The 456,916-nt window shown below is 72.2% G+C and carries 396 protein-coding genes, 7 pseudogenes and 1 riboswitch (1 of these 404 only partly in view); of the genes and pseudogenes, 205 read left to right on the plus strand and 198 right to left on the minus strand.

Features of this window, described 5'->3' with window-relative positions; genetic code table 11:
• Positions 1 to 37: 37 nt before the first annotated feature.
• A complete protein-coding gene (locus RNL97_RS26120) occupies positions 38 to 442 on the minus strand; it encodes a roadblock/LC7 domain-containing protein (protein ID WP_030581565.1) in 405 nt (134 codons plus the stop codon).
• Complete coding sequence (locus tag RNL97_RS26125; RefSeq protein WP_313751263.1) at positions 439 to 2,949, minus strand: sensor histidine kinase; 2,511 nt, start codon at positions 2,947 to 2,949, stop codon at positions 439 to 441. The genes RNL97_RS26120 and RNL97_RS26125 overlap by 4 nt, the downstream gene beginning before the upstream one ends.
• Before the next feature lie 483 nt (positions 2,950 to 3,432).
• Between RNL97_RS26125 and RNL97_RS26130 the strand changes: the two genes are divergently transcribed.
• Entirely contained in the window at positions 3,433 to 6,282 is a 2,850-nt protein-coding gene (locus tag RNL97_RS26130) for a toll/interleukin-1 receptor domain-containing protein (protein ID WP_243315483.1), read from the plus strand.
• A 206-nt stretch (positions 6,283 to 6,488) separates the two neighbouring features.
• Here RNL97_RS26130 and RNL97_RS26135 read toward each other — a convergent pair whose 3' ends face one another.
• Positions 6,489 to 7,139, minus strand: coding sequence for a hypothetical protein (locus RNL97_RS26135; RefSeq protein WP_243315484.1), 651 nt, complete (start codon positions 7,137 to 7,139; stop codon positions 6,489 to 6,491).
• 279 nt (positions 7,140 to 7,418) lie between these two features.
• Positions 7,419 to 7,649 carry a hypothetical protein gene (locus tag RNL97_RS26140; protein ID WP_243316514.1) on the minus strand — a complete coding sequence of 77 codons (231 nt, stop codon included), beginning with the start codon at positions 7,647 to 7,649 and terminating at the stop codon, positions 7,419 to 7,421.
• Between RNL97_RS26140 and RNL97_RS26145 the strand changes: the two are divergent.
• Positions 7,612 to 7,763: pseudogene (locus RNL97_RS26145) on the plus strand (polysaccharide deacetylase family protein); the annotation flags it as partial. The gene RNL97_RS26140 and the pseudogene RNL97_RS26145 overlap by 38 nt on opposite strands.
• A 23-nt stretch (positions 7,764 to 7,786) precedes the next feature.
• Here RNL97_RS26145 and RNL97_RS26150 read toward each other — a convergent pair.
• Entirely contained in the window at positions 7,787 to 9,580 is a 1,794-nt protein-coding gene (locus RNL97_RS26150; protein ID WP_313751264.1) for a hypothetical protein, read from the minus strand.
• A gap of 249 nt (positions 9,581 to 9,829) precedes the next feature.
• Here RNL97_RS26150 and RNL97_RS26155 point away from each other — a divergent pair, with 249 nt between their 5' ends.
• Positions 9,830 to 10,843, plus strand: coding sequence for a LuxR family transcriptional regulator (locus RNL97_RS26155; RefSeq protein ID WP_030581583.1), 1,014 nt, complete (start codon positions 9,830 to 9,832; stop codon positions 10,841 to 10,843).
• A 56-nt stretch (positions 10,844 to 10,899) separates the two neighbouring features.
• On the opposite strand, the gene RNL97_RS26160 is transcribed toward RNL97_RS26155, so the two are convergent.
• From RNL97_RS26160 to RNL97_RS26200, 9 genes are all read right to left on the minus strand, one after another.
• Positions 10,900 to 12,369 (minus strand): phytoene desaturase family protein, encoded by a 1,470-nt coding sequence (locus tag RNL97_RS26160; protein ID WP_243315485.1) that lies wholly within the window; start codon positions 12,367 to 12,369, stop codon positions 10,900 to 10,902.
• Positions 12,366 to 14,249: an ABC transporter ATP-binding protein gene (locus RNL97_RS26165; RefSeq protein WP_243315486.1), complete on the minus strand. Its 1,884-nt coding sequence runs from the start codon at positions 14,247 to 14,249 to the stop codon at positions 12,366 to 12,368. Before RNL97_RS26165 ends, RNL97_RS26160 begins: the two co-directional genes overlap by 4 nt.
• On the minus strand, positions 14,246 to 15,058 hold the full coding sequence (locus RNL97_RS26170) for a class I SAM-dependent methyltransferase (RefSeq protein WP_030581592.1): 813 nt from the start codon (positions 15,056 to 15,058) through the stop codon (positions 14,246 to 14,248). Before RNL97_RS26170 ends, RNL97_RS26165 begins: the two co-directional genes overlap by 4 nt.
• Positions 15,055 to 15,663 carry a hypothetical protein gene (locus tag RNL97_RS26175; protein ID WP_030581595.1) on the minus strand — a complete coding sequence of 203 codons (609 nt, stop codon included), beginning with the start codon at positions 15,661 to 15,663 and terminating at the stop codon, positions 15,055 to 15,057. The genes RNL97_RS26170 and RNL97_RS26175 overlap by 4 nt, the downstream gene beginning before the upstream one ends.
• Complete coding sequence (locus RNL97_RS26180; protein WP_030581598.1) at positions 15,660 to 17,510, minus strand: alpha/beta fold hydrolase; 1,851 nt, start codon at positions 17,508 to 17,510, stop codon at positions 15,660 to 15,662. Before RNL97_RS26180 ends, RNL97_RS26175 begins: the two co-directional genes overlap by 4 nt.
• Positions 17,511 to 18,071: 561 nt before the next feature.
• Positions 18,072 to 18,272: a hypothetical protein gene (locus RNL97_RS26185; RefSeq protein ID WP_030581602.1), complete on the minus strand. Its 201-nt coding sequence runs from the start codon at positions 18,270 to 18,272 to the stop codon at positions 18,072 to 18,074.
• A 59-nt stretch (positions 18,273 to 18,331) separates the two neighbouring features.
• Positions 18,332 to 18,526 carry a hypothetical protein gene (locus RNL97_RS26190; protein WP_030581605.1) on the minus strand — a complete coding sequence of 65 codons (195 nt, stop codon included), beginning with the start codon at positions 18,524 to 18,526 and terminating at the stop codon, positions 18,332 to 18,334.
• A 73-nt stretch (positions 18,527 to 18,599) separates the two neighbouring features.
• Complete coding sequence (locus RNL97_RS26195) at positions 18,600 to 18,773, minus strand: hypothetical protein (protein ID WP_199814183.1); 174 nt, start codon at positions 18,771 to 18,773, stop codon at positions 18,600 to 18,602.
• A gap of 289 nt (positions 18,774 to 19,062) precedes the next feature.
• Positions 19,063 to 19,266, minus strand: coding sequence for a hypothetical protein (locus RNL97_RS26200; RefSeq protein WP_030581608.1), 204 nt, complete (start codon positions 19,264 to 19,266; stop codon positions 19,063 to 19,065).
• Between the two features lie 398 nt (positions 19,267 to 19,664).
• Between RNL97_RS26200 and RNL97_RS26205 the strand changes: the two genes are divergently transcribed.
• Positions 19,665 to 19,805 carry a hypothetical protein gene (locus RNL97_RS26205; RefSeq protein WP_313751265.1) on the plus strand — a complete coding sequence of 47 codons (141 nt, stop codon included), beginning with the start codon at positions 19,665 to 19,667 and terminating at the stop codon, positions 19,803 to 19,805.
• Between the two features lie 126 nt (positions 19,806 to 19,931).
• On the opposite strand, the gene RNL97_RS26210 is transcribed toward RNL97_RS26205, so the two are convergent.
• A protein-coding gene (locus tag RNL97_RS26210) for an IS5 family transposase (protein WP_313751266.1) occupies positions 19,932 to 20,749 on the minus strand; the annotation gives its coding sequence in 2 pieces (ribosomal slippage) (positions 19,932 to 20,407 and positions 20,407 to 20,749; 819 coding nt in all).
• Between the two features lie 340 nt (positions 20,750 to 21,089).
• On the opposite strand from RNL97_RS26210, the gene RNL97_RS26215 reads away from it, so the two are divergent.
• The 4 genes and pseudogenes from RNL97_RS26215 to RNL97_RS26230 form a co-directional block, all read left to right on the plus strand.
• Entirely contained in the window at positions 21,090 to 21,407 is a 318-nt protein-coding gene (locus RNL97_RS26215; protein ID WP_030592887.1) for a hypothetical protein, read from the plus strand.
• 63 nt (positions 21,408 to 21,470) lie between these two features.
• Positions 21,471 to 22,247 carry an ATP-binding cassette domain-containing protein gene (locus RNL97_RS26220; protein WP_313751267.1) on the plus strand — a complete coding sequence of 259 codons (777 nt, stop codon included), beginning with the start codon at positions 21,471 to 21,473 and terminating at the stop codon, positions 22,245 to 22,247.
• Entirely contained in the window at positions 22,244 to 23,539 is a 1,296-nt protein-coding gene (locus RNL97_RS26225) for a DUF7224 domain-containing protein (RefSeq protein WP_313751268.1), read from the plus strand. The genes RNL97_RS26220 and RNL97_RS26225 overlap by 4 nt, the downstream gene beginning before the upstream one ends.
• A 1,360-nt stretch (positions 23,540 to 24,899) precedes the next feature.
• A pseudogene (locus RNL97_RS26230) lies at positions 24,900 to 25,603 on the plus strand (IS5 family transposase); the annotation flags it as partial.
• 87 nt (positions 25,604 to 25,690) lie between these two features.
• On the opposite strand, the gene RNL97_RS26235 reads toward RNL97_RS26230, so the two are convergent.
• Entirely contained in the window at positions 25,691 to 26,395 is a 705-nt protein-coding gene (locus RNL97_RS26235) for an LURP-one-related/scramblase family protein (RefSeq protein WP_030592877.1), read from the minus strand.
• Between the two features lie 298 nt (positions 26,396 to 26,693).
• On the opposite strand from RNL97_RS26235, the gene RNL97_RS26240 reads away from it, so the two are divergent.
• Together RNL97_RS26240 and RNL97_RS26245 are read left to right on the plus strand one after the other, a co-directional pair.
• On the plus strand, positions 26,694 to 28,547 hold the full coding sequence (locus tag RNL97_RS26240) for a sensor histidine kinase (RefSeq protein WP_030592875.1): 1,854 nt from the start codon (positions 26,694 to 26,696) through the stop codon (positions 28,545 to 28,547).
• A 104-nt stretch (positions 28,548 to 28,651) separates the two neighbouring features.
• On the plus strand, positions 28,652 to 29,329 hold the full coding sequence (locus RNL97_RS26245; protein ID WP_030592872.1) for a response regulator transcription factor: 678 nt from the start codon (positions 28,652 to 28,654) through the stop codon (positions 29,327 to 29,329).
• A 546-nt stretch (positions 29,330 to 29,875) separates the two neighbouring features.
• Here RNL97_RS26245 and RNL97_RS26250 read toward each other — a convergent pair.
• From RNL97_RS26250 to RNL97_RS26265, 4 genes are all read right to left on the minus strand, one after another.
• Complete coding sequence (locus RNL97_RS26250; RefSeq protein WP_050500237.1) at positions 29,876 to 30,256, minus strand: hypothetical protein; 381 nt, start codon at positions 30,254 to 30,256, stop codon at positions 29,876 to 29,878.
• Positions 30,257 to 30,473: 217 nt separating this feature from the next.
• Positions 30,474 to 32,003, minus strand: a complete 1,530-nt coding sequence (locus RNL97_RS26255) for a helix-turn-helix domain-containing protein (protein WP_030592866.1) — start codon at positions 32,001 to 32,003, stop codon at positions 30,474 to 30,476.
• 172 nt (positions 32,004 to 32,175) lie between these two features.
• Entirely contained in the window at positions 32,176 to 32,829 is a 654-nt protein-coding gene (locus tag RNL97_RS26260; protein WP_313751269.1) for a TMEM175 family protein, read from the minus strand.
• 39 nt (positions 32,830 to 32,868) lie between these two features.
• Complete coding sequence (locus RNL97_RS26265) at positions 32,869 to 33,321, minus strand: RidA family protein (protein ID WP_313751270.1); 453 nt, start codon at positions 33,319 to 33,321, stop codon at positions 32,869 to 32,871.
• Between the two features lie 200 nt (positions 33,322 to 33,521).
• Between RNL97_RS26265 and RNL97_RS26270 the strand changes: the two genes are divergently transcribed.
• Together RNL97_RS26270 and RNL97_RS26275 are read left to right on the plus strand one after the other, a co-directional pair.
• The gene (locus tag RNL97_RS26270) at positions 33,522 to 33,956 is read left to right on the plus strand and encodes a VOC family protein (protein WP_030592857.1); all 435 of its coding nucleotides are present in this window, start codon (positions 33,522 to 33,524) and stop codon (positions 33,954 to 33,956) included.
• A 27-nt stretch (positions 33,957 to 33,983) separates the two neighbouring features.
• Positions 33,984 to 34,898 (plus strand): aminoglycoside phosphotransferase family protein, encoded by a 915-nt coding sequence (locus tag RNL97_RS26275; protein ID WP_030592854.1) that lies wholly within the window; start codon positions 33,984 to 33,986, stop codon positions 34,896 to 34,898.
• Between the two features lie 29 nt (positions 34,899 to 34,927).
• Here the strand turns inward: RNL97_RS26275 and RNL97_RS26280 are convergent, their stop codons facing one another.
• Both RNL97_RS26280 and RNL97_RS26285 read right to left on the minus strand, forming a co-directional pair.
• Positions 34,928 to 35,263, minus strand: a complete 336-nt coding sequence (locus RNL97_RS26280; RefSeq protein ID WP_243315587.1) for a YnfA family protein — start codon at positions 35,261 to 35,263, stop codon at positions 34,928 to 34,930.
• Positions 35,264 to 35,301: 38 nt separating this feature from the next.
• The gene (locus RNL97_RS26285; RefSeq protein ID WP_158709181.1) at positions 35,302 to 35,439 is read right to left on the minus strand and encodes a hypothetical protein; all 138 of its coding nucleotides are present in this window, start codon (positions 35,437 to 35,439) and stop codon (positions 35,302 to 35,304) included.
• A gap of 279 nt (positions 35,440 to 35,718) precedes the next feature.
• Here RNL97_RS26285 and acnA point away from each other — a divergent pair, with 279 nt between their 5' ends.
• Entirely contained in the window at positions 35,719 to 38,433 is a 2,715-nt protein-coding gene (gene acnA / locus RNL97_RS26290) for an aconitate hydratase AcnA (protein WP_030592848.1), read from the plus strand.
• Between the two features lie 111 nt (positions 38,434 to 38,544).
• Here the strand turns inward: acnA and RNL97_RS26295 are convergent, their stop codons facing one another.
• Positions 38,545 to 39,138: a hypothetical protein gene (locus RNL97_RS26295; RefSeq protein WP_243315591.1), complete on the minus strand. Its 594-nt coding sequence runs from the start codon at positions 39,136 to 39,138 to the stop codon at positions 38,545 to 38,547.
• Positions 39,139 to 39,236: 98 nt separating this feature from the next.
• Between RNL97_RS26295 and RNL97_RS26300 the strand changes: the two genes are divergently transcribed.
• Entirely contained in the window at positions 39,237 to 39,857 is a 621-nt protein-coding gene (locus tag RNL97_RS26300; RefSeq protein WP_243315593.1) for a histidine phosphatase family protein, read from the plus strand.
• Between the two features lie 119 nt (positions 39,858 to 39,976).
• Here RNL97_RS26300 and RNL97_RS26305 read toward each other — a convergent pair whose 3' ends face one another.
• Positions 39,977 to 43,858 (minus strand): GH92 family glycosyl hydrolase, encoded by a 3,882-nt coding sequence (locus tag RNL97_RS26305; protein WP_030592838.1) that lies wholly within the window; start codon positions 43,856 to 43,858, stop codon positions 39,977 to 39,979.
• A gap of 502 nt (positions 43,859 to 44,360) precedes the next feature.
• On the opposite strand from RNL97_RS26305, the gene ngcE reads away from it, so the two are divergent.
• The 9 genes from ngcE to RNL97_RS26350 all read left to right on the plus strand — a co-directional run bounded on the left by ngcE (position 44,361) and on the right by RNL97_RS26350 (position 56,539).
• Positions 44,361 to 45,806, plus strand: coding sequence for an N-acetylglucosamine/diacetylchitobiose ABC transporter substrate-binding protein (gene ngcE, locus RNL97_RS26310; RefSeq protein WP_030592836.1), 1,446 nt, complete (start codon positions 44,361 to 44,363; stop codon positions 45,804 to 45,806).
• A gap of 49 nt (positions 45,807 to 45,855) precedes the next feature.
• Positions 45,856 to 46,776, plus strand: a complete 921-nt coding sequence (locus RNL97_RS26315; RefSeq protein ID WP_030592833.1) for a carbohydrate ABC transporter permease — start codon at positions 45,856 to 45,858, stop codon at positions 46,774 to 46,776.
• Entirely contained in the window at positions 46,776 to 47,726 is a 951-nt protein-coding gene (locus tag RNL97_RS26320; protein WP_030592830.1) for a carbohydrate ABC transporter permease, read from the plus strand. The genes RNL97_RS26315 and RNL97_RS26320 overlap by 1 nt, the downstream gene beginning before the upstream one ends.
• A 215-nt stretch (positions 47,727 to 47,941) precedes the next feature.
• Positions 47,942 to 49,141: an ROK family transcriptional regulator gene (locus RNL97_RS26325; protein WP_030592828.1), complete on the plus strand. Its 1,200-nt coding sequence runs from the start codon at positions 47,942 to 47,944 to the stop codon at positions 49,139 to 49,141.
• Between the two features lie 120 nt (positions 49,142 to 49,261).
• The gene (locus RNL97_RS26330; RefSeq protein ID WP_030592826.1) at positions 49,262 to 50,374 is read left to right on the plus strand and encodes a sugar ABC transporter substrate-binding protein; all 1,113 of its coding nucleotides are present in this window, start codon (positions 49,262 to 49,264) and stop codon (positions 50,372 to 50,374) included.
• Between the two features lie 299 nt (positions 50,375 to 50,673).
• A complete protein-coding gene (locus RNL97_RS26335) occupies positions 50,674 to 51,462 on the plus strand; it encodes an ATP-binding cassette domain-containing protein (protein WP_010059429.1) in 789 nt (262 codons plus the stop codon).
• Positions 51,459 to 52,793, plus strand: coding sequence for a sugar ABC transporter permease (locus RNL97_RS26340; RefSeq protein WP_030592824.1), 1,335 nt, complete (start codon positions 51,459 to 51,461; stop codon positions 52,791 to 52,793). Before RNL97_RS26335 ends, RNL97_RS26340 begins: the two co-directional genes overlap by 4 nt.
• A gap of 164 nt (positions 52,794 to 52,957) precedes the next feature.
• Entirely contained in the window at positions 52,958 to 54,871 is a 1,914-nt protein-coding gene (gene dxs / locus RNL97_RS26345; protein ID WP_030592822.1) for a 1-deoxy-D-xylulose-5-phosphate synthase, read from the plus strand.
• Between the two features lie 189 nt (positions 54,872 to 55,060).
• Positions 55,061 to 56,539, plus strand: a complete 1,479-nt coding sequence (locus RNL97_RS26350; protein ID WP_030592819.1) for an amino acid permease — start codon at positions 55,061 to 55,063, stop codon at positions 56,537 to 56,539.
• Between the two features lie 114 nt (positions 56,540 to 56,653).
• Here the strand turns inward: RNL97_RS26350 and RNL97_RS26355 are convergent, their stop codons facing one another.
• From RNL97_RS26355 to RNL97_RS26365, 3 genes are all read right to left on the minus strand, one after another.
• Positions 56,654 to 57,898: a hydrogenase expression protein HypA gene (locus RNL97_RS26355; RefSeq protein ID WP_234313528.1), complete on the minus strand. Its 1,245-nt coding sequence runs from the start codon at positions 57,896 to 57,898 to the stop codon at positions 56,654 to 56,656.
• A 428-nt stretch (positions 57,899 to 58,326) separates the two neighbouring features.
• Entirely contained in the window at positions 58,327 to 58,743 is a 417-nt protein-coding gene (locus RNL97_RS26360; RefSeq protein WP_313751271.1) for an NYN domain-containing protein, read from the minus strand.
• Positions 58,744 to 58,782: 39 nt separating this feature from the next.
• On the minus strand, positions 58,783 to 59,862 hold the full coding sequence (locus RNL97_RS26365) for an LCP family protein (protein ID WP_313751272.1): 1,080 nt from the start codon (positions 59,860 to 59,862) through the stop codon (positions 58,783 to 58,785).
• A 162-nt stretch (positions 59,863 to 60,024) separates the two neighbouring features.
• Here RNL97_RS26365 and RNL97_RS26370 point away from each other — a divergent pair, with 162 nt between their 5' ends.
• Positions 60,025 to 60,180, plus strand: coding sequence for a hypothetical protein (locus tag RNL97_RS26370; protein WP_158709180.1), 156 nt, complete (start codon positions 60,025 to 60,027; stop codon positions 60,178 to 60,180).
• Between the two features lie 57 nt (positions 60,181 to 60,237).
• Here the strand turns inward: RNL97_RS26370 and RNL97_RS26375 are convergent, their stop codons facing one another.
• From RNL97_RS26375 to RNL97_RS26400, 6 genes are all read right to left on the minus strand, one after another.
• Positions 60,238 to 62,367: a 3-hydroxyacyl-CoA dehydrogenase NAD-binding domain-containing protein gene (locus RNL97_RS26375; protein ID WP_030592807.1), complete on the minus strand. Its 2,130-nt coding sequence runs from the start codon at positions 62,365 to 62,367 to the stop codon at positions 60,238 to 60,240.
• A complete protein-coding gene (locus RNL97_RS26380; RefSeq protein WP_313751273.1) occupies positions 62,364 to 63,584 on the minus strand; it encodes a thiolase family protein in 1,221 nt (406 codons plus the stop codon). The genes RNL97_RS26375 and RNL97_RS26380 overlap by 4 nt, the downstream gene beginning before the upstream one ends.
• 183 nt (positions 63,585 to 63,767) lie before the next feature.
• The gene (locus RNL97_RS26385; protein ID WP_243315604.1) at positions 63,768 to 64,466 is read right to left on the minus strand and encodes a ferritin-like domain-containing protein; all 699 of its coding nucleotides are present in this window, start codon (positions 64,464 to 64,466) and stop codon (positions 63,768 to 63,770) included.
• A 31-nt stretch (positions 64,467 to 64,497) separates the two neighbouring features.
• Positions 64,498 to 65,772 (minus strand): HRDC domain-containing protein, encoded by a 1,275-nt coding sequence (locus RNL97_RS26390; protein WP_030592799.1) that lies wholly within the window; start codon positions 65,770 to 65,772, stop codon positions 64,498 to 64,500.
• 114 nt (positions 65,773 to 65,886) lie between these two features.
• Positions 65,887 to 66,549: a response regulator transcription factor gene (locus RNL97_RS26395; protein WP_003965521.1), complete on the minus strand. Its 663-nt coding sequence runs from the start codon at positions 66,547 to 66,549 to the stop codon at positions 65,887 to 65,889.
• A gap of 211 nt (positions 66,550 to 66,760) precedes the next feature.
• Entirely contained in the window at positions 66,761 to 67,423 is a 663-nt protein-coding gene (locus tag RNL97_RS26400; RefSeq protein WP_030592796.1) for a DUF3000 domain-containing protein, read from the minus strand.
• A gap of 92 nt (positions 67,424 to 67,515) precedes the next feature.
• Between RNL97_RS26400 and hemE the strand changes: the two genes are divergently transcribed.
• Positions 67,516 to 68,613: a uroporphyrinogen decarboxylase gene (gene hemE / locus RNL97_RS26405; protein ID WP_030592794.1), complete on the plus strand. Its 1,098-nt coding sequence runs from the start codon at positions 67,516 to 67,518 to the stop codon at positions 68,611 to 68,613.
• Positions 68,614 to 68,662: 49 nt separating this feature from the next.
• Here hemE and RNL97_RS26410 read toward each other — a convergent pair whose 3' ends face one another.
• Positions 68,663 to 70,054 (minus strand): FAD-dependent oxidoreductase, encoded by a 1,392-nt coding sequence (locus tag RNL97_RS26410; protein ID WP_030592790.1) that lies wholly within the window; start codon positions 70,052 to 70,054, stop codon positions 68,663 to 68,665.
• Positions 70,055 to 70,121: 67 nt separating this feature from the next.
• Positions 70,122 to 71,102, minus strand: coding sequence for a DUF4349 domain-containing protein (locus tag RNL97_RS26415; RefSeq protein ID WP_243315606.1), 981 nt, complete (start codon positions 71,100 to 71,102; stop codon positions 70,122 to 70,124).
• 126 nt (positions 71,103 to 71,228) lie between these two features.
• Between RNL97_RS26415 and hemG the strand changes: the two genes are divergently transcribed.
• Positions 71,229 to 72,692 (plus strand): protoporphyrinogen oxidase, encoded by a 1,464-nt coding sequence (gene hemG / locus RNL97_RS26420; protein WP_030592784.1) that lies wholly within the window; start codon positions 71,229 to 71,231, stop codon positions 72,690 to 72,692.
• A 4-nt stretch (positions 72,693 to 72,696) separates the two neighbouring features.
• Positions 72,697 to 73,425 carry a hydrogen peroxide-dependent heme synthase gene (gene hemQ, locus RNL97_RS26425; protein ID WP_313751274.1) on the plus strand — a complete coding sequence of 243 codons (729 nt, stop codon included), beginning with the start codon at positions 72,697 to 72,699 and terminating at the stop codon, positions 73,423 to 73,425.
• Positions 73,426 to 73,579: 154 nt separating this feature from the next.
• On the opposite strand, the gene RNL97_RS26430 is transcribed toward hemQ, so the two are convergent.
• The 5 genes from RNL97_RS26430 to RNL97_RS26450 all read right to left on the minus strand — a co-directional run bounded on the left by RNL97_RS26430 (position 73,580) and on the right by RNL97_RS26450 (position 79,397).
• Positions 73,580 to 75,142, minus strand: a complete 1,563-nt coding sequence (locus RNL97_RS26430) for an alpha/beta hydrolase (protein WP_030592777.1) — start codon at positions 75,140 to 75,142, stop codon at positions 73,580 to 73,582.
• A 148-nt stretch (positions 75,143 to 75,290) separates the two neighbouring features.
• Positions 75,291 to 76,340 carry a TIGR04222 domain-containing membrane protein gene (locus RNL97_RS26435; RefSeq protein ID WP_243315607.1) on the minus strand — a complete coding sequence of 350 codons (1,050 nt, stop codon included), beginning with the start codon at positions 76,338 to 76,340 and terminating at the stop codon, positions 75,291 to 75,293.
• A gap of 5 nt (positions 76,341 to 76,345) precedes the next feature.
• On the minus strand, positions 76,346 to 77,659 hold the full coding sequence (locus RNL97_RS26440) for an MbnB/TglH/ChrH family RiPP precursor modification enzyme (RefSeq protein ID WP_030592770.1): 1,314 nt from the start codon (positions 77,657 to 77,659) through the stop codon (positions 76,346 to 76,348).
• Positions 77,660 to 77,781: 122 nt separating this feature from the next.
• On the minus strand, positions 77,782 to 78,528 hold the full coding sequence (locus tag RNL97_RS26445; RefSeq protein WP_030592767.1) for a DUF4142 domain-containing protein: 747 nt from the start codon (positions 78,526 to 78,528) through the stop codon (positions 77,782 to 77,784).
• 140 nt (positions 78,529 to 78,668) lie between these two features.
• On the minus strand, positions 78,669 to 79,397 hold the full coding sequence (locus RNL97_RS26450) for a peptidyl-tRNA hydrolase (protein WP_243315608.1): 729 nt from the start codon (positions 79,395 to 79,397) through the stop codon (positions 78,669 to 78,671).
• A 71-nt stretch (positions 79,398 to 79,468) separates the two neighbouring features.
• On the opposite strand from RNL97_RS26450, the gene RNL97_RS26455 reads away from it, so the two are divergent.
• Positions 79,469 to 80,143: an AIM24 family protein gene (locus RNL97_RS26455; protein ID WP_030592761.1), complete on the plus strand. Its 675-nt coding sequence runs from the start codon at positions 79,469 to 79,471 to the stop codon at positions 80,141 to 80,143.
• A 56-nt stretch (positions 80,144 to 80,199) separates the two neighbouring features.
• On the opposite strand, the gene RNL97_RS26460 is transcribed toward RNL97_RS26455, so the two are convergent.
• The 4 genes from RNL97_RS26460 to zapE all read right to left on the minus strand — a co-directional run bounded on the left by RNL97_RS26460 (position 80,200) and on the right by zapE (position 84,312).
• Positions 80,200 to 81,063: a polysaccharide deacetylase family protein gene (locus RNL97_RS26460; protein WP_243316464.1), complete on the minus strand. Its 864-nt coding sequence runs from the start codon at positions 81,061 to 81,063 to the stop codon at positions 80,200 to 80,202.
• A gap of 95 nt (positions 81,064 to 81,158) precedes the next feature.
• Positions 81,159 to 82,532: an alkaline phosphatase PhoX gene (locus RNL97_RS26465; protein ID WP_030592757.1), complete on the minus strand. Its 1,374-nt coding sequence runs from the start codon at positions 82,530 to 82,532 to the stop codon at positions 81,159 to 81,161.
• Between the two features lie 171 nt (positions 82,533 to 82,703).
• Complete coding sequence (locus RNL97_RS26470; protein WP_030592755.1) at positions 82,704 to 83,129, minus strand: OsmC family protein; 426 nt, start codon at positions 83,127 to 83,129, stop codon at positions 82,704 to 82,706.
• 88 nt (positions 83,130 to 83,217) lie between these two features.
• Positions 83,218 to 84,312, minus strand: coding sequence for a cell division protein ZapE (gene zapE / locus RNL97_RS26475; RefSeq protein WP_313751275.1), 1,095 nt, complete (start codon positions 84,310 to 84,312; stop codon positions 83,218 to 83,220).
• 37 nt (positions 84,313 to 84,349) lie between these two features.
• Here zapE and RNL97_RS26480 point away from each other — a divergent pair, with 37 nt between their 5' ends.
• From RNL97_RS26480 to msrB, 4 genes are all read left to right on the plus strand, one after another.
• A complete protein-coding gene (locus tag RNL97_RS26480; RefSeq protein ID WP_313751276.1) occupies positions 84,350 to 85,138 on the plus strand; it encodes a pyrimidine reductase family protein in 789 nt (262 codons plus the stop codon).
• A 162-nt stretch (positions 85,139 to 85,300) separates the two neighbouring features.
• Entirely contained in the window at positions 85,301 to 85,753 is a 453-nt protein-coding gene (locus RNL97_RS26485) for a hypothetical protein (protein WP_030592750.1), read from the plus strand.
• Positions 85,754 to 85,826: 73 nt separating this feature from the next.
• The gene (murC, locus tag RNL97_RS26490; protein ID WP_030592748.1) at positions 85,827 to 87,221 is read left to right on the plus strand and encodes a UDP-N-acetylmuramate--L-alanine ligase; all 1,395 of its coding nucleotides are present in this window, start codon (positions 85,827 to 85,829) and stop codon (positions 87,219 to 87,221) included.
• Between the two features lie 10 nt (positions 87,222 to 87,231).
• Positions 87,232 to 87,639: a peptide-methionine (R)-S-oxide reductase MsrB gene (gene msrB, locus RNL97_RS26495; RefSeq protein ID WP_030592745.1), complete on the plus strand. Its 408-nt coding sequence runs from the start codon at positions 87,232 to 87,234 to the stop codon at positions 87,637 to 87,639.
• Positions 87,640 to 87,745: 106 nt separating this feature from the next.
• Here msrB and RNL97_RS26500 read toward each other — a convergent pair whose 3' ends face one another.
• Together RNL97_RS26500 and RNL97_RS26505 are read right to left on the minus strand one after the other, a co-directional pair.
• Positions 87,746 to 87,892: a hypothetical protein gene (locus tag RNL97_RS26500; protein ID WP_199814264.1), complete on the minus strand. Its 147-nt coding sequence runs from the start codon at positions 87,890 to 87,892 to the stop codon at positions 87,746 to 87,748.
• A gap of 89 nt (positions 87,893 to 87,981) precedes the next feature.
• Positions 87,982 to 88,452, minus strand: coding sequence for a hypothetical protein (locus RNL97_RS26505; protein ID WP_030592742.1), 471 nt, complete (start codon positions 88,450 to 88,452; stop codon positions 87,982 to 87,984).
• A gap of 398 nt (positions 88,453 to 88,850) precedes the next feature.
• Here RNL97_RS26505 and RNL97_RS26515 point away from each other — a divergent pair, with 398 nt between their 5' ends.
• Entirely contained in the window at positions 88,851 to 89,588 is a 738-nt protein-coding gene (locus RNL97_RS26515; protein WP_030592739.1) for a dienelactone hydrolase family protein, read from the plus strand.
• Positions 89,589 to 89,597: 9 nt separating this feature from the next.
• Here RNL97_RS26515 and RNL97_RS26520 read toward each other — a convergent pair.
• Both RNL97_RS26520 and RNL97_RS26525 read right to left on the minus strand, forming a co-directional pair.
• Positions 89,598 to 89,935, minus strand: a pseudogene (locus RNL97_RS26520) (MarR family winged helix-turn-helix transcriptional regulator); the annotation flags it as partial.
• A gap of 88 nt (positions 89,936 to 90,023) precedes the next feature.
• Positions 90,024 to 92,534: a GTPase-associated protein 1-related protein gene (locus RNL97_RS26525; protein WP_243315611.1), complete on the minus strand. Its 2,511-nt coding sequence runs from the start codon at positions 92,532 to 92,534 to the stop codon at positions 90,024 to 90,026.
• Positions 92,535 to 92,894: 360 nt separating this feature from the next.
• On the opposite strand from RNL97_RS26525, the gene RNL97_RS26530 reads away from it, so the two are divergent.
• The 6 genes from RNL97_RS26530 to RNL97_RS26555 all read left to right on the plus strand — a co-directional run bounded on the left by RNL97_RS26530 (position 92,895) and on the right by RNL97_RS26555 (position 101,973).
• Positions 92,895 to 93,764: a hypothetical protein gene (locus RNL97_RS26530; RefSeq protein ID WP_279344011.1), complete on the plus strand. Its 870-nt coding sequence runs from the start codon at positions 92,895 to 92,897 to the stop codon at positions 93,762 to 93,764.
• Between the two features lie 9 nt (positions 93,765 to 93,773).
• A complete protein-coding gene (locus RNL97_RS26535) occupies positions 93,774 to 96,044 on the plus strand; it encodes a bifunctional serine/threonine-protein kinase/ABC transporter substrate-binding protein (protein WP_313751277.1) in 2,271 nt (756 codons plus the stop codon).
• Position 96,045: 1 nt separating this feature from the next.
• The gene (locus tag RNL97_RS26540; protein ID WP_313751278.1) at positions 96,046 to 98,436 is read left to right on the plus strand and encodes a protein kinase domain-containing protein; all 2,391 of its coding nucleotides are present in this window, start codon (positions 96,046 to 96,048) and stop codon (positions 98,434 to 98,436) included.
• A 254-nt stretch (positions 98,437 to 98,690) separates the two neighbouring features.
• Complete coding sequence (gene tdh, locus RNL97_RS26545) at positions 98,691 to 99,719, plus strand: L-threonine 3-dehydrogenase (protein WP_030584959.1); 1,029 nt, start codon at positions 98,691 to 98,693, stop codon at positions 99,717 to 99,719.
• 77 nt (positions 99,720 to 99,796) lie between these two features.
• A complete protein-coding gene (locus tag RNL97_RS26550) occupies positions 99,797 to 100,999 on the plus strand; it encodes a glycine C-acetyltransferase (RefSeq protein ID WP_030584962.1) in 1,203 nt (400 codons plus the stop codon).
• 47 nt (positions 101,000 to 101,046) lie between these two features.
• Positions 101,047 to 101,973, plus strand: a complete 927-nt coding sequence (locus RNL97_RS26555) for a LysR family transcriptional regulator (protein ID WP_030584966.1) — start codon at positions 101,047 to 101,049, stop codon at positions 101,971 to 101,973.
• Between the two features lie 75 nt (positions 101,974 to 102,048).
• Here RNL97_RS26555 and RNL97_RS26560 read toward each other — a convergent pair whose 3' ends face one another.
• Positions 102,049 to 102,441, minus strand: coding sequence for a VOC family protein (locus RNL97_RS26560; protein WP_030584969.1), 393 nt, complete (start codon positions 102,439 to 102,441; stop codon positions 102,049 to 102,051).
• 98 nt (positions 102,442 to 102,539) lie between these two features.
• Between RNL97_RS26560 and RNL97_RS26565 the strand changes: the two genes are divergently transcribed.
• Together RNL97_RS26565 and RNL97_RS26570 are read left to right on the plus strand one after the other, a co-directional pair.
• On the plus strand, positions 102,540 to 103,232 hold the full coding sequence (locus RNL97_RS26565) for a nucleoside/nucleotide kinase family protein (protein ID WP_199814213.1): 693 nt from the start codon (positions 102,540 to 102,542) through the stop codon (positions 103,230 to 103,232).
• 204 nt (positions 103,233 to 103,436) lie between these two features.
• Positions 103,437 to 104,585, plus strand: coding sequence for an aminopeptidase P family protein (locus RNL97_RS26570; RefSeq protein WP_030584974.1), 1,149 nt, complete (start codon positions 103,437 to 103,439; stop codon positions 104,583 to 104,585).
• An 18-nt stretch (positions 104,586 to 104,603) separates the two neighbouring features.
• On the opposite strand, the gene treZ is transcribed toward RNL97_RS26570, so the two are convergent.
• Positions 104,604 to 106,364 (minus strand): malto-oligosyltrehalose trehalohydrolase, encoded by a 1,761-nt coding sequence (gene treZ / locus RNL97_RS26575; RefSeq protein WP_030584977.1) that lies wholly within the window; start codon positions 106,362 to 106,364, stop codon positions 104,604 to 104,606.
• A gap of 173 nt (positions 106,365 to 106,537) precedes the next feature.
• Between treZ and RNL97_RS26580 the strand changes: the two genes are divergently transcribed.
• Both RNL97_RS26580 and RNL97_RS26585 read left to right on the plus strand, forming a co-directional pair.
• Positions 106,538 to 107,923 carry a GH1 family beta-glucosidase gene (locus RNL97_RS26580; RefSeq protein WP_030584980.1) on the plus strand — a complete coding sequence of 462 codons (1,386 nt, stop codon included), beginning with the start codon at positions 106,538 to 106,540 and terminating at the stop codon, positions 107,921 to 107,923.
• Between the two features lie 14 nt (positions 107,924 to 107,937).
• Positions 107,938 to 109,068 carry an alpha-L-fucosidase gene (locus RNL97_RS26585; RefSeq protein WP_313751279.1) on the plus strand — a complete coding sequence of 377 codons (1,131 nt, stop codon included), beginning with the start codon at positions 107,938 to 107,940 and terminating at the stop codon, positions 109,066 to 109,068.
• On the opposite strand, the gene RNL97_RS26590 is transcribed toward RNL97_RS26585, so the two are convergent.
• Complete coding sequence (locus tag RNL97_RS26590; protein ID WP_313751280.1) at positions 109,040 to 109,951, minus strand: GNAT family N-acetyltransferase; 912 nt, start codon at positions 109,949 to 109,951, stop codon at positions 109,040 to 109,042. The genes RNL97_RS26585 and RNL97_RS26590 overlap by 29 nt on opposite strands.
• Positions 109,952 to 110,288: 337 nt before the next feature.
• Between RNL97_RS26590 and RNL97_RS26595 the strand changes: the two genes are divergently transcribed.
• Complete coding sequence (locus tag RNL97_RS26595; RefSeq protein ID WP_078652061.1) at positions 110,289 to 111,023, plus strand: DUF1707 and FHA domain-containing protein; 735 nt, start codon at positions 110,289 to 110,291, stop codon at positions 111,021 to 111,023.
• A 479-nt stretch (positions 111,024 to 111,502) separates the two neighbouring features.
• The gene (locus RNL97_RS26600; protein ID WP_030584992.1) at positions 111,503 to 112,537 is read left to right on the plus strand and encodes a cytochrome P450; all 1,035 of its coding nucleotides are present in this window, start codon (positions 111,503 to 111,505) and stop codon (positions 112,535 to 112,537) included.
• Positions 112,538 to 112,746: 209 nt separating this feature from the next.
• Here RNL97_RS26600 and treY read toward each other — a convergent pair whose 3' ends face one another.
• Both treY and glgX read right to left on the minus strand, forming a co-directional pair.
• The gene (gene treY, locus RNL97_RS26605) at positions 112,747 to 115,119 is read right to left on the minus strand and encodes a malto-oligosyltrehalose synthase (RefSeq protein WP_313751281.1); all 2,373 of its coding nucleotides are present in this window, start codon (positions 115,117 to 115,119) and stop codon (positions 112,747 to 112,749) included.
• Positions 115,120 to 115,199: 80 nt separating this feature from the next.
• Positions 115,200 to 117,329 carry a glycogen debranching protein GlgX gene (gene glgX, locus RNL97_RS26610; RefSeq protein ID WP_030584998.1) on the minus strand — a complete coding sequence of 710 codons (2,130 nt, stop codon included), beginning with the start codon at positions 117,327 to 117,329 and terminating at the stop codon, positions 115,200 to 115,202.
• 415 nt (positions 117,330 to 117,744) lie between these two features.
• Here glgX and RNL97_RS26615 point away from each other — a divergent pair, with 415 nt between their 5' ends.
• Positions 117,745 to 118,980, plus strand: a complete 1,236-nt coding sequence (locus tag RNL97_RS26615; protein WP_030585001.1) for an SAV2148 family HEPN domain-containing protein — start codon at positions 117,745 to 117,747, stop codon at positions 118,978 to 118,980.
• 88 nt (positions 118,981 to 119,068) lie between these two features.
• The gene (locus tag RNL97_RS26620) at positions 119,069 to 119,782 is read left to right on the plus strand and encodes a 3'-5' exonuclease (protein WP_030585005.1); all 714 of its coding nucleotides are present in this window, start codon (positions 119,069 to 119,071) and stop codon (positions 119,780 to 119,782) included.
• Between the two features lie 59 nt (positions 119,783 to 119,841).
• Here the strand turns inward: RNL97_RS26620 and RNL97_RS26625 are convergent, their stop codons facing one another.
• Positions 119,842 to 120,708, minus strand: coding sequence for a phosphotransferase enzyme family protein (locus RNL97_RS26625; RefSeq protein WP_313751282.1), 867 nt, complete (start codon positions 120,706 to 120,708; stop codon positions 119,842 to 119,844).
• A 143-nt stretch (positions 120,709 to 120,851) separates the two neighbouring features.
• On the opposite strand from RNL97_RS26625, the gene RNL97_RS26630 reads away from it, so the two are divergent.
• The 8 genes and pseudogenes from RNL97_RS26630 (at position 120,852) to RNL97_RS26665 (ending at position 130,688) form a co-directional block, all read left to right on the plus strand.
• Positions 120,852 to 121,868: a carbohydrate ABC transporter permease gene (locus RNL97_RS26630; RefSeq protein WP_030585011.1), complete on the plus strand. Its 1,017-nt coding sequence runs from the start codon at positions 120,852 to 120,854 to the stop codon at positions 121,866 to 121,868.
• Entirely contained in the window at positions 121,865 to 122,764 is a 900-nt protein-coding gene (locus RNL97_RS26635; RefSeq protein ID WP_243315617.1) for a carbohydrate ABC transporter permease, read from the plus strand. The genes RNL97_RS26630 and RNL97_RS26635 overlap by 4 nt, the downstream gene beginning before the upstream one ends.
• Positions 122,764 to 124,059 carry an ABC transporter substrate-binding protein gene (locus RNL97_RS26640; protein ID WP_243315618.1) on the plus strand — a complete coding sequence of 432 codons (1,296 nt, stop codon included), beginning with the start codon at positions 122,764 to 122,766 and terminating at the stop codon, positions 124,057 to 124,059. Before RNL97_RS26635 ends, RNL97_RS26640 begins: the two co-directional genes overlap by 1 nt.
• Before the next feature lie 18 nt (positions 124,060 to 124,077).
• Positions 124,078 to 125,314 (plus strand): annotated as a pseudogene (gene mgt, locus RNL97_RS26645) (macrolide-inactivating glycosyltransferase).
• 568 nt (positions 125,315 to 125,882) lie between these two features.
• Positions 125,883 to 127,085 (plus strand): S8 family peptidase, encoded by a 1,203-nt coding sequence (locus tag RNL97_RS26650; RefSeq protein ID WP_313751283.1) that lies wholly within the window; start codon positions 125,883 to 125,885, stop codon positions 127,083 to 127,085.
• Positions 127,086 to 127,299: 214 nt separating this feature from the next.
• On the plus strand, positions 127,300 to 127,845 hold the full coding sequence (locus RNL97_RS26655; RefSeq protein ID WP_030585026.1) for a DUF1697 domain-containing protein: 546 nt from the start codon (positions 127,300 to 127,302) through the stop codon (positions 127,843 to 127,845).
• A 228-nt stretch (positions 127,846 to 128,073) separates the two neighbouring features.
• Positions 128,074 to 129,279 (plus strand): annotated as a pseudogene (locus RNL97_RS26660) (ATP-binding cassette domain-containing protein); the annotation flags it as partial.
• On the plus strand, positions 129,276 to 130,688 hold the full coding sequence (locus tag RNL97_RS26665; protein WP_030585033.1) for an ABC transporter ATP-binding protein: 1,413 nt from the start codon (positions 129,276 to 129,278) through the stop codon (positions 130,686 to 130,688). The pseudogene RNL97_RS26660 and the gene RNL97_RS26665, both read left to right, overlap by 4 nt.
• A 60-nt stretch (positions 130,689 to 130,748) precedes the next feature.
• Here RNL97_RS26665 and RNL97_RS26670 read toward each other — a convergent pair whose 3' ends face one another.
• Positions 130,749 to 131,225 carry a hypothetical protein gene (locus tag RNL97_RS26670; RefSeq protein WP_030585036.1) on the minus strand — a complete coding sequence of 159 codons (477 nt, stop codon included), beginning with the start codon at positions 131,223 to 131,225 and terminating at the stop codon, positions 130,749 to 130,751.
• 201 nt (positions 131,226 to 131,426) lie between these two features.
• Here RNL97_RS26670 and RNL97_RS26675 point away from each other — a divergent pair, with 201 nt between their 5' ends.
• Entirely contained in the window at positions 131,427 to 132,065 is a 639-nt protein-coding gene (locus RNL97_RS26675) for a mycothiol-dependent nitroreductase Rv2466c family protein (protein ID WP_030585038.1), read from the plus strand.
• A 12-nt stretch (positions 132,066 to 132,077) separates the two neighbouring features.
• Here RNL97_RS26675 and RNL97_RS26680 read toward each other — a convergent pair whose 3' ends face one another.
• From RNL97_RS26680 to RNL97_RS26745, 14 genes are all read right to left on the minus strand, one after another.
• Positions 132,078 to 132,830 carry a sirohydrochlorin chelatase gene (locus RNL97_RS26680; RefSeq protein WP_243315624.1) on the minus strand — a complete coding sequence of 251 codons (753 nt, stop codon included), beginning with the start codon at positions 132,828 to 132,830 and terminating at the stop codon, positions 132,078 to 132,080.
• An 8-nt stretch (positions 132,831 to 132,838) separates the two neighbouring features.
• Positions 132,839 to 133,768, minus strand: a complete 930-nt coding sequence (locus RNL97_RS26685; protein ID WP_030585045.1) for an ABC transporter permease — start codon at positions 133,766 to 133,768, stop codon at positions 132,839 to 132,841.
• Positions 133,755 to 134,546, minus strand: coding sequence for an ABC transporter ATP-binding protein (locus tag RNL97_RS26690; RefSeq protein ID WP_030585048.1), 792 nt, complete (start codon positions 134,544 to 134,546; stop codon positions 133,755 to 133,757). Before RNL97_RS26690 ends, RNL97_RS26685 begins: the two co-directional genes overlap by 14 nt.
• A gap of 47 nt (positions 134,547 to 134,593) precedes the next feature.
• Entirely contained in the window at positions 134,594 to 135,706 is a 1,113-nt protein-coding gene (locus RNL97_RS26695; RefSeq protein ID WP_030585051.1) for an aliphatic sulfonate ABC transporter substrate-binding protein, read from the minus strand.
• A 230-nt stretch (positions 135,707 to 135,936) separates the two neighbouring features.
• On the minus strand, positions 135,937 to 137,271 hold the full coding sequence (locus tag RNL97_RS26700) for a sulfate adenylyltransferase subunit 1 (protein ID WP_030585054.1): 1,335 nt from the start codon (positions 137,269 to 137,271) through the stop codon (positions 135,937 to 135,939).
• Positions 137,272 to 138,210, minus strand: a complete 939-nt coding sequence (cysD, locus tag RNL97_RS26705; RefSeq protein ID WP_313751284.1) for a sulfate adenylyltransferase subunit CysD — start codon at positions 138,208 to 138,210, stop codon at positions 137,272 to 137,274.
• Entirely contained in the window at positions 138,207 to 138,776 is a 570-nt protein-coding gene (gene cysC / locus RNL97_RS26710) for an adenylyl-sulfate kinase (protein ID WP_078652063.1), read from the minus strand. The genes cysD and cysC overlap by 4 nt, the downstream gene beginning before the upstream one ends.
• A complete protein-coding gene (locus RNL97_RS26715; protein ID WP_313751285.1) occupies positions 138,776 to 139,492 on the minus strand; it encodes a phosphoadenylyl-sulfate reductase in 717 nt (238 codons plus the stop codon). The genes cysC and RNL97_RS26715 overlap by 1 nt, the downstream gene beginning before the upstream one ends.
• Positions 139,489 to 139,668: a hypothetical protein gene (locus RNL97_RS26720; protein WP_030585066.1), complete on the minus strand. Its 180-nt coding sequence runs from the start codon at positions 139,666 to 139,668 to the stop codon at positions 139,489 to 139,491. Before RNL97_RS26720 ends, RNL97_RS26715 begins: the two co-directional genes overlap by 4 nt.
• Positions 139,665 to 141,362, minus strand: coding sequence for a nitrite/sulfite reductase (locus RNL97_RS26725; protein ID WP_030585069.1), 1,698 nt, complete (start codon positions 141,360 to 141,362; stop codon positions 139,665 to 139,667). Before RNL97_RS26725 ends, RNL97_RS26720 begins: the two co-directional genes overlap by 4 nt.
• A 115-nt stretch (positions 141,363 to 141,477) precedes the next feature.
• Positions 141,478 to 141,561, minus strand: coding sequence for a putative leader peptide (locus tag RNL97_RS26730; protein WP_309474722.1), 84 nt, complete (start codon positions 141,559 to 141,561; stop codon positions 141,478 to 141,480).
• Between the two features lie 211 nt (positions 141,562 to 141,772).
• Positions 141,773 to 142,369 (minus strand): GNAT family N-acetyltransferase, encoded by a 597-nt coding sequence (locus tag RNL97_RS26735; protein WP_030585070.1) that lies wholly within the window; start codon positions 142,367 to 142,369, stop codon positions 141,773 to 141,775.
• 137 nt (positions 142,370 to 142,506) lie between these two features.
• Positions 142,507 to 143,805, minus strand: coding sequence for a helix-turn-helix domain-containing protein (locus RNL97_RS26740; RefSeq protein WP_030585072.1), 1,299 nt, complete (start codon positions 143,803 to 143,805; stop codon positions 142,507 to 142,509).
• A gap of 244 nt (positions 143,806 to 144,049) precedes the next feature.
• The gene (locus RNL97_RS26745; RefSeq protein ID WP_243315631.1) at positions 144,050 to 145,687 is read right to left on the minus strand and encodes an acyl-CoA dehydrogenase family protein; all 1,638 of its coding nucleotides are present in this window, start codon (positions 145,685 to 145,687) and stop codon (positions 144,050 to 144,052) included.
• Between the two features lie 74 nt (positions 145,688 to 145,761).
• Here RNL97_RS26745 and RNL97_RS26750 point away from each other — a divergent pair, with 74 nt between their 5' ends.
• Both RNL97_RS26750 and RNL97_RS26755 read left to right on the plus strand, forming a co-directional pair.
• Entirely contained in the window at positions 145,762 to 146,895 is a 1,134-nt protein-coding gene (locus RNL97_RS26750; RefSeq protein ID WP_243316466.1) for a YihY/virulence factor BrkB family protein, read from the plus strand.
• A gap of 18 nt (positions 146,896 to 146,913) precedes the next feature.
• Complete coding sequence (locus RNL97_RS26755) at positions 146,914 to 147,684, plus strand: helix-turn-helix domain-containing protein (RefSeq protein ID WP_030585076.1); 771 nt, start codon at positions 146,914 to 146,916, stop codon at positions 147,682 to 147,684.
• On the opposite strand, the gene RNL97_RS26760 is transcribed toward RNL97_RS26755, so the two are convergent.
• From RNL97_RS26760 to RNL97_RS26775, 4 genes are read right to left on the minus strand one after another with little or no spacing between them, the layout of a single operon-like run.
• The gene (locus RNL97_RS26760) at positions 147,612 to 148,019 is read right to left on the minus strand and encodes a VOC family protein (RefSeq protein WP_030585081.1); all 408 of its coding nucleotides are present in this window, start codon (positions 148,017 to 148,019) and stop codon (positions 147,612 to 147,614) included. The two genes, RNL97_RS26755 and RNL97_RS26760, sit on opposite strands and share 73 nt — an antisense overlap.
• Before the next feature lie 59 nt (positions 148,020 to 148,078).
• Positions 148,079 to 149,629, minus strand: a complete 1,551-nt coding sequence (locus RNL97_RS26765) for a 3-hydroxyacyl-CoA dehydrogenase NAD-binding domain-containing protein (protein WP_030585084.1) — start codon at positions 149,627 to 149,629, stop codon at positions 148,079 to 148,081.
• A 16-nt stretch (positions 149,630 to 149,645) separates the two neighbouring features.
• Positions 149,646 to 150,431 (minus strand): CoA-transferase subunit beta, encoded by a 786-nt coding sequence (locus RNL97_RS26770; protein ID WP_030585087.1) that lies wholly within the window; start codon positions 150,429 to 150,431, stop codon positions 149,646 to 149,648.
• A complete protein-coding gene (locus tag RNL97_RS26775; protein WP_199814215.1) occupies positions 150,428 to 151,345 on the minus strand; it encodes a CoA transferase subunit A in 918 nt (305 codons plus the stop codon). The genes RNL97_RS26770 and RNL97_RS26775 overlap by 4 nt, the downstream gene beginning before the upstream one ends.
• A 144-nt stretch (positions 151,346 to 151,489) precedes the next feature.
• Here RNL97_RS26775 and RNL97_RS26780 point away from each other — a divergent pair, with 144 nt between their 5' ends.
• Both RNL97_RS26780 and RNL97_RS26785 read left to right on the plus strand, forming a co-directional pair.
• The gene (locus RNL97_RS26780; RefSeq protein WP_030585093.1) at positions 151,490 to 152,395 is read left to right on the plus strand and encodes a LysR family transcriptional regulator; all 906 of its coding nucleotides are present in this window, start codon (positions 151,490 to 151,492) and stop codon (positions 152,393 to 152,395) included.
• Positions 152,396 to 152,533: 138 nt separating this feature from the next.
• Positions 152,534 to 153,754 (plus strand): acetyl-CoA C-acetyltransferase, encoded by a 1,221-nt coding sequence (locus tag RNL97_RS26785; protein WP_030585096.1) that lies wholly within the window; start codon positions 152,534 to 152,536, stop codon positions 153,752 to 153,754.
• Positions 153,755 to 153,776: 22 nt separating this feature from the next.
• On the opposite strand, the gene RNL97_RS26790 is transcribed toward RNL97_RS26785, so the two are convergent.
• Positions 153,777 to 153,959 carry a hypothetical protein gene (locus RNL97_RS26790; protein ID WP_030585100.1) on the minus strand — a complete coding sequence of 61 codons (183 nt, stop codon included), beginning with the start codon at positions 153,957 to 153,959 and terminating at the stop codon, positions 153,777 to 153,779.
• A gap of 111 nt (positions 153,960 to 154,070) precedes the next feature.
• Entirely contained in the window at positions 154,071 to 154,718 is a 648-nt protein-coding gene (locus RNL97_RS26795) for a chaplin (protein ID WP_030585103.1), read from the minus strand.
• 559 nt (positions 154,719 to 155,277) lie between these two features.
• Here RNL97_RS26795 and RNL97_RS26800 point away from each other — a divergent pair.
• The 6 genes from RNL97_RS26800 (at position 155,278) to RNL97_RS26825 (ending at position 157,961) form a co-directional block, all read left to right on the plus strand.
• Positions 155,278 to 155,679, plus strand: a complete 402-nt coding sequence (locus tag RNL97_RS26800) for a rodlin (RefSeq protein ID WP_030585106.1) — start codon at positions 155,278 to 155,280, stop codon at positions 155,677 to 155,679.
• A gap of 211 nt (positions 155,680 to 155,890) precedes the next feature.
• Positions 155,891 to 156,103 carry a hypothetical protein gene (locus RNL97_RS26805; protein ID WP_199814214.1) on the plus strand — a complete coding sequence of 71 codons (213 nt, stop codon included), beginning with the start codon at positions 155,891 to 155,893 and terminating at the stop codon, positions 156,101 to 156,103.
• 152 nt (positions 156,104 to 156,255) lie between these two features.
• A complete protein-coding gene (locus tag RNL97_RS26810; protein WP_030585112.1) occupies positions 156,256 to 156,546 on the plus strand; it encodes a hypothetical protein in 291 nt (96 codons plus the stop codon).
• A 69-nt stretch (positions 156,547 to 156,615) separates the two neighbouring features.
• Positions 156,616 to 157,026, plus strand: coding sequence for a rodlin (locus RNL97_RS26815; protein WP_030585115.1), 411 nt, complete (start codon positions 156,616 to 156,618; stop codon positions 157,024 to 157,026).
• 187 nt (positions 157,027 to 157,213) lie between these two features.
• Entirely contained in the window at positions 157,214 to 157,435 is a 222-nt protein-coding gene (locus tag RNL97_RS26820; RefSeq protein WP_313751286.1) for a hypothetical protein, read from the plus strand.
• Positions 157,436 to 157,553: 118 nt separating this feature from the next.
• On the plus strand, positions 157,554 to 157,961 hold the full coding sequence (locus tag RNL97_RS26825) for a rodlin (RefSeq protein WP_030585121.1): 408 nt from the start codon (positions 157,554 to 157,556) through the stop codon (positions 157,959 to 157,961).
• 181 nt (positions 157,962 to 158,142) lie between these two features.
• Here RNL97_RS26825 and RNL97_RS26830 read toward each other — a convergent pair whose 3' ends face one another.
• Positions 158,143 to 158,643 carry a DUF5949 family protein gene (locus RNL97_RS26830; RefSeq protein ID WP_243315633.1) on the minus strand — a complete coding sequence of 167 codons (501 nt, stop codon included), beginning with the start codon at positions 158,641 to 158,643 and terminating at the stop codon, positions 158,143 to 158,145.
• Positions 158,644 to 158,998: 355 nt separating this feature from the next.
• Here RNL97_RS26830 and rsgA point away from each other — a divergent pair, with 355 nt between their 5' ends.
• Together rsgA and RNL97_RS26840 are read left to right on the plus strand one after the other, a co-directional pair.
• Positions 158,999 to 160,162: a ribosome small subunit-dependent GTPase A gene (gene rsgA / locus RNL97_RS26835; protein ID WP_243315635.1), complete on the plus strand. Its 1,164-nt coding sequence runs from the start codon at positions 158,999 to 159,001 to the stop codon at positions 160,160 to 160,162.
• A gap of 105 nt (positions 160,163 to 160,267) precedes the next feature.
• Positions 160,268 to 161,650, plus strand: a complete 1,383-nt coding sequence (locus tag RNL97_RS26840) for a DNA-3-methyladenine glycosylase 2 family protein (protein ID WP_313751672.1) — start codon at positions 160,268 to 160,270, stop codon at positions 161,648 to 161,650.
• Between the two features lie 122 nt (positions 161,651 to 161,772).
• Here the strand turns inward: RNL97_RS26840 and RNL97_RS26845 are convergent, their stop codons facing one another.
• Positions 161,773 to 162,255 (minus strand): DUF456 domain-containing protein, encoded by a 483-nt coding sequence (locus tag RNL97_RS26845; protein WP_313751287.1) that lies wholly within the window; start codon positions 162,253 to 162,255, stop codon positions 161,773 to 161,775.
• Between the two features lie 96 nt (positions 162,256 to 162,351).
• Positions 162,352 to 163,344: a helix-turn-helix transcriptional regulator gene (locus RNL97_RS26850; RefSeq protein WP_030585136.1), complete on the minus strand. Its 993-nt coding sequence runs from the start codon at positions 163,342 to 163,344 to the stop codon at positions 162,352 to 162,354.
• 254 nt (positions 163,345 to 163,598) lie between these two features.
• On the opposite strand from RNL97_RS26850, the gene RNL97_RS26855 reads away from it, so the two are divergent.
• The 4 genes from RNL97_RS26855 to RNL97_RS26870 all read left to right on the plus strand — a co-directional run bounded on the left by RNL97_RS26855 (position 163,599) and on the right by RNL97_RS26870 (position 168,102).
• Positions 163,599 to 164,273, plus strand: coding sequence for a hypothetical protein (locus RNL97_RS26855; protein ID WP_313751288.1), 675 nt, complete (start codon positions 163,599 to 163,601; stop codon positions 164,271 to 164,273).
• On the plus strand, positions 164,197 to 164,478 hold the full coding sequence (locus tag RNL97_RS26860; protein WP_030585141.1) for a hypothetical protein: 282 nt from the start codon (positions 164,197 to 164,199) through the stop codon (positions 164,476 to 164,478). The genes RNL97_RS26855 and RNL97_RS26860 overlap by 77 nt, the downstream gene beginning before the upstream one ends.
• A gap of 196 nt (positions 164,479 to 164,674) precedes the next feature.
• The gene (locus RNL97_RS26865) at positions 164,675 to 166,246 is read left to right on the plus strand and encodes a protein phosphatase 2C domain-containing protein (RefSeq protein ID WP_030585144.1); all 1,572 of its coding nucleotides are present in this window, start codon (positions 164,675 to 164,677) and stop codon (positions 166,244 to 166,246) included.
• A 113-nt stretch (positions 166,247 to 166,359) separates the two neighbouring features.
• Positions 166,360 to 168,102 carry a pyruvate dehydrogenase gene (locus tag RNL97_RS26870; RefSeq protein WP_030585147.1) on the plus strand — a complete coding sequence of 581 codons (1,743 nt, stop codon included), beginning with the start codon at positions 166,360 to 166,362 and terminating at the stop codon, positions 168,100 to 168,102.
• A gap of 31 nt (positions 168,103 to 168,133) precedes the next feature.
• Here the strand turns inward: RNL97_RS26870 and RNL97_RS26875 are convergent.
• Positions 168,134 to 171,250, minus strand: a pseudogene (locus RNL97_RS26875) (alpha-mannosidase).
• A gap of 88 nt (positions 171,251 to 171,338) precedes the next feature.
• The gene (locus tag RNL97_RS26880) at positions 171,339 to 171,773 is read right to left on the minus strand and encodes a guanyl-specific ribonuclease (protein WP_030585150.1); all 435 of its coding nucleotides are present in this window, start codon (positions 171,771 to 171,773) and stop codon (positions 171,339 to 171,341) included.
• A gap of 356 nt (positions 171,774 to 172,129) precedes the next feature.
• Here RNL97_RS26880 and RNL97_RS26885 point away from each other — a divergent pair, with 356 nt between their 5' ends.
• Complete coding sequence (locus RNL97_RS26885) at positions 172,130 to 172,495, plus strand: ATP-binding protein (RefSeq protein ID WP_030585153.1); 366 nt, start codon at positions 172,130 to 172,132, stop codon at positions 172,493 to 172,495.
• A 23-nt stretch (positions 172,496 to 172,518) separates the two neighbouring features.
• Here RNL97_RS26885 and RNL97_RS26890 read toward each other — a convergent pair whose 3' ends face one another.
• The gene (locus RNL97_RS26890) at positions 172,519 to 173,613 is read right to left on the minus strand and encodes a DUF2637 domain-containing protein (protein WP_030585156.1); all 1,095 of its coding nucleotides are present in this window, start codon (positions 173,611 to 173,613) and stop codon (positions 172,519 to 172,521) included.
• Between the two features lie 191 nt (positions 173,614 to 173,804).
• Positions 173,805 to 174,653, minus strand: coding sequence for a (2Fe-2S)-binding protein (locus tag RNL97_RS26895; protein WP_243315647.1), 849 nt, complete (start codon positions 174,651 to 174,653; stop codon positions 173,805 to 173,807).
• Between the two features lie 146 nt (positions 174,654 to 174,799).
• Here RNL97_RS26895 and RNL97_RS26900 point away from each other — a divergent pair, with 146 nt between their 5' ends.
• The gene (locus RNL97_RS26900; protein ID WP_243315649.1) at positions 174,800 to 175,573 is read left to right on the plus strand and encodes a GntR family transcriptional regulator; all 774 of its coding nucleotides are present in this window, start codon (positions 174,800 to 174,802) and stop codon (positions 175,571 to 175,573) included.
• A gap of 42 nt (positions 175,574 to 175,615) precedes the next feature.
• Here the strand turns inward: RNL97_RS26900 and RNL97_RS26905 are convergent, their stop codons facing one another.
• Together RNL97_RS26905 and RNL97_RS26910 are read right to left on the minus strand one after the other, a co-directional pair.
• On the minus strand, positions 175,616 to 176,398 hold the full coding sequence (locus tag RNL97_RS26905) for a hypothetical protein (protein WP_030585165.1): 783 nt from the start codon (positions 176,396 to 176,398) through the stop codon (positions 175,616 to 175,618).
• Positions 176,399 to 176,580: 182 nt separating this feature from the next.
• Positions 176,581 to 178,329 (minus strand): PucR family transcriptional regulator, encoded by a 1,749-nt coding sequence (locus tag RNL97_RS26910; RefSeq protein ID WP_030585168.1) that lies wholly within the window; start codon positions 178,327 to 178,329, stop codon positions 176,581 to 176,583.
• A gap of 334 nt (positions 178,330 to 178,663) precedes the next feature.
• Here RNL97_RS26910 and RNL97_RS26915 point away from each other — a divergent pair, with 334 nt between their 5' ends.
• The 7 genes from RNL97_RS26915 (at position 178,664) to RNL97_RS26945 (ending at position 190,196) form a co-directional block, all read left to right on the plus strand.
• On the plus strand, positions 178,664 to 179,554 hold the full coding sequence (locus RNL97_RS26915) for an FAD binding domain-containing protein (protein WP_030585170.1): 891 nt from the start codon (positions 178,664 to 178,666) through the stop codon (positions 179,552 to 179,554).
• Between the two features lie 2 nt (positions 179,555 to 179,556).
• The gene (locus RNL97_RS26920) at positions 179,557 to 180,156 is read left to right on the plus strand and encodes a (2Fe-2S)-binding protein (protein ID WP_030585173.1); all 600 of its coding nucleotides are present in this window, start codon (positions 179,557 to 179,559) and stop codon (positions 180,154 to 180,156) included.
• Positions 180,153 to 182,603 carry a xanthine dehydrogenase family protein molybdopterin-binding subunit gene (locus RNL97_RS26925; protein WP_243315651.1) on the plus strand — a complete coding sequence of 817 codons (2,451 nt, stop codon included), beginning with the start codon at positions 180,153 to 180,155 and terminating at the stop codon, positions 182,601 to 182,603. The genes RNL97_RS26920 and RNL97_RS26925 overlap by 4 nt, the downstream gene beginning before the upstream one ends.
• Before the next feature lie 332 nt (positions 182,604 to 182,935).
• A complete protein-coding gene (locus RNL97_RS26930) occupies positions 182,936 to 184,393 on the plus strand; it encodes an NCS2 family permease (RefSeq protein ID WP_243315653.1) in 1,458 nt (485 codons plus the stop codon).
• A 34-nt stretch (positions 184,394 to 184,427) separates the two neighbouring features.
• Entirely contained in the window at positions 184,428 to 185,570 is a 1,143-nt protein-coding gene (locus RNL97_RS26935) for an XdhC family protein (RefSeq protein ID WP_313751289.1), read from the plus strand.
• A 204-nt stretch (positions 185,571 to 185,774) separates the two neighbouring features.
• Positions 185,775 to 189,440, plus strand: a complete 3,666-nt coding sequence (locus tag RNL97_RS26940; RefSeq protein ID WP_398867045.1) for a S8 family peptidase — start codon at positions 185,775 to 185,777, stop codon at positions 189,438 to 189,440.
• A gap of 84 nt (positions 189,441 to 189,524) precedes the next feature.
• The gene (locus RNL97_RS26945; RefSeq protein ID WP_030585186.1) at positions 189,525 to 190,196 is read left to right on the plus strand and encodes a hypothetical protein; all 672 of its coding nucleotides are present in this window, start codon (positions 189,525 to 189,527) and stop codon (positions 190,194 to 190,196) included.
• A gap of 74 nt (positions 190,197 to 190,270) precedes the next feature.
• On the opposite strand, the gene RNL97_RS26950 is transcribed toward RNL97_RS26945, so the two are convergent.
• The 3 genes from RNL97_RS26950 to RNL97_RS26960 all read right to left on the minus strand — a co-directional run bounded on the left by RNL97_RS26950 (position 190,271) and on the right by RNL97_RS26960 (position 193,336).
• Positions 190,271 to 191,824, minus strand: coding sequence for an N-acetylmuramoyl-L-alanine amidase (locus RNL97_RS26950; protein ID WP_030585189.1), 1,554 nt, complete (start codon positions 191,822 to 191,824; stop codon positions 190,271 to 190,273).
• Positions 191,825 to 192,057: 233 nt separating this feature from the next.
• Positions 192,058 to 192,789, minus strand: a complete 732-nt coding sequence (locus RNL97_RS26955; RefSeq protein ID WP_030585191.1) for a nitroreductase family protein — start codon at positions 192,787 to 192,789, stop codon at positions 192,058 to 192,060.
• 100 nt (positions 192,790 to 192,889) lie between these two features.
• The gene (locus tag RNL97_RS26960; protein WP_030585193.1) at positions 192,890 to 193,336 is read right to left on the minus strand and encodes a nitroreductase family deazaflavin-dependent oxidoreductase; all 447 of its coding nucleotides are present in this window, start codon (positions 193,334 to 193,336) and stop codon (positions 192,890 to 192,892) included.
• 271 nt (positions 193,337 to 193,607) lie between these two features.
• Between RNL97_RS26960 and RNL97_RS26965 the strand changes: the two genes are divergently transcribed.
• Genes RNL97_RS26965 through RNL97_RS26975 form a run of 3 tightly spaced genes read left to right on the plus strand, consistent with a single transcriptional unit; the run spans position 193,608 to position 196,055 of the window.
• Positions 193,608 to 193,841, plus strand: a complete 234-nt coding sequence (locus tag RNL97_RS26965; protein WP_030585195.1) for an acyl carrier protein — start codon at positions 193,608 to 193,610, stop codon at positions 193,839 to 193,841.
• Positions 193,838 to 195,103 (plus strand): beta-ketoacyl-[acyl-carrier-protein] synthase family protein, encoded by a 1,266-nt coding sequence (locus RNL97_RS26970; protein ID WP_313751291.1) that lies wholly within the window; start codon positions 193,838 to 193,840, stop codon positions 195,101 to 195,103. The genes RNL97_RS26965 and RNL97_RS26970 overlap by 4 nt, the downstream gene beginning before the upstream one ends.
• A 22-nt stretch (positions 195,104 to 195,125) precedes the next feature.
• On the plus strand, positions 195,126 to 196,055 hold the full coding sequence (locus RNL97_RS26975; protein ID WP_030585199.1) for an alpha/beta fold hydrolase: 930 nt from the start codon (positions 195,126 to 195,128) through the stop codon (positions 196,053 to 196,055).
• A gap of 42 nt (positions 196,056 to 196,097) precedes the next feature.
• Here RNL97_RS26975 and RNL97_RS26980 read toward each other — a convergent pair whose 3' ends face one another.
• The 3 genes from RNL97_RS26980 to RNL97_RS26990 all read right to left on the minus strand — a co-directional run bounded on the left by RNL97_RS26980 (position 196,098) and on the right by RNL97_RS26990 (position 200,363).
• Positions 196,098 to 198,509 (minus strand): endonuclease/exonuclease/phosphatase family protein, encoded by a 2,412-nt coding sequence (locus RNL97_RS26980; protein ID WP_243315664.1) that lies wholly within the window; start codon positions 198,507 to 198,509, stop codon positions 196,098 to 196,100.
• Between the two features lie 208 nt (positions 198,510 to 198,717).
• Complete coding sequence (locus RNL97_RS26985; RefSeq protein ID WP_030585202.1) at positions 198,718 to 199,788, minus strand: glycoside hydrolase family 5 protein; 1,071 nt, start codon at positions 199,786 to 199,788, stop codon at positions 198,718 to 198,720.
• A gap of 179 nt (positions 199,789 to 199,967) precedes the next feature.
• Positions 199,968 to 200,363: a VOC family protein gene (locus RNL97_RS26990; protein WP_030585204.1), complete on the minus strand. Its 396-nt coding sequence runs from the start codon at positions 200,361 to 200,363 to the stop codon at positions 199,968 to 199,970.
• Between the two features lie 129 nt (positions 200,364 to 200,492).
• Between RNL97_RS26990 and RNL97_RS26995 the strand changes: the two genes are divergently transcribed.
• Together RNL97_RS26995 and RNL97_RS27000 are read left to right on the plus strand one after the other, a co-directional pair.
• Entirely contained in the window at positions 200,493 to 201,992 is a 1,500-nt protein-coding gene (locus tag RNL97_RS26995) for an MFS transporter (protein WP_313751292.1), read from the plus strand.
• Complete coding sequence (locus RNL97_RS27000) at positions 201,989 to 203,041, plus strand: glutathione S-transferase family protein (protein WP_030585208.1); 1,053 nt, start codon at positions 201,989 to 201,991, stop codon at positions 203,039 to 203,041. Before RNL97_RS26995 ends, RNL97_RS27000 begins: the two co-directional genes overlap by 4 nt.
• Before the next feature lie 9 nt (positions 203,042 to 203,050).
• On the opposite strand, the gene RNL97_RS27005 is transcribed toward RNL97_RS27000, so the two are convergent.
• Positions 203,051 to 203,923, minus strand: a complete 873-nt coding sequence (locus tag RNL97_RS27005) for a DMT family transporter (protein ID WP_313751293.1) — start codon at positions 203,921 to 203,923, stop codon at positions 203,051 to 203,053.
• Positions 203,924 to 204,042: 119 nt separating this feature from the next.
• Here RNL97_RS27005 and RNL97_RS27010 point away from each other — a divergent pair, with 119 nt between their 5' ends.
• Positions 204,043 to 205,185 carry a winged helix DNA-binding domain-containing protein gene (locus RNL97_RS27010; RefSeq protein WP_030585214.1) on the plus strand — a complete coding sequence of 381 codons (1,143 nt, stop codon included), beginning with the start codon at positions 204,043 to 204,045 and terminating at the stop codon, positions 205,183 to 205,185.
• A gap of 45 nt (positions 205,186 to 205,230) precedes the next feature.
• Here RNL97_RS27010 and RNL97_RS27015 read toward each other — a convergent pair whose 3' ends face one another.
• Positions 205,231 to 206,073 (minus strand): response regulator transcription factor, encoded by an 843-nt coding sequence (locus RNL97_RS27015; protein WP_243315671.1) that lies wholly within the window; start codon positions 206,071 to 206,073, stop codon positions 205,231 to 205,233.
• Positions 206,074 to 206,202: 129 nt separating this feature from the next.
• Here RNL97_RS27015 and RNL97_RS27020 point away from each other — a divergent pair, with 129 nt between their 5' ends.
• Positions 206,203 to 207,879 carry an AMP-binding protein gene (locus RNL97_RS27020; RefSeq protein WP_313751294.1) on the plus strand — a complete coding sequence of 559 codons (1,677 nt, stop codon included), beginning with the start codon at positions 206,203 to 206,205 and terminating at the stop codon, positions 207,877 to 207,879.
• A complete protein-coding gene (locus RNL97_RS27025; protein WP_030585225.1) occupies positions 207,876 to 209,483 on the plus strand; it encodes an AMP-binding protein in 1,608 nt (535 codons plus the stop codon). The genes RNL97_RS27020 and RNL97_RS27025 overlap by 4 nt, the downstream gene beginning before the upstream one ends.
• Positions 209,484 to 209,510: 27 nt before the next feature.
• Here the strand turns inward: RNL97_RS27025 and RNL97_RS27030 are convergent, their stop codons facing one another.
• From RNL97_RS27030 to RNL97_RS27040, 3 genes are all read right to left on the minus strand, one after another.
• Complete coding sequence (locus tag RNL97_RS27030; RefSeq protein ID WP_030585228.1) at positions 209,511 to 209,708, minus strand: hypothetical protein; 198 nt, start codon at positions 209,706 to 209,708, stop codon at positions 209,511 to 209,513.
• Positions 209,709 to 209,717: 9 nt separating this feature from the next.
• Positions 209,718 to 210,347, minus strand: coding sequence for a GNAT family N-acetyltransferase (locus RNL97_RS27035; protein WP_313751295.1), 630 nt, complete (start codon positions 210,345 to 210,347; stop codon positions 209,718 to 209,720).
• An 82-nt stretch (positions 210,348 to 210,429) separates the two neighbouring features.
• Positions 210,430 to 211,140, minus strand: coding sequence for a hypothetical protein (locus RNL97_RS27040; RefSeq protein WP_030585232.1), 711 nt, complete (start codon positions 211,138 to 211,140; stop codon positions 210,430 to 210,432).
• A 260-nt stretch (positions 211,141 to 211,400) separates the two neighbouring features.
• Between RNL97_RS27040 and gcl the strand changes: the two genes are divergently transcribed.
• Positions 211,401 to 213,185, plus strand: coding sequence for a glyoxylate carboligase (gene gcl / locus RNL97_RS27045; protein ID WP_313751296.1), 1,785 nt, complete (start codon positions 211,401 to 211,403; stop codon positions 213,183 to 213,185).
• 73 nt (positions 213,186 to 213,258) lie between these two features.
• On the opposite strand, the gene RNL97_RS27050 is transcribed toward gcl, so the two are convergent.
• Positions 213,259 to 214,008 (minus strand): alpha/beta fold hydrolase, encoded by a 750-nt coding sequence (locus tag RNL97_RS27050; RefSeq protein WP_030585237.1) that lies wholly within the window; start codon positions 214,006 to 214,008, stop codon positions 213,259 to 213,261.
• 105 nt (positions 214,009 to 214,113) lie between these two features.
• Between RNL97_RS27050 and RNL97_RS27055 the strand changes: the two genes are divergently transcribed.
• Positions 214,114 to 214,659, plus strand: coding sequence for a TetR/AcrR family transcriptional regulator (locus tag RNL97_RS27055; protein WP_032765784.1), 546 nt, complete (start codon positions 214,114 to 214,116; stop codon positions 214,657 to 214,659).
• 531 nt (positions 214,660 to 215,190) lie between these two features.
• On the opposite strand, the gene RNL97_RS27060 is transcribed toward RNL97_RS27055, so the two are convergent.
• From RNL97_RS27060 to RNL97_RS27095, 8 genes are all read right to left on the minus strand, one after another.
• Positions 215,191 to 216,648, minus strand: a complete 1,458-nt coding sequence (locus RNL97_RS27060; RefSeq protein ID WP_313751297.1) for a catalase — start codon at positions 216,646 to 216,648, stop codon at positions 215,191 to 215,193.
• A gap of 226 nt (positions 216,649 to 216,874) precedes the next feature.
• Positions 216,875 to 217,768 (minus strand): 2-hydroxy-3-oxopropionate reductase, encoded by an 894-nt coding sequence (locus RNL97_RS27065; protein ID WP_313751298.1) that lies wholly within the window; start codon positions 217,766 to 217,768, stop codon positions 216,875 to 216,877.
• 88 nt (positions 217,769 to 217,856) lie between these two features.
• Positions 217,857 to 218,696, minus strand: a complete 840-nt coding sequence (locus RNL97_RS27070; RefSeq protein WP_313751299.1) for a TIM barrel protein — start codon at positions 218,694 to 218,696, stop codon at positions 217,857 to 217,859.
• Positions 218,697 to 218,912: 216 nt separating this feature from the next.
• Positions 218,913 to 220,349 carry a cellulose binding domain-containing protein gene (locus RNL97_RS27075; RefSeq protein ID WP_313751300.1) on the minus strand — a complete coding sequence of 479 codons (1,437 nt, stop codon included), beginning with the start codon at positions 220,347 to 220,349 and terminating at the stop codon, positions 218,913 to 218,915.
• 37 nt (positions 220,350 to 220,386) lie between these two features.
• On the minus strand, positions 220,387 to 221,997 hold the full coding sequence (locus tag RNL97_RS27080) for a beta-N-acetylhexosaminidase (RefSeq protein WP_243315686.1): 1,611 nt from the start codon (positions 221,995 to 221,997) through the stop codon (positions 220,387 to 220,389).
• Positions 221,998 to 222,059: 62 nt separating this feature from the next.
• Positions 222,060 to 222,905 (minus strand): carbohydrate ABC transporter permease, encoded by an 846-nt coding sequence (locus RNL97_RS27085; protein WP_313751301.1) that lies wholly within the window; start codon positions 222,903 to 222,905, stop codon positions 222,060 to 222,062.
• The gene (locus RNL97_RS27090) at positions 222,902 to 223,894 is read right to left on the minus strand and encodes a carbohydrate ABC transporter permease (protein WP_313751302.1); all 993 of its coding nucleotides are present in this window, start codon (positions 223,892 to 223,894) and stop codon (positions 222,902 to 222,904) included. Before RNL97_RS27090 ends, RNL97_RS27085 begins: the two co-directional genes overlap by 4 nt.
• A 42-nt stretch (positions 223,895 to 223,936) precedes the next feature.
• Positions 223,937 to 225,205 carry an extracellular solute-binding protein gene (locus RNL97_RS27095; RefSeq protein ID WP_313751303.1) on the minus strand — a complete coding sequence of 423 codons (1,269 nt, stop codon included), beginning with the start codon at positions 225,203 to 225,205 and terminating at the stop codon, positions 223,937 to 223,939.
• A gap of 281 nt (positions 225,206 to 225,486) precedes the next feature.
• Between RNL97_RS27095 and RNL97_RS27100 the strand changes: the two genes are divergently transcribed.
• The 11 genes from RNL97_RS27100 (at position 225,487) to RNL97_RS27150 (ending at position 235,917) form a co-directional block, all read left to right on the plus strand.
• Positions 225,487 to 226,326, plus strand: coding sequence for a GntR family transcriptional regulator (locus RNL97_RS27100; protein ID WP_313751304.1), 840 nt, complete (start codon positions 225,487 to 225,489; stop codon positions 226,324 to 226,326).
• A gap of 134 nt (positions 226,327 to 226,460) precedes the next feature.
• A complete protein-coding gene (locus tag RNL97_RS27105) occupies positions 226,461 to 227,669 on the plus strand; it encodes a lactonase family protein (protein ID WP_313751305.1) in 1,209 nt (402 codons plus the stop codon).
• A gap of 110 nt (positions 227,670 to 227,779) precedes the next feature.
• Positions 227,780 to 228,031 carry a YkoF family thiamine-binding protein gene (locus RNL97_RS27110; RefSeq protein ID WP_006128581.1) on the plus strand — a complete coding sequence of 84 codons (252 nt, stop codon included), beginning with the start codon at positions 227,780 to 227,782 and terminating at the stop codon, positions 228,029 to 228,031.
• A complete protein-coding gene (locus RNL97_RS27115; protein WP_030585274.1) occupies positions 228,028 to 228,426 on the plus strand; it encodes a helix-turn-helix domain-containing protein in 399 nt (132 codons plus the stop codon). Before RNL97_RS27110 ends, RNL97_RS27115 begins: the two co-directional genes overlap by 4 nt.
• 155 nt (positions 228,427 to 228,581) lie before the next feature.
• On the plus strand, positions 228,582 to 229,118 hold the full coding sequence (uraD, locus tag RNL97_RS27120) for a 2-oxo-4-hydroxy-4-carboxy-5-ureidoimidazoline decarboxylase (RefSeq protein ID WP_093813441.1): 537 nt from the start codon (positions 228,582 to 228,584) through the stop codon (positions 229,116 to 229,118).
• Positions 229,119 to 229,138: 20 nt separating this feature from the next.
• Complete coding sequence (gene uraH, locus RNL97_RS27125; RefSeq protein WP_030585280.1) at positions 229,139 to 229,528, plus strand: hydroxyisourate hydrolase; 390 nt, start codon at positions 229,139 to 229,141, stop codon at positions 229,526 to 229,528.
• 7 nt (positions 229,529 to 229,535) lie between these two features.
• Entirely contained in the window at positions 229,536 to 230,459 is a 924-nt protein-coding gene (pucL, locus tag RNL97_RS27130; protein ID WP_030585283.1) for a factor-independent urate hydroxylase, read from the plus strand.
• A gap of 68 nt (positions 230,460 to 230,527) precedes the next feature.
• A complete protein-coding gene (locus RNL97_RS27135) occupies positions 230,528 to 231,931 on the plus strand; it encodes a nucleobase:cation symporter-2 family protein (RefSeq protein ID WP_243315691.1) in 1,404 nt (467 codons plus the stop codon).
• Between the two features lie 45 nt (positions 231,932 to 231,976).
• Positions 231,977 to 233,365, plus strand: coding sequence for an 8-oxoguanine deaminase (locus RNL97_RS27140; protein WP_243315692.1), 1,389 nt, complete (start codon positions 231,977 to 231,979; stop codon positions 233,363 to 233,365).
• Positions 233,366 to 233,655: 290 nt separating this feature from the next.
• On the plus strand, positions 233,656 to 235,122 hold the full coding sequence (locus tag RNL97_RS27145; protein WP_390334415.1) for a nucleobase:cation symporter-2 family protein: 1,467 nt from the start codon (positions 233,656 to 233,658) through the stop codon (positions 235,120 to 235,122).
• A gap of 111 nt (positions 235,123 to 235,233) precedes the next feature.
• Positions 235,234 to 235,917, plus strand: a complete 684-nt coding sequence (locus RNL97_RS27150) for an alpha/beta fold hydrolase (protein ID WP_030585293.1) — start codon at positions 235,234 to 235,236, stop codon at positions 235,915 to 235,917.
• Between the two features lie 34 nt (positions 235,918 to 235,951).
• Here RNL97_RS27150 and RNL97_RS27155 read toward each other — a convergent pair whose 3' ends face one another.
• Positions 235,952 to 236,329, minus strand: a complete 378-nt coding sequence (locus RNL97_RS27155) for a glyoxalase/bleomycin resistance/dioxygenase family protein (protein WP_030585296.1) — start codon at positions 236,327 to 236,329, stop codon at positions 235,952 to 235,954.
• Between the two features lie 145 nt (positions 236,330 to 236,474).
• On the minus strand, positions 236,475 to 237,113 hold the full coding sequence (locus RNL97_RS27160) for a TIGR03086 family metal-binding protein (RefSeq protein ID WP_030585299.1): 639 nt from the start codon (positions 237,111 to 237,113) through the stop codon (positions 236,475 to 236,477).
• Positions 237,114 to 237,273: 160 nt separating this feature from the next.
• Here RNL97_RS27160 and RNL97_RS27165 point away from each other — a divergent pair, with 160 nt between their 5' ends.
• Complete coding sequence (locus tag RNL97_RS27165; RefSeq protein ID WP_030585302.1) at positions 237,274 to 238,266, plus strand: fibronectin type III domain-containing protein; 993 nt, start codon at positions 237,274 to 237,276, stop codon at positions 238,264 to 238,266.
• Between the two features lie 74 nt (positions 238,267 to 238,340).
• Positions 238,341 to 238,478, plus strand: coding sequence for a hypothetical protein (locus tag RNL97_RS27170; RefSeq protein WP_158709136.1), 138 nt, complete (start codon positions 238,341 to 238,343; stop codon positions 238,476 to 238,478).
• 109 nt (positions 238,479 to 238,587) lie between these two features.
• Here the strand turns inward: RNL97_RS27170 and aceB are convergent, their stop codons facing one another.
• A complete protein-coding gene (gene aceB, locus RNL97_RS27175; protein WP_030585304.1) occupies positions 238,588 to 240,207 on the minus strand; it encodes a malate synthase A in 1,620 nt (539 codons plus the stop codon).
• 287 nt (positions 240,208 to 240,494) lie between these two features.
• On the minus strand, positions 240,495 to 241,112 hold the full coding sequence (locus RNL97_RS27180; RefSeq protein WP_030585307.1) for a nucleotidyltransferase family protein: 618 nt from the start codon (positions 241,110 to 241,112) through the stop codon (positions 240,495 to 240,497).
• 202 nt (positions 241,113 to 241,314) lie between these two features.
• On the opposite strand from RNL97_RS27180, the gene RNL97_RS27185 reads away from it, so the two are divergent.
• On the plus strand, positions 241,315 to 241,629 hold the full coding sequence (locus RNL97_RS27185) for a DUF5955 family protein (RefSeq protein ID WP_030585310.1): 315 nt from the start codon (positions 241,315 to 241,317) through the stop codon (positions 241,627 to 241,629).
• 244 nt (positions 241,630 to 241,873) lie between these two features.
• Here RNL97_RS27185 and RNL97_RS27190 read toward each other — a convergent pair whose 3' ends face one another.
• Entirely contained in the window at positions 241,874 to 242,677 is an 804-nt protein-coding gene (locus tag RNL97_RS27190; RefSeq protein ID WP_030585313.1) for an IclR family transcriptional regulator, read from the minus strand.
• A 349-nt stretch (positions 242,678 to 243,026) separates the two neighbouring features.
• On the opposite strand from RNL97_RS27190, the gene allB reads away from it, so the two are divergent.
• Positions 243,027 to 244,370 carry an allantoinase AllB gene (allB, locus tag RNL97_RS27195; RefSeq protein ID WP_313751307.1) on the plus strand — a complete coding sequence of 448 codons (1,344 nt, stop codon included), beginning with the start codon at positions 243,027 to 243,029 and terminating at the stop codon, positions 244,368 to 244,370.
• Positions 244,371 to 244,471: 101 nt separating this feature from the next.
• Positions 244,472 to 245,593 carry an allantoicase gene (gene alc / locus RNL97_RS27200; protein ID WP_313751308.1) on the plus strand — a complete coding sequence of 374 codons (1,122 nt, stop codon included), beginning with the start codon at positions 244,472 to 244,474 and terminating at the stop codon, positions 245,591 to 245,593.
• Between the two features lie 92 nt (positions 245,594 to 245,685).
• Here alc and RNL97_RS27205 read toward each other — a convergent pair whose 3' ends face one another.
• The 3 genes from RNL97_RS27205 to RNL97_RS27215 form a co-directional block, all read right to left on the minus strand.
• Entirely contained in the window at positions 245,686 to 246,516 is an 831-nt protein-coding gene (locus tag RNL97_RS27205; RefSeq protein ID WP_030585322.1) for an aldo/keto reductase, read from the minus strand.
• A gap of 159 nt (positions 246,517 to 246,675) precedes the next feature.
• Positions 246,676 to 247,479 carry an SDR family NAD(P)-dependent oxidoreductase gene (locus RNL97_RS27210; protein ID WP_030585325.1) on the minus strand — a complete coding sequence of 268 codons (804 nt, stop codon included), beginning with the start codon at positions 247,477 to 247,479 and terminating at the stop codon, positions 246,676 to 246,678.
• A gap of 111 nt (positions 247,480 to 247,590) precedes the next feature.
• Entirely contained in the window at positions 247,591 to 248,232 is a 642-nt protein-coding gene (locus tag RNL97_RS27215; protein WP_030585328.1) for a TetR/AcrR family transcriptional regulator, read from the minus strand.
• Positions 248,233 to 248,417: 185 nt separating this feature from the next.
• On the opposite strand from RNL97_RS27215, the gene RNL97_RS27220 reads away from it, so the two are divergent.
• Positions 248,418 to 249,341 carry a DMT family transporter gene (locus tag RNL97_RS27220; RefSeq protein WP_030585331.1) on the plus strand — a complete coding sequence of 308 codons (924 nt, stop codon included), beginning with the start codon at positions 248,418 to 248,420 and terminating at the stop codon, positions 249,339 to 249,341.
• On the opposite strand, the gene RNL97_RS27225 is transcribed toward RNL97_RS27220, so the two are convergent.
• Positions 249,331 to 249,534 carry a hypothetical protein gene (locus RNL97_RS27225; RefSeq protein ID WP_030585333.1) on the minus strand — a complete coding sequence of 68 codons (204 nt, stop codon included), beginning with the start codon at positions 249,532 to 249,534 and terminating at the stop codon, positions 249,331 to 249,333. The genes RNL97_RS27220 and RNL97_RS27225 overlap by 11 nt on opposite strands.
• 145 nt (positions 249,535 to 249,679) lie before the next feature.
• On the opposite strand from RNL97_RS27225, the gene RNL97_RS27230 reads away from it, so the two are divergent.
• From RNL97_RS27230 to RNL97_RS27245, 4 genes are all read left to right on the plus strand, one after another.
• On the plus strand, positions 249,680 to 250,900 hold the full coding sequence (locus RNL97_RS27230; protein WP_313751309.1) for a sensor histidine kinase: 1,221 nt from the start codon (positions 249,680 to 249,682) through the stop codon (positions 250,898 to 250,900).
• 70 nt (positions 250,901 to 250,970) lie between these two features.
• The gene (locus RNL97_RS27235; protein WP_313751310.1) at positions 250,971 to 251,705 is read left to right on the plus strand and encodes a response regulator transcription factor; all 735 of its coding nucleotides are present in this window, start codon (positions 250,971 to 250,973) and stop codon (positions 251,703 to 251,705) included.
• Positions 251,706 to 251,757: 52 nt separating this feature from the next.
• Complete coding sequence (locus tag RNL97_RS27240) at positions 251,758 to 252,930, plus strand: cytochrome P450 family protein (protein ID WP_030585340.1); 1,173 nt, start codon at positions 251,758 to 251,760, stop codon at positions 252,928 to 252,930.
• Positions 252,931 to 253,054: 124 nt separating this feature from the next.
• A complete protein-coding gene (locus RNL97_RS27245; RefSeq protein ID WP_030585343.1) occupies positions 253,055 to 254,251 on the plus strand; it encodes a cytochrome P450 family protein in 1,197 nt (398 codons plus the stop codon).
• A gap of 19 nt (positions 254,252 to 254,270) precedes the next feature.
• Here the strand turns inward: RNL97_RS27245 and RNL97_RS27250 are convergent, their stop codons facing one another.
• Positions 254,271 to 255,290, minus strand: a complete 1,020-nt coding sequence (locus tag RNL97_RS27250) for a Gfo/Idh/MocA family protein (protein WP_030585346.1) — start codon at positions 255,288 to 255,290, stop codon at positions 254,271 to 254,273.
• Positions 255,291 to 255,419: 129 nt separating this feature from the next.
• Here RNL97_RS27250 and RNL97_RS27255 point away from each other — a divergent pair, with 129 nt between their 5' ends.
• From RNL97_RS27255 to RNL97_RS27300, 10 genes are all read left to right on the plus strand, one after another.
• Positions 255,420 to 256,178 (plus strand): GntR family transcriptional regulator, encoded by a 759-nt coding sequence (locus RNL97_RS27255; RefSeq protein ID WP_030585348.1) that lies wholly within the window; start codon positions 255,420 to 255,422, stop codon positions 256,176 to 256,178.
• 365 nt (positions 256,179 to 256,543) lie between these two features.
• Positions 256,544 to 257,548, plus strand: coding sequence for a sugar ABC transporter substrate-binding protein (locus RNL97_RS27260; protein WP_441350722.1), 1,005 nt, complete (start codon positions 256,544 to 256,546; stop codon positions 257,546 to 257,548).
• A complete protein-coding gene (locus tag RNL97_RS27265) occupies positions 257,545 to 258,588 on the plus strand; it encodes an ABC transporter permease (RefSeq protein WP_030585353.1) in 1,044 nt (347 codons plus the stop codon). The genes RNL97_RS27260 and RNL97_RS27265 overlap by 4 nt, the downstream gene beginning before the upstream one ends.
• A complete protein-coding gene (locus tag RNL97_RS27270) occupies positions 258,585 to 259,430 on the plus strand; it encodes an ATP-binding cassette domain-containing protein (RefSeq protein WP_030585356.1) in 846 nt (281 codons plus the stop codon). The genes RNL97_RS27265 and RNL97_RS27270 overlap by 4 nt, the downstream gene beginning before the upstream one ends.
• Before the next feature lie 133 nt (positions 259,431 to 259,563).
• Positions 259,564 to 260,730 (plus strand): ROK family glucokinase, encoded by a 1,167-nt coding sequence (locus RNL97_RS27275; RefSeq protein ID WP_030585360.1) that lies wholly within the window; start codon positions 259,564 to 259,566, stop codon positions 260,728 to 260,730.
• Between the two features lie 77 nt (positions 260,731 to 260,807).
• Entirely contained in the window at positions 260,808 to 261,404 is a 597-nt protein-coding gene (locus RNL97_RS27280; protein ID WP_030585363.1) for a hypothetical protein, read from the plus strand.
• Between the two features lie 36 nt (positions 261,405 to 261,440).
• On the plus strand, positions 261,441 to 263,153 hold the full coding sequence (pcaDC, locus tag RNL97_RS27285; RefSeq protein ID WP_463674043.1) for a bifunctional 3-oxoadipate enol-lactonase/4-carboxymuconolactone decarboxylase PcaDC: 1,713 nt from the start codon (positions 261,441 to 261,443) through the stop codon (positions 263,151 to 263,153).
• 12 nt (positions 263,154 to 263,165) lie between these two features.
• Positions 263,166 to 263,819, plus strand: a complete 654-nt coding sequence (locus RNL97_RS27290) for an MBL fold metallo-hydrolase (protein ID WP_030585369.1) — start codon at positions 263,166 to 263,168, stop codon at positions 263,817 to 263,819.
• Positions 263,820 to 263,861: 42 nt separating this feature from the next.
• Positions 263,862 to 264,641 (plus strand): exodeoxyribonuclease III, encoded by a 780-nt coding sequence (locus RNL97_RS27295; protein ID WP_030585371.1) that lies wholly within the window; start codon positions 263,862 to 263,864, stop codon positions 264,639 to 264,641.
• Positions 264,642 to 264,729: 88 nt separating this feature from the next.
• Positions 264,730 to 265,473 (plus strand): Clp protease N-terminal domain-containing protein, encoded by a 744-nt coding sequence (locus RNL97_RS27300; protein WP_030585373.1) that lies wholly within the window; start codon positions 264,730 to 264,732, stop codon positions 265,471 to 265,473.
• Positions 265,474 to 265,509: 36 nt separating this feature from the next.
• On the opposite strand, the gene RNL97_RS27305 is transcribed toward RNL97_RS27300, so the two are convergent.
• Entirely contained in the window at positions 265,510 to 266,289 is a 780-nt protein-coding gene (locus RNL97_RS27305; RefSeq protein WP_030585376.1) for an SDR family NAD(P)-dependent oxidoreductase, read from the minus strand.
• Between the two features lie 109 nt (positions 266,290 to 266,398).
• Here RNL97_RS27305 and RNL97_RS27310 point away from each other — a divergent pair, with 109 nt between their 5' ends.
• The 5 genes from RNL97_RS27310 (at position 266,399) to RNL97_RS27330 (ending at position 270,226) form a co-directional block, all read left to right on the plus strand.
• Entirely contained in the window at positions 266,399 to 266,839 is a 441-nt protein-coding gene (locus RNL97_RS27310) for a DUF6278 family protein (protein ID WP_030585380.1), read from the plus strand.
• Positions 266,840 to 266,986: 147 nt separating this feature from the next.
• Positions 266,987 to 267,730: an amino acid ABC transporter ATP-binding protein gene (locus RNL97_RS27315; protein WP_030585383.1), complete on the plus strand. Its 744-nt coding sequence runs from the start codon at positions 266,987 to 266,989 to the stop codon at positions 267,728 to 267,730.
• A 12-nt stretch (positions 267,731 to 267,742) separates the two neighbouring features.
• On the plus strand, positions 267,743 to 268,672 hold the full coding sequence (locus RNL97_RS27320; RefSeq protein WP_313751311.1) for a glutamate ABC transporter substrate-binding protein: 930 nt from the start codon (positions 267,743 to 267,745) through the stop codon (positions 268,670 to 268,672).
• Positions 268,673 to 268,688: 16 nt separating this feature from the next.
• Positions 268,689 to 269,333 (plus strand): amino acid ABC transporter permease, encoded by a 645-nt coding sequence (locus RNL97_RS27325; protein WP_030585389.1) that lies wholly within the window; start codon positions 268,689 to 268,691, stop codon positions 269,331 to 269,333.
• Entirely contained in the window at positions 269,330 to 270,226 is an 897-nt protein-coding gene (locus RNL97_RS27330) for an amino acid ABC transporter permease (protein WP_243315699.1), read from the plus strand. Before RNL97_RS27325 ends, RNL97_RS27330 begins: the two co-directional genes overlap by 4 nt.
• Positions 270,227 to 270,258: 32 nt before the next feature.
• Here the strand turns inward: RNL97_RS27330 and RNL97_RS27335 are convergent, their stop codons facing one another.
• The 3 genes from RNL97_RS27335 to RNL97_RS27345 all read right to left on the minus strand — a co-directional run bounded on the left by RNL97_RS27335 (position 270,259) and on the right by RNL97_RS27345 (position 274,080).
• Positions 270,259 to 271,860: a CocE/NonD family hydrolase gene (locus RNL97_RS27335; RefSeq protein WP_313751312.1), complete on the minus strand. Its 1,602-nt coding sequence runs from the start codon at positions 271,858 to 271,860 to the stop codon at positions 270,259 to 270,261.
• Between the two features lie 148 nt (positions 271,861 to 272,008).
• The gene (locus RNL97_RS27340) at positions 272,009 to 273,217 is read right to left on the minus strand and encodes a L,D-transpeptidase (RefSeq protein ID WP_243315701.1); all 1,209 of its coding nucleotides are present in this window, start codon (positions 273,215 to 273,217) and stop codon (positions 272,009 to 272,011) included.
• A gap of 119 nt (positions 273,218 to 273,336) precedes the next feature.
• Positions 273,337 to 274,080 (minus strand): hypothetical protein, encoded by a 744-nt coding sequence (locus RNL97_RS27345; protein ID WP_313751313.1) that lies wholly within the window; start codon positions 274,078 to 274,080, stop codon positions 273,337 to 273,339.
• A gap of 105 nt (positions 274,081 to 274,185) precedes the next feature.
• Between RNL97_RS27345 and ggt the strand changes: the two genes are divergently transcribed.
• On the plus strand, positions 274,186 to 276,003 hold the full coding sequence (ggt, locus tag RNL97_RS27350; RefSeq protein WP_313751314.1) for a gamma-glutamyltransferase: 1,818 nt from the start codon (positions 274,186 to 274,188) through the stop codon (positions 276,001 to 276,003).
• 81 nt (positions 276,004 to 276,084) lie between these two features.
• Positions 276,085 to 276,786: a glycoside hydrolase family 75 protein gene (locus tag RNL97_RS27355; protein WP_313751315.1), complete on the plus strand. Its 702-nt coding sequence runs from the start codon at positions 276,085 to 276,087 to the stop codon at positions 276,784 to 276,786.
• A gap of 78 nt (positions 276,787 to 276,864) precedes the next feature.
• Here the strand turns inward: RNL97_RS27355 and map are convergent, their stop codons facing one another.
• Positions 276,865 to 277,632, minus strand: coding sequence for a type I methionyl aminopeptidase (map, locus tag RNL97_RS27360; protein WP_243315706.1), 768 nt, complete (start codon positions 277,630 to 277,632; stop codon positions 276,865 to 276,867).
• 73 nt (positions 277,633 to 277,705) lie between these two features.
• On the opposite strand from map, the gene RNL97_RS27365 reads away from it, so the two are divergent.
• The 8 genes from RNL97_RS27365 (at position 277,706) to RNL97_RS27400 (ending at position 286,645) form a co-directional block, all read left to right on the plus strand.
• Positions 277,706 to 277,999 (plus strand): helix-turn-helix domain-containing protein, encoded by a 294-nt coding sequence (locus tag RNL97_RS27365; protein WP_030585414.1) that lies wholly within the window; start codon positions 277,706 to 277,708, stop codon positions 277,997 to 277,999.
• A 41-nt stretch (positions 278,000 to 278,040) separates the two neighbouring features.
• Positions 278,041 to 278,421, plus strand: a complete 381-nt coding sequence (locus RNL97_RS27370; RefSeq protein ID WP_313751316.1) for a PPOX class F420-dependent oxidoreductase — start codon at positions 278,041 to 278,043, stop codon at positions 278,419 to 278,421.
• Between the two features lie 135 nt (positions 278,422 to 278,556).
• The gene (locus RNL97_RS27375; RefSeq protein WP_243315707.1) at positions 278,557 to 280,158 is read left to right on the plus strand and encodes a hypothetical protein; all 1,602 of its coding nucleotides are present in this window, start codon (positions 278,557 to 278,559) and stop codon (positions 280,156 to 280,158) included.
• A gap of 195 nt (positions 280,159 to 280,353) precedes the next feature.
• Positions 280,354 to 281,196, plus strand: a complete 843-nt coding sequence (locus RNL97_RS27380; protein WP_030585423.1) for a nitrilase-related carbon-nitrogen hydrolase — start codon at positions 280,354 to 280,356, stop codon at positions 281,194 to 281,196.
• Positions 281,193 to 282,476, plus strand: coding sequence for an aspartate aminotransferase family protein (locus tag RNL97_RS27385; protein WP_243315708.1), 1,284 nt, complete (start codon positions 281,193 to 281,195; stop codon positions 282,474 to 282,476). The genes RNL97_RS27380 and RNL97_RS27385 overlap by 4 nt, the downstream gene beginning before the upstream one ends.
• Positions 282,477 to 282,577: 101 nt before the next feature.
• Positions 282,578 to 283,978 (plus strand): dihydropyrimidinase, encoded by a 1,401-nt coding sequence (gene hydA, locus RNL97_RS27390; protein WP_243315709.1) that lies wholly within the window; start codon positions 282,578 to 282,580, stop codon positions 283,976 to 283,978.
• Between the two features lie 11 nt (positions 283,979 to 283,989).
• Positions 283,990 to 284,991 (plus strand): TIGR03842 family LLM class F420-dependent oxidoreductase, encoded by a 1,002-nt coding sequence (locus tag RNL97_RS27395; protein WP_030585430.1) that lies wholly within the window; start codon positions 283,990 to 283,992, stop codon positions 284,989 to 284,991.
• A gap of 118 nt (positions 284,992 to 285,109) precedes the next feature.
• On the plus strand, positions 285,110 to 286,645 hold the full coding sequence (locus RNL97_RS27400) for an NCS1 family nucleobase:cation symporter-1 (protein WP_313751317.1): 1,536 nt from the start codon (positions 285,110 to 285,112) through the stop codon (positions 286,643 to 286,645).
• Positions 286,646 to 286,681: 36 nt separating this feature from the next.
• Here RNL97_RS27400 and RNL97_RS27405 read toward each other — a convergent pair whose 3' ends face one another.
• Positions 286,682 to 287,443 (minus strand): LolA-like protein, encoded by a 762-nt coding sequence (locus RNL97_RS27405; protein WP_030585436.1) that lies wholly within the window; start codon positions 287,441 to 287,443, stop codon positions 286,682 to 286,684.
• Positions 287,444 to 287,643: 200 nt separating this feature from the next.
• Here RNL97_RS27405 and RNL97_RS27410 point away from each other — a divergent pair, with 200 nt between their 5' ends.
• From RNL97_RS27410 to RNL97_RS27430, 5 genes are all read left to right on the plus strand, one after another.
• Positions 287,644 to 288,030, plus strand: a complete 387-nt coding sequence (locus RNL97_RS27410; RefSeq protein ID WP_030585440.1) for a hypothetical protein — start codon at positions 287,644 to 287,646, stop codon at positions 288,028 to 288,030.
• 169 nt (positions 288,031 to 288,199) lie between these two features.
• Complete coding sequence (locus RNL97_RS27415; RefSeq protein ID WP_030585443.1) at positions 288,200 to 289,708, plus strand: amidase; 1,509 nt, start codon at positions 288,200 to 288,202, stop codon at positions 289,706 to 289,708.
• 102 nt (positions 289,709 to 289,810) lie between these two features.
• Positions 289,811 to 289,963, plus strand: a complete 153-nt coding sequence (locus RNL97_RS27420; RefSeq protein ID WP_313751318.1) for a hypothetical protein — start codon at positions 289,811 to 289,813, stop codon at positions 289,961 to 289,963.
• Between the two features lie 104 nt (positions 289,964 to 290,067).
• On the plus strand, positions 290,068 to 292,290 hold the full coding sequence (locus RNL97_RS27425) for an NADP-dependent isocitrate dehydrogenase (protein WP_243315711.1): 2,223 nt from the start codon (positions 290,068 to 290,070) through the stop codon (positions 292,288 to 292,290).
• Positions 292,291 to 292,449: 159 nt separating this feature from the next.
• The gene (locus tag RNL97_RS27430) at positions 292,450 to 294,033 is read left to right on the plus strand and encodes a molybdopterin-dependent oxidoreductase (protein WP_313751319.1); all 1,584 of its coding nucleotides are present in this window, start codon (positions 292,450 to 292,452) and stop codon (positions 294,031 to 294,033) included.
• Positions 294,034 to 294,059: 26 nt separating this feature from the next.
• On the opposite strand, the gene RNL97_RS27435 is transcribed toward RNL97_RS27430, so the two are convergent.
• The 3 genes from RNL97_RS27435 to RNL97_RS27445 all read right to left on the minus strand — a co-directional run bounded on the left by RNL97_RS27435 (position 294,060) and on the right by RNL97_RS27445 (position 297,756).
• Positions 294,060 to 295,703 (minus strand): FAD-dependent monooxygenase, encoded by a 1,644-nt coding sequence (locus RNL97_RS27435; RefSeq protein WP_030585451.1) that lies wholly within the window; start codon positions 295,701 to 295,703, stop codon positions 294,060 to 294,062.
• A gap of 81 nt (positions 295,704 to 295,784) precedes the next feature.
• Positions 295,785 to 296,651, minus strand: coding sequence for an oxygenase MpaB family protein (locus RNL97_RS27440; RefSeq protein ID WP_030585454.1), 867 nt, complete (start codon positions 296,649 to 296,651; stop codon positions 295,785 to 295,787).
• A 40-nt stretch (positions 296,652 to 296,691) separates the two neighbouring features.
• Complete coding sequence (locus RNL97_RS27445) at positions 296,692 to 297,756, minus strand: lipoate--protein ligase family protein (RefSeq protein WP_313751320.1); 1,065 nt, start codon at positions 297,754 to 297,756, stop codon at positions 296,692 to 296,694.
• Between the two features lie 218 nt (positions 297,757 to 297,974).
• Here RNL97_RS27445 and cobF point away from each other — a divergent pair, with 218 nt between their 5' ends.
• Positions 297,975 to 298,844, plus strand: coding sequence for a precorrin-6A synthase (deacetylating) (gene cobF / locus RNL97_RS27450; protein ID WP_243316469.1), 870 nt, complete (start codon positions 297,975 to 297,977; stop codon positions 298,842 to 298,844).
• Between the two features lie 10 nt (positions 298,845 to 298,854).
• On the opposite strand, the gene RNL97_RS27455 is transcribed toward cobF, so the two are convergent.
• Positions 298,855 to 299,052, minus strand: coding sequence for a hypothetical protein (locus RNL97_RS27455; RefSeq protein WP_010064026.1), 198 nt, complete (start codon positions 299,050 to 299,052; stop codon positions 298,855 to 298,857).
• A gap of 389 nt (positions 299,053 to 299,441) precedes the next feature.
• Positions 299,442 to 299,631, plus strand: a riboswitch (cobalamin riboswitch).
• Positions 299,632 to 299,808: 177 nt separating this feature from the next.
• Between RNL97_RS27455 and metE the strand changes: the two genes are divergently transcribed.
• The 4 genes from metE to RNL97_RS27475 all read left to right on the plus strand — a co-directional run bounded on the left by metE (position 299,809) and on the right by RNL97_RS27475 (position 305,676).
• The gene (gene metE, locus RNL97_RS27460) at positions 299,809 to 302,124 is read left to right on the plus strand and encodes a 5-methyltetrahydropteroyltriglutamate--homocysteine S-methyltransferase (protein ID WP_313751321.1); all 2,316 of its coding nucleotides are present in this window, start codon (positions 299,809 to 299,811) and stop codon (positions 302,122 to 302,124) included.
• Positions 302,125 to 302,284: 160 nt separating this feature from the next.
• Positions 302,285 to 302,434 (plus strand): hypothetical protein, encoded by a 150-nt coding sequence (locus RNL97_RS27465; protein WP_199814216.1) that lies wholly within the window; start codon positions 302,285 to 302,287, stop codon positions 302,432 to 302,434.
• 154 nt (positions 302,435 to 302,588) lie between these two features.
• A complete protein-coding gene (locus tag RNL97_RS27470; RefSeq protein WP_030585468.1) occupies positions 302,589 to 304,199 on the plus strand; it encodes a pyridoxal phosphate-dependent decarboxylase family protein in 1,611 nt (536 codons plus the stop codon).
• A gap of 70 nt (positions 304,200 to 304,269) precedes the next feature.
• A complete protein-coding gene (locus RNL97_RS27475) occupies positions 304,270 to 305,676 on the plus strand; it encodes a lysine N(6)-hydroxylase/L-ornithine N(5)-oxygenase family protein (RefSeq protein ID WP_030585471.1) in 1,407 nt (468 codons plus the stop codon).
• Between the two features lie 73 nt (positions 305,677 to 305,749).
• Here the strand turns inward: RNL97_RS27475 and RNL97_RS27480 are convergent, their stop codons facing one another.
• Both RNL97_RS27480 and RNL97_RS27485 read right to left on the minus strand, forming a co-directional pair.
• Positions 305,750 to 306,712 carry an electron transfer flavoprotein subunit alpha/FixB family protein gene (locus RNL97_RS27480; RefSeq protein ID WP_030593797.1) on the minus strand — a complete coding sequence of 321 codons (963 nt, stop codon included), beginning with the start codon at positions 306,710 to 306,712 and terminating at the stop codon, positions 305,750 to 305,752.
• A gap of 69 nt (positions 306,713 to 306,781) precedes the next feature.
• Positions 306,782 to 307,567 carry an electron transfer flavoprotein subunit beta/FixA family protein gene (locus RNL97_RS27485; protein WP_030593795.1) on the minus strand — a complete coding sequence of 262 codons (786 nt, stop codon included), beginning with the start codon at positions 307,565 to 307,567 and terminating at the stop codon, positions 306,782 to 306,784.
• Positions 307,568 to 307,736: 169 nt separating this feature from the next.
• On the opposite strand from RNL97_RS27485, the gene RNL97_RS27490 reads away from it, so the two are divergent.
• Both RNL97_RS27490 and RNL97_RS27495 read left to right on the plus strand, forming a co-directional pair.
• Positions 307,737 to 308,453: a TetR family transcriptional regulator gene (locus RNL97_RS27490; RefSeq protein ID WP_243316471.1), complete on the plus strand. Its 717-nt coding sequence runs from the start codon at positions 307,737 to 307,739 to the stop codon at positions 308,451 to 308,453.
• A 125-nt stretch (positions 308,454 to 308,578) separates the two neighbouring features.
• The gene (locus RNL97_RS27495; RefSeq protein WP_030583147.1) at positions 308,579 to 308,947 is read left to right on the plus strand and encodes a Zn-ribbon domain-containing OB-fold protein; all 369 of its coding nucleotides are present in this window, start codon (positions 308,579 to 308,581) and stop codon (positions 308,945 to 308,947) included.
• Positions 308,948 to 308,972: 25 nt separating this feature from the next.
• On the opposite strand, the gene RNL97_RS27500 is transcribed toward RNL97_RS27495, so the two are convergent.
• Entirely contained in the window at positions 308,973 to 309,668 is a 696-nt protein-coding gene (locus tag RNL97_RS27500; RefSeq protein WP_243315722.1) for a type 1 glutamine amidotransferase domain-containing protein, read from the minus strand.
• A 104-nt stretch (positions 309,669 to 309,772) separates the two neighbouring features.
• On the opposite strand from RNL97_RS27500, the gene RNL97_RS27505 reads away from it, so the two are divergent.
• The 6 genes from RNL97_RS27505 to RNL97_RS27530 all read left to right on the plus strand — a co-directional run bounded on the left by RNL97_RS27505 (position 309,773) and on the right by RNL97_RS27530 (position 317,704).
• The gene (locus RNL97_RS27505) at positions 309,773 to 310,738 is read left to right on the plus strand and encodes a LysR family transcriptional regulator (protein WP_030583142.1); all 966 of its coding nucleotides are present in this window, start codon (positions 309,773 to 309,775) and stop codon (positions 310,736 to 310,738) included.
• A gap of 562 nt (positions 310,739 to 311,300) precedes the next feature.
• Positions 311,301 to 312,185 (plus strand): class I SAM-dependent methyltransferase, encoded by an 885-nt coding sequence (locus RNL97_RS27510; RefSeq protein WP_078652026.1) that lies wholly within the window; start codon positions 311,301 to 311,303, stop codon positions 312,183 to 312,185.
• Positions 312,186 to 312,298: 113 nt separating this feature from the next.
• A complete protein-coding gene (locus RNL97_RS27515; protein ID WP_050500047.1) occupies positions 312,299 to 312,862 on the plus strand; it encodes an AAA family ATPase in 564 nt (187 codons plus the stop codon).
• Positions 312,863 to 312,956: 94 nt separating this feature from the next.
• Positions 312,957 to 313,904, plus strand: a complete 948-nt coding sequence (locus RNL97_RS27520) for an aldo/keto reductase (protein WP_030583136.1) — start codon at positions 312,957 to 312,959, stop codon at positions 313,902 to 313,904.
• A 120-nt stretch (positions 313,905 to 314,024) separates the two neighbouring features.
• On the plus strand, positions 314,025 to 315,893 hold the full coding sequence (locus tag RNL97_RS27525) for an ABC transporter ATP-binding protein (RefSeq protein WP_063834860.1): 1,869 nt from the start codon (positions 314,025 to 314,027) through the stop codon (positions 315,891 to 315,893).
• Complete coding sequence (locus tag RNL97_RS27530; RefSeq protein WP_050500046.1) at positions 315,890 to 317,704, plus strand: ABC transporter ATP-binding protein; 1,815 nt, start codon at positions 315,890 to 315,892, stop codon at positions 317,702 to 317,704. Before RNL97_RS27525 ends, RNL97_RS27530 begins: the two co-directional genes overlap by 4 nt.
• 54 nt (positions 317,705 to 317,758) lie before the next feature.
• Here the strand turns inward: RNL97_RS27530 and RNL97_RS27535 are convergent, their stop codons facing one another.
• The 17 genes from RNL97_RS27535 to RNL97_RS27615 all read right to left on the minus strand — a co-directional run bounded on the left by RNL97_RS27535 (position 317,759) and on the right by RNL97_RS27615 (position 334,929).
• Positions 317,759 to 319,294: a peptide MFS transporter gene (locus RNL97_RS27535; RefSeq protein WP_030583127.1), complete on the minus strand. Its 1,536-nt coding sequence runs from the start codon at positions 319,292 to 319,294 to the stop codon at positions 317,759 to 317,761.
• A gap of 24 nt (positions 319,295 to 319,318) precedes the next feature.
• Positions 319,319 to 319,504 carry a Trm112 family protein gene (locus RNL97_RS27540; protein ID WP_030583124.1) on the minus strand — a complete coding sequence of 62 codons (186 nt, stop codon included), beginning with the start codon at positions 319,502 to 319,504 and terminating at the stop codon, positions 319,319 to 319,321.
• 92 nt (positions 319,505 to 319,596) lie between these two features.
• Positions 319,597 to 321,849: an aminodeoxychorismate synthase component I gene (pabB, locus tag RNL97_RS27545; RefSeq protein WP_078652025.1), complete on the minus strand. Its 2,253-nt coding sequence runs from the start codon at positions 321,847 to 321,849 to the stop codon at positions 319,597 to 319,599.
• Between the two features lie 47 nt (positions 321,850 to 321,896).
• Complete coding sequence (locus RNL97_RS27550; RefSeq protein WP_234313399.1) at positions 321,897 to 322,634, minus strand: SDR family oxidoreductase; 738 nt, start codon at positions 322,632 to 322,634, stop codon at positions 321,897 to 321,899.
• Between the two features lie 59 nt (positions 322,635 to 322,693).
• Positions 322,694 to 323,671, minus strand: coding sequence for an ACP S-malonyltransferase (locus RNL97_RS27555; RefSeq protein WP_313751322.1), 978 nt, complete (start codon positions 323,669 to 323,671; stop codon positions 322,694 to 322,696).
• The gene (locus RNL97_RS27560) at positions 323,668 to 325,146 is read right to left on the minus strand and encodes a class I adenylate-forming enzyme family protein (RefSeq protein WP_313751323.1); all 1,479 of its coding nucleotides are present in this window, start codon (positions 325,144 to 325,146) and stop codon (positions 323,668 to 323,670) included. The genes RNL97_RS27555 and RNL97_RS27560 overlap by 4 nt, the downstream gene beginning before the upstream one ends.
• A complete protein-coding gene (locus RNL97_RS27565; RefSeq protein ID WP_313751324.1) occupies positions 325,143 to 325,961 on the minus strand; it encodes a beta-ketoacyl-[acyl-carrier-protein] synthase family protein in 819 nt (272 codons plus the stop codon). Before RNL97_RS27565 ends, RNL97_RS27560 begins: the two co-directional genes overlap by 4 nt.
• Entirely contained in the window at positions 325,954 to 327,171 is a 1,218-nt protein-coding gene (locus RNL97_RS27570; RefSeq protein ID WP_050500044.1) for a beta-ketoacyl synthase N-terminal-like domain-containing protein, read from the minus strand. The genes RNL97_RS27565 and RNL97_RS27570 overlap by 8 nt, the downstream gene beginning before the upstream one ends.
• Positions 327,168 to 327,455, minus strand: a complete 288-nt coding sequence (locus RNL97_RS27575) for an acyl carrier protein (RefSeq protein WP_158709126.1) — start codon at positions 327,453 to 327,455, stop codon at positions 327,168 to 327,170. Before RNL97_RS27575 ends, RNL97_RS27570 begins: the two co-directional genes overlap by 4 nt.
• 110 nt (positions 327,456 to 327,565) lie before the next feature.
• Positions 327,566 to 328,354, minus strand: a complete 789-nt coding sequence (locus RNL97_RS27580; protein ID WP_050500043.1) for a 4'-phosphopantetheinyl transferase family protein — start codon at positions 328,352 to 328,354, stop codon at positions 327,566 to 327,568.
• Positions 328,351 to 328,896 carry an AAA family ATPase gene (locus tag RNL97_RS27585; protein ID WP_032765525.1) on the minus strand — a complete coding sequence of 182 codons (546 nt, stop codon included), beginning with the start codon at positions 328,894 to 328,896 and terminating at the stop codon, positions 328,351 to 328,353. Before RNL97_RS27585 ends, RNL97_RS27580 begins: the two co-directional genes overlap by 4 nt.
• Complete coding sequence (locus RNL97_RS27590; protein WP_243315733.1) at positions 328,893 to 329,939, minus strand: glycosyltransferase family 2 protein; 1,047 nt, start codon at positions 329,937 to 329,939, stop codon at positions 328,893 to 328,895. The genes RNL97_RS27585 and RNL97_RS27590 overlap by 4 nt, the downstream gene beginning before the upstream one ends.
• 79 nt (positions 329,940 to 330,018) lie before the next feature.
• Positions 330,019 to 331,056: a methyltransferase gene (locus RNL97_RS27595; protein WP_243315734.1), complete on the minus strand. Its 1,038-nt coding sequence runs from the start codon at positions 331,054 to 331,056 to the stop codon at positions 330,019 to 330,021.
• Complete coding sequence (locus RNL97_RS27600; protein WP_078652023.1) at positions 331,053 to 331,325, minus strand: acyl carrier protein; 273 nt, start codon at positions 331,323 to 331,325, stop codon at positions 331,053 to 331,055. The genes RNL97_RS27595 and RNL97_RS27600 overlap by 4 nt, the downstream gene beginning before the upstream one ends.
• A 208-nt stretch (positions 331,326 to 331,533) precedes the next feature.
• Entirely contained in the window at positions 331,534 to 332,625 is a 1,092-nt protein-coding gene (locus RNL97_RS27605) for a cysteine peptidase family C39 domain-containing protein (protein ID WP_050500040.1), read from the minus strand.
• On the minus strand, positions 332,622 to 334,316 hold the full coding sequence (locus tag RNL97_RS27610; protein ID WP_313751325.1) for a GMC family oxidoreductase: 1,695 nt from the start codon (positions 334,314 to 334,316) through the stop codon (positions 332,622 to 332,624). Before RNL97_RS27610 ends, RNL97_RS27605 begins: the two co-directional genes overlap by 4 nt.
• Complete coding sequence (locus RNL97_RS27615; protein WP_158709125.1) at positions 334,309 to 334,929, minus strand: gluconate 2-dehydrogenase subunit 3 family protein; 621 nt, start codon at positions 334,927 to 334,929, stop codon at positions 334,309 to 334,311. Before RNL97_RS27615 ends, RNL97_RS27610 begins: the two co-directional genes overlap by 8 nt.
• 78 nt (positions 334,930 to 335,007) lie before the next feature.
• On the opposite strand from RNL97_RS27615, the gene RNL97_RS27620 reads away from it, so the two are divergent.
• On the plus strand, positions 335,008 to 335,937 hold the full coding sequence (locus RNL97_RS27620; protein ID WP_030583074.1) for a hypothetical protein: 930 nt from the start codon (positions 335,008 to 335,010) through the stop codon (positions 335,935 to 335,937).
• A 42-nt stretch (positions 335,938 to 335,979) separates the two neighbouring features.
• On the opposite strand, the gene RNL97_RS27625 is transcribed toward RNL97_RS27620, so the two are convergent.
• The 7 genes from RNL97_RS27625 to RNL97_RS27655 all read right to left on the minus strand — a co-directional run bounded on the left by RNL97_RS27625 (position 335,980) and on the right by RNL97_RS27655 (position 344,276).
• Positions 335,980 to 337,002, minus strand: a complete 1,023-nt coding sequence (locus tag RNL97_RS27625; protein ID WP_243315736.1) for a Gfo/Idh/MocA family protein — start codon at positions 337,000 to 337,002, stop codon at positions 335,980 to 335,982.
• Positions 336,999 to 337,814 carry an inositol monophosphatase family protein gene (locus RNL97_RS27630; protein ID WP_050500039.1) on the minus strand — a complete coding sequence of 272 codons (816 nt, stop codon included), beginning with the start codon at positions 337,812 to 337,814 and terminating at the stop codon, positions 336,999 to 337,001. Before RNL97_RS27630 ends, RNL97_RS27625 begins: the two co-directional genes overlap by 4 nt.
• Positions 337,811 to 339,217, minus strand: coding sequence for an aspartate aminotransferase family protein (locus RNL97_RS27635; protein ID WP_050500038.1), 1,407 nt, complete (start codon positions 339,215 to 339,217; stop codon positions 337,811 to 337,813). The genes RNL97_RS27630 and RNL97_RS27635 overlap by 4 nt, the downstream gene beginning before the upstream one ends.
• Entirely contained in the window at positions 339,214 to 340,458 is a 1,245-nt protein-coding gene (locus RNL97_RS27640) for an aspartate aminotransferase family protein (protein ID WP_243315739.1), read from the minus strand. The genes RNL97_RS27635 and RNL97_RS27640 overlap by 4 nt, the downstream gene beginning before the upstream one ends.
• 110 nt (positions 340,459 to 340,568) lie before the next feature.
• The gene (locus tag RNL97_RS27645; RefSeq protein WP_030583059.1) at positions 340,569 to 341,222 is read right to left on the minus strand and encodes a bifunctional 4-hydroxy-2-oxoglutarate aldolase/2-dehydro-3-deoxy-phosphogluconate aldolase; all 654 of its coding nucleotides are present in this window, start codon (positions 341,220 to 341,222) and stop codon (positions 340,569 to 340,571) included.
• Entirely contained in the window at positions 341,219 to 341,971 is a 753-nt protein-coding gene (locus RNL97_RS27650; RefSeq protein WP_050500037.1) for a class I SAM-dependent methyltransferase, read from the minus strand. The genes RNL97_RS27645 and RNL97_RS27650 overlap by 4 nt, the downstream gene beginning before the upstream one ends.
• A gap of 244 nt (positions 341,972 to 342,215) precedes the next feature.
• Entirely contained in the window at positions 342,216 to 344,276 is a 2,061-nt protein-coding gene (locus RNL97_RS27655) for a PhoX family protein (RefSeq protein ID WP_243316473.1), read from the minus strand.
• Between the two features lie 694 nt (positions 344,277 to 344,970).
• Here RNL97_RS27655 and RNL97_RS27660 point away from each other — a divergent pair.
• From RNL97_RS27660 to RNL97_RS27685, 6 genes are all read left to right on the plus strand, one after another.
• A complete protein-coding gene (locus RNL97_RS27660) occupies positions 344,971 to 346,815 on the plus strand; it encodes a gamma-glutamyltransferase family protein (protein ID WP_030583050.1) in 1,845 nt (614 codons plus the stop codon).
• 131 nt (positions 346,816 to 346,946) lie between these two features.
• Complete coding sequence (locus RNL97_RS27665; protein WP_030583047.1) at positions 346,947 to 347,792, plus strand: inositol monophosphatase family protein; 846 nt, start codon at positions 346,947 to 346,949, stop codon at positions 347,790 to 347,792.
• A gap of 171 nt (positions 347,793 to 347,963) precedes the next feature.
• Positions 347,964 to 349,382: a phytoene desaturase family protein gene (locus RNL97_RS27670; RefSeq protein ID WP_243315742.1), complete on the plus strand. Its 1,419-nt coding sequence runs from the start codon at positions 347,964 to 347,966 to the stop codon at positions 349,380 to 349,382.
• A gap of 101 nt (positions 349,383 to 349,483) precedes the next feature.
• A complete protein-coding gene (locus tag RNL97_RS27675) occupies positions 349,484 to 350,020 on the plus strand; it encodes an O-acetyl-ADP-ribose deacetylase (RefSeq protein WP_313751326.1) in 537 nt (178 codons plus the stop codon).
• Between the two features lie 114 nt (positions 350,021 to 350,134).
• Entirely contained in the window at positions 350,135 to 351,607 is a 1,473-nt protein-coding gene (locus tag RNL97_RS27680; protein WP_030583038.1) for an AlkA N-terminal domain-containing protein, read from the plus strand.
• A gap of 13 nt (positions 351,608 to 351,620) precedes the next feature.
• Positions 351,621 to 352,151: a methylated-DNA--[protein]-cysteine S-methyltransferase gene (locus tag RNL97_RS27685; RefSeq protein WP_030583036.1), complete on the plus strand. Its 531-nt coding sequence runs from the start codon at positions 351,621 to 351,623 to the stop codon at positions 352,149 to 352,151.
• 92 nt (positions 352,152 to 352,243) lie between these two features.
• Here RNL97_RS27685 and RNL97_RS27690 read toward each other — a convergent pair whose 3' ends face one another.
• Positions 352,244 to 352,828 carry a TMEM165/GDT1 family protein gene (locus RNL97_RS27690; RefSeq protein ID WP_030583034.1) on the minus strand — a complete coding sequence of 195 codons (585 nt, stop codon included), beginning with the start codon at positions 352,826 to 352,828 and terminating at the stop codon, positions 352,244 to 352,246.
• A gap of 377 nt (positions 352,829 to 353,205) precedes the next feature.
• Here RNL97_RS27690 and RNL97_RS27695 point away from each other — a divergent pair, with 377 nt between their 5' ends.
• Positions 353,206 to 353,613 (plus strand): (2Fe-2S) ferredoxin domain-containing protein, encoded by a 408-nt coding sequence (locus RNL97_RS27695; RefSeq protein WP_243315748.1) that lies wholly within the window; start codon positions 353,206 to 353,208, stop codon positions 353,611 to 353,613.
• 28 nt (positions 353,614 to 353,641) lie between these two features.
• On the opposite strand, the gene RNL97_RS27700 is transcribed toward RNL97_RS27695, so the two are convergent.
• A complete protein-coding gene (locus tag RNL97_RS27700) occupies positions 353,642 to 355,543 on the minus strand; it encodes a helix-turn-helix domain-containing protein (RefSeq protein WP_030583028.1) in 1,902 nt (633 codons plus the stop codon).
• A gap of 88 nt (positions 355,544 to 355,631) precedes the next feature.
• Positions 355,632 to 357,020 carry an MFS transporter gene (locus tag RNL97_RS27705; protein WP_313751327.1) on the minus strand — a complete coding sequence of 463 codons (1,389 nt, stop codon included), beginning with the start codon at positions 357,018 to 357,020 and terminating at the stop codon, positions 355,632 to 355,634.
• Positions 357,021 to 357,445: 425 nt separating this feature from the next.
• Here RNL97_RS27705 and RNL97_RS27710 point away from each other — a divergent pair, with 425 nt between their 5' ends.
• On the plus strand, positions 357,446 to 358,036 hold the full coding sequence (locus RNL97_RS27710) for a TetR/AcrR family transcriptional regulator (protein ID WP_243315752.1): 591 nt from the start codon (positions 357,446 to 357,448) through the stop codon (positions 358,034 to 358,036).
• Positions 358,037 to 358,061: 25 nt separating this feature from the next.
• Here RNL97_RS27710 and RNL97_RS27715 read toward each other — a convergent pair whose 3' ends face one another.
• Positions 358,062 to 359,081 (minus strand): SMP-30/gluconolactonase/LRE family protein, encoded by a 1,020-nt coding sequence (locus tag RNL97_RS27715; RefSeq protein WP_030583019.1) that lies wholly within the window; start codon positions 359,079 to 359,081, stop codon positions 358,062 to 358,064.
• Positions 359,082 to 359,278: 197 nt separating this feature from the next.
• Between RNL97_RS27715 and RNL97_RS27720 the strand changes: the two genes are divergently transcribed.
• Both RNL97_RS27720 and RNL97_RS27725 read left to right on the plus strand, forming a co-directional pair.
• Positions 359,279 to 361,087 (plus strand): flavin-containing monooxygenase, encoded by a 1,809-nt coding sequence (locus RNL97_RS27720; protein WP_030583008.1) that lies wholly within the window; start codon positions 359,279 to 359,281, stop codon positions 361,085 to 361,087.
• A gap of 56 nt (positions 361,088 to 361,143) precedes the next feature.
• Positions 361,144 to 361,932: an SDR family NAD(P)-dependent oxidoreductase gene (locus RNL97_RS27725; RefSeq protein ID WP_243315753.1), complete on the plus strand. Its 789-nt coding sequence runs from the start codon at positions 361,144 to 361,146 to the stop codon at positions 361,930 to 361,932.
• A 10-nt stretch (positions 361,933 to 361,942) separates the two neighbouring features.
• On the opposite strand, the gene RNL97_RS27730 is transcribed toward RNL97_RS27725, so the two are convergent.
• From RNL97_RS27730 to RNL97_RS33135, 4 genes and pseudogenes are all read right to left on the minus strand, one after another.
• Entirely contained in the window at positions 361,943 to 362,752 is an 810-nt protein-coding gene (locus tag RNL97_RS27730) for an SAM-dependent methyltransferase (protein WP_030583006.1), read from the minus strand.
• Positions 362,753 to 362,840: 88 nt separating this feature from the next.
• Positions 362,841 to 364,535: a PP2C family protein-serine/threonine phosphatase gene (locus RNL97_RS27735; RefSeq protein WP_313751328.1), complete on the minus strand. Its 1,695-nt coding sequence runs from the start codon at positions 364,533 to 364,535 to the stop codon at positions 362,841 to 362,843.
• 66 nt (positions 364,536 to 364,601) lie between these two features.
• A complete protein-coding gene (locus RNL97_RS27740) occupies positions 364,602 to 365,399 on the minus strand; it encodes a 3-hydroxybutyrate dehydrogenase (protein ID WP_032765520.1) in 798 nt (265 codons plus the stop codon).
• A gap of 180 nt (positions 365,400 to 365,579) precedes the next feature.
• Positions 365,580 to 365,861, minus strand: a pseudogene (locus RNL97_RS33135) (3-hydroxybutyrate oligomer hydrolase family protein); the annotation flags it as partial.
• Between the two features lie 74 nt (positions 365,862 to 365,935).
• On the opposite strand from RNL97_RS33135, the gene RNL97_RS27745 reads away from it, so the two are divergent.
• A complete protein-coding gene (locus RNL97_RS27745; protein ID WP_030583002.1) occupies positions 365,936 to 366,136 on the plus strand; it encodes a type II toxin-antitoxin system VapB family antitoxin in 201 nt (66 codons plus the stop codon).
• Between the two features lie 63 nt (positions 366,137 to 366,199).
• Here the strand turns inward: RNL97_RS27745 and RNL97_RS27750 are convergent, their stop codons facing one another.
• A complete protein-coding gene (locus RNL97_RS27750) occupies positions 366,200 to 366,703 on the minus strand; it encodes an NUDIX domain-containing protein (RefSeq protein ID WP_030582999.1) in 504 nt (167 codons plus the stop codon).
• Between the two features lie 139 nt (positions 366,704 to 366,842).
• Between RNL97_RS27750 and RNL97_RS27755 the strand changes: the two genes are divergently transcribed.
• A complete protein-coding gene (locus tag RNL97_RS27755; RefSeq protein WP_030582996.1) occupies positions 366,843 to 367,961 on the plus strand; it encodes a glycerate kinase in 1,119 nt (372 codons plus the stop codon).
• Positions 367,962 to 368,019: 58 nt separating this feature from the next.
• On the opposite strand, the gene RNL97_RS27760 is transcribed toward RNL97_RS27755, so the two are convergent.
• On the minus strand, positions 368,020 to 368,760 hold the full coding sequence (locus RNL97_RS27760) for a PucR family transcriptional regulator (protein WP_313751329.1): 741 nt from the start codon (positions 368,758 to 368,760) through the stop codon (positions 368,020 to 368,022).
• Positions 368,761 to 369,002: 242 nt separating this feature from the next.
• Here RNL97_RS27760 and RNL97_RS27765 point away from each other — a divergent pair, with 242 nt between their 5' ends.
• From RNL97_RS27765 to RNL97_RS27785, 5 genes are read left to right on the plus strand one after another with little or no spacing between them, the layout of a single operon-like run.
• On the plus strand, positions 369,003 to 369,800 hold the full coding sequence (locus tag RNL97_RS27765) for an ABC transporter ATP-binding protein (RefSeq protein ID WP_010072680.1): 798 nt from the start codon (positions 369,003 to 369,005) through the stop codon (positions 369,798 to 369,800).
• Positions 369,797 to 370,597 (plus strand): ABC transporter ATP-binding protein, encoded by an 801-nt coding sequence (locus RNL97_RS27770; protein ID WP_030582990.1) that lies wholly within the window; start codon positions 369,797 to 369,799, stop codon positions 370,595 to 370,597. The genes RNL97_RS27765 and RNL97_RS27770 overlap by 4 nt, the downstream gene beginning before the upstream one ends.
• A complete protein-coding gene (locus RNL97_RS27775; protein WP_030582988.1) occupies positions 370,594 to 371,484 on the plus strand; it encodes a branched-chain amino acid ABC transporter permease in 891 nt (296 codons plus the stop codon). The genes RNL97_RS27770 and RNL97_RS27775 overlap by 4 nt, the downstream gene beginning before the upstream one ends.
• Positions 371,477 to 372,682: a branched-chain amino acid ABC transporter permease gene (locus RNL97_RS27780; RefSeq protein ID WP_313751330.1), complete on the plus strand. Its 1,206-nt coding sequence runs from the start codon at positions 371,477 to 371,479 to the stop codon at positions 372,680 to 372,682. Before RNL97_RS27775 ends, RNL97_RS27780 begins: the two co-directional genes overlap by 8 nt.
• On the plus strand, positions 372,679 to 373,932 hold the full coding sequence (locus RNL97_RS27785; RefSeq protein ID WP_030582982.1) for an ABC transporter substrate-binding protein: 1,254 nt from the start codon (positions 372,679 to 372,681) through the stop codon (positions 373,930 to 373,932). The genes RNL97_RS27780 and RNL97_RS27785 overlap by 4 nt, the downstream gene beginning before the upstream one ends.
• Before the next feature lie 55 nt (positions 373,933 to 373,987).
• Here the strand turns inward: RNL97_RS27785 and RNL97_RS27790 are convergent, their stop codons facing one another.
• From RNL97_RS27790 to RNL97_RS27835, 10 genes are all read right to left on the minus strand, one after another.
• Positions 373,988 to 376,204, minus strand: a complete 2,217-nt coding sequence (locus RNL97_RS27790) for a bifunctional serine/threonine-protein kinase/ABC transporter substrate-binding protein (RefSeq protein ID WP_243315759.1) — start codon at positions 376,202 to 376,204, stop codon at positions 373,988 to 373,990.
• Between the two features lie 54 nt (positions 376,205 to 376,258).
• Positions 376,259 to 377,095, minus strand: a complete 837-nt coding sequence (locus RNL97_RS27795; RefSeq protein ID WP_030582975.1) for a hypothetical protein — start codon at positions 377,093 to 377,095, stop codon at positions 376,259 to 376,261.
• Between the two features lie 257 nt (positions 377,096 to 377,352).
• Positions 377,353 to 378,180, minus strand: coding sequence for a CDP-diacylglycerol--serine O-phosphatidyltransferase (pssA, locus tag RNL97_RS27800; protein WP_010072683.1), 828 nt, complete (start codon positions 378,178 to 378,180; stop codon positions 377,353 to 377,355).
• A gap of 22 nt (positions 378,181 to 378,202) precedes the next feature.
• Complete coding sequence (locus RNL97_RS27805; RefSeq protein ID WP_030582972.1) at positions 378,203 to 378,850, minus strand: phosphatidylserine decarboxylase; 648 nt, start codon at positions 378,848 to 378,850, stop codon at positions 378,203 to 378,205.
• Positions 378,851 to 379,030: 180 nt separating this feature from the next.
• Positions 379,031 to 380,236, minus strand: a complete 1,206-nt coding sequence (locus RNL97_RS27810) for an acyl-CoA dehydrogenase family protein (protein ID WP_313751331.1) — start codon at positions 380,234 to 380,236, stop codon at positions 379,031 to 379,033.
• A 49-nt stretch (positions 380,237 to 380,285) separates the two neighbouring features.
• Positions 380,286 to 380,789, minus strand: coding sequence for a MaoC family dehydratase (locus RNL97_RS27815; protein WP_010072684.1), 504 nt, complete (start codon positions 380,787 to 380,789; stop codon positions 380,286 to 380,288).
• Positions 380,790 to 380,791: 2 nt separating this feature from the next.
• Positions 380,792 to 381,766: an HpcH/HpaI aldolase/citrate lyase family protein gene (locus RNL97_RS27820; RefSeq protein WP_006128710.1), complete on the minus strand. Its 975-nt coding sequence runs from the start codon at positions 381,764 to 381,766 to the stop codon at positions 380,792 to 380,794.
• Complete coding sequence (locus RNL97_RS27825) at positions 381,763 to 383,775, minus strand: protein meaA (protein WP_030582964.1); 2,013 nt, start codon at positions 383,773 to 383,775, stop codon at positions 381,763 to 381,765. The genes RNL97_RS27820 and RNL97_RS27825 overlap by 4 nt, the downstream gene beginning before the upstream one ends.
• 9 nt (positions 383,776 to 383,784) lie before the next feature.
• The gene (gene ccrA / locus RNL97_RS27830) at positions 383,785 to 385,122 is read right to left on the minus strand and encodes a crotonyl-CoA carboxylase/reductase (RefSeq protein WP_030582961.1); all 1,338 of its coding nucleotides are present in this window, start codon (positions 385,120 to 385,122) and stop codon (positions 383,785 to 383,787) included.
• A gap of 354 nt (positions 385,123 to 385,476) precedes the next feature.
• Complete coding sequence (locus tag RNL97_RS27835) at positions 385,477 to 386,268, minus strand: GNAT family N-acetyltransferase (RefSeq protein WP_030582958.1); 792 nt, start codon at positions 386,266 to 386,268, stop codon at positions 385,477 to 385,479.
• Between the two features lie 155 nt (positions 386,269 to 386,423).
• Here RNL97_RS27835 and RNL97_RS27840 point away from each other — a divergent pair, with 155 nt between their 5' ends.
• Entirely contained in the window at positions 386,424 to 387,230 is an 807-nt protein-coding gene (locus tag RNL97_RS27840) for a restriction endonuclease (RefSeq protein ID WP_243315761.1), read from the plus strand.
• Here RNL97_RS27840 and RNL97_RS27845 read toward each other — a convergent pair.
• On the minus strand, positions 387,193 to 388,008 hold the full coding sequence (locus tag RNL97_RS27845; RefSeq protein ID WP_030582952.1) for a TetR family transcriptional regulator: 816 nt from the start codon (positions 388,006 to 388,008) through the stop codon (positions 387,193 to 387,195). The genes RNL97_RS27840 and RNL97_RS27845 overlap by 38 nt on opposite strands.
• Positions 388,009 to 388,099: 91 nt before the next feature.
• Positions 388,100 to 389,881, minus strand: a complete 1,782-nt coding sequence (locus tag RNL97_RS27850) for a 3-hydroxyacyl-CoA dehydrogenase family protein (protein ID WP_243316474.1) — start codon at positions 389,879 to 389,881, stop codon at positions 388,100 to 388,102.
• A 359-nt stretch (positions 389,882 to 390,240) separates the two neighbouring features.
• On the opposite strand from RNL97_RS27850, the gene RNL97_RS27855 reads away from it, so the two are divergent.
• Positions 390,241 to 390,813: an adenylosuccinate lyase gene (locus tag RNL97_RS27855; RefSeq protein ID WP_279344028.1), complete on the plus strand. Its 573-nt coding sequence runs from the start codon at positions 390,241 to 390,243 to the stop codon at positions 390,811 to 390,813.
• A 231-nt stretch (positions 390,814 to 391,044) separates the two neighbouring features.
• Here RNL97_RS27855 and RNL97_RS27860 read toward each other — a convergent pair whose 3' ends face one another.
• On the minus strand, positions 391,045 to 392,631 hold the full coding sequence (locus RNL97_RS27860; protein ID WP_313751332.1) for an alpha/beta hydrolase: 1,587 nt from the start codon (positions 392,629 to 392,631) through the stop codon (positions 391,045 to 391,047).
• Positions 392,632 to 392,793: 162 nt separating this feature from the next.
• Complete coding sequence (locus tag RNL97_RS27865; protein ID WP_030582940.1) at positions 392,794 to 393,825, minus strand: Rv2578c family radical SAM protein; 1,032 nt, start codon at positions 393,823 to 393,825, stop codon at positions 392,794 to 392,796.
• Positions 393,826 to 393,947: 122 nt separating this feature from the next.
• Here RNL97_RS27865 and RNL97_RS27870 point away from each other — a divergent pair, with 122 nt between their 5' ends.
• The 3 genes from RNL97_RS27870 (at position 393,948) to RNL97_RS27880 (ending at position 397,555) form a co-directional block, all read left to right on the plus strand.
• The gene (locus RNL97_RS27870) at positions 393,948 to 394,340 is read left to right on the plus strand and encodes a VOC family protein (RefSeq protein ID WP_030582938.1); all 393 of its coding nucleotides are present in this window, start codon (positions 393,948 to 393,950) and stop codon (positions 394,338 to 394,340) included.
• Between the two features lie 87 nt (positions 394,341 to 394,427).
• Positions 394,428 to 394,871, plus strand: coding sequence for an SRPBCC family protein (locus tag RNL97_RS27875; RefSeq protein WP_030582936.1), 444 nt, complete (start codon positions 394,428 to 394,430; stop codon positions 394,869 to 394,871).
• 218 nt (positions 394,872 to 395,089) lie between these two features.
• On the plus strand, positions 395,090 to 397,555 hold the full coding sequence (locus RNL97_RS27880) for an MFS transporter (protein ID WP_313751333.1): 2,466 nt from the start codon (positions 395,090 to 395,092) through the stop codon (positions 397,553 to 397,555).
• 33 nt (positions 397,556 to 397,588) lie between these two features.
• On the opposite strand, the gene RNL97_RS27885 is transcribed toward RNL97_RS27880, so the two are convergent.
• Positions 397,589 to 398,521: a LysR family transcriptional regulator gene (locus tag RNL97_RS27885; RefSeq protein ID WP_030582930.1), complete on the minus strand. Its 933-nt coding sequence runs from the start codon at positions 398,519 to 398,521 to the stop codon at positions 397,589 to 397,591.
• Positions 398,522 to 398,640: 119 nt separating this feature from the next.
• On the opposite strand from RNL97_RS27885, the gene RNL97_RS27890 reads away from it, so the two are divergent.
• Entirely contained in the window at positions 398,641 to 399,645 is a 1,005-nt protein-coding gene (locus RNL97_RS27890; RefSeq protein WP_030582914.1) for an aldo/keto reductase, read from the plus strand.
• Positions 399,646 to 399,651: 6 nt separating this feature from the next.
• Here RNL97_RS27890 and RNL97_RS27895 read toward each other — a convergent pair whose 3' ends face one another.
• The 3 genes from RNL97_RS27895 to RNL97_RS27905 form a co-directional block, all read right to left on the minus strand.
• On the minus strand, positions 399,652 to 401,337 hold the full coding sequence (locus tag RNL97_RS27895) for a purine-cytosine permease family protein (protein WP_313751334.1): 1,686 nt from the start codon (positions 401,335 to 401,337) through the stop codon (positions 399,652 to 399,654).
• A gap of 157 nt (positions 401,338 to 401,494) precedes the next feature.
• The gene (locus RNL97_RS27900) at positions 401,495 to 402,955 is read right to left on the minus strand and encodes an alpha/beta hydrolase (RefSeq protein ID WP_030582908.1); all 1,461 of its coding nucleotides are present in this window, start codon (positions 402,953 to 402,955) and stop codon (positions 401,495 to 401,497) included.
• A gap of 220 nt (positions 402,956 to 403,175) precedes the next feature.
• Positions 403,176 to 404,441: a pyroglutamyl-peptidase I gene (locus RNL97_RS27905; RefSeq protein WP_030582905.1), complete on the minus strand. Its 1,266-nt coding sequence runs from the start codon at positions 404,439 to 404,441 to the stop codon at positions 403,176 to 403,178.
• Between the two features lie 246 nt (positions 404,442 to 404,687).
• Between RNL97_RS27905 and RNL97_RS27910 the strand changes: the two genes are divergently transcribed.
• From RNL97_RS27910 to snpA, 8 genes are all read left to right on the plus strand, one after another.
• The gene (locus tag RNL97_RS27910; RefSeq protein WP_030582902.1) at positions 404,688 to 405,521 is read left to right on the plus strand and encodes a M55 family metallopeptidase; all 834 of its coding nucleotides are present in this window, start codon (positions 404,688 to 404,690) and stop codon (positions 405,519 to 405,521) included.
• Positions 405,514 to 406,857, plus strand: coding sequence for a M20/M25/M40 family metallo-hydrolase (locus RNL97_RS27915; protein ID WP_030582899.1), 1,344 nt, complete (start codon positions 405,514 to 405,516; stop codon positions 406,855 to 406,857). The genes RNL97_RS27910 and RNL97_RS27915 overlap by 8 nt, the downstream gene beginning before the upstream one ends.
• Before the next feature lie 56 nt (positions 406,858 to 406,913).
• Positions 406,914 to 408,932: a S9 family peptidase gene (locus RNL97_RS27920; protein WP_030582897.1), complete on the plus strand. Its 2,019-nt coding sequence runs from the start codon at positions 406,914 to 406,916 to the stop codon at positions 408,930 to 408,932.
• The gene (locus tag RNL97_RS27925; protein WP_030582895.1) at positions 408,929 to 409,891 is read left to right on the plus strand and encodes a S66 peptidase family protein; all 963 of its coding nucleotides are present in this window, start codon (positions 408,929 to 408,931) and stop codon (positions 409,889 to 409,891) included. Before RNL97_RS27920 ends, RNL97_RS27925 begins: the two co-directional genes overlap by 4 nt.
• 215 nt (positions 409,892 to 410,106) lie before the next feature.
• Entirely contained in the window at positions 410,107 to 411,864 is a 1,758-nt protein-coding gene (locus RNL97_RS27930; protein ID WP_313751674.1) for a CocE/NonD family hydrolase, read from the plus strand.
• Positions 411,865 to 412,000: 136 nt separating this feature from the next.
• Positions 412,001 to 412,240 (plus strand): LapA family protein, encoded by a 240-nt coding sequence (locus RNL97_RS27935; protein ID WP_030582891.1) that lies wholly within the window; start codon positions 412,001 to 412,003, stop codon positions 412,238 to 412,240.
• Between the two features lie 91 nt (positions 412,241 to 412,331).
• Entirely contained in the window at positions 412,332 to 412,763 is a 432-nt protein-coding gene (locus RNL97_RS27940) for an arginase family protein (RefSeq protein ID WP_313751335.1), read from the plus strand.
• Positions 412,764 to 413,269: 506 nt separating this feature from the next.
• Positions 413,270 to 413,926: a snapalysin gene (snpA, locus tag RNL97_RS27945; protein WP_313751336.1), complete on the plus strand. Its 657-nt coding sequence runs from the start codon at positions 413,270 to 413,272 to the stop codon at positions 413,924 to 413,926.
• Positions 413,927 to 414,070: 144 nt separating this feature from the next.
• Here snpA and RNL97_RS27950 read toward each other — a convergent pair whose 3' ends face one another.
• Positions 414,071 to 415,060, minus strand: coding sequence for an SDR family NAD(P)-dependent oxidoreductase (locus RNL97_RS27950; protein WP_030582883.1), 990 nt, complete (start codon positions 415,058 to 415,060; stop codon positions 414,071 to 414,073).
• A 237-nt stretch (positions 415,061 to 415,297) separates the two neighbouring features.
• Between RNL97_RS27950 and RNL97_RS27955 the strand changes: the two genes are divergently transcribed.
• From RNL97_RS27955 to RNL97_RS27970, 4 genes are read left to right on the plus strand one after another with little or no spacing between them, the layout of a single operon-like run.
• On the plus strand, positions 415,298 to 416,554 hold the full coding sequence (locus RNL97_RS27955) for a polyprenyl synthetase family protein (RefSeq protein WP_313751337.1): 1,257 nt from the start codon (positions 415,298 to 415,300) through the stop codon (positions 416,552 to 416,554).
• Complete coding sequence (locus RNL97_RS27960; RefSeq protein ID WP_030582877.1) at positions 416,551 to 418,068, plus strand: phytoene desaturase; 1,518 nt, start codon at positions 416,551 to 416,553, stop codon at positions 418,066 to 418,068. Before RNL97_RS27955 ends, RNL97_RS27960 begins: the two co-directional genes overlap by 4 nt.
• Positions 418,065 to 419,093, plus strand: coding sequence for a phytoene/squalene synthase family protein (locus RNL97_RS27965; protein WP_243315777.1), 1,029 nt, complete (start codon positions 418,065 to 418,067; stop codon positions 419,091 to 419,093). Before RNL97_RS27960 ends, RNL97_RS27965 begins: the two co-directional genes overlap by 4 nt.
• The gene (locus RNL97_RS27970) at positions 419,090 to 420,094 is read left to right on the plus strand and encodes a DUF5914 domain-containing protein (protein WP_030582871.1); all 1,005 of its coding nucleotides are present in this window, start codon (positions 419,090 to 419,092) and stop codon (positions 420,092 to 420,094) included. The genes RNL97_RS27965 and RNL97_RS27970 overlap by 4 nt, the downstream gene beginning before the upstream one ends.
• Positions 420,095 to 420,131: 37 nt before the next feature.
• Here RNL97_RS27970 and RNL97_RS27975 read toward each other — a convergent pair whose 3' ends face one another.
• The 6 genes from RNL97_RS27975 to RNL97_RS28000 form a co-directional block, all read right to left on the minus strand.
• Positions 420,132 to 421,685 carry an NAD(P)/FAD-dependent oxidoreductase gene (locus RNL97_RS27975; RefSeq protein WP_030582868.1) on the minus strand — a complete coding sequence of 518 codons (1,554 nt, stop codon included), beginning with the start codon at positions 421,683 to 421,685 and terminating at the stop codon, positions 420,132 to 420,134.
• Positions 421,685 to 422,401, minus strand: coding sequence for a class I SAM-dependent methyltransferase (locus tag RNL97_RS27980; protein ID WP_030582865.1), 717 nt, complete (start codon positions 422,399 to 422,401; stop codon positions 421,685 to 421,687). The genes RNL97_RS27975 and RNL97_RS27980 overlap by 1 nt, the downstream gene beginning before the upstream one ends.
• Positions 422,398 to 423,657 carry a lycopene cyclase family protein gene (locus RNL97_RS27985; RefSeq protein WP_313751338.1) on the minus strand — a complete coding sequence of 420 codons (1,260 nt, stop codon included), beginning with the start codon at positions 423,655 to 423,657 and terminating at the stop codon, positions 422,398 to 422,400. The genes RNL97_RS27980 and RNL97_RS27985 overlap by 4 nt, the downstream gene beginning before the upstream one ends.
• A 241-nt stretch (positions 423,658 to 423,898) precedes the next feature.
• Positions 423,899 to 424,252: a VOC family protein gene (locus RNL97_RS27990; protein WP_243315782.1), complete on the minus strand. Its 354-nt coding sequence runs from the start codon at positions 424,250 to 424,252 to the stop codon at positions 423,899 to 423,901.
• A gap of 69 nt (positions 424,253 to 424,321) precedes the next feature.
• Positions 424,322 to 425,131 (minus strand): methyltransferase domain-containing protein, encoded by an 810-nt coding sequence (locus RNL97_RS27995; protein ID WP_313751339.1) that lies wholly within the window; start codon positions 425,129 to 425,131, stop codon positions 424,322 to 424,324.
• Positions 425,132 to 425,256: 125 nt separating this feature from the next.
• Entirely contained in the window at positions 425,257 to 426,771 is a 1,515-nt protein-coding gene (locus RNL97_RS28000; RefSeq protein WP_243315785.1) for a bifunctional phosphatase PAP2/diacylglycerol kinase family protein, read from the minus strand.
• A 272-nt stretch (positions 426,772 to 427,043) separates the two neighbouring features.
• Here RNL97_RS28000 and RNL97_RS28005 point away from each other — a divergent pair, with 272 nt between their 5' ends.
• On the plus strand, positions 427,044 to 428,402 hold the full coding sequence (locus RNL97_RS28005) for an aminotransferase class I/II-fold pyridoxal phosphate-dependent enzyme (RefSeq protein WP_243315787.1): 1,359 nt from the start codon (positions 427,044 to 427,046) through the stop codon (positions 428,400 to 428,402).
• A gap of 19 nt (positions 428,403 to 428,421) precedes the next feature.
• On the opposite strand, the gene RNL97_RS28010 is transcribed toward RNL97_RS28005, so the two are convergent.
• Positions 428,422 to 429,060, minus strand: a complete 639-nt coding sequence (locus RNL97_RS28010) for a DedA family protein (RefSeq protein ID WP_243315789.1) — start codon at positions 429,058 to 429,060, stop codon at positions 428,422 to 428,424.
• Positions 429,057 to 429,839, minus strand: coding sequence for an MBL fold metallo-hydrolase (locus RNL97_RS28015; RefSeq protein WP_243315791.1), 783 nt, complete (start codon positions 429,837 to 429,839; stop codon positions 429,057 to 429,059). Before RNL97_RS28015 ends, RNL97_RS28010 begins: the two co-directional genes overlap by 4 nt.
• 269 nt (positions 429,840 to 430,108) lie before the next feature.
• Between RNL97_RS28015 and RNL97_RS28020 the strand changes: the two genes are divergently transcribed.
• Positions 430,109 to 432,454: a phage holin family protein gene (locus tag RNL97_RS28020; RefSeq protein WP_313751340.1), complete on the plus strand. Its 2,346-nt coding sequence runs from the start codon at positions 430,109 to 430,111 to the stop codon at positions 432,452 to 432,454.
• A gap of 54 nt (positions 432,455 to 432,508) precedes the next feature.
• Here the strand turns inward: RNL97_RS28020 and RNL97_RS28025 are convergent, their stop codons facing one another.
• The 3 genes from RNL97_RS28025 to RNL97_RS28035 form a co-directional block, all read right to left on the minus strand.
• Positions 432,509 to 433,561 (minus strand): LacI family DNA-binding transcriptional regulator, encoded by a 1,053-nt coding sequence (locus RNL97_RS28025; RefSeq protein WP_030582838.1) that lies wholly within the window; start codon positions 433,559 to 433,561, stop codon positions 432,509 to 432,511.
• A gap of 34 nt (positions 433,562 to 433,595) precedes the next feature.
• Complete coding sequence (locus RNL97_RS28030) at positions 433,596 to 434,234, minus strand: DUF305 domain-containing protein (protein ID WP_030582835.1); 639 nt, start codon at positions 434,232 to 434,234, stop codon at positions 433,596 to 433,598.
• A 106-nt stretch (positions 434,235 to 434,340) separates the two neighbouring features.
• Positions 434,341 to 435,279, minus strand: a complete 939-nt coding sequence (locus RNL97_RS28035) for a DUF1996 domain-containing protein (RefSeq protein WP_313751341.1) — start codon at positions 435,277 to 435,279, stop codon at positions 434,341 to 434,343.
• A 225-nt stretch (positions 435,280 to 435,504) separates the two neighbouring features.
• Here RNL97_RS28035 and ligA point away from each other — a divergent pair, with 225 nt between their 5' ends.
• The 4 genes from ligA to secD all read left to right on the plus strand — a co-directional run bounded on the left by ligA (position 435,505) and on the right by secD (position 441,919).
• Positions 435,505 to 437,628 (plus strand): NAD-dependent DNA ligase LigA, encoded by a 2,124-nt coding sequence (ligA, locus tag RNL97_RS28040; protein ID WP_313751342.1) that lies wholly within the window; start codon positions 435,505 to 435,507, stop codon positions 437,626 to 437,628.
• A 539-nt stretch (positions 437,629 to 438,167) separates the two neighbouring features.
• The gene (locus tag RNL97_RS28045) at positions 438,168 to 438,881 is read left to right on the plus strand and encodes a rod shape-determining protein (RefSeq protein WP_243315800.1); all 714 of its coding nucleotides are present in this window, start codon (positions 438,168 to 438,170) and stop codon (positions 438,879 to 438,881) included.
• 47 nt (positions 438,882 to 438,928) lie between these two features.
• On the plus strand, positions 438,929 to 439,543 hold the full coding sequence (locus tag RNL97_RS28050) for a hypothetical protein (protein WP_243315801.1): 615 nt from the start codon (positions 438,929 to 438,931) through the stop codon (positions 439,541 to 439,543).
• 33 nt (positions 439,544 to 439,576) lie between these two features.
• Complete coding sequence (gene secD, locus RNL97_RS28055) at positions 439,577 to 441,919, plus strand: protein translocase subunit SecD (RefSeq protein ID WP_243315803.1); 2,343 nt, start codon at positions 439,577 to 439,579, stop codon at positions 441,917 to 441,919.
• 21 nt (positions 441,920 to 441,940) lie between these two features.
• Here secD and RNL97_RS28060 read toward each other — a convergent pair whose 3' ends face one another.
• A complete protein-coding gene (locus tag RNL97_RS28060) occupies positions 441,941 to 442,807 on the minus strand; it encodes a helix-turn-helix domain-containing protein (RefSeq protein ID WP_030582821.1) in 867 nt (288 codons plus the stop codon).
• Between the two features lie 102 nt (positions 442,808 to 442,909).
• On the opposite strand from RNL97_RS28060, the gene RNL97_RS28065 reads away from it, so the two are divergent.
• Positions 442,910 to 443,215, plus strand: a complete 306-nt coding sequence (locus RNL97_RS28065) for a 4a-hydroxytetrahydrobiopterin dehydratase (RefSeq protein ID WP_030582819.1) — start codon at positions 442,910 to 442,912, stop codon at positions 443,213 to 443,215.
• Positions 443,216 to 443,253: 38 nt separating this feature from the next.
• Here the strand turns inward: RNL97_RS28065 and RNL97_RS28070 are convergent, their stop codons facing one another.
• On the minus strand, positions 443,254 to 444,216 hold the full coding sequence (locus RNL97_RS28070) for a LysR family transcriptional regulator (protein WP_030582817.1): 963 nt from the start codon (positions 444,214 to 444,216) through the stop codon (positions 443,254 to 443,256).
• 295 nt (positions 444,217 to 444,511) lie between these two features.
• Here RNL97_RS28070 and RNL97_RS28075 point away from each other — a divergent pair, with 295 nt between their 5' ends.
• Positions 444,512 to 445,396, plus strand: coding sequence for a class I SAM-dependent methyltransferase (locus RNL97_RS28075; protein WP_243315807.1), 885 nt, complete (start codon positions 444,512 to 444,514; stop codon positions 445,394 to 445,396).
• A gap of 33 nt (positions 445,397 to 445,429) precedes the next feature.
• On the opposite strand, the gene RNL97_RS28080 is transcribed toward RNL97_RS28075, so the two are convergent.
• The 4 genes from RNL97_RS28080 to RNL97_RS28095 all read right to left on the minus strand — a co-directional run bounded on the left by RNL97_RS28080 (position 445,430) and on the right by RNL97_RS28095 (position 449,945).
• The gene (locus RNL97_RS28080) at positions 445,430 to 445,897 is read right to left on the minus strand and encodes an RICIN domain-containing protein (RefSeq protein WP_030582813.1); all 468 of its coding nucleotides are present in this window, start codon (positions 445,895 to 445,897) and stop codon (positions 445,430 to 445,432) included.
• Between the two features lie 122 nt (positions 445,898 to 446,019).
• Positions 446,020 to 446,856, minus strand: coding sequence for an aldo/keto reductase (locus tag RNL97_RS28085; RefSeq protein WP_313751343.1), 837 nt, complete (start codon positions 446,854 to 446,856; stop codon positions 446,020 to 446,022).
• 81 nt (positions 446,857 to 446,937) lie between these two features.
• Positions 446,938 to 448,737: an AMP-dependent synthetase/ligase gene (locus RNL97_RS28090; protein ID WP_030582807.1), complete on the minus strand. Its 1,800-nt coding sequence runs from the start codon at positions 448,735 to 448,737 to the stop codon at positions 446,938 to 446,940.
• A gap of 314 nt (positions 448,738 to 449,051) precedes the next feature.
• Positions 449,052 to 449,945 carry a LysR family transcriptional regulator gene (locus RNL97_RS28095; protein ID WP_030582804.1) on the minus strand — a complete coding sequence of 298 codons (894 nt, stop codon included), beginning with the start codon at positions 449,943 to 449,945 and terminating at the stop codon, positions 449,052 to 449,054.
• A 181-nt stretch (positions 449,946 to 450,126) separates the two neighbouring features.
• On the opposite strand from RNL97_RS28095, the gene RNL97_RS28100 reads away from it, so the two are divergent.
• Both RNL97_RS28100 and RNL97_RS28105 read left to right on the plus strand, forming a co-directional pair.
• Positions 450,127 to 451,182 carry a bile acid:sodium symporter family protein gene (locus RNL97_RS28100; protein WP_243315809.1) on the plus strand — a complete coding sequence of 352 codons (1,056 nt, stop codon included), beginning with the start codon at positions 450,127 to 450,129 and terminating at the stop codon, positions 451,180 to 451,182.
• A 43-nt stretch (positions 451,183 to 451,225) separates the two neighbouring features.
• On the plus strand, positions 451,226 to 451,441 hold the full coding sequence (locus RNL97_RS28105; protein WP_030582797.1) for a helix-hairpin-helix domain-containing protein: 216 nt from the start codon (positions 451,226 to 451,228) through the stop codon (positions 451,439 to 451,441).
• Positions 451,442 to 451,468: 27 nt separating this feature from the next.
• Here the strand turns inward: RNL97_RS28105 and fdhD are convergent, their stop codons facing one another.
• Positions 451,469 to 452,317 carry a formate dehydrogenase accessory sulfurtransferase FdhD gene (gene fdhD / locus RNL97_RS28110; protein ID WP_243315810.1) on the minus strand — a complete coding sequence of 283 codons (849 nt, stop codon included), beginning with the start codon at positions 452,315 to 452,317 and terminating at the stop codon, positions 451,469 to 451,471.
• A gap of 223 nt (positions 452,318 to 452,540) precedes the next feature.
• Here fdhD and RNL97_RS28115 point away from each other — a divergent pair, with 223 nt between their 5' ends.
• The 4 genes from RNL97_RS28115 to RNL97_RS28130 all read left to right on the plus strand — a co-directional run.
• Entirely contained in the window at positions 452,541 to 453,500 is a 960-nt protein-coding gene (locus RNL97_RS28115) for a beta-ketoacyl-ACP synthase III (RefSeq protein WP_030582792.1), read from the plus strand.
• Between the two features lie 147 nt (positions 453,501 to 453,647).
• Entirely contained in the window at positions 453,648 to 454,829 is a 1,182-nt protein-coding gene (locus RNL97_RS28120; protein ID WP_030582788.1) for an ROK family transcriptional regulator, read from the plus strand.
• 166 nt (positions 454,830 to 454,995) lie between these two features.
• A complete protein-coding gene (locus RNL97_RS28125) occupies positions 454,996 to 456,519 on the plus strand; it encodes a sugar ABC transporter ATP-binding protein (RefSeq protein ID WP_313751344.1) in 1,524 nt (507 codons plus the stop codon).
• Positions 456,516 to 456,916: the start of an ABC transporter permease gene (locus tag RNL97_RS28130; protein ID WP_030582782.1), read on the plus strand. The gene runs 652 nt beyond the window's last position; the window shows 401 of its 1,053 coding nt (coding positions 1-401); it begins with the start codon at positions 456,516 to 456,518; the stop codon falls past the right edge of the window. Before RNL97_RS28125 ends, RNL97_RS28130 begins: the two co-directional genes overlap by 4 nt.

Consider the following 456,916-nt stretch of genomic DNA (forward strand, 5'->3'; position numbering starts at 1 on the left):
CTCTCATCGGGGGGAGGGGCGGTCAGGGAGGGGGTGTTCAGCGCGCGGGCGGCAGGCTCGGGTCGCGAACCCCGGGCGACAGTGAATCGCCGACCTGGTTGATCAGTTCGGACATCATGTAGCTGACCTCGCCGATGTCCGCGTCCCTGGTGGTGGTGACGAGCAGCGAGGCCCCGCTGGAGACCGCCATCGAGAACATGTAGCCGCCCTCCATCGCGGTGAGGCTGTGCTCCACCGGGTCGGTATCGGTCAACTGGGCTGCCGCGGAGAGCAGGTTGACGACGCCGGACGCGATGGCGGCCAGCCGCTCCGCGTCGTCGCGCTCTACGCCGGTGTACGCCAACGCGAGTCCGTCCACGGACACGGCTATCGCCTGGGTGACTTCCGGGAGGCGCCCGGCGAAATCGCTCAGGATCCAGCTCAGGTCGGAGGAGGTGGTCATTTCTCGGTCCGTTCGGTGTGGTCGTCCGGGGCGGAACGCCCCCGGTGGTTCGTGCTCCTGTTGATCCCCTGGGCATAGGCCGCCAGTACGTCGGAGACCTGCCGGGAGTCCCGGCGGCGGGGCGACGGCCGCGGGGAGCCGGCGCCGGGGCGCTGTTCGGCGCCCTCCCGTCGGCCCGCGGCGGGCCACTGCTGGGGCGCTCGGCGCTGGCGCACGGGCAGCCCCGAGGAGCTGACACCCGCGACCCGTGACACCGGCTCGTCGCGCGCGGGGCGCGGCGCGGGCGCCGCGCCGTGTCCCCGATCCCGCGCGCCGCCGCCCGGGCCGTCGTCACGGGGCCGCTCGTGGCCGGGCGGGGTTTCCCGGTCGCCGCCGGCCGCCGGTGCGTCGGCCCCGGCAGCACCGACGCCCGTCCCTACGGCCGGGCCCATGCCCGTACCGACGGCCGGACCCATGGCCGGACCGATCCCCGCGCCGACCGGGGTGCCATGGCGGCCGGGCCGTGCCCCCGCTCGGGCCGGCTGCCTGCGGCCCTGCGGCCCCGGGGGTGTGATCGGCGGGGGCGTCTCGTAACCGACATCGTTGCCAGGATCGCCCTGCGACGGCCCTTGGTCTTCCACGAAGTCCAGGGCCAGCACCTTCGCGGGCAGCGTGACCTCGGCGATGGTGCCGGGGCCCGAGGAGTCGCGCAGCTCGACAACGATGCCGTGGCGCGCGGCGAGCCGGGCCACCACGTGCAGCCCCATGGACCGGACGTCGCCGATGCCCGCCTGCGGTTCGCGCAGCGCGGCGTTGTGGACGGCGCGGCGCTCCGCCGTCATGCCCACCCCCTCGTCGACGATCTGCACGACCGCCCGGTCCCACAGCCGCCAGACGGCGACCCCGACCTGCTTGTCCGGGGGCGAGTACCGGGTCGCGTTGTCGAGCAGCTCCGCCAGGATGTGCGCCACGTCGTGGACGGCGCGGGCGGTGATGCCGATTCCCGACTCGATCACGCCGAGCGAGACGCGGTCGAACCGCTCGATCTGCTGCGCGGCGGCCACGATGACGGTGGAGCACCCCACATCGGCGGATCGGACCCGGGCATTCCCGTAACCGCCCAGCACCAGAAGGTTGTTGGTGTTGCGCTCCATGCGCACCGCGAGATGGTCGAGCGCGAAGAGGGTCTTCATCCGTACGGGGTCGGCCTCGTCCCGCTGCACGGTGTCCAGTTCGGAGACCATGACCGCGGTGAGCCGGGCTCCCCGGCGCGCGACACCGACCAGTGTCTCGGCCAACTGCTCGTGCGCATGCGCCTGTTGTGCGGCGAGACGGACGGCTTCGTGATGGACGGCGTTGAACGCCTCACCGACCTCGCCGATCTCGTCCTCGCCCGTGGTCCTGACCGGGTCACCGGTGCGCCGGGCCACTTCCTCGGGCGTCGCACCGCGCAGCGCGCCGGGCTGGGACAGCTCGCTCATCACGGTGGGCAGCCCCGAGTGGGCGACCTCGTGCGCGGCGTTGCGCAGGTCGCGCAGCCGCCGGATCATGACGCGGCCCAGGCGGATCGCGACCACGACGACGCCGACCAGGGTCAGCACCACCAGGGCGACCTCCGCCCCGGCCGTCCAGATGAGGGTGGTGCGGACGTCGGAGACCTGGGCGAGAACGGCCGCGTCGACCCGCTTCTCCACCGAACGCAGCAGCTCCTGGCGGTCGTTGGCCGCCTTCTGCCACTCCTTCGGGGCGACCGTGATCTCCTTGCCGGTGCCCGTGCGCCCGATCTCGTCCTCGAGGCGCCGGGCCTCCAGGGCCTTCGCTCCGGAGAGGGTACGTTCCAGCCAGGTGCGCCAGGCGCCCGGGCCGAGGTCGAACATGACGCCGATCGACTCGGTGTAGCCCATCCGGCCGGCGTCGAAGGTCCGCTGCGACGCGGTGGTGAACCCGCCCGCGGCCTGCGCCCTCGCCACGGTGACCTGCTGCTGGGCGGTGTGCTCCGCCGCCTCGGACAGGGCGGCCGCGGCGCGGATCCGGTCCGCGATGTCGGCGTCCACGCCGTCGGCCTGCGCGATGCCGTCGCGGTAGGTGTTGAGGTCGGCGATCACGATCCGATAGCCGAAGGCGAGGGCGGAGACGGTGCTGCTTCCCGAGCGGACCTGGGCGCGCAGCCCGGGCATCTCCTCCGCGAAACGCTCGATACGGTCCAGAGCGCCCCTGGCGCTGCCCGGTACGGCGGAGAGTCCCTCGGCCCCGCTGCGGAATCCGGCGATGCTCCGGTCGGTCTCCTCCGTACGTAACCGGAACTCCTCCGCGTCTCCCTGTTCGGAGACCAGGGCGGTGGCGGCCGCCCGCTCGCGCTGCAGCCGATAGGTCAACTCGCCGGCCTGATCAGCTACTTCGACCATCGAGGTCAACCGCCCTGCCTGGAGCGCCTGATTGGTCGCGGGGGCGAGGGCCAGTACCGAGAAGGCGACGGCCACGGTGAGCGGCGCGGTGACGAGGAGGACGAGGCGACGATTGATTTTCACTGCGCGGCTCCATCGCCGGAACCGGGCTTGGGCTTGAGTATCGGTGACACGCGGATACCTGTTAACGGGTTGTGGGGGTCCGGTGGGGGCGTCGGTGACGGCGTACCGCTGGGGACAGTGAGGCGGATGGTACGGAAGGGGCCCCAGGGGCACACGCGGCATGATCCTATGCCGAAGCACGCTCCTTGGGGTGGGTAAACCAGCGAAAAAATGCACACCGATCGCACAGCGGCGGGTCTGATTCACTCACAAGTGAGCAGAAAACAAAGCCTTTTGAGGATCGACGGCCGGTCCGGTGCCGGTCCCCTGCCGGTCCGCTGCCCCGGCGATGACGTGCACTCGGCGACCCGTGCCGCGGCCATCTATCGGGTTCACGCCGGGGTGAAACCGCCGTCGCGCCGAACCCCGCGTGTCATCCTGCGAGTTGTCGGACGGGGGAGCGCCCGGAAGCACCGGGGCGCGGGCACGTGGGGAGAAGTGTCGATGGAACGGGACGGGTTCATCTCGTACAGCCATGCGCGCGACAGGGAGCTGGCACAGGCCCTGCAGCGCGGGATGCACAAACTCGCCCGGCCCTGGACACGGCGTCAGGTGATCAGCGTCTTCCGGGACACCACGAGCCTCTCCGCCAGCCACGACCTATGGTCGTCCATCCTCGGCGAGCTCGAGCGGTCCCGGTACTTCATCTACCTCGCCTCACCCGAAGCGGCGGCTTCGCGCTGGGTGCAGAAGGAGATCCGGTTCTGGCTGGAAAACCGGTCGCCGGACCGCATCCTCATCGCGGTCGGCTCCGGGGCGGTCCACTGGGACCCCGCGGCGGGTGACTTCGACTGGTCCCGGACGACGGCCCTGCCGCGCATGCTCGAAGGAGTGTTCCAGGCCGAGCCCCTCTGGGTGGATCTGGCCGAGGTCCGCCGGAGCCGGAAGTACTCGCTGCGCCAGGCGGAGTTCAGAAGCGCGGTCGCCGCCCTGGCCGCTCCCCTGCACGGCCGCGGCAAGGACGAACTGGACAGCGAGGACATCCAGCAGCGTCGTATCGCCCTCCGCCTCCTCCGGGGAGCCGTCACCGTCCTCTCGCTGCTGCTCGTCACCTCCCTCGCCGCGGGCGGCTACGCCTGGCAGAAACGCGGCGAGGCCCTGGAGCGCGCCCGCGTCTCCGCATCGCAGGCACTCGCGGCCCACTCCATGGAGCTGGCGGACGCGGATCCGCGGAAGGCCGCCCAGTTCGCCCTGTACGCGGAGGAGGCCGAGCCGACGAGCGAGTCGGCGCGGGCGCTGGCCCGGGCGGTGGACGCCAACAGCAACGTCGCCCGCCATCTGCTGGGCGGTCTGGGGGCCGCGGCCGACTACATGGGCTCGGGAGGTGCCGCCGCCACCCAGGTCGCCATCAGTGGCGACGGCAGCACACTGGCGTACTTCTCGGACCTCGGTGGTGGGGCGGAACGAGGCCGAGGCGTGCACATCCACGACATCCGCAAGGGCAGAGCGATGAGGTCCCTGAACGCCCAATGGGCCCTGGGCGGAGGAGCACTGGAGCTGAGTACGGACGGGCGGATCCTGATGCTGGAGAGCGCCTACAACAGGATCCAGATCTGGGACGTCCAGCGAGGGAAGTTGCTCCGTACGATCATCGCGAGTGAGGGTGGGGACCTCCCCCAGTCGCTCAGGCGCCTGCACGCCTACGCGCTGTCCGGCGACGCCCGATGGGTCGCGGCCACGTACCACACGCCCGGCGAAGAGCAGACCCAGCACCTCACCGTCTGGAAGGTACGCACCGGCGAACGTGTCGACCACCGGCCGGCCCCGGGGGACCTCCGGCTCTCCTTCTCCGCGGACTCCCGCCTCCTGACGGCATTGGAGACCTCCCGAGGCGATCTCAGCACATGGAATCCGCGAACCCGGGGGTGGAGGGCCGGCGGCAAGCTGCCGGACATCCCGGCTGAGGCCCGCTCCGTCGCCTTCGCGGGCAGTGGCGACACGGCCCTTTTCGGCTCGACGGGTCAGGAGGAGGCGGAGCTCTGGAATCTCTCCACCGGTAAGCGGCTCGCCTCGGCCACGGGTTCGCTGCAACAGGCCGTCCTCCCGGCGGACGGCTCCGGTTCGCTCGTGGCCGCCCAGGGAAAGCAGGTCTCCCTCCTGGACGCGAAGCTGCGTCGGCTGCGCACCCTGGGCTCGTTCAGCTGGACCGTCAGCAGCGTCGCGGCTTCGGACGACGGCCGCTGGGTGGCCGCCGGGTCCGGTGACGGGGCCGTGTCGCTCTTCTCCGCGGGCGGAGCGGGCTTTCACCGGTCCCTGCCGAACGAGGAGCGCCTGAAGGCGGCTGAACTCGATGCCGCTGGAGGGATCGCCCACCGGTCCGGGCCGAAGGGGACGGAGCTCTGGGCCGTCTCCGAAGGAGCAAGCGGATTCCGGAGACTGGGCCGGATCCCCCGCCCGGTCCATGAACAGGACGGGGCGATCACCGCCACGGGCGACGGCAGCCGCGTCACCGTGGTCGACCAGGGCGTGTTCTCCTCCTGGGACCCCCGCACCGGGGAGCAGGTGGGAGAGGAGAAGGCCTTCGAGGACTATGCGCCCGAGTCGGGCCAGAGCCTGCGTCTGTTCTATCTGTCGGACGATGTTCATGTGGTGACCGCCTGGGCCAGTGGTGTCCTCCTGATCGACACCCGGACATGGCGTGTGAAGCAAGTCCTCCTCCCCGGGGACGGCATGTACCAACTGCTGGCCATGAGCGGCGACCGGAAGACCCTGGCGGCCATCGATTCGGTCGGGGGCGATGTCCACGTGTGGCGGTGGTCGGGCAAGAGCACCTTCGAGGAGGTCATGGCGGGCGGGGGGCTCGCCTCAGCCCTCAGGATCCTGAACGCCGCCGTCAGCCATGGCGGCGAGAGGCTGGCCTCGGTGGACGCCGACGGGCGTGTCTCGCTCCTCGACATCCGTACGGGCCGGGTCGTCCTCAGCTCCGTCGTCCAGGCGCCGGGACTCCAGGAGATCGTTTTCAGCCGTGACGCCCGCACTCTGGCCCACGCCTTCACCACCGACAGCCGGAGCGGGCTGGAGCTCTGGGACGCGAGGAACGGTGAGTACCTGGGGCAGTGGGCACTGGAAACCCCGGCACGGCCGACCGACGCGACGGAACCGGCCCTCCGGCTCGCTTCCGGCTCCGGCAGCGGTGTCCTCACCCTGGACTCCGGCGGGACCCTTCTCCGCCGCTCCCTCGATGTCGCCGACTGGCGCGCGAAGCTGTGCCAGATCGTGGACGACCCGCTGAGCAAGGCGGACTACGACCGGTACCTGAGCGATCTGACCGTCGACGCCCCCTGCCGGCCGTAGGGGCCGTCCTGCCCGGTGGCGCGTGGTTCCCGGCGGTGACCCGGCGCGAGGCCGGTTCGATGTCGTCGAAGCCGCTGGCGCGGCCACCCTCGTACTTCTGGGGCCTGAGCGTGCCCACGAACCGCAATCATCGCCGCTCGCCGGTGGACACCACGAAGGCCCGGGCGAGCCGGGCACGCCGGTCTGGCCGCCCTCACCCCGCCCCCTCAGCTCCGCGTATGGGGGCGGACGACCGTCGGGGACCTGTCGTCGCCGCCACCCCCCGCCCCGGGCGAACGGGGAGCGGGGACCACTCCGATCAGCGCCTCGGCCTCCCGTACACCGGCGAGCCGGGCGAAGCCGATCGCGTAGTCGTAGATGTCCCGCTGGACCTCCTGTAACGCGGTCCGGCACGCCGCGTTCTCCGGCCACGCCGACTCGTGCCCGTCGGGGTGTGCCCGCTCGAACTCCTGCAGCCGAGGGTGCCAGTGGGACAGGAAGGGCCTCAGCGCCTGGTTGAGCATCGTGATGGCCAGGTACTCCACCGTCTGCCCGCTCGGCACGGTGGCGGTGGGGCGACTGGCCTTGAGCGTCTCGCGCGTCGTCGCGAAGAGCCCGTACATCGAGCTGAGCGCCTCGCGGACCACGCCCTGGTCGCTGGCGAGCGGCTGGGTGGACACCCGCGTCACCGTCTCCACGAACATCTGCCAGGCCACCTGCCGCGAATCGTTGTTCACCGCGAAGGTGAGCTCGCTCAGCTGCGGGACCGTCACCTTCACCTCGGTGAGACGGGCGGTGCGCTGGTACCACTGGACCGCCAGCACCGCCGCCGCGCCCGCCACCCCACCGGTGATCGCGAACAGACTGCGGTTCGTCACCTGGGTCAGACTGAAGACCGCGAGCCCGGTGAGCGCCCCGATGAGGGCAGCACCCAGCAGCCGGAACGTGGTGCCTCTCAGGACCCTCCACCTGGGATTCGGTCCCCCTCCGGGCTGCGTTGCACTCATCCGTCCCCACCGGTCCCTCGTGCCATGGCATCACCGTGCGATGCACTGCCCGGCGACGTGACCGGGCAGTACGAAGATATCGCCAACAGCCGGACCCCGGGCCCAAAAGGCCTTTCGGGCAGAGGTGTTGGCTCCGCCCCGGGGCCGGTGTCAGGCGGAGGCGCGGGCGAGGGTGCCTGCGGTGAGTGTGGCCACCGTCTCGCGCAAGGTGGTCACGAAGTCCAGTTGTTTCGTAGCGGCGAGCATCGCCGGGGAGGGCCGCGCGTGTGTCCATACGGCTCCGACGGCCATGATCATGGTTGCGGTCAGCTGCGCTGCGCCGGTGCAGCTCACCCCGGCCTGCCGGGCGTCCCGGCACGGGATCATCCTGCTGCACGACATCTACGACGGCACCGTGCCCGCCGTGCCCGGCATCGACGTTCTCACCGCCCGCAGCTACCCCTTCGTGACCGTGCCGCAGCCGCTGGTCCCGGCAGCGCTGAGCCGGGCGCGGTCTGCTGCCGTCCTCCCGGCGCCCCTCACGGGGCGCTCCGTTCCGCCGCGAGCCCGGCGCCCACCCGGTCCAGGCCGTGCCGGAGCCTTCGGAAGTAGGTGGCCCGGCTGATGTGGAGCTGCTGGGCGAGCCGCTGATGGGTCCGCGGCCGTCCGAGGTAGTAGTGCTGGAGAATCCACCCGGCCTCGGCCTCCTCCCGCACCTCGCTGTCCGCCAGCCGTCGCACCGCCTCCCACAGGTCCGCGCGCAGTTCCGCCACCGCCCGGGGGCGCGGCGAGGAGAGCAGCGGGCTCTCGGCCAGCCGGGCCGGGTCGGCGATGCTGGCGAGGGCACGGGCCACCTCCTGGCCGGTCGGACGCGGTCCGCCGCGCGTCCCCGAGGTGCGGGCGAGCCGCTCCGTCCAGTCGGGCAGCGCGGCGGAACCGAAGTCCTGGCTGAAGATCTCGGGCTTGCGCCCGCAGCGGTAGACGTCGTCGGTGGTGGTGCCGTGACGCTGGAAGCGCAGCCCGCGCAGCAGCCGCTGGTAGTCCGGGTTCGGGGTGGACACCGTCAGCAGCAGGCCGCCCGTGATGACCTGGCGCAGCAGGCCGCGCAGCAGGTGCGCATGGGCGCCCCGGTCGGGGCAGTAGGCCGCGCCGAGAAGCCATCCCCCGGTGCCGCGCGGGCGGCCGAGCAGCCGGTCCGTGTGCTGTTGGAGCAGAGGTTCCACACAGTTCACGGTGCGTTCGGTGACCTGCTGGGTGTTCGTCAGGCCGATGATCCGGTCGCCGCCGTCCCGGACCAACTGGAAGCTGGTGGGGTCGTCGACGAGCCAGCGTTCCACCAGGCGGTCGGTCCAGCGCGTGTCCAGCCCGCCCTGCCGGGCCCACTGGCGCATCAGGGTGCCGATGGCGTCGGCGTCGTCCGGGGTAGCGGTGTGGATCACGTCCCGGGTCACGCTGATGGGGAACATGGTCTCGCGGACGGCGTCGTCATCGGCCAGGGCGATGATCCCCTCGGTGAGACGGCTGCGGCGGTCGGCGGCGGGTTCGTCGGCCAGCAGCTTCTTGCGGTGGGTCAGCGCGCGGCCCCACGCCCCGCGGTGGGCGGCGGGCCGACGCCAGCGATGGGCCAGTTCGATCACCCCGCGGAAGGGCTCGGCGAGGGCCAGCCCGAGGTCGGTGGGGACGACCGGGCTGAGCCCGGCCAGGGTGTCGAACAGGTCCGGGTCGGCGTCGAGCAGTTCCTCGTCCGCCGACCACACCGTGGCCAGTCGGACCAGGGCGTGCCGCCACGGCCCGGCGGGCTGCTCCCGGGAGAGCCGCTCCATGATCTCCCGGGCGGCGCCGTCGGCCACCGCCCCGGCCGCGGTCGGCGGCGCACCCGCGTGGACAGCCCGGCAGGCCGCGTCGGCGATCAGCGGGTTGCCCGCGGCGAGCCGGACGATCAGTTCCCGGGACCGCGCGTCGTTCACCCGCGCCTCCGTCGCCAGACGCCCGATCCGCGCGTCCGGCCACGGGCCGGTCTCCACGACCGAGACCCCCGTGTGGGCCCATCCCGGCCGGGCCAGCAAAGAGCGCCTGCTGACCACGAGGACGGGCCGGCCGCTTCCCGGCGGGCGCAGCCGCAGCGGCTCCAGCGCGGCGAGGGCGTGGTCATGGTCGGCGCTGTCCACGACCAGTGGAGCCGGGGTGTCCTCGGCGAGCGCGGTCGGCAGCCGCTCCAGGGCGCCGGGCCGGTCGAGGTCAAGGAGGGAGACGGGCCCGAGGCCGGCGGCTAACCGGGACTTCCCGCTGCCGAGAGGGCCGGTGAGATTGGCCAGCCCACGGCTTGCCACCACCTCCCGCAGGGAGTTCGGCGTGGCTTGTACCGGCGGGGCGGCTGCGGGCGCCTCGGCCATCGGACCTCCAGGGTCACTTCGGTGCACGGCCTCCTGTCATAGCGATCAGCGACCCTTCGTTCAAGTGGTCACGCATCCGGAACTTCCCTGGTACCAGCGGGGCGTGAGACTTCGCTGAGACCTCACGACGCGTCTCCCCGGGCAGACTTGTGCTCCGTCGTCCCGCCGGACATGTTCAAGGGAAGGGCCATGGGGACCCACACGATGTCGCCACTCGGTCTGAGCAGCACCGAGGAAGCGGTGTACCGGTTTTTCCTGCGGAATCCTGGCGCCGCCGTCCGTGACGCGCGCACCGTCGCGCCGATGGACGGGGAGGGCGTGCACCGGGCCGCGGCGCGGCTGCGCGACCTGGGGCTGCTGCACGGGAGCCAGGGGCGGACCTGGGCCGCGGACCCGGGGGTCGTGGTGGCGCGGCTGGCGGAGGAGCAGTCGGACGCCGCCTACCGGACGCTGCGCCGCCTCGCCGACCCGCGGCCGATCCTGCGCTCCCTGTGGCGGGACATGCCCGCCCCCTCCTTTGCGGGGGGCGGGGGCGTCCACGCGGGGTCCGCGATCGCCCTGGACCGCCTGGAGGACCTGGGGCAGGCCCTGGCCCGGATCGACCGGGCGGCCTTCCACGCCGACGCCGAGATCCTGGCAGCGGTGCCCGACCGGGCCCTGGTACCGCTGAGCACGGCCCACACCCTCTCACTCGGCCTGCGTTGCCTGCGGCGCGGCGTCCGGGTGCGGGCCCTGGTGGGGAGCGAGGCTCCGACGCCCCGGACCGGCGCGGACCACCTCCGGCGGCTGCGCTCCCACGGTGCGGAGGTCAGGGTCGCGGAGGGGCTTTCGGAGATGGTGCTGGTCTACGACCGGCGCACCGCGCTGGTCCCCGTCGACGCGTACGAGATCGACCGGGGCGTGCTGTGCATCGAGGAGAGCGGCCCGGTGAGCAGTCTCGTCACCCTCTTTGAGAGGTTGTGGGCGGCGGCGACGGACCTCGCCGACCGTCCCGCGTCGAAGCCGGGCACCGAGAGCCCCACCGGGACCCAGCGCACGGTGCTGCTCCTCATGTGCACCGCCACCAAGGACGAGGTGGGCGCCCGGGCGGCGGGCATGTCGCTGCGCACCTACCGGCGCCATGTCTCCGATCTGCTGACCCTGCTGGGCGCGTGCAGCAGGGCCCAGGCGGCGCTGCTGGCCCGCGAACGGGGCTGGGTGTGACCCCGGGCCCGCGGCCCGCGCCCCGGGGCCGGGGCGGCACCGGCCGGGCCGGGCTGTCATGCGGCGGGGGTTCCCGCGCCGACCGGGCCGAGGACGGGCGGCCGCCGGCCGAACTCGCGGCGCAGCGCTGACCGCGCCGCGAGCAGGCCGCACATGCCGTGCACCCCGGGTCCGGGCGGGGTGGCCGCCGAGCAGAGGTAGACGCCGGGCAGCGGGGTCCGGTAGGGGTCCCACCGGGGGACGGGCCGGAACACGGTCTGACGCAGGCCGATCGCCCCGGTAGCGATGTCGCCGCCTACGTAGTTGGGGTTGTAGGCGGCGTAGTCCCGTCCGGACAGCCCGCGTTGGGCGACGATGGAGTCGGTGAAGCCCGGCGCGTACCGCTCGATCGCCGCGCGGATCACGGGCAGCGGGTCGCGCGCCCTGCCGTGCGGCAGATGGGCGTACGCCCACACCGGGCGGCGCCCGGCCACCTCACGCCCCGGGTCGGTCACGGCCGGGTCGACGACCAGGACGAACGGTGAATCGCCCTCCCTGCCAAGGGCGTTGGCGGTCTCCTGGCGGAAGACCTCGGCCGCCGTGCCGCCCAGGTGCACGGTGCCCGCGCGGCCGGTCTCCGGGGCCGACCAGGGGATCGGTCCGGAGACCAGGAAGTCCGCCTTGCCCGCGGCGGGGCCGTACCGGTACCGGGACAGCCGCCGGGTGTAACCGGGCGGCAGGGTGCCCCCGGCGAGGTCGGGCAGCGCGGTCGGCGCGATGTCCAGCAGGACGGCCCGCACCCCCGCCAGTTCCCGCAGGTCGGTGATCTTCCGCCCGGTATGCAGTACCCCTCCGTGCGCCCGGATGTCGTCGGCCATGGCGTCGGCGATGCGCGGGCTGCCGCCGCGCGGCAGCGGCCAGCCGGGGCCATGGGCCAACTGGGCCAGCAGCAGCCCGACCCCGGCGCCGGGCAGCGAGGGCAGCGGGCCGAGGACGTGCGCGGCGGCCCCGGCGAGCAGCGCGGGGGCCGCCGCGCCGCGGAAGGTACGGGGGCCGAGCCGGGTCCCGTGGAGCAGGACCCGGCTCAGTACGGCTGGTACGGCGCGCAGCCCGCGCGGGCTGCGCAGATCGGACAGCAACAGGTCGACCATGGCGTCGCTGTGTGTCAGCAGCGGTTCCATCAGCCGCCGCCAGCGCGGTCCGTCCGGGCCGAGGCCGGCGCAGGTGGCGTCCAGGTCGTGGTGGGCGAGGGCCACCCGGTCGCCGTCCAGCGGATGGGCGTAGCTGACGTCGGGCCGCAGCATCCGCACGCCCCGCCCGGCGAGGTCGAACTCCCGGAAGAACGGCGAGGCCACCGCCATGGGGTGGACGGCCGCGCAGATGTCGTGCACCACTTCGGAGTCGAACAGCGCGGCGCCGCGCAGTCCTCCGCCGATCGTGTCGGCGGCCTCGTACACGGCCACCCGCAGGCCGGCGCGGGCCAGGGTGACCGCGGCGGCCAGCCCGTTCGGCCCGCTGCCCACGACCGCCGCGTCCACTGTGCTCACCGGACGGCTCCCCCGCCCGGCACGGTGGCCGGCACCGGCTCGGGCACCGGACCGGAGCCCGGCACCGCGCCCTGGGCGCCGTCCGGTACGGGGTCCGGCCCGGGGCGTCCGCCGATGGGACCGTCGGCGAACTGGGTGGCGGCCAGCCGCCGGTAGAGGGCGTCGTTGCCGAGGAGTTCGGTGTGCGTGCCCACGGCGCGCACCCGGCCCTCGTCCAGGACCACGATCCGGTCGGCCTCGGCCACCGTGGAGATCCGGTGGGCGATGGCGACGACGGCGCACCGCCCGGCGATGCCGCGCAGGCTGTCGCGCAGCGCCGCCTCGGCGTCGGAGTCCAGGTGCGCGGTGGCCTCGTCGAGCAGCATCACGGCGGGCTTCTGGAGCAACGCCCGCGCCACGCAGAGACGTTGCCGCTGTCCACCGGAGAGTCCGGTGCCCTGGTCGCCGAGGAGGGTGTCGAGGCCGTCCGGCAGTTCCGCCACCACCTCGGTGAGACCGGCGAGTTCGACGGCCTCGGCGATCTCCGCCTCGGTGGCGTCGGGCGCGGCGTACACGATGTTCTCGCGGAGGGTTCCGCGCATCGTGGCGTTGTCCTGCTGGACGTAGCCGACCCGGCCGCGGATCTCGGTGGTCGGGAGGTGGGCGATGTCCCTGCCGTCGAGGAGGACCGCGCCGCTCCGGGGCCGGTAGAACCGCTCGATGAGCTGGAAGACGGTGGTCTTGCCCGCGCCGGAGGCGCCCACCACGGCGGTGAGTCCGTGGGCGGGGACGGTGAACGACACGCCTTCCAGCACCGGCCGGTCGCCGTAGCCGAAGGAGACGTCGCGGAACTCCACTGCGGGGTGGCCGCCCTGCGGGGCCGGACGGGCGGCCGGGTCGCCGGCAAGCGCACCGGTCCGGCCGTCGGCCGGGTGCTCGTCCTCCTGCGGCAGGGTGTCGAGTTCGTCCACGCGCTGGACGGCCGCCCGGCCCTGGAGGTAGGTGCCGATCGAGAGGAAGACCAGGACCAGCGGCGACACCAGGTAGAACAGGTACATCGTGAACGCCGAGAAGTCGGCCAGGCTGATGGAGCCGGCGACGACGCGGGCCATGCCGATGCCCATCACGGCGGCGAGTGACGCCTGCAGACCGACATTCAACGCGGGCGTGAACAGGGCGTTCAGCACGGTGACCCGGTTGCCGGAGGCACGGGCGCGGTCGGCGGACTCCGCCAGGCGGCGCTGCTCACGGCCCTCGGCGTTGGCGGCCTTCACCGTCGTCAGGGCGGCGAGCACGCGCTGCAGGTCGGCGCCGAAGTCGCCGATGTCCTCCCGGTTGGCCAGAGCGGCCCGGCGTAGCGCGCGGGCCAGCCACACCGACCCGGTCCCGGCGATACCGAGGCATCCGACGGCGATCAGAAGCAGCCAGATATCGGTGAACGCCATCATCACCACGGCGCCGACCACGATCAGCCCGTTGAGGACGATCTGGGCGAGGCTCTGGGTGAGCGCGATCTTCATCAGGGAGGTGTCGGCGACCAGCCGGGTGTGCAGGTCGCCCTGGCGCCGGGTGTCCAGGTGCGCGCGGTCGGCCCGGAGCACCTTGCCCGAGAGCAGGACCCGGGCGTCGCGGACGATGTTCTCCCCCGCCCTGCCGATGAGACAGCCCTGGGCGGCGGAGAGCACGGCGTCCAGCAGGAACAGCACGACCAGCGCTACGACGACCCCGGCCACAGGGCGGTGGTCCCCGGCGGCCCTGATCAGGTCGGCCAGCAGCACCGGCTGCGCCAGGGTGCACACCACGCCCACCAGTCCGAGCGCGGTGCCCCCGAGCAGCAACCGCCACTGCCCGCGCGTCAGGTTCCGCACGGCGCTGCCGGACGCCGCCGCGGTGGCCGTCATGACCGCTCCTCACCGGAGGAGGGGCGGCGGTAGCGGCTGATGTGGACGCCGCTCACCTCGGGCACAAACGGGCCGCCCGCCCAGTCGCCCTGCCGGGACACCAGGACGAGACCGGCGTCGGCGGCGTAGGAGTCGACGTCTTCGACGGTGGTGAGCCGGGTGATCTCGGTGCCGATGCTCACCCGGCCGCCCTCGTGCACCAGATGCGAGGCGTGCCAGAGCCCGCCGGGGATCAGGGTGGAGTAGGTCTGCACGCCGGTGCCCGGTTCGGCGTAGGGAATGAAGAAGGAAGTGCGGGCGCGCCCCTCGTGCAGGGCGGTAACGAAGCCGGGGTTGTGGGTCTCCACGACGAGGGTGCCGCCGGGTGCCAGGTGCCGGGCCGCGCGCGCGACGGCCGTCCGCTGCTCCGTCGGGTCGCAGATCAGTGAGAGGGTGGCGCAGACGCAGTAGACCAACCCGTACCGGGAGTCGTCGGCGTAGGTGCGGATGTCGCCGTGCACCGGGGTGACCGGGGCCCCGGTGGCGTCGACGGTTTCGCACAGCCGCTGGAGCATCTCCGGTGATGAGTCCACACCGACGACCTCGCCGGAGAGCCGGGCAAGCGGGACGGCGACGCGTCCGGTGCCCACACCGAGTTCGAGGGTGCCTCCGCCGGGGTGCCAGGCGGCGAGGACCTCGGCGGTGCGTTCGGCGGAGCCGTCGTGGGGCAGCAGGCGGTCGTAGAAGTCGGCGAACACCCTTCCGTAGCCGATGTCCTGGACCTCGGGGACGGTGGCCACGGAGGTCCAGGAGGGGGCGGCGGTGCTCATACGGTCTCGCTTTCTCGTGCCGGTGCCGCGGCCTCGCGCATCGGTGTGTAGGGGGAGAGGAAGAGGATCTCGGGCTCCTCGGCCTCGTCGTAGCCCGAGTCCTGGACCAGGGCGAACTGGAAGCCCTTGACGTCCGGCGTGCCGGACCGCTCGATCTCCTCGCGGAAGAAGTTGCGCAGGATACGGAAGGAGGGCAGGGTCACGGCCACCTCGAATCCGCGGTCGAGGACGCGCAGGATCTCGCTGCCGAGGTCGTACACCGCCTTCTCGCTGCGCCGTTCGGGGAACCAGACGAACTGGCGGGCGCGGCGGCCCTGGATGACCTCCAGCGCGGACCAGTCGGAGGTCTCGCCCGCCTCGTCGAGGGTGCGGTAGTAGAACTGGAAGTCGTGCTGGGCCGGAGTCGGGGCGAAGAAGCGCCAGTTGGGGAAGATGCTGGAGAGCGGGTCGAGCCGCTGGACCCGGTCGAAGGACGGGTGCGGATGCTGGCAGCAGATGGCGCCGAGGAAGATGACGCCGGCCGCGAGGCGGACCTTGCCGTCCGTGCCGCCGAAGGCGCGGCTCAGCAGCGAGCCCGTGGCGTGCGGGAGACGGGGGTTGCTCATCGGCTCTCCTCCTCGGACGCGGCGGTCCGGCCGGACGGCTCCGTCCCGGTCAGGGGTCCGGGCCGGGCCCGCGGGTCCCGCTCGGCAGTGTCGGCCAGGAAGGCCAGCAGGTGGCGGAGTGTCTCGGCGGCGTACTGGGGGTCCGTGAGGATGCCGTCGTGGTCGGCGCCCTCGATGACGACGCTCCGGACGGTCCGGTCCCCGCTGTGGGCGTCGGCGAGGTCCTTGTGCATCAGGAGGTGGTCGGGGTCGCGGTCCACGGTCCGCTGGGCGGAGAGCACCAGGGCGTGGGTGTCCAGGGCGTCGAGTGGCCCGGTGAAGGAGGGAAAGTCCTGCTCGACGGCCCTCCACTCACGCGCCGCGGCGGTCCACACGCGGGAGTCCGCGAATTCCATCCTGACCTTGTCCCGCACCTGTTCGGGCAGGTTGGCGACCGGCTCGGGCGCCCGCATCAGCGCCCCGAACCCCAGCCGCAGGCTGATGGCCATGGTGCGCAGACCCTCCCCGATCCGCGGTGCTGTCGCGCCCTGCTGCGCCGACCGGGTGAGCTGGCCGGGATGCGAACTGTCCACGTAGACGACGGAGTTCACCCGGGAGCCCAGCCTGACCGCCGCGCGGCGGGAGATCTCACCGCCCAGGGAGTGGCCCATCAGCACCACCTGGCGCCCCTCGGGGACCGCCGCGTCGATCAGGTCGACCAGGTCGTCGACCGACTCCTCCAGCCCGTACTCTCCGTCCGCGCGGCGCCGGCTGGGGCCGTAGCCGGCCCTGCTGTACATCAGCCACTGCCGGTCCCCGCCGCCGAGGGCGCGGACGATCCAGGCGAAGTACGCGGGGCAGGCGCCCAGTCCGTGGACGAAGACCACCACCGGGTCCGTACTCCCGCCGTCGAGGGTGCTCTGCACGCTCAGTTCGTTGCCGCGCCGGGTGGTGACGACGGAACCGCCGTGCGGGGTGTCGGTGACGCGCAGCCGCCGGGCCACCGCGACCGTCCCCAGCACGGCCGCGCCGCCCGCCGCCAGCAGGACCACCGCGGCCGGCATGGTGTCGTCGCGGCCCGCTGCCGCGGGGTGGCTGCGCGGCGTGCTGGTATAGGCGACCATCGGGTGCATCGCGGCGAAGGCCGGGAGGAACCTGCCGAGGCCCATGACGTACCCGTTGGCCATGTGGAAGAGGACGGCGCCGCCCAGCACCGGGCGGGTCAGCCGACCGCCCTTCAGGTAGAGCACCGGGAACAGGCACTCCAGGCTCAGCACACCGTAGACGAGGGCGCGGGTCGAGCGCGGGTAGCGACGGGTCAGCTTCCAGACCTTCTCGTGCCCGTACGTCCTGGTCCGCATCACCCCCGCCAGCGCGGCCCCCGACCGCCAGTCGGGACCGAGGAGCTTGACCCAGCCGGAGATCAGGTAGGACAGGTTCCCCTGGAGCGCCACGTACCAGATCAGGGCGTCCTGGGTGCGGGACGAGGGGGCGAGTCTTGCCAGTCCGGTCACGGTCTGCACCATGGTGGACGCCTGGTCGGAGCCGTCGGTGCCGTAGCGCTCGGCCGGGTAGAGCAACGCCCCGCTGACGCCGAGGTAGAGGGTGGCGGCCCCGCGCCACCGGCCGTTGCCGGGCAGCATGAGGGCCGCGCTCGCCGCCACCCGCCCGGCGTGCAGCGTCCGGTTGGTCCGCTCGTCGGAGGCCAGGTCCAGCAGCTTGCGGAAGGGCCTGCTGCAACGGGCGTACGCGTCGCGGGAGATGGCCCATTCGTTCAGCCGGCTCGACCGGTGCTCCCGGCGGCGCGCGAGGTGCTCGATGCTGGACAGCAGGGACGTCGCCGCCGCCAACCGCTCGGTTGCGCCCATGGCTTGCTCGCGGGAGAGGGGGACGGGGCCTTGCAGGGCGGACAGGACCGCGCGCAGCGTAGGCCGCTGCCTGGGGGGTCCGCTCGGGCGGTCGGGGCGTGCGGGCATGGACGGAGCCTTCCGTGCTGAGGACGAACGAGGCGGGAGCGTAGGGGTGACAAGGCGGCGGAGGGGGGCGGGCAGCTCTCGGTCCCGGTACGGGGTCCCACGGGCCGGGCGGGCCGGGCAGGGTGCTGTCCGGGGGCGTACCGGGTTCGTGCGGGACGGTTCCCTGCCGGGACGGGCCGGTGCCGGGCGGGGTCCGTCCGTGCCGGGGCCGGGCCGTGAGTTAGGGCGTGGTGGTGGCATGGGCGGGCGACCGCCCTGGAGGCGCTCGTCCCCGCGTCCCCCACGCACCGTCGCTTCCGGCCGGCCCCGGCACGGGGAGCGGCTCCCCGTGCCGGGGCCGGGGGCGACGGACCTACCGCTCGGCGCCCGGGCCGCCGGGGCGGCCCACCGCCCCCTGGGACGTCGCCGCGTTCACGGGGCTCCTCCACCGGGGACGGGGGCGGCGTGATGGGCTCACATCGGGAGCTCGACGTTGCCGCCGCAGTGGTTGTAACCGGCGACGAAGGCGTTCACCAGGGCGACGCCGAGGGCCGCGCCGGCCGCGATCCCGGGGGTCGCGGCGACCGGTGCGAAGGTCGACAGCGCCCGCCCGGAGGCGGACTCGGACAGACCGCCGACGCCGCGCAGGGCGGCCGGTATCGGAGACGTGTTCACAGGGTTGTTCTCCTCACTGGAGTGGTGGAACGAAACGGTCCGGTGGCGGGGAAACACGACTACATCGGGAGTTCGACGTCACTCCCGGCCGCGCGGCCGGCCGCGTAACCGGCGAGGAACGCGGCTCCCAGGGTGGCTGCGATGGCCACCGGGGTCGCGGTGACCGGCGCGAGGGCCGGCAGCGTCACGCCGGGGTCGGACTCGGTCAGGTCACCGGTCGCGGTCAGGACGGCCGGAGTGGAGGACTTACTCATGCAACTCTCCTACTGGTGAGATGTCGGGTACTGGTGAGGTGCCGGGCCACCCGCAACGGGCGGCCCGTCGGGCCTACTGCGGGAGCTGTATGGTGCTTCCGGTGAGGCAGACCGAGATGCCGACGCAGGCCGACATGGTGAACGTGACGGATGCGACCGGAACGGTGTCCAGCGGCGCCCGGCCGGGGTCGGACTCGGACAGGGCACCGGTCTCGGACAGAACGGCCGGTATCAAAGCGGTACTCAACGACTTCTCCTCGCTGGTGGGCGGCCGTTGGGGTGACGTCATGGGCGGGCGGCGCCGATGGGACGGACCCACAGGCCGGGGCGCCGAGTGCCGTCGGCCGCGTACCCGGCCGACGGACGGCCTTCGCGTCGTGGAGCCTCCATGGGCACGCCGCCCGACGCCGGCGGCCCCTGACGGGACACAGCTCCGACGGAGGGGCCGGGACGGGCCGCCCCGGTGGGAGCGGCGGGTGTCCGGGCCACGCGCCGGGCGTCTTCCCCGGCCGATACGGGTGGCGGGGTGCCACCGCCTACATCGGGAGCTCGACGTTGCCGCCATTGGCCAACTCGCGGGCGGCTACGCCGGCCGCGAAGGCGATCACCACGGCACCCGCGCTGGCCACGACGACCGGGGTCGCGGCGACCGGGGACGCGGCCCCGAACACCTGACCACCGGAGCCCTCGTCGAGCGGGGCGATGCCTCTGGTCCAACCGGGCTGTCTGAACTCGGGCATGTCTCTCCTTCATGGGTGGGCCGTCACCGGGGCACCCTCATCCAGGCGCGCGCAAGCGCACCCGGGACCCGGCCCCCGCGTGAACAGACGTTCTGTGATGCGCTCCACACGATGCCGAGAGCCCGGCGGAAAGGGAAGACCGCTCCGCTGGCATGAGGATGCGGACTCGAAAGCAACATCCTGCGGGTGGGGGCATGGGGGTGGGCGGTGCCTACCGTTTCCCTTGATCCGTCCTGGAACGCGTGGCGTTGAGAGAGTGACTGAGCTCCCTTGGCATGAGGATGCGGACTCGAAAGCAACATCCTGCGGGTGGGGGCATGGGGGTGGGCGGTGCCTACCGTTTCCCTTGATCCGTCCTGGAACGCGTGGCGTTGAGAGAGTGACTGAGCTCCCTCGATGTGGCCGACGATCAGCAAGTCGTCCACGTCCGGCGGCAGGAGGGCAACACAAACGGCGCCCGCGTGTGGGAGCTGTCCCGGGAGCACGGCGCCCGCGACAAGGACGGTTCGGTGGTCGTGTTCCCCGCGTTGCCGGCGTAGACGTATCGGTGTGTTTCGGCAATGCGCGCACGCGCAGGCGCTGTCGCCCAACGCGCGATCCAGCGAGCCGCTGGGCTGGAGGCTGAAGCTGGGGATGCGTGCCTGAGAGGTCGTTAAGACCGTGTCCTACGTGGTGAGGCGGACGAGTCGCTTGTAGCAGCAGAGCGCTGCGGCGAGGCCGAGAAAGGCCAGGTAATTGCGGGGATTTCGTTCGTAGCGATGGTTGAGCCGGCGATAACCCGTGAGCCAGGACATGGTGCGCTCGATGACCCACCTTCGGCGGCCGAGTCGTTCGCTGGACTCGATGCCCTTGCGTGCGATGCGGACGCCGATGCGCTTGCCGCGTAGCCATCTGCGCAGGTGTGGAACGTCGTCAGCCTTGTCGGCGTGAAGACGCTGAGGCTTGAAGTACCGGCCGCAGTGTGGGTCGTGTCTCGTTTGGTGACCGGCGACCATGGGCTTCAGCGCGAGGCTGTCGTGGACGTTGGCTGCGGAGACACCGACGACCAGGGGCAGTCCGTTCGCATCCGACAGGACGTGCACCTTGGAGCCCGGCTTGCCCCGGTCCACGGGGCTCGGACCTGTGTGTTCGCCCCCCTTTTAGCGCGCACGTGGGCGGAGTCGAGGACTGCACGCGACAGGTCGAGCAGGCTGGCGTCGTAGAGCCGGTGCACGATCTCCTCGTGCAGTCGGCCCCACACGCCGGCCCGCGACCAGATCACGAACCTGCGATGGGCCGTCGACTTGGATATCCCGAAGCATGGCGGCAACGCGCGCCAGGCACAGCCGCTGACCAGCACGTAGATGATGGCCGCGAATACCGTCTCATCAGGCGTGTCCTGCGTGCCGCCACCCTGCGGCCGCACCTTCGACGGCGGGATCAACGGCTTTGCGATCTCCCACAGTCCGTCCGGAACAATCCAACTCCATGTACCCCGCCCCATGATCAGCCAACGACCACCTCACCACGTAGGACACGGTCTTAGTAAGGAGTTCGGCACATCTCGACGCCCTGGCGGCGTGGGCAAAGTGAGCCATAGGAACGGGAAGGACGCATTCCGGAATACAGAACAGCACAGAATGACCAAAAGATCGCTACCCATATCGGACACAGGGAGGCATTCGAGATAAGCGCACGCCTCACATTCTCGCCAGATCAGCGCTAACCAGGATCGACCGCCAGACACGCATGCTATTGTAACCGCTGCACATGGGGGGTCATGTAGCTATTCGTGCACAACGCAAATCTTTTTTGGGGACTATGAATTCTCTGCTTCCCGTGCCATGCAGGGCAAGGCGGCCAAGGGTGCCGTGATCGGAATTATGGCTGCTACGGCAATCGGCCTTGCCGCCCTGATATCCAGCGCCTCCGCAGAATCCTCGTGGGATCGCGGTTGCCGGGGCTATTGGTACACCACCTCCGGGCACGGGTACTGCTCGAACGCGCAGTGGATCGTCGAAAAGTTTGACGTCACCTACGACTGCAACGCCGAGGTCGACACGCAGCGCAGGAAGACGGTCAGGGTCGGCTACACAGGAAAATTCGACGCCTATGAGTGCAGGTTCAAGATCAACGGCACGGACGTGTCTTCCAGCTACTGAGAAAAACTAACCGAGTGAGAGCCCGCCAAACAGGCGGGCTCTCACTCCATATGAAAGTCTGCAATGACGCTCAGCCCTATCGCTCGACTCACTACTGTCACACAGGGTTACGGCAGCCACCGTATTATCGAGAATCTCGATCTCTCCGTTTACCCGGGTGTCACTGGACTACTGGGCCCTAACGGCGCGGGTAAGACCACGCTATTTCAAACCTTGGCTACGATCACGCCACCGTGGAGCGGGGATGTAGAGCTGTTCGGTCGGCCGGTCAACGGTGAACGGCAGGCTCGTCGAGCTCGCCGCCGCATCGGCTATCTGCCGCAAGACTTCGGGTTCTACCCGGCGTTCTCGATCGCAGATTTCGTCCGCTACTGCGCGTGGCTGCGGGAGGTGCCGTCCAAGAACGCCGACTCTATGACCAGGGAGGCACTAGGGGCAGTTGGTCTGGCCGATAGGGCGCAGGACCGGATGAAGTCCCTGTCCGGTGGCATGCTTCGCCGGGCCGGTATCGCAGCCGCTATCGTCGGGGCGCCCTCGCTACTCCTGCTGGACGAGCCAACTGTCGGTCTCGATCCCGCGCAGCGCCTCGATTTTCGTGAACTCATTCGTTCCCTCGCCCTCGCGGGAACAGCAGTTGTTCTGAGTACACATCTGGTCGAAGACGTCGGCGCAGCGTGTGACACCGTCCTCGTATTGCATGAGGGCCGCGTGCTGCACAGCAGCACACCGCTACAGCTGGCCGAGCTGGCGGACCTCGCCGCCCCCGGCGACAACCCTCTGGAGCGCGGGTACATGACGGTTCTCGGAGGCCACCGGGTCAACGGTGGGAGCACATCGTGAACGCCTATCTCATCGAGCTGCGCCGCTCTCCCCTTCTAACGGCCCTGCCACTCTTGGTCGTTGTGGATCTTGTCGTTCTCTTCGGCCGCTCCCGGTACTGGATCGGTGTCTGGCCTGAAGCGAGCGTGGCCGCCCAGGTTGTCACTATGTTTCTGGGGCCGCTGCTTGCTGCCGTCTCGGCGTGGCAGGCTGGTCGCTCGTCTCGTTCAGGCATGCCCGAAACGGTTCTCGCTGCGGCCAGGCCTCTCTGGCGGATCGAGGCAGCGCGGCTCGCCGCAAGCCTCACGCTCGGGCTCGCCGCATACGTGATCGGGTGTCTCACTGCCGCCGGGTTCTCCCTCAGCGAGGCGGGCCCCGGTTTCCTCTGGCCTTCCTACCTCCTCCTTGGGATGGCAACGCTGGTCATCTTCGCGTCTGTCGGGCACCTGGCCGGCCGGTGGTGGCCTTCCGCCGCATTCACTCCGATCGTGTGCGCGCTGGGCTGCTTCATCAGCGTGTTGGCCTCGCCTATCAAGTTCGACGTCCTGGCCGGCCCACCCGACCAGCACCTACAGCCTCTCCCCGTCGCTCTGCGGCTGCTTTTCGCGCTCGCCCTTGCGGTTCTGGCGGTGACAGCACCACCATTGCGCCGGTCCGACGAGCGCCAGATGCCGCGGCAGAAGACTGCCTGGCACATTCGTCTTGTCGCCGTCGGATCAGCCGTCTTTTCCCTGATCGCGCTGGTCGCAACATCGGCAGCAGGCGAACTCCGCGTCGACCGGCCCGCGGCAGCGGTGGAGCCTCTATGCGGGCGTGCTGGGAAGGACTCCCCGGAGGTATGCGTGTGGCCCGAGCACCGCAAGTACCTCCCCGAGCTGACTCTCATGGCGCAACGTTTGCACCAATCAGGGTCGTGGCTGAAGTCGCCGCAGTCGTTTCACGAGTTCGGGCTGCGGCGGACCGACCTGGGCGATCGAGGGTTCGACATCGCCGAGGGGCACGTCCGCACTGCGGCGATCGCCATGGCCGACGGAGTCTTCGCCAAGTCCCTGGGACGCTGCTCTCCCCCTCCCGAGGATAAGCGGGTCTGGCAGGCCATGGACAACATACGACTCTGGCTTGAATACCGCTCCATGGGCCAAGACCCGTCTGTATCCGACAAGGGGCTTCACATGCAGGGGGTAGAGGCTGCCCAGAATGAAGCAGCTCGCGCTTCACGGGCGTCGGAGTCCGAGCAGCGGAAATGGCTCGCTAAGGAGCGCAGCTACATCCTTCAAGATTCTGCCTGGTGCACCGCTGATGATCAGCTCTGATCTCATCCGGTACGCCAGAGTCCATCGCGCTATGGCCATCCTGACGGGTTCAGCCGTCGTCGTGGTTCTGTCAGCACTTTTCGGTGGCTCCAATATCGCTCTGCCTTCTATCGGCAGCGGGGGAGTCACCACAGGGGTCCCGTTCCGACGCGAACTCCCGCTCCTCTCGGCTGTCTTTCTCTCTGCAGCGCTCGGTAGCGCCATGGCGAAGCACGAGGAGATGGGCGGATCGGCTATGCATCGGTATCGGCTGAGGTACTGCTTCGGCCTCACGTTGACTGTCTGTGTCGTCTCCTTCGGAGTAGAGGGACTCGCCGTCGGGGTGGAAGCCGGAGTCGTGTTCGTTCGCTCCATCTTGATCTGGTTCGGTCTCGCACTGTTGTCGATAAGGATGCTCGGTCCGCAGCTCAGTTGGCCGCTGCCCTTGGCATCGGCACTCGTTCTGATCTGGTACCCACAAGAGTGGTGGGACTGGACGGCGAATTGCGCTACAGATTTGGTCAGCTGGGTGGCCGCCGCAGCCGCGCTCGCTGTCGGAGCGACCGCGAGCGCGGCTACCTCTTGGCGGACAAGGAACTGGTCACGTAGGTGAGTGATTTGTTCCCACTCCCCTACTTGGCACTTTGCGCGTGAGGCGGCGGATGCACTCCGAGGCCATCGGGAGATGGTGGCGGGCCGTTTGGATGACCTTGGGGTGCCCTCCACTGATTCCCCGATCAGGTCTGAATTGACCTGGATGCAAGGGATATCTGATCCAGTGGGCTCCGCACGGTCGTTGCACGGGACGCTGCTTGAGACTGCCTGGGCCTAATGTTTGGATGGCCCGCCGGGTGCCTCGTACGTCAAGAAGCTGCACGTAACGCACACAGCGCACGTAACGCGCGCGAGTGTTTTGCCCAGAATGTCCGTCGCGGGGTGCTGGCCTGCGGTTACTTCCACGCGTTTGCGTTCCACATGTTTCGCGATGGCTCATCACGTGAAGAGCGCGGTGCACGGAAGCCGTCGCTCCTGGTTCAAAGTCCCAGGAAAGTCCCAGGGACTCCGTCACACCCCGCCTCGACTCGCATTTGTGCAGGTCAGAGGGGTGTGACGGTGCCATTTTTGCAGGCTTTCAGATGTCCCGGAAGGGACCAGCCAGCGGTGACCTGCCACGATGAGAAGTCCTCGATCGCTGACCTGCGCAAATAGTCTTTCAGTTGTTTCACGCCCATGCTGGTTGGTGGGGCTGGAAGTCCCAGGGGACTCCCTCGGCTAACGGTGCCCTTTCGGTTCTACTCGGCGTCGGGCGGAGCGCAGTCGCCGAGACCTTGGCGCTAGTCGTGTCTTCGATTGAGCTTGAGTGGTGGTTCATGGGCGGGTGATACGTCGCCATGAACTGTCGGATCAGGAAGAGGAGTTCGTCCGGCCGCTGCTGCCTGCGTCCTTGCGGGGGCGGAAGCGGTGGGACGATCGAAGGGTGCTCAACGGGATCGTGTGCAAGTTCCGCACCGGCACGGCCTGGCCGGACGTGCCTGAGCGGTATGGGCCGTGGTAGACGCTGCACACCCGGTTTCGCCGGTGGGCCCTGGACGGCACCTTCGAGCGGATGCTCCGGGCCGCGCAGGCCCGGGTGGACGCGGCCGGGGACGCCGCAGCCCATGCCTCGGAGGCTCGCGGGGTGGCCTGACCAGCAAGATTCACCTGGCCTGTGACGCTTTCGGGCGTCCGCTCGCCTTCGCTCTCACGGGCGGGAACACCAACGACTGCACGCAGTTCACCGCCGCGATGGAAGCGATCCGGGTGCCCCGCCCCGGGCCGGGGCGGCCCCGGGTGCGGCCGGCTCACGTGCTGGGCGACAAGGGCTACAGCTCCCGTGCGATACGAACCTGGCTCAGGCGTCGCTGCATCGGCCATACCATCCCCGAGCGGGCCGACCAGGTCCGCAACCGGCTCCGGCGCGGCAGCCGGGGCGGACGCCCGCCAAGCTTCGACAAGCAGCTCTACAAGCGGCGCGACATCGTGGAACGGTGCTTCAACCGGCTCAAGCAGTGGCGCGGCATCGCGACCCGCTACGACAAGACCGCCGAGCCTGTGGCGTGTCGGCAACACGACGCGCAACGGCTGTCCGTGGCGTACCTGACTTGTATCGCCGTAGCGGGAGTGATGTACGTGTCAGTCCACTTCCAGGGCGTCCAGAGCCAGCGTGTGGGCTATGGCGAGGCGGCGGTCGATGTCGGGCGCGAGGATCTCAAGTACGTACCGGGTGTGCAGCCCCAGCTTCTTGGTGACGGTCATCAGCGGCTTGCCGCTCTCGGTGTACTCGAAGCGGTACGGCCAGATGAACGGTACGTATTCGAGATACGGCACGAACTCCCAGATGAACCGGACGAAGGCCACCACCCGGCTGTGCTCGCGGCCGGTCAGTTTCATCGTCCCCGGCTGGCGCACCTGCCATGTCCTGCGGAGGAAAGACGCGCCCGCGTCCTCGTAGAACGACCCCAAGGACTGGCCCGAAGCGTCCCGCACGTCGTACATGTAGCCCACTTCGTGGTCGCGGCCCTTGAAGGCGGCGAGAGCGGACTTCCTGGACGCGTCCGTATAGACGGTCACCTGTCCCCTGAGCGACAGCTGCTTCTCGCGTGCGTATGCGACGGGCTCGCCCTCGGAGCCGTCCGGCCGGGCCACGCTCACCACGTACTCGCCGGCCGTGAGGCTCAGTGTCTTCTTGATGACGAAGGTGTCGTAGGACTGGATGTCCGGTGCTTCCGCAGTGGTGGGGGCCGGGACTGGGGCGGGGGTGGCCTTGGTGAGGCTGACGGCGGCCCTGTCCTTCTCCGCGCCAGTTCCTGCACTCGACTCCGTGCCCGTGCTGTCCATGTGGCATCTCCCGTTGTCCGCGTGGCCCCGATTCGGTCCGTCCATCGTCGGCCGCACGACCGGCCCGGCGCAGTCTCCGGAAGTCGCGATCCTGGGCGACGAAAGGTGTCGACTTTCGTCGTACGGTGGCACGACGCTCGGCCGATGCACGCGTTCTTCCAGGGGTCCTACCGTCGGTCCGGTGTAGGCGGACAGGGAAGTGAATGTGGATGTGAGGGCGGGTACGGATGTGGGAGATCGACGGGTACGTTCCGCCGGGCTCGTTGTTCGGGGCCTCCGGCGGCGGTTGAGCGGCGGTGTGCTCTGGAGCCCCGCCCGTATCGTCGGGGAGGCGGTGCTCGCCGTCACCCTCGCCGGGTTCGCCACGGGCATCGGCGCGTGGGGGGACACGCTCGACGCGCGGACCGTTCTCCTCGCCGGAGCGATGGCCCTGCTGGCGCCCGCGCGCCACGCGCTGCCCGCGACCGTCCTCATCCTCTCCGCCCCGCTGGCCGGGGGGTGGAGCGTCATGGCCTCCGTGCTGCTGGTCTGCGTCGCCTGGTCGGCGGGGCGGCGGATCACGGAACCCTGGCGGGTGGCCGCCGCGTTCGGGGCCGCGTGTGTGCTCCACACCGTGCCGGGCCTGTACCGCGACATCACCTCGGGGACCGCGTCCGTGCTGCCCGTCACCCTCGGGTGGAACGTCGTGACATTCCTGACCCTGGCCGTGGTGCCGGCCCTCGTCGGCCGCTACCGGGACCAACGGCGGCGACTGCTCAGCGCGTTGTGGCAGAACAATCAGCAACTCAGGCGCGAGCAGGCGATGGTGGCCCGTGAGGCGCGGTTGCTGGAGCGCAACCGCATCGCCCATGACATGCACGACAGCCTCGGCCATCAGCTCGCCCTGATCTCCGTGCACGCGGGCGCCCTCCAGGTCGACCCGGAGCTGACCGGGAGCCAGCGGGAGGCCGTACGGATCCTCCGGGGCGCCTCCGTCACCGCGATGGCGGAGTTGCGGGCGGCGGTGGGGGTGCTCCACGACGAGGCGGAGTATTGGGAGCAACAGAACGAGCAGCAGTACCAGGGGCATCAGTCTCACCAGGGGAACCAGGGGGAGATTTCCTACCGGGAGTACGGGGAGCACCGGGAACACCAGGGGCGCCAGCGGCAGCCGGTGGGCGACGGCGCCTCCGTGCCGTACGCGCCCCGTACCACCGCCGCCATCGACGGCCTGGTCGAGTCGTCCAGAGGCGCGGGCACGGCGGTGTCGCTGGATCGGAGCGGTGTCCGGAGGCCGTTGGCGCCCGCCGCTGACCACGAGGCGTACCGCATCGTCCAGGAGGGGCTGACCAACGCTCACAAGCACGCGCCGGGTGCCCCGATACGCCTTGCCCTGCGGTACGAACCGGACAGCCTGGTCGTGGAGGTCACCAACGGGCCCGTGCCGGGCGGAGCGCCCGAGGTGCCGCCGGAGATCAGCGGCGGCCAAGGGCTGAAAGGGCTGCACGAGCGGGTCGGCCGGGTCGGCGGCATGGTGCACACCGGGCCCACCGAGGACGGCGGCTTCCGGATCGCGGGGATGCTGCCGTACGGGGAGGAGAGCAAGGCGGGAAGCGGGGCGGAGGGCCGGGCGGGGCACCTCGGGGGACACGGGGCGGGGGACGGTGCCCGGGGCGCGGGGCCGTACGGCGCGACCTCCGTCGTACCGACTCGCGACGTTCGGGGGCAGCTGGGTCCGGGGGCGGTGGGCGACGGTGGAACGGTCATCAACGGGGCCGATCCACAGAGGGAGTTCACCGCCATCATGAGTACCAGGAAGAACGTCGCCATCGGCTGCGCCGTCACCGCCGTCGTCCTCGTCGCGGGCGTCATCGGCCTGGGCGTCTGGGGGATCGGCGTCATGACGGAAGAGGTGAAGAAGGCGGAGATCTCGCCGAGCGTCTACGAGGAGGCGAAGGTCGGGGACGCCGAGGCGGACATCCGGGCCAGGCTCCCCGAAGAGGACTCGTGGCTCACCTCGGACCTGGCGGACCAGGGGCCCAAGCTGCCCGACGGAGCGACGTGCCGACACTTCACCTCCGAGGACGACCAGGGGGTCGACTTCCTCACCGTCTTCCGGTTCTGCTTCCAGGACGGGAAGTTGGTCTCCAAGGAGACGTACAAGGCGACGTGATGCGGGGCTCCGTGCGGCGGGTCGGCCCGTACAGGGCATGATGGCGGGGCCACTCCGTCCGTTCTCCTTGACAATGTCATGATCGGCACCGCGCAGGAGGTTGTGTGATCCGGGTCCTCGTCGCCGACGACGAGCCGCTCATCAGGGCCGGCATCAGAATGATCCTCACCTCTGCCGACGACATCGACGTGGTCGCCGAGGCCGGGGACGGCCGCGAGGCGGTGGAGAAGGCCCGGGGCGGCGGGGTCAACGTGGCGCTGCTGGACATCCAGATGCCGGTGATGGACGGGCTGACGGCGCTGGTCCAGCTCGGCCGCGCCGCGCCGAAGGTACGGGTCCTGATCCTCACCACCTTCGGCGAGCGGGACAACGTACTGCGGACGCTCGGCCACGGCGGTGCGGGGTTCCTGCTGAAGGACTCCGCGCCCGACGAGCTGATCCAGGCGGTGCGGGCCGCGGCGGCGGGCAACGCGTATCTCTCACCCGCGGCCACCCGGCATGTGGCGGACGTGCTCTCCGCCACTGGGGCCACCACGCGCGGGGAGGCCGCGCGGCGCCGGCTCGACGGGCTCACCACCCGGGAGCGCGAGGTGCTGGCGCTGCTCGGGGAGGGGCTCTCCAACGCGGACGCGGGGCGGCGGCTGCATATGAGCGAGGCCACGGTGAAGACGTACGTCAGCCGCATCCTCACCAAGCTCGACTGCGACAACCGCGTCCAGGCCGCCCTCCTCGCCCGCGACGCCGGGCTTCAACCGGGGGGAATTCAGCCGGGCGGGCACTGACCGGACGGAGCGTCACTTCCGTACGGCCTGACGTCTGTACGGGGGCGCGGCGTCCGTACGTGCCCCTTCCGGCCCGGTGGGCCGAGACACGCGGATCCGCCCGGCCGTATCCGTACGGTCGTATCGCACCGCCAGGCCTGAGCGGTCGGGTCCCCGCTCGTCGGAGCCTCCCCCGAGGACACGAGGGAGGGCTCTTCCGGACGGACCGAAACGGGCCTCTGCCCCCTGACCGTGCTGCTCCGGTTCAGGGCCGACTCTACGAGCGTCGCGATGGTCCTCCAGTGGTGGCGCGTCACTGGACGCCGCCCGGAGGGGGCGCAGCGGTGGACAGCCGGTGGACAGACGCCTTTGGACGAGCCAGCACGCGGCCGCACAGGGGAGACTGCCCCACACGGCGATCTGGGAAAGCGTCATCAGGAAGCAGGGTGCGGCACCACCAGGCGCGATCGCTCTCGTCATGCGCAGGTCTTGGGTTCGAAACCTGAAGACAGCGCTGGCCCGGTTGAGGGTCAGAGCTGCAGGCGCCCGGGGTCGCACATGGTGGTTTCAGGAACCGGGAGCCGTCTCCTCCAGGAAGCGTTCCACCTCGCGGGCCATGCCGGAATCAGCTCCTGACGCGAGAGAGTTCCTTCCCGTTGAGCCCTCGTGGATGCCGAGTCCGCCGACCCAGAGGTATGCGAACGCTTGCTCACCGTCGACCTGCGGACTGAATTGGATGTCCAGTTGCCGCAACTGTGCGGGGGATGAGGCGGCGTAGACGGTGGCTGTCGCCCGCCGTTGTGGATAGAGGTTGAAGCCTCGGATGTCGCTGGAGCCGTACTCATCCACGAAGGCGCCGTGGCCGTCTCGTCCCAGAGGTCCGGGCCGAAACTGGTCGTAGTCGACTCCGACTTGCAGGAACGCCAGTGGCAGCGTCGGTGCGGGCATTGCGAGGCCCCTCCGGCGAGCACTCTCCGTGAAAGGTGACGGTCTATCAGGTATTCCTGATACATCGTCACCCATTGAAGATCATCTTGCACACGTTGCACAAGGTGATGAAGAACAGCGGTGATCAATGGAAGGCCGAGAAAGGGTATAGCCACAGGTCGTCGCGTGTTCAGGGGTGTCGTGCCCCGTGTCCCCAAGGGGCACGGCACCCCGCCCGTCAGATGTCCCGGAAGATCTCGATCTGCGCGCCCACCGAGTTGAGCCGCTCGGCCAGTTCCTCGTATCCGCGGTTGATCACATAGACGTTGCGGAGCACGGAGGTGCCCTCGGCCGCCATCATCGCCAGCAGCACCACCACGGCGGGCCGCAGGGCGGGCGGGCACATCATCTCCGCCGCGCGCCAGCGCGTCGGGCCCTCGACCAGGACCCGGTGGGGGTCGAGGAGTTGGAGGCGGCCACCGAGTCGATTGAGGTCGGTGAGGTAGATCGCGCGGTTGTCGTACACCCAGTCGTGGATCAGGGTCTGGCCGTGCGCCGCGGCGGCGATCGCCGCGAAGAACGGGACGTTGTCGATGTTGAGGCCGGGGAACGGCATCGGGTGGATCTTGTCGATCGGGGCCTCCAGCTTGGAGGGCCGCACCGTCAGGTCCACCAGGCGGGTGCGCGCGTTGTCGGCCGCGTACTCCGGGGTGCGGTCGCAGTCGACGCCCATCTCCTCCAGGACGGCGAGCTCGATCTCCATGAACTCGATCGGCACCCGGCGGATGGTGAGTTCGGACTCGGTCACCACGGCGGCGGCCAGCAGGCTCATCGCCTCGACCGGGTCCTCGGAGGGGGAGTAGTCCACGTCCACGTCGATCTGCGGGACCCCGTGGACGGTGAGCGTCGTCGTGCCGACCCCGTCGACCCGTACGCCCAGGGCCTCCAGGAAGAAGCACAGGTCCTGGACCATGTAGTTGGACGAGGCGTTGCGGATGACCGTCGTGCCGTCGTGGCGGGCCGCGGCCAGCAGGGCGTTCTCGGTCACCGTGTCGCCGCGCTCGGTCAGCACGATGGGGCGGTCCGGGGCGACGCTGCGGTCGACCTGCGCGTGGTACAGGCCCTCCGTCGCGGCGATCTCCAGGCCGAAGCGGCGCAGCGCGATCATGTGCGGCTCGATGGTGCGGGTGCCCAGGTCGCAGCCGCCCGCGTACGGCAGGGTGAACTGCTCCGTCCGGTGCAGCAGCGGCCCCAGGAACATGATGATCGAGCGGGTCCGGCGCGCGGCGTCGGCGTCGATCGCCGCCAGGTCCAGCTGCGCGGGCGGCACGATCTCCAGGTCCACGCCGTCGTTGATCCAGCGGGTGCGGACGCCGATGGAGTTCAGCACCTCCAGGAGCCGGAACACCTCCTCGATCCGGGCCACCCGGCGCAGGACCGTACGCCCCTTGTTGAGGAGCGACGCGCACAGCAGCGCAACGCATGCGTTCTTGCTGGTCTTGACGTCGATGGCCCCGGAGAGCCGTCGGCCGCCGACGACCCGCAGGTGCATGGGTCCGGCGTACCCGAGCGACACGATCTCGCTGTCGAGGGCTTCACCGATGCGGGCGATCATCTCAAGGCTGATGTTCTGGTTGCCGCGCTCGATGCGGTTGACGGCGCTCTGGCTGGTGCCGAGAGCCTCGGCCAACTGCGTCTGTGTCCAGCCCCGATGCTGACGGGCGTCACGGATGAGCTTGCCGATACGTACGAGGTAGTCGTCTGACATGTCGGCAGGCTATCTCAGATATGAGATGAGAATGCTGTGGGGGTGTGTCGTTCGGGTGACGCGCGTGCACCGGCTCCACGCGGCCGGGTCTCCCCATCGTCGCCCGCGCGGGAGGAGATGGCGCGACCGGTGCGTCCGTACGGGGACGGGCCCGGGCTCGCCTCCCCGGTGCTCAGCTTGCCCGGCCGTGCCGGCGGGCCGTGGCGCGCTTCCGATGGGTGAGGGTGAGCTTGACCGGGACCAGCGCGAGCCAGCACCACATGGCCGCGGGAGGGGAGACGAGATAGGCGACCGGCACCGTCGCGGCGAAGAGCGCGGCGGTCGCGGCGAGATCGGCGGTGACCGCCCGGCCCACATCGCCGCGGGAGGCCTCCGTCGCATGCTCCGTCCTCCTCCGGCCGGCCAGGAACATCGCCAGCTCCAGCAGGTTCGTGACGGCGACCATGCCCGCGTAGACGGCCACGGCCAGTGGGCGCGTGGCGTACTCGGACAGCAGCGCGGTCGGGAACGGGACGAGAGCGATGGCCCCCAGCCACAGCAGCGCGAACCGCAGCGCCACCCCCTCGAAGCGCGGGACCAGCCGCACGATCAGCCGGTGGTCGCGCCAGAACCCGGCCAGGATCGTGAAACTCAGGCCGTACGCGCCGAGGTCCGGCAGCGCCTGGCGCACGGCGTCGGTGAACTCGTCCTTGTCCAGCCCCGGTTCGACATGGAGGTCCAGGACCAGCAGGGTCATCGCGATGGCGAAGATCCCGTCGGACAGGGTCGTCAGACGGTCCGCGCTCTTCTCGTCGGCCTTCTCGGCGGCGGCTCGGGCATCGCTCACCCGCCTCAGGGTGAGGCGGCGAGGGGGCTCACCCCTTCATTACGCCGACGGCGGGCAAGCCGGTCCTTCGGGCTCCAGCTCGTCGAGGACGGCGGCCACGGCTTCGATCTCGACGAGCTGGTCGGCGTAGCCGAGCACGGTGACGCCCATCAGGGTGCTGGGCACGTCGTGGTCGCCGAAGGCGTCCCGGACCACCTTCCAGGCGGCCCCGAGATCCTGCTGACGGGCCGACGCCACGAGGACCCGGGTGCTGATGACGTCCTCGATGGAGGCACCGGCGTCGGCGAGCGCGGACCGCAGATTCGCCACGGCCCGCGCCGCCGGGCCCGCGTAGTCCCCGACCGCCACGGTGGCGCCGTGCTCGTCGAGCGGACACGCACCGGCGAGGAAGACCAGCCGTGAGCCGGCGGGTGCCGTGGCCGCATAGGCGTACTCGGCGACGCCGGAGAGGGTGCGGGAACGGATCAGCGAAACGGCGCTGGTGCGGGTCACGGTGGGTGCGTCTCCTGCGGGGTGGGGCGCGTGCCGGGTGGGCCGGGTCCTGGAGCCCGCCATCCTTTCAGCGCGCTCCGGGTTCCGCCTCTCCTTTTGCACGGCGGCTCGCACGACGGCTCGCGGGGTGACTCGCGCAGTAGCCCGTCCGGCGGAGAAATTCGGATGCTCGTCGGACGTCGCGCTCCTACTGTGGCCCGATGACGTCGATCAGGCAGGTCCAGATCACCTTCGACTGCGCGTCGCCCACGCGCGTCGCCCACTTCTGGTGCGAGGTGTCGGGGTACGTCGTACCACCGCCGCCGGAGGGGTTTGCCAGTTGGGACGCGTACGACCTCTCCCTGCCGCCGGAGAAGCGGGACGCGGGGTTCGTCTGCCAGGACCCCACGGGGGTGGGCCCGCGGATGTACTTCCAGCGCGTTCCCGAGGCCAAGGTCGTCAAGAACCGGGTGCATCTGTGCGTGCGGGTCGGCACCGGGCTCGTGGGGGAGGAGCGCCTCGCCGCGCTGGAGGCCGAGTGCGCACGGCTTCTGCCGCTCGGCGCGAAGCGCGTACGCCTGCTCCTCGCCGACGAGGAGAACGAGTCCTGCCTCGTGATGCAGGACATCGAGGGCAACGAGTTCTGCCTCGACTGACCGGCCCGCGCGGTATCCTCGCCCGGCATGACCCACTCCGACACCGCCGGCGAGATCGAGATGACGGCGGACCTGGTCCGTGACCTGCTCCGGGAGCAGCATCCCGATCTGGCGGGGCTGGCCGTCCGCGAGGTCGTGGGCGGCTGGGACAACCAGCAGTGGCGCCTCGGGGACGAGTTGGCCGTCCGCGTGCCGCGTACGGAACGCGCCCCGGAACTCCAGCGCAAGGAGTGCCGGTGGTTGCCCCACCTCGCTCCGCGCCTGCCGCTCCCCGTCCCGCACCCGGTGCGCGTCGGGGAGCCGTCCGCACGCTTCCCGAAGCGGTGGACGATCATGACGTGGGTCCCCGGCGAGCCGCTGGACCGCACCTCGATCAGCCGTGGCGACCACGCGGCGGACACGCTGGCGGACTTCCTTGGGGCGCTCCACGTGGCGGCGCCCGCCGAGGCGCCGGGCGTGGTGGACCGGGGCGCTCACCCGGCCACGTACACCGAGGGCTTCGACCACTTCTTCCGGTCCGTCGCCCTCGACGGCAGGGCCGACGAGGTCCGGGCCGTCTGGGACGACGCGGTCGCCGCCCCCGCGTGGGAGGGCCCGCCGGTCTGGGTGCACGGTGACCTCCACCCGGCGAACGTGGTCGTGTCGGGCGGGACGCTCTCGGGCGTGATCGACTTCGGCGACCTGTTCGCCGGGGATCCGGCGTGGGACCTCGCGGCCGCCTGGGTCGTTCTTCCCCGGGGCGGGGCCGAGCGGTTCTTCGACGCGTACGCGCACGCGGACGGGGCGACGATCCGGCGCGCCCGTGGCCTGGCCGCGCTGAAAAGCCTCTTCCTCATGCTCATGGGCGAGAACGGAGACCGGGGGCTTCCCGGCGGCAAGCCGGGCTGGGGGCCCGCCGGCCGGGCGGCGCTCGATCGCGTGCTGAGCACCGACGGCCGGTAGGGCGTTGCCGCCCAGGCGGCGTCCGAGATTCAGTGGCCGCGCGGTGCGTACATGATCACGGCCATGCCGGCCAGGCAGACCAGGGCCCCGATGACGTCGAAGCGGTCCGGGCGGTAGCCGTCGGCGACCATGCCCCAGGCGATCGATCCGGCGACGAAGACGCCGCCGTACGCGGCGAGGATGCGGCCGAAGTCGTCGTCGCTCTGGAAGGTGGCGACCACGCCGTACAGACCGAGCGCGATGACGCCGGCCCCGACCCACGCCCAGCCCTTGTGCTCCCGCAGCCCCTGCCAGACCAGCCAGGCTCCCCCGATCTCGAACAGCGCGGCGACGACGAACAGGGCGATGGAACGGGCGACGAGCACGGTGGAGGGCTCCTGGTGAGCGGGGGCGGGAGGGGGCGTCAGCCGGTGGAGCCGAAGAGGTCCGTGAGCAGCACGCCGCCGTCAGCAGGCGCGCGGACCTCGGCCTCGGCGAGAGAGGTCGTGCGACCGACCGTAAACCTTCCACCCGGTTGGAAGGCCGAGGCGTCGTCGCCCATGCCGCCGCTCCGCGCCGGCCCCGAGTCGAGCGCTCCGCGTCAAGTGGTCCGTGTGTCGGCGCGGTCACAGGGCACCTGGGCATGACCGGGCGGCGGCAATGTACTAGAGTTATCTCGACATCGAGATATCTGCCGAGGCGCACCACGGCCGCCGCCCGGTAAGGGTTACCTAACTAATCCTTACCTTAGCGGATGGCCGGGGCCGTAGGTGGCAAACGCGGCGCCGGCTGCCAATGAGGCGCGGCGCGGTAGACGCGCACATTGAAGAAGGAGACTGTCGTGTCGGCGAACAGCTTCGACGCCCGCAGCACGCTGCGCGTGGGCGACGAGTCGTACGAGATCTTCAAGCTGGACAAGGTAGAGGGCTCCGCGCGCCTCCCGTACAGCCTGAAGGTCCTGCTGGAGAACCTGCTCCGTACCGAGGACGGCGCGAACATCACCGCCGACCACATCCGGGCCATCGGCGGCTGGGACTCCCAGGCCCAGCCCAGCCAGGAGATCCAGTTCACGCCGGCCCGCGTGATCATGCAGGACTTCACCGGCGTCCCGTGCGTCGTGGACCTCGCCACCATGCGCGAGGCCGTCAAGGAGCTCGGCGGTGACCCGGCGAAGATCAACCCGCTGGCCCCGGCCGAGCTGGTCATCGACCACTCCGTCATCGCCGACAAGTTCGGTACGAAGGAGGCCTTCGGCCAGAACGTCGAGCTGGAGTACGGCCGCAACAAGGAGCGCTACCAGTTCCTGCGCTGGGGCCAGACCGCCTTCGACGAGTTCAAGGTCGTCCCCCCGGGCACCGGCATCGTCCACCAGGTGAACATCGAGCACCTGGCCCGTACGGTCATGGTCCGCAACGGCCAGGCGTACCCCGACACCCTCGTCGGCACCGACTCGCACACCACCATGGTCAACGGCCTCGGTGTGCTCGGCTGGGGCGTCGGCGGCATCGAGGCCGAGGCCGCCATGCTCGGCCAGCCGGTCTCCATGCTCATCCCGCGCGTCGTCGGCTTCAAGCTGACCGGTGAGCTGAAGCCCGGCACCACCGCCACCGACCTCGTGCTGACCATCACCGAGATGCTCCGCAAGCACGGCGTCGTCGGCAAGTTCGTCGAGTTCTACGGTGAGGGCGTCGCCGCCACCTCGCTCGCCAACCGCGCCACCATCGGCAACATGTCGCCGGAGTTCGGCTCCACCGCCGCGATCTTCCCGATCGACGACGAGACCCTGAACTACCTGCGCCTGACCGGCCGCGACGCCCAGCAGGTCGCCCTCGTCGAGGCGTACGCCAAGGAGCAGGGCCTCTGGCTCGACCCGAAGGCCGAGCCGGACTTCTCCGAGAAGCTGGAGCTCGACCTCGCCACGGTCGTCCCCTCCATCGCAGGACCGAAGCGCCCGCAGGACCGCATCGTCCTCGCCAACGCCGCGCAGCAGTTCGCCCAGGACGTCCGCAACTACGTCTCGGACGACGAGGAGGCGGGCAAGGAGTCCTTCCCGGCCTCCGACTCCCCGGCCTCCTCCAACGGCGTCCCGTCGAAGCCGACCACCGTGACGGCCCCCGACGGCTCGACGTACGAGATCGACCACGGCGCCGTCACCGTCGCCGCGATCACCTCCTGCACCAACACCTCGAACCCCTACGTCATGGTCGCCGCCGCGCTCGTGGCGAAGAAGGCGGTCGAGAAGGGCCTGACCCGCAAGCCGTGGGTCAAGACCACCCTCGCCCCGGGCTCGAAGGTCGTCACCGACTACTTCGACAAGGCGGGTCTGACCCCGTACCTCGACAAGGTCGGCTTCAACCTCGTCGGCTACGGCTGCACCACCTGCATCGGCAACTCCGGCCCGCTGCCGGAGGAGGTCTCCAAGGCCGTCAACGACAACGACCTCGCGGTCACGTCGGTCCTCTCCGGCAACCGCAACTTCGAGGGCCGCATCAACCCCGACGTCAAGATGAACTACCTGGCGTCCCCGCCGCTGGTCGTCGCGTACGCCATCGCCGGTTCGATGAAGGTCGACATCACCAAGGACGCCCTCGGCACCGACCAGGACGGCAAGCCGGTCTTCCTGACCGACATCTGGCCGACCGAGGCCGAGGTCAACGACGTCGTGGCCAACGCCATCGGCGAGGACATGTTCAACAAGTCCTACCAGGACGTCTTCGCGGGCGACGCCCAGTGGCAGGCGCTGCCGATCCCGACCGGCGACACCTTCGAGTGGGACTCCGAGTCCACCTACGTGCGCAAGCCCCCGTACTTCGAGGGCATGACGATGGAGACGACCCCGGTCGAGGACATCACCGGCGCCCGCGTCCTCGCCAAGCTCGGCGACTCGGTCACCACCGACCACATCTCCCCGGCCGGCGCCATCAAGGCCGACACCCCGGCCGGCAAGTACCTCACGGAGCACGGCATCGAGCGCCGTGACTTCAACTCCTACGGCTCGCGCCGTGGCAACCACGAGGTCATGATCCGCGGCACGTTCGCCAACATCCGCCTGCGCAACCAGATCGCGCCGGGCACCGAGGGCGGCTACACCCGCGACTTCACCCAGGCCGACGGCCCGGTGTCGTTCATCTACGACGCCTCGCAGAACTACCAGGCCGCCGGTGTCCCGCTCGCGATCCTCGCGGGCAAGGAGTACGGCTCCGGCTCGTCCCGCGACTGGGCCGCCAAGGGCACCGCGCTGCTGGGCGTCAAGGCCGTCATCGCCGAGTCCTACGAGCGCATCCACCGCTCGAACCTCATCGGCATGGGCGTCCTCCCGCTCCAGTTCCCCGAGGGCCAGAACGCCGAGACCCTCGGCCTCACCGGCGAGGAGGCCTTCTCCTTCACCGGCGTCACCGAGCTGAACAACGGCACCACCCCGCGTACGGTCAAGGTCACCACCGACACCGGGGTGGAGTTCGACGCGGTCGTCCGCATCGACACCCCCGGCGAGGCCGACTACTACCGCAACGGCGGCATCCTGCAGTACGTGCTCCGCAGCCTGATCCGCAGCTGATCAGCCTGATCCGCCGCTGACCGGTGGACGGCACAGTGCGAGGGCCGCGCCCCGGGTTCTCCCCGGGGCGCGGCCCTCGCGCCGTTTCCGCGTCCGTGGCCGGAGGCCGCCTCAGTCCCCCGTCGGCATCCGCGTCAGGTCGACAAGTCGGCACGTCGTACCGCGCGGCACCTCACCGAGGCCGTGGATCTCCTCCACCACGCTCTTGCCGGGACCGAGGTCGACCACTCCCGTGACTCCGTCCGCGACCTTGGTGCCGTCCTTGTCGAGGAACTCGACCCCTATGTGGTAGCTCGCCGTCGTGGACGTGCCGTTCACGACCTTCACCTTCGCCGACTGCCAGCCGATCTGCGGATCGCGCGTGCACGCGGTGATCGTGACGTCCTCCTTCACGTCGGGTTCGGTCGCGGTGGGCTCCGGCGCGGGCTCATCGGCGTACGGCTCTTCCCCGTACGGCTCCGAGTAGGGCGTGTCCGACCGCGGCGGCAGCGCGATGGAGTCCTGGACCGCGTCCATCGCCGAGTGGACGAGCGCCACGACCGCTCCCGCCACGATGAGCCCGCCGCCCACGGCGAGCGTCACGATCAGCCCCGTACGCTGCTTCTGCGGCGGCCCCGCGGGCGCGGCCCACGGCGAAGGCTGCGCCGCGGGCCGGTACTCCGGCTGCGGCTGTTCGGGCGGCGGAGGCGGAAAGTTGTCGGACATGCGGTCCCCCCACGGGAAAGTGATCAACTGAGGGACTTACCGTACGTGGCCCCCTCAGCCCCACCCGCACCATCTGTACAGAAAGCGAACGGACCATCATGGGCGAGCTGATCCTCATCCGGCACGGCGAGACCGAATGGTCCCGTTCCGGGCAGCACACGAGCTGGACCGACCTCCCCCTCACCGACGTCGGGGAGCGCCAGGCCCGCGCACTCGTCCCGCTGCTGGCCGACCGCACCATCGGCCTCACCCTCGTCAGCCCCTCGATCCGGGCCCGCCGCACCGCCGAACTGGCCGGACTCCCCGCCCCCCGGGTCACCCCCGAGCTGCGGGAGTGGGACTACGGCGGGTACGAGGGCATCACCACCCGGGAGATCCGCCGCACCCGCCCCTTCTGGAACCTGTGGACCGACGGCGTCGACCCCGGCTCCGACGAGCACCCCGGCGAGAGCCCCGCCCAGATCGGGCAGCGGGCCGACCAGGTGCTCGCGGGCGTCCGGTCGGCCGCCGAGGAGGTCGCGGACGAGGAGGACATCGCGCTCGTCGCGCACTCGCACTTCCTGCGCGTCCTCACCGCCCGCTACCTCGGCCTGACCCCGGCCGAGGGGCGGCTCTTCCAGCTCGCCACCGGCGCCGTCTCCCGCCTCGGCACCGAACACGGCCGTCCGGTCGTCGCCGCGCTCAACGTCGCCCTGCCCGAGAGCCTCCAGCCGGAGTGAGCCGCGCCCCGCGGCCCTGCCCGAAGTCCTCCGGGGCCGCCGGGCCACGGCCGCAGGGACGCCGACGGCCGGCACCCCGTCCTCCGGGGTACCGGCCGCCGTCGCTCACCGCGTAGCGATCAGGAGAGCAGCTCCACCTCCGCGAGCGTCGCCGAACCCGTCAGCACCAGCCGGTACTTCGTGTACGAGCCGGGCTTCGCCACCGAGAACACGCGGGTCTGCTTGTCCCAGGCGAACGACTGGCCGGAGCGGCGGTCGACGTCCTTCCACTCCTTGCCGTCCGTCGAACCCTGGAGCGTCCACCCCTTCGGGGCCTTGTCCGCCGCCGCCGAGGTCAGCGTGTACTGAACACCCTTCGTGGCCGAGGACACCGGCAGCTCCACCGACTCCACCGTCGCCGACGTGGCCGAGGTGTCGTCGAACAGCGCGCCGCCACCCTTCAGCGCGTCGCCCTTGGGCGTCGGGACCTTGTCGTCCTTCTGCACCGAGACCGGGGCCGCGTCCTTGCCCGTGCCCCAGGCCGACGGCTTCGGGCCCATGTCGAACTCCAGCGTGCCCCCCTTGGCCAGCACGTCGTGGGGGAGCGCCGTGGAGGTCCACTTCTTGCCGTTGACCTTCACGCCCTGCACGTAGATGTTCTTGTCGCTGTTCTTCGGGGCCTTCACGACCAGCTTGCGGCCGTTGTCCGTGCGGACGGTGACCTTCTTGAAGAGCGGCGAGCCGATCGCGTACTCCCCGCTGCCCATCACCAGCGGGTAGAAGCCGAGCGAGGAGAAGAGGAACCAGGCCGACTGCTCGCCGTTGTCCTCGTCGCCGTGGATGCCCTGCCCGATCTCGCTGCCGATGTACAGCCGGCCCAGTACCTCGCGGACCTTCTCCTGCGTCTTGTACGGCTGCGAGGCCGCGTTGTACATGTACGTGGCGTGGTGGGCGACCTGGTTGCTGTGCCCGTACTGGCCCATCCGCACGTCACGCGCCTCGGTCATCTCGTGGATGACCCCGCCGTAGCTGCCGACGAACTCCGGGCCCGCCGTCTCCGGGGTCGAGAAGTACGTGTCCAGCTTCTTGCCCAGACCCGCGCGGCCGCCGTACAGGTTGGCCAGGCCCCGGCTGTCCTGCGGGGCGGTGAAGGCGTAGCCCCAGCCGTTGGTCTCGGTGTAGTCGTAGCCCCAGACGCGCGGGTCGTACTGGTCGGAGGGCAGGCGCCAGTCGCCGCCAGGCTTCTTGCCCTGGAAGAACCCGGCCTTGTCGTCGAAGAGCTTGACGTACTTCTGCGCCCGGTTCATGAAGTACTCGGACTCTTCCTTGTACCGCGCCTTCTTCGTCTTCCTGTACAGCTCCTGGCCCATGCGGGCGATGCCGTAGTCGTTGACGTAACCCTCCAGGGACCAGGACAGCCCCTCGTGGGTGGCGGTGTCGGCGTAGCCGGTGAAGACCGAGGTCTCCAGGCCCTTGCGGCCGACGCCCGAGGACGGCGGGGCCACGGTGGCGTTCTTGAGCGCCGCGTCGTAGGCCGCCTCGGCGTCGAACGTGACGCCCTTGACGTACGCGTCGGCGAACGCCACGTCCGAGCTGGTGCCGGTCATCAGGTCCGCGTAGCCGGGGGAGGACCAGCGCGAGGTCCAGCCGCCGTCCTTGTAGTGCTGCACGAAGCCGTCCACCAGCTTCCCGGCCTTCTTCGGGGAGAAGAAGGAGTAGGCGGGCCACGTCGTGCGGTAGGTGTCCCAGAAGCCGTTGTTGACGTACACCTCGCCGTCGACGATCTTCGCGCCGGTCCGGGTCGGGGTGTTCTCGCCGGTCGCCTTGGAGAAGGGGCTGGCGTAGCGGTTCTTGCCCTTCACCTTCTCGTGGCCGGAGTTCGGGTAGAGGTAGAGCCGGTAGAGGCTGGAGTAGAGCGTCGTCAGCTGGTCGGCGTTGGCGCCCTCGACCTCGACCGTCCCCAGGATGTCGTCCCAGGCGCCCTGCGCCTTGCGCTGCACACGCTCGAACGAGGTGGACTCCGGGATCTCCATCGCCAGGTTCTGCTTCGCCTGGTCGACGCCGATCAGCGACGTGGCCAGCCGCAGGTTGACCGTACGGTCCTTGCCCGCGTCGAAGCGGAAGAACCCGGTGACGTCGTCGCCCCCGCCGCCCTTCAGCTTGCCGCTGTCGGTGACCGGCGCGTCGAAGACGCCGTGGACGAACATCCGGGTCGCGCCGGTGGACAGACCGCTCTTGACGTCCGTGTAACCGGAGAACGAGCTGGTCCCGGGGTCCAGTGTGATGCCGCCGGCGTTCGAGACGTTGTCGAAGATCAGGCTGGCGTCCTTGCCCGGATAGGTGAACCGCATCCGCGCCGCGTGGTCGGTCGGCGTCATCTCGGCCTTGAGGCCGTTCTCGAACGTGACGCCGTAGTAGTGCGGCTTCGCCGTCTCGTTCTCGTGCCGGAACGGCAGGGCGCGGGCGGTCCGGGACGCGTCCGGGGTGCCGCTCGCGGCCGACGGCATCAGCTGGAAGGTCTGCCGGTCGCCCATCCACGGGCTCGGCTCATGGCTCGCGCCGAAGGCCTGGAGCGTGGGGAGGTTGTCCGCGTTGTTGCCCCGGTGGTAGTCGTACAGCCAGCTCAGCGAACCGGCGTTCGTCACCGGCGTCCAGAAGTTGAAGCCATGCGGGACCGCGGTGGCCGGAATGTTGTTGCCGCGCGAGAAGCCGCCGCTGGAGTTGGTGCCGCGGGTCGTCAGCGCGTAGTCCGACAGATGCGCCTTGCGCTTCTCGGGCTTCTTCGGGGCGATCGCGATGTCGTCGATCCAGCCCTGGAACTTCGCCTTCCCCTTGGGGGAGTCGTACGCCACCAGGATCCGGTCGACCGTCTTGCCCGCGGCGACCGTGCCGAGCCGGGCGGCGACCTTGTTCCACTGGTTGACGTAGAGGCGCTTGGCATCGGCCTGGCCCTGCGGGGTCAGCAGCCCACCGTGGCTGTCGGTGGCCTTCAGCTCGCTCAGGTAGGTGCCGTCGGTGAAGGCGAGGTCCACCGCGACGTGTGTGGCCGGGTAGTTCAGGTCCGTCTCGCCCATCTGCGGATAGACGAGGTAGGACAGCTCGGTGTCCTTGGTGACGGCCGTGTTCACGTCGAAGATCTTGTTGTACGAGTACGCGCGTCCGTCGGGCGTGTGCGTACCCGCGTAACGCAGTGCCTTCTTTCCGGTGAATCCCGCACCCGATTTGGCGGTGGGGGAGCCGGAGGGGCCGCGGTCGGGCTGGCTGCGCATCTCCTCGGGCACCGGGACGGAGGTGTCACCGTTCGAGAACTGAACGTCGGCGAGCTGGAGCGCGTCCGCACCGCCGTTCGCCGTGATCTCCAGGCGGAAGTGCCGGTAGGCGGTGCCGCCCGCGAAGTCGTACGTCTTCGTCTCGTGCCGCTTGGCGAAGGTCTCGCCGGTGCGGGTGTCGAGGTCGGTCCACTCCTTGCCGTCGGCCGAGCCCTTGAGCGTCCAGTTCTTCGGATCGCGTTCGGCGTGGTCGTTGGCCGAAGTGAGCGCGTATGTCACGACCTTGGCGGGTTCGTCCAGATCGAACTCGACCCAGCCGGTCTTCGCGAACGTCAGCCACTTGGAGCCGGGCTCGACGTCGACGAGGTTCTCCTTCACCTCGCCGCCCGCGGTGTTCTCGGCGCTCGCGCGCACCTCCGTCACCCGGTCGGTGACATTGCCCGGTATGCCGGAGGAGAAGCCCCCGTCGACACCGGAGGACCGCTTCTTGCCGTCGGGGCCCTCCTCGACGGTGTTGCGCCAGTCCGGCTGCTTCTCGTCCGCCTCGAAGGAGGTGGTGAACGTCCGGTCGCCGGACGGCTTCCGGTCCGGCGAGGAGGGCTGCGCGGTGGCGACCGCGGGGGCGATCACCACCAGGGCGAGGGATGCCGCCAGGGCGGCTGCTGTGGGGGTCCGTCTCCGGCGGGGAGCCGGGCGGGGGACCGCGTGAGGGGCTGTGTCGGAGCCGTGGTTGAGGCCGCGTGGTGGCTGCATGCCGAGCCGTTCCTCCCCGGGAAAATACATGGACAACGTTGTCATAGCGGGATGCAAGGTCCAGTAGGGAGCCAAGTGACAGGACGTGTCAAGGGTGTTGCCGCGCGGCCCGGCGGCGAATCGGCCCGAATGGGGAAATAGCCGCCGCGGGAGGAGGGGGCGGGACGCCGAGGTGTCCGTGAGGTCTCAACTCGGGAAAGACTGCCGCCCAAACCTGCTTTCGATCTTGCTCAGTTGGCGACAAGTGGACTATACCTGTCGGCATCTGCACAGCCGTTTCACACGGATGTGCGCGGGGGAAACAGGAACGTCGCGAGGACGCCGAGGGCGTCCTCGCTGTACGGTCTCCCGGCATCCCCACTGCACCGGCCTGTCCGGTACATCTGCATATCCGCATGACCCAAGCGCAACTGACCGCGGTGGCGGGGCCCTTCGCCTGAGGCGAATTCTCGACGGGTGACCGGTACACCGCCTGAGTCCTGGAGAAGGCGAGGACTTGAGCATGGGATCCACCTCCGCCCACAACAATGAGGGCCTTGGCCGTCGCGATCTGATCAAGCGTTCTGCCGCACTCGGCCTGATCGCTGTTCCGACGATGAGCTTCCTGTCCGCCTGCGCGAGCGGCGACAGCAGCAGCGACGACAAGGTCGAAAAGGGCGAAAAGAGCGACAAGAACCCGCTGGCCGTCAACGGCAGCGCCCCGCTGGAGATCGTCATCTTCGACGGCGGCTTCGGTACCAAGTACGCCGAGGACGCCAAGGCCGTCTACGAGAAGACCTACCCCGAGGCGAAGGTCAAGTTCTCGGCCACGCAGAAGATCCAGTCGGTTCTTCAGCCGCGGTTCAACGGTGGCACCCCGCCGGACCTGATCGACAACTCCGGGGCCCAGCAGATGGACATGGGCGTCCTGGTCGGCAAGAAGCAGCTCACCGACCTGACCCCGCTCCTCGACGCCCCCTCCATCGACGACCCCGCCAAGAAGGTCCGCGACACCCTGCGGCCCGGCATCGTCGAGATGGGCCAGTTCGACGGCGACCCGGTCTGGATCATGTACTACGCGTACACGGTCTACGGCGTCTGGTACTCGCAGACCGCGCTGGAGAAGCTCGACGCCACGTACCCGGAGAACTGGGACGACATGCTCGCGCTCTGCGCGAAGGCGAAGAAGCAGGGCATTGCCGGCTGGACCTACCCCGGCAAGCACCCGTACTACCTCCCCTTCTCGCTGTACCCCTTCATCGCCAAGATCGGCGGCAGTGAGGTCCTCGACGCGATCGACAACCTGGAGCCGAAGGCCTGGGAGCACCCCGCGGTCAAGGCGGCCTTCGAGGCGTACTACGAGCTCGTCGCCAAGGACTACATCCTCAAGGGCACCCCCGGCCTGGACCACCGCGGTTCGCAGGGCGCCTGGGCCCGCGGCAAGGCGCTGTTCATCCCGAACGGCTCCTGGGTGGAGAACGAGGAAGCGGCGATCATCCCCAAGGACTTCAAGCTGTCCGTGGGCGCTCCCTCCAGCCTCGACTCCTCCGACAAGATGCCCTTCGGCACCATCTGGGCGTCCGGCGGCGAGCCGTTCATCGTCCCGAGCAAGGCGAAGAACGTCGAGGGCGGTATGGAGCAGCTGCGCATCATGCTCAGCGAGGCCTCCTCCAAGTCCTTCACCGCCAGCACGAAGTCGCTGTCCGCCTTCAACGGCGGCACGGACGGCATCGAGCTGTCGGACGGCCTCAAGTCCGGTGTCGCCGCGCTGGAGAAGGCCGGCACCAACGTGGTCAACCCGCGCCTGCAGGACTGGTACGTGAAGCTCCAGAAGGAGCAGATCGGTGTCGCCGCGCTCGGCGAGATGATGGCGGGCCGCGCCAAGCCGGCCGAGACCATCAAGAAGATCCAGGCCTTCGCCGACGCGACCGCCAAGGACCAGTCCATCAAGCACTTCAAGCACCAGTGACCACGCGTCACCAGCGGCGGGCAGCACGGGAAGGTCGGAGTCGGTAACGATGCAACACGGTAAATACCGGTTCATAGTCGGGTTCTTGGTGGTCCCGATGACGTTGTACGTCATCTTCGTCATCTGGCCCTTCATCCAGTCCATCTACTACTCGTTCACGGACTGGACGGGTCTGAGCCCCGACTTCAAGATGGTCGGGTTCGACAACTACACCAAGATGCTCGACGACGACGTCTTCTGGAAATCGCTGCAGCACAGTGTGCTGCTGGCGGTGCTGCTCCCGCTGGTGACGCTGGGCCTCGCGCTCTTCTTCGCCTTCATGCTCAACGTCGGCGGGCGGCGCCGCAAGGGCGCCGCCATCAGCGGCGTACGGGGCTCGGGGTTCTACAAGATCGCGTACTTCTTCCCGCAGGTGCTCTCGATCGCGATCGTGGCCATCCTGTTCCAGTTCGCTTTCGACCCGGCCCAGGGCATGATCAACGGCACGCTCAAGGCCGTGGGCTTCAACGACGTACCGGACTGGCTGGGCGATCCGCAGCTGGCCCTGTGGGTCATCATGGCGGTCCTCGTCTGGTGCACCACCGGCTTCTTCGTGGTGCTGTTCTCCGCGGGCATGGCCTCCATCCCCAAGGACTTCTACGAGGCGGCCCTGCTGGACGGCGCGAGCCGCTTCACGACCTTCTTCCGGATCACGCTGCCCCTGCTGTGGGACACGGTCCAGTCCGGCTGGGTCTACATGGGCATCCTGGCGCTCGGCGCCGAGGGCTTCGCCATCGTCCACATCATGAGCGTCGGTCCCGGCGGGCCCGACTACTCGACCACCGTCCTGCCGCTGTACGTCTACCAGTCGGCGTTCCGTGACGGACAGGCGGGCTACGCGACCACGATCGGTGTCGCCCTGCTCCTCGTGACGCTGGCGTTCGCCGCCATCGTCATGCGGGTGGGCCGGCGCGAGCGGCTGGAGTTCTGATGAAGACCACTGACACCCCTCCGTCCGGGCCCTCCGGAACCCCGTCCGACGCCGACGCGGCCAAGGTCCCGGCCCAGCGCACCGGCACGGTCTCCAAGGGCTCGTCGGCCCCCGTGAAGAGCAGCGAGGGCCACGTCCTCAACGTCTTCTCGCACGGGATGCTCATCCTGTGGGCGATCATGGTCGTCCTGCCGCTGTTCTGGGCGGTGATGTCCTCGTTCAAGACCGACTCGGACATCTTCAACACTCCGTGGTCGCTGCCCAGTTCGCTGAACTTCGACAGCTGGGGCCGGGCCTGGAGCCAGGCCCATATGAGCGAGTACTTCCTGAACACCATCCTGGTGGTGGGCGGGTCGCTCGTCGGCACCCTGGTCCTCGGGTCCATGGCCGCCTATGTGCTCGCCCGCTTCGAGTTCCCCGGGAACCGCTTCATCTACTTCTTGTTCGTCGGCGGCATGAGCTTCCCGATCATGCTGGCGCTGGTCCCGCTGTTCTACGTCATGGACAACATGGGGCTGCTGAACACGATCCACGGCCTGATCGCCGTGTACATCGCGTACTCGCTGCCGTTCACCGTGTTCTTCCTGACCTCGTTCTTCCGTACGCTGCCGACCTCGGTGGCGGAAGCGTCGATCATCGACGGGGCCTCGCACACCCGCACGTTCTTCCAGGTCATGCTGCCGATGGCCAAGCCCGGCCTGATCAGCGTCGGGATCTTCAACTTCCTCGGGCAGTGGAACCAGTACATGCTGCCGACGGTGCTGAACACCGACCCGGAGAAGCGGGTGCTGGCCCAGGGCCTGGTGGAGCTGGCCGCCAGCCAGGGCTACAAGGGCGACTACTCCGGCCTCTTCGCCGGTCTGGTGATCGCGATGCTGCCCGTGCTGGCCGCGTACATCATCTTCCAGCGCCAGGTCGTCTCCGGTCTGACGGCGGGCGCGCTGAAGTAGGTCACGTATCCACAACGGCCCGGTGCCCCGGCGGATCGAGTCCGCCGGGGCACCGGGCCGTTGTGGGGTGCGCCGGTGCTCAGGTCTTGACGGGAGGCACCCCCGAACGGTCAGCTTAGAGTTCACATGTTGGAGGAAGCCGGGGTCTCATCGCTGCGGCCCCGACCGGGGCGGTCCTCCGGGACCGCCCGCCAAGGGCAGGAGTGGATGAGTCGATGGAGACTCCCGGGTCGCAGACATCGCTGCACAGGGCCAATCTGGAGCGGGTCGTCCGCGCCGTACGGATGGCGGGAGCGCTCACCCAGGCGGAGATCGCCCGGAGCACCGGCCTCTCCGCGGCCACCGTCTCCAATATCGTCCGGGAGCTGAAGGACGGGGGAACGGTCGAGGTCACCCCCACCTCGGCGGGCGGCCGGCGGGCCCGCAGCGTCTCGCTCAGCGGCGACGCGGGCATCGTCATCGGCGTCGACTTCGGCCATACGCATCTGCGTGTCGCCGTTGGCAACCTCGCCCACCAGGTGCTCGCCGAGGAGTCCGAGCCGCTGGACGTCGACGCCTCGTCCGCCGAGGGTTTCGACCGGGCCGAGGTGCTGGTCAAGCGGCTGATCGAGGCCACCGGGATCGGCCCGGACAAGGTGATCGGCGTCGGTCTCGGCGTGCCGGGCCCCATCGACGTCGAGTCCGGCACGCTGGGCTCCACCTCCATCCTGCCGGGCTGGACGGGCATCAACCCCAGCGAGGAGCTCTCCGGCCGCCTCGGCGTGCCCGTGTACGTCGACAACGACGCCAACCTCGGAGCGCTGGGCGAGCTGGTCTGGGGCAGCGGCCGGGGCGTCAAGGACCTCGCGTACATCAAGGTGGCCAGCGGGGTCGGCGCCGGTCTGGTGATCGACGGGACCATCTATCGGGGCCCCGGCGGCACGGCCGGCGAGATCGGGCACATCACGCTCGACGAGTCGGGACCGGTCTGCCGCTGCGGCAACCGCGGCTGCCTGGAGACCTTCACCGCCGCCCGCTACGTCCTGCCGCTGCTCCAGCCCAGCCACGGCCCCGGGCTCACCATGGAGCGGGTGGTCCAGCTGGCCCGGGAGGGCGACCCCGGGTGCCGCCGGGTGATCGGGGACGTGGGCCGCCACATAGGCAGCGGCGTGGCCAACCTGTGCAATCTGCTCAACCCCAGCCGCGTCGTGCTCGGCGGCTCGCTGGCGGAGGCCGGGGAGCTGGTCCTGGGGCCCATACGGGACTCCGTGTCGCGGTACGCGATCCCCAGCGCCGCCCGGCAGCTCTCGGTCCTCCCCGGGGCGCTCGGCGGCCGTGCCGAGGTGCTGGGCGCACTCGCCCTGGTGCTCAGCGAGATGGGGGATTCAACCCTTTTGGAGAGCACCCTCCCCGTGGCCACTCCTGCCTTCACTTAGATAACGAATGGCACCGTTGTCATCTCGTTAAGGATTTACTCCTTGACGCTGGCGCTGGGGCCGAGTTGACTTCCAGCCACCTCGGCCGCAACGTCGCGGCCTCGTCAGGGAGGTTCGAGAATGAACACGCGTATGCGTCGTGCCGCCGTTGCCGTTGCCGCCACCACGATGGCGATCTCGCTGGCCGCTTGCGGGAGCGCCAAGGAGTCCGGCGACAAGGCCGAACAGAGCTCGGAGAAGAAGGGCGACGACCTGAAGATAGGTCTGCTCCTTCCCGAGAACCAGACGGCCCGTTACGAGAAGTTCGACCGGCCGATCATCGAGAAGAAGATCAGCGAGCTCACCGACGGCAAGGCGAAGGTCACCTACGCCAACGCCAAGCAGGATGCGAACACGCAGGCGCAGCAGGTCGACACCATGATCACCAACAAGGTCGACGCCCTCATCCTGGGCTCGGTCGACTCCAAGGCGATCGCCAACAGCGTCAAGAAGGCCAAGGACGCCGGCATCCCGGTCGTCGCCTTCGACCGCCTCGCCGAGGGCCCCATCGACGCCTACACCTCCTTCGACAACGAAGAGGTCGGCCGGGCCCAGGGCACCGCCCTGCTGGAGGCCCTGGGCGACAAGGCCGACGGCGGCACGATCGTGATGATGAACGGTGCGATCACCGACCCGAACGCCGCGCTCTTCAAGAAGGGCGCCAAGTCCGTCCTCGACGGCAAGGTGAAGTACGGCAAGGAGTACGACACCAAGGAGTGGAAGCCGGAGAACGCCAACGCCAACATGGAAGCGGCGATCACCGCGCTCGGCAAGGACAAGATCGACGGCGTCTACTCCGCCAACGACGGCATGGCGGGCGGCATCATCACCGCCCTCAAGGGCGCCGGTCTCGACCCGCTCCCGCCGGTCACCGGCCAGGACGCCGAGCTCGCGGGTGTGCAGCGCATCGTCTCCGGTGAGCAGTTCATGAGCGTCTACAAGTCCTACCCGGCCGAGGGCATCGTCGCCGCGGAGATGGCCGTCGCGCTCGCCAAGGGCGAGAAGCTCGACTCCATCGCCACCTCTAAGGTCGACAGCGCCACCACGAAGGGCATCCCGACCGTCCTCGTCCCGGTCGTCTCGCTGACCAAGGACAACATCAAGGACACCGTCATCAAGGACGGCATCTGGACGCTGGACGAGATCTGCTCGGCCAAGTACAAGGCCGCCTGCGACAAGATCGGTCTGAAGTAGTCCCCCCGGGGCTCCGGCCCCAGGGACCCGGCCCGCCCCGAGCAGCCGGGTCCCGCCATCACCACCGCCACCCGGTCCGCCGCGCCTCCGCGAGGGCCGGGCGGCCCACCGCCCGCGCGGGCGCAGGCCCCCGGCCCGCCCGCGTCACGAAGCCTGTCCGGCGTCCCGCACACCAACCGTCCCGCTACCGGGCGGGGCGCCGGACGGAACGCTTCACCGCTCTTCCCGTATCTCTTCTGCTCGACACCGCCGCGCCTTCCCCCGGGCGCGGCATCCCCGCCGGTCAGGCGGCGAAGGAGATGGTTCATGTGTCCGCTACGCCCGTGTTGGCGTTGCGAGGGGTCTCCAAGCGCTTCGGTGCCGTCCAGGTACTCACCGATGTAGAGCTTGAGGTCCACGCCGGCGAGGTGGTCGCCCTGGTCGGCGACAACGGCGCCGGTAAATCAACGCTGGTCAAGACGATCGCCGGAGTGCACCCCATCGATGACGGCGTCATCGAGTGGGAGGGCCGGGCGGTGCAGATCAACAAGCCGCACGACTCCCAGAACCTGGGCGTCGCGACCGTCTATCAGGACCTCGCGCTGTGCGACAACATCGATGTCGTCGGCAACCTCTACCTGGGCCGGGAGCTGCGCAAGTTCGGCATCCTGGACGAGGTGGAGATGGAGCGCCGCTCCCGCGAGCTGCTCTCCACGCTCTCCATCCGGATCCCGAGCGTCCGCATCCCGATCGCCTCGCTCTCCGGCGGCCAGCGCCAGACCGTGGCCATCGCCCGGTCGATGCTCGGTGAGCCCAAGCTCGTCATCCTCGACGAGCCGACCGCCGCCCTCGGCGTCGAGCAGACCGCCCAGGTCCTCGACCTGGTCGAGCGGTTGCGCGAGCGCGGTCACGCGGTCATCCTCATCAGCCACAACATGGCCGACGTGAAGGCTGTGGCCGACAAGGTCGCCGTGCTCCGGCTGGGCCGGAACAACGGTGTCTTCGATGTGAAGACCACCTCCCAGGAAGAGATCATCTCCGCCATCACGGGCGCCACGGACAACGCCGTGACCCGACGTGCGGCGCGCAACGCGGAGGTTTCCAAGTGACCACCGACGAGACCACCAACACGGTGGACAAGAGCAGCACCTCGCTGGACAAGGGCACCGGCCCGGCGGACACGCCGCCGGTCGGCAACCCGGACGCCGCCGAGGGTGCCGCCACGGTCGTCGACCCCCGGCTGCTCATCCGCGAGCAGGGCTTCGCCGGATACCTCACCGAGTTCAAGCGCAAGATCAGCGGCGGTGACCTGGGCTCGATCCCGGTGGTCATCGGCCTCGCGATCATCGCCATCGTCTTCCAGAGCCTGAACTCCGAGTTCCTCTCCGCGAAGAACATCAGCGACATCGCGGTCACCATGGTCGCCACCGGGATGATGGCCGTGGGCATCATCTTCGTCCTGCTGCTCGGCGAGATCGACCTCTCGGTCGGCTCCGTCTCCGGTGTCTCCGGCGCCCTGATCGCGGTGCTCAGCGTCACCCAGGGCATGAACGAATGGCTGGCGATCGTCGTCGCCATCGTCAGCGGCGCGGTGATGGGCGCGATCCACGGCTTCTTCTTCGCCCGGATCGGGGCCCCGGCCTTCGCCGTCACCCTGGCCGGCCTGCTGTTCTGGCTCGGCTTCATGCTCCAGCTGCTCGGCGACTCCGGCACGATCAACCTGGACGGCGAAGGGGTGGTCGGCCAGCTGACCACGTACTACTTCACCGACGTCGCCGCCGCCTACGGGCTCGCCGCCGTCGCGGTCGTCGGCTACTTCGCCGCCGCCTTCCTGGACACCCGCCGCCGCGAGGCCGCGGGCATCCCGTCCCGCCCGATCGCCGACATCGCCGTGCGCACCGCGGTCCTCGCGGTGTTCGCCTTCGCCGCCGCGTACATGTTCAACCAGTACCGCGGCCTGCCGCTCGCGCTGGTCCTCTTCCTGATCGTCCTGGTCGGCACGGACTTCCTGCTCCGCCGGACGGCTTACGGGCGGAAGATCTTCGCACTCGGCGGCAGCGTCGAGGCCTCCCGGCGCGCCGGTATCAACGTCACCGCGATCCGGATCTCCGTCTTCTCCATCGCGGGCACCTTCGCGGCGATCGGCGGCCTGTTCTGGGCTTCCAAGATCGCGGCGGCCAACCAGGGCTCCGGCACCGGAGACCTCCTGATGAACGTCATCGCGGCGGCCGTCATCGGCGGCACCAGCCTCTTCGGCGGCCGCGGCCGCACCTGGAACGCCCTGCTCGGCGTCATGGTGATCGTCTCGATCCAGTACGGACTGTCGCTGGAGGGCATCGCCACGCCGATCCAGTACATGGTCACCGGCGCCGTGCTCCTCGCCACGGTCGTCATCGACTCCGTCACCCGTAAGACCCAGAAGACCGCGGGTCGCGCCTGACCGCACGTTCGCGCAGGTGCCCGGCGTCCCGAGAGGGGCTGCCGGGCACCTGCGCGTGTCCGGGTATCGCTACGAAGAGGCCCGCCCGCTGCTCACGTCCGGTAGCGGAACATTAGACTCATCGGATCGGCACGCTCGATCAGCTCAAACGCAAGGAGGCACGGGTGGATCTGCTGACCCGCATCAAGGGACCGCGCGACCTGGACCGGCTCAGCCTCGGTGAGCTGGACCAGCTCGCGGAGGAGATCCGCACCTTCCTGGTGGACGCGGTGTCCAAGACCGGCGGCCACCTCGGACCCAACCTGGGCGTCGTCGAGCTCACCATCGCGCTGCACCGGGTCTTCGAGTCTCCCAAGGACAAGGTGCTCTGGGACACCGGGCACCAGGCCTACGTCCACAAGCTGCTCACCGGCCGCCAGGACTTCTCCCGCCTCAAGAGCAAGGGCGGCCTCTCCGGCTACCCCTCCCGCGCCGAGTCCGACCACGACATCATCGAGAACAGCCACGCCTCCGGGGTCCTCGGCTGGGCCGACGGCCTCGCCAAGGCGAACGAGGTCCTGAAGAAGGACGACCACGTCGTCGCGGTCATCGGTGACGGCGCGCTCACGGGCGGTATGGCCTGGGAGGCGCTGAACAACATCGCCGCCGCCAAGGACCGCCCCCTCGTCATCGTCGTCAACGACAACGAGCGCTCCTACGCGCCGACCATCGGCGGCCTGGCCAACCACCTCGCCACGCTCCGTACGACCGACGGTTACGAACGGTTCCTGGCCCGCGGCAAGGACTTCCTGGAGCGCACGCCCGTCGTCGGCCGCCCGCTGTACGACACCCTGCACGGCGCCAAGAAGGGCCTCAAGGACTTCATCGCCCCGCAGGGCATGTTCGAGGACCTCGGCCTGAAGTACGTCGGCCCGATCGACGGGCACGACATCGAGGCCCTGGAGTCCGCTCTCCAGCGCGCCAAACGCTTCGGCGGCCCGGTCATCGTGCACTGCCTCACCGAGAAGGGCCGCGGCTACACCCCGGCCCTGGAGGACGAGGCGGACCGCTTCCACGCGGTCGGCAAGATCCACCCGGACACCGGCCTGCCGATCTCCACCTCCGGCCTCGACTGGACCTCCGTCTTCGGCGAGGAGATGGTCAAGCTCGGCCAGGAGCGCGAGGACATCGTCGCCATCACGGCCGCCATGCTCCAGCCCGTCGGCCTCGGCAAGTTCGAGGAGGCCTTCCCGGACCGGATCTATGACGTCGGCATCGCCGAGCAGCATGGCGCGGTCTCCGCGGCGGGCCTCGCCACCGGCGGCCTCCACCCGGTCTTCGCGGTCTACGCCACCTTCCTCAACCGCGCCTTCGACCAGGTCCTGATGGACGTCGCCCTGCACAAGTGCGGCGTCACCTTCGTCCTGGACCGGGCCGGCATCACCGGCACGGACGGGGCCTCCCACAACGGCATGTGGGACATGTCGATCCTCCAGTGCGTGCCCGGCCTTCGGATCGCCGCCCCGCGCGACGCCGACCAGGTCCGCGCCCAGCTGCGCGAGGCCGTCGCCGTCGACGACGCGCCCACCGTGGTCCGCTTCTCCAAGGGCGCGGTCGGTCCCGCCGTCCAGGCGGTCGGCAAGGCCGGCGGCATGGACATCCTGCGCGAGCCGAAGGCGGCCCGCCCGGACGTCCTGATCGTCTCCGTCGGCGCGCTCGCTCCGATGTGCCTGGAGATCGCCGACCTGCTGGATGCCCAGGGCATCTCCAGCACCGTCGTCGACCCCCGGTGGGTCAAGCCCGTCGACGATGCTCTCGCCCCGCTCGCCGAGCGCCACCGCGTCGTGGTCACCGTCGAGGACAACAGCCGCGCCGGAGGTGTCGGCTCCGCCGTCGCCCAGGCCCTGCGTGACGCCGGTGTCGACGTACCGCTGCGCGACTTCGGCATCCCGCCGGTCTTCCTCGACCACGCCTCGCGCGGCGAGGTCATGGCCGAGATCGGGCTGACCGCGCCGGACATCGCCCGGCAGGTCACGGGCCTGGTCGCCAAGCTCGACGGCCGCTTCGAGAGCCGCGCGGTGGAGCCCGCCCGCGACTGATCCGCAGCTCTCCGTACGGCCGACGGGCCGGGAGAACCGCCCCTGTACGGGTGGTTCTCCCGGCCCATTCGCGTGAAAGGGGCCGGATGGCGCGTTCCCGTGCCTGACCGGTCCGAATCATGGCGTTCACAACCAATGCGTGGAGGTACGCAGGTGAGCGCGCAGGTCACACCACCCCGCGGAAACGGAATGTTCCGCACCAAGTCCGTCGAACAGTCGATCAGGGACACCGAGGAGCCGGAACACGGGCTGAAGAAGTCCCTCTCGGCCCTGGACCTGACGGTCTTCGGCGTCGGCGTCATCATCGGCACCGGCATCTTCGTCCTCACCGGTCAGGTCGCCAAGGAGACGGCGGGCCCCGCCACCGCCATCGCGTTCGTGGCGGCGGGCGTCGTGTGCGCCCTGGCCGCGCTCTGCTACGCCGAGTTCGCCTCCACCGTCCCGGTGGCCGGTTCCGCCTACACCTTCGCCTACGCCTCCCTGGGCGAACTGGTCGCCTGGATCATCGGCTGGGACCTGGTGCTGGAGTTCGCCCTGGGCACCGCGGTGGTCGCGGTCGGCTGGTCCGGCTACGTCCGCTCCCTGATGGACAACGTCCACTGGACGATGCCCGAGGTGCTCTCGGGAACGGACGTGGCGGAAGGTTTCGGCTTCGACATCCTGGCCTTCGCCCTGGTGCTGGTGCTGACCGTCATCCTGGTCATCGGCATGAAGCTCTCCGCCCGCGTCACCTCGGTCGTGGTGGCGATCAAGGTCGCCGTGGTCCTCATGGTGATCATCGCGGGCCTGTTCTTCATCAAGGCCGAGAACTACAAGCCCTTCATCCCCCCGGCCGAGAAGCAGCCCGCGGGCTCCGGCTGGGACGCCCCGCTCGTGCAGCTGATGTTCGGTTACGAACCCACCAACTTCGGCGTGATGGGCATCTTCACCGCCGCCTCCATCGTCTTCTTCGCCTTCATCGGCTTCGACGTGGTCGCCACCGCCGCCGAGGAGACCAAGCTGCCCCAGCGCGACATGCCGCGCGGCATCCTCGGCTCGCTCCTGATCTGCACGGTGCTCTACGTGGCGGTCTCCCTCGTGGTCACCGGCATGCAGCACTACAGCGAACTGTCCGTCAGCGCCCCGCTCGCCGACGCCTTCAAGGCCACCGGGCATCCGTTCTACGCCGGTCTGATCAGCTTCGGCGCCGCGGTCGGCCTCACCACGGTCTGCATGATCCTGCTGCTCGGCCAGACCCGTGTCTTCTTCGCGATGAGCCGGGACGGCCTGCTCCCGCGCTTCTTCTCCAAGACCCACCCGCGCTTCCGCACCCCGTACCGGCCGACGATCCTGCTCGGCGTCGTGATCGCGATCATCGCCGGGTTCACCAGCATCGAGGAGCTGGCCACCCTGGTGAACATCGGCACGCTCTTCGCGTTCGTCATCGTCGCCCTCGGCGTCCTGGTCCTGCGCCGCACCCAGCCGGACCTGCCCCGCGCGTTCCGTACGCCGTGGGTTCCGGTGCTCCCGATCATCTCGGTGGCCGCCTCGGTCTGGCTGATGCTCAACCTGCCGGTGGAGACCTGGGTGCGCTTCGGCGCCTGGATGGTGCTCGGCGTCATCGTCTACTTCGCGTACGGGCGCTCCCACAGCCGGATGGCCAAGGAGCGAGGCCCGGGCCGGTCGTGAGAAGGACCGGCGCCGGCGGGGGAGCCGCCGATATGCCGCTACCGTACGAAGGAGCCCCCCGGGATGCGTGCCGGGGGGCTCCTTCGTGGGCCGGAGAGCGATCGGCCGAGGCCGTCATACCGTCAGCTTGACGGCCTCGAACCAGTTCCTGTTGTCGGTGGTGCCGACGAACATGTACTCGGGGCGGCCGTTCTTGCAGAACTGCGGTCCCCAGCCACCGTTCTGCATCTTGGCGGTGTGGCAGACGCTGCCCTTGCCGACGTTCATGGCGAAGCCCGTCAGGAACGGAGCGCCCGGCTTCGAACTGCCGATGTAGTTGTTCTTGCCATCACCGACGACAGCTGTCCAGCTCGGGGCCCACTTCGCCTGGCCGCTCGACGAACCCTCCTCGTGCAGCAGAGCGTTGGCCGAGGAGCCTTCGACGTTCCAGACCGCGATGTTGAGCGCCGTGATCTTCTTGCCCTGCCCCGCTGTCCCGGTCATCGTCCCGTCGCACACGGCCGACTGCCACCCCTGCCCGGAGACGAAGGCCCGGTAGCAGATGTGCCGCCCCTGGGGGTCGCTCTTGGCGAGGCTTTCCAACGCGGCCGCCGCCGTCCCCCGTGGTGCGCCCGTCGCCGCCCTCTTCTCCGGCTTCTTCTCCGCCGGCTTGCTCGCCGAAGGGCTCGGGGACGGAGGCACGACCACCGGTTTGGGCGCCGGCGGGACGGGGGGCTTCACCGTCTCCTTCTTGCTGGGTTTCACGGAGGGCTTCGGCGACTCGCTGGTGTAGGTCTCCGGGGCCAGGGGGCGTTGAGCGTCCAGAACCGTGCCCGCCGCGTTCTGGGTCTGGTCCTTCCCGGGCTTGCGGTCGTCGTCCTGCCCCGCTACGAGGAACGGCACCGAGATCAGGACCGCGCCAACGATCGCCGCAGCGGCCAGCATCGGCTTCCTGGGCCTGTTGCCGGGCGGCTCTTCGTCCGTACGCGTCCCCGCCCCACCGCCCGGCGACGCCACTGCCGTCGCGGCGTCCGGGGATCCGCCGAAGGCGGCTGCCGCGGCCGGTTCCGAGGAGGGCTCCGCCACCGAAGCCGCTCCCGTTGCTTCGGCAGCGGCTGGTGTCTTTGCCGAGGACTTCTTCTCCGACGGCTTCGGAGCGCCGGTGCCCGGAAGGGCTGCGGCACCGACAGCGGCCTCCGCACCTTGCTCCTGCGGGGCCGTCTTCTGCGAGGTGGGCTGCTCCGCCCCCTTGTCCTGCTCGGGGTCGCTCGTCGGGCCGTGTGCGCTCGCATCCGGGTCGGCCGACGAGGACGGGGTTTCGCGGCCGCGCTGAGCACCCGGCGTCAGAGCGTCACCGGGGTCCCCCGCAGTGCCTCGCATGGTGACCGCCCGACGGACGGAGACCGGTGAGCTCGCCGACGCCCCGGTCGCGGATCCACCGCTCGTCCCGGACGCGGCCTGCCGCGGTGGTATGTGACTGCCAGGATCTTGCTCTTGTGCCATGCGCTTTCCTTACTCACGTCTGGATCAGGAGCCATGTCGAGAACCGCCGCCGAGTGCACGTCGCCCAGGACCTCACCCGGCCGATCCGGCAGGCCGAGTGAAACAAGTGCCGGACACGGCAAGCGACTTCGCGTGCGACCGAGTGCACCGACGGGGCACGGCACCGGGCGCGGGCCGGCGTGCGGGGGCTCGTGGCACGCCTTGACGGCCCGGGGTCCGGGACGACCGTACAGGAACCCACCCTGCCCCAGGGGCCGCGCCTGCCTCTTCGATCCCGAAAAGGACAGCCTTCACCGAAATCTCCATCAGCCCGACATGCCCTCGTTCCCAGATCGGCGCGGCGGCCGTACGGTACGGGGCCCCACACACCGCGCCCCGTACGCCTCGACCCGCTCTCGCAGTCCGCGGTCGGCGGTGACGACGACGCACTCCCGGTCCGGGCGGGCGGCGGCCGCCAGCCCGGCGATCAGGTCGTCACCGCTGCCGGGGGCCGATTCGACCCGGACCCCGGCCACGGACGCGACGCCCCGGGCGGCCCCCTCGACCACGAGCACGATCTCGACCGGGCCGGGCAGGCCCGGCAGCCCGGCCGTGGCGTACGGGACCAGGAGATCGCGCAGCCGGACCGCCGCCCCGCGCCGGTCCCGCCACCAGCCGTCGGGCACGGACCCGACCACATTGGCGCCGTCCACGATCACCAGCACCGCTTCGTCCTCGCTCATCCCGGCAGGGTGTCACGGGGAGAGCGGTACGACGGCCCGTCAGCCCCCGGTCGCGGGAGACTTCTTCGCTTCCTCGGGGATCGCGGTGTCCTCGCGGATCGCCTTCCACAGCTGACCCGACTGCGGTTCGGACGCGATCACCCGGTTCGGGTCGATGGGGTCGTACGCCACCGGCAGCATGATCGTCTCCATGGAGGCCGGGTCGACGCCGTTCATGGAGCGGGCGAACTCCGCCAGCGAGGTGAGCGAGGCGAGAGAGGAGTCGGTGGTGAGCGACTTGGTGGCGGACTTGGCGATCTTGTACGAGTTCGCCGGACTGCCCAGCAGGTCCTGTGACTTGACCTCGCTCAGCAGGGCCATCAGGAACTGCTGCTGGAGCCCGATACGGCCGAGGTCGCTTCCGTCGCCGATGCCGTGCCGAGTCCGGACGTACGCCAGGGACTCGGTGCCGTTCAGCTTCTGCGGGCCCGCGGTGAGGTTCAACCCGGACGCCTTGTCGTCGATGTCCTGCGGTACGTCGACGGTGACCCCGCCGATGGCGTCGACCAGGTCCTTGAACCCGGCGAAGTTGATCTCCAGGTAGTGGTCGACGCGGACGCCGGACATCTTCTCCATCGTCTTCACCACACAGGCCGGACCGACCTGCGCGTAGACGGAGTTGAACATGACGCGCTCCTTGCCCGCCACCGTCGAGCCGTCGTCCTTGACGCACTCGGGCCGGGTCACCAGGGTGTCGCGCGGGATGGAGACGGCGACAGCCTTCGACCGGCCCTCGGGTATGTGCACCACCATCGCGGTGTCGGAGCGCGCGCCGCTGACGGAGCCTCCGCCGCCCAGCTCCTTGTTCTCCGCCCCGGCCCGTGAGTCCGAGCCGAGGACCAGCAGGTTCTGCCCGCTGGTGGGGAGTTTCTCCGGGCGGTCCTCCCCGAGCGCCTTGTTGATGTCGACGCCCTTGATGTTCCCGTCGAGCTGGCTGTAGAGCCAGTAGAGGGTGGCGCCGGCGGCGAGCGCGAGGACGAGCAGGACACCGAGCGTGATCTTGAGGCCGCGGCGGCGTTTGCGGGGCTTCGCCGTACGCCGGGAGGGGCGGGGGCCCGGGGTCGTCTCGTCGTTGCTCATCGTGCGCGAGTCCTCAAATCTCATTGCCCGTGGAGGCAGGGGAGTGCGTGGGACTCGGGTGGGGCCGGTCCGCCCAGTGGGGGTTGGCAGAGCAGTATAGACAAGCTTTCGAATTGCGGGTGTTGACGTGCATCCCGTCCCCCGCGTTCCGGGGAGGTGAACATGATGTGGCGACACCGGGGCCGGGGCGGGGCATCGAGGGAGGGCGACGTCAAGGTCGTCGGCATCCCGGAGAACAGCAGCATCCGCGCGGCGGGCAGCTCCCGTGAGGCGCGCGGCGAGGTGTGCAACCGCCGCCCCTTCAGCGGCACTTGGTGACGCGGAACGGGCCGTACGGGATGATCCCGTACGGCCCGTTCACAGGGAAACCGGGCGTTACGCCGGAACGCTCGCCACGCCCTGCGCGAGGAACGGCTTGCCGTTGACCCGCTGGGAGACGCCCTCACGGTCCAGGTACGGCGTGATGCCGCCCAGGTGGAAGGGCCAGCCCGCACCGGTGATCAGGCACAGGTCGATGTCCTGGGCCTCGGCGACGACGCCCTCCTCCAGCATCAGGCCGATCTCCTGCGCCACCGCGTCGAGCACGCGGTCGCGCGTCTGCTCCTCGGTCAGGACGGTGTCGCCCTGCTTGAGGAGGGCGGCGACCTCGGGGTCGAGGACCGGCGCGCCGGAGTCGTAGACGTAGAAGCCGCGCTTGCCGGCCTTGACGACCGCCGCGAGGTTCTGCGAGACGGTGAAGCGCTCCGGGAAGGAGCGGTTCAGGGTCTCGGAGACGTGCAGGCCGATGGCCGGGCCGACCAGCTCCAGGAGCACCAGCGGGGACATCGGCAGGCCGAGCGGCTCGACGGCCTTCTCCGCGACCTCGACCGGGGTGCCCTCGTCGATGACGTTCTGGATCTCGCCCATGAAGCGGGTGAGGATGCGGTTGACGACGAACGCCGGGGCGTCCTTCACCAGGACCGCCGTCTTCTTCAGCTTCCGGGCCACTCCGAACGCGGTGGCCAGCGAGGCGTCGTCCGTCTGCTCGCCGCGGACGATCTCCAGCAGCGGGAGGATCGCGACCGGGTTGAAGAAGTGGAAGCCGACGACCCGCTCGGGGTTCTTCAGCTTCGACGCCATCTCGGTCACCGACAGCGAGGAGGTGTTGGTGGCGAGGATCGCGTGCGCCGGGGCGACCGCCTCGACCTCCGCGAACACCTGCTGCTTGACGCCGATCTCCTCGAAGACGGCCTCGATGATGAAGTCCGCGTCCGCGAAGCCCTCGGCCTTGTCCAGGACACCGGAGACCAGGCCCTTGAGGCGGTTGGCCTTGTCCTGGTTGATGCGGCCCTTGCCGAGCAGCTTCTCGATCTCGGCGTGGACGTAGCCCACACCCTTGTCGACGCGCTCCTGGTCGATGTCCGTGAGGACGACCGGGACCTCCAGGCGGCGCAGGAACAGCAGCGCCAGCTGCGAGGCCATCAGGCCCGCGCCGACGACGCCGACCTTGGTGACCGGGCGGGCCAGGTTCTTGTCCGGGGCGCCGGCCGGGCGCTTGGCGCGCTTCTGGACCAGGTTGAAGGCGTAGATGCCGCTGCGCAGCTCGCCGCCCATGATCAGGTCAGCGAGCGCCTGGTCCTCGGCGTCGAAGCCGGCGGACAGGTCGCCGTCCTTGGCCGCCGCGATGATGTCCAGCGCGCGGTACGCCGCCGGGGCCGCGCCGTGCACCTTGGAGTCGGCGATGGCCCGGCCGCGGGCGACGGCCGCGTCCCAGGCCTCACCGCGGTCGACCTCGGCGCGCTCGACCGTGACCGCGCCCTTGAGCACGTTCGCGGTCCACACGAGCGACTGCTCCAGGAAGTCCGCGCCCTCGAAGATCGCGTCCGCGATGCCGAGCTCGAAGACCTGCTTGCCCTTGAGCTGGCGGTTCTGGTTCAGCGAGTTCTCGATGATCACCGAGACCGCGCGGTCCGCGCCGATCAGGTTCGGCAGCAGCGCGCAGCCGCCCCAGCCGGGGACCAGGCCGAGGAAGACCTCGGGCAGCGAGAACGCCGGGAGCGCCTTCGAGACGGTGCGGTAGGTGCAGTGCAGACCGACCTCGACACCGCCGCCCATCGCCGCGCCGTTGTAGTACGCGAAGGTGGGTACCGCGAGGCCGGAGAGACGGCGGAAGACGTCGTGGCCGCCCTTGCCGATGGCCAGCGCGTCCTCGTGACGGCTCAGCAGCTCGACGCCCTTGAGGTCGGCGCCGACCGCGAAGATGAACGGCTTGCCGGTGAGGCCGATGCCGGTGATGGTGCCCTCGGCCGCCTCCTTCTCGACCTGGTCGATCGCGGCGTTCAGGTTCGCCAGCGACTGCGGCCCGAAGGTGGTCGGCTTGGTGTGGTCCAGGCCGTTGTCCAGCGTGATGAGCGCGAACCGCCCGGCGCCGAACGGCAGGTCCAGGTGGCGTACGTGCGCCTGTGTGACGACCTCGCCGGGGAACAGCTCGGCCGCGCCCTTCAGAAGCTCAGTGGTGGAGCTCACTTGTTGCCTCCGTCGAAGTTCGGGTTCTCCCAGATGACCGTCGCGCCCATGCCGAAGCCGACGCACATCGTCGTCAGGCCGTAGCGGACCCCGGGCTGCTCCTCGAACTGCCGGGCCAACTGCGTCATGAGCCGGACACCGGAGGAGGCCAGCGGGTGGCCGTAGGCGATGGCACCGCCGTACTGGTTGACGCGGGCGTCGTCATCGGCGATGCCGTAGTGCTCCAGGAAGGCGAGCACCTGCACGGCGAACGCCTCGTTGATCTCGAAGAGACCGATGTCGTCGATGGTCAGACCGGCCTGGGCCAGCGCCTTCTCGGTCGCCGGGATCGGGCCGTACCCCATGACCTCCGGCTCGACGCCCGCGAAGGCGTACGACACGAGGCGCATCTTGACCGGGAGGCCCAGCTCGCGGGCGACGTCCTCGGCGGCGAGCAGCGAGGCGGTGGCGCCGTCGTTGAGCCCCGCGGCGTTACCGGCCGTCACGCGGCCGTGGGCGCGGAAGGGGGTCTTGAGGCCCGCCAGCGACTCCAGGGTGGTGCCCGGGCGCATCGGCTCGTCAGCGGTGACCAGGCCCCAGCCCGTCTCGCCCGCCTCGGCGTTGGTGCGGCGCACCGAGACCGGTACCAGGTCCTGCTGGATCTTGCCGTTGGCGTACGCCTTGGCGGCCTTCTCCTGCGAACGCACGGCGTACTCGTCGGCGCGCTGCTTGGTGATCGTGGGGTAGCGGTCGTGCAGGTTCTCCGCCGTCATGCCCATGAACAGGGCGGACTCGTCGACCAGCTTCTCCGACACGAAGCGCGGGTTCGGGTCGACACCCTCGCCCATCGGGTGGCGGCCCATGTGCTCGACGCCACCGGCCACGACGACGTCGTACGCGCCGAAGGCGATGGAACCGGCCGTCGAGGTGACGGCGGTCAGCGCGCCCGCGCACATGCGGTCGATCGAGTAGCCGGGGACGGACTGCGGCAGACCGGCCAGGATTCCGGCGGTGCGGCCCAGCGTGAGGCCCTGGTCCCCGATCTGCGTGGTCGCGGCGATGGCGACCTCGTCGATCTTCTTGGGGTCCAGGTCCGGGTTGCGGCGCAGCAGCTCCCGGATGGCCTTCACGACGAGGTCGTCGGCGCGGGTCTCGTGGTAGATGCCCTTCGGGCCCGCTTTGCCGAACGGGGTGCGGACGCCGTCGACGAAGACGACGTCCCGGATGGTACGAGGCACGGTGGCTCTCCTCCAGGGTGCGGGATGGCACTGCTGCGGGGCGCGCCACGGGGACGCACCGCCTGCCATCATGCTACTTGCGGGTAACCAGACTGCCCACCCCCCACGGCCGGAGCGTCGAAGGTCACACCGCCCCGTCGGCCGGCCCGGGTGCGTCGGCCGTACGTTCCCGACCTCCTCGCCTCACCGCATCGTCGCCGCGATCGGCCCCGAGGACCGGACCACCTCCACCACGAAGCGCCCCCGGCCGACCCGCAGCCGCCGCAGCGCCGGCCCGTGGTCCACGGCCACCATCAGCGCGGCCACGGCCAGGGCTGCCCGCCACCCGGAGGTCACCAGCGCCCGCACCGGCGGCGGCAGCGGGCGCAGCGAGCGACGCAGGCGGTGGCAGTGGAAGGGCACGTGCCGCTCCTCGTCGGAGAGGATCCGCCCCGCCACCTCCCGCGTCAGCGCATCGTCGGCCCCGTCCCGCAGGGTTCGGTAGTACCGCAGCGCGACCACCTCCGCGATCATCAGGACCAGTAGTTCGAGGCGGAGCCCCAGGGCCCGGCGGAGCGTCACGAAGACCCGGTCGCTCCAGTGCGAGGCGATCACCGGCGCGCCGCCGGAGGCCAGCAGAAGCGCCAGCAACCTGGCGTGATTTCGCTCCTCCGCGACGAACATCCGCACCGCCGTCGCGTACTCCGCGTCACCGGCCGCCTCCGCCTTGGTGATCAGCTCGGCCCCGTCGCCGTCCTCGCCGACCTGGAAACGCTGGACGCTGCGCCGGATCGCGGGGTGCAGGGGGACCCCGGTCCGCCATTCCGGATCACCCCGCTCGGCCCGCTCGCGCCGCGCCGCCTCGAAGTCGCGTATCCAGTCCCCGTACGCCGTGGTCCCCATGCCCGCCCCCCGGGTCGGCTCCGCGCGGGCGTCAGACGGTGGCGTCCAGGGCCCGGACCAGGAGCGGGGCGACCTGCTGGATCTGCCACTTCCGCGCCCCGTACCCGGCGAGGGTGTCCTCGACCGCAGCCGGGGTCGGGTTCTTCGGGGGCTCCCAGCAGAGCCGGCGCACGGTGTCCGGGGTGATCAGGTTCTCCTGGGGCATGTGCAGGCGCTCCGCCAGCTCGGAGACGGCCGTCCGGGCGGCCGAGAGCCGGGCGGCGGCGGCGGGATCCTTGTCGGCCCAGGAGCGTGGCGGGGGCGGCCCGGCCGGCTGCTGACCCGGCTGCGGCAGCGCCGACTCCGGCAGCGCCTTGGCCCGGTCCACGGCCGCCTGCCACTGCTCCAGCTGACGGCGTCCCATGCGGTGGCCGAATCCCGGCAGCGCGGTCAGGGCCTGCACGTCGGCCGGCAGCGCGAGCGCGGCCTCGACGATCGCGGCGTCGCCGAGGACCTTGCCAGGCGAGACGTCCCGGCGCTGGGCGACCTGGTCACGGGTGGTCCACAGCTCCCGGACGACGGCCATCTGACGGCGGCGGCGCACCTTGTGCATGCCCGACGTACGCCGCCAGGGGTCCTTGCGGGGCGGGGCCGGCGGCGCGGCGGCGATGGCGTCGAACTCCTCCCGGGCCCACTCCAGCTTGCCCTGCCGGTCCAGCTCCTCCTCCAGCGCGTCGCGCAGGTCGATCAGGAGCTCCACGTCGAGCGCGGCGTAGCGCAGCCAGGGCTCGGGCAGCGGGCGGGTGGACCAGTCGACCGCGGAATGGCCCTTCTCCAGGGCGTAGCCGAGGACGTTCTCCACCATCGCGCCGAGACCGACACGCGGGAAGCCCGCGAGCCGCCCGGCCAGCTCGGTGTCGAAGAGCGAGGTGGGGGTCATGCCTATGTCCCGCAGGCACGGCAGGTCCTGGGTCGCGGCGTGCAGGATCCACTCGGTGCCGTTCAGGGCGGTGCCGAGGCCGGAGAGGTCGGGGCAGCCGACCGGGTCGACCAGAGCGCTGCCCGCGCCCTCGCGGCGCAGCTGTACGAGGTAGGCGCGCTGGCCGTAGCGATACCCCGAGGCGCGCTCGGCGTCGACGGCCACCGGGCCGCTGCCCGCGGCGAAGGCGGCGATCACCCGGGTGAGGGCGTCGTCGGACGTCACCACCGGGGGAATGCCCTCGCGCGGCTCCAGCAAGGGGATCGGCGCCGGGGCGACGTCGTCCGGGGGAGCGCCCCCGGTGGTTCGCAGTGAAGTGTCTGCTGCGGTCTCTTGGGCGTCGGTCACGTGTCAAGGGTATCTGTGTATGCACGGAGCCCGTCGACGGAACGTTCCGTCGACGGGCGGCCATGCGCGTATTCCAGCCGGAGACGCATCGCTGCACGTCCCGGCGGGGTGCTGTCAGTGGATGATGCCCGTCCGCAGGGCGACGGCGACCATACCGGCTCTGTCTCCGGTGCCGAGCTTGCGGGCGATGCGGGCGAGGTGGGACTTGACGGTCAGGGCGGAGAGGCCCATCGAGACGCCGATGGCCTTGTTGGACTGGCCTTCGGCGACCAGGCGGAGCACCTCCACCTCGCGTCCGGACAGTTCGCGGTAGCCGCCCGGGTGGCTCGGGGAACCGGGAGGCCTGCGGTGCATCCGGGCCGCGTTGGCGCCGATGGGGGCGACGCCGGGGCGGGTGGGGTGGCCGATGTTGGTTCGGGTGCCGGTGACGACGTAGCCCTTCACGCCGCCCGCGAGGGCGTTGCGAACGGCGCCGATGTCGTCGGCGGCGGAGAGGGCGAGACCGTTGGGCCAGCCTGCGGCCCGGGTCTCGGACAGCAGGGTCAGCCCGGAACCGTCGGGCAGATGGACGTCGGCAATGCAGATGTCGCGCGGGTTGCCGACGCGGGGACGTGCCTCCGCGATGGACGACGCCTCGATGACGTCACGTACTCCGAGGGCCCACAGATGGCGGGTGACGGTGGAACGGACGCGCGGGTCGGCCACGACGACCATGGCCGTCGGCTTGTTCGGGCGGTAGGCGACCAGGCTTGCGGGCTGCTCAAGGAGAACGGACACCAGGCCTCCTGGGGGAGTGGCGGGACGGGCCGGCTCGGGGGATGAAGCCGGGGGCGAACCGTGCTTGAAGGGTCATTGACCTCTTCGGCAGCGGAGCCGTCCTCCTTTAGGGGAAGATCACGATTTGGTGAGTAACAATTCGGGCAAATAGGACGCGCGATCGATTGTACGAAAAGAGATCCGGCGTATGTGCGATACGGGTGACGGAGGGTTACGAAACCTGCGGCCCGCGCCGCTGCGGCAGCGTCACCACCGCCGCGTCGGACAGGTCGGACGGCGGCAGCCCCGCGATCTGGCACAGCAGATCGCCCCAGGCCACCAGGTGTGACGCGGTGTCCGGGATGCCGCCGCGCCACTCCCTGGGCGTCCACGAGGCGCGGATCTCGATCTGTGTCGCCGGACGGCGCGCGGAGAGCGCACCGAAGTAGTGCGATCCGGCGCGTGTCACCGTCCCGCCGGCCTCCCCGTACGACAGGCCCCGCGCGTCCAGCGCACCCGTCAGCCAGGACCAGCACACTTCCGGCAGCAGCGGGTCCGCCGCCATCTCCGGCTCCAGCTCGGCACGGACCAGGGTCACCAGCCGGAAGGTGCCCTGCCAGGCGTCGTGCCCCGCCGGGTCGTGCAGCAGGACCAGCCTGCCGTCCGCGAGATCGTCCTCGCCGTCCACCACCGCCGCCTCCAGGGCGTACGCGTGCGGCGCGAGGCGCTGCGGCGGCCTGGTCGCCTCCACCTCCAGCTCCGGGCGCAGCCGCGCGGAGCGCAGCGCGTCCACCGCCGCCAGGAACGCGGGAGGCACGGGAGGGCCCTCCTCCGCGCGGTCCTTGCTTTCAACGCCGTCGGAATGATCGGAATACTGTCCCTGAGCCGGAGCCATGCGGGGAAGAGTAGGCGGAAGGCGGGCCGCGCGCAGGGAGAGACACCCGTGCGGGGCCGGGCTCCTTCGGCCCGCGTGCGAAGATTCTGTGCGTGAGTGCCAACGACAGCCCTTCGGGCCAGCAGACGACGACCTCCGCCAGCCTCGACGCGGTCCGCAACGCCACCCACGACTCGGCGTTCCTGAAGGCCTGCCGTCGCGAACCCGTACCGCACACGCCGGTCTGGTTCATGCGCCAGGCGGGACGCTCCCTGCCCGAGTACCTGAAGGTCCGCGAGGGCATCGCGATGCTCGACTCCTGCATGATGCCGGAGCTGGTCGCCGAGATCACCCTGCAGCCCGTACGCCGCCACAAGGTCGACGCCGCGATCTACTTCAGCGACATCGTCGTGCCCCTGAAAGCCATCGGCATCGACCTCGACATCAAGCCCGGCGTGGGCCCCGTCATCGCCGAGCCGATCCGCACCCGCGCCGACCTGGCCCGGCTGCGCGACCTCACCCCCGAGGACGTCCCGTACGTCACCGAGGCCATCGGGATCCTCACCGCCGAGCTGGGCGCCACCCCGCTCATCGGCTTCGCCGGGGCCCCGTTCACGCTCGCCAGCTACCTCGTCGAGGGCGGCCCCTCGCGCAACCACGAGCGCACCAAGGCCATGATGTACGGCGACCCGCAGCTCTGGGCCGACCTCGTGGACCGGCTCGCGGAGATCACCGGCGCCTTCCTCGAGGTCCAGATCGAGGCCGGGGCCTCCGCCGTCCAGCTCTTCGACTCCTGGGTCGGCGCGCTGGCCCCCGCCGACTACCGCCGCGCCGTGCTCCCCGCCTCCGCGAAGGTCTTCGACGCCGTCGCCCCCTACGGCGTCCCCCGCATCCACTTCGGCGTCGGCACCGGCGAACTGCTCGGCCTGATGGGCGAGGCCGGAGCGGACGTCGTCGGCGTCGACTGGCGGGTCCCGCTGGACGAGGCCGCCCGCCGCGTCGGCCCCGGCAAGGCGCTCCAGGGCAACCTCGACCCGGCGGTGCTCTTCGCGCCCACCCCGGCCGTCGAGGCCAAGACCCGCGAGGTGCTGGACGCCGCCGCCGGTCTGGAGGGCCACATTTTCAACCTGGGCCACGGCGTCATGCCGAACATGGACCCGGACGCGCTCACCCGCCTCGTGGGTCACGTCCACGAGCAGACCGCGCGCTGAGGCACGCACGCGGCAGGGGGCCGGCCGGAAGGCCGGCCCCCTGCCGCGTTCAGCTCCCCGCGCCCCGCACCGCCGCCACCGTCTTGCGGGCGGCGACCAGCACCGGGTCCCAGACCGGCGAGAACGGCGGGGCGTAGCCCAGGTCGAGCGCCGTCATCTGCTCCACCGTCATCCCGGCCGTCAGCGCCACCGCCGCCACGTCCACCCGCTTCGCCGACCCCTCGCGGCCGACGATCTGCACCCCGAGCAGCCGGCCCGTCCGCAGCTCCGCGATCATCTTCACCGTCATGGGCTTCGCCCCCGGGTAGTACCCCGCCCGCTGCGTCGACTCGATCGTCGCCGTGACATAGCGCAGCCCGACCGCGCGGGCGTCCTTCTCCCGCAGCCCGGTCCGGGCGATCTCCAGATCGCAGACCTTGCTCACCGCCGTACCGACCACACCGGGGAACGTGCCGTAGCCGCCCCCGACGTTGGAACCGATCACCTGGCCGTGCTTGTTGGCGTGGGTGCCCAGCGCGATGTGCCGGGTGCGGCCCGCCACCAGGTCCAGGACCTCCACGCAGTCGCCGCCCGCCCAGATGTCGTCGTGGCCCACGACCCGCATCGCCAGGTCCGTCAGCAGCCCGCCGTGCGGCCCCACCGGCAGCCCCGCCGCGCGCGCGAGCCCCGTCTCCGGCTCCACGCCGATGCCGAGGACCACCACGTCCGCCGGATACGTCCCCGCGTCCGTCGCCACCTCGGTGACCCGGCCGTCGGGGCCGGTGAGGATCTCCGTCACCGCCGCCCCGTTGACCGTGGTGATGCCCAGCCCGTCCATCGCCTCGTGGACGAGGCGCCCCATGTCCGCATCGAGCGTCGACATCGGCTGCTCGCCCCGGTTGAGGACGGTCACCTCGAAGCCCCGCTTGAGCATCGCCTCGGCCATCTCCACGCCGATGTACCCCGCGCCCACCACGACCGCCCGCCGGGGCCTATCGCCCGGGCCGAGTGCGTCCAGCGAGTCCAGGAGCGCCTGCCCGTCGTCCAGGGTCTGCACCCCGTGCACCCCGGCCGCGTCCATCCCCGGCAGCGCCGGGCGCACCGGACGGGCCCCGGTGGCGATCACCAGCTTGTCGAAGCCCGTCCAGTACGTCGTCCCGCTCTCCCGGTCCAGCGCCCGCACCCGCCGCCCGGCCACGTCCAGCCCGGTCACCTCGGTCCGCATCCGCAGATCGATGTCCCGCTCCCGGTGCTCCTCGGGGGTGCGGGCGATCAGGTCGTCCCGGGCCTCGACGTCGCCGCTCACCCAGTACGGGATGCCGCAGGCGGAGTACGAGGTGTAGTGGCCGCGCTCGAAGGCGACGATCTCCAGCGCGTCCGGCCCCTTCAGCCTGCGCGCCTGTGACGCGGCGGACATGCCCGCCGCGTCACCGCCGATGACCACCAGTCGCTCCGCTGCCATGCCGGGTCCCTTCCGCCGGTTCGCCGCATCGGCGAATCAGGCCCCCACGCTACGACGCCGGAGCGGTTCAGGAGGCCGAGGCACCGTCCTTCCCGGCCGGGGCGGCCTGCACCGCCGGAGCGCCACGGCGGGCGGCCCTGCGCTTGTGCAGCACCCGCCAGCCCAGCACGGCCAGCGCCGCGGTGAGCAGGAACGGGAACGCGGCCCCGAACGCCACCGCGATCCACCGCAGCATCGTCACGAACGCGTCCCAGCCACCGCCCAGCGCGTCCAGGAACCCGGGGTCCTCGTCCTTCTCCCTGTCGTCCGGGGCGTCCGGCGGCGTCAGGTCCAGCGTGATCGTCGCCAGCGACGTGCGGTCCTTCAGGCTCGCCTGCTGGGCCAGCAGCGACTCCAGGTCGGACTGACGGCTGCTCAGCTCGCCCTCCAGGGCCACCACATCGCTGATCTTCTCCGCCCGGTCCATCAGCTCCCGGACCCGCGCCACACTCGCGCGCTGGGTGGAGATCCGGCTCTCCACGTCGACCACCTGGTCGGTGACGTCCTTCGCGTTCGAGGTGCGCGACAGCAGCTTCCCGGAGCCGGCCAGCTCCCGCAGCACCTCCCGGAACCGCTCCTGCGGCACCCGCAGCACCAGGTGCGAGGCCTCGTAGGTGTCGTCGAGCCGTTCGGTGTTCTCCGACGCGACCAGGCCCCCCGCGCCCTCCGCCGCACCGCGCGCGGCGGCCACGGCCTTCGGCACGCTCTTCACCTCGACGGACAGCGTGGCCGTCCGGATCACATGGGTGCCCCCCGGGTTCGGCGCCGCCTTCTTCCCGGCCGCCTTTTTGTCTGTCTGCTCCTCGGGAGCGGCGGAGGCCGCCGCCCCCGCCTCCCCGTCCGCGAACCCCTCGCGCGGCGCGGACTTCACGTCCGCCTTCGCACCGCTGTCCGACGAGTCGCCCGACGCCCCGCAGCCGGTGACGGCGAGCAGCACCCCGAGCGTCCCGGCCACGAGCGCCGCGCGTGCGCGGACGAAGGATCGGCGACTTCTGTTCTCGCTCCGCATAACTGATCCCCCCAGGACGTGTGTTGATGGTGACCGTTCGACGCGGCGGCTCCGGGGCCGGTTGCCGGTGAGCCGTTTCGAAGTGGTCACGGTCGGGACTCGGTACGGGTTTGAGAGAGTGGACCCATGCAGCGTTCTCAACAGCGTGCGGAAACGCCCCCGGGGCACGTCGTCGTCATCGGCGGCGGCATCGCCGGGCTGGCGGCCGCCCACCACCTGGTCGCCACCGGCCTGCGGGTCACCCTCCTGGAGGCGACGGACCGGCTCGGCGGCAAGCTCATGGCCGGCGAGGTCGCGGGCGTCCAGGTCGACCTGGGGGCCGAGTCGATGCTCGCCCGGCGCCCCGAGGCGGTCGCGCTGGCCGAGGCGGTGGGCCTCGGCGACCGCCTCCAGCCGCCCGCCACCGCCACCGCGTCGCTCTGGACGCGCGACGCGCTGCGCCCCATGCCCAAGGGGCACGTCATGGGCGTCCCCGGCGACCCGGCGGTCCTCGGCGAGGTGCTGTCCCCCGAGGGCCTGGCCCGGATCGCCGAGGAGCGCGACCTCACCCCGACCCCCGTCGGCGACGACGTCGCGGTCGGCGCGTACGTCGCCGACCGGCTCGGCCGCGAGGTCGTGGACCGGCTGGTGGAGCCCCTCCTCGGCGGGGTCTACGCGGGCGACGCCTACCGGATCTCGATGCGCGCCGCCGTACCCCAGCTCTTCGAGGCCGTGAAGGAGGGCGGCCCGCTGCTGGACGGTGTCCGCCGCATCCAGGAGCGGGCCGCCGCCCGGCAGCAGACCGGCCCCGTCTTCCAGGGCATCGCGGGCGGCATCGGCACCCTTCCGGCCGCCGTCGGTGACGCCGTACGGGCCGAGGGCGGCGAGATCCTCACCGAGACCCCCGTCCTCGGCCTGACCCGTACGGAAACGGGCTGGGCCGTCCGCACCGACACCCGGACCATCGCCGCCGACGGCATCGTCCTGGCCACCCCCGCCTGGTCCGCGGGCACCCTGCTGGCCGCCGAGTCCCCGGCCGCCTCCGCCGAGCTGTCCGGCGTCGAGTACGCCTCGATGGCCCTGGTCACCCTCGCCTTCCGGCGCAGCGACATCGAGGCGAACCAGGCCCTGCGCGGCCGCTCCGGCTTCCTGGTGCCCCCGGTCGACGGGCACACGATCAAGGCGTCCACGTTCTCCAGCAACAAGTGGCAGTGGGTCGCCGACGCCGCCCCCGACCTGTTCGTGCTCCGCACCTCCGTCGGCCGCTACGGCGAGGAGGACCACCTCCACCGCGAGGACGAGGAACTCGTCGCCGTCTCCCTGCGCGACCTCGCCGCCGCCACCGGCCTCACCGCCCGGCCCGTCGACAGCGAGGTCACCCGCTGGATCGGCGGCCTGCCGCAGTACCCGGTCGGCCACCTGACCCGGGTCGCACGCATCCGCGACGAGGTGGCCAAGCTGCCCGCCCTGCGGGTCTGCGGCGCGGTCTACGACGGGGTGGGCATCCCCGCCTGCGTCGCGAGCGCGCGGCGCGCGGCCGACGAGATCGCGAGCGAGATCATCGCCACGCCGACCCTGGTTCGGGGCACGGGGAGCGAGGCGGGACAATAGCCGTATGAGTGCTCCCGAGACTGTGACATCAAGCAAGAGTCCGAACGCCGGCAAGAAGGCCAAGGACCTCAACGAGGTCATCCGCTACACCCTGTGGTCGGTCTTCAAACTGCGCGACGTCCTCCCCCTGGACCGCGTGGGATACGCCGACGAGGTGCAGGAGCTGTTCGACCAGCTCGCGGCCAAGGACATCACCGTCCGGGGCACCTACGACCTGTCCGGGCTGCGGGCCGACGCGGACATCATGATCTGGTGGCACGCCGAGACCTCGGACCAGCTCCAGGACGCGTACAACCTCTTCAGGCGCACCAAGCTCGGCCGCGCGCTCGACCCGGTCTGGTCGAACATGGCGCTGCACCGCCCCGCCGAGTTCAACAAGTCGCACATCCCGGCGTTCCTCGCCGACGAGACGCCCCGCGACTACATCAGCGTCTACCCCTTCGTCCGGTCCTACGACTGGTATCTGCTGCCCGACGAGGACCGCCGCCGCATGCTCGCGGACCACGGCAAGATGGCCCGGGGCTACCCCGACGTCCGCGCCAACACCGTCGCCTCGTTCTCGCTCGGCGACTACGAGTGGATCCTCGCCTTCGAGGCGGACGAGCTGTACCGCATCGTCGACCTGATGCGTCACCTGCGCGCCTCCGAGGCACGGCTCCACGTGCGCGAGGAGGTCCCGTTCTACACGGGCCGCAGGAAGAGCGTCGCAGACCTGGTGGCCGGGCTCGCATAACCAGCGAGTCCCGCACCACCCCAACCCGGAAGATCAGAGAGTCGGGCACCGGGCACCGATCGTGCCGTCCGCCTCTCCAGCGACACCGGGTTCGGCTTCGGGGGCCGTCCCACCGTCCAGGTGTGGCGGCCCCCGCTCCGTGCTCACCGCCCGGTCAGTCCAGCGACACCGGGTTGGGCTCCGGGTGCGCGGCGCAGTCCGCACCCCGCCCCGGCACCTCGCCGGTCAGCAGATACCGGCGCAGATGATCGTCGACGCAGGCGTTCCCCGCCCCGCCGATGCCATGCGTCCCCGCGTCCCGCTCGGTCACCAGCGACGACCCGGGCAGCCGCTTCCGCAGCTCCAGCGCCCCCTTGTACGGGGTCGCCGCGTCCCGCTCCGCCGCCAGGATCAGCACCGGCGGCAGCTCGCCCCACCCCACGCGGACGTCCAGCGGCCGCTGCCGGGGAGCGGGCCAGAAGGCGCACGGCAGGTTCGAGAAGGCGTTGTCCCAGGTCTCGAAGGGCGCGACGCGCGCCAGCTCCGTGTGGTCGCGGTCCCACACCCCGAAGTCCTCCGGCCAGGGCGCGTCGTTGCACTCGACCGCCGTGTACACCGCTTGGGCGTTCTCGTTGTCCTTCGCCGCCACCGCGCGCGGGGACGCCTGCGCGACCAGCGGCTCCGGGTTGCCCCGGACGTACTCCGACAGCGCCGTCGCCCGCATCGCCCAGTAGTCGTCGTAGTAACCGGCCCCCAGGAACGCCGAGTGCAGCTGCCCCGGCCCGACCTTCCCGCCCGCCGGCTTCACCGCCAGCTCGGCGCGCACCTCGTCGTAGCGCCGTTGCACCGCCTGCGGGGTGGTCCCCAGGTGATACACGTCGTCGTGCTTGGCGACCCAGCGGCGGAAGTCCTCCCAGCGCGCCTCAAAAGCCAGCGACTGGCCCATGTTGGAGCGGTACCAGATCTGCTCCGGGTCCGGATCGACCGCCGAGTCGAACACCATGCGGCGTACGTGGGAGGGGAACAGCGTCGCGTACAGCGCCCCGAAGTACGTCCCGTACGACGCCCCCATGAACGTCAGCCGGCTCTCGCCGAGCGCGGCCCGCAGCACGTCCAGGTCCCGGGCGTTGTTCAGCGAGGTGTAGTGCCGCAGCGCTTCGCCCGCGTGCTCCGCGCAGCCCCGCGCGTACGCCTTCGCACGGGCGACGCGCCGCTCCTTGTACTCCTGGGTCGGATGCGTCGGCGCCTCGGCCGGGCCCTTCGTGTACGCGGCGGGGTCCTGGCAACTCAGCGGGGCGGAGGAGCCGTTCACCCCACGCGGGGCGTAGCCGACCAGGTCGTACGCCTCGGCGATCTCCTTCCACTCCGGCAGCTCCCCGGCCAGCGGGAAGGTGATGCTGGACGCGCCGGGGCCGCCGGGGTTGTAGACGAACGCGCCCTGCCGCTCCTCGGCCGGACCGGTGGCGGGCGTCCGGCTGACGGTCAGTTCGAGCTGCCGCCCGTCCGGCTCCGCGTAGTCGAGGGGCACCTTCACCGTGCCGCACTTCAGGGAGTCCGGGAGCATCTCCTCCGCGGGGCAGGCGACGAAGTCGATCCCGGCGGCGGTGGCCCGGGCGGCGGCGATCGCGGTGCCCCGGTCCTCGGCGGAACCAGGACGTTCCCAGGCCCCCGCCGGAGCGGCGGCGAGGGCGGACAGGACCAGGGAGCCGATCGATGTGTAGAGCGCAGCAGTTCTCACGCGCGGGGCCTCTCTGCGGATGCGGAGAGGAATGGTCGGGCGGCCCGGCGGATATGTCCAGCACCGCCCCGGAATGTCTCTGGAATCCACCTTGATGGGCGCTCAAAAGCCTTATGTGCGCGCCTGATTCAGCTCCAGCGGGACCGGTTCAGGATCCCCCTCCGCAGCTGGATCCCCCGCCCCCGCCCCCGCAGCTTGAGCCGCTGGAGCTGCCACAACTGGAGCCGCCGCCGCAGCTCGACCCGCTGCCGCCTCCGCAGCCGGACCCCGAGGAGCACCCGGATCCGCCACCACAGCTCGATCCGGAGCCGCCCCCGGTCGACCCGCCGCAGCTGGAGCCGCCCGGACCGGACGCGGCGCACCAGACCGTCGCCGCGCCGACGGCGGTGACACCCGTCGCCGTGGACCCGGCGACGCGCGGGGAAGGCCGCCGCCGCGGAGCGCTCAGCCGTGCCGCCGCCATCAGCTGGGCCTGGAAGACCGGGTCCGGCAGGGCGCGCAGGCCCAGGGTCGCGACGAGATGGGCGGGGGTCACCACGTAGGCGTAGGCGGCCCGGAACGCCTGGGCGGCGTGGCGCCCCGAGGCCGTGAGGCGGCCCGCGGAGGAGTTGGCGACGATCAGCCCGGTGAACGAGCCGATCACGATCGCGGGCAGCATCTTGATGATGAACGGGACCGTGAAGTCCAGGGAGTCGTCGGTGACGAACTGGCCGAACGTCAGCACCAGGCTCACGGGCAGGGCGACCAGGCACACGATCCCCTGGGTCAGGCCCCAACGCCGCAGCGGGCGGAGCCGGTGGGGCGGCACCAGCAGTCCGCGTGCCGCGAGCCCGTCGCCGACCTCCTGGACCGCCGGGTGCCGCATCACGGCTTCCCGCAGGACGTGCAGGGCGCCGTTCGGCGCGGCGGCCAACTCCTGGAACACCGCGCGTTCCACCGGGTCGTTCGCCTGTGCCCGCTGTACGGCGACGATGCCGGGCCCGCCGACGGCCAGCCGGCCGTCCGCGTGCAGGGTGGCCAGGGCGGTGTCCACCACCCTGGCCGGGCCGCCGTTCAGGAACGCGACCTCGTACAGGTCGTGAAGGGCGACGCCGCGGCCCGGAGAGGGGCGGCGGGACCGCTCGGCCACGGCTTTGACGACGAGCAGCACCGACGAGACGACGACCGCGAGGGTCGCCAGCAGAGCGAGCGTGTTCATGACGGTCACTTCCCCACGAGGACGGCACGGGCCGCCCGGACCAGACGGGTCGTACGGCGGGGGGGCCGGGCACCCGACCGGTCCTGCCACCAGTACGTCAGCCGGCGCCGCGCCGCCGGATCGTCGGGACCGCCCGCGATGAGCACGTGCTCCGCGAAGTCCAGGGCGTCCCGGCGGTAGCCACCGGACATCGGGCGGCTCCCGGCGTACGCGAGGAACGCGGCGCGGTAGCCGTCACCGAGGATCTCCGGCAGCTCGGGGGCCACCTTGGCGACGACGTCGGCGCGCTTGGCGGCCAGCGCCCGGCTCTGCACGCGCAGCCGCCGGTGGTCGAAGCCCTCGGGGGCGGGCGTTCCGGCGACCAGGGCGGAGAGCAGGGCGGTCTGCGCGACGGCGGTACGGTCACGGCTCCCGGCGGGGACGGGGGCGGCGGCCGTACGGCGTCCGGCGCCGGCGGTGTCGTCGGACGCGGGAGTGGGGCCCCGGCCCGCCGAGGGTGCCGCCTTTCGCAGCGTCGCGCGGATCGCGTCGAGTTCGCCCGCCAGCTCCGCGCCGGGCGGGAAGGCGTCGTCCCGCTCCAGCAGCACGCCGGGCGGATCGACCCGGGAGCGCAGCTCTGCCAGCACCTCCAGGACGGGTTCGGACACCGGGTGGGCGTGGGTGTCGTGCCAGACGCCGTTCTTCTCGACCCCGCCCGCCACATGGACGTACGCGATGGCCTCCACCGGCAGCTCGTCGAGCGCCTTCGCCGGGTCCTGGCCGAGGTTGACGTGGTTGGTGTGCAGATTGGCCACGTCGATCAGCAGCCGCACCCCGGTCCGCTCGACCAGCTCCGCCAGGAACTGCCCCTCGGTGAGCTCCTCGTCCGGCCAGGAGATCAGCGCGGCGATGTTCTCCAGGGCGAGCGGCACCGGCAGCGAGTCCTGCGCGATCCGCACGTTCTCGCACAGCACGTCCAGCGCGTCCCAGGTGCGGGGCACCGGCAGCAGGTGTCCCGCCTCCAGCCTCGGCGACGCGGCCAGCGGCCCCCCGGCCCGTACGAACGCGATGTGCTCGGTCACCAGGGGCGCCCCCAGCAGTTCGGCCCGCGCCGCGAGACCGGCGAGCCGGTCGGGGTCGGGGCGGTCCGCACCGCCGAGGCCGAGCGCCACCCCGTGCGGCACGACCGTGACGCCGCGCTCGCGGAGCCGCACGAGGGAGTCGGGGAGGTGGTCGGCGCAGAGGTTCTCCGCGACCGCCTCCACCCAGTCGATCCCGCTCAACGACTCGACCTCGGCCGCGATCTCCGGCCGCCAGCCGATACCGATACCCAGTTCCATGACGCCCCCCGTCCCCCTGCTCACCTCGTTCTGTTCAGGGGTCATGGCCCCGTCGTGCGGCGATGAACCCGAGCGGGGAGACGTTCAGAGCTTCATTTGAGGTTCCGGACCCGCCGCTGTCGTTATGGCATCGGCATCATCGTGGGCGGCACCGGACGCGAGGTGAAGGACTGGTCGCCGGTCGGCGTCACCGGCACCGGGGCCAGCGGGGCCTGGCCGTCCCGGGGCATCGACGGGCCGGAAGGGCTGGACGTCGACCCGCTCACCGCTTCGCGCGCCAGGGCGTCGAAGTCGACGAACCCGGTGGCCTCCAGCATGGTGATGTGGTCCAGCACGGTCTGGTTGGCGTCGCTCGCCAGTTGCCGGATCAGCGTGTTCCGGGTGGTGTGGCGGACCTGGCCGATCAGGCCGAAGACCTTGCCGTGGGCAGCGCGCAGGATATTGGCGAACTTCCGCTCGTACTCGTCCCCGCTCGCCGCCGTCAGCTCCCGCAGCCACTCCTGCTGCTGGGCGGTCGGCTGGTTGGGCAGCTCCACCCCGAGCTTGGCCGCGACGTCCCGCGCCCGCCGGTCCAGGTCCGTGTGCCCGACGACGAGGTGGTCCCCGGCGGACTTCGTCGCCTCGCTGGGGGCCCGTTCGATCGCCTGCTGACCGGCGGGCAGCTCCCACAGCCCGGCGAGCCGCACCTTGACCAGGAAGTCGCGGTCGGTCGCGGAGAGAGGCCCCCACTGGGTGGCGACACTGGAGGCGTTGAGATTCGCCTCGCCGGTGCCCGAACGGTCCGCGTAGGACCAGACGGGGAACGCGAGCGCTCCGACTGTGGCAACCAGTGCCGCGATGATGAGGGCCGTGCCGTTGATGCGTCGCAACAAGGTGTCTCCCGGGCCGAGGCGTGACAGCGTCGATCGAACAGGCGTCAATCAACCGCCAATCGACTGGCTGTGCAGGCTACTTGGCGGTAATGCCGATAGAGCAGTACCGGGAGATACGCAAGAGGAACCAGAAACGTTCAGCGGCGCAGCGCCGGGTGGTCGGCGATCACCGTGCAGGAGCCCGGCGCGATCTCGGTGAACCCCGCGTCGCGCACCACCGGCAGCCCGCTCGCCGTCAGCTCCCGCCAGCGCTCCGCCCCGGGGGTGGCCACGGCGAGCGGGAACCCGGCCTCGCGCCAGGTCTTGCGCTCGGTGTCGGACAGCTCCCACCAGGCGAGCTGCGCCCCGTGCCCGGCCTGGGCCATCGCCTTTCCCGCCGACATGTCGACATCCGGGTTCAGCCACAGGACCGGGCCCGAGAGGTCGGGCGCGGCGGGCGGCTCGGGGTCGTCCAGGTCGGTGCCCGACACCTGGAGCTTGGCCAGCTCCTTGGGCCAGCCGTCCAGCGGGATCGGCGGGAACACCCGTACCTCCGCGCCGTCCTCGCCCGTCACCGTGATGCCGTCGAGCGCCGCAGCCTTGCGCCACTCCGCACCCCGCGCCCGGCGCACGACCTTGCGGATCCGGGCGTCCTGCCAGTCCCGCACGGCCGCCGCCCACTCCCCGTCGCCGAGGGACCGCTCGTCGGAGAGGATCGTCAGCACCGCCCGGGCGGCGGCCCGCAGTGCGTCGGTGCGGGCGGGCGGGTCCGTCTTCTCCAGGTGCAGCACCAGGGGCAGCACGAACTGCGGCGCCTGGTCGCGGTCGGCCGGGCCGCTGCGGAACGGGTTCCCGGGGGCGGGGGAGGGGGTGTCATGGCTGGTCACCGTCCCAGTCTGCCAGGCGGACGAGGTCACCTGCTTGGCGGAACGAAGGGGTCCGGGTGAGGATGCTCCGCATGAAGAGCGAACTCTTTTCCGGCGAGCACCTGGCCCAGCCGGCCACCGCCCCCGGTATGACCCTGCAGAACGCCAAGTCGATCAAGTACGCCGTCAACGGGGAGATGCACGCCCGGCAGGGCTCGATGATCGCCTTCCGCGGCAACCTCCAGTTCGAGCGCAAGGGCCAGGGCATCGGCGGCATGCTCAAGCGGGCCGTCACCGGCGAGGGCCTCGCGCTGATGGCCGTCCGGGGCCAGGGCGAGGCATGGTTCGCGCACGAGGCGGCGAACTGCTTCATCGTGGAGCTGGACCAGGGCGACTCCCTCACCATCAACGGCCGCAACGTCCTCTGCTTCGACCCCACGCTCTCCTACGAGATCAAGACCGTGAAGGGCGCCGGAATGGTCGGCGGCGGCCTCTTCAACAGCGTCTTCACGGGCTACGGCAAGCTCGGTCTGATGTGCGAGGGCACCCCGATCGTGATCCCCGTGACGGCAGCCCAGCCGGTGTACGTGGACACGGACGCGGTCGTCGGCTGGAGCCAGCAGCTCACGACCACCCTGAACCGTTCCCAGAGCGTGGGCTCGATGGTCCGCGGCGGCTCCGGCGAGGCCGTCCAGCTGATGCTCCAGGGCGAGGGCTTCGTCATCGTCCGCCCGAGCGAGGCCAGGCCCGAGAAGACCTCCAACTGAGCCTGGACCCGCGGGCCGCACGGCCTGCTCCGGCTGACGGCCGCCCCGGCCCGGACTCAGGCGCTGTCCTCCATCAGCTCCGACACCTTCACGAAGCGGTACCCGCGCTCGCGCAGCTTTGGAACGATCCGGCGTACCGCCGCCTCGGTGGCCGGGGCCGCGCTGCGGGTGCAGTGCATCACCACGAGTGAGCCCGGCCGGACCCCGTCCAGCACCTGCTCGGCGACCGCGTCCGGGTCCGTCGCGAAGGCGTCGCCGCTGACCACGTCCCACTGCACGGCCGTCACGTTCGCCGGGGCCAGGGCGCGCAGGGCCGTGTCGTCGTAACAGCCGCCGGGGAAGCGGAAGTACGGGACCACATTCCGCACCCCCGCCTTCCGGAACGCGGTGAAGGCGCGTTCGACGTCCCGGGTCATCGTGTTCTTGCCGACCACCGGCAGCCCGTAGCAGGGCGAGCTGAACGCGTGGTGGCTGTAGGAGTGGTTGGCGACCTCGAACAGGGGGTCGGTGCCGATGGCCTTTGCCTGGGCCGGGTACTCCTCGGCCCAGCGGCCGGTCATGAATACCGTCGAGGGCACCTTCAGCCGGCGCAGCAGCGCGACCAGCTCCGGATTGTCGAACCGCTCCCCGGAGGCGGCCCGGGGGCCCTGGTCGGCCGTCATGTCGGCGTCGAACGTGAGCGCCACGACCTTCTCCGGCGGGCCGCCGCCCGCGCCCCGGCCCCCTCCCGCCGTTCTCCGTTCGAAGACCGGGGTGCGGCCCGCCGGGCCGGGGGCCATCGTCGGCGGCTTCTTCGGGGTGGGGGACGCCGAAGCGGCGGGGGGCGGTGGGGGAGCGGGTGCGGGGGTCGCACCCCCGCACCCGGTCAGGGCGGTGCCGGTCAGCACACCCGCGACCGCCAGAACCGTCGTCTTCCGCATCTTCCGCGCAGCAGTGATCACTCACGGAAAATATACGACAATACGGTTATATTGGTCGATGGCGCTCCGGTGTCCGGCCGAGTGCCGCCGCTAGCTCAGCACCACGGCCCCGTCACCGCGAACGTCGTCCCCGGCGTGTAGCAGTTCACGTACATCGTCGAGCCGTCGGGCGAGAACGTGACCCCCGCGAACTCGCCCCACTCCGGCTCCTCGGGCGTCCCGATGTTCTGCCGCCCGCGCGCCATCGCGTACACCTCGCCGCGCCGGGTCACCCCGAGCACGTGCTGCGCGCCGCCGCCGTCCTCGCAGACCATCAGCCCGCCGTCGGCCGCCAGGCAGATGTTGTCGGGGGACTCGCCGGGCAGCTGGATGTCGGTGTCCGGGCCGAAGACCACCACCAGGGTGAGCCGTCGCTTCTTCGGCTCGTAGCGCCACACCTGCCCGAAGTGGTCGGCCGCCGAGCCCTCGTCGCGGTGGGCGAAGCTGGAGACGAAGTAGACCGAGGAGCCGCCCCAGTAGCAGCCTTCCAGCTTCTGCGCGTGCGTGATCCCCTTCGGCCCGAAGTCCTGGAGCCGGATCGGGGTCTCGGCCGCCAGTGGATCCGGTACGGGGACCCACTCGATCCGGTCGAAGCTGGTCCCCGTCTCCTGGACGACCGAGAGGTCGGGCACGCCCGGGACCCGCATCGCCTCCAGCTCCCCGCCCGCCCGGAGCGAGCCGGTGCCGCCGAGCGGCTTCTCGGGGAGGAAGCGGTAGAAGAGCCCGAACGGCTTCTCGAACGCGTCCTCGGTCTCGTACACGATCCCGGACTTCGGGTCGACGGCGATCGCCTCGTGCTGGAACCGGCCCATCGCGGTCAGCGGGACGGCCCCGGTGCGGCGCGGATCGGCGCCGTCCACCTCGAAGATGAAGCCGTGGTCCTTCGTGTAGCCGTTGGTCCCGGCCTTGTCCTCGTTCTCCTCGCAGGTCAGCCAGGTGCGCCAGGGGGTGGGCCCGCCCGCGCAGTTGACCGCCGTACCCGCGATGGCGACCCGCTCGCCGAGCACCTTGTTGCGGCCGTCCAGCTCCAGCGACGTACAACCGCCCTTGGCCGCCGGGTCGTACGTCAGTCCCTCGACCGTCGGCACGCCGATCTCGGCCGTGTGCCGGTTCTCGTGATTGCGGACCAGGTGGATCCGCCCGTTGCGGCCCCGCAGGGCCGCCATGCCGTCGTGGTTGCTCGGCACCGGGCCCTCGCCGGAGCGCAGCGGCTCGCCCTCCCGGGACAGCACCCGGTAGCGGAATCCTTTCGGCAGGTCGAGCAGACCGTCCGGATCGGGGACGAGGGGGCCGTAACCGTTGTGGCCGCGCGCGGCTGCCGTGCCCGCGAAGAGCTCGGAGAAGGCCCCTGTGAAGGCGATCGCGGCGGCTGCGCCGCTGCCTGCCAGGACCTGGCGTCGCGTTGCGGTGGAGCGGGGTGCGGTTGACATGAGGTGACTCCCTGTTGGCGGACAGGTGAAGTGACCCGCACGTGTGTAGCACGCACAGAGGCGCGGGGGAACCATGCGCGCCCCCGCGCCCTGTGTTGCTGCTGGGACGGCCCGGACGGAGAGGGCCGTCCACGGCCGGCCGGACCGGTGAAGCCGACAGGCCCCGACCGGTCAGGCCAGCGAGGCCGACAGCGTGATCGTCGTGCCCGTCAGCGCCTGGCTGACCGGGCAGTTCGCCTTGGCGTCCTCGGCCGCCTTCACGAAGTCCGCCTCGTCGATGCCGGGGACCGTGCCCGCGACCGTGAGGTGGATTCCGGTGATACCCGTGCCGGGCTGGAAGGTGACATCGGCCTTGGTCTCCAGCTTGGTGGGCGGGGTGCCCGCCCCGGCCAGCCCGTGCGAGAGCGCCATCGAGAAGCAGCTGGAGTGCGCGGCGGCGATCAGCTCCTCCGGGCTGGTCTTGCCGTTCGCCGCTTCGGAGCGGGACGGCCAGGAGACGTCGTACTCACCGATGCCGGAGGAGTCGAAGGTGACGACCCCCTTGCCCTCGATCAGGTTGCCTTCCCAGACCGTGTGCGCCTGACGCGTGGTAGCCATGCTGGATCCCTTCGAACGGTGTGCGCGGTTGTACGGAAGTGGAGTCACGGGTGCGCCGTCGAACGGGCACCCGGTGCCACCCCCGAACCTACTGCGCCACCAGTCCCTTCGCGTCACGCGCCAGCGCCGTCAGCCGGGAGATCGCCCGGAAGTACTTCTTCCGGTACCCGCCGTTCAGCATCTCGTCGCTGAACAGCTTGTCGAACGGCATGCCGGAGGCGAGCACCGGAACCTCCCGGTCGTACAGCCGGTCGGCCAGCACCACCAGGCGCAACGCCGTCGACTGGTCGGGCACCGGCGTCACCCCGGTCAGGCAGACCGCGCCCAGCTCGTCGGTGAGCGCGCCGTACCGGCTCGGGTGCACCTTCGCCAGGTGGTCCAGGAGCCCCGGGAAGTCGTCCAGCGACGCGGCCGGCGTGGCGTACGCGGCCCGGGTCACCTGCTCGTCGCTGTACGGCGGCGGGGCCTCGGGCAGACCGCGGTGCCGGTAGTCCTCGCCGTCGATGCGCAGCGGGCGGAAGTGCGCGGACAGGCCCTGGATCTCGCGCAGGAAGTCGGCCGCGGCGAACCGGCCCTCGCCGAGCTTGCCCGGCAGCGTGTTCGAGGTCGCGGCCAGCGCCACCCCCGACTCCACGAGCCGGCTGAGCAACGAGGACACCAGCACGGTGTCGCCCGGGTCGTCCAGCTCGAATTCGTCGATGCACAGGAGCTGGTGACCGCTGAGGGTCCGCACGGTCTGCTGGAAGCCCAGCGCGCCCACCAGGTTGGTCAGCTCCACGAAGGTGCCGAACGCCTTCAGCGACGGCTCGGCGGGCGTGGCGTGCCAGAGGGAGGCCAGCAGGTGGGTCTTGCCGACGCCGTAGCCGCCGTCGAGGTACACCCCGCGCGGCCCGGTCGGCGCGGCCGGCTTCTTGCTCCCGAACCACTTGCGGCGGCCGGAACCCGTGGCGTGCGCCCCGCCGAGTCCGGCGGCGAACCCCGCCAGGACCGTGACCGCCTCGCTCTGGCTGGGCTGGTTCGGGTCGGGTACGTACGTGTCGAAGCGCACCGAATCGAAGCGAGGCGGCGGCACCATCTCGGCGACCAGGCGGTCGGCGGGGACGTGCGGCTCGCGGGCGCACAGGGACAGCGGGGCCGTTTCGGCAAGGGGGCTCTGCCCCGGAAACGCGGTGGATGACGACACAACTCTCCACCCTAAGGCCCGTGCCAGACTGCAACCCATGCGAAGCCTGTTCCCTGTGACGGACCTGACAACGACGGGTGCCGCCGCCCCCGACCGCGAGTGGAGCCTCGACGAGCTGGCGGAGGCGTACGCCTACCCCGCCGGCCTCCCCGACGGGACCCCGTGGCTGCGCGCCAACATGGTCTCCACCCTCGACGGGGCCGCTCAGCACGACGGCCGCTCGCAGCCCATCTCCTGCGCCGCCGACATGCGGATCTTCGGCACCCTGCGGGGCCTGGCCGACGTGGTGATCGCCGGGGCCGAGACCGTACGCCTGGAGGGGTACCGTCCGGCCCGCGCCCGCGAGGCGTTCGCCGAGCGCCGGGCGGCCGCCGGGCAGGGCCCCGCGCCCGCCGTCGCGGTGGTGACCGGCTCCCTGGACCTGGACTTCTCGCTGCCGCTGTTCACCGAGCCGCTCGTCCCGACCCTCGTGGTGACCGGCGCCGGAGCCCCCGCCGACCGGATCGAGGCGGCCCGGAGGGCGGGCGCGGAGGTGGTGGTCGCGGGCGACGGGACCCGGGTGGACCCGGCCCGGGTGGTGCGCGAGCTGGCCGCCCGGGGGCTGCGCCGCCAGCTCACCGAGGGCGGGCCCCGGCTGCTCGGCCAGTTCGTGGCGGCCGGCGCGCTGGACGAGCTCTGCCTGACGCTCTCCCCGATGCTCACCGCGGGTGACGCTCAGCGCATCGCCGGGGGTCCCGGCGTCGCCGTGCCGGAACGTTTCTTCCTGGCATCGATGCTGGAAGAAGCCGGTTTTCTCTTCTCTCGGTACCGTCGGACCGACAGTTAGCGGAATTTATCGTTCCGCTTAGCTCCGGGTGGGCACACTTACCCCTGCAACCCCGTGGAAGCGCGGGGAAGGATGGTTTCAGCAAACGACCGTCGACGGTCGAGCCGGCGGTCGACGAGACGAAGAAGCGGAAAGGCGCCTGTCGTGTTCACAAGCGTTTTGATGATCGAGAAGCCGCTCACTCCCGAGGACGTGGACTTCGTCACCACGCTCCACGGCGAGGAGCGGATCTCGTTCGTCGTTCTGTTGCAGCCGCGCGGTGACCAGGCCGATGTCCTGCTGCGCGCGATCGACGACGTGGCGATGGGGGAGCTGAAGGAAGCGGTGCGCGAAGGGGAGGAGCCGGAGGGCAGCGAGGCCCGTGAACCCGCCGAGATCGGTCTGGAGTACTCCCTGCGGGCCCTGCGCCAGGCGGGCTCCGAAGCCGTCGGACAGGTGATCGAGGACCACCCTCTGGACACCTTGACGACCGTCGTCGAGGAGGCGGGCGCGGACGAGGTCATCGTTCTGACGGCCCCGCACTACGTGGAGGAGTTCTTCCACCGCGACTGGGCCTCCCGGGCCCGCCACAAGGTCGGCGTCCCGGTGCTCAAGCTCTTCGCGCACAGCGAATAGGCTGAAGCCGCGCGGTCCGGGCTGGCCCTCGGCCGCCCCACTCGGAACCCGAACCACGACCGCAGGAGTACAGATGGCACCCGGCATTCCCGCCGCCATGGAACGACCCCACTTCATCGGCATCGGCGGCGCCGGAATGTCGGGCATCGCGAAGATCCTCGCCCAGCGGGGCGCGGAGGTGGCGGGCAGCGACGCCAAGGAGTCCGCCACCGCCGAATCACTGCGGGCGCTGGGGGCGACCGTGCACATCGGGCACGAGGCCGGTCACCTGGCCGAGGACGCCTCCTGCGTGGTCGTCTCCAGCGCCATCCGCGCCGACAACCCGGAGCTGCTGCGGGCGAACGAACTGGCCGTTCCCGTCGTCCACCGCTCGGACGCCCTGGCCTCCCTGATGAACGGCCTGCGGGCCATCGCGGTGGCGGGCACGCACGGCAAGACCACCACCACCTCCATGCTGGCCGTCGCCCTCTCCTCGCTGAGCCTGGCCCCCTCGTACGCCATCGGCGGCGACCTGGAGGGCCCGGGCACCAACGCCACGCACGGCGAAGGGGACATCTTCGTCGCGGAGGCGGACGAGAGCGACCGCAGCTTCCAGAAGTACGATCCCGAGGTCGCGATCGTCCTCAACGTCGAGCTGGACCACCACGCGAACTACGCCTCGATGGACGAGATCTACGACTCCTTCGAGACCTTCGTCGGCAAGATCGTCCCCGGCGGCACCCTCGTCATCTCCGCCGACCAGCCCGGCGCGGTCGAGCTGACCCGCCGGGTCCGCGACCTCTCCGACCTCAAGGTCGTCACCTACGGCTCCGCCGAGCACGCCGACGTACGCGTCCACAAGGTCACCCCGCGCGGCCTGACCAGCGAGGTCACGGTCCTGCTGAACGGGAAGTTCCTCACCTTCACCGTCTCGGTCCCCGGCGCCCACTACGCCCACAACGCGGTCGCCGCGCTCGCCGCCGGGGTCGCCCTCGGTATCCCGGCGCACAACCTGGCCTCCGCCCTCGGCAGCTACACCGGGGTCAAGCGCCGCCTCCAGCTCAAGGGCGAGGCGGCGGGCGTGCAGGTCATCGACTCGTACGCGCACCACCCGACCGAGATGACCGCCGACCTGGAGGCCATGCGCGGCGCGGCCGCCGGCTCCCGCATCCTGGTCGTCTTCCAGCCGCACCTGTTCTCCCGTACGCAGGAGCTGGGCACCGAGATGGGCCAGGCCCTCGCCCTGGCCGACGCCTCCGTGGTCCTGGACATCTACCCGGCCCGCGAGGACCCGATCCCCGGCATCACCAGCGCCCTGATCATCGACGCGGCGAAGGCGGCGGACGCCGAGGTCACCGCCGTCCACGACCAGGCCGACGTACCCGCCGCGATCGCGGGAATGGCGAAGCCCGGCGATCTCGTTCTCACCATGGGAGCGGGCGATGTCACCGACCTCGGCCCGCGCATCCTGGACCACCTGTCGAGCTGAGGAGCGAGCCGTGCCGTACGACGTCGAGAAGCCGGACGAGCAGTGGCGGGAAGAGCTGACCCCCGCCGAGTACGCGGTGCTGCGCCAGGCCGGCACCGAGCCCGCTTTCCGCGGTGAGTACACGGACACCAAGACGGCGGGCGTCTACTCCTGCCGGGCCTGTGGGGCGGAGCTGTTCCGCTCCGACACCAAGTTCGAGTCGCACTGCGGCTGGCCGTCCTTCTACGACCCGAAGGACACCGACGCGGTCGAGCTGATCGAGGACCGCAGCCACGGCATGGTCCGCACCGAGGTGCGCTGCGCCCGCTGCGGCTCGCACCTGGGCCACGTCTTCGAGGGGGAGGGCTACCCCACCCCGACGGACCAGCGTTACTGCATCAACTCGATCTCGCTGACCCTGGCGCCCGACGAGAGCTGAGCCGGACGCCGAAGGAACGCGAAGATGCCCGCACGGGGAGACCTGTGCGGGCATCTTCTGCGTACGCTTCCCGGCACCGCTCCGGCCGGCTGCCGGAGCGCCGATGTCACCGGCGTCCGCGCAGCCGCCCGAACAGGCTGCGAGCCTGGGCGCGCTTGCGGGGGTCGGCCGCGGCGCGCCGGGCGGACTCGATGGTCCGCCGGCCCTGGGGGCTGCGGGTGAACCGGGTGATGCGGGCGATCAGGCGGGACATGGTTCCTCCTAGTGGGGTCTGCCTCTCGCCTACCCCGCAAACGCCCGACCGCACGCCCGCGGTGGCCGGCGTCTTCACCGTGGGGCGCCTCACTCCTGGCCGGGGTCCTCGGCTGCCTCCGACCGCAGCAGGGGGTGGATCACCCCGGGGAAGACGGTCGCCTGCACGACCTCCTCGCCCGACCCGCCCCGGACGACGGTCTCGGCGACGCCCCAGGGCCGACCGGTCAGGTGGACGGTCAGGGTGTACGAGGAGGAGCAGCCGGTGCACTCGTAGCGGTCGGCCCAGGTCTCGACCTCGGTGGTGGAGCCGGGGTAGCGCTTCACATGGCGGTGGCGGGCGTGGCAGTGCTCGCAGGTCTCGCCCGGCTCGCAGGTCCCGCCGCAGGGGCAGGGCACGTCGAAGGAGTCGGCGGGCGTCCAGCGCTGCACGAGGACGGCGTCGCGGGTGGCGGCGGTGTCCTTCATGGCCTTGAGGTTGCGGGCGGCGACGTTGTACGACTCGCCGGTGGCGGCCATCCGGTCGCGGATGACGTCCTTGCGTCCACGGTTGGTCGTCATGCTGGCGGATGTCCTCCTGGGTTCACGCAGCCCGTCAGGAGGCTCACGAGTCGTACGGATCTCCCATTACGGTACCGGCCCGGCCCGCACGCCCCCGCCTCCCCCGTGCGGCGGAGGCGGATCGTCGGGCGGCGCGACGTGCCCGGGCCGGGTGGTGCGAGAGGTTCGGGTCATGACGACGCCGGATTCCCCCTCGCCCGCATCCCGCGTGGAGGCCCCGGCGGACCGCTGGGCGGTTCTCGACCGCAACCCGGGCAAGACGGTCCGGGCCGAGCCGGACCTGCTGTACTGAGGAACGGCCGGCGCGCACCTGAACGTGGCCGGTCAGGCTTCTGCCAGGGGCAGAACTCCGGCCGGACCAAGCCCGACGCTCACTACAGTGCCGTCCCATGACGGCGATGGCGGCGATGACGACGCGTACGGTCCAGTACCCGGCCGACGGTTTGACGATGATCGGGTACCTCGCGCTCCCGGCCGGTGACGGCCGGCGGCCCGCGGTGCTGCTCGGCCCCGAGGGCATGGGGCTCAGCGACGTCGAGCGCCGCCGGGCCGTTGCTCTCGCCGAGCTGGGATACGTTGCGCTGGCCTTCGACCTGCACGGCGGGCGCTACTTGGGTGACCCCGAGGAGATGCTGGCCCGCTGCCTGCCGCTGCTCGCTGATCCCGACCGGATGCGGGGCATCGGCCATGCGGCTCTCGACGTGCTGCGCGCCGAACCGCGGACCGACCCCGACCGGATCGCCGCCGTCGGCTACGGCACCGGGGGCGCCATCGGGCTGGAACTCGGGCGCGACGGCGTCGACCTGCGCGCGATCGGGACAGTCAACGCAACGACCACGGGCCGACCGGGCGAAGCCGCGCACATCCGCTGCCCGGTGTGGGCCGGGGTCGGTTCGGAGGACCCGATCATGCCGCCCGCGCAACGGAACGCGTTCACCGCCGAGATGCAGGCCGCAGGCGTCGACTGGCGCCTCACGGTCTACGGCGGCGCCCTGCACGCCTTCCACCACCCGACGGTCGACCACCCCACGGTCCCCGGCGTCGGCTACCACCCCCGGCACGCGCGGCGCGCCTGGCGCGACATCGTCGACCTGCTCGCCGAGTGCCTGCCCGTGGCCGACGAGCCGGGGGCATGACCAGGTGGACTACGCGCGGCCGCGCAGCGAATGGATCATGCTCGGGAGGGCCCGGAACGCGCCCTCCCGCTCGGGCCCGGTCATACCGGCCGGCATCCTGGCCTCCACGGACCGGACGCCGCGGACGCCTCCTCCGGGCTCTGTCGTCCGCGAGGCGTGAGCCGCGCGGGGAGGACCTTCCCGACGGCCGCCTCGGCGGGCCTGGTCACGTAGCCGTCCCGCTCCAGGGACTGGAGCAGCACGTTCATCGACGGGCGCGTCACGAAGGCGCCCCGCGCGAGCTCGGAGTTCGACATGCCCGGCCGCCCCGCCAGCAGTTCCAGGCAGGAGTAGTGCGTCACGCTCCACGACCGCGCCTGACGGGCCGGTTGGACACGCGCACGGATGGCGGGGGCCCGGACCGGGGCGGAAGCCGGGCGCTTCTCCACCGGGGGTTCACCCCCGCCGCACCCGCCCCGCGATCCGCCGGCCCAGGCGGCCCAGCGTGCTCGAACGGTTCCAGGTGCGGAAGGCGTCCGCCCGGCCGCTGCTGCCCGTGCGGCCCACCGTCGCCTCGACCTCCGCGACGTCCTCGGCCGACATGGCGCGGACGGCCGGGCGCAGGACCTCGTCGAGGAGGGCGGCGGCCACCGGGGGCCAGGTCTCGCCCGCGTGCGGGTGGGCCGTCCAGACGGTGAAGCAGTCCGCCGCGTAGGCGGGCTGGGCGCGCAGCCGGGTCCGTACCGTCTCCGTCCGGGCGGTGCGGTCGTACGCGGCGATCAGCTCCGCGTCGTCGCTGTGGACGAAGTCGTACAGCTCGGCGCCCGGGCGGTCCGGGGCCAGCAGCCGTTCCACCAGGGCCGCGTGGGCCCGCTCCCTGAGTGCCGGGTCGACCGGTTCCGCCTGCGCGCACAGGGTGCGGACCCTCTCCGCCCAGCCGGGTTCCGGTGCGCCCGTGCGCAGTTCGCGGACCAGGTCCAGCAGCAGGAGGCCCGCCCGCGCCCGGCCGCCGATCTCCCGGGGGAAGCCGCGCAGGAGGTCGTGGGCGAGGGAGGCCGCCTCATCCGTGCTCGCGGCGGACGAGGCGGTGGAGGGCGTTCCGGTGGCGGACGGCTCTGCGGCGGACGCGCCCAGTGCCGCGTCGACCAGGCGGGCCCACGTACCGGCCGCGCGGTGGGAGTCCGACGTGGCCGCGTCCAGCAGGAGGCGGGCCTCCTCGATCGTCGGGGCCCGGTCCGCCCAGACCAGGCCCACCGCCGTGCGCAGGACCAGCGGCTCGGCGAAAGGGGAGAGGCCGGCCGCCCGCAGCACCCGGTGCCACACCGCCGCCCGGTCCCCGCCCAGCGTCGCCATCGCCCCCGGCAGCTCGGCGCACATCCGCAAGTGCGGCAACGCCTGCGTCCCCGTGAACGGCAGCGCCACCCGCTCCAGGAACCGGGCCACCGCCCCGGGGTCCCGGGGGGCGAGCCGGTCCAGCGCGCCCAGCAACGCCGTCCTCACCTCGAACTGCTCGTCCAGCAGCTCCAGCAGGGTCGGGGCGAAGTCCGGCGCGCCCGCGGCTCCCGTCCCTTCCTCATCCTGTGCCGCCGCCTCCGTCAGCAGGGCCGGCGCCAGGCGGTCGATGACGCCCGGCAGCGAATCCGTACCGTCCACGCCCAGCAGCCGTGCCACCCGCAGCAGTTGTACGGTTCGCGCCACCGAGCGGGACCCGGCCGTGTCGCCCAGCTCGGTGAGGATCTCCGGGGCGAGCCGCTCCGCGACCGCCGCGCCCTCCGGCCCCACGAACGCGTCCCGGCGCGGCAGTTCCAGCGAGCCGTTGCCGCCGCGTACCGCCTCCGTCACCAGCATCGCCGCGAGCGGAGCGGTCACCGCTGCGGGGCAGCGGCCCTCCAGCGCACCGAACAGCCTTCCCACCGCGTCGAATTCGGGGCCCGTGCGGTCGTCGACGCCCGGGGACGCGAGGGCCTCGACCAGCCGGCCCGTGCGTTTGGCGTCCAAGGCGTACGGCCGGTCCGCCGCCCAACCGGCCGCCGCCGCACGCTCGTCCGGCCCGAGCGCGATCCCCGCGCACAGGGCCGTCACCGCCAACGGGCCTGGGGCAAAGGGCTCCCCGGGCAGTTCCCGCGCCTCCCGGAACAGCTCCGGCGACCGGCTCCGCCACACCCGCGCCGCCGTCGCCGCCCACGCGTCGTCCGTACTACCGCCCGACGGAGGCCGCTCCGCACAGACATGCACCCGCAGGCCCGCCGCCCGGGCCGCCTCCGCGTCCTCGGGCAGCACCCCCGCCACCCGCACCGCCGAACTCTCCGGCCGCCGCGTGTACGTGGTGAACGTCAGCCGCTCCGCGCTCTCCCTCGGCAGGGTCACGGACGCGAGCCCCAGCCACCGGGCCACGTCCGCGCACTGCCGCTCCACCAGCACCACCGGCCGCCCGCCGGGCTCCGTGGGCTCGCTCGCCCGGCGCAGATCCGCCAGCACGGCCGCGAGCCAGGGGCCGCGCGACACGGCGAAGTCGTCCAGGCCCTCCGAGACCGCCGCCGGTCCTGGCGACAGCGCCAGCGGGTCCGGTATCGCGCCGCCGGGCGTCACCGCCACCCAGTGCGGCGACCGCCACGCCTCGACCGGCAGCCGGTCGCCCGGCAGCGGCACCCCCGGCGGCAGGTGGACCGCGTGAGCGTGGAACCGGATGCCCGGGCCCGCGCCGCCCCCGGTGGCCCGTACCGGGGCCGACCGGGACACCAGCCGGCTGCCGTCGGAGAGGGCGGCGTACGTGAACGACTGCGGCAGCGAGCGCAGTTCGCCGTCCGATGGGCGGTCGGGAGCGCCGTCGGGAAGCTCGTAGCGGACCAAGGGCTCGATCTCCGCCAGCAGGGCCCCGGACACCCCGGGACCGACCGCCGTGAACCGGCCCGCCGTTCCCTCGTCCCCCGGCGCGGCGGAGGTGTAGTGCACCTGTGCAAGGCTCATCTGTCGGCCCTCTTCGTCCTGCCGCGCCCGGTCCCCGTGCCCACCCCGTACGGCTGGGTCGGGGGAGAAGTCCGCAGCCGCGGGGGCGACGTTATCAAGGACGGGGAGGTATCCCCCACGCTGCGTCAGATGCCGGCCCGAGGGCGTGGGGCATACTGCCGCGGGGACGGCTGGTGGAGGCGGCCGACGGTTGCACGCTCATTTCCCGGGACCGGCCGGACGTCCTCGTCGAGCTCCTCCGTGCCTTGATGGCGGAGACGGCCGGCCCGGCCGAAACGGCTCCGTGTGAGGCGGAGCGGGCGCATGTCCCGAAGAGGAAACAGTCTTCTGACACCTCCACCACGGCGGCCCGGCGAACCTATGATCGATGCGGTGCCGAGGAGGAGCGGGGGAAGCGCTGTGACCTGTCACGTGCCGTCAAGAGGGGGCCGGTTCGCGCTGCCCCTCGCCCTGGCCGCCGTCCTGCTGGCCGGTTGCTCGGGTGCGGCGGACGGGCCCGGGGAGACGGAGCGGCGCGACGCCTCGTCGAGCGCGGCCCCGGGCTCCGGAGACAGCACCGACGCCGAACCGTCCGCCGAGCCGACGAAGACACTGGACCCCGACCCCGCCCGGCTCCCCAGGACCCGGGCCGCGGCGTTGGACCTCATCGACCGGGTCATCGCCGACCCCGACAGCTTCGGTCCCGGGGTGGTCGAGCGGCGCCCGTACGAGAGCGGCCCGGACACCTGGCCCGTGCTCGGCGAGGACTGCGTCTGGCAGCAGCGGAAGCCCGGTTTCAGCGTCCTGGCCACCCTCACCCGGTCGTTCGAGGTGCCCGCGGAGGCGGGCAAGGGGCCGGTGCGCCTCGGCGCCGTCGTCACCGTGCACCGCACCCGCGAGGACGCGGCCTGGGAGATGGCGGAGTCGATCGAGGAGACCATGCGCTGCCCTACCCAGCAGCTGCGCGAGGGCGAACTGATCGGCTCCATGGTCGCCGCCGCGCTGTTCGGCGGCGAGGCCACCCAGACCAACTCCGAGGACGCCCTCAGCGAGGTGGGGCAGTACCGGAGCTCCGAGCTCGGCGGGCCGCACCACTACGCCTGGCAGCAGGCGCAGACCCTGCAGTTCACCGTCGCCGTGACCGGCAAGGGGGCGAAGGGGCGTACGGAGAAGGAGATCGACGACCTGGTCGTCCAGGCGCAGGCCGCCATGCTGGTCCGGCTGGAATCCGCCGTCGAGAAGCAGAGCTGAGGCCGGGCGATGGACGACCTGCGACCCACCGACCCCGCCCGGATCGGCGGCCACCGGCTCCTCGGCCGCCTCGGAGCCGGCGGCATGGGCGTCGTCTACCTCGGCCGCACCGACGCCGGAGCGCTCGCCGCGATCAAGGTGATCCTGCCCGAGCACGCCGGGGACGAGGACTTCCGGGCCCGCTTCCGCCGTGAGGCCGAGGCCGCCCGCCGGGTCGACAGCCCCTGGGCCGTGTCCGTCACCGGCGCCGACACCGAGGCCGAACGTCCCTGGCTCGCCACCGAGTTCGTGCCCGGGCCGACGCTGTCGGACATCGTCGCCCGGCGCGGACCGCTCCCCGTGCGCAGCGTCACCGTCCTCGGCCGGCTGCTCGCCCGCGCCCTGGCCGCCGTGCACGGCGCCGGACTCGTCCACCGCGACGTCAAACCGGGCAACGTCCTGCTGACGGCGAGCGGCCCCCGGCTGATCGACTTCGGGATCGCCCGCACCGCCGACGCGACCGCCCTCACCGCCACGGGGCTGATCGTCGGCACGCCGGGGTTTCTGCCGCCGGAGGTGGTGTCAGGGGGTGCGAAGGGGGCCGGTGAGCCCCCCGGTGGGGCCGTTGAGCCCACCGGAGCCGCCGGGGACGTCTTCTCGCTCGGCTGTCTCCTGGCGTACGCCTCCACCGGTCGGACGCCCTTCGGCAGCGGTGCGGTCGACGCCGTCCTCTACCGCACCGTGCACGACGCCCCGGACCTCGACGGCGTCGAGGACCCCGGGCTGCGCGCGCTGCTGGAGCGTTGCCTCGCCAAGGACCCCGGCGAGCGTCCGGCCGCCGCCGACCTCGACACCCTGATCGCCGAGGACATGCCCGCCGGGGCCACCGCCGACTGGCTGCCCGAGGACGTCGTGCGGATCATCGCCGACCGGGCCGCCGTGCTGCTGGCCCTGCCCGCCATCGACGCCACCGTCGCCGTCGCCGAGGAGCCCCCGAGCCCGCAACCCGCCCCCGGCCGAAGGCGGTTCCTGCTCCTCGCGGCCGGGGGCGCTCTCGCCCTCGGCGCCGGAGCCTTCGCCGCCGTACGGCTCACCGGCGACGAAGCAGAGGGGGCAGGAGGCGGCGGGGCCCCCGGCGGACGGCGCCTCATCATCGGCGTGCACGCCGACCTCACCGGGCCCCTCAGCCCCGCCGGACGCGCCCAGGAACGCGGCGTCCGGCTCGCCGTCGACCGCTTCAACTCCCTCGACGACCAGCCCTTCCGGCTCGCCGTGAAGGTCCTCGACGACCAGGGCGACCCCGCCCGCTCGGCCCGGGTCGCCGAGGACTTCGCCCGCGATCCGGAGGTCGTCGCGGTCATCGGTCCCACCAGCGACGAGTCGGCGGGGGCCGCCCTGTCCGCGTACGACGAAGCCGTGATGCCGGTCCTGACGGTGTCGGCCCTTCAGATCGCCTTCCCGCGCCGCGCCAACGCCTCCTTCTTCCAGGCCGCCCCCTCCTACGCCTCGCTCGCCGTTCCCATCGTCAACCGCCTTCTCCTGCGCCCCGACGTCGAGCGGCTGGGCGTCCTGATCGACCGGTCCGGCGGACAGGCGGCCTACCAGTCGGGCTACTCGACCAACCTGCTGACCCCCAGCCTCACCACCGGCACCACCCACCCCCGCGTGGTGCCCGCCGGGACCACCGTCTTCGACCCGGTCATCACCGACCTCCTCTCGCATCGGAGCGACGCCCTCTTCTACGCCGGTGACGCGGCCGGCGCCGCCCGGGTCGCCCGCATCCTGGCCGACCTCTCCTTCGCCGGACCGCGCATGGCCCAACACGCGGTCATGGGAACGGAGTTTTTGGAACTGGCCGGCGCTGCGGCCGACGGCTGGGAGTTCGTCGCCCCGTTCATCGACGCCACCGCCCCGGCCGCCGCGACGTTCGCCGCCGCCCACCGCAAACGCTTCGGCACCGCGCCCGCCGCCTGGGCGGCCGAGGCGTACGACGCGGCAGGGCTCGTCGCCCGCGAACTGGCCGCCCTCGCCGAGCCGGCGGCCAAGGGCGCGACGGGCCGTGCCGCCGGGGCTTCGCCCCCGGTCAAGGGGGTGTCCGCGAGCGTCACGCCCTCCGGCGACGGCCGGCCCACCCGGTCCGCGCTCACCGCCGCGATCGCCGCCGCCCGGTACGAAGGGGTCTCGCGCTCCTACGCGTTCGAGGAGGAACGTCAGCAACTCGTCGGCCGGGACGCCCACGTGTACCGGGTGGAGGACGGTCGCCTCCGCTACCTCGGCCCCGCCCCGAAGCCGAAGAGCTGACGTGCGGCCCCTCACCTCCGAGGACCCCCGCACCGTCGGCCCCCACCGCACCCTCGTCCGGCTCGGCGCGGGCGGCATGGGTGTGGTCTACCTGGCACGCTCGGCGGGCGGGGCGCTCGCCGCCGTCAAGGTGATCAGGGCCGAGCACGCCGCCGACCCCGGCTTCCGGGCACGGTTTCGCCGCGAGGCCGAGGCGGCCGCCCGGATCACCGGCCCCTGGGTGGTCCCGGTGCTCGGCGCGGACACCGAGGCCCGCGAACCGTGGCTGGCGACCGCGTTCGTCCCCGGGCCCTCGCTGGCTCAGGTGGTGGCGGCCGGCGGACCGCTGCCCCCGGTCACCGTGCGGGCGCTGGGGAGGCGGCTCGCCGAGGCCCTCGCCGCGGTCCACGAGGCCGGGCTGATCCACCGCGACGTCAAACCCGGCAATGTGCTCCTCGGCCTCGACGGCCCCCGCCTCATCGACTTCGGGATCGCCCGCCACGAGGGCGCCACCGCGCTGACCGCGACCGGCGCGGTGATCGGGACGCCCGGCTACCTGGCCCCGGAGCAGGCGTCGGCCGGACCGCTGGGGCCGCCGTGCGACGTGTTCTCGCTCGGCTGCGTCCTTGTGTACGCGGCGACCGGGCGGGGGCCGTTCGGCGAGGGCGGTGGGGCGGGCGCCCTGTTCCGTACGGTCCACGAGCAGCCGGACCTGACGGGCGTCCCGCCCGGCCTGGCCCCCCTGATCGCCGCCTGCCTCGCGAAGGACCCGGCCGCCCGGCCGACCGCGAGCCGGGTCCGCGACGCGCTGGCGGCGGACGGGGAGGCGGCCCCGGACCGGAGCGCGCCCCGGGACCCCCGCGAGTCCCTCCGCGCCTCCTCGGCCCCGGACCTGGCCCCAGACCCGGCCGAGGCCCTGACCCCGGTCCTGGGCGAGGCCCCGGCCCAGGACCTGCCCCCTCACCCGGGGGAGCCCCGGCCCCCGGGCCGGGCCGAGTCCCCGGCCCCGAACGAGACCCCCGCCCCCACCCCCTGGCAGCCCCCCGCCGGCCTCGCCGCGCTGATCGCCGAGCGGTCCGCCGCCGCTCTCGCGCTGCCGGACCCCGAGCCCCTGCCCACCACGCTCACCCCGGCCGGGGACGACACCGCCGGGGACGACGCCGTCGACCGGGAGGGCGGGCCCACTCGCCGCAGGGTCCTGACCGGCGGCGCCGCGGGGGCCGTTCTCCTCGTCGGCGGGGCGGCCGCCGGCTGGAACGCCCTGTGGGGGCGCGGTAGCCGGGCGGGCGGTCCCTCGGGCCGGTCCGGGGAGCCACCCACGTACACGATCGGGCTCCACGCCGACCTCGGCGGACCCGGCCGGGCCGTCGGGCTGGCCCACCGGCGCGGCGCCCAGCTCGCCGTCGCCGACCACAACTCCCGTAAGGACAAGGCGTTCCGGCTCGCCCTGCGCATCGAGGACGACGCGGGCGACCCGGCGGCGGCGCTCCGGGTGGCCGGGCGGCTGGCCGCCGATCCGGCGGTCGTCGCGGTCCTCGGGCCGACCGGGGCCGTCCTGCGCGAGGAACTCGTCCAGCGGTACGGCGAGGCACGGCTGGCCACCGTCGTCGTCGCGGCCGGGTCGAGCACCGTCGAGTCCGGCAGCGGGCTCCACCTCTGCGTCACCCGCCCCCTGGACCGGATGCTCACCCCGGGTCTGATCAGCTACCTGACCCGTACCAGCCCCGCGACCCGCGTCCTCCTCGTCGAGGACGCCGCCGATCCCGGGCTCGCGGGGAAGGTCGGGAGCGCGTTCCGCGAGGCCGCCCTCACCGGGGTCACCCTCCTCGAACACCCCCTCGCCCGGGGCGACGCGGGCTTCGGCGGTGTCGCCCGCAAGGCCGTGGCCGGCCGCGCCGACGCCGTCGTGCTCGGCGGCGGCGACGCGGCCCGCGCAGCCCGTCTGGCCACCGCGCTGGCGGGCGAGGGCTTCACCGGCACCCGGGTCGCCGCCGGACCCGCCCTCGGGCCCGCCTTCCTCGACGGGGCGGGCGCGGCGGCCGACGGCTGGGTCTTCGCCGAGGCGTACGCCGACCCCGCCGCCCTCCCCGCGGCCCGGGCCTTCACCGCCGCCCACCGCAAGCGCTTCGGCGCACCCCCGGCGACCTGGGCCGCCGAGGCGTACGACGCGGTCGGCCTGATCGCCCGCGCAGCCGGGACCACCAGCGCCTCCGGCGAGGTGCGCAGCGGTATCGGCGGGCGGCTCGTGCGCACCGAGCACCGGGGGATCGTGCGGACCCTCGCCTTCGACGCCTCGACCCGCCAGGTGCGGATCCCGGACGGGATCTTCCTCTACCGGATCGAGAAGGGCCGCCCCCGCTTCCTGGGCCCGTACGGGCAGGTCCGTCAGGCGTCCGGCGGCAGCGGCCGGTGAAGCCCCGGCCAGGCGTGAAGATCTCCTGCGGCGGCGCTTAAGAAATCCTCGATGGACCGGGGGCCCCGCCGTACGGCAGCCTTCTCGGTGACGGCCGGGGACGGCGCGTGGAGCTTTCCCAGATGCTCCGTCCCGTCCCGCCGAACCCCCACCATGGGGGGTGACACCCAAGACCACCCCGGGCCGCAGGGTTCTCCGACATGCCCCGCGGCCCGGGGTATTCACTCGCGTACCGACGTCAGGGAGCCACAGCCGTGAAGGCACTCGTCAAGCAGAAGGCCGAGCCCGGACTGTGGCTGATGGACGTGCCGGAGCCGGAGTACGGTCCCACCGACGTCCTGATCAAGGTCCTGCGCACCGGTATCTGCGGCACCGACCTGCACATCCGCGCCTATGACGGCTGGGCCCAGCAGGCGGTCACCACCCCGCTGATCCTCGGCCACGAGTTCGTCGGCGAGGTCGCCGCGACCGGCTCCGACGTCGCCGACATCGCCATCGGCGACCTGGTCAGCGGCGAGGGCCACCTCGTCTGCGGCAAGTGCCGCAACTGCCTCGCCGGCCGCCGCCACCTCTGCCGCTCCACCGTCGGCCTCGGGGTCGGCCGCGACGGGGCGTTCGCGGAGTACGTCGTCCTGCCCGCCTCCAACGTGTGGGTGCACCGGGTCCCCGTCGACCTCGACATCGCGGCGATCTTCGACCCGTTCGGCAACGCCGTGCACACCGCGCTCTCCTTCCCGCTGGTCGGCGAGGACGTCCTGATCACCGGCGCGGGCCCGATCGGCATCATGGCCGCCGCCGTCGCCCAGCATGCGGGGGCCCGCAACGTCGTCATCACCGACGTCAGCGAGGCCCGCCTCGCTCTGGCCCGCAAGGTCGGCGTCAGCCTCGCCCTGAACGTCGCGGAGAGCACCATCGCGGACGGGCAGCGCGAACTCGGCCTGCGGGAGGGCTTCGACATCGGCCTGGAGATGTCCGGCCGCCCCGAGGCGATGCGCGACATGGTCGCGAACATGACGCACGGCGGCCGGATCGCCATGCTCGGCCTGCCCGCCGAGGAGTTCGCCGTCGACTGGGCCCGCATCGTCACCTCGATGATCACCATCAAGGGCATCTACGGCCGCGAGATGTACGAGACCTGGTACGCCATGTCCGTCCTGCTGGAGGGCGGCCTCGACCTCGCCCCCGTGATCACCGGCCGGTACGGCTTCCGCGACTTCGAGGCCGCCTTCGACGACGCCGCGAGCGGCCTCGGCGGCAAGGTCATCCTCGACTGGACCGCCTGAGGCGCCCGGCCGCCCGACGCGCCCGACCTCCTCCCCTCTCGTCCCTCGGCTCTTATCTGATCTCCTAAGGAATCCGCATGTTCGACTCCGTACGCGACGATCTGCGCACCACCCTCGACGAGATCCGCGCCGCCGGGCTGCACAAGCCCGAGCGCGTGATCGGCACCCCGCAGTCCGCGACCGTCGAGGTCACCTCCGGCGGCCGCCCCGGCGAGGTCCTCAACTTCTGCGCCAACAACTACCTCGGCCTCGCCGACCACCCCGAGGTCATCGCCGCCGCCCACGAGGCGCTGGACCGCTGGGGCTACGGGATGGCGTCGGTCCGCTTCATCTGCGGCACGCAGGAGGTCCACAAGGAGCTGGAGCAGCGGCTCTCGGCCTTCCTCGGCCAGGAGGACACGATCCTCTACTCCTCCTGCTTCGACGCCAACGGCGGAGTCTTCGAGACCCTGCTCGGCCCCGAGGACGCGGTCATCTCCGACGCCCTCAACCACGCCTCCATCATCGACGGCATCCGGCTCTCCAAGGCCAAGCGCCACCGCTACGCCAACCGCGACATGGCCGAACTGGAGACGCAGCTCAAGGAGGCGTCCGGCGCGCGCCGCCGCCTCATCGTCACCGACGGCGTCTTCTCCATGGACGGGTACGTCGCCCCGCTCCAGGAGATCTGCGACCTGGCCGACCGCCACGACGCCATGGTCATGGTCGACGACTCGCACGCCGTCGGCTTCGTCGGCCCCGGCGGTCGCGGCACGCCCGAGCTGCACGGCGTGATGGACCGGGTCGACATCATCACCGGCACCCTGGGCAAGGCGCTCGGCGGAGCCTCAGGCGGCTACGTCGCGGCCCGCGCGGAGATCGTCGCCCTGCTGCGCCAGCGCTCGCGCCCGTACCTCTTCTCCAACACGCTCGCCCCGGTCATCGCCGCAGCCTCCCTCAAGGTCATCGACCTGCTGGAGTCCGCCGGGGACCTGCGCGAGCAGCTCGCCGCCAACACCGAGCTGTTCCGCACGCGGATGACCGCGGAGGGTTTCGACATCCTGCCCGGCGACCACGCCATCGCCCCCGTCATGATCGGGGACGCGGGCAAGGCGGGCCGGATGGCGGAACTGCTCCTGGAGCGCGGGGTGTACGTGATCGGCTTCTCGTACCCCGTCGTCCCGCAGGGCGCGGCCCGTATCCGCGTCCAGCTCTCGGCCGCCCACTCCGCCGCCGATGTGAACCGTGCCGTGGACGCGTTCGTCGACGCTCGGGCCGCGCTGGAGGCGGAAGCCGTCTGACCGCCGACCGGGTCGGTGGTTCCGCCACCACCTGGGACAATGGGCACATGATCGATGCGCGGCGGCTGCGAATCCTCCGTGCGGTGGCCGACCACCGCACGGTGACCGCGGCCGCCGCCGCGTTGTACCTGACCCCCTCCGCCGTCTCCCAGCAGCTCGCAGCCCTGGAGCAGGAGACCGGCCACCGCCTCGTCGAACGCGGGGCGCGCGGGGCCCGGCTCACCGCCGCAGGGGAGATCCTGCTCAGCCACACCAACCTGGTCCTCGCCCAGCTGGAGCGGGCCGAGGCGGAGCTGGCCGACTACAGCGCGGGTGTCGCCGGTACGGTCACGGTCGCCGCCTTCGCCACCGGGATCGGCCTCGTCCTCGCTCCCGCCCTCACCGAGCTGGCCCGCACCGCGCCCGGCATCCGGGTCAAGGTGCAGGACGCGGAGGGCGACGCGAGCGTCCCGATGGTGCTGGACCGGCAGGTGGATGTGGCGGTGGCCGTCGAATACCGGGGCGCGCCCGCCGAGGACGACCGCCGGCTCACCCGTGTCCCGCTGTACTCGGAGCCCTTCGACGCGGTGCTCCCGGTGGGCCACCGCCTCGCCTGTCAGGCCCACGTGGCGGTCGCCGACCTGGCGAAGGACCCGTGGATCGGGCCGTACCCCGGCAACCCCTGCCACGACGTGGTGGTCCTGGCCTGCGAGTACGCCGGTTTCGCCCCGCGCCTCGACCACTCGTCGGACGACTTCCACGCGGTGGTCGCCCTGGCCGGAGCGGACGCAGGGGTGGCGTTGGTGCCCCGCTCCGCGCTGCGCGGGATGGAACTGACCGGTGTCGTCGTCCGCCCGGTCGAGGGCAGCGCCCCCACCCGCCGGGTTTTCGCGGCCGTACGCCAGGGGGCCGAGGGCCATCCGCTGATCCGGCCGGTGCTGGACGCGATGGAGGCGGTGGCCGTACGCGAAGCCGGGCTGGCCGCCCGGTCCTGACCCGGGGGCCGCGGTACACCCGGTCCTGACCCCAGGGCTCCAGGCCCCCCCGGGGACGGCGTGGTGGCGACGGCCTCAGCCGGCCGGCTGGAGCAGATCCCACCGGTTGCCGTACAGGTCCTCGAAGACCGCGACCGAGCCGTACGACTCGTGGCGCGGCTCCTCCAGGAAGCGCACCCCGGCCGCGCGCATCCGCTCGTGGTCGGCCGCGAAGTCCTCGGTGTGCAGGAAGAAGCCGACCCGGCCGCCCGTCTGCGCCCCGACGGCCCCGGCCTGCGCCTCGTCCTTCGCCCGGGCCAGCAGCAGCCCCGTGCCGTCCGCCGCCCCGCGCGGGCGCACCACCACCCAGCGGGTGCCGTCGCCCCGGTCGGTGTCCTCCACCGGCTCGAAGCCGAGCGCGTCGCGGTAGAACGCGAGCGCCTCGTCGTAGTCGCGGACGACCAGGGTGACCAGGGCGATGCGGGACATGAAAGTTGCCTTCCGGAGGTTCTGCCGGCGGGGCTCCGCGACGACGTTATACGTAACACTAGCGCTTCGGTCCCCGGTTGCCGGGCACAATGCGCCGCATGGACTTCGTGGACGCTACGAGCACCGGCGGCCGGGCCGCGCTGAACGACCGGGCCCGCGCCCTCGCGGACACCGGACAGCGGCGCATCCTCGGGATCGCGGGCCCGCCCGGGGCCGGGAAGTCCACTCTGGCGGACCGGCTGGTCGCGGCCCTGGACGGACGCGCCGCCCTCGTCCCGATGGACGGCTTCCATCTGGCCGCCGCCGAGCTGGACCGCCTCGGCCGCGCCGACCGCAAGGGCGCGCCCGACACCTTCGACGCGGCCGGGTACGCGGCCCTGCTGCGGCGGCTGCGGACGCCGGACCCGGTGCACGCGGTCTACGCCCCGGCCTTCGACCGGACCCTGGAGGAGCCGGTCGCGGGGTCCCTGCCCGTCCCGCCGGGCGTTCCCCTCGTCGTCACCGAGGGCAACTACCTGCTGCTCGGCGACGGGGCGTGGGCCCCGGTGCGCGGGCTGCTGGACGAGGTGTGGTTCCTGGAGCTCGACCCGGAGGTCCGGGTGCGTCGCCTTGTCGACCGGCATGTGCACCACGGCCGGCTCCGGCGCGACGCGGAGGAGTGGGTGGCCCGGTCCGACGAGGCGAACGCCCGGCTGGTGGAGCGGGACCGCGACCGGGCGGACCTGATCGTGCGGCTGCCCGACGGGCGACGGCCGCGGCGACCGGTGTCTGACGACGACCGACGCGGGTGACGGCTCACGGTGACCGACGCTGCTGACGGCGTCCCGCGGCTGAGGGTGACCGAGGCGACCGACGGCTGACGCCCCGGCAGACACGCACGGCCGGAAGCCGGTCGCGGACACGCCCAGGTCTGACACGCGACCGGAAGCCGGTCGCGTACGCCCCGCCGGGCGGGCAGGATGCTGTGTGCCGTGTCGCAGCGCCAGGAGGTCCTGATGTCGAGCCCGAGCCCGTTCGCCCAGCAGTCCGCTCCGCCCCCGCCCTTCACCGCCGACGACTACCGGGCCCGGATGGCACGGGCCGCCGAGTCCGCGGCCGAGGCCGGGCTCGCCGGGGTGATCGTCGCGCCGGGTCCCGACCTCGTCCACCTCACCGGCTACCGCCCCGTGAGCACGGAGCGCCTCACCCTCCTCGTGGTGCGGGCCGGCCACGACCCGGTGCTGGTGGTCCCGACCCTGGAGGCCCCCGACGCGGCCGCCGCCACGGGGGCGCCCGCGCTGACCCTGCGGGACTGGACCGACGGCAAGGACCCGTACGAGGTGACCGCTCCGCTGCTGGAGGCCGAGGGCCGCTTCGGCGTCAGCGACAACACCTGGGCGATGCATCTGCTGGGTCTCCAGCGGCAGTTGCCGGGCACTTCCTACACCGCCCTCACCGAGGCCCTGCCGATGCTCCGCGCGGTGAAGGACGCCGCCGAGCTGGAACGGCTCGCCGCCGCCGGGGCCGCCGCCGACGCCACGTACGAGGAAATCCTCAAGGTGCGCTTCTCCGGCCGCCGGGAGGTCGACGTGGCCATGGACCTCGCCGCGCTGCTGCGGGAGTTCGGGCACTCCCAGGTGGACTTCACCGTCGTCGGATCCGGCCCCAACGGGGCCAACCCGCACCACGAGGCGGGCGAACGCACCATCGAGCGCGGCGACATGGTCGTCCTCGACTTCGGCGGTCTGAAGCACGGCTACGGCTCCGACACCTCCCGTACGGTCCATGTCGGCGAGCCCACCGCCGAGGAGCAGCGGGTCCACGACATCGTCCGCGAGGCCCAGCAGGCGGGCTGCGCCGCCGTCCGGCCCGGCGCCGCCTGCCAGGAGATCGACCGGGCCGCCCGCGCGGTGATCACCGAGTTCGGCTACGGCGACCGGTTCATCCACCGCACCGGCCACGGCATCGGCGTCACCACCCACGAGCCGCCCTACATGATCGAGGGGGAGGAGCAGCCGCTCGTCCCGGGCATGTGCTTCTCCGTGGAGCCGGGGATCTACCTCCCCGGCCGCTTCGGCGTCCGGATCGAGGACATCGTGGCGGTGACCGAGGACGGCGGACGCCGCCTCAACACCACCGCCCGCGAACTCGCCGTCGTGGAGTAGGGGCGCGGACGCGGGAGTTCAGTCGTCCGCGAGCACCAGGCAGGACTCCGGCGGCAGGTGCAGCACCCCGTCCGGCCCCGGCGCCTCGACCGGCTCCCAGGCTGCCAGCACCCGCCCCCCGGAACGGCGGTGGCGTCCGAGGCCGAGCGGGATGGCGGCGGGCTTGTCGGCCAGGTTCACCACGACCCGCAGATCCCCCCTGCGGTAGGCGAACCACCGTGCGTCCTCGTCGAACGCGGTCTTCACCGAAGCCAGGTCGGGGTCGTGCAGATCGGGCAACGTCCGCCGCAGCGCGATCAGTTCGCGGTACCACGCGAGCAGCCGGGCGTGCGGTTCGCGCTCCGGCTCGGACCAGTCGAGGCAGGACCGGTCCCGGGTCGCCGGGTCCTGCGGGTCGGGGATCTCCTCCTCCGCCCAGCCGTGCGCCCCGAACTCCCGCCGCCTGCCGTTGCGGACGGCCTCGGCCAGCTCCGGGTCCGTGTGGTCGGTGAAGAACTGCCACGGAGTGCGCGCCCCCCACTCCTCGCCCATGAACAGCATCGGGGTGAAGGGGCCCGTCAGCACGAGCGCGGCGGCGCACGCCTGGAGGCCAGGGGAGAGGGAGGAGGCCAGCCGGTCGCCCAGCGCCCGGTTGCCGATCTGGTCGTGCGTCTGCGCGTAGCCGACGAAGCGGTGCGCCGGAGTGCGGGACACGTCGACCGGGCGGCCGTGGCTCCGGCCCCGGAAGCTGGACCACGTCCCGTTGTGGAAGAACGCCGACGTCACCGTCTTGGCGAGGGCGGCCAGCGGAGCCCGGGCGAAGTCGGCGTAATAGCCCTGGGACTCGCCGGTGAGCGCGGTGTGCAGGGCGTGGTGGAAGTCGTCGTTCCACTGGGCGTGCAGCCCGAGGCCGCCCGCCGGGCGCGGGGTCGTGGTGCGCGGATCGCAGAGGTCGGACTCGGCGATCAGCCCGAGCGGCCGACCCAGCTCCACCGCCAGCGCGTCCACCGCCGCCGACAGCTCCTCCAGGAACGTCAGCGCCCGGGTGTCGGCCAGGGCGTGCACCGCGTCCAGCCGCAGCCCGTCGAGCCGGTAGTCGCGCAGCCAGGCCAGGGCGCTGCCCAGCAGGAACGCCCGCACCTCGTCCGAGCCCGGCGCGTCCAGATTGACCGCCGCGCCCCACGGGGTGTGGTGGGTGTCGGTGAAGTACGGGCCGAAGGCGGGGAGGTGGTTGCCGGAGGGGCCCAGGTGGTTGTGGACGACGTCCAGGACCACTCCGAGCCCCAGCCCGTGCGCCGTGTCGACAAAGCGCTTCAGCCCCTCGGGCCCGCCGTACGGCTCGTGCACGGCCCACAGTGAGACGCCCTCGTACCCCCACCCGTTGACGCCCGGGAACGGGCAGAGGGGCATCAGTGACACATGGGTGACCCCCAGCTCCGCCAGATGGCCCAGCCGGGCCGCCGCCGCGTCGAAGGTGCCCTCCGGGGTGTACGTCCCCACATGCAGCTCGTACAGCACGGCCCGGTTCAGCCGGCGCCCGGCCCACCCGTTGCGCCAGGCGTACGCCTCCTGGTCGACGACCGCGCTCGGGCCGTCGGGCCCGTCCGGCTGGCGCCGCGAACGGGGGTCCGGCAGCAGGGGGCCGTCGTCCACCCGGAAGCCGTACCGGTCCCCGTCCGAGGCCTCCGCCCGAGCCGTCCACCACCCCTCGCGCCCCGCGTCACGCTCCATGGGAGACCGGACATCCGCCGCCTCCAGCACGACCGAGCCCGCATCGGGGGCCCACACCTCGAACTGCATCCACCACTCCTCGTCCCTGGGCGGGGCGCGCGGTCGCCCGGGGGCGGGCTCCACGATCCACGCGACAGGCTCTGTTGCCGCCCGCCACCGGCGATTAAGGTCTGGTCCTGATCATTGCCCGGCGAGGCGCCCGCTCATACGGATTTCCCCACGTACGGCTGCTGGAGGCCGCGATGACCCTGCCGATCTTCCCGCCCGGCTTCCTCTGGGGAGCCTCGTCCTCCGCGTTCCAGACCGAGGGGGCGGTGGACGAGGACGGCAAGGGCCCCTCGGGCTGGGACGCCTTCGCCGCGCTGCCCGGCCGGATCAAGGACGGCACCGACACCACCCGGGGCACCGGCTTCCACGCCCGCTACCGCGAGGACGTCGCCCTGCTGGCCGGGCTCGGCGCCGACGCCTTCCGGTTCTCCGTCAGCTGGCCCCGCGTGGTGCCCGGCGGCAGCGGGGCCGTCAACGCCGACGGGCTCGACTTCTACGACCGGCTCGTCGACGAGCTGTGCGCCCACGGCATCACCCCCGCCCCGACCCTCTACCACTGGGACACTCCGCTCCCGCTGGAGGAGGCGGGCGGCTGGCTCGACCGGGACACCGCCTACCGCTTCGCCGAGTACGCGGGCATCGTCGCCGAACGCCTCGCCGACCGGGTCCCCATGTGGATCACGATCAACGAACCCGCCGAGGTCACGCTCCTCGGCTACGCACTCGGCGAGCACGCCCCCGGCCGCACCCTCCTCTTCGACGCCCTGCCCGCCGCCCACCACCAGCTCCTCGCCCACGGCCTCGCCGTCCGCGCCCTGCGCGCGGCCGGCGCGGACAACATCGGCGCCGCCTTCTCCCACGCCCCCGTCTGGACGGCCGGGGACAGCGACGAGGACCGCTTCGGCGCGGAGTTGTACGACACGCTCACCAACTGGCTCTTCGCCGACCCCGTCCTCACCGGCCGCTACCCGGACGAGAACCTCGCCGCCCTGATGCCGGGCCCGGCCGCCGAGGACCTGAAGGTCATCTCCACCCCGCTCGACTGGTACGGGATCAACTACTACAACCCGACCCTCGTCGGCGCACCCCGCCCGGAGGCCCTGGAAAAATTCTCCGGCTTCACCATGCCCGCCGGACTCCCCTTCGGAATACGGGAGATCGAGGGGTACGAGAAGACCGGCTTCGGCTGGCCCGTCGTCCCCGAGGGCCTCACCGAGATCGTCACCACCCTGCACACCCGCTACGGCGACCGCCTCCCGCCGCTCTACGTCACGGAGAACGGCTGCGCCCTGGAGGAAACCCACGCCGACGACCGCCGCATCGCCTACCTGGAGAGCCACCTGAGCGCCCTGCGCGCGGCGATGGACGCCGGGGTGGACGTACGCGGCTACTTCACCTGGTCGCTGACCGACAACGTGGAGTGGACGGAAGGGGCCTCCCAGCGGTTCGGCCTGGTCCACATCGACTACGCGACCCTGACGCGTACGCCCAAGCGGTCCTACGCCTGGTACCGCGACCTGATCCGCGCACAGAAGCGGAACCCGGCGGTCGAGGGGGCTTACGCGACACCGCCCGAATGATCAATACTCCCGCCATGGTCGCTTCATGGTGGTCCCGGGCCCGGCTGGGGATCTTCGTTCACTGGACACCCGCATCCGTCCCCGGCTGGGCCCCGCCCTACGTCCCCGCCGCCGAACTCCCGGCGGCGGGCCGGCGTGCGCCGCTGGGCTGGACCTCGTACGCGGAGTGGTACGAGAACGCGCTCCGCTTCCCCGGCTCTCCGGCAGCCGCCCACCACCGCGCCACCTACGGAAAGCGCCCCTACACGGACTTCGGCCGAGACTTCGAGGACGGGCTCGCAGGCTGGGACCCGGCCGCCTGGGCCCGCTCCTTCCGCGAGGCCGGGGCCGGATACGCGGTCCTGGTCACCAAGCACCACGACGGGTACTGCCTCTGGCCCTCGGAGACGGAGAACCCGCACCGCTCCGGCTGGCACACCACCCGGGACGTGGTCGGCGAGTTCGCCGAAGCCGTACGGGCCGAGGGCCTGCGCTTCGGCGTCTACTACTCCGGCGGACTCGACTGGACCTTCGACGACCGGCCCATCGGCACGGCGGCCGACATGTTCTCCGCCGTCCCGCGCGGACGCTACCCCGCCTACGCGGACGTGCAGATGCGGGAGCTGATCCGCCGCTACCGGCCCGACATCCTCTGGAACGACATCGCCTGGCCCGCCTCCGCCGACGAGATCCGCTCGCTGGTCGACTTCTACCGCTTCACCGTCCCGCACGGCGTCGTCAACGACCGTCTGCTGCCCTACGCACCGCACTGGCGAGGGTTGCGTCTGCCGGGCGCGAAGGCCCTGTACAACTGGTGGGACCGCCGGACGGTGGCGCAGGGCGAGGGCTTCGTCCCGCGCACACCACCCGTCTTCGACTTCCGTACGCCGGAGTACGCCCGCTACGAGGGCTCCGACCCGTACGAGATCACCCGGGGCGTCGACCACAGCTTCGGCTTCAACCGCAACTCCGGCCCGGACGCCTTCATCGACCGCGCGACGCTGACCTCACTGGTCCGCGACACGGCGGCCGACGGCGGGAACGTGCTGCTCAACGTGGGGCCGCGCGGCGAGGACGCGACGATCCCCGCCGAGCAGCGACTCCGCCTGGAGTGGCTGGCCGAGGAGGCCGGGGCCCTCACGCCAGATGGACCCACTCCTGGGTGACGGGGTACCCGGCGCGGGCGAACGCGGCGGCCATCGGCACGTTCCCCTGGTCCGTGGCTCCCGCGACGAATTCGGCGCCCTGCTCGACCAGGAAGCGCGTGCACTCCACCAGCAGGTCGTAGCCGTAGCCGTGCCCGCGCGCCTCGGGAACGACCCCGATGAAGCCGACGCAGGGCCCCGACGGGTTGTGCGCCGGCACCTGGATGCCCGCCACCTCCCCGTCCGGGGTGTACGCGAGCCGCCACCACTCCCTCGGCGAGGGACACCAGTGGAAGAACTCCAACTCCTCGCGCGCCGCCGCCTCCAGACCGCCGGGGCCCTCGATGGCCTTGCGGGCATGGGCGTCCAGCGTCGCCGAGTGCACCCGGCGCAGCACATCGAGGATGACCTCGTCGTCCGGCTCCGGACGGTAGGTGAGCCGGCCCGTCCGCTCGGGCAGCGGGCAGCCGGGGGTCCAGCGGTAGCGGTAGCGCTCGACCAGTGGCTTCAACCCGGCCGCGGTCGCGGCGGCGACCCGCTCCTCGACGGCGGCCCGCACCGCCGGGTCGTCCCGCCATCCGGCGGGCGCGATCAGCTCGTACTCCTTGTCGAACGGGGCGCGGCGCAGGAGTTCGGCGCCCGCCTCCGCCTCCCCGTCCGCGAAGTCGAACCAGTTGAGCACGACGGGCTCGGTGTCCCCGGGCCCGCCCCACCAGGCGGCCCTGGCGACCACGGTGTCCCCGCGAAGGGCGACCCACGACCACTCGGGGCGGTACTCGCCGCCGTCGGCGGTCGAGGTGTAGCGGTGGCCGAAGGCGGCCCGGCCGACGAAGGGGCTGTCCTGGAACGTGGTGAAGAGTGCGGCGTCGCTCGGCGTGAGCGCGCGGATGACCGGATCGGTCATGAAGGTGTCCTCCGGGACGGAATGCCGCGCTCCCGGTCAGACGAGGTCCGACACCGCCCGGCGGACGGGACGGGAGCGCGAGAAGGATGTACTGCGGATGGTGGTGCGGCTGTTCCCGCGCATGTCTCTCGCCTCCTTCCACGACGCACATCGGATGTCGGTGCAGACCGTAGTGGTCGCTGGTGCCCGCCGTCCACCGAATATCCGTCCCTCCGCCTCCGGTTGCGCCCGTGGGCCCCTCGCGTTGCCGTCCCGTGAGACAGCGGCGCAGGTCAGCGCGGGAGGAAACACGGCCTCGTCTGGACACTCCGGGCCCTTCGGCCCGACAATCGTCGACGTGACATCCTCCTTCGAGTTCCACACGAGTTCCGCGCGGCTGTCGGACGCTCAGCGCGACCGTGTCGTGGGCGTGCTCAGAGAAGGTGCCGCACAGGGCAAGCTGTCGCACGACACCTTCATGCGGCGCATGGAACTCGCCCTCGTCGCCCGTCGCCCGGAGGAGCTGGCCGCCCTCACCGCCGATCTGGAGAGCGGCGGCCGCTGGTCGACGGGGCTGGTCCGCGCGGTGGGCGGGATCTCCGCCTTCCCCGGGCGGCTGCGCCGCGCCTGGCAGACCGAGCGGCTCCCCAAACTGCTGCTCCCCGCGCCCGGCCCGCATCCGCTGCTGATCGGCCGCGACCCGGGGAACGGGCTGCGCCTCAACCACGAGACGGTCTCCCGGCTGCATGCCGAACTCTCCGCGCAGAACGGCCGCTGGGTGCTGCGCGACCTCGGCTCCACCAACGGCACCTGCGTCAACGGCCAGCGGCTCGTCGGCTCCATCCCGGTGCGCGACGGCGACCAGGTGAGCTTCGGCCGGATGAGCTTCCGCCTCACCGCCCCGGACCGCCTTCCGGCGCAGCCGCCCCGGCCCCAGGACCGCCTGCCCGAACTGCCGCCGCACGCACCCCGGCCGGCCGCCGCCCCGCCCCAGCGCCCGCCGCACGCCGCCGAACCCCTGTCGAACGGGCCCGAACGCCCGCACCCCGGCTCCGACCGCCCGCCGCAGGGGCCCGGCCTCCCGTCGCTCTGAGCCCCGGGCCCGTCCGCCCGCCGGAGGAGCCCGGTCTCCCGCCGGATGGTCCCGGCCCCCTCCGCCTGGGCCCTGTATCCCGTCCGCCCGACCCGGCTTTCCGCCTGACTGAGCCCGGCCCGGCTGTTCGCCTGAGCCTCGCGCTGCCACCCGCTGTAGGGCCCCGCCGGCTGCCTGAGCCCCGGTCCTGACCCGCCGCGGGTTCCCGCCCTCCCGTCGTGGTGAACCCCGCGCCCGGCCACTCGGGCGTCGCGCAGGGCCGCCTGCCGCAGGGCCCCTGGTCTCCTGCCCGCTGGGGCCCGCCCTCCCGCCATCCCGGCCCCGGCCGCCACCGCATGCCTGCCCACCGCCGGAACCCGCCCCGCGCCCCGGCGAACCCTCACCCGAACGGCCGTACGCCGACTGCGGCGCGCCCCCGTCGGTGGTCCGCTGGGAGGACGCGCGCCGGCCGTCGGCGCACCGACTCCAGGGGGTGCGGGATGCCGGTCGAACGCCCCGACGCCCTACCCGCCGCCCGTCGTCCGCACCGGCTCTCGGGCGGCCTGCCGGGCCTGCTGGCACCGGGGGCCACGACAGATCCGTACCGGCTGCGCCTCTACCGCCTGCTGCGCACCGACTACCCCCTCGGCTACGACCCGGCCCTCGGCGCCTGGCTGCTGAGCCGGTACGGGGATGTGGCCCTGGCCCTCACGGACCACCGGTTCACCGGCTACCCGTACGACGGGGCCCCGCGCGGCCGGGCCCCCGTCCCGCTCGGCCTCTGCCGGGGCAGCCAACTCTGCGGCCCGCTCACCGTGCCGTGGAGCACCGCCGCCCCTGCCGTCGAGCGGACGGCGTACGTCCTGGCCCGCCGGATCGCCGGGCGCGACCGCGCGGATCTGGTCGCCGACTTCTGCCGGTGGCTGCCCGCCGGGGCCGCTGCGGCCGCCGCCGGGCTCGCCCGCCCGGACCTGAGCACCCTGCCCCGGGGCGCCCGCCATCGCCGTACCGTCGGGGGAGCCGGTGACTGCACCGGGTCCACCGCGCTCCGCGAGCACGCCCTCGCCTCGTTCCTCGCGAACATGCTCGACGACCCCGACCTGCTGGCCGCCGCGACCGCCGGAGAAGCGCGCGGGGAAGGCTCCGGTTCGCTGCTCGGGCGGGCCTGGGCCGAGACGCTGCGCCGCGATCCGCCCGTCCAGATCGTGCTGCGCCGCACCCGCACCGAGGTCTCCGTCAGCGGGGGCACGCTCCCCGCCGACGCACCCGTCGCCTGCCTCATCGGCGCGGCGGGCCGCGACCCGGCCCGGTTCGCCGCACCCGACCGGTTCGACCCGCTGCGCGCCGACGCCGACCCGCTGCTCATCGGCCCGGCCGACTGCCCTGCTGCCCTCCTCGGCAGGCTGGAGGCCGAACACGGTCTGCGCGCCCTGCTGACGGCGATGCCCGGCATCCGCTGGGCGGACGGCTTCCGCCCGGTGGCGGGCGGCCTCCTCACCCGCGGCCCGCGCGCCCTCCTCGTACGCCCGTCCTGACGGCGGCAGCACGAGCCGACCGAGCATGCCCCGGCGCCCGGCCCGGAGCGCGGGCCGACCGCGCACCTCCCGAGCCGGGCCCTCCCTCCCCGGAGACGCGCCGCCGCACCCCGGGAGAGGCAGCCCCGACGGGGAGGGACCGGACCGGTCCCGTCAGCTCCCCACCCGCCGCAGCAGCGCCACCGGCTCTCCGCGGAGGGGCGCCTCCATCAGCCGGCCACCCGCCGCAGCAGCGCCACCGGCCGTTCCGCGAACAGTTCGCCCGCCGCCACCGTGCCCCCCGTGAACTCCCGGCCGGGTGAGGCCGACAGCAGGTCCCGCCACGGGCCCCCGTCCGGCAGTTCCAGCACCGTGTCCCGCCAGCCGCCGCCCTCGGCCAGCCGCAGCGAAAGACGGGTCACCGCCGTGACCACCGCGCCCGAGCGGCAGAACGCCAGCAGATGCGGGGCGGCCCGGCCGGTCGCCGTCAGAGGCGCGTACGCACCCGACTCACCGAACACGCCCGGCAGCTCGCGGCGCAGCCCGAGCGCGGTCGCCGTCAGCGTCTGCTTCTCGTCCGGAACGTCGGGCCGCCGGAACGGCCGCCGGTTGTCCGGGTCGACCAGGGCCAGGTACTCGCTCTCGGTGCCCTGGTAGAGATCCGGGACCCCCGGCATCGTCAGGTGCACCAGCGCCGCTCCCAGCACCTGGGCCCGGACGTGCGGGGCGAGCGCGTCCGCGAACTCGGCGATCAGCCCGCGGGTCACACCCTCCCCGTGGCCCGGTCCGGCCGCGACGAAGTCCGACACCGCACGCTCGTAGGCCGGGTCCGACTCCGTCCAGCTGGTGAAGAGCCCGGCCTCGCGCACCGCCTTCAGCAGCGCCGGCTCCAGCCGCTCGCCCAGCTCGTCGGCGGGCATCTCCGCGCAGCCGTACGCCGACTGCCATGCCACCCAGGCCAGTTGGGGGTCCGGGGCGGCGACCGGCGTCGCCGCCGTCAGCTCCGCCACCAACGCCGCCCACCGTTCCGGGCACTGCGACAGCACCGCGATCCGGGCCCGGACGTCCGCGCTGCGCTTCGTGTCGTGCGTGGTCAGCACCGTGCCGGTGGCGGGCCAGTCGCGGGCGATCCGGGAGGCGAAGGAATGGAACTCCCCAGGCGACACGGCAGGTTGCCCCGGGTCGCCGCCCACCTCGGTGGCCGAGATCAGCGGCACGTACCGGTAGAACGCCGTGTCCTCCACCGACTTGGCGTGCAGTGCGGACGCGGTCTGCGCGAACCGGGCGCAGAATGCCGCCTGTTCCTCCCCACCGCCGAGCCGCCCGAGCGCCAGATCCCGTACGACGTCGACGGCCGCCGCCTCCTCCGGCACGGAGAACACCGTCTTCGCGTCCCGTACCGCCTCGTCGGTCAGCGTCTCCTCGGTGATCCGGGTCGGCGGCTCGCCCGCCGTGACGTACGGCCGGTAGACCGGGATACGGACCAGCAGCTCCCGGATCGCGGTCCGCAGCGCCCACGGGGCGTGGTCCCGCAGCGCCGGGTCCCGGTCGCAGATCGCGGCCGCCAGCCGGGTCAGCCACGCGGCCTCGGCGGCCAGCTCATGCGTCGCCACTCGGTACGCGGCCCGGCGCACCGTCGCCGCCCAGTCGCCACCCCGGTCCCCGGGTGGGCCCGCGAACTCCCGGTAGCGGCCGAGCAGCTCCGCCGCGCCGGACGGGTCGGTGAACAGCCCGTCGATCCGGCGCAGGGCGTCGTACCCGGTGGTGCCCGCGACCGCCCACTCCGCCGGGAGGTGCTCGTCGCCGGTGAGGATCTTCTCCACCACCGTCCAGCGCCCGCCGGTGGCCTCGTCGAGTCGCTCCAGATAGGCGGCGGGGGCGGCGAGACCGTCGGGGTGGTCGATGCGCAGCCCGTCGAGCACGCCGTCGCGGAGCAGTTCGAGGACCTTGGCATGGGTGTCCTCGAAGACCTCCGGGTGCTCCACGCGGACCCCGATCAGCTCCGGGACGGTGAAGAACCGCCGGTAGTTCAACTCGGTGCGGGCCAGCCGCCACCAGCCGAGCCGGTAGTGCTGCTCCTCCAGCAGCCGAGGCAGCGGGAGATCCGCCGTGCCGGCCCGGAGCGGGAACTCCAGATCGTGGTAGCGCAGCACCTCCCCGTCCACGGCCAGGTGCTCCAGCTCCTGGCCGAGCGGCCCGGCGAGCACGGGCAGCAGCACCTGGCCGCCGCCCGCCGCCCAGTCGATGTCGAACCAGCGGGCGTACGGGGATGCCGCGCCCTCGCGCAGCACCTCCCACAGCCGGCGGTTGTGCCGGGGCGAGGCGGCCATGTGGTTGGGCACGATGTCCAGGACCAGCCCGAGCCCGTGCTCCCGGGCGGCCGATGCGAGCGACCGCAACCCTTCCTCTCCGCCCAGCTCGGCCCGGACCCGGCTGTGGTCGACCACGTCGTAGCCGTGGGCGGAGCCGGGGACCGCCTCCAGGACGGGGGAGAGGTGGAGGTGCGAGACGCCGAGCGCGGCGAGATACGGTACGGCCTTCTCGGCGGCGGCGAACGGGAAGTCGGGCTGGAGCTGAAGCCGGTACGTGGCGGAGGGCGTCATGGACTTCTACGTACCCCGCCCGGGGCGAACCGTGTCACCCCGGGCGGAACCTCACCCCTGCCGTCCCGGCCCGGCCGGCCTCAGGCGGGTCGCTTCAGCACCGTCAGACTGCGCCCGATCAGCGTGACCCGTTCGCCCTCGGCCACCTTCGGCCCCGTACCCGGCTCCACCCCTTCCGGGCGCGCGGTGTCCACGACGACCTGCCACTGTTCCCCGTGGTCGACCGGGACCGCGAATTCCAGGGTGTCGGCGCTCGCGTTGAACATCAGCAGGAACGAGTCGTCGGAGATCCGCTCGCCGCGCGGCCCCGGCTCCGAGATCGCGTGCCCGTTCAGGAACACGGTCATCGCCTTGGCGTGCGCCGCCTGCCAGTCCTGCTGTGTCATCTCCTCGCCCTCGGGGGTGAACCAGGCGATGTCGGACAGTTCGTCGTGAGTGCCCTCCACCGGCCGCCCGTGGAAGAAGCGGCGGCGCCGGAAGACCGGGTGGTCGCGGCGCAGCCACACCATCGCCCGGGTGAACTCCAGCAGGGCGGAGGCGGGCGCGTCGGCCGGCTCGTCCGGGTCGGGCCAGTGCACCCAGGCCAGCTCGTTGTCCTGGCAGTAGGCGTTGTTGTTGCCCTTCTGCGTACGGGCGAACTCGTCGCCGTGGCTCAGCATCGGCACGCCCTGCGACAGCATCAGCGTGGCGATGAAGTTCCGCATCTGGCGGGCCCGCAGCTCCAGCACCTCCGGGTCGTCACTCTCGCCCTCCGCCCCGCAGTTCCAGGACCGGTTGTGGCTCTCGCCGTCCCGGTTGTCCTCGCCGTTGGCGTCGTTGTGCTTCTCGTTGTACGAGACGAGGTCGTGGAGAGTGAAGCCGTCGTGGCAGGTGGTGAAGTTGATCGAGGCGAGCGGGCGGCGGCCGTCGTCCTGGTAGAGGTCGGAGGAGCCGGTGAGGCGCCCCGCGAACTCCGCCAGCGTGCGCGGCTCGCCCCGCCACAGATCGCGGACCGTGTCGCGGTACTTGCCGTTCCACTCGGTCCACAGCGGCGGGAAGTTGCCGACCTGATAGCCGCCCTCGCCGACGTCCCACGGCTCCGCGATCAGCTTCACCTGGCTGACCACCGGGTCCTGCTGCACCAGGTCGAAGAAGGAGGACAGCCGGTCCACCTCGTGGAACTGGCGGGCGAGCGTGGCCGCCAGATCGAAGCGGAAGCCGTCCACATGCATCTCGGTCACCCAGTACCGCAGGGAGTCCATGATCATCTGGAGGACGTGCGGGGACCGCATGAGCAGGGAGTTCCCGGTGCCCGTGGTGTCCATGTAATAGCGCTGATCGTCGGTCAGCCGGTAGTACGAGGCGTTGTCGAGACCGCGGAAGGAGAGCGTGGGTCCGAGGTGGTTGCCCTCGGCGGTGTGGTTGTAGACCACGTCGAGGATGACCTCGATGCCCGCCTGGTGGAGCGCCTTCACCGCCTGCTTGAACTCCAGCACCTGTTCGCCGCGGTCGCCCCACGAGGCGTAGGTGTTGTGCGGGGCGAAGAAGCCGATGGTGTTGTAGCCCCAGTAGTTGGCCAGCCCCATGTCCGCGAGGCGGTGGTCCTGGACGAACTGGTGAACGGGCATCAGTTCGATCGCGGTGACGCCCAGTTCGGTGAGGTGGGCGATCACCTCCGGGTGTGCGAGCCCCGCGTACGTACCGCGCAGCTCGGGCGGGAGCCCCGGGTGCAGCATGGTCAGGCCCTTCACATGGGCCTCGTAGATGACGGTCCGGTGGTAGTCCGTACGGGGGCGGCGGTCGTCGCCCCAGTCGAAGTACGGGTTGACCACCACGGAGCTCATGGTGTGCGGGGCGGAGTCGAGGTCGTTGCGGGCGTCCGGTTTTCCGAAGGGGTAGCCGTACACGGCCTCGCCCCAGTCGATCTTCCCGGCGACCGCACGGGCGTACGGGTCGAGCAGCAGCTTCGCGGAGTTGCACCGCGTCCCGTGCTGCGGTTCGTAGGGCCCGTGCACCCGGAAGCCGTACCGCTGACCCGGCATCACCCCGGGCAGATAGGCGTGGCGCACGAAGGCGTCGGTCTCGCGGAGCTCCACCGCCGTTTCTGAACCGTCGTCGTGCAACAGGCACAACTCGATCCGGTCGGCGGCCTCGGAGAAGACCGCGAAGTTGGTGCCGGCGCCGTCGTACGTGGCGCCGAGGGGGTAAGCGTGTCCCGGCCAGACCTGCATGATGAAGACTCTTCCACTTCTGATCCGGGTGCGGGGGCTTTCCTCGGCCCGATACTCCTCGAAGACTTCCCGAATACGTCCCGAATCTTCCCCGAAAACGGGGCGCTCACCTAGGACGTCGCGCGGTGCGGCCGCATCCGGTCGCCGGGTCCCGGCCACACCGGTCAACTTCGGACACCCGCGTGCCGCCCCGGACGTGCTTGCGGACCCCGCCGCCCGGGAAGCGTCCGGTTCCCGCACGGGGGCAGGGTCCCAATCACTATGAATCCGCTCACTCCATCCGATCTCGCCGCAAGGAACAAGCCTGACGATCAGGGGAGTTGAGAAAGTCGCCTGCGCATCGGGCTGCGTCGGATCACGCTCCCGGAGTACCCTTCCTTGATCGTTGGGTGGGGGAGTGGAAGGCGGTACGCGGGTGAGCTCGGGAGGGTTCGAGCTACCCCCAGGTGACGCAGGTCACGAGGGGGAATCGACCGATGCCCCGCCCGGGGCGGTGTCCCTCGCGCAGCCCATGGAGATAGGCGCCGAGCTGGACTGGGGACCGGAGGCCTGGGGCGAGGTGCGCACGCGCGCCCAGCGCGCCGGTCGGGCCTATATCTGGCTGAATCTGGTCGAACAACGCCTCCGGGCCGTCGTCGCAGCGGTGCTCCGGCCGATCTACGAGCCGGTGCACGGCGAGGAGTGGGTGGTGGCCGCGGCCGGACCGGCCGGGCAGGAGTGGGTGCAGCGCGCCGTCGCCGTACGCGAGGTCTCGCGCCGCAAGGGCTATCTGCTGGACCCGGCCGACGACAACGTCCTGAGCTTCCTGACGCTGCCGCAGCTGCGCGAGCTGATGGTCCAGCACTGGCCCTGCTTCGAGCCGTACTTCGACGACCGGCGCGATGTCGAGCTGGCCCTGGACGAGCTGGAGGTCGCGCGCAACGTGGTCTCCCGCAACCGCGCGCTGAACGAGGCGGTCCTCGCCCAGGCGGAACGGGCCTCCGCCCGCCTGCTCGACATCCTCGGCAGCGGGGCCGGGGTGCGGTCGGCCGACCGGCTGCCGGTGGACGCGGTGGAGGAACTGGTCGGCGACCGGTACGCGGACGTGGTCTCCGTCCACCCCGACCGGGTCCGGCTCCAGCGCCAGCTGCCCGCCGAGGACCTCTTCGGCGGGGCGCGGCGGCTCGACGCCATCGGCATAGGCCTCAACCTGCTCGTGCAGAACTTCTCCGGCCGCCGGCTCGTACGGCTCGCGGAATCGGGCTGCCGGGTGCGGCTGCTGTTCATCAACCCGGCCAGCAGCGCGGTGCGCCGCAGGGAGCGGGAACTCGGCCTCAAGAAGGGCGAGCTGAGCCGCTCGGTGGAGATGAACATCCTGCACATGCGCCGCGTCCGCTCCAAGCTCCGCGACCCCGGCGCGTTCCAGATCCAGGTCTTCGACGAGACCCCGCGCTTCACCGCCTACCTGGTGGACGGCGACGGCCCGGACGCGGTGGGCGTCGTCCAGCCCTATCTGCGGCGGGCCCGGGGCATGGAGGCGCCGGTCCTGGTGCTGCGCGGCGGTGGCAGACGCACGGTGGTGCGGGAGGGCCAGGACAACGAGCACGGGCTCTTCGAGACGTACCGCGAGGAGTTCGAATCGGTCTGGACGGACTCCCGGCCGGTCTCCTGACCCTCCACCGGCGTTGTCAGTGGCCCGTGCGAAGGTGGTCATCACTCGGGGGAGCACCACGGGGGAGCGCCACGAAGGAGGTATCGGGATGAGCTGGCACCGGGGCACACTGGTCGGCTTCGACCTGGAGACGACGGGGACCGACGTCGAGAGCGACCGGATCGTCACCGCCGCACTCGTCCGGCTGGACCCGGACGGCACGGTCGCCGAGCAGCGGACCTGGCTGCTCGATCCGGGCGTGGTGATACCGGAGCAGGCCTCCGCGATCCACGGCATCGGCACCGACCACGCCCGCAAGCACGGGGCGCGGGCCGCCTCCGCGGTCGAGGAGATCGCCCGGGCGGTCGCCGAAGTGCTGTGCTCGCACGTCCCGCTGGTGGTGATGAACGCCCGCTACGACCTCTCGCTGCTGGACCGCGAATGCCGCAGGTACGGACTGCCGTCGGTCGAGGAGCGCGTCGGCGGCGAGCCGTCACCCGTCATCGACCCGCTGGTCATCGACAAGCACGTCGACAAGTACCGCAAGGGCAAGCGGGCCCTCCAGGCGCTGTGCGACCACTACGGGGTCACGCTCGACGGAGCCCACGACGCGACGGCCGACGCGGTGGCCGCGGTGCGCGTGGTACGCCGGATGGGCGAGCGCCACCGGCCCGTCGCCGCCCTGCCGCCCGGCGAACTGCACGCCCTTCAGATACGGGCGGCGGCCGAGCAGTCGGCCTCGCTCCAGGCATATCTGCGGCGCACGAGCGACCCGGCGGCGGTGGTCGAGTCGGCCTGGCCGCTGATCCCGCGCAGCGGCTGAGCGGGGCGGCCGCCGAGCCGGCCCCCGCCGCTCGTTCCACGGAACCGCCCCCGGCTCGTTCAGAACGGGTACCAGCGGACCTCGGGATCGCCCTCGCGCAGTGACGCCACCCGGCGGCGGAATTCGGCGAGTGCCTTCGAGTTGGCAGGGGCGTGCTGGGAGACCCAGGCGCAGCTCGCCGTCTCGCGGGCGCCGCGCAGGACCGCGCATCCCTCCCACTCCCGGACGTCCCACCCGTACGCGGTGGTGAAAGCGTCGTAGGCCGCCGGGTCGAGGCCGTAGCGGTCGCGGGAGAGGGCGAGGACGACCAGGTCGTGTTCCCGCAGGTCGGCGGAGAACGTCTCCAGGTCGACCAGGACCGGGCCGTCGGGGCCGACATGGACGTTGCGCGGGAGCGCGTCACCGTGGATCGGGCCCGGCCGGAGGCGGGGGACCAGGGCGGCGGCCGCGGCCGCGAAGCCGTCGCGTCGCTCGCGGAGGTAGTCCGCGTCCGCCGGGTCGATCGCGTCGCCCGCCAGGGTCAGCCAGCGCTCGACACCGCCGAGCAGTTCGCGGCGCGGAAGAGTGAAGTCCGTCGGGGCGGGCAGCCCGTGCACCAGGGAGAGCAGCGGTGCGAGGTCACGCGGTTCGGCGGGGCGTACGGCGTCCGGGAGCCGGTGCCACAGCGTCACCGGGTGGCCCTCGACCAGGACCGGCTCCCGCTCGGCCGCGCGGACGGCCGGGACACCGGACGCGGCGAGCCAGCCGGCGAGCGCCACCTCCCGCTCCGCCCGCGCGCGCAGCTCCGGGTGGCCGGTGGCGTCCCGGCCGACCTTGATCACCAGATGGCCGGCGGCGAACACCGCGTTCTCGCCCAGTGCGAGCAACTCCGCCGCGCCGGAGAACCCGGCGGCCGTCAGCACCTCGCGCGCACGCATCTCGTCCATGGGTGCGATTTTCGCATCCTTGCAGGCCACCTTGACGAACCGACGGCCCGTCAGCACGATGACGGAGGCCTCCCGGGCAGCCGGAACGGGACGAAGTCCACCTCAGGCACATCAGGCAGATACGGGATAGCGGGGTCTTTTTCGTGACATCGGTGACCGCGACGAAGCGGTCCGGACCGGACGACCCGCACGGCGGGCGCGGCGGACGGGACGGACAAGGCGGACAGGGGGGACGCCCGCGGAGGTCCTGGCGACCCGGGCCCCCGGGGCCTCCGCCCCAGGGCAAGGCGTTCGGGGACCGGGCCGCCTGGTTCCTGGTGCTGCCCGCACTCATCCCGATCCTGATCCTCAGCGTCGGACCGCTCCTCTACGGCATCGCGCTGGCCTTCACCGACGCCCAGTCCGGCCGGACCCGCTCCACCCAGTGGATCGGCACCCTGAACTTCCAGGACCTGCTGCACGACACCCTGTTCTGGGACTCGTTCCGGATCGGCCTGGTCTGGGCCGTCGGCGTCACCGTCCCGCAGTTCCTCCTGGCCCTCGGCCTCGCCCTGCTGCTCAACCAGAACCTGCGGCTGCGCTGGCTGGCCCGGGCGCTGGCGATCGTCCCCTGGGCGATGCCCGAGGTCGTCGTCGGCATCATGTGGCGGCTCGTGTACAACCCGGACGCCGGCATCCTCAACGAGACCGTCCGCGACCTCGGACTCGGCGACGGTCGGGACTGGCTGACCGGTCTCGCCACCGCGCTGCCCGCCGTGATCCTCGTCGGCATCTGGGCGGGCATGCCGCAGACCACCGTGGCCCTGCTCGCCGGACTCCAGAACACCCCGCGCGACCTCCACGAGGCGGCAGCCCTGGACGGCGCGGGCGCCTGGCGCCGGTTCCGTACGGTCACCTGGCCCGCGATCAAGCCCATCGCGCTCGCGATCTCCGCGCTCAACCTGATCTGGAACTTCAACTCCTTCGCCCTGGTCTACGTCCTGACCAGCGGCGGGCCCGGCGGCCGGACCCGGCTGCCGATGCTCTTCGCCTACGAGGAGGCCTTCCGCTACGGGCAGTTCGGCTACGCCGCGGCGATGGGCTGTGTGATGGTCGCGGTGATCTCCGTGCTCCTCGCCCTCCACCTCGTCGGCCGGCTCAGGGGAGGTGAGGACCGATGAGGCGCGTACCGGTGAGGCGTAAGCCGACGACACGCGAAGCCTCCAGGCGTGAGTCCACCGGGCTGCGTACCGGCCGGGCCGCGCGCACCGGGCAGTACCTGGCCCTCCTGGCGTATCTGGTCTTCCTCGCGTTCCCGTTCGTGTGGTTGATCTCGACCGCCTTCAAACCCGCCCGCGAACTGGGCTCGCTGCACCCCACCTGGATCCCCGAGCACCCCACCCTGGACAACTTCCGGCAGGCCTTCGACGAGCAGCCGCTGCTCCAGGCCGCGGGCAACTCGCTGGTCGCCGCCGTCTCCGCCGCCCTGATCGCCGTCGTGATCGCCACCCCCATGGCCTATGCGATGGCCCGCCACCGCGGCCGCCTCGCCACCGCGGCGACCGGCTGGGTCGTGGTCAGCCAGGCGTTCCCGTTCGTCCTCGTGATCATCCCGCTCTTCCTGATCCTGAAGAACCTGCATCTGATCAACACCCTGTGGGGGCTGATCCTCGTCTACGTCGTCTGGTCGCTGCCCTTCGCGCTGTGGATGCTCGCCGGGTACGTACGCGCCGTGCCCGCCGAGCTGGAGGAGGCCGCCGCCGTGGACGGCGCGGGCCGCGTCCGCACCCTCGTCTCGGTCGTCGCCCCGCTGCTCGCCCCCGGGATCGTCGCCACCGCGCTGTTCGCGTTCATCACCGCATGGAACGAGTTCTTCTTCGCGCTCGTCCTGCTCAAGACCCCGGAGAAGCAGACTTTGCCGGTCGTCCTCACCCACTTCCTCGGCGCGGAGGGCGTGGCCGACCTCGGGCCGCTCGCCGCCGCCGCGTTCCTCGCCACCCTCCCCTCCCTCGTGCTCTTCGCCTTCATCCAGCGGCGGATCACCGGCGGGATGACGGCCGGGGCGGTGAAGCACTGATGCGCGCCACGGTCCGGCGGGCGGCCGCCGCCGTCGCCGTGCTGGCCCTGCTGCTCACCGGCTGCTCCGGCGGCGACGACGGGCGGGACGCGGACGGCACGATCCGGCTCCGGTTCCAGTCGCTGGCCTGGCAGAAGGAGTCCGTCGACGCCAACAAGCAGTTGGTGAAGGAGTGGAACGTTGCCCACCCCGACGTCCAGGTGGAGTACGTCCAGGGCAGCTGGGACAGCGTCCACGACCAGCTCCTCACCTCCTTCGAGGGCGGCGAGGCCCCCGACATCATCCACGATGCCTCCGACGACCTGGCGGACTTCGCGTACGGGGGCTACCTCGCCGACCTGCGCCCCCTCCTGCCCGAGCGGCTCAAGGCCGACATCCCCGAACAGTCCTGGCGCACCACCACGTTCGGCGAGGGCGTGCACGGGGTGCCCTTCCTCCAGGAGCCGCGGGTCCTGATCGCCAACACGAAGCTGCTGAAGGCCTCGGGCGCGCGCATCCCGACCCCGGAGCGCCCCTGGAGCTGGGAGGAGTTCCGGCAGGTGACGAAGGAGCTGACGGGCAAGGGGCGGTACGGGATCGCCTGGCCGCTCAAGGAGCCGGTCTCCGTCACCCTCAACCTGGGCCTGTCCGGCGGCGGACAGCTCTTCCACCGCGACGGTGAGGGCAAGGCCCTCCTGCGCTTCGAACCGGGCGACGGCGTGGTGGCCGGCACCATCCACGACCAGGTCAACACCGACAACAGCGCGGCCCGCAGCGCGCTGGGCATGGGCGGGTCGGACGCGCTGCCCGGGTTCTTCGGCGGCAAGTACGCGATGCTGCCGCTCGGCTTCTCCTACCGCCAGCAGATCATCCAGCAGGCCCCCGAGGGGTTCGAATGGACGGTCCTGCCGATGCCCGCGGGCGCGGGCGGCGCGGTCCAGGGGGTGAGCCCGCAGACGCTGTCGGTCGCTCAGGAGAGCCCGTACAAGAAGGAAGCCGTCGCGTTCATCGACTTCCTGCTGCGCCCCGCGAACATGGTGCGCCTCGCCCGCGGTGACTGGATGCTGCCCACCGGGACCGAGGCGCTGGCCGATCCGTCTCTGCGAGGGACCCGGAACGGGTGGGCCGTCGGCACCGCGCTCGCCGAGGGCCTGCGGCCGGCGCCCGCCCAGTCGGTACGCGGCTATCCCGAGTGGAAGGACAAGGTGGCGACCCCCGCGTACCAGGAGTTCTACAGCGGCGCGATCGACACCGGCGAGCTGAGCAAGAGGCTCGTGGAGGACGGGAGTCGGGTGCTGGCCCGCTACCAACGCTGACCCCGACGCGAAGAGAGGTTGCACGAGACGTCTCGTCTCGTCTACGGTGAGCGGCATGACGGAATCCCCGCGTGCCCACATCGCCATGTTCTCCATCGCCGCCCACGGACATGTGAACCCGAGCCTCGACGTCATCCGCGAGCTCGTCGACCGTGGACACCGTGTCAGCTACGCCATCCCCGCCTCCTTCGCGGAGAAGGTCGCCGCCACCGGCGCCGAGCCGGTGATCTGGACCTCGACCCTGCCGACCGACGAGGACCCCGAAGCCTGGGGGACGGAGCTGATCGACAACATCGAACCCTTCCTCGCCGATGCCATCCAGGCCCTCCCGCAGCTCGCGGAGGCCTTCGCGGGCGACGAGCCCGACCTCGTCCTGCACGACATCACCTCCTATCCCGCCCGCGTCCTCGCCCACCGCTGGGGCGTCCCCGCCGTCTCCCTCTGGCCCAACCTGGTCCCCTGGGAGGGGTACGAGAAGGAGGTGGCGGAGCCGATGGCCACCGAGCTGAAGCAGACCGAGCGCGGCCAGGCGTACTACGCGCGCTTCGAGGGCTGGCTCGCCGACAACGGCCTCGGTCACCTCCCCGCCGACGACTTCGTCTCCCGCCCGCGCCGCGGCCTCGTCCTGATCCCCGAGGCGCTCCAGCCGAACGCGGACCGGGTGAACCGCGAGATGTACACCTTCGTCGGCGCCTGCCAGGGCGACCGATCCGACCAGGGGGAGTGGCAGCGGCCCGCCCACGCCGAGAAGGTGCTGCTGGTCTCGCTCGGCTCCTCGTTCACCAAGCAGCCCGCCTTCTACCGCGCGTGCGTCGCGGCCTTCGGCGACCTGCCCGGCTGGCATGTGGTGCTCCAGATCGGCGCGCACGTCGACCCCGTCGAACTCGGTGACGTGCCGGGCAATGTGGAGGTGCGCACCTGGGTGCCGCAGCTGGCCGTCCTCAGGCAGGCCGACGCCTTCATCACCCACGCCGGTGCGGGCGGCAGTCAGGAGGGGCTCGCCACGGGCACCCCGATGGTCGCCGTACCGCAGGCCGTCGACCAGTTCGGCAACGCGGACATGCTCCAGTCCCTGGGGGTGGCCCGGCATCTGCCGATGGAGGAGGCGAACGCCGCGAGCCTGCGCGAGGCCGTGCTCGCCCTCGTGGACGATCCCGAAGTGGCCGCCCGGTGCGCACGCCTGAGTGAGCAGATGGCGCGGGAGGGCGGCACGCCGAGGGCCGCCGACCTCATCGAGGCGGAGCTGTCGCGCTGAGCGGATCCGCCTGACTGTTATCCGGACGTTCTCCGTCCCGTCCCGACCGCCGCGGCCTGCGGTTACTCGGGGCGGGGCGTCTCTGTTTCGGCTCTGTGAAGCCGGTAATGCGACGGGTCCGGTCGGCGCATCTGCACGCACGCCCTCGCGATTTCACACCCGGGACCGGGCGTTCACCCCTCATGCGCACACCTTCACGGGTCTTCACGGGTCTTCACGCATGGTCACTCCTGCCCCAGAGGGCGCGGGGAGGGTGCGCGCGCCGGGTGGGCGGGAAGTGCCCAGTGCTTCAAGTGCCGCTCTGAACAGGCGAAATGCAGGATGAGAGGGTCTTCGCGGGGTGGTCACGGGACCGCCGGTCCGGGCGGGGCAACCGCTCGGCCCGTCGCCGCGGCCGTTGTGACCAGCCATGGCCGATTTCCTATGACGAAACCTTGCTGAGCAAGTCACACCTCCATGAAGGTCTTGATCTGTGCTCGTCAATCGGTCAGGGTTTCGAGCCAGCCCCCGGAGATCTTCCGGCCGAGGGCCAATCCCCCCACAAAGAATGACGAGGAGAACCCTCTTCATGGCCAAGCACCAGCGCACCCGTCGCACCAAGCTCACCGCCGCGATCACCGCCGTGGCGGCCGCCGCCGGAGTCACCCTTCTCGGAACCTCGTTCGCGGGAGCCGCACCGGCCCCCCTGGGCACGGTCTACGGCACGGACGCCGCGACCGCCGTCTCCGGCAGCTACATCGTCATGCTGGACGAGAAGAAGGCCGACAAGTCCGAGCTCGCCAAGGAGTACGGCGGCAAGCTCAAGCGCGACTACAACTCCAGCATCAACGGCTTCTCCGCCAGCGGCCTTTCGGAGACCGAGGCCAAGCGCCTCGCCGCCGACCCGGCCGTCGCCAAGGTGGTGCAGAACAAGAAGTTCAGCATCAACGCCACCCAGGACAACCCTCCGTCGTGGGGTCTGGACCGCATCGACCAGACCGAGACCGCGGGCGACAACGCCTACACCTACCCGGACGGCGGCGGCGAGGGCGTCACCGCGTACGTCATCGACACCGGTGTCCGCGTCACCCACGAGGACTTCGAGGGGCGCGCCACCTCCGGCTTCGACGCCGTCGACAACGACGACGACGCCGACGACGGCAACGGGCACGGCACCCACGTGGCGGGCACCATAGCCGGGGCCGCGCACGGTGTCGCCAAGAAGGCGAACATCGTGGCCGTCCGCGTCCTGGACGACAACGGCTCGGGCACCACCGAGCAGGTCATCGCCGGGATCGACTGGGTCGCCGCCAACGCCAAGGGCCCGTCCGTCGCCAACATGAGCCTCGGCGGCGGGGCCGACCCGGCCCTCGACGAGGCGGTCCAGAAGGCCATCGCCGCGGGCATCACCTTCGGCGTGGCCGCCGGGAACGAGTCCAGCGACGCCGGCCAGGGTTCGCCCGCCCGCGTCCCCGAGGCGATCACCGTCGCCTCGTCCACGGAGGCCGACGAGCAGTCGGACTTCTCCAACTACGGCTCGGTCGTGGACATCTACGCCCCGGGCTCGGACATCACGTCCACCTGGAACGACAGCGACAGCGGCACCAACACCATCTCCGGTACGTCCATGGCCACCCCGCACGTCGTCGGCGCGGCCGCCGTCTACCTGGCGGGCCACCAGGACGCAACCCCGGAGGCCGTCGCCACGGCGCTCACCGAGGGAGCCACCCCGGACGCCATCAGCAACGCCACCGAGGGCACGGCCAACAAGCTCCTCAAGGTCGTCGAGTAACACCCCGGTCGGTACCCCGGTTCCGGCCGGGCGCCGGGCGGCGGTGGTCACACACCCCGCCGCCCGGCCACCATCCGCACAGCAGCCGCCGCGCTCGCCCCCACGGGGCGCGGCGGCTGCGGCGTGTCCGGCCAACCGCTCCAGGGCCTGCCTGGCCGTTCCCGTCTGCCTCACGACGCCATGAAGGGGCAGGCAGGCCCTAGGCTGGGTGGCCATGACGACGTACGCAGCGCTCTTGCGCGGGATCAACGTGGGCGGCGGCAAGAGGGTTCCGATGCCCGAACTGCGCGATGTGCTCGCCGGGCTGGGGCACACCGGCATCGCCACCCACCTGCAGAGCGGCAACGCGGTCTTCCGCAGTGACAGCGAGGACGCCGACGCCCTCGCCGCAGCCCTGGAGCAGGCCCTGCGGGAGCGGTTCGGGTTCGCCGTCGACTGCCTCGTCCGTGACGCCGCGTATCTCGCGGCCGTCGCCGACGCCTGCCCCTTCCCCGCCGCCGAGCTGGAGGGCAAACAGCTCCACGTCACCTATGTCGACCGGCCCCTGGACCCCGGACGCTTCGCGGACCTGGACGCCGAAGCCTTCCTGCCGGAGGAGTTCCGGCTCGGCGACCGCTGCGTGTACCTGTACGCCCCCGACGGCCTCGGCCGCTCCAGACTGGCCGTCGCGCTGGGCCGCCCCCGCCATGTCAAAGGCATCGTCGCCACCACCCGTAACTGGAACACCGTGGCGAAACTGGTGGAGCTGACGCGCAGCTGAGGCCTCGCCCGCCGCGCACCCCGCCAAGCGGTCAGCCTGCGCCGCCGCTGCACCTGCTCATCCATGGCCGCCATGGGACGGTCATCGCCTCGCTCACCGTGGACGACGCCCCCGCGCCCCGGCCCGCTGACCGCGTCGTGGATGCGCGGCATGCGGCTCTGCGCGGATCTGATGCACCTCACCTCCGACGCGGAGGCCGGAGGGATCCGCTCGCACCGCAGCTCCCTGTGGCGGGTCCTGATCGGCGCCCCGGTCCTGATGGCGCTCGGCCACTTCCTGGCCCGGCCCCTGGAACACCGCAGCGAGGCCGAACAGGAACAGGCCGCCCACGCCTCCGGGGTGGCCGCCGACCTGGTCGCCGGGGTCCGCGTGCTCAAGGGCCTGCGGGCCGAGCGCGCCGCCGTCGACCGCTACCGTGCCACCAGCCAGGCCTCCCGCGCAGCCCATGTGCGCGCCGCCCGCGCCGCCGCCCTCCAGACCGGTCTGATGCTCACGCTGACCGGCTCGTTCATCGCGCTCGTCGCCCTCGTCGGCGGCCGCCTGGTCCTCAGCGGTTCCATCGGTCTCGGCGCACTCGTCTCCGCCGTCGGCCTCGCCCTCTTCCTCCCCGGACCGATCGGCGTGCTGGCCTGGGTCGGCGCCGAGCTGGCCAAGGGCCGCGCCTCCGCCGCCCGGATCGCCGACGTGCTGGCCGCCCCGGGCGAGACCACCGGCGGCACCGCCGAACCGGCCGCCCCGTCCCGCGGCGAACTGCGCCTGAACGGACTCGGCCACGCCGGACTCGACGCCCTCGACCTGACCGTCCGCCCCGGGGAACACCTGGGCATCGTCGTCACCGACCCGGCCGACGCCGCCACCCTGCCGCACTGCCTGGCCCGCCGCTGCGACCCGGTGCGGGGGAGCGTCGAACTCGACGGCGTCCCCCTCACCGAACTGGCCCCCACCGCCCTGCGCTCGACGCTGCTCGTCGCCGAGCACGACGCCCAGCTCTTCGACGGCACCCTCCTGGAGAACGTCACCGCCGCCGCCCCCGCCGGGAGCGACCCGCGCGCCGCCATGGCCGCCGCCGCCGTCGACGAGGTGGCCACCGCCCTGTTGGGCGGCACCGGCGGCCGGATCGGCGAGCGCGGCAGCTCGCTCTCCGGCGGCCAGCGCCAGCGCGTCGCCCTGGGCCGCGCACTCGCCGCCGACCGCAGCGTCCTCGTCGTCCACGACCCGACCACCGCGGTCGACGCCGCCACCGAAGCCCGGATCGCCGCCGGCATCCGGCGCGTCCGCACCGGCCGCACCACCGTCCTGGTCACCAGCAGCCCCGCCCTGCTCGCCGCCACCGACCGCGTCGTCCTCGTCGACGGCGGCACGATCACCGCCGAGGCCCCGCACGAGGCCCTCGTACGCGACCATCCCGTCTACCGCACGGCGGTGCTCACGTGACCACTCCCTCGCCCACGGCCGACGACAGCGCCGAGCTGCTCCCCATCGCCACCCCCGCCCGCACCCGGGCCGCCCTGCGCACCCTGATCCGCCCGGACCGGGGCCTCGCCCTGACCGGCGTCGGCATCCTGGTCGCGGCCACCGCCGTCGGCCTCCTCGTCCAGCCGGTGCAACTGCTCACCGCCCGCTGGTACGTACGCCGCGCCCTCACCCTCTACGCCGACCAGCGGGTCGCCAACGGGGCTCAGCAGCAACAGCTCCTGGAGACCATCGGCGGCGCCGTGACCGTACGCGGCCACCGGCTGGAGGAGCAGCACACCGAGCTCAGCGCCGGACGCTCACGCAAGGCCGTCGACCTCACCATGCGCAGCGTCAACCTGGTGCTGGGCTTCTACGGGCGGCTGCACATCGCCGAGTACATCGGCCTGGCCGCCGTCCTGACCGCCGGATTCTGGCTGGTCCGCGACGGCGCGGTGTCGATCGGTACGGCCACCGCCGCCGCCCTCTACTTCCACAGCCTCTTCGGGCCCGTCAACGCCGCCCTCGTGCTGCTCGACGACGCCCAGTCGGCGGCGGCCGGACTGGCCCGGCTGGTCGGCGTGACCGACCTGGCGGAGCAGCCGGAGCCGGAGGCAGGAAAGGCCGCGCCCGCCTCCGTACCGCACCAGCGCACCGCCCCCGAAGGCGCCGCCGTCACCGCACATGCCGTCAGCCACGCCTACGGGCCCGGCCGCCCCGTGCTGCACGAGGTCTCCCTCGCCCTGGAGCCCGGCCAACACGTGGCGCTCGTCGGGACCAGCGGGGCCGGGAAGTCGACCCTCGCCCGGATCGTCGCGGGCGTCCAGCAGCCCACCTCGGGCACGGTCACCGCACCGGCGGGGGCGGGCGGACACCCGGTCGTCCTGGTCACCCAGGAGGTCCACGTCTTCACCGGCACCCTCGCCGAGGACCTCCGGCTCGCCCGCCCCGACGCCGCCGACGCCGACCTGCGCACCGCCCTGGCCACCGTGCACGCCCTGGACTGGGCCGAGGCGCTCCCCGACGGGCTCGCCACCGTCGTCGGCGAGGGCGGCCACCGCCTCGACGCCGCCCGCGCCCAGCAACTCGCCCTCGCCCGGCTCGTCCTGGCCGACCCCGCCCTCGCCGTCCTCGACGAGGCGACCGCCGAGGCGGGCAGCGCGGGCGCCCGGGTCCTGGAACGCTCGGCCGAGGCCGCCCTCGCGGGCCGCACCGCCCTGATCGTCGCCCACCGCCTCACCCAGGCCGTCGCCGCCGACCGGGTCGTCGTGCTGGAGGCCGGCCGCGTCGTCGAGAGCGGCCCGCACGACGAACTGCGCGACGCGGACGGCCCGTACGCCGCCCTGTGGCGCGCCTGGTCCGGCAGCCGCACCGCCGCACCCCGCCCCTGACCCCGCGCAGGGGCCGCCGCACGCACCGACCGGCCGAACGGCGGTCCGCCCGTCCCGGCCTCAGATGCCCGCGGAGGCCATCTCGATGATGGAGCGGTAGTAGGCGGCGGTCGAGACCACGCACGCGCGGTAGGTGCGGTTGTCCTTCACCACCAGGAAGTAGTCGCGCAGGTTCTTCCAGTACTGGACGAGATAGCCGAGACCGGGGACGAAGCCCGGCGGCCGGGGGACGAGCGCGAACGCCTCGGAGCACTGCAGGATGCGCTCGGTGGCCTGCGAGAGTACGTCGGCGACCTCGGCGTTCATGTTCCAGCCGGCGGCCAGTTGGGGCGTCCAGATGGCGCCCGCGATCTCCCTCAGGTGCTCCTGCTCCTCGGGCGACGGATCGGCCTGGAGCCGGAACGCCTCGGCGGCCGGCGGGGTGCCGGTGTGCCCGCTGCCGACGGCCAGGGCCGGTGCGGCCGCCCCGGCGGTGAGCATCGCCCCGGAGAGCGCGAGCGCCAACGCCGGAATCGTCGTGCACCTGCGTCTTCTCATGGTGGTTCCCCTCCCGGTCGCCCGCCCTGCCGGCGGGACCGCGCGGTCGCTCCGCGTGAACCGACGCTGACATGCGGCCCGTTGCCCGTCAACGGGGCCTGTTCGGCCGTTCCGCGCCCCGGACGGCGTACGTAATGGCCCACCGAACCGGCCCCGAATTGGCCCGGGAGTCCGCGCCACTCGCTGCCTAGGCTGAGGCGCATGAGCGCACAGCACCCCGCCACCGGGCCCGCCGCCCGCACCACCGTCGACTTCCACTTCGACCCCGCCTGTCCGTTCGCGTGGATCACCTCCCGCTGGATGCTGGAGGTGGAGCGGCGCCGGGACATCGAACTGCGCTTCCGCCCCATGAGCCTCTACCTGCACAACGAGGGCAACGAGCTGCCCGACTGGTACCGCGAGCTCGTCGACAAGTCGATCGGACCGGTCCGGGTGGCCGTCGCCGCTGCGGCCGCCCACGGCGACGGAGTCCTGCGGGACCTCTACACCGCGCTCGGCACCCGCATCCACCAGCACAAGGAGAAGGACTTCGACGCGGTGATCGCCGCCTCCCTGGCCGAACTGGACCTGCCCGCCGCCCTGGCGGAAGCGGCCCACTCCACGGCGTACGACGCCGAGGTCGCCCGCCGCCACGGCGCGGGCAAGGACCCGGAGCAGGACGCGTATGTGGGAACACCGACGATCCACGTCGACGGCACGGTCTGGTTCGGCCCGGTCCTCAACGCGATCCCGCGTGGCGAGGAGGCGGCCGAACTCTTCGACAGCTTCCGGGTCCTCGCCAAGCACCCGGGATTCTTCGAACTCAAGCGAGCGCGCTCCGGCGGGCTGTCCTACGACTGACAGGCAGACCCCTCACGCCGACAGCGACGCCCCCACCGGCACCCGTGCCTCGTCGAACCGGTTCAGCAGCAGCCGCGCCACTTCGGGGGCGGGGCCCAGGACATCGGCCAGGACGTCCGCACCGGCCGCCTCGGCGCCCGCCGCGATGCGGTCGGGGAGGCGGCCGGGCGCGATGACATACGGGGCCACCGCCACCCGGTCCACGCCCTCGGCGCGCAGGGCCCGTACCGCGTCCTCGGTACGGGGGAGGAGTGCGGAGGCGAACGCAGGCCGCACGGCGCACCAACCGGTGTGCCGCAGCTCCCGCGCGATTTCAGCGATCACTGCGATCGCCTCCGGGTCTGTGGATCCCGCCGAGGCCAGGACGAGCCCGGTCCGGGGCAGGTCGCCGGGACGGACCCCGGCCTCCCGCAGCCGCCGCCCCAGGGTGGCGTTGAGCAGCGGGGACGGGCCGAGGACGTCGGCCTGCCCGATGTGCAGCCCCGGCAGCCGGGCGCGGGCCTCGCGCAGGACCGAGGGGATGTCGGTCTTGGCGTGGAACGCCCGGGTCAGGAGGAGGGGGAGGGCGACGACCTCGTCCGCCCCCTCGGCCGCCAGGCGCTCCAGCACCCGGGGCACGGACGGGGCGTTGAACTCCAGGAACGCCGTCTCCACCCGCAGTCCCGGCCGCTCGGCGCGGACCCGCTCGGTGAGCGCGTGCACGGTCGCGGCGTGCCGCGGGTCGCGGCTGCCGTGGGCGATGACGAGGAGAGCGGGATGCGTCATGGGAAGGCTCAGTTCTTGACGAGGAGACCGCGGCTGCGCAGCACCCACCGCTCCAGCGGACTGAAGATGAGCAGGTCGATGGCGATGCCGACGAACAGGATGAGCAGGATCGACAGGAAGATCCCGGGCATGTCGAAGTTGCTGCGGCCGTTCTCCAGCAACTGGCCCAGGCCAAGGCCCAGTTCGGGCGACGAGGCGATAATCTCGGCGGCCATGAGGGAGCGCCAGGAGAACGCCCAGCCCTGCTTGAGGCCCGCCAGATAGCCGGGCAGCGCCGCCGGGAGCACGATGTGCCAGGTCCCGCGCAGCCCGGTCGCGCCCAGCGTGCGGCCCGCCCGGAGGAACAGCGGCGGCACCTGGTCGACACCGGAGACCAGACCGTTGGCGATCGAGGGCACCGCGCCCAGCAGGATCACCGCGTACATCATCTGGTCGTTCAGCCCGAGCCAGATCACCGCCGGGGCCACCCACGCCACCGAGGGCAGCGACTGGAGGCCGGACAGGATCGGGCCGATCGCGGCCCGGACCAGCTTCACCCGGGCGACCAGCAGCCCCAGCGGCGTACCGATGGCGACCGCGAGCAGGAAGCCGAGCAGACCGCGCGAGACGCTGGTCCAGACGACCTCCAGCAGCGTGCCCGCCAGCCACATCTCTTTCGCGCTGTCCCACACCGCGGACGGCGGCGGCAGCTTGTAGGTCTCCGTCACCTGGGCGCGGACCAGCAGCTCCCAGACCACCAGGACCAGTGCCACCGCCACGACCGGCGGCAGTACCTTGCGCAGCAGGACCTCGCGCACCGGGGTGCGGCGGATCTGCACGGCGTCGAGCGCGTCGAGGCCGGCCTCCAGGCCCGCCAGATCGTCGGGCTTCTGATCCACCGGTCCGGGCGCCGCCCCGTCCGGCCGCTTCCGGTCGGACGTGATGTCAGTGCTGGCCATGTCGGCGGATCTCCCCACGCAGTTCTTCGGTGATCTCGACGGACAGCTCCGCCACGGCGGTGTCCTCGATGCGGCGCGGCTGCTCGATGTCGACGGTCCACTCCCGGGCGATCCGGCCCGGCCGGGACGAGAGCAGCACGACGCGCTGCGCGAGCCGTACGGCCTCACGCACGTTGTGGGTGACGAAGAGGACCGAGGCGTTCGTCTCCGCCCAGATCCGGGTCAGCTCGTCGTGCAGCACATCGCGGGTGATGGCGTCCAGTGCCGCGAACGGCTCGTCCATCAGCAGCAGTTGGCTGTCCTGCGCGAGCGCGCGGGCCATCGCCACCCGCTGGCGCATACCGCCGGACAGCTCGTGCACCCGCTTGCCGTACGCCCCGCCGAGCCTGACCAGTTCGAGCAGCCGCTCCGCCTCGGTGCGGCGCTCCGACTTCGGCACGCCGCGCAGCCGCAGGGCCAGTTCGATGTTCTTGCCCGCGGTCAGCCACGGGAAGAGGGCGTGCTCCTGGAACATCAGGGCCGGCCGCCCGCCGGGGGTCTCGATGGACCCCTTCGACGGGCGGTCGAGTCCGGCCACCAGATTGAGCAGCGTCGACTTTCCGCACCCGGACGCTCCCAGGAGGGTGACGAACTCACCCGGAGCGACATCGAGCGTGATGTCGTCCAGCACGAGCTGGTGCCCCGTGGGTCCGGCGAAGGACTTCGAGACATGCGCGAGACGGGCTGCGTGCTCGACCGTCGTACGGTCCTCGGCCTTGGTGAGGGTAGGGGTCGCCATGGTCGTCACCTCCTGGGAATCCTTACGTCCTGCTGCGGATGGGCGGGCTACTTGACGCCGAGGCCGGCGTCGGCGACCTCGGGCAGTCCCTCGGCCTTGAGGATCTTGTTCAGCGGGCCCAGGTCGTAGATGCCCTGGAGGTTCGGCTCCTTGAGCAGACCGGACTTGACCGAGTGCCCGGCCTGCGTCTTGAGCGTCTCGGCCAGCGGGTCATCGGTGATCTCGATGGACTCCCAGGCCGGGTCGAGGATCTCCTTGGGCAGCGGCTTGCCGCTCAGGGTCTCCAGCGCCTTGTTGGCGGAAGCCTTGGCCTGGTCCGGGTTGGCGTTGATCCACTTGTTGGTGGAGACCGAACCCTTCAGCACCGCCTCGACCACGTCCGGGTGCTCGTCGAGGAACTTCTGCGACACGATGATGTTCGTGATCACGAACTTCTTGTCCGGCCACAGGTCCTTCTCGTCGAGGAGCACCTTCGCACCCTCGGAGACCAGCTTGGACGCCGTCGGCTCGGGAACCCAAGCCCCGTCCAGGTCACCGGACTTGTAGGCGTCCGGGGTCACCTTGTTGTCCGAGCGGACCACGGAGACATCGCCCTTGCCGCTCTGGGCGTCGACCTTCCAGCCCTTCTCGGAGATCCAGTTGAGGAAGGCCACGTCCTGGGTGTTGCCGAGCTGGGGGGTGGCGATCTTCTTGCCCTTGAGGTCGTCCAGGGTCTTGATCTTGTCCGGGTTGACGACCAGCTTCACCCCGCCGGAGGCCGAACCGGAGATGATCCGCAGTCCCTTGCCCTGGGACTTGCTGTACCCGTTGATGGAGGGGGAGGGGCCGATGAAGCCGATGTCGATGGAGCCGGCGTTCAGCGCCTCGATCTCGGACGGGCCCGCGTTGAAGGTCGTCGACTCGACCTTGGTGCCGCCCAGTTCCTTCTGGATGGTGCCTTCCTGGATACCGACCAGGGCGGTGGCGTGCGTGAGGTTCGGGAAGTACCCGATCTTCACGGTGTCGGAGGAGAGCTTCTTCCCTCCGGCGGAGACGTTCGTCCTGGCGTCGTCGTCCTTGGCCTCGGAGCCGTAGCCGCAGGCGGTGGCCGCCAGGGCGAGCAGCGGCAGGGCGGCGACGGCGGCGAGGCCGCGGCGAACGGTGGAACGCGGGGCAGGCACGGGAGGTTTTCCTCTCGTTGGCCCGGTCCCACGCCCCGCTGTCTGGTCAGGGGGGCGCGGCCGGGAGGTCGGCAGGTCTTCGGCGGTACGGGTGCGGGGGGTGCAGGGCGCGCGAGCGGTGCGCGTACGTCATCACGCACATCGCCCGACCCCGCCCTGGCCGCTGCCGAGGGCGCCGCTGCCCACGCGGCCGCCCTCCTTCGCGAAGGAGGAGAAGAAGTCGGTGGCCATCAGAAGTCCCATTCGGCGTCGTCGTCGGCCGCCACGACGGCTCCTTCGGCCGCCGCGAACGCGGCGCCCGCCATACCGGCGCTCAGCGTCGTCCCGTCCGCCGGGTCGATCAGCAGGAACGATCCGGTACGCCGGGAGTCCTCGTACGCGTCGAGCGCGAGCGGCTCGGCGGTGCGCACGACGACCCGCCCGATGTCGTTGGCGACCAGCTGCCCGGGGGCCGGGTGCTGGGACAGGTCGTCCAGGGTGAGCCGGGACGGGATGTCCTTGACGATCGCCTTGACGGTGCGGGTGGTGTGCTTGAGCAGCACGCGCTGGCCCACCGAGAGAGGCTGGTCGGCGACGTGGCAGACGGTCGCCTCGACGTCCTGGGTGACCGGCGGGGCGTCGTCGGCGGGGGCGATCAGGTCGCCGCGCGAGATGTCGATGTCGTCGGCCAGCCGGAGCGTCACCGACTGCGGGGCCCAGGCGATGTCGACGCTCTCGCCGAGCGCGTCGATGCCGGTGATCGTCGTCGTACGCCCCGAGGGGAGGACGGAGACGGACTCGCCGACCCGGAACACCCCGGCCGCGATCTGACCGGCGTACCCCCGGTAGTCGGGGTGCTCGGCGGACTGCGGGCGGATCACGTACTGCACGGGGAGGCGCGCGTGGCAGGCGGTGAGGTCGTGGCTGACCGGCACCGTCTCCAGGTGCTCCAGGACGGTCGGTCCGCCGTACCAGTCCATGTGCGCGGACGGCTCCACCACGTTGTCCCCGGCCAGCGCCGAGATCGGGATCGCGGTGATCTCCGGGACGCCGAGCGATGCGGCGTACGCGGTGAACTCCTCGGCTATCGCGGCGAACACGGGCTCCGCGTAGTCGACCAGGTCCATCTTGTTGACCGCCAGCACCACGTGCGGCACACGCAGCAGCGCGGCGACGGCGGCGTGCCGGCGGGTCTGCTCGACGACCCCGTTGCGGGCGTCGACGAGCACCACGGCCAGCTCCGCCGTGGAGGCGCCGGTCACCATGTTCCGGGTGTACTGCACATGGCCCGGGGTGTCGGCGAGGATGAACCGCCGCCGGGTGGTGGCGAAGTAGCGGTAGGCGACATCGATGGTGATGCCCTGCTCGCGCTCGGCCCGCAGCCCGTCGGTCAGCAGTGCCAGGTCCGGCGCCTCCTGCCCGCGGCCCCGTGACACCTGCTCGACGGCCTCCAACTGGTCGGTGAGGACCGACTTGGAGTCGTGCAGCAGCCGGCCCACCAGGGTGGACTTGCCGTCGTCGACGGACCCGGCGGTGGCGAAGCGCAGCAGGGTGGTGGCGCTCAACTGCTCAGCTGTGGTGGTCATTTAGAAGTACCCCTCGCGCTTGCGGTCTTCCATCGCGGCCTCGGACATCTTGTCGTCCGCGCGGGTCGCGCCCCGCTCGGTGAGCCGGGAGGCGGCGATCTCGGTGATCACGGCGTCCAGCGTGGTGGCGTCCGAGTCGACGGCTCCGGTGCAGGACATGTCGCCGACCGTTCGGTAGCGCACGAGCCGGGTCTCGGCGGCCTCGTGCTCCTTCGGCCCGCCCCAGTCACCCGCCGTCAGCCACATGCCGTTGCGGTTGAACACCTCGCGCTCGTGGGCGAAGTAGATCTCCGGCAGCTCGATGCCCTCACGCTCGATGTACTGCCAGACGTCCAGCTCGGTCCAGTTGGAGATCGGGAAGACCCGGACGTGCTCACCGGGGGCGTGCCGGCCGTTGTACAGCTGCCACAGCTCGGGCCGCTGACGGCGCGGGTCCCACTGGGAGAACTCGTCGCGCAGCGAGAACACCCGCTCCTTGGCGCGCGCCTTCTCCTCGTCGCGCCGCCCGCCGCCGAACACCGCGTCGAAGCGGTGCTGCTGGATCGCCTCGGTCAGCGGCACGGTCTGGAGCGGGTTGCGGGTGCCGTCGGGGCGCTCGCGGAGCTTCCCGGCGTCGATGTACTCCTGCACGGAGGCGACGTGCAGCCGCAGCCCGTGCTTCTCGACCGTACGGTCGCGGTAGTCGAGGACCTCGGGGAAGTTGTGCCCGGTGTCCACGTGCAGCAGCGCGAACGGCACCGGGGCGGGCGCGAACGCCTTGAGCGCCAGGTGCAGCATCACGATGGAGTCCTTGCCGCCGGAGAACAGGATCACCGGCCGCTCGAACTCGCCCGCCACCTCGCGGAAGACGTGGACCGCCTCGGACTCCAGGGAGTCCAGGTGGCTGAGCGCGTACGGGTTCGCTGTGCCCTCGGACACGGTGGTGGTGACGGCACTCACGCCAGGCCCCTCTCGGTGAGCAGCGCGTGAAGCGCCGCCGCTGACTCCTGCACGGTCTGCTGGTGCGACTCGATCCGCAGGTCGGGCGATTCGGGGGCCTCGTAGGGGTCGTCGACCCCGGTGAGCCCGCTGATCTCGCCGGCCGCCTGCTTGGCGTAAAGGCCCTTCACATCGCGTACGGAGCACACCTCGACGGGGGTCGCGACGTGCACCTCCAGGTAGGTGGTGGACTCGGTGGCGTGCCGCTTGCGGACGGCCTCGCGACTGTCGGCGAACGGAGCGATGACGGGGACCAGCACCTTCACGCCGTTGGCCGCGAGCAGTTCGGCGACGAAGCCGATCCGGGCCACGTTGGTGTGCCGGTCCTCGCGGGAGAAGCCGAGGCCCGCCGAGAGGAACTCGCGGATCTCGTCGCCGTCGAGCACCTCCACCTTGTGGCCCTCGGTCCGCAGCCGGCCCGCCAGTTCGTACGCGATGGTGGTCTTGCCCGCGCTCGGCAGACCGGTGAGCCAGATCGTGGCCCCCGTCTCCGTCACGCTCATCGAACTCTCCTGATCAGTCGTCATCAGCCGTGCAGCCCGCATTCGGTCTTGCCCCGTCCGGACCAGCGGCCGGCGCGTGCGTCCTCGCCCTCCAGCACCCGGCGGGTGCAGGGCGCGCAGCCGACCGAGGCGTAACCGTCCATCAGCAGCGGGTTGGTGAGCACCCCGTGCTCGGCGACGTAGGCGTCCACGTCCTCCTGGGTCCAGCGGGCGATGGGGGAGACCTTCACCTTGCGGCGCTTGGCGTCCCAGCCGACGACCGGGGTGTTCGCCCGGGTCGGCGACTCGTCACGGCGCAGGCCCGTCGCCCACGCGGCGTACGCGGTCAGACCGTCCTCCAACGGCTTCACCTTGCGCAGCGCGCAGCACAGGTCGGGGTCCCGGTCGTGCAGCTTCTCGCCGTACTCCGCGTCCTGCTCGGCGACCGTCTGCCGGGGGGTGATCGTGATGACGTTGACGTCCATCACCGCGTCCACCGCGTCCCGGGTGCCGATGGTCTCCGGGAAGTGGTAGCCGGTGTCCAGGAAGACCACGTCCACGCCCGGCAGCACCCGCGACGCCAGGTGCGCGACCACGGCGTCCTCCATCGAGGAGGTGACGCAGAAGCGCGGTCCGAAGGTGTCGGTCGTCCACTTCAGGATCTCGACGGCGGAGGCGTCCTCCAGCTCCCGTCCGGCCCGCTCGGCCAGCGCCCGGAGCTCCTCGTCGGTCAGCTCTCCGCTCAGCAGAGTGTCCGTCATATCGCTTCCCCTTCACCGTCGTTGCGCTGCACGCCCCGGGTCAGCAGACCCAGGAACTTCAGCTGGAACGCACGGTTGCAGGAAGCGCATTCCCAGGCGCCGTGACCGGTCTCGTTGGGGCGCAGGTCCTCGTCGCCGCAGTACGGGCAGTAGAACGGGGCGGCTCGTTCGCTCATGACAGCGACTCCGCACTGGCGCGTGCCGCCCAGGCCGCGAAGCGCTCGCCGTCCTCGCGCTCCTCCTGGAACCGGCCGAGCACCCGCTCGACGTAGTCCGGCAGTTCGGCCGACGTGACCTTCAGGCCGCGGACCTTGCGGCCGAACCCGGCCTCCAGGCCCAGCGCCCCGCCGAGGTGCACCTGGTAGCCCTCGACCTGCTCGCCGTTCTCGTCCAGCATCAGCTGGCCCTTGAGACCGATGTCGGCGACCTGGATCCGGGCGCAGGCGTTCGGGCAGCCGTTGATGTTGATGGTGATCGGGTGGTCGAACTCCGGTATGCGGCGCTCCAGTTCGTCGATGAGGGAGGCGCCGCGGGCCTTCGTCTCGACGATCGCCAGCTTGCAGAACTCGATGCCGGTGCAGGCCATCGTGCCGCGCCGGAACGGAGACGGCGTGACCTTGAGGTCCAGCGCCTCAAGACCGGCGACCAGGGAGTCGACCTGCTCCTCGGCCACGTCCAGCACGATCATCTTCTGCTCGGCGGTGGTCCGCACCCGGCCGGAACCGTGCGCGTCCGCCAGGTCGGCGATCTTGGCGAGCGTGGAGCCGTCGACCCGGCCCACCCGCGCGGCGAAGCCGACGTAGAAACGGCCGTCCTTCTGCCGGTGCACCCCGAGGTGGTCGCGCCAGGTCTGGGCGGGCTGCTCGGGCGCGGGCCCGTCGACCAGCTTCCGCTTCAGGTACTCGTCCTCCAGGATCTGGCGGAACTTCTCCGCGCCCCAGTCCGCGACCAGGAACTTCAGCCGGGCGCGGGTGCGCAGCCGCCGGTAGCCGTAGTCGCGGAAGATCCCGATGACCCCGCCGTACACGTCCGGCACCTCGTCCAGCGGCACCCAGGCGCCGAGCCGCACCCCGAGCTTGGGGTTGGTGGAGAGGCCGCCGCCGACCCAGAGGTCGAAGCCGGGGCCGTGCTCGGGGTGGTTCACGCCGACGAAGGCGACGTCGTTGATCTCGTGCGCCACGTCCAGGTGCGGGGAGCCGGAGACGGCGGACTTGAACTTTCGGGGCAGGTTGGAGAAGTCGGGGTTGCCGATGAACCGGCGCTGGATCTCGTCGATCGCGGGCGTACCGTCGATGATCTCGTTCTCGGCGATGCCCGCGACGGGGGAGCCGAGGATCACCCGGGGCGTGTCACCGCAGGCCTCGGTGGTGGACAGGCCCACCTCTTCGAGCCGCCGCCAGATCTCCGGCACGTCCTCGATGCGGATCCAGTGGTACTGCACGTTCTGCCGGTCGGTGAGGTCGGCGGTCCCGCGCGCGAACTCCTGCGAGATCTCGCCGACCACCCGCAGCTGCTGCGTGGTCAGTCGGCCGCCGTCGATCCGGACCCGCAGCATGAAGTACTCGTCGTCCAGCTCCTCCGGCTCCAGCACGGCCGTCTTGCCGCCGTCGATGCCGGGCTTGCGCTGGGTGTACAGCCCCCACCAGCGCATCCGTCCACGCAGGTCGTTCGGGTCGATGGACTCGAAGCCGCGCTTGGAGTAGATCGTCTCAATACGTGTCCGTACGTTGAGACCGTCGTCGTCCTTCTTGAACTGCTCGTTCCCGTTGAGCGGGGTGTGGTGGCCCACGGCCCACTGGCCCTCGCCACGGTGGCGTCCGGCCTTGCGGCGGGGCGTGGTGGTCGCAGGCTGTTCCGGGGTGGCGGCCATGACAATACGTCCTTCGGGACTGCGGGAGGGCGGCTCTGAGCGGCACACTCGCGCTGAGGCGCGGCGGTGCGCAGGTCGGTTCAGAGGGAAGAGAAGAGCGGCGGTGCTGGGGCTGTCAGCTCACCGGACAGATGGCGCTGGACATGCGGCCGAGGTCGACGTGGCGTCGACTCACCAAGGCAATTCCAGTTCCAGACATGACGGAAGCGTGTCACGCGCATCTCGGGGCAGTCCACCACTATCCGCTATGTGGACGGCTGGGTCTCGAAAGCTGGGACGATGTGGTGCCGGTCACGGTGCGCTCCATCGGCATTGCCGACAAATCGCTTGCGCAGGCCCGAAGAGGAGACGTGAAGAGGGGAGGCCAGGAGGGGGCGGTGGTGCCACCGCCCCCTCCGGTCTCCGGTCTGTCAGGAGGCGTAGGCCCCCGGCCACGGACCGGGCGTCGCCACCTCCGGCTCCACCTCGGTCTTCGTGTCGAAGAGCCGGAAGCCGCGGCGCAGGTAGTTGTCCATGGCGTGCGGCCCGTCCTTGGAGCAGGTGTGCAGCCACACCCGCTTCGTCGTCGGCCGCTCGGGCCAGCGCTCCGCCAGGTCCCAGGCGCGCGCCACGCCGCACGAGAGGAGATGACCGCCGATCCGCCGCCCTCGGAAGGCGGGGATCAGCCCGAAGTACATGATCTCGACCACGCCGTCGTCCTGCGGGTCCAGCTCGACGTACCCGGCCGGCGTCCCGTTCTCGTACGCCACCCAGGTCTCCGCGCCGGGCCGCCGCAGGGCCTCCTCCCACTGGGCGTACGTCATGCCCAGCCGGTCGGTCCACCGGATGTCGCCGCCCACCGCCGTGTAGAGGAACCGGCTGAACTCCGGCAGCACCACCTCGGACCGGACGACACGGACATCGCCCTCCGGGGCGGCGGCCGGGCGGAGGTCGGCGGGCGAGGTCTGCTCCAGGGACCAGACGGTCACCTCGGTGGTCGGCGCTGCGGGCTGCGGGATGTCGCTCATGACGGCCAGAGAACCATGGAGCCGCACGCCGGTGCACAGCGGCCCCGCCTCTCGCACGGGCTGCGGTGGGCCCGCCCGCGCGCCGCCCGCCCCCGTCTTCCGCTCCCCGGCCCCCCGACCGAGCCCCAGCGCCCCCCTCAGGTGGCCCGCGCCGCCCTGCGGGCCTCCGCCACCACCGGCGCCAGCGAGTGCGGCAGCAGATCCGCGCCGTGCTCCGGACGGATCACCTCCACCTCCACCCCGTCCCCGAAGCGGTACGGGCGGTGGGCCAGGACCTCCGCCAGATGACGCCGCAGCCGGGAGATCTCGGCCCGGACCGTCACCGTCCGGGTCGCGTCCCCGAAGATGTCCTGCGCCAGCTCCGAGGCCGTCCGCCCCTCCCGGTGCACCGCCAACGCGTACAGCAGCTCCGCGTGGCGCGGCGAGAGCGGCTGCTTCACGTTGCCCAGCGGCCCGGTCACATGCACGGCGAGCGCCCGGGGCCGGCTCAGGTCCAGCACCACCCGGCGCGGCGCCCCCCGCACCGTCCCGCCGTCGTCCACCTGCACCAGCCAGCCGCCCGGCAGCGGCTCGACCTGGCACATGCCGAGCGAGGGCAGCCACACCGGACCCGGCCGCAGCGACTTCGGCAGCGGCAGCCGGTCCACCGGAGGCATGCCGGTCACCGCAGCCAGCCGCCCGTACACGTCCACCGCCAGCGCCCGCCCCCCGATCCGGCACAGGATCGGCGCGGCCACCGCGCGCAGCCGCTCGATCTCCGCCAGGTGCCGGGTGCGGATCTCCCCCTCGGCGAGCCGGGCCACCGAGTCGACCAGGGCCAGGGTCGCCGGATGGAAGGTGGACGCGGGACCGCTGATGTCGACGATCCCGATCAGCCGCCCGTCGCGGGGATCCCGCACCGGGGCCGCCGCACAGGTCCAGCCGTGCAGCGCCCGGATGAAGTGCTCGGCGGAGTGCACCTGGACGGGGACCCGGGCGGCCAGCGCGGTCCCGATCGCGTTCGTCCCGGTCGCCGCCTCGGCCCAGGCCGCGCCTTCCTCCAGACAGATGTCGTGGGCCCGGCGCAGCACCCCCGTGTTGCCCTGCCGCCACAGCACCCGGCCCTCGGTGTCGGTCACCACCATGATCTGCTGCGCGGCGTCCGCGATCGAGGCCAGTCCCGCCCGCAGCAGCGGCATCAGTTCGCCGAGCGCCGTGCTGCGCCGCCGGTGCTCGATCTCGTCCGCCTCCAGCAGCTCGCTCTCCGGCGACTGGTCGGGGTCGATGCCGCTGCGCACCACCCGGTCCCAGGAGGCGTCGATCTCCGCCCGGGGCGCGACACCGGACGGCTCGCCCGCCAGCCGGGCCTCCCGTGCCCGATGGAGCAACCGGGTGGCCTGGCGGCCCGCCCTCTGGCGCGTCACCCGCTCCACCCCCGCCGAACCTGTCTCCGTCATGGTCCCCGTTCCCCCCGAACGCTTCCCGACCCCGGCCCATCCTGCCGCTCGCCCGGCAGGGCCGCCGAGCAGTCCACACAATGGTTGCAACCCTTTGCAACTCTGGCGGTGCCCTGCGGGTCCGTACGAGAGTGGCAGAGACGCTGAGCACCGGGCTTCCCGGGCGCCCGGTGTCGCATGAGCATGGAGGGTGGTGCCGTGTCGGCGCAGCACCACCCTCCGTCGCTTCCCCGCTGCCAGGCGGCTACGTAGCGGACGGCCGGGCCCGTGCCACCACCGAGGCCAGATCCAGGCTGTGCGGCAGCGTTCCGAACACCGCGCCCCCGTCCCCGCCGAGGCGCGACGCGCAGAACGCGTCGGCCACCTCCGGCGGAGCCCAGCGCACCAGCAGCGAACCCTGGAGCACCAGCGCGAACCTCTCCACCAGCCGCCGTGCCCGCGCCTCGATGCCGTCCAGGTCGGCCAGCTCCGTCAGCAGCGCCTTGATCGCCGCGTCCAGCCGGTGATCCGCCCCGCGCGCCCGCCCGACCTCCCGCAGGAACGCGTCGAGCGCCCGCGGCTCCCGCTGGAGCGCCCGCAGCACATCCAGCGCCTGGACGTTCCCCGAGCCCTCCCAGATCGAGTTGAGCGGCGCCTCGCGCAGCAGCCGGGGCATCCCCGACTCCTCGACGTACCCGTTGCCGCCCAGGCACTCCAGCGCCTCCCCGACCACGGCGGTGCAGCGCTTGGTGACCCAGAACTTCGCGGCGGGCAGCGCGAGCCGCAGGAACGCCCGCTCCTCCTCCGTGTCCGCGTCGTACGCCGCCGCCAGCCGCATCGCCAGCACCGTCGCCGCCTCCGACTCCAGGGCCAGGTCGGCCAGGACGTTGCGCATCAGGGGCTTGTCGATCAGCGGCCCGCCGAACGCGCCGCGGTACGCACTGTGATGGACCGCCTGGGCCACCGCCTGCCGCATCAGCCCGGCCGAACCCACCACGCAGTCGAGACGGGTGGCCGCCACCATCTCGATGATGGTGCGCACGCCGCGCCCCTCCTCGCCGACGAGACGGGCCCAGGTCCCGTCGAACTCGACCTCGGCGGACGCGTTGGACCGGTTGCCCAGCTTGTCCTTGAGCCGCTGGATCAGGAACACGTTGCGCGTGCCGTCCGGGAGCACACGCGGCAACAGGAAGCAGCTCAGCCCGCCCGGCGCCTGCGCCAGCACCAGGAAACCGTCCGACATCGGCGCCGAACAGAACCACTTGTGCCCGGTGAGCAGATACTCGCCCTCACCGGACAGCGGCTCGGCCCGGGTCGTGTTGGACCGCACGTCGGTGCCGCCCTGCTTCTCCGTCATGCCCATCCCGAAGAGCACCCCGGCCTTCTCGCGCGGATTCCGCAGCCCCTCCACGTACGTGTGCGAGGTCAGCAGCGGCTCCCACACGGCGGCCAGCGCCGGATCGGTGCGCAGCGCGGGCACCGCGGCATGCGTCATCGACAGCGGGCAGCCGTGCCCCGCCTCGGCCTGCGTCCAGACCAGGAACCCCGCCGCGCGCCGGACATGACCGGCCGGCCGGCCCCAGGCGTCCGTCAGCCCGGCGGACACGGCATGGCCCAGCAGCCGGTGCCAGGACGGATGGAACTCCACCTCGTCGACGCGATGCCCATAACGGTCATGGGTCCGCAGCACGGGCGGGTGCGCGTTCGCCCGCGCACCCCACTCCTGGGCCTGGGCGGAGCCGGCGGCCCGGCCGAGCTCGCCGAGTTCCTCCAGCGCCACGGGCAGGTTCCCGGGCTCGATGTGCCGCTCGACGGCCTCGGACAGGACCCGGTCGGTGGCGAAGACGTCGTGGCCGACCAGCGGCGGAACCTGATTGGTCACGGTGTGGGTGGTGGCTGCCATACGGATACGGTAAGGAGGTGCAGGCAGCAAATGAAACACCCGAGCGGCCGTCGGGCCGGCTCCACCGGGCGCGAGTGCTCTACCGCAACGTCTCCAAACGGCGCATGGCGTGGCACTTGCTGAAGGACACCGTCAACTCGTGCATCGAGTACCGCATTCTGGGCCTCGCGGCCGAGGCGGCGTTCTTCACCCTGCTCTCGCTGCCCCCGCTGCTGCTCGGCATGATCGGACTGCTCGGTTACGTCGACGAGTGGACGGCCACCACCACGGTCGCCTCCATCGAGCGCAACATCCTCTCCGCCTCCCAGACGGTGCTGTCCGAGCGCGGGGTCAACGACTTCGCCAAACCGCTGCTCGCCGACGTCACGACCGGGGCCCGCCCCGACGTCATCTCCCTCGGCTTCGCCATCGCCCTGTGGTCGGGCTCCCGCGCGGTGAACGTCTTCATCGACACCATCACCGTGATGTACGGCCTCGACGGCCACCGCGGCATCGTCAAGACCCGGCTGCTCGCCTTCCTGCTGTACGTCGTCGCCCTGCTGCTCGGCGCGGTGGTGCTGCCGCTGCTGGTCGTCGGCCCGGACCGGGTGGTCGAGTTCGTGCCGTGGGGCACCGAGGTCGTAGCCGTCCTGTACTGGCCGCTCGTCATACTGCTGACCATCGCGTTCCTCACGACGCTCTACCACGTGTCCGTGCCCGTCCGTTCGCCCTGGATCGAGGACGTTCCCGGGGCGCTGGTGGCGCTCGGCATGTGGGTTCTCGGCAGCTTCCTGCTCCGGATCTACCTGACCAGCACGGTCGAGGGCCCGACCATCTACGGCTCCTTGGCGGCGCCGATCGCCGTGCTGCTGTGGATCGGCATCTCCGCCTTCGCGGTCCTGGTCGGCGCCGCGGTCAACGCGGCCATCGACCGGGTGTGGCCCTCGCTCGCCACGGCCGCCGCCCGCGAGGCCACGGAACGCGTCAGGGCGGCGCAGGCCGCCGAGTTCGTCGCCCGTACCCGCTCGGCCGCCTACGAGGGCTCGGACGACGAGGATGACGAGGACGACGGCCCCGCCTACATGCCCTCAGAGTTCCCCGAGCGCTGGTCCCGTTTCCTGCCGCCCGACGACGTGAAGTCCCGGCTGCACGCGACCCGGGAGAAGGAGCCCAAGGACGCGAAGGAACCGAGGGAGTCCACCGAGGCCGAGGAACCGCCCACCCGCTGACCGCGCTAGCGTGGAGACATGCCCCGGCGACACCAGCGGTACCAGGAGCGGCCCTCCCGGCTGGACGGGGCCGTCGTCTGGACCCTGGACGTCCCGCCGGGCCCCGGGCGGCCCGCCCGGTCCGTGCTCCCCGACGGCTGTATGGACCTGATCTGGACCGCCGGCCGACTGGTCGTCGCCGGGCCCGACACCCACGCGTTCGAGGTCGACCCGCGCAACCGTGGCTCCTGCGCCGCGATCCGGTTCGCGCCCGGCACCGCCCCCGCTCTCCTCGGCGTACCGGCGCACGAAGTGCGCGACCATCGGGTCGACCTGGCCGCGCTCTGGCCCCGTACCGCCGTCGCGGCGCTCACCGAACGGATCGCCCGGTCCGCCGACCCCGCCGCCGCCCTGGAGGAGTTCGCGCTCGCCAGGTCCGCCGAGACCGGCCCGCCCGACCCGCTCACGGCGGCCGTCGCCGACGGCCTCCGGCGCGGCAGGAGCGTCGCGTCGACGGCCGCCGAGGTCGGCCTCGGCGCCCGCCAGCTGCACCGCCGCTCCCTGGCCGCCTTCGGTTACGGCCCGAAGACGCTGGCCCGGATCCTCCGCCTGCAACGCGCCCTGGCCCTGGTCCGCACCGGCCTGCCCTACGCCGAGGCGGCCGGCGCTGCGGGCTGCACCGACCAGGCGCACCTGGCCCGGGAGATGCGCGACCTGGCCGGGACGACCCTCGGGGCCTACTTCGCGGCAGGGGAGGCGGAGGCGAACAACGACACCCCGCACCCGTCCGGGTCCAGCACCACCGCGTAGCGCTGCCCCCACTCCGCGTCCCACGGCTTGAGGTGCCCGGTGTACCCGGCACCGACCAGCTCCGCGTACAACGCGTCCACCTCCGCCGGACTGTCGCAGACGAACGCCAGCGCGACCCGCTCACCGCCGCCCGCAGGACGCTGCCACTCCGGGTCGAACGAGGTGATGACCTCCTCCGTGTCCCACAGCAGCCGCTGCCCGCCCGGCAGGGTCACTTCGACATGGGGCGCGGACTCCGCCCCGTCGGGGATGTCGAGCCCGAGCCGCCGGTAGAAGGCGAGCGAGGCCGCGAGGTCGGAGGTGATGATGCTGATGGCGTCGAGTCGTGGAGTCATGCCCCGACCGTATGCACGCGGCCCCGCGGCAGTCTTGTACGAATCGGTCACCCCGGGGCTCATCCCAGGCAGTCCGCCGGCGACGTCCCCGGATCGGTCACGGCCAGCCCGAGGGCGGCCCGCTCCGTGATCCACCGCGTCGGGCGGTGGCGCGGGTCGCCCGTCGACGTGTGCAGCGCCCGCTGGAGCGCCAGCATCCGTACGGCCCCGATCCGCTCGCCCCACGCCAGCGGCCCGGCCGGATAGCCGAGGCCCGTGGTCACCGCGAGGTCGATGTCGGCGGGCGCGGCCAGCGAGCGTTCCGCGATCGAGCAGCCGACCGCGACGACCGAGGACAGCAGCCGCTGCGCGACCGAGCCCGCGGTGTCACGCACCACCGACACCCCGTACGGTTCATCGCCCCCGCCCGCCCGTGACAGCACCGCCCGCGCGTCCCGGGCGGCCACCGGATCACTGGCCGCCGTCACCGCGAGGACCCGTCGCCGCCCCGCCGACGGCAGCACCTCCACCCCGAACGTTCGCTCCCGGGGCAGCCCGCCCTCCGCGACCGCCGCCGACACCGGCGTCCCCCAGACGGGCACCAGCACCACGGCCTCCGCCGACGGCCCCGCGCCCCGCTCGACGCGGACCCCCGCCGCCTCCAGGGACGCGGTCAGCTCCTCCTCGTACGAGGCCGTCTCCGGTCGCCCGGCCGAGGCCGGGAACACCGGGCGATCCGCGTCCCCGGTGACCGCGCTCTCCGGTGCGGGGCCGGACACCCCGTCGCCGTACGCGTACCAGCCCCGGCCCGTCTTACGACCGTGCAGCCCGGCCACCACCCGGTTCGGGGTCAGGAAGGACGGGCGCAGTCGGTCCTCGTACCGGAAGCCCCGCCAGATCGAGTCGATCACCGCGGCCGTCACGTCGAGACCGGTCAGGTCCATCAGTTCGAAGGGGCCCATGCGCAGCCCCAGCACGTCCCGGGCGATCCGGTCGATCTCCCCCGGGCCCGCCACCGACTCCTCCAGCAGCGCGAGCGCCTCGGTCACCAGCCCACGGCCGGCGTGGTTGACCAGGAAACCGGGGGTGTCGGCGACGGTCACCGCCCGGTGCCCGCAGCCTTCGACCAACTCGGTGAGCAGGACCGGAATCTCCGGGCGGGTGGCTGCGCCCGGCACCACCTCGACGATCCTCATCAGCGGCACCGGGTTGAAGAAGTGCAGCCCGGCCAGGCGCGAGGGGTCCTGGAGCGTCGCCGCGATCCGGGTCACCGACAGGGACGAGGTGTTCGTCGCGAAGACGGTGGAGGCGGGCAGCGCCCGCTCCAGCTTCCCGAACACCTCGGCCTTGGTCTCCAGGTCCTCCCGGACCGCCTCGATCGCCAGCTCCACGTCCGGGCCTTCCGCCCACGGTTCGGCGAGCGCCACCAGCCGCGCCACCGCCGCGTCCCGGTCGGCGGGGGTCGTCCGGCCCTTCGCGACCGCCCGGTCCAGCATCGACGTGACGAACTCCAGGGCCTCCGTCACCGCTTCGGGCCGTACGTCACCCAGCTCAACGGTGTGTCCCGCGCTCGCCGCCCACTGGGCGATGCCCCGGCCCATGGCCCCGGCTCCGACGATCCTGATACGCATGGCAGTTACGGCCCTTTCAGCGGAGGTAGACACGGTTCGGGTCGACATCGTCGCGCAGGAGCCGCAGCTCCGCCGGGGTCGGCGGGGCCGTCGTCGCGAGCCGGTCGGCGATCCTCAGCTCCCAGCCGGTCGCGGCCCGCACCTGATCGACGCTCACCCCCGGATGCACGGCGACCAGCCGCAGCTCGTCCCCGACACCCGCCCGGGCGAGGACGCCCAGCTCGGTGATGACCCGGGTGACCCCGGCGCCGAGCGGGCGGATGCCGTCCGCGAGCGCCCGGTCGGGACCCGGCGTCGTACAGAAGTCGAGCACTGGGGCGAAGGAGCGCGGGGTGTGGCGGCGCATCACCACGAACACCTCCCGGGCGTTCGCCATCACCTCGACCGCGCCCCCGGAACCCGGCAGCCGCACCGACGGGCTCTCCCATTCCCCGATCACCGAGGTGTTGAGGTCGCCCCACCGGTCGATCTGCGCGGCCCCCAGGAAGCCGACGTCGATGTGCCCGCCCTGGAGGACCGAGCCGAACAGGGTGGCCATGGACACCACCGCCTCCGCCCCCGTGATCAGGACGGCGTCCGCGATGGTCTCCGGCAGATGGGAGGGGTGCGCCCCGCAGACGCCGGACTCGTACACCACCTCAAGGCCCGGAGCGACGGTCAGCCGCGCCAGCTCGGTGGCGAGCGTCGGCAGCCCGATCCCCGCGAACACCGTGCGCCGCCCGGCCAGTTCGCGCGCGGCGAGGACGGAGAGCAGTTCGGAGGAGGTGACCGGCCGCGCGGACTCTGTCCGGCCCCCGCTCACAGCCGCCTCCCGTAGTCCACCGACCCGCTCGGCGCCTCACCGACCGCCAGCCCCGCCCAGAACTCCTCGCCCAGCTTCGCCACGTACGCGGCGTGGTCGGCGGTCCCGTACACCCACTCCTCCAGCCATCCCCGCAGCCGCGCCGGGTCCTTGCTGATCGCGGACCAGGCCCGGTAGAAGGCGTTGTCCCGGTCGTAGTAGCCCTGCGCGAACGACGGGTGCGCGCCGCGCGGGCAGACCACCACCGCGTCCACCGCGTGGGCGGGGACCAGCGTGCGGTTCGGATCCGCGCGGATCACCTCGTCCGCCACCAGCTCCTCCACCACCACGACCGCCTTCTTGGCCGCGTACACCGCCTCGGCCTGGACCCCGGTCAGGCCCCAGATCTGGGTGTTGCCCCGGCGGTCGGCACGCTGGGCGTGCACGAACGTCACGTCCGGGTGGACGGGCGGTACGACGTAGATCTCCTCGGCGGAGCCGTCGGCGGCCGGGTAGGGCGAAGTGACCTTGCGGATACCGGGGTTGACCGAAGGCAGGTCGCTGCCCGCGTAGCTGCGCAGGGGATGGAACGGCAGCCGCTGCGCACCGGCGAGATACCGGCACACCATCCCGTAGTGGCTGTACTCCTCGAACGCCAGCGGCTCGGGATCGGCATGCTCGATGCGCCGCCGCAGCTCACCGAGCGAACCGGCGGAGGAGTTGCCCACGAACGAGGAGACCAGCCGCGTCACGCACCCGGCGGCCAGCATCTGGTCGACCACGATGTCCGCCGTCATCCGGACCACCGTGAGATCCCGGCGGCCCTGCCGGATGATCTCGTGCCCCGCGGCCGTCGGGATGAGATGGGTGAACCCTTCGAGGCTCACGGTGTCCCCGTCGTGGACGAAAGCGGCGACGGCCTCCCGCATCGACATGGCCTTGCCGGTCCCTCCGCCCGCCCCGGCCGTCCGCTCCACCGTGTTCCTCACCCTCCGTATGCGCCGACCCCACGGTGTCAGCACCATTGATGGCTGTCCAATACCGAATTAGGGTCGGATCGAGACGCCAGGAGTATCACTTTGGAACTACGCCACCTCAACGCCTTCCTCGCCGTCGCCGAGGAGCTGCACTTCGGCCGGGCCGCCAAGCGGCTCCAGATGGCCCAGCCCCCGCTGAGCCAGCAGATCCGCCAGTTGGAGAGGGAGCTCGGCGTCCAGCTCTTCCACCGCAACACCCGCTCGGTCCGGCTCACCAGCGCGGGGGAGTCCTTCCTCGAACCGGTACGGACCGTCCTGGACGACCTGGACACCGCCGTCCGGGCAGCCAGGTCGGCGGGGATCGGCGAGTACGGCCGGGTCGCCATCGGCTTCGCCGGGGCCTCCAGCCACGAGACGCTGCCCCGCCTCACCCGCGCCGTACGCGCCGCCCACCCCGGGCTCGAACTCGTCATGACCGGCCAGACGTACGCCAACACCGCACTGTCCCGGGTCGCCGACGGCTCGCTCGACCTCGGTTTCGTCCGGCTCCCGGTGACCCGGCCCGGCGTCGCCCACCGGGTGATCGACGAGGAGGAGCTGGTCTGCGCCCTGCCTTTCGACCACCCTCTCGCCCGGCGGGAGACCGTGCCCCTCGCCGTACTCGCCGGCGAACCGTTCGTCACCTTCCCCGCCAACTCCGGCTCCACCGTCCGCGACGCCATGACCGAGGCCTGCGAGAGCGCCGGGTTCACCCCGCGCATCGTCCAGGAGGCCCCCGACTCCTACACGATCCTCGCCCTGGTCGCCGCCGGGGTCGGCGTCACGCTCACGGTCACCTCCGTCCAGCACATCCAGCAGAACGGCCTGGTCTACCGCCCCCTGGCCGGTCCGCCCATCCGCCTCCGCGCCGCCCTGGCCTGGCGCGCCGACAACCCCTCCGCCGCCCTGCGCGCGGTGCTCGCCGTGGCGGAGGAAGCTCTGCCGACACCCGCGCGTACGCTCAATTGAGACGCGCAGCCTCTCAACCCGGTGCGGATTCGATATTGGACCGACTCAGTGACGCGGTGCGAAGGTCGTGGCACCGCCGAAACTCGTCCACCCCACCGCGCGTCTGTTCCCCGCCCCCGACCCTTGGGAAGGCCCTCCGTGGCGCTCGACGTCGTCATCTGCGAACCCCTGCGCACCCCCATCGGCCGGTTCGGCGGGGCCTTCGCCCAGCAGAGCCCGGCCGCGCTGGCCGCACGCGTGATCGCGGAGATCGTCACCCGCACCGGCATCGACCCCGACCGGGTCGACGAGGTGATCCTCGGCCACGCCTACCCGACCAGCGAGGCCCCCGCCATCGGCCGGGTCGCCGCCCTGGACGCCGGACTGCCCACCACGGTCACCGGCTCCCAGATCGACCGGCGCTGCGGTTCCGGGCTCCAGGCGGTGCTGGACGCGGCGATGCAGATCCGGGCCGGGTTCAGCGACGTCGTGATCGCGGGCGGCGTCGACGTGATGAGCGGCGCCCCCTACTACACCCATGACGGACGCTGGGGCATCAAGGGCCCCGGCCTCCAGCTCCACGACGCCCTCGCCCGGGGCCGCGTGACCGCCGGAGGCGTCAACCACCCGGTCCCCGGAGGCATGATCGAGACGGCGGAGAACCTGCGCCGGGAGTACGGCATCAGCCGCGCCGACCAGGACGCGCTGGCGCTGCGCTCCCAGCAGCGGGCCGCCCGCGCCGCCGCCGAGGGCCGCTTCGACGCGGAGACCGTCCCCGTCACCGTACGCACCCGCAAGGGCGAGACGACGGTCACCGCCGACGAACACCCCCGCCCCGACACGACGGCCGGTCAACTCGCCGCCCTGCGACCCGTGATGGCGAAGTCCGACCCGGACGCCACCGTCACCGCGGGCAACGCCAGCGGCCAGAACGACGCCGCCGCCGCCTGCCTGGTCACCAGCGCCGAGACCGCCGAACGCCTCGGCCTCGCCCCGCTCGTCCGCCTCGTCTCCTTCGCCCGTGCCGGGGTGCCCGCCGCGACGATGGGCATCGCCCCCGTCACCGCCACCCGCACCGCCCTTGACCGGGCGGGCCTCACGCTCGCCGACCTCGGCCTGATCGAGCTGAACGAGGCGTTCGCCGCCCAGGTGCTGGCCTGCACACGAGAGTTGGGCCTCGGCGAGAAGGACCACGAGCAGCGGATCAACGTCAACGGTTCGGGCATCTCACTGGGCCACCCGGTCGGCGCCACCGGGGCCCGCATCCTCGCCACCCTCACCCGCGAACTCCATCGCCGCGAGGCCCGGTACGGCCTGGAGACGATGTGCATCGGCGGCGGCCAGGGCCTCGCCGCGGTCTTCGAACGCATCGCGGACTGATGGCCGTTCGCGTGGAGCCGCCTCACCGGAAGACGGCCGCCTCCGACCCCGCATCCGGTTCGGGGCGCCGCACCGTCGAGGAGGCGGAGGCGGTCGGGCCCTCCGGCGTGGTCGCTGCGGCCGGTTCGGCGGCCTCCCCGGACTCCTCGTAGAGGTGGTGCCACGTCCCGGCCGGCACCCCGCGGAACCGCGGCGCCGACGTCATCGTTCCACCGCCCGGTCCGGTCTTCCCGGTGAGCGGCCGCCGCACACGCAGAAGGCCCGGCCGGACAGTCCCCGCTGTCCGGCCGGACCTGGTTCTTCCGCAGGAGCTCTATCAGTCCCGTGCGTTGCGGGTGCGGCGCATCAGCACCGCACCGCCGAGCAGGAGCGCGGCGCTCGCGCCGGCGGCCAGGCCCAGGTCGGCGGCGCCGGTGTCGGCCAGGTGCGCACCCGGGGTGTTGGACCCCGGCGTGCCGGCCCCGGGAGTGTCCGAGCCCGGCGTGTCGGTACCGGGGGTGTCGGTCGGCGGCTCGTCGACGGGCGGCTGCTCCACGGGCGGCTCGTCGACGGGCGGCTCGTCGACCGGCGGCTCGTCCACGGGCGGCTCGTCGACCGGCGGCTCGTCCACGGGCGGCTCGTCCACCGGCGGCTCGTCCACGGGCGGCTCGTCCACCGGGGGCTCGTCCACCGGGGGCTCGTCCACCGGCGGCTTGACCGGCGGGTGTTCGTGCTTCGGGCTGTCGGCGTTCACGCACTTGTTGCCGAAGGCCGGGTTCAGCAGAGCGATCACATTGACGGTGTTGCCGCACACATTGACCGGGACGTGCACCGGCACCTGGACGGCGTTGCCCGAACCGACCCCCGGCGAACCGACGGCCGCGCCCTCGGCCGACGCATCGGCGTGCGCCGTGCCGCCCACCGCCGCCAGGAGGCCGGAGGCGGCCGCCATGACGATCATGCTCTTGTTCAAGACCTGTCGCATTACTTGCCCTTTCTTAGGACATTCGCGAGGACATCGCGTGGGTGCTTCGCGCGCGGACAACGGGAAGCCATCGGGCGGAGCCGTTGCACAGCCGGATCCGGCGGGAAGCCGTGATGGTGAAAGTGGTGGAGACGTGCGCGCTGGACGACTGCCATAACGACACAGACGTCAGGCGGGAAACTTGGAGTTGCGGGGAAATTGTGTAATCACCCGAACGGGTGGTGTCGCCGCATCCCGCCCATCCCGGTTCACAGAACAAGAAAAACGATTCGCCCTCAACTGTGCTGTTCGCCGCCGGTGTTGACCGCGTTCGGGTATCCGCCGCGGCTGTGGTGCGGTGTCAGGGGCATCGGCGCTCGCCCACCCGTTCGGGCGAAATGAGGCGGAGAGGCCTGTGCAATTTCTTCACGAACGCGCTTCCGTACGAAATCGCCGCACGGAGGGGAGGCGGGCGATCTCCTCGTGTCCGGCATTCGGGTGAATGGGCGGAACCTAACGTCGTGTGCTGAGTTGACCAGGGGGCTCCGCCGCGGGGCAACCAGTACGAGAAGGGTTAATCGTGATCAAGAAGGTTCTGGCTACGGGCGCTGTCGCCGCCTCCATCCTCGGTCTCGGCGCGACGCAGGCCATGGCCATCGCCAACGACGGCGGCACCACCTCGGTCAACGGCAACGGCGCCTCGCAGTCGTACGGCAACTCCGAGACCCACGGTGACTGGAGCCCGCAGTTCGCGCTCGTCCAGGGCTCGCTGAACAAGCCCTGCATCGCCCTCCCGGCCAAGGCGAACATCGGTTCGCTCGTCGGCCTCGTGCCGGTCGCGGTCCAGGACATCAACGTCCTGTCCTCCCCGCAGAACCAGCAGTGCACCGAGAATTCCACCCAGGCCAAGGGCGACGAGGCGCTGTCGCACATCCTGGAGGACATCCCGATCCTCTCCGGCAACGGCGTCGGCAACAACTGACCCGCAGCCGCCCTACTCGGGCCCGGGCCCTCGGCGTTCCTCCACCGAGCGGCCCGGGCCCGTTGCTTTCCCGGCACGCGGCTGCGGCATTCGGGCGGATACCCGGAAAACCGCCCGGTGAAAAGTTCTGATTCCGGACGTTCATCGTTACGTAGGACAGCGCAGGAGTCGGGAGCGGTGCAGTTTCCGGCCCGGGCGGGGCACGACAGTCGTGACCGCACCGGACTCCGCCGAGGAAAGGAAGAACCGTGAAGCAATGGCTTCGGCGCCCGAGTCGGCCATGGCCGACTCGGCGACGCCCATCGCCATGAACGTACCGGCGGCGACGGCGGCAAGCTTGGTGAACCGGCACATGCCGCCCGGGGTCTTTTCGCTGCCCGAGGGGCCTGACTTCCCCGACCGCCCCGGCTCCATGGATTCGTGAACGGCGCCGGAGAAATTCCGCGTCCCGCAGTTTCCCGGGAGCGGCCTGATCGTTGATCAGGGAGAAAGCGGCAGAAGTCACAGGCAAAGAAGGCTTGTGTGCGGCACGGAGACGTGACCGAAGCAGACGCCGCGCAGAAGGGAACCAGAAAAGTGAAGTACGCGAAGACCGCCGCCCTCGTTGTCGGTTCCGTGGCTGCCCTCGGATCGGCCGCTCCTGCCTTCGCGGCTCCCACGCCGACGGCCCCCAACTTCAGCCTCGACAGCGGCCTCAACCAGGTGATGGCCAGTGCCCCGCAGGTCGTCGACCCGCTGGTGGACACGGCCGCCGAGACCACCGAGACGCTCGCGGAGGACGGCACGGTCGGCAAGCTGGCGGGCCAGGCAACCGGTGTGGCCGAGGGCGCCGCCCCGCTGCTCGGCGGGGTTCCCCTCGGCGGCTGACCGCCGCGCCTCGACCATCCCTCCGGGCTTCTCCGCCTGATACGCATCACTTTCCAGAAGGGCTCTTCCATGTTCAAGAAGTTCATGTCCTCGGCGGCCGTCGCCGTTTCCATCGTCGGCGTCTCCGCCGCGGTCGCCCCGTCCGCCATGGCCATCGCCAACGACGGCGGCACCACCACGGTCAACGGCAACGGCGCCTCCCAGGCGTACGGCAACTCCGAGACCCACGGCGACTGGAGCCCGCAGTTCGCGCTCATCCAGGGCTCGCTGAACAAGCCCTGCATCGCCCTCCCGGCCAAGGCGAACGTCGGCTCGCTGCTCGGCGTCGTGCCGATCTCCGTCCAGGACATCAACGTCCTGTCCTCCCCGCAGAACCAGCAGTGCACCGAGAACTCCACCCAGGCCAAGGGTGACGAGGCCCTGTCGCACCTGCTGAACGACATTCCGATCCTCTCGGGCAACGGTGCCGGCAACAACTGAGACCGCGTGACCCCGGTCCGCTCCCGGTGACCACCTGGGGCCGGTCCATCCGTACGGCGACCGTTCTTCGCCGGACCGGACGGGCCGGCCCCTCGTCGTGTCCCGATGTCTCCCGTAGGGGCAACCGGTTGGGCCGGATGCCGTAACCCCGGCTGACGGTCCTGGCCGGGCCGGGTAGGGCATCGGCATGGATCCGTACGACAGTCAGACCCCGCAGAGCTCCGAACGGTGGCCCGCGCCGGGCGGCGGCACACCGATCTACGACCGGCTCGTCGCCGAATGGCAGACGGCGGGCGGCCACCACCCCCTGGCGGAACCGCAGCCCGGCCCCGCCCCACGCCGCGGTGGATTCGTGCCGGCGGCGCGCACCGCGGACCAGATCCCCGGGCCTGAGACGCCCGGAAAGTGACCAGAAGCGTCGACCTTGCGCCGGAACGAACCCATATGAGTGGTACTGCGCAACCGATCAGGGTCAGCGGCAGTTGATCAGTACGTTCCACAACGGGACGCTCCGAAAGGTGAAGTTGATGAAGAAGATGATGGCCGGCGCTGCAGTGGCCGTGTCCCTGCTCGGTCTGTCCGCAGTCGCGGCTCCCACGGCCATGGCGATCGGCAACGACGGCGGCACCACCACGGTCAACGGGAACGGTGCCGAGTCGGAGATCGGCAACGCGGAGACGGAGGGCGACTGGAGCCCGCAGAACCAGCTCGTTCAGGGCACCCTGAACAAGCTCTGCGTCGGCCTGCCCCTCAAGGCGAACGTCGGCTCGCTCGTCGGCCTCGTGCCGGTCGCGGTCCAGGACGTCAACGTCCTGTCCAACCCGCAGAACCAGCAGTGCGCCGACAACTCCACCCAGGCCAAGGGCGACGAGCCGCTGTCGCACATCCTGGACGACATCCCGGTCCTCTCGGGCAACGGCGTCGGCAACAACTGACGCACCACGGCCTGACGCAGTCGGCGCGGGCGGTCCGAGGGTCACTCCTCGGGCCGCCCGTTCTCGTTTTGCGCGGTGCCGCACCCGCCAGAGCGGCGGGCGCACGGCATCGCGCACACGATGAGGCCCACCACTCCACGGGGGGTGGTGGGCCTCGTCGACTGCGGGGCGGCGGAGGGCCTCAGCCGAGGGAGCGGACCGGGAGCAGACAGTGGGCGGCGGTGCGGACGACCTCCTCGTCGGCGGCGAAGGCCCGCAACTGGTCCTCGCTGACCGGCCGCCCGGGAACGGCCTCCGGCCACGGGGTCGTGGCGAACATCCCGTACACCTGGCCCTGCGTCCGCGCCGCGTCCAGCCACTCCGCGGGGGCGGGGTACTGCGCGCTGAGGTGAGGCAGGGTCAGGACGGCCTGGCCCGCCTGGACGAGAAGCTTCGCCTGGATGCCCGTGCTCTCGGCGGCATCCTGGATCGGGCCGCCGACATGGAGGCCGGCGCGCTCCAGCGCGGCGCGCATGGCCTCGCGGCCGACCAACGGACCGTCCTGACCGTCACCCAGCGAGTACGCGAGGAGATAGGCGGTGTCCTGGTCCGCGTCGGGCTGCCGGCCGCTCCAGCCGATCAGGATCTGGGTGCCCAACTGGGCCGGGGTGAACATGCCGGTGGAGGCCTGGGGTGTGGTCATGCTCGGCACCCTAACGGCCCCGGACCGGGGCCAATGCATGCGTATCACCCGATCGAGGGAGATTGCTGCCATCCTTCGCGGATAGGCATGCTCGAACGTCCCTCGACCGTGGTCCGGAATAAATCGGTTGACGGTGCTCCGGTGGGCCGGGCTAGGGTGGCCACCGTTCCGCCGGACGCCAGTTCCAGCGGAGAACCAGAGGAATCAGGAGGTGAGGACATTGATGACTGTCGTTGCGATGGGCACTGCCCACAACCGGAAGAGCATCGTCCTCATCCCCGTGGCCACCGGCTGACCACCTCTCTCCTTTCCGCGCCGAGCGCGCGCGCCGGGGCCACCCTGTGAAGGGTTTCCCTTGTCTTTCCCGCTTTCCTCCCTCTCTTCCTCCGCTGTCCCCTCCTCGCACCCGCTGACTCCGTACGGCTGGGACGAGGACTGGGCGGCAGCCTTCTCCCCGTACGCAGAGCAAGGACTCGTGCCGGGCCGCGTCGTGCGCGTGGACCGCGGTCGCTGCGACGTGATCACCGCCGACGGCACGGTCCGCGCCGACACCGCGTTCGTCGTGCCCCGCGACCCGATGCGGATCGTCTGCACCGGCGACTGGGTGGCGCTCGACGCCGACGGCGACCCGCGCTTCGTCCGTACGCTGCTGCCGCGCCGTACCGCCTTCGTCCGCTCGACCTCCTCGCAGCGGTCCGAGGGCCAGGTGCTCGCGACCAACATCGACCACATCGCCATCTGCGTCTCGCTCGCCGTCGAGCTGGACCTCGGACGGGTCGAGCGGTTCCTCGCGCTCGCCCTGTCCAGCTCCGAGGGTGCCGCGCTGCTGGGCGACGGCTCCGGCGGGGAGCGGCACCCCCAGCCGATCGTGGTCCTGACCAAGGCCGACCTGGTGCCCGACGCGGTCACCCTGTCCCACCTCGTCCAGGACATCGAGGCCATCGCGCCCGGTGTCCAGGTGCTGCCCGTCAGCTCCACCACCGGCGAGGGGCTCGACGTCTTCGGCGCCATCGTCTCCGGCGGTACGAGCGTGCTGCTCGGCATCTCCGGCGCGGGCAAGTCCACTCTGGCCAACACCCTGCTCGGCGAGGACGTGATGGACGTACAGGCGGCCCGTGACGTCGACGGCAAGGGCCGGCACACCACCACGACCCGCAACCTTCTGCTCCTGCCGCACGGAGGCGTCCTCATCGACACCCCCGGGCTGCGCGGTGTCGGCCTCTTCGACGCCGGGACCGGGGTCGGGGAGGTGTTCTCCGAGATCGAGGAGCTGGCCGAGGAGTGCCGGTTCCACGACTGCGCCCACGAGGCCGAGCCGGGATGCGCCGTCCTCGGCGCCCTGGAGGACGGGACCCTGCCCGAACGGCGCCTGGAGAGCTACCGCAAGCTGATCCGCGAGAACCAGCGGATCGTCGCCAAGACCGATGCCCGGGTACGCGCCGAGATCCTGCGGGGCTGGAAGAGCAAGGGCGCGGAGGGGCGCGCGGCCATGCAGGCCAAGCGCGGCCGGGTCCGGTAGCCGACACCACCGGGTTCGACGTCCGAAAACCGGCCGACACCACCGGGTTCGACGTCCGAAAACCGCGAGTGCGGTGGCCCCGGCTGCCGCACACTGGACGGTGTGATGGACGATCGGACCCGGTACGAGGCGGTGAGCAGCCGCGACGCACGGTTCGACGGAGCGTTCTTCTTCGCCGTCGTGACCACCGGCATCTACTGCCGGCCCAGCTGCCCCGCCGTCACCCCCAAACGCGCCAACGTGCGCTTCTACCCCACCGCGGCGGCGGCCCAGGCGGGCGGCTTCCGGGCCTGCCGCCGCTGCCGTCCGGACGCCGTGCCCGGCTCCGCCGAGTGGAACGTCCGCGCGGACGTCGTCGGCCGGGCCATGCGCCTGATCGGCGACGGCGTCGTCGACCGCGAAGGCGTCCCCGGACTCGCCGGGCGACTCGGCTACAGCGCCCGGCAGGTCCAGCGCCAGCTCAACGCCGAACTGGGCGCGGGGCCCGTCGCGCTCGCCCGCGCCCAGCGCTCCCACACCGCCCGGGTGCTCCTCCAGACCACGCCGCTGCCGGTCACCGAGATCGCCTTCGCCGCCGGGTTCGCCAGCGTGCGGCAGTTCAACGACACCATCCGGCGGATCTACGCCCGCACCCCCAGCGCCCTGCGTGCCGAAGCGGGTACGGGTCTCGGCGGTGGACGCCACGAGGGTCTGCGGGCCGGGATCCCGCTGCGGCTCGCCCATCGGGGCCCGTACGCCACCGCCGCCCTGTTCGACCTGCTGGCCGCCGAGGCGGTCGCCCGGATCGAGGAGGTGGCGGGGCCGCCCGGCTCCCGCACCTACCGGCGCACTGTGCGGCTGCCGTGCGGCTCCGGGCTCGTCGCGGTCGACGAGGCGGCGCCCGGCGGCCCCTGGCTGGAGGCCCGGATCCAGCTCACCGACCTGCGCGACCTGACCACCGCCGTCCAGCGGGTCCGCCGCCTGTTCGACCTGGACGCCGACCCGTACGCCGTGGACGAGGCGCTGGCCGCCGACCCCCGGCTCGCCCCGCTGGCCGCCGCCCGCCCGGGGCTGCGTTCGCCGGGTGCGGCCGACCCGGAGGAGGCCGCGGTGCGGATCCTGGTGGGGCGGGCGGAGGCCGGGGAGCTGGTCGAGCGGTACGGGAAGGCGCTGGACGTGCCCTGCGGCGGGCTCACCCACCTGTTCCCGGAGCCGGAGGTGCTCGCCGGTTCCGCCGAGGACCCGGCGCTGCGGGCCCTGGCCACCGCGCTCGCGGACGGACAACTGCGGCTGGACGCCGGGGCCGACCGGGACGAGGCGGAGGAGACGCTGCTGACGCTGCCCGGGATCGGCCGGTCCACCGCCGCCCTGATCCGGATACGGGCGCTCGGCGACCCCGACGTGGACCCGTACGGAACACCGGGCGCGGAGCGGTGGCGGCCCTGGCGCTCCTATGCCGTGCGCCACCTGGAGACGGCGGGGGTCGCGGGGGCGGCTGCGCTCAGCTGACGCGGGCCGCCGGGGACCGCTACTCGGCCCGGGGGCGCTCAGCTGAGGAGGACCGCCGGGGACCGCTTTTCGACCCGGAGGCGCCGGAACCACGGCTGCCCCGGGCCGCCGGACGGCCCGGGTCAGCCCCAGAGCACCGCGCCCAGCCAGGCGCCCGCCACCAGCAGGCAGCAGAACAGTTCCACCAGCACCGCGTAGCCCGTCGCCCGCATCACCGAGCGCATCGACGTCCAGGCCGCGCCCCGGCTGCCCAGGCGCAGCCGCTCCGCGCCGAAGACGCCCCCCACGTACCCGAGGACCCCGCCCACCACGGGCACCACGAAGAACCCGACGATCCCCGCGACCCCGCCGATCATCAACGTCCGGCGGGGCGCCCCCGACTCACTCGGGCGGCGCGTCGGCAGCAGCGGTTTGAGGGCCTGGTTCAGCAGCATCAGCCCCGTCGCGCCGATCAGGACGCCCCAGGCGGCCGGCGTCATGTCCGTCAGCGCCCACCACAGCACCGCCGCCCAGACGATCGCCTGCCCCGGCACACCCGGCAGCAGTACGCCGACCAGACCCAGCAGCATGACCAGGCCGACGGCGACGAGCTGCCACACACTCATCTGACCAGCGTGCCGGAGAGTCTCCGGCTCCGCCCGTCAGCACACCCCGGCCACCTGCGGCGATGAGGCGCCGGGGGCGGCTGCGGGCCGTGGACCTCAGGCCCCCGATCCGGTACGGGCCACCCAGCCACGCTCGTACGCATGCCAGCCCAGCTGGAGCCGGGTCGAGACGCCGGTCAGCTCCATCAGGCCCTTGACCCGGCGCTGCACGGTCCGCAGCCCCAGATCCAGCTGCTTGGCCACACTGGCGTCGGTCAGCCCCGCCAGCAGCAGGGACAGGATCTCCAGGTCCGTCGGATCCGGTCCCACACCGTCCTCGCGCACCCCGCCGGCCTCGCCCAGACGCAGCGGCATGGCATCGCGCCACACCGCCTCGAACAGGCCCATCAGCGACTCCAGCAGACCGCTGGCGTGCACCACCAGGGCCGCGGGCTCCGCGCCCCGCGCGGTCAGCGGGACCATCGCGAGGCTCCCGTCGGCCACCACCAGCTTCGTCGGCACCCGGTCCACCACCCGGCACCGCTCGTCCCGGCTCAGCGCCGCCGACAGCTCCAGGATCCCGTACGGCGTCGACAGCACCTCGCGCTCGACCACCACCCGGTAGCTCACACCGCGCGAGGCGGCCCGCTCCTCGGACTCGTTCTCCATCCCGGTCACCGCGATCGGCTTCCCGGTCACCAGGGCGCACACCTCGGACACCGCGCCCAGCTGCAACTGATGGAAGCGCTGGGTGACGGCGCTCGCCCCCGTCACCACCTCCACCAGATCGTGCACCGCAGGTTCGCTCGCCTCGGCCCGGTACTCCTCGGCGAGCAGGGCGGACGCCAGCTCCGCCTGTTCCAGCTCGTGCCGCTGCTGGATCAGCAACGCGCCGAGCGCCACCCCGGGCGGCGCCGCCACCCAGCGGCCGGGGCGGGCCGAGGACTGCGCGGCAAGCCCCTGCTGCTCCAGCCGCCGCAGGACGCGTTCGGCGTCCGCCTCCGGAAGCGCCAGCCGGTGTGCGAGATCGGTGAGCTCCGCGGCTCCCGCCGCGACGAGCGCGCGGTACGCGGTCTCCTGTCTCTCGTCGAGACCAATGGCCCCCAGCATTCTCCGACCTCCCCGGACGTGGCTGATCGCGCATCGCGGCGCCCCTGCGGCGGGTGGCGCGTGGCGAGAAAGGGCCACGGCGTAAACCCGCCGCCCACATCATCCCCCGTACCCCTGGCCCCTCTGCGAGTGTGGCGCCACCGCAGCACCAACAACCACCGGGATACAGCGTCTTGGGCTGTTTCGTTCCGGAATGACCTGCGGAGAGCGATGCGCCCGATATCGCGTACGGACTGGGAACGGCGGCCGCCGCCGTGCTCGCCGGCACCGTGAGCGCGCCGTCGGTGGCCGCGCCACCGGACGGGCGAGACGCGAACAGACCGATCACCGGGAGCGCGGCCACCGCCGCCACGGACCCGAAGCCCGTCACGCTGACGCTCGTGACCGGCGACCGGGTGCTGGTGACCACGGACGCCTCGGGCGCGCCCGCCGCCTCCGCCCTGCCCCGCGCGGACGGCAGCGTGCCCCTCGTCCAGACCCGGCAGTCCGGCCCCGACCTGTACGTCTACCCCGAGTCCGCCGTGTCCGCGCTCGCCGCCGGAACCGTGGACGAGGAGCTGTTCGACGTCACCGGGCTGATCCGCCAGGGCTACGACGACAGCCGCGCCGACTCCGTCCCGCTGATCGCCACCTGCACCGGCGACACCGCCCGCCGCACCCTCGTGACCCCGCGCGGGGCCGAGCGCGGAGCGGCCCTCGACATCATCGGCGGACTCGCGCTCAAGGCGGACAAGAAGCTCGCCGCCGACTTCCGGGCCGACCTCACCGCACCCCGCTCCCGTTCGGGCTCCGGCCTCAAGAAGCTCTGGCTCGACCGCATGTCGCTGGCGCTACGACGTGCCCGCCGACGGCATGAAGACGGTCCCCGCGAAGAACGGCCGGCGGATCGGGCTCGCCGCGACCGGGCACGCCGGGTACACCCCCGGTGAACTCACCGGTGCGAAGGTCTCGTTCAGCTACGACGGCGGCGAGACCTGGCACGCGGCCGCCACCGCGCGGGAAGGCGGCCGCTGGACGGCGACCGTCGACCACGCGGACGCGGCCGGCAAGTCCGTCACCCTGCGGACGGAGCTGACCGACGCGAACGGCAACTCCGTCGTCCAGACCGTCAACGACGCGTACGCCGTGCGCTGATGAGCGGGCAGGGCGGGCCGCTGAACCGAAGATCGGCTGAGCGTATGACCGGCTGAAACGCCGAGAAGCCGATCACTCCGACCGGTCCGCCGGGTGTCCTTCCCGTGGGGGTGGGGCCGCCCGGCGGACCCTGTTTACGGGCCACTTTTTCCCGATGCCCCGTTTTCGGGCCGCCTTCGCGGTGGACAATAAGGGCATGAGTCAGCAGGGGGAGAAGCCCGCCGCCCACGAGGACGACTGGTGGCGCAAGCTCTACGACGAGTCCGCGCCGGACACCGGTCCCAGCCGCGCGGCCGACAGCCTCGACGACCGCTTCGACTCCGTGTCGGACACGGTGAGCAGGCCGTCGGACGACCACCGGGCCACCGTGCGGGAAACGGTCCGGGACGCGTACGCGTCCGAGGATCCGTTCGCGGACCGCTACGAGTCCCCGGCCCCGGTGGTGATCCCGGACCCGTCGGTGGCAGCGGGGCCGCTTCAGGACCCGGGCCCGCCCGCATCCCCGCCGCCTCCGGCCCCGTCCCCGGCACCCGCCCGGCCGTCGGGCGCGGCCCGGACAAAGGCCCCCGCCCCGCCCGCGGCCCCCGGCCTCGTGCCGGACCCCCGGGTCCCGCCATCCCCACCCCCCACCACAGCCTTCCCCGCACCCTGGGAAGCGCCCGGCGGGCAGGCGGGGCCCCGGACCTTCGCAGCGCCGCGGGTGCCCGCTCCGTACGAGGCTGACGCGTCATCCGAAGCTGACGTCGCCCCCGACCCCAGCGCGCTGTACGAACTGCCGCCCGATCCCGCGGTCGCCACCGACCTGCGGCCCGCCGTCGGGCATCTGGGGGACCGGCCGCCCACCTACGACGCCGAACCCGCCGCCCTGCCCTCCGCCACCTCGGAGAATCTCGAAGGCCTCGTCCCCGACACCGTTCTGGACGGCGCGCGCTATGGGACGTACACCCTGCGCACCGCCTCCGTGCGCGGCGACTCCGCCCGGTTCCGCGGCGAACCCCGGCGAGACGGGCTGCTCACCGCCCGCTTCGGGGCAGCCGAGAGCGCCCTCGTCCTCGTCGCCGTGGCGGGCGGCAGGCGGGACGGCGAGGCGGCCCACCTCGCCGCGGCCGACGCCTGCCGCTGGATCGGCGGGGCCGTCGCCCGCAGCCACCTCCGGCTGTCCGAGGACATAAGAGCGGGGCGCCGGGGCGACCTCAAGTCCGGGCTGCACCGGCTCACCGACCGTACGTACGGCAAGCTGCGCGCCCGCGCCGCCGAACTGGGCGTCGAGCCCGACGCGTACACCGCGAGCCTCCGCTGCCTCCTGCTGTCCGCCGACCCCGACTGCCGCACCCGGGTCTTCTTCGGCGTCGGCAGCGGCGGCCTCTTCCGGCTCCGCGACGGGCTCTGGCAGGACCTGGAGCCCTCCATCCCCGAGGGCCGGGCCGCGCGGCCCGGCGACGAGCCGGAGGCGGGACCGGACGGCGACCGGCTCACCATGGACCTCCAGATCACCGGCTCGGCGTTCCCGAACGCCGATGGCCCCCCGCAGCCGCCCGGCCGGCCCTTCCGGTTCCGGGCCTCCGTGGCGCGGCCCGGCGACACGCTCATGCTGTGCAGCAACGGACTCGCCGAGCCCATGCGCGGCGAGCCGGCGCTCCCCGGCGAGCTGGCCGAGCGCTGGGGGAGCGCGGAGCCGCCCGGGCTGCCCGCCTTTCTCGCCGACACCCAGCTCCGGATCAAGGGGTACGCCGACGACCGCACCTGCGCCGCCGTCTGGGAGGCGTAACCACGCGCGCCGTGGGTTGATGGATTCCGGAGCCGGCGAAACGGTGTGTTTCGCCGCTCCGGTCCACGGACAACCGAAGTGCACGGAGCACGGGCAAGGAAGGGCGCGCACCCATGGCCAAGCAGAACGTGGCGGAGCAGTTCGTCGACATCCTCGCCAGGGCGGGCGTCAAACGTCTCTACGGCGTCGTCGGCGACAGTCTGAACCCCGTCGTGGACGCCATCCGGCGTAACTCGTCCATCGACTGGGTCCACGTCCGGCACGAGGAGACCGCCGCCTTCGCCGCCGGAGCCGAAGCGCAGGTCACCGGCTCGCTCGCGGCCTGCGCCGGCTCCTGCGGGCCGGGCAACCTGCACCTGATCAACGGCCTGTACGACGCGCACCGCTCCATGGCCCCGGTGCTGGCCCTCGCCTCGCACATCCCCTCCAGCGAGATCGGCCTCGGCTACTTCCAGGAGACCCATCCCGAGCTGCTGTTCCAGGAGTGCAGCCACTACAACGAGATGATCTCCAACCCGGAGCAGATGCCGAGGCTGCTCCAGACGGCGATCCAGCACGCCATCGGCCGGGGCGGCGTCAGCGTCGTCACCATGCCGGGCGACATCGCCTCCAAGCCGGCTCCCGAGAAGTCCATCGAGCACGCCCTCGTCACCGCCCGGCCGACCGTACGCCCCGGTGACGAGGAGATCGACAAGCTCTGCCGCCTGGTGGACGAGGCCAAACGGGTGACGCTGTTCTGCGGCAGCGGCACGGCCGGGGCACATGCCGAGGTCATGGAGTTCGCCGAGAAGATCAAGTCCCCGGTCGGGCACGCGCTGCGCGGCAAGGAGTGGATCCAGTACGACAATCCGTACGACGTCGGGATGAGCGGTCTGCTCGGCTACGGCGCCGCGTACGAGGCGACCCACGAGTGCGACCTCCTCATCCTGCTCGGCACCGACTTCCCCTACAACGCCTTCCTCCCCGACGACGTGAAGATCGTCCAGGTCGATGTGCGCCCCGAACACCTCGGCCGCCGCTCCAAGCTCGACCTCGCGGTCTGGGGCGACGTGCGCGAGACCCTGCGCTGTCTCACCCCCCGGGTGAAGCCCAAGTCCGACCGCAAGTTCCTCGACCGGATGCTGAAGAAGCACGCGAACGCCCTGGAGGGCGTGGTCAAGGCCTACACCCGCAAGGTCGAGAAGCACGTCCCGATCCACCCCGAGTACGTCGCCTCCGTCCTGGACGAGATGGCCGACGAGGACGCCGTGTTCACCGTCGACACCGGGATGAACAATGTCTGGGCCGCCCGCTATCTGACGCCCAACGGCAAGCGCAGGGTGATCGGTTCGTTCAGCCACGGCTCCATGGCCAACGCCCTCCCGCAGGCGATCGGCGCCCAGTTCACCGACCTGAACCGGCAGGTCGTCGCGATGGCCGGCGACGGCGGATTCTCCATGCTGATGGGCGACTTCCTCACCCTGGTCCAGTACGACCTGCCGGTGAAGGTCGTCCTGTTCAACAACTCCTCACTCGGCATGGTCGAGTTGGAGATGCTGGTGGCCGGACTGCCGTCCTACGGCACCACCAACAAGAACCCCGACTTCGCCGCCATCGCCCGCGCGGCCGGCGCCTACGGCGTACGCGTGGAGAAGCCCAAGCAGTTGCAGTCCGCGCTCAAGGACGCGTTCAAGCACAAGGGGCCCGCGCTCGTCGACGTCGTCACCGACCCGAACGCGCTCTCCATCCCGCCGAAGATCAGCGCCGAGATGGTCACCGGCTTCGCCCTCTCCGCGAGCAAGATCGTGCTGGACGGCGGAGTGGGCCGGATGCTCCAGATGGCCCGCTCCAACCTCCGTAACGTGCCGCGCCCTTGAGCCCACTCGATCAGCCGGTCGCCCGGCCCCGTCACGCCGGGGTCAGGCGCACCGTCAGGATCTGGAACGGCCGCAGGGCGAGGACCAGTCCGTCCTCGTCGGTCTCCGCCGGATGCAGCGGCCGTTCCAGCAGATCGGTGATCCGGGCCTCCGTGACCGGGAACGCCACCCTCAGCAGGGTCCGCGCCCGCCCGCCCGCCGACTCGTAGAGCCGTACGATCACGTCCCCGCTCCGGTCCTCGGCGAGCTTGACCGACTCGACCGTCACCGCCGGATGGCCCGTCGACACCAGCGCGGGCACCACCGGGGCCACCGCCGCCCGCAGCGGGAGGTTCAGCGCCAGGCCCTCCCGTACGGCGTCCGTCACCTCCGCGCCGGGCGCGAGCGCGTAGCGGAAGCGGTGCACGCCCAGGTCGGTGTGCGGGTCCGGGCTGTGCGGGGCGCGCAGCAGCGTGAGGCGGACGGTGGTGCCGAGGCCGTCCGGGTGCGGGGTGCGGGCCACATCGTGGCCGTACGTCGAGTCGTTGAGCACCGCGACCCCGTAGCCCGGCTCGGCGACCCGGAGCCAGCGGTGGGCGCAGACCTCGAAACGGGCCGCTTCCCAGGACGTGTTGTCGTGGGTGGCCCGGTGGACATGGCCGAACTGGATCTCCGCGGTGGACCGTTCGGCGTGGACGTCGAGCGGGAAGGTCGCCTTGAGGACCTTCTCCGACTCCTGCCAGTCCACCTCGGTGTCGATGTCGAGCTGCCGGGCCCCCGCCGCGAGCCGCACCTCCTGCACGACGGTCGACTTCCCGAACGAACGCACCACCCGCACGGCCGCCCGCAGCGGCCCTTCCTCCACCAGCGACACGGAGTCGGCGTCGGTGAGGTCGGTGCGGGTGTTCCGGTAGTGCCGGTCGATGTCCCACGCGTCCCAGTGGTTGGGGTGGTCCGGGTGCAGCTGGAGGAGGTTGGCCCGGGCGCCCGGGATCAGCACCTCGCGCCCGGTGACCAGATCGCGGACCGACGAGACCAGCCCGTCGCGGGCCACCGCCACCCGCACCAGCCCGTTTTCCAGGACGATGCCGCCGCCCGCCTCCGACGCCTCGGCCGTCACCGCGTGCTCCGGGACCGAGGACCCGTCGAGCAGCCCCGCCCCGAGCCCCGGGCTCCGCGCCAGCACCGCGGCCCGGCCCTCGCCGAGCTCCTGGGCGTGCGCCCCGGACGGCAGCACCCCGGCCGCCTCCGCGTCCAGTTCGATCACCTGGACACGGTCGTACGGTGATGAGTTGAGTGCCACCATGCCCTCGGCCGTGCCCAGCGAGGCCACCGCGTCGGCCACCAGGTCCGCCAGCTCGGCGCGCACCTCCTCGTAGGTGTCCCGGGCCTCGCGGTGCACCCAGGCGATCGACGAACCGGGCAGGATGTCGTGGAACTGGTGCAGCAGCACGGTCTTCCACACCCGGTCCAGCCGCTCGTACGGGTAGCGGTAGGAGGGGGAGCGCAGTGCGGCCGCCGTCGCCCACAACTCGACTTCAAGCAAAAGGTGTTCGCTGCGGCGGTTGCCCTGCTTCGTCTTCGCCTGCGTGGTGTACGTCGCCCGGTGCAGCTCCAGATACAGCTCGCCCGACCAGACGGGCGCCCGCTCCCCGTACTCCTCCTCGGCCGCCGCGAAGAACGCCGAGGGCTTCTCGACCGTCACGCGCGGCGAGCCCTCCAGGTCCCGCAACCGACGGGCCCGCTCCAGCATCTCGCGGGTCGGACCGCCCCCGCCGTCGCCCCAGCCGAACGGCACCAGCGAACGCGTCGCCCGGCCCTTGTCCGCGAAGTTCTTCTCCGCGTGCGCCAGTTCGCGGGCGTGGAGCTGGGCGTTGTAGGTGTCGACCGGCGGGAAGTGGGTGAAGACCCGGGTGCCGTCGATGCCCTCCCACCAGAAGGTGTGGTGCGGCATCCTGTTGTGCTGGTTCCAGGACAGCTTCTGGGTGAGGAACCACTTCACCCCCGCCAGTTTCGCCAGTTGGGGGAAGGCGGCGGTGTAGCCGAAGGAATCCGGCAGCCAGATCTCCTCCGTCTCGACGTCCAGCTCGTCCTCGAAGAACCGTTTTCCGTGAACGAGTTGGCGCGCCAGCGCCTCGCCGCCCGGCATGTTGGCGTCCGACTCCACCCACATCGAGCCGACGGGCTACCACTGCCCCGCCGCCACCGCTTCCTTGATCCGCTCCCAGATGCGCGGCTGGTGCTCCTTCACCCAGGCGTACTGCTGGGCCTGGGAACAGGCGAAGACCAGCTCCGGGTAGTCCCGTGCGAGGGCGGTGACGTTGGCGAACGTACGGGACGCCTTGCGGACGGTCTCGCGCAGCGGCCACAGCCACGCCGAGTCGATGTGCGCGTGCCCGGCCGCCGAAATCCGGTGCGCACTCGCGGAGGCGGGCCGCGCCAGTACCTCGGCCAGCGCAGCCCGGCCCGCCGTCGCGGTGCCGGAGACGTCGTGCAGGTCCAGCGCGTCGAGCATCGACTCCAGCGCCCGCAGGATCTCGTGCCGCCGCGACCGGTCGTCGGGCAGCTCGTGCATCAGCTCGGCCAGCACCTCGATGTCCAGGACCAGATGCCAGACCTCCTCGTCGAAGACCGCGAGATCGGCGGAGGCGAAGCGGTACAGGGGGCGGTCGCCGGACGTCAGCACGTCGCCGAGCGGGGTGGGTGCGAAACCGTGCTCCAGGACCGCCGGATTGGCGGCCGCCTCCAGCAGCAGATCGACCGGCTCCCCGCCCGCCGCAGGGTGAGTGAGCGTCAGATGCCGGTTGCGGGGATGAACACCCTTGAGGGGGACTCCCAGATGGTCGTACAGCATCCCCTCCGCCTGGAATCCCGGTCCCTGGCCCGTGAATCCCGGGTCGACGACCACCTCCACCCGGCGCCCCGCCCACTCCTCGGGCACCGCTCCCCGCAGCCGGAACCAACTGGTGGACCAGGGCTTCCCCCACTCCGTACCGGCGGTGAACGGTGCGAAGTCCGCCCCGAGGGCCTCCGCCACCGGCACCGGCTCACCCGGAACGTGCCATACGGACACGGTGAGCGGGGTACGGGCGGCGTACTGGGCCGGGCGGACGAACTGGTGGAGGGCCCTCTCCAGGCGGCCCTCCACCAGGGTGCGGTCGTCGTGCATCACAGCTCCTCGGGAAGGTGCGGGTCCTGGCGTGACGGCTCAGGTTCCCTTCCTCCGGAGCGTGCGGAACACCCCTCGAAAGCGGGGTTCAGCAGTCGTGGTCGACCAGGTCGAAGGAGGTGTAGTGGTCGGCGGTGTAGTAGTCCTCCTCGTTCTGCTCACCGGTGACGATCCGGCGGGCGCCCCGGTTGTCGGAACCGGGCGTGATGACCGTGTACTCGTGGTAGTAGCCGGTGGACCGGTCGGGCAGCAGGCCCTCGCGGTTCTGGAAGACGGTGCCGTCCTGCTCGTACGGGAACGGCCCGCCCTGCTCGACCAGATCCAGGGTGTCGTGCGCCTGGGACGGCAGGGCGGAGTAACAGATGCTGCCCACCGCCGCCGCCCGGAACGCGGTCGCGGAGTAGGCGGTGGGGGAGGCCGTCGCCGGGGTGGCGGCCTGGGCCGTGACCGGGCCCGCGGCGAGGAGAAGGGACAGGAGGGCGGCCGAGCCGCCGAGCCGGGTGATGCGTGGGGGGATGCGCATGCCATCATGATGACGCGCGTAGAAGTTGGGTCGTCAATGTCAACTCCGGTGTATTCGCCGGACGTTGACCAGAGCTGCGCCTATGTGGTGATGGCGTGCGCGGGTGGGATGTTCCGTGCGCCCCTCGCCGCTCCCGGCCGTTCCCTTATTGATGAGTCCGCAAGCGTGACCGTGTGCGTACGGGGGCATGCATCCCGTGAGGCTGTTCGACGGGCAGCCGGATCGAAGGAGGTCGGTTCACTGTGCGGGCGGGGGAAATGACGAAGCGTCAGAAGAGGTCCGCGGTCGCCGAGGGGCGTGGCCCCCGGGGCCGGAGACCGGGTGAGGCACCGCAGTCGGCCCGGATGCGCCGAAGAGTGGGGCACGCCGATCGGTCGGCGGTGGGGGAGGTCCGCCGGGAGCTGCGGGAGTTCCTCCGGCACCGCTCCGGTCAGGAGCAGACCGATGCGGCTGAGCTGCTGGTGAGCGAGCTGGTGACCAACGCGCTCATCCACACCCGGCACGGGGCCGTGGTCACCGCCACGGCGACAGCCGCCCGGCTGCGGGTGGAGGTACAGGACTTCGCGTCCGAGGATCTGCCCGCGCCGTACGTACCGAACGCCGACGACGGTACGCACGGCAGGGGCCTGATCCTGGTCCGGAGCCTGGCCGACGCCTGGGGCGTGGAGGCACAGGCCCTGGGCAAGGTCGTCTGGTTCGAGCTGCGCGGCGAAAGGCCCTGAGGCTCCTCCGCCGCGCGAGCGGATCAGCCGAACTGCTGCTCCAGATCCTTCAGTTTCTGTTCCAGCGAGTCGAGCCGGGGGAGCGTCTGGGTGTCGTCCTCGGCAGTGAGGTCGACGGTTCGCGGATCACTTCCCCGGGTCGGTGCGTCCAGACTCTTCGGGCTCGAACCATCGGCCGTCTGCTTCGGGCCGACGGCTTGCAGGGATGGCCGGGGTCGCAGAGGCAACTGACCCGGCTCTGCTATGGCAGGCTCCGCGACGGCCGGCGCCGCGCCCCCCGAGGCCGGGGCGAGGGCGGGCGCATCGACCTGCTGTCCGCCCCGGCCGCGCCCCCAGCCCCGGTTCTGCCGGTTCAGGGCCTTGATGCGGGCCCGGTCCAGCTTGGCCTGGTCCCTGCGGCGCAGCCGGTCCTGCTCCTGCTCCTTCCGGTCCTCCCGCACCTCGTCCACCGCCTCGTCCAGGGTGCGGACGCCCTCCAGCAGCATCAGCGACCAGGCGCCGAAGGTCTCCCGGGGGGCCCGCAGCCAGCGGACGATCCGGATCTGCGGCAACGGACGGGGCACCAGGCCCTGTTCACGCAGCGCCGCGCGGCGGGTCTGCTTCAGCGCACGGTCGAAGAGCACCGCGGCGGAGAGGGACATCCCCGCGAAGAAGTGCGGAGCGCCCGCGTGGTCCATGCCCCGGGGGGCGTGCACCCAGTTGAACCAGGCGGCGGCCCCGGCGAACGTCCACACCAGCAGCCGGGAGCCGAGCGCCGCGTCTCCATGGCTCGCCTCCCGTACGGCCAGCACGGAACAGAACATCGCGGCCCCGTCCAGTCCGAACGGGACCAGGTACTCCCAGCCGCCGCTGAGGTTCAGGTTCTGCCGGCCGAAGCCGACGAGCCCGTGGAAGGAGAGCGCGGCGGCGACCGCCGCGCAGCAGAACAGCAGGACGTAACTGGCGGTGGCGTACAGCGCCTCCTTGCGTCTGCGGCGTTCCTCACTGCGTTCCCAGGAGTCGTCGGCCGCGGCCTTGGCACGCTTACCGCGTGCGACCACCGTCACCGCCGCCATGACCCCCACGAGCAGTACGGCGCCCGGAAGCAGCCAGTCAAGCGATATGTCGGTCAGTCTCATGCGCGGTCCCTTGCGTCACGTAGGGCGTTTCGTGCGCCATCGTGACGGAATTCCCGTCCCGCTCCGGTGGTTTCGGGACAAGAGCACGCCATGGGGGGAGGAGAGGCTATCGATGGGTGGAATCTTCTCGAACTCCCGCTCGTCAGGCCGAGTTGTGTTCGATTCCGCGTCATCCGGACGGGCGGTGTGGATCAGGAAGCGGCGGCGAGCTTCCGCACCCGGTCCGCGTCGCAGGTACGCGGGCAGGTCACGCAGGTGTCCTCGGGGCGCAGGGTGTAGAAGAGGCAGCAGCTCGCCCGGTCCCGGGTGGGCAGCGACTGCCCGTCGGGCCCGGTCAGCTCGCGGAAGCCCGCGGTGCCGACGTACGGCTTCGTCGTGCCGGGGAGCAGCAGCTCCAGTTCGGCCATCGCGCGGCGCTCCTCGCCCATCAGATGCGCCACGTACCAGAGGCCCTCGACGATCTCGTCCGTCGCCATCCCCCACAGGGCCCGCTTCCCGCGCCGCATGCGCGGACGGAAGCCCTCCAGGACCGGACCGAGGTGCTCGGTCAGCGAGGCCAGGACCTCGGCCCGCAGCGCCGCCTCGTCCGGCACGACCCGGGCTCCGGGCAGGGTGGCCGCCGGATCGTCCGGCAGGCAGGCGAATTCCCTCACCCGCACGGTCAGGTGCCCCAGCGCCCGCTGGAAGGCCACGTCCTCGACCGGGATCCGGGGCACCCGGCGCTGCAGGAACCACGGCACCGTCACCAGCAGGCAGGCGGGCCAGGCGTACCGGTGCAGACCGAAGCTCGCCACCACGTCCGGGCGGGCCTGCCGGCCGTAGTCGCGCAGCACCTGGGCGTTGTCCCAGGCGAGGAAGGCGTCCACGGAGGCTCCGCCGGCCGCCAGCTCCGCCGCGCCGACCCAGCCCGCGCCGGACGGGGCGACGGCGTCACCGTCGAGTACATCGGCCCGCAGACCGGGGAACACCTCGGTCAGGCGGGAGTACGCGGCGGTCACGGGGGACGTCGCGGCACCGGTGAACGGCGGGGAGAGGGTCATGCAGGGGACCACCGAATCGGGATCGTTTGCAGGTAAGCCTTACCTTATCCGACGTCATCGATGTGTGAACTGCAGCCTCGGTCTTCTATCGTGCACAGGAGGTCCGGCGCACGCGAGTCGGCCCGCGGCAGATGGAGGAGGTCCGGGTGGAGCAGGGCAGCGCGCGCGAGGGCGCACGTCCGGCGTACGCCCCCGGAGTGTTCCCGTACGCCCCGGCGAACGCCCGCGTGCCGCAAGGCCGTGTGCCGGAACAGGCCCGGGGCGAGCACACCCACAGCGAGCCCTCCGCGCCGCGTGCCGTGCAGCGCCACTCCGTCCGGGACCAGATCCTGGACGCCCTGCGCGCCGCCCTCGTCGACGGGGAGCTGGTGCCCGGCCAGGTGTACTCCGCCCCCGCGCTCGGCGCCCGCTTCGGGGTCTCCGCCACGCCGGTGCGCGAGGCCATGCAGCGGCTGGCCGTCGAGGGCGCCGTCGAGGTCGTGCCGAACCGCGGCTTCCGGGTCACCGAACGCGGCCCCCGGGAGCTGGCCGAGCTGGCCGAGGTGCGGGCGCTGATCGAGGTCCCGGTGATGCTGAGCCTGGCCCGTACGGTTCCGGCGGACCGCTGGAGCGTCCTGCGGCCGCTGGCGGAGGCCACGGTCGCGGCGGCGGCCGTGGGCGACCGGGCCGCCTACGCCGAATCGGACCGGGCCTTCCACCGTGCGGTCCTCACCCTGTCGGGCAACGAGCAGCTCGTGACCATCGCCGACGAGCTGCACCGGCGCTCCCAGTGGCCGCTGGTCGCGGGCCCCGCCACCCGCCGGGCCGAGCTGGTGGCCGACGCCGCCGAGCACACCGCCCTGCTCGACGCCCTCATCGCCCAGGACCTCACCGTCGTCCAGTCCCTGGTCCGCGAACACTTCACCGGCGCCGACGGCTGACCGGCGGGGCCCGCGGGCCCCGCCGGTCAGCCCCGCCTCCGCTCAGCTCGCCTCGGCGGTGCGCTGGGCCGGGGGCCCCAGATACGGGGCCAGCCAGGTCGGCACGCCGCCCAGAAGCCGGAACAGCCGACCGGCCTCGGCCCGCAGCCGGGCCGCCTCCGGTTCGTCCTCCGCCTCCGCGAGCGAGATCAGCGCCGGTGCCGTACCGACCAGGAACCCCAGCTCCTCCCGGATCCGCAGCGACTCCGCGAAGCCGTGCCGGGCCTCGGCCAACTCCCCCTCGCGCAGCGCGAGCGCGGCCAGATGCCGCCAGGTGGACGAGAGCAGCAGCTCGTCGCCCAGGGTCGCCGCGCCGGCGTGCGCACGGCGGAAGGCTGCGCGCGCCGCCTGCGGCGACTCCGCGATGTTCTGGGCGATCAGCCCGCGCCGGAAGTCCAGCAGCGGCCGGGCGGGTGACGCGGGAGCCAGCAGGGCCGCCGACCGGCTCAGCGCCACGCTCGCCTCGTCGGCCCGGTCCCGTACCGCCAGGAGGGTGGAGGCGTACGCCAGATGGCCCCGCTCGGAGGCGGCGGAACCCCGCTCGTCGTCGCTGCGGGCGATGGCCTCCGCCGTGCGCAGGGCGTCCTCGGCATCGGTCCAGCCCTGGCCGGTGTAGAGACACCGCTCGGTCAGCAGCGCGGTGCGCTGGAGCGCCGCGGCCGGGTCGGTGCCCGCGTCGTCCTCCAGCAGGGCGGCCGCGTCCGTCCAGCAGGCGCGTGACCGCAGCCGCCATACCGCGGTCTGGAGCGGCGGATCGTCATCTGCTGTCGTTCCGGAACCAGACATGGCGGTATGCGCCACATTGCCCTCCCCGAGCGCGCCATTGTGCTGTTGAGTGCTTGAGTGATGCCGCATCTCAGCATGGATCGGCACTCCGGGCCAAGAGGTCCGGGCAATGTCAGGTGAAAGATTTCACAATCGCTCGGAGGGCGACGGGGTCCCGGCGGACCCCGTGCGCGGCCGGAAGATCAGCTCATACGCAGGGCGAGGAAGAAGTCGAGCTTGTCCTCCAGGCGCGACAGGTCACGCCCCGTCAACTGCTCGATGCGGCCGACGCGGTAGCGCAGTGTGTTGACGTGCAGGTGCAGGCGTGCCGCGCAGCGGGTCCAGGACCCGTCGCAGTCCAGGAAGGCCTCCAGCGTCTCGATCAGCTCCGCCCGGTGGCGCCGGTCGTAGTCGCGCAGCGGGTCCAGCAGCCGGGCCGTGAAGGCGCGCCGGACGTCGTCGGGGACGAACGGCAGCAGCAGCACGTGCGAGGCCAGCTCGTGGTGACCGGCGGCGCACACCCGCCCCGGGCGGGCAGCTGCCACCCGGCGGGCGTGCCGGGCCTCCTCCAGTGCGCCGCGCAGTCCTTCGGCGGAATGCACAGCCGCGCTGACACCCAGTGTCAGCCGGCCGTCGTCGGCGAGCCCCGCCGAGAGCGGTTCGCGTACGGAGGCGAGCAGCGCGTCGGCGTGGAGTCCGGGCTCCCCGGCCAGCGCGTCGGCGTCCTCGCCGTCCGACCGTGCCGCAGCACCGTCCTCGCTCTCCGACTCCGGGAGCGCGGTGGCGATCGAGGGCAGCGGCACCAGGGCGATGGCCTCCTCGCCCGTGTGGGCGACGGCGATCCGGTCGGCGGAGTCGGGGCCGCTGACCGCCGGGTCGACGAGGATCTCCTCCAGCAGCGCCTGGGCCACCGGACCGCTCGCGATCTCGCCCGCGGCGGCGGCCTGGCCCGAGGCGCTCCAGTCGACCCGGGCCACCACGACCTGCCACTGGGGGGCCACGCCGAGGCCGGGGAGCAGGACCGGTGCGGCGACCCGCAGCCTGGCCGCGATCTCGGCGGGGGCGGCGCCCGCCTGGACCAGCTCCAGCACCTCCTGGGCGAGTCGGCGGCGTACCGTACGGGCCGCGTCGCGGCGGTCGCGTTCGACCGCGATCAGCTGGGTGACGCCCTGGAGCAGGTCGAGCCGGGGGGCGGGCCAGTCCGAGGCGTCCGCCTCGACCGCCAGCAGCCAGTCGGAGAGCACCGACTCCCGTACGTCACGGGCGGCCGGCACCGCGCCCCGGCCGGTGTTCCGGATCGGGAAGAGCGAATACGTCGTACCGGCGACCGCCGCCCGGTGCGGGGCGCGGCGGCCGGTCCGGGTGGCGGCCAGGTGGTGCCCGGCGAGCGCGGCGCCCACCGGTCCGGGCAGCGGGGCGCCCGCCCCGGCGATCTGGCGGCCGGTGGGAGAGAGGACCCAGGCCCGCAGGTCCAGGTCGGAGGTGAGGAGGTCCAGGACCACTTCGGGGCCGCCGCCCGCCGGGCCCGAGGTCATCAGTCGTCGGTGCCGGTCCACCACGGCCGCCAGATCGCCTGCCCGCTCGCCGGAGACCTGGCGTACGACGTACTCGGTGATCGTTGCGAACGCAACGGTTTCGTGCACGGCGAAGAGAGGCAGACGGTGGTGCAGGCACGCTTCGACGAGATCGGCGGGGATGTCACCGAGCTCCGCCTCGCCGGCCGCGAGACCGGCCACCCCGGCGCCCGCCAGGATCCGGACGAACGGCTCGGAGTCCGCCGCGTCCCGGTGCCATGCGAGGCCCGTGAGCACCAGTTCCCCGCCGGCGAGGTAGCGGCTGGGGTCGCGCAGGTCGGTCGTCATGACGCCCCGGACCGTGCGGTCCAGCTCGTCCTCGCCGCCGAGCAGCCGCAGGCCCAGCGCATCGGTCTCCAGCAGTGCGCGCAGCCGCATCTCGTCGCCGCCGATCTTTCGTAGGGGAGCAGGTCAGGTTCGTGGAGGGAGCAGGTGAGGGGGAAGGGGGTGAAGGAGGCCGTGGGGTGGGGGAGCGGTGGGGTGAACGGGGTATCTGTGAATTGCGGTGAGGTTACCGATCCCCGTCATTCGTTCGAATCTACAAGACGGGGACGGAGACCAGCCAACTCCTTCAGTGTTTCGGTGACTGCACCGGCCGGGGCCGGGCTTGTGTACTGGGCCACACACCACGTGAACACCACATGAACGAGCCAGTCGAGGCAGGCCGTCCCCGGCCCCGGCGAACGACCGATTGAGAAGAAGAGAGCCACTCATGGACTTCCTTCGCCCCGCCAGCTGGGAGGAGGCGCTCGCCGCCAAGGCCGAGCACCCCACGGCTGTGCCCATCGCGGGCGGCACCGATGTGATGGTCGAGATCAACTTCGACCACCGGCGGCCCGAGTACCTCCTGGACCTGAACCGCATCGGTGAGCTGTCCGAGTGGGAGGTGGGCCAGGAGAAGGTGCGGCTCGGCGCCTCCGTGCCGTACAGCAGCATCATGGACCACCTGCGCGCCGAGCTGCCCGGCCTGGCGCTGGCCTCGCACACGGTCGCCTCCCCGCAGATCCGCAACCGCGGCGGCGTCGGCGGCAACCTCGGCACCGCCTCGCCGGCCGGTGACGCGCACCCCGCCCTCCTCGCCGCCGACTGCGAGGTCGAGGCCGAATCCGTACGCGGCACGCGGCTGATTCCTATCGACGCTTTCTACACAGGGGTCAAGCGCAACGCCCTGGAGCCGGACGAGCTGATCCGCGCCGTGCACATCAAGAAGGCCGACGGACCGCAGCAGTACTCCAAGGTCGGCACCCGCAACGCCATGGTCATCGCCGTCTGCGCGTTCGGTATCGCCCTGCACCCCGAGACCCGCACCGTGCGCACCGGCATCGGCTCCGCCGCCCCGACGCCCGTCCGGGCCAGGGCGGCGGAGGACTTCCTGAACGCGGCGCTGGAAGAGGGCGGGTTCTGGGAGAACGGAAAGACCATCACCCCCGCGATCGCCAAGCAGTTCGCCGCTCTCGCGTCCGGCGCCTGCAACCCGATCGACGACGTGCGCGGCACGGCGAAGTACCGCAGGCACGCGGTCGGCATCATGGCCCGCCGCACGCTCGGCTGGACCTGGGAGCAGTACCGCGGCGCGGGCCGCACGCTGGAAGGAGCTGCGTAACCATGCGAGTCAATTTCACGGTCAACGGCCGTCAGCAGGAAGCCGACGACGTCTGGGAGGGCGAGTCCCTCCTCTACGTCCTGCGTGAGCGCATGGGCCTTCCCGGCTCCAAGAACGCCTGCGAGCAGGGCGAGTGCGGTTCCTGCACCGTTCGCCTCGACGGCGTCCCGGTCTGCGCGTGCCTGGTGGCCGCCGGACAGGTCGAGGGCCGCGAGGTCGTCACCGTCGAGGGTCTCGCCGACTACGCCAAGCACCGCGAGGACGCCCACCCGGGCGGCGGCTGCGCCTCCGGCGCCTGCGGCACCACCCTGGACTCCGCCAAGCGCCGGCAGGCCCGGCCCACCGACGGCCAGACCGGCGAGGCCGTCGAACTGGCCCCGATCCAGCAGGCGTTCATCGACGCCGGAGCCGTCCAGTGCGGCTTCTGCACCCCCGGCCTGCTGGTCGCCGCCGACGAACTGCTGGAGAACACCCCCTCCCCGTCCGACCAGGACATCCGCGAGGCGCTCTCCGGCAACCTCTGCCGCTGCACCGGTTACGAGAAGATCCTCGACGCGGTCCGCCTCGCGGCCGCCCGCCAGGGAGAGGCGGCCCAGTCATGACGACGCGCCCCCAAGCCACCACGCGCCCCGCGGCCACGATGCCGAAGGCCCAGAACGCACCGTCCGGCACCCCGACCAAGATCACCCAGGGTTCGCCCACCAAGGGCGGTATCGGCGAGTCCACGCTCCGCCCCGACGGCACCCTCAAGGTCACCGGCGAGTTCGCGTACTCCTCCGACATGTGGCACGAGGACATGCTGTGGGGCCAGACGCTGCGCTCCACCGTCGCCCACGCGGAGATCGTCTCCATCGACACCTCCGAGGCGCTGGCCACCTCCGGCGTCTACGCGGTGATGACCTACGACGACCTGCCCGCCGCGATGAAGAACTACGGGCTGGAGATCCAGGACACCCCGGTTCTCGCCCACGGCAAGGTCCGCCACCACGGTGAGCCGGTCGCCATCGTGGCCGCCGACCACCCGGAGACGGCCCGCCGCGCCGCCGCCAAGATCAAGATCGAGTACCGCGAGCTGCCGCTCATCACCGACGAGGCGTCCGCGACCGCCCCCGACGCCGTGCTCGTCCACGAGGGCCGGGACGACCACCACATCGGCCACGTCCCGCACCCCAACATCGTGCACCGCCAGCCGATCATCCGCGGCGACGCCGACGAGGCCGCCAAGCGCGCCGACGTCATCGTCACGGGCGAGTACACCTTCGGCATGCAGGACCAGGCCTTCCTCGGCCCCGAGTCCGGGCTCGCAGTGCCCTCCGAGGACGGCGGTGTCGAGCTGTACGTCGCCACCCAGTGGCTGCACTCGGACCTCGGCCAGATCGCCCCCGTCCTCGGCCTGCCCGAGGACAAGGTCCGCATGACGCTCTCCGGCGTCGGCGGGGCCTTCGGCGGCCGCGAGGACATCTCCATGCAGATCCACGCCTGCCTGCTGGCGCTCCGCACCGGCAAGCCGGTCAAGATCGTCTACAACCGGTTCGAGTCCTTCTTCGGACACGTCCACCGGCACCCGGCGAAGCTCCACTACGAGCACGGCGCCACCAAGGACGGCAAGCTCACGCACATGAAGTGCCGCATCGTCCTGGACGGCGGGGCCTACGCCTCCGCCTCCCCGGCGGTCGTCGGCAACGCCTCCTCGCTCTCGGTCGGCCCGTACAGGATCGAGGACGTCGACATCGAGGCGATCGCCCTCTACACCAACAACCCGCCCTGCGGCGCGATGCGCGGCTTCGGCGCGGTCCAGGCGTGCTTCGCCTACGAGGCGCAGATGGACAAGCTGGCCGCGAAGCTGGACATGGACCCGGTGGAGTTCCGGCAGCTCAACGCCATGGAGCAGGGCACCCTGCTGCCCACCGGACAGCCCTGCGACTCGCCGGCCCCGGTCGCCGAGCTGCTGCGCCGGGTCAAGGCCCGCCCGCTGCCGCCCGAGCAGGAATGGCTGACGGCGGGCAGCGACGGCACCTCCGTCGACGTGCGCGCCCTGCCCGGCGGCCTCTCCAACACCACCCACGGCGAAGGCGTCGTACGCGGCGTCGGCTACGCGGTCGGCCTGAAGAACGTCGGCTTCTCCGAAGGCTTCGACGACTACTCCACCGCCCGCGTGCGGATGGAGGTCATCAACGGCGAACCGGTCGCCACCGTGCACACCGCGATGGCCGAGGTCGGCCAGGGCGGCGTCACCGTCCACGCCCAGATCGCCCGTACCGAACTCGGCGTCAACCAGGTCACCATCCACCCCGCCGACACCCGCGTCGGCTCCGCCGGATCCACCTCCGCCTCCCGCCAGACGTACGTCACCGGCGGCGCGGTCAAGAACTCCTGCGAAGCCGTCCGGGAGAAGGTCCTGGAGCTGGGCCGCACCAAGTTCGGCACCTACCACCCGGCGTGGGCCACCGCCGAACTCCTTCTGGAGGGCGGCAAGGTCGTCACGGACGGCGGCGAGGTCCTCGCGGACCTGGCCGACGTGCTGGAGGACGAGGCCATCGACATCGAGCTGGAGTGGCGCCACCGGCCCACCGAGGCGTTCGACCTCCGTACCGGACAGGGCAACGGCCACGTCCAGTACTCCTTCGCGGCGCACCGCGCCGTCGTCGAGGTCGACACCGAGCTCGGCCTGGTCAAGGTCATCGAACTGGCCTGCGCCCAGGACGTCGGGAAGGCGCTCAACCCGCTCTCCGTCCTCGGCCAGATCCAGGGCGGCACCCTCCAGGGCATGGGCGTCGCGGTGATGGAGGAGATCATCGTCGACCCGCAGACCGCGAAGGTGCGCAACCCCTCCTTCACGGACTACCTGCTTCCCACGATTCTCGACACGCCGACGATCCCGGTCGACGTGCTCGAACTCGCGGACGAGCACGCCCCCTACGGGCTGCGCGGTATCGGCGAGGCCCCCACCCTGTCGTCCACCCCGGCCGTCCTCGCGGCGATCCGGAACGCGACGGGCCTTGAGCTCAACAGGACGCCGGTGCGGCCCGAACACCTCACCAGCACCTGAGAGCCTGCCGGGTGACCTCCTACCGGTCGCGTCACCCGGCAGTCTCCGAGCGGCCCCCCATCTCTCCGGGCGGTGCGCTGCGCCGAGAACGTCACACCTGTCCGCACCCCGCACCGCCCGGAGCCCAAGTACCGCACCGCTCGCGGTTCTTCTCCGCCGTGCCCGACAGCACGGCAGCGCCTCACGGATCATCCGTGCCGCCGGCACATCCGTTCTGCTTCAACAGTTCGTCCCGGCCGTCCCCCGGGTCGTGCAGCCGACGCAGTCATCCCAAATCCCGCATTCAGGAATCTCCAAGCGGGTGCCCCTGTGAACCTTGGGAGTCAGGCATCATGACCCAGCAGTCAGTGGAACCGAAAACCAGTCCGGAAGTGGCGGGCCCCGGCTCGCGCGTCCCCGCCGGAAGATCATGGCTCGACCGGTACTTCCACATATCCGAACGAGGGTCCACAGTCGCGCGCGAGCTGCGCGGAGGCGTCACGACCTTCATGGCCATGGCGTACATCCTCCTGCTCAACCCGCTGATCCTGGGCGGGGAGGACGTCAACGGCAACCTCCTCAGCCAGCCCGGCCTGATCACCGCCACCGCCTTCGCGGCGGCCGCGACGACCCTGCTCATGGGCTTCGTCGGAAAGGTGCCCCTGGCGCTCGCCGCCGGGCTCAGCGTCTCCGGTGTGCTCGCCTCGCAGGTCGCGCCCAACATGACCTGGCCGCAGGCCATGGGCATGTGCGTGATCTACGGTGTGGTGATCTGCCTCCTGGTGGTCACCGGCCTCCGCGAGATGATCATGAACGCGATCCCGCTCGCGCTCAAGCACGGCATCACCATGGGCATCGGGCTCTTCATCGCCCTCATCGGCCTCTACAAGGCCGGATTCGTGCACAAGGGCGAGGCGACCCCCGTCACCCTCGGCCCGGCCGGTGAACTCGCCGGCTGGCCCGTCCTGATCTTCTGCGTGACGCTCCTGCTCATCTTCATGCTCCAGGCGCGCAACATCCCCGGCGCGATCCTGATCGGCATCGTCGTCGGCACGCTGGTCGCGATCGTCGTCAACGCGATCGTCGACATCGACCCCGGGAAGTGGAGCAGCGGCCCGCCGGAGCTGGAGGGCAGCGCGGTCTCCACCCCCGACTTCTCGCTCTTCGGGAACGTCGAGTTCGGCGGCTGGGGCGACGTCGGCGTGATGACCGTCGGCATGATCGTCTTCACCCTGGTGCTGGCCGGCTTCTTCGACGCGATGGCCACCATCATCGGCGTCGGCACCGAGGCCAAGCTCGCCGACGACAAGGGCCGCATGCCGGGCCTGTCCAAGGCGCTGTTCATCGACGGCGCCGGCGGTGTCATCGGCGGTGTCGCCTCGGGCTCCGGCCAGACGGTCTTCGTCGAGTCGGCCACCGGCGTCGGCGAAGGGGCCCGCACCGGGCTCGCCTCCGCCGTCACCGGCCTCTTCTTCGCCGCCTGCCTCTTCTTCACCCCGCTCACCGCGATCGTGCCGACCGAGGTGGCCTCCGCCGCCCTCGTCGTCATCGGCGCGATGATGATGCAGAACGCCCGGCACGTGGACTGGAGCGACCGCTCGGTCGCCATCCCGGTCTTCCTGACCGTGGTCCTGATGCCCTTCACGTACACCATCACCACCGGTGTCGCCGCGGGTGTCATCGCCTACTCCGCCATCAAGCTCGCCCAGGGCCGGGCCCGCGAGGTCGGGGCCTTCATGTGGGGGCTGACGGTGATCTTCATCGTCTTCTTCGCCCTCAACCCGATCGAGAGCTGGCTGGGCGTCCACTGAGCCCGGGCCCCCTTCACCCTTGAGGAGAAACGCCATGCTGGACATCGCCGAAGAGCTGCACCGGTGGGTCTCGCAGGGACGCGAGTTCGCCGTCGCCACCGTGGTGGCGGTCGGCGGCAGCGCGCCCCGGCAGCCCGGCGCGGCCCTCGCCGTCGACCGGGACGGCACGGCCGTCGGCTCGGTCTCCGGCGGCTGCGTGGAGGGGGCCGTCTACGAACTGTGCCGACAGGCCATGGAGGACGGACGCCCTGTCCGTGAGCGCTTCGGCTACAGCGACGAGGACGCCTTCGCGGTCGGCCTGACCTGCGGCGGCGTCATCGACATCCTGGTGACACCGGTACGGGCGGACGACCCCGCCCGCCCGGTGTTCGCCGCCGCGCTGGAGGCCGCCGCCGAGGGGACGGCGGCCGCACTGGCCCGGGTCACCGACGGGCCCCAGGAACTGCTCGGCCTGCCGCTCCTGGTCCACCCCGACGGGAGTCACGAGGGCGGGCTCGGCGGCCACCCGGCGCTCGACCGGACCGCCGCCGCCGAGACCCGGGCCCTGCTGGACGCGGGCCGCACCGGGCCGCTCGCCATCGGCGCGGAGGGCTCCCGCTGCGGCCGGCCCATCGAGCTGCTGGTCGAGTCCAGCGTGCCGCCGCCCCGCATGATCGTGTTCGGCGCCATCGACTTCGCGTCCGCCCTCGTGCGGGCCGGGAAGTTCCTCGGCTACCGGGTCACCGTCTGCGACGCCCGCCCGGTCTTCGCCACCGCGGCCCGCTTCCCCGAGGCCGACGAGATCGTCGTCGAGTGGCCCCACCGCTACCTCGCCGGGACCGAGACCGACGCCCGTACTGTGCTCTGCGTCCTCACCCACGACGCCAAGTTCGACGTACCGCTGCTGGAGGCGGCCCTCCGGCTCCCGGTCGCCTACGTCGGCGCGATGGGATCGCGCCGCACCCACCTGGAGCGCAACGACCGGCTGCGCGAGGTCGGCCTCACCGACCGGGAACTGGCCCGGCTGCACTCACCGATCGGCCTCGACCTCGGCGCCCGTACGCCGGAGGAGACGGCCCTGTCCATCGCGGCCGAGATCGTCGCGGTCCGGCGCGGCGGCAGCGGCGTACCGCTCACCGGGGCCCACACCTCCATCCACCACGACAGCAGCGGACAGCCGCTCGCCTCGGTTGCCTGAAACGCCCGTCAACACCCCGTCCATCCCGGGCGGGTTGCCGCCACGGCGGTTTCCCGCCCGCCCGGAACGCAGCGCTCACCCCGGATCAACCGGTAGATCAGCTGCATGACTTCTTCCCCCTCCTCCGTTCCCGGCCGGGCGAGATCCGCTCGCCCAGGACGCAGAGCCCTGCTCCTGGCGACCTCGGCGGCCCTCCTGGGCGGCATGCTGGTCCCCTTCGCCGGTGCGGGCACCGCCGGCGCCGCCCCCGCGCCGCCCCCCGAGGCCCCGCGCACCGACGTCACCACCGACAGCCGCACCGTCACCCTGGTCACCGGCGACGTCGTGCGGTACGTGGACGGCCCCGGCGACCGGGACACCGTCACCGTGGACCGCCCCGACGGCGCGAGCGGCGGCGTCCGCATCCAGCAGGCGGGTGGGGACGTGTACGTCCTGCCCGACGAGGCCACCACCCTGATCGCGGCGGGCACCCTGGACCGGCGGCTCTTCAACGTCTCGGCCCTGGTCCGGATGGGGTACGACGACGAGGGAACCGGCGCCATCCCGGTCATCGCCACCTATCCGCCCGCGCGCGCCAAGGCGCTGCCCGCCGCCCCGCGCGGCGCGAAGAAGGTCCGCACCCTCGCCTCCGTCCACGGGGCCGCGCTCAGCGCCGACAAGGACGGGGTGCGCACGTTCTGGGACGCCATCACCCGTACCCCGAGAACCCGTTCGCTCGACAGCGGGATCGCGAAGCTCTGGCTGGACGGCCGCTCCGACGCGCTGCTCGCCGAGTCCGTGCCCCAGGTGAGGGCCCCCGAGGCGTGGACCGCCGGCTTCGACGGCAAGGGCACCAGGGTCGCCGTCCTGGACACCGGCATCGACACCGACCACCCGGACGTCAAGGACCGCCTCGTCGCCACCCGAAGCTTCGTCCCGGGCGAGGAGGTCGACGACAAGCACGGCCACGGCACGCACGTCGCCTCCACCATCGCCGGATCCGGTGCGGCGTCCGAGGGCGCGAACAAGGGGGTCGCCCCGGCGGCCGACCTGCTCGTCGGCAAGGTCCTCGGCGACGAGGGCTCCGGCGCGGACTCCGGGATCATCGAGGCCATGGAATGGGCGAAGGCCGAAGGGGCCGACATCGTCTCCATGAGCCTCGGCTCCCCGGTGCCCGACGACGGCACCGACCCGATGTCCCAGGCGGTGAACTCCCTCTCGGCGGACGGCGGTCCGCTCTTCGTGATCGCGGCGGGCAACGCGTACGGGGCGGGCACGATCGGCTCGCCCGGCTCGGCGGAGCAGGCGCTCACCGTCGCCGCCGTCGACAAGCAGGACGGCCGCGCCGACTTCTCCTCCATGGGCCCGCTGGTCCGCTCGCACGGACTGAAGCCCGACCTGTCGGCCCCCGGCGTCGACATCGCTGCCGCCGCCTCGCAGTCCGTCCCCGGCATGGAGGGCATGTACCAGTCGATGTCCGGTACGTCGATGGCCACGCCCCATGTCGCGGGCGCGGCAGCCCTTCTGAAGCAGCGTCACCCCGACTGGAGCGGTCAGCGCATCAAGGACGCGCTGATGACCTCGTCCAAGAAGCTCGACGCGTACACGCCGTACCAGCAGGGCACCGGCCGGCTCGATGTGAAGGCGGCCGTCGACACCACGATCTCAGCCACCGGCTCGGTCGAGGTCGCCTCCTACGCCTGGCCGCACAGCCCGTCCGACGAGGTCGCCGAGCGCACGATCACCTACCGCAACACGGGTGACGCGGACGTCACACTGAACCTGGCCACCGACACGGACGAGGCGGCCTACACGCTCTCCACCCACACGCTGACCGTCCCGGCGGGCTCCACCGCCGAGGCGGTCCTGTCCCTGGCCCCGGCGAAGGCCGCCGACGACACGACCTTCTCCGGCCAGGTCGTCGCCACCGACGCGGCGGGCACGACGGTCGCGCACACCGGGTTCGCGCTCACCAAGGAGAAGGAGCTGCACGATCTGACGCTGAAGCTCCGCGACCGGTCGGGCAAGCCGATGGACGGCCTGGTCGTCCTCGCCGAACTGGGCGACCCGCAGCTCGGCCTCGTCCAGATCAGCGGCGGCGAGACCACGCTGCGCCTGCCACCCGGCAACTACACCGCCTGGGCCTCCGTGGACGTCGACGGCGACCGCCCCGACTCCCGGGCCACAGCGTTCCTCGCGGCCCCCGAGACGATCCTCACCGGCTCCACCACGGTCACCCTCGACGCGTCCAAGGCCCGCAAGGTCAGCGTGCGCACCCCGAAGGAGACCGAGACCCGCCAGCTCCGCTACGACATGGCGCGCACCGCACCGGACGGCACCGTCCAGCGTGACGCGTACCAGATACCGCTCACCTACGACCAGTTGTGGGCGAGCCCCACCAAGAAGGTGAAGGAGGGCGACTTCAGCTTCCTCACCCGCTGGCGGCAGGGCGAGGAGCTGATCGACGTCGAGGCCGGCGGCCGTGACGTACCGGTCCACGTCCAGGGCGGCGCGGCGATCGCCGAGGACCGCGAGCAGAGGCTGAACGCGGTGTACGCGGGCAAGGGCGTGCCGGCCGACTACCAGCGTCTGAACGCGCGCGGCAAGGCCGTCGTGATCACCCGCAGCGCCGAGGTCGCCCCCGCCGAACGTCTCGCGGCCGCACTGGCCGCCGGGGCCGAGGCGCTGTTCGTCGTCAACGACGAACGCGGCGTGGCGATGGAGAGCTACACCCCGTTTGGCGAGGAGACCACGATCCCCGTCGCCTCGGTCCGGAAGGCCGCGGGCGAGGAGCTGATCCGGGCCGCACAGCGCGGCAGGAAGGTCGAGATCGACCAGAAGAGGTTCGCGGACCACCTCTACGACCTGGTCGACCGCCACGACGGCGCCATCCCGGACCGCTCTCTGGCCTTCGCGCCCCCGACCCGTGGGCTGGCGAAGGTGGAGAACACCTTCTACGGCCACCGGAAGACGCTCGGCGGCGGCTACCGCTACGACATCCCGGACTACGGCCCCGGCCTCGGCTTCGAGGAGTACGAGCAGTTCCCCGCCGTCCGCACCGAATGGGTCAACCCGCTGCCGGGCGAGTCCTTCTGGTACGAGAACCACTCGGTCCTCAACGCCGACCGGTCCGACCGGGCGCACGAGATGCGCAGCGCCGAACTGGACTACCGGGCGGGCGAGGACTACCGCGCCGAGTGGTTCGCCCCGGTGACCCGCCCCCGCCTGGGCACCGGCTACTGGGGCCCGTTCCGCACGGTGAACCACGACCTCCAGTTCAACGTCACCCCGTGGACGGACGCGGGCGCGGGCCACTCCGGCTCGATGCCCGAGAACGAGTACGACACCACCTCCTACTCCTTCCACCAGGGCGACACCGAGCTCAAGAAGGGTGCGGGCAGGGCGGGTTACGTCGGTGACCTCTCCGCCGAGAAGCTCCCCTACCGCCTGGTCATCGACTCGGAACGCGACGCGAAGACGTGGAAGACGTCGATCCGTACGCACTCCGAGTGGAGCTTCGTCTCCGGCGCCCTGGACGAGTCCGGCCCCTACCAGGCCGACATCCCGCTGCTCCAGCTGGACTACGCCGTCGACACCGACCTGGCGGGCGACGTCCGCTCCGGCCGCATGACCGAGATCGGCCTCACCTCCGGCACCCAGGAATGGCTGCCGGGCGCGGTGAAGGCGAACGAGGCTTCGCTGTCGGTCAGTTACGACGACGGCAAGCACTGGACGAAGGTGGACCTCCGGAAGAAGAAGACCGGCGAGTGGACCGCGAAGTTCCGCACCCCGGCGAAGGGCGCGGCCTCGGTCTCGCTCAAGGCCCACGCGGAGGGCCCCGGCGGGCTCGTCGTGGACCAGGAGATCATCAGGGCCTTCGGCCTGAAGTGACCCCCTGACCTGGTCCCGCACCCCTTGCGACGGGAGTGCGGGACCAGGTGCGTCGGCCCGCGGCCGGTGCGGTTGGATGGGCCCATGAGCGTTCATGACGTGGCCCGCCGGCTGCCTGGCATATCCGCCCTCACCGATCTCTGCCGTTCCCTGGCGATGCTCGACGCGATCCTGTGCCCGGAGTGGGACCACCGCTGGCACGGGTTCGACGCGCAGTGGTCGCCGACCGAGGCGATGGCCTCCATGCAGGACGGGGAGGGCGGGGAGTACTCCATCGTCTTCTCCGCCGACGGCGCCTACGCGCGCGGCTTCGACCACGAGTCGCCGATGAGCCCGTACGTGGACGACGTCCCCTGGCCCGGGGTGCTCGACGAGGTGCCCGAGGTGTTCCGCCGTTACGTGGACGAGCCGTCGTTCACCGACGAGTTCGGGCTGCCCGTCGTCACCGCCTGCCTCTGGCGCGAGAGCGGGGACGACCGCTGGCGGGCGGGGGCCGTGGAGTTCCCGGAGGACGGGGAGGACTCCGACGGGGCCGACTGGCTCTTCCAGCTCCTCGTCACCGGGACCCCCGAGTCGTACCAGGAGTGGGCCGAGGACTACTTCGAGGTGGACATCGACCTCGAAGCCGTACGCCATGTCTACGCGCTGCGACCCCTGACGGACGAGGTCGTCGCCGCGATCAACCCGGAGCGGGTTCCCGCCGAACTGGCCAAGGACATCAAGGAGATCGGTTATCCGGTCGGCGCGGGCGGGTGAGCCGCCGGGCCGGTCAGGCACCCGGCAGGTCCGGGCCGGCCCCTCCGCTTGAAGAGGCCCGCCCGGACCCGTGCTCACTTGCCGTTCTGCAGGGACGTCCACGTGGCCGGGCCCACCTGGCCGTCGACGCCCAGCCCGCGGGCGGTCTGGTAGGTGCGGACCGCCGCGTCCGTGGTCGGGCCGAAGCTGCCGTCCACGCCCACGGTCCTGCCGAGCGCCGCGGTCAGGGCGCGCTGCAGCCGATTCACCGCATCGCCCGAACTGCCCTGCTTCAGCAGCGGGGTCGTGCCCGCCGACAGCAGCGCCGTCCAGGTCTTCGGGCCGACCATGCCGTCGGCGTCGAGGGAGCGGGCCCTCTGGAACGCCTCGACAGCGCTCTTCGTCGTGGGCCCGAAGACGCCGTCCACCTCGCCCGGGTTGTACTTCTGCGCGGTGAGCAGCGTCTGGACGGCGGCCACCTGCGGGCCGGAGGAGCCGGACTGCTGCGTGGTGTACACGGGGAAGGTCAGGCCGTCGCCGCCGTTGCCCGGGTCCCCGTCGACGAGCTGCATGTAGTGGTTCCAGTCCCAGTTGGGGCCGGGGTCCGTGTGGGTGGCGCCGGGCGCCTCGCTGTGGCCGATGATGTGCGCCCGGTCCTTCGGGATGGCGTACCGCGCCGCGAGGTGCTTGGTCAGGGCGGCCGAGGAGCGGTACATCGCCTCCGTGTACCAGGCCGGGTCGTCGACGTAGCCCTCGTGCTCGATCCCGACGGACGAGGAGTTGACGCTGCCGGCGTGCCAGGCGGTGTCCTTCTCCCGCACCGACTGGGTGACCTCGCCGTCCGACGAGCGGATCGTGTAGTGCGCGCTGACCTTCGACGACGGGTTCTGGTACCAGCTGATGGAACCGGCGTACGACCCCTGGGTGGTGTGGATGACCACCTTGTCGACGGCGGCCTTGCGATCGACGACGTAGTTGCCGGAGTAGGCCGGCACCCAGCGCGCCGAGGGGTAGTCCTCGCTCTGCGCGTAGACGTCGGACGCCGAAGCCTCGCCCTTCTCCGGGGCGACCGGGCGGGAGGGCACGAGCACCTCCTCGCCGCCGGCCACCGTCGCGGACACGCCCTCGGCGAGGAAGGTGAAGACCGCGTCCGCGTAGAGGGCGGCCGCCGGCCCGTCGGCGGCGCTGTAGCGGGCCACCGCCGGATACCAGGCGTTCACGTCCCGGCGTTCGGCTGCGTCCAGACCCAGCGCGTCGGCGTGGTCGCGCAGGACGGCCGCGCCGCCGAGGATGTTGGCCGTCGTGTCCCGGCGCAGCCGGGCCGCGCTCTCGCCGGTCAGCTCGGCGGCCTTCTCCAGGGAGCGGTTGGCGGGGTTGCTCGCCAGGTGCATCACGCCGTAGCCGTTCGCCTGGCTCGGCTTGCCCCCGTGTCCGTTCAGCCGGGACTCGCCGTAGCCCACGGCGGCCAGCAGATCGCGCGGCACGCCGTACTCCTGGGCCGCCTCGGCGAAGGCGCGGTTCATCGGATCGGCCGTGTCGGCCCGCGGGGCGGCGTTCGCCGGCTGCCCGGTGGCGAGAAGGGCCGCGGCGGTGAGGGCCGCCACGGCACAGGCGCGGGCCCGGGGTCGGGCGGCGGTGCGTAGGCGCATGAGGGCTCCTGCTCTGTGGGAGGAAGTAAAAAGCCCTCGGGCCCGGGTGGGCCAGAGGGATGCGGAACCCGGTCAGGCTATCGATCTGAGTGGGACATGACAAAGGGGTGCACCGCCGATCCCGGTGGCAACATCCTGCAAATTCAGGGGAGTTGCTCGACCCGCTGAGCCTGTCGGGTGACATCGAGCGTCACCCGACAGGGGTGCCGGTACCGGTTGACGCGGGCCGCCCGCTACCAGCGGTCGCGGTGGATGACGTCCGCCACCGGACGCCGCCGCACGGGCCCGAAGTTGCCCGCGGGCCACCCCACCGGAACAGCGGCGAACGTCGCCATGTCCTCCGGGATGCCCAGCTCCTCCTTCCACTCCTGCTCCAGCATCAGATGCCAGATGGTGATGTTCGCGGCCAGCCCCAGCCCCCGGGCCGCCAGCAGCAGGTTCTGCACCCCGGGATAGACGCAGGAGCCCTCCGCCAGCGCCTGGAAACGGGTCTGCGTGGTCATCATGTGCTCCGTGCCCGCCGGACCGAGCGCCCGCGCCGACGCGGCGAGCCCCTCCTCGTCCAGGCGCGGCTCCGGGAACCGGTAGCACGGCACGATGAGCACCGGGGTGTCGGCGAAGTGGTCGCGCTGATACTCGATCGCCGCGACCATCCGGCCGTACGCCGCCTCGTCCATGCCCGCGGGGGCGTACTTCCCGGTCGTCGCCAGATACGCGTCCACGCACCGCTTCCACAGCGGGGCGAGCCGCGCCATCACCTGGCGGTCGGTCACCACCACGTACTCGTAACACTGCATGTTGCCGCCGCTGGGCCCCCACACGGCCGCCTGTATCAGCTGCTCGACCAGCTCCCGCGGCACCGGTTCCGGCTTGATCCGGCGCATGGCGCGCATCGTGGACATGGTGTCGAAGAGGGCGGGGCCGCCGAGGGCGGACGGGTCGGGCTGAACCGTTTCCATCGTCATGATCGCGGAGTTTACGGTTCCGGCCGGCGCGCCAGAAGGGCTCCGGGCGACCGGACTTCGCGGCCTCAGCACCCGCCGTCCCGCCTCCGGACCCGCCGGCTCAGGTCCGCGTCAGCCGCACCACCGGGATGTCCCGCTCGGTGCCCGCCTGGTACTCCCCGTAGCGCGGGAACAGCTCCACCAGGCCCGGCCAGACCCGCGCCTTCTCCTCGGCCGGCAGCGTCGCCGCGACCGCCCCGAACCGCTCCGTCTTCACCCGCAGCCGGACCTCCGGATTCGCCTGCAGGTTCAGATACCACAGCGGCGGACGGTCGGAGCCGCCGTTGGACGCCACGATCAGATAGTCCTCGCCGTCCCGCCCGTACATCAGCACCGTGCGCCGCACCGCCCCGCTGCGCCGGCCGACGTAGTCCATCAGCAGACAGGGGACACCGAGCTGGGTCGTGCCCTTCGTGCCGCCGGAGGACTCGTACAGCTCGGCCTGCCGGGCGACCCAGTCGGCGGGGCTCAGCGCGACCTCCGCATTGCCGTCCTGCTCGGCCGTCATGGCTTTCTCCTTCTCTCGTGGTGCCCCGTACGGGCTGCGCCTCCATCCTGGCATCCCCGAATCCGGCGCCCCTGCCGTCCCTCGTCACCGCACCCCGGATTCGTACACCTGGACAGCTCTCCCACCGCACGGGGGAACGCGGGCCGGGGGCCGGCCCGCGAAGGCGTATAAAGGGTCCTTCCGGAGCAGCCGGCGTCCCCGATGGCCCCTCCCCCCACCTCCCCTCACCACGCGGCCGGCGTCACCGCGTCACCGAGCCCAGGAGAGCCGAATGAGCACGTCGGAAGAGATCAGCACGCTGCTGGTGACGAAGTTCGGAACCGACCCCGAGGCCATCCGCCCCGATGTTCCGCTGCACCGGCTGCGGCTGGACTCCCTCGCCCTGGAGGAGCTGCGGCTGCACATCGAGGACCGGCTGGACGTGGACCTGGAGGACGTCGCGCTCACCTCGCGCGACACCGTCGGCCGCCTCGTCGAGGCCGTGCACGGGAAGGTCACCGCATGAGCGCGGCCGCCGCAGCCCCCTACCGCCGGACCCCGCTCTCCCCGTTCGCCGCCGCCGTCACCGGCGTCGGCCTGGTCACCTCGGCCGGTACGGGCGTGGACGCCGCCTGGCACGGCGTCACCGAGGGGCTCGCGCCGTCCGCCGCGCCCCGGCCCGAACTCGACGGTCTGCCCTGCGACTTCTTCTACTCCGTCACCGACTGCGACCCGGGGGCCGTCCTCGGGGTCGCCACCCGGCGGCTGATGGACCGCTTCGCCCAGCTCGCCGTCATCGCCGCCCGGGAGGCCGTCGCCGACGCCGGGCTCGACCCGGCCGTCTGGGACAGCGGCCGCGTCGGCGTCGTCATCGGCTCCGCCCACGGCGGCCTGTCCTTCTACGACGAACAGGCCGCCGCGCTCGCCGCGCGCGGCCCCCGCCGCGTCTCCCCGAAGCTCGCGCCGCTCAGCGTGGTCAACGGCGCGGCCAGCAGCGTCAGCCTGGACCTCGGCGTCCACGGGCCCAGCCAGGCCGTCTCCACCGCCTGCTCCTCCGGCACCGTCGCCATCGGCACCGCCCACCAGATGCTCCGCTCCGGGGCCTGCGACATCGTCATCACGGGCGGCGCGGAATCCACCTGCACCCGGCTCCTGATCGCCAGCGCCTGCAGCCTCAAGGCCGTCTCCACCCGCCGCGAGGACCCCGCTGCCGCCTGCCGCCCCTTCGACACCCACCGCGACGGCTTCGTCGTCGGCGAGGGCGCGGGCCTGCTCGTCCTGGAGCACCCGGACCACGCGCGCGCCCGGGGCGCCACCGTCCGCGCCCAGGTGAACGGCTACGGGGCCTCCAGCGACGCCCACTCCGCCGTCGCCCCGGACCCGGACGGCCTCGGCATCGAACGCGCCCTGCGCACCGCGCTCGCCGACGCCGGCCTCTCCCCGGCCGACGTCGGGCACGTCAACGCCCACGGCACCTCGACGCTCTCCAACGACCTGATCGAGGCGACGATGCTCCGCCGCGTCCTCGGCGAGAGCCCTCTGGTGACCTCCACCAAGGCGATGACCGGCCACACCCTCGGCGCGGCGGGCGGCATCGAGGCCGCCCTCACCGTGCTCGCCCTCCAGCACCAACTGGTCCCGCCGACCGTCAACCTGGACGCACCCGACCCGCGGATCCCGATCGAGGTGGTCGCCAAGGAAGCCCGCGCCGCCGCCTTCGACTGCGCCGTCAAGACCTCGCTCGGCTTCGGCGGGCACAACGCGGCACTCGTCCTCACCAGGTCCTGAGCGGAAGGGAACGCAGCAGCACATGCCCGAGGAGATCATCCGGACCCTGTCGGCCGACGGAGTTCGCTACGGCTACCGTGTCCTGCCGTACGACCGGAGCGGCGGGGCCGCCCCCCGCACCGAACCGACGCTCATTCTCGGCGGCGCGCTCCAGGGCATGTTCGGCTGGCCCCAGATGGACGACCACCTGGGCCCCGCCGCCGACGTGGTCACCGCCGACCTGCCCGGCATGGGCGGCGCCGACCCGCTTCCGCCGGGCCCCAGCGCCGATCTGCTCCGCCGAGCCGTCCTCGGCATCGCCGACGACCTCGGCGCCCCCCGGCTCAACGTCTTCGGCTTCTCCTACGGCACCGCCATCGCCTTCGGCTTTGCCCAGCGGCACCCGGAGCGGGTGGCCCGGCTCGCCCTCGGCGGGGTTCCGGTCCACATCGACGCGGCCCAGGTCGCCCGCTGGGAGCGGGCCCGGCGGCAACTGGCCGCCGGGGACCGGGAGGGGTTCGCCGCGACGGCGGCCGACGCGCTGATGTGCCTGGACCCCGAACGCCCCGTACACCGCCGGGAGCTGGCCCGGCGCTATGTGCGGCGCTCCTTCCTCCACGCACTCACCCACTCGCCCCACGCCGCGGACTCGCTTTACCGGGCGCTGGCCGACCGGCCCGACTTCACCGGCGGGCTCACCGGCGTACCGGCGCTGGTCTTCGCGGGGGAGCACGACACGGTCACCTCGCCCGCGCGGCAGCGGGAGTTCGCCGCGACGATCGAGGGCAGCCGGTTCCTGACGATCGGGGAGTCCGACCACTGGGTGGTCCTGGAACGGGCCGAGGAGGTGGCCTCGCTGGTCACCGGATTCTTCACCGGGCGGGAGCCGGTGGCCGGTGCGCAGGGCGAGGCCGGTGCCACCGGTGCGGTGGTGCTGCCGCGTCAGGCCACGGCCCCGGCCGGGCGGACCTGACCTTCGGTCCGCCCCGACCGGGGCCGTGGCGGCCCCTGCGCCCTACCAGGGCCAGAGGCCGCCGACCTTGATCCGCACCACCTGCGGGTCGTGGTCGCTCGCCTGGTCGGCGAACTCGGCGTTGATGTGCACCACGTCGTAGTCGAGGCGGCGGACACCGGGGCTCGTCAGGATGTGGTCCAGCGTCTGCGAGTTGCCGTCGAAGACATAGCTGTACCGCTCGCCGACGGGCAGCGTCGAGATCAGCGGCTTCAGCACCTTCCCCTTGGCCAGCGCCTTCATCGTCGGGGAGAACTCGAAGTCGTTGAAGTCCCCGAGCGCGACGACCTGCGCCGACCTGTCCGCCTTCAGCAGCGAGGTGACGAAGGTGTTGACCTCGGCGGCCTGCTGGATCCGCTTCGTCTCCGAGGACCGTGTGGGCTCCTGGTAGCGCCCGTGCAGCGGCTGGTCGCCGCCCTTGGACGCGAAGTGGTTGCCGATGACGAAGACCGGCCTGCCCCGGAAGACGAACTCGCCCACCAGCGGCTTGCGGCTGTCCGTCCACGCCGGGCTCGACGGGTTGATCCGGCCCGGGGAGGCGGACAGCTCGACGCCCCGCCAGGTGTCGACGGCCCGCACCGGCGTGGTGGCGTCGCCGCCCGGCCGGTCGGTGAAGGAGACCCGCTTCGGGTTGTAGAGGAAGACGTTGCGGATGTTGCCGCCCGGCTCGCCGCCGTCCTTGTTGTTCTCGGGAGCGATGTAGCGCCAGGCGTAGCGCGGCCCGCCCTTCGCGACGACCGCGTCCGTGAACCGCTTCAGCGTGGCCTCGGACCCCGTCGTGCCGTCGTTCACCGCACCGTTGTCGTCCTGGATCTCCTCCAGCGAGACGATGTCGGGGGAGGACAGGTTGACCGCGACGCCCTCGGCCAGGGTGTCGAACTTGGCCTGGTCGTCTCCCGCGTCGAGGTTCTCCACGTTGTACGTGGCGACCGCCAGCTCGTCCTTCTTCTGCTTGCGGGTCACCTCGCGCCGCAGCTTGTTGTCGACGACCGTGCCCAGCTCGGTGGCCTGCACGTTGTAGCCGCCGTAACTCGCGTAGTCGAGTACGCCGGTGGTGCGGCCCTTCAGTACGTCGCCCACGTTCGCCGCGGGGACCGGCTGCGCCGGGTCCAGCGACATCACCTTGAGCCGGCCGGTGTTCTGGTCCTCGTACGAGGCGTAGAGCGTGCCGCCGCGCCGGGTCGGGTTCTCCTTCGGCTTGACCGTCACCCAGATCTCGTCGTACGCGGTCGTCGCCCCGGTCACCCGGGTGTCGGCGATCTGGATCCGGGAGCCCTCCAGCGCCTCGTACAGATCCAGGGCGTAGCGGGCCGGGTCCAGCGGGAGCGCGTCGATCGCCCCGCCGTCCGCCGAGGGAACGTAACGGCCGGGCACCGAGCGGGCGTCGAGGGCGACCGGGGCGGGCAGCGCGTTGCCGGAGGAGAGCACGGTGACACGCGGCGCGGTGATCTGGGTGAGCGACTGGGTGCCGGTGCCCGGGTAGTACTCCACGACCTTGCCGCTGACCAGGACGGAGTCCCCGGCCTTCACGGCCGGTGCGGTGGAGCCGGTGTAGACGAACAGGCCCTCGCCGGTGCGCGGGTCGTTGTCGGGCGCCATGTCCTGGATCCAGAAGCCGCGCGAGCCGCTGGTCCGGACGCCCGTGACGATGCCCGGGACACCGGTCACCGCCGTGCCCTCCAGCGGGGAGACGCGGGTGGTGCCCTGGATGTCGTTGATCCGTACGTCGCCGGGCTCGGTCGGGCCGGGCTCCTCCGGCGGCTGCCCGCCGCCGGACGTCTCGCCCTTGGCGTTGACCGGGGTGGGCGCGCCCGCGGCGAGGTCGGCGGCGTTGTCGTCGGTGTCGGCGAGCGAGGCGGCCCGCGCGACGGACGCGGTGGCGGAGGCGCCGGGGACCGGGCCGCTGCCCTCCCGGACGACCGCGGAGCCGTAACCGACCAGATCGACGATCCGGGTGTCCGCCGCGCAGTCCGCCGCCGACCTGCACGTGAGCGGGGCCGTCCCGGAGACCAGGGCGACGGTGCCGCTGCCCGCCGCCATGGCGACCGTTCCGGTGGCGTCCGCGGTGGGCAGTGCGACCGTGCCGCCGGTGCCCGCTGCCTGCGCGACCAGGTAGCGGCCGCCGGGCGCGATCGCGCCGGACAGCTCGGAGACCTGCCACGGGGATCCGGCCGACGGGCTGCCCGGCAGGTACTGGACGCTGAGGCCGCCGACCTCGAAGGGCGCCGAGCCGGCGTTGGCCAGCTCGACGAAGTCCCGGGTCAGCGTCGCACCGGAGTTGCCTCCGCCGCCGTACACCTCGGAGATGACGGCGGTGGCCGACGGCGCCGCCTGGGCGGCGGGCAGGGCGGTCACCGCGAGAGCGACGGCGACGGCGCCGGTCAGCAGGACGGAACCGGATCTGTATATCTGCACGGGAGGAGCCCCCAACTGAACTGAGTGGTAGGGGCAAAAGCTATGCGCGTAGAACGGGGCATGACAAGGCACTGGAGGTTAATTCCCCGCGTATCCACGGTGAGGACGACGACAACGCGCCCGGTTGCGGACCTGGAGAGGTCCGCAACCGGGCGCGTCACGGAGGTCTCCGCCCCGCCCGATCGGCGGCGGTCGAGGCGGAACCCGGTCACTGACGGATACGGTCGCGGATCCAGACCCCGGCCTCCTTCAGGACCCCGGTGCCCGCCCAGGTGGAGCCGTTGCAGGTGCCGGTCTTGAAGACGGCGCCGGAGCGGTGGTCGTCGGAGTAGTTCCAGTTGGTCCAGGAGATCTTCTTGCGCTTCATCAGGTCGAGGTAGCGCTGCGACATGGCGAAGTCGTTGGCGCCCTCGCCCGCGTAGTTCTGCGTTCCGAACTCCGTGACGAACACGGGCAGTCGGTCGGAGGCCCGGTCGAGCGTGTTCAGGTACTCCTCGCGGTGCGAGGCCGCGTAGAAGTGGAAGGTGTACATGATGTTCGAGGCGTTGACGGGGTTGTTCACGACCTCCGACTCGTTTGCGCCCTCGGACACCCCGAAGGACGACCAGGCACGCGTGCCGACCAGCACGACCGCGTCGGGGTCCTGGGCCCGGATCACCGGAATGATCTGCTCGGCGTACGACTTGATGGCCGACCAGCTCACCCCCGAGGGCTCGTTGGCGATCTCGTAGAGCACGCCCGGGTGGTTCTTGTACTTCTTCGCCATCGCCGTGAAGAAGGTCTTGGCCCGCGCCAGGTTCGCGTTCGGATCGCCCGGGCTCAGCATGTGCCAGTCGATCACCGCGTACATGCCGCGCGCGTGCGCCGCGTCGACGAACTTCTGCGCGCGGGCGGTGAATCCGGCCGGGTCCGTCTCGTATCCGCCCTCCTGCACGTAGGTGGAGACGCGCAGCACGTCGGAGCGCCAGTCCTGGGCGAGCGCGTCGAGCGAGCCGCCGGTGACGCACTGGGCGTACCACTGGGTGCCGTGCGTGCTCATGCCGTTGAGCGCCACAGCCTGGCCGGAGGCGTTGCACAGCTGACGGCCGCAGACCGAGAGCTGCCCGTTGGCGGCGAGCGGGGTGGCGGCGGTGGGAGCGGCGGGCGCCGGTGCGGCTCCGGCGCGGACGGGAGCCATCAGCGCGGTGACGACACCGAGCGCGGACGCGGCGAGCAGGGCCTTGCGGGCCATCCTGCGACGGCCGGGCGTGACGGTGGGGGGAGTGGGGCGCTGGTGCATGGTGGTGCTCCCTTCGGAGGGGGTGGGAGGCGCCATGTCGGCAGAACTGAAAGTAAAGGTTCCTACCAATTGACGTCAACGGGGATGGGCAACTTTCCTTCCTGTTAAACGCGCTTGGCGGAAGGGCCGGTTGGAGGCCCTTCCGCCAAGCACCCGCCCCGGGTGCGCCCCGGCGCGGCTCAGCCCGTCGGCAGCGGATAGACCGCCAGCGAGAACGAGTGCCCCGCCGGATCGGCGTACACCCGCACGTCCCGGGGCCCGCTGTTGCTGTCGCCGGTGTCGACGGGCCGGGCGCCCAGGGATATCGCCTCCCGCTCGGCCTCGTCGATGTCCTCGCGCGCCACCAGGATCCGCAGATGCGACTGCTGCGAATCCTCCGGACGCGGCCAGCTCGGCGGGGCGTAGCCGTGGTCGCGGCGGATCGCCAGCCGGACGCCGTCGTTGCCGACGACCTCGATGAAGTCGGGGTCGGTGCCGATCCGGGTCTCGGCACCGAAGAGACCGGCGTAGAACTCGGCCAGCTCCATGGGCTCGGCACAGTCAAGGACGAGGACGCTCGTTTTCTCCACAGTCATGCGGGAACGGGTACCCCCGGCGGGCGTGGCCACGCCGGGCCGGAGCCGTCCCGGAAAACCGGAATCCGGGCCACCGGTGCGGCCGCGTCCCGGATGAGGAAACACCCCACGCGACCTAAGGTGCGAACCATGGCACGGAGCACGGCCCAGCCCGGGCAGACCGGAGGCGACGCCGCCCCGGACGGCCCCGACCCCCGGCGTTGGCAGGCACTCGCCGTCTGCCTGGTCGCGGGCTTCATGACCCTGCTGGACGTCTCCATCGTCAACGTCGCCCTCCCCTCCATCCGGGAGGGCCTGAACACCCCCGAGTCCGACCTCCAATGGGTGCTCTCCGGCTACGCCCTCGCCTTCGGCCTCTTCCTCATCCCGGCCGGACGCCTCGGCGACGCGCGGGGCCGCCGGGCGGTCTTCATGGCCGGACTCGCCCTCTTCACCCTGGCCTCCGCCGCCTGCGGAGCCGCCCAGTCCAGCCTGTGGCTGGTGATCGCCCGTCTGGTGCAGGGCATCGCGGGCGGCCTGATCTCCCCGCAGATCTCCGCCCTGATCCAGCAGATGTTCTCCGGGCGCGAGCGCGGCCGGGCCTTCGGCATGTTCGGCACGGTCGTCGGCATCTCCACGGCCGTCGGACCGCTGCTCGGCGGACTGCTCATCCAGGCCGCGGGAGCCGAGCACGGCTGGCGCTGGGTCTTCTACGTCAACCTCCCGCTCGGCGTCGTCTGCCTCCTGCTCGCCCACCGGCTGCTGCCCGACACCCCCTCCGCGACCCGGGTCCGCCCTCGCGACCTGGACCCCTTCGGCGTGCTGCTCCTGGGCGCCGGGGTGCTGGCCCTGCTGCTGCCGTTCGTCCAGGCCCAGCAGTGGCCCGGCAACACGAAATGGCTGCTGCTCGCCCTGGCCGCCGCCCTGCTCACCGCGTTCGCCGCCTGGGAGTCGCGGTGCACGGGCGGACGCGTCCAGCCGGTCCTGGACCTGTCGCTGTTCCGGCTGCGCTCCTACTGGCTGGGCTGTCTGCTGATCCTGCTCTACTTCGCCGGGTTCACCTCGATCTTCTTCGTCACGACCCTCTACCTCCAGTCCGGCCTCGGCTACTCCGCGCTCCTGGCCGGACTCGCGATCACCCCCTTCGCCCTCGGCTCCGGCGTCGCCGCGTCCATCGGCGGCCGGCTCGTCGGCCGCTTCGGCCGCCCGCTGGTGGTGGCGGGCCTGGCCATGGTCGCGCTCGGCCTCGCGGGCACCGCCCTCGCCGTCCACCTGGTCCCCGGCCCCGGTGCGGGCTGGGCCATGGCCGCCCCGCTGCTGTTCGCCGGCCTCGGCAGCGGGCTGGTCATCGCCCCGAACCAGACCCTGATGCTGGCGGAGGTCCCGGTCCACCAGGCGGGAAGCGCCGGGGGCACCCTGCAGACCGGCCAGCGGGTCGGCTCCGCGATCGGCATCGCCGCCGTCGGCGCGGTGTTCTTCGCCCAGGTCGGCCCGGACGGCTGGGCCGACGCGTACGACCACGGGCTCATCGTCTCCGTCGCCTTCGTCCTGGCCGCCCTGATCGTGGCGGTGGCCGATGTCGGGGCGGGCCGGCGGGGCAGACGACGTAACGAGCGACAGGACACCGACGCATCGAGGAGCACGGCATGAACGACACGACCACGGACGCCACCGGAGACGACGGCGCCGGGAGCGGCGGCAACGACTCCTACGGCCACAAGCCGTTCAAGCGGTCCAAGAGCCACTTCCCCGACCGGATCACCGCGGACGGCCGCGACGGCCGGCCCGTCGAACCCGGCCGCTACCGGCTCGTCGTCAGCCGGGCCTGTCCGTGGGCGAGCCGGGCCCTGGTCTCCCGGAGGCTCCTCGGCCTGGAGGACGCTCTCTCCCTCGCCGTCGCCGACCCGATCCAGGACGACCGCAGCTGGCGCTTCACCCTCGACCCGGACGGCAAGGACCCCGTCCTCGGCATCCACCACCTCAGCGAGGCCTACGACGCCCGGGAGCGCGACTACCCCGGCGGTGTCAGCGTGCCCGCGATCGTGGACGTACCGAGCGGGCAGCTCGTCACCAACGACTACCAGCGGATCACCCTCGACCTCGCCACCGAGTGGACCGCGCTGCACCGGCCCGGCGCCCCCGACCTCTACCCCGCACCGCTGCGCGCGGAGATCGACGAGGTGGTGGAGGGCATCTACCGGGACATCAACAACGGCGTCTACAAGTGCGGGTTCGCCAGCTCGCAGCGGGAGTACGAGGAGGCGTACGCCGCCCTCTTCGCCCGCCTGGACCAGGTCTCCGCCCGGCTCGCCGACCGCCGCTACCTGGTCGGCGACACCATCACCGAGGCCGACATCCGCCTCTTCACCACCCTGGTCCGTTTCGACCCCGTCTACCACGGCCACTTCAAGTGCAACCGGAACAAGCTGACCGAGGACCCCGTCCTGTGGGCGTACGCCCGCGACCTCTACCAGACGCCCGGATTCGGCGACACGGTCGACTTCGACCACATCAAGCGGCACTACTACCAGGTGCACACGGGCATCAACCCGACCGGCATCGTCCCCGCCGGACCCGACCTCTCCGGCTGGACGACCCCGCACCACCGCGAACAGCTCGGCGGCCGCCCCTTCGGCGACGGCACGCCCCCGGGCCCGGTACCGGAGGGCGAACGGGTCACCCCGCCCGCTTCCCGTTGACCGGGGCGCTCAGCGAGGGGCGGCCGGTGGTGGCGCGAGCGTGCCCCTGGCCAGCGGCGTACGGGCCAGGCGCACGCAGCCCGTGGCGATCAGGGCCAGCGCGACCAGCTCGGGCAGCAGCCACCACCCGGTCCGCAGCTCCTCGTCGAACAGCGTCACCCCGTACAGGATGCTGATCAGCGCGTCCCCCAGCGTCAGCATCGGCTGCACGGCCACCAGACTGCCCGCCTGCAGGGCGTTCTGGAGCAGGAAGAGCGCACCCACCCCGGCCGCCGCCGTGGCGTACAGCTGCCAGGACGCCAGCAGCGCGACCACCCCGCCGACGTCCAGGTTCGCCATCGCGTCCTTCATCAGCGCGGCCGTCAGCGCGTACCCGCACGCGGCGGCCAGGCCCAGCAGCGCCGCCCGGAGGTTGCCCCGGGTGCGGAGCGCGGCGACGATCAGCCCCGCCTCGAACACCCCGGTCACCAGCAGCGCCGGAATCCAGGCGACGCCCTCCACCGTGTCGCTGCCCTCGACCGGGGCCGCCGCCGCCATACCGAGCGCCAGGCCCGCCGTGACCGCCGAGACCCCGGACCAGACGGCCGCGTCCGCCCGCACCCGCATCACCAGACCGGCGACCAGCAGGGTCAGCGGCAGCTCGATCACGAAGATCGGCTGGACCACCGCGATCGGCCCGGTGGCCAGCGCGATCGCCTGGCAGACCGCCGCCACGATCACCAGCCCGATCCCCGCCAGCCACACCTTCTGCCGCATCAGACGGGTCATCAGCGACAGCCGCATCGCCTCGCTGTCGGGCACCTCCATCGCCGCCCGGCGCTGGAGCACCGAGGCGCAACCGTTGCTGAGGGCGGTCAGGACGGCGAACAGAACACTGATCACCGGCCCATCATGGCGGCGGCCCGCCCGGGGCGCGCGGCGCGGAGGTCCGGTGGGCGTAACGCACGTACTCCACCGCTTGCGGACCGTATCCGACCGCAAGCCCCGGTAGCGTGCGGACCATGGCCGCGAAGACGCACCGCCCCGCCGCACCGCCCGCCGTTCTCTCCACCCGGGCGCTGAACCGGGCGACCCTGGACCGGCAGCTCCTGCTGCGCCGGTCACCGATGTCCGCGAAGGACGCGGTCGCCCATCTCGTCGGGCTCCAGGCCCAGAACACCAAGCCCCCGTACTTCCAGCTGTACGCCCGGCTCGCGGACTTCGACCCGGAGGAGCTGTCCGCCCTGATGGAGTCCCGGGAGGCCGTCCGGACCGTCTCCCTGCGCTCCACCCTCCACACCCATACGGCGGACGACGCGCTCACCCTGGGCCCGCTGGTGCGGGCGCCGCGCGACCGGGAGCTGAGGAGCTTCCGGCGCGGGCTGCAAGGGGTGGACCTGGACCGGCTGGCGGCGGTGACCGAGGAGTTCGTCGCGGAGCGTCCGCGCACGCTGGGGGAACTGCGCGAGGAACTGCTCACCCACTGGCCGGACGCGGAACCCCTCGCGCTCTCCGTCGCCGCCCGCTGTCTGCTGCCCCTGGTCCAGGTCACCCCGCGCGGACTGTGGGGCCGCAGCGGACAGGTGGCCCTGACCACCGTCGAGCACTGGCTCGGCCGGTCCGCCGAACCCGCGCCGACGCCCACGCTCGACGCCACCGTGCTGCGCTACCTGGGCGCGTTCGGCCCCGCATCGGTGATGGACTTCCAGTCGTGGGCGGGCCTGACCCGCACCAAGGAGGTCTTCGAACGGCTGCGGCCCGGGCTGCTCGCCTTCCGCGACGAGCGGGGCGTCGAGCTGTTCGACCTCCCGGACGCCCCGCGCCCCGCCCCGGACACCCCGGCCCCACCGCGCTTCCTGCCCGAGTTCGACAACGTCCTGCTCGGCCACGCCGACCGCACCCGCGTCATCCCCGAGGGCAACCAGGGGCGCAACGGGAAGGGCAACCAGACGTACGGGAGTGTCCTCGTCGACGGATTCCTCGACGCCCTCTGGCGCGTCGACCACGAGGGCGGCACCGCGATCCTGACCGTGCAGCCGCTGCGGAAACCGACCCGCGCGGAGCGTACGGAGATCACCGAGGAGGCGGGGCGGATGCTGACGGTGATGACGGACGCGACGGACCACGACGTCCGGTTCGGCACGTTCCTGGACTTCGGGGACTGAGCGCACCGAGAGTCCTCGGGCGCCGAGACCCCGGCGGCCCGCGGGTCAGGGCAGCAGCCCCGCCCGGCGGGCCGCCACCACCGCCTCCAGCCGGGTGTGCGCCCCCAGCTTCCGCATCGCGGACCGCAGATACCCCTTCACCGTCTCGGGCCGCAGCCCCAGCCGCTCGGCCGCCGCCGCGTTCGTCGCGCCCGCCGCCACACACGCCACCACGTCCACCTCGCGCGGGGCGAGGCGGACCTGCCGGGCCGCGGGCGCCTTGACCCCCGACGCCGAGGCGAGCCGCCCGCAGACCTCCAGCAGCTCGTCGCGCAGGGCCGGGTCGACAACCCTCGGGACCAGGGCGCGCAGGTCGCGGTGGGCCTCGCGTACGTCCTCCCACGCCCACGGCACCGCGTCCGAACCGCTCACCCGCTCCCGGCCCGCCGCCAGCAACTGCCGCGCCGAGTCCCGTACCGCCAGGGACTGCTCCACATCACGGGCCGCCGCCACCACCGCGTCGAAGGTCCGGTCGCCGAGCGTGACCGGCGTACGCAGAGCCCCGTACAGCACGCCCCGCACCGCACGCCGCACGACCACGGGGACCGCGACGACCGAACGCAAGCCCTCCGCCGCCACCGCCGCGTCGTACTCATGGCTGATGTGGCGGGAGGAGGCGTAGTCCGTCACCGCGCAGGGCCGGGACAGGGCGATGGCCTTGCCGCCGAGGCCGCTCCCGGCGGAGATGACGAGACCCCGCAGGGCGCTGGTCTGCGCCCCGTTCAGCTCGGCGATCCGTGCGTGGCGCGCGTCCGACAGCAGTCCGCCGAACACCACGGGGAGTCCGCTCGTGCGGCGCAGCCTCAGCAGCGCTGCCTGCATCTCCACCGCATCGACCGCTTCCGGCACTCCGACGCCCCTCCACCCGGCCCGCGCAGCCCTCCGGACGGAGGAGAGGACCACCCCCGTCCGGGGGTGGTGAGACCTGGGTCACTGTTTACATGATGTTAGGCGACCGGTCCGTAACGAGGAGGGCACATGTCGGCAACCAGCGCGACCGAGACGTTCCGGGCCGCCCGGGACTTCCTGCTGGAGCACCGCGAGGACTACGAGCGGGCGTACGCCGGCTTCCGCTGGCCGAGGGCGGACCACTTCAACTGGGCGCTGGACTGGTTCGACGTCATCGCCGAGAACAACGACCGCACCGCCCTGCACATCGTGGAGGAGGACGGCCGGCGCACCGAGGTGTCCTTCGCCGCGATGTCCGAACGCTCCGCCCGGGCCGCCAACTGGCTGAAGGCGCAGGGCGTACGGGAGGGCGACCGCATCCTCGTGATGCTCGGCAACCAGGTCGAGCTGTGGGAGACCGCGCTCGCCGCGATGAAGCTGCGCGCCGTCGTCATCCCCGCCACCCCGCTGCTCGGCCCCGCCGACCTGCGTGACCGGGTGGAGCGCGGCCGGGTGCGCCACGTGCTGGTGCGGGACGCGGACACCGCGAAGTTCGACGAGGTCCCCGGCCGCTACACCCGGATCGCGGTCGGCGAGGAGGTGGCGGGCTGGCTGCCGTACGCGGAGGCGGCCGAGGCGCCCGCCGCGTTCACGCCCGGGCGGGAGACGGACGCGGACGAACCGCTGATGCTCTACTTCACCTCGGGCACCACCGCCAGCCCCAAGCTGGTCGAGCACACCCATGTGTCCTATCCCGTGGGCCACTTGGCGACGATGTACTGGATCGGCCTCAAGCCCGGCGACGTACACCTGAACATCTCCTCGCCCGGCTGGGCCAAGCACGCCTGGTCCAACCTCTTCGCCCCGTGGACCGCCGAGGCCACCGTCTTCATCTTCAATTACACCCGCTTCGACGCGGGCCGGCTGATGGCCGAGATGGACCGCTCGGGCATCACCAGTTTCTGTGCTCCGCCCACGGTCTGGCGGATGCTCATCCAGGCGGACCTGAGCCGGTTGGCCACCCCGCCGCGCGAGGTCGTCGCGGCCGGGGAGCCGCTGAACCCGGAGGTCATCGAGACGGTCCGGCGGGAGTGGGGCGTCACCATCCGGGACGGCTTCGGACAGACCGAGACCGCCGTCCAGGTCGCCAACACCCCCGGCCAGCCCCTCAAGACCGGCTCCATGGGCCGCCCGAGCCCCGGCTTCACCGTCGAACTGCTCGATCCGGTGACCGGGCAGCCCGGGGCGGCGGAGGGGGAGATCGCCCTCGACCTCTTCGACCGTCCAGTCGGGCTGATGACCGGCTACCACGGCGACCCCGACCGCACGGCCGAGGCGATGGCCGGCGGCTACTACCGCACCGGGGACATCGGCGCCCGCGACGAGGACGGCTACATCACCTACGTCGGCCGCGCCGACGACGTGTTCAAGGCCTCCGACTACAAGATCTCGCCGTTCGAGCTGGAGAGCGCCCTGCTGGAGCACGAGGCGGTCGCCGAGGCCGCCGTCGTACCCGCCCCCGACCCGCTCCGCCTCGCCGTCCCGAAGGCGTACGTCGTGCTCGCGGAGGGCTGGGAGCCGGGGCCGGACACGGCCAGGATCCTCTTCGAGCACTCCCGGGCGGTCCTCGCCCCGTACAAACGCATCCGCAGGCTGGAGTTCGCGGAGCTGCCCAAGACCGTCTCGGGCAAGATCCGCCGCATCGAACTCCGCGAACGCACCGCCCTGGGCACCGGCGCCGAGTTCGACGAGGGAGACCTGAAATGAGCCTGCTTTCGTACGCACACGGCGTGGGCGACACCGCCCTGCTCGGCGACACCATCGGCCGCAACCTCGATCGGACGGCCGCCGCGCACGGCGACCGCGAGGCCCTGGTCGACGTGGCCTCGGGCCGGCGCTGGACGTACACGGAGTTCGTCGCGGACGTCGACGAACTGGCCCGGGCCCTGATGGCGTCGGGGGTGGCGAAGGGCGACCGGGTCGGCATCTGGGCGGTCAACTGCCCCGAGTGGGTGCTCGTCCAGTACGCCACGGCCCGGATCGGGGCCGTCATGGTCACCGTCAACCCGGCCTACCGCGCCCACGAGGTGGAGTTCGTCCTGAAGCAGGCGGGCATCTCCCTGCTGATCGCCTCGCTCGCGCACCGCACCAGCGACTACCGCGCCCTCGTGGAGGAGGTCCGCGGCAACTGCCCCGGCCTGCGGGCCGTCCACTACATCGGCGACCCGTCCTGGGCGGAGCTGACCGCAGCCGCCCCCGCCACCACGCGCGAACAACTGGCCGCCCGTGAGGCGGAGCTGTCCTGCGACGACCCGATCAACATCCAGTACACCTCGGGCACCACCGGCTTCCCCAAGGGAGCGACGCTCTCCCACCACAACATCCTCAACAACGGCTACTTCGTGGGGGAGACGATCGCCTACACCGAGGCGGACCGGGTCTGCCTCCCGGTGCCCTTCTACCACTGCTTCGGCATGGTGATGGGCAACCTCGCCTGCACCTCGCACGGCGCCTGCATCGTCATCCCCGGTCCTTCCTTCGAACCCGCCGCCGTGCTGGCCGCCGTCCAGCAGGAGCGCTGCACCTCGCTGTACGGGGTGCCGACCATGTTCATCGCCGAACTGAACCTGCCGGACTTCGCCGCGTACGACCTCTCCTCGCTGCGCACCGGGATCATGGCCGGTTCCCCGTGCCCGGCCGAGGTGATGAAGCGGGTCGTCGCCGAGATGCACATGGCCGAGGTGTCCATCTGCTACGGGATGACGGAGACGTCACCCGTCTCCACCCAGACCCGCCGCGACGACGACCTGGAGCGCCGCACCGGCACGGTGGGACGCGTGCTGCCGCACATCGAGGTCAAGGTCGTCGACCCGGTCACCGGCGTCACGCTGCCGCGCGGCAGCTCGGGCGAACTGCGCACCCGGGGCTACAGCGTGATGCTCGGCTACTGGGACCAGCCCGACCGCACCGCCGAGGTGATCGACGCCGGGCGGTGGATGCACACGGGCGACCTCGCGGTCATGGGCGAGGACGGCTACGTCCAGGTCGTCGGCCGGATCAAGGACATGATCATCCGCGGCGGCGAGAACGTGTACCCGAGGGAGATCGAGGAGTTCCTGCACGGCCACCCGAAGATCGCCGACGTGCAGGTGGTCGGGGTCCCGGACGAGCGCTACGGCGAGGAGATCCTGGCCTGCGTCATCCCCCGGGACCCGGCCGACCCGCCCACCCTCGATGAGCTCACCGAGCACTGCCGGGAGAGGCTCGCGCACTACAAGATCCCGCGCAGGCTGCGGATCCTGGAGACCTTCCCGATGACGGTCAGCGGCAAGGTCCGCAAGATCGAACTGCGCGAGACGTACGCGGACTGAGCAGGGGCGGCCGGGCGGGACGGGCGATCAGGCGGCTTCGATGATGTCGGGGTCGCCCCGCGTCGCCGCCGCCCACTCGATGAGCAGCACCTCGTACGTCGCCGCCTCCACCGCGGACCAGTCCGGTCCGGTGGCGTCGACGAGCGCGCGGATGGCCTCGTTGGCCTGCTCGGCGGCGGGCGCGGGGCGGTCTGCGGGGTGGGAGCCGTCAGGGAGTAATGCCATGCGCACAGTTTAAGGGCCACCACTGACAGCGAGGGCCCCCGAAGCGTCCGAGGCCCCCGGAGTGTCCGGAACCGGTGGGGTCTTCGCGGGCTTCGGAGCCTTCGACGGCCGGGGGACGGCCGACAGTTCGCGTCGCATGCAGACCCGGGGCCAGCGGTCGAGGCCGTGCTGGGCCTCCTCCGCGCGGATCGCGCGGAGCCCGTCGGTGAGTTCGTGCTCGGCCAGGACCCGGAAGCCGATCCTGGCGTAGTACGGGGCGTTCCACGGCACGTCGGTGAAGGTGGTCAGGGTGAGCGCCGTCATGCCCCGCCGCGCGGCCAGGGCGGCGAGGTGGACGATCAGGTCCCGCCCGATGCCCCGGCGGGCGGCGGCGGGGTCGACCGAGACCTGCTCGATGTGCAAGGCGTCGTCGACGGGATCGGCGAGCACATAGCCGAGCGGCCGGTCGCCGGTGGCGGAGAGGGGGTCGGTGGCCACCCAGCAACGGCCTGCCTGCCGGTAGCTCTCCAGCAGGTCGAGCGGGGGCGGATCGTCGTCGGCCACGAAGGCCATGCCGAGGGCGCGGAACGGTTCCCCTGCGGCGCGCTCGATGTCCTGGAGCACCGGGAGATCGGAGCGTCTGGCGGAGCGGATACGCATGTACTCAGTGTGCCGCGCCGGAGGCCGGACCGGTACGCGGGTGGCCGGATCCGGCTACCTGGGCCAGGCCCGGTTCGTTCGTTCAGGCGCCGGTGCCGACCAGCTCGTCGGCAGGGCTGTTCACCGGCTGCGGGGTGCCCGTGAGGTCCAGGACGAAGAGCGGGAGGCCGACGCCGTCCGCGCGGGCCCGGGCGTCGGGGGCGTACCCCGCGAGGGAGAAGAAGACCCCGGTCGCCGAGGTGCCCAGCGCGTTGAGCCAGAGGGTCTCGACCGCGCGCAGCGTCGCCGGTCGGGTGCTGGAGTCGACCCGGGCGATGACCCCGTCGCCCCGCAGATCGATGCCGGAGGCCGGGGCCACGCCGGGCCGGCCGACGTCCCGGTAGCCGAGCCAGCTCAGGTAGAGGCCGGCCGTCGTCACCGCGTCGTGGCCCGTACGGATCGTCATCGGGCGGAACGCCGGGCGCGGGTGCGCGGCCGTACGCGGCAGGGGGATGTGGGCCGGCGGGACCGGTGCGGCGGGGGACGGGGCGGTGGCCACCGGGCGCACCGGTATCCGCAGGACGGTGCCGCACGGGCAGCACAGCTCGGGCTGCGGCCACTGGTCCTCGCGGGCGCAGGACGAGCAGCGGACGGTGACCCAGACGTCGTTCCAGCTGCGGTGGCCGACCCGGACCGCCGGGGCGTCGGGGAGCAGCGGCGGGGCGGTGGGCATGCCGCACGGGCAGGGGTATGCCGGGGTGCTGTAGGCGTGGTCCCGGTTGCATTGGGGGCACCGGACCGGCACGGACTCCACGTTCGTCTCCCTCCGGCACGGTCGTGCGGCCGACTCCGCACCGTGCCTGGCTCGTCACACCATCGTCCACCAGGAGCGGGGCTCCGGGGAGGGGATCGACGTACTTCATGCGGTGCGTGCGGCGGTGCGCGCCCTTGACTGCGATCGCCCCAGCTTCTAGATTGCTTCCATATAGCAGAACTGAGTTTCCGTAATGCGGAATTGGTGCTCTCAGGTGGCGCGACAGAGCCCGACTCCACCAATCCCGAGCAGGAGCTTCCATGCCTCGTATGACCGCTGCCCGAGCGGCAGTTGAGATCCTGAAGCGCGAAGGCGTCAGCAACGCGTTCGGCGTTCCGGGCGCGGCGATCAACCCCTTCTACGCGGCCCTCAGGGCCTCCGGCGGGGTCGACCACACGCTGGCCCGCCACGTCGAGGGTGCCTCCCACATGGCGGAGGGGTACACCCGGGCCAAGGCCGGCAACATCGGCGTCTGCATCGGTACGTCGGGTCCGGCGGGCACCGACATGATCACCGGGCTGTACTCCGCCATCGCCGACTCCATCCCGATCCTCTGCATCACCGGCCAGGCGCCGACGGCGGTCCTGCACAAGGAGGACTTCCAGGCCGTCGACATCGCCTCGATCGCCAAGCCGGTCACCAAGGCCGCGACCACGGTCCTGGAGGCGGCGCAGGTCCCCGGCGTCTTCCAGCAGGCTTTCCACCTGATGCGCACCGGCCGTCCGGGACCGGTCCTCATCGACCTGCCGATCGACGTCCAGCTCACCGAGATCGAGTTCGACCCCGAGCTGTACGAGCCCATCCCGGTGCACAAGCCCGCGGCCTCCCGCAAGCAGATCGAGCGGGCCGTGCAGATGCTGAACGCCTCGGAGCGCCCCGTGCTCGTCGCGGGCGGCGGCATCATCAACGCCGACGCGTCCGAGCTGCTCGTGGAGTTCGCCGAGCTGACCGGCGTCCCCGTCGTCCCGACCCTGATGGGCTGGGGCATCCTCCCCGACGACCACGAGCTGAACGCCGGCATGGTGGGCCTCCAGACCTCGCACCGCTACGGCAACGCGAACTTCCTGGAATCCGACTTCGTCCTCGGCATCGGCAACCGCTGGGCCAACCGCCACACCGGCAAGCTGGACGTCTACACCCAGGGCCGCACCTTCGTCCACGTCGACATCGAGCCCACCCAGATCGGCAAGATCTTCGCCCCGGACCTCGGCATCGCCTCCGACGCCAAGGCCGCGCTGGAGCTCTTCGTCGAGGTGGCGCGCGAGCTGAAGGCGGCGGGCGGACTGAAGGACCGCTCGGCCTGGGCGGCCTCCACGCGGGAGCGCAAGGCGACCCTCCAGCGCAAGACGCACTTCGACAACGTGCCGCTCAAGCCGCAGCGCGTGTACGAGGAGATGAACCGGGCGTTCGGCCCCGAGACCCGTTACGTCACCACGATCGGCCTCTCCCAGATCGCGGGCGCGCAGATGCTGCACGTCTACAAGCCGCGCCACTGGATCAACTGCGGCCAGGCGGGTCCGCTGGGCTGGACGATCCCGGCCGCGCTGGGCGTCGCCACCGCCGACCCGGAGGGCACGGTCGTCGCCCTCTCCGGCGACTACGACTTCCAGTTCATGCTGGAGGAGCTGGCGGTGGGTGCGCAGCACCGTATTCCGTACGTCCACGTCCTGGTGAACAACTCCTACCTGGGGCTGATCCGCCAGGCGCAGCGCAACTTCGACATCGACTTCCAGGTCAACCTGGAGTTCGAGAACCTCAACTCCCCGGAGCTGGGCGTCTACGGCGTCGACCACGTCAAGGTCGTCGAGGGCCTCGGCTGCAAGGCGATCCGGGTCACCGAGCCCGACCAGCTGCTGCCGGCCTTCGAGGAGGCGAAGAAGCTGGCGGCGGAGTTCCGGGTGCCGGTGGTCGTCGAGGCGATCCTGGAGCGGGTCACGAACATCGCGATGAGCGGGACCGACATCGCTTCGGTGAACGAGTTCGAGGACCTGGCGACGGACCCGTCCCACGCCCCGACGGCGATCCGCCCCCTGACGGCGTCCTGACGGACCCGTCACCCACGAGGGCCCTTGCCCCGGAGCACACCTCCGGGGCAAGGGCCCTCTCATGCGTTCGTGTTCAGCGGGTGTCGCACGCCGCCCAGAAGCGCTCCAGCGCCTCCGCTCCCCGGTCGGGGTCCTGGAGCATCCAGTAATGGGTGAGCCCGTCCAGTTCCTCCGTCCGCGCTCCGAGGCGGGCGGCCACCTCGTGGTCCAGCGCGGGCTGCGCCATCGGATCGCCGGTCGGGACGAGGACGAGGCCGGGCGCCGGGGCGGGGCCGTCGAACTCCCGGCCCCAGTCGGCGTGGAGGTGGGGCCGGGCCGACCGGTAGAGCGCGAGGACGGCCGCGCTCATCACCTCGTCGTGCACGGCGTCGACCTCGGTCGCCAGTTCGGCGCTCATCCCGCGGGGGCGCAGGAAGTCGCCGAAGGACGGGCTGCCGGGGGAGTCGGCGCGCAGCGACGCGAGCAGTTCCTCGCCCTGCGGGCTCTGCTGGAAGAGGACGGCCGCCTCGTGCCACCGGTAGTCGGGGTGCCAGCCGTGGGCCACGTCCGAGACCCAGCTGCGCACCGGAACGTCGTACGCGGAGACGACCCGCATCGCCAGGTGCGCCCCCCAGTCGTGGCCGACCAGGTCCACCGGTCCGCCGAGCGCCCGCAGTTCGTCCGCCAGCCAGGCGGCGTACGCCTCCTTGTCCACCAGGCCGGCCGGTCGGGGGCTGCCGAAGCCGGGCAGCCGCAGGGCCAGGGCGGGGCGGTCGATCCGCTCCCGGAGGGCGTTCCAGACGGCGGGGGTTTCCGGCACCCCGTGGACGAACACGACGGTCATGACGGCTCCTGACAGAGAAGTGGATTACCTATCCACTTGACCGTAGCAGCGAGCTGATAGGTTATCCACATCGGTTGTCCGGGAGAGGTGCCGAGGAGGGGTGCGATGAGGGCCGACGCCGTACGCAACAGGGAGAAGGTCTTCGACGAGGCCCGGCGGGCCGTTGCCGACGGGGAGACCGGTCTCACCCTCAATGAACTCGCGCGCAGGGCGGGTGTGGGCGTGGGGACGGTCTACCGGGTCTTCCCCACGCAGCGGGCGATGCTGGAGAGCGTCCTGGAGGAGGAGGTGCGCCGGCTAACCGACGCGGCCGAGGAGGCCCACGGGCGGCCCGATCCCGCCTCGGCCCTTGTGGACTTTCTGCGCGCGGCCCTCGCGGCGGCCCTGGCCCGGCCCGGTCTCATCGACGTGCTGATCACCGGGTCCGACGAGACGGAGTCCCTGAGCCGGGCCAAGGGGGAGCTGGTCGCGGCGGTCTCCCGGCTGCTCGGGCTGGTGCGCCCGGTCCCCGCTCTCACCGGTGAGAATCTGCTGAAGCTGCTGTGCGGGCTGGTGCATGCGGTGGGGGAGCATCCGGTGGAGCGGAGGGGGGCGGCTGCCGATGCGTATCTTGCTTTGCTGCGGGGCGGCTTGGCGCCGCGCGGCGCTTGAGCGTGGGCCCGTCATTCCAGCCTGCCGTGCCGCGCTTGAGGGCGGCCCGCGTCAATCCCGGCCCGTCCGGCGTTTGAGGACGGAACCCTGGGGCGGGTGGGCCTGAAACCCTTCGGGCGGCGAATCCCCCTGTCCCTACACGGAGGGTGCGGGCCCACCACCGCGAGGCTTCCGTCCTCAAACGCCGGACGGGCTGGAAATGCGCGAGGGTTCCGTCCTCAAACGCCGGACGGGCTGGATTTCCGGGCTCGGCCCATCGCGAGGAGACGGGCTGGAGATGAGGGTGCGGGCACGCAGAAGGGCGTGGAGTACGGGACCGTATCCGTACTCCACGCCCTCGTTCAGGGGGTGACAGGGACCGCGGCGGCGGCGATCGGCCCGGGCGAGGGCGTCTCCTTCAGGTCAGGAGACGGTCCCCGGGCCTTCACCACCGCACTGGCATCGCACAGCCGCCGCGGCCTCGTCGTCCTGCCCCCACCGCGCGACACCCCTCATCCGGGTACGCGGTACGGGCAGGGATCCGGGGGAGGCTCAGTCCTCGCGCAGGGCGCGGACGGCCTCCTCCACGCGCTTGCCGTAGTCGGCGTCGGCGGCGTGGAAGTGGGCGAGGTTCTTCTCGATCACATCGTCGCGGGTGACCTGCGAGAGGCTTCCGGCGATGTTCGCGACCAGGCGGCCCTTCTCGTCCTCCGACATGAGCCGGAAGAGCTCGCCCGCCTGGAAGAAGTCGTCGTCCTTGGCGTGGGCGGGCGCCTCGTGCGTGCCCGTCCAGCCGTGGATCGCGAGCGGCGCGGCGAGCGCCGCGTCGGTCTGCGCCGGACCGGCGTACGAGTTCGGCTCGTAGTTCTTGTCGTGGCGCGAGCCGTTGCGCGTCGCGTGCAGCCCGTCGCGGCCGTAGTTGTCGACCACGGCCGTGCGCGGCGCGTTCACCGGCAGCTGGGTGTGGTTGACGCCCAGGCGGTAGCGGTGCGCGTCCGCGTAGGCGAACAGCCGGCCCTGGAGCATCTTGTCCGGGGAGGGACCGATGCCGGGCACGAAGTTGTTCGGGGAGAACGCGGCCTGCTCCACCTCGGCGAAGACGTTGTCCGGGTTCCGGTCCAGGACCAGCCGGCCGACCCGCTGGAGCGGGTAGTCCGCGTGCGGCCACACCTTGGTGAGGTCGAAGGGGTTGAACCGGTAGTCCGCGGCCTCGGCGGCCGGCATCACCTGGACGTACAGCGTCCAGGACGGGTTGACACCGCGCTCGATGGCCTGGAGCAGGTCCGTCTGGTGCGAGTTGGCGTCCTTGCCGACGAGTTCGGCGGCCTGGTCGGCGGAGAGGGACCGCACGCCCTGGTTGGTCTTGAAGTGGTACTTGACGAAGAAGGCCTCGCCCTCGGCGTTCGTCCACTGGTAGGTGTGCGAGCCGTAGCCGTTCATGTGACGGTACGAGGCGGGGATCCCGCGGTCGCCCATCAGCCAGGTGATCTGGTGCGTCGCCTCGGGGGCGTGCGCCCAGAAGTCCCAGACGTTGTCCGGCTCCTGCCTGCCCGTGAACGGGTCGCGCTTCTGCGAGTGGATGAAGTCGGGGAACTTGACCGGGTCCTTGATGAAGAACACCGGGGTGTTGTTGCCGACCAGATCGTAATTGCCCTCGTCCGTGTAGAACTTGAGGGCGAAGCCGCGCGGGTCGCGGACCGCGTCCGCGCCGCCGAGCGAGTCGGCGACGGTGGAGAAGCGGATGAACGTCTCGGTGCGCTTGCCCACCTGGGAGAGGAAGTCGGCGCGGGTGAAGCCCGTGACGTCGTCGGTCACCTCGAAGTAGCCGTACGCACCGGAACCGCGGGCGTGCACCACGCGCTCCGGGATGCGCTCACGGTTGAAGCGGGCGAGCTTCTCCAGGAGGTGCTGGTCCTGGAGGAGGATCGGTCCACCGACACCGGCGGTGGCGGAGTTCTGGTTGTCGGCGACCGGGGCGCCTGACTCGGTCGTGAGCACACGCTTAGCCATGTGGCGGGATGACCTTTCGTACGAGCTGCTGACGGCTTGAGGAGCGTAGATTCGCCGCGGAGAGAACGTCAACAGTTTGTTGAAAACGAAGTATGTGGTTCCGGGCCGCGGCGGCGCCTGGGCGCGACAGGACAGGTGTCAGCGCCACCGCGGCCCGGAGATCAGGGGGCCCGTCGTGGGCCGTCGCCCCGTGCGAGGCCGGGGGCTCCTCGCGGAGCCGGAGGGGTCAGACCTGGGAGCCGGAGAGCCGCTCGACCGAGCGCAGCAGCGCCGAGTGGTCGAGGCCGCCGTCGCCCTGGGCGCGCAGCGAGGCGACCAGCTGGGCGACGACACCGCCGACGGGCAGGGCCGCGCCGACGTTGCGGGCGGCGTCGGTCACGATGCCCATGTCCTTGTGGTGCAGGTCGATCCGGAAGCCGGGGGCGAAGTCCCGCTTCAGGAAGTTGTCCTTCTTGCGGGTCAGCACGGTCGAGCCGGCGAGGCCCCCGTTGAGGACGTCCAGCGCGGCGGTGAGGTCCACCCCGGACTTCTCCAGGAAGACCACGGCCTCGGCGCAGGCCTGGATGTTCACCGCGACGATCAGCTGGTTGGCGGCCTTCACCGTCTGGCCGGAGCCGTGCGGGCCGCAGAGCACGATGGTCTTGCCGAGCGCGTCCAGGAGCGGCTTCGCGGCGTCGAAGTCCGCCTGCTCGCCGCCGACCATGATGGACAGGACCGCCTCGATGGCACCGGCCTCGCCGCCGGAGACCGGCGCGTCCAGGACCCGGATGCCCTTCTCGGCCGCGTTCTCGGCGAGGTCGACCGAGGTCTGCGGGGTGATGGAGGACATGTCCACCAGCAGCGCGCCGCGCTTCGCGTTCTCCAGGATGCCGTCCGGGCCGTACGCGATGGCCTCGACCTGCGGCGATGCGGGCACCATCGTGATGACGACATCCGCGTCCTGGACCGCGTCCGCGATCGAGGAGGCGCCGGTGCCGCCGGCCGCGACCAGCCGGTCGATCTTGTCCTGCTCCAGGGTGTATCCGGTGACGGAGTAACCGGCCTTGATCAGGTTCTCCGACATGGGGGAGCCCATGATGCCGAGACCGATCCAGGCGACCTTGGGGAGGTTGTTGCTCATGAGGGTGCCTTCCTGAAAAACGTGTGTACGTAAGGGGGTTGGGCGCGACATCGAGGCCGCCCCGGCCCGTCCGCAGCGAGGGGGCCGGTCAGCCGGCCGCTCGGGCCGACACCGGGAGCCAGTCGAAGGACTCGGCGCTCGGCCGGTCGCCCGGCTTGTACTCCAGGCCGACCCAGCCCGCGTAACCGGCGTCCTTCAGCTCGTCGAGCAGCCGCTCCAGCGGGAGCGAGCCGGTGCCCGGCGCGCCGCGGCCCGGGTTGTCGGCGATCTGGACGTGGCCGGTCTTCGCGGCATAAGCCTTGATGGCCTGGCTCAGGTCCTCGCCGTTCATCGAGAGGTGGTAGAGGTCCAGCAGGAACTTGGCGTTCCCGAGGCCCGTCGCCGCGTTCACCTTGTCGACGACCTCGATCGCGGCCGGTGCGCTGACCAGCGGGAAGAGCGGCGACTCCGGCTTGTTCAGGGTCTCGATCAGGAGGATCGCCCCGACGCGGTCCGCCGCGCGGGCGGCCTGCACCAGGTTCTCCAGCGCGAGCGCGTCCTGGACCTGCGGGTCCGCGCCCTCCACGCGGTTGCCGTACAGCGCGTTGAGCGCCGTGCAGCCGACCGAGGCGGCGAAGTCGGCCGCCACCTCGATGTTGGCCCGGAAGCGGTCCGACTCCGTGCCGGGCACGGAGAGCGCGCCGCGGTCGGGGCCGGGGAGCTGTCCGGCGTAGAAGTTCAGTCCCACCAGCTGGGTGCCGGCGTCGTCGAGCGCCTTCTTGAGGGCGTCGAGCTCCGCCTGCGGCGGAGTGGGGGTCTCGATCCAGGGCCACCACAGCTCGACCGCGGTGAAGCCCGCCGCGGCGGCTGCCGCGGGACGCTCCAGGAGCGGGAGTTCCGTGAAGAGGATCGAGAGGTTCACATCGAAGCGCTGGTCCGGGTATCCCATGAGGATGTCGGCGCTCCTTCCGTATTGCGGAAGTTAGTTTCTGCTTAACGGAAGATTGCCCGGAGGGAGGCGAGGCTGTCAAGGGGGTGCCGCAAAATTCGCCCCGGTCGGCGGCGTACGGAATCGGTGGCAGGAGCCCCTCCGGGCATACGAAAGCGGGGCGGGGGCCGCCGTCGACCCCCGCCCCGCCCGGCTCTCACGCCGTACGTACTGCCCCTAGCTGCCCGGAACCGTGTCCTCGAAGCTCGTCCCCGCACTGCGGTACGCCCCGACCATCGCGTTCACCTGGGAGGGGGTGAGCACCTGGTCCTTCACATGCAGGACGTAGTCCACCTGCTGGTCGTAGGCGCGGGGTGTCGTGCTCGGCTGGCCCTCCAGATCGATCAGCCACTGGTTGAAGTTGATCGACATCGGCCGCTCGGGCAGATACGCCGCCCCGTGCGTGCCGAAGTGCTGACCGTCGACGTAGTACGTGATCTGGTTGTCGTCGATCGTCACCACCAGGTCGTGCCAGCCCGCGTACGACGCCCGGACCTCGCTGTGCGCGTTGACCGCCTCCCACGGGTCGGGCCGGTAGGTCTCCCACGAGGTCGTGTAGAGGATGTTGGCCGGCTCGCCCCAGCCGCCGTTCGGCAGATACTCGAAGTCGTACTCCGCGTAGTCGTCCGCCATCGGCGCCTTGAGGTCGTTGATGGTGAAGAAGGTCTGCACGATCCGGTCGCCGTCCGGGCCCGAGCGCGGCGCGTCGCTGAACTTCACCCGGGACGCGTAGGTCCCGTTCTTGAACTTCATCGACTTGGTCAGGATCTCGGTGTGCTTCGTCGAAGCGCCTGTGCCCGCCGTCGACGTCTCCAGGTTCATCACCGAGTTCCCGCTCTGCGAGGCGAAGGTGACGTTCTCGGGCGCCCAGGTCGCGCCCGGCACTCCGGGGCCGCCGGAGTTGGACCGTACGCTCCAGCCGTTGGCGTTGATCTTCGGGTCGGTGTGGGAGCTGTAGGTGAAGTCATCGAAGAGCCGGGGGCCTTCGGTCGGCGGGTCGGTCGGGTCCGGCGGGTCGGTCGGGCCGTTGCCCCCGGGCGCCTCGCCCCACACGGTGGCCCCGTTTACGTGGGCCGTCACCTTGGACCAGTCGCCGTACGCGGTCCGGTCCGGGCCGAAGGAGTAGTCGTCGGACTGGACGAGCGAGGCCCAGGAGCTCTGGTGGAAGCGGAGTTGCATGTCCCCGGTGTCCGCGCCCGGTGCGAGCGAGCCCGCCCCGGCGGTGAAGCCGATCTCCAGGTAGCGGTCGGCGGTGGCGGTCGGGTTCGCGAGCGTCTCGAACGTACCGGTGATGTTCGCGCACCCCTTCACCGCCCAGGAACAGGCGAACCGGTAGGCGGCGGAGGCCGAGTCGGCCTTGAAGTAGTAGCGGACCTTCACGCCGCTCAGCGGTACGGAGGTGGAGCCGGCGTTACGGACCTTCAGCCACGGCTCGCTCTGGTCGGCGCTCGCACCGGACGCGCTCGTCCGGTACTGGACCACGAGCCCGTCGGCCGCGGCGGACGCCGAGGACGGCCACGCGGCCAGACCGGTGGCGGCCAGGGCCACGGCGGCGGCCGAGGCGGCGGCGGTGCGCAGCCTGGACCTGTGCGGATTCCTGCGTGATGTGTTCACAGGCGTGTTCCTCTCCGGAACGGTGGTGGGGGACGGGTTACGGGTGGAGTCGCGCTGTTCCTGCGGAGGGGGACGCGGACACGGCCGTCGCGAGCGACCGCGCGTCCAGGGGGCGGTAGGGGACGCCCAGGGCGTCCAGCCGGGCGGTGTGGTGACGCAGCCGCTCGACGAACCCCGGCCAGTCGCCGCGCCCGCCGGACCAGGAACGGTCGGCCAGCGCGCAGAGCCGGGGAAAGCTGAGGTACTCGATCTCCTCGGGGGTGCGGGCGTACTCCGTCCACAGCTGGACCTGGGTCCCGAGCACCCGGGCCCGCTCCGCCTCCGGCCAGTCGTGCGGGGCCGGTTCGTAGCCGTGGACCGTGTGCAGGGGGACCGGCGCGCCGGGCTGGGCGACCGGCTCGGACGGGTCCGTGGACTGGGCGTAGTCGAGATAGGTCGCCCGGTGGTGCGCGGCGATCACCTGATGGCCGCGGCGGGCGGCGGCCCTGGCGTGCGTGGCGTCGCGCCAGGTCATCACCGTGAATTCCGGGGGGAGTTCGGCGCCGTTCTCGACCCAGCCGAGCGGGATCCGGCCACGCTCGACCAGGAACGCCCCGACCCGGCCCATGAACCAGCCGTGCAGTTCGGCCGGGCCCGCGAGTCCCAGCGCCGCCGCACGCTCCCGGGCGGCCGGGCTGTCCTCCCACTCGGTGGTCGGGCACTCCTCGCCGCCGATGTGGATGTACGGCGACGGGAAGACGTCCATCACCTCCTCCAGCACGGCCCGGCAGAAGTCGAAGACCCCCTCGTGGACGCCGAGGATCGTGTCGCACACCCCCCAGCGGGTCCACACATCCAGCTGTCGCCCCGGACGGTTGCCCAGCTCCGGGTGGGCGGCGAGCGCGGCACGTACATGGCCGGGCATCTCGATCTCCGGCACGACGGTGATCCCGCGCTCCGCCGCGTACCGCACCAGGCCCCTCAACTCCGCCTTGGTGTAGTGCCCTTCGTGCGGCACCGCGTCGAAGTGCGCCCCGTCCGGGCCGGTCGGGCCCTTCTGCGACCGCGCCCGCCGGGAGCCGACCGAGATCAGCCGGGGGTAGGCGTCGACCGGCATCCGCCAGCCCTGGTCGTCGGTGAGGTGGAGGTGCAGGACGTTCAGCTTGTGCAGCGCCAGCAGGTCCACGTACCGGTGCAGATAGCCGATCGGCTGGAAGCGGCGCGCCACGTCCAGCATCGCCCCGCGCCACGGCCGGTCCGGTACGTCGGTGATCTCGACGCAGGGCAGCTGCCAGGAGCCGGTGCCCGTCGCCCCGCCCGACAGGGCCTCGGCGGGCAGGAGTTGGCGGATCGTCTGGATGCCCCGGAGCAGCCCGGTGCGGTGGGCGGCGCGCAGCTGGAGGGCCTGCGGGGCGACCGTCAGTCCGTACCCCTCCTCGCCGAGGCCGCCGAGCCGGTCGTCCAGGGCGAGGACGACCCGGCCGTCGGGCGACGGTGTGAGCGGCAGGCCCGCGGGGCGGCCGATCAGGGTGCGCAGCAGGTCCGCCGCCGGTTCCGCCCCCGGCAGCGCGCGGACGGTGGTGTCCCGGTCCAGGGTGAGCCGGCCGCCGAGCGAGGATACCTTGCCGGGGTGGGGGAGCAGGGCGGGGGCGGGGTGCGGTGAGGGCACGGGCGTCTCCGTGTTCGGTTCGCGGACGGGGGCGAGGGGGGCCGATCGGCGTTCTCCGCCGCTCAGCCCTTCACGGCACCGGCGGCGAAGCCGGACGTGACATGGCGCTGGAGCAGCAGGAAGATCACCAGGGCGGGCAGCGCGAAGAGGGTGGAGGCGGCCATCGTGGCGCCCCAGTCGGTGCCGAAGGTGTTCTGGAAGGAGGACAGCCAGACCGGCAGCGTCCGGTTGTCCTGCTGCTTGATGATCAGGAAGTTGGCGTAGGCGAACTCGTTCCAGGCGGTGATGAAGCCGAACAGTGAGGTCGCCATCAGCCCCGGGGCCAGCAGCGGCATCGCCACCCGCCAGAACGCCCCGGTCCGGGTGCAGCCGTCGACCTGCGCCGCCTCCTCCAGCTCCGGCGGGATCGTCCCGATGAAGCCCCGCAGCACCACGACGGTGAACGGCAGCGTGATCATGAAGTAGATCAGCGTCAGCGTCGGCAGCCGGTCGAGCATGTTCGTGTCCCGCGAGATGGTGTAGATGGGGATGATCAGCGACTCCCAGGGCGCCATCTGCGCGATGAAGATCATCAGCATGAACTGCCGCCGGCCCCGCCACCGCAGCCGCGCCACGGCGTACGCCGCGCCCAGCGCCACCAGCAGCGCCAGCAGGACCGCCCCCAGCGTCACGAGGATGCTGTTGCGCCAGAACAGCGCGAAACCGTCGGCGTCCACGGCCCGTTGGAAGTGGTCGAGGGTCCAGGTGTGCGGGAAGAGCTGCGGGTCCGACGACTGGATGTCCTTCGACGGCTTGAAGGCCGTGGAGATCATCCAGTACACGGGGAAGAGGCAGATCACGACGGTGACGGCGGCGGCGAGGTGCAACGGAAGGCGCCGGAGCCGAAGGCGCACGACAGGTGGGTTCATCGGGTCTCGTCCTCCTGGCGGAGCATCTGGCGGAAGTAGAGGACGAGCACCCCGGACATCAGCACCACGGTGACCATCGAGGCGGCGGAACCGAGGTCGTACCGCTGGCTGGAGAGCGCGGTCTGCACGGCGTAGACCGGCAGGATCGTCGTGGCGTCGCCGGGCCCGCCCCGGGTCATCACCCAGATCTGGACGAACGCCTTGAACTTCCAGATCACCTCCAGCGACACCACCAGCAGGAAGATCGGCCGCAGGATCGGGAAGGTGACCGAGCGGAAGATCCGCCCCGCGCCCGCCCCGTCCAGCCGCGCCGACTCGTACAGCTCGGGGGAGACGGTGGTCAGCGCCGAGTACAGGGTGATCGCGGCGAACGGCACCGACTGCCAGACGATGAGCGTCACCAGGATCGCGAAGGCCGCTGTGCCGTTGGCGAACCACGGATAGCGGTCGAAGGAGTCGAGGCCGAGCGAGGTCAGCGACCAGTTGACGATGCCGAACTCCGAGTGGAACAGCCACTGGAAGACGGTGGTCGCCGCGACCACCGGCATCGCCCAGGCCAGCACCAGCGAGCACAGCACCACCGTCCGCCCGATCCGGCCCAGCCGCTCCACCATCAGGGCGACCAGGGTGGCGATCACCATGATCAGGACCACGTTGACCGCCATGAAGAGGAAGGTGCGGCGGACCACCTCCCAGAAGCGCGGGTCCGTCAGCAGCGTCCGGTAGTTCCGCAGGCCGACGAAGTCCGCGTCACCGGCGATCAGTTGGCGCAGCCGGAAGTCCTGGAACGAGATCAGGACGGCCCGCACCAGCGGGTAGACCAGCAGATAGAGCATGCCGCCGACCGCGGGGGCGACCAGGGCGTACGGCCAGAGGTTCCTGGCCCTGCCCGTTCCCCCGCGCCGGGGCGGGGACTTGCGCACGGCGAGGCGCGGGGCCGGGCGTCGCCGGGGGGCGCTGGGTACGGTCCGTTGGTCGACGACCGGCACGGCACGCCTCCTTTCTCGGAGCGGGGAGAGGGCGGATCGGGGTCAGGAACCGGCGTTCATGGCCCGGGTGATGTCCTGCGAGGCCTTCGCCGCCTCCTTCGCCGGATCACCTCCGGTGAGCACCGCCGTCATGTAGTCCTTGATCGGGTTCTCCGCCTCGACCGCCGCCCAGCCCGGGGTGTTGGGCGTGGCGTGCCCGTTGGCCGCGCCGACCGCCATCGCGGCGGCCCCCGGGTCGTCGGCCACGGCGGAGGCCAGCGAGGTCCGGTTCGGTACGTAGCTCATGGCGACGGCGAGCTTCTTCTGCCAGGTGTCCCCGGTCAGCTCCTTGATGAAGGCGACCGCCTCGTCGGGGTGGGCCGCGGCGGCCGGCACGACCAGGTCGGAGCCGCCGGTGAAGACCGCGCCCGGGGTGTCCGCCGTCTTGCCCGGGATCGGGAAGAAGGCGAGCTTGCCCTTGAGTTCGGGGTTGTTCTCCGCGATGACGTTGGCCCCGCCCGGAGTGGAGATGACCTGGGCCACCTGGCCCTGGGCCATCACCTCGGCCTGCGGCGGATCGTCCTCGTCGGAGTCCTTGGGGCCCTTGCCGAGCGCCTGGAGCTCCTCGTAGAACGCCATGCCGCGCAGCGCCTCGGGGGTGTCGAGCGCGCCGGACCACTTCCCGCCGGACTCGGCTGCGAGGTCGCCGCCCTCGTCCCAGATGAACCCGGCCAGCGCGTACCACATCTGTCCCGGCAGGTAGATGCCCTGCGTGCCGCCCTTGTTGAGCTTCGTCGTGGCGTCGATCCACTGCTCACGGGTCTTGATCCCGGCCGCGTCGACGCCCGCCTCCTCGAACAGGTCGGTGCGGTAGACGACCACCCGGTTCGCCGCGTAGTACGGGATGCCGTACTGCTTGCCCTCGTACGAGCCGGGCTCGGCCAGGCCGCTCAGCCAGTCCTCGCCGTTCAGCTCGTCCGTGGCGTCGCTGAGGTCGAGCAGTCCGCCGCTCTCCGCGAACTGGGACACCTGGGTGTTGCCCGCCTCGATGACGTCCGGGGCGTCGTTGCTGGCCAGGGCTGCGGTGATCTTCTGGCCGATCCCGTCCCACTCCTGGATCTGGATCTTCACGTCGATCGTCGGGTGGCGCTTCTCGAAGTCCGCGGTGAACTCCTTCTGGAACTGCGCCGAGACGCTGTCGCGCATCAGCCACACATCCACCGTCGTCCGGCCGTCCCCGTTCCCGGAGTCCGGTCCGGACGGCGAACTGCAGGCACTGAGCGCGGCGGTCAGGGCAAGCACGGGCCCACCGGCGAGCAAGCGGTACTTCACGGTTCACCTCGGAAGCAGAACGGATCGGACGGACCTGACGAGGCCTGACCACCTGACCAGTGAGCCTCACTGGACAGCTCGCCTGTCGGTGGTGGATGAAGGTGGCATAGACCAATGGGGTCGTCAACCCCCTGCGTACAAAGGGATATTGGAGATCCAGCTGTAACGTGAGCGACCGAACCAGCTCCGGTAAGCGCTACACTTCACCTGACCAGCAGGCCAGTTAGGGTGGCGAGACGGTCAACTGGTAAGGAAAGATCCAGCCGCCGGGAGGGGAGACCATGGACACGGATATGCCGGGGACGGTGCTCAAACGGGAGCGGACCCGCGATGCCGTGCTGGAGCTGATCGAGTCGCGCAGCCCGGGGGACGCCATCCCCTCGGAGCGCGCCCTGTGCGCCCTGCTCGGCGTGTCGCGGCCCACCGTGCGCGCGGCGGTCGACGAACTGGTCGCAGCCGGACTCCTGGTGCGCGAGCACGGCCGGGGCATGTTCGTCGCCCCCGCCAAGATCACCCAGGAGCTGGTCGCCGGGGACCGGGCGCTCAGCGTGCCGCAGGCGGCGGGCGCCTGGTCGAGCCGGCTGCTGGAGTTCACCACGCTCCAGGCGGGGGCCCGCGTCGGCCGCAAGCTGCGCATGTCACCGGCCGCCGAGATCGTCTACGTGGCGCGGCTGCGGCTGGTCGACGGGGCGCCGATGGCTATCGAGCACCTGCACATCCGGGCGGAGCTGGTGCCGGGACTCAGTGCGCAGGAGCTGGAGAGCGGTGATCTGTACGAGCATCTGCGCGCCACTCACGGCGTGCACGTCCACGAGGCGGTCCAGGCGATCGAGCCCACCGTCGTCACCCGCGCCGAGGCCGGGCTGCTCGACGTCCCGGAGCTGTCCCCGGCGCTGCTCTTCGAGCGGCTGACGTCCGACACCACGGGCCGTCCGGTGGAGTACGTCCACTCGCTCTACCGGGGCGACCGCTACCGGATCGTCTCCCGGCTCGCGCTCGGCCCGGCGGCCGAGGTCGCCCCCGACCTGGAGGGGCACCACCCGGGCATCCCGCCCGGCGACTTCGCGCACGGCGACGCCATCGCCTCGTCGACCAGGGGGGACATCCAGACGGGCGGCTGAACGCCCGTCACCTCTCGACAGCGGTCGGCGTTGCGGAGCACGCAACTCATGTTGCGCCTCTTGCCTTGCGGGTGCCGGCGGGCCAGGGTGGCGGACGCATCCGAAGCAGCCGACCCCCACCCGAGGTGCCTCGCATGAAGCCGTCCCCCCACCCGCACTCCGGCCCCCACCGCCCCGCTCCCGCCTCCGGCCGCCGCCGATTCCTCGGCGGCCTGCTGGCCACCGTCGCCCTGGCGGCCGCGGGGCCCGCCCTCGCCACTCCCGCCCGCGCCGCGGTCCGCCCGGCCTCCGCGCCCGCGCCGCGCGCCACCCGCCCGCTACTCCTCGGCACGTACACCTCCGAGGCGGGAGGCGGCACCGGCATCGGCACCGCCGCGTACGACACGGTCACCGGCGCGATCACTCCGGGCCCCGTGATCACCGGCGTCGGCAACCCCTCCTACCTGGCCCTCCACCCCTCCGGCTCCACCGTCTACGCGGTCGCCGAGCAGGACGCGGGCGCGGTCACCGCCGTGGGAATCGCGCCGGACGGGACGTACGAGGTGCTCGGCAGCCGGCCCACCGGCGGCTCCGGGACCACCCACCTCTCCGTCCACCCGTCCGGGCGCTGGCTGCTGAGCGCGAACTACGGCTCAGGCAGCGTCGCCGTGCACCCGATCGCCGAGGACGGCTCGCTGGGCGAGCGCACCGACCTGGTCACCCACAGCTCGCCGCCGCCCGGACCCGGCCAGGGCGGGCCGCACGCCCACCAGATCGTCACGGACCCCGACGGAGGCCATGTCCTCGCCGTCGACCTGGGCACCGACACCGTGTACACGTACGCACTCGACGAGTCCGCCGGGACGCTCACCGAGGTCTCCCGCGCCGCCCTGGCGCCCGGCTCCGGCCCCCGCCACCTGGCCTTCCACCCCGGCGGGCGCTTCGCCTACCTGGCCTGCGAGCTGGACAACACCCTGGTCGTCTGCGCGTACGACCCCGCCACCGGCGCCCTCACCCCGGGGCCCGGACAGTCCACCGGCACAGGATCCGGCACCAGCTACCCCGCCCAGCCGGTCGTCACCGGCGACGGGGCGTACGTCTACCTCGCCAACCGGGGCCCCAACAGCCTCACCCGTTACGCCGTGGAAGACGACGGGGCGGCCGTCCGGCTGCTGGACACCGTGCCCGTCGGCGGCGACTGGCCCCGGCAGCTCGCCCTGTCCCCGGACAGCACCCTGCTCTTCGCCGCCAACCAGCGCTCCTCCACCGTCACCGTCTTCGGCGTCGGCCCCGACGGCTCCCTCACCGCCGTCGGCGACCCCTTCCCGGCGCCGGTCGCGGTCTGCGTCCTGCCGCTCCCGTGACCACCGCCGTACGGGGCCCCGCGCACACCGGGGGCGGGGCCCCGGGCAGCGGTTACAGTCGTGGCCGAGCCGCGCGCCCGCACCCGCGGCGAGGACATCAGGGAGGCACAGTGCGCTTGAGGGTGGAATTCACCACCGAGCCCTTCGATCTCGACGAGGCGCCCACCCACGCGGTGGTGGCCCGGGAGGTGATCCAGGGCGCCGAGCTGGACGCCGTCGACGTCGGCCCCTTCGGCAACACCGCGGAAGGGGGCGCGGACGAGGTGCTCACCGCCGTGGACTCCCTGCTGCGCCAGGCCCTGGCCTCGGGCGCCACCCGGGTCTCGCTCCAGGTGAACGTGATCGAGGAGGAGATCCGGTGACCGAATCCGCCGATAACGTTCCGGTCACCGTCGACCACCCCTTCGTATCGGCCGTCAAGCCGCTCGTCGACGCGATGGGGGCCGAGCTGCTGGGCCCCGAGCAGGCCCAGCCGGACGATGTGGTGCTCGCCTGGGAGGGCCAGGACGTCATAGCCGTACGCCTGCCCCAGCTCTCCGACTCGCTGGACCACATCCTCGCCGCGATGGAGCGACGGCACGGGATGCCGCTCGCCGACCTGGACCGCAAGGCCAAGCAGAGCGTCGTCCGGACCCTGGAGGCACGCGGTGCCTTCTCCGTACGGCACGGGGTGGAGACCGTGGCCGGCGCCCTGGGCGTATCCCGGTTCACCGTGTACAACTACCTGAACCGGGAACATACGGCCAAGGGTGAGTAGTTGGCCGAACACGCAGGAAAGCCGCCGTCCGCATGCCGGGACGGCGGCTTTCTTCGTTCGCGAGATTTCAACAAAGTGTTGACGTCGTGTTGCGGAGGGCGTTAGCTATCCGCAGCCCGAACAACGCACAGCGAAAAGCAGCCACGGAGGCTCCCGTGACTTCGAGCTCCACACCGGGCCTCACCCGGTTCAACACACTGGCGGACGGCGAGGCCACCCCCGCACTGCACGAGGTGTGTGCCAGTGCGACCTGGGGAAACAGCATCCTCGCCGGGCGTCCGTACGCCACCGAAGAAGCCCTGCTCGCCGCGAGCGACGCCGCCACGGCGCAGCTCACCGCGGCGGACCTGGCCGACGCGATGGCCGGCCACCCGCCGATCGGCCGCCCGAAGCCCGGCGACCCGACCTCCTCCCGTGAGCAGCGGGGGATGGCCGGCGCCTCCGAGGAGCTCAAGACCGAGATGCTCGAACTGAACCTGGCCTACCAGGAGCGGTTCGGACATGTCTTCCTGATCTGCGCCACCGGCGCCACCGGAGAGCAGATGCGCGACGCGGTGAAGTCCCGGATCGGGAACTCGCCCGAGCAGGAGCAGGAGATCGTGCGCACCGAACTGGGCAAGATCAACCGCATCCGGCTGACCCGTCTCGTGACGGAGGCCCTCGCAGAGGACGCTCCCGCACAGGACTCTTGAGATCTAGGAGAGTGACGGTCTTGAGTACCGACACGACCGCATCGGTGTCCACCCACATCCTGGACACCAGCATCGGCCGCCCCGCCGCGTCCGTCGCCGTCTCGCTCGCCGCCCGCAGCGGAAGCGACGCGCCGTACGTCACGCTCGGAGCGTCCGCGACCGATGCGGACGGGCGTTGCAAGGACCTCCCGGCACTGCCGGAGGGAACAAGCCATGTACGTCTCGAATTCGACACCGAGGCGTATTTTTCCAAGAAGCAAGCCGAGGCGCAGCAGGACGCCCCCCGCGTAAGGGACAGCGGCGCGTTCTTCCCGGAAGTGACGATCGCCTTCGCGGTCGTCCCGGGCGAGCACTACCACGTACCGCTGCTGCTCAACCCGTTCGGCTACTCCGTTTACCGAGGGAGCTAGCACCGACATGCCCACGATTCTCGGCCAGAACCAGTACGGCAAAGCAGAGAACCGCGTCGTAAAGATCACGCGGGACGGCGACACCCACCACATCAAGGACCTGAACGTCTCGGTCGCCCTCTCCGGCGACATGGACGACGTCCACTACTCCGGCTCCAACGCCAACGTCCTGCCGACCGACACCACCAAGAACACGGTGTTCGCGTTCGCCAAGGAGCACGGGATCGAGTCCGCCGAGCAGTTCGGCATCCACCTCGCCCGGCACTTCGTCTCCTCGCAGGAGCCGATCCACCGCGCCCGGATCCGGATCGAGGAGTACGCCTGGGAGCGCATCGAGACCTCCGACGGCAACTCCAAGTTCATCGGCGCCGACGAGGTCAAGCACTCCTTCGCCCGCAAGGGCCAGGAGACCCGCGTCTCCCAGATCACCTACGACGGTGAGAACTGGGAGGTCATCTCGGGTCTCAAGGACCTCACGGTGATGAACTCGACCAACTCCGAGTTCTGGGGCTACGTCAAGGACAGGTACACGACGCTGAAGGAGGCGTACGACCGCATCCTGGCGACGGACGTCTCGGCCCGCTGGCGGTACAACTGGACCAGCGACGAGCAGCGCATGCCGAACTGGGAGAAGTCCTACGAGCAGGCGCGCAAGCACATGCTCCAGGCCTTCGCCGAGACCTACTCCCTCTCGCTCCAGCAGACCCTGTACCAGATGGGTTCGCGCATCATCAACAGCCGCAGCGAGATCGACGAGATCCGCTTCTCGCTGCCGAACAACCACCACTTCCTGGTGGACCTCGAACCGTTCGGCCTCAAGAACGACAATGAGGTCTACTTCGCGGCGGACCGTCCCTACGGTCTGATCGAGGCCACCGTGCTCCGGGACGGCGTCGAGCCGAAGATCCCGGTCGACATGACCAACCTCTGACGCGGCACTGAACCGGCCGCCGCCCGACCACAGACGGGCGGCGGCCGGTCATCCCGGAGGGAACACCCATGGCACAGCCTGCAACGGGGCCGGCCGAAAGCCCAGGCAAAGACCCCTCGAAAACCCTCGTCGGCACGGCGGTTCACCCGGTCGACGAGAAGCTTCCTCCCGCGCGGCTCCTCCCCGCCGCACTCCAGCACATCGCCGCCATGTACGCGGGCGTCGTCACCCCTCCGCTGATCATCGGCCAGGCCGTCGGCCTGGACGCCGCCGGGATGACCCGGCTCATCGCGGCCAGTCTCCTGATCGCCGGTCTCGCCACCATCCTCCAGACGATCGGTCTCGGCCCCTTCGCCGGCAACCGGCTCCCCTTCGTCAACGCCGCCTCCTCCGCCGGGATCGCGCCGATGCTCGCCATCGCCGAGACCAGCGCACCGGGCCGCCAACTCCCCGCGATCTACGGGGCGGTGCTCGTCGCCGGAGTGTTCTGCCTGGCCGTCGGCCCCTTCTTCGGCCGGCTGCTGCGCTTCTTCCCGCCGCTCGTCACCGGCGTGGTCATCACCCTCATCGGCGTCACCCTCATGCCCGTGCCCGTCGCCTGGGCCCAGGGCGGCGACGCCACCGCCGACGACTTCGGTGCCATGAAGTACCTGGCGCTGGCCGCCTTCACCCTCGTCGTCATCCTCCTCGTCCAGCGCTTCGGCCGCGGCTTCCTCAAGCAAGTGGCCCTGCTGGTAGGCATGTTCGTCGGCACGCTGGCCGCGATCCCGTTCGGACTCACCGACTTCTCCGCGCTGGAGTCCGCACCGCTCGCCGCCCTGCCGACCCCCTTCGCCTTCGGCGCGCCGGAGTTCCAGCCCGCCGCGATCCTCTCGCTCTGCATCGTCATGCTCGTCCTGATGACGGAGTCCTCCGCCGGGATGCTCGCCCTCGGAGAGATCTGCGAGCGCCGCACCGATGGTCGTACGATCACCCGCGGCCTGCGCACCGACGGCATCGCCACCCTCCTCGGCCCGGTCTTCGGCGGGTTCCCGACCAGCGCCTTCGCGCAGAACGTCGGGGTCGTCTCGCTGACCCGTGTGCGCAGCCGGTACGTCGTCGCGGCGGCGGGCGGAGCTCTGCTGATCCTCGGCGCCTTCCCGGTGCTCGGCGCGGTCGTCTCACTCGTCCCGATGCCCGTCCTCGGCGGCGCCGGCATCGTCCTCTTCGGCTCCATCGCCGTGAGCGGCATCCGTACGCTCTCCGAAGCGGGGCTCGACGACAGCTCCAACATCATCCTGGTGGCCGTCGCGCTCGGTGCGGGCATCATCCCGCTCGCCGCGCCCTCCTTCTACGCCGGATTCCCCGCCTGGGCGCAGACCGTGCTCGGCTCCGGGATCAGCGCGGGAGCCCTGGTCGCGGTCGTGCTCAACCTGTTCTTCCACCATCTCGGCACCCACAGCCGTAACGCTGTGGCACTCAAATCCTCCTAGGGTCCTGCCGTGCCCACATCGCCACAGAGAGAAGAAGGAAGCGCCATGGCAGCTTCGGCAGACCCTCAGCGCATCGTCATCGAGAACTGTTCGATCGCCACCGTCGACGCCCAGGACACGGAGTACGCCTCCGGGTACATCGTCGTGGCGGACAACCGCATCGAGTCCGTCGGCGCGGGCAAGGCCCCGGAGGGCCTGACCGGTGTCGTCCGGCGCATCGACGCCACCGGGCACCTCGCCACCCCGGGCCTGGTCAACACCCACCACCACTTCTACCAGTGGATCACCCGGGGCCTGGCCACCGACCACAACCTCTTCAACTGGCTGGTCGCCCTCTACCCGACCTGGGCGCGCATCGACGAGCCGATGGCCCGCGCCGCCGCGCAGGGCTCGCTCGCCATGATGGCGCGCGGCGGTGTCACCACCGCCATGGACCACCACTACGTCTTCCCGAAGGGCTCCGGCGACCTGTCCGGCGCCATCATCGGGGCCGCCCGCGAGACGGGCGTACGGTTCACCCTCGCCCGGGGCTCCATGGACCGCAGCGAGAAGGACGGCGGCCTGCCCCCGGACTTCGCCGTCGAGACCCTGGAGGGTGCGCTCGCCGCCACCGAGGCGACGATCGACGCCCACCACGACGCCTCCTTCGACGCCATGACGCAGGTCGCCGTCGCGCCCTGCTCGCCGTTCTCGGTCTCCACCGAACTGATGCGCCAGGGTGCCGAGCTGGCCCGCCGCCGAGGCGTCCGGCTGCACACCCACGGCTCGGAGACCGTCGAGGAGGAGCAGTTCTGCAAGGAGCTGTTCGGGATGGGCCCGACCGAGTACTTCGAGTCGACCGGCTGGCTCGGCAGCGATGTGTGGATGGCCCACTGCGTCCACATGAACGACTCCGACATCGCCGCCTTCGCCCGTACGGGAACCGGCGTCGCCCACTGCCCGTCCTCCAACGCCCGCCTCGCCGCCGGCATCGCCCGGGTCCCCGACATGCTCGCCGCCGGCGTGCCCGTCGGCCTCGGCGTGGACGGCACCGCCTCCAACGAGTCCGGCGAACTCCACACCGAGCTGCGCAACGCGCTGCTCATCAACCGCCTCGGCGCCCACCGCGAGGCCGCCCTGAACGCCCGTCAGGCCCTGCGCCTCGGGACCTTCGGCGGGGCCCAGGTCCTGGGCCGCGCCGACCAGATCGGCTCCCTGGAGGCCGGCAAGCTCGCCGACCTCGTCCTGTGGAAGCTGGACACCCTGGCCCACTCCTCGATCGCCGACCCGGTGACCGCGCTCATCTTCGGCGCGGCCGCCCCGGTGACCCTCTCCCTCGTCGACGGCAAGCCGGTCGTCGAGGGCAACCACCTCACCACGGTGGACGAGGACGCCATCGCCCGCGAGACCCGCGACGAGGCCCGCCGCCTCGCGCAGATCGCCGCCGGGGCCTGACCCCCGGCGGTATCCCCGACCGGCCGGTCGAGGGGGACGGCCCGAGACCGGCCGCCGTGGACCCGAGCGGGGTACACGGCAGCCGGTCCGGCGGACGCGCACCCCATGGCGCGCGTCCGCCGGACCGGTGATGAACGCTGCCCGCACACACCCCCGTGCGCGCCCCTTTCCGACCCCCCTCTGCACGACCTGCACCACCTGAGAGAGCCGCAAGCACCGTCGCACCACTTACGCACCACCTCCCTGAACCCCACGTCGCCGACGACGTGTAACCGACCGGAGGAACCGCCGTGGCCGCTGAGCCCAGGTTTCGCAAAGACGCAGACGCAGCCGCCCCCGACGTGACGGACGACGCCGTCACAGAAGCAGAAGCAGCAGGTGACGGCCGGAAACATCCGGTCGACGAGACCCTCCCCCCACTGAAGATGTTCACCAGCGGCCTCCAGCACGTGGCCGCCATGTACGCGGGCGTGGTGGCCCCGCCGCTCATCGTGGGGCCGGCCGTCGGCCTCACCGCCAAGGAGACCGCCTTCCTGATGGGGGCGAGCCTCTTCACCGCGGGGATCGCCACCCTGCTCCAGACCATCGGTTTCTGGAAGGTCGGCGCCCGGCTGCCCTTCGTCAACGGCGTCTCGTTCGCCGGGGTCGCCCCGATGATCGCGATAGGCAAGGACCGGGGCCACGACGGGATAGCCGTCATCTTCGGCGCGATCATCGTCGCGAGCCTTCTCGGCTTCGTCCTCGCCCCGTACTTCTGCAAACTGGTCCGCTTCTTCCCGCCCGTCGTCACCGGCACCGTGATCACCCTGATCGGCGTCTCGCTCCTCCCGGTCGCCTTCAACTGGTCCCAGGGCGGCAACGCCACGGCCGACGACTACGGTTCGATGACGAACATCACGATGGCCGCCGTGACCCTGGTCGTCGTGCTGGCCCTGCGCAAGCTGCTGCGCGGCTTCCTCCAGCAGATCGCGATCCTGCTCGGCCTGGTCATCGGCACGCTCATCGCCATCCCGGCCGGCATCACCGACTTCGGTGCCATCAAGGAAGCCGACGTGGTCGGCTTCCCGACGCCGTTCGCCTTCGGCGCCCCGCAGTTCGAGATCGCCGCCATCATCTCCATGTGCATCGTGATGCTCGTCTGCATGACCGAGTCCACGGCGGACATGCTGGCCCTGGGCAAGATCGTCGGCCGCCCGGCGGACGAGAAGACCATCGAGGGCGGACTGCGCGCCGACACCCTCGGCAGCGCCATCAGCCCGCTCTTCAACGGCTTCATGTGCAGCGCCTTCGCGCAGAACGTCGGCCTCGTCGCCATGACCAAGATCCGCAGCCGCTTCGTCGTCGCGGCGGGCGGTGTGATCCTGATCGTGCTCGGCCTGGTCCCGGTCGCGGCCTCGGTGATCGCCCTCGTACCGCTGCCGGTGCTCGGCGGCGCGGGCATCGTCCTGTTCGGTACGGTCGCGGCCAGCGGCATCCAGACCCTGGCCACCGCCGCCCTGGAGAAGGGCGAGAACGCGCTCATCGTCGCGGCGGCCGTCGGTATCGGTCTGATCCCGATCGCCGCGCCGCAGTTCTACCACGCCTTCCCCGAGGACCTGCTCGTCGTCCTCGATTCGGGCATCTCCACCGGCTGTGTGGTGGCGATCGTGCTGAACCTCGCCTTCAACCACTTCGGCCGAAAGCCGGACGCGGCGGAAGAGGAACCGGCGAACGGCGAACACGTGGTGCCGGCGGCCGCCGGGGTGGGCATCCACTGACCCCTGCCCCCTGACAGCGGCCCGGTGGGACCCCGCACGGTCCCGCCGGGCCGGCGCGTGTCCGGGGGCCCGCGGCGCGGGCGGCCGTCCGACGGCGGTAGCGTCAGGGGCATGGAAGATCAGTCTGTTGTGGATGTCGGCGATGTGCGCCTCGCGTACCGGGCCTGGGGCGACGCGTTCGGCTCGCCCGTCGTGCTGCTGCACGGCCTCGGCGGTTCGGCCGCGCGCTGGGAGGCGGCCGGCACCCTGCTGGGCCAGGAGTGGCGGGTCTACGCCCTGGACCTGCGCGGCCACGGCGAGAGCGACTGGCCCGACGACTACGACCTGGAGCTGATGGCCGAGGACGTCGTGGGCTTCCTCGACGAACTGGAGCTGGACCGGGTCGGCCTCGTCGGCCACGGCATGGGAGGCGTCGTCGCCCGGCTGGTGGCCCAGGAGCACTCCGACCGGGTGGAGCGGCTGGTGCTGGTGGAGACGCCGGCCCCGTTCCCCGGCGACCCGGGCCCGGCCGGTCGCGCCGAGGGCCCGGTGGACTACGACGAGAACGCGGTCCCCGCCGTCCACGACCAGCTCGCCGACCCCGGCCCGGACGCGGCCGCGCCTCTCGGCGACATCGTCTCCCCGACCCTGATCATCACCGGGGGCCCGGAGAGCGGGATGGAACAGCACCGCCAGGCGGACGTGGCCGCCCTCGTCCCGGACTGCCGCCTGGTCACGGTCCCGGGCGGCCACCGTATGCACGAGACCCGGGCGGACCAGGTGGCGGCGCACATCACGGAGTTCTTCACCAGCTGAGGGGGCCGCCCCGCCCGGTGCGCGCGGCGGCGGGTCAGGGGCGGATGATCCTGCGGACCAGTTCCGGCGTCCACTCGACGTACTCGATCTCCGCTCCGCCGGCGTGCCGGGCGTAGAGGAAGCGCCCCGTCGGCCCGGCGGTCTCAGGGGTGGTGATCGTGGCGTCGGCGGACTTCAGCGTGGCCTGCAGGGTGCCCAGGTCGTCGACGACGACCGTCGCGGAGGCGTGCGCGTACCGCGCGCGTTCCTCGGCCGGGCCCGCGATGACCAGGAAGTTCCCGACGGCGGCGAGGGCGATCTTCTCGAAGGCCGTGCGGAGATGGGGCTGCTCGCCGGTCAGCTCCTCCAGCAGCGTCAGTGCCTGGTCGAGGTCGTCGGCCCACAGGCGTGCGTACGTCTTGAGGATGGTCATGAGGGGGTGCTCCCAGTGGTCTCTTCCGGTGCCCTGAAGACCGTAGGCGGGCAGATCCGCCAAGGGGAAGAACGCACTTTTCGGTGAGAGAGGCACCGGAAGGAAACCGAGTGGCGCCTCCCGCTCCGCGTGGTGGAGGGTGCTCTCAGCCGCCCGGCCGCCAGTCCGGTCGTCGGCCGCTGAGGGCGATCACGCGCTCCAGCAGCGGGGCGTCGTCCGGCACCGGAACGGGCGGCGCGAAGATGCCCCCGCGGCCCGGATCGCCCTCGTCCGGGGCGAGCAGCGCCTCGCAGGACCGCAGCTCGGCCTCGCCCGCCACGTACGGCTGCCCGGTCGAGCGGGCCAGGTCCCAGCCGTGGATCACGAGTTCGTTGAGCGCGACGGCCCCGGCCACCTCGCCGGGCAGCTCGATCCCGCCCGCCCGGGTCATGCCCGTCCAGGCGTCGGGCGAGCGCCAGGCCGCCGCCACCTCCTCCAGCCGCCGGGGCAGCACCTCGCGCCAGTCGTCGTCGAGGACGGGGAGGGACGCGTCGGGAGAGGTGGCCGTGCTCGGCCCGAGGTCCTTGCGGGCCGCGTCGCGGAAGGCGGTGGCCAGCCCGGTGAGATGGCCGAGCAGCTCCCGCACGGCGTAGTCGGGGCAGGGGGTGGGGCCGTCCAGCGTGCCGTCGTCGACCGGCCCGAGCAGTTCGGCGATCCGCCGCGCGGCCGGCTCCAGGTCGGGAAGGCCGGCGCCCGGCGCGGCGGTCTTGGGCGCGGCCGAAGCGGGGGTCTCATGCGTATCCATACAGAGAAGACACCTCCACGACCGGAAACTCATCGGTCGACGCACGGCCCGGACCGGTGGGGCGGGCGACGCAACCCGGCATATAGCGGAAGGTTCCCGGCCGGACTCTTGTCGGAGACCCCCACGTCATGTCATACAGGTCTGGACCATTGCTCTCCGGATGGAAGGCACCACCGTGCAACGCCCCCACATATCTGCCGCGTTGGCCTGTTCCGCCCTGCTTCTCGCCCCCCTCCTCTCCGCCTGCGGCGGCACCGCCGAAGCCGACACCCAGCCGCCCGGCACGCCGGAGAACGTGACCGCCCAGGCCAGCAGCTCCACCTCGGTGCACGTCATGTGGAAGGCCGCATCCGACGACGAGAAGGTCGCCGGGTACGAGGTCTACCGGGGAAAGAGCAAGGTCAAGAGTGTCCCGGCGGCGAAGACCATGATCGACGTCGACGGCCTGACGGCCTCGACGGGCTACACCTTCAGCGTCCGGGCCAAGGACGCGGCCGGGAACCTCTCCACGCCCAGCAAGGCCGTCCCCGTCACCACCCAGGCCACCCCGCCCGAGGACGACGAGCCCCCCACCACGCCGGCGAAGCTGACGGGCCGCGCCGACGGAAGCCGTGGGGCCACGCTCACCTGGGGCGCGGCCAAGGACGACGTCGGCGTCACCTCGTACGACATCTACCAGGAGGACTCCCGCATCCACAGCGTCCCCGCCTCCGAGACCACGGCGAAGCTCGCGGGGCTGCGCCCGGGAACCGTCTACACCTTCACCGTCCGGGCCCGGGACGCCTCCGACAAGTCCTCGGCCGACAGCAACACCCTCGACCTCACCACCGCGTCCGCCCCCGGCGCCCCCGCGAGCACCGCCCCCACCGGTCTGCGGACCGAAGTCGGCAAGGAGGGCGACCTGTTCACCCTCGACCTGTCCTGGGACCAGCCCGACACGGGCGGAACCATCCCCGCCTACGAACTCCACATGAACGGCAAGCTGACCACCACCATCGTCTGGGGCGGTACGCCCCCGAAGGGCCGTGCCACCTACCGGCTCGACCTCCCCGACCCGGCGGGCACCCGCTATTCGGTGAAGCTCAGGGCCAAGCTGCCGGACGGCACGTGGGGCGACTTCTCGGCCCAGCGGACGGTGGTCCTGGCGGACTGACGCTCCCGGGGGCAGGTACCACCAGGTCAGCCCCGTGCCACCCGCGGGGGAAGCCGGGGGAGCACCTGCTGTTCGTGATCGACCGTGACCCGGCCGCGTACGTCACCTCCTACCGCGGCGACGCCGTCGCGGAGGTGCGCCGCAGCATCGAGCGGGCGCTCCCCGGGGCGGCCGGCAGGGCATGCACGGACGGTGGACGGGGGGACGTCTGAGCGATCCCCTGTCCGGTCGGCCGACGTCCATGGGCCCAGGGGGCCGGGCGACCGCCCCGTCCCCGGCGCTGTGCGGGGACGGGGCCGTGCTTCGTTCACGCGGTTCGGGTCAGCGCAGCTGCTCGTACGCGGGCAGGGTCAGGAAGTCCGCGTAGTCCTGGTCCAGGGAGACCTGGAGCAGGAGGTCGTGGGCCTGCTGCCACTTGCCGGCGGCGAAGGTCTCCTCGCCGATCTCCTCGCGGATCGCCGCCAGTTCCTCGGCGGCGACCTTGCGGGCCAGCTCCGCGGTGGCGTGCTCGCCGTTCTCGAAGACCACGTCCGCGTTGATCCACTGCCAGATCTGGGAGCGGGAGATCTCGGCGGTGGCCGCGTCCTCCATCAGGTTGAAGATGGCGACCGCGCCCAGGCCGCGCAGCCAGGCCTCGATGTAGCGGATGCCGACCGCGACGGCGTTGCGCAGGCCGTCGTACGTGGGGCTCGCGTCGAGCGAGTCGATGGCGATCAGATCGCCCGGGGCCACCGAGACGTCCTCGCGCAGCCGGTCCTTCTGGTTGGGCTTCTCGCCGAGGACCGCGTCGAAGGAGGCCAGGGCGATCGGGACCAGGTCCGGGTGGGCGACCCAGGAGCCGTCGAAGCCGTCGTTGGCCTCGCGGTCCTTGTCGGCCTTGACCTTCTCGAAGGCCACCTTGTTGACCTCGGCGTCGCGGCGCGAGGGAATGAAGGCCGCCATGCCGCCGATCGCGTGCGCGCCGCGCTTGTGGCAGGTGCGGACCAGGAGTTCGGTGTACGCCCGCATGAACGGGGCCGTCATCGTGACCGCGTTGCGGTCCGGCAGGACGAACTTGGCGCCGCCGTCACGGAAGTTCTTGACGATGGAGAAGAGGTAGTCCCAGCGGCCCGCGTTCAGTCCGGCGGCGTGGTCGCGCAGCTCGTAGAGGATCTCCTCCATCTCGTACGCGGCGGTGATCGTCTCGATCAGGACGGTCGCGCGGACCGTGCCCTGCGGGATGCCGACGTAGTCCTGGGCGAAGACGAAGATGTCGTTCCAGAGGCGGGCCTCCAGGTGCGACTCCGTCTTCGGCAGGTAGAAGTACGGGCCCTTGCCGAGCTCGATCAGGCGCTGCGCGTTGTGGAAGAAGTAGAGGCCGAAGTCGACCAGCGCGCCGGGCACGGAGACGCCGTCCAGCTGGAGGTGGCGCTCCTCCAGGTGCCAGCCGCGCGGCCGCATGACGACCGTGGCCAGCTCGTCGGCGGACTTCAGCGCGTACGACTTGCCGGACTTCGGGTCGGTGAAGTCGATGCGGCGCTCGTAGGCGTCGGTGAGGTTGAGCTGGCCGAGGACGACGTTCTCCCAGGTGGGGGCGGACGCGTCCTCGAAGTCGGCGAGCCAGACCTTCGCGCCCGAGTTCAGGGCGTTGATGGTCATCTTGCGGTCGGTCGGACCGGTGATCTCCACCCGGCGGTCGTTCAGAGCCGCCGGGGCGGGCGCGACCTTCCAGGAGTCGTCCGCGCGGATGGCTGCCGTCTCGGGCAGGAAGTCCAGCGTGGACGTGCGGGCGATCTCGGCGCGGCGCTCACCGCGCCGGGAGAGCAGCTCATTGCGGCGCGGGGTGAACTGCCGGTGCAGCTCGGCCACGAACGCGAGGGCCGCATCGGTCAGGACCTCGTCCTGCCGGGGCAGGGGCTCGGCATCGACGATGGCCAGCGTGGACGGCGCTGGTGCGGACATGAGCTGTCACTCCTTCAGCGGGCGGCGGCGTCTCGACGGCCGCCGGGTCGCCTGAGACGGCACGGCGTGCCATGGCTCCGAGATACGGCCGTGGGTGCCGTCTGAGGTTCAGAGGGCTTCTGACCAGTGGATAGTAGTTTCCTCATGGTGGAAGTTCAATGGTTTGTTGATGTCGAGATTCTCCGGGTCGACAGAAACGGGCCCACGGCGGCGCAGCGTGCCAGCGCGGCCACGCACGGTGGGCGGTCGGGCGGCGGGTCCGCCACGCCGAGGGCAGTGGGCTCCGGTCACTCCAGGTGCTTGAGGTCCCGCGAGGTGTCGATGTCGTACGCCTCGGCCACATCCGAACACTCCACGAGCGTGATCGCATCGCGGTGCTCCCTCAGATAGGTCCGCGCCCCCCGGTCCCCGACGGCCGCCGCCGCGATGTCCGTCCACCGGTCCGACCCGAACAGCACCGGATGGCTCCGCTCCCCGCCGTACGAGGCCGCCGCCAGGCTCGCCCGCGAGCGGTACGCCAGCCGCACCCGCGCCACCGCCTCCGCACCGATCCCCGGCTGATCGACCAGGAGGACGAGCGCCGCATCCGCGTCCGTCGCCGCCAGGGCCGCCAGCCCCAGCCGGAGCGAGGAGCCCATCCCCTCCTCCCAGCCCGGGTTCACGCTCACCGCGCAGCCCGTGAGATCCGCCCGGGCGCGCACCTCCTCCGCCGCCGCGCCCAGCACCACGTGGAGCGGGCCGCAGCCGCCGTTGCGGAGGGAGCGCACCGCGTGCTCGATCAGCGGGCGGCCCCGGTGCTCCAGCAGCGCCTTCGGGCGGCCGCCGAGCCGACGGCCCCCTCCGGCGGCCAGCAGCACCCCCGCGACCTTGGGGTTCTCCGCCCTGCGCGGCGTGTCCGTCGCCATGTCCTCAACCATGAGGTCTGGATACCACTGAGTCCTTCGCACACGCGACACGCATGTCACCCTCAGGGGTAACCCCGATTTCTTTCCGTGGGCTGGCGCGCACTGCCTGTTATGGCGTTAACTTGCGGGCGAACCCGGGGACTTGGCCACCACCCCGGATTCGGGGGAGATACCGGCACAGGAACGTGCGAGGGGGAGTGCTGTGTTGCGAAGCGCGGGACAGAAGCGGCTGACCGGCAGCGGTGAGGACCCGAGGGTGGCCGAGCTGCGGATGGCCGTCTCGCGGCTGCGCCGGGAGCTGGCCGGTCTCCGGATCGACTTCCCCGACCGGCCGATCGCCGAGGACGAGCTGGCGGCCCTGGACGCCATGGCCGTCAGCGGTGTCCCGGAGATCCCCCGTATGCGCCGTTCCCTGCTGCTGATCGCGGGGGCGATCGGCTCGGTGAGCGCGGTGGCGGCGGCCCTGCGCGAGGTCCGCAACGCGGTCGACCTCTTCGGCGAGCCCCCGCGCGGGTGAACGCCCCGCGGACCGTCCGGCCGGGTGACCCGCCGGGTGTGTGCCGTCAGCGGCGGATGAGCCTGCGGGCCGTCGCCGCCGCGGGGGCCACGGAGTGAGGACGGCCGGCTGACGGGTCCGGCCGCAGTGCGCGAGAGCGGGGCGCGGCCCCGCCGTCCCCGGAAGAAGGTGGGGAGGGCCTAAGGCCCTGGCTCCCCGGCGCAAGGCGCCGGGGGGCGACGGAACTGCCCTCGAAGTCCGCTGTTCAGCCCCCGTTCGTCCCACTGCTCGCCAGCGCCTCCGAAAGCTCGCCCGCGACCTGCTGGAGGATCGGCACGATCCGCTCCGTGGCCGCCTCCGTCACCCGCCCCGCCGGGCCGGAGATGGAGATCGCCGCCGAGGTGGGGGAGTTCGGCACGGAGACCGCGAGGCACCGCACCCCGATCTCCTGCTCGTTGTCGTCCACCGCGTATCCGGCGCGGCGCACCTGTTCCAGGGCGTCGAGGAAGCCCTCCGGCGTGGTGATCGTCTTCTCGGTGGCGGCGGGCATGCCCGTACGGGACAGGAGCGCGCGGACCTCGTCGGCGGGGGTGTGCGCGAGAAGCGCCTTGCCCACGCCGGTGGAGTGGGGCAGGACGCGCCGGCCGACCTCGGTGAACATCCGCATGGAGTGTTTGGACGGCACCTGGGCGACGTACACGATCTCGTCCCCGTCCAGCAGCGCCATGTTCGCCGTCTCGCCCGTCTCCTCGACCAGCCGGCTGAGGTAGGGGCGGGCCCAGGTGCCGAGCAGCCGGGAGGCGGACTCGCCGAGCCGGATCAGCCGGGGGCCCAGCGCGTAACGGCGGTTGGGCTGCTGGCGTACGTATCCGCAGACGACCAGGGTCCGCATCAGCCGGTGGATGGTCGGCAGGGGCAGGCCGCTGCTCGCGGACAGCTCGCTCAGCCCGACCTCGCCCCCGGCGTCGGCCATCCGCTCCAGCAGATCGAAGGCGCGCTCAAGGGACTGCACCCCACCGCTGGTACCGGAGGGCTTGGAGTCGGCTGTGCTGGCGTGGGACGGCGGCACGTCAACGGTCCTTTCGAAGCGGAAGGCAAGGCAGCAGCCTACCGGGCGGTTCCGATGCGGCCCACAGCTCCCCGGTCGGCGTCCGTGCCGGTCAGGGCCTGTTTTGTCCGGGTGCCGCCGGTCGGTTCGGACGGCTCGGCGGCGCCTCTCCTGGTCCATGCTACGTTCCGCAGTTCGAAATATGACTTTTACTTTGTGGAAACATCCAGTCGCGGCGGCAGGGCTGCCCGTCGGGCCCCCGTGCCCGAAGGTGGGTCTTGACGAGGGCGTTTCCCGAGTGAAGACTCCATCAGAGCTTCAACAGTTCGTTGAATTCCTGTTGTGACCATCCTGGAGTGAAGGAGCACAGGTGTCCGGTTTGGACGTGAACCTGGTACTGCGCTCGACGCGCGTCGTCACCCCCGAGGGCACCCGCCCGGCGGCGGTCGCCGTCGCGGGCGGGACGATCGACGCGGTCCTGCCGTACGACGCCGACGTGCCCGCGGGCACCCGCCTGGAGGACTTCGGTGACGACGTCCTGCTGCCCGGCCTGGTCGACACCCACGTCCATGTGAACGACCCCGGCCGCACCGAGTGGGAAGGCTTCTGGACCGCCACCCGCGCGGCCGCCGCCGGCGGCATCACCACGCTCCTGGACATGCCGCTCAATTCCCTCCCGCCCACCACCACCGTCGCCCACCTGCGGACCAAGCAGCAGGTCGCCGCCCCCAAGGCGCACGTCGACACCGGCTTCTGGGGCGGTGCGATCCCGTCCAACGTCAAGGACCTGCGCCCGCTGTACGAGGCCGGGGTCTTCGGCTTCAAGTGCTTCCTGTCGCCCTCCGGGGTGGAGGAGTTCCCGGAACTGGACCAGGAGCAGCTGGCCCGCTCCATGGCGGAGATCGCGGGATTCGGCGGACTGCTCATCGTCCACGCCGAGGACCCGCACCACCTGGCCGACGCCCCGCAGCGCCCCGGCCCCGCCTACGCCGACTTCCTGGCCTCCCGCCCGCGCGACGCCGAGAACACCGCCATCGAAGGGCTCATCGCCCACGCCAAGCGGCTGAACGCCCGCGTCCACGTCCTGCACCTCTCCTCCGGTGACGCGCTGCCGCTGATCGCCGCCGCCAAGCGCGAGGGCGTCCGCGTCACCGTCGAGTCCTGCCCGCACTTCCTCACCCTCACCGCCGAGGAAGTCCCGGACGGGGCCACCGAGTTCAAGTGCTGCCCGCCGATCCGCGAGGCAGCCAACCAGGACACCCTGTGGGCCGGGCTCGCGAACGGCACCATCGACTGCATCGTCAGCGACCACTCCCCGTGCACCACGGACCTCAAGACCCCGGACTTCGCCTCCGCCTGGGGCGGCATCTCCTCCCTCCAGCTCGGCCTGCCCGCCATCTGGACCGAGGCCCGCAGGCGCGGCCACTCCCTCGACGACGTCGCCCGCTGGATGTCCGCCGCCCCCGCCGAACTCGCCGGGCTGACCCGCAAGGGCGCCATCGAGCCCGGCCGCGACGCCGACTTCGCGGTCCTCGCCCCCGAGGCGACCTTCACCGTCGACCCCGCCGAGCTCTTCCACCGCAACCAGGTCACCGCCTACGCCGGGAAGACCCTCCACGGCGTGGTCCGCTCCAGTTGGCTGCGCGGCGTCCGCATCGCCTCCGACGGCGTCCTCGCCGAGCCCACTGGCCGCCTCCTGGAACGGGACCGCTGAACCGGCCCCACCGGCCTCCCCACGACCGGGACCGCTGAACCGGCCCTCCGGCCCCCTCCGCGAACGCGACCCCCGACCGTGCCCGAAAGGACCCCCTGACCATGACGGACGCCTCGATACCCCGCTTCACCGGCGACGCCGGCCCCTACGCGGGCGGCGACCCGTACGCCGACCACCGCACGGCCGACTTCCCCTTCACCCATCTCGTCGACCTCGCCGACCGCCGCCTCGGCGCGGGAGTCATCGCTGCCAACGACGAGTTCTTCGCCGAGCGCGAGAACCTCCTCAAGCCCGAGCCCGCCGCCTTCGACCCGGAGCACTTCGGTCACAAGGGCAAGATCATGGACGGCTGGGAGACCCGCCGCCGCCGAGGCGTCAGCGCCGCCGAACCCCACCCCACCGCCGACGACCACGACTGGGCCCTCGTCCGGCTCGGCGCGCCCGGCGTCATCCGGGGCATCGTCCTGGACACCGCCCACTTCCGCGGCAACTACCCGCAGGCGGTCTCCGTCGAGGCCGTCTCCCTGCCCGGCTCCCCGTCCCCCGAGGACCTCCTCGCCCCCGACGTGAAGTGGACGACGCTCGTCCCCCGTACGGCGGTCGGCGGCCACGCGGCCAACGGGTTCGCCGTCGACGCCGAGCAGCGCTTCACCCATCTGCGGGTCAACCAGCACCCGGACGGCGGGATCGCCCGGCTGCGTGTGTACGGGGAGGTCGCCCCGGACCCCGCGTGGCTCGCCGCCCTCGGTACGTTCGACCTCGCGGCCCTGGAGAACGGCGGCCAGGTCGAGGACGCCTCCGACCGCTTCTACTCCCCGGCCACCAACACCATCCAGCCCGGCCGCTCCCGCAAGATGGACGACGGCTGGGAGACCCGCCGCCGCCGTGACCAGGGCAACGACTGGATCAGCTACCGCCTCGCCGCCCAGTCCGGGATCCGGGCCGTCGAGATCGACACCGCCTACCTCAAGGGCAACTCGGCGGGCTGGGCGAGCCTTTCGGTACGGGACGGGGAGGACGGCGACTGGACGGAGATCCTGCCCCGGACCCGCCTCCAGCCCGACACCGACCACCGCTTCGTGCTCGACGGGACCGTCCGGGCCACGCGCGTACGGATCGACATCTTCCCGGACGGCGGCATCTCCCGGCTCCGGCTGTACGGATCGCTCACCGACGAGGGCGCGGCCGCCCTGGCGGCCCGTCACCGGGAGCTCGGCGGCTGACCCCGGACAGCGGACACGGCCGGGCGCACCGCGATCGCAGGGGGATCGCGGTGCGCCCGGCCCGTCGAGCCGGGACCGGGAGCCGTAGGCGCTCAGAACTCCTCGTGGGACTCCGGGTCGCCGCCGAACCGCCGCTGCCGTCCGGACGCGATCGTCGTCAACTCCTGCGCCGTCAGCTCGAACCCGAACAGATCGAGGTTCTCGCCCTGCCGTCCCGGGTCCGCGGACTTCGGGACGGGCACCGCGCCCAGCTGGGTGTGCCAGCGCAGCACCACCTGGCCGGGCGTCACCCCGTGGTCGTCCGCGATCGCCACGATCGAGGGGTCCTCCAGCACCTCCCGGCCCCGGGCCAGCGGGCTCCAGCTCTCGGTCACGATGCCCTTCGCGGCGTGCACGGCCCGCAGCTCCTCCTGCGGAAGCAGGGGATGCATCTCGATCTGGTTCACCGAGGGCAGCACCCCCGTCTCCCGCTCCAGCCGTTCCAGATGCGCCGCGGTGAAGTTGGAGACGCCGATGGAGCGGACGAGACCGTCCTGGCGGAGCCGGATCATCGCCTTCCAGGTGTCCACGTACTTGTCGACGCGGGGGAGCGGCCAGTGGATCAGATACAGGTCGACGTACTCGACGCCCAGGCGGGCCCGCGACTCCTCGAACGAGGCGAGCGTCTCCTCGTACCCCTGATGCCGGCCGGGCACCTTCGTGGTGACGACGACCTCCTCGCGGGGGACGCCGCTGCGGGTGATGCCCCGGCCGGTGCCGGTCTCGTTGCCGTAGTTGAGGGCCGTGTCGACCAGCCGGTAGCCCAGCTCCAGGGCCCCGGCGACGGCCTCCTCGGCCGCCGCGTCGTCCAGCGGGTAGGTGCCGAGCCCCACCGCGGGGAGCCGTGTGCCGTCATTGAGCGTGTGAACCGGTGTGCCGGACATGTACTGGTCCTGTCCTTCCCGTCGCTGCCCCGTCCCGGCCAGCGTAGGGGCCCGGCCGGAACGGGGCAGCCGGGGGAGCGCGCCCCGGCGTACACCCGGGCGGCAGAACAGGGGGGAGCCGGCAGGATGCCCCGGCGTGCGCCCGTGTGGTGGCGGTGTTCAGGCCGCGTGGCCGCCGTCCACGACGAGCTCGGTGCCCGTGATGAAGCCCGCCTCGGCGCTCACGAGGTAGGCGACGAGCGAGGCGATCTCCTCCGTCGTGCCGAAGCGGCCCAGCGCGTTCGCCGCGCGCTGGCCCTCGGCCAACGGCCCGTCGGCCGGGTTGAGGTCGGTGTCCACGGCCCCCGGCTGGATCACGTTCACGGTGATGCCGCGCGGCCCCAGCTCCCTGGCGAGCGGCTTGGTCAGCCCCGTCAGCGCGGACTTGCTGAGCCCGTAGAGGGTGGAGCCGGGCCCGCCCGCGTACCGGCTCAGGGCGGAACCCACGGAGATGACGCGGCCACCGTCGGCCAGCCGCTCCGCCGCCGCCCGGCAGGCGAGGAAGGCCGCTCGGACGTTCACCGTCAGCGTCCGGTCCACGTCCGGTCCGGCGAGCGTGGAGATCGGGCCGAGGATGCCGATGCCCGCGTTGTTGACCAGGACGTCCAGTCGGCCGAGCGCGTCCGCCGCCCGGTGCACGGCGTCGGCGGCCGCGTCGGCGTCCGCCGCGTCGCAATGCAGGGCGACGCCCCGGCGGCCGAAGCCCTCGATCTTCGCGACGACCGCACGGGCCGCCTCCTCGTCCTGTACATAGGTGACGGCGACGTCCGCGCCGTCCTGGGCGAGCCGCAGCGCGATCGCGGCGCCGATGCCCCGGCTGCCCCCGGTGACCAGGGCGGCCCGGTGCGGAAGACCGGCGGGGACGGCTGCGGGGGCGGTGCCGGACAGGAGTGCGGAACGGGTGCTGGAAGCCTTGCTGGACATGGCTGTTCCTCGCTGACGGGGATGCCGTCGCTCCGACGGCCTCCCCCAGCAAACGCGTGCCGGGGCCCGCACACCGGCGGGTATCGGACACCTACGGCAGCCCCGGGCCGGTCACCGTAACGGCAGCAGCGCGGGGTCCGTCGCCGCCGCTCGCAGGCGTGCCAGGATGGCGCGGGCCGCCTTGTCGTAGCCGAGGCTGTTGTTCTGGAGCACCGACTCGGCGTTGGCCAGCTCCAGCAGCGCGATCACCTCGAATGCCAGCTGGCACACGTCGGTCTCCCCGGCCAGCTCCCCGGCGGCCCTGGCCTCCTCGATCGTCTCCTCCACGAAGGTGACCCAGCCCGTCTGCGCGGACGCCAGGGCGTCGTGCACCCGGCCCCTGCGGGCGTCGAACTCGGCCGTGGCGGCGTAGAAGAAGCAGCCGCCCCGGAACACCCGGTCGCGGGAGTACGCGATCCACGCCTCGCACATCCGCCAGACCCGCCCGAGCCCCGGCGGCACCGACCGGGTGGGGCGCAGCACATGGTCGACGTAGACGGCCACCGCTCCCCGCACGGTGGCCAGCTGGAGCCCCTCCTTCGAGCCGAACAGCGCGAACACCCCGCTCTTGCTCAGCCCCAGCTCGGTGGCCAACCGTCCCAGCGACAAGCCCTCAAGACCTTCGACCGAGGCGATCTGCACCGCCCGTCCCAGGACCAACTGCCGGGTCTGGTTCCCCCGCTCGACCCGCCCGTCCGCTCTTACCGACACCATGTGACCACTCCGTGCCTCAGCGTTACCGATGCGTCAGTCTAGGGAGCGGCGGGAGATGCCCGGGAACGATCCGACCGTTGAGACAGGTGTTCCTTTCCCGGGAACCCGGCGGGTAGCGTGATCACTCCGCGTGCGAGCCGGTGAGGTCTCCACATCACGTTCCGTGGAGAATCCGGGAAGACCAGGTGTCCGCTGCCGCCGTGCCCGCCGGGAGCCTCTCCCCGCGCCGCGCCTGGGTCGCCGACCTGCCCGTGCTGGCGGTCGCCGCGGTCTGGGGCGCGAGCTATCTCGCCGCCAAGGGCATCACCACCACGCACACCGTCGTCGCCGTCCTCGTCCTGCGCCTCGCGATCGTGCTGCCGGTGCTCGTTGCGGTCGGACGGCGCAAGCTGCGGGCGCTGACCGGTGCGCAGTGGCGGGGCGCCGGAGTGCTGGGTCTGGTGCTGAGCGGGATCTTCCTGCTGGAGACGTACGGGGTGGTGCGCACCTCCGCCACCAACGCCGGGCTGATCATCAGCCTGACCATGATCTTCACACCGCTGGCCGAGGCCGCCGTGACCCGCGTCCGCCCGTCACCCGGATGCGTCGCCGCGGCCGGGCTCTCCGTCGCCGGAGTGGTCCTGCTGACCCAGGGCGGCGGGTTCACCAGCCCCTCGGCCGGCGACCTCCTGATGCTCTTCGCCGCGCTCGCCCGTACGCTCCACGTCCTGGCCATGGCCCGGATCAGGGCGCTACAGGACGCCGACTCGCTCTCCCTGACCACCGTCCAGCTCGGCAGCGCGGTCGCCGTCTTCGCCGTCCTCGCGGCACTCCCCGGCACCGGAGCCTCACCGTGGAGCACGGTCGTGGGCTTCGGTGCCCGGGAGTGGGCGGGCCTCGTCTTCCTCTCGGTGTTCTGCACGCTGTTCGCGTTCTTCGTGCAGATGTGGTCCGTACGCCGCACCTCGCCGTCCCGGGTCGGTCTGCTGCTCGGTACGGAACCGCTGTGGGCCGCCGCCGTCGGCATGAGCCTCGGCGGAGAACAGCTCGGCGCCCCGGGGGTGGCCGGGGCCGTCCTCGTCCTGGCGGGCACCGCGTGGGGGCGGCGCGCCGCCCTGGTCAGGTCTTGATCGAATCCGCCGCGATCATCACGGCCGCCCCCGCCACGATCAGCACGATGCTGACGAACAGCAGGCGGTCGCCGAGAAAGTCGACGTGGCGCACGAGCGTCCAGAGCCGGAACCAGCCCGTCCATTCGTACAGCAGCCCGCCCACGCCCTGGACGAAGACGAGGAACCCGATCGTCTCGACGATTTTCTTCATGGGCCGAGCCTCCCGCCCGCCCCGCGCCCGCCGCATCGGCCGCCGGTCCCGTCCGCCGCGCCGAAAGTAGCGCGGGGTGCGACTTTGGTAGCTCCCGCGCCGCTCGGAGCCCTTTCGAGCCGTCAGGCTGCGTAACTTTGTCGACATGACGCGCACCGAGTACCGCTGGCTGCTTCCGTCGGCGATGGCCGACCCCGAGCTGCCGGACGACCGGGTCCGGACGCGGCGGACCGTGCGGGACTGGGCCGTCGACATCACGGCCTTCCTCATCGCCGCGGGCATCGGCATGCTGGCCCTCGGTACGATCGAGGCCGATGACACCACGGCCGACGCCGTCGTCTTCGTGGACTCGATCGTCGGCGCGGTGGCCTGCTGCGCCCTCTGGCTCCGGCGGCGCTGGCCCCTCGGACTCGCCGTCGCCCTGACTCTCGTGTCCGTCGTCGAGCCCGTGGCAGCCGGGGCCCTGCTGGTCGCCCTCTTCAGTCTGGCCGTCCACCGCCCGTTCAAGCCGGTCGCGATCGTGGGGGCGCTCGCACTGGTCCTGGTGCCGCTGCAACCGTTCCTGCGCCCCGACCCGACGACGTCCTTCCTCGCCTCGGTCGTCTTCGGCGTCCTGCTGATCCTCCTGGTGATCAGCTGGGGCATGGCCGTACGGTCCCGGCGCCAGCTCGTCGTCAGCCTCCGCGAACGGGCCCGCCGCGCCGAGGCCGAGGCGGAGCTGCGCGCCGAACAGGCCCAGCGCCTCGCCCGGGAGGCCATCGCCCGCGAGATGCACGACGTCCTGGCCCACCGGCTGACCCTGCTCAGCGTGCACGCCGGGGCCCTCGAATTCCGGCCCGACGCCCCCGCCGCCGTGGTCGGCCGGGCGGCCGGCGTCATCCGGGACAGCGCCCACGAGGCCCTCCAGGACCTCCGCGAGATCATCGGCGTCCTGCGCGGACCCGGCGACACCGACGAGGCCCACCGGCCCCAGCCCACCCTCGCCACCCTGGACGCCCTCGTCGCCGAATCCCGGCTCGCGGGTATGAAGGTCGCCGTCGACAACCGGGTCACCGAACCCCGGGGCGCCCCCGCCGCCACCGGCCGCACCGTCTACCGCATCGCGCAGGAGGCCCTGACCAACGCCCGTAAACACGCGCCCGGCACGGAGGTCTCCCTCACCGTGACCGGCGGCCCCGGCGACGGCCTCACCGTCGAGGTGGTGAACCCGGCCCCCACCGAACCCATCGAACGGGTCCCCGGCTCCGGCCAGGGGCTCATCGGCCTCACCGAACGCGCCACCCTCGCCGGAGGAGAGCTGGAGCACGGCCCGACGAAGGACGGCGGCTTCGCGGTCCGGGCCCGACTGCCGTGGCCCGCCGCGTGAGCGCCGGCGTACGGGGACGAGCGACGCCCGCCGTACGGGCGCCGCGCACCGGCTGGCTACGGTGGCCGTCATGAACGCCCCCGCGTCCCCGACACCCCCGGCCTCCTCCGCGCCCGTCCGCCTGCTGATCGTCGACGACGACCCGCTGGTCCGGGCGGGACTGACCCTGATGCTCGGCGGCGACCGGGGCATCGACATCGTCGGGGAGGGAGCGGACGGCGAGGAGGTCGAGGAGCTGGTCGAGCGGCTGCGCCCCGACGTCGTCCTGATGGACATCCGGATGCCGGTCATGGACGGACTCACCGCGACCGAGCGGCTGCGCCGCCGGCCCGACGCCCCGGAAGTCGTCGTGCTGACCACCTTCCACGCCGATGAACAGGTGCTCCGCGCCATCCGGGCCGGGGCGGCGGGATTCGTCCTGAAAGACACCCCGCCGGCCCGGATCGTCGACTCGGTCCGCCGGGTCGCGGCCGGTGACCCGGTCCTCTCACCCGCCGTCACCCGCCAGTTGATGGCCCGCGCCGCCGGGGGCGGGCGCGACGGCCGGGCCGGCCGCGCCCACCGGGCACGCAGGCGTTTCGGCCAACTTGCCGAGCGGGAGCAGGAGGTCGCGGTCGCCGTCGGACGCGGCGGCTCCAACGCGGAGATCGCGGCCTCTCTCTACCTCAGCGTCGCCACCGTCAAGACCCACGTCTCCCGGATTCTCGCGAAACTCGAACTCAACAACCGTGTCCAGATCGCACTGTTGGTCCACGATGCGGGGCTCCTCGACACGGACGACGGCGGTGGGAGCCGCCTAGGGTGAAGGGGAACGGCCCGGAACGGAGCGGGCCGCCACGGGAGAGGGGCCGCCCACCATGGCCGAGCTCGACCTGCGCGAACTGCCGGACTTCACCGCCGACCCCTACCCGTACTACGCCAAGCTCCGCGCCGAGGGGCCGGTGCACACCGTGCGCACCGAGGACATGGAGCGGATCTGGCTGATCGTCGGACACGAGGAGGGCCGCGCCGCCCTCGCCGACCAGAGGTTCGGCAAGGAGTGGCGCACCACCGGACGCTGGGAGGCGTTCGAGGCCCAGCTGAGCGCCAACATGCTGGAGCTGGACGCCCCGCACCACACCCGGCTGCGCCGGCTCGTCGTCCGCGAGTTCACCGCCCGGCGCATGGAGGCGCTGCGCCCGCGCGTCACCGAGATCACCGACCGGCTCCTCGACGCGATGGTGCCGCAGGGCTCCGCCGACCTGGTCGACGCGCTCGCCTTCCCGCTGCCGATGACCGTGATCTGCGAACTCCTCGGCGTCCCGGACATCGACCGGGACGCCTTCCGGGCGCTCTCGAACGGCATCGTCACGCCCACCCGCGAGCAGCGGGACGCCGACCCGGTCGGCGCGATGAACGCCTACCTCGTCGACCTCATCGCGGACAAACGCCGTTCGCCCGGCGAGGACCTGCTGAGCGCCCTGATCCGGACCACCGACGAGGACGGCGACAGCCTCTCCTCCGCCGAACTGGTCGGCATGGCCTTCCTGTTGCTCGTCGCGGGCCACGAGACCACCGTCAACCTGATCGCCAACGGGGTCCGGGCCCTGCTCGGCCACCCCGACCAGCTCGCCCTGCTGCGCGCCGAACCGGGGCTCATCGACGGCGCGGTGGAGGAGATGCTGCGCTACGACGGGCCCGTGGAGACCGCCACCTTCCGCTTCGCCCGGGAGCCGGTGACCGTCGGTTCCACCGTGATCCCGCGCGACGCCGCGGTGCTCGTCGCCCTGGCCTCCGCCGACCGCGACCCCACCCGCTTCCCGGCCCCGGACACCTTCGACATCCGCCGCGAGCCCCAGGGGCACCTGGCCTTCGGCCACGGTGCGCACTACTGCCTGGGCGCACCGCTCGCCCGGATGGAGGCCCGCGTCGCGATCGGCGCCCTGCTGGAACGCTGCCCCGGCCTCGCCCACGACCCGTCCGGCGGCGAGCTGGACTGGCTCCCGGGCCTGCTGATGCGCGGCACCCGGAGCCTGCCGGTGCGGTGGTGAGGGGCGCCGCAACCCCGTACGTGCCGCAAAGGCCGTGAGCGCCGCAACGCCGTGCACCGCCGCCGCAACGCAAGCGCCGCAAGGCCGTGAAGTGTCGCCGCAACTCCTTTTGAAGGGAACCGTGTTGACCACCGAGCCCCTGGTCGATCTCGCCGCGCTCGGCGAGCAGTTCACCCGCGATCCCTACCCCGCCTACGCCGCCCTGCGCGCCAAGGGTCCGGTCCACCGGGTGCGGATCCCCGAGGGCGCGGACGCCTGGCTCGTCGTCGGGTACGAGGCGGGCCGCGCCCTCCTCGCCGACCAGCGGCTCTCCAAGCACTGGAGCCGCGCCTCGCCCACGCTCGGGGTCGGCAAGGTGTCCGCGGGCTCCTCGATGCTCGGCTCCGACGCCCCGGACCACACCCGGCTGCGCAAGCTTGTCGCCCGTGAGTTCACCCCGCGCCGCGTGGAGCAACTGGTACCGCGGATAAAGGAGATGACCGACGAGCTGCTGGACGCGATGCTCGCGGCTCCGGACCGGTCGGCCGATCTCGTCGAGGCGCTGTCCTTCCCGCTGCCCATGTCGGTGATCTGTGAGCTGCTCGGTGTGCCGTTCCTGGACCGTGAGGACTTCCGTACCTGGTCGGGACAGGCTGTCTCCTCCATCGACCCGTCCGTGCGCGCGTCCTCCACCCAGGCCATGACCGCGTACATCGCCGGTCTGCTGGCCGACAAGCGCGAGAGGCCCGGCGACGACCTGCTGAGCGCGCTGATCCACACCGCCGACGAGGACGGCGACCGGCTGTCCGGCGAGGAACTGATCGGCATGGCATGGCTGTTGCTCGTCGCCGGGCACGAGACCACCGTCAACCTCATCACCAACGGCGTGCACAACCTCCTCGCGCACCCCGATCAACTGGCGCTCCTGCGCGCGGACTTCTCCCTGATCGACAACGCCGTCGAGGAGATCCTGCGCTTCGAGGGGCCGGTGGAGACCCCTACCTACCGCTTCACCACCGAACCGATCGAGGTGGGCGGCACGGTCATCCCCGGCGGCGGCGAGCTGGTCCTGGTCGCGATGTCGGACGCCAACCGGGACCCCGACCGCTACCCCGGCGGGGACCGCTTCGACATCACCCGGGACGCCCGGGGCCACATCGCCTTCGGGCACGGTATCCACTACTGCCTGGGCGCGCCGCTGGCCCGCATCGAGGCCCGGACCGCCATCCGGTCGCTGCTGGAGCGCTGCCCCGAGCTGCGGCTGACCGCCGACCCGGCGACGCTGACCTGGCGTGCCGGGATGCTGATGCGGGGGCCGCTGAGCCTTCCGGTCGGCTGGTAGCGCCCGGTTGCGCGGCGGCTCAGCCGCCGGGGATCTCGGTCAGCGCCACCGCCCGGCGTTCACGGCGGGAGACCTCGCACGCCTCGGCGATCCGCAGGGCGTGCAGGGCCTCCCGCCCGTCGCACGGATTGGCCAGCTCGCCGCGGACCACGCGCAGGAACGCGTCCAGCTCCGCCTCGTACGCCGGGGCGAACCGTTCCAGGAAGCCGGGCCAGGGTTTCGCCGGGGCGCCGGGGCCGCCCGGCTCGGCCGAGGTCAGCGGCGTGCGGTCGTCCAGACCGACGGCGAGCTGGTCCAGTTCGCCGGCCAGCTCCATCCGTACGTCGTACCCGGCGCCGTTGCACCGGGTCGCGGTGGCGGTGGCGAGCGTCCCGTCGTCGAGGGTGAGCAGGGCGGCTGCCGTGTCCACGTCCCCGGCCTCCCGGAACATCGCGGGCCCGGTGTCCGAGCCGGTGGCGGACACCTCGCTCACCTCGCGGCCCGTCACCCAGCGCAGGATGTCGAAGTCGTGGACCAGGCAGTCGCGGTACAGCCCGCCGGAGAGCGGGAGGTAGGCGGCGGGCGGCGGCGTGGGATCGGAGGTGACCGTCCGGACGGTGTGCAGCCGGCCGAGCCTCCCCTCCCGCACGGCGGCCCTGGCCTCGCCGTACCCGGAGTCGAAGCGCCGCATGAAGCCGAGCTGGAGCAGGCTCCCCGCCTCCTCGACCTCCGCCAGCGCGGCGAGCGTGCCGGGCAGGTCCAGGGCGATCGGCTTCTCGCAGAAGACCGGCAGTCCGGCGCGGGCGGCCCGCGCGATGAGCCCGGCGTGGGCGGCGGTCGCCGAACAGATCACGACGGCGTCGGGCGGCCCCTGGGCCTCGCCCGCTCCCGTGAACAAGGCGTCCACGGAGACGGCCGTGGCCCCCGTCCGCCCGGCCGCGGCGGCGGCCCGCTCGGGGTCCGCGTCCGCCAGCAGCAGGGCGTCCACGGCGGGGTGACGGCTCAGCACCTCCGCGTGGAATGTGCCGATCCGTCCCGTTCCGATCAGTCCGATGCGCATGGGCCCCAAGGTGGCGTTCGCCCGGACGTCATGTCAAGCGTTTGTCCTGACAAAGGGTGGTCGCGCCGAGGCCGGGTCCCGCCCCCGCGTGCCATGGCTTTGTCCGGACAAGCGAACTACGCTCGGCCCGTGACCGCACATGGAACCGACCGGCCGCTGCCGCTGAGCGTGGACCGCACCAGCCCGGTGCCGCTCTACTTCCAGCTGGCGCAGCAGCTGGAGGCGGCCGTGGAACAGGGCCGGCTGGCCCCCGGCGCCCTGCTCGGAAACGAGATCGACCTCGCCGCCCGCCTCGGCCTGTCCCGGCCGACCGTCCGCCAGGCCATCCAGACGCTGGTCGACAAGGGGCTGATGGTCCGCCGCAGGGGGGTCGGCACCCAGGTCGTGCACAGCCAGGTCCGCCGCCCGCTGGAGCTCAGCTCGCTCTACGACGACCTGGAGGCGGCGGGCCAGCGCCCCGCCACCGCGGTCCTGCGCAACACGACGGAACCGGCCACGGCCGAGGTCGCCGCCGCGCTCGGGGTCGCCGAGGGCAGCGAGGTCCACCTGGTGGAGCGGCTGCGGAGCGCGCACGGCGAACCGATGGCGCTCCTGCGCAACCACCTGCCGCAGGGGCTGGTGCCCCTGCGCACCGAGGAGCTGGAGGCCACCGGCCTCTACCGGCTGATGCGCGCCGGTGGCATCACGCTGCACAGCGCCCGCCAGTCGGTGGGGGCGCGCGCCGCGACGGCGGGGGAGGCGGGTGTGCTGGACGAGGAGCCGGGGGCGCCGCTGCTGACGATGGGGCGGGTGACGTACGACGACACGGGGCGGGTGGTGGAGTTCGGGTCACACGTCTACCGGGCGGCGCGGTACGCGTTCGAATTCCAACTCCTGGTCCGCCCGTAAACGATCCGGCCCCGCCCAGCCCGGCGCCCGTTCCCGGGGCCCGGTCCAGCCCCTGTTCCCTCCTCAATCGCCGGACGGGCTGGAAGAGCCTGCCCAGGCGTGCCGGACGGGCTCACGAGAGGTGCGGGCCCGACCGGACCGGCCGGGCGGGATTGGTCCGGGCACACGGGTTGCGCTCGGGCGGCCCGTGCCCCAGGCTCCGTGTCCGTCGGGCGCACCCCGTCGGGCCCCGGGCGGGCCGGGCCCGCGAACAGGGCCGGGCAGGGCTCGGGGATACTTGGCAGCCGGCCCGGGACCGTACACCCGGCCCGGCCGAGCGAAGCGCACAGCGAGCAGCAGCAGTGGAAGAAGAAGGGCACGGTGTCGTGGCAAGGGTTCGGACAGGGGTACGCGCGATGGGCGCCGTGCTGGCAGTGATGCTGGCAGCCGCGGGTTGCAGCAGCACCGGCGGCAAGCGGGCGGAAGAACGCGCGGCCGAGGCCGCCGAGGGGCGGGCCGCGGTGAACACTCCGCGCTGGACCTTCGCCATGGTCACCCACTCGGGAGACGGCGACACCTTCTGGGACATCGTCCAGAAGGGTGCCGAGCAGGCGGCCCTCAAGGACAACATCAACTTCCTCTACTCGCACAACGACGAGGCCAACCAGCAGGCCCAGCTCGTCCAGACCGCGATCGACAAGAAGGTCGACGGGCTGATCGTCTCGCTGGCCAAGCCGGACGCGATGAAGGCCGTGGTCGCCAAGGCCGTCAAGGCGGGCATCCCGGTCGTCACCGTGAACTCCGGCTCCGCGGAGTCGAAGGAGTTCGGGGCTCTCACCCACATCGGCCAGGACGAGACCATCGCCGGTGAGGCCGTCGGCGACGAGCTGAACAGCCGGGACCGCAAGAAGGCCCTGTGCGTCCTGCACGAGCAGGGCAACGTGGGCCACGAGCAGCGCTGCGCCGGCGCGAAGAAGACCTTCGACGGCACGATGCAGAACCTGTACGTCGACGGCACCAACATGCCCGACGTCACCGCGTCCATCGAGGCCAAGCTCCAGTCCGACAAGAGCATCGACGCGGTCGTCACCCTCGGCGCCCCCTTCGCCGACGCGGCCGTCCAGGCCAAGCAGACGGCGGGCAGCAAGGCCGAGGTCGACACCTTCGACCTCAACGCCAAGGTCGCCAGCGGCCTCCAGACCGACAAGCTCGGCTTCGCCGTCGACCAGCAGCCCTACCTCCAGGGGTACGAGGCCGTCGACCTGCTCTGGCTCTACCGCTACAACCGCAACGTGCTCGGCGGCGGCCAGCCCGTCCTGACCGGCCCGCAGGTCATCACCAAGGACGACGCCGACGCCCTGGCCGACTACACCAAGCGGGGCACTCGATGAGCGGCTCCACCGCCGCCCCGGAGCTGGACGAGCGGCTCGTGCACACCTCGCCGCTCCGCAAGCTGCTCGGCCGCCCCGAGCTGGGCTCCGTCGTCGGCGCGGTCGCCGTCTTCCTGTTCTTCGCGATCGTCGCCGACAGCTTCCTCCAGGCCTCCAGCTTCGGCACCGTCCTGTACGCGGCCTCGGTCCTCGGCATCATGGCCGCCCCCGTCGCCCTGCTGATGATCGGCGGCGAGTTCGACCTCTCCGCGGGCGTCCTGGTGACCAGCTCCGCGCTGATCTCCTCGATGTTCAGCTACCAGATGACGGCCAACGTCTGGGTCGGCGTCCTCGTCTCCCTGCTGGTCACGCTCGCCATCGGCGCGTTCAACGGGTTCATGCTGACCCGCACCAGACTGCCGAGCTTCATCATCACGCTCGGCACGTTCCTGATGCTGACCGGTCTGAACCTCGGCTTCACCAAACTCATCAGCGGCACCGTCTCCACCAAGGCGATCGGCGACATGGAGGGCTTCGACTCGGCCCACGCCCTGTTCGCCTCCACGCTGACCGTCGGCAGCGTCGAGTTCAAGGTGACCATCCTGTGGTGGATCGCCCTCGTCGCCGTCGCCACCTGGATCCTGCTCCGCACCCGCTTCGGCAACTGGATCTTCGCCGTCGGCGGTGAGGCCGACGCGGCCCGCGCGGTCGGCGTCCCGGTCATCCGCACCAAGATCGGGCTCTACCTCGGCGTCGCCTTCGCCGCCTGGGTCTCCGGCCAGCACCTGCTGTTCAGCTACGACGTCGTCCAGTCCGGTGAGGGTGTCGGCAACGAGCTGACGTACATCATCGCCGCCGTCATCGGCGGCTGCCTGATCACCGGCGGCTACGGCTCCGCGATCGGCTCGGCGGTCGGGGCCTTCATCTTCGGCATGACCAGCAAGGGCATCGTCTACGCCGAGTGGAACCCGGACTGGTTCAAATTCTTCCTGGGAGCGATGCTGCTCCTGGCCACCCTGCTCAACGCGTGGGTGCGCAAGCGCGCGGAGGCGACGTCATGACGGCCACCCCTGAAGAGACCGCGGGACCGCTCGTCGAGCTGGACGACGTGTCCAAGTTCTACGGCAACATCAAGGCGCTGGAACACGTCTCGCTGGAGGTCCACGCCGGCGAGATCACCTGCGTCCTCGGCGACAACGGCGCCGGCAAGTCCACCCTCATCAAGATCATCGCAGGGCTCCACGGACACGACGCCGGACGCTTCCTGATCGAGGGCGCGGAGACCACCCTCGCCAACCCGCGCGACGCCCTGGACCGGGGCATCGCCACGGTCTACCAGGACCTCGCCGTCGTCCCGCTGATGCCGGTCTGGCGGAACTTCTTCCTCGGCTCCGAGCCCACGACGGGCGTGGGCCCCTTCAAGCGCCTCGACGTCCGCAGGATGCGCGAGACGACCCGTACGGAACTGCTCCGCATGGGCATCGACCTGCGCGACGTCGACCAGCCCATCGGGACCCTGTCCGGTGGCGAACGCCAGTGCGTGGCCATCGCCCGGGCCGTCTACTTCGGCGCCAAGGTCCTCGTCCTGGACGAGCCCACCGCCGCGCTCGGCGTCAAGCAGTCCGGGGTGGTGCTCAAGTACGTGGCGGCCGCCCGCGACGCGGGCCTCGGCGTGGTCCTCATCACGCACAACCCGCACCATGCCCACCTCGTCGGCGACCGGTTCGTCCTCCTCAAGCGAGGCGTGATGTCCGGCAGCCACACCAAGGACGACATCACGCTCGACGAGCTGACCCGGCAGATGGCGGGCGGCAGCGAGCTGGAGGAGCTCAGCCACGAGCTGGAACGCACCCCGACGCCCACCCTCCCGGGCGGCCACGGCCCGAAGGGCGAGACTTCCTGAGCCCCGGCCGCCCCGGCGCGGCCGCCCCCGCCCGTCGACCCGCCGGGGCCGGGCAGTGGCAGAATCGAGCCCGGCGGGCGCCGTCCGCCGCCGGCCGCGACAGCGGCCCGGCCCCCCAGACCCCGCAGGGACGATGAGCACGTACCGCGACTTCGCCCACCGCGGCTCCGCCCGCGCCACCGTCCTCAGGACGGTCGGCACCAAGGAACGCCGCTCGCACCTGTCCGCGCCCCGCGTCCCCACGGTCGGGATCGACATCGGCGGTACGAAGGTGATGGCGGGCGTCGTCGACGCCGACGGCAACATCCTGGAGAAGGTCCGCACCGAGACGCCCGACAAGTCCAAGAGCCCCAAGGTCGTCGAGGACACCATCGTCGAGCTGGTCCTGGACCTCTCCGACCGGCACGACGTCCACGCGGTGGGCATCGGCGCGGCGGGCTGGGTCGACGCCGACCGCTCCAAGGTCCTCTTCGCCCCGCACCTCGCCTGGCGCGACGAACCCCTGCGCGACGCCATCGCCTCCCGCCTCGTCGTCCCCGTCATGGTCGACAACGACGCCAACACCGCCGCCTGGGCGGAATGGCGCTTCGGCGCGGGCCGCGGCGAGGACCACCTCGTCATGATCACCCTCGGTACGGGCATCGGCGGCGCGATCCTGGAGGACGGCCAGGTCAAGCGGGGCAAGTACGGCGTGGCCGGTGAGTTCGGCCACATGCAGGTCGTGCCCTCGGGCCACCGCTGCCCCTGCGGCAACCGGGGCTGCTGGGAGCAGTACAGCTCCGGCAACGCCCTCGTCCGCGAGGCCAGGGAGCTGGCCGCCGCCGACTCCCCGGTCGCCCACTACCTGCTGGACCGGGTGAAGGGGAACGTCTCCGACATCACCGGGCCGCTCATCACCGAACTGGCCCGCGAGGGCGATGCGATGTGCATCGAACTCCTCCAGGACATCGGCCAGTGGCTCGGTATCGGCATCGCCAATCTGGCCGCCGCGCTCGACCCCTCCTGCTTCGTGATCGGAGGCGGTGTCAGCGCCGCCGACGACCTCCTGATCAACCCGGCCCGCGACGCCTTCAAGCGCCACCTCACGGGCCGCGGCTACCGCCCCGAGGCCAGGATCGCCAAGGCGCAGCTCGGCCCCGAGGCGGGTATGGTCGGCGCCGCGGACCTGGCGCGGCTGGTCGCCCGCCGCTTCCGCCGGGCCAACCGGCGGCGCGTCGAGCGGTACGAGCGGTACGCCCAGATCTACGACCAGGCGGCGAGCACCATCCGCAACACGCGGTCCACCCGCACCGCCGATTGAACCGCGACCGCCCGTTCCGGCGTCCACCCCTCCGTACGCCTCGTCACGTCGCCGCAGCACCTAGGGACCACCTGATCATGATCGCAGCCGGGCACCCCGTGGTGCCGCACCAGTCGGAGTCTCCGGGCGACGGCGAGGGCAAACCGCCCGAGGACCGCCGGCGCGTGTTCAAGCGGCGCTTCATCACCGCCACGATCATCGTGCTGCTGATCGGCATCCCGGCCGGCTACCTGCTGATCTCGGCCGGCCAGAGCCGCCGCTCGGGCATGGACAAGGAGACCGAGGCGGCCGCCCAGGGGCTGCGCGAGGGCTGGCCCTCCAAGATGCAGCGCCGGATCTTCGAGATCCCGATCCCCGGCAACGGCCAGGGCGTCCAGTACTACGAGACGAACAACTGGAAAGCCAGCCGGATGTACGCGAAGTTCCGGACCACCTCCGCCGGCCTCGACCGCTTCCTGACCGGGGTGGGCACGGGACGTGCGGCGCTGGAGCCGGACAGGATCACCATCAGCCCGCGGGACATCAAGATCACCGGCTGGTCCTTCGGCCCCGGCGAGCACTGGGCCGGCACCACGCACAGCAACAAGAAGCCGCGCCCCACCCAGAACATCACGGTCAACATGACCGACCCGGCCAGCCCCGTCGTGTACGTCGTATCGGCGGCGACCCCCTGACCGGGGGCCGGAGGGGCGCTCAGTAACCTGGAGCGAGTGAGCGAAGTGAGCGAGACGACCCCGCAGCCCGTGCAGGCCCCCCACCCCGGTGGGCCCGCCCCGCATCCCGGAGCGCCTCATCAGGCGGTTCCGGCCCCGCACCAGGGACCGGACGCCGTCACCGCGCCGGGCGCCCCGGAATCCTTCCCGGCGCCCTACCTGCCCCTCGGCGGCGGAACGCCCGGCTTCCGGGAGGCCGCGCAGCCGGACCGGACCCCGCTCGCCCCGGCGGCCCCGCAGGGTCCCTTCGCGCCGCAGCCGCCGCACATCGCCTCCGCGCCGCAGCCCGCCGAGGCCGGCCGGCCGGGTCCCGGCCCGCAGGCCGCTCAGGCCGCCCTCGGCCCGCAAATCACCCCCGTGCCCCAGTCCGCGCAGGCCGCTTCCGATCCGCAGGCGCCGTCCGCCCCGCGGGGGGCGCAGGCGTCGGCAGCCGCACCGCGGACCCTTCAGTACCGCTTCGACGGGCCCGAGGACGCCCCGGTCCTGGTCATCGGTCCCTCTCTCGGAACCACCTGGCACATGTGGGACCGGCAGATACCCGAGCTGTCCCAGCACTGGCGGATCTTCCGCTACGACCTGCCCGGCCACGGCGGCGCGCCCGCCCACGCCGCCGCCTCCGTCGCCGAGCTGGGCGACCGGCTGCTCGCGACGCTGGACGGGCTCGGCGTGCAGCGCTTCGGCTACGCGGGCTGCTCCATCGGCGGGGCGATCGGCGCTGACCTGGCCCTGCGCCACCCGCACCGGGTCGCCTCGCTCGCGCTCGTCGCCTCCTCGCCCCGGTTCGGCACGGCCGACGAGTTCCGCCAGCGGGGCGTGATCGTCCGCACCAACGGCCTGGAGCCGATGGCCCGCACCGCGCCCGAGCGCTGGTTCACCCCCGGGTTCGCCGCCGCGCAGCCCGCCATCGTGGAATGGGCCGTGCAGATGGTCCGCACCACCGACCCCGGCTGCTACATCGCCGCCTGCGAGGCGCTCGCGGCGTTCGACATCCGCGGCGCGCTGGGCCGGATCGGCGTCCCCACCCTGGTGCTGGTCGGGGCGGAGGACCAGGTCACCGGGCCCGCCGAGGCCCGCACGCTGGTCGCCGGGATACCGGACGCCCGCCTCGCGCTCGTCCCCGGCGCCTCCCACCTCGCGCCCGTCGAGCAGCCCGCCGCCGTCAGCGACCTGCTGATGATGCACTTCTCCACCGCCTGGCAGCAGGACACCTCGGCCGCGATCCCCGTGCTGCCCCACGTCACCGCGCCCGCGGCCCCCGGCACGCCGTTCGCCCCGGTGGCCGAGATCGCCCCGGCCGCCGCTACGCCCGACGCCGCCGCGCCGACCCCGGACGGCCGGTACGAGCAGGGCACGAAGGTCCGCCGCGAGGTGCTGGGGGACGCCCACGTCGACGCGGTGAACGCCAGGGCCGACACCTTCACCGAGGACTTCCAGGAGCTGGTCACCCGGTACGCCTGGGGCGAGGTCTGGAGCCGCGACGGCCTCGACCGCCGCACCCGCAGCGTCATCACGCTCACCGCGCTCGTCGCCTCCGGCCACCTGGAGGGCCTCGCCGCGCACACCCGGGCCGCCCTGCGCAACGGTCTGACGCCCGCCGAGATCAAGGAAGTTCTCCTCCAGACCGCCGTCTACTGCGGCATCCCGGCCGCCGGAGCCGCCTTCGCCGTGGCGCAGAAGGTGATCCAGGAGGAAACCACGCCGCCCGCGTAGCAGGATGGAGCCATGAACGTATCGCCCGGGGCACTCACCCTCACCAAGAAGACCCACTCCTGCGTCCGGATCGAGAAGGAGGGGCGCGTCCTGGTCATCGACCCCGGGGGCTTCTCCGAGGACGACGCGGCGCTCGGCGCGGACGTCATGCTGGTGACGCACGAGCACCCGGACCACTTCAACGAGGCGCGGCTGCGCGCGGGTCTGGAGGCCAACCCCGCGGCCGAGGTCTGGACGCTGCGCAGCGTCGCCGAGCAGCTCTCGGCCGCCTTCCCGGGCCGGGTGCACACCGTGGGCGACGGGGACGCGTTCTCCGCCGCCGGATTCGACGTCACCGTGCACGGCGAGCTGCACGCGGTGATCCACCCGGACATCCCGAGGATCACCAACATCGGCTTCCTCGTGGACGGTTCGGTCTTCCACCCCGGCGACGCGCTCACCGTTCCCGAGCGCCCCGTGGACACGCTCCTGCTTCCGGTGATGGCCCCCTGGAGCAAGATCTCCGAGGTCATCGACTACGTACGCGAGGTGAAGCCGCGGCGCGCCATCGACGTCCACGACGCCCTGCTGACCGATCTGGCCCGCCCGATCTACGACAACCAGATCGGAGCCCTGGGCGGCGCGGACCACGGCCGGCTGGCCCCGGGCGGCACCACCGAGCTGTGAGCCCGGCGGCCGCTGTCAGTGGGAGCGGCTAGGTTGGCTGCCATGCGCATCGCCACCTACAACGTCAATTCGATCACCGCCCGGCTGCCGAGGCTTCTGGCCTGGCTGGAGAGCAGCGGCACCGATGTGCTGTGCATCCAGGAGACCAAGTGCACGGCGGAGCAGTTCCCCGCCGAAGCCCTGCGCGAGGCGGGTTACGCATCCGCCGTCAACGCCACGGGCCGGTGGAACGGGGTCGCTCTGCTCTCCCGGGTCGGTCTCACCGACGTCGTCACCGGGCTGCCCGGCGGCCCGGAGTACGACGGCGTGCAGGAGCCCCGCGCGATCTCGGCGACCTGTGGCCCGCTGCGCCTCTGGTCGGTGTACGTGCCCAACGGCCGCGAGGTCGAGCACGAGCACTACGCGTACAAGCTGCGCTGGCTGGAGGCTCTGCGGAAGGCCGTGGCGGCGGACGCGGCGGGGGCCCTGCCCTTCGCGGTCCTGGGCGACTTCAACGTGGCCCCGACCGACGAGGACGTCTGGGACCCTGCGCTGTTCGAGGGCGCCACGCACGTGACGCCCGCCGAGCGCGCCGCCCTCGCGGCCCTGGAGGCGGAGGGCCTGAGCGAGGTCCACCCCCGCCCCCTCAAGTACGACCGGGCCTACACCTTCTGGGACTACCGCGAGTTGCGGTTCCCCAAGAACAAGGGCATGCGGATCGACCTGACCTTCGGCAACGCCCCATTCACCGCCGCCGTCAAGGACAGTTACGTCGACCGTGAGGAGCGCAAGGGCAAGGGTGCGTCCGACCACGCCCCGGTGGTCGTCGACCTCGACCTCTGAGCTGGGGCGGGCGGCGGCGGGCGAGAAGCCGCGAACCACGTGACAACCCAAGGTTGACACTCTCCAGGTGTCAACCTACGGTTGTCACATGACGCAGCCTCTTCCGGTCACCCCTTCCGTACGCCTCGACGATCTGATCGAGGCCATCAAGAAGACCAACGACGACGCCCTGGAGCAGCTCTCCGGCGCGGTCCTCGCCGCCGACCACCTCGGAGACGTGGCCGACCATCTCATCGGCCACTTCGTGGACCAGGCCCGCCGCTCCGGCGCCTCCTGGACGGACATCGGCCGGAGCATGGGGGTCACCCGCCAGGCCGCCCAGAAGCGCTTCGTGCCCAAGAAGGCCGACGGCTCATCGGACCTGGACCCGAACGAGGGCTTCAACCGCTTCACCCCGCGGGCCCGCAACGTGGTGGTCGCCTCCCACAACGAGGCCCGGACCGCCCGGCACGCCGAGATCGTCCCCGCCCACCTGGCCCTCGCTCTGCTCGCCGAGCCCGAGGCCATCGCCGCCCGCGTCCTCGTCGGGCAGGGCGTGGAGCCGGACGCCCTGCGGGCGGCGGCGACCGCCGCGCTGCCCGCCCCCGCGGACGAGGTGCCCGAGCTGATCCCGTACGACCCGGACTCCCGCAAGGTCCTGGAGCTGACCTTCCGTGAGGCCCTGCGGCTCGGCCACAACTACGTCGGCACCGAGCACGTCCTGCTGGCCCTGCTGGAGTTCGAGGACGGCTCCGGCGTGCTGAACGGCCTCGGTCTGGACAAGGAGGCCGTGTCCGCCGCGGTGGAGCGGGCGGTGGGCGAGGCGGCCCAGGCCCTCCGCCGGCAGCCCTGAACCCCACAGCGGCCCCTCGTCGCGTGGACGGCGGTCTCAGTGCACCGAGAACCCGCCGTCCACGAAGACCGACTGCCCGGTGACGTACGCCGATGAGCGCCCCGCCAGGAACACCACGGCCCCGGCGAAGTCCTCCGCTAGGCCGTTCCGGCCGACCAGGGTCCGGGCGGCCAGCGACGCCACCTTCTCCGGATCCGACTGGAGACGCGCGTTCAGCGGGGTCAGCACGAAACCGGGCACCAGGCTGTTCACGGTGACGCCGTGCGGCGACCACGCCTCGGCCTGCGACCGGGTCAGCGACTCCAGGCCGCCCTTGGACACCCCGTAGGCACCGCTGCTCACGAAGGCCCGGTGCGCCTGCTGCGACGTGATGTGGATGATCCGCCCGTACCCCCGCTCGGCCATGCCCGGCCCGAACCGCTGCCCGAGCAGGAACGGCGCCTTCAGGTTCACCGCCATCGTGGTGTCCCAGACGTCCTCGCCGAGCTCGGTCATCGGCGGGCGCAGATTGATCCCGGCGCAGTTCACCAGGATGTCCGGCTCCCCGAACGCCGCCGCGGCCTCCTCCGCCCCCACGCGCACCCCCTCGGCGGTGCTCAGGTCCGCGCTCACCCAGGCCGCCCGGCAGCCCTCCGCGGTCAGCTCGTCCACGGTCGTCCGCAGCTCCGCCTCCCGGCGAGCCACCACGACGACGCTCGCGCCGGCCCGGGCCAGGGCGCCGGTGATCGCCCGGCCGATGCCGGAGCTGCCGCCGGTGACCACCGCCACCCGGCCTTCCAGCGAGAACAGTTCCGAGACGTAGGTGTGTGCACTCATGTACGCACCTTAGATATGCGCTCGGATCTCCGGTCGGGGCGGGGTGGGGGACCGGTGAACGCCGCGCGCCCTGTGGTGCGGAACCGGGCCGGGATGGGACCCTAGTGGTATGAACATCCCTTTCTTGGACAACTGGCGTAAGCGTCAGGGTGGTACGCAGTCGGGCACGCTCGCCACCGCCGTCGAGACGGACCCCGACGGTGTGACCGAGCTGCTCGCCGAATGCGAGCTGCTGCGCGTCCGGGCGGGGCAGCAAGGACTCGAACTCGACGACACCCCCGCCTCGTTGGCCGCGCTCGACCAGCTGCCGCCCCGCTGGCGCGACGACCCCGAGGAACTGCCCTGGCTCGGCAACGACGCCGGCCTCTACCTCGGCACGGTGATCGTGCGGACGGTGCCGGGCGCCGCGTGGGACATCTGGCCGAGCGGTCAGCCCGTGGTGCGGCTGGAGTCCGGGCGGGAGATCGACGTCGTCTCGGCCGGGCTCGACTGGGCGATGGCGGGCAGCCCGGAGCTCTCCCAGGTGTACGCGGAGTCCGCCGAGAACTGAGCCGGGCGCCGGTGAGCCGTCCGACTCGCCCGCCTAATCCAGTTAAAACGCCTTTTGCGCCATTTACGCGTGTCGGGTGCGAAGTCCCTTTTCGCGATGGATAGTTTGCGCTGACCTCGACACAGCGACAAGTGGGTAGGGCAGCGCATGGCCGTCGATCCTTTGATCGAACTGAGGGACGTCAATAAACACTTCGGGGAGTTGCACGTACTTCAGGACATCAATCTCACCGTCGGCCGCGGGGAGGTGGTGGTGGTCATCGGCCCCTCCGGCTCAGGGAAATCCACCCTGTGCCGGGCGATCAACCGGCTGGAGACGATCGAGTCCGGCAGCATCACGATCGACGGCAGGCCCCTCCCCGCGGAGGGCAAGGGGCTGGCCCAGCTCCGCGCCGAAGTCGGCATGGTCTTCCAGTCGTTCAACCTCTTCGCCCACAAGACCGTGCTGGACAACGTCTCGCTGGCGCAGCTCAAGGTCCGCAAGCGCAAGAAGGACGAGGCCGACAAGCGCTCCCGGGAACTGCTGGACCGGGTCGGCCTGGCCGCCCACGCCGACAAGTTCCCCGCCCAGCTCTCCGGCGGCCAGCAGCAGCGCGTGGCCATCGCCCGCGCCCTGGCCATGGACCCCAAGGCGCTCCTCTTCGACGAGCCGACCTCGGCGCTCGACCCGGAGATGATCAATGAGGTCCTGGAGGTCATGCAGCAACTGGCCCGGGACGGTATGACGATGATCGTGGTCACCCACGAGATGGGCTTCGCCCGCTCCGCCGCCAACCGCGTGGTGTTCATGGCCGACGGCTGCGTCATCGAGGACCGCGTCCCGGAGGACTTCTTCACGTCCCCGTCGAGCGACCGCGCCAAGGACTTCCTGTCCAAGATCCTCAAGCACTGAGGGGGGCATTCCATGTTGCGTACGAGGAACACGCGTACGGGCCGGGCCGCCGCCCTCGTGGCCGGCCTTCTGCTCGCCGCACTCGCCGCCGGCTGCGGCAAGGACGGCAGCCCGCCGGTCAAGGGTCCCAAGGCCGAGGCTCTGCCGGTGTACCGGGTCGACACCGGCTTCGACCTGCCCGACTCCCGCACCTGGACCAAGGCGAAGAGGCGCGGCTATCTGATCGTCGGCGCCAAGGAGGACCAGCCCTACCTGGGCGAGAAGGACCCGGCGAGCGGGATCTACTCCGGGTTCGACATCGAGATCGCCCGCATGATGGCGGCCTCGCTCGGCTTCGAACCGAAGACGATCCGCTTCCGCACGATCGCCTCCGCCAACCGCGAGACGGCCCTGCAGAACGGCCAGATCGACTACTACGTCGGCACCTACACCATCAACGACATGCGCAAGAAGCTCGTCGGCTTCGCCGGCCCGTACTACATGGCCGGCCAGGGACTGCTGGTGCGCACCGACGAGAACGACATCAACGGGCCCCAGGACCTGGCGGGCAAGACGGTCTGCTCGGCGGCCGGCTCCACCCCCTACCAGCGGATCGCCGCCGACTACCCCAAGGCGACCCTCGTCGCGTACGACACGTACTCGATCTGCGTCGACAACCTCCTCACCTACCAGGTCGACGCGGTCACCACCGACGACGCGATCCTGCTGGGCTTCGCGGCCAAGGCGCCCGACGAGATGAAGGTCGTCGGCAAACCCTTCTCGGAGGAGCCGTACGGCATCGGCGTACCGCGCAGCGACAACGCCCTGCGCAACGCGCTCAACGACGCGCTGGAGGCCAACGAGAAGAACGGCAACTGGAAGAAGGCGTACGAAGCGACGCTGGGGCTCTCCGGAGCGCCCGCGCCGGCCCCGCCGCCCATCGACCGCTACCCGGCGACCTGAGGGGACGGCCCCACCCATGGATGTACTGACAGAGAACTTCTCCCTCTACGGCAAGGGCTTCCTCGGCACCGTCGAACTGACCGTCTACGCCTCGGCGCTGGCGCTCGTCCTCGGCTTCCTCATGGCGTCCTTCCGGGTCGCGCCCGTCGGCTCGTTCCGGGTGCTGGGGACGGTCTGGGTCACCGTGCTCCGCAACACCCCGCTGACGCTGCTGTTCTTCGCGGTCCTGCTCGGCCTGCCCCGCTTCGGGCTCGTCCTGCCGTTCCAGCTCTTCGCCGTCCTCGCACTCGGCTGCTACACCTCCGCGTTCATCTGCGAGGTGCTGCGCTCCGGCATCAACACCGTGCCCAAGGGCCAGGGCGAGGCCGCCCGCAGCCTCGGCATGAACTTCGGCCAGACCCTGAGCACCGTGGTGCTGCCGCAGGCGTTCCGGTCGGTGATCCCGCCGGTCGGCTCGACGCTGATCGCGCTGGCGAAGAACTCCGCCATCGCCGGGGCGTTCAGCGTCACCGAACTCCTCGGCACCTACAAGACGCTCAACGAACTGGGCTACAGCATCATCTGGTCCTTCATCTGGATCGCCGTCGGCTACCTGATCATCACCCTGACCATCAGCGCGGTGTTCAACGTGATGGAGAAGCGCTGGGGAGTGGCACGATGACCAAGACCCTCACCCGTAAGCCGTCCCGAGCCTCGGCGCCCGAGGCCACCGCGCTCTACGACATCCCCGGCCCCGTGACCCGCAGACGGCACCTGATGTACGGGATCGCCTCCACGGTCCTGATCGTGGCGCTGTTCGGCTGGATCGTCCACCTGCTCTTCGACACCGACCAGTTCACCGCGCAGAAGTGGACGCCCTTCGAGTACAAGGGCATTCAGGAACTGCTGCTGCGCGGGCTCGGCAACACCCTCAAGGCGTTCGCGTACGCGGCGGTCCTCTCGCTCGCGCTCGGGGCGGTCCTCGCCGTCGGCCGGCTCTCCGAACACCGGGTGCTGCGCTGGATCTCCACCCTGCTGGTCGAGTTCTTCCGGGCCATGCCGGTACTGGTGATGATCTTCTTCATCTTCGTGGCGCTGAAGGTCCAGCCGCTGCCCGCCCTCGTCGCCGGGCTGACCCTCTACAACGGCTCGGTCCTCGCGGAGGTGTTCCGCACCGGGATCAACTCCGTGGACCGGGGCCAGCGCGAGGCGGCGTACGCGCTCGGGATGCGCAAGACGCAGGTCACCACCTTCGTCCTGGCGCCCCAGGCCGTGCGCGCGATGCTGCCGACCATCATCAGCCAGCTGGTGGTCGCGCTGAAGGACACCTCACTGGGCTATCTGATCACCTACGAGGAATTCCTCCACGCCGGAAAGCTGATCGCGTCGAATCTCGACTACGATCTTCCCTTCATCCCCGTCGTGATGGTGATCTCGCCGATCTACATCGGGATGTGCATGCTGCTCTCGTGGTTCGCCACCTGGGTGGCCAAGCGGCAGCGGCGCAACCTGAAAACCAGAGCGGTCGGGGTGGCCCCGGCCGAACCGGGGACGCTGCTGCCGGGAGGGCAGTAGCCGGGCAGTGCCCGCCCGGCAGCAGTCGGTGATCACTTCTCGCGCAGCGGGACCGAGAGATGACTCGGGTCCGTGCCGGGCGAGGAGAAGGTCAGCTGCGCGCCGGTCGGGTTGTGCTCGATGTACAGCGGATCGACGGTGTCGATCACCAGGGCGAGCCGGTGACCGGCCGGGACGTCGTAGGCCGTGGAGAACAGCTCCAGGTCGACGGGGAACGGCCGGCCCGGCGTCTGCCCGTGGAAGGTGTACGGAGCGTTGCTGACCAGTTTGCCGATGCCGAGCGGCCCCACGTCGTAGAGATACGCGACGAGGGTGCCGCTCGGCTTCGTGCTGGTGACCGTGGTGTGCAGCGTGGCGGTCCCCCGGATCTGCTGCTCGGTGGCGTACCGCTCCGACTGCCACACGCTCGCGAACGTCCGCGGCAGCAGCGGTACGGAGACCGCCGGCGGCAGCTTCAGGAACTGGTCCAGCGCGTTGGACAGGATCGAGATGCCCCCGTTCGCACCGGAGTCGACGTCGGCCCGCACCTTCTTGGTGCCGTCCAGCGGGATCCGGTTCTTGAGCGTGCCGACCGACTTCCAGTCCGGGTACCCCTCGTACCCCTTGTCGGTGCGGGACTTGAGCTGGACGGGCTGCTCGGTGTCGATGCCGTTGCGCTCGCCCTTGAGATAGCGGTCGAACCAGCGGCGGGTGCTCGTCCAGGTGTCGTTGGGCAGCCCGAGCAGTCCGGTGGCCTCGGCCGTGGCGTGGTCGCCGGGGCGGAACTCCAGACGCTTGGGGCCGGTGAGCTTGTCATAGAACGAGGCGTACTGGTTGGGCGGGAAGATGGTGTCGCCCCAGGCGTTGCCCATCATGATCGCCGCGCCGTTGGCGTTGATCCGGTCCAGATACGTCAAGGGGGACCGCTTCTTCCCCCAGGCGATCATCTCCGGTTCCTTGTCCAGCCGGGAGCCGAGGAAGTCCTTCAGTGTCTGCGTCAGTTCGTCGCTGGGCCGTCCGGTGAGCAGGCCCGCGCCGCCGAGCAGGGCGGCGGCCTGGAGATGCTGGGTGCGCCCGCTGTAGATCGAGTCGATCAGATCGGCCCAGCCGCTCAGCGCGGCGACCGCCTTGATCCGCGGGTCGTGCCCGGCCGCCAGCAGGCTGATGCCCGCCCCGTAGGAGATGCCGCCCATGCCGATGCGGTCCGGGTCGGCGGAGGTGTGCCCCAGCGCCCAGTCGATGACGGCGGAGGCGTCCGCGATGTCCGGCGGACCCGCCACCTCGATCTTCCCGCCGGAGCGCCAGAAGCCGCGTGAGGTGTAACTCACCACGACATAGCCGGAGTCGGCGAGCTTCTGGGCCTGCGCCAGATACTCGATCTGCGGCGTGGCCCAGCTCGTCGGGAAGACGATGAGGGGGTGCTTCGCCCCGGCGGAGGCCCCGGCCGGGGTGAACACGTTGCCCTTGAGCGTGATGTCCCCGGACCCGGGGATGTCGTGGAACGTCAGGCCACCGCCCGTCGTGCTCGCGGGCGCGGCGGGAGGGGCGGGGGCGGCGGCCGCCGGGGGCGAGGCGACGAGTGCGCCGCCAGCGAGCAGGGCGGCGGCGGTGGTGATCGAAGCGGTGGTGCGCAGTGCCGGTTTCGGACGTACCACGGGTCACTCCTCACGCGTGTCAGTGCAAAGTGACCCGACGGTAACCCTGGTTGTTTACCCCTGGTAACTACTCGTCGTATTGCGCGAAGGTAACGATTGTTGGACGTGGCGTCAGTAGCGTGTCCGGTGCGGAACGGGCGCTACCGGGTCACGTCAGGGCGCTCTTGGCCTGCCAGTCCGTCCACGAGACGTTCCACGCGCCGTAGCCGTTGCCCTCGGCGACCGTGCCCTTGGACTCCGCGCCGGTGATCTCGAACGGGTCGCCCACGCGTACCTGCCCGTACAGCGCGGAGGCGTCGGCGTCGCTCATCCCGAGGCAGCCGGAGCTCCGGTTGGCCTGGCCGAAATAGCCCGCGTTCCACGGTGCCGCGTGGGCGTACATCCCCGACCAGGTCAGCCGCATCGAGTAGTCGACCATCTTGTCGTAGGCATCGCCCAGGCCCACCGTCTCGGAGCGCATGTTGATGGTGCCCTCCTTCGACATCAGGACCGCCGTGCCCCGCCAGGAAGCCTTCTCGCCGCCCGGGGTACCCGCCGACATCGGCAGGTCCAGCACCTGCTTTCCGTCCCGGTGAAGGGCGAGCCGGTGTCCGTCGAGGTCGACCTTGACCACCTGCGCCGCGCCGATCGTGAACGTCGTCGCGTAGTCGCGGACGAACCAGCCGCCGTCCGCCCCCGTGTCGACGCCGTTCAGCTGTGCGTCCAGGGTGACCTTCGTGCCGGGCTTCCAGTACTCCTCGGGCCGCCAGTCCGCACGGTCCTTGCCCGAGTAGTCCTGCAGCCAGCCCCAGGAACCCTCGGTGCCGTTGGAGGTGGAGACCTTCAGGGCCTTCTCCACGGCCGCCTTGTCCTTCACCGGGTGGTCGAAGACGACGGACAGCGGCTGCGCGATGCCCACGGTCGTGTTCCTGCCCGGCGCGAGGAGCAGTTTGTTCACCTTCTCGGCCTCGGCGGTGGCGAACGCCGCCCGGTCGCTGCCGCCGTCCGTGTCCGTCGCCTCGACCGTGTACGCGGTGCCCGGCGCGGCGAAGCGGTCGGACGTCCAGGTCCGGCCGTCGGCCGATATCTTCCCGGCCAGCGGGCCGCCCTCGCCCGCCTTCACCGACACGGCCTTCAGCTTGCCGTGCTTCAGCGTCACCTTCACCGGCTCACCGGGCGCCGCGGCCTCGCCCCGGAGGTTCACGGTGATGCTGGTGGCGGGGGCCCTGCCGTCCCCGCCCACCTCGGCGGAGCCCGAAGCGCCGCCCGAGCACGCGGTGAGCGCGGCGGCCAGCAGCGCCGCGGGCCCGGTCAGGGCGAGCCTGGCCCTCCGGCCGGCCTGGGCGGAACGACGGATGCGCGGGCGTGCGGAACTCACGGAAAGACCTCCAGGGCTGGGTGCTCAGGAGAGAAGAGGTATTTCCCCCATGTCGGGTTCCTTCCCCGCACCGGAAAGTCCGGCCGGGCGGGCACGGCGGCGCCGCTGAGGCGGTCCGGTCAGCTGCCCGCCCGGTGCGAGGCGGGCGTGCTGGGGGCGGGGGACCGGGCCTCGCGGGTCACGTCGCCCACCAGTTCCACCACATCGGGACCGTAGGCCTGGGAGTTGACGACCTTGAGCAGCAGGCAGAACGACTTGTTCCCGTGCTTGCGGCGCAACTTGTCGTAGTTGCGGGCGACGTAACGGGTGGCCGCCTGGTTCGTGATGGCCCGCTGGCCGCAGAACAGGAAGACCGGACGCGACTCCTGACCTCCCGTCAGGCGGGCCAGCAGGACGTACTCCGCGGTGCCCGGCTCCATCCGGTAGCGCTCCGAGCCGACCTGGAACGCCACCCGGTCCGGCCCCGGGTCCTGCTCGACGTTGATCCGCACCCCGGGCAGCAGGGTCCGCAGGTGCGCCGCCATCCGCTGGTTGGACGTGGGGCCGCCGACGCAGTACTCCGTACGCTCTCCGTACCCCTGCTGCGCCGTGTCGTGGGTGACGATCTGCGCATGGGCCCCGCAGTCCTTGATGAGCGCGGAGAGTTCGAGCAGGGCGAAGGCGTCGTGCCGGTGCACCGCTCCCTCGGCGCCCGCGTAGCGGTTGACGACCAGGAGGCACTCGGAGTTCGTCGGCAGCCCGAAGAAGGACTGCCTGCGGCGGAGTCCGCGCCGCCAGAGGTACGTTCGGGCGATCCAGCCCAGCGAGGCACTGATCCCGGCGGCTATCACGCCCAGCACGATGTTGCGCACGTCGTCCGTCATGGGCGCGCATGGTATCGGTCATTCGGGTAACCGTTCGAGGCGGTCCTGACGATCCGGGCTGCCCGGGGCTACCCTGCGGCGGAGATCCGTTGACTGGAGGTACGTATGCGCCGTTCCGTCGGTCGGAACACGTCCCTGTTGGCCGTACTGGCCGTGGTCGCCTCGGTCCAGGCCGCCGCCCCGGCGACCTCGGCGCCGACCGCCACGCCGCGCCCCGCGCCGCCCAAGTCCCCGGTGGCGGTGGGGCATGGGGGAGCGGTGGCGAGCGTCGATCCGGATGCGTCGGCCGCCGGGATCGAGGTGCTGCGCAAGGGCGGCAACGCGGTGGACGCGGCCGTGGCCACCGCGGCGGCGCTCGGTGTGACCGAGCCCTATTCGGCGGGTATCGGCGGCGGTGGCTACTTCGTCCACTACGACGCGAAGACGCGCCAGGTGCGGACCATCGACGGCCGCGAGACCGCCCCGCGCAGCGCGGACGCCTCCCTGTTCCTGGAGAACGGCAAGCCGATCCCGTTCGAGGAGGGGGTGACCAGCGGTCTCGGCGTCGGCACGCCCGGCACCCCGGCCACCTGGGAGCGGGCGCTGGACGCGTGGGGCAGCAAGTCCCTGCGCACGCTGCTGAAACCGGCCGAACGCCTGGCCCGGGACGGCTTCGTCGTCGACGGCACCTTCCGCTCGCAGACGGCCTCCAACCAGGCCCGGTTCGCCGACTTCCCGGCCTCCGCGAAGCTCTTCCTGCCGGGCGGTGAACTCCCCGTCGTCGGATCGGTGTTCAAGAACCCCGATCTGGCGCGTACGTACGAGAAGCTCGGCCGCGAGGGCGTCGGCGCGCTGTACCGGGGCGCGTTGGCCGACGACATCGTCCGTACGGTGCGCAAGCCGCCCGTCGACCCTGCCGCCACCCGGGTCGTCCGCCCCGGCGATCTGACCCGCAAGGACCTCGCCTCCTACCGGACCCTCCGCCAGGACCCGACCAAGGTGAACTACCGGGGCCTGGACGTCTACGGCATGGCCCCCTCCTCGTCCGGGGGCACCAGCGTCGGCGAGGCCCTCAACATCCTGGAGTCCACGGACCTCTCCCGGGCAGATCGGACCCAGTACCTCCACCGGCTCATCGAGGCGAGCCGGATCGCGTTCGCCGACCGGGGCCGCTGGGTCGGCGATCCCGCCTTCGAGGACGTGCCGACGAAGGAGCTGCTGAGCCAGCGGTTCGCGGACGCGCGGGAGTGCCTGATCCGCGACGACAAGGCGCTGACCAGTCCGCTGGCGCCGGGCGACCCGCGAAACCCGGAACGGTGCGGCAGCGGCGGCACGGCCGCGCCGACGACGTACGAGGGTGAGAACACCACCCATCTGACGACGGCCGACAAGTGGGGCAACGTCGTCGCCTACACCCTGACGATCGAGTCCACCGGCGGCAGCGCCATCACCGTGCCCGGGCGCGGCTTCCTGCTCAACAACGAGCTGACCGACTTCTCCTTCGCGCCGGCCAGTCCGGCGGTCCACGACCCGAACCTGCCGGGACCGGGCAAGCGGCCGCGCTCCTCGATCTCCCCCACCATCGTGCTGAAGCACGGCAAGCCGGTGCTGGCCCTCGGCTCGCCGGGCGGGGCCACGATCATCACGACCGTCCTCCAGTCGCTCACCGGACACCTGGACCGGGGGCTCCCGCTGGTCGACGCGATCGCCGCGCCGCGCGCCAGCCAGCGCAACGCGCCGACCACCGAGATCGAGCCGGACCTGTGGAACAGCCCGGTCCGCGCGGAGCTGGAGAAGCTCGGTCACGCCTTCAGGCAGAACCCGGAGATCGGCGCCGCCACCGGGGTGCAGCGGCTGCCCGACGGCCGCTGGCTGGCGGCGGCGGAAAAGGTGCGGCGGGGCGGTGGCTCGGCCATGGTGGTGCATCCGGGCCGCGGGCACTGAGGCGGGGAGGGGCGGGCCGGCGGACGCCGTCGCCACCGGGCCCGAACGGGCCCTCGCCCACGGGAAGGGTCCTTCCGCACCATGCGCACCCGCATGCTCGCCCTGACTTCCGCCGCCTGCGGTGCCGCGCTCCTCGGAGCGGCGGCGCTGCCCGCGTCCGCTTCCGGCTCCGCGCAGGAGCCGGAAGCGGACGCGGGCGTCGTGACCGCCGCCGAACTGCTCGCCGAGGTCCGCGCCTGTTCCCGGATCTCGAAAGGCAGGTACCGCACCGACAGCGGCCGCGCCAAGGCCACGGTCCCGGTCTGCGGCACGCGGGACGCCGTGTTCTGGAAGGCGGACATGGACATCGACTGCGACGGCCGAAAGACCAGGGACTGCAACCGGAAGACCGATCCGTACTTCCTGCCGGAGACCGCGTTCCAGAGCTCCCGCGGCGAACCGCTCGACTCCGCCGCACTGCCCCATGTGGTCGTACCGGGGCCGGGCAAGGTGTGGGACTACCGGAAGTCGGGGCTCACCGGCGGCAGCGTCGTGGCGGTCGTGTACCGGGACCGGGTGCGGTACGGCGTGATCGGCGACACCGGCCCCACGGACATCATCGGGGAGGCGTCGTACGCCATGGCGAAGGCGCTGGGCATCGACCCCGACCCGTCGACCGGAGGCGCCGAGTCCGGCGTCACCTACATCGCGTTCAAGAACTCCCGCATCCCCCCGATCGAGAGCCGCGCGCGGGCGCAGAGCCGGGGAGCGGTCCTCGCCGGGGAGTTCGTCGGGCGCTCGTAGCCCGGGGCGGCGGGTGACCGTACGGCCGGGGGCCGGCCGTGCACGGCCTGCTTCACGGGGGCCGGCCGCACGGGGCGGTCAGAGTGCGGTCAGCACGCGCGGGCCGTCGTGGGTGATCGCCACCGTGTGCTCGGCGTGCGAGGCCCGGCTGCCGTCCGTCGTCCGCAGTGTCCAGCCGTCCCGGTCGTGGCGGAACTCGTCGAGGCCCCCGGCGAGCAGCATCGGCTCGATGGCCAGGACCATTCCGTGCCGCAGCACCATGCCGCGCCCCGGCCGTCCCTCGTTCGGCACGGAGGGGTCCTCGTGCATGGACCGGCCGATGCCGTGGCCGCCGTAGCCTTCCAGGATGCCGTAGCCCGCGTCGCGGCAGACCGTGCCGATGGCGTGGGCGATGTCGCCGATCCGGTTGCCGACCACGGCCGCGGCGATTCCGGCCGCGAGGGCCTCCTCGGCGGTGGCGATGAGCCGGGTGTCCTCCGGGCGGGCCTCGCCGACGGTGAAGCTGACCGCCGAGTCGCCGGCCCAGCCGTCGAGGAGGGCGCCCGCGTCCACGCTGACCAGGTCCCCGTCCCGCAGCGGCTCGGCGGACGGGATGCCGTGCACGACCGCGTCGTTGACCGAGACGCAGATGACGGCCGGGAACGGGGTGGGCGCGAAGTGCGGCTTGTAGTTCAGGAAGGGGGAGGCGGCTTTGGCCTTGCTCAGCACCTCGCGGGCCGCCTCGTCCAGTTGGCGGGGGGTCACGCCGACCGCCGCCACCTCCCGCGCCCGGGTCAGGACCTGCGCGACCACCCGGCCCGCCTCGCGCATCGCGTCGAGCTGTGTGTCTGTCTTGATGTGCACCATGCCCATTACTATACCGGTCGGACCGGTATAGTAATGACGGTATAGAAATGGCATCCCGTAGTAGGATGGGCTCATGGTCCGCACCCCTCTCACCCCCGAAGAGCGCCTGCGCGGCGAACGGCTCGGCGCGCTGCTCCGTGCGGCGCGCGGGGAGCGCAGCATGGCCGCCGTCGCCGCGAGCGCGGGGATCTCCGCGGAGACCCTCCGGAAGATCGAGACCGGCCGCGCGCCCACGCCCGCCTTCTTCACCGTGGCGGCCCTCGCCGGAGCGCTCGGCCTCTCGCTGGACGAGATCCTCGGCCGCTGCGCGGCCGAGCCGGTCGCGGCGCCGGCTTCGCTGCGTGCCGCGGTGCCGCTGATCGCGTAGCGGCTCGGCGGCCGGAACGGTCGGGGCGTAGGGTCGCGCCCGTGACTCTCCAGGACTTCGCCCGCAGCGAGTACGTCAGCCTGACCACGTACCGGAAGAACGGCATGCCCGTCGCCACGCCCGTCTGGGCCGCCGCCGAGGGGGAGGTGCTGTACGTCTGGACCCGCTCCGACTCGTGGAAGGTGAAGCGGCTCCGCAACAACGGCAAGGTCGTCGTCACCGTCTGCGACGTACGCGGCAGGATCGCCGACGGAGCCCCCACGGCGGAGGGCGCGGCCCGGCTCCTCGACGAGGACGGCACCCGCGCGGCGCGCAAACTCCTCGCCCGCAAGTACACCTGGAAGTTCTGGCTCGTCGACTGGCCCGCCACCATCGCCCGGCTCGGCAAGCGGCCGCACACCGGCATCGCCATCACCTTCTGAGCCCTGGGGGCGCGGCCCGGCGGCCGTGCTCCCGCCGCAGCGCGCCCGAAAGCTGCGCGTAGCCGCCCTGTAACACGGCTGCGGTCGAATGCCTCCGGACTGGAAGGCTCCAGTCGACGGTCGGCGAGGGCGACGATGACGATGCATCAGCAGGCTGACGAAGTGCGGGCGTTCGCGCAGTACCTGCGCGATCTGGTGGCGCGTCTGGACCCCGGGCGGGGATGGTACGGGGTCTTCGCCCGGCGCGACCCGGCGGGCATGCGGTCCTGCCTCGACGGGGTGGAGATCTTGCCGTGGGACGTGGTGGAGTCGCTGCTCGCGGACCTCGCGGCCCTGCACGGCGCCCGGTTCGCCGAACAGGTCTCGGTCCGTGCCGCCGCGCTCCACTCCGCGTCCGCCGCCGCCCACGACCGGCGGCCCGGCGGGCGCCAGGAGCTCGTCCACCGGCTGGAGTTGATGGTCCGCGAGCAGCACCGGGCGGCGCAGCGCCTGCGCGGCACGGGACCCGGAGGTCCGGGCCCGGCCGATTCGGACGCGCTGGCCTGGGCCCGCGACGACCACGACCGGGCCACCGCCCGCTGCGCGGAACTCCGCAAGCGGCTGGCGGCGGTTGCGGCCCCCGAGGGCCGGCTGCGGTCGGAGGACGGGGAGGTGCCGCGCGCGGGGGCGGGCGGGGCGGCGGGGATCACCGGGGCTGCGGCTTCCGAGTCCGCCGGGGCGGGCAGGATTCCGCAGCCGCGCGCCGAGGCCGGGCGCCCGCACCACCGGGGGCTCGATGCCGAGGACGAACCCGGGGCCGCCACTCCCGCCCGGGGCGCCCCCGCCGAGGCATTCGGGGCCGCCGGGCCCCATGGAGCCACCGGGTCTTACGCGGCCGCCGAGCCCCCCGGGACCGCCGAGCCCTCCACGGGCCCAGGCGCTCCCGCCCCCACCCCCGCCCCCCGGCGCAAGAAGCCCCGTGGCGCCCGGTTCGCCGGTCTGGACGTCGATGAAGAGGCGGCCGCTTACGTCCCCTCGCCCCTGCCCGGGCCACCCGAACCCGAGCACTCCGGCGCACCCGCCCCACGCGGCGCCCGCTTCGGCGGTGCGGAGGCGGAGGGCGACGGAGGGCGAGAGGGCCACGGAGGGCCTGTGGGGCGAGGCCGGGGACGCGCCGGGCGGGACCGGGGCGCGGGCGGGCCCGCGGCTCCCCTCGTCCCGGATCCGGGTGCCGTGCGGGCCGTCGCCGGGGCCGTGGCCCAGTTGCTCCGGCTGCGTGCCGAGGGCCGCAGCGGCGAGGCACACGTCGTGCTCTGCGAGGTCGCGGCCTGGCCCGCGCCCCGGCTGCCGGTGCTCGCCCTCGCCCTGCACCGCGCCGGACTCGCCGCCGACTGGACGACCCTGCTCTGGGAGGTGTCCTCGCTCCCGCCCGCCGGGCTCGCCGCCGCGGCGGGTGCGCTGGCCGCCGCCGGGCGGGAGGCGGACTGCGGGCTGCTCCTGCGCCAGGGGGTGGCCCGGCCGGCCGCCGAGGCGGCCGATGCGGCGCTCGCCCTGGACGGCGCGGGCCGTGAGGACCAGGCGCGGGACCTGCTCGGCGCCTTCGTCCGCGTACACACTCCGCGGGAGGCCGCCGAGCTGGCTCTGTCCGGCGGGACCCGGTTGCTCCCGCTCCTCCTGGCGGCGGCCCGCGAGGTGTCGGGGGAGGCGGAGTGGGACCTGGTCCACGCGCTGCGGGTGGCGGGCGTGCCGGGGGTCTGAGCCCCGGAACACCACCGAGGATCGCCGGTGTGTCCGTTGTGGACCGGTCGGGTGCGAAACATGATCGACTCCGCCGGTTCACGGCGATGGTCTTGCCCCGCCGGACGGAGGGGCTTACGTTCTCCATCCATGCACCGATCTACGTGCGTAGAGAACGCGTGCAGGCTCTCTGACGCCGCGTCGAAGGAGCAGCTCATGTCCCACGTCGTACGCGCCGCACTCGTCCAGGCGACCTGGACCGGCGACACCGAATCGATGACTGCCAAGCACGAGGAACACGCGCGCGAGGCCGCCCGGCAGGGGGCGAAGATCATCGGCTTCCAGGAGGTGTTCAACGCCCCCTACTTCTGCCAGGTCCAGGAGCCCGAGCACTACCGCTGGGCCGAGCCGGTCCCCGACGGGCCGACGGTCAAGCGCATGCAGGACCTGGCCCGCGAGACCGGCATGGTCATCGTCGTCCCGGTCTTCGAGATCGAGCAGTCCGGCTTCTACTACAACACCGCGGCCGTGATCGACGCCGACGGCTCCTACCTCGGCAAGTACCGCAAGCACCACATCCCGCAGGTCAAGGGATTCTGGGAGAAGTACTACTTCAAGCCCGGCAACGCCGGCTGGCCGGTCTTCGACACCGCCGTCGGCAAGGTCGGCGTCTACATCTGCTACGACCGGCACTTCCCCGAGGGCTGGCGTCAACTCGGGCTCGGCGGAGCCCAGTTGGTGTACAACCCGTCGGCCACCTCGCGCGGACTCTCCAGCCACCTCTGGCAGTTGGAGCAGCCGGCCTCCGCCGTCGCCAACGAGTACTTCGTCGCCGCGATCAACCGCGTCGGCCGCGAGGAGTACGGCGACAACGACTTCTACGGCACGAGCTACTTCGTCGACCCGCGCGGCCAGTTCGTGGGGGAGGTCGCCAGCGACAAGGAGGAGGAACTCGTCGTACGCGACCTGGACTTCGACCTGATCGAGGAGGTCCGCACCCAGTGGGCCTTCTACCGGGACCGACGGCCCGACGCCTACGACGGGCTGGTGGAGCCGTGAGCGGACTGCGCGAGCGCCATCTCGCCGTCAGTCCCGAGTGGCTGGCCCTCTACTACCGCCACCCCATCGAGCTCACCCACGGCGAGGGCCGCCATGTCTGGGACGCCGACGGCAACCGCTACCTCGACTTCTTCGGCGGCATCCTCACCACCATGACCGCCCACGCCCTGCCCGAGGTGACCAAGGCGGTCGCCGAGCAGGCCGGGCGGATCATCCATTCCTCCACGCTCTACCTCAACCGCCCCATGGTGGAGATGGCCGAGCGGATCGCCACCCTCTCCGGCATCCCCGACGCCCGGGTCTTCTTCACCACCTCCGGCACCGAGGCCAACGACACGGCCCTCCTGCTCGCCACCGCGTACCGCAGGTCCAACCAGATCCTCGCGATGCGCAACAGCTACCACGGCCGTTCGTTCTCCACCGTCTCGATCACCGGCAACCAGGCCTGGTCGCCCACGAGTCTGTCCCCGCTCCAGACGCTGTACGTCCACGGCGGCGTCCGCACCCGGGGCCCGTACGCCGCGTTGAGCGACGAGGCGTTCATCCGGGCCTGCGTCGCCGATCTGGAGGACCTCCTCGGACACACCCGCAACCCGGCGGCCCTGATCGCCGAACCCATGCAGGGCGTCGGCGGGTTCACCTCGCCGCCCGACGGGCTGTTCGCCGCGTTCCGCGAAGTCCTGGACCGGCACGGGGTGTTGTGGATCTCCGACGAGGTGCAGACCGGCTGGGGCCGCACCGGTGACCATTTCTGGGGCTGGCAGGCGCACGCCGGGAACGGGCCGCCGGACATCCTCACCTTCGCCAAGGGCATCGGCAACGGCATGTCGGTCGGGGGAGTGGTGGCCCGCGCCGAGGTGATGAACTGCCTCGACGCCAACTCCATCTCCACGTTCGGCGGTTCACCGATCACCATGGCGGCCTCGCTCGCCAACCTCTCCTACCTCCTGGAACACGACCTCCAGGGCAACGCCCGGCGCGTCGGCGGGCTCCTCATCGAACGGCTGCGGTCGGTCGCCGCCGCTTCCCCCGCCGTACGCGAAGTGCGCGGCCGGGGCCTGATGATCGGCATCGAGCTGGCGAAGCCCGGCACCGACGAGGCCGACCCGGAGGCCGCCGCGGCCGTCCTGGAAGCGGCCCGCGCGGGCGGGCTCCTCATCGGCAAGGGCGGCGGCCACAACACCAGCGTGCTCCGCATCGCCCCGCCGCTGACCCTGACCGTCGCCGAGGCCGAGGAAGGCGCGGCGATCCTCGCGGACGCCCTGCACGCGGCGGGCTGATCCCCGCCCCCACCGGCCCGTACGTACTCGAACCGCGCGGGGCCGCCCCGGCGCCGCGCCCACCGGGCCGGCGCGGGGGCACCCCGACCTGAGGAGATCCCATGAGTCGCACCGTCATCCACGGTGGCCTGGTCATCACCGCGTCCGACGAGATCCACGCCGATGTGCTCGTCGAGGGCGGCCGTATCGTCGCGCTGGCCGCCCACGGGACCGACGCCGCCGAGAGCTGGAGCGCCGACCGGCAGATCGACGCGACGGGCAAGTACGTCATCCCGGGCGGCGTCGACGGACACACCCACATGGAGATGCCGTTCGGCGGAACGTACGCCGCCGACACCTTCGAGACCGGCACCCGCGCCGCCGCATGGGGCGGCACGACCACCATCGTCGACTTCGCCGTCCAGAGCGTGGGCAAGTCCCTGCGCGAAGGGCTCGACGCCTGGTACGGCAAGGCCGACGGCAACTGCGCCATCGACTACGCCTTCCACATGATCCTCGCGGACGTGAACCCGTCCTCGCTCAAGGAGATGGACCGCCTCGTCTCCGAAGGCGTCACCTCCTTCAAACTGTTCATGGCGTATCCGGGGGTCTTCTACTCCGACGACGGTCAGATCCTGCGCGCCATGCAACAGGCCTCCGGCAACGGCGGGTTGATCATGATGCACGCCGAGAACGGCATCGCCATCGACGTCCTGGTCGAACAGGCCCTCGCCGCCGGGCACACCGACCCCCGCTACCACGGCGACGTCCGCAAGGTCGCCCTGGAGGCCGAGGCCACCCACCGCGCCGTCCAGCTCGCCCGGGTCGCCGGATCCCCCCTCTACGTCGTCCACGTCTCCGCCGACGAGGCCGTGCAGGAGATCGCCGCCGCCCGCCACAAGGGCCTCCCCGTCTTCGGCGAGACCTGCCCGCAGTATCTGTTCCTCTCCACCGACAACCTCGCCGAGCCCGGCTTCGAGGGCGCCAAATACGTCTGCTCCACCCCGCTGCGCCCCAGGGAACACCAGGAGACCCTGTGGCGGGGCCTGCGGAACAACGAACTCCAGGTCGTCTCCACCGACCACTGCCCGTTCTGCTTCTCCGGGCAGAAGGAGATGGGCCGGCGCGACTTCTCCAAGATCCCCAACGGCATGCCCGGCGTCGAACACCGCATGGACCTGCTGCACCAGGCCGTCGTGGACGGACGCATCACCCGCCGCCGCTGGATCGAGATCGCCTGCGCCTCCCCGGCACGGATGTTCGGCCTCTACCCGAAGAAGGGCACCATCGCCCCGGGCGCCGACGCCGACATCGTCATCTACGACCCGGAAGCCGAACAGACCCTCTCCGCCGAGACCCACCACATGAACGTCGACTACTCGGCGTACGAGGGCAAACGCATCACCGGCCAGGTCGAGACCGTGCTCTCGCGCGGCGAAGTCGTCATTGACGGAAGGAAGTTCACCGGCCGCTCCGGCCACGGCATCTACACCCCCCGCGCCACCTGTCAGTACCTCGACTAGGAGATCCCGCCATGGACTTCGGACTCGTCCTCCAGACGGACCCGCCCGCCTCCGCCGTCGTCGGCCTGATGCGGCGCGCCGAGCGCAACGGCTTCCGCTACGGCTGGACCTTCGACTCGGCGGTGCTCTGGCAGGAGCCGTTCGTCATCTACAGCCGCATCCTGGAGCACACGGAGAAGCTGACCGTGGGCCCGATGGTCACCAACCCGGGCACCCGCACCTGGGAGGTCACGGCCTCCACCTTCGCCACCCTGAACGACATGTACGGCAACCGCACCGTCTGCGGCATCGGGCGCGGCGACTCCGCGATGCGCGTCGCGGGCCGCCGGCCCAACACCCTGGCCCGCCTCGGCGAGGCCATCGACGTCATCCGGGACCTCGCCGAGGGCCGGGAGGCGACGGTCGACGGGCAGCCGGTGCAGATCCCCTGGGTGAAGGACGGGCGGCTGCCGGTGTGGATGGCGGCGTACGGGCCCAAGGCCCTGGCGCTGGCCGGGCAGAAGGCCGACGGCTTCATCCTCCAACTCGCCGACCCGTTCCTCACCGAGTGGATGATCAAGGCGGTCCGGGACGCGGCGGCCGACGCCGGACGCGACCCCGGCTCCGTCACCATCTGCGTCGCGGCCCCCGCCTACGTCGGCGACGACCTCGACCACGCCCGGGAACAGTGCCGCTGGTTCGGCGGGATGGTCGGCAACCACGTCGCCGACCTGGTCGCCCGCTACGGCGAGCACTCGGGGATGGTGCCGGACGAGCTGACCGCGTACATCGCCGGCCGCTCCGGCTACGACTACAGCCACCACGGCCGCACCGGCAACCCGGACACCGCCTTCGTCCCCGACGAGATCGTCGACCGGTTCTGCCTGCTCGGGCCCGCCGAGGCGCACATCGAGAAGCTGCGCCATCTGAAGGACCTCGGCGTCGACCAGTTCGCCGTCTACAACATGCACGACGCCCGCGAGGCGACCATCGACGCCTACGGGTCCGAGATCATCCCCGCCCTGACCGACTGACCTCCCCCCCCGGGGGCCCGTCCCCTGTCCGCTGCCCGTCCGTTACGCGTTCCGTCCGTACGCGCCCCGCCCGCATCGCCCCGCACGGCACCGCTCCCGAGCGAAGGGCTCCACCGCCATGACCGCCACCGTCCCGCCGACCCCACCGCCCCCGGACGCGATACCCGCGCCCGCCACCCCGTCCGGCCGCGTCGAACTCGCCCCCGGACAACTGCCCGACGACCCCCGCTTCGCCAACGACGACCTGCTGCCCGTCCCCGTCGAGCGGCGCACCTGGACGACGTACAACTTCGCGGCCCTGTGGATCGGCATGGCCCACAACATCCCGTCCTGGCTGCTCGCCTCCGGTCTGGTGGCGCTCGGCATGGACTGGAAGCAGGCCGTGTTCACCATCGCGCTCGCCAATGTGATCGTGCTGGCCCCCATGCTGCTGACCGGCCACGCCGGGCCCAAGTACGGCATCCCCTTCCCCGTTCTGGCCCGCGCCTCCTTCGGGCTCCGCGGCGCCAACCTGCCCGCCCTGATCCGGGCCGCCGTCGCCTGCGCGTGGTTCGGCATCCAGACCTGGATCGGCGGCGTCGGCATCTTCACGCTGCTCGGCAAGATCTTCGGCGGCTGGGCCGGCGCGGCGGAGATCGACGGGCAGCCCTGGACGCTCTGGCTCTGCTTCGTCCTCTTCTGGGCTCTCGAACTGGCCATCATCTACCGGGGGATGGACACCCTGCGCCGCTTCGAGAACTGGGCGGCTCCCTTCGTCCTGGTCGGCGCGGTCGTGCTGCTCGTCTGGGTCGCGGCCAAGGCGGGCGGATTCGGCCTGCTGGACCAGCCCTCCGCGCTCGGCTGGGGCGCCGACTTCTGGCCGGTCTTCTTCCCCTCGCTGATGGGCATGATCGCCTTCTGGTCGACGCTCTCCCTCAACATCCCCGACTTCACCCGCTTCGGCGCGGGCCAACGCGCCCAGATCCGGGGCCAGTCGCTCGGACTGCCGACCACGATGACCTTCTTCGCCCTGCTCTCCGTCTTCGTCACCTCCGGTTCGCAGGCGGTGTACGGGGTGGCCCTCTGGGACCCGGTCCAGCTCGTCGCCCGGACCGACAACGTCTTCGGCCTGGTCTTCGGCCTGGTCACCGTGTTGATCGCGACGGTCTCGGTGAACATCGCGGCGAACGTGGTCTCACCCGCGTACGACCTGGCCAACCTCGCGCCCAAGCTCATCAGCTTCCGCACCGGGGCGCTGATCACGGGCGTGATCGGGGTCGTCATCATGCCGTGGAAGCTCACCGAGACGCCCGAGCTGTACATCTTCACCTGGCTGGGCCTGGTCGGCGGCCTGCTCGGTACGGTCGCGGGCATCCTGATCGCCGACTACTGGATCGTCCGCCGCACCGTCCTCGATCTGCCCGACCTCTACCGGCCGGGCGGCCGGTACTGGTACCGGAGCGGCTGGAACTGGCGGGCGGTCGCGGCCTTCGTGGTCGGCGGCGTCCTCGCGGTGGGCGGATCGCACTCGGCCCCCGGGAAGGGCCCGTTCCCCGCCGACGGCCTGCTCCCGTTCCTGAAGCCGCTGGCCGACTACGGCTGGGCGGTCGGGCTCGCCTCCTCGCTGCTGCTGTACGTGGCGCTGACCCGCCGGGAGAGGCCGGTCGGCGGCTGACGCCCCCGGCCTGGTCGCCTGCCGGGCCTCGGCCCGCTACACGGGGGTGATGCTGCGGCCCAGCAGAGCCGAGACGTCCACCGTCCGGTCTGCCGAGGGAGTGGCCGTGGGCACCGGCCGGTCGAAGCCGGAGAAGTCCACGGTCCCTTCCCCGTCGGCGTTCCGTACGGTGATCCGCACCGGGTACGGCGTGCCCTCCGCGGCCACATAGGCCGTCAGGCGCTCACCACCCTCGGCCCGGGTCACCGGGACGGTCGGCGCGCCGTTCACCTCGGTCTTCGCGCCTTTGGTCAGCGTGTCGAGGTCGGCGGTGCCGACGTTGTCCGTGACCAGCTCGCGGAACGTGTCGAGGTCGCAGACCTCGGTCACCTCCAGCAGCCGGGGGTCGTCGGCCGACGCCTTCATGTAGCGGCCGTCGAGGATCGCGTCGAAGGTGGAACCACCGATCGGCACCTGGTTCTTCCAGAAGGCGGCGTCCGGCTTCAGCCAGACGTCGTCGCCGCGTTTCACGATCTCGACCGAACCGTCGTCGCCCATGTCCACCCCGCCCGCGCAGTTCCCCTCGCGGTCCAGCGTGAGGTCGACGCTCATGTCCTCCCCGATCCCGTCGACGCTGCCGCGCGCGCTCAGGTGCAGGGACCGGACGTCGACCAAGGCGTCGCGGGCGCGTTCGGCGATCTCCTCGGCGGGGAGCGTGTCGATGTCGTCGTCAGCCTGCGCGAGGCTGCCACCCGTCACGGTGAGAGCGACGGCCGCCGCACCCGCGGCCGCCCGGGCGGCCCATCGGTGTCCGCTCACGTCGCCTCCTCGAAAAGGCCCCGGTCAGGGCGTACGGACCTGGATGACCGGCACATTCGAGCGTACGCCGGGAGAGGGGGCGCCGCCCGGCGCACGTACGGAGAGTGAAGCGCCACGGTGTTTTCGGACACGGAGCGTGGGCAAAGCTGCGGTGATCCCGCCCGGGGTCATGCCCGCACGCAGCATGAAGGAGACCATCGATGAACCTGTTCACGGGGACGCGGAGCAAGGGCGGCGCGGCCGCGGGGAGGCGCCCCCGGTCCGCCCCGCGGGCGCTCGCCGCCGCGGCGACGGTGGCCGCGCTGGCGGTTTCGGTCACGTCGGCGACCGCGACCGCCGCCCCGGCCGCGATCCCGCCCGGCCTGTCCTGCGACACCGGCAAGCACGCCATCGACGACTACACGGGCTTCGCGCTCTGCCGCAACAACGGCAGCCAGACACAGACCTTCTGGGTGCATCTCGTCTGCGGCTGGTCCCCGGACGTCGACGGCAACCACGTCACCCTCCGGCCCGGTGAGTCCGGCCAGTCCACCGCCCACTGCGGGAGCCTCGGGACCGGTATCGGCGAGATCCACGTACGCCCGTGATGCCGGAGCTGTGAGAACCGGCAACACGTGCCGCACCGGCCGGACGCGCGACGGCTGGAGCGGTCCGAACGGTTGAGCGTGCCGCCTCCTCTCGTTACCCTCCAGTAAGTAGGTGTGGGCGCAGCCGGGACGACCGGCCGGCCCGCGACACGAGGGAGGCGGCACGCCCATGTCCTCAGCGGAGCCCACCGAAGCCGAGCCGACCGAAGCTGGGTCCACCGAGCAGACCGGCCCGGTCGTACGGGAGTCCGGTCGCGGCCCCCGTCCGGCGGCCCCCGTCCCGCCCGCGCTGCCCGGACTCGCGGAGAGCGCCCGCCGGCTCGCCGACGCCACCACCACCTCCACCGCACTCGTGGCCGACGCCCTCGCCCGTATCGAGGCCACACAGCCCACCCTCAACGCCTTCCGGCATCTGCGGGCCGCCTCGGCGCTCGCCGAGGCCGCGGAGGCCGACCGGAGGCTGGCGGCGGGGGAGCGGCTGCCGCTCCTGGGCGTGCCGGTCGCCGTCAAGGACGACACCGATGTGGCGGGCCTGCCCACGCACTTCGGCTGCGACGGCGATCTGCCCCCGGTCGCCTCCGACAGCGAGGCGGTCCGCCGGCTGCGCGCCGCCGGGGCCGTCGTCGTCGGCAAGACCAACTCCTGCGAACTGGGCCAGTGGCCCTTCACCGAAGGAACCGCCTTCGGCGCCACCCGCAACCCGTGGAACACCGCACACACCCCGGGCGGCTCGTCCGGCGGTTCCGCCGCCGCCGTCGCCGCCGGGCTCGTCCCCGCAGCCCTCGGCTCGGACGGCGCCGGATCCGTGCGCATCCCCGCGGCGTGGACGCATCTCGTCGGCATCAAACCGCAGCGCGGGCGCATCTCGGTCCACCCGCACAGCGACTCCTTCCAGGGGCTCACCGTGAACGGCCCCCTCGCCCGTACGGTCGCCGACGCCGCGCTGCTCCTGGACGCCGTCGCCGGGGCGCACCCCGAGGACTTCCACCGCCCGCCCGCCGTGCGCGCCGCCGACGCCGCCCGCCGCGACCCGGGGCGTCTGCGCATCGCCCTCGCCTGGCGTCCCCCGCTCACCCTCACCGGTGCCGGACCCGACCCTGAGGTGCGCCGGGCCGTCACCGCGCTCGCCGAGACCCTCGCCCGGCTCGGCCACCACGTAGAGGAGGCGCGCCCCCGGTACGGGCTGATCGGCCTCGCCTTCGTGCCCCGCGCCACCGCGGGCATCGCCGAATTCGCCGCCCGGCACCCCGAACCTGCCCTGCTCGACCCGCGCACTCGCAGCGCCCTGCGCACCGGGACGCGGCTGGGCGGCCGGGCGGTGCGGGCCGCCCGCGCCCGCGAAGTGCGCCAGCACCGCAGGATCGGCGCCCTCTTCGACGCCTCCGGGTTCGATGTGCTCCTCACCCCGACCACGGCCGCGCCGCCGCCCCGGATCGGCAGGTTCGACGATCTGAGCGCCTGGCGCACCGACGTCGCGATGGCCGCCGCCTGCCCCTACGCCTGGCCGTGGAACGTCCTCGGCTGGCCCGGGGTGAACGTCCCGGCCGGCTTCACCCGCTCCGGCCTCCCGGTCGGGGCCCAGCTGCTCGGCCCCTCCCGCAGCGAGGAACGGCTCATCTCGCTCGCCGCGCAACTGGAGGACGACCTCCGCTGGTTCGAGCGCCGGCCGCCGGTCTGACGGACGACCATCACGCCCCGGCCGGAGGTCCTCACCCGCCGTGAGCGCGAGGTCGCCGCCCCGGCCGCCCCGGGTTTCGGCAACGAGGAGACCGCCCTCCACATGGTGGCCGGCCACTGCACCGCCCGGCCCCGTGCCAGCCGCGCGATGTTCGAGACCGGCGCCCGCGACCGGGCCCGGCTCGTGGTCCCGCGTACGAGTCCGGGCTGGTCGAGCCCGGTCGTGGGGCGACGGGAGCCCGGCCCGGGCCGCTGACGCGTCCACGGTGGGTAAAGCCGTGCGGGGGCCTTGTGGAGCCCGGCACGCCGAGGAGATATCTTGATGTCAAGCAATGTTGCAGACGTGGAGCGGAGCACCCGGTGACTGACTCGACCATCATCTATACGCACACCGACGAGGCCCCTGCCCTGGCGACCTACTCGTTCCTGCCCGTCGTCGAGGCCTACGCCTCGACCGCAGGCGTCACGGTCGAGCGCCGTGACATCTCCCTCGCGGGCCGGATCATCGCCAGTTTCCCGGAGCACCTCAAGGCCGAGCAGCGTATCGATGACGCACTCGCCGAGCTGGGCGAGCTGGCCAGGACGCCCGGCGCGAACATCATCAAGCTGCCGAACATCTCGGCGTCGATCCCGCAGCTCAAGGCCGCCATCGCCGAGCTGCAGGAGCAGGGCTACGCGCTTCCGGACTACCCGGACGACCCGCAGACCGACGCGGACAAGGACGTCCGCGCCCGCTACGACAAGGTCAAGGGCAGCGCCGTGAACCCGGTGCTGCGCGAGGGCAACTCCGACCGCCGCGCCCCCGCCTCCGTCAAGAACTACGCCAAGGCCCACCCGCACCGCATGGGCGCCTGGACGGCCGACTCGAAGACGAACGTCGCCACCATGGGCGTCGACGACTTCCGCTCCACCGAGAAGTCCGCGGTCATCGCCGAGGACGGCACGCTCCGCATCGAGCTGCACGGCGACGACGGCACCACCACCGTGCTCCGCGACTCCGTACCCGTCCTGAAGGGCGAGGTCGTCGACGCGGCCGTCATGCGCGTCGCCGCGCTGCGCGAGTTCTTCACCGCGCAGGTCGCCCGCGCCAAGGCCGAGGGCGTGCTGTTCTCCCTGCACCTCAAGGCCACCATGATGAAGGTCTCCGACCCGATCATCTTCGGCCACGCGGTCCGCGCCTTCTTCCCGAACACCTTCGCCAAGTACGGCGACCAGCTCGCCGCCGCCGGCCTCACCCCCAACGACGGTCTGGGCGGCATCCTCAAGGGCCTCGGCTCGCTGCCGGACGTCGGCGCCGAGATCCAGGCGTCCTTCGAGGCCGAGCTCGCCGAGGGCCCCGCCCTCGCGATGGTCGACTCCGACAAGGGCATCACCAACCTGCACGTCCCCAGCGACGTCATCGTCGACGCCTCCATGCCCGCCATGATCCGCACCTCGGGTCACATGTGGGGCCCGGACGGCGACGAGGCCGACACCATCGCCGTCCTCCCGGACAGCAGCTACGCCGGTGTCTACCAGGTCGTCATCGACGACTGCCGCGCCAACGGCGCCTTCGACCCGGCCACCATGGGCTCGGTGCCCAACGTCGGTCTGATGGCGCAGAAGGCCGAGGAGTACGGCAGCCACGACAAGACCTTCGAGATCCCCGCCACCGGCACCGTGCGCGTCGTCGACGCGAGCGGCGCGGTCGTGCTGGAGCAGGCCGTCGGCGCCGGCGACATCTTCCGCATGTGCCAGACCAAGGACCTGCCGATCCAGGACTGGGTCAAGCTCGCCGTCACCCGCGCCCGCGCCACCGGCAACCCGGCCGTGTTCTGGCTGGACGAGACCCGCGCGCACGACGCCAACCTGATCGCCAAGGTGAAGACGTACCTCGCCGACCACGACACGGACGGCCTGGACATCTCCGTCAAGTCCCCGGTCGAGGCCACCGCCTTCTCGCTGGAGCGCATCCGCCGCGGCGAGGACACCATCTCCGTCACCGGCAACGTGCTCCGTGACTACCTCACGGACCTCTTCCCGATCCTGGAGCTGGGCACCAGCGCCAAGATGCTCTCCGTGGTCCCGCTGATGAACGGTGGCGGCCTCTTCGAGACCGGCGCGGGCGGTTCGGCCCCCAAGCACGTCCAGCAGCTCGTCAAGGAGAACTACCTCCGCTGGGACAGCCTGGGCGAGTTCCTGGCCCTCGCGGTCAGCTTCGAGCACCTGGCCACCACCACGGACAACGCGCGGGCCCAGGTCCTCGCCGACACCCTGGACCGGGCCACGGGCACCTTCCTCAACGAGGACAAGTCCCCGAGCCGCCGCCTCGGCGGCATCGACAACCGCGGCAGCCACTTCTACCTGGCCCTCTACTGGGCCCAGGAGCTGGCGCAGCAGACCGACGACGCCAAGCTCGCCGAGGCGTTCGCGCCGCTCGCCAAGACCCTGGCCGAGCAGGAGGAGACCATCGTCGCCGAGCTGATCGCGGTGCAGGGCTCCCCGGCCGAGATCGGCGGTTACTTCCAGCCCGACCCGGCCAAGGCCGCGGCGGTCATGCGCCCGTCCGCCACGTTCAACCGGGCGATCGCGTCCCTCGCCTGACATGACGTGAGCCGGGGGCGGCCGCGTCGCCCCCGTCCGTGACCGCCCCGGTCGGCCCTGGTGCCGACCGGGGCGGTCCGCGTGTGAGCCCCCCCCGAACGGGTGGGGTTGCGGAGCCGTACGGGTGCCCGGGGCAATCCGGCCGCCTCCCGGTTCCGAATGAGGACCGTGAGGACCAACCGCACCGCCCTGACCCGCAACACCCTCGCCGCGCTCAGCGGACTGCTCGCGGGGTTCGCCGCGCTGACCGTCGCCGAACTCGTCTCGGCCGCCGTCAGACCCGAGGCGAGCCCCGTCACGGCGGTCGGCGGAGCCGCCGTCGACCGGACGCCCGCGGGGGTGAAGGACTGGGCGATCCGGACGTTCGGCGAGAACGACAAGATCGTGCTCCAGCTCGGCATCGTCGCCACGCTCGCCCTCTTCGCCGTCGCCGTCGGCCTGCTGGCGCTGCGCCACCGGCGTACGGGCTCCGCCGCCGTCCTGGTCTTCGGCGCGGTCGGAACGGCGGCCGCCGTCAGCAGGCCGGACTCCGCCGGGTTCACCGACGGGCTGCCGTCCCTGGCCGGCGCGGTGGCCGGGGCGATCCTGCTGTACGTCCTCGTCGGCAGGCTCACCCGGCCGCGCACGGTCGCCGGGGAGGAGGGCGAGAGCGGCTGGGACCGGCGGGGCTTCCTGATCGCGGCGACCGCGGCGGCCGCCGCCTCCACCGCGGCGGGAGCCGCCGGCCGGGCGCTCAACGGCCGCGGCGCCCGGGACGCCATCGCCTCCCGGGACGCGGTACGGCTGCCCGCCCCGGCCTCGCCCGCCCGGCCGATCCCGGCGGGAGCCCGGCCGAGGGTCCGCGGCATCAGCCCGTTCACCACGCCCAACGACACTTTCTACCGGGTGGACACCGCCCTCGTGGTCCCCAAGGTCGACGCGAACACCTGGCGGCTGCGCGTCCACGGCAAGGGCATCCGCCAGGACCTGGAGTTCAGCTACCAGGATCTGCTGGACCGCCCGCTGATCGAACGCGAGATCACCCTGTGCTGCGTCTCCAACGAGGTCGGCGGCCCCTACATCGGCCACGCCCGGTGGATCGGCGTCCGGCTGGCCGATCTGCTCAAGGAAGCCGGGGTGAAGCCTCCGTCCCGGGGCGGCAAGGCGGACCAGATCATCGCCCGCTCGGTGGACGGCATGACGCTCGGAACCCCCGTCGAGGACGTCATGGACGGCCGGGACGCGATGCTCGCCGTCGGCATGAACGGCGAACCGCTGCCGTTCGTCCACGGTTTCCCCGTCCGGATGCTCGTGCCCGGACTGTACGGATACGTCTCGGCCTGCAAGTGGATCGAGGACATCGAACTCACCACGTTCGACGCCTACGACGCGTACTGGGTGAAGCGCGAGTGGGCGCGGAAGGCCCCGATCAAGACCCAGTCCAGGATCGACACCCCCAAGCCCTTCGCACGCCCCGATGCGGGCACGGTCGTGGTCGCCGGGGTGGCGTGGGCCCAGCACCGGGGCATCGAGAAGGTCGAGGTCCGGGTGGACGACGGACCCTGGCGGCCCGCCCGACTCGCCGAACAGGCCACCGCCGACACCTGGCGCCAGTGGACCTACCCCTGGAAGGCGACCCCCGGCAGCCACACCCTCACCGTCCGCGCCACGGACGGGACGGGCGAGACCCAGACCGAGAAGCGCACAAAAACCGTCCCGGACGGGGCGAGCGGGTGGCACTCGGTGGTCGTCACCGTCGACTGACCGCGACGGTCCGGGATGTCATGCCCTCACGGCTCGAAGATCTTCTCCAGCGCCTCCTTCAAAGCCCTGACCTCGGGCGGCTGGAGACAGGCCGTCAGGTATCCGTCCGGACGTACGACGAAGGCCGCTCCCTCGCCCGCCCCGTAGTGGCGCGCGAACTCACCCCGGCTGTCGTGGTGATGGGGGATCCCTGTCGGCCGGTCCGGGGCGTCGGCGGGCAGGATCCTGTGCGTCTCCATCCGGCCGCCGGTCAACTCCCTTGCCGCCGAAGCCAGATCGGCGGCGGTGTCTCCCGCCGGGTGGTCCCCGTACACCAGCAGGACGTGCCCGCGGCCGCGCAACACGTCGAAGAGGCGCACCGGGTAGGCGGCGATGTCCCCGGTGAGGCCGCCGCAGTCCGGGGCCCGGTCGCCCGGACGCAGCGGGGCCGGGTCGTCCGGGGCGAGGGGCGTCACCAGCGGGCTCTCCCGGTAGCCGACCAGGAGCTGGGCCTCGCGCAGCAGCAGCGTCTCCCGGTCCGCCGGGTCCGCCTGCACCCCTTCGGCGGCGTGCCGGACGGTCCGGCCCACCACCTCCTCGCCGACCGGGTGCCGCTCCGCGTCGTAACCGGGGAGCACCCGCGGCCCCGCCGCGCCCTCGTTGGCGAGCGCCAGCTTCCACGCCAGGTTGCAGGCGTCCTGGATCCCGGTGTTCATGCCTTGAGCGCCGGTCGGCGGATGGATGTGCGCCGCGTCCCCGGCGACGAACACCCGGCCCGCCCCGTACCGGTCCACCAGCCGGTGGCTGATCCGGAACACCGACGACCAGCGCAGCGCGGACGCGGTGACCGGCTTGGGCGCCAGCCGGTCCAGGACCTTCTGGATGTCGGGGAGCGCGGGGGCCGTACCGCCTTCCAGGCCGTGTGCCACCCCGTCACCGCCGCCCGCCGCACCGGAGGCCTGCCGCGCGGCGGACAGCTCCGGCGGCACCAGCATCGACATCCGGTAGCGGCCGTTCCCCGGCAGCGGGACGCAGACCAGCAGATCGTCGACCGCGCCGTCCTCGCCGCGGTGCATCGAGCGCACCCCGTACCCGGGCGGCAGGTCCCACCCCACCTCCACATCGGCCAACATGTACTCCTCGGGGAACGCGCCGCCCTCGAAGGTGAGCCCGAGCCCCTTGCGCACCGCGGAGTGCGCCCCGTCGCACCCCACCAGGAACCGGGAGCGGACCTCCGTCTCGTCCCCGGACGTCGTCGTCAGCCGGCTGGTCACCCCGGCGGGATCCTGGGCGAACGCCACCAGCGCGGTCGACCGCTCGATCCCGGTGCCGTAGCGCCCGAGGAACTCCTCCAGAAGGCGCTCGGTGTCGCACTGCGGCAGCGCGGCGAAGCCGTACGGCACCTCGGGCGGCAGGGCCAGTTCGACCCGGCCCTGCTCGACCCCGTTCACGTACGTCAGCTGCCCGCGCATCGGGACCGCCGCGTCCAGCACCTCCCGCACCAGGCCCATCCGCTCGAAGAGCTCCAGGGTGCGCGGCTGGACGCCCACCGCCTTGGCGTACGGCAGCCGGGCGGGCAGCCGGTCCACGATCCGGCAGGCCACCCCCGCCCGCCGCAGTTCCGCGGCCAGCGTCAGGCCGACCGGGCCCGCGCCCACCACGAGGACGTCGGTCGATTCGCTGCGTGTCACCGGGGACTCCCGTCGTGGGCCCCCCGCGTACGGACCCCTCCATCGTCCTGCCCGCGGCGGCCATCGGCACCCGGACGGTCCTCAGCTTTCCGCAGGCGGGGTCATCGCCCACCGGATGGTCCTGGTCAGGGCCTTCCCGGCGGGCCGCACGCAGACCTCCTCGACCCCCGGCACCCGGGGCAGCCGCAACGGCTCCCGGGCCCAGGCCGGGAGCGCGGCCACGGCGTTCGCGGCGAGCACGGCGTACGGGGGACGGGCCGGCCAGGGCAGCGGCGGGTGCAGAAGAATGAAGCGGGCCGCGTCCAGGGCCTCCTGGGTGGCGCGCAGCTCCGGGCGGTAGGCGGCGATGCGCTCCGCCAGCTCCGCCCGGTCGTGCGGCGGGTCGGGGACGCCGAGGGCGTGGGCCACCGTCGCCATGTCATGGATGTACCCGTCGCACCCCGCGCCGTCCAACGGCCTTGCCCCGTACCGCTGATGGGCGCGGAGGAAGCTGTCCACCTCGGCGATGTGCACCCAGCACAGGAGGTGCGGATCAGCTGCGTGGTAGGGCTCCCCGGAGGGAGCGGTCCCGCGCACCCGGTCGTGCACGGACCGTACGCGGTCCACCGCCTCCTGGGCGTGCTCGGCCGTGCCGAACGTGGTCACCGCCAGGAACGTGCTGGTCCGCTGGAGCCGCCCCCAGGGATCGCCCCGGAAACCCGAGTGGCCCGCTACGGCGGCCATGGCGAGGGGGTGCAGCGACTGGAGGAGCAGGGCGCGCAGCCCGCCGATGAACATGGACGCGTCCCCGTGCACCCGGCGCACCGGCCTGTCCGGGCCGAACCAGCGGGGGCCGGGGGTGTGGTGGATCCGGGCCCGGTTCTCCGGCCCGGAAGGCCCCGCCACCCGGGCGAACAGGCTCCTGCCGAGCCGTTGCCGTACTCCGGAGCCGGACGCCGCCTTGTCCATACGACCCAGTATGCGGCGGCGACCATCCGCACCGGGAGCCCTACGGCACCCGGGCCGTCCACCCCGGCGTGGCGAACTTGGTCCGTACGAGCTCCTCGGCGCGGGCCAGCTCGGCGTCGGTCACGCTTCCGGTGGTGAGGCCGTGCCGCCTGCGGAACGAGTCGATCATCCGCTCGATCACCACCTGGCGCGGCAGTCCGGTCTGGCGCCGCAGCGGGTCCACGCGCTTCTTCGCCGACCGGGTGCCCTTGTCCGACATCTTCTCCTTGCCGATGCGGAGCACCTCCAGCATCTTGTCGGCGTCGATGTCGTACGCCATCGTCACGTGGTGCAGCACGGCCCCCGGCCCGCCGTCCGGCCCGACCACCCGCTTCTGCGCGGCCCCCGCGATCTTGCCGACGTCGGTGGCGATGTCGTTGAGCGGCTGGTACCAGGCCTTGATGCCCATGTCCGCGAGGGCTTCCAGCACCCAGTCGTCCAGGTAGGCGTAACTGTCGGCGAAGGACAGCCCCGACACCAGCGCCTGCGGCACCGCGAGCGAGTACGTGATGGTGGAGCTGGGCTCGGCGAACATCGCGCCGCCGCCCGAGATCCGGCGTACGACGTCCACGCCGTGGCGCTCCACCCCCGCCGGGTCCACCTCGTTGCGCAGCGACTGGAAGCTGCCGATGATCACGGCGGGGGAGTCCCACTCCCAGACCCGCAGGGTCGGCGGCCGCAGCCCCGCCGCCACCTCGGCGGTGATCACCTCGTCCAGCGCCATGTGCAGCGCGGGCGACTGAGGCGCGTCGTGGATCAGCTGCCAGTCGTAGTCGCTCCACTCCGTGGCCTGCGCCAGCGCCCGGCGTACGGCGATGGCGACGCCCTCCGCGCTCAGTCCCAGCATCACCGTGGAGTCGGGCAGCGCCGCCTCGATCCGGGCCGTGAGCCCGGCGGTGTCGGTGGTGGCGGGGGCTCCCTCCAGAGCCGCGTCGATCGCGAGGATCGCCTCGTCCGGTTCGAGGAAGAAGTCCCCGGCGACCCGGACGTCCCGCAGCGCCCCGCCCGCCACCTCCAGGTCCACCACGACCAGCTTGCCGCCGGGAACCTTGTACTCACCGTGCACAGCGCCGCCTCCAGCTCTCTCAGAGGGCCCGGCTCGCCGCATGGAGCCGGACACAACCGGATACAACGCACATCACGGTGTGGATCATCCCCGGTGCGGGGCGGGGGCGCGGTGGGGGCGACGCGCCGGGGCGGGGCGGGGTCGTGGACGGGCCGGTCCGGGCCGCCTGGTGAGTCCGCCCCGCCTCGCCCCTGGCATGATCGGCCGACATGGCAGACATGGCAGGCACCAGCGATGCACCCCGGCACATCCTGGTCATCGGTATGGGCGCCGGCGACCCCGACCATCTGACCCTCGCCGCGGTGAAGGCCATGCGCCGGGCCGACGTCTTCTTCGTGCTCGGCAAGGGCAAGGAGAAGGAGTCCCTGACCCGGCTGCGGCGCGACCTCCTCGACGAGCACCTCACGGGCCCCTACCGCGTGGTGGAGGCCGGCGACCCGTGGCGCGACCGCACCCAGGACGATGCCGCGCGCTACACCTCCGCCGTGCACGACTGGCGCCACCGCCGCGCCGACATCTGCGAACGCCTGATCATCGAGGAGCTCGCACCGGGGCAGTGCGGAGCCTTCCTGGTGTGGGGCGACCCGGCCCTGTACGACAGCACGCTCGCGATCCTCGACGACATCCGGGGGCGCGGCACGGTGGAATTCGGCCATGAGGTGATCCCCGGCATCAGCAGCGTCTCCGCCCTCGCCGCCCGGCACCGCGTCACCCTGAACCAGGTCGGCCGCCCCCTTCGCATCACCCCCGGCAGACGGTTGGCCCAGGGCTTCCCCGAGGACGACGGCGACATCGTCGTGATGCTCGACGGCCATGAGACGTTCAGCTGTCTGACGGGCCGGGGCCTGTGGATCCACTGGGGCGCGTACATCGGCACCCCCGACGAGATCCTGGTCTCCGGCCCGCTCGACGAGGTGGCCGACGAGATCAGCCGCCTGCGCGCGGAGGCCCGCGAACGGCACGGCTGGATCATGGACACCTATCTGCTGCGGCAGGGGCCGCGCGGCGAGAAGGCGGCGGGCGACGAGGGGGCGGCGGGCCGCCCGGCGGAAGGCGCGGACGGTTCGGTGGGCGGCCCGCTCGGCTGACCGGCCGGGGTCAGCGCCGGGACTCGTGTTCCCGGATGACGCCCAGTCCATGACCGAGGCTCGGGCACTCGGCGCTCAGGTCGTCACCTCGCACCAGGTAATTGTCCACCCGGCCGTCCGTCGGCCGCTCGACCGCGCGGTACTGCGTGCCGTTCACGGTGATCGTCCAGTCGTCGCCGTCCTGGGCCCACCCGACTGTCTTCTTCATATGACGTTTTCCGTTCCTCGATCGGGCCTGCCGGGGATCGGCAGGCCCGGGTAGTGGGAAGAAGAACGGCTTGTGACGCTCCGTGGTTCCGCATTCTCCTACGCCATTCGGTTACATCCGGGTCACTGCCTCCGCACAGTCGAGACGAGCGACCTGACCGACGGTCAGGGAGCGAATGGCCAGCAGTCGAACGGTCGGGGAACTGGATGAGCGTCGGCGCGCCGCTCGCGGGACGGGTGCCGCGGGTACGAGGCGTACACCGGTGCACCGGACCGCCCCGGGCGATGCGGGCCGGAGACGGCCGGAAAGGGCCGTCCGTGTCTCACGTCACCGTCCGCAGTGTGAACAGCGGTGTGCGCCCGGTGGCCGTCCGCCTAGGCTGGCCGGTGCAGCTGGTTCGCCCTGTCCGCCAGGCGGGGTGTCGTAAGAGGGAACCCGGTGGGAATCCGGGACTGCCCCGCAGCGGTGAGTGGGAACGACCGCCGTCATACGCACTGGGCCCGGCCGGGTCTGGGAAGCGACGGCCATTAGGTGTCTGCCCCGGCAGACGGGCCCGCGAGTCCGAAGACCTGCCCGTTGCCCGCACGCGACCGTTCGCGTGCGGAGATCTCGGTGACCTCGTGGGCGGGTCGGCGGAACCATCAGGTGGACGGGCACGGTTGGACGTGGCCCGGTGTCCGCCCGATGCGTCATCCCTTCGCGACCGCGTCCCGTCCCGGGATCTGCACCGCAGACACGCTCGCGAAGGAGAGTCACGTGACAGCGAAGCCCCCAGCCGCGGCAGCACGGGCCACCGTGTACGGCTACCCCCGCCAGGGTCGGAACCGTGAACTGAAGAAGGCCGTCGAGGGCTACTGGAAGGGCCGCGTCAGCGCCGACGCCCTCCGGCAGACCGCCGCGGAACTGCGCCGCGCAGCCTGGCAGCAGCTCGCCGAGGCCGGCGTCCACGAAGTCCCGACCGGTGACTTCTCGTACTACGACCATGTCCTGGACACCAGCGTCATGGCCGGCGCCGTCCCCGAGCGGCACCGCGACGCGGTCCGCGCCGACGCCCTCGACGGCTACTTCGCCATGGCCCGCGGCACGCAGGACGTCGCGCCGCTGGAGATGACGAAGTGGTTCGACACCAACTACCACTACCTCGTACCCGAGTTGGGGCCGGACACGGTGTTCGCCGCCGACTCCGCCAAGCAGGTCGCCGAGTTCAAGGAGGCCCTCGCGCTCGGCCACACCCCGCGTCCGGTCCTCGTCGGCCCCGTCACCTACCTCCTGCTCGCCAAGGCGGCCCCCGGTGTGGCCGCCGGCTTCGAGCCGCTCACCCTGCTGGACCGGCTCCTGCCCGTGTACGCCGAAGTCCTCGCCGACCTGCGTGCGGCGGGCGCCGAGTGGGTGCAGCTGGACGAGCCCGCCCTCGTCCAGGACCGCACCCCCGCCGAGCTGAACGCCGCCGCCCGCGCCTACCGCGAGCTCGGCGGAGTCACCGACCGGCCCAAGCTGCTGGTCGCCTCCTACTTCGGGCGGCTCGGCGAGGCGCTGGCGGTCCTGGCCAAGGCCCCCGTCGACGGGCTCGCGCTCGACTTCACCGGGACCGGCGCGGGCAACCTGGACGACCTCGTGGCCGCCGGCGGGCTGCCCGGCAAGCGGCTGGTCGCAGGCGTCGTCAACGGCCGCAACATCTGGATCAACGACTACGAGAAGTCCCTCGCCACCCTCGGCACCCTGCTCGGCCTCGCCGACCACGTCGAGGTCTCCGCCTCCTGCTCCCTGCTGCACGTCCCGCTGGACGCGGAGGCCGAGCGCGACATCGACCCGCAGATCGCCCGCTGGCTCTCCTTCGCCCGGCAGAAGACCGAGGAGATCGTCGTCCTGGCCCGCGGTCTGGCCTCCGGCACGGACGCCATCGCGGCCGAACTCGCCGCCAACCGGGCCGATCTGGCCTCCCGCACCGATGCCGCGATCACCCGCGACCCGGCCGTACGCGCCCGTACGGCGGCCATCACCGACGCGGACGGCCGCCGATCCCAGCCGTACGCCGAGCGGACCGCAGCGCAGCGCGCCCACCTCGGGCTGCCGCTGCTGCCGACCACCACCATCGGCTCCTTCCCGCAGACCACCGAACTGCGCACCGCACGGGCGGACCTGAGGGCGGGACGGATCGACCGGGCCGGGTACGAGGAGCGCATCAAGGACGAGATCCGCGAGGTGCTCGCCTTCCAGGAGAAGGCCGGGCTCGACGTCCTCGTGCACGGCGAGCCCGAACGCAACGACATGGTGCAGTACTTCGCCGAACAGCTCACCGGCTGCCTCGCCACCCAGCACGGGTGGGTCCAGTCCTACGGCACCCGGTACGTCCGCCCGCCGGTCCTCGCCGGGGACATCTCGCGCCCCGGGCCGATGACGGTGCGCTGGACCGCGTATGCGCAGTCGCTCACCGAACGCCCGGTCAAGGGCATGCTCACCGGGCCGGTCACCATGCTCGCCTGGTCCTTCGTCCGCGACGACCAGCCGCTCGGCGAGACCGCCCGCCAGGTGGCCCTCGCCCTGCGGGACGAGGTCGACGACCTGGAGGCGAACGGCACGTCGGTGATCCAGGTCGACGAGCCGGCGCTGCGCGAGACGCTCCCGCTGCGCGCCGCCGACCACGCCGCTTACCTGGAGTGGGCGACGGAGTCCTTCCGGCTGGCCACCGCCGGTGTGCGGCCGGAGACCCAGATCCACACCCACATGTGCTACGCCGAGTTCGGCGACATCGTGCAGGCCATCGACGACCTCGACGCCGACGTCGTCAGCCTGGAAGCCGCCCGCTCCCACATGCAGGTCGCCCGCGAACTGGCCGCCCACGGCTACCCGCGCGAGGCCGGACCCGGCGTCTACGACATCCACTCCCCTCGCATCCCCAGCACCGAGGAGGCAGCGGCCCTGCTGCGCAAGGGGCTTGAGGCCATCCCGGCGAAACGGCTGTGGGTGAACCCCGACTGCGGCCTGAAGACCCGTGGCTGGCCCGAGACCCGGGCCTCCCTGGAGAACCTGGTCGCCGCCGCGCGGAAGGTCCGTGCGGAGCTGCCATCCTGAGCGGCGTGAACCGGGCCCGGTGCGGGAGCGGCCGCCGCCGCTCCCGCACCGGGCCGAACCCGTCCGCACCGGTGCGTGTCCGAGCCCGCTGATAGCGTGCCGCTTCCGGACCGAAGATCACGAAAGGGCGGGGTACGTGCGGGAAGTGACATGCCATGAGGTGGACGACCGACGCCTGGACGAGGCGGCGGAAGGCATCGTCGGGCGGACAGCGGGGCGGTGGCACGGCCTGCGCTACGACGACCCGTCCGCACTGCGCCGGGCGGCGGAGTCGGAATCCGACAACTCGGGCCTCTGGTACGCGAAGTAGCCTGCCCCGGGCAGCGGATCGCGCGTCGTTCACCCCATAAGTTAGGTTAGCCTAACCGGCGAGCCCCGGTGAGGGGATCGTCCCGCTCCCGAAGTCGCCCCGCGCGGCCCCCGCTCCGGTAGACCTGTCCGTACCACGACCGAAGGTCCTCGCCATGCCGCCTGCTCCGCTCCCGACCCCCGGTGAACCCCCCGTGGAACGCGGGGGGCTGGGCGCGAGCGCCGGCACGCCGTCGAGTCCCGGCGCTCAAGGCGTACGGGGAGGGCTCGTCGCGGGCGGTGCGCACGGGCCGGAGCACCTGCGGGCCCTCAGCACCCTCGTCCTAAACGTCTTGGGGGACGCCGCCCGGACCCGGGGCGGGCCGCTGCCCGCAGGAGGGCCCGACGCCGTGGCGCGGAGCACCCGCGCCCTCTGCTCCCCGGTCCTGCCGGAGGAGGGCGTCGGCCCCGAGGCCGCGCTAGGGGACGTCGTGCGCGCGGTCGCGGAAGGGGCGGCGGACCCGGCCGACCCCGCCTGCGTCGCCCATCTGCACTGCCCGCCGCTCGCCGTGGCCGTCGCGGCAGAGCTGGCGGGGGCGGCCCTCAACCCCTCCATGGACTCCTGGGACCAGGCGCCCGCCGCCGGGGTGATCGAGGACCTGACCACGGCCGCCCTGGCCCGGCTCGTCCACCCGACGGCACCCGCCCCCGATGCGCTCATCACCAGTGGCGGCACCGAATCCAACCTGGTCGCCCTGCTCCTCGCCCGGGAACGGGCGGCAGGCGGCCCGCTGCGGGTGGTCACCGGTGCCAACGCCCACCACAGCGTCCACCGCGCCGCCTGGATGCTCGGCCTGCCCGCCCCCACGGTGGTCGCCTGCCACGAGGGCCGGATCGACCCGGACGCCCTCGACCGCGCCCTGACCGGCCTCGCCGGATCGCCGCTCCTGGTCGTCGCGACCGCCGGGACCACCGACGAGGGGCGCATCGACCCGCTCCCGGAGATCGCTCGCCTCGCCGAACGGCACACCGCCCAGCTCCACGTCGATGCCGCGTACGGCGGTCCGCTGCTGTTCAGTGAGCGCCTGGCTCCCCAGCTCGCGGGCCTGGAGCACGCCGCCACCGTCACGTTCGACCTGCACAAACTCGGCTGGCAGCCGGTCGCCGCCGGTGTGCTGGCGGTCGCCGACGCCGCGATGCTCGCCCCGCTGTCCCTGCGCGCCGACTACCTGAACGCCGACGACGACACCGAGGCCGGGCTCCCGGATCTGCTGGGCCGCTCGATCCGCACCACCCGTCGCCCCGACGCCCTGAAGATGGCGGTCACCTTCCGGGCGCTCGGTCGCCGGGGACTCGCGGAACTGGTCGAGCACTGTGTGCGGACGGCGCACGAGTTCGGCCGGGCCGTCGACGCGCACCCCCGGCTCCGCCTGCGCCCCGGGGGGATCGGGATCAGCACCGTGCTGTTCCGCCCCGCCGTGGCGGACGTGCTGCCCGACGAGGAGGGCGACGCCGTGGTGGCCGCGGTCCGCCGCACCCTGCTCGCCGAGGGGCGGGCCGTCCTCGGCCGTGCGGTGGCGGAGGACGGCGACGGCCGCGGCCGCCTCTGGCTGAAGGCCACCCTGCTGCACCCGAACGCCGCGACGGCCGACCTGCTCCCGCTGCTCGACCTCGTCACGGCGGCGGCGGACCGTGCCACGAGCCGACCGGCCGCGGACCGTGGAGCGAGCGAAGCCCCGGCGGCCGAAGATACCGAGGCTCCCGAGACGGAAAGGCTGTCGCCATGACGTCGACGATGCGCACGACTCGCCCGGGGCCGGCCCGCGCCGCACCCGCGACCCCCGCCGGAGGAACCCGATGACACCCGGACCGCGCACGCCGCCCCTCGATCTGCTGGGGGTGGGGGCAGGGCCCTTCAACCTCTCGCTCGCCGCACTGGCCGACGGCGTTCCCGGGCTGCGCACCGCCTTTCACGAGCAGCGCGCCGCGTTCCACTGGCACCCCGGGCTGCTCATCGAGGGCGCGACCCTGCAAGTGCCTTTCCTGGCGGACCTGGTGAGCCTCGTGGAGCCCACCAGCCCCTGGTCGTACCTGAATTACATCAAGATCCGTCGCAGGCTCTTCCCGTTCTACTTCGCCGAGCGGTTCCACATCCACCGCTCGGAGTTCGACGACTATCTGCGCTGGGTGAGCACCGAACTGCCCTCCACCCGTTTCGGACACCGCGTCGACACGATCGCCTGGGACCCCGGGCAAGGCGCGTTCGCCGTGGAGTTCACCCGGCTCGGCCCCGACGGGGAGACGTCCACGAGCGGGCTGACCCATGCCTGCAACCTCGCCCTCGGCGTCGGCACGGCACCCCATGTCCCCGAACCGCTGCGGGAGCTGGTCCGCGACCCGGCCTCCGTCGTCCTGCACTCGGCGGACTATCTCGCCCAGCGGGACCGGCTGCTGGCCGCCCGCCACATCACCGTCGTCGGCTCGGGCCAGTCGGGCGCCGAAGTCCTGCTGGACCTGCTGCGGTCGAGACCCCAGGGGGCGGAGGGGCTGACCTGGCTGGCCCGCACGCCGGCCTTCGCGCCCATGGAGTACAGCAAGATCGGCCTGGAACAGTTCACCCCCGACTACACCCGCTACTTCCACGGCCTCCCGCAGGCCACCCGGGACCGGCTGCTGCCCCGCCAGTGGCAGTTGTACAAGGGCGTCAGCGGGGACACGCTCGGGGACATCCACGACGAGCTGTACCGGCGCAGCCTCGGCGGCGAGTGGCCGGATGTCACGCTCACGCCCGGCATCGAGGTCACCGGCGCCGCGACCACGGGGGCAGGGCGGATCGAGCTGAGCGTCGAGCACGGTCAGCAGGAGGCGCGGGGCCGACTCGTCACGGACGCCGTCGTGCTCGCCACCGGCTACCGGGAGCGCCCCGTCGACACCATGCTCGCCGCCCTCGACCCGTACGTCGTCCGCGACGAGGCGGGGCGTCCGCAGGTCGACGCGGCCCAACGGCTCGTGCTCGCACCGGAGATCGCCGGTTCCGTCTTCGTGCAGAACGCCGAACGGCACACGCACGGCGTCGGCACACCTGACCTGGGCCTGGCCGCCTGGCGGTCCGCCGTCATCGTCAACGCGCTGACGGGCAAGGAGTTCTACCCGCTCCCGGAGCGCACGGCGTTCACCACGTTCGGCCTCGGCACGCAGGACCGGGACGACCGGGACCGTGACGCCCGGGATCCGTCGGCACGTCCGGCCGAAGAACGACGCTGACAGACGCGGCCGGGCCGCGCGGTGGGGTTCACCGTGCGGCCCGGGCGGGGTGGAGCGGGGTGGTGCTGGGGGATCAGCCCTTGCGGGTGTTGATCTCCTCGGTGAGCTGGGGAACGACCGTGAAGAGGTCACCGATCACGCCGTAGTCGACGAGTTCGAAGATCGGGGCCTCGGCGTCCTTGTTGATCGCGACGATCGTCTTCGAGGTCTGCATCCCCGCCCGGTGCTGGATCGCACCGGAGATACCCGAGGCGATGTACAGCTGCGGCGAGACGGACTTGCCCGTCTGCCCGACCTGCGAGGTGTGCGGGTACCAGCCCGCGTCCACCGCCGCACGCGACGCGCCCACCGCGGCACCCAGCGAGTCCGCGAGCGCCTCGATCAGCGGGAAGTTCTCCGCGCCGTTGACGCCACGGCCACCCGAGACCACGATCGCCGCCTCGGTCAGCTCCGGGCGCCCGGTCGACTCCCGCGCCGTCCGCGAGACCACCTTCGTGCCCGTCGAACCCTCACCGAACGAGACCGCCAGGGCCTCGACCGCACCCGCGGCGGCGGCCGGCTCGACCGGAGCGGAGTTCGGCTTCACCGTGATCACCGGAACACCCCTGGAAACCCGGGACTTGGTGGTGTAGGAAGCGGCGAACACCGCCTGCGTCGCCACCGGACCCCCGTCCCCGGCCTCCAGATCAGTGGCATCGGTGATGATCCCGGAACCGATCCGCAGCGCGAGACGCGCGGCGACCTCCTTGCCCTCCGCCGAGGACACCACCAGCACCGCCGCCGGCGACACCGCCTCGAACGCCGCCTGCAGCGCGTCGACCTTCGGCACCACCAGATAGTCCGCGAACTCCGGAGCGTCGGAGACCAGCACCTTCACCGCACCGTGCTCACCCAGCACACCAGCAGTCGCCTCGGCACCCGCACCCAGGGCCACGGCCACCGGGTCACCGATCCGACGCGCCAGCGTCAGCAGCTCCAGCGTGGGCTTACGGACCGCACCATCCACATGATCGACCAGAACCAGAACTTCAGCCATGACAACGCACTCCAGACAGACGAGAGAAGAGAAGGAGGGGAAGGGAGAGCAAGGACTACGCGTGCGGGATCAGATGAACTTCTGGCCCGCGAGGAACTCGGCGAGCTGCTTCGCGCCCTCACCCTCGTCCTTCACGATCGTGCCCGCCGTACGCGCCGGACGCTCGGTCGCCGAATCGACCGCCGTCCACGCACCCGCCAGACCCACCTCGCCCGCCTCCAGCTCCAGATCCTCCAGATCCAAAGACTCCACCGGCTTCTTCTTCGCCGCCATGATCCCCTTGAACGAGGGGTAACGCGCCTCACCGGACTGGTCGGTCACCGACACCACCGCCGGCAGCGACGCCTCAAGCCGCTCGGTCGCCGTGTCACCGTCACGCCGCCCGGTCACCACACCCTCGTTCACCGACACCTCGGACAGCAGCGTCACCTGCGGCACACCCAACCGCTCCGCCAGCAGCGCCGGCAGCACACCCATCACCCCGTCCGTCGAGGCCATACCACAGATCACCAGGTCGTAACCGGTCTTCTCGACCGCCCTCGCCAGCACCAGCGACGTACCCATCACATCCGTGCCGTGCAGATCGTCGTCCTCGACGTGAACCGCCCTGTCCGCACCCATCGACAACGCCTTGCGCAACGCGTCCCTGGCATCCTCCGGACCCACCGTCACCACGGTGATCTCCGCATCGTCCGCCCCGTCCGCGATCTGCAACGCCTGCTCGACCGCGTACTCGTCCAGCTCCGACAGCAGACCGTCGACATCCTCACGGTCCAACGTCAGGTCATCGGCGAAACGCCGGTCACCGGTCGCGTCGGGCACGTACTTCACACAGACAACGATCCTCAAGCTCACGCCGGCTCTCCTGCCTACCTGGGTGTGGTCCCACCTGGGTGTCATTCGTACTGATGGAGAGACTATGGCACTCAGTACCCTCTGTAAAGGTACCCAGTGCCAAAATGCCTCTTCCGGTGCTACGTTTCGCCGCATGAGCGAGGCGCGAGGACCCGAGAAGAAGGCACCCATGCGGGAGGTGCTCGCACAGGCGGCCTTCCAGCTCTTCCTGGAGCGGGGCTTCGAGCAGACGACCGTGGACGACATCGTGGCGCGGGCCGGTGTGGGCCGGCGTTCGTTCTTCCGCTACTTCCCGTCGAAGGAGGACGCGGTCTTCCCGGACCATGAGCGCTGCCTCGCCGAGATGACCGAATTCCTGGCCGCCGCCGACGACGGCGATCCGGTCGGCGCGGTGTCCGACGCCGCGCGCATCGTGCTGCGGATGTACGCGGCCAACCCCGAGTTCTCCGTCCAGCGCTACCGGCTCACCCGCGAGGTGCCCGGACTGCGGACGTACGAGCTGTCCGTGGTGCGCCGCTACGAGCAGACCCTCGCCGGCCATCTGCGGAGCCGGTTCGGTGAGGACGGTGACGGGGCGTTGCGGGCCGAGGTGATCGCCGCGTCCGTGGTCGCCGCGCACAACAACGGGCTGCGGCTGTGGCTGCGTTCGGGCGGGGAGGGTGATCCCGAGGCGGCGGTCGACCGCGCGCTCGCCCTGGTGCGCGAGGCGTGGGGGCGGCCCGCCGCCTCCGCCGCCCCGGCTGCCCCGGAGGTCTCCGCCGTTCCGGCCGTCCCCCTTGCGGTCTCCGGCGACGGCGACGGTGAGGTGGTCGTGATGGTCGCGCGGAGGGGCGCTCCGATGTGGCGCGTCGTGCAGCAGATCGAGGCGGCCGTCGGCGAGAACTGAGTATCAATGGGCACTCAGTGCCTTTACTGTCCGGCACTCAGTGCCATATGGTGCGGACGCGCCGGCAGTGCAGGTGCGGCGCGTCCGAGTCGAGCGCAGGGGGTCGAGCCGTGTCCCAGACAGGAATGGGTACCGTCCAGAAGGCGCACGAGGAGTGCGGCCTCGCCTATCACCGCTGCCGCTGGTGCGGTACCGCCTCCTTCCGGCGGCTGCTGTGCCCGGTGTGCGCGTCCAGCGAACTGGAGCCCGAACGCACCACCGGCCACGGTGTGGTCGTCCGGACCGCCGTGATCCACCGCTACACCGAGGCGGCGCGCAACGAGTCCCTGGTCCGGTTCTCCGAAGGGTTCGTCTTCCGCTGCCGGATCGTGGGGGCGGCCCCGCACCTGGTGACGGTCGGGGCACGCGTCCGGCCCGTCTCCGGGGACGAGCCGGAGACGGGCGAGGTGGTGCTGGAACTCTGCGAGCCGCCCGCACGGCAGGACTGGATCTGAACGGACCCGGCCGCCGGGCGGACGGTCAGCCGAGCCGGGTGAGCAGTTCGTCGGCCAACGGGGCGGACGAAGCCGGGTTCTGACCAGTGATCAGGTTGCGGTCGGTGATGATGAACGGCGCCCAGGGCTCACCCTCCTGGAAGTCCGCGCCCGCCGCCACCAGCCGGTCCTGGAGCAGCCACTCGGCCTGGTCCGCGAGGCCCGCCTGGGCCTCCTCGGTGTTGGTGAAGCCGGTCAGCCGGTACCCGGCGAACGGGTTCGCGCCGTCGGGGCCGGTCGCGGCCAGCAGCGCCGCCGGACCGTGGCAGACCACGCCCAGCGGCTTGCCCGAGGCAAGTGCGGCGGTGAGCAGCCGGCCGGAGGCCTCGTTCACCGCGAGGTCCTCCATCGGGCCGTGGCCGCCGGGGTAGAACACCGCGTCGTACGCGTCCAGGTCCACGTCCTCCAGCGGGACGGGCCGCCGCAGCTCCTCGAACGCGTCCAGCGCGGCCGCGACCCGGTCGGCGCCTTCCCGGCCGCCGTTGAACTCCGGCGCCAGGCTGCCGCGGTCCACGGTCGGGACGACGCCGCCCGGGGTGGCGACGACCACCTCGTGACCGGCGGCGGTGAGGGTCTCGTACGGGGTCACGGCCTCCTCGGCCCAGAAACCCGTGGGGTGCTTCGTGCCGTCCGCCAGGGTCCAGTGGTCCGCGCCGGTCACCACGAAAAGGATCTTTGCCATGTCGTACGTCTCCGTAGGTCGAGGGGGTTCTCGGGGGATCGGGAAGTGCTGACCTGTGCGACGGTAGGCCGGATCGCCCATAGGTTTCCAATAGGCTGGCAGCTATGAGAAATAAGGATCCTGATGGGTTCGCCGGGCTGGGCCGTCCGGCGGACGTGCCACCGGGTCCGGCCGATCTGAATCTGCTGCGGACCTTCCTCGCCGTGCACCGGTCGGGGTCCTTCACCGCCGCCGCCCGGCTCCTCGGTCTCTCCCAGCCGACTGTCACCGCCCAGATGCGCACCCTGGAGCGGCAGGTGGGCCGGGAGCTGTTCGAACGGCTGCCCCGCGGGGTGGCCCCCTCGCCGTACGCGGACGAGCTGGCGGCCCGCGTCACCGCCCCGCTGGACGCCCTCGCCGAGGTCACGGGCGATACGGTCCCGGCCGGTGAACGCCCGGCCGACCCCGTCCACCTGGCGGGCCCCGCCGAGCTGATGTGCCTGCGGGTGCTGCCCGCGCTGGCTCCGCTCGTCGCGGACGGGCTGCTGCTGCGCGCCACGACCGGGCTCACCGACCCGCTCCTGGACGAGCTCCGGGCGGGCCGCCACGACCTGGTCATCGCGACCGCCCGGCCGCGCGGCCGGGCGCTGTCCGCGGTGCCGTTGATGGATGAGGAATTCGTGCTGGCGGCCGCCCCGCACTGGGCCGCCCGGACCGGCGGACCGGAGAGCCTCGCCGCCCGGGGACCGGGTGTGCTGCACGGCCTGCCCCTGGTGACGTACGCCGAGGACCTGCCCATCGCCCGCCGCTACTGGCGGCACGTCTTCGGCCGCCGCCTCGACTGCCGGGCCGCGGTCACCGTGCCCGACCTGCGCGGGGTGCTCGCCGCCGTGGTGGCCGGGGCGGGCTTCTCGGTGCTGCCGCGCTACCTCTGCGCGGACGAACTGTCCTCGGGTGCCCTCGTCGAGCTGTACGCCCCCGAGGACCCGCCGATCAACACCGCCTACCTCGTGCAGCGCCCCGGTTCCGCCGTCAACCCTCAGGTGGCGCGGGTGCGCGATCTGCTGATCGAGGCCGCCCGCGCGTGGTGAGCGGCCACTGCTCCCGGCCCTCGGCCCGTCACGGCCGTCGCGACGTCGCCGCTCCCCGGATTCTCCTCGGACGGGGGCGGCATCGGGGCAGGCCGTTCCGCGGAAGAAATGGGTGGGCGATTGCAGGATGCGTGGGTGAGTACAGCGTGCAATTTCGGCCAAACTGTGATCGGCGGGATGCGGATGCCCTTCTCGTGGCGGCCGGAGGCGCCGGGAACCTGGACGAGTTCATGCCCCGGTGAAAGGCTGCGAGGAGTCCGTGCGCACACGCCTCCCGGCCATGCGATGTCGAAAAACCGGATTGACGTCCGGTTTCTGTGGGGCCCGAAAACGATGGGCGCTGGGGGAATCCGGGCAGAATCGGACAATGTCTGCCCGGGGTGCTCCTCGCCAGTGTTGACCATCGGAGTCGCGCGGGACATGCTGTGTCGGCGGGGGCACGGGTATGGCTGCAGCCCTTTGGGCGGCACACTCCGCCATGAGGCGAGAAACAACGAAATCCCCCTGACGCGCCCGTACGGCCATCCCGTTCGAAACGACCGCCAGAAAGGGGCTGTTCGTCATGCCGGACAACAGATCCGAGCTGAAGGCGTTGAAGGCGACGAGATATACGTCCACGGTTCGCGCGTCCAGTGCTCTCGATCAATTGCGGGCTTCCGGTTACCGGGCGGGTCTGCGCATTCTTGATCTGACGGACCGGCTGCGCGGCAGGGACCATGAGTTACTGCCGCCGCGCAGATACCGTCGTTTCATCGGGAACGGCGACTTCCTGAAGGTCGGGCGGCAGATCACCGACTACATGCGGGAAGAGCTGGGGGTCGGGCCGTCGCACGATGTGCTGGACGCCGGTTGCGGCGCCGGACGGATCGCGGTTCCGCTCACCGAAGTCCTCGGCGAGAAGGGCTCGTATCTCGGCTTCGACATCGTCCCGCACGCCATTGAGTGGTGCTCGTCCGCCATCACGGCGAAGTATCCCAATTTTCGATTCGAGCATGTCGACATCCGTCAGGACATCTATAATCCCGACGGGAAGCTGTCGGCTGCGGACTTCCGATTTCCGGCCGAGGACTCGGCGTTCGACGTGGTGGCGATGGTGGGGCTCATCAGTCACCTGCTGCCGCCCGAGCTGGACAATTACCTGACCGAGGCGGCCCGTGTGCTGCGCCCCGGCGGCATGTGCTTCGCAACGGCCTATCTGGTCGATGACAAGGTGGCCGAAAACATCGCCCAGGGGCGTACGGCATTCACCTTCACGAACGATCATGGCGAATACTACGTGCATTCGAAGGCGGAGCCGACCTACGCCATCGCCTACCGGGTCGAGTATCTGCGTGCCGCGGCCGAGCGATATGGTCTGCACCTGCGGCGAGAACCGAAGCCGGGTACGTGGGGCACCTCGACCGAGAGGCCGGCCTCGATGGACCTGCTCGTCCTCGAACGAGGCTGAGTGCGCAGGGCGCCGAATTCCCGCGCCGGCCACGCGGTCGGCGTCTGCCGGATTCGCTGAACCGGCGGCTGCTTCCGTGCGACCGAATACACGAGAGAGGAAAAACTTTCCCCATGGCAGACAACATTCCGGGTGGCGGAGGCAGCGGGGGCGTCCTCGTCCTGTCGGGCATCTCCGCGGCGGGCAAGTCGACCGTCGCACAGGCTCTGGCCGAGCGGTTGGACCGCTCTGTCCACGTGCGTGGGGACTTCTTCCGCCGCATGATCGTCAATGGCCAGGTCAACATGACTGCCGATCCGGAGCCGGAAGCCCTGGCGCAGCTCCGTCTCCGGCACAGGCTGGCGGCGGCGTCCGCCGACGCGTACTGCCAGGCGGGCTTCACCGCGATCCTCCAGGACATCCTCCTCGGTGAGCACCTCCAGGAGATCACCGAGACGATCAGGAGCCGGCCGCTGGCCGTGGTCGTCCTGGCTCCCCACCCCGACGCCGTGCTGGCGCGGGAGGAGAAGCGCGCCAAGACCGGGTACGGCCCGGACTGGCAGCCCAAGGACCTCGACTCGGTGCTTCGCGGAAGCACCCCGGAGATCGGGCTCTGGCTGGACACATCCGACCAGACGGTGGACCAGACCGTGGACGAGATCCTCAAGCGGGCCTGGACCGAGGGCGCCGTTTCCTGAACGTCCAAGGGCCGGTTCGTGTCCACCGCATCGGTGGACACGAACCGGCCCTTCTCCCATCGACGGAGCAGAAACCCCGGACAGGAGAAGAGAGTTGCGCACCACGGAAGCAGGTCAGGGCGGGCGGCGCGTCGGTGTCGTGGGACTCGGCTGCATGGGGATGTCCTATGCGTACGATCCCCACGGACGGGACGACGCCGCATCGATCGCGGCCATCCACCGTGCACTCGACCTGGGCGCGGATCTGATCGACACCGCCGACGTCTACGGCCCCCACACGAATGAGGAGCTGGTGGGCCGCGCCCTCGCGGGCCGTCGCGACCGCGCGTTCCTCGCGACCAAGGTGGGCTTCGTGCCCGGCGAGCGGAGGCTGCGCAAGGACGGCAGACCCGAGCACATCAGGGCGGCGATCGACGCCAGCCTGCGCCGGCTGGGCACCGACACCATCGACCTCTACCAGCTCCACCGAGTCGACCCCGAGGTGCCGTTGGAGGAGACCTGGGGAGCGATGGCGGAGACGGTACGCGCCGGGAAGGTCCGTGCGCTCGGCCTCTCGGATGTCACCGTGGAGCAGGTCCGCACCGCGCAGTCGGTCCACCCGGTGGCAGCGGTGCAGGCGGAGGTCTCGCTGTGGACCCGGGACTCGCTCGCGGAGCTGGTGCCCTTCACTTCCCGCCAGTCCATCACGGTGCTCGCCTACTCCCCGCTGGGCCGCGGCTTCCTCACCGGTCGGTTCGCCTCCCGGGAGGACCTGCCGGCCGACGACTACCGTCTGGTCAACCCCCGCTTCCAGCCCGAGAACCTCGTGGCCAACCTCCCGCTGGCCGAAGCCGTGCGCAAGGTGGCCGACGGCCGGGGCGTCGCACCCTCGCAGGTCGCGCTCGCGTGGGTGCTCGCCCACGGGGAGCACATCGTGGCGATACCCGGCACCAAGAACGCCCGCTATGTGGAGGAGAACGCCGCCGCCTCCGAACTGGTCCTGACCGCCGAGGAGACGGCTCTGCTCGACGCGCTGCCGCCCCCCGCCGGAGCCCGGCAGTGACCCCTCCGTCACCCGATCGCACCGGGCCCGTCCCGCCACCCCGCCGGCACGCGGCCCCCGTGCCCCTTGCGCCTCCCGCGCCGGTGCGACGCCTGTGCGTCGCAGGAAGGAAGACCCTCCGTGTCCGATGCCGACGGGCCCTCACGCCGTAAGGGCCTGCCCGTTCTCACGGCCGCCGTACGGGAGGAGCCCTGGATCTTCGGCGCGGCACTCGCGGCCAGTGCCCTGTACGGCGTCGCTCCCGTCGCCACGTCCTGGGCGCTGGGCCGCATCACCGACCGGGTGATCCTGCCGGCCTTCGAGAGCGGAGAGACCTCCTACGCCGCCCTCGCGGCTGCCGGTGCCGCGATCTTCGCGGTCGCGATGCTGCGGGTGGTCGGAGTCATCGGGCGACGGGTGGGCGCCGGGCTGATGCAGTTCCGGCTCCAGTCCACCTACCGGCGCAAAGTCGCGCACCGCTATCTTCAGTTGCCGTTGTCATGGCATCAACGTCACTCCACCGGAAGGCTGTTGTCGACGGTCAACTCCGACGTCGAGGCGGTCTGGGCGCCGATCATTCCGCTGCCGACGGCGCTCGGTGTGGTGATCATGCTGGTGTCGGCGATCGGCTCGCTGATCCTGGTCGACCCTGTGCTGGCACTGGTGAGCATCGCGCTCTTCCCGGCGATCGGCCTGCTCAACGTCTTCTACCAGCGTCGGCTCTCCCCGCTGGCGGCGCGTGCGCAGAGCCTGCGCGCAGAGGTGGCCGACATCGCGCACGAGAGCTTCGACGGCGCGGTCGTGGTCAAGACCCTCGGGCTGGAGTCGCACGAGGCCTCGCGCATGGCGAGGCGGGCGGAGGCCCTGCGGGACGCGAACGTGGCGGTCGGCCGGATGCGGGGCCGCTTCGACCCCCTGCTGGACGCCCTGCCCAACCTCGGCATCCTGACGGTCCTCGCGGTAGGCACCGGAAGGATGGCCAGCGGGGCGATCGGCGTGGCCGAACTGGTGCAGGTGGCCTATCTGTTCACGATGATCGCGTTTCCGGTACGGGCCTTCGGCTGGGTGCTGGCGGAGCTCCCGCGCTCGGCGGTCGGCTGGGAGCGGGTGCGTGCCGTACTGGACGCCGAGGGCGACATGCCCAGCGGGGAGTTGAGGCTGACCGACCCCGGCCCGCTCAACCTCGACGCCCGAGGGGTCAGCTACGCCTACAACGGCAGCGACGTGCTGCGCGATGTGACGCTCAGCACCGGCGCGGGCAGCACCGTGGCCGTCGTGGGCCCCACGGGCTCGGGCAAGTCCACCCTGGCAGCGCTGATGGTGCGGCTGATCGACCCCGACCGCGGCGACGTGCTGATGGACGGCATGAACGCGCGGCAGATGCGTACGGGCGAGGTGGCGTCCGCGGTGGCCTTCGTCCCGCAGGAAGCGCTGCTCTTCGACGACACCGTGCGCGGCAACGTCCTGCTGGGGCTGGATCGCGAGGACGCGGCGGTCTGGGAGGCGCTGGAGGCCGCGGATGTGGCACACGTGGTGCGGGAACTGCCGGAGGCCTTGGACGCCCGGGTCGGCGAGCGCGGCGCGGCTCTCTCCGGCGGGCAGCGCCAACGCATCGCGCTGGCGAGGGCGTTGGTGCGCCGACCACGGCTGCTGGTGCTGGACGACGCGACGTCGAGCGTCGACCCGGAGGTGGAGAGCCGCATCCTCAACCGGTTGCGCAGCTCCAAGCTGCCGTCCACCGTCGTGGTGGTGGCCTACCGCAAGGCGACCATCGCGCTCGCCGACCACATCGTCTACGTGGACGGGGGGCGCGTCGCCGACGCCGGTTCGCACGCCGAACTTCTCGCCCGCTGCACGGGATACCGGTCCCTCGTCACCGCCTACGAGAGCGAGCGGAGCGAGGGGCAGGACGGCCGGCGGGCAGGGGACGGCTCCACCGGCGAGGACACGGACGGCGACGCGCGGACCGGCGCGTCGACCGCCGAAGCGGAGGAGGGACGGACCGCATGAGCCGTATCGGAAGCTCGCACCACAGCGCCACCGGCACACTGAAGCGGCTGCTCGCCACCTCGCCGACGCTCCGTCGCGGATTGATCGTCGTGCTGCTGCTCGCGCTGCTCGCCGCCGCGGGACGTGTCGTGGTCCCGATCGCGGTGCAGGTGACGCTCGACACCGGTCTCCAGGCCGACGAGGGCCCGCGAACGGACTTCGTGCTCGGCTCCGTCGCGATCTGCGCGGTGGCGGTGTTCTGCACAGCGTGGATCACCTTCCGGATGAACCACCGCCTCTACCGGGAGGTGGAGACGGCCCTCGCGGAGATGCGTAAAAACGCGTTCCGGCGGGTGCACGACCTGTCGGCGCCCGCGCTCGGCGGCGAGCAGCGCGGGGACCTGGTGGCCAGGGTGACCGGGGACGTGGACCAGTTCAGCATCTTCCTCCAGTTCGGCGGCATGATGATGGTCAGCGGCTGTCAGCTGCTGGTGGGCAGTGTGGTGATGTTCTCCTACTCCTGGGCGCTGGCTCTGACGGTGTGGGCGGTCTTCCTGCCGCTGGCCCTGATCCTGCCGCGACTGCAGAACCGGCTCTCCTTCCGCTACGCCGATGTCCGAACCCGGGCCGGGGCGATGCTCGCCACCACCGGAGAGGCCGTCGCCGGTGCGGCCGTGATCCGCGCGCACAACGCCTCCGGACTCATCGGCCGCCGTATCGACGCGGCGGTGGAGGATCACCGCAAAGCCCAGGGCAGGGCTCAGCGGCTGGTGGCCGTCACCCTCTCCAGCGGGGAGATCGCGGCGGCGCTGGCCATCGGCGCGGTGGTCAGCTTCGGTGTGGTGCTGGGCATCAACGGCCATATGACAGCGGGAGAACTGGTCGCCTTCCTCTTCCTGGTGACGCTCTTCATCGGTCCGGTGCAGATGAGTACCGAGGTGCTCAACGAGCTCCAGAACGCGCTCGCCGGGCTGCGCCGCACGCTCGCCGTCATCGAGGCGCCGCGCGAGGTCGAGGACCCGGGGGAGAAGGGCGTGGAGCTGGCCCCGGGCCCGGTGGGCGTCAGCTTCGAGGAAGTGGATTACGCCTACCCCGACGGCACGCGCGTGCTGCACGGGATCTCGGTGGAGATCGCCCCGCGCAGCCGGGTCGCCGTGGTCGGTGAGACGGGCTCGGGCAAGTCGACCTTCGTCAAACTGCTGACCAGGCTGGCCGATCCGACCTCGGGCCGGGTGCTGCTGGGCGAGGTGCCGTTGCGGGACGTGCCCCTCGACTCGCTGCGACGGCGGGTGGTGATGGTGCCGCAGGACGGCTTCCTCTTCAACACCACCGTGGGGGAGAACATCCGCTACGGCCGCACCGACGTCGGCGACGACGAGGTTCGCGGCGCGCTCGCCGACCTCGGGCTCACGGGCTGGGCCGATTCCCTCCCGCACGGGCTCGACACCGAGGCGGGCCCGCGCGGCGAGGCGCTGTCGGCGGGCGAGCGCCAGCTGGTGGCGCTCGCCCGCGCGTACCTCGCCGACCCGGACCTGCTCGTTCTGGACGAGGCGACCTCGGCCGTCGACCCGGCGACGGAGCAGCGCCTCCAGCGGGCCCTGGAGACCGCCACCCGCGGCCGTACCGCGGTCTCGGTGGCGCACCGTCTCTCCACCGCCGAGGCGGCCGACCGCGTGCTGGTCTTCGACGCGGGCCGCATCGTCCAGCAGGGCACGCACAGGGAGCTGGTGGACCGCCCCGGGCGGTACGCGGACCTGTACGCCGCGTGGCAGTCGGCGACCGGGGACACGGGGTCGCGGGCCCGAGCCGACGGGCATGCGCGGCACGCGTGAGGGGTGGCGGCCGACCGGCTGCCACCCCTCGTGCTCGGACGCGCCCGGCCGGGATCAGGTGACGCCGCGCATCAGCTTGCTGAGGCGCCCCCGGGAGACGGCGACCGCGCCCGCGCAGACCAGCGCCGCACAACCGAGCACGGCGAAGTAGACGCCGGGCGACCAGACGGTGCCCAGCTGCACCACCTGGGAGCTGAGCGCGCTGCCCATCGCCACGGAGAGGAACCACAGGCTCATCAGCTGGTTGGCGAACCGGGGCGGAGCCAGGCGGGTGGTGACGCTCAGCCCGGTGGGGCTCAGACACATCTCGGCCATGATCTGCACCAGGAACGCCACCAGCAGCCACATCGGGGAGACACGTTCGCCGCCGGCGGCCGCCATCCCGGCACCGGCCATGATCAGCGTCGCCACCCCCAGCCCGCCGAGGCCGATGGCGAACTTGACGGCGGTGCTGGGCTGCCGGGTGCCCATCCGGATCCACAGTGCCGCGAAGCCACCCGCCAGCAGGATGCTGTAGAAGGGGCCGAGCGACTGGAACCAGCTGGTGGGGAACTCCCAGCCGAAGAGGTAGCGGTCCACGTGGTCCCGGGCGAAGAGGCTGACCAGCGAGCCGCCCTGCTCGGCGATCATCCAGAACATGCTGGCCGCCAGGAAGATCCAGATGTACGCGCGCAGCCTGCTGCGGTCGACCCGGTCCAGGCCCGCCGTGCGGAACATGGTGACGAAGTAGATCAACGGGATCAGGACGGTCAGCGCTGTGACCGCCTGGATGATTCCCTTGGTGAACGACATGCCCCACAGCGCCACCAGGCCCAGGCAGAGCAGTGCGACGAAGGCGACCGCCGCCGCACAGAGCCCCAGCATCCGCCGCAGCTCCGCGGGTTCGGCGGCCCGCACCTGTTCACGGGTGAGCGCGGGCAGCCGTCGTCCGCCGCGCACGCAGACGAGCAGGCCGATCAGCATGCCGACCGCCGCGGCGCCGAACCCGGCGTGCCAGTCGATCCGTTCGCCGAGGTAGCCGGTGATGAGCGGGGCGGCGAAGGCACCGACGCTGATGCCCATGTAGAAGAGGGAGAAGCCGGCGTCGCGCCGTGAGGCGTCCCGCTCGGCGGCGTCCTGCTCCTGGTCGTAGAGCCGGCCCACCATGGTGGAGATGCTCGGCTTCAGCATGCCGGTCCCGGTGGCGACCAGCAGCAGCCCGAGGTAGGTGGCGGCGGAGCCGGACGGGAGGGCGAGGGTGCAGTGGCCCGCGGTGATCACCACACCGCCCCACAGCACCGCCCGGTACGATCCCCAGAGCCGGTCGGCCAGCCAACCACCCGGCAATGCAAGCAGGTTGACCAGCGCACCGTAGATTCCGAAGACCGCGGCGGCGAGGTGCGGGGCGAGCCCGAGCCCGCCCTGGTCCTGTGGTGCGGCGAGGAAGAGGACGAGTATCGCCCGCATCCCGTAGAAGCTGAACCGCTCCCACATCTCGACGTTCCACAGCGTGAGCAGCCCCCGTGGATGTCGATCCCGGGTGCGCCCCTTCTTCTGCGCGGTGTCCCCCGTTGTCACGGTGTCCTCGCCCTCGCCCTCCGGTTTCGACATCAGCGCCCAGTGCCGCGACCGGCCTCAGCCGGCCAGTGAGGTTTCTTCGAGTTCGTCGCTGACCAGGAGCAGCGGGATGCCGTCGACCACCCGGTAAGTGCGACCGCACTCGGCGTCCAGGCAGGTCAGCGTGGTGCCCGCCGCGTCGGGGCCGAGTCGGATCTTGCAGACGGGGCAGGCGAGGATGTCCAGCAGAAGGCTTTCGATCATGAGAGGTCCTTCGTGTCGTGAGGTGTCGTGCTGTCGGAACTGCGGTGAGGGACCGTCCGCGCGGACGGGTGCCGCGGCTCCCTCGGGCCGGTTCACATCCGGTGGTGTGCCGGGACGGGAGCGGACACGTTCGGTGGGGGACCCGCGCCGGGAGCCTCGGCCTGTCGGGGGACCTGCGCAGACGACCCCTCCGTCTTCGGGGGCTCGCGCCGTCGGGGCCCGGCCGCCGTCGCGGCGAGTACGGCCCGTACGGGTGCACGGGCCTTGAGGCGCATTTCGTCCAGCTCGGCGTACGGATCGGAGTCCAGCACGATCGCGCCGCCCGCCCCGACGCTCCAACGGCCGCCGCTGCGGACCGCGGTGCGGATGACGATGTTCAGATCGGCGCCCCCCGACAGGCCGAAATAGCCGATGGAACCGGAGTACAGCCCACGCGGCCGGCCCTCCAGGCGATCGATGATCTCCATGGTGCGCAGCTTGGGCGCCCCGGTCATCGAGCCGCCGGGGAAGCAGGCGCGTACGCAGGTCACCGCGTCCGCCGCCGGGCTGAGCCGACCGCGGATCGTCGAGACCAACTGGTGCACCGTGGCATAGGACTCCACGTGCATCATCCGGGAGACGTGGACGCTGCCGACCTCGCAGACCCGCCCCAGATCGTTGCGGAGCAGATCGACGATCATCAGGTTCTCGGCGCGCGTCTTGACGTCCTCGGCGAGGGCCCGGGCTGCGCGGACGTCCGCCTCGGGGTCGTCCTCCCGGGGCGCGGTGCCCTTGATGGGCTGGGACTCCACGAAGCCGCCGGGGGTGACGCGCAGAAAGCGCTCGGGTGAGGAGCAGGCGGCCTCCACGTCGCCCAGCCGCAGATACGCCCCGTACGGCGCCGGGTTGATGCGGCGCAGCCTGCTGTGGACCTCCAGGCCGTCCGGGTCGTCCGACAGGCCGAGGGTGTCGGTGAGGCAGACCTCGTAGCTCTGCCCGGCCCGCAATTCCGCCAGGCATTCCTGAACGTCGGCGAGATAGCGGTCCGCGCCGCGGTCGCCGGACCGGACAGGGGAGTCGGCGGGCCGAACCGGCACCGGTTCGGCCTCCGGCCGGGGCAGCCCGCGCAGCGTGTGCCCGGTCCGCTCCAGCCACTGTCGCGCCCGTGCGGTGTCGGCGGGGTCGGGGCGGGAGAGGCAGAGCAGATGGGTCTCGCCGCGCTCGTGGTCGACCGCCACCAGCCGGTCGGCGAAGATCCAGCCCGCGTCGTCGGCCGCCGAGGGGCGGGTGAGCGGGGACCCGCAGTCCGCCCGCAACTCGTAACCGAGATATCCGACATAGCCGCAGACGAAGTCGAACGGCAGATCGCAGGAGGGGATGCGGCGTCGCTCCAGCTCGTCGCGGAGATAGTCGAAGACGCTGCCGCGGACCTCGGTGGTGGCGCCGTCGGCGCCGGTGACGGCCACCGTCTGGGAACCGGCGCGGTAGCGGACGGTCTCGGCCAGCGGGCCCGAAGCGTCGCCGAGGAAGGAGAAGCGCGCCCGGCCGCGTTCCGCGCGTGAGCTGTCGAGCCAGAAGGCGTGCGCCGTGTCGGAGAAGAGATCGCGGAAGACCGCTTCGGTGTCCGGCTCCAGCGCGAGACGGCGGTGGTGCAGCCGGTACTCCACCCCGGGGCGGCCGGGGGCGCGCCCGGGGGGCGCGCCCGCGGGTCCGGTCCGGAGCGCGGGCCCGGTCGGGAGGAACGTGCGGGGACGGGAGACGGCCGTGTGCGGGGAGTGGGCGGCGGCGTGGTCGCCGGCGAGCCGCACGAAGTTGGCGATCAGCCGGTCGCCGTGCTCCGTGCAGGCGGATTCCGGGTGGAACTGCACCCCCCAGCGCGGCAGGGACCGGTGCCGCAGCCCCATCACCACCCCGTCCTCCGCCCAGGCGGTGGCTTCCAGCTCGGGCGGCAGCGGTTCGCGGACGGCCAGCGAGTGGTAGCGCACCCCGGTGAAATGCTGCGGTATGCCGGCGAACAGCTCCCGCCCCCGGTGGCGTACCGGGCTCAGCCAGCCGTGGCGCGGTTCCCACGCCCGCTCGACCCGGGCCTCACCGGCGAGCGCGAGCCCCTGGTGGCCCAGGCAGACGCCGAGGATCGGCAGCCGGGACCGCGCCAGCAGTCCGGTCAGATGCCCGAAGTCGCCGGGGACGCCCGGGTGCCCGGGGCCCGGTGAGACGACCAGCGCGTCGTACCCCGCCAGGTCGGGGCTCAGCAGTACCGGGTCGTCGTTGCTCACCACATCGGGCTCGGTCCCGGTGACCGAGGCGATCAGCTGGAGCAGGTTGTAGCTGTAGGAGTCGTAGTTGTCCACGAGTAATATCCGCATGGAGGCTCCGTTGGCTGGTCCGGGGACGTCGACATGACCGGTGGTGCTCATACGCCCATGGCCAGACCTCCGTCGACGGGGACCACCGCGCCCGTCACATAGCCGGCCGCCTCGGAGGCGAGGAAAGCGATGACCGCGGCGACCTCCTCCGGTTCGGCGGCCCGGCCCAGCGCGCTGCCGTCGACGATCCGGGCGCGCCGCGGCGCGGGCACATCCGCGGTGAGCGCGGTGCGCACAAAGCCGGGCAGCACGACGTTGCAGGTCACGCCGTGCGGCCCCAGCTCACGGGCGGCCGTCCGGCCCAGCCCGGCCAGGGCGGCCTTGGAAGCCGCGTAGTTGGCCTGTCCCGCCACGCCGAGCACGGCGGCGACCGAGGAGACCAGCACCACCCGGCCCCATCCGCCGTCGACCAGAGCGGGCGCGGCCCGTCGCAGGACGCGCCAGCTGCCGGTCAGATTGGTGTCGACGACGCGCTGGAAGGCCGCGGTCTCGGAGCGGAGGAGGAGGTTGTCCTCACGTACGCCGACGTTGCAGATCACGATCTCGACCGGTCCCTGACGCCGCTCGGTGGTCTCGAACGCGCGGTCCACGTCCGCCGTTTCGGTCACGTCGCAGCGAACCCCGCCCAGGCCCTCGGGCGCGCCGCCGCCGCGTGAGGCGACGGTCACCCGGTGGCCCTGCTCGGCCAGCGCACGGGCGGTGGCCAGTCCGATGCCTCGGCTGCCGCCGAAGACCAGAGCCGAACGCCGGGGGATGGCACGGGAGGTGCCGGCCCCTGTGGGCACCGCGGCATGATCCGGTACGGCGGCCGAGGGGGTCGGGAAGGTGTGGTGTCGGTCGGGCTTCACGGCAGCGGCACCACTTTTTCGAGCGGCTGCATGAAGTTCAGCGCGACCGGGACGGCCGCCGGATGGAGTGCGGCGGCCTTCGCCAGCACCTGCCCCGGCCCGGTGTCCACGACGGTCTCCACACCGGAGTCCAGAACAGCTCGCATCGCCTCGTTCCAGAGCACCGGGGCGGAGAGCTGCCGCAGCAGGTCGGCGCCGAGCTCGTCGGGGTCCGTGCTCGGCCGGCCCGTGGTGTTGAGAAGTACCGGCACGGTCGGCGCGGCCGGTCCGAGCGCGTCGAGCGCAGGGGCCAGTTCTTCCTGCACCGGGTCCATCAGCGGCGAGTGGGAGGCCACCCCGGCGGTCAACTCCCTTATGTGCACGTGGTCCTCCTCGGTGGACGTCTCGGCGGCCCGCGCGGCCACCCAGCGCACCGCGGCCTCGTCGCCGGAGACCACGGTCTGCCGCGGCCCGTTGAAGCAGCCGGTGACGGCCGTTCCCGCGGCGGCCGGGCAGTCCGCGCACCACTCGGCCACCCGCGCCGGTGCGACGCCGCTGATCGAGGCCATCAGCGCCGGGCGGCGGCGCGACTGCTCCGCCATCAGCCGGGCGCGGCGGGCCACCAGGACCAGCGACTCCTCGAAACCGATCGACTCGGCCGCGACAAGCGCCGCGAAGTGGCCCAGGCTGTGGCCGCCGATGAAGGCGGGCGGGGCCAGCCGCTCGCCCAGGTGGGAGCGGAGCGCGGCGCTGCCGGCCAGCGCGGTCGCCACGACCGCCGGGTGGGAGATCTCCGGGGGCGCCAGCTCACGCGCCGTTCCCGCGCGGCAGAGCCGGGCCAGGTCGAGCCCCACGGCCTTCTCCGCGCGCTCCAGCACCTCGACCGCCACCGGGAACGTACGGCACAACCGCCGTGCCATGGACGGCAGATGGGAGCCGGCGCCGGGGAACACCAGCGCGTAGCGGCCGGTCGAGAGCGCGGGCAGCGGCGTCATACGCCCGCCTCCTGCCACAGCCTGGCCATGTGCACCTTGCCCGAACCGGTCCGGGGCAGCCGCTCGGTCAGATGGAAGCGGGTGGGCACCTTGTACGAGGAGAGCAGCCGGGCGAGATGGCGCCGCAGTGCGATCTCGGTGACGGTCGGCTCGGCCGCGACGAAGGCGACGAAGGAGTCACCGGTTCGTCCCGGCGCCGGGGGCGTTGGTCTCACCCGGCACTCGCTGACTCCGGCCATCGAGGAGATGGCCCGCTCGACCTCGTCCGGGTCGACCTTGCGGCCGGCCACCGTGATACGGCGGTCGGTGCGCCCCTCCACCTCCACCAGCCCGGGGCCGGGCAGGCGGCCGGTGTCACCGGTACGGAACCAGCCCTCGCGCAGGGCCGCCGGGCCGAGATCGCGCAGCCCCCAGTAGGCGACCTCGGCCCCCTCCTGGCGCAGGTGGATATCGCCGGTGGTGTCCGGGCCGGGGTCGGTGAGCCAGGTGCCGTTCTCGTCCGAAAGGCGGGCCGTGAGGCCGGGCATCAACCGCATCGGTCCGTCGGGGTCGTCCGCGGCGAAGGCGATCTGGCCGAACTCGGTCGCCCCGTACTGGTCACGCAACGGAACGCCCACGCGTTCCCGCCAGGCGCGGGCCAGCTCGCGCGGAAGCGGCTCGCCGGCCGAGAGGCAGAGCCGAAGACCGGATGCCTCCAGCCGCTCGTCGCACTCCAGCAGGGCCCGGTAGAGGAAGGGCACGCTCTGCATCGCGGTGGCGCCGCTCTCCCGCAGGGCACGGGCCAGAGCGGCCGGTGCGGGCGGGTGGGGGGCCAGCACCAGGGTGGCACCGGTCAGCAGCGCGGGCAGCAGCGCGGCGCCGAAGGCGTACGCGTGGTGCAGCGGTGTGGTGCACAGGATCCGGTCCTCGCGGGTGAATCCGGCGCTCGCGGCGAAGTCGGCGGAGTTGGCCAGCGTGACCGGCCAGCTCTTGCGCACCACCTTGGGCAGTCCGCCGGTGCCCGAGGTGACCAGCCCGATGTACGCGGGCGCTCCGGCACGGTCGGCGAGGTCGCCCCAGGAGGCGTCCGGACGAGAGGGGACGGCGGCTCCCCCGGGTGCGCCGGCGGCTGAAGCGTCGTACCAACGCCCGAGGTCGCCCAGCTCGGCGACCTGGTCCCGTTCGGCCTCGGTGGCGCGGGCGTCGTAGAGCACGACCTCCGCGGCGTTGGCCAGCAGCGCGAGCAGCGCGACCGCGGTCCCGGGGTGGTTGCGGGCGAGCAGGCCGACTCTGGTCCGCCCACCGGTGGGTGCCGTGTAGGCGGGTCGGGCGAGCTGGACACTCTCGTACAGCGCGCCCCAGGACAGGACGGCGCTCGCGTGCTCCAGCGCCGCCCGATCGCCGTCCTGCCGGGCGCGCCGCTCCAGCAGCTCCAGCAGATCCGGCGGAGCGGTCGAGGCGGTGTCCCACGTGGTGCGGCGGTCGGCTGTGGTCATGTGCGCTCTCCCGCCACCGCGGTCAGCCGGGAGCCTCCGCAGTCCAGCTCCATCGCCCGTGCGGGGCGCGAGGACCGCCACCCGGCCAGGGCGGCGAACGGTGCGGTCACATCCGTGCCCCGGCCGCCCGTCGAGCTCGCCGTGTCGTCCCGGCGGACGGCCGGGTGGCCGCCGCCGGGGCGCCAGCCGGTCACCCCGCCCCAGCCGCCGACCGTCCCGCCGCCGCCGAGAATCGCGGCGGCGGTGGTCAGCAGCGGTACTGACTCGTCGTCGACCGTCGCGGGCTGCGGCCAGTGCGCGGCGGCCACCAACACGCTGCGGCAGCGCCCGGAACGCACCATCAGCGCCGCGTAGCCGAGCGCGTCGACGCCGGCGGCGGCGCCGGTGAGCGTCACCGCGCAGCCGTCGAGCCGCAGGGCGATGCACAGTTCACCGGTGAGCGTGTGCGGCGAGTAGTGCAGAAAGCACTCCGGCGCCAGCCAGCGCGGGCCCGGTCCCGCCAGTACCTGGGCTATGTAGGTACCGGTCGCGGCAGTGGCGCCGTCGGACGCGGTCACGCACCCCATGTTCCGTACCTCGTCGGGGGAGAGCCCCGCCTCGGCGACAGCGGCCTCGGCGGTGGCCAGCAGAGCGGGGCGCAGCAGGTCCCGCACGGCGAGCGGCATACGGGGCAACTCCTCGGCGCTCCGCGGCAGTCGGGGAACGGGCTGTGGCTCGGAGCGCACGGCGAGCCCAGCGAGGCGCACGTGCGTCGTGGCGGGGCCCGGCACGGAGCCGCCGCTCACGAAGAGGCCGGTCGCGGGGGAGTCAGTCACGGCTGAACACCACCGCCACGTTGGAACCGCCGAGTCCGCACGAGATCGTCATGCCCACCGACGGCGGTGCCTCCGGCGCGCGGTCACCGAGGTTCAGATGGTCCCAGCGCGGATCACGGTCCTCCAGGCCCAGAGTGGGCAGGACGTCGCCGCGCGCCAGCGTGAGTACGGTCATGATCGCCTCCACGGTGCCTGCGGCCCCCTGGCAGTGGCCCAGGGCGGCCTTGGTGCTCACCACCGGAACCTTCGGTAACCGGTCGCCCAACACCTCGTCGAGCGCGCGGAGTTCGGCGATGTCGCCGTGCCGGGTACCGGCCGCGTGCGCGTTGACGTAGTCGAGCAGGCCCGGTTCGGTGCGGGCGTCGGCGAGCGCGCGCCGGACGGCCTTGGTGACGCCCTCGTAGTCCGGACGCGCGGCCTGACTCGCCTCGTTGCTGCTGCCCCAGCCCCGCAACCGGGCGTAGCCGGCGCCGTTGGTGGCCGCCGTGGCCCGTTCCAGGACCATCGCGGCGCCGCACTCGGAGATCCGGATGCCGGCGCGGCGGGTGCTGAACGGGCGGCAGCCGCGCGGACTCAGGGTCCGCAGCGAGGCGAGCCCGTGGAAAGCGGTCTCGGTGACGGTGTCCACGCCGCACACCACGACCCGCTCCACGACGCCGTCCCGCAGCAGATCGGCCGCCACCCCCGACGCGGTGGCCCCGGCGGCGCTGGCATTGCCGACCTGGACGACGGGGCCGTCGACGACGGGGGCTCCGTAGGGTTCCCAGCCGGCGTTCGGATGGCTCCTGCCGCCCTCGGACCAGGCCCGCCACACCTCGGTGCCGGGGCAGCCGCCGCTGTCGGTGGAGGCCAGGACCAGCGCGGTCGGCACCTCGCGTACGCCGGTGCGTTCCCGCGCGTCGGCGAGTGCGGCCGTGACGGCGCGGTGCAGCAGGTACGGCAGTCTGGCCGCCTCGCCGGGGACGGGCGCACCGGGCTCCGCCGGCACGAAGCCGGCGATCCGTGTACCGGTGCGCGAGACGTCGAAGTGGGTGACCTCACGGAATTCGCCCTCGCCCGTCCGGCAGACGCGCCAGAGGGCCTCGACGCCCACGCCGCCCGGGGACAGCACCCCGAGCCCGGTCACCACAGGGGCGCGGTCGGCGTCGGCTCCGGTCTCCGCGACACCGACGCTCGCGGCTCGCGCGGCCCTCGCTCCCGCGGTGCTCACGCTGTCTCCGCGGGGGCGTGGCCGTGGGCGTCGAGATAGCGGACGAGTGCGTCGACCGAGTCCGCGATCTCCCACAGCTCTCCGTCGGTGATGCGCTCGACCTCGAAGTCGCGCTCCAGCGCGGCGAGTACGACCACGACGTCCAGGGAGTCGATGCCCACGTCGTGAAACTTCTCGCCGCGGTCCAGGGCGTGGGCGAGCTGGGTCCCGATCCGCGCGCCCAGACGGTCGCGCACCAGCGCTTCCGTCCGGCCGGCGGCCGAACCCCGCCGATCGTCCTGCATAGCCTCTTCCTCTCCGTGGTCGGTGCCGCTCCGGCTGATGCCGGTCCCGTGTCCGATGTCCTGCGTGCGGTGTCCCGCCCGGGTGCCGGCTCCCGCCGTGTCCGGCGCTGTCACGTCCGCTGCGGCGCGGTCTGTCCGTTCCGTGCCCGGCTGCCGCTCGCGCGTCCCGTGCCGGCCCGCCCGAAGCCGTCCACGTCCAGCCGGACCTCGCGCCGGGTCGCCACCGCCGCCGCGTAACCGGACAGCCGCGCCGGTACGGTCCGCACCGACCAGCCGTCCGCCTCCCGGGGACCGGCGACGACCAGCCGTCCGTCGTCGTCCAGCCGCGCGCCGACGCCGGCCAGTGCGGTGCCCAGCCCGAGGCCGGTCGCCTTGGCGTACGCCTCGCCGCAGGCCCACGCGGCCAGTAGGGCAGGCCGGGCTCGGGCGGCCGGCAGCGTGTGCCACCGGTCGTGTTCGGCGGGCGCGAACACCCGCCGAGCCAGCATGCGCAGATCACCGGCGGCCGTGCCCGACTCGACGTCCACCCCGACACCGTGCCTGCCGTGCGCCACCGCGACCGCGGCCAACCCGCCCGAGTGCGCCAGGGAGAGGGACAGGTCCACGCCGGGCAGCGCCAGCCGTACCGGTCCGTGATCGTCCGCGCCGCACCGGGTGCAGGTCACGCGCAACGGGACCCTGTCCGGCCGCAGTCCCAGCCCGCGGCCCAGCATTCCTCGCAGCACCCCGCGGGCGACGGTGAACCGGGCGCGCGCCACGTCCGTCATCGCCGCGCCGCGCCGCCGCTCCTCGGGGCTGAGCAGCGAGGCGTAGCTGCGCGCCGAGCCGGGGGTGACGCGCTGCTGCCAGAGCCGGGCCCGCCCCGGTCCGGGCAGCACGCGGAAGTCGGGGCCGTTCACCGGTCCACGCCCAGCTTCAGCAGGTGCCAGATCTCCTCGACCGTCTCCGCCGCGCTCTGGTCGGAGGTGTCGAGCCAGTGCCCGAGCCGGGGGGTCTCGTCCCGGAAGGCCGCGTCCAGCGCGTCCGCGCCCCAGCCCCCCTCCCCGTACGCGTGGTGGGTGCGGCCCGCGTCGCGGCCTCCGGCCACCTCCGCACGCGGCGCCAGGACGACGACGTGCACGGTGAGGGTGTCGCCGAGCATGGCGACGAACTCCTCCAGATAGGTGCCGATGATGTTGTCCTCGGCGACCACCGGGAAGCCCGCGGCCGCGTAGGAGCGGGCCAGGAACGCGAGGTGGCGCAGTCGCAGCCCGTACTGGAGCAGCGCCTCCGGCTCCCGCTCAGGGGACATCTCGGCCCGCCCGGTGACCACCATGCGCCGCAGCACGTCGCCCTCGATCAGGACGGCGCGGTCGAAGCGCTCGGCGAGCAGCGCGCCCACGGTGGACTTGCCGCTGCCGGGGATGCCGGTGACCACCACCACGGGTGCGGTGGCGGTCACGAGACCGGGGCCTTCGTGCGGACGCGGTCGGCGGCGCCGTGGTGGACCTGCCAGCGCAGCGGTTCGTCGCGGAAGGTCAGCACCTCCACCACCGCGCGGTTGACCAGGGGCTCGACCTTCTGGAAGGAGCGCTTGACGACCTTGGTGCCCAGCTCGCCGAGGCCGTCGGGCAGGTACTGCTTGACCTGCTCGAAGAGCAGCCACTGCCGGCCCTTGCGGTTCTTGGTGACGCGCTCGACGTAACTGGGCCTGATGCCGTACTTGTTGGCGAAGTGTCGCAGGGTGTCCTCGGTCCAGGCGTCGCTCCACCGCAGCATGAAGTAGGGCAGGTCGGTGAGGGCGAAGGGCGGCGGCATCCGATAGGTGATCACCGACCGCGGCTCGAAGAAGACCGTGCCGCCGGCATCCAGCACCCGCTGGCTGAAGTCCAGGTGTTCGCGGGTGGTGAGCAGGCCCTCGTCCATCCCGCCGACCTGTTCGAAGACCGAGCGGCGCACGAGCGCGCAGTGGAACTCGATGATGTCGCACCGCTGGCGCCGCATCTCCTCCTCCGGCACCTCGGTGATGTGCTTCATGAAGTGTCGCTGCGTCTGCTTGAACTCCCTGGTGCCCCAGACGCCGGAGAACTCCATGTCGCCACCGGCCATGTGGACCACCTGCTCGTCCAGGGGGCCGTGCAGGTAGAGCGGGCCGACCATGGCGGCCTTCTCCTCGTCCGCGCAGGCCACCAGTGGTTCGAGCCAACCGGGCGTGTAGTCCACGTCGTTGTCGAGGAAGACCACGTACTCGCTCTCGGCGAAGCGCAATCCCACGTTCCGCGCGCAATTGGGCGAGACGTACTTGTTCAGGCGGATAGCGGTGAAGCCCAGCTCGTCGCCGAGCCGCTTGAGCCGTTCCCACCGCTCCCGGGGGGAGTTGACGTCGACGTACACGACATCGCAGGGGAGTTCGGTGTGCTCGTAGAAGCTCCTGAGCGACTCCTCCGCGTAGGAGAAGCGCTCCCGGCTGGTGATGATGGCCGTCACACGGGGCGGGTTGTCCATGTCTGCTCCAGGTTCACCGGGGAGTGGGGCGGCGCGGGCCCGGGCTCCGTCGCGGCGGATCACCGGGCCGGCCCGCGGGTCAGTCGGGTCGGACGGTGATCAACGAGTAGTGGCCGTAGGCGGGCGTGGTCACACAGGCCCCGAACCCCGACTGCGCCAGCAGCGAGGCCAGTTCGGGCAGGGTACGCAGGCGGCCGCCGGTCATCACGGCCAGCGCCAGCGAGTAGCCGGCAGCCGAGTCCGAGCCGTGCCGGGAGTCGTCGAGCAGTACCTGGTGGATGAGGAGCCGCCCGTCGGGTGCGAGAGCCTTGCGGGCCCGGCCGAGCAGGGTACGGCAGCCCTCGTCGTCCCAGTCGCTGAGTACGTCGGCGAAGAGCACCCGGTCCTGCTCGCCCGGCCAGGGTTCGCCGAACATGTCACCGGCCCGCAGGCGTACGCGTCCGGTGAGGCCCGAGTCCTCGATCAGCCGGAGGGCCAGGCGCTCGACTACCGGCAGGTCCAGCACCTGCGCGGTCAGCCGCGGATTGCGTCCGGCCAGAGCGAGCGAGTAGGTGCCCACGCCGCCGCCGACCTCCAGCAGGCTGGTGCAGTCGCCGAGTTCGAGGCGGGAGGCGAGCGCCGCCGCCGGACCGGCGGAGTGCGCGTGCATGGCGCGGGCGAACAGCTCGCCGTGATGGCGGGAGCGGTTGTGGGTGTCCCAGATTCCCTTGCCCCGGTAGCCGAACGGCGTCCCCTCCGTCACCAGGGTCCGGACGGCGGTGCAGCGCTCGTCCCAGCCGAGACCGAGCATCGGGCCCCAGTGGCGGGCGGTACCCGGCAGCAGGAAGGACCGGGCCGTCGCGGTCGGGTGGTACGCGCCGGCGTGCACCACGAGCAGCCCCTGCGCCGCCAGGGCGTTCAGCAGGACCGCGGTGCCGTGCGGGTGCAGTGCGCGGTCCGAGGCGAGCGCGGCGGCGGACGACGGTGCTTCGGCCAGCGCGGCGAACAGCCCGAGGCGGTCGGCCACGGCCACTGCGGAGAGCCGGTACTGCGACGCCAGCACGTCCATCATCAGGGTGTCGTCGGGAGCTGTTGCGTCGGCTTCGGCGACAGGCAGCAGCGCGCTGTCGGACGTCATCGGGCGCCGGCCTCCGCGATGCGCCCGGAGAGGGTTTCGACGAGTTCCCGGACGGTCGTGTAGCGCATCGGGTCGATGTCGTCGTTCTCGAAAGTGAGATCGTGTTTCTGCTCGAAATGGCTGAAGACGTAGGCCATGGTGATCGAGTCCAGTTCCAGGGCGGAGACCGGGTCGTCCAAGGTGATGCCCGCAGCGCGTTCCGGTGCTGTATCGCACTGCTCCACCAGAACCGTACGGATTTCTTGGAGAATTTCGCCGTCCGAACCCATGCTCCTGCTCCCCTCACCGAAAGCGAACAATGATTCACCGTTGCGCCGTACAGATCGGCGCGGCCGAGCACGACCAGACGCTATGCCTCGGGAAGAATCCTGTCAACGCTTTACCTGACGAAAAGAATGTGCAGCGCACAACGCCTTTCAGACCCCATGGGATTTCACTCCACAGGGCCTTTCGAAAGTCCGCCGGTTGCTTTTCGGATTACCCGCGGGCGAAGTTCTCCAGATTCTCCAGGGGTTTTCCCGCACCAAAGCACCACTGTGTCTCGCCGAGCAGTCGGCGGGTGATGCGCGCGCCGTCCGTCTCGACGGCCGAAGGGCGCTCGCTCCCGTTCCAGCGGTGCATCTCGTTCAGCAGTCCCTCCAGGCTGTCGGCGAGCAGCGGGATCTCCTCGTGTGCGACGGCGTAGACGCCTTCGGCCTGGAAGCGGTGGAGCCCCAGCATCAGCAGCCCGAGCTTCTGCGCCCGTGCCGCGGCGGTCAGCGCGGCCTGCGAGACCCGCCGCACGGACTCCTGGCCGGCGTCGGCGAGCGCGTGGCCGAACAGAAACAGCTGCGGCTGGATGTCGCCGAGCACCAGGACGTCGATGCCCGCGGCGACCAGCGCCGGCAGCGGTCCGCCGGGCCACACCCTGCTGTGGAACGCCCGCAGCTCGGCGATGTCCTCGGCCAGCGCGGGCAGCGAGGCGGGGATCAGCGCGTCGGCCGCCTCCTCGGCGGGGCGTGCGCGCGGTGGCGCGATGTCCTCGACCAGCGCGACGCGCGAACAGGCCTCCCGCAGCTCGGAGTCGACCGTGAGGGTCCGGCGGTAGCCCTCGGCGGCCGGAGCGTCGACGTCCAGCACGTGCAGACCCCGCTCGTCGAGCCGGTGGGCGAGCACCATGTGGTGATGGAAGTGTTCCCGGCCCTCGTACTTGTCGCCGGGCCAGTGGTAGCCGTCGGGCATCAGCACCACCGGGGTGCCGGTGTCCAGCTTCTCGGCGATCAGGGGCCACTGTCGTGCGCCCTCGCCGATCCCGGTCAGATGCCAGCGCACCGTGCACGCGGGGAAGTCGCTCATCGGGCCGTACCACTCGCCGCGCCGGACCAGGTCCAACGGCAGGGCCAGGCCCTGGGCGATCTCTCTTCCTCCGTAGCCGTGCCCCATCAGCACCGCTTCGACCGAGCGCAGGAAGCAGCCCAGTCCGTCGAGCCCGATGCTCTTCCAGCCCAGGGCCGCCGTCGGTTCGAAGGCGTACGCGGGAGTGTGCGGGCGCGCTGCCGCGGCCCTGAGTACGGGACTGTGGTCGCTCACGTCGTCCTCCTGGTGTTCCGCAGTACGGTCGCCATCAAGGTCAGAGTCGGGTTGTGCGCCCCGGAGCCGGGGAAGAGGCTGCCGTCGGCGGCGAAGACGTTGTCCATGCCGTGCAGCCGCCCCTCACCGTCGGTGGCGCCGTCGTTCGGGTCCTCGCTCATGCGCATCCCGCCCAGCGTGTGGAAGTTGCCCGGCACGAAGGCCGGTTCGTCGGGGAAGGCCGCCGACCGCGTCTCGGGCAGCGCCGCGACGGCATCGGCTCCGGCCGCGCGCAGCAGCTCCGCGAGACGGGGCAGATAGAAGCGCTGGGCCGCGATCTCGTGCGCGTGCGGCGTCCAGTGGATGCGGGGTACGGGTACACCACGCCAGTCCCGGAGCCGGGGGTCCAGCGTCACGGTGTTCTCCCACTGGGGTACGTCCTCGCCGTGCATCTGGACGCCCAGCAGACGGTCGCGGAGGGGGCTGTCGTCCATCAGGCGCTTGAACGCCGCCCCGTACGGCACCTCGGCCAGCTCAGGAAGCAGCCGGCGGTAGACGCGGCCCTCGGCCACCCGCCCCAGTGGCGTTCCCCCGAGCTCCACCACCCCGCCGCGGAAGTAGGGCAGCCCCGCCTCCTTCGCGGCGGCGCGGGCGCCGGGGTGGTCCGGGTCGGCGAAATCGTCCAGCGCGTGGGTGATGTTCCTGCCGCGCTCCCCGCGCACCCGCTCACAGCTGAACAGCCCGTAGGCGACCGAGTACCAGTGGAACATCAGATACCGGCCCACCAGCCCGGCCGGGTCGGGAAGTCCGGAGAGCAGCGCCAGCCGGCAGGTCTCCACCGCCGAGCCCGCCAGGACCACGCGGTGGGCGGGCAGTTCGTGCTCGTGGCCGTCCGCGTCGCGCCACATCACCGAACGGGCGCGTCGGCCCTCGTACCGGACCCGGGTCGCGGTCGCCAGCGGGATCACCTCGGCGCCGGCCAGTACCGCCCGCCGCAGGGGCACCAAAGCGCTGCCGCGCGACTGGTTGGGGCAGCCGTAGCCGCAGCACGCACCGCAGTCCAGGCATGCCGGGCGACCGTCGTAGGCGCGGGAGTTGGCGGCCATCGGCATGGGGAAGGGCCGCAGCCCGAGGGTGCGGGCGGCGGTGGCGATGCGCAGCGAGGAGGACTGGTCCGGCCCCGGCGGCATGGGGAAGTCGCCCGCGCGCGGCGCGTGCCGCAGGGTGGGGGAGTCCGGCAGCTGGTCCAGGGCGCCCTGGACGCCGAGGATGCGCTCCATCTCCTCGTAGTACGGGGCGAGTTGCGCGTAGTCGAAGGGCCAGTCGCGTACGTCGGCGTCCGGCAGCGGCCCGAGCAGGGAGCGCTTGGAGAAGTCCAGGTCCCACAGGCGCGGGGTCTTGGCGTCCCAGTGCACCGAGCCGCCGCCCACCGTGGCCGGCAGCGCGTTGACGAAACCCGTGCGGCGGCCGCCGCCGGGCCGGCGCTCCTCGTAGACCCGGGGCTCGGCCAGCACGTCGGGGTACTCGAAGCCCCGGATCGCCCCCTTCACCTCGTCGGAGGAGAAGCGGTGCGTTGGGGCCGGGACGGCGAGGTCGTCGAAGTGGCTGGGGCCGCGTTCGAGCACGGTGACGTCCCAGCCGCTCTCCGCGAGCACCATCGCGGCCACCGAGCCGCCGGGGCCGCTCCCGATCACCACCGCCCGCTCAGCCATCCTCGCCGCCCAGGACCACGTGGCGCGCGGCGGCGGTGAAGTCGCGCAGGAGTGCGGCGGTCTCGTCGCCGTACGGGACGGGAGCGCCTTGGGCGCCGGTGCCGGGGGGAGTGGGGCGGCCGGTCGGGGACGGCGGCACGGCCGGGGTGGCGAGCACGGTGCTGTCGGATGCGGGGCGTCCGCGGTAGACCGGATCGCCGTAGGTCCCCTCGATGGCGTGGTCGAAGAGCAGGCCGCGGAAGGCGCGTGCCCGAGGGTCGCGCAGGGCGCGGTGGCGCGCCTCGGCGGAAGCGGCGGCGAAGTCCCCGTCGGCGAGCCGGTCGAGGAGGGCCGTTCCCTCGCCGTAGGCGTCCTGCAACTCCTTCACCCGGCGCAGCCATCCGTGGCGCTGCTCCGGCGAGAGCGGTACGTGCGCGGTGCCGGAGCCGACGGCGTAGATCAGCGGCGGGTCAACACGGAAGGCGCCGAGCAGCCGGTCGGCGTAGTGCACCGCCCCGGCCTCGCGTGCGCCGGGCTCCCGTTCGCCGGGCAGATCCGTCGGTCCCGGAACGAGGAGCGCCATCGCCTCACGCACCACCTCCGCCTGGGGCGCGGAGAAGTGAAGCCACGTCAACTCTTTATTATCCGAGCCAATTTGCGGATAATCAACCGGTACGTCCATGTTCTTCCCTCTTTGCTGAAGGAGATCCGTATGAGCCAGACCGAGACCGCCTCCCCCCACGGAGCCGGGCGTTCCGGCGGCGCCGGAACGGCGTTCACCGTCACTCGCGGCCTCTTCGGCGCCCGGGTGCCGGAGTTCACCGGAAGCCACGACGTGGAGGTGCACAGCCTGGTCTCGTCCGACCATGTGCCGCTGTACCTCTTCGCGGCGAAGTCGCTGGCCCGCTGCTGGGCGGAGGTCACACCCGTCGTCCACGACGACGGCACGCTCACCGCCACCGACACGGCGCGGCTCAAGCGACTCGTCCCCGGTGTGCGCGTCATCGGGCGTGCGGAGGCCGACGCCCGGGTGGCCGAGCTGCTGGCCGACCACCCGGTGCTCGCCGCGGTGCGGCGGAACAACGTCCGCATCCTCCAGCTGGTGGACTACTTCCTGCTCGCCGAGTCCCGGTCGGTGGTGAGCATGGACAGCGACGTGGTCTTCCTCAACCGCCCGCGGCGGCTGATCGAATGGGCCGCCGCACCGGAGCGGGAGCGGCCCGCGTTCCTCTACTCGCCCGAGTTCGGCTGGGAGCCGCAGGGAGTGCACTGGATAGCCGACCACCTTCCGGGCGTGCCCCACGTGCGGTACATGTGCTGCGGGTTCTCCGCCGTGGACCGGATGCGCTTCTTCGACGCCGACTTCCTGGAGCGCACCCTGGCCGGACTGCCCCGCGAGATCAGCTTCGCGCCGCGCTACGTCACACAGATGTCGTACTCGCTGCTCGGCGGCCGGCCCGGCATCGTGTCGGAGAGTCTGGAGGAGCCCTACCGGTCGGGTCGTCTGGAGTGGCTCCCGGACCGGGAAGACCGTGTGATCTGCCACTACTTCGCCTCCCATGAACGTTCCACGGCACTGGACAACCTGACCGAGGAGGCACCGCTGCTCACCCGCGCGATCGGACTGCCCGCCGTCGGCTGAACGGAGCGGTGCGTGCCGCCGCCGGGGCGGCACGCACCGTGCTCACAGCGGCACTTCCCCACCGCCCGCCGCGGCGGACGCGTACGCGCACTCCACGATCCGGGCGGTCTCGAAGATCTCCGTCGCCGGCCGGTGCCAGGACGAGGGATCGGCGAGCACCTGGCGGAACTCGCGGTACATCGGCGGGAACCACTCCAGATGGGTCTGGTCCTTGCTCGGGGAGACCAGGCTCCGCCGATGGGTGCTCCCGTCCGCGACGCCCTCGACCACTCCGTCGTCGATGCGCAGCCATCCGCCGGACCCGTGCACCGCGTAGTGGTTGGAGCGCACGCCGCTGACCCAGCTCAGCTCGATGTCGCAGTGCGCGTCGCCGAAGTCCAGCCGCACCCGGGCCTCCTCGTCGACCGCCAGCGGGTCATCGCCGGCCCGGCCGACCGTGCAGGAGACTCCCTTGGGCGGCCTGCCGAACAGCCGCAGCGCCATGTACACGCAGTGCGTGCCGTGGTCCAGCAGGATTCCGCCGCCGGCCAGTTCGCGGGAACGGCGCCAGTCCGGCGCGAACCCCACGACACCGCGTGCGTGGCGGTCGCGCAGGATGCGGAAGACCGCCGACTCCAGCCGGCCGATCCCCGCCCCCTCCACCGCGGCCGACAGCTCATGCATCACCGGTGAGGTCCCGTAGTTGTGGAACGGGAAGAGCAGCCGCCCGCGCGAACGCGCCAGCTCCACCAGGCCGCGCGCCTCCTCACCGGTGACCGCGACCGGCTTCTCGCAGATGACATGGACGCCCGCGGTGAGCGCCGCCCTGGTCTGCGGTACGTGGAACACGGGCGGGCTGCAGATGTCCACCACGTCCAGCGAGGCACCGGCCGGTGAGGCGAGCAGCTCCTCCAGCGAGACGAACACCTCCCCGCCGTCGAGCAGTTGCGCCGCCCGCGCCCTGCTCTCCGCGCCCGGTTCCACCACGGCGACGACGTCCGCGCCGACGACCGAGCGGTAGCCGGCGAGCCGTGCGCCCCCGGAGGTGCCGAAACCCGAAAGGGCCACCTTCAACGACTCGTTCACTTCGCACCTCCCGTCGCCGGCACCGGCGGCCGTGCGCCGCCCGCGTCCACCAGCCGCGCGTGCACCGCGGGCGCGGCGGCGATCAGGTCACCGTCCGCCGGATCGAAGGGCGTACCGCCCCAGCCCGTCACCACCCCACCGGCCTCCTGGACGAGCAGCGCACCGGGAGCGGTGTCCCACACCTCGATACCGAATTCGAGATAGCCGTCGTAGGCGCCGCATGCCGTGCGGCACAGTCCGACCGAGGCACTGCCCGGCTCGCGGATCTCGAATCCGCCCCGCAGCAGACTGTCGGCGACCGAGCGCTGCGCCTCGCGCACCACCCCGGCCGTACCGAAGCCCGTACCGGTCAGCGAACGCCCCGGGACCTCCCGCGCCACGGCTATGCGCTGCCCGTCCCGGTAGGCGCCCCGCCCGGCGAGCGCGGTGAACCGCGCTCCGGACTCGGGCAGTACGACGCAGGACAGGGTCGTACGCCCCTCCTCGATCAGCGCGAGGGCGACCGCGTAGTCCGGCAGCCCGCGCAGGTAGTTGGTGGTGCCGTCCAGCGGGTCGACGATCCAGTGCGGCGCGCCCGGGACGAGGTCGGCTCCGGCCTCCTCCGAGACGATGCCGAACCCCGGGGTGCGCTCGCGCAGCACGCGGAGCACCAGCCGTTCGGCGGCGGTGTCGGCGTCGCTGACCAGCGAGTCGTTCTCCTTGGTCGCCACCGCGTGGGTGCGACCACGCCTCCGCAGCAGCTCGTCGGCCGCCCCGGCGGCCGCCTCCTCGGCGACCGCCAGCAGGGCGGACGGGTCGAGTGCGCCGCTCATCGGTCCTCCCCCAGGGAGTCGAGGACCTCACAGATGATCCCCACCGCGGTATCGGCCTGCTGCCGTCCGATCGACAGGGGCGGATAGAGCCGGAGGGTGTTGCCGCCGAGCATGACGAGCACCCCGGCCTCCATCAGCTGGAGATAGACGCGCTGCACCAGGCTCTTGGGCGCCGGCTCGCGCGTCTGCTTGTCGACCACCAGCTCGATCCCGATGGCCAGGCCCATACCGCGCACATCACCGACGAGCGGGGCGGTCTCGGCCAGCGGCCGCAACGCGGCGAGCATCTCCCGTCCGCGCTCGGCGGCGTTCTCCACCAGCTTGTCCTGCACCAGGATGCTCGTGGTCGTGCCCACCGCGCGGCACGCCATGGGGAAGGCGCCGAAACTGGAGGAACTGGCGCTCGGCTCGGAGAAGGGCTCGGCCGCCATCGTCCGCGCGGAGGCGATGACCCCGGTCACCGGGTAGCCGCCTCCCATGCCCTTGCCCACGGTCAGCACGTCGGGCCGGACGTCCTCGTGCTGGTAGGCGAACGGGGCCCCGGTCCGGCCGAAGCCGGTCATCATCTCGTCCGAGATCAGCAGCGCGTCGAACTCCTCGGCCACCTCCGACAGCGCGGAGAGGTAGCCGGGCGGGGGCACGACGTTGCCGGAACGGCCCTGCACCGGCTCGACCACGATCGCGGCGAGCGCACCGGTGCTGTTCTCCTTGATGACCTTCCGGGCGTGGTCGACGCAGGCGAAGCCGCACTCGGGGGCCCGGAGTTTGAAGGGGCACCGGTAGCAGTTGGCGTACGGCGTGGAGAAGTAGCCCGGCGGCAGCGGTCCCAGTCCCGAGCGGGCGCCCGCCGTGAGCGCCAGCGAGCCCATCGTCTTGCCGTGGAAGCCGCCCCAGAAGGACAGGAACTCGTGTTTGCCGGTGACCGACTTGGCCAGCCGCAGAGCGGCCTCCACCGCCTCGGTGCCGCCGCTGTAGAGCTGGATGGTCTCCAGGTCGTCGGGCAGGAAATCCCGCAGGACGCGGGTCATCTCCAGCCGCGCGGGCGTCCCGAAGGCGCCCGCGGTGGCCCGGCCCAGCTCCTGCGCCATCGCCGCGACGAAGCGGGGTTCGGCATGGCCCAGGGAGTTGACGCCGCCTGCTCCCTGGAAGTCGAGGATGCGATTGCCGTCGACGTCCGTCAGTTCGGCGCCGTCGGCGGACTCCACACAGAGCCGGGAGAGCAGCATGACCGCCTGCAGCCCCGGGCCGATGACCTCCTGCTCCTCGGCCCAGTGGCGCTCGGTGACCGTACGCGGATGGCGCATGCCCCAGCCGTGGTCGACGCCCGGCCGCCCGACGGCGCCCGCGTGCGGTGCGGGCGCGGAAGCCCTGGTGGTGGAGGCGGGGGGTGTGGTGCCGCTCATGAACGCGCCTCCAGGGCCTCGCGCGTCCAGCCCTCGGCCACCAACGCCTCGAACCCGCTGCGGGCGGCCTCCAGCGCCTGGTCGATGTCGGCCTCGGTCGTGGCCGCGGAGACGAACCAGTGGTGGTTGGGGTGGAAGAAGACTCCCTCGGCTATGGTCGCGGCGTAGAACACGCGCTTCGCACGCTGGTTGTCGTCTTCGCCGCCCATCGCGAAGTCCAGGAACGGCATGGGCGGGTGGCCCACCACCTCCACCGGGGTACCGCTCTTGACGGTCAGCTCACGCAGCCCGTTCTGGAGCCGCTCGCCCAGCCGCCAGATGTGCGCGAGATGGTCCCCGGACCGCAGTTTGCGGACCGTGGCCAGCGCCGCGGCCATGGCATCGGCGTTGGAGTAGTAAGTGGAGGAGATGTGCACCTTCTCCAGCGTGCGCAGCACGTCGGCGCGACCCGTCAGGGCCGACACGGCGTACCCGTTGGCGAACGCCTTGGAGAGCGTCACCAGGTCCGCGGTCACACCGTAGTGCTCCTGCGCGCCGCCGAGCGCCAGCCGGAAGGCCGAGCGGATCTCGTCGAAGACCAGCAACGCCCCGTACTCGCGGGTGAGTTCGCGTACGCCTTCCAGGAAGCCGGGCTCGGGCGCCTCGACCATGAAAGGCATCATCACCACGCAGGCGATGCTGTCCGGATGACGCTCGAAGAGCGCCCGCAGCGAGTCCAGGTCGTTGTAGGTGAAGGTGTCGACCAGTTCGCGACTGGCGGCCGGGACACCTGTGTCCCACTGGGCGCACCAGTCGTGCCAGCCGTTGTAGCCCCAGCGCACCACCCGGTCGCGGCCGGTGAACGCGCGGGACAGCCGCACCGCCGCGCCGGTCGCGTCCGAACCGGTCTTGAGCAGCATGCCCATCTCGGCACCCGGGATGATCTCCAGGAGTTCCTCGACGAGTTCGGTCTGCACGGGCTTCATCAGGCCCACCGCGAAGCCGCGCCGGATCTCCCGGACCACGGCGTCGTCCACGTCCGGATCGGCGTGGCCGAGGATGACCGTGCCGTAGGAGAGGAAGAAGTCGAGATACTTGTTGCCGTCCACGTCCCAGAAGTGGGCGCCTGCCGCTCGTTCGGCGAAGACGGGGTAGTGCCCCTCGACCATCTGGTCGGAGGCGATGACGTTCTTTCTCTTGGCTGCCAGAGCATCGATCTGCTCGGCCTTGCGGTCGAGTTCGAAGGACCGGTCCAAACGCACGTGATCTTCCTTTCACCAGGCAGACCGCGGTTCCCCGACGCCGCAGGGCGAAGGGCGAACTGCGGATGAGGAAGCGCGGACGAGCAGGCCGTACGCCGAAATGGGCGGTGCTAGCGCGGCCTGGAGGACCGGGCGACCTCCAGCAGCGCGTGCGAGCGCTCCCGGATGCCGGACAGGTCCCCGCCCCGCAGGGAGTCGCCGATCAGCGGCCTGCCGAGAGCCGCCGCGTGCGCCCCCGCAGCGAAGTAGTCCGCCAGGTCGTCGGCGGTGATGCCCCCGGTCGGCACGATCGGGATGTCGGGGAACGCCATGGTGAGCGAGGCGAGGTAGGCCGGTCCGCCCATGCGGGCGGGGAAGAGCTTGACCAGCGCCGCGCCGAGCCGGTGCGCCTCCATCACCTCCGTGGTGGTGAACGCCCCGCAAACCACCGGGACCCCCAGTTCGCCCGCCGCGGCGAGGACCTCGGGGATGACTCCCGGGGTGAGCAGGTAGTGCGCCCCCGCGTCGACCGCGCGCTTCACGGTGTCGGCGTCCCGGACGGTGCCGGCGCCCACCAGCGTGGCCCCGGTGGCGACACTCTCGCTGAGCGTGCGCAGCGCGTTCGGCGAGGTGAGCGTGATCTCCACGGCACGGATGCCGGCCTTGCCCAGCTCCTCCGTCACCGTGGGCACGGCGGGCGCCTCGGGCTCGGTGATCATGGCGATCAGCGGATCGGCGGACAGCTGCCGCGCGAGATCGGCGGGGGTGAGCCGCGAGCCGCTCATACCTGCTTCTCCAGCACCAGGATCTGCCGGCGGGTCTGCCGCACGACCGGCGCCTCGGGATCGGGCAGCGCGCGCAACTGCCTCACCAGCGGCTCGACCTTCTCCTCGTAGACGGAGTCGTCGACGGCCCACAGGTGGTAGAGCATCCGCTGCTCCAGCCCGGAGGCGATCGTCTCGGGGCTGTGCTCGTGCGTGGCCGCCTCCAGCTCTCCGACCTCCACCGCCTTGAACCCGACCGACTCGGCCAGCGGCACGATCCGGTCGGCGCGATCGTCGGCCTCGGCGGTGCGGGACTGGATCGTCTCCATGATCTGGCTGACCGGGTGGTCGTCGAAGAGGATCATCCCCGGGATGACGACGTACCGTCCGCCGGGCTTGAGAACCCGGTGCACCTCCGAGAGGCCCTTGCGCAGATCGCCGACGACATGCGTGACCCAGACGCTGTAGGCCTGGCTGAACGTCTCGTCGGGGAAGGGGAGGTCCTCCAGCGAAGCGGCGGCTGCCACCTGGCCGATCCGGCCGACCGCCTTGGTCAGCATGGAGTGGGAGAGGTCGATCCCCACCACCGGGTAGCCCTGCTCGTGGAGCGCCAGTGCGACCACGCCGGTTCCCATGCCCGCGTCCAGGATGAGTTCGCCCTTGGAGGTGCGGGAGGCCACGGCGGGGGCGATTCTCCGACCCCGGGCCTCGCCGCCCCGGGTGCTGTCGTAGAAATCCGCCGCCGGTGAGAAATTGACCGAGGATTGCATATCCACCTGTCTCCATCCACTTGTCGTCAGTGCGGGGAACGAACTGCGTGAAGGGCGGGCAGTCTCCTGCCACGGCCTCAGGGCGAGCAGAGCGGTTGAGGGGCCGCCACACCGCCGGCGCGGCTGCGCGCAGCCCCTGGCGCGGGGCGCCCGGGTGGGGTTCCGGTACGCGACCGGCCGGCGGCCCGCTCCCGCCGGGGCACACCGCGGGGCGGCCCGGTGCGGGAGTCGGGACGGACCGGCGTCAGCCGCCGTGCCGCAGGATGGGGCCGCCGTCCTCCCTGCGGACGGCGATCACGGCGGCCCTGGGCTGGGAGTCCGCGCCGTCGGGCCAGTGGGAGGCGGGGTTGCTCGGGGTGGCGCCGGGGAGTTCACCCGGATGCTGGACCGAGACCAGGACGTAGTCCTCGCCGACCACCGGACCGCAGCACTCCGCGCCCGCCGGGATGGTGAGGAATCGCTGCACCCTGCCGCGCTCGGGGCCGCTGAGCGGCACCATGTAGAGGCCGTCGTTGACGCCGCCCCGGCCGCCCGAGTCGGTCGCGATCCACAGGTTGCCGGCCGGGTCGAAGGCGAGGTTGTCGGGGCAGGAGATCGCGCTGACCCGCGACTTGTCGTAGCCGGCGTAGTAGCTGCTAGGCGAGTCGGGGTCGCCGCAGACCAGCATCAGACGCCAGACGAAGCGCTCCGCTGTCGGGTCGTCCCCGCGCTCGCACAGCTCCAGTACGTGGCCGTCGCGGTTGTCCTTGCGCGGGTTCGCCTCGTCGGGGCCCGGCAGGCCGGCAGCGCCGCGGTAGTCGTTGTTGGTCAGCGCGGCGTAGACCCGCCCCGTGCGAGGGTCGGCCTCGACGTCCTCCGGTCGGTCCATCCGGGTCGCGCCCGCGCGGTCGGCCGCGAGCCGGGTGAAGACGTAGACCTCGTCGGCGCTCATTCCGGGGACGAAGCTGCGGTCGTCGTGGGCGAGTGGCAGCCACTTTCCGGTGCCGTCGAACTCGCCGTCACCGGGCGGCTTTCCCGTGCCGTCGATCTCCTCGGCAGGGCTGTCGCCGGTGAAACGGGCCGCGTAGAGGGTGCCGGAGTCCAGCAGCCGCATGTTGTGCCGCCGGGCGGACCAGCTGTCGCCCCGGCGCATCCGCCCGTCCGAGACGAACTTGTAGATGTACTCGAAACGTTCGTCGTCGCCCATGTAGGCGACCACGCGGCCGTCGGCGGCGACGCTGATCGTCGCGCCCTCGTGCTTGAAGCGTCCGAGCGCGGTGTGTTTGACCGGCACCGAATCCGGGTCGGAGGGGTCGACCTCGACGATCCAGCCGAACCGGTGTGCCTCGTGCGGCTCCTTGCCGAGGTCGAACCTCCGGTCGTACTTCTCCCAGGCTCGCAGCGAGGGCCCCTCAGCGAAGCCATAGCGCTTCAGGCCCTCTTTGACCAGCGGGTCCGTCGGCTTCTCCGCTCGGGCGAACGGCATGTGCACGTTCTCCTCGCCGGAGAGCACGGTGCCCCAGGGGGTCGTGCCGCCCGCGCAGTTGGCCATGGTGCCGAGCACTCTGCGGCCGGTCGGGTCGGCCTCGGTGCGCAGCAGCGGCGACCCCGCCGCCGGGCCGCGCACCTCGAAGGGGGTGTGCAGGGTGATACGGCGGTTCCACCGGGAGGAGGACCGGGCCCTGAGCCGGCCCCCGGCACGCCTGCGTTCCACCAGCACCACGGACATTCCGTACGCCGCCCAGGAGGTACGGACATGCTCCTCGGACGGTCCCTCGGGGTTCCAGTCGGGGAACATCAGCAGCTCGTTGACGTACTCGTGGTTGCTCACCATGAGCCACCGGTCGTCGGAGCGCAGCGGGACGAGCGCGCAGTAGTCGTTGTTCGGACCGAACTGGCCTGACTGCGCTGCCTCGCTCTGGTTGCCGAAGTCGAAGTCCGGGGCCCCGGCGAGCACCGGGTCGCCCCAGCGGAGGAGCACGTCGTACGTGAAGCCATCGGGGACGGTGACGCGGTCACCGCTGTCCGGCGGGACCGCGGGGAAAGCGGGGGGCTCTCCAGCAGGCGATCCGGCGGGAGTCTTCCCGGAGGCGCTCCTGGCCGCGGCGGTCGACGTGGTGGAGGCGATGAGCGGAGCGGAGAGCGCGACGGCTCCGGCCCCGAGCAGGTTTCTGCGGGAGATGGATTCGCGCAGTACGCTGCCGAAATAGCGGTTCCCCGAGGTATTGGGCGCGTGTCCGGCACAGGCATTGCCGCATCGGAATAAACAGGTCTCCGGTGCGCGACCGGTATGCCGACCGCCCAGGAGTAAAGGTAATCGTCGCACCGACACGCCAACCGCCTTTCGGATTGCACACGTGAACCGAACGTCAGTATGCATGAGAACAAGGCAAGTGGCAATCAAGTGCCTGAGCTGCGCTTTTTTGCGGAAAGCGCAGTTGAAGACGTGCCCTTGGGCGAGAAGCTTCCCCATAATCATGGGTGTGACACAGGGGTCGGTCACGGTGGCTGAATCTGCCTACTTGAATCCTGGAAGTGGGCTAATTCTGATCTTTATATCCGGCGTTCGGGACAACCTGTCCCGCTCGGGTGCCGGCCCGCGGCCCCGGGGCCCGCTTTTCGGTCACCGTGGTGTCCTGGCGGCCACGAATTCGGCTCTGACCTGCTGCTTTCCGGCCGGGGTGGCGCTGCGGGAGAGCGTGACGGACGCGGCGCGCGCCTCGGCGGAACCTCGGGGCGGATGCCGTGGGTATTCGTGGCGCGTGAATATCCGCCGGAACTCCTGTGCGCGTGCAGTGTGAACTCCGCTTCCGCAGCCAATAGGCCGAGCCCTGGCGGACGTCTAGCGGAATCTCGCGTTCCGAACATGGCGGTCCGCGGTCGTCCTGCTTCTCGGGGATGGGCAGATATCCCGGCGGCGTGGAGAATGCCGCCGAGCGAAGCGCGGTGTGGCACCCGGGCCGCGTTCTGCGTCCAGACTCGACGGTCCGATGCGCGTAGTCAGCGAAATGAGAGCCCGTATGTTCACCACCCGGCCCACCCTCCAAGGCACCTTCGGCATGGTGTCCTCCACCCACTGGCTGGCCTCCCAGTCCGCGATGGCGGTCCTGGAGGAGGGCGGCAACGCCTACGACGCCGCCGTCGCCGCCGGATTCGTCCTCCACGTCGTCGAGCCGCATCTCAACGGCCCGGCCGGCGAGGTCCCGATGATCCTGGCAGGCGCGGACGGGGAGGTGAGCGTCCTGTGCGGGCAGGGCCCTGCCCCCGCCGCGGCCACCGTCGCCCACTACCGCTCCCTCGGTCTGGGTCTCGTCCCCGGCACCGGGCCGCTGGCCGCCGCCGTCCCCGGCGCTTTCGACGCCTGGATGCTGCTCCTGCGCGACTACGGCACCAAGGACCTGGCCGAGGTGCTGCGCCATGCGATCGAATACGCCGAGAGCGGCCACGCCCCCGTCGAGCGGGTCGGCGAGACCGTGGAGGCCGTGCGCGGACTCTTCGAGACCGAGTGGACCACCTCCGCCGCTGTCTACCTCCCCGGCGGCCGCTCCCCGCGCCCCGGCGAACTGTTCCGCAACCCCGCCCTGGCCGCGACCTGGCGACGTCTGATCGCCGAGTCGGCACAGAGCGGGGGAGCGGACCGCACCTCCCGGATCGAGGCCGCCCGCAGGATCTGGCGCGAAGGGTTCGTCGCCGAGGCCCTCGTACGGCAGGCGGCGGTCCCCACCCCGGACACCAGCGGCGAGCGGCACACCGGCACGCTCACCGCCGCCGACCTGGCCGGCTGGTCCGCGTCGTACGAAGCCCCCGCCACGTACGACTGGAACGGCTGGACGCTGGCCAAGGCGGGCGGCTGGAGCCAGGGGCCCGCCTTCCTCCAGCAGATGGCGCTGCTCCCGGACGAGCTGCCGGCGCACGGCTCCGCCGACTACGTCCACCTGCTCGTCGAGGGCTGCAAGCTCGCCATGGCCGACCGTGAGGCCTGGTACGGGGACGCCGCCGACGTGCCCCTGGGAGACCTGCTCTCCGACTCGTACAACAACCACCGCCGCGCGCTGATCACGGACACCGCGTCCACCGAACTGCGTCCCGGCAGCCCCGGCGGCCGTACCCCGCTTCTCTCCGCCCATGTCCGCGCGGTCGCCGCCGGGAAGCCGGGCGCGGACGGCCCAGGCTCCCTCCCGGCGCCCGGCGCGGGTGAGCCGACCATGGCGCGCGGCGCACGCCCCGGGGCCGACGAGCTGGTCGGCCCCGACGGCGCCACCCGGGGCGACACCTGCCATCTGGATGTCGTCGACCGGTGGGGCAACATGGTCTCCGCCACGCCCAGCGGCGGCTGGCTCCAGTCCAACCCGGTCGTGCCCGAGCTGGGCTTCCCGCTGGGCACCCGGCTCCAGATGGCCTGGCTGGACGAAGGACTGCCCAACTCCCTGACGCCGGGCCGCCGCCCCCGCACGACCCTCACGCCCTCCCTCGCCCTGCGCGACGGCGTGCCCGTGATGGCGTTCGGCACGCCCGGCGGCGACCAGCAGGACCAGTGGCAGGTGCACTTCTTCCTCGCCGTCGCCCGGCGCGCCCCGGTGCGCGGCGGGCTCGACCTCCAGGGCGCGATCGACGAGCCGAACTGGCACAACGACAGCTTCCCCGGCTCCTTCCATCCGCGCGCGATGCACCCCGGCAGCGTCACCGTGGAGGGCCGCATGGATCCCGGCGTGGTCGCGGAACTGCGCCGCCGGGGCCACGACGTCACGGTCGGTGAACCCTGGTCGGAGGGGAGGCTGTGCGCCGTGGCCCGGGACCCCGAGACCGGCATCCTGTCCGCCGCCGCCAATCCGCGCGGCATGCAGGGGTACGCCGTCGGCCGCTGAGCCGCCCTGTACGCCCGGCGCTGCTGACCCACGTCGCACGACGGTGCCGCACAGCGCCTTCGCACCCCGCTGACCAGCGCCTTCGACCGCCCGGCGGCCGTCTCACCGGGCGACCGTGATTGGGTGGAGCCATGATCGATGACTTCCTGTACGGGACCGCCGGTGACACCGGACCGCTGGCCGAGGTCGAGGCCGCCGTGCGCGCCGCCGCCGCGGCCGAGATCGTGCCCCGGCACCGGAAGCTCGCCGCCCACGAGATCATCGAGAAGAGCGGGCCGCACGATCTGGTCACCGCCGCCGACCGGCTGGCCGAGGAACACCTCACCGCAGCCCTCACCGAGCTGCTGCCCGGCTCGGTCGTCGTCGGAGAGGAATCCGTCCACGACGACCCGGCGGTCTACGACGCCCTCGGCGGCGACGCCCCCGTCTGGATCGTCGACCCGGTCGACGGCACCCGCCAGTTCGTCCGCGGGGAGGCCGGTTTCTGCACCCTGGTCGCCCTCGCCCAGCACGGCGAGGTCCACGCCTCCTGGACGTACGCACCGATCCTGGGTGAGATGGCCGTCGCCGTACGCGGCCGGGGCGCCACGCTCAACGGCACCCCGATACGCGCCGGTGCCCCCGCCCCCGGCGCCGTACTGAACGTGGCGATGTCCCACCCCGACTACACCACCGACGCCCAGAAGCGGGCGCTGCTCGGCCTGCGCGCCGAGGGCATCGCGGCCCGGCCCTGCGGCTCGGCGGGCCTGGAGTACCTCGCGGTGGCGCGCGGGGAGCTGGACGCCACCGCGTTCAACTGGGAGTACGCCTGGGACCACGCGGCCGGACTGCTCCTGGTCACCGAGGCCGGCGGCGCGCAGTCGACCCTGGCGGGCGTCCCGTTCCGGATCGCGGGCGGCAACGACCTGCCGTTCACGGCGGCGCGCGACGAGGCCACCGCCGAACGGATCCTGACGGCGTTGCGGACGGGCGGCTGACGGAGCCGGGTGCCGGGTCGGCGGCGGCGGGGCCGGGCCGCAGGCGAGACCTCGGCCGTCGCCGAGGACCCCGGGCCCGCCGCCACGCGGATCAGCGGGGTCCGCGTCCGCGCTGTCGGTGGGGCCGCATACCCTGGGAGTCCGACTGCCGGCCGACGAAGGAGTCCCAAGGTGCCGTCGATGCTCGATGCGGTCGTGGTGGGCGCCGGGCCCAACGGACTGACCGCCGCGGCCGAACTGGCCCGCCGGGGCTTGTCCGTGGAGGTCCACGAGGCGCACGACACCGTCGGCGGAGGCGCGCGCACCGAGGAGCTGACCCTTCCGGGGTTCCGGCACGACCCGTGTTCCGCCGTGCACCCCCTCGGGATCGGCTCGCCCGCGTTCCGGGCGATGCCCCTGGAGCAGCACGGCCTGGAATGGCTGCACCCCGAGGTCTGCCTCGCCCACCCCTTCCCCGACGGCACGGCCGCCGCCCTCACCCGCTCCGTCGGCGAGAGCGCCATGACGCTGGGGGCCGCCGACGCCGGCGCCTACCGCCGCCTCATGGCCCCCTTCCTCGGCCGCTGGGACACCCTCGCCGCCGACTTCCTGCGCACCCCCTGGGAGAGCCTGCCCCGCGACCCGTACCGGCTGGCCCGCTTCGGTCTGCTCGGCCTCCAGCCCGCCACCTGGGTCTCCCGGCGCTTCCAGGGCGAGAAGGCCCGCGGCCTCTTCGCCGGACTCGCCGCCCACGCCATTGCTCCCACCAGCGGCTTCGCCACCTCGGCCATCGCCCTCGTCTTCGCGCTCGCCGCCCACGAGAACGGCTGGCCGGTGCCGCGAGGCGGCTCCCAGGCCATCTCCGACGCCCTCGCCTCCCTCCTCCGGGAACACGGCGGCACGATCCGCACCGGCAGCGAGGTCAAGCGGCTGGACGAACTGCCGCCCGCCCGCGCCTACATCTTCGACACCTCGCCCTCGGCCCTCGCCCGTATCGCCGGACTCGGCAGCGCCTACCACCGCTACCGCTACGGCGCCTCCGCCTTCAAGATCGACTACGCGCTGTCCGGCCCCGTCCCCTGGACCGCGCCCGAGGCCCGCCGCGCGGGCACCGTCCACATCGGCCCCACCGCCACCGCCATCGACGCGGCACTGAAGGCGGCCGTCGACGGCCGCGACCCCAGCGCCCCCTTCCTCATCACGGCCCAGCCCACCCTGACCGACCCCTCCCGGGCCCCCGAGGGACGCCATGTCTTCTGGGTGTACGGACATGTCCCGGCGGGCTGGGAGGGCGACGCCACCGACGTCATCGAACGCCAACTGGAGCGCTTCGCCCCGGGGTTCCGTGATCTGGTCCTCGCCCGCGCGGTCGCCGGACCGCCCGAACTCGCCGCGCGCAACGCCAATTACATCGGCGGCGACATCGCCTGCGGAGCCTTCGCCGGTCTCCAGACCCTGATCCGCCCCAAGCTCGCCCGCGTCCCGTACGCCACCGCGCACCCCGCGGTCTTCCTCTGCTCCTCGGCCACCCCGCCCGGGCCGGGGGTGCACGGCATGTCCGGCCACCACGCCGCCAAGGCCGTATGGCGGCGGCTGCGGGCGGCCTCCTGAAGCGGCCGCCCGGCCCCGCGGGAGGGAGCGCGCCTCGCCTCCGCCCGACGGGTCGCCCCGACCGGGCGGCGGAGGCCCCCGGCGCGCGGCATGATGTCCGCATGAGCACCTCTGTCTCTCCCGCCGTACGTCTGGTCCGCGGCGACATCACCGACCAGTCCGTCGACGTCATCGTCAACGCGGCGAACTCCTCGCTGCTCGGCGGCGGCGGAGTCGACGGCGCCATCCACCGGCGCGGCGGACCCGACATCCTCGCCGCCTGCCGTGAACTGCGCGCCTCGCAGTACGGAAAGGGGCTGCCCACCGGGAAGGCCGTCGCCACGGCCGCCGGACGCCTCGACGCGCGGTGGATCGTGCACACGGTCGGCCCGGTCTTCTCCGGCGCCCAGGACCGCTCCGCCCTGCTCGCCTCCTGCTACCGCGAATCCCTGCGCCTGGCCGCCGAGTTGGGGGCCAAGTCCATCGCGTTCCCGGCGATCTCCACCGGCATCTACGGCTGGCCGATGGACGACGGGGCCCGGATCGCGGTGCGCACGGTCCTGGCGGAGACCGTGGAGCCGGTCGAGGACGTGCGCTTCGTGCTCTTCGACGCGCACGCGTACGTGGAGTTCGAGGAAGTCCTCGCGATGCGCGGCTGAGAGCGCGCTCGCCGCGAGGGCGGTCCAGCGGTCGTACGGCTGCCGGACGTCCGCCTGACCTCCGTGTCGGATTTCCGCCAGCCAAGCCCCTGACCGGTGAACCATCCTGGAACCATGCACACCGACACCGAGCGCTGCGTGCGGGCCGTCCGGTCGAAGGACGCCCGCTTCGACGGCTGGTTCTTCACCGCGGTCCTCACCACCCGGATCTACTGCCGCCCCAGCTGCCCCGTCGTGCCGCCCAAGACCCGCAACATGACCTTCTACCCGAGCGCCGCCGCCTGCCAGCAGGCCGGATTCCGGGCCTGCAAGCGGTGCCGCCCCGACACCAGCCCCGGGTCCCCGGAGTGGAACGCCCGTGCCGACTCGGTCGCCCGCGCCATGCGCCTCATCCGGGACGGGGTCGTCGACCGCGAGGGCGTACCCGGGCTCGCCGCCCGGCTCGGCTACTCCGCCCGCCAGATCGAACGCCAGCTGCTGGCCGAGCTGGGCGCCGGACCGCTGGCCCTGGCCCGCGCCCAGCGGGCACAGACGGCCCGCCTCCTCATCGAGACCACCGACCTGCCCATGGCCCAGGTGGCGTTCGCCGCCGGCTTCTCCTCGATCCGCACCTTCAACGAGACGGTCCGCGAGGTCTTCGCCCTGGCCCCCGGCGACCTGCGCGCCCGCGCCGCCCGGGGCCCGCGGACCACCGCCGTACCCGGCGTCATCGCGCTCCGACTGCCCTACCGGGCCCCGCTCAACCCCAGCAACCTCTTCGGCCACCTCGCCGCGACCGCGGTCCCCGGCGTCGAGGAGTGGCGCGACGGAGCGTACCGGCGCACGCTGACCCTCCCGTACGGGCACGGCGTCGTCGCCCTGACCCCGAAGCCCGACCACATCGCCTGCCGGCTCTCCCTCACCGACCCCCGCGACCTCACCCGGGCCATCAGCCGCTGCCGCTGGCTCCTCGACCTGGACGCGGACCCGGTCGCCGTCGACGCCCAGCTGCGCACCGACCCGCTGCTGGCCCCGCTGGTCGACGCGGGCCCCGGCCGCCGGGTGCCGCGCACCGTGGACGGCGCGGAGTTCGCCGTACGCGCGGTGCTCGGCCAGCAGGTCTCCACCGCCGCCGCCCGCACCCACGCGGCCCGGCTGGTCACCGCCCACGGCGTCCCGCTCGACGACCCCGAGGGCGGGCTCACCCACCTCTTCCCGACCCCCGGGGCGCTGGCGGACCTCGACCCGGAGACCCTCGCGCTGCCGCGGACCCGCCGCACCACCCTCACCACGCTCGTCGCCGCCCTCGCGGAGGACCGGCTGCGGCTCGACACCGACGCCGACTGGGACCAGGCCCGCGCCGAGCTGGCCGCGCTGCCCGGCTTCGGCCCCTGGACCGTCGAGTCCATCGCCATGCGGTCACTCGGCGACCCCGACGCCTTCCTCCCCACCGACCTCGGTATCCGCCGCGCCGCCGAACGGCTCGGCCTCCGGGCCACCCCCGCCGCCCTCACCGCACGGGCCGCCGACTGGCGCCCCTGGCGGGCGTACGCCGTGCAGTACCTCTGGACGGTGGACGACCACCCCATCAACCACCTGCCCGCCTGAAGGAGGCCCTTCCATGACCGGCGTGACCACCACGACCCCGGCCAAGCAGCACACGGTCGTCGACAGCCCCTACGGCCCGCTGACGCTCGTCGCCACCGACGGCGTCCTGTCGGCCCTCTACATGACCGACCAGCGCCACCGTCCGCCCGAGGAGACCTTCGGCGTACCGGAGCCCGAGCCCTTCGGAGAGGTGGTCCGGCAGCTCGGCGAGTACTTCGCCGGAGACCGCACCGCCTTCGACCTCCCGATGAACCTGGCGGGCACCCCGTTCCAACGGAGCGTCTGGGCGGAGCTGCTGAAGATCCCGTACGGCGAGACCCGTACGTACGGCGAACTGGCCGAGGAGCTCGGCAAGCCGGGCGCCTCGCGGGCCGTCGGCCTGGCCAACGGCAAGAACCCGGTCGGGATCATCGTCCCGTGCCACCGAGTGATCGGCGCCTCCGGGAGCCTCACCGGGTACGGCGGCGGCCTGGACCGCAAGCAGCGGCTGCTCGCCTTCGAGAACGGCGGGAGGCGGGAGGGCGGCGTTCAGGTGCTCTTCTGAGACGGCGCTCTCTTCCGGGGCAGCGCGGGCCGGGGGAGTGCCGAAGCCGACACGCCCCCGGCCCGCGCTGCCCAGCCGGTGCCCCGCACCGCTCAGCCGGTGAAGATCTCCACGGCCGTCCAGATGGCGAGGCCCAGCATGCAGAAGCCGCCGATGCGCTGCACGGTCTTCAGCGGTACGCGCTTCGCGATGAACTTCCCCGCCAGGAGCGCCAGTGCCGACACCGACATCAGGGCGGCGGCCGAACCGATCGCCGTGGACCAGGTGCCGTTGCTCGCCGCGAGGTTGGCGGTGGTGATCTGCGTCAGATCGCCCCACTCACTGATGAAGACCGCCATGAACGCGGTCGAGTAGACCGGCCAGAAACCGGTCACCGTCTTCACCTCGGTCTCGTCGTCGTCGCCCCCGCCGCTGCCGCGCAGCAGGAGGAACGCGCCGAGCGCGAAGAGCGAGGCCGAGACGAGCTTGACGGTCCAGTCGGGCAGCAGCCCGATGAGGCTGCCCGCACCGACGGCGATGGCGACGTGCACGATGAACGCGGACGACGTGCCGAACCACACGTAGAGCGGGCGCATCCGCGTGCCCATGGCCAGCGAGGCGAACATCGTCTTGTCGGGGAGCTCCGCGAGGAAGATCAGCCCGAAGGCGGTGAGGATCGCCAGAAGGTCGAGATGCATTCCGGGTGGCTTTCTGTGCGAGCCGGGCCCCGGATCTTCGCGAAGCGCCGCACGGGCTTTTCGGAGGACCACTCGGCCCGGCATGACGGCAGCGCCCACAGGGCGTGGGTGTGTCATACAGGACCGAAGGTCTCGCCCGCCCGGGAATCCCTCTCAGGATCCACGAGCCCGGCCACCGGGAACCCGAAGGCTCCAGTGTGTCGACGACCGGTTTGCGGGGCTACTCCCCTTCGCAGCCGTCAACGATACCCCACCCGGCCCGGCGAGGGTGCTGGTGTTCGAACCGCGTACGCCTCGGTAGAGTCGTGGTGATCACCCGGACCGGCGGTGATCCTCGCCCGACACCTCACCCCTCTCCGCGACGGGAAGTGCCCCCGATGAGCCGCCGCCCCCGCAAGAAGGACGTGCCCGCCCAGGGCGCCGGCCGCCCCACCGTCAGCGTCTGCCGGGGCTGCTGCTGCGGCACCGAGAAGATCCCGGGCGTCGACCACGCGGCCCAGCTGGCCCGGCTGCGCTCCGGTCTGGAAGGCACCGCCACCGTACGGGCGGTCGAGTGCCTGGACGCCTGCGAGCAGGGCAACGTGATCGTCGTGCAGCCCTCCGCCGAGGGGCGCAGGGCCGGGGGCCGGCCCGTCTGGCTGGGCCTGGTCAACGACGAGCACGCCGAGCAGGACATCGTGACCTGGGCGGGGGCGGGCGGCCCGGGGCTCGCGGACGCCCCGGACATCCTCGACCTGTACGTCTTCAAGCCCTCGCGGCGGGTCTCGGCGGGCCTGGACGGCTGAGAGTCCCTTCCTGCCGGGGCTCGCTCCCTCACGGGCCCTGCGTCAGCCGGTGGAGCCGCAGGGCCAGCTGGATCTCCAGCGTGCGGGCGGGCGCGTTCCAGTCCGGGCCCAGGAGCCTGCCGATGCGCTCCAGCCGCTGCACCACCGTGTTCACGTGCACATGGAGCAGCGACTTGGTCCGGGTCAGGCTCGCGCCCTCGGCGAAATAGGCGTCCAGCGTGGTGACGAGGTCGGTGCCGCGCCGGCTGTCGTAGTCGAGCACGGGCCCCAGCGTCCGCCGGACATAGTCACCCAGGTCCGCCTGGTCCCCCAGCAGTACGCCGATGAACCCCAGGTCCGCGACGGCCCCGCCGCTCCCGGTGCGCCCGAGGGCGCGCAGCGCGGAGAGGCAGCGCTCGGCCTCGCGGTGCGCGTCGGGCAGCTCGGCCGGACCCGTGGCGGGGCCCGCCGCGCCCACCGTGACGGGGAAGCCGACCGCCTGGCCCAGCTCGGCGGCGAGCGTCTGCGCGGACGGCCCCGGTGCCTCCGACGGGGCGACCAGGACGACGTGGTCGTGGTGGAGCCCGGCCAGCCCGTCGAGGGCTTGCGCGCTGCGGGCGGACGCGGCCAGCAGCCGGTGGCGGGGGGCCACCTCGCTGTGGGCGACGAACACGCTGTGGCGGTGGCTCAGGTTGACGCCCAGCCGGCGGGCGCGTGCGGCGAGGGTGCCCGGGTCGCCGGTGCGCGCGAGCAGATCGCCCAGCAGCTCCCCCCGTACCCGGTCCTCCGTCTCGGCGACCGAGCGGCGCAGCAGCATGAGCAGCGCGGTGACGACGCCGGCCCGCTCGAACAGCAGCCGGTCGGCGTCCGCGAGACCGGCCCGGCCGGTCAGGGCGATGGAGCCCAGGAGCTCGGGCCCGGCGAGGACGGCGCAGACCCAGGTGCCGTCCAGCGGCACCGCCCGGCCCCGGGCCCGGGAGGCCGAGACCGCCGGGAGCGGCTGCGGCAGCGGTTCGGCGCGGGCCCGGGCCAGCTCCGCGCCGTCCGCGTCGTGGATGAGGATCCCGCCGTCCAGGATGTCGGCGAGCGCCGCCGCCACGTCGTCGGCCCCGCCGCCCTGGAGCACGAGGTCGGTGAGCTGGTCGTGGGCCTCCTCGGCGCGGCGCATGGCCTCGCTGTGCGTCCGGATGGTCTCCGACGCGGCGTTCAGGTCGACCAGCGCGGCCCGGGTCTCCTCCAGCAGCCGGGCCCCGTCGATGGCGATCGCGGCGTGGTCGGCCAGGGAGGACAGCAGCGCCACCTCGGTGGCGGTGAACTCGCGGGGCGACCGGTCGGCCGCGTACAGCACGCCGATGATGCGGGCGCCGAGGCGCAGGGGGACGCCGAGGATCGCCCGCAGGCCCTCGTCCAGGACCGCGCTGTCGATGGTGGTGGTGTGGTGGAACCGGGTGTCTGCCTGGTAGTCCCCGGTGGCGTACGGGCGGGCGGTCTGGGCCACCAGTCCGCCCAGGCCCTCGCCCATGCCGAGCCGCACCCGCTGGAACGCCTCGGCCACCGAACCGTCGGTGACCCGCATGTAGGTGTCGCCCGCGGCGTCGTCGTTGAGCGAGAGATAGGTGACGTCGGTGCCGAGCAGCAGCTTCGCCCGGTGGACGATGGCCCGCAGCACGGCGTCCAGGTCCCGCAGGGCCGCCAGGTCGCTGGCCGTGTCGAACAGGGCGGTGAGCTGTGCCTCGCGGACCCGGTGCTGGCCGAGCGTGCGCCGGATGCGCAGCGCCACGGCGGCGGCCTCGGTGATCTCCGCCAGCTCGGCGGCGGAGGCGCCCGCCTGCCGGGCATCGGCGGCCGGCCGGTCGAACTCCTCGGCCGCCGCACCCTGCGCCAGCAGGTCGAGAAGCAGCCGCAGGGCGGGCGCGGAGTGCTGGGCGGGGGGTGTCACGCCGGTGAGCATACGGTGATCGCCTCCCGGGAGGAGCCGAGCGGACAACGGGGAGAGCCCTCCCACGCACCGCACGGAGCAGCGAGCGGGAGGGCGGGGATCAGCGGCCGAGGGGGACCGAGTCCTCGACGGTCGCGGCCTGCGCGGCCGGGACGGAACGGTCCGGGCCGTCCTTGGTCAGGTCGCGGCCACGGGTCTCCCTGGCCACCCAGACCGTCACCGCGGTGACCAGGGAGGCGAAGCAGAGGTAGAAGGAGATCGGGACGGACGACTCGTAGTCCTTGAGCAGTTCGACGGCGATCAGCGGGGCGAGCGCGCCCCCGATGATCGAGGCGAGCTGGGAGCCCATCGAGGCGCCGGAGTAGCGGACCTTCGTGTCGAACATCTCCGAGATGAACGCCGCCTGCGGACCGTACATCGCGCCGTGCAGCAGCAGGCCGAGGGTGACCGCGAGGACGATGACGGGGAACGACTTGGTGTCCAGGAGCGCGAAGAACCCGAACGCCCAGGCCGCCATGGAGACCGCACCGATCAGGGTGACCGGGCGGCGGCCCAGCCGGTCGGAGAGCGCACCCCACATCGGGATGGTGACGAAGTGCACCGCGGAGCCGATCAGGACGGCGTTCAGGGCGTCGCTCCTGGACATCTCCAGGTGCACGGTCACGTAGACGAGCAGGAAGGCGGTGAGGATGTAGTACGAGATGTTCTCGCCGAAGCGCGTGCCGATCGCGAGAAGCACCTCGCGCCAGCTCTTGCGGAACACCTCGACGACCGGGGGCTGTTCCTTCTCCCCCTGGGCGGCGGCCTCGGCCGACCTGCGCTGCGCCGCCAGGAAGACCGGGGACTCCTCGACCGAGATCCGGATCCACAGACCGATCATGACGAGGACGCCGGACAGCAGGAACGGGATGCGCCAGCCCCAGGCGAGGAACGCCTCGTCGGACTGGACGGCCGCGAGCAGCGCCAGGACGCCGGTCGCCAGCAGATTGCCGCCGGGCGCACCGGACTGCGGCCAGGAGGCCCAGAAGCCGCGCCGCTCGTCGCCGCCGTGCTCGGAGACGAGCAGCACCGCACCGCCCCACTCGCCGCCGAGCGCGAAGCCCTGCACCAGGCGCAGGACGGTCAGCAGGATCGGCGCCCACACCCCGATGCTCGCGTGGGTGGGCAGCAGACCCATGGCGAAGGTGGCGCCGCCCATCATGAGCAGACTGAGCACGAGCAGCTTCTTGCGGCCGATCTTGTCACCGTAGTGGCCGAAGACGACGCCGCCGAGGGGACGGGCGGCGAAGCCGACCGCGTACGTCAGGAAGGCGAGCAGCGTGCCGACCAGCGGATCGCTGCTGGGGAAGAAGAGCGAGTTGAACACGAGCGCGGCAGCCGAGCCGTAGAGGAAGAAGTCGTACCACTCGATGGTGGTGCCGACGAGGCTGGCCGCGACGATGCGGCCGATGGATCCTGATGACTTCGCGGAGGGAGTTGCGGCGGCCATGTGCACCACTTCCAGGCGTGTGCGGGACGATTCGGTGTCGCCATACCGTAGAAACACGCAGTTCAGAGGCGTATATGGCGGAACACCATAGTTGGGGGCGCGAGAGTGAGGGCGTCCACCATGGAAGTGCCGCGGGTCAGGGCCGGCCCGCCACGACGGTACGGGTGAGGGTGTCGCGGTCCGCGAGCGGATCGGCGTCCCCCGCCGGGATCGGCGCCGGGACATCCGCCTCCTCGCGGGGGCCGCCGCGAGGAGGCGCTCGGGCACCGCCTCGTGGAAGGCGGCTCCCCGGCCGAACGCGGCATCGCCGGTGAGCGTGGTGCGGTGGGCGGGACAGAAGGTGCGCACGTCGGGTCCGGGCCGCAGACCTGACGCGCTTCCGGCCGCCTCCGACCGAGCCGCGGGCCTGCCGGTACGCTGCCGGGGTGGTGGAGCGCAGCGAGCAGCGCGGGCGACGGCCCGCGAACGACGGGCCGAAGGCCGCCGCCCGGAACCGGTCCGCCCTCGTCGCCGCCGCCCGGGAGGTCTTCGCGGAACACGGCCTGGAAGCCCCGCTCTCGGCGATCGCGCGCCGGGCCGGAGTCGGCCAGGGCGTTCTCTACCGGCACTTCCCCGACCGGGCCGCCGCGGTCGCCGCGGTGCTGGAGGAGAATGTGCGGCAGATCGAGCAGGAGGCGGCGGGCCGGGACGCGACCTTCGCCGGGGTGCTCGGGGTGCTGACGTGGCATCTCGTGGACTCGGCGGCCTTCATTGGCCTCCTCCACGCCGAACGGGCGGGCAGCCGCTCGGATATCCGCGCGTACGCCATCGAACTGTCCGAGCGGGTGGAGCGCGCCCTGCGGCGGCACCTCCCCGCCGAGCACCGGCTCGGTGCCGGGGACGATCTCGCGCTCTCCATCGCCATGGTCTCCGCCGCCGTGATCGGCCCCACCCGCGCGGAGCGTGAACTCCGGGCACTGGCCGCCTGGCGGCTGCTCGGCGTCGAGGTGGGACCGGTACGGGCCTTCGGCGGATGAGCCGGGGCCGGGACTGCCGCCGCGCTCAGCCTCCGTTGGACTGGCGGGTGCCCTCGGCGAGCGCGTCGAAAGTGTAGAGGTAGCCCCCGGCAGGGCCGCTCACCGTCAGGTACGCCCTCGTCCCGCCGGGGGTGATGGCCACGTTCGTCGCCGACTCCAGGCCCTTGGCCCGGGCGGGGAGTTCGACCGTCGCCAGCCGCTCGCCGTGCGGGCTGAAGACGGCCATGGCCGCCCGGCCGTGCAGCCCCTGGTAGAGGTTGCCGGCCGCGTCCACGGCGAGCGAGTCGGTCTGGGCGATCCCGCCGTCCACGCGGACGGCGGTGTGCCGGGACGTCACCGCGCCCGACTCGTCGAGGCGCAGGTAGGAGATCCGGTTCTCGGTGAGTTCGCTGAACCAGAGCCCCCGGTGGTCGGCGTCGAAGCTGATCCCGTTCGGTGCGGCCAGGTTGTCGGCCAGCACCGTGGCCCCGCCGCTCTTCCGGTCGATCCGGACCACCCGCCCGCGCGCCGCGCCCTCGGTCAGGCCGCGTGAGTCGCTGACGTACAGGTTGCCCTGGAGATCGAAGGCGATGTCGTCGGGGTTCATCGGCCCGCCGTCGACATCGCCGGAGAAGAAGGTCCGCGGGTCGCCGCCGCCGGGGGCCAGGCTCACGATCTCGCCGTGCGCGAAGTCGCTGAGGTAGAGCCGCCCGTCGTACGGGCTGAACTGGGCCGAGGTGTAGGCCCCTCGGCCGTCGGTGTGGACCGCCCGGGACGTCTTCCTCCGGACGTCGACGCGCATCACCTTGGGCTTGCCCCCGGGCGCGGTGACGTCGACGACGTACAGCCCGCCGTCCTCGCCGAACACCGGCCCCTCCAGCAGGGTCCTTCCGGTCTCTTCGTGCACCTGGGTCAGCGGCATGAGCTGCTGTGCCCGGATGGTCCGGATCCCGGAGGCGGAGCCCGTATCCCCTGCGGGAGTGCCGCTCTGGGTACCGCAGCCGGTGAGAATCAGCGCGCCGATGGTGGCGAGCACGGAAAGGGGCCGGGCCTGTCGTCGCTGCATGAGCCGCATGAGGGGATCGCTCTTCCTGTCCACGGGGCGGGGGGTGGGGCCGGAGTGCGGGGTACGGAGCCGGGGGAGCCCCTGGCCGGATAGCGCCGAAGCGCCGGCCACCAACCGGACAGTGTTGTCCGGTAGTTGCTACCGTAGCGGACGGCGGCCCGCCCGGGGCTGTCCCACCGCACGGATCGAGGACCCCCATGACACCTCCTCACGCCCCGGCCCCCCACGAGCTCGCCGCGCTGCGGGAGCGCTACCGCCTCGAACGTGAACGACGCGTCCGTCACGACGGCGCGGCCCAGTACCGGGACGCGGAAGCCGAGTTCGGCTACTACGCGGCCGATCCGTACACGGAGGGTCCGGCGGAGCGCGCCCCCCTCCACGACCTTGTCGACGTCGCCGTCATAGGCGGTGGGTTCGGCGGCATCCTCACCGGGGCGCGGCTGCGGCAGCAGGGAGTGGCCCGGGTACGGATCGTCGAGAAGGGCGGTGACTTCGGGGGCACCTGGTACTGGAACCGCTACCCGGGCGTCCACTGCGACGTCGAGTCCCATGTGTACCTGCCGATGCTCGACGAGACCGGCTACGTCCCCGAGTGGAAGTACGCGCCCGGGGACGAGATCCGCCGTCACGCGGTACGCATCGCGCGCCGGTTCGGCCTCTACGCCGATGCCCTGTTCTCCACCAAAGTCACCGCGCTGACCTGGGACGAGATGTCGGAGACCTGGCTCGTCTCCACGGATCGCGGTGATGACTTCCGGGCGGCCTACGTCGTCAGCGCCACCGGTACCCTGACCGACCCGAAGCTCCCCGGCATCCCGGGTATCGAGGACTTCGCGGGCCATACGTTCCACACCTCCCGGTGGGACTACGCCTACACCGGCGGGACCCCGGAGGGCGGCATGACCGGTCTCGCGGACAAGCGGGTGGGGGTCGTCGGCACCGGGGCCACCGGCGTTCAGGTCATCCCCGTGCTGGCCGAGGACGCCGGACACCTCTACGTCTTCCAGCGCACCCCCTCCACCGTGGACGAGCGGGCCAACCGCCGCACCGCCCCCGGGGACGTGGGCGCCGACCGGCCCGGCTGGGCCCGCGAACGGCGGGAGAACTATCTGCGCATCGTCTCCGGTGAGAGCGCCGAGCAGGACCTCGTGGCGGACCGCTGGACCACGTCCGCGGGGCTGCTGGAGAAGCTCCTGCCGAGCTTCCGCCGGCAGGGCGACCGGCAGGCCTTCGAAGCGGCTTACGAGGTGGCCGACGCAACCAAGATGAACGAGCTGCGCGCCAGGGTCGACCGGAGCGTCGCCGACCCGGAGGCGGCGGAGAAGCTCAAGCCCTGGTACCGCTACGCCTGCAAGCGGCCCACCTTCTCCGACCTGTACTACCCGGCGTTCAACCGCGACAACGTCACCCTGGTGGACACGGCGGACACCCACGGCATCGAGCGCGTCACCGAGGACGGGGTCGTCGTCGGCGGCGCCTCCTACGAGTTGGACTGCCTGATCTTCGCCACCGGGTTCAACGTCGGGACCTCCGGTATCCATTCGGGCAGACTCCCGGTACGCGGCCGGGGCGGCCTCCACCTGCTCGACCGGTGGAGGCGGCAGGGCCCCCGCACGCTGCACGGGTTCACGAGCAACGGCTTCCCCAACCTCATCCAGCTGGGGTCCCTCCAGAACGCGAGCAGCGTCAACTTCACCCACATCCTGGACGAACAGGCCGTCCACGCCGCCGCGCTCATCTCGGCCGCCGAGGCGGAGAACGCCCTCATCGAGCCCTCTCCCGAGTCCGAGGAAGCCTGGCTCGCCGTCCTGGCCGAAGGCGCTCCCGACCACGCCTGGTTCCATGCCGAGTGCACCCCCGGCTACTACAACCGCGAGGGCCGCGGCAGGCCCAACGGGCCGATTGCCTATCCGCACGGGGCCGTCGCCTTCCACCAACTCCTGCAAGAGTGGCGGGAGAAGTCCCTGTCGGAGGTCCTCCGCTCCCGGACCGCTCCGCGCGCCTGATCCGCCCCGTTCCGCCCATGCCCGGACAACTTCCCGCACGTCGAGAGGACTTCACCATGAACGCAGTCGTATCCGGCGGAGGTGGCACCGCCCGCCCGTACCGCGGCGTGATCGTCACCGGGGCCGCGTCCGGCATCGGCCGCGCCGCCGCCCTGGCCTTCGCCGCCCAGGGGGACCACGTCCTGGCCGCCGACCTGGACGCGAGCGGAGTGGAGGAGACCGCACGGCAGATCGCCGCCGCCGGGGGTGTCGCCCTGACCGCGGTCGGCGACCTCGCCGAGCAGCGGACGGTGGACTTCCTGGTGGAGCAGGCGGTGGCGGAGTTCGGCGGGATCGACGTCCTGATCAACAACGCGGGCGTCATGGACCGGATGTCGGCCGTCCACGAGACCGACGACGCCGAGTGGGAGCGGGTGCTGCGGGTCGACCTCACGGCTCCCTTCCTGCTCACCCGCGCCGTCCTTCCCCCCATGCTGGCCGCGGGCGGCGGGTCCCTGGTCTTCACCGGCTCCGAGGCCGGCCTGCGCGGCGGTGCCGCCGGAGCCGCGTACACCGCCGCCAAGCACGGGGTCACCGGTCTCGTGAGGAACCTGGCGGTGATGTACCGGGCGCAGGGCATCCGGGCCAACCTCGTGGCGCCCGGCCCCACCGCGACCGGCATCGGCGTCGACGCCCGCCCCGACGCGCACGGCCCCGCCGTCGTGAAGGGCCTCATCGGCGCCGGCATGGGCCGGGTCGGGTCGGCGGACGAGCAGGCCGCGGCCATCGTCTGGCTCGCCTCCGACGCGGCGTCCTTCGTCAACGGCGCGGTGCTGCCCGTGGACGACGGCTGGTCGGCCGTGTGATCCGGCCGCGTCAGGGCTTCCGGGCGACCGCTCCGTACATGGCGATGTCCCGGCCGTCGACGCCGCTCTGCTCCGGGCCGGGGCGCCACGTGTGCACCTGGGTGATGCCCGGCTCCTCCAGCTCCAGGCCCTCGAAGAACGATGTGGCGGTGGGCAGGTCGCGCAGGACGAAGGGCATGCCCTGCTGGCGGTACTCCCGCGCCACCTGGTTGACCTCTTCCGGTGCGAAGTCCGCCGTTCCGATGGTCATCGCGAGATAGCTGCCCGACGGCAGCGGATCCAGCAGGCGCCGGACCAGCCTCCGGTCGTCCGGCGGCTCGATGAAATGCATGATGCCGATGACCATGAGACCGACGGGCCGGTCCAGGTCGATGAGTTCGCGGAACTCGGGGCTGCCCAGGATGGCGTCCGGCTCGTGCATGTTCGCGTCCACGTAGGCGGTGGCGCCTTCGGGGGAACTCTGCAGGAGGGCGCGGGCGTGGGCGAGGACGATGGGGTCGTTGTCGACGTAGACCACATGCGACTCCGGCGACACCTCCTGCACGATCTCGTGCAGATTCGGGGAGGTCGGCAGACCGGTCCCGACGTCCAGGAACTGCCGGATGCCGCGTTCCTCCGCGAGGAAGCGGGCGGCGCGGTGCATGAACCGACGGTTCTCCCGCATGTGGACGGGAAGGGCGGGCCAGTGCCGGCACATGGCGTCGCCCGCTTCGACGTCCGCGGGGTAGTGGTCCTTGCCGCCCAGGATGTAGTCGTACACCCGGGCGGAGTGGGCGCGAGAGGTCGCCAGTCCGGCCGCGGGTTCGTTCGGTGTGTTCATGCGGAGCTTCTTTCGTCCGAGGACGGCTTCATCGAGGGTAGGGAGCCGCTGTTCAGGGTGCAAACGATGCGATCCCCGACCGACGGGGTCACCCGTCCGGCTCTGCCCGCAGGGCGATGACGGCGATGTCGTCCCGGCGGTGGTGCGGCGGGGGCAGCAGCCCGCGGATCAGGGAGGGCAACGGTACGCCCCGGCGGGCCAGTGCGTCGGAGCGTTCGCGCAGGCACCGGAGGTTGTCGGCGATGTCCGTGTCCGGCGTCTCCACCAGCCCGTCGGTGTAGCACACCAGGGTGTCGCCCTTCCGCAGGGCCGCGTGGAGCGTGGTGCGGGTCAGGCGGTCGGCGACGCACAGCGGCGGGTCCGGGGACGTGAGGCCGTGCAGGAACCGCGACGGTGCGTCGGCCGGGATCAGCAGGGGGGGCGGGTGGCCGGCGTTGGACAGGTCCACGTGCCAGCCGCCCTGACCCCTCCGGTGGAGGATCGCGTGCACCACCGTGACCATCGAAGGACTGTCGAGCGCCTGGACGACACGGTCGAGCCGGCTCAGTGTCTCCGCCGGGCTGGCGTCCGGGCCACTGTCGAACGCGAGACCCCTCAGGATGCTGTTGACGCGCCCCATCGCCGTGGCCGCGTCGAGATCGTGGCCCGCGATGTCCCCGATGGACAGGGCGAGCGCGTCGGCCGAGAGCCGGACGGCGTCGTACCAGTCCCCGCCGACCTCCGCCGCCGAGTCCGCCGGGTGGTAGAGCGCGGCGATGGCGAGGCCTTCGACGGACGGCGGGGGCGCCAGGAAGGACTGCTGGAGCGCCAGCGCCGTGCCGCGGATGCTCTGCAGCTCCATCGTCCGGCGCAGCGGCCCGCTCATCTGCTGGAAGACGTCCCGCAACAGGGAGAGGTCGGCCTCGTCCGGGGGCGGATTGCCCCGGCAGGTCGCGATGGTCGCCAGCGCGACGGTCCGGCCGTCCACCACCACGGGCAGCAGGGCGACGCCGGTCGCACCGGCCTCGCGCAGCCACCGGACCGAGACGTCCGAGAGCCCCTCCCCGGCGGGCCCGCCGGGCGGGAAGACCAGCAGCCGCGCCTCCTGGCCGTCGATGGCCCGCCGGGCGACCGGCCCGAGCAGGAAATCGGCGTCCAGCGGGGGAAGGGCGGGCAGCCCGGGGGCGAGCCCCACCCGCTCCGGAAACGTCGCGGCCGCTGCGCCGGAAGGACCCCCGGCGGCCTGGACACCGTCCCGTACACGGAAGATGGCCACCGCGTCGGCCAGTTCCGGCACCACGGCCGCCGCCGTCGTCAGGAAGGCCTCCGAGAGATCGTGGGCCGCGGGCACCGCAGCCATCCTGGCCAGCAGCTTCTCCCGCATACGACTGCGCCAGTGCTCCTCCGCGTCGGTGGCGGTGCCGACCCACTCCACCTCCCCGTCCCCCTCGACGACGGGCGCGGCGACGATCTTGATGTGGCGGAAGCGGTCGAGAGCCCCGTCGAGCCGCACCCGGACGATCGTGTCGAGCGGCGATCGCTGCCGGGTGGCTCCGCGCCAGGCCCGCTGGAACCAGTCCCGGTCCTTGGGGTGCACGGCGTCCATCCACGAGGTGCCGGCGCCGGGGTGCCAGAGCTTCTCCGCGATCCCGCCCCCCGCCAACAGGGTGACCTCGCCGTCCGGCGACATCACCCACACCGACTGCGGCACGGCGCCCATGAGCGCCTGGTACCGCCTGAGGAGGCGTTCCTCGTTCGCGGCCGGGCCCTCTGCTGCCGGGACCAGGGGATCATCGCCACTCATAGTCCGATGATCCCCCGCATCGGGGACCCCGGCACCCCTGTGCGCCGCCGAGGGTGCGCGGCCCCCTCAGCGGGCGCCCCAGCCCCCGTCCACGGGGAGCGAGGCGCCCGTGATGTATCCGGTGTGGGGGCCGCAGAGCCAGAGGCAGACCGCGGCGACCTCGTCGGGCTCGATCAGCCGCTTGATCGCGGAGCGCTCCAGGAGGACGTCGGTGACCACCTCCTCCGGGGGGATCCCGTGCGCGGCCGCCTGGCCCGCGATCTGTCCCTCCACCAGGGGGGTGCGGACATAGCCGGGGTTGACGCAGTTGCTGGTCACCCCGTGCGGGGCGCCCTCCAGAGCGGCCACCTTGCTCAGCCCCTCCAAGCCGTGCTTGGCGGCGACGTAGGCGGATTTGAAGGCGCTGGCCCGCAGCCCGTGCATGCTGGAGACGTTGACGATCCGGCCCCACCCGCCGGCGTACATGTGCGGAAGGCACTGCCGCATCAGCAGGAACGGGGCGGTCACCATCACCTGCTGGATCAGCGCGAAGCGGGCCGGCGGGAACTCCTCGATGGGGGAGACGTGCTGGAGTCCGGCGTTGTTGACCAGGACGTCCACCCCGGCCGGCAGCGACCCGACCGCCTCCGCGTCGGCCAGGTCCACGACGTGGGCCGCCCCGCCGATCGCGGCGGCGACGGACTCGGCGCTCTCCGCCTCCCGGTCGACCACGTGCACCAGGGCCCCGGCGGCGGCGAGCGCCTCGGCGGTGGCCCGGCCGATGCCGCTGCCGCCGCCGGTGACGAGGGCGGTACGCCCCCTGAGGTCCACGGCCCCGACGCCCGGCGACGGGGAAGCGGAGGCTGCGTGAAATTGACTCGTCATGGCCGGAACGCTAGAGACGCCCGGCCGGACATCCCATGGCGTGAATCTCCACAGTGAGCGGAGAGGAGGTGGTGGACTCCGCCACCCGCTCGGCCACCCGTCGAGGGGGCAGCGGGTGAGCCGTTCGGCGGGAGCGGCGTTTTCGGGCAGCTTCAGGGTGCGGCCCGGCGGGGGACGCCGACCGTCCTCCAGCCAGCTTTCCAGCGCCTCGGCCGCAGAACGGTGGCACGGCACGAGCGGACGCAGCCGGTCGGGGAAGGTGTCGACGAGCGAGTCCACATGCGTGCCGCCCTCGACGCGGTAGTAGCGGTGAAGCGCCCCGCGCCCCTGCTGCCGCACCATCCGCGCGTACGTGTCCGAGGTACGGGAGATCGGGAGCAGGACGTCCAGCGTGCCGTGGAAGCTGATCAGCGGTTTCCCGATCCGGACCGCGAGCCCCGCCCGGATGGTGGCGACCGCGATCCGGCACCCGGCAGGACGCGGTGCACTTCGGGGAACCGGGCCCCGGTCGGAACGCGCCGGGGTAGGGTCCGCGCATGGCCAAGGTGACCGTCAGTCTGGATGCCGAACTCGTCGTCGAAGCGATGGTCCTCGCGGGGGTGGGTAACCCGCAGGACGCCGTCGAACTCGTGGTGCGCGACTACATCGCGCGCGGCCACCGCACCGAGGCCCTCGTCGCCGAGCGGGAGGGCGCGGCGCGCGAGGGGGAGATCAAACCCGAGGCACAGCAGGGCTGACCGGCGGCCGGTGCGACCGCTTCCGCGCCGACCGGAGCGGCAACCGCCGAGCGCGGCCCGCTGCTACCCGGACACGACCGGCCGGCCGTCCTCCAGCTCCACCGGCCCGCCGCCCGACGTCAGGGCCCCCAGCGCTGCCCGAACCCGGCCGGCGAGCGGGCCCAGCAGGAAGCCGTCCAGGTCGGCTGGGGCCACCAGCCGCCAGGACAGCAGCTCCTCCTCCTGGAGCCGGATCGCCGCGAGCCGGGCGGCGGTGAGTACCCCGCCGTCGTACACGTACGCCACGATCGGCGGCCTGCCCGTGCCCCGCACCCAGTCCACGGCGAGCAGCCGCCCCGGGGCCATGTCGAGGCCGATCTCCTCCGCCGTCTCGCGGCGGGCGCCCTGCCGGGGGCCTTCGCCCGTCTCCGACTCGACGGTCCCGCCGGGCAGCGCCCAGCCCTTGCGGTAGTTCGGCTCGACGAGCAGGATCCGCCCCTCGACGTCGCGGAAGAGCGTGGCGGCACCGGCGAGGACCCGGGGGAGCCCGGCGATGTACGCGGCGTAGTCGGCATCGGGAGTCGTCACGGCCGACAGCGTAGTGGCCGGGGTCCGCACCGCGCTGCCGTGGACGGGCATGGGCAGATCAGGGGTCGTGCGGATAGGGTCGGGGCGGCGCGACTGCCTGTTCGAAAGCAAGGGATGCAAGGTGACGGACGGAGCAGATGTGGAGACCGCCCGCGTGCTCGTGGCGGCTGACAAGTTCAAGGGCTCGCTCACGGCCGTACAGGTCGCGGAGCGGGTGACGGCCGGGCTGCGGCGCGTCGTCCCCGGCCTGGCGGTGGAGGCCCTGCCGGTCGCGGACGGCGGCGACGGTACGGTCGCGGCGGCGGTGGCCGCCGGTTTCGAGCGCCGCGAGGCGCGCGTGGCCGGCCCCCTCGGCGACCCGGTGACGGCGGCGTACGCGCTGCGCGGGGACACCGCCGTGGTGGAGATGGCCGAGGCATCGGGCCTCCAGCACCTGCCCGACGGGGTGTTCGCCCCGCTCACGGCCACCACGTACGGCTCGGGTGAGCTGCTGAAGGCCGCCCTGGAGGCGGGGGCGAGGACGATCGTCTTCGGGGTCGGCGGCAGCGCGACCACCGACGGCGGCGCGGGCATGCTCGCGGCCCTCGGCGCCCGCTTCCTGGACGCGGACGGCAAGCCCGTCGCCCCTGGAGGCGGACCGCTCGCGACGCTGGCCGAGGCGGACCTCTCCGGGCTCGACCCGCGCTTGGCGGACGTCGACCTGATCCTCGCCAGCGACGTGGACAACCCGCTGACCGGGCCCAAGGGGGCGCCCGAGGTGTACGGGCGGCAGAAGGGCGCGAGCGAGGAGGACATCGCGGCCCTCGACGCGGCTCTCACGCACTACGCCTCGATCCTCGGCCCCGACGCGGCGGCGCTGCCCGGCGCGGGCGCGGCCGGAGGCATCGGCTACGGGGCGCTGGTCGCCCTCGGCGCCCGTTTCCGCCCCGGCATCGAGGTCATGCTCGACGTCCTCGGCTTCGCCTCCGCGCTGGACCGCGCCACGCTGGTGATCACGGGCGAGGGCTCGCTCGACGAGCAGACCCTCCACGGCAAGGCCCCGGCCGGGGTCGCCGCGGCCGCCCGCGCGGCCGGGATCGGGGTCGTGGCGGTCTGCGGCCGCCTCGCCCTGCCCCCGGAGGCCCTGGAAAAGGCAGGCATCCGCCGCGCCTACGCGCTGACCGAGCTGGAGCCGGACCCGGCGATCTCGATGGCCCAGGCCGGCCCGCTGCTGGAGCGGGCGGCGGAATCGATCGCCCGGGACTTCCTGGCGGGCTGACGACCGCACGACGGGCGGGGCCGGGCGACGCCGGCCCCCGCCCCGTTCCGGCCTCCCCTCACGGCGGGGCCGACGACAGCCGCAGCACGTCCAGCGCCAGCACCAGGTCCACCAGTTCGCGCGGCCGGGAGAGCGAGCGTGCGGTCAGGCGTTCCAGGCGGCGCAGCCGGTTGAACACCGTGTTGCGGTGACAGCCCAGCCGGGCCGCCGTCCGCCCCACCGAACCCCCGCATTCCAGCCAGGTCTCCAACGTCTCCACCAGCAGTGACCGCTCCGCCGGTACGAGCGTCAGCAGCGGGCCGAACACCTCCGCCAGCAGCCGGGTGGACAGCTCCGGGCGGCTCACCAGCAGGGCCGCCGGAAGCCGCTCGTCCAGCCGGACGACCTCCCGGCTGCCCGGCTCGCACGTCAGCAGCGCCGTACCCGCCAGCCGGCGCGCGGTGCCCACCTCCGCCAGGGAGCCCACCACCGGGCTCACACCTCCCGGACCGGCGCCCAGTTCCCTGAGCCGCGCCGCCGCCCGCGCCGGGCCCGCCGGGCCCAGCAGCACCACCGCGGCCTCCCGGCTCTCCGCCCCGCCCGCCGAACCCTCCGCCGCGCCCCACCACCACCGCGACCCGTCCGCGTCCGGCCCCTCGGCCACCGCCGCGTCCGGCACCGGTGCGCCCAGCACCACCACGGCGTAGCGCCCCCGCTCCGGCAGCCCGAGGCGGCGCGCCGCACGGGTCACCAGGTCCGGCGGGGCCCCGCCCGCCAGCAGCGGGCCGAGCAGCGCCTCGTACCGCGTTCCACGCCGCATCCGCCGCTCCGTCCCCGGTCCGGGCGCTCCTGATGACCGATGAGGATGCCACCGGCCCCAGCGGCGGGCGCCCGCCCGTCACGGCGTCTGTGCGCGTGCACAACGAGGCCCTTCGTTCACTGGTCGTCCGCATCGAGTCGGCCTCGCCCCGTGGACGCACGTCCCGCCCGGTGCTGGTCTGTGGCACCACCCCCCGATGAGCACCACCCACGACACACGACATGGCGGAAGGAGGAGGACGCATGGCAACGCTGGAGATCCGAGCGCTGTCCGTCGGCTACGGCCCGGTCCGGGCACTGCGCGACATCTCGGTCGATGTGCCGGACGGCGGGATCACCGCCGTGCTCGGCGGCAACGGCGCGGGCAAGACCACGCTGCTGCGGGCCGTGTCGCGGACCCTCGGCTTCCACCGCGGGACGGGCACCGGGACCATCCGGTTCGACGGCCGCCCCCTGGAAGGGCTGCGGCCCGCCCAGGTGGTGGCCGCGGGAGTGGTCCAGGTACCGGAGGGCCGGCAGGTCTTCGCCCGGATGACGGTGGCCGACAACCTGCGGGCGGGCGCCCTCGGGGCACGCGGCGGGCGCAAGGAGACCGGCGCGGCGCTCGCCCGGGTGCACGAACTGTTCCCGGTGCTCGCCGACCGCGCGCACCAGCGGGCCGGGCTGCTGTCCGGCGGCGAGCAGCAGATGCTGGCCATGGGCCGCGCCCTGATGGCGGGGCCCCGGCTGCTCCTGCTGGACGAGCCCTCGCTCGGCCTCGCCCCGCTGATGGCGGCGAGGATCGCCGAGACGGTGCAGGAGATCAACGCGGGCGGCACCTCCGTCATGCTCGTCGAGCAGAACGCGGCGATCGCCCTCCGCCTCGCCTCCACGGCGTACGTCCTCGACGTCGGCGAGGTCGCCCTGTCCGGGCCCGCCGACGAACTCGCCGCCTCCGACGAGGTGCGCCGCCGCTACCTCGGCGTCGTCGACGAGGACGCGGCGGCGGACGCCGACCCGGCCGCCCGCACCCGGCGCACCCTGAGCAGGTGGTCCGCGTGACGACCACCGCAACGGCCCGCCAGGACACCACCGCGGCGGCGCTCGCGGTCCAGGACGTCACCGTCCGCTTTGCCGGACTCACCGCCCTGGACGGCGTCTCCTTCACCGTCGAACCCGGCAGCGTGCACGCCGTCATCGGGCCCAACGGCGCGGGCAAGTCCACCTGCTTCAACGTCCTGTCCGGCGTCTACCGCGCCGCCTCCGGGCACGTCCGCCTCGGTGACGCCGAGCTCACCGGACTTCCGCCGCACGCCATCGCGGACCTCGGGGTCGCCCGCACCTTCCAGAACCTGGCGCTGCCCCCGCACGCCACCGTCGCCGACAGCCTCCTGCTAGGGCGTCACCGGCTGACCCGCTCCGGGTTCCTCGCCACCGGCCTGCGACTGCCCTCCGCCGTCCGCGAGGAACGACGCCACCGCGAGCGGGTCCGTGAGATCGCCGAATTCATCGGGTTGGAGAAGGAGTTGGAGCGGCCTGCCGGATCGCTCCCGTACGGGCAGCAGAAGCTCGTCGAGCTCGGCCGCGCCCTGTGCATGGAGCCGAAGGTCCTGCTACTGGACGAGCCGATCGCCGGGATGACCGCCGACGAACGCCGCCGCACCGCCGCCGTCGTGGCCGACGTACGCGACAGCCTCGGCATCTCCATCGTGCTGGTCGAGCACGACATGGGGGTGGTGATGCGGCTCGCGGACGCGGTGACCGTACTCGACTTCGGACGACGGATCGCCGGGGGCGCCCCCGCCGAGGTCCAGAACGATCCGGCCGTCGTCCAGGCCTACTTGGGAGCACCTCAATGACCACGTTCGTCGAACTCCTCCTCGGCGGCCTGTCGATCGGCTCGGTCTACGCACTCATCGCGCTCGGGTTCGTCGTCATCTTCAAGGCCACCGAGGTCGTCAACTTCGCCCACGCGTCGCTGCTGTTGGCAGGCGGATACGTCACCGCCGTGCTCCACGACGACATCGGGTTCTGGCCCGCCCTGCTCGTCGGGATCGCCGGCGCCGCGGCCGTCGGGGCGGCCATCGAGTTCTTCGTGATGCGCCGCTACCGGGGCAGCGACCACAGCGTCCTCGCCATCGTCACCATCGGCGTCGACATCCTCCTCATCACCGAACTCACCCGCCGCATGGGCACGGACGTCCTCGCCCTCGGCGACCCCTGGGGCAACGAGGTCGTCACCGTCGGCGGCATCACCCTCGCCCAGACCCGCATCGCCGCGTTCCTCGCCGCCGGGCTGCTGATCACGGTCTTCCTGCTCGCCTTCCGCTACACCTCGTGGGGCGTGTCCATGCGGGCCGCCGCCGAGAACCCGCAGACGGCGGCGCTCATGGGCATCAAGCTGGGGCGGGTCTCGCTCGCCGCCTGGGCGGTCGCCGGGGCGCTGGCCGCCGTCGCCGCGCTCTTCCTCACCGTGTTCCCGACCCCGGGCCTGGAGCGCGCCACCTCGCTCGCCGCACTCAAGGCGTTCCCCGCCGCGATCCTCGGCGGGCTCGACTCCACCACCGGGGCGCTCGCCGGCGGACTCATCGTCGGCGTCACCGAATCGCTCGCCACCGGCTACCAGAGCGATCTGTCCTTCCTCGGCCGGGGCATCGGCGATCTGGCGCCCTACCTCGTGATGGTGGCCGTCCTGCTGATCCGCCCCGCGGGACTCTTCGGCACGAAGGAGCTGGCCCGTGTCTGACACCACCGCCGAAGCCCCCGCCGCGCCCGCCCCCGTACGCGGCGGACCGGAGGGGGTCACCGACCGGCTGCGCAGCCCCCGTACGTACGCCGTCCTCATCGGCTCCCTGCTGCTCCTCGTCCTCCCCTTCTACCTGGACCGCTTCTGGCTCCAGGCCGGACTGTTCGCGATGGCGGCGGCGATCGGCGCCATCGGGCTCAACATGCTCACCGGCGCCACCGGCCAACTCTCCATGGGCCACGCGTTCTTCCTCGCCGTCGGCGCGTACGGCTACTGCGTCCTGGCGGGGGAGAGCAGCACCGAGAACGGGCACACGCTGACCGGCCTCGGCCTGCCCACCTGGCTGGCCGCGATACTCGCGGTGCTGCTCGCCGGGGCGGCGGGCGGCATCTTCAGCCCCATCGCCGGGCGGCTGCGCGGCGCCTACCTCGGCATCGCGACCCTCGCGCTGATCTTCATCGGGCAGCACGTCCTGTTCAACGCGGGCTCGCTGACCGGCGGTTACAACGGCCGGGCCGTACCGCCCCTGTCGGTCTTCGGGTTCACCTTCGACGACTCCGAACTCGTCGTCGCCGCCGTCCCGTTCGGCTCCTCGGAGAAGCTCTGGTACGCGGGTCTGCTCGCGCTCCTGCTGAGCGCCCTGTTCGCCCGGGGTGTGCTGCGCGGCCGGCCCGGACGCGCCATGAACGCCATCCGCGACCACCGGATCGCCGCCGGGGTGATGGGCGTGCCCGTGTCCCGCTACCGGGCCGGGGTCTTCGTCCTGTCCTCCATGTACGCGGGCCTCGCGGGCGTCCTGCTCGCCCTGGTCTTCCAGCGGACCGTGCCCGAGTACTTCGGCATGATCCTGTCCCTCGAATACCTCGCCATGATCGTCATCGGCGGGCTGGGCAGCGTCGCGGGAGCCGTGATCGGCGCCGCCTTCGTCTCCCTGCTCCCGCAGGTGTTCACGCACTACAGCGACTCCCTGCCGCTGGTGTCCGCCCCAGGAACGGGCGGGTTGGCACCCGGTGAGGCGTCCCGCTATCTGTACGGCGCCGCGGTCGTTGCGGTGGTCCTGTTCCTGCCCGGCGGCCTCGCCCGCCTCGGCCTTGCCCGCACGAAGAAGCCCGCGGCTCCAGAACGATCAGCGCCTCCGAAGAACGCAGCGGCTTCGAAGAACGCAGCGGCTCCGAAGAATCCAGGGGAGAAGTCATGAAACTGAGAGTGCTCACGGCCGTCGTCGCGGCCCTCGCCGTCACCCTCGTCGGGTGCAGCGGCAAGGCGACCGAAGGAAAGGCGGACGAGGAGGGCAAGGGCGGGATCAAGACGGGCCCCGGGGTCTCCTCCTCGACGATCTCCCTCGGGGTGCTGACCGATATGACCGGGGTCTACGCCTCGCTGGGCAAGAGCGTCACCCAGGCCCAGCAACTGTGGGTGAAGCAGACCAACGAGGAGGGCGGCATCTGCGACCGGAAGATCGAACTGACGGTCCGCGACCACGGATACGATCCGCAGAAGGCGATCGCCGCTTACACCGAGCTGGCCCCGGACGTGGTGGGCTTCGCCCAGTTCATCGGCTCCCCGTTCGTCGCCGCCGTCGAACAGCGCATCGACGGCCAGGACAAGGGCCTCGTGCTGCCCCAGGCCTGGTCGGCGAACCTGCTCGGCTCCCCGTACATCCGGGTCATCGGCGCCACCTACGACGTCGAGACGATCAACCTCATCGACTATCTCCTCGCCGAGAAGCGCATCGCGAGGGGCGACAAGATCGGTCACGTGTACTTCGAGGGCGACTACGGCGAGAACGCGCTCGCCGGCTCGAAGCACGCGGCGAAGGAGGCCGGGCTCACCGTCGTCGAGCAGAAGATCAAGCCGACCGACAACGACATGACGGCCCAGGTCGCCGCCCTCAAGCAGGCCGGGGTCAAGGCCGTGGTCGTCAGCGCCGGCCCCCGCCAGGCGGCCTCGCTCGTCGGCGTCGCCGCGGCCACCGGCTTCGACGTCCCGGTCGTCGGCAACAACTCGGCCTTCGCCCCTCAGCTGTTGAAGACCCAGGCGGGCCCGGCCCTGCTCAAGGACTACTACGTCGCCTCCTCCACGCTGCCCATCGGCGACCCGGGCGACGGCCCCGCCAAGCTCGCCGAGGAGTACGCCGCCCAGTACCCGAAGGACGTCCTCGACAACGGCGTCGTCGCCGGCTACACGGCGGCCTCCCTCTTCGGCGAGGCCCTCTCCAAGGCCTGCGACGACAAGGACCTCACCCGCGAGGGCATCGACAAGGCGCTCCTCACGATCAAGGGGTACGGGACCGAGTTCGGGGTGACGCACGACTTCTCGGACCCGAAGGCTCCGTCCACCCGGGAGAGCGTCATCATGAAGCCCGACACCGGTGCCGCCGGCGGGCTGAAGGTGGTCCGGCCGGCCGAGGTCGCCCCGGCCGCCGAGTCCTTCACCATAGGCAACTGAGCCCTGCGCGGGAGGTCTGACCGGGGGGCGGACGGAGGTCTGACCGGGCACCCGGTCAGACCTCCCGGCCGTCCATCCCGACGTACCGGAAGCGGCCCCGCTCCACCCGGTAGACGAAGACCCCGGTCCCGGTGTACATCCCGTTGGCCGACTCGAAGGCGTAGCTCTTGGACACGCCCTTGTACGAGGTCGTCCGCAGCGCGGGCAGCAGGTCCTGGCGGGTCAGCTTCTCCCGGCCCAGCCCCTCCGCGCAGGAGGCGATCAGCCCCACCGCGTCGTACGCCTCGGCCGCGAACAGCGGCGGCGCGTGGTCGAAGCGCTTGCGGTAAGCGGCGGCGAACGGGTGCACCGAGGGTACGGAGGCGGGGTCGGCGGCCGTCGAGACGACCAGCCAGCCCGCCGCGTCCTCACCCGCCTCCGCCAGGAACCGCGGGTCGTGCACGGCCTGGGTGGCGATCTTCGGCCCCAGGAACCCGGCCCTGGTCAGCGACTTCGCGAACCGTCCGGCGTCCCGCCACCCGCCTCCGTACACCACTGCCCCCGGCCGCTTCGCGGTGATCCGCTCGGCCTCCGCGTCCAGGTCGCGCGTGCCTTCGCGTACGGTCTCCGCGAACACGGTGCGGCCGTTGCCGCGCAGCCCCGTGTCGAGGAAGCGGGTGGTCTGCCGGCCGTACTCGGTGCCGTCGTCGACCAGCGCCACTTGATCGATCTCGTACGCCCCGAGGAACTGGGCCACCGGCAGCATCTGCATGTCGTTGCGCGGCCGGGCGCACAGGAAGATCCGGTTCAGATGCCGGATGTCCCCGTCGACCACGCTGAGCAGCGGGAGCGCCGCCTCGTCGTAGGCGACCAGCGCCTCCCGGGCCGCGTCCGTGCCCGTCGCGCCGATCGCCGCCACCAGGAGCGGGTCCTCGGCGAACCGGCGCACCGCCGCCTTCGCCCGCTCCTCCTCGCCCCCGTCGTCGACCGTGGTCAACCGCAGCGTGAACGGCGCGTCCCCCCGCGCGTTGTGCTCGGCCACCGCGAGCCGGGCCGCCCGGTCCTGCCCCTTGCCGACGGCCGCGGACGGGCCGCTGAGGTCGGCCTGGAGCCCGATGCGCAGTTCCGGGCGGGCCGTCTTCCCGTCGGCCTCGCCCCCGCCGCCCGGGTCCCTGTCGCCGCCCGAGACCAGCCAGACGGTGGTGGTGCCCGCCGCGGCGAGCACCGCGCCCCCGGTGGCGTACGCGAGGAAGCGGCGGCGGCCGGGGGCGGCGGCGACGGCGGTCGTGTGCCGGCCTCCGCTCCCGGTCCCGGCGCCTGTGCCGGGGCCACCGGACGAGACACCGAACGGGCCCCCGCCCGAACCGCTGCCCGGACGGCCGTCCGCGCCCGCGTCCAGTCTCGTCGCGTCGATGTCGGGCAGGGCGAGCATCCGCGCCGAACGCTCGGCGATCAGATGGGTGACCGGACCGGGCAGCCAGCTGCCGCCCGGCAGGTCCTCGGCGAACGCCTGCCGGATGTCCGCCGCCGTCGGACGCTCCCCGGGCTCCTTGGCCAGGCACGCCTCGACCACCGGGAGCAGCCCGGGCGGCAGCGCGCTCAGATCCGCCGTGTCGTGCACGGTGCGGAACAGCATCGCCTCCACCGGCCCGGAGCCGAAGGGCCGCCCGCCGGTCGCCGCGTACACCAGGACACAGCCCAGCGAGAACACGTCACTCGCCGGGCCGATCCGCCGCCCCTGCGCCTGCTCGGGCGAGAGGAAGCCGGGGGAGCCGACGATCACGTCGGTCGCCGTGAGGACGGTGTCGTCCAGGGCGCGCGCGATCCCGAAGTCGATCAGCCGGGGGCCGTCCAGACCCAGCAGGACGTTGCCGGGCTTCACGTCCCGGTGCACCAGGCCCGCCGTGTGGACGGCCTCCAGCGCCTCCGCGAGCATCGAGCCCAGCGCCCGCACCCCGCGCTCCGGCAGCGGCCCCCCGCTGCCGACCGCCTCGCTCAGGGCGGGCCCCGGCACGAACTCGGTGGCCAGCCACGGGGCCGGCGCCTCGGTGTCGGCGTCGACCACCGGCACCGCCCACCGGTTGCGGACCCGCCGGGCGATCGCCACCTCCCGCCGGAAGCGGGCCCGGAAGCCGGTGTCGTCGGCGTACTCCGCGCGGATCAGCTTGATCGCCACCAGCGCGCCGCCGGGCGACCGGCCCAGCAGCACCACACCCATGCCTCCGGCGCCGAGGCGGCCGAGGACGCGGTACCCGGCGATCCGTGCGGGGTCGGTGGAACGGAGCGGTTCCATCAGGGGTCAGTGCCTTTCGTCCGGGCCGCGGTCACTTCGGTTCCGGGCCCGCGGTCACTTCAGTTCCAGCTCGACGCGGTAGAGCACCTTGGCTCCGCCCTCGGCGGCGATCCGCAGCAGGTCGGTGTTCGTGTACCCCTGGGCGCCCTTGACCGACACGGCCGTCGTCACCGGGCCGATCCGGGACTTGGACCATACGTAGTCCTGGACCCCGCCCGACTCCGGCCCCGTGTACTTCCCCGCCTCGAACAGTGAGGCGTCCGCGTTGCGCACGTCCTTCCGGTCGAACTGGAGGGACATCAGACCGCTGAGGCGCTGCCCGCCGCCCAGCACCTGATCCGGGCAGCGGAAGCTCTCCTGGACGGTGTCCTTGATCTCCCGGTCGGCCCCCGCCTCCGTCCGGTGCACGGTCACGGTCACCGCCCCCTGCACCCGGCCCTTGCCGCCCTGCGCCGGGATGTCGAGCCGCCGCGTGAAGCTGTCCAGTACGCCCGACGGCAGCGCGGAGCGGGTCCAGACGCAGGAGGCCGGGAGCACGGGCCAGCTGCCACCGCTCTCGTACGGGGTGTGCCGGACCATCCCCGCCGCCCAGTCGTTCTCCCCGAGCGCGGCGTTACGGGTCAGCTTCCGTGCCTGGGCCGCGTTCTTCGGGACCCGGTCCGGGTCCGGCGTGAAGTCGTAGGCGCTGGGCAGCGCGCCCGGCAGCGTGGACTGCTTCGGGCCGGGCCTCTTCGACGCCCCCGTCTTCTCCCCGCCGCCCTGCTTCGCCGACCCGCTCGGCTTCGGGTCGGGCCCGCTTCGGTCCTTCGACGCCGACCCGCCGCATCCGGCCAGCAGTACTCCCGCTGCCGCGAGTGCCGCCCCGCGTGTCCCCAACAGCATCAGCTTCATCTCGGACCCCCCCGGTCCCCGGCGCGCCCCGTGGCCGAAATGGCCCGGGTGTCGGTTGCGAGGCGATTCTAGAAGCCCGGTCCGGCGGAGGGACGGGAACGTGGTACTCACCCCCGTGCCGGAAATTCTCAGCCACCGGGAGGGCATCGCCTCTGGCGGCGGGACGCGCGCGGTGGTAGGGCCCCCGCCGCACCGGAAACGCGCGAGGGCCCGGATGCCGGGGAGCATCCGGGCCCCGAGGGTTCGCGTTTCCGCCGCTACGGCAGCTGAGCCGCCCGCGCCTCGCGCCGGTTGTCACGGAACGTGTTAACCCGCCGCGCCGTGGCGAACAGCGGGATCACCGCGCCGAGCACCACCTGGAGCGCGCAGCCCGTCTGGAGCAGCAGCTGACCGCCGGGGGCGTCGAACGCCCATGCGGCGAGCAGCCCCATCGCGGCCACGATCCAGCTGAGCATCGCCACCGCGAGAATGCCCCGCGGCTTGGGGTACTCCACCCGGCTCACCATCAGCCATGCCACGCCGATGATCGCGAGCAGGGTCGGCACGAAGGGCAGCTCCAGGAGCACGATCGAGACGACCGTCAGCGCTCCGAAGGGGCTCGGCATGCCCTGGAACATGCCGTCCTTCAGCGTGACGCAGGAGAATCTCGCAAGCCTGAGCACCACCGCCAGCAACACGACGATCGCCGCCAGCGCCGACACCCGCTGGTGGGCGTCGTCGGCGACCATGCCGTACACGAGCACGAAGTAGGCCGGTGCGAGCCCGAAGCTGATGAGGTCCGAGAGGTTGTCCAGCTCGGCGCCCATCGGGGAGGAACGCAGCTTGCGCGCCACGAGTCCGTCGAACAGGTCGAAGATCGCGGCCATCAGCATGAGGATCACGGCGGTGGCGGCCGAGTGCCGGGCCATGCCCGTCTCGTCGCTGCCCGTGAGGTGCGGGATCAGAATGCCCGTGGTGGTGAAGTACACCGCCATGAACCCGCACGTCGCGTTACCGAGCGTGAGCGTGTCCGCTATCGACAGGCGCATCGACAGCGGCATGTCCTCCGTGCCGTCGACGTCGTTCTCGTCTTCGGCCTCCGGCACCCAGCCGGACTTGGTATCAGGATCAATCACGGTCAATTCGAGTCACCCCCGCGGTGGTGGCCTGACCGACCTCGACCGCGACATCGATCCCCTCCGGGAGGTAGATGTCCACGCGCGAGCCGAAGCGGATCAGGCCGATGCGCTCGCCCTGCTCCACCTTCGTGCCCTCGGGGAGGTACGGCACGATCCGACGGGCGACCGCCCCCGCGATCTGCACCATCTCGATGTCGCCGAGCTCGGTGTCGAAGTGCCAGACAACGCGCTCGTTGTTCTCGCTCTCCTTGTTGAACGCCGGAACGAACCCGCCCGGGATGTGCTCGACCGACGTCACGGTGCCCGCCAGCGGCGCGCGGTTGACGTGGACGTTGAGCGGGCTCATGAAGATCGCGACGCGGGTGCGCCCGTCCTTCCACGGCATGATGCTCTGCACCACGCCGTCGGCCGGGGAGATGACCCGGCCGTCGGTGATCTCGCGCTCGGGGTCACGGAAGAACCACAGCATGCCCGCCGCGAGCGCGGTGGTGGGCACGGCCACTGCCGCCCAGCGCCCCGACTTGCGGGCGCGGGCCAGGCTGAGGGCTGCGGTGGCGACGGTCGGCAGGAGCCACGGCGATGCTCCGCGGGCGATGCGGACCCCGCCGCGGGATGCGGTGGAAGTGCTGTCGGGCATGAATGACCTTCGTAGCGGATGATGCCGCGCTGGCAACGGGGGACGGCGGCTTTCCGAAGATGCTATCGGTTGCCGGGCGCAACTGGGCAAGCCAGCAGCCGAGTCGGACTGTCGAACGCCGCCCGTCGAGGGTGACCCGGTGTGACGTTCTTCGCCACCAAATCACCTCAGAACGGACAATCAGCCCTGGAATCGGTACTCCTCCAAGAGGCGCCGGCCAATGATCATTTTCTGGATCTCGGCGGTACCTTCACCGATCAGCAGCATCGGCGCCTCGCGGTAGAGGCGCTCGATCTCGTACTCCTTGGAGAAGCCGTAGCCGCCGTGGATACGGAAGGCGTCCTCGACGACTTCCTTGCAGTACTCGGAGGCGAGGTACTTCGCCATCCCTGCCTCCAGGTCGTTTCGTTCCCCGGAGTCCTTTTTGCGTGCCGCGTTCACCATCATCGCATGAGCGGCCTCGACCTTGGTGGCCATTTCGGCCAGTTTGAACTGGATCGCCTGGTGCTGGGCGATCGGCTTGCCGAAGGTGTGGCGCTGCTGGGCGTACGAAATGCCCAGCTCGAATGCACGCTGCGCGACTCCGCAGCCACGCGCGGCGACATTCACCCGTCCGACTTCGACGCCGTCCATCATTTGGTAAAACCCTCGGCCGGTCGTGCCCCCGAGAACACGATTGGCCGGAATGCGCAGGTCGTCCATGATGAGCTCGGTCGTGTCGACGCCCTTGTAGCCCATCTTGTCGATCTTCCCGGGGATGGTCAGACCGGGCCGGACCTCTCCGAAGCCGGGCTCCTTCTCCACCAGGAAGGTCGTCATCGACTTGTGCGGCGGGGTGCCCTCGGGGTGGCCTTCGTCACTTCGGGCCAAGACGGCCACCAAAGTAGACGTTCCGCCATTCGTCAGCCACATCTTCTGGCCGTTGAGAACGTACTCGTCGCCGTCCTTCACGCCCTTGGACGAGATCGCCGAGACGTCCGAGCCGAGCGCCGGCTCGGACATCGAGAAGGCCCCGCGCACCTCGCCGAGCGCCATCCGCGGCAGAAACGTGTCCTTCTGCTCCTGCGTACCGTGCTGCTTGAGCATGTAGGCCACGATGAAATGCGTGTTGATGATGCCCGACACGCTCATCCAGCCGCGGGCGATCTCCTCCACGCACAGCGCGTAGGTGAGCAGCGACTCACCCAGCCCCCCGTACTCCTCGGGAATCATCAGCCCGAACAGGCCGAGTTCCTTGAGCCCCTCGACGATTTCCGTGGGGTACTCGTCGCGGTGCTCCAGCTGGGTCGCGACCGGAAGGATCTCCTTGTCGACGAAATCCCGGACCGTGGAAAGGATTTCCCGCTGGATGTCGTTCAGACTGGCGGTCTGGGCGAGTCGCGTCATGGCTGCTTCTCCTGTGGCTTCACGCGGATGGCCTTAAGGCTTCACACGGTTACTTGGCGGGCGTCGGGCGGCCGGGCTGCTCCCCGCCGCGCTCCTTGATGTACGTCTCGGTGGGGACCATCACCTTGCGCCGGAACACGCAGACGACCGTGCCGTCCTGCTTGTAGCCCTTGGTCTCCACGTACACGATGCCGCGGTCGTTCTTGGACTTCGAGGGGGTCTTGTCCAGCACGGTCGTCTCGCCGTAGATCGTGTCGCCATGGAACGTCGGCGCGATGTGCTTGAGCGATTCCACCTCCAGATTGGCGATGGCCTTTCCGGAGACGTCCGGCACCGACATGCCGAGCAGCAGCGAGTAGATGTAGTTGCCGACGACGACGTTCTTACCGAAGTCGGTCGTCTTCTCCGCGTAGTTGCTGTCCATGTGCAGCGGGTGGTGATTCATGGTCAGCAGACAGAAGAGGTGGTCGTCGTACTCCGTGACCGTCTTTCCCGGCCAGTGCTTGTAGACGGCACCGACCTCGAACTCCTCATACGTGCGTCCGAACTGCATGATCAGGCCTCCGGCGCTTCGAACTTGGACGTGCGCTGCATTCCGGCGGCCCGGCCCTTGCCCGCGATGACCAGGGCCATCTTGCGGCTGGCCTCGTCGATCATCTCGTCGCCGAGCATCGCGGAGCCCTTCTTGCCGCCCTCCTCGGAGGTGCACCAGTCGTATGCGTCGAGGATCAGCTCGGCGTGGTCGTAGTCCTCCTGCGAGGGCGAGAACACCTCGTTCGCCGCGTCGACCTGGCCCGGGTGCAGCACCCACTTGCCGTCGAAGCCGAGGGCGGCGGCGCGGCCGGCCACCTCGCGGTAGGCGTCCACGTCGCGGATCTGGAGGAACGGGCCGTCGATCGCCTGGAGGTCGTGGGTGCGGGCCGCCATCAGGATGCGCATCAGGATGTAGTGGTAGGCGTCCGCCGGGTAGCCGGGCGGCTGCTGGCCGACGACCAGGGTCTTCATGTTGATCGACGCCATGAAGTCGGCCGGGCCGAAGATCAGCGTCTCCAGGCGCGGCGAGGCGGCGGCGATCTCGTCGATGTTCACCAGGCCCTTGGCGTTCTCGATCTGCGCCTCGATGCCGATCTTCCCGACCTCGAAGCCCATCGTCTTCTCGATCTGGGTCAGCAGCAGGTCCAGCGCCACGACCTGCTGGGCGTCCTGGACCTTCGGCAGCATGATGCAGTCGAGGTTGGGGCCCGCGCCCTCGACGACCGTGATGACGTCCCGGTACGTCCAGTGCGTCGTCCAGTCGTTGACCCGCACGACCCGGGTCTTGCCGCTCCAGTCGCCGTTGTTCAGCGCGTCCACGATGTGGTGACGGGCGCCCTCCTTGGCGAGCGGCGCGCAGGCGTCCTCCAGGTCCAGGAAGACCTGGTCGGCCGGGAGGCCCTGGGCCTTCTCCAGGAAGCGCGGGTTGGAGCCCGGCACGGCCAGACACGAGCGACGCGGGCGCAGGCGGTTGACCGAGGGGGTGGGCGTGGTCATGCGGGGACCTCCAGAGGGTCGAGCTTGTTCGCTTTCCGGATCTCGTCGACGATACGGCCGATGATCTCCGTGATGCCGAAGTCCTTCGGGGTGAAGACGGCGGCCACTCCGGCGTCGATGAGTGCGGTGGCGTCGGCCGGCGGGATGATGCCGCCCGCGATCACCGGGATGTCGGGCGCCCCGGCCTCGCGCAGCCGGTGCAGCACGTCGGGGACCAGCTCCGCGTGCGAGCCGGACAGGATGGACAGGCCCACGCAGTGCACGTCCTCGGCGAGCGCCGCGTCGGTGATCTGCTCGGGGGTGAGCCGGATCCCCTGGTAGACCACCTCGAACCCGGCGTCCCTGGCCCGTACGGCGATCTGCTCGGCCCCGTTGGAGTGCCCGTCCAGGCCCGGCTTGCCGACCAGCAGACGCAGTCGCCCGACGCCCAGGTCGCCGGCGGTCCGGGTGACCTTCTCGCGGACCAGGGCGAGCGTGCTGCCCGGCTCCGCGGTGACCGCGACCGGGGCCGAGGAGACCCCGGTGGGCGCGCGGAACTCGCCGAAGACGTCCCGCAGCGCCCAGGACCACTCGCCGGTGGTGACGCCCGCGCGGGCGCACTCGACGGTGGCCTCCATCATGTTCTCGGTGCCCGCGGCGGCCTTCTTCAGCGCGGCCAGTGCCTCCGAGGCCCGCGCCTCGTCGCGGTTGTCCCGCCACTCGTGCAGGGCCGCGACAACCCGGGCCTCGTTCTCGGGGTCGACGGTCATGATCGCGCCGTCGAGGTCGGAGGTGAGCGGGTTGGGCTCGGTGGACTCGTAGATGTTGACGCCGACGATCTTCTCGTCGCCCGCCTCGATCCGGGCCCGCCGGGCCGCGTGCGAGGAGACCAGCTCGGACTTGAGGTAGCCGGACTCGACGGCCGCCATCGCGCCGCCCATCTGCTGGATCCGGTCGATCTCCGCCAGCGACTCCTCGACCAGGGCGTCCACCTTGGCCTCGACGACGTGCGAACCGGCGAAGATGTCCTCGTACTCCAGCAGGTCGCTCTCGTGCGCCAGCACCTGCTGGATCCGCAGCGACCACTGCTGGTCCCAGGGCCGGGGCAGCCCCAGCGCCTCGTTCCAGGCCGGCAGCTGCACCGCGCGGGCCCGGGCGTCCTTGGAGAGGGTGACGGCCAGCATCTCCAGCACGATGCGCTGGACGTTGTTCTCCGGCTGTGCCTCGGTGAGGCCGAGGGAGTTGACCTGCACGCCGTAGCGGAAGCGGCGCTGCTTCTCGTTCGTGATGCCGTACCGCTCGCGGGTGACGCGGTCCCAGATCCGGCCGAAGGCGCGCATCTTGCACATCTCCTCGATGAAGCGGACGCCCGCGTTCACGAAGAACGAGATGCGGGCGACCACGTCACCGAACTTCTCCTCGGGCACCTGGCCCGAGTCGCGGACCGCGTCGAGCACCGCGATGGCGGTCGACATGGCGTACGCGATCTCCTGGACCGGGGTGGCCCCCGCCTCCTGGAGGTGGTAACTGCAGATGTTGATCGGGTTCCACTTGGGGATGCGGTTGACCGTGTACGTGATCATGTCCGTGGTCAGCCGCAGCGAGGGCACCGGCGGGAAGACGTGCGTCCCGCGTGAGAGGTACTCCTTCACGATGTCGTTCTGCGTCGTCCCCTGGAGCTTGGCCGTGTCGGCCCCCTGCTCCTCCGCGACCACCTGGTAGAGCGCCAGCAGCCACATGGCGGTCGCGTTGATCGTCATCGAGGTGTTCATCTGCTCCAGGGGGATGTCCTGGAACAGCCGCCGCATGTCACCGAGGTGCGAGACGGGAACACCGACGCGGCCCACCTCGCCGCGGGCGAGAATGTGGTCCGGGTCGTATCCGGTCTGCGTCGGCAGATCGAAGGCGACCGAGAGACCTGTCTGGCCCTTGGCGAGGTTGCGGCGGTACAGCTCGTTGGACGCCTCGGCGGTCGAGTGACCGGCGTACGTCCGCATGAGCCAGGGCCGGTCCTTCTGACGTTCGTTCATCGGGGAACCTCAGACGTTGCGGAAGCGGTTGATGGCGTCGATGTGCTGCTCGCGCATTTCCTGGTCGCGCACGCCCAGACCCTCGCGGGGGGCCAGGGCGAGGACGCCGACCTTGCCCTGGTGCAGATTGCGGTGGACGTCGTACGCCGCCTGCCCGGTGTCCTCCAGGGAGTACGTCTTGGAGAGCGTCGGGTGGATCTTGCCCTTGGCGATGAGGCGGTTGGCCTCCCAGGCCTCGCGGTAGTTGGCGAAGTGGGAGCCGATGATGCGCTTGAGGGACATCCACAGGTAGCGGTTGTCGTACTCGTGCATGTAGCCCGAGGTGGAGGCGCAGGTGGTGATCGTGCCGCCCTTGCGGGTGACGTAGACCGAGGCGCCGAAGGTCTCGCGGCCCGGGTGCTCGAAGACGATGTCGATGTCCTCGCCTCCGGTGAACTCGCGGATGCGCTTGCCGAAGCGCTTCCACTCCTTCGGGTCCTGGGTGCGCTCGTCCTTCCAGAACTTGTAGCCCTCGGCGTTGCGGTCGATGACCGCGTCGGCGCCCATGGCCCGGCAGATCTCGGCCTTCTCCGGGGAGGAGACGACACAGATCGGGTTGGCACCGCCGGCCAGCGCGAACTGGGTGGCGTAGGAGCCGAGCCCGCCGCTGGCGCCCCAGATCAGCACGTTGTCGCCCTGCTTCATGCCGGCGCCGTTGCGCGAGACGAGCTGGCGGTACGCGGTCGAGTTGACCAGGCCCGGGGCTGCGGCCTCCTCCCAGCTGAGGTGCTGGGGCTTGGGCATCAGCTGGTTGGACTTGACGAGTGCGATCTCCGCCAGGCCGCCGAAGTTCGTCTCGAAGCCCCAGATGCGCTGCTCGGGGTCGAGCATCGTGTCGTTGTGGCCGTCGGAGGACTCCAGCTCGACCGACAGGCAGTGCGCGACGACCTCGTCGCCCGGGTTCCAGGCGTTCACGCCGGGGCCGGTGCGCAGGACGACGCCCGCCAGGTCGGAGCCGATGACGTGGTACGGCAGGTCGTGGCGCTTGGTGAGCTCGCTGAGCTTGCCGTAGCGCTCCAGGAAGCTGAACGTCGAGACCGGCTCGAAGATCGACGTCCAGACGGAGTTGTAGTTCACCGAGCTGGCCATCACGGCGACGAGGGCCTCACCGGGGCCGAGTTCGGGGACCGGGACGTCGTCGAGGTGGATCGACTTACGGGGGTCCTTGTCGCGGGTCGCGAGACCGGCGAACATCTCCGCCTCGTCCTTGTGCACGGTGACCGCGCGGTAGGACTCGGGGAGGGACAGGGCCGCGAAGTCCGCGGCCGTGCTGTCCTGCGACTGAATCGCGTCCAGGATTTCCTTCACGGTGTTGCCTCCGGTGATGCGGCGTCGAGGGAACGCTTGAGGGGCCCTGCTGGCAGGGGGAGCGGTGCGGTGTGGAGGTGTTGCCGTCGGTTCGGCAGGTGGAGCTGGCTTTGCTCGGTGGAGCAGAAGGTGCCTGTGACGCAGGCGTCCGGGCGCGCAGCACGGTGGTTGCGGGGACAGCCGGCGTACGTGTGAGTTCTCAGCACGCCGGCCGCCCGGACACCTTCAACGTATGGCACTCCGTGACACCTGACAAGGCACCCAGTGCCAACAATTTCTCTCACTTGTCATCTCGTGGGCACGCATGAGCAACACGATGGGTGTTACGAGACGTTCTGTCCTGCTGGCTGGCGGTTACCGGCCCGCCCGATACACATACGGCGTCGTCGTGCCGAGCGCCGTGAAGCCGAGCCGGGCCAGGATCGGGGCCGACATGTCGCTCGCGTCGACCTGGAGGTAGCGGTAGCCGCGCTCGGCGGCGATCCGTGCCCGGTACGCCACCAGCGCCCGGTAGATGCCCTTCCCCCGCCACTCGGCGACGGTCCCGCCGCCCCAGAGGCCCGCGAAGTCCGTCCCCGGGTACAGCTCCATACGGGCTGAGCTGACCGGCTCCCCGTCCGCCAGGACGACGAGCGCCACGAAATCCTCGGGGGCCTCCGCCAGCCGCCTCACGACCTGGTGCAGCAGCCGGGCCCCGTCCGCGCCGAACGCCCGCTCGTGGGCCAGCGCCATCAGCTCCGCCCCCGCCGCGTCCGCCACGGGGCACAGCGTGACGCCCTCGGGCAGGGCGACCGGCCCGGCCAGCGGCTCCGCCGGGGCCACCAGCAGGGTTTCCGGCGGCTCCGGGACGAACCCGGCCGCCCGCAGCCGGTCGCCCAGGTCGGCCGGCCCGTCGTGCGCGTACAGCTTCCACTCGAACTCCGGGAGGCCGAGCACCGCGCAGTGCCCGAGCTGGGCCGCGATCGCCGCGTCGGCCCCCTCCGCGTCCAGGTCCGGGGACGACCAGACGACCCCGTTCCAGTCGTCGGGGCCGCCCACCCGGCGCACGACGGGGCCGTCGCGCTCGACCCGGACACCGGGGCCGTCGGGACGGGCGTGCTCGCGCATGGTGCGGTCGTACAGGGCGCGGATCTCCACAGGTCGCATCCGCGCACCTCAGCACAGCGGTGTGCCGGGGAACCACCGGATTTCGCCCGCCGCCGCGCCGGACGCCCCGCCGCGCGCGTCGAAAGCGCCGCGCGGGGCACATGGTCCGACAACAAGTGATCTTGGAACGACGAAGAAGCAGGGGTGGGCCACCGATGGCGATACCGATCCGCCGCCGACGGAGCGACCGGCAGGGGCGCGCCCCGTTCGACCTCCGGCGCACCACGTTCGGCTTCGCTCTGATCGCGCTGATCGTCGCGGGCGGCGGGATGGCGCTGCGGGCGGCCTGGGAGAGCGCCGTCCGCCACCCCGTACCCGCCGTGCTTCTGGCCCTTCCGCTGCTGGCCGCCGCCGTCGTGGTGCTGCGCCGCCGTCGGCGGGCCCGGCGGGTCGCGCGGACCGTGGCCGGCGCGGCGTACGGCATCGTCGACGCCGGCCTCGCGGAGCTGGACGCCGCGGAGGCCGCACGCGCCGAGGCCCGCCTCGCGCCCCCGGAGCCGGCCGGCCACCCCGTCGACTACACGCGACTGGACCCGTACGCCTTCGAAGAGGCCATCGCCGAACTCTGCCGCCGCGACGGCTGCTCGGACGCCGAGGTGGTGGGCGGCGCGGGCGACCTGGGCGCCGATGTGCTGGGCACCACCCCGGACGGCCGCCGCCTGGTCGTCCAGTGCAAGCGCTACGGTCCGGAGAACCGGGCCGGTTCCCAGGACCTCCAGCGCTTCGGCGGCACCTGCTACGCGGTGCACGAGGCGGATGTCGCGCTCGTCGTCTCCACCGGCGGCTTCACCGAACCCGCGCTCGACTACGCCGAGCAGTGCGCCATCCTCTGTTACGGCCCCGAGGAGCTCGCGGCCTGGAGCGAGGGCGGCGCCCCGCCGCCCTGGGAGGCGACGGCGGTCCCCGCCGAGCGGGAGGTGCGGCTCAGCGGTCCTTCAGCGCCTGCTGGATCGTCCGCATGACCTCGTCCAGCGGGGCATCCGTACGCGCCACCGCGACGAGCACCTCGCCGTCCGCGGTCACCGAAGCGGCCGGGGCGCGCTCGGGCTCGGCCTGGGCGGTCCGGCCGGCCCCGATACCCGAGCCGAAGGTGTCGCGCACGATGGCGAAGGCCCGGTCGAGCTGCGCCTCCACATCGCCCTGGCCGCCCGCCCGCAGCCAGCGGCGCAGCACATGGTTGTGCGCGGTGACGACGGCGGACGCGGCGACCTCAGCGAGCAGCGGGTCGTCGTTGCCGACATGGTGGTCGCGCTCGTCGAAGTGGCCCAGGAGATAACGGGTGAACAGCCGCTCGTAGCGGGCCACCGACGCGATCTCGGCCTCCCGGAGGGTCGGCACTTCGCGGGTGAGCTTGTAACGGGCCACGGAGACGGCGGGCTTGGCCGCGTACATCTTCATGACTTCCTTGATGCCCCGGCAGACGGTGTCGAGCGGGTGCTCGTGCGCGGGAGCGGCGTTCAGGACGGCCTCGGCCCTGACGAGGGTGTCGTCGTGGTCCGGGAAGATGGCCTCTTCCTTGGAGCGGAAGTGGCGGAAGAAGGTCCGGCGGGCCACGCCCGCGGCGCCCGCGATCTCGTCGACGGTCGTCGCCTCGTAGCCCTTCGTGGCGAAGAGTTCCATCGCGGCGGCGGCCAGTTCGCGGCGCATCTTGAGCCGTTGGGCGGCCGCACGCGTTCCCGCGGTGGTCTCCGGGGCGTCGGTCGCGGCGGTGGCACGGGGTGACTTGGCGGGCTGGGACATGGCATGAACGTAACCCATCGGTGCAGGAGAGCGCGCCTGCGGGGGCGGGCCGCCGGAGGGTCCCAGCAGCCCGCCCCACCCGGCTCCCGGGTCAGCGACGGGCATATTCGCGGAAGCCGCGCCCCGTCTTGCGACCGAGGCAGCCCGCGGCGACCAGGTGCTCCAGCAGCGGCGCGGGTGCCAGGCCCGGGTCGCGGAACTCCCGGTGCAGCACCTTCTCGATGGCCAGCGAGACGTCCAGGCCGACCACGTCGAGCAGTTCGAACGGGCCCATCGGGTAGCCGCCGCCCAGCTTCATCGCCGCGTCGATGTCGTCCAGCGACGCGTAGTGCTGCTCGACCATCTTGATCGCGTTGTTGAGGTACGGGAACAGCAGCGCGTTCACGATGAAGCCGGCCCGGTCCCCGCAGTCCACCGGGTGCTTGCGGATCTTCGCGCAGACCGCGTGGACCGTGGCGTGCACGTCGTCGGCGGTCAGGACGGTGCGCACCACCTCGACCAGCTTCATCGCGGGCGCCGGGTTGAAGAAGTGCATCCCGATGACGTCCTCGGGGCGTGCGGTCGCCCGGGCGACCGCGACGACCGGCAGCGAGGAGGTGGTGGTGGCGAGCACCGCGCCGGGACGGCAGACCTTGTCCAGGGCGGCGAACAGCTGCTGCTTGATCTCCAGGTCCTCGGCGACCGCCTCGACGGCGAGGTCGACCTCGGCGAACGCGTCCAGTGAACCGGCCGCGGTGATCCGCGCCAGCGTCTCGTCCCGGGCCTCGGCGCTCAGCCGCCCCTTGGACACCGAGCGCTCCAGGGACTTCGCGATCCGCCCCTTGGCGAGGTCCGCCTTCTCCTGGGTCCTGGCCGCCAGCACCACGCCGTAACCGGCCTTCGCGAAGACCTCCGCGATCCCGGACGCCATGGTGCCGGAGCCCGCGACGCCCACCGACGCCACCGCGCGCCCCGCGCCCGGCTCGGCGCCGGCCGCCGGGGTCAGCGCGTCGGGCACCACGTCCTGGCCGCCGGGGGCGTCGTACGTGTAGAAGCCGCGCCCGGCCTTCCGTCCGGTCAGGCCCGCGCTGCTGAGCTGCCCGAGGACGGGGGCCGGGGCGTGCAGCCGGTCGTGGGACTCGGCGTACATGGCCTCCAGGACCGTACGCGCGGTGTCGATACCGATCAGGTCCAGCAGGGCGAGCGGGCCCATCGGCAGCCCGCAGCCCAGCTTCATCGCCGCGTCGATGTCCTCGCGGGAGGCGTAGTTCGCCTCGTACATCGCGGCGGCCTGGTTGAGGTAGCCGAAGAGCAGCCCGTCCGCGACGAACCCCGGCCGGTCGCCGACCGCGACGGGCTCCTTGCCCAGCTCCCGGGCCAGCTTGGTGACCGTCTCGACGGCGGGCGGCGCGGTCAGCACCGACGAGACCACCTCGACCAGCTTCATCGCGGGCGCCGGGTTGAAGAAGTGCAGGCCGAGCACGCGCTCGGGGCGCTGCGACTCGGCGGCCAGCCGGGTCACCGACAGGGCGTTGGTACCGGTGGCCAGGACCGTGGTGGGGGAGACGATCGCGTCCAGCTCCCGGAACACCTGCTGCTTGATCTCGTACGACTCCGGCACCACCTCGATGACCAGCTCGGCATCGGCGGCGGCCTGGAGCGTGTCCGCGGTACGGAACCGGGCGAGCGCGGCGGACCGCTCCTCCTCGGTGATCCGCCCGCGGCCCACGGCCCGTGCGGTGGACGCTTCGAGGGAGGCGACGGACCCGAGGGCGGCCGCCTCGCTGATGTCGATGCCGATGACCTCGCGGCCCGCCAGGGCCAGGACCTCGGCGATGCCGGTGCCCATGGTGCCGAGGCCGACGACGGCGATGGTGGAGAGAGGGGTGTCCATCACGGGACTCCAGGGTGAGTGACGACTGTGGGAGCACAGCGCGCGCGGCGATGAGGGAGCGGCGCGCGGCGTACGGAAGCTGCGTGTCGTGGAGCACGGGGCCGAGGCGCGAAGAGCGCGCGCCCGGCCGTGAGGGGTGACGGACTCTGTCCCGGAGCCGCGTCGCACGTAAAGCCGAACCGACAAGCACTCCGGGTGGCTGCGTCACCAGGCCACCGGAGCCTGCGGGGAGTGTGCCCCGCTCAGATGAGATTAACCGGCGAGTAACGAGCGCGCCACCCCTGGGTTCGTGTGCCCTGGACCACACGGGCTCGACCATCGCGCCCGCACGGAGTGTGTCCGTCGATAGGCTGAACGTCATGGATGAGGAGTTCCGTTCGCTCATGGACCGGCTGGAGCCCGAGGCGGCCGGGTCGCCGCAGTACGACCGGCTCGTCGCCGCCGAGGACCCCGAGGAGCTGGCCCGGGTCCTGGTGGAGCCGCACCGGCCGCTGTGGGCTCGGGAGCTGGCCGCCTTCCGGCTCGGCTGCGCGGGCGACCGGCGGGCCTTCGAGGCGCTGGTGCTCCTGCTCAACCACCGCGACCCCGAACGCTGCGTCTCCGCCGCCCACGCCCTGGCCCGCCTGGACGACCCCCGCACGCCCCGGGCCGCCGCAGCGCTCGCCACGAACACCCTGCGCACCGCCTACGCCCTGCACCCGGTGCGTCTGCTGACCGAGCTGCGGGCCCCCGAGTCGACGCCCGCCCTGGTCGCCACCCTGCAACGCCTGCTGGCTCCGGGCGAACCCCACTGGCGCGTCGCCCTGGCCTGCGTCGAGGGCCTCGGCCGGCTCGCCGACGAACAGGCCCGCCCGGTCCTCACGGCGGCCCTCCCGCACCCCCGGCTCGGCGCGGCCGCTGCGGCGGCGCTCAGCCGGCTGCCCGGGGAGTGAGTGCGCGGACGTGGCGCACCCCGGCCAGCAGGGCACCCGGTCCCGGTCCCGATGCGCTCGGGCAGGACGTCGTCGATCCGCGTGTCACGGGCGGTGGCGCAGGGTGGGTACGGGGGAGGGGGGAGTGCCTCATGCCGGGCCGTCCTCGCGTGCACGCCCCGCGCCGCGCGCCCGATTTTCGCCGGGCCGCCCGCGCACCCCGGGGCGGGGAGCGCGGACGGCCCGTCCGGCTCAGCGGCGGAAGCCCAGCAGCCCGTGCAGACGGCTGCCCTTGCTGTTGTCCACCGACTGGGCCGCCGCCTTCTCGGCGGGCAGCGGCTTCGGCTCCGGCAGGGCGGCGCAGACCGCGTCCGCCCCGCCCCGGCCGCGCGGGACCGTGCCGTCGGTCAGATAGGCCGTCAGATGCCGGTCCAGGCAGTCGTTGCCGCTCAGCGTGATGCCGTGGTTGCCGCCGCCCTCCTCCACGACGAGGCTGGAGCCCTTGAGCTTGCGGTGCATGCTGACCCCGCCGCCGTACGGGGTCGCCGCGTCGTCCGTGGCCTGGAGGATCAGCGCCGGGGGCAGCTGCCGGTTGTTCACCGGGACCGGCCGCAGCGGAGGCACCGGCCAGTTCGCGCACGGCGCGTTGTACCAGGTGTTGTTCCAGGTCATGAACGGCGCCTTCTCGTGGATCCGGCGGCTGTCGTTGCGCCAGGTGCTCCAGTGCTCGGGCCAGCCCGCGTCGCGGCACTGGACGGCCGTGTAGACCGAGTAGCCGTTGTCGCCGCTCGCGTCGACCGCGCCGAAGTCCTCGTACACCTCGACCAGCGCCTCGGCGTCCCGGTCCTTCACATACGCGGCGAACGCCTCGGCGAGGTAGGGCCAGTAGCCGTTGTAGTAGCCGCCGGGCAGGAAGGTGTCCTCCAGCTCGCTCGCGCCGACCGTGCCGCCCGCGGGCTTGCGCGCCACGTCCGCCCGCATCCGGTACCAGGCGGCCTCGACCCGTGCTGGGTCGGTGCCCAGGCCGTACGCGGCGTCGTTCTTCGCGACCCAGGCGGCGAAGGCCTTGTGCCGGTCGTCGAACGCGTAGTCCTGGCCGAGGTTGCCCTCGTACCAGACCCCGTCCGGGTCGACGACCGAGTCCAGGACCAGCCGGCGCACGCGCTCCGGGTACAGCTTGGCGTAGACCGCGCCGAGGTAGGTGCCGTAGGAGTAACCGAAGTAGTTGAGCTGCCGGGAGCCCAGCGCCCGGCGGATCACGTCGAGGTCCTTGGCCGCGCTGACCGTGTCCATGTACGGCAGCACGTCGCCGTGCTTCTCGCCGCAGGCCCGGGCGAAGGACTCGGCCCGGTCGCGGTTGATCCGCTCCGCCCGGTAGGACGTCGGCACCGAGTCCGGGCGCACCGGATCGAAGTGCCCGGGCAGGCAGTTCAGAGCGGGCGTGCTCCTGCCGACGCCGCGCGGGTCGAAGCCGATCACGTCGTACTGCGCGGCCACCTTCTCCGGCAGCGAGGAGGCCACGAACCCGGCCATCGACAGACCGCTGCCGCCCGGGCCGCCCGGGTTGACCAGCAGCGGGCCCTGGAAGGTCTTCGCGGTGTGCGGGACGCGGGACAGGGCGAGCGTGACCTGGCGGCCCGACGGGCGGCGGTGGTCCAGCGGGGCGCGGACCTTCGCGCACTGGAGCGTCGGGTAGCTCTCGGTCGGACAGCCGGTCCACTTCGGCTTCGGAGCGGGCGGGGAGCTCGCCGTGGTGGCGGCGGCCGGACAGGGTGCGGCGGTCAGCAGACCGGCGACGGTCGCGCCGACGGCGACCAGAATTCCTGCACGTTTCGTCATGGGGCCTCCCGGAGTGGCGGGACGCGGCGCCGGATCACCGGTCCCCGCCGCATGCTCCCCGAATTCCCCCGCGGAAGGGCCCGTTCCGCGCGGAGTCGACCCGTACGGTCACGCCATCGGCCCCACGGGCCCTTCCGGCCACGCGGGTCCCGCCGGTGAGCTTCAGAGCAGGGTCAGCTGGGTCGGGCCGGGCTCCGGTGCGGCGGACGGGGCCGGGGCGATCCGGCGGGCCTCGCCCCGGTGCGCCGGGCCGATCCCGAACTCGTCCGCCAGCTCGTGCACCTGACGGGTGATCCGGCGCTGGTACCAGGTGGGGGCGTATGCCCCGCCCGCGTACATCCGCTCGTAGCGCTCGACCAGATGCGGATGGTGCTGCCCCAGCCAGTGCAGGTACCACTCGCGCGCGCCGGGGCGCAGATGCAGGACCAGCGGGGTCACCGAGGCCGCTCCCGCCTCCGCGATGGCCGCGACCGTGGCGCGCAGTTGCTCCGGGCGGTCGCCGAGGAACGGGATGACCGGGGCCATCAGGACCGAGCAGCCGATCCCGGCGTCGGTGAGGGCGCGCACCACGTCCAGCCGGCGTTCGGGGGAGGGGGTGCCCGGCTCGACCGTCCGCCACAGTTCCCGGTCGGTGAAGCCCACGGAGACCGAGACGCCGATCTCGGTGACCTCGGCGGCCTGCCGCAGCAGCTCCAGGTCCCGCAGGATGAGCGTGCCCTTGGTCAGGATGGAGAACGGGTTGGCCCGGTCGCGCAGGGCCGTGATGATGCCCGGCATGAGCCGGTACCGGCCCTCCGCCCGCTGGTAGCAGTCCACGTTCGTGCCCATGGCGACGTGCTCGCCCCGCCAGTGCCGGGAGGCCAGCTCCCGCTGGAGCAGCTCGGCGGCGTTGACCTTGACGACGATCTGGGAGTCGAAGCCGATCCCGGTGTCCAGGTCCAGATAGCTGTGGGTCTTGCGGGCGAAGCAGTACACACAGGCGTGCGTGCAGCCCCGGTACGGGTTCACCGTCCATTCGAACGGCATCCGCGAGGCCCCGGGCACCCGGTTCAGGATCGAACGGGCCCGGATCTCGTGGAAGGTGATCCCCCGGAACTCCGGGGTGTCGAACGTGCGCGTGGTCACCGCGTCCGCGGTGAAGAGCGCGCTGTTCCCGGTCGTCGAGTTCTTCTCGACCAGATTGTCCCAGCGCATGGACGCCTCCTCGGTAGCACTCCTCGCAGAATAGAACACTTGTTCCCTTGATCGTGCGGGGCAGCCCCAGGCCCTAGCCTGTGGCCCACCGACGAACCCCAACCGACCGGGAGGCCCCGACCATGGCCGCCAAGTTCACCGAGCTCGCGATCGACTGCGCCGACCCCCTGGCCCTGGCCCGCTTCTGGTGCTCGGTCCTCGACTACGAGGTGCGGGGTGCGGAGGAGGGGGAGGAGGCCGTCACCATCGGCCCGCCCTCGGTGCCCGAGGGGAAGGACCGCCCCGGCCCGGTGCCGCCGGAGCTGACCTTCGCGCGCGTCCCCGAGGGCAAGACCGTCAAGAACCGGCTCCACATCGACGTCAACCCCACCGACCGGGAGCAGGGCGAGGAGGTCGAGCGGCTGCTCGCGCTCGGCGCCCGGCGCGCCGACGTCGGCCAGGGCGGGGCGAGCTGGGTCGTCCTCACCGACCCGGAGGGCAACGAGTTCTGCGTCCTCGCGACCCGCTGCCCCTGACCCCGTCCGGCCCCGATTTTGAGCGGCCGTACCCGAGGTGGTTGGCTCAGCACACCCCCCGAACCACGGATTGCTGGAGGAACAGCCATGGCGCAGGTCGAGGCGACGACGGAGCGGATCATCGCGGCGGACGCGGACACGGTGTTCGACGCGCTGGCCGACTACAAGGACGTCCGCGGCAAGGTGCTCACCGGGCACTTCAGCGAGTACGAGGTCCGGGAGGGCGGTGACGGCGAGGGCACCCTCGTGCACTGGAAGCTCCAGGCGACCAGCAAGCGCGTCCGCGACTGCCTGCTGGAGGTCAGCGAGCCGACCGACGGGCAGCTCGTCGAGAAGGACCGCAACTCCTCGATGGTCACCACCTGGACCGTCACCCCGGCCGGCGAGGGGAAGTCCAAGGCCGTCGTGGTCACGGTCTGGGACGGCGCGGGCGGCATCGGCGGGTTCTTCGAGCGGACCTTCGCCCCCAAGGGCCTCGCCCGGATCTACGACGAGCTGCTCCAGAACCTCGCCACGGAGGTCGAGAAGTAGGGCAGACCGGCGATCGGGGGCCGGTCCGGCCGGCCCCCGCCCGCGGACCGGCCTCACCGGAACGGGTGGTTTTCCGGGACGACCGGTTGTGCGCCGTAGGGGCTCCCACCGGCGCATAAGCCCTCCGTGCGCGCCGCGTACACCCCTCGTCACGTTTGCCCCGCCTTGCCGCGCGATGCGACAAATGGGCGGCGCAGAGGCGACGAGGGGAGCGTTACGTGGTGGGCGGTATCACGCTGCTGAAGGACGAACCGGACGGCACGGGACCCGACGGCACCGATCCGGACGGTACGACGGCGGCCCTCGAAGCCGCCGCACTGCCGCCGCCACCCCCTCCGCCCGGGCCCGGACCCGGGCAGGCGGCCGTGGAGATCAGCCCCCGCAAGGTCCGCATGGTCTTCCTCGGGCTGATGCTCACCCTGCTGCTCGCGGCGCTCGACCAGATGATCGTCGCGACCGCGCTGCCCAGGATCGTCGGTGAGCTGCACGGCCTGGAGAAGATGTCCTGGGCGGTCACCGCCTATCTCCTCGCCTCCACCATCGTCCTGCCGCTCTACGGCAAGCTCGGCGACCTCTTCGGGCGCAAAGGCGTCTTCCAGTTCGCCATCGTCGTCTTCATCATCGGCTCCGCCCTCGCGGGCTGGTCGCGCACCATGGACGAACTGATCGCCTTCCGCGCCCTCCAGGGCATCGGCGGCGGCGGTCTCATGATCGGTGTCCAGGCGATCATCGCGGACATCGTCCCCGCCCGGGAGCGCGGCCGCTACATGGGCCTCATCGGCGCGGTCTTCGGCCTCGCCTCGGTCGCCGGACCCCTGCTCGGCGGCTTCTTCACCGACCACGCCTCCTGGCGCTGGTGCTTCTACATCAACGTCCCCTTCGGCCTGGTCACCCTGGCCGTCATCGCGGTCGTCCTCAAGCTGCCCCGGCCCGCCGTACGCCCCCGGCTCGACGTCCTGGGCGCGGCGCTCCTCGCCGCCGCCTCCACCTGCCTGGTGCTGGTGACCAGCTGGGGCGGCACCGAGTACGCCTGGGGCTCGCGCACGATCCTGGGCCTCTCGGCGGGCGCGGTCCTCACGACGGCGCTCTTCGTCGCCGTGGAACACCGGGCCGCAGAACCGATCATCCCGCTACGGCTCTTCCGCGACTCCGTCTTCAACGTCACCGGCCTGGTCGGCGCGGTCGTCGGCATCGCGCTCTTCGGGGCCGCCAGCTACCTCCCGACCTATCTCCAGATGGTCGACGGGGTCAGCGCCACCGAATCCGGGCTGCTGATGCTTCCGATGATGATGGGCATCGTCGGCGGCTCCATCGTCTCGGGCCAGCTCGTCACCCGCACCGGCCGCTACCGGATCTACCCGATCGTCGGCAGCGCCGTCTCGGTGGTCGGCATGGGTCTGCTGTCCCTGCTGGAGGCTGACACCTCCCCGGTGGTGTACAGCCTCTACCAGGCCGTCCTCGGCCTCGGCATCGGACTGGTCATGTCCGTCCTCGTGCTCGCCGTGCAGAACTCCGTACGCCCCTCGGACCTCGGTACCGCCACCAGCGCCAACAACTACTTCCGGCAGATCGGCGGCAGCGTCGGCGCGGCGATCTTCGGCACGCTGCTCGCCGGGCGGCTCTCCGACGCGCTCGGCGTCCGGCTGCCCGCCGGCGCAAAGCTGCCCGACCCCGAGTCGATCACCCCGCAGATCGTCCACGCGATGGAACCCGCGCTGCGCGACGCCTACATCCAGGCGTACGTCGACGCGATGCCGCGCATTTTCCTCTACCTCGTGCCGGTGCTCGTGCTCGGCCTGATCCTCGCCTTCTTCCTCAAGGAGAAACCGCTGGTGTCCCACCACAGCCCCGAAGCCGCCGAGACCACGACCACGCAGATCCCCGCCGCCCGCGCCGACTCCGGACGGCCCGCCCCCGGCCACCTCTCCGGGGTCCCCGTGCACGGCAGCGTCCAGCACCCCGACGGCACGACCGTCCCCCGGGCCGCCCTCACCCTCATCGACGTCCAGGGGCAGCAGATCGGGCGCGGGGCCAGTGGCGAGGACGGGCGGTACGCGCTCAGCGTCCCCGGCGCCGGCTCCTACGTGCTGATCGCCGCGGCGGGCGGCCACCAGCCGCAGGCCGTCAGCGTCACCGTCGGCGAACGCCCCGTCGAGCTGGACCTGGTGCTCGGCGGCGCCGGACGCCTCGCCGGATCCGTCCTCACCCCCGACGGCGCCCCCGTACGCGACGCGGCCGTCACCCTCACCGACGTACGCGGCGAGGTCGTCGCCTCGACCCGTACCGGCCGCGAGGGCGGCTACGTCATCGGCGAGCTGATCGCGGGCGAGTACACCCTCGCCGCCAGCGCCCCCGCCTTCCGCCCCGCCGCCCTCCCGGTCAGCGTGCAGGCCGCCCGCGAGACCCGGCAGGACATCGAGCTGGCGGGCGGGGCCGTCCTGCGCGGCGTGGTCCGGGCCACCGGCGGACGGCCCGTCGAGGACGCCCGGGTCACCCTGCTCGACGCGGCGGGCAATGTGGTGGACACCCTCACGACCGGGTCCGACGGCTCGTTCCGGTTCGTCGACCTGTCGTCCGGCGAGTACACCGTGATCGCCGCCGGATACCCCCCGGTCGCCACCGTCCTCCAGGTCGCGGGCGGCGGCCGCACCGAGCGCGACCTCCAGCTGGGCCACGAGGACTGAGACGTACGGTACGGGGGCGGCGAGGCTCGGGGCTCAGCCCCGGAGCCGCGCCCGCCCCGCGTCCGCCCCATTCGGCTCCCGCACCGGGTCCTCCCGCACCAGCCGCATCAGCGACCGCGCCCCCGGGCTCAGGCTCCGTGCCCCCGGCAGCACCACCACGCTCTCGTACACCGGCCGGTGCGCGCCCGCCAGCTCCACCGCGACCAGCCGCGCCGCCTCCGGCTTGCGCGAGAAGTGGTGCGGCACCACCGCGATGCCCAGCCCCTCCTGCACCAGCTCCAGCAGGCTGTGCACATCGTTGACCTCCAGGCCCACCGTCCGCCGCACACCCGCCGCGGCGAAGGCCTCGTCGGCGGCCCGGCGCGGCCCCCAGTCCGGGTGGAAGTCGATGAACGACGCCCCCGGCAGCTCCTCCCACCCCACCTCGGTCCGCCCGGCGAACGGGTGCCCCGCCGCGCACAGCAGCACCATGGGCTCCCGGGCCAGCGGCACCAGCTCCCCGCGCCACTCCGCGGGGCTGACCGTCGCAGCGAACGCCAGGTCCAGGCGTCCGCCCGCCACCCCGTCCAGCAGACTGCTGGTGCCCTCCTGCCGCAGCCGCAGCTCCATCTGCGGATGCTCCCGGTGGAACGCCGCCAGCAGCCGCGCCGGACTCACCCCCGCCACGCACTGCTCGACCCCCACCGTCAGCGTCCCGCGCAGCAGCCCCCGTACGGCATCGACGGCGTCCCGCGCCGCCCGCGCGCCCGCCAGCGTGCGCTCCGCCTCCACCAGCAGCGCCCGCCCGGCCTCGGTGAGCCGGACCGTACGCGTGGTGCGGCTGAACAACGGTGTCCGCAGCTCCTGCTCCAGCGCCCGTACGGAGGCGGAGAGCCCGGACTGCGAGACGGCGAGGCGCTCGGCGGCGCGGGTGAAGTGCTGCTCCTCCGCCACGGCGACGAAGTGCTCCAGCTGACGCAATTCCATGATTGAGCAATGTAGGCGATGAATCCGAGCGGAATCTCCTGTTGGACTGCTGGATCCATCTGCGGAAGCCTGGAGCCGTCCCCCTCGTACGCCCCTGATCCCCCCAGCGGAGCCTGCCCATGCACCTGCCGTCCCCCGACCGCTACTCCGCCATGTCCTACCGGCGCACCGGCCGCAGCGGTCTGCTGCTGCCCGCGCTCTCCCTCGGGCTGTGGCACAACTTCGGGGGAGACAGGACCCCCGAGACGCAGGGCGCCATCCTGCGCCGCGCCTTCGACCTGGGCATCACCCACTTCGACCTGGCCAACAACTACGGCCCGCCGCCCGGCTCCGCCGAAGAGACCCTGGGCCGCGCCCTGGCCACCGACTTCGCCCGCCTGCGCGACGAGATCGTCATCTCCACCAAGGCCGGCTACCACATGTGGGAGGGGCCGTACGGGGAGTGGGGCTCGCGGAAGTACCTGCGCTCCTCGCTCGACCAGAGCCTGAGGCGCCTGGGCGTCGAGTACGTCGACATCTTCTACTCCCACCGCCCCGACCCGGACACCCCGCTCGAAGAGACGATGGGCGCGCTCGACTCCGCCGTACGGCAGGGCAAGGCCCTCTACGTCGGCCTCTCCAACTACTCCGCCGCCCAGACCCGCGAGGCCGCCGCGATCCTGAAGGACCTCGGCACCCCGCTCCTCATCCACCAGCCCCGCTACTCGATGCTCGACCGCCGCATCGAGGACGACGGGCTGCCGGACGTCCTGGACGAGCTGGGCGCCGGGTCCATCGCCTACTCGCCGCTGGAACAGGGCATCCTCACCGACCGCTATCTGAACGGCGTTCCGGCCGGGTCCCGGGCGGCCGGGGACAGCCCCTTCCTGTCCGCCGACGCCGTCACCCCGCAACTGGTGGAGCGGCTGCGCGCGCTGGACACGCTGGCGAAGGAGCGTGGCCAGTCGCTCGCGCAACTGGCCCTGGCGTGGGTGCTGCGCGGCGGCCGGCTCACCTCCGCCGTCGTCGGCGCGAGCAGCGTGGCCCAGCTGGAGAACAGCGTCGAGGCCGTCCGGAACCTGGACTTCACCGAGGACGAGCTGTCCCGGATCGAGGAACTGCTGCGGGACGCCGAGACGGGCTGACGGCGGTCAGGTGCCGGAGAGCGGAACGGGCGGTGCGGCCGGCAGGACATGGTCGCCCGCCTTGTCCGTACTCAGGCACAGCGAACAGACCAGGGCGTCGTGGGCCGGGCAGGCGGCCAGGTCCGGGCGCTCGAAGGTCTGCCGGCAGACGTGGCAGTCGTACGTGACCGCGCTCGGGTTGCCCTCGGCGTCCAGCAGCGGAACCGGGATGCCGTCGTCGCTCCGGCGCAGGTAGAACCGGCCCCGGGTGGCGACCGCCATGACCGGCGTGAGGAGAGACGCGATCACCACGGCGGCGACGGGGGAGTAGGGCTGGAGCGTGTCGCCGAAGGCGTGGAAGTACATCGCGATGGACAGCCCGGAGGCGGCGGTGAACGCGGTCACGCCGACCGGGTTGACCGCGTAGAGCATGCCCCGGCGGAACTCCGGCGCGTGCGGGGAGAGCTTCAGCAGGTACTTGTTGACTCCGATGTCGGTGGCGACGGTGACCACCCAGGCGATGGCGCAGTTGGAGTAGAAGCCCAGGATGCTGTTGAGGAAGCTGAACATGTCGGCCTCCATCAGGATCAGCGCGAAGGCCAGGTTGACCAGGACGAAGATCATGCGGCCGGGGTAGTGCCGGGTGACGCGGGTGAAGGAGTTCGTCCACGCCAGCGAGCCGGAGTAGGCGTTCGTCACGTTGATCTTGATCTGGCTGATCACGACCAGGACCACGGCCAGCGGCACGACCAGCCAGGACGGCATCATCGCGTCGAACGCCCCGCGGAACTGCTGGATCGGCTCGGTCGCCGCGGCCGGGCCCACCTCGGAGAGGATGTGGACGGCGAGGAAGACCCCGATGGCCTGTTTGATCGCCCCGAGCACCACCCAGCCGGGCCCCGCCATGACCAACGCCGTCCACCAACTGCGCCGGTTCGCCTCGGTCTTCGGCGGCATGAAGCGCAGGTAGTCGATCTGCTCACCGATCTGTGCGATGAGCGAGAGGCAGACGCCCGCGCCGAGCAGGACGGAGGCCGTGTTGAGGCTGCCCTCGCCGTCGGTGCCCGCGTAGGAGAGGAAGCTGTCGACCGTGCCGGGGTCGGTGGCGACCAGGTAGACCAGCGGGCCGACCATCAGCAGCAACCAGATCGGGGTGGTCCACACCTGGAGCTTGCTGAGGGCCTTCATCCCGTAGACGACGAGGGGGATGACCATCAGGGTGGAGACGGCGTAGCCGAGCCACAGCGGCAGCCCGAAGCCGAGCTTGAGGCCCTGGGCCATGATCGCCCCTTCGAGGGCGAAGAAGATGACGGTGAAGCTGGCGAAGATGACGCCGGTGAGGACCGATCCGTAGTAGCCGAAGCCCGAGCCCCGGGTGATCAGGTCCAGGTCGATGTTGTAGCGGGCGGCGTAGTGGGCGAGCGGGAAACCGGTGATGAAGATGAGGGCCGCCGCGACCGTGATCGCGACCAGCGCGTTGCCGGTGCCGTGGGCCATGGCGATCCCGGCGCCGATGGAGAAGTCGGCCATGTAGGCGATGCCGCCGAGCGCCGTGGTCGCCACGACCATCGGGGTCCAGCGGCGGTAACTGCGCGGCGCGAAGCGGAGCGTGTAGTCCTCCAGCGTCTCCCGCACCGCCTGGGGCTCGTCAGGGGCGGCGGGCGGTGCGGGGTCCGGTGGGGACGGGTCGGTGAGCTGAGTGCGGGTATCCATGGCGGGGGACGCTAGGCAGTCGCCGTTTCCCGCGCGTACGGCCGCTGTGAAGGCGGCGTTACGGTATACCAACGAGGTGCCAGAGGGCGGCGGGCCGCCTCCGGCCCGGGGAGCGCCGTCCCGCCCATGAGCCGGGCAGCGACGTCATGTCCCCGCCTCACGGAGCGATGCCCACCCCGTCGACCCGGCTCCAGGCCCGCTCCTGAGAGGCCGTCATGGCCGGCCAGCCGAGCCCGCCCGGCCGGGGCAGCACCCGGGAGGCGTACGGCGAGGGCCGGAACCCCGGATCGTAGAAGCACCCCGTGCCGTGACTCCGGTCGAACGCGGCGCACGAATCGGCCAGCGAACGCACGGTGGGCTTACGGCCGGTACGGGCCCAACGATCCAGTGCCGCGATGGAGTTGGCGTACTCCGCGCTGCTCAGCCCGCTGTGCTCGCTCTCCCGGGTGAAGGACTGCACGAGCCGGTCCTCCCGGCCCGCGCCCCGCAACGCGGCCCGGTAGGCGGCCTCGTGCTCCACGAACGCCGTCGGGTCGTCGATCGCGTGCAGGGTCAGGACGGGCAGGGACACCCGGCCGGTCAGGTCGCTGTCCCACGAGAGGTCCCGGCGCGCTGCCGGATCCGCCGAGAACCGTTCCACGCCCGCGTTCAGCGCCCGGTCGTCGTGCGAGCCGGTATACCACACCCCCCGGTTGGAGAAGGGGTTACGTCCCCCCAGCCGTGTCGAGACGATGTCGCGGAAGGTGAACGTCGCGAACCGCAGATGCGACTCCAGGGACCGCTCCGGAATCGCGGTGACGGCCAGGATGTCGTCCAGATTGCGCTGCTGGAGCGCGGTCCGGGCGGCCGGTTCGGCGTCGAACCCCGTGCACTCGCGCAGCCGGGCGCCCAGCCCGGCGGACGTCATCGTGGAGTCCGGGCGCAGTCCCTGCCACAGCGGGTACCGCGGCTCGGTGGGGCGCGGGTGGTTGCCGCAGTAGAACTGGTAGACCACGCGCAGGTCCACCCGGTAGTCGTAGCCGCGCGAACCGCCGCCCAGGACGCCGTTGGTCAGCAGCACACCGTCGTACGCCCCGGGCTCCGTGCCGTACGTCTCCGCGACCTTGGCGGCGACGTTCCCGCCCCAGGACTGGCCGTGCAGATAGGTCCGCCCCGGCTTCCCGAACCGGTCGACGAAGACCCGGCGCACGCTCTCGGTGTCGGCCGCCGCCATCCGCGTCCCGTAGCCGCCGCGCCGGTAGGAGGAGCCCGCCCAGGCGTACCCCTCCTCGACCATGACGGCCCAGCGCTCCAGGTCCTCGGCCGAGCGGGCCGGGTCCGATGCCTCGCCCAGGTCGGGCCCGCCGTGCGCGTGCACCACCAGGGAGCCGTTCCAGCGGACGGGAACGGCGAGCGCGTAGTGCGCCCCGTTCCCGTCCTGGCCCGTGTAACACCGCGCCTTTCCGGCCAGCGCCTCCGGGCAGGCGGCGGCGACCGGGGCCCCGGCAGGGCTTCCGGCCGGGGCGGGCGCCGCCGGAGCCCGGCCCGCCGACCCGAGGAGCAGGGCCGCGACGGCGGCGGCCAGCGCGGCGGAGCGCCACCGGTGGCGGCGGTACAGCGGCAGGGCGCGGACGGGCATGTCGGGGGAGTTCACGGGGGCGGCTCCTGGCGTTCTGCGCCGGCGGCGGCGCCCGCGGGCGCCGCCGCCGGAACGGTCTGTGCGGCTGCCCCGGCACGGGGTGCGCCGGGATGCCGGGATGCTAGGAAGCGCCGCGCCCGGGGGAGAAGCCCCGCGCGCATTGCGTTCATAGTGTTCGCCCCGGCGGGCCGTCCCACCCGCCCGCGAGCTGCCGCGCCGCTCAGCCGGTGGCGGTCACCGCCGTCCTCACCAGCTCCCTCACCTGGCCCACGATGTCGGCGCGGTTGCGCTCGAAGTCCGGGTCGGTGACCGTGCCCGCCGGATTCGAGTTCTCCGCGCCGAACTGGAGGACCGGGGTGTGCAGATGGCCGCCCGGCAGGTCCGGCAGGCGGAGCCGGTCGCGCAGCAGGGTGACCCGGTAGGCGATCTCGTTGGAGAGGTAGTCGCCACCGCCCCCGGCCCGCGCCGCCGAGCCCGGGGTGGGACCGTCGGGCCTGGTCACGGGCTGGGTGCCGCCCGCCGGGATCTCGGTGACCCCGGTGTTGTCGTACACCGGGAAGCGGCCCGTGTCCGCCTCGGTGAGCTGCCGGTACGGGAGGGTCGTGGACGTCCACTGCGGCTGCGTGGCCGGGTCGGCGACGGGGACGAGCCCGGTGCTCGAGGCGTTCTCGTTGTCGGCGAAGCCACCGCGCCAGGCCCCGTTCGTGCGCTCCACGTCGAAGCGGCCCTGGCGGCCCTGGCTGACCGTGGTGAACAGGTCCAGGTGCGGCAGATGCCGGGCGAGGGCCCGCTCGACGACGCCCTCCGCGAAGTCCGCCCAGCGCACCGGGAAGACGACCGTCTCGATCCGGGCCGGCCCGTCGGGCGTCTGCACCAGGGTGCCGTCGAGCGCGAGCGCGCTCGCGCCCGACGGGTTGCCGATCCGGACGTCGCGGTCCAGCGTGAACGGGTCGAATCCGGTGACCAGGACCCGCTTCGTCCGGTGGCCCCGGTAGTGGATGTCGCTCTGGCCGCGCGACGCGGTCTCCAGAGCGGAGTGCAGGGCTTCGCGCCGCTGGTCGTCGAGGCCGAACCGGGGCGTCCAGGCGCGCAGTTCGCGGCTGAGCGCGAGCCGGGCCCAGTACAGCGGGCGGTCGTCGCCCCGGCTCAGGTCGCCTGTGGCGGGCCCTCGCCCCTGGGCCCGGTCCACAGCGCGTTGCCACAGCGCCGAGGCGTGGCGGGTCACGGTGTGCTGGGCCTGCGCATAGCTCTTCGAGCGCGCCAGGGCTCGCTCGAAGCGTGGAGCGAAGGCGTCGAAGCCGCTGCGCCGCAGGATCTCCCGCGGGGCGTCCCGGTCGAGGCGCTGCTCCTCGACGGTCGCCTCCGCCAGGGTGCGGGAGGTGTCCGCGGGGGAGGCGGCGGCGGGCAGGGCGGAGCCCGCCAGGACGAGCAGGAGCGCCGTACCGCCGAGACCGATCCGGGCCGTTGCGGGGAGTTGGTGGGTCACACGGGTCCCTTTCGTTTCACCGGGTGGGGCCCGCAGTATCGCGGCACGGCCCGAGGTGATGCCATAGGGGGTGCGGTGCGGGGCCCGTCCACTTCACCGGACCGGACCACCGGGCCTGTCGTCAAACTGCCCTCTGCCAGGCCCCGCCCGGCTGCCCTTCGGGCGACGACGGCAGTTTGACCACAAGCCCCTGGCACGCCGCCCCTCCCTGGCCCGCGCCGCTCACGGGGCGTACGGTGTGACGGCATGAAGATCCTCATCAGCGCCGACATGGAAGGCGCCACCGGAGTCACCTGGCCGGCCGACGTGCTGCCGGGGACCCCGCAGTGGGAGCGCTGCCGGTCGATGTTCACCTCGGACGTGAACGCGGCCGCGCTCGGCTTCTACGACGGCGGCGCCGACGAGGTCCTGGTGAACGAGGCCCACTGGTCGATGCGGAACCTGCTGCTGGAGCACATGGACGAACGCGTTCAGATGCTGACCGGCAAGCACAAGTCGCTGTCCATGGTGGAGGGCATCCAGCACGGCGACGTGGACGCGGTGGCCTTCGTCGGCTACCACACGGGGGCCGGTACGGAGGGCGTCCTCGCCCACACCTACCTCGCCAACTCCATCACCGGCGTCTGGCTCAACGGTGTCCGTGCCAGTGAGGGTCTGCTCAACGCGCACGTCGCCGCCGAGTACGGGGTGCCCGTCGTCCTCGTCACCGGCGACGACCTGACCTGCGTGGATGCCGAGGGGTACGCCCCCGACGCCCGGAAGGTAGCCGTGAAGGACTACGTGTCCCGGTACGCGGCGGTCTGCCGCACCCCGGCCCGTACCGCCTCCGACATCCGGGCGGCGGCGAAGGCGGCCACCGCGCTCGCGGGCCGCCGGGACCCCGTCACCGGCTGCGCGTTCACCGTGGAGCTGGAGTTCGACGCCGAGCACCTGGCGGCGGCGGCCACCGTCGTCCCCGGCGTGGCGCCGAGCGGCGAGAGGCGCGTCGAGTACACCAGCGCGACGATGTACGAAGGAATTCGCACGTTCAAGGCGGTGACGACGATCGTGTCGGCCGCCGTGGAGGAACAATATGGCTGAGGCCCCCGACCTGCTCGGGCCCGTGGACCGGCAGGCTCTCGACGAAGTGGTGGCGTTCACCTCCGGGCTGATCCGCATCGACACCACCAACCGGGGCGGCGGCGACTGCCGGGAGCGCCCGGCCGCCGAGTACGTCGCCGAGCGCCTCGCGGACGCCGGAATCGAGCCGACGCTGCTGGAGCGCACCCCCGGTCGGACCAACGTGGTCGCCCGGATCCCGGGCACCGACCCCTGCGCCGACGCGCTCCTCGTCCACGGCCACCTCGACGTGGTGCCCGCCGAACCCGCCGACTGGACCGTGCACCCCTTCTCCGGCGAGGTGCGCGACGGCGTCGTCTGGGGGAGGGGCGCCGTCGACATGAAGAACATGGACGCGATGGTCCTCTCCGTCGTACGGGGCTGGGCCCGCGAGGGCTTCCGCCCGGCGCGCGACATCGTCATCGCCTACACCGCCGACGAGGAGGACAGCGCCGCCGACGGCTCCGGCTTCCTCGCCGAGCAGCACGCCGACCTGTTCGAGGGCTGTACGGAGGGGATCAGCGAGTCCGGGGCCTTCACCTTCCACGCGGGCGACGGCCTCGCGCTGTACCCGATCGCGGCGGGCGAGCGCGGCACCGGCTGGCTGAAGCTGACCGCCGGGGGCCGGGCCGGGCACGGCTCCAAGGTCAACCGGGAGAACGCGGTGAGCGCGCTGGCCGCCGCCGTCGCCCGGATCGGCGAGCACGAGTGGCCCATCCGCCTCACCCCGACCGTCCGGGCCGCGATCACCGAGATCGCTGCGCTGCACGGCATCACCGCCGACCTCGACGACCCCGGCTTCGACGTCGCCCAGCTCCTCGGCAAGCTCGGCCCGGCCGCCTCCCTCGTCGAGAACACCATCCGCAACAGCAGCAATCCGACGATGCTGGACGCCGGGTACAAGGTCAACGTCATCCCCGGCCACGCCACCGCGTACGTCGACGGACGCATGGTCCCCGGCGGCGACGAGGAGTTCCACGCCACCCTGGACCGGCTCACCGGGCCGCTCGTCGACTGGGAGTTCTACCACCGCGAGACGGCCCTGACGGCCCCGGTCGACTCCCCGACGTACGCCAAGCTGCGCGCCGCCGTCGAGCGGTTCGACCCGGACGCGCACACCGTCCCGTACTGCATGTCGGGCGGCACCGACGCCAAGCAGTTCTCCCGGCTCGGCATCACCGGCTACGGCTTCACCCCGCTGAAGCTGCCCGTCGGCTTCGACTACCAGCGGCTCTTCCACGGCGTCGACGAGCGTGTCCCCGTCGACGCCCTCCACTTCGGCGTCCGCGTCCTCGACCACTACCTGCGCACCGCCTGACCGCCTGCCGACCGAACCGCGCCCCGGGGGGACCGTCCTACGTGAATCCGTCCTACGTGAACACCGTGCAGACGGCAGCGCCGTACGGCACCTGGCCGTCGCCGATCGACGCGGCCCTCGCCGCCTCGCACGACGGCCGGCCCGACCACCTCGGCACCGTCGGGGACGAGGTCTGGTGGACCGAGCCGCGCCCCGCCGAGGGCGGGCGGCGCGCGCTGATCCGCCGTCGCGCGGACGGCACCACCGCACCCGCGCTGCCCGCCCCCTGGAACGCCCGCAGCCGGGTGGTCGAGTACGGCGGACAGCCCTGGGCCGGCACCGTGCGCGCGGACGGCGAACTCCTCGTGGTGTTCGTCCACTTCACCGACCAGCGGCTGTACGCCTTCGCCCCCGACGGGCCGGACGGGCCCTGGCCGCTCACCCCTCTCTCCGGGGTCGGCGGCGGGCTGCGCTGGGTGGACCCGCAGGTGCGCCTTGAGCAGGGGGCGGCGGGCGAGGTCTGGTGCGTCCTGGAGGAGTTCACCGGACCCGCCCCCACCGACGTACGACGGGTCGTCGCCGCCGTACCGCTGGACGGCTCGGCGGCCGCCGACCGGACGGCGATCCGTGAACTCTCCGACGACCGGCACCGGTTCGTCACCGGCCCCAAGGTCTCCCCCGACGGGCGACGGGCGGCCTGGATCGCCTGGGACCACCCGGCGATGCCCTGGGACGGCACGGTGGTCATGCTGGCCGACATCACCGACGCGGGCGCGTTCACCGGGGTCCGGCCGCTCGTCGGGGACGTCCACGAATCGGTCTGCCAGGTGGAGTGGGACCGTGACGGCAGCCTCCTGTTCGTCTCCGACCTCTCCGGCTGGTGGGAGCTCCAGCGCATCCGCCCCGACGCCGTCGCGGGCGGAGTGGTCCCCAGCAGCCGCCTGCTGCCGCCCCGGGGCGAGGAGTTCGGCGGACCGCTCTGGAAGATCGGGCTGCGCTGGTTCCACCCGCTCGACAACGGGCTGATCGCCGTCCTGCACGGCAAGGGCGACCACCGCCTCGGCATCCTCGACCCGGAGGCCGGCGAACTCGCCGACGCCCCGGGCCCCTGGACCGCCTGGTCCGACACGCTCGCCGTGCACGGCAGCCGGGTCGTCGGTGTCGCGGCGAGCCCCCGCAGCGCCCCCGAGGTCGTCGAGCTGGACACCGCGACCGGACGCACCCGCGTCATCGGCGCTCCCCACCGGGACGCCGTCGACCCCGCGTACTACCCGGCCTCCGAGCAGCGGACCTTCACCGGCCCCGACGGCCGGGAGATCCACGCCCACATCCACCCGCCGCACCACCCCCGGCACACCGGCCCCGAGGGCGAGAAGACCCCGTACGTCGTCTGGGCGCACGGCGGCCCCACCGGCCACTCCCCGCTCGTCCTCGACCTGGAGATCGCCTACTTCACCTCGCGCGGCATCGGCGTGGCCGAGGTGAACTACGGCGGCTCCACCGGCTACGGACGCGCCTACCGCGAACGGCTGCGCGGCGCATGGGGCCTGGTCGACGTGGCGGACTGCGCTGCCGTCGCCTCGGCCCTGGTCGAGGAGGGCGCTGCCGACCCGGACCGGCTCGCGATCCGGGGCGGCAGCGCGGGCGGCTGGACCACCGCCGCATCGCTGACCAGCACCGACCTCTACGCCTGCGGGACGATCCTCTACCCGATCCTGGACCTCGAAGGGTGGGCCACCGACGAGACCCACGACTTTGAATCGCGGTACCTGGAGTCCCTCGTCGGCCCGTTCGCCGAGGTGCCCGAGCGCTACCGGGAACGCTCCCCGATGAACCGCACCGACCGGCTGAACACCCCGTTCCTGCTGCTCCAGGGCCTGGACGACGTGATCTGCCCGCCCGCCCAGAGCGAGCGGTTCCTCGACGCCGTGGCCGGCCGGGGCATCGCCCACGCCTATATCGCCTTCGCGGGGGAGAGCCACGGATTCCGGCGCGCGGAGACCCTGGTCCGTGCCTTGGAGGCCGAACTCTCCCTCTACGCCCAGACATTCGGCATCGAGCGGTCCGACGTACCGCCTCTGGAGCTGACCACGTGACCCGCCAGGCCCCCGGCCCGATCACCCCGCTCGCCCGGCCGGCCCGGCTGCGCCCCGGCTCCCGGGTGGCCGTCGTCGCGCCCAGCGGACCGGTCCCCGCCGACCGGCTGGAGGAAGGTCTCGCCGTTCTGCGCGACTGGGGCCTCGAACCCGTGGTCGGGCCCCATGTCCGATCCGCGCACCCGGAGTTGGACTACCTCGCAGGTACGGACGCGGACCGTGCGGCAGACCTTCGGGCAGCGTGGTGCGACCCGTCCGTGGAGGCCGTGCTCTGCGCCCGGGGCGGCTTCGGCGCACACCGGATGGTCGACCTGGTCGACTGGGCGGCGGTCCGGGCCGCCGGGCCCAAGGCGTTCGTCGGCTACAGCGACATCACCGTGCTGCACGAGGCGTTCGCCCTGCGGGCCGGGTTCGCCACCCTGCACGGACCGATGGTCGCCACCGAGACGTTTCTCAAGGACGCGCCGACCCGCGAGCACCTGCGCGCCACCCTCTTCGAGCCGGAGACCGTGCGCACGCTCGGCCTCGCATCGGCCGGGGCCCTGGTCCCCGGCCGGGCCGGAGGCGTCCTGTACGGCGGGTGCGTCAGCCTGCTCGCCGCCGACACCGGAACCCCGGGCGGCCGGTCCCACGCCGGCGGTGGCCTGCTGGTGATCGAGGACACCGGGGAGGAGCCCTATCGGCTCGACGGCATCCTCACCCGGCTCCTGCGCTCCGGCGCCCTGGCCGGGGTCGCCGGGGTGGCCTGCGGATCCTGGCAGGAGTGCGGGCCGTACGACAAGATCCGTGCCGTGCTCGCCGACCGGCTCGGCCCGCTGGGCATACCCGTGGTCGAGGAGCTGGGGTTCGGCCACGGGGCGACCGCGCTGACGATTCCCCTGGGTCTGCCCGCAGTGCTCGACGCACCGGCGGACGGCGGGCGTTGCACGCTCACCGTCGAGGTGCCCGCCCTGCTCTGAGCTTCTCGGCCTCTCCCCGATCCGCGTTGGCACCGCTTCCGGTGCCGACGCGGAGGTGTGTGCGTTCCCGCGGGAAAGTGAACATCCGTCAAGAACCGCTGACCGGTGCGTTGACACGGCTATGACCTGTGTCACAGCATGAGCGCGACCCAGTACTTACCGGTCGGTAAGGTGTCCTCGGTGTGGAGGTCCTCGTGTCAGGTGCTGTTTCCAGAGTGCGCGGCCCGCTCGTCGCGGTCGCCGGGGCGGCCCTCGTCGCCCCCCTCGTTCTCGCCGGCCCGGCCCATGCCGACGCCGACCCCTACACCGTCACCCCGCTGACGTTCACCGTCGGGGCGGGCGACCGCACCTGCACGGTGGACGCCGATCTCTACCGGCCCACCGGGGCCCACGCCGAGAATCCGGCCCCCGCCGTCCTCGCCACCAACGGCTTCGGCGGCAGCAAGTCCGACGGTTCCACCGACGCCATCGGCAAGGCCTTCGCCGAGCGCGGCTATGTCGGGCTCGTCTACTCGGGCCTCGGCTTCGGCAAGTCCGGCTGCCTGATCACCCTGGACGACCCCGCGGTCGACGGCCTGGCCGCGAGCGAACTCCTCGACTTCCTCGGGGGAGTCCGCGCGGCCGACGACGGGACGAGGGCCGACTACGTCACGCAGGACGCCGACGGGGACCCGCGCGTCGGGATGATCGGCGGCTCCTACGGCGGCGCGATCCAGCTGGCGACCGCCGCGGTCGACCCCCGCGTCGACGCCCTCGTCCCCCTGATCACCTGGAACGACCTCGGCTACGCACTCGCCCCCAACAACACCGGGGCGCGCACGGGAGTCACCTCCGACACCCCCGGCGTCTTCAAGTGGCAGTGGGCCAACGGCTTCTATCTGATCGGCGAGGGGCAGCCGCTCCTCAACCCGGGCCTGGACCCCTCCCGGATCAACCGGCTGGACTGCCTGCACTTCGCCACCCGCGCCTGCGAGACCGTCCGGCTGCTCAACTCGGGCCGCTACCCGGCCGACGAGACCGAGGAGATGCTCGCGTACGCGCGCGGCGTCTCGCCGGTCTCCTACCTCGACCGGGTCAAGGCCCCCACCCTCATCGTCCAGGGCCAGGCCGACAGCCTCTTCAACCTCAACGAGGCCACCGCCACCTACCGGACGCTCAAGGCCCAGGGCACCGAGACCAAGATGATCTGGCAGTCCTGGGGGCACAGCGGCGGCCAGGTCCCCGGCGAACTCGACCTGAGCCAGGGCAATCTGGAGACCAGCCACGTCGGACAGCGGGTGCTGGCCTGGTTCGACCGCTACCTCCACAAGAACACGGGCGTCGGCACCGGACCCGCCCTCTCCTACTACCGCGACTGGCAGGGCGGCTACGGCACCGCAGCCGACGTCCCCGCCCTCTCGCGGTCCCTCTACCTCTCCGGCGACGGCAAACTCGTCGACAACCGCTCGAAGGTCGCGCGCGGCAGCCGCCAGTACACCAACTGGCCCGTGCCCACCAGCCACTCCGAGAGCTCCATCGCCCCGCTGATCGGACTGCCCGACCCGAAGCCGTACGACACCAAGGGCACCTACCTCGGCTGGCGGAGCGAACCCCTCACCGCGCCCCTCGACGTCGTCGGCGCGCCGAAGGCCACCCTGAAGGTCGTCTCGCCGAAGGCGGAGCGGGTCCAGCACAGCGGCGACGCCTCCGACAAGCTCGTCCTGTTCGCCAAGGTCTACGACGTCGCCCCCGACGGCAGTCGGAAGCTGGTGAACCGGCTCGTCTCCCCGGTCCGGGTCCCCGACGTCACCCGGCCGTTCACGGTCGAGCTGCCCGGCATCGTCCACCGGTACGAGAAGGGGCACCGCCTGGAGTTCGTGATCGCCGCCAGTGACACCGCGTACTTCGGCAACCGGGGCATCAAGCCCGTCACCGTCCTCCACGCCCCCGAGGACACCGGCGTACTGGAGCTCCCGGTGGTCCCGTCCGGCTGACGCCCCCGCTTTCCCCTTCACCCGGACGGCGCAACAGCACCGCCCCCCGGATCCGGCACCCGCTCATGATGGGACCCGGGGGAGGCCGCGTGCACGTCGGACCGGACGGGCGAGGAACGAGCGAAAGGGCCGGACCATGAGCCCCAAGGACGTATCGAGCGACAGCGGGCGCGCCCAGGGGTGGCTCACTCCGGGGCGCGTCGCGGTCGGCGTGGTGGTCGTGCTCGTCATCGTGTTCATCTGCCTGAACACCAACGACGTCACCATCCGGGTGCTGATCCCCGAGGTGACGATGCCGCTGTGGTCCGCGCTCGCCGCCATGTTCCTGATCGGGCTCGGCTGCGGCGGCTACCTCTTCCGCCGCCGGGGGAAGTGACGGCGGTCCGGGACGGGGTGGGGCGGGAGCCGCGCTCGCCGTCGGCGAAACCGCTTGAGGGGTGTGCGCCGCTGCGGTGAGGATGACCCGCATGCGTACGATCGTGGCCCTCGACGCCCCGTCCAACCTCGGCCTGCGGCCTCCGGCGCCCGGCACCGTCCCGGGCTGCTACAAGCTGGCCGGCGCGCTGTGCGAACAACGCATCGTGGCCCGCCTCGGCGCACTCGAAGGCGGCGTCGTGGTGCCGCCGCGCTACGACCTCGGCGACTGGCGGGAGGGCGACGGGGTGTTCAACGCCGCCGCCATCGCCCGCTACACGCGCACCCCCGTCATGCCCGCCGTCGACAGGCCGGACGACGGCGGCCTCCTCCCCGAGGAACTCGCCCCGCTGCTGCGGACGCTGGTCTCCTCCCCGCGCTGCGTCGGGCTCAACGTCACCATCTACGACCCCGATCTCGACCCGGACGGCACGGCGGGCGCGCTGCTCGCCGACCTCGTCGTCGGCGCGCTCAAGGAGGCGTGAGAAGCCGGTCGAGCGCATTGATGGGCAGCCCGGACGGGGTCGGGCTCGGCCCTTCTCCCTCACCGTGGCGGCCACCGCACCTGCTCGGAGGCGGCCCGGTCCGGCGGCCGGGACCGGGCCGTGGGCAGGGCGGTGGGCTGCGGGCCGTTCGCACGACCCTCCAGCACGCGTAGGCCTTCGCCCGGGATGAGGCTGCTCATGCCCTGCGGCAGGGAGCTGAGTCGTCGTGAGGACGCGGCCGGGGCCGGACGCCCGGACAGCGGCGCGGGCGCCCGCCACGACCTGACGGGCCGACAGAACGTGCGGCGTAGCCGGGCGGTGGCCGGGCCGCCACCTGCGTCCGTCCGGACCCGTGGGGACGGGTGATAGGGCGGGGCAATCGCGAGTTGGCATCATCCCCGGCGGCTGCCCGCCCCCTCACACTCTCTCCGTACCGTCCCGCGCCCCGTCCGCTGAGCGGACACATCCCCGGACGCGGGTTCACCGGACAGTAGGAGAAATCCCCCATGAAACACGTCTCGACCGCCGCGGCCCACGCTCTGGCCGGACTCGCCCTCGTCGCCGCGCTGGGTGCGGCTCCCGCGGTCTCCGCCGCTCCTGCTCCTGCCCTCTCCACCCCCGCCGGCATCGCCGCGTACAACGGTTCGGGCGAGAACACCGCCGCGAACCGGGCGTTCTACGACGCCGTCATGAAGTCGGTCGCCGAGAAGCGGGCCGCCAACCCGGGGGCCCAGGCCGTCACCGTCACCTACAGCGCGGCCTCCGCCCCCAGCTTCCGCACCCAGATAGCCAACAGCACACGCATCTGGAACAGCTCGGTCTCCAACGTCCGGCTCCAGGAAGGCTCCAGAGCCGACTTCACCTACCGCGAAGGGAACGACCCGCGCGGATCGTACGCCTCGACCGACGGACACGGCCGGGGCTTCATCTTCCTGGACTACCGGCAGAACCAGCAGTACAACTCGACCCGCGTCACCACACACGAGACCGGGCACGTGCTCGGCCTGCCGGACACCTACTCCGGACCGTGCAGCCAGCTGATGTCCGGTGGCGGCCCCGGCCCGTCCTGCACCAACGCCCAGCCGGACGCCAGGGAGCGCGCCCGCGTCAACCAGCTCTGGCAGAACGGTCTCGCGGCCGCGCTCGCCCGGCCTGCCTCCTGACCGGCCGAGCCGGCACACCGACCGGCGCGAGCTGACTGCCCCGTCTGTACGAGCGGGGGCCGTTCCGGACGCGGAGCGGCCCCCGCGCCCGGCAACGGCTGAGCCGCAAGCGGTCGCGGCCGGTGCGCGCCGGCGGAGGCCGGCCTACGAGCTGCTGGGGGGCCCGGGCTCGCGCTGGTTGGCCTGGGGCACCGCTCGGTCGTTGCGCCTGCTGCCCCAGGCTCGGACGAGCTTCGCGACGGGGTTGCCCGGCTCCCCGGCATCGGCCCCCTGGCGGAGGGGGCCGGGGCCCGACGCGGACGGCAGGAGCCGGGCGGCGACGCCGCTGAGCCGGGTCGTCAGGCCGGGCGCCACGCCGTGCGCGAGCTGGGCCGCTTTGGCGGGCGCGGTGAGCACCAGCCGGGCGCGCCTCTGGATGACCGCGTCCACGATCCTGCGGGCGGCCCGCTCGGCGTCCATCGACAGCAGCGGGGCGCCCGCCGCGGTGCTGAACCAGCCGAACTCGGCGTCCACGTCTCCGCCGAACTCGGCCTGCCGGTGCGATCCGGTCCGCATCAGTCCCGGGTGGACGGCGGTGACGCTCACGCCGGAGGCGGCCGCCTCGGCGTGCAGCCCCTCGGCGAGCGCCCCGACCGCGGCCTTGGCGCACGAGTAGGGCAGCAGGTGCGGAACGCCGAGCAGACCGCCGACCGACCCGATGAGGCCGAGGCGGCCCCGGGTCTTCTTCAGGTACGGCAGCGCTTCCAGCGAGGTGTGCAGAGCACCGTAGAACATGGTGTCCATGGCGTCACCGAACTCCGCCGCACCCACCGCCTCGACGGGCGCGACCTGGATGACCCCGGCGTTGGCGATGACGAGGTCGAGGCCGTCACGCTCATGGACCTCGCGCACCAGGGCACGCACGGCGGCGCGGTCGCGTACGTCGCACACGGCCGTGCGCACGGGCGCCCCGGTCTCCTCCCGCAGCTGCGCAGCCGCCCGCTCCAGCTCGTCGGCGTCGCGGGCGGCGATGGTCACGACGCACCCGCGCTCCGCCAGATGCCGCGCCATGAACAGCCCCAGGCCCCGGGAGCCGCCGGTGACCAGGGCCCCCGGGCCCTTGGCCCGGCGGGGGAGGCGGGTGCGGTTGGTCATCTCATCGCCCTTCTCTGGGTGCGGTCGACGGGTGGGGGCCGACGCCGTGAAGCGGACGTGCCCCGAGTTCCCACGCCCCGCCACCTGTAACGTCCCGGCTGCCGGGGCTCGGGTCGGCGGAGGCGACGTGCCGGTCGGACTGTCACGCGGCTGGCCTCGATAGGCGAGGGCCCGAAGGGGTACGTGATGCAGCGGATGACGAGCCCTTCGTCGTCACCTCCGACGGAAAGAGCTGAGATGGGCCGTCTGCAGCCCGCGGACCACGCGTTCGCCGACCCCGTGCCACCACACGTCGGCCCGCCCGAGCCTGGGCCCCTCCAGGAGGCACGGGCCGTCGACGAGGATGTGGTCGCGGCCGTCCAGCGGACGGCCGAGTCCGTACTGGCGGAGTGCGTCGCCGAAGCGGCCCTCCACGACCCGGAATTCTCCGAAGCCGTGGCGCACCGGGTCGCCGACTTCACCCTGCGGGGCGGCAAGCGCGTGCGGCCCCGCTTGCTGTGGTGGGCCATGCGCGCCTGCGGCGCGGTCGAAACCCGGGCGGCTCTGCGCCTGGGCGTGGGTCTGGAGCTGATCCAGACCTGCGCCCTCATCCAGGACGACGTGATGGACCGCTCGCGGACGAGGCGAGGACGGCCCGCCGTCCACATCGCCCTGGCCGAGCAGACGGGCCTCGCGGCCGATTCCGCGGCGGGCGCGGCATTCGGCGCCTCCGCCGCCATCCTTGCGGGTGACCTCGCGCTGGTGTGGGCCGACGACACGGTCACCGAGACATTGCTGCCGTCCGCGCGGCGACGCCAGGTGAGGGCCCTGTGGCGGGCCATGCGCAGTGAGATGGTCGCCGGGCAGTACCTGGACCTGCGCGGCCAGATCGGCAGCGGCGCCTCGGCGGCGCGCGCCCTGCGCACCGCCTGCCTCAAGAGCGCTCTGTACTCGGTGGAGCGGCCCGTGGCGCTGGGTGCCGCCCTGGCCGGTGCCGACGAGTGGACCACCGACGCCCTGTGCTCGGCGAGCCGGTACGCCGGACTGGCCTTCCAACTGCGGGACGACCTGCTCGGGGTGTTCGGCGACCCGACGGTCACCGGGAAGCCCTCCGGGGACGACATTCGCGAGGGCAAGTCGACCTATCTGCTGGCGACGGCCCGTACCTGCGCCGACGCCGCCGACGACCGCCGCGCCCTGGCCGTGCTGGACCGTGCCGTCGGGAACCCGGACCTCGACGAGGGCGGCCTCGCGGAGGTGCGCGCCGTTCTGGAGTCCACCGGCGCCCGCGCCCTGGTGGAGGAGAAGGCGGAGCGCCTGGGCGAGCGGGCCGCGCGGAGACTGGCCCAGGCCGTCGACGTCGACGCGCACGCCCGCGACCGGCTGCTGGGCCTGCTGCAGGCGGTGGCGGGCGCCCGCGCCGCCGCCCCGCCCGGCTCCCGCGGCGCGCCGCGGGAGCCGCACCCCGGTGCGGCGGACACACTGACCATGGTCGAAGGAGGCCGCCCCCAGTGATCACGATCAAAGGGCCGGTCGACCACGTCGTGGTGGTCGGCGCGGGACTGTCCGGGCTGTCCGCCGCGCTCCACCTGCTCGGCGCGGGTCGCAGGGTGACCGTCGTCGAACGGGACGCGCTGCCCGGCGGGCGGGCCGGTCTCCTGGCGGAGGGCGGCTACCGCATCGACACCGGGCCGACTGTGCTGACCATGCCGGACCTGGTGGAGGACGCCTTCGCCGCCGTCGGCGACAGGATGGCCGACCGGCTGGAGCTGATCCGGCTGGACCCCGCCTACCGGGCCAGGTTCGCGGACGGGTCGCAACTCGACGTGCACACCGACGGAGCGGCCATGGAGGCTGCCGTCGAACAGTTCGCCGGGGCCCGCCAGGCGGTCGGCTACCGGCGGCTGCGGAGCTGGCTGGAGCGGCTGTACCGGGTCCAGATGCGCCGCTTCATCGACGCCAACTTCGACTCGCCCCTCCAACTGCTGCACCCCGACCTCGTGCGGCTCGCCGCTCTCGGCGGGTTCGGCCGGCTCGACGCCCGGATCGGGCGCTTCGTCTCCGACGAGCGGCTGCGCCGGGTCTTCTCCTTCCAGGCGCTGTACGCGGGGGTGCCCCCGGCCCGGGCCCTGGCCGCGTACGCGGTGATCGCCTACATGGACACGGTCGCCGGGGTGTACTTCCCACGCGGCGGCATGCACGCCCTGCCCACCGCGATGGCCCGGGCCGCCGCCGACGCGGGAGGCGAGTTCCGCTACGGGCAGACCGTGCGGCGGCTGGAGCGTTCCGGCGACCGGATCACCGCGGTCGTCACCGACCGTGAACGCATCCCGTGCGACGCGGTGGTCCTGACCCCCGACCTGCCCGTCAGCTACCGCCTCCTGGGCCACGCCCCGCGCCGGCCGCTGCCGCTGAGGCACTCGCCGTCCGCGGTGATCCTGCACGCGGGCACGGACCGCACCTGGCCGGATCTCGCACACCACACCATCTCCTTCGGGGCCGCGTGGAAGAGCACCTTCCGCCAGCTCACCCGCACCGGCGAGCTGATGTCGGACCCCTCGCTCCTGATCACCCGGCCCACGGCCACCGACCCCTCCCTGGCCCCGCCCGGCAAACACCTCCACTACATCCTCGCGCCCTGCCCGAACACCACGATCGGGCCCGGCGTACGGGAGTGGGCGGAGCTCGGCCCCCGCTACCGGGACGAGCTGCTCGCCTGGCTGGAGCGGCGCGAGATGCCCGGTCTGAGCGCGGCGATCGAGCAGGAAGGACTGGTCACCCCCGTCGACTGGACGGCGCAGGGCCACGCGGCCGGCACGCCGTTCGCCGTGGCCCACACCTTCCCCCAGACCGGTCCGTTCCGCCCGCGCAACCTGGTGCGGGGCACCGCCAACGCCGTCCTCGCGGGGTGCGGCACCACTCCGGGCGTCGGCGTGCCGACCGTGCTGATCTCGGGGAAGCTGGCGGCGCAGAGGATCACCGGCCCACCCGCCGCCCCATCCCGACGCACGAGAGGCACCGCCGTATGACCGCCCGTGAGCTGGACGCCGCAGGCATCCACGAGCCCGGCCTCCGCGCCGCCTACACCCGCTGCCGCGACCTCAACGCCCGTCACGGCAAGACCTACTTCCTCGCGACGCGGCTGCTGCCCATCGACAGGCGGGCGGCCGTGCACGCCCTGTACGGCTTCGCCCGCCGGGCCGACGACATCGTTGACGACCTCGAATCCACCGCCACCACCGAGGAGCGCACTGCCGCCCTGGCGGCCCTGGAGGCGCAGTTGGCGTGCGGGTTGCGCGACGGACGGGCCACCGAGCCGGTGATCCGGGCACTCGCCGACACGGCCGGCCGCTACGGCATCGACCACCGGTACTTCGCCGACTTCCTGGCCTCCATGCGCAGCGATCTGACGGTCACCGGCTACGCCTCGCTGGACGACCTGGGCGGCTACATGCACGGGTCGGCCGCGGTGATCGGCCTGCAGATGCTGCCGGTGCTCGGAACGGTGGTCCGGCGCGAGGAAGCCGCCGGGCCCGCGGCCGCGCTGGGTATCGCCTTCCAGCTGACCAACTTCCTGCGGGACGTCGGCGAGGACCTGGACCGGGGCAGGCTCTACCTCCCGGCCGACCTGATCGCCGCCCACGGAGTGGACCGGGCACGCCTGGAGTGGAGCCGACGCACCGGTGCGCGGGACACCAGGATCACCGCAGCGCTGCGGGCGTTCGCCGCGCACACGAGGACGGTCTACCGCCAGGCCCTGCCGGGACTGGGGATGCTGGACCCGGTCACCCGGCCCTGCATCCGTACGGCGTTCGTGCTCTACAGCGGCATCCTCGACGCGATCGAGGCCGAGGACTACGCGGTCCTGCACCGCCGCGCCGTCGTCCCACGCCGACGCCGGGCGGTCGTGGCGCTGGACGGGCTCGCCCGCGCGCTCGCGGCCCGCGCCCCGGTCCGTCACCGCACGGAGCCGGCGCCCGGCCGGCGCCCCGCCACCCTGGCCCGTACCGTCGTCACCGGCATCGCCACGCCCGTACGGGGGGAGGCTGCGTGAGCCCGTCCGCACGAGGCCGCATCCCGTTGCGACTGCGGCGCGCACCCGTTCCGTGGGAACGGCAGGAGCCGACCTGGCGGGCCGCGAAGCCCTCCCTCATCGCCCAGGCCCTCAAAAGGGCGCAGAGTCGGCCCTCCGGCAACTGGTACGTCATCGGCGCCTCGCGCGGCCTTCCCCCGGGGAAGACCCTCGGCATCACGGTCGGTTCCACCGAGATCGTCGCCTGGCGCGACGGCGACGGCAGGCTGCGCACCGGCCCGGGGGCCTGTCCCCACCTCGGGGCGCCCTTGCGGGAGAGCCCCGTGCGCTGCGGCGCGCTGGTCTGCCACTGGCACGGTCTCGCCCTGGACGGCGGGCCTTTCGCCGGATGGGAGCCCTACCCGGCCTTCGACGACGGCGTGCTGCTCTGGGTGCGGCTGGACCGCATGGGCGGCGAGAAGCCCACCGAGCGGCCCCGCGTTCCGGTCCGGCCACGTCTGGGCGACGGCGTCGACGCCGTCTACTGCGGGGTGGGGCGGTGCGAGCCGGAGGACGTGGTGGCCAACCGGCTCGACCCCTGGCACGGAGCCTGGTTCCACCCGTACTCCTTCGTCGACCTGACCGTGACCGGCGCACCCGACGACAGCGCCGGGGACGACGACGGGTTCCTGGTCGAGGTGTCCTTCAAGGTGGCCGGCCGGCTTGTCGTCCCGGTCCTGGCCAGGTTCACCGCGCCCGAGCCCCGCACCGTCGTCATGCACATCATCGAGGGCGAAGGGGCGGGGTCCGTGGTCGAGACCCACGCCACTCCTCTGGCCCCGGACGGGCACGGCCGGCCTCGCACCGCCGTCGTCGAGGCGCTTGTCGCGGCGTCCGACCGCCGTGGGTTCGCGGTGGCCCGGGCGGCTGCGCCGATGCTCCGGCCGCTGATGCGGGCATCGGCCGGCCGGTTGTGGCGCGACGACCTGGCGTACGCCGAGCGGCGCTGGGAGCTGCGGGCGCAGGGGCGGTTCCCCGGCTGACGTCCGTGGCACCGGACGGGGAACCGCCGTTCGTGCGTCAGCCGCCGAGTGCGGCGAGCCCCCGCAGCGGCAGGGACCGTCCGGTGCGCGGGACCGTCCACAGGGTCTGCCCGCGTACGCCCCACCGTTCCAGGTGCGCGTTGGCGGCGAGGAACCCGCTGGTGGCCGCGCGCTCCATCAGCGCCACCGGCAGCCCGGTGCGCACCAGGTCCCCGGCGACCGTGACGGCGGGGTCCGGGCTGCGTACGCCCGGCCGGTCCCGGTAGCCGCCCACCGGGAACATCGGGCAGTCCGCCCGCCATTCGTGGCGCTCGTCGACCACCCGGGCGCGGGAGGCCTCCGGGTAGATCCGGTGCAGCTGACGGACCGCCTCGGCCTGGACCGCGCCGCGGTCGGCGTCCGGGGAGACGGCGTAGGCGTGCAGTTCCAGGACCGAGCCGTCGGTGCGCCGGGCCCAGCGCGCCGCCTCGCCCTCCCAGCGGTCCAGGACGCTCACGTTGTCCAGTGGGCCGTAGCCGCTGGTGCCGAGGAACCCGGGCCGGTCGGGCGCCATCGGGCGGTCCAGCCAGAGCCGTGACACCAGGAACGGCGGGGCGGTCCGCAACCGGTCGATCCGCGCACGCCAGTCCGGGTCGCCCAGCTCGGGGGAGGCGGCCACGACCTGGCGCAGCCCGGCGCCGTCCAGAGCCAGGACGAGGGCGTCGCAACGCACGGTGTCCTGATCGGTGGTGACGTTGAGGCCGCCGTCGGGCTGCGGGCACACCTGTCGGACGGGGGTGTTCGTGCGCACGGCGACGCCGTGGCTCTCCAGATAGCCGCGCAGCGGGTCCCACAGGGCGGCGGGGAAGGGCTCGGCGGGGACGTCGAAGAGCAGGCCCTCGCTGGAGCCGAGGAAGTAGATGTGGAACATCAGGACCAGCTCGGCGGCGGACAGTTCGCGCGGGTCGGCGAAGAAGCTGCGGGAGAAGACCTCGAAGGCCAGGTGGTGGGCGGCCTCCGGGAAGCGGATGCGGGCGAGGAAGTCGTGGGCGCTGACCCCGTCGAGTTGCTCGTAGACCTCCGGCACCCGCACGTCCAGCAGCGGCAGCGCGGCGCGCGGATCCATCCTGGCCAGGTCGCGGACGCCGAAGGTCGGGCTGAGCGCGACGAACCCGAGAGCGCTGAACGGCGGGGTGCGCGGGACGCGGGCGAAGCTGTCGTGCAGTCCGGAGCTGTGCCGCAGGGGGTAGTCGGGCAGCGGGGTCAGTGAGTCGAGGCCGGGGTCGACCCGGCGCAGCAGCCCGCGCAGGTTGTAGTACTGACGGAAGAAGGCGTGGAAGCCGCGGCTCATGGTGACGGTCGAACCGTCCGCGAGCCGGGTCGGCCACCCCGCCAGCCGCCCGCCGAGATCCGGCTCGCTCTCGTAGAGGGTGACACGCACGCCTCGCTCGGCCAGTCCGGTGGCCGCCGCGATCCCGGCGACGCCGCCGCCGACGACCGTGGCGGTGGGGGCCTCGCCGGTGAAACGGGCCCGGCCCCCGGGCGCGTGGACCACGGCGGCCCGCCGGTCCCTGCCGTGACGGTCGCCCGGGCCGTTCCGCCTCGACGCCATCACGCCTCCCGCGCGGTGCGGCCGACGAAGGTGTGCGTGATGCCGGTCTGCCAGCCGGGCAGCGGCAGGGCGCGGACGTCCCGGAACCCGGCCTCTCGTAGCCGTCCGGCGAACTCCGGAGCCGTGTCGAAGGCGTTCACGCTCTCCTGGAGGTGGCGGTACAGCCGCGCGTCGCCGGTGAGCCGGCCGGCGGGCCGGATGACCGTCGAACAGACGGTGTTCCAGACGGCCCGGTCCACCGGTGATCCGCCGAGCGCGTACTCGTGGACGGCGAGCCGGCCGGAGGGGACCAGCAGACGGCGCACCAGGCGCAGGACCGCGTCGGCGTCCTGGACGTTGCGGAAGAGGTAGCCGGCGAACACCGCGTCGAAGGAGCCCGGCGCCAGCCGGTCGGCCAGCGCCTCCGCCGTGGCGTGGACGAACTCGACGTGCGTCAGCCGGGGTTTGGCCGCCGCCCGCTCCAGCATGCCCGCGGAGGCGTCGACACCGGTGACGCGGGCGAGCGGGGCGACGTCGACCAGCGCCTCGGTGGAGGCGCCGGTGCCGCATCCCAGGTCCAGGACGCGCAGTCCCGCACCGCCGTCCGCCAGGCCGAGCCGCCGTGCGGAGCGGCGCAGATGCGCGTGGTAGCCGGGGCTGGCCGCGACGAGCCGGTCGTAGGCCGCGGAGCCCCGGTCGAAGGCTTCGGACAGTGCGTCACCGCGCAACAGGGTCATGAGCTGCTCTCTTCCGGACGGGCGGGTGGGGGCGGCAGTGGCCGGGGTGGACGGCGGGGGATGAAGGGGAGTTCGGCGACGGTCCGCAGCATCGGAGCGACGGGTGTCCGCGCCCCGATGAGCAGGTCCTCGTGCCACCGGGACCCGCCGTCCAGGAAGGCCAGCAGCCGTTCGGCGGGTACCCCGCGGAAGAGGCGGCCGAAGAAGTCCGGGCCGTCGATCCTGCCGGTGTCCAGCGCCCGCAGCATCACCGCGTCCATCGCCCGCGCCCTCAGCCGGTGGGCAGGTGGCACCCTCAGGGGCTGGCCCGAGCGCAGCCGGGCGGCGGCGGCACGGCTCTGCCGTTGGATCGCGGCGAAGGTGTACCCCGTCGAGGGGCGGGTCGCGCCGCCCGCGGTGCCGATGCGATACACCGAACGCCCCACGCGGCGCGGGAAGCGGCCGTCGGTCATGGGGATGACACCGTGCTCGCGCGCCGTCACCTCGAACGCCCCCAGGCCGAGGATTTCCCGGGTGTACCGGTCCAGGGCCCGCCGGTAGCCGTCGGAGGTCAGCGGCGCGGGGGAGAACTCCGTGTACTCGACGAGCGCGGTGTGCGGATCGAGCGGCAGGACGTATCCGAAGGACAGGCCCCGCTCGGGCTGGGGTGTGCGGAAGTCCATCAGGTCCGGTACGGCCGGGTCGAACACGGGCCGTTCGGTGGCGACGAACCAGCCGGAGAAGTGCTGGAGCAGGGTGGTGCGGGCGGGCGGCAGAACCCGGGGCGGCCGGGAGTCGAACACGTACCGACCACGGACCAGGGCGCGTTCACCGGCACCGTCCCGGACGCGGACCTCGGCCCCGCCGCCGCGGAGGTCGTGCACCGAACTCACCGTGGCCGACACGCGGCGCACCCCGGGCGCGCCGGAGAGCCGCCGGTCCACGAGGGCCTCGAAGTCGTCGGAACGCAGCATCTTGTAGCGCAGCCGCGGCAGCCGGGCCACCACGGTCCCCCCGTCGGCGGTGCGCACCCGCAGCCGGGACCAGGAGGCGGCCAGCGACGCGTCGTAGGGCCCCTGCTCCGGCTCCCAGAAGCACCAGGTCCGGCGCGGCGGACTCAGCCGCCCCGGAGGCGCGTCGACGAGAACGACGGACAGAGGGCGGCCGCCCGGCGCGCACAGGTGGTGGGCCAGGCTGAGACCGGCCGCCCCGGCCCCGACGATGACCGCATCGACGTCGGCGAAATCAGCTGGCACGGCACCCTTCCCGACGGACATCGGGCCACGCCCGCAATCCGACTCCGCTTACCCACGCAAGTCATACATAGTCAGACGCGGGTGTCGCGCGGCATGACACGCCCGGAAGAGCACTTCTCCCTGATGCGGACCGGTCCTGACCCCCAACGGCGCGGGGCCCGCTCCCGCTTCGCGCACGGCCCGCTTCACCATGGCTCCCCAGGACGGGGCGTCACGGTGGCAGGCGGCGGCTCCTGGGCGCGGCGAAGGTAGCGGCGGCCGGTCAGACGGTGATGTTGCGGTCCACGTATTCGAAGACCGAGCCGTCCGGGTGGAGTGCGATGAGGTTGCGGCCCGCCGGGGTCGGCACCGGTCCCGCGATGACGCGTGCGCCCGCCCGGGTCAGCGCCTCGTTCGCCTCGTCGACGTCCTTGACTGCGATGGTCGCCCCCACCTTGCGCAGCACCTCCAGCTCCGACTCCGGCCCGCTCATCAGCAGGAAGCAGCCGATCGCGGCCACCGACACCCCACCGCGCTCGAAGCGCAGTGCCGACGTGCCGGTCAGCCCTTCGTAGAAGGCCACCGCGGCCTCCAGGTCGTCGACGCAGATACGCAGCGTGGCTCCGAGGATCTCCATGCGTACGAGGGTAGTTGGCGGCCGCGACCGGTGTGATCGATTCCGGGCGGGCCGGAGCCCCGCTTCACCTCACACCCGGCACAGCACCTCACCGTGGGGGACCATGAACCAGCCGTCGTCCTCCCCGCCCCAGGAGCGCCACGCCCCGGAGATCTCCGTGAGCTGCTCGGCGCTCGCGTGGCCGCCCGCCACCGCCAGCTCGGCGTAGACGGAGTCCGTCGTACGGTCCGCCCACAGGCCGCTCCACCAGGCGCGGCTCTCCGGGGTGGCGAAACACCAGGCGGCCGCGGTCGGGGCGATGTCGGTGAACCCGGCCTGCCGGGCCCAGGAGAGGAGGCGGCGGCCGGCGTCGGGCTCGCCGCCGTTGCCACGGGCCACCCGCCCGTACACCTCCTGCCACACGTCGAGGCCGGGGGTCTCCGGATACCAGGTCATCGCCGCGTAGTCGCTGTCGCGGGCCGCGACCACGCCGCCGGGCCGGCAGACCCGCCGCATCTCGCGCAGCGCCCGGACCGGGTCGCCCACGTGCTGGAGCACCTGGTGGGCGTGGACCACGTCGAAGGAGTCGTCGGCGAACTCCAGGGCGTGCACGTCGGCCACGGCGAACTCGACGTTCTCCAGGCCCCGTTCGGCCACCACCGCGGCGGCCTGGTCGAGCACGCCACTGCTGGCGTCCACCGCGGTGACCCGGCCCGGTGCGACCAACGCGGCCAGATCGGCGGTGATGGTCCCGGGGCCGCAGCCGACGTCCAGCACGGCCAGACCGGGGCGGAGTTCGCCGAGGAGGTAGGCGGCCGAGTTGGCGGCGGTCCGCCAGCGGTGCGAGCGCAGGACCGACTCGTGGTGTCCGTGCGTGTACACGGCGGTGTCCTTCGGCATGACGTGACGCCCTCTCCCTCTCCCGGAAGCCCCGCGCCGACGGGCGCGGTGACGGAACCACCGTACGCCGTCATGTCGGATGGTGAGATAGGCGTCTTGCTATGCGGACTTGCGCTCCTGGAGTGTCAGACCTGCATCGGGCAGTAGACCGTCAGCGCTTCCGGCAGCTTGTCGATCACCAGCTCCGTTCCCGAGTGGGCCACCTCGCCGTCGTACGCGTACGGAGTCCCGGGCGCGAGTCCGCCGATCCGCACCCGGCGCCGCCGGACGGCGGCATGGGCGGGGGAGCGGGTCAGCGGTCCCGCCACCGCCGCCGCCAGCAGGCGCAGCGCGGGCCCCCGCCCGCCGTGCACCACCCGGACGTCCAGCAGTCCGTCGGCCAGGTTGTGGCGGCGGCCCGGGGCGGGGCCCAGCCGCCGGAACAACCCGTTGCCGACGAAGACCAGCCACAAGGGACGCCTGCGGCCCTGGAACTCCGCCTCCAGCGGTCGCTGGCCGCGCAGCACGTGGAACGCCGCGAGCACGCCCGCGGGCCAGCCGCCGATCCGCGGCGACCAGTGTTCGCGGGTGCGCACCAGTTCCGGATAGGCGCCCAGCGAGAAGGCGTTGAGGAAGTACCCGTCGGCTCCCTCCGCCCCCCTGGGACCCGGCCGGAAGCGGCCGAGGTCCACGCGGATGGCGTCGCCCGCGGTGAGGGCGGCGGCGGTTTCGTGGACGGTCTCGATGCCCAGGTCGTAGGCGAAGTGGTTGAGCGTGCCGCCGGGGAAGACCGCCAGGGGCATCCCGTGCGTCGCGGCGACGGAGGCCGCCAGGTTCACCGTGCCGTCGCCGCCGCAGACGCCCAGGGCCCGGCCGCGGCCGGCCGCCTCGTCGAAGGCCGCCGGCAGATCGGCGGGTGCGACCTCCATGACGGTCGCCATCGGCAGCGCCTCGCGCACCAACGACGCGGTCGCGGTGGCCGTACCGGACGCCCGGTTCACCACCACGACGAGATCCTTGCCGGCGGGCAGCGCCGGGGCCTCGCCCGGCGGCCGGCCGGGCGCGGGGAGCTGGCCCCGGGTGGGGACGACCCCGCGCAGGGCGAACGCGGCTCCTATGCCGAGCGCCGCACCCGCGAGCACATCGCTCGGGTAGTGGACCCCGGTGTAGACGCGGGAGGCCGCCACGGCCGCCGCGACCGGGGCCACGACCGCGCCCCAGCCCTTGGACTCCAGGGCCACCCCGGTGGCGAAGGCGGCCGCCGACGCGGCGTGGCCGGAGGGGAAGGAGGTGGTGACCGGCTGCCGCTTGAGCTGCCGCATCACCGGCACCGCGTCCAGTATCGGCCGGTCACGGCGCACCGCGCCCTTGCCGACCGTGTTGATCGCCACCGAGGCCACGGCGAGGGACGCCACCCCGCGCAGCGCGGCCCGACGCGAACGCGCGCTGCTGCCGAGGGCCGCGATCCCGGCCGCCGTCCCGAACCAGAGCAGCCCGTGGTTGGCGCTCCGGCTCAGCCGGGGCAGCAACGGATCGGCCCCCGGCCAGTGCCGGTCCGCGACGCTCCGGAAAACGGCCAGGTCGCGCCCCTGCAGCCAGCCGCGCAGCCGGGCGACGGCGGGAGCGGAGGAGGCGGTGGGTGAGGTTCTCGGTGTGGACATGGGTCAGCGAATACCCGTCCGGGCCGCGCTGAACCAGCAGGCGCGCTGAGACTCCGGCCACGGGCCACCACCGGCCGGCGGAGCAGCCGAGGCGGTGACACCCCTGGCGCGGGCGGTCGATTGGGCGGGCGGGACGCCCGGAACCTCCGTATAAAGAAGCCAGCGGCCGTCTGCCCGGGCAGCCGGACCCCGGGCACCGGGCGAGTCCGGCGGGGCGGGGCGGGACGCGAAGGCGTGGAGACGCGGAGCGACGAGCGGCGGAGGAGGCCCGGATGCAGGGGACCGACGACCCCGGCCCGGCGGGGGAGCGGGCCGCCGGGCAGGACCCGGCCCGCGCGCAGGAGGGCCGGCCCCGCCGGCCAGATGACCGGGCCGCCCGCGCCCAGGACGACCCGGCCCCCGAGCCCGGTCGGCCGGCCGCCCCCACGCACGAGGATCACGGCCCCGTCCGTTACGGGCCGCCCGCCCCCGACCCCGGCCTGCCGGTCCTCCCTGAGCTGGCCGCCGTGCTCGCCGAGGCCTCCGCCCGTACCCGCCCCGAGCCCCCCGGTGGCGGGCCGGACCTGCGTGAGGCGGCCCGGGGCTACTGGGACCGGCGTGGGCTGCACGGGGTGGCGGGCGGGATCGCCGCCGCACCCGGGGCCCAGCCGCTCCTGCTGGCCCTCATCGGCGCACACGGCGGGGACGTCCTCATGCCGCGCCCCTGCCCCGCCGCCTGGATGCCGCAGGCCCGGCTGCTGGGCCGCCCCGCCTACCATGTGCCCACCCCGGCCGAATGCGGCGGCATCCCCGACCCGTACGCCCTGCTGGAGACCGTCCGCCGGATCCGTGCGGAGGGCGGGCGGCCGAAACTGCTGCTCCTGTCCGTCGTGGACGACCCCACCGCCACCGTCGCCCCGCCCGAGCTGGTCCGCGAGGCCTGCGAGGCGGCCGTCGACGAGGGACTGCACATCGTCAGCGACGAGACCTGGCGCGACACCGTGCACCGCCCGCACGACACCGTCCTGCTCAGCCCGGCCGAGATGTGCCCGGACGACGTGACGGTGATCGCCGACCTGTCCGGGGCCCTCGTACCCGCCGCCTGGCCGGTCGCCGTCGCCCGCTTCCCCGATACCCCCCGCGCCGCCGTCCGGCACGCCCGAACCCTGGACATCCTCACCGCACTCGGCGCCCTCGTCGCCGGTCCGGTCGCCCACGCCGCCGCCCACGCCCTGGGCGAGCCCGACTCCGTACGCGACCGGATCCGGCGGGCCGCCGCGCTCCAGACCGAGGTCGCCGCAGCCGCCCACCGCGCGGTCCTCGGCTCCGGCGCGCTGGCCCGCCCCCCGCAGGCGGGCCGCCACCTCTACGCCGACCTCGGCCCCCTCCGCTCCCGGCTGGCGGACCTGGGCGTCACGGACTCCATGGAGCTGGAGGAGTACCTCACCGACCGGCTCGGCGCCCCTGCCCCGGGCGGGCACCGCTTCGGGGACGAGCTGGGCGCCCTGCGCGTACGCCTGGGCACCGGTCCGCTGCTGGGGGCGACGCCGCAGCAGCAGACGGAGTCCCTCGTCGCGGCGAAGCCCCTGGAACTCCCGCACGTGGCGCGGGCACTGGACGGCTTCGCGGCGGTCTTCGCCGCACTGCGGTGAGTACGGCCGCCGAGGACGGCTACGAAGACGCGGGGCGAAACCGCGCCCGCAGCCTCCGCCACACCGCCGGTGCCCCGCTGATCAGCAGCGTCAGGGCGACCGCCGCGACCACTCCCTGCCACGGCTCCGGGAACAGCGAACCGCCCAGGATCCCGATCAGCTGGTACGTCGCCGCCCACGCCAGACACGCCGGAACATCGCCCCGGGCGAACTGCCGCAGCGGCATCCGGCCCAGCAGACACGCCAGCATCACCGGGATCCGCCCGGCCGGCACCAGCCGGGACAGCACCAGCACCGTCCCGCCGTGCTCCGCCAGCTTCTCCTGCGCCTGGGCCAGCCGCTCCGGCGCGGCCCGGCGGGTTATCGCCTCCAGCCACTTCGAGCCGTTCTTCGACCGCACCCCGCGCTGCCCCAGCCAGTACAGACAGACGTCCCCGAGGAACGCGGCGGCCGACGCCACCAGGAACACGAAGAGCAGGGCGAGCGGCGACGTCTGGTGGAAGGCCACCACCGCCGCCGAACTCACCAGCGCCCCGGTCGGCACCACGGGCACCAGAGACCCCAGCGCCACCAGGGCGAACAGCGTCGGATAGCCGATCGCCTGCTGGGCCGACTCGGTGGGCAGCTCCCGCACCACCTGCTGGATCTCCTGGATCACCGGCCGGCCTCCGGTCTGACCCGCTCGCCGTGCCCCAGCAGGTGCACGGCCACCTCGGGCGCCCGCTGCGCCGCGTGCCGTACGAACTCGTCGCCCGGTGCGTGGAACTCGTGCGGGCGCACCGCGTCCAGGCCGATCGGCCAGTACGTCCCGTAGTGCACCGGCACCGCCGCCCGGGGCGCGAGCCGGGCCAGCGCCTCGGCGGCACGGACCGGGTCCAGATGGCTGTGCCCCAGATAGGGTCCCCACCCGCCCACCGGCAGCAGCGCCACATCCACCCGACCCACCGCGTCGGCCATCGTGTCGAAGAGCCCGGTGTCCCCGGCGAAGTACGTCCGGGCCTCGCCCTCGACGACGTAGCCGAGCGCGGGCGACCGGTGCGGGCCGACCGGCAGCCGCCGCCCGTCGTGCAGCGCGGGAACCGCCCGCACCCGCACCTCCCCGATCCGCACCGTGTCACCCGGCCGCACCTCGGTGACGTGCAACTGCCGCACCCGCCGCAGCATCCGCAGCCCCGGCACGGCCGCCACCGCACCGCTCGGCACGATCAGCCGGCTGCCGGGAGCCAGCCGGGCCAGCGACGGCAGATGCAGATGGTCGGAGTGCAGATGGGAGACCAGCACCACCTCGGCGACCGCGGCCTCCGGCGGCGGCACCTCGCCCCGGCGCCGGCGCAGATGCGCGAAGCGGCGTACGAACAGGGGGTCGGTCAGCACCCGCACCCCCGAGTCCTCGATCGTGCAGGTGGCATGACCCCACCAGGTGACCTCCACCGGCACGTCCGCCTCCTCGCTCGGTCCCCGTCCGGTTCCTGGCCGGCCCCGGTCGGTCCTCATCCTGCCCCGTCCGATCCGCGCCACCCGGTGTTCTGCCCGCGTGGGCCGTGCCCGGGTGCGCTGCCGGAACGAGCCTATGCGCCCCCCGCACCGTCGCGCCGAGCCTTGGGCCTGTCGCCGAAGCCGCTGACCGGGAGCGACGCTGTGAAAAGCTGAAGGGCGGGCCCGGACGCACCGGGCCCGGGAGCGGAGAGGGCGTGAGGTGGACCGGCGTGGGTGACGGGAAGTGGCGTACGGCGGGCAGGGCCCTGATGCGGGTGATCGCGGTCTGGGCGGTGTCCACCCTCACCATGCTCGTGCTGGCCGGCGCCCTGCCCGACTTCCAGCTCCAGTCCGACGACGGCGACACGATCACCAAGACGGCGTTCACCGCGGCCTGGGGCGCGGGTGCGTTCGGCCTGCTCTCCGCCCTGGTGTGGCCCGTCCTCGTCCGGTCCCTGCTCGTCGTGCCCGCCCTGGTCCTCGGTGCGCTGGTCTTCTTCCTCAACGGCTCGCTGCTGCTGATAGCGCTGCGCCTGATCCCGGACGGACGCGGTGACGCCGCGCCGGAGACCGCGGTCGTCGTCGCCGCCGTGATGTCCGCCGTCGCCTCCGCCACCTCCACCGCCCTCGCCGTCCGCGACGACGAGGCCTACCGCCGCCGGCTGTCCCGGCTCGCCGACCGGCGGCGCAGACGCGGCAGATCGCCGGACCCGGCCGAACCCGGCCGCGACGGACCGCCCGGCACGGTCTTCCTCCAGCTCGACGGAGTCGGCCACGACGTGCTGGTCAAGGCGGCGGCCGACGGGCTCATGCCGACCGTCGCCGCATGGCTCGCCGACTCCTCAGGACACCGCCTCACCCCCTGGCGTACCGACTGGTCCAGCCAGACCGGCGCCAGCCAGCTCGCCCTCCTGCACGGCAGCAACCACGACGTGCCCGCGTTCCGCTGGTACGAGAAGGAGACCCGCACCGTCATGGTCTCCAGCCGCCCCGCGAGCGCTCTCGAAATGCAGCGGCGGGCCATCCGGCGCACCCACGACGGCGGCCTTCTCACCGTCGACGGGGCGAGCCGGGGGAACCTCTTCAGCGGCGGCGCCGGACAGCTCGCCCTGGTGCTCTCCATGGCCGCCCGGCGCGGCAAGGGCCGCCGCTCCCGCGCCGGATACTTCGCCTACTTCTCCGACCCGGCCAACGCCACCCGCACCGCCCTCTCCTTCGTCGCCGAGGTCCTCCGGGAGATCGGCCAGTCGTCCCGGGCCCGCGCCCGCAGGGCCACCCCCCGGGTCAAGCGCGGCGGGCTCTACCCCTTCATCCGCGCCTTCGCCACCGTCGTGGAGCGCGATGTGGTCGTCGCCGCCGTCCTCGGCGACATGTTCGCCGGACGCACCGCCGTCTACGCCGACCTCGTCGCCTACGACGAGGTCGCCCACCACTCGGGGCCCCGCAGCCGTGACGCCGAGAGGGTCCTCGTACGCCTCGACCGCTCCCTCGCCCTGATCGCCAAGATCGCCGACCACACTCCGCGCGCCTACCGGATCGTGCTCCTGTCCGACCACGGCCAGAGCCCCGGGGAGACCTTCGCGGGGAAGTACGGGCTCACGCTGAAGGACCTCGTCCGGGCGGGCTGCGGGCTGCCCGTGCCCCGCCGCGCCCAGCGCACCCGCAGCGGCTCCGAGGCCCGTGACGCGGTGCGCATCGCGCTGCACCGCCCCGTCGAGGGGCAGCAGGACGAGCACCCGGCCAAGCTCTCCGACCCCATCGTGCTGGCCTCCGGAAACCTCGGGCTGATCTCCTTCCCCGACATCGAGGGCCGCGCCACTCGCGAGCAGATCGAGCGCCGCCACCCGGCGCTGCTCTCCACGCTCGCCAACCACCCGGGGATCGGCTTCCTCCTCGTCGGCGGGGAGGACGGCTCCGTGGTGCTCGGGCGCGGCGGCGCCGAGGTCCCGGTCGCCGAACTGACGGACGACGAGGGCCCGCTCGCGGACTTGGGCATCGGGGCGGCCGACGCCGTGCGCCGTACGGACACCTTCCCGCACGTCGCCGACGTCATGGTCAACTCCATGTACGACCCCGCCACGGGCACCGTGCACGCCTTCGAGGAGCAGATCGGCTCGCACGGCGGTCTCGGCGGCGAACAGTCCCGGCCGTTCCTGCTCTGGCCGCGCGGCCTCACGGACCCGCTCGACGTCGTGGCCGCCGAGACCGCGGAGGGCGCGCCTCCGCCGCCGGGCGGCGGTCTGGTGGGCGCCGAGGCGGTCCACCGGGTGCTCACCCGCTGGCTCCAGGAGTCCTCGGGCCCCCAGGTCCCGGTGCGTGCCGAGGGCTTCGCCGGGGCCGACCTGGCGGACGAGCCGTTCCCGGCAGACACTCCGGCCCCGGCAGACGCTCCGGTTGCGGCGAAGCCCCCGACGCCGGCAGAGACTCCCGCGCCGACGGAGACGCCGGTGCGGAACGGGCTGAAAGCGGCGGGGACCCCGGCGCAGGGGAGGTCTGGGACGGCGGGGACCCCGGCGCAGGGGAGGTCTGGGACGACGGCGACCCCGGTGCCGGTCAGGCCGGATACGACCGCCTGACCGATCAGCAGCCACGCTCGGGCCGACGGCTGGGCACTCCGGGGCCCCTGCGGCTCAGGCCGACTGCCGCCGTACCAGCGCCGCCGGGAAGAGCACCGAGGGCGACGGGCCGCCCGGCTCGCCGATCTGCTTCAGCAGCAACCGGGCCATCTCCGCCGCCATCTCCTCCACCGGCTGCCGGACCGTGGTCAGCGGCGGGTCGCACGCAGCGGCGGCGCTGCTGTCGTCGAAGCCGACCACCGCGACGTCGGACGGCACGTCGCGGCCGGCCCGGAGCAGCACGGGCAGGGCCCCCAGCGCCATGAGGTCGGAGGCGATGAACACGCCGTCCAGATCCGGGCGGTCCGCCAGCAGCCGGCGCATCGCCGCCGCCCCGCCCAGATGCGTGAAGTCCCCCTCGGCGCAGGCCACGTCCTCGATGCCATGGGCGGCGCAGGCCTCCAGGAATCCGGTCAGCCGCACCTGCCCGGCAGGCATGTCCTGGGGGCCCGTGATCGTGCCGATGCGCCGCCGCCCCTGCGCGGCCAGGTGATCGGCCGCCAGCCGCGCTCCGGCGTGCTGGTCCACCTCCACATAGGCCAGCGGCGACGGCTTGTGCGGACGGCCCGCGAGGACGGCGGGCATCCGGGTCTCCTGGAGCAGCCCGGGCAGCGGGTCGTCGGCGTGCGTCGTGATCAGCACGACCCCGTCGACGTGGCCGTGCCGCAGATAGGAGAGCAACTGGCTGCGGGACGCCTCGTCGTCGGCCAGCATCACGACCATCTGGATCCCCGCCGGGCGCAGCACCTCCAGCAGTCCGCTGACGACCCGCCCGAAGTACGGGTCGGAGAACATCCGGCCGACGAACGGCTCGGACATCGGCCGCCGTTCCCGCTCGGAGACCACCAGGGCCACCGAGTCGGTGCGCCGCGTCACCAGCGAGCGCGCGGCCCGGTTGGGCACATAGCCGGTGGTCGCCACCGCCTGCTCGACGACGCTGCGCAGGGCCGGGTCCACCGTGGTCGCCCCGTTGATCACCCGGGACACCGTCGCCCGTGACACACCGGCCACGGCCGCCACGTCCTCCAAGGTCGTGGGGCGTACGGGCTGCGGCACTTCGGCTGTCATGCAGCCCTTTATACCCGCAGGCAGGCCGCCCCGTTCAGCCGAGGGCCCGCACCGCGCCCGGCAGCCGTTCCAGCTCGGCGAGGGACCTCTCGCGCGCCGTCACGAGGGCGGCGGCCAGCTTGCGGGCGTCCGCCCGGCCGCCCGAGGTGATCTCCGAACGCGACACCTGTGCGGACTGCCGCAGATGGTCCCGGATCTGCGCGAGGACGAGCCGGTCGAACGAGGGCCCCTCGGCGGCGCGGGCCGCCTCCAGGTCCCGTACCGTCACCATGCCGGGCATGTCGTGCCCCGCGTGCACATCGGTCCGGGGCAGTCCCATGCGGGTCAACAGAATTCTCAGGCGGCCGAGTTCGGCCTCCTGACCGGTGCGCAGCCGCATCGCGAAGTCGCGCACCCGCGGTTCGGCCGCCCGCTCGGCTGCCAGGGTCAGGAGCTTCACCGCCTGCTGATTCATGGGGGTCATCAGCTGGACCCAACCGGCATCGGTGGCGGTCGAAGTGGAGGTGGGGGCCGGGGCCGGGGCGCCGGTCGGTGGGGACTTGCGCGCCTGTGCCGTACGGGGCGCGGAATCCGCCGGTGAACAGCCGGCCGCGCCGCCGAGAGCCAGTGCGCCGAGCAGGACGAGGACGGCGGCCCGGCTGACCGGTGGGAGCGGGAGGTCGATGGGGTTCATGGGGTGTCCTCGTACGGGGAGGGGGAGGGCATCCGCCCCGGAGCCGACGCCCCGGGGCGGACACGGTGGTGCGTGGGGGTGGGTCGGGCGCGTTGGTGACGGGTGGTCAGGGCTTGCCGTCGAAACCGCACTTGACGATCGCGTTGATGCAGTCGCGGACGCGCTGCGCCATCTCCTCCTCCGGCCATACGTTGAAGAAGTCGCCGTGCATGGTGTAGCCGGGCCCGGACGCCAGCCGGAAGCGGGCCGGGTCGCCGTTCACCGGGTAGCGCAGCACCTGCCGGAGCTTGGGCACCGGCACCGGATGGGTGGACGGGCAGCCGCCGTTCACCGGGTAGGCCATGTGGCTCTTGTGGTCGGGGGAGTCGAGGTCCGTGCCGTTCCAGCACTGCGGGAAGTCCAGGTAGGACTCCATCATCGTGCCGGGCGGACAGTTCACGAAGTTCTGCGAGGGGTTCACCTCACCGGCGTGCAGGCACGACCAGCGGGCGATCGTGTTGTCCTGGGGGCCGGCCGCCTTCGCGTTGCCCGCCACGATGCGCAGCCCCCGGGGGAAGGGCTTGATCCGGCGTATGACGTCGTCGCTCACGCCCTCGCCCAGGTAGTAGAAGGTGGTCCCGGTGGGCTCCACCTCCCTGTCGCCGTCGTAGAGGGTGGGCACCCAGTACGACGACAGGTCGGTGTCGGGGGCGCACGACGTACGGCCCTTCTCCAACGAGGCCAGGTCGGAGCCGGCGTGCGTGGTGTCGTTGCCGAAGAAGCTGTGCATGTGGGAGGCGCCCGGCAGCCCGGGGAAGACGATCGGGTCGTCGGGGAGCCGGTGGGTGTAGGGGCACTCGGCGAGGAACTCGGCCACCCGCACGACATCCGCGGCGGCCTTCGGCGCGGTTTCGGCGGCGGCGCGCTCGACCGCGGCGTTGCCGACGTTGGCCTGGAGGAAGGAGAGGGCGAGGGCGGCCGCGGCGAGCCCGGCGATTCTGTACCGCCAGGACGGCAGGGATCGTTGACGGCGGTGGTCGGGGTTGCGTCGATGACGGAAGAACACGGCACTCCTGTTCGGGGAAGTGGGGGTTCCTGGAGCAAATCAGAGAGCGCTCTCTCAAATGGAACGTAGAAGTGCCTTCTGTGCATGTCAAGGGATCGCGCAGGCTCGGTAAATCGGCATGATAGAGAGCTAGTTGTGCGTGAAGGCGCAGGAGAGCGCTCTTCCAGCAGGGGGGCGAGAAGGCGATCCGGGCCGTTGTCAGTGGTGGGCGGAAGAATGGCGACCATGACGAACTCAGCTGCTGTGCTCGCCGATGCCGCCGCCTACGCCGCCGCCGTGGAAGAGGCCTCCGTCGCCGCCGCCGCGTACTACGCCACGGGCGAGAGCGCGTTGGACGACGACGCCTACGACCGGCTGGCGCGCGGTATAGCCGCGTACGAGGCGGATCATCCAAAGGAGGTGCTCGCCGCCTCGCCGACCGGCAAGGTCGCGGGCGGGGCAGCCGTCGGCGACGTGCCGCACACGGTTCCCATGCTCTCGCTGGACAACGTGTTCTCGGCCGAGCAGTTCGTGACCTGGACCGCCTCGCTGGAGCGGCGCATCGGCAGACCGGTGACCGCGTGGAGCGTCGAGCCGAAGCTCGACGGCCTGGCGGTCGCCGCGCGCTATCGCGACGGCCGGTTCGAGCGCCTCATCACCCGGGGCGACGGCACTGCGGGCGAGGACGTCTCACATGCGGCGGGCGCGGTCGTCGGACTGCCGGAGCGGCTGGCCGAACCGGTCACCATCGAGGTGCGTGGCGAGATCCTCATGACGAACGACCAGTTCGACCAGGGCAACGCGATCCGTACGGAACACGGCGGCGCCCCCTTCGCCAACCCGCGCAACGGGGCGGCCGGCACCCTGCGCGCCAAGGACCGCGCCTACCGGGTGGAGACGACCTTCTTCGCCTACGGCGCGCTGCCGCTGCCCGATTCCGGGGAGCTGGGCGAGACCCTGGCGGAACTGCCCCACAGCGAGGTCCTGTCGTACGTCGCCGGCCTCGGCGTGCACACGGCCGCGGGCACCGACGTGGCGCCGGTCCTGGCCGCCACGGTCGAGGAGGTCCAGGCGCGGGTGGACGCCATAGGCTCGCTGCGCGCCGCGCTGCCGTTCGGCATCGACGGGATCGTGATCAAGGCCGATCTGGCGGCCGACCAGCGCGAGGCGGGCTCCGGCACCCGCGCCCCCCGCTGGGCCATCGCCTACAAGCTGCCCGCCGTGGAGAAGATCACCCGCCTGCTGGCCGTCGAGTGGAACGTCGGGCGGACGGGCGTCATCGCGCCGCGCGCCGTCCTGGAGCCCGTGGAGATCGACGGCTCCACCGTCGGTTACGCCACCCTGCACAACCCGGCCGACATCACCCGGCGCGACCTGCGGCTGGGGGACCAGGTCATGGTCTACAAGGCCGGCGACATCATCCCGCGCATCGAGGCCCCCGTCGTCCACCTGCGCACCGGCGAGGAGACGCCGATCGACTTCCCCGAGAGCTGCCCGCAGTGCGGCTCCGACATCGACACGAGCGAACAGCGCTGGCGCTGCACCCGAGGCCGCAACTGCCGCCTCGTCGCCTCCGTCTCGTATGCGGCGGGCCGCGATCAGCTGGACATCGAAGGCCTCGGCTCCACCCGGGTCGTCCAGCTCGTCGACGCGGGTCTCGTCGCGGACTTCGCCGATCTCTTCACCCTGGAGCGCGAGCAGTTGCTCGCCCTGGACCGGATGGGCGAGACCTCCACGGACAATCTCCTGGCGGCCATCGAGACCGCCCGCACCCGGCCGCTCTCCCGGGTCTTCTGCGCCTTGGGCGTGCGGGGTACGGGGCGCTCCATGTCACGCCGGATCGCCCGGTATTTCGCCACGATGGACCGGATCGTCGCCGCGGACGTGGAGACGCTCCAGCGGGTGGACGGCATCGGCAAGGAGAAGGCCGCAGCGGTGGTCGCCGAGCTGGTGGAGCTGGCACCGCTGATCGACAAGCTCGTCGCTGCCGGGGTGACGATGACCGAGCCGGGTGCCACCCCGCCCCCGGAGCCCGGGACGGAGGAGGAAGCGGCGGCCGGGGCGGACTCCGAGACCGCTGGCGCCGTCGGCACCGGCGCCGCCCTGCCCCTGGCGGGGATGACCGTGGTGGTGACGGGCGCGATGTCGGGAGCGCTGGAGAAGCTGTCGCGCAACCAGGTGAACGAGCTGATCGAGCGGGCCGGCGGCAAGTCGTCCTCCAGCGTCTCGCAGCGCACGAGCCTGCTGGTCGCCGGGGACAAGGCCGGCTCCAAGCGCACCAAGGCGGAGGATCTGGGGATCCGGATCGCGGCGCCGGAGGAGTTCGCGGAGCTGGTCGGCGCGTTCCTGGCGGCGGGGGAGGACGCCTGAGCCGGTGACCGCCGCAGACGGTGTGGCGGCGCGCCTGTGAATCAGCGAGGAAGTGGCGTTCCACCACCCCGTATTGCATAGTGAGGGCTCGGTCGTGCCTCACTATCAGTGGGCCGACGGGTGCGTGGGCGGCGGAGACGGCCGGCCGGGGGTGAGGGACGATGCGTTCTGTGCACGACGGACAGCGACCGGGTCGCGCCGTCCCCCCGTGGTCCGGACCCGCCCTGAGGGTGCAGGCCCTGAGCGCCGCTGCCCTCTCCTCGCCCCGTCGTGCTCCTGTTCCGACCGTCCCGATCACTTCCGCAACCGGCGAGCGGCGAGGGCCGTTCCGCCCGGGGGCGGGCCCATGGGGGAAGGGCCCCGGACCGCTTCGTGACGGAAGCGGTGCCGGGGCGTTCGGGGCGGGACGTTCCGGAGACTCCCCAGGGGGTTTCCGGACGCATCACCAGCACCGGCGTCAACACCAGGGCGCCGGGAACGGCGCCCCGGTCGCGCGGGGCCTGGCCCTGGACCTCGGCAGCTCCCGCACCCGGGCCTGGGTGCCCGGCCGGGGGCTGCTCCTCGAACCGTTCCCCGGCTCGGGCCCCCACGGGGGTGCCGAGCGCCCCGTCCGTCGCGGGCGCATCGTCGACCCCGAGTCCTGCGGCCGGCTGCTCGGCCGGATCGCCGACGCGGCCCTGGGCCCCGACCGCAGCGACAGCGTGATCGTGCTCAGCCACCCCGTGCTCGCCGGCGCGGAACACCGCACCGCCGCGCGTGCCCTGCTCGCCGGGCTGGGGACGACGCGCGTCCTGGTCCTCAGCAGCGCCCGGGCCGCCGCCGCGTACGCGGGACCGAGGGAGACGGGCCCCCTTCTCGTCGTCGACCTGGGAGCCGAGCTGACCGAGGTCACCCTCCTCGTGGGCGGCCTGGTCGCCGACGCCCGGCAGGCCGAGAGCGGACTCGACGACCTCGACGGCCTCGATCCTGCGACGCTTCCCACTGTCCTCGGCCGCACGGTGCTCGACATGATCACGTCCATGTGGCGGCACGACCGGCACGGCGCGATCCGGGGAGCCCTGCGCAAGGGCCCCGTGCTCGCGGGCGGCGGCGCGCTGCGGTCCGACGTCACCGAGCACCTCGCCCGCTGCCTCGGCACCCGGGTGCGCCTGGCCGACGACCCGTCGACCACGGTCGTCCGCGGCGCCGGACAGATCCTCAGCTCCGTGCTCCGCCACCGGCCGACGCCCGAGCGATCCGGCCACCCGAGGTGACGCCGTACCGGGGACGGCCCCGGCCGCACACGCACCGGGTGCGGTGCGTGCTGGTCACGCTGCTCCTCGCCGTCCTCACCCTGGTCGGCGGTGCCGCCACGGCGAACGGGGCGGCGCCCGCAGCCCTGGCCACCCGAAGCCTCGCGCCCGCCGCCGTCGCCGAGGCCCCGCCCTCCGCCGCACCCCGGATCCACCGAACCGGGCATCGCACAGGGCATGACAGCGCACCGGCGTCCCGGCACCGCACCTGCCACAGCGGCGCACTCGGCTCCCGGCACCAGGCCGGGCACGGCATCGCACACGACGTCCGGCATCAGGCCGGGCACGGCATCGCACACGACGTCCGGCATCTCGTGGCGCAGGCCACGCACGAGCAGCCCAGGGCGGCGGCCGATCCGGCACAGGCCCCCCGGGCGGGCACCGGCCGGGCGTACCTGCTCCTCCACGCGCCACCGCCGCCGCACGACGTGCTGACCCCCGCTCCGCCGGGGCCGGCCGAGCCGCGCGGCGGTGGCCGGCAGGTCGCCGAGGACTCCTTCGACGCACCGGGCAGCCGCCGGGGCGCGCTTCCCGGTGTGCGCGGACCTCCGCGCAGGACCACCGGTCCCACGACCGGTCATCCGCCGTCCTGCTCTGCCGTTCCGGCGTCGCGTCCTCGCTGAGGTGAGGGCGCGACGCCCCACCGGAGGATTTCCATGACTCGCGCCACCGCGGTGCGAGCGGTCCTGGCTGCCGCCGTGCTGCTCGTCTCCGTCTTCATCACCCTGACCATGTCGCCCAGACTCGGCCTCGATCTCCAGGGCGGCACCCGCATCGTGCTCCAGGCCCGGGACACCGCCACCGTCGAGGCGGACCGGGAGACCACGGACCGCACCCTGGAGGTGCTGCGGCAGCGGATCGACTCGCTGGGCGTCTCCGAACCGACGCTGACCCGTTCCGGCGAGGACCGGATCATCGTCGAACTGCCCGACGTACAGGATCCGCGCCAGGCCGCCGAGGTGATCGGCCGGACGGCCCAACTCACCTTCCACGCGGTCGAGGGCCCGGGGACCGATGGACCGGAGGAAAAGTCTCCGGATCCCGAATCCACCACCGACCCCGACCCCCAGCGGCTGACGCTCCCCGACGAGCAGGGCCGGTCGCTCGCCCTCGGCGAGCCCCGGCTCTCCGGCGCGGGCGTCGAGGACGCGAGTGCCGCTTTCGACGCGCAGGGCGGAGCGGGCTGGACGGTGTCGCTGGAGTTCCGCAAGGGCGCCGGGCAGGACTGGAAGAAGCTGACCGGCGAGGCCGCCTGCCACCCCGCCGGGGACGACCGGCGCAGGGTCGCCATCGTCCTCGACGAAAAGGTCATCTCCTCGCCGCAGGTCGACCCCTCGGTCGGCTGCCGGGCCGGACTGCCGTCCGGGGCCACCCAGATCACCGGGTCGTTCAGCGCGGACGAGGCGCGTGACCTGGCGCTGCTCATCAAGGGCGGGGCCCTTCCCGTGCCCGTCGAGATCGTCGAGCAGCGGACCGTCGGCCCGACGCTGGGCGCGGCGGCCATCGACGCGAGCGCGCAGGCCGCCCTCATCGGAGCCGCCGCCACCGCGCTCTTCATCACCGTCGTCTACCGCCTCTTCGGCGCGCTGGCCGCCGTGGCGCTGGGCGCGTACGGGGTGATCTCGTACGCCGCACTCGTCGCCCTCGGCGTCACGCTGACCCTTCCCGGGCTCGCCGGGTTCGTCCTCGCGATCGGGATGGCGGTCGACGCGAACGTCCTGGTCTTCGAACGGGCCAGGGAGGAGTGCGCCGACCGGCCGAAACGCTCCCTGCGCTCCGCGCTGGCCACCGGGTTCCAGAAGGCGTGGAGCGCGGTCGCCGACTCCAACGCGACCACGCTGATCGCGGCCGGGCTGCTCTTCTTCCTGGGCTCCGGCCCGGTCAAGGGCTTCGGTGTCACGCTCGCCATCGGGGTCCTCGCCTCGATGTTCTCCGCCCTGGTCATCGCCCGCGCGCTCACCGAGATCGCGGCGAACTCCCGCTTCGTCAGCGACTACCGGGGCGTCAACGGCATCGGGCGACCCGGTGCCGTACGCACATGGCTGGTCCGCAAGGATCCGAAGCTCTTCCGGAAACCGGTGAGGTGGCTCGTCGTCTCGGCGGCGCTGGTCGTCGTCGCGGTGGCCGGGATCGTGGTGCGCGGGGTCGATCTGGGCGTCGAGTTCACCGGGGGCCGGCTGGTCGAGTACTCCACCAGCCGCCCGGTCGACGTGGAGACGGCCCGGGACAGCATCGCCGCCGCCGGGTTCGGGGACGCCGAGGTCACCACGGCGGGCGACGGCGACCTGTCCGTACGCACGGGGAAGCTCGACAACGACGGCGAGCACGCCGTGCGCGCCGCCCTCGCCGAGGAGGGCGGCGAGACGACGAAGGTACGGGACGAGCTGATCGGCCCGAGCCTCGGCGACGAACTGCGCCGCAACGCGCTGATCGCCCTGGGCGTCGCGGTGGCCGTGCAGCTGGCCTACCTGGCGGTCCGGTTCCGCTGGACGTTCGCGGTGGCGTCCGTCGTGGCGATGGTGCACGACGTGGTCCTCGTGGTGGGGGCCTTCGCGTGGCTGGGGCGGCCGGTGGACGGCATCTTCCTGGCCGCCCTGCTCACCGTGATCGGCTATTCGGTCAACGACTCGGTGGTGGTCTTCGACCGGGTGCGGGAGCTGTGGGGGGCGAACCGGCGTACTCCGTTGGACACCATCGCCCGCCGGGCCGTCCTGCAGACCGTCCCCCGTACGGTGAACACCGGGATGGGCGCCCTGTTCATCCTGGCCGCCCTCGCGGTGCTGGGCGGCGATTCACTCGCCGACTTCGCGCTCGCCCTGCTCATCGGCATCGTCGTCGGTACCTGGTCCTCGGTGTTCACCGCCGTACCCGGGGCCCTCGCCCTGGAGCGCGGCGCCAAGGCTCCGCCGCCGCCCGCACCGGGGAAGGGGAAGGGCACGCCGCGCGGAAAGGCGCGGTCCACACGCCGCGACCCGCTCGACAACGGAGCCCGCGTCTGAGGGGAGCGGGAAGGGGCCGGGTCAGGACGGGACGTGGGCGTGGAGATAGGCGGCGGTCTCCCGGTCCGCCGGGAGGAACGTCTCGATGGCCAGCTCGGCCACCGTCACGTCCATCGGCGTGTTGAACGTCGCGATCGACGACACGAACGACAGGACCCGGCCCCCGTGTTCGAGCAGCATCGGCAGCGCGAACGCGGCGGCCCGGTCCCGCTTCCGCCCCGCGCCGCCGGCCCCGTCGGCGACCGGGACCGCACCGCCTGTCCCCCCGGCGGTGCGGTCCGCGCCGCCGGGCCGGGCGGGGGCCGGGTAGGCGGCCACCTCGTCGTACAGCTCGCGCAGGGCCGGTGAGCGTACGAGGGCGATCTGACGGTCCATCTGCGCCAGCAGGTCCGCCCGCCACTCGGGGAGGTTCACGATGCGCGGGGCGAGCCCCTCCGGGTGGAGGGTGAGCCGCATGGCGTTCAGCGGTGGGGTCAGCAGCTTCTCCGGTACGCCTTCCAGGAGCAGCGCGACCCCGCGGTTGGCCGCCACCACCCCGTACGTGCCGTCCACCACGAGGGCCGGATACGGCTCGTACGCCGCGAGCAGGCGCTCCAGACTCTCGCGCAGGGAGGCCATCGCGGGGTCGTCGAGAGGCGTCTGCGGGTAGCGGGGCGCGTAACCGGCGATCACGAGGAGGGCGTTGCGTTCCCGGACCGGGATGTCCAGCTGTTCGGCCAGCCGCAGGACCATGTCCTCGCTGGGCCGGGAGCGGCCCGTCTCGATGAACGAGATGTGGCGGGCCGAGGAGTCCGCGCGCAGGGCCAGCTCCAACTGGCTGATGCGCCGCTGTTCCCGCCAGTCCCGCAGCAGCGGCCCCACTCCCGTGTCGGGCAAGACAGTCGTCATGCCCAGACCGTAACGTCACCGGGCGGGCCGGTCACGGTGCCGGTACGGGCCGCCCGGCCGTGACGCATAAGCCGACCCACCGAGACCCACGGGAGCCGTCCCATGAGCGCCGAACCGCTGTCGCCGTCCGAGACCGAGAACCGGCTGGAGAGCCTGCCCGGCTGGGCGCTGGAAGGGGGCCGGATCACCCGGACCTACCGGCTGCCCTCCCACTTCGCCGCCGCCGCGCTGACGGTCCACATCGCGCGGATCCAGGACGAGCTGAACCACCACTCCGATCTGACGCTCGGCTACAACACGGTGGCCCTCGCCGTCCACACGCACTCCGCGGGCGGTGCGATCACCGAGAAGGACCTGGCGCTCGCCGCCCGGGTGGCGGCCGCCGCCCCGGCCCACGGAGCCGACTAGCCACCGGTGAGCGGAACAGCCCATCCGCACCCTCCCGCTCAGGCCACCGTGCCGAACCGCGGGTGCGCGCCGAGCCATCGCGCGTAGCCCGGGCTGCGCGACACCGCCTCCGCGTACGCCTCGCGGGTCGCACCCGCCACCGTCCCCGCCGCCGCGTCGGCGGCGGGGGAGTGCGGATGCCAGCCCACCAGGTGACGCCAGCTGAGCGGGGCGCCGGCCAGCGGTCGGGTCACCAGGCCCGGCGTCGGCGGGAACGTCGCCCGGCACAGCCCGATCGCCCGCCCCACCTGCACCAGATGGACGACGGACGAGGTGTCCGTCTCGTACACCGACACCGGAGTGAAGCCCGACCGCGCGCAGGCCGCGGTGAAGCAGTCCGCGAAGCAGCCGTCGCCCGGCACGTCCGCCCAGCACTCGTCCGCGAGCGAGGCCAGATCCAGTTCCGCTTCGGCGGCCAGGGGGTGGTCCTCCGGCAGCATCACGAAGACCGGGTCCACCCCGACGACCTCCCAGACCAGCCGGTCGGCCAACGGTGGCGCGCTCTCGCCGCACGTCCCGATCAGCGCGAAGTCCAGCCGCCCGTCGATCACCAGCGAGGCGATCTCGTCCACCGACCACGCGGTGTACGTCGACACCGCCGCCGACGGGTGCGCGGCCGCCATCCGGTCCACCAGCCCGCCGAGCAGCGGACCGTGCGTGCCACCCAGCCGGAACCTGTCCAGCGCCCCCCGGGCATTGGCGAACCGCACGGCCTCGGCCTGCAGTTCACTGACCGCGGGCAGCACCACCCGGGCCCGCTCCAGCACCAGTTCGCCGAGCGGCGTGGCTCGGGCTCCGGTGTGGTCGCGGTCGAAGAGAGCGCCGCCGAGGGCCTTCTCGATCCGCCGCAGCTGAGCGCTGAGGGCGGGCTGGGCGAGCCCCAGGGTGGCGGCGGCCTTGGTGAGGCTGCCCGTGTCGGCTATCGCACGGACCGTTCGCAGATGGCGCAACTCCAGCTCCATAAGGGCAAGTTATGGCCCCCGGGCCACCCCGGCAATACGCGCGCTCCGCCTACCGTTCGGTCGGTGTGCACGAGCCGTACGCCGTCAGCCGAACGGCCCCTGGCGGCGTTCCGGTTGGCCCTGGCCCGGAAGGTCGGCCACGGCACCCCCTTCGCCTTCGACGCCGCGTTCAAACGGGCCAGGGGGGGGGGGGGGCGGCCCGGGAGCGCCGCGTGCGTACGCCGAAAGGCCCTCCCGATTTGCCGTAACGGCAAGGAACCTTGCCGCGCGACCCGTCCGTGCGGAAGCTGGGCCCATGAGCAGCCACGCCGGTCACGGCCACCACGACACGCACGCCGCCGACATCGACTGGGACGTCCTGGGCCCCCTGCTGGAGCAGGAAGCCGAACTCAACCGTACGCAGTACGAGGAGGCGGCCCGCTGGATCGCCGCCCTGCCCACCACGCCGCAGGTCCGCCGGGTCCTCGACATCGGCAGCGGCCCCGGGGTCGTCTCCTGCCTGCTGGCCGAGGTCTTTCCGGAGGCCGAGGTGGTGGCCGTGGACGCCACGCCCGCGCTACTGGAACGTGCGAGGAACCGCGCACGCCGCCTCGGGGTGATCGACCGCTTTTGGACGCTTGAGGCCGAACTCCCGGCGGACTTCGACCGGTTGGGCGAGGCCGATCTGATCTGGGCGGGCAACTCCCTGCACCACCTGGGCGACCAGCGCGCCGCGCTGGCCCGCTTCGCCGGGCTTCTGCGGGCCGGCGGAACGGTCGCGCTCGTCGAGGGCGGCCTGCCCACCCGACGCCTGCCCCGCGACATCGGCATCGGAGAGCCCGGTCTGGAGGCCCGTATGGGCGCGGCAGCCGCCACCCGTTTCGAGCGCATGCGGTCCGAACTCCCGGGCGCGAAAAGGGAGACCGAGGACTGGGCCGCCCTCTTCACCGCGGTCGGGCTCCTCCCTCAGGGAACCCGCAGCTTCCTCCTCGACCTGCCCGCCCCCGTCTCCCGCCCGGTCCGCGACCACGTTGTCGCGAGTATCACCCGGGAGCGCGAGGTGCTCGGCGACCTGCTGACGGCCGAGGACAGCGCCGTACTGGACCGGCTGCTGGACCCCGAGGACCCCGAAGGGCTTCACCACCGCCCCGACGTCCACCTGCTGGCCGCCCGCACGGTGCATCTGGGCCGCCGCGGCTGAGCGGGCGAAACCGCCCGGGCTGCTCCGCCGGACCTACGTCACCGGCTCCAACCGCCACCACTGGAAGGGGGAGTCGGTGTCCTCCCACTGCTGAACCGTGCCCCCGGCCTCGGTGGAACCGTCCGCGACCTCCATGACCAGCCCGCTGATGAAACTCACCAGCGTCACTCTCCCGGGCGCCTGTGGGTGCCGCTCGATCAGCCACTCCTGGGCGCCGAAGTTGTTGGCCTTCCACTGCTGGATCCGGGTGCCGTTCGACGTGTCGGCGTTCGCCACGTCCAGCCGCTTCCCGCTGCCTTCGTTGACCAGGTGGAAGAGGGACGCGCCCTCGTGCACCGGGGACAGCCGCCACACCTGCGCGGCCGTCCCGTCGTCCGCGCCCTGCTGGACCCGGGCACCGCTGCCCCTCGCCGCGCCGTACACCTCCAGCAACAGCTTGCTGCCGACGTTGCGCAGGCGGTACGGGCCCGCCTCGACGACAGGCGCGAGTTCGCCGCTCATGTTCCCCGTCTCCCCGATGGATGTGTGTACTGCCGTCGGGCCGGACGGCCGACGGGCCAGGTGGCCGACGACGGCGCCCCCACCGCGATCACGGTGGGGGCGCCGTCGTCGGCCGGGCGCGCTCAGGCGCCGACGTTGAATTCCGCCGGGTCGGAGCCGAGGCGCTTGCCCTCGTCCAGGGCGGCGAAGGCGGCGAGGTCGTCGGCGTCCAGCTCGAAGTCGAACACGTCCAGGTTCTCCTTGATCCGCGACGGGGTCACGGACTTCGGGATCACGATGTTGCCGGTCTGCAGGTGCCAGCGCAGCACCACCTGGGCGGGGGTGCGGCCGTGCTTCTGGGAGACGGCGACGACCGTCGGCACCTCCAGCAGGCCCTTGCCCTGGCCCAGCGGCGCCCAGGCCTCGGTGGCGATGCCGTGTTCGGCGTGGAAGGCGCGGGCCTCGGCCTGCTGGAGCTGCGGGTGCAGCTCGATCTGGTTGACGGCCGGGACCACGGAGGTCTCGGCGAGCAGCCGCTTCAGATGCTCGGGGTGGAAGTTCGACACACCGATGGCCTTCGCGCGGCCGTCGGCGAGGATCTTCTCGAACGCCTTGTACGTGTCGGTGTACGCGTCCTTCGCCGGGACCGGCCAGTGGATCAGGTACAGGTCCACGTAGTCCAGGCCGAGCTTGTCGAGCGAGGCGTCGAAGGCGCGGAGCGTGCTGTCGTGGCCCTGCTCGCTGTTCCACAGCTTCGTGGTGACGAAGAGCTCGTCGCGCGCGACGCCGGAGGCGGCGATGGCCTTGCCGGTGCCCGTCTCGTTCTCGTAGATCGCGGCGGTGTCGATGCTCCGGTACCCGGTCTCGATGGCCGTGGCGACCGTCTTCTCCGCCTCGTCGTCCGGCACCTGCCAGACACCGAAACCGAGCTGCGGCATGCCGAGGCCGTTGTTGAGGGTGATGGAGGGGACCTTGCTCACGAGCGGTCGATCCTAACGTCGTCGGTTGGTCACTCCCCACGGCAACGATCGGGCGGGTCCAGGCATTCCCGTTGCCTCCGGTCAGTGGTAGAGCGCGTCGACCTCGACCGCGTACGCCGTCTCGATCGCCTTCCGCTTCAGCTTCAGCGAGGGCGTCAGCAGCCCCAGTTCCTCGGTGAAGGGGTGGGCCAGGATCCGGAACGTACGGATGGACTCCGCCTGGGAGACGGCCGTGTTGGCGGCCACCACCGCCCGGCGGACCTCCATCTCCAGGTCCGGGTCCCGCACCAGCTCGGCAGGGCCGAGCGGGGCACGGCCCTGCATCGACAGCCAATGGTCGACGGACTCCTGGTCCACGGTGACGAGCGCCGCGATGTACGGACGGTCGTTGCCGACGACGATGCACTGCGCCACCAGCGGATGCGCCCGTACGCGCTCCTCCAGACCGGCCGGGGAGACGCTCTTGCCGCCGGACGTCACCAGGATCTCCTTCTTCCGACCGGTGATCGTCAGATAGCCGTCCTCGTCCAGCGAGCCGAGGTCCCCGGTCGCCAGCCAGCCGTCCTGCAGGACCGCCCGGGTGGCCTCGGGGTTGCCCAGATAGCCGGAGAAGACGTTCGGACCGCTCACCCACACCTCGCCGTCGTCCGCGATGTGCACCGACGTCCCCGGGATCGGCTGCCCGACCGTCCCGTACCGGGTGCGCTCGGGCGGGTTCGCCGTCGCCGCGGCGGTCGACTCGGTCAGCCCGTACCCCTCGAACACCGTCACCCCGGCGCCCGCGAAGAACAGCCCGAGCCGGCGGTCCATGCCGGAGCCGCCCGACATCGCGTGCCGCACCCGGCCGCCCATCGCGTCGCGGACCTTCTTGTACACGATCTTGTCGAAGAACTGGTGCTGCATCCGCAGCCCGGCCGACGGGCCGGGACCGTCCCCGAACGCCTTCAGTTCCAAGGCCTCGGCGTACTTCACCGCGATGTCGACGGCCTTGTCGAACGGCCCGGTTCTGCCCTCCGTCTCGGCCTTGCGCCGGGCCCCGTTGTACACCTTCTCGAAGATGTACGGCACCGCCAGGATGAACGTCGGCCGGAACGACATCAGGTCCGGCATCAGCGCGTTCGCCGACAGCTCCGGCTGATGGCCGAGCTTGACCCGGCCACGGATCGCGGCGATCTCCACCATCCGCCCGAAGACATGGGCCAGCGGCAGGAAGAGGAGGGTGGCCGCCTCGTCGCCCGGCTTGGAGTGGAACACCGGCTCCCAGCGGCTCACCATCGTGTCGCTCTCGAACATGAAGCTCGCGTGGGTGATCACACACCCCTTGGGGCGGCCCGTCGTCCCCGAGGTGTAGATGACGGTCGCCACGGAGTCGGGCGTCACCGCGCGCCGGTGCCGCTGCACCACCTCGTCGTCGATGCCCACGCCCGCCCCGAGCAGCTCGTCCACCGCTCCCGCGTCCAGCTGCCACAGCCGCTTCAGATGCGGCAGCCGGTCGATCACCGAGCCCACCGTCATCGCGTGGTCCTCGTGCTCGACCATCACCGCCACCACCTCGGCGTCGTGCAGCATCCACAGGACCTGCTCGGCGGAGGAGGTCGGGTAGATCGGCACCGACTGGGCCCCGAGGGTCCAGAGCGCGAAGTCGAAGAGTGTCCACTCGTAGCGCGTACGGGACATCAGCGCGACCCGGTCGCCGAACCGCACCCCGTGCGCGATCAGCCCCTTGGCCAGGGCCAGCACAGCATCGCGGAAGTCCCCGGAGGTCACATCGAGCCACTGGCCCCCGGCGTCCTTGCGGCCGAGCGCGACGCGGTGCGGATCATCCTCCGCGTGATCGAAGACCACATCGGCCAGACCGCCGACCTGAGGCGGCGCCGCCATGGGTGGGACAGTGAATTCGCGCAATGACATGCTCCTCGTGGCGCTCCGCACAGCGCCGCGACGCTACCCCAAGCGAGAGCCCGGCGGGAGAGGTCCGGAACCTCCGCACACCAGGACGACCCCCCCAGGTCAACCGTCGAAATCCGGCCAGACGGGCAAGGCTCGGGCGTACGCGGGCCCAGTTCTGCCCGAGGGGTAAGCGGCTCGCACCGGAATCTCCACCGAATCCGACCGCCGTGACCACCGCGGCCGGTGCCGGGTCGAAGAGCTGGTGCCGGCCCCGCCACTCCAGCCACCGGCGGTCCAGAGAGCGGCTACGGTCCCTCCGCTCCGCCCGTTCCGCGGTGCAGCCGGTCACCGGCCGCCAGGATCGCGGAGGCCAGGGCGTCCGCCGCCTCCTGGGCCGCGCCCCGCCGGTTCCCGTGCAGCAGGACGAAATCGACCCCGCCGAGCTCCGGCAGCCCCGCCCTGCCCGGCACCGGCACCAGCCCCGGCGGGACCATCCCCCGGGAGTGCGCCATCACCCCCAGGCCCGCCCGCGCCGCCGCGACCAGGCCGCTCAGACTCGTACTCGTGCAGGCGATCCGCCAGGCCCGCCCCTGCTCCTCCAGCACCTCCAGGGCGCGGGCCCGGGTGACGGCGGGTGGCGGAAAGACGACCAGCGGTACGGGGCGCTCCGGATCGAGGCGCAGCTGCGGCGCGCCGATCCAGTCCAGGGCGTCCCGCCACATCAGTTCGCCGTGGGTGTCCCCGGTCCGCCGCTTGGCCAGCACCAGATCCAGCCGGCCCGCCGCGAGCTGCCGGTGCAGCGTCCCGGACAGCTCCACGGTGAGCTGGAGCTCGACCTCCGGGTGGTCGCGGCGGAACGACTCCAGGATCTCGGGGAGCCGGGTCAGCACGAAGTCCTCGGAGGCCCCGAACCGCAGCCGCCCGCGCAGCCGGGTGCCCGCGAAGAACGCCGCGGCCCGCTCGTGGGCCGACAGGATCGTCCGGGCGAAGCCGAGCATCGCCTCGCCGTCGTCCGTGAGATCGACGCGATGCGTGTCCCGGGCGAACAACTGCCGCCCGGCCGCCTCCTCCAGCCGCCGCACATGCTGGCTGACCGTGGACTGGCGGACCCCGAGCCTGCGCGCGGCCTGCGTGAAGCTCAGCGTCTGGGCGACGGCGAGGAAGGTACGCAACTGGGCCGGGTCGTACGTGGCGTCCATCCGGTGCACGTTCACCCGGTCCGCACTCTCCCCGCCCGCGTCCGTCCGCTCCGTGTCCATACCGTGCACGCTATCGGGATTCGTGATGACAGTCAGAGCGGTGTGCGGGATTCCCGATGGCGCCGCAGGGGAGCAGGATGGACGCCGAAACGGATCCCCGACCGCCGGAGCGCCCCCGCACATGTCCCGCCGTATCCCGCGACCGCCGTCCTGGCTGCCGTTCGACGCCTTCCTCGTGGCGCTGGCCGCCACCGTGGCCCTCGCGGCGCTGCTGCCCGCCCACGGCACCGCCGCCGACGTGGCGGGCGGAGCCTCCACCGGCGCTGTCGCCCTGCTGTTCTTCCTCTACGGGGCACGGCTCTCCAGGGCCGAGGCGCTCGACGGGCTCAAGCACTGGCGCCTCCACCTCACCGTCCTGGCCTGCACCTTCGTCGCCTTCCCGCTGCTGGGGGTGGCGAGCGGCGGGCTGGTGCCGTACGTGCTGACGCCCGAGCTCCAGGCGGGCTTCCTCTTCCTGTGCCTGGTCCCGTCCACGATCCAGTCCTCCATCGCCTTCACCTCGATCGCCCGGGGCAACGTGCCCGCCGCGATCTGTGCCGGGTCCTTCTCCAGCCTCACCGGGATCCTGGTGACCCCGATGTTCGCCGCCCTGCTCCTCGGGTCCGCCGGGGGCGGGTTCTCCGTGGACTCCCTGCTGAAGATCGTTTTCCAGCTGCTCGTCCCGTTCCTCGCCGGGCAGCTCCTGAGCCGCTGGGTCGGCGGCTTCCTCACCCGGCACAAGAAGGTGCTCGGCCTGGTCGACCGCGGCTCGATCCTGCTCGTCGTCCACACCGCGTTCAGTGAGGGGATGGTCGCCGGGGTCTGGCACCGGGTCACCCCCGCCCGGGTCGGCGCGCTGCTCGCCGCCGAGGCGGTCCTGCTGGCGCTGATGCTCACCCTGAGCTGGTACGGCGCACGGAGGCTCGGGTTCGGCCGGGCGGACCGGATCGCCATCCAGTTCGCCGGGTCCAAGAAGAGCCTGGCGGCCGGGCTGCCGATGGCGAGCGTGGTCTTCGGGGCGCACGCGAGCCTTGCCGTACTGCCCCTGATGCTGTTCCACCAGATGCAGCTCATGGTCTGCGCGGTCATCGCGGGGCGCCGCTCACGCGACCCCGAGGAGGCCCCGGCCCGTGACGACCCGGCAGGGGCCGCCGCCTCCGGCCCACTGTCCGACCCAGCCGTTACGGTGAGCCGGTAGCCGGCTACCGGTAGCCCGGGTGGACCCACAGCGAGGTAGTGCCATGAGCGACAAGGGCGGGACGCCTGCCGACGACTTTCCGCACGGGGCGGGCAACCCGGCCCGCAACGCTCTGCGCGCGGCGGGTTACACCCGCCTCGCCCAGCTCACCACGGTGACCGCCGCCGAGGTGCTCGCCCTCCACGGGGTCGGCCCGAAGGCGGTCGGGGTGCTCCGCGGGGCGCTGGCCGCCGAGGGCCTGGCCTTCGCGGGGGAGTGAGCGGGGACCGCGTCCGCGACCCCGGGCTCAGCCCCGCGGGGCCGCCGCCTCCAGCGAGATCCGGTGCTCGCCGGCGTACACGTTCATCGACGGTCCGCGCAGGAAACCGACCAGCGTCAGTCCGCTCTCCGCCGCCAGGTCCACGGCCAGCGACGACGGTGCCGAGACCGCCGCGAGCACCGGGATCCCCGCCATCACGGCCTTCTGCGCCAGCTCGAACGAGGCCCGCCCCGACACCAGCAGCACCGCCCGCGACAGGGGCAGCCGCCCGTCCGTCAGCGCCCGGCCCACCAGCTTGTCGACCGCGTTGTGCCGGCCGACGTCCTCCCGTACGTCCAGCAGCTCGCCCTCCTCGGAGAACAGCGCTGCGGCGTGCAGGCCGCCCGTCCGGTCGAAGACCCGCTGCGAGGCCCGCAACCGGTCGGGGAGGGCGGACAGCAGCCCGGGCGTGATCCGCACCGGGGGAGCGTCGGCCACCGGGTGCCGGGTCGTGGTGCGCACCGCGTCCAGGCTGGCCTTGCCGCACAGGCCGCACGAGGAGGTGGTGTAGACGTTGCGCTCCAGCGTGATGTCGGGGACCGGGACCCCGGGCGCGAGCTTCACATCCACCACGTTGTAGGTGTTCACGCCGTCCGCCGTCGCCCCGGCGCAGTAGACGATCGACTGGACCTCGTCCCCCTCGGCGATCACCCCCTCGCTGACCAGGAAGCCCGCGGCCAGCGCGAAGTCGTCGCCCGGTGTCCGCATGGTGATGGCCAGCGGCCTGCCGTTCAGCCGGATCTCCAGGGGCTCTTCCGCCACCAGGGTGTCCGGACGGGAGGAGACGGCACCGTCCCGGATGCGGAGAGTGCGGCGGCGTTCGGTGACCCGTCCCATAGAGCTGAACCCGATTCTGTCCGTGTGCGGCTGTTCGTTTCCCCGGGTCATTGTCCGGCACGCGCAGCGGCGTGTCGCAGCGAGCTGTTCAGCACGCTGACCAGGCTGTTGTCAATGCTCCAACGTGTGGGCCCGATTCCTGTGGGATCACGTGCCCCCGTACCCGGCGGTAGCGACCAAGACTGTGGTTCATTCCTGCCCCCACCCGACGATGGGAACCCGTATGACCGGCTCACGTGTCGTGGCGCTCGGCCACTACCAGCCCGCCAAGGTGCTCACCAACGACGATCTCGCGGCGATGGTCGACACCAGCGACGAGTGGATCACCAGCCGGGTCGGCATCAAGACCCGGCACGTGGGTGGACCCGACGAGCCGGTGGACGAGATGGCCGCGCACGCGGGAGCCAAGGCGCTGGCCACGGCCGGTCTCGGGCCCTCGGACATCGATCTGGTCCTCGTGGCCACCTCCACCGCGATCGACCGCTCCCCGAGCATGGCGGCCCGGGTCGCCGCCCGGCTCGGGATGGGCTCGCCCGCCGTCATGGACATCAACGTCGTGTGCTCCGGCTTCACGCACGCGCTGGCCACCGCCGACCACGCGATCCGGGCCGGTGCGGCGACCCGGGCGCTGGTGATCGGCGCCGACAAGATGGCCGACATCGCGGACTGGACCGACCGCTCCACCTGCGTCCTGCTCGGCGACGGTGCGGGCGCCGCGGTCGTCACCGCCGACCCGTCCGCAGCCGACGCCCCGGGCGGGCCCGGCATCGGACCGGTGCTGTGGGGTTCCGTGCCGGAGATGGGCAACGCCGTCCGGATCGAGGGGACGCCGCCGCGCTTCGCGCAGGAGGGCCAGTCCGTCTACCGCTGGGCCACCACCCAGCTCCCCCCGATCGCCCGCCGGGTCTGCGAGAAGGCGGGCATCGCCCCGAAGGACCTGGGCGCGGTCGTCCTGCACCAGGCCAACCTGCGGATCATCGAGCCGGTCGCCCGCAAGATCGGCGCGGTCAACGCCGTCATCGCGCGGGACGTCGTGGACTCCGGCAACACCTCCGCCGCCTCCATCCCGATGGCTCTGTCCAAGCTGGTCGAGCGCGGCGAGGTCGCCTCCGGTGCGCCCGTCCTGCTCTTCGGATTCGGCGGAAACCTCTCCTACGCGGGCCAGGTCATCCGCTGCCCCTGACCGCCCTCCGCCGACCTTTGTCCTGAGTGTGGAAAAAGTTGGGGCGGATTCCTGCGCAACTTCTTCCCACTCCGGGAAAGCGCTGCTACGTTCCCCTCGAAAGCCCGACGGACTGGCCGATGTGGCGGGGAGGGACGCGTGAGACGTATGACGGCACGACCCGCGAACGCGCATCAGGCGCGGCTGCTCCGGCTGTTGCGCGACGGGGGGCCCAACTCCCGTGCGCAGCTGGGCGATCAGGTCGATCTGTCGCGCTCGAAGCTCGCCGTCGAGGTGGACCGGCTCCTGGAGACCGGTCTGGTGGTGGCCGACGGACTGGCCGCGTCGCGCGGCGGGCGCCGCTCGCACAACATCCGACTCGCCCCCGAACTGCGCTTCCTCGGCGTCGACATCGGCGCCACCTCGGTCGATGTGGCCGTCACCAACGCGGAGCTGGAGGTACTGGGACACCTCAACCACCCGATGGACGTGCGCGAAGGACCCGTCGCCGTCTTCGAGCAGGTCCTGTCACTCGCCGCCAAACTGCGGGCCTCCGGGCTCGCCGAAGGCTTCGACGGCGCCGGCATCGGGGTCCCCGGCCCCGTGCGCTTTCCCGAGGGCGTGCCGGTCGCGCCGCCGATCATGCCCGGCTGGGACGGGTTCCCGGTCCGCGAGGCGCTCAGCCAGGAGCTGGGCTGCCCCGTCATGGTCGACAACGACGTGAACCTCATGGCGATGGGGGAACAGCACGCGGGCGTGGCCCGCTCCGTGGGCGACTTCCTGTGCGTCAAGATCGGTACGGGTATCGGCTGCGGCATCGTCGTCGGCGGCGAGGTCTACCGCGGTACGACCGGCAGCGCCGGGGACATCGGGCACATCCAGGTCGACCCCGACGGCCGGCCCTGCGCCTGCGGCAACAAGGGCTGCCTGGAAGCCCACTTCAGCGGCGCGGCGCTCGCCCGCGACGCGGAGGACGCCGCCAGGGGGGGCCGCTCGCCCGAACTCGCCGTCCGGCTGGACGCGTCGGGCCGCCTCACCGCGGCCGACGTGGCGGCCGCTGCCGCCGCCGGGGACGCCGCGGCGCTCGACCTCATCCGCGAAGGCGGCAACCGGCTCGGCCAGGTGATCGCGAGCCTGGTCAGCTTCTTCAATCCCGGTCTGGTGGTGATCGGCGGCGGGGTCACCGGCCTCGGTCACAACCTCCTCGCCAGTGTCCGTACGCAGGTCTACAAGCAGTCCCTGCCCCTGGCCACCGGCAATCTCCCCATCGTCCTGGGCGAGTTGGGGCCCACCGCCGGAGTGATCGGCGCGGCCCGGCTCATCAGCGACCACCTCTTCTCCCCGGCCTGACCCCAGGCCGTACGACGCACCACGGAACCACCTCCCGTCAGCAGCCGTTCGCGGTGCCGCCGGCTCCACGGCACCGCCAGCCCTGCGCCCTGTCCGCTCACCGGCCCTCCCCGGCCCTCGGCACCCGCCCGAGCAGGGGAGACCCCATTCGCCGAGGGGATTCGTCATGGCACCAGAACCACCCCTGCTCACCATGTCCGGCATCACCAAGCTCTTCCCGGGCGTCCGCGCCCTGGACGGCGTCGACCTGGAGGTCCAGGCCGGCGAGGTCCACTGCCTCCTCGGCCAGAACGGCGCGGGCAAGTCCACCCTCATCAAGGTGCTCGCCGGAGCCCACCAGCCCAACGACGGCGAGATCACCTGGCGCGGCGAGAAGGTCCAGCTGAAGTCGCCGATCGCCGCCATGCGTCTGGGGATCGCCACCATCTACCAGGAACTCGACCTGGTCGAGGACCTCTCGGTCGCCGAGAACGTCTTCCTCGGCCACGAGCCGACGAGCGCCGGCTTCATCGTCCGTACGGGCGAGGGGCGCGCCGCCGCCAAGGCGCTGCTGGCCCGCCTCGGGCACCCGGAGATCGACCCCGCCCGGCACGTCGGCGACCTCTCCGCCGCCCAGCAGCAGATCGTCTCCATGGCGCGGGCCCTCTCCCACGAGGTCCGGCTCATCGTGATGGACGAGCCCTCCGCCGCCCTCGACCCCGACGAGGTCGACAACCTCTTCCGCATCGTCGAGGGCCTCACCGCCGACGGGGTGGCCGTCGTCTACATCTCGCACCGGCTGGAGGAGATCCGCCGCATCGGCGACCGGGTCACCGTCATCAAGGACGGCCGGACCGTGGCCGTCGGACTGCCCGCAGCGGACACCCCCACGCGCGACATCGTTGCCATGATGACCGGCCGCGACGTCGCCTATGTCTTCCCGCCGCGCCCCGAGGAGCCGCCCGCCGCCACCGCCGAACCGGTGCTCCGGGTCCAAGGCCTTTCCCGCAAGGGCGAGTTCGCACCGGTCGACCTCGAACTGCGGCCCGGTGAGATCGTCGGCCTCGCCGGACTCGTCGGCTCGGGGCGCTCCGAGATCCTGGAGACGATCTACGGGGCCCGCAAGGCGAGCACCGGCACCGTCACCGTCGCGGGCAAGCAGCTCCGCCCCGGCAGCGTCCGCGCCGCCGTCGCCGCCGGGATCGGCCTCGCCCCCGAGGAACGCAAGGCGCAGGCCCTGCTGATGACCGAATCGGTCACCCGTAACGTCTCCGTCTCCTCCCTCTCCCGCTTCGCCCGGATCGGCTGGATCGACCGGGGCGGGGAGCGGAAGGCGGCACGGAGCGCCACCCGCGAACTGCAGATGCGGCCCGACAACCCGGACGCCGCCGTCCGCACCCTCTCCGGCGGCAACCAGCAGAAAGCCGTCCTCGCCCGCTGGCTGCTGCGCGGCTGCCGGGTCCTGCTGCTGGACGAACCCACCCGTGGCGTCGACGTCGGCGCCCGCGCCGAGCTCTACGCCGTGATCCGCCGGCTGGCCGACGAAGGCCTCGCCGTCCTGCTCGTCTCCAGCGAAGTGCCCGAAGTCCTGGGCCTCGCCGACCGGGTGCTGGTCCTCCGCGAGGGCGAAGTGGTCCACATGGCCCCCGCCCAGGAGCTCGACGAGCACCGCGTACTCGACCTCGTGATGGAAGGGAGCCCGACGCCATGACACAGCCCGCCCCGTCGGCGCAGCACAACGGGCCGGACAAGGGGACCATCGCGGCCCCCTCCGACACGCCGCCCTCGAAGTCGGGCGGTGGCATGCCGGCCCTCGGACTGCGGCTCGACGTCCGGATCCTGTCCCTGCTCGGCGTCCTCGCCGTGCTGGTCCTGGTCGGCGGCATCACCGAACCGGACGCCTTCCTGGACACCGGCAACCTCCAGCTGATCCTGACCCAGGCGTCCGTCATCGGCGTCGTCACCGTCGGCATGACCTTCGTCATCATCAGCGGCGGCATCGACCTCTCCGTCGGGGCGATGGTCGCCCTGGCCTCGGTGTGGGCGACGACCCTGGCCACGCAGGAGTACGGCTTCGCGGGCATCGCGTTCACCGCGGTGCTCGTCGG

Origin of the sequence: Streptomyces parvus (assembly GCF_032121415.1) — a bacterium.
GTDB lineage: Bacteria > Actinomycetota > Actinomycetes > Streptomycetales > Streptomycetaceae > Streptomyces > Streptomyces globisporus_A.

Excerpts from the sequence above, each read along its gene's own strand:
- RNL97_RS26120 (WP_030581565.1), bottom strand. The coding sequence starts at position 442 with ATGACCACCTCCTCCGACCTGAGCTGGATCCTGAGCGATTTCGCCGGG.
- RNL97_RS26130 (WP_243315483.1), top strand. The coding sequence starts at position 3,433 with ATGGAACGGGACGGGTTCATCTCGTACAGCCATGCGCGCGACAGGGAG.
- RNL97_RS26140 (WP_243316514.1), bottom strand. The coding sequence starts at position 7,649 with ATGTCGTGCAGCAGGATGATCCCGTGCCGGGACGCCCGGCAGGCCGGG.
- RNL97_RS26155 (WP_030581583.1), top strand. The coding sequence starts at position 9,830 with ATGGGGACCCACACGATGTCGCCACTCGGTCTGAGCAGCACCGAGGAA.
- RNL97_RS26165 (WP_243315486.1), bottom strand. The coding sequence starts at position 14,249 with ATGACGGCCACCGCGGCGGCGTCCGGCAGCGCCGTGCGGAACCTGACG.
- RNL97_RS26170 (WP_030581592.1), bottom strand. The coding sequence starts at position 15,058 with ATGAGCACCGCCGCCCCCTCCTGGACCTCCGTGGCCACCGTCCCCGAG.
- RNL97_RS26175 (WP_030581595.1), bottom strand. The coding sequence starts at position 15,663 with ATGAGCAACCCCCGTCTCCCGCACGCCACGGGCTCGCTGCTGAGCCGC.
- RNL97_RS26180 (WP_030581598.1), bottom strand. The coding sequence starts at position 17,510 with ATGGGCGCAACCGAGCGGTTGGCGGCGGCGACGTCCCTGCTGTCCAGC.
- RNL97_RS26190 (WP_030581605.1), bottom strand. The coding sequence starts at position 18,526 with ATGAGTAAGTCCTCCACTCCGGCCGTCCTGACCGCGACCGGTGACCTG.
- RNL97_RS26200 (WP_030581608.1), bottom strand. The coding sequence starts at position 19,266 with ATGCCCGAGTTCAGACAGCCCGGTTGGACCAGAGGCATCGCCCCGCTC.
- RNL97_RS26215 (WP_030592887.1), top strand. The coding sequence starts at position 21,090 with ATGCAGGGCAAGGCGGCCAAGGGTGCCGTGATCGGAATTATGGCTGCT.
- RNL97_RS26220 (WP_313751267.1), top strand. The coding sequence starts at position 21,471 with ATGACGCTCAGCCCTATCGCTCGACTCACTACTGTCACACAGGGTTAC.
- RNL97_RS26235 (WP_030592877.1), bottom strand. The coding sequence starts at position 26,395 with ATGGACAGCACGGGCACGGAGTCGAGTGCAGGAACTGGCGCGGAGAAG.
- RNL97_RS26250 (WP_050500237.1), bottom strand. The coding sequence starts at position 30,256 with ATGCCCGCACCGACGCTGCCACTGGCGTTCCTGCAAGTCGGAGTCGAC.
- RNL97_RS26255 (WP_030592866.1), bottom strand. The coding sequence starts at position 32,003 with ATGTCAGACGACTACCTCGTACGTATCGGCAAGCTCATCCGTGACGCC.
- RNL97_RS26270 (WP_030592857.1), top strand. The coding sequence starts at position 33,522 with ATGACGTCGATCAGGCAGGTCCAGATCACCTTCGACTGCGCGTCGCCC.
- RNL97_RS26275 (WP_030592854.1), top strand. The coding sequence starts at position 33,984 with ATGACCCACTCCGACACCGCCGGCGAGATCGAGATGACGGCGGACCTG.
- RNL97_RS26285 (WP_158709181.1), bottom strand. The coding sequence starts at position 35,439 with ATGGGCGACGACGCCTCGGCCTTCCAACCGGGTGGAAGGTTTACGGTC.
- RNL97_RS26295 (WP_243315591.1), bottom strand. The coding sequence starts at position 39,138 with ATGTCCGACAACTTTCCGCCTCCGCCGCCCGAACAGCCGCAGCCGGAG.
- RNL97_RS26300 (WP_243315593.1), top strand. The coding sequence starts at position 39,237 with ATGGGCGAGCTGATCCTCATCCGGCACGGCGAGACCGAATGGTCCCGT.
- RNL97_RS26305 (WP_030592838.1), bottom strand. The coding sequence starts at position 43,858 with ATGCAGCCACCACGCGGCCTCAACCACGGCTCCGACACAGCCCCTCAC.
- ngcE (WP_030592836.1), top strand. The coding sequence starts at position 44,361 with ATGGGATCCACCTCCGCCCACAACAATGAGGGCCTTGGCCGTCGCGAT.
- RNL97_RS26315 (WP_030592833.1), top strand. The coding sequence starts at position 45,856 with ATGCAACACGGTAAATACCGGTTCATAGTCGGGTTCTTGGTGGTCCCG.
- RNL97_RS26320 (WP_030592830.1), top strand. The coding sequence starts at position 46,776 with ATGAAGACCACTGACACCCCTCCGTCCGGGCCCTCCGGAACCCCGTCC.
- RNL97_RS26325 (WP_030592828.1), top strand. The coding sequence starts at position 47,942 with ATGGAGACTCCCGGGTCGCAGACATCGCTGCACAGGGCCAATCTGGAG.
- RNL97_RS26330 (WP_030592826.1), top strand. The coding sequence starts at position 49,262 with ATGAACACGCGTATGCGTCGTGCCGCCGTTGCCGTTGCCGCCACCACG.
- RNL97_RS26335 (WP_010059429.1), top strand. The coding sequence starts at position 50,674 with ATGGTTCATGTGTCCGCTACGCCCGTGTTGGCGTTGCGAGGGGTCTCC.
- RNL97_RS26350 (WP_030592819.1), top strand. The coding sequence starts at position 55,061 with ATGTTCCGCACCAAGTCCGTCGAACAGTCGATCAGGGACACCGAGGAG.
- RNL97_RS26355 (WP_234313528.1), bottom strand. The coding sequence starts at position 57,898 with ATGCGAGGCACTGCGGGGGACCCCGGTGACGCTCTGACGCCGGGTGCT.
- RNL97_RS26360 (WP_313751271.1), bottom strand. The coding sequence starts at position 58,743 with ATGAGCGAGGACGAAGCGGTGCTGGTGATCGTGGACGGCGCCAATGTG.
- RNL97_RS26365 (WP_313751272.1), bottom strand. The coding sequence starts at position 59,862 with ATGAGCAACGACGAGACGACCCCGGGCCCCCGCCCCTCCCGGCGTACG.
- RNL97_RS26370 (WP_158709180.1), top strand. The coding sequence starts at position 60,025 with ATGATGTGGCGACACCGGGGCCGGGGCGGGGCATCGAGGGAGGGCGAC.
- RNL97_RS26385 (WP_243315604.1), bottom strand. The coding sequence starts at position 64,466 with ATGGGGACCACGGCGTACGGGGACTGGATACGCGACTTCGAGGCGGCG.
- RNL97_RS26400 (WP_030592796.1), bottom strand. The coding sequence starts at position 67,423 with ATGGCTCCGGCTCAGGGACAGTATTCCGATCATTCCGACGGCGTTGAA.
- RNL97_RS26410 (WP_030592790.1), bottom strand. The coding sequence starts at position 70,054 with ATGGCAGCGGAGCGACTGGTGGTCATCGGCGGTGACGCGGCGGGCATG.
- RNL97_RS26415 (WP_243315606.1), bottom strand. The coding sequence starts at position 71,102 with ATGCGGAGCGAGAACAGAAGTCGCCGATCCTTCGTCCGCGCACGCGCG.
- hemG (WP_030592784.1), top strand. The coding sequence starts at position 71,229 with ATGCAGCGTTCTCAACAGCGTGCGGAAACGCCCCCGGGGCACGTCGTC.
- hemQ (WP_313751274.1), top strand. The coding sequence starts at position 72,697 with ATGAGTGCTCCCGAGACTGTGACATCAAGCAAGAGTCCGAACGCCGGC.
- RNL97_RS26435 (WP_243315607.1), bottom strand. The coding sequence starts at position 76,340 with ATGAACACGCTCGCTCTGCTGGCGACCCTCGCGGTCGTCGTCTCGTCG.
- RNL97_RS26440 (WP_030592770.1), bottom strand. The coding sequence starts at position 77,659 with ATGGAACTGGGTATCGGTATCGGCTGGCGGCCGGAGATCGCGGCCGAG.
- RNL97_RS26455 (WP_030592761.1), top strand. The coding sequence starts at position 79,469 with ATGAAGAGCGAACTCTTTTCCGGCGAGCACCTGGCCCAGCCGGCCACC.
- RNL97_RS26460 (WP_243316464.1), bottom strand. The coding sequence starts at position 81,063 with ATGCGGAAGACGACGGTTCTGGCGGTCGCGGGTGTGCTGACCGGCACC.
- RNL97_RS26465 (WP_030592757.1), bottom strand. The coding sequence starts at position 82,532 with ATGTCAACCGCACCCCGCTCCACCGCAACGCGACGCCAGGTCCTGGCA.
- RNL97_RS26470 (WP_030592755.1), bottom strand. The coding sequence starts at position 83,129 with ATGGCTACCACGCGTCAGGCGCACACGGTCTGGGAAGGCAACCTGATC.
- RNL97_RS26480 (WP_313751276.1), top strand. The coding sequence starts at position 84,350 with ATGCGAAGCCTGTTCCCTGTGACGGACCTGACAACGACGGGTGCCGCC.
- RNL97_RS26485 (WP_030592750.1), top strand. The coding sequence starts at position 85,301 with ATGATCGAGAAGCCGCTCACTCCCGAGGACGTGGACTTCGTCACCACG.
- murC (WP_030592748.1), top strand. The coding sequence starts at position 85,827 with ATGGCACCCGGCATTCCCGCCGCCATGGAACGACCCCACTTCATCGGC.
- RNL97_RS26500 (WP_199814264.1), bottom strand. The coding sequence starts at position 87,892 with ATGTCCCGCCTGATCGCCCGCATCACCCGGTTCACCCGCAGCCCCCAG.
- RNL97_RS26505 (WP_030592742.1), bottom strand. The coding sequence starts at position 88,452 with ATGACGACCAACCGTGGACGCAAGGACGTCATCCGCGACCGGATGGCC.
- RNL97_RS26515 (WP_030592739.1), top strand. The coding sequence starts at position 88,851 with ATGGCGGCGATGACGACGCGTACGGTCCAGTACCCGGCCGACGGTTTG.
- RNL97_RS26525 (WP_243315611.1), bottom strand. The coding sequence starts at position 92,534 with ATGAGCCTTGCACAGGTGCACTACACCTCCGCCGCGCCGGGGGACGAG.
- RNL97_RS26530 (WP_279344011.1), top strand. The coding sequence starts at position 92,895 with ATGATCGATGCGGTGCCGAGGAGGAGCGGGGGAAGCGCTGTGACCTGT.
- RNL97_RS26535 (WP_313751277.1), top strand. The coding sequence starts at position 93,774 with ATGGACGACCTGCGACCCACCGACCCCGCCCGGATCGGCGGCCACCGG.
- RNL97_RS26550 (WP_030584962.1), top strand. The coding sequence starts at position 99,797 with ATGTTCGACTCCGTACGCGACGATCTGCGCACCACCCTCGACGAGATC.
- RNL97_RS26555 (WP_030584966.1), top strand. The coding sequence starts at position 101,047 with ATGATCGATGCGCGGCGGCTGCGAATCCTCCGTGCGGTGGCCGACCAC.
- RNL97_RS26560 (WP_030584969.1), bottom strand. The coding sequence starts at position 102,441 with ATGTCCCGCATCGCCCTGGTCACCCTGGTCGTCCGCGACTACGACGAG.
- RNL97_RS26565 (WP_199814213.1), top strand. The coding sequence starts at position 102,540 with ATGGACTTCGTGGACGCTACGAGCACCGGCGGCCGGGCCGCGCTGAAC.
- RNL97_RS26570 (WP_030584974.1), top strand. The coding sequence starts at position 103,437 with ATGTCGAGCCCGAGCCCGTTCGCCCAGCAGTCCGCTCCGCCCCCGCCC.
- treZ (WP_030584977.1), bottom strand. The coding sequence starts at position 106,364 with ATGCAGTTCGAGGTGTGGGCCCCCGATGCGGGCTCGGTCGTGCTGGAG.
- RNL97_RS26580 (WP_030584980.1), top strand. The coding sequence starts at position 106,538 with ATGACCCTGCCGATCTTCCCGCCCGGCTTCCTCTGGGGAGCCTCGTCC.
- RNL97_RS26585 (WP_313751279.1), top strand. The coding sequence starts at position 107,938 with ATGGTCGCTTCATGGTGGTCCCGGGCCCGGCTGGGGATCTTCGTTCAC.
- RNL97_RS26590 (WP_313751280.1), bottom strand. The coding sequence starts at position 109,951 with ATGACCGATCCGGTCATCCGCGCGCTCACGCCGAGCGACGCCGCACTC.
- RNL97_RS26600 (WP_030584992.1), top strand. The coding sequence starts at position 111,503 with ATGCCGGTCGAACGCCCCGACGCCCTACCCGCCGCCCGTCGTCCGCAC.
- treY (WP_313751281.1), bottom strand. The coding sequence starts at position 115,119 with ATGACGCCCTCCGCCACGTACCGGCTTCAGCTCCAGCCCGACTTCCCG.
- glgX (WP_030584998.1), bottom strand. The coding sequence starts at position 117,329 with ATGCAGGTCTGGCCGGGACACGCTTACCCCCTCGGCGCCACGTACGAC.
- RNL97_RS26620 (WP_030585005.1), top strand. The coding sequence starts at position 119,069 with ATGAGCTGGCACCGGGGCACACTGGTCGGCTTCGACCTGGAGACGACG.
- RNL97_RS26625 (WP_313751282.1), bottom strand. The coding sequence starts at position 120,708 with ATGGACGAGATGCGTGCGCGCGAGGTGCTGACGGCCGCCGGGTTCTCC.
- RNL97_RS26635 (WP_243315617.1), top strand. The coding sequence starts at position 121,865 with ATGAGGCGCGTACCGGTGAGGCGTAAGCCGACGACACGCGAAGCCTCC.
- RNL97_RS26640 (WP_243315618.1), top strand. The coding sequence starts at position 122,764 with ATGCGCGCCACGGTCCGGCGGGCGGCCGCCGCCGTCGCCGTGCTGGCC.
- RNL97_RS26650 (WP_313751283.1), top strand. The coding sequence starts at position 125,883 with ATGGCCAAGCACCAGCGCACCCGTCGCACCAAGCTCACCGCCGCGATC.
- RNL97_RS26655 (WP_030585026.1), top strand. The coding sequence starts at position 127,300 with ATGACGACGTACGCAGCGCTCTTGCGCGGGATCAACGTGGGCGGCGGC.
- RNL97_RS26670 (WP_030585036.1), bottom strand. The coding sequence starts at position 131,225 with ATGAGAAGACGCAGGTGCACGACGATTCCGGCGTTGGCGCTCGCGCTC.
- RNL97_RS26675 (WP_030585038.1), top strand. The coding sequence starts at position 131,427 with ATGAGCGCACAGCACCCCGCCACCGGGCCCGCCGCCCGCACCACCGTC.
- RNL97_RS26680 (WP_243315624.1), bottom strand. The coding sequence starts at position 132,830 with ATGACGCATCCCGCTCTCCTCGTCATCGCCCACGGCAGCCGCGACCCG.
- RNL97_RS26685 (WP_030585045.1), bottom strand. The coding sequence starts at position 133,768 with ATGGCCAGCACTGACATCACGTCCGACCGGAAGCGGCCGGACGGGGCG.
- RNL97_RS26690 (WP_030585048.1), bottom strand. The coding sequence starts at position 134,546 with ATGGCGACCCCTACCCTCACCAAGGCCGAGGACCGTACGACGGTCGAG.
- RNL97_RS26700 (WP_030585054.1), bottom strand. The coding sequence starts at position 137,271 with ATGACCACCACAGCTGAGCAGTTGAGCGCCACCACCCTGCTGCGCTTC.
- cysC (WP_078652063.1), bottom strand. The coding sequence starts at position 138,776 with ATGACGACTGATCAGGAGAGTTCGATGAGCGTGACGGAGACGGGGGCC.
- RNL97_RS26715 (WP_313751285.1), bottom strand. The coding sequence starts at position 139,492 with ATGACGGACACTCTGCTGAGCGGAGAGCTGACCGACGAGGAGCTCCGG.
- RNL97_RS26720 (WP_030585066.1), bottom strand. The coding sequence starts at position 139,668 with ATGAGCGAACGAGCCGCCCCGTTCTACTGCCCGTACTGCGGCGACGAG.
- RNL97_RS26725 (WP_030585069.1), bottom strand. The coding sequence starts at position 141,362 with ATGGCCGCCACCCCGGAACAGCCTGCGACCACCACGCCCCGCCGCAAG.
- RNL97_RS26730 (WP_309474722.1), bottom strand. The coding sequence starts at position 141,561 with ATGTCTGGAACTGGAATTGCCTTGGTGAGTCGACGCCACGTCGACCTC.
- RNL97_RS26735 (WP_030585070.1), bottom strand. The coding sequence starts at position 142,369 with ATGAGCGACATCCCGCAGCCCGCAGCGCCGACCACCGAGGTGACCGTC.
- RNL97_RS26740 (WP_030585072.1), bottom strand. The coding sequence starts at position 143,805 with ATGACGGAGACAGGTTCGGCGGGGGTGGAGCGGGTGACGCGCCAGAGG.
- RNL97_RS26745 (WP_243315631.1), bottom strand. The coding sequence starts at position 145,687 with ATGGCAGCCACCACCCACACCGTGACCAATCAGGTTCCGCCGCTGGTC.
- RNL97_RS26755 (WP_030585076.1), top strand. The coding sequence starts at position 146,914 with ATGCCCCGGCGACACCAGCGGTACCAGGAGCGGCCCTCCCGGCTGGAC.
- RNL97_RS26760 (WP_030585081.1), bottom strand. The coding sequence starts at position 148,019 with ATGACTCCACGACTCGACGCCATCAGCATCATCACCTCCGACCTCGCG.
- RNL97_RS26765 (WP_030585084.1), bottom strand. The coding sequence starts at position 149,629 with ATGCGTATCAGGATCGTCGGAGCCGGGGCCATGGGCCGGGGCATCGCC.
- RNL97_RS26775 (WP_199814215.1), bottom strand. The coding sequence starts at position 151,345 with ATGTCGATGCGGGAGGCCGTCGCCGCTTTCGTCCACGACGGGGACACC.
- RNL97_RS26790 (WP_030585100.1), bottom strand. The coding sequence starts at position 153,959 with ATGACGTCGGCGCCGCGGTTCCGCGGGGTGCCGGCCGGGACGTGGCAC.
- RNL97_RS26795 (WP_030585103.1), bottom strand. The coding sequence starts at position 154,718 with ATGCGACAGGTCTTGAACAAGAGCATGATCGTCATGGCGGCCGCCTCC.
- RNL97_RS26815 (WP_030585115.1), top strand. The coding sequence starts at position 156,616 with ATGTTCAAGAAGTTCATGTCCTCGGCGGCCGTCGCCGTTTCCATCGTC.
- RNL97_RS26820 (WP_313751286.1), top strand. The coding sequence starts at position 157,214 with ATGGATCCGTACGACAGTCAGACCCCGCAGAGCTCCGAACGGTGGCCC.
- RNL97_RS26825 (WP_030585121.1), top strand. The coding sequence starts at position 157,554 with ATGAAGAAGATGATGGCCGGCGCTGCAGTGGCCGTGTCCCTGCTCGGT.
- RNL97_RS26830 (WP_243315633.1), bottom strand. The coding sequence starts at position 158,643 with ATGACCACACCCCAGGCCTCCACCGGCATGTTCACCCCGGCCCAGTTG.
- RNL97_RS26840 (WP_313751672.1), top strand. The coding sequence starts at position 160,268 with ATGGACGATCGGACCCGGTACGAGGCGGTGAGCAGCCGCGACGCACGG.
- RNL97_RS26845 (WP_313751287.1), bottom strand. The coding sequence starts at position 162,255 with ATGAGTGTGTGGCAGCTCGTCGCCGTCGGCCTGGTCATGCTGCTGGGT.
- RNL97_RS26850 (WP_030585136.1), bottom strand. The coding sequence starts at position 163,344 with ATGCTGGGGGCCATTGGTCTCGACGAGAGACAGGAGACCGCGTACCGC.
- RNL97_RS26860 (WP_030585141.1), top strand. The coding sequence starts at position 164,197 with ATGAAGACGGTCCCCGCGAAGAACGGCCGGCGGATCGGGCTCGCCGCG.
- RNL97_RS26865 (WP_030585144.1), top strand. The coding sequence starts at position 164,675 with ATGAGTCAGCAGGGGGAGAAGCCCGCCGCCCACGAGGACGACTGGTGG.
- RNL97_RS26870 (WP_030585147.1), top strand. The coding sequence starts at position 166,360 with ATGGCCAAGCAGAACGTGGCGGAGCAGTTCGTCGACATCCTCGCCAGG.
- RNL97_RS26880 (WP_030585150.1), bottom strand. The coding sequence starts at position 171,773 with ATGCGCATCCCCCCACGCATCACCCGGCTCGGCGGCTCGGCCGCCCTC.
- RNL97_RS26890 (WP_030585156.1), bottom strand. The coding sequence starts at position 173,613 with ATGAGACTGACCGACATATCGCTTGACTGGCTGCTTCCGGGCGCCGTA.
- RNL97_RS26895 (WP_243315647.1), bottom strand. The coding sequence starts at position 174,653 with ATGACCCTCTCCCCGCCGTTCACCGGTGCCGCGACGTCCCCCGTGACC.
- RNL97_RS26905 (WP_030585165.1), bottom strand. The coding sequence starts at position 176,398 with ATGTCTGGTTCCGGAACGACAGCAGATGACGATCCGCCGCTCCAGACC.
- RNL97_RS26910 (WP_030585168.1), bottom strand. The coding sequence starts at position 178,329 with ATGCGGCTGCGCGCACTGCTGGAGACCGATGCGCTGGGCCTGCGGCTG.
- RNL97_RS26915 (WP_030585170.1), top strand. The coding sequence starts at position 178,664 with ATGGACTTCCTTCGCCCCGCCAGCTGGGAGGAGGCGCTCGCCGCCAAG.
- RNL97_RS26920 (WP_030585173.1), top strand. The coding sequence starts at position 179,557 with ATGCGAGTCAATTTCACGGTCAACGGCCGTCAGCAGGAAGCCGACGAC.
- RNL97_RS26925 (WP_243315651.1), top strand. The coding sequence starts at position 180,153 with ATGACGACGCGCCCCCAAGCCACCACGCGCCCCGCGGCCACGATGCCG.
- RNL97_RS26930 (WP_243315653.1), top strand. The coding sequence starts at position 182,936 with ATGACCCAGCAGTCAGTGGAACCGAAAACCAGTCCGGAAGTGGCGGGC.
- RNL97_RS26935 (WP_313751289.1), top strand. The coding sequence starts at position 184,428 with ATGCTGGACATCGCCGAAGAGCTGCACCGGTGGGTCTCGCAGGGACGC.
- RNL97_RS26940 (WP_398867045.1), top strand. The coding sequence starts at position 185,775 with ATGCTGGTCCCCTTCGCCGGTGCGGGCACCGCCGGCGCCGCCCCCGCG.
- RNL97_RS26945 (WP_030585186.1), top strand. The coding sequence starts at position 189,525 with ATGAGCGTTCATGACGTGGCCCGCCGGCTGCCTGGCATATCCGCCCTC.
- RNL97_RS26950 (WP_030585189.1), bottom strand. The coding sequence starts at position 191,824 with ATGCGCCTACGCACCGCCGCCCGACCCCGGGCCCGCGCCTGTGCCGTG.
- RNL97_RS26955 (WP_030585191.1), bottom strand. The coding sequence starts at position 192,789 with ATGACGATGGAAACGGTTCAGCCCGACCCGTCCGCCCTCGGCGGCCCC.
- RNL97_RS26960 (WP_030585193.1), bottom strand. The coding sequence starts at position 193,336 with ATGACGGCCGAGCAGGACGGCAATGCGGAGGTCGCGCTGAGCCCCGCC.
- RNL97_RS26965 (WP_030585195.1), top strand. The coding sequence starts at position 193,608 with ATGAGCACGTCGGAAGAGATCAGCACGCTGCTGGTGACGAAGTTCGGA.
- RNL97_RS26970 (WP_313751291.1), top strand. The coding sequence starts at position 193,838 with ATGAGCGCGGCCGCCGCAGCCCCCTACCGCCGGACCCCGCTCTCCCCG.
- RNL97_RS26975 (WP_030585199.1), top strand. The coding sequence starts at position 195,126 with ATGCCCGAGGAGATCATCCGGACCCTGTCGGCCGACGGAGTTCGCTAC.
- RNL97_RS26985 (WP_030585202.1), bottom strand. The coding sequence starts at position 199,788 with ATGCACCAGCGCCCCACTCCCCCCACCGTCACGCCCGGCCGTCGCAGG.
- RNL97_RS26990 (WP_030585204.1), bottom strand. The coding sequence starts at position 200,363 with ATGACTGTGGAGAAAACGAGCGTCCTCGTCCTTGACTGTGCCGAGCCC.
- RNL97_RS26995 (WP_313751292.1), top strand. The coding sequence starts at position 200,493 with ATGGCACGGAGCACGGCCCAGCCCGGGCAGACCGGAGGCGACGCCGCC.
- RNL97_RS27000 (WP_030585208.1), top strand. The coding sequence starts at position 201,989 with ATGAACGACACGACCACGGACGCCACCGGAGACGACGGCGCCGGGAGC.
- RNL97_RS27010 (WP_030585214.1), top strand. The coding sequence starts at position 204,043 with ATGGCCGCGAAGACGCACCGCCCCGCCGCACCGCCCGCCGTTCTCTCC.
- RNL97_RS27020 (WP_313751294.1), top strand. The coding sequence starts at position 206,203 with ATGTCGGCAACCAGCGCGACCGAGACGTTCCGGGCCGCCCGGGACTTC.
- RNL97_RS27025 (WP_030585225.1), top strand. The coding sequence starts at position 207,876 with ATGAGCCTGCTTTCGTACGCACACGGCGTGGGCGACACCGCCCTGCTC.
- RNL97_RS27030 (WP_030585228.1), bottom strand. The coding sequence starts at position 209,708 with ATGGCATTACTCCCTGACGGCTCCCACCCCGCAGACCGCCCCGCGCCC.
- RNL97_RS27035 (WP_313751295.1), bottom strand. The coding sequence starts at position 210,347 with ATGCGTATCCGCTCCGCCAGACGCTCCGATCTCCCGGTGCTCCAGGAC.
- gcl (WP_313751296.1), top strand. The coding sequence starts at position 211,401 with ATGCCTCGTATGACCGCTGCCCGAGCGGCAGTTGAGATCCTGAAGCGC.
- RNL97_RS27050 (WP_030585237.1), bottom strand. The coding sequence starts at position 214,008 with ATGACCGTCGTGTTCGTCCACGGGGTGCCGGAAACCCCCGCCGTCTGG.
- RNL97_RS27055 (WP_032765784.1), top strand. The coding sequence starts at position 214,114 with ATGAGGGCCGACGCCGTACGCAACAGGGAGAAGGTCTTCGACGAGGCC.
- RNL97_RS27060 (WP_313751297.1), bottom strand. The coding sequence starts at position 216,648 with ATGGCTAAGCGTGTGCTCACGACCGAGTCAGGCGCCCCGGTCGCCGAC.
- RNL97_RS27065 (WP_313751298.1), bottom strand. The coding sequence starts at position 217,768 with ATGAGCAACAACCTCCCCAAGGTCGCCTGGATCGGTCTCGGCATCATG.
- RNL97_RS27070 (WP_313751299.1), bottom strand. The coding sequence starts at position 218,696 with ATGGGATACCCGGACCAGCGCTTCGATGTGAACCTCTCGATCCTCTTC.
- RNL97_RS27085 (WP_313751301.1), bottom strand. The coding sequence starts at position 222,905 with ATGAACCCACCTGTCGTGCGCCTTCGGCTCCGGCGCCTTCCGTTGCAC.
- RNL97_RS27100 (WP_313751304.1), top strand. The coding sequence starts at position 225,487 with ATGGACACGGATATGCCGGGGACGGTGCTCAAACGGGAGCGGACCCGC.
- RNL97_RS27105 (WP_313751305.1), top strand. The coding sequence starts at position 226,461 with ATGAAGCCGTCCCCCCACCCGCACTCCGGCCCCCACCGCCCCGCTCCC.
- pucL (WP_030585283.1), top strand. The coding sequence starts at position 229,536 with ATGCCCACGATTCTCGGCCAGAACCAGTACGGCAAAGCAGAGAACCGC.
- RNL97_RS27135 (WP_243315691.1), top strand. The coding sequence starts at position 230,528 with ATGGCACAGCCTGCAACGGGGCCGGCCGAAAGCCCAGGCAAAGACCCC.
- RNL97_RS27140 (WP_243315692.1), top strand. The coding sequence starts at position 231,977 with ATGGCAGCTTCGGCAGACCCTCAGCGCATCGTCATCGAGAACTGTTCG.
- RNL97_RS27150 (WP_030585293.1), top strand. The coding sequence starts at position 235,234 with ATGGAAGATCAGTCTGTTGTGGATGTCGGCGATGTGCGCCTCGCGTAC.
- RNL97_RS27155 (WP_030585296.1), bottom strand. The coding sequence starts at position 236,329 with ATGACCATCCTCAAGACGTACGCACGCCTGTGGGCCGACGACCTCGAC.
- RNL97_RS27160 (WP_030585299.1), bottom strand. The coding sequence starts at position 237,113 with ATGGATACGCATGAGACCCCCGCTTCGGCCGCGCCCAAGACCGCCGCG.
- RNL97_RS27165 (WP_030585302.1), top strand. The coding sequence starts at position 237,274 with ATGGAAGGCACCACCGTGCAACGCCCCCACATATCTGCCGCGTTGGCC.
- aceB (WP_030585304.1), bottom strand. The coding sequence starts at position 240,207 with ATGTCCGCACCAGCGCCGTCCACGCTGGCCATCGTCGATGCCGAGCCC.
- RNL97_RS27180 (WP_030585307.1), bottom strand. The coding sequence starts at position 241,112 with ATGGCGACGGACACGCCGCGCAGGGCGGAGAACCCCAAGGTCGCGGGG.
- alc (WP_313751308.1), top strand. The coding sequence starts at position 244,472 with ATGACGGACGCCTCGATACCCCGCTTCACCGGCGACGCCGGCCCCTAC.
- RNL97_RS27205 (WP_030585322.1), bottom strand. The coding sequence starts at position 246,516 with ATGTCCGGCACACCGGTTCACACGCTCAATGACGGCACACGGCTCCCC.
- RNL97_RS27210 (WP_030585325.1), bottom strand. The coding sequence starts at position 247,479 with ATGTCCAGCAAGGCTTCCAGCACCCGTTCCGCACTCCTGTCCGGCACC.
- RNL97_RS27215 (WP_030585328.1), bottom strand. The coding sequence starts at position 248,232 with ATGGTGTCGGTAAGAGCGGACGGGCGGGTCGAGCGGGGGAACCAGACC.
- RNL97_RS27225 (WP_030585333.1), bottom strand. The coding sequence starts at position 249,534 with ATGAAGAAAATCGTCGAGACGATCGGGTTCCTCGTCTTCGTCCAGGGC.
- RNL97_RS27230 (WP_313751309.1), top strand. The coding sequence starts at position 249,680 with ATGACGCGCACCGAGTACCGCTGGCTGCTTCCGTCGGCGATGGCCGAC.
- RNL97_RS27235 (WP_313751310.1), top strand. The coding sequence starts at position 250,971 with ATGAACGCCCCCGCGTCCCCGACACCCCCGGCCTCCTCCGCGCCCGTC.
- RNL97_RS27240 (WP_030585340.1), top strand. The coding sequence starts at position 251,758 with ATGGCCGAGCTCGACCTGCGCGAACTGCCGGACTTCACCGCCGACCCC.
- RNL97_RS27250 (WP_030585346.1), bottom strand. The coding sequence starts at position 255,290 with ATGCGCATCGGACTGATCGGAACGGGACGGATCGGCACATTCCACGCG.
- RNL97_RS27265 (WP_030585353.1), top strand. The coding sequence starts at position 257,545 with ATGAGCGGCTCCACCGCCGCCCCGGAGCTGGACGAGCGGCTCGTGCAC.
- RNL97_RS27270 (WP_030585356.1), top strand. The coding sequence starts at position 258,585 with ATGACGGCCACCCCTGAAGAGACCGCGGGACCGCTCGTCGAGCTGGAC.
- RNL97_RS27275 (WP_030585360.1), top strand. The coding sequence starts at position 259,564 with ATGAGCACGTACCGCGACTTCGCCCACCGCGGCTCCGCCCGCGCCACC.
- RNL97_RS27280 (WP_030585363.1), top strand. The coding sequence starts at position 260,808 with ATGATCGCAGCCGGGCACCCCGTGGTGCCGCACCAGTCGGAGTCTCCG.
- RNL97_RS27290 (WP_030585369.1), top strand. The coding sequence starts at position 263,166 with ATGAACGTATCGCCCGGGGCACTCACCCTCACCAAGAAGACCCACTCC.
- RNL97_RS27295 (WP_030585371.1), top strand. The coding sequence starts at position 263,862 with ATGCGCATCGCCACCTACAACGTCAATTCGATCACCGCCCGGCTGCCG.
- RNL97_RS27300 (WP_030585373.1), top strand. The coding sequence starts at position 264,730 with ATGACGCAGCCTCTTCCGGTCACCCCTTCCGTACGCCTCGACGATCTG.
- RNL97_RS27305 (WP_030585376.1), bottom strand. The coding sequence starts at position 266,289 with ATGAGTGCACACACCTACGTCTCGGAACTGTTCTCGCTGGAAGGCCGG.
- RNL97_RS27310 (WP_030585380.1), top strand. The coding sequence starts at position 266,399 with ATGAACATCCCTTTCTTGGACAACTGGCGTAAGCGTCAGGGTGGTACG.
- RNL97_RS27315 (WP_030585383.1), top strand. The coding sequence starts at position 266,987 with ATGGCCGTCGATCCTTTGATCGAACTGAGGGACGTCAATAAACACTTC.
- RNL97_RS27320 (WP_313751311.1), top strand. The coding sequence starts at position 267,743 with ATGTTGCGTACGAGGAACACGCGTACGGGCCGGGCCGCCGCCCTCGTG.
- RNL97_RS27325 (WP_030585389.1), top strand. The coding sequence starts at position 268,689 with ATGGATGTACTGACAGAGAACTTCTCCCTCTACGGCAAGGGCTTCCTC.
- RNL97_RS27330 (WP_243315699.1), top strand. The coding sequence starts at position 269,330 with ATGACCAAGACCCTCACCCGTAAGCCGTCCCGAGCCTCGGCGCCCGAG.
- RNL97_RS27345 (WP_313751313.1), bottom strand. The coding sequence starts at position 274,080 with ATGACGGACGACGTGCGCAACATCGTGCTGGGCGTGATAGCCGCCGGG.
- ggt (WP_313751314.1), top strand. The coding sequence starts at position 274,186 with ATGCGCCGTTCCGTCGGTCGGAACACGTCCCTGTTGGCCGTACTGGCC.
- RNL97_RS27355 (WP_313751315.1), top strand. The coding sequence starts at position 276,085 with ATGCGCACCCGCATGCTCGCCCTGACTTCCGCCGCCTGCGGTGCCGCG.
- map (WP_243315706.1), bottom strand. The coding sequence starts at position 277,632 with ATGGTGCACATCAAGACAGACACACAGCTCGACGCGATGCGCGAGGCG.
- RNL97_RS27365 (WP_030585414.1), top strand. The coding sequence starts at position 277,706 with ATGGTCCGCACCCCTCTCACCCCCGAAGAGCGCCTGCGCGGCGAACGG.
- RNL97_RS27375 (WP_243315707.1), top strand. The coding sequence starts at position 278,557 with ATGACGATGCATCAGCAGGCTGACGAAGTGCGGGCGTTCGCGCAGTAC.
- RNL97_RS27380 (WP_030585423.1), top strand. The coding sequence starts at position 280,354 with ATGTCCCACGTCGTACGCGCCGCACTCGTCCAGGCGACCTGGACCGGC.
- hydA (WP_243315709.1), top strand. The coding sequence starts at position 282,578 with ATGAGTCGCACCGTCATCCACGGTGGCCTGGTCATCACCGCGTCCGAC.
- RNL97_RS27395 (WP_030585430.1), top strand. The coding sequence starts at position 283,990 with ATGGACTTCGGACTCGTCCTCCAGACGGACCCGCCCGCCTCCGCCGTC.
- RNL97_RS27400 (WP_313751317.1), top strand. The coding sequence starts at position 285,110 with ATGACCGCCACCGTCCCGCCGACCCCACCGCCCCCGGACGCGATACCC.
- RNL97_RS27410 (WP_030585440.1), top strand. The coding sequence starts at position 287,644 with ATGAACCTGTTCACGGGGACGCGGAGCAAGGGCGGCGCGGCCGCGGGG.
- RNL97_RS27415 (WP_030585443.1), top strand. The coding sequence starts at position 288,200 with ATGTCCTCAGCGGAGCCCACCGAAGCCGAGCCGACCGAAGCTGGGTCC.
- RNL97_RS27420 (WP_313751318.1), top strand. The coding sequence starts at position 289,811 with ATGGTGGCCGGCCACTGCACCGCCCGGCCCCGTGCCAGCCGCGCGATG.
- RNL97_RS27430 (WP_313751319.1), top strand. The coding sequence starts at position 292,450 with ATGAGGACCGTGAGGACCAACCGCACCGCCCTGACCCGCAACACCCTC.
- RNL97_RS27440 (WP_030585454.1), bottom strand. The coding sequence starts at position 296,651 with ATGGACAAGGCGGCGTCCGGCTCCGGAGTACGGCAACGGCTCGGCAGG.
- cobF (WP_243316469.1), top strand. The coding sequence starts at position 297,975 with ATGGCAGGCACCAGCGATGCACCCCGGCACATCCTGGTCATCGGTATG.
- RNL97_RS27455 (WP_010064026.1), bottom strand. The coding sequence starts at position 299,052 with ATGAAGAAGACAGTCGGGTGGGCCCAGGACGGCGACGACTGGACGATC.
- RNL97_RS27470 (WP_030585468.1), top strand. The coding sequence starts at position 302,589 with ATGCCGCCTGCTCCGCTCCCGACCCCCGGTGAACCCCCCGTGGAACGC.
- RNL97_RS27475 (WP_030585471.1), top strand. The coding sequence starts at position 304,270 with ATGACACCCGGACCGCGCACGCCGCCCCTCGATCTGCTGGGGGTGGGG.
- RNL97_RS27480 (WP_030593797.1), bottom strand. The coding sequence starts at position 306,712 with ATGGCTGAAGTTCTGGTTCTGGTCGATCATGTGGATGGTGCGGTCCGT.
- RNL97_RS27490 (WP_243316471.1), top strand. The coding sequence starts at position 307,737 with ATGCGGGAGGTGCTCGCACAGGCGGCCTTCCAGCTCTTCCTGGAGCGG.
- RNL97_RS27495 (WP_030583147.1), top strand. The coding sequence starts at position 308,579 with ATGGGTACCGTCCAGAAGGCGCACGAGGAGTGCGGCCTCGCCTATCAC.
- RNL97_RS27500 (WP_243315722.1), bottom strand. The coding sequence starts at position 309,668 with ATGGCAAAGATCCTTTTCGTGGTGACCGGCGCGGACCACTGGACCCTG.
- RNL97_RS27505 (WP_030583142.1), top strand. The coding sequence starts at position 309,773 with ATGAGAAATAAGGATCCTGATGGGTTCGCCGGGCTGGGCCGTCCGGCG.
- RNL97_RS27510 (WP_078652026.1), top strand. The coding sequence starts at position 311,301 with ATGCCGGACAACAGATCCGAGCTGAAGGCGTTGAAGGCGACGAGATAT.
- RNL97_RS27515 (WP_050500047.1), top strand. The coding sequence starts at position 312,299 with ATGGCAGACAACATTCCGGGTGGCGGAGGCAGCGGGGGCGTCCTCGTC.
- RNL97_RS27530 (WP_050500046.1), top strand. The coding sequence starts at position 315,890 with ATGAGCCGTATCGGAAGCTCGCACCACAGCGCCACCGGCACACTGAAG.
- RNL97_RS27535 (WP_030583127.1), bottom strand. The coding sequence starts at position 319,294 with ATGTCGAAACCGGAGGGCGAGGGCGAGGACACCGTGACAACGGGGGAC.
- RNL97_RS27540 (WP_030583124.1), bottom strand. The coding sequence starts at position 319,504 with ATGATCGAAAGCCTTCTGCTGGACATCCTCGCCTGCCCCGTCTGCAAG.
- pabB (WP_078652025.1), bottom strand. The coding sequence starts at position 321,849 with ATGCGGATATTACTCGTGGACAACTACGACTCCTACAGCTACAACCTG.
- RNL97_RS27555 (WP_313751322.1), bottom strand. The coding sequence starts at position 323,671 with ATGACGCCGCTGCCCGCGCTCTCGACCGGCCGCTACGCGCTGGTGTTC.
- RNL97_RS27560 (WP_313751323.1), bottom strand. The coding sequence starts at position 325,146 with ATGACCACAGCCGACCGCCGCACCACGTGGGACACCGCCTCGACCGCT.
- RNL97_RS27575 (WP_158709126.1), bottom strand. The coding sequence starts at position 327,455 with ATGCAGGACGATCGGCGGGGTTCGGCCGCCGGCCGGACGGAAGCGCTG.
- RNL97_RS27590 (WP_243315733.1), bottom strand. The coding sequence starts at position 329,939 with ATGGACAACCCGCCCCGTGTGACGGCCATCATCACCAGCCGGGAGCGC.
- RNL97_RS27595 (WP_243315734.1), bottom strand. The coding sequence starts at position 331,056 with ATGACGTCCGACAGCGCGCTGCTGCCTGTCGCCGAAGCCGACGCAACA.
- RNL97_RS27600 (WP_078652023.1), bottom strand. The coding sequence starts at position 331,325 with ATGGGTTCGGACGGCGAAATTCTCCAAGAAATCCGTACGGTTCTGGTG.
- RNL97_RS27610 (WP_313751325.1), bottom strand. The coding sequence starts at position 334,316 with ATGGCTGAGCGGGCGGTGGTGATCGGGAGCGGCCCCGGCGGCTCGGTG.
- RNL97_RS27620 (WP_030583074.1), top strand. The coding sequence starts at position 335,008 with ATGAGCCAGACCGAGACCGCCTCCCCCCACGGAGCCGGGCGTTCCGGC.
- RNL97_RS27630 (WP_050500039.1), bottom strand. The coding sequence starts at position 337,814 with ATGAGCGGCGCACTCGACCCGTCCGCCCTGCTGGCGGTCGCCGAGGAG.
- RNL97_RS27635 (WP_050500038.1), bottom strand. The coding sequence starts at position 339,217 with ATGAGCGGCACCACACCCCCCGCCTCCACCACCAGGGCTTCCGCGCCC.
- RNL97_RS27645 (WP_030583059.1), bottom strand. The coding sequence starts at position 341,222 with ATGAGCGGCTCGCGGCTCACCCCCGCCGATCTCGCGCGGCAGCTGTCC.
- RNL97_RS27650 (WP_050500037.1), bottom strand. The coding sequence starts at position 341,971 with ATGCAATCCTCGGTCAATTTCTCACCGGCGGCGGATTTCTACGACAGC.
- RNL97_RS27660 (WP_030583050.1), top strand. The coding sequence starts at position 344,971 with ATGTTCACCACCCGGCCCACCCTCCAAGGCACCTTCGGCATGGTGTCC.
- RNL97_RS27665 (WP_030583047.1), top strand. The coding sequence starts at position 346,947 with ATGATCGATGACTTCCTGTACGGGACCGCCGGTGACACCGGACCGCTG.
- RNL97_RS27675 (WP_313751326.1), top strand. The coding sequence starts at position 349,484 with ATGAGCACCTCTGTCTCTCCCGCCGTACGTCTGGTCCGCGGCGACATC.
- RNL97_RS27680 (WP_030583038.1), top strand. The coding sequence starts at position 350,135 with ATGCACACCGACACCGAGCGCTGCGTGCGGGCCGTCCGGTCGAAGGAC.
- RNL97_RS27685 (WP_030583036.1), top strand. The coding sequence starts at position 351,621 with ATGACCGGCGTGACCACCACGACCCCGGCCAAGCAGCACACGGTCGTC.
- RNL97_RS27690 (WP_030583034.1), bottom strand. The coding sequence starts at position 352,828 with ATGCATCTCGACCTTCTGGCGATCCTCACCGCCTTCGGGCTGATCTTC.
- RNL97_RS27695 (WP_243315748.1), top strand. The coding sequence starts at position 353,206 with ATGAGCCGCCGCCCCCGCAAGAAGGACGTGCCCGCCCAGGGCGCCGGC.
- RNL97_RS27700 (WP_030583028.1), bottom strand. The coding sequence starts at position 355,543 with ATGCTCACCGGCGTGACACCCCCCGCCCAGCACTCCGCGCCCGCCCTG.
- RNL97_RS27705 (WP_313751327.1), bottom strand. The coding sequence starts at position 357,020 with ATGGCCGCCGCAACTCCCTCCGCGAAGTCATCAGGATCCATCGGCCGC.
- RNL97_RS27715 (WP_030583019.1), bottom strand. The coding sequence starts at position 359,081 with ATGCAGCGACGACAGGCCCGGCCCCTTTCCGTGCTCGCCACCATCGGC.
- RNL97_RS27720 (WP_030583008.1), top strand. The coding sequence starts at position 359,279 with ATGACACCTCCTCACGCCCCGGCCCCCCACGAGCTCGCCGCGCTGCGG.
- RNL97_RS27725 (WP_243315753.1), top strand. The coding sequence starts at position 361,144 with ATGAACGCAGTCGTATCCGGCGGAGGTGGCACCGCCCGCCCGTACCGC.
- RNL97_RS27730 (WP_030583006.1), bottom strand. The coding sequence starts at position 362,752 with ATGAACACACCGAACGAACCCGCGGCCGGACTGGCGACCTCTCGCGCC.
- RNL97_RS27735 (WP_313751328.1), bottom strand. The coding sequence starts at position 364,535 with ATGAGTGGCGATGATCCCCTGGTCCCGGCAGCAGAGGGCCCGGCCGCG.
- RNL97_RS27740 (WP_032765520.1), bottom strand. The coding sequence starts at position 365,399 with ATGACGAGTCAATTTCACGCAGCCTCCGCTTCCCCGTCGCCGGGCGTC.
- RNL97_RS27745 (WP_030583002.1), top strand. The coding sequence starts at position 365,936 with ATGGCCAAGGTGACCGTCAGTCTGGATGCCGAACTCGTCGTCGAAGCG.
- RNL97_RS27760 (WP_313751329.1), bottom strand. The coding sequence starts at position 368,760 with ATGCGGCGTGGAACGCGGTACGAGGCGCTGCTCGGCCCGCTGCTGGCG.
- RNL97_RS27765 (WP_010072680.1), top strand. The coding sequence starts at position 369,003 with ATGGCAACGCTGGAGATCCGAGCGCTGTCCGTCGGCTACGGCCCGGTC.
- RNL97_RS27775 (WP_030582988.1), top strand. The coding sequence starts at position 370,594 with ATGACCACGTTCGTCGAACTCCTCCTCGGCGGCCTGTCGATCGGCTCG.
- RNL97_RS27785 (WP_030582982.1), top strand. The coding sequence starts at position 372,679 with ATGAAACTGAGAGTGCTCACGGCCGTCGTCGCGGCCCTCGCCGTCACC.
- RNL97_RS27790 (WP_243315759.1), bottom strand. The coding sequence starts at position 376,204 with ATGGAACCGCTCCGTTCCACCGACCCCGCACGGATCGCCGGGTACCGC.
- RNL97_RS27795 (WP_030582975.1), bottom strand. The coding sequence starts at position 377,095 with ATGAAGCTGATGCTGTTGGGGACACGCGGGGCGGCACTCGCGGCAGCG.
- RNL97_RS27805 (WP_030582972.1), bottom strand. The coding sequence starts at position 378,850 with ATGCCCGACAGCACTTCCACCGCATCCCGCGGCGGGGTCCGCATCGCC.
- RNL97_RS27810 (WP_313751331.1), bottom strand. The coding sequence starts at position 380,236 with ATGACGCGACTCGCCCAGACCGCCAGTCTGAACGACATCCAGCGGGAA.
- RNL97_RS27815 (WP_010072684.1), bottom strand. The coding sequence starts at position 380,789 with ATGCAGTTCGGACGCACGTATGAGGAGTTCGAGGTCGGTGCCGTCTAC.
- RNL97_RS27820 (WP_006128710.1), bottom strand. The coding sequence starts at position 381,766 with ATGACCACGCCCACCCCCTCGGTCAACCGCCTGCGCCCGCGTCGCTCG.
- RNL97_RS27825 (WP_030582964.1), bottom strand. The coding sequence starts at position 383,775 with ATGAACGAACGTCAGAAGGACCGGCCCTGGCTCATGCGGACGTACGCC.
- RNL97_RS27835 (WP_030582958.1), bottom strand. The coding sequence starts at position 386,268 with ATGCGACCTGTGGAGATCCGCGCCCTGTACGACCGCACCATGCGCGAG.
- RNL97_RS27840 (WP_243315761.1), top strand. The coding sequence starts at position 386,424 with ATGGCGATACCGATCCGCCGCCGACGGAGCGACCGGCAGGGGCGCGCC.
- RNL97_RS27845 (WP_030582952.1), bottom strand. The coding sequence starts at position 388,008 with ATGTCCCAGCCCGCCAAGTCACCCCGTGCCACCGCCGCGACCGACGCC.
- RNL97_RS27850 (WP_243316474.1), bottom strand. The coding sequence starts at position 389,881 with ATGGACACCCCTCTCTCCACCATCGCCGTCGTCGGCCTCGGCACCATG.
- RNL97_RS27855 (WP_279344028.1), top strand. The coding sequence starts at position 390,241 with ATGGATGAGGAGTTCCGTTCGCTCATGGACCGGCTGGAGCCCGAGGCG.
- RNL97_RS27860 (WP_313751332.1), bottom strand. The coding sequence starts at position 392,631 with ATGACGAAACGTGCAGGAATTCTGGTCGCCGTCGGCGCGACCGTCGCC.
- RNL97_RS27865 (WP_030582940.1), bottom strand. The coding sequence starts at position 393,825 with ATGCGCTGGGACAATCTGGTCGAGAAGAACTCGACGACCGGGAACAGC.
- RNL97_RS27870 (WP_030582938.1), top strand. The coding sequence starts at position 393,948 with ATGGCCGCCAAGTTCACCGAGCTCGCGATCGACTGCGCCGACCCCCTG.
- RNL97_RS27875 (WP_030582936.1), top strand. The coding sequence starts at position 394,428 with ATGGCGCAGGTCGAGGCGACGACGGAGCGGATCATCGCGGCGGACGCG.
- RNL97_RS27885 (WP_030582930.1), bottom strand. The coding sequence starts at position 398,521 with ATGGAATTGCGTCAGCTGGAGCACTTCGTCGCCGTGGCGGAGGAGCAG.
- RNL97_RS27890 (WP_030582914.1), top strand. The coding sequence starts at position 398,641 with ATGCACCTGCCGTCCCCCGACCGCTACTCCGCCATGTCCTACCGGCGC.
- RNL97_RS27895 (WP_313751334.1), bottom strand. The coding sequence starts at position 401,337 with ATGGATACCCGCACTCAGCTCACCGACCCGTCCCCACCGGACCCCGCA.
- RNL97_RS27900 (WP_030582908.1), bottom strand. The coding sequence starts at position 402,955 with ATGCCCGTCCGCGCCCTGCCGCTGTACCGCCGCCACCGGTGGCGCTCC.
- RNL97_RS27910 (WP_030582902.1), top strand. The coding sequence starts at position 404,688 with ATGAAGATCCTCATCAGCGCCGACATGGAAGGCGCCACCGGAGTCACC.
- RNL97_RS27915 (WP_030582899.1), top strand. The coding sequence starts at position 405,514 with ATGGCTGAGGCCCCCGACCTGCTCGGGCCCGTGGACCGGCAGGCTCTC.
- RNL97_RS27935 (WP_030582891.1), top strand. The coding sequence starts at position 412,001 with ATGAGCCCCAAGGACGTATCGAGCGACAGCGGGCGCGCCCAGGGGTGG.
- RNL97_RS27940 (WP_313751335.1), top strand. The coding sequence starts at position 412,332 with ATGCGTACGATCGTGGCCCTCGACGCCCCGTCCAACCTCGGCCTGCGG.
- snpA (WP_313751336.1), top strand. The coding sequence starts at position 413,270 with ATGAAACACGTCTCGACCGCCGCGGCCCACGCTCTGGCCGGACTCGCC.
- RNL97_RS27950 (WP_030582883.1), bottom strand. The coding sequence starts at position 415,060 with ATGACCAACCGCACCCGCCTCCCCCGCCGGGCCAAGGGCCCGGGGGCC.
- RNL97_RS27955 (WP_313751337.1), top strand. The coding sequence starts at position 415,298 with ATGGGCCGTCTGCAGCCCGCGGACCACGCGTTCGCCGACCCCGTGCCA.
- RNL97_RS27965 (WP_243315777.1), top strand. The coding sequence starts at position 418,065 with ATGACCGCCCGTGAGCTGGACGCCGCAGGCATCCACGAGCCCGGCCTC.
- RNL97_RS27975 (WP_030582868.1), bottom strand. The coding sequence starts at position 421,685 with ATGGCGTCGAGGCGGAACGGCCCGGGCGACCGTCACGGCAGGGACCGG.
- RNL97_RS27980 (WP_030582865.1), bottom strand. The coding sequence starts at position 422,401 with ATGACCCTGTTGCGCGGTGACGCACTGTCCGAAGCCTTCGACCGGGGC.
- RNL97_RS27985 (WP_313751338.1), bottom strand. The coding sequence starts at position 423,657 with ATGTCCGTCGGGAAGGGTGCCGTGCCAGCTGATTTCGCCGACGTCGAT.
- RNL97_RS27990 (WP_243315782.1), bottom strand. The coding sequence starts at position 424,252 with ATGGAGATCCTCGGAGCCACGCTGCGTATCTGCGTCGACGACCTGGAG.
- RNL97_RS27995 (WP_313751339.1), bottom strand. The coding sequence starts at position 425,131 with ATGCCGAAGGACACCGCCGTGTACACGCACGGACACCACGAGTCGGTC.
- RNL97_RS28000 (WP_243315785.1), bottom strand. The coding sequence starts at position 426,771 with ATGTCCACACCGAGAACCTCACCCACCGCCTCCTCCGCTCCCGCCGTC.
- RNL97_RS28005 (WP_243315787.1), top strand. The coding sequence starts at position 427,044 with ATGCAGGGGACCGACGACCCCGGCCCGGCGGGGGAGCGGGCCGCCGGG.
- RNL97_RS28025 (WP_030582838.1), bottom strand. The coding sequence starts at position 433,561 with ATGACAGCCGAAGTGCCGCAGCCCGTACGCCCCACGACCTTGGAGGAC.
- RNL97_RS28030 (WP_030582835.1), bottom strand. The coding sequence starts at position 434,234 with ATGAACCCCATCGACCTCCCGCTCCCACCGGTCAGCCGGGCCGCCGTC.
- ligA (WP_313751342.1), top strand. The coding sequence starts at position 435,505 with ATGACGAACTCAGCTGCTGTGCTCGCCGATGCCGCCGCCTACGCCGCC.
- secD (WP_243315803.1), top strand. The coding sequence starts at position 439,577 with ATGACTCGCGCCACCGCGGTGCGAGCGGTCCTGGCTGCCGCCGTGCTG.
- RNL97_RS28060 (WP_030582821.1), bottom strand. The coding sequence starts at position 442,807 with ATGACGACTGTCTTGCCCGACACGGGAGTGGGGCCGCTGCTGCGGGAC.
- RNL97_RS28065 (WP_030582819.1), top strand. The coding sequence starts at position 442,910 with ATGAGCGCCGAACCGCTGTCGCCGTCCGAGACCGAGAACCGGCTGGAG.
- RNL97_RS28070 (WP_030582817.1), bottom strand. The coding sequence starts at position 444,216 with ATGGAGCTGGAGTTGCGCCATCTGCGAACGGTCCGTGCGATAGCCGAC.
- RNL97_RS28075 (WP_243315807.1), top strand. The coding sequence starts at position 444,512 with ATGAGCAGCCACGCCGGTCACGGCCACCACGACACGCACGCCGCCGAC.
- RNL97_RS28080 (WP_030582813.1), bottom strand. The coding sequence starts at position 445,897 with ATGAGCGGCGAACTCGCGCCTGTCGTCGAGGCGGGCCCGTACCGCCTG.
- RNL97_RS28090 (WP_030582807.1), bottom strand. The coding sequence starts at position 448,737 with ATGGCGGCGCCGCCTCAGGTCGGCGGTCTGGCCGATGTGGTCTTCGAT.
- RNL97_RS28095 (WP_030582804.1), bottom strand. The coding sequence starts at position 449,945 with ATGGACGCCACGTACGACCCGGCCCAGTTGCGTACCTTCCTCGCCGTC.
- RNL97_RS28100 (WP_243315809.1), top strand. The coding sequence starts at position 450,127 with ATGTCCCGCCGTATCCCGCGACCGCCGTCCTGGCTGCCGTTCGACGCC.
- RNL97_RS28105 (WP_030582797.1), top strand. The coding sequence starts at position 451,226 with ATGAGCGACAAGGGCGGGACGCCTGCCGACGACTTTCCGCACGGGGCG.
- fdhD (WP_243315810.1), bottom strand. The coding sequence starts at position 452,317 with ATGGGACGGGTCACCGAACGCCGCCGCACTCTCCGCATCCGGGACGGT.
- RNL97_RS28115 (WP_030582792.1), top strand. The coding sequence starts at position 452,541 with ATGACCGGCTCACGTGTCGTGGCGCTCGGCCACTACCAGCCCGCCAAG.
- RNL97_RS28120 (WP_030582788.1), top strand. The coding sequence starts at position 453,648 with ATGACGGCACGACCCGCGAACGCGCATCAGGCGCGGCTGCTCCGGCTG.
- RNL97_RS28125 (WP_313751344.1), top strand. The coding sequence starts at position 454,996 with ATGGCACCAGAACCACCCCTGCTCACCATGTCCGGCATCACCAAGCTC.